Genomic DNA, 461373 nt, shown 5'->3' on the forward strand with positions numbered 1-461373 from the left:
AGGTAAAAGTAGAAAGTATTTTTTCTATAAATTGGCCAAGTTTTGCTTTAAAACTGTCAGCTTTATTTCTTTTCCCTCAGTTATCATTTTTCAGCGTCTGCTCCTGATAACTTTCATTTTCAATAAGGTAAAAGTAGAAAGTATTTTTTCTATAAATTGGCCAAGTTTTGCTTTAAAACTGTCAGCTTTATTTCTTTTCCCTCAGTTATCATTTTTCAGCATCTGCTCCTGATAACTTTCATTTTAATAAGGTAAAAGTAGAAAGTATTTTTTCTATAAATTGGCCAAGTTTTGCTTTAAAACTGTCAGCTTTATTTCTTTTCCTTCAGTTATCATTTTTCAGCATCTGCTCCTGATAACTTTCATTTTCAATAAGGTAAAAGTAGAAAGTATTTTTTCTATAATTTGGCCAGCTTTTGCTTCAAAACTGTCAATAATTAATGTTTGCTACATTCTTTCTGAATTGGCTTCTACAAAGTACATCTTAAGCTCTCCCTTTCCCTTTGCCTGGATATTTCCACGGTATTCAAAAACGAAGCAGTCTTCATTTTTAATAAGATGATAAAGGGATTCACTTATATTTACTTTTCCCACCATCCCATTACTTTCTATTCTGCTTGCTGTATTTACAGTATCTCCCCACACATCGTATTGAAACTTTTTCACGCCGACAATTCCTGCGACAATAGGTCCTGCATGAATTCCCAATCGCATTTCAAAAGCAGGCTTATTGGTTTGTACATTTACATTTTTTCGCTCTGCCATAAACCCCTGCATTTCAAGCCCGGCTAAAACAATATTCTTTAATGAATTCTGATCGGGTTTCGGAATTCCTCCCGCAGCCATATAGGAATCCCCTATCGTTTTTATTTTTTCAATTTGATATTTTTCAGAAATAAGATCAAAGGCTTTGAAGCACACATTAATTTCTTCTACCAGACTCTGAGGAGACATTCTTTCTGCAGTTTGTGTAAAGGATTTAAAATCTGTAAACAGAATGGATACCAAATTAAAATCTCTGGCATTTACACTTCCCTTTTGCTTGAGCTCTTCAGCAATTTCTTCCGGAAGAATATTCAGCAGAAGCTCTTCTGAACGATCTTTCTCTACCCTTAGTGCTTCCCTGGATTTTCTTACAAAATTAAGTCTGCTCCATAAACCTCCGGCCACAACAAGGATAAAGCACAAAGAGACGATTACAATATTCCTTTGTTTTTCCTGCTCCTGTACCTCTTCTTTATGTTTTATCTGAATGGTATGTTCTCTCTTTACATAGGCAATACTATCCGTTAACTGCTGTTTCTGAAACTCCATATTCATCATTCGGTTGGAAGTTTCCTTAGAATTTAAACTATCTTCAAAAATATTTGATTTTTCATAATAGTTAAGAGCCTTCTTATCATCGTTCAGTTTTTTATAAGATTGATACAGACAGTCACACGCATCTTTTTTTAAGCTAAGAGATCCAATTTTTTGTGCAATTGCAAATCCCTTATTACACAATTTTACCGCTTCATTATTTTTTCCCTGTTCTATATAAATATTACCGATGGCAATTTGAGAATCTCCTATATATTGCTGACTGTTCATCTCTTTTGCCAACTGCAATGTATTGTTGAAATAGGCCAGAGCATTAGAATAGTCCAGCTTTTTATAAAATAAAGTGCCAAGATTATTCAGAACTTCTATTTTGATCTGTTTATCATTTTGTTCGTTCGCAATGCTCAGGGCTTTGCTTAGATTTTTATATGCGAGATCAAAATCTTTCATCCTGACCTGAATAGATCCGGTCGAATTTAAGTTCTGAGCAATAGCCTTTACATCATTCACTTTTTTATATACATCATATGCTCTTTTATAGTATTTCAAAGCGCTCGTATAATCTTCAAGCTTAGAATAAATACCCCCGATATTTTGTGTGGTGATGGCTATTGTCTTGGGATCTTTAATTTCCCTCTGTATTTCCAGTACTTTCTGATAGCAGCTAAGAGCCTGAGGCAGTTTACCTAAGTAATAATAAGTTCCGCCCATGTTATTGGTTACCGAAGATATTCCTAATTTATATCCGGATTTTTTATATTCAGCAATGCTTTTTTCAAAATAAGAAAGAGACTGAACATAATTTCCCTGAAGAGAGTAGGAAATCGCCAGATAACTGTAACAATCTCCTGCTTTTTTAAAATCTTTATTTTCGTAATAACTCTCAAGGCTTTTATTAAAGTATATAACAGATTCCGCAAAATTGCCCGATTCCTGTTTCTTTATACCAATATTTAAAAGACTGTCTGCTTTGTTTTTACTAATTGTAGATTGATTCTCTTTTTTTATATGGGTCTGAGAAAAAGCCCTGGGGTGATTTCCGATAAATAAAAAACAAAAAAACAATATGTATTTATAATTTATCATAACGAAAAGGGTTTATAATATTGGGTATAAATTTAGAATAGCGTATATCAAATGAATCTCAGACAACGCTTTCTGATCCATTTAAAAAAAAATCGTATATAATTCTTGAGAACAGGAATTATACACGATTTACAGAACTTTTACAATCTACCCTCCACCAAAAATGCTGCCATCAGAATTGACTGGTTTAATGTAGATAGGCGGGTCTCCCTCATTTGCTCCACCGGATATGATATCCAACTGTTCCTCATCTAATTCCATATCGTCCATATCCAGCTCTGCCGGAATATTTACAAAAATGGTAGAAGAGTCTGTTTGATCCACAAATGCAAGATTCTTTCCTGCAGGCAAATTAATAGGACTTCCCAAAAAATTCTCCATAGTAGCTACCGGATTCTGGATTAAACTGTTTTTAAAAACAGGATCTTTCCATGCTTTTTTTACAACAGACTGTAAAATTTCCTCGTCTTTGGTTAAATTCATAATTTTTTTTTTATTGTTAAACGGTATCTGTTCTAATATGGCATGGTAAATTTATTTTGTTTTCAATTGACAGAACTGACAAAAATGCCGACAAAAAAAAAGAGAATATGAGAAAATATTTTTTGAAAATGTTGAAATAGAAATTTAACGGAAATAAAAAAGCCCTCCGTAATACATTACAGAGAGCTTTTGTACCCCAGACGGGACTTGAACCCGTACGTCCTTGCGGACACAGGATTTTAAGTCCTGCGTGTCTACCAGTTCCACCACCAGGGCATGGTGTGGGCAAAAAAAAAGATTCGAACCAGGGGTTCCAACCTTCTTAATGATTCTAAAAAGAATTTAGAATAGTGCGGATGAAGGGACTCGAACCCCCACGCCTCACGGCACCAGATCCTAAGTCTGGCGTGGCTACCAATTACACCACATCCGCTGGTTTTGCTGATCTGAATACTCAGATTCAACCTGATTTCTTACAAATATAAGATTTTTATTTAAAGAACACTCTCTATTAAAACAAAAAACCCTCCGTAAGATATTACAGAGGGTCTTGTACCCCAGACGGGACTTGAACCCGTACGTCCTTGCGGACACAGGATTTTAAGTCCTGCGTGTCTACCAGTTCCACCACCAGGGCATGGTGTGGAGCGAAAAACGGGATTCGAACCCGCGACCCCAACCTTGGCAAGGTTGTGCTCTACCAGCTGAGCTATTTTCGCATAGTGCGGATGAAGGGACTCGAACCCCCACGCCTCACGGCACCAGATCCTAAGTCTGGCGTGGCTACCAATTACACCACATCCGCTGGTTTTTTATATTGTAAGTTTTAAAGAGCTTGCTTCGTTTTTGTGAGTGCAAATATAGGACAATTTCCTTTACCACCAAACTTTTCAGGAAAAAAAAATAAAATTTCCATATTTTTTTTTCATGCCTTCTTTTATTACATTTCATTTTCATACTTTTACATCGTTAATATTTACGATATGGAATTACAAGGAACGGTAAAGAAACTTTTTGATGCTCAAACATTTGCGAGCGGGTTTCAAAAAAGAGAAATGGTTATTTTGACCCAGGAACAGTATCCACAGCCGATAAACATAGAATTTTTGTCTGATAAAATCAGTTTATTAGATAACCTTAAAGAAGGAGAAAACGTAAAGGTAGGAATCAACATCAGAGGTAGAGAATGGGTTTCTCCTCAGGGTGAAACTAAATACTTCAACTCTATTACCGGGTGGAGAGTAGAGAAAGTTTTTGATAATGCTTCAGAACCTACACAGGCTATGCCTCAGCAATCTGCATCTCCGGTTTCGAATGAGAATCCGTTTGCTGGAGATGACGATGATGATTTACCTTTTTAATTAGAGAATAAAGATCAAATATAAATCCTGCTTTTTGAAGTGGGATTTTTTTTCTAAAAAATGGTCAGATTAGACGAAAACGAGATTTCATTTCCCGACCCCGAGCTGTATGATGGCCATGAGGGAGTGGTTGCTTTTGGGGGTGACCTGTCCGTAGAACGTATTTGGTTTGCTTATCAGCTAGGCATTTTTCCATGGTACAATCCCGGAGAGGAAATCCTTTGGTGGTGTCCTGATCCAAGGTTTGTTCTTATTCCTGAAGAACTAAAAGTTTCAAAATCCATGAGGAAGATACTCAACAGAAATGTTTTTACTTTCTCTGAAAATAAGAACTTCAGAGAGGTGATCAGGAATTGCCAGCAGGCTACCCGAAAAGGACAGCTTGGTACGTGGCTTTCTGATGAACTGATGGAGTCTTTTATCCAGCTTCATCAATATGGTTTGGCTAAAAGCATTGAAGTATGGCAGGATGAAGAACTTGTAGGCGGTTTTTACGGGCTGCAGATTGGAAATGTATTCTGCGGAGAAAGTATGTTTGCTAAGGTAAGCAATGCTTCAAAAGCAGGATTTATCAACTTTGTAGAAAGCAACAAAGACCATCTTGAATTAATTGACTGCCAATCACATACTGAACATTTGGTGAGTTTGGGGGCAAAAATGATCCCCAAAAAAGAATTTCTAAAAATCTTACACGAAAATAATGAACGCAGATAAAGAAAAATGGGTTCTTCTGGTTGTCCTGAGTATTATCTGGGGATCATCCTTTATTTTAATCAAAAAATCACTGGAGCATTTCAATCCGTTTCAGGTTGGGTCTTTAAGAGTTCTTATTGCCGGAATTATCCTTCTTCCGGTTGCTATTTCCAATTATACACTTTTCCCTAAAAAACATTTAAAATGGTTAATTCTGGCTGCTTTTACCGGAAATTTCATTCCTATGTTTCTGTTTCCGATTGCTGAAACTGAAATAAGCAGCAGTATTGCAGGGATTATCAACTCTATGATGCCTATTTTCGTGATTATTGTAGGTGCCTTGGTCTGGAAGTTTGAAACAACGAAAAAACAGATCATAGGAACCCTTATAAGCTTTACCGGAGTCTGTATTCTGGCATTTGGAGGTGGTGACAGCGGAGATTTGAAAATGATCCCGATCCTTCTGTTACTGCTGGCAACTTTATGCTATGCCCTAAGCACCACAACCGTAAAATCAAAGCTAATGGAAGTATCTTCTACGGTTTTATCTGCTTTTGTGTTTTCTTTTGTTTTGTTAATGCCATCCATTATTGCACTCACAGGTACAGGATTCTTTTCAGAATTCAGTTTTTCGAAGGATAACCTGACGGGGCTTATGTTTGTCAGTCTGCTATCTGTTTTCGGAACAGGCCTGGCGATGATGATGAATTACCGTTTACTTAAAGTTTCCTCTCCCCTGTTTGCTTCTACAGTTACTTTAGTGATGCCTATTGTTGCTATTATCTGGGGAATTATTGATGGTGAGAAACTGACCTATTTACAATTTATAGGAGCCGGAGTTATTATTGCCGGACTTATATTTTTAAGGACCAGTCCAAAAAAATAAAATCGTATTATAAATTAAATTATATTTGAGTGATTTAACTTATAACTATGAAAAAACTTCTACTTTTGGGGTCTGTAGCCTTATCTTTACTTTCCTGTTACAACTCTGACGATACTCCTTTCGACAACAGCGATCCTTCAAATCAAAGTGTAATTCTTCCTACGAAGATGACTATGGATGGTATTGTAATGAAAATCAATTACAACGGAACTAAAATCATCAGTATGATCAACAACATTAATCACGGACAGAGAGTAGAGTTCTCTTATACAGATGATTATGTTTCGGGGATTAAGAATTACGAAAATAATATTCTTGAAAGCGCAGTTGAATATGGATATTCCAACGGGCGTATGTCCACAGCGGTAATTAAGGAATATTCTACTGCTGGAGTCATACAGAACACTGTTTCATTTAACTATATGTATACAAGTAATACGGAAATTAGCGTAAAAAAACAGACGAATTCAGGAACTGCCGGGTCTTCGACCATTAACAGTGTATTTACTTACAGCAACGGGAACATGGTAAGCAGTATTGGCTCAGGAACCGGAACAGTAAATGGAAATACCATTAACTATACTGAAAAAGAGACTTATACCTATACTGATAAAAACTATCCTTTTAAAAATGTAAAAGGTTTTGATAAAATTATATTCAACGGAAATGAAAGCAGCGATGGGATAAGCCTATTGTTTTCAAATATTGAGAACAGTTTAAGTACTTATAAAGGAGAGTTTACCAATACCACAGCCGGAGGAGGAACAGCTACAGGTACGACGTCTCATAAGTATACCACAACGTTTAATACTGCAGGGTATCCATCTGAAGAAAGCAGACAGTCTCTTGATATGAATGGAAATGCAAACACCAGCGCTCCGGATAAATTTTTCTACGAATACAATTATCAATAAAAAAAACCTGCATTTCTGCAGGTTTTTCTCTTATTTTAGATTATTCTAGTTCTTTTTCTTCACTTTGCTGGCTTTTACCTTTTTCACTTCGTCTTTAATGAAAGGATATTTTTTCTGCATATCCTTGGCTAAAGAAGGATCAAGTTCCAGTGCTTTCTGAAGAGATTCCATTCCTTTATCCTGGTCTTTCAGATTGTAGAAGCAATTACTCAGCTGATAAAACAACTCTGCTCTGTAATGTTTCTTTATGGCTCTGTTCAATACTGTCACCGCATCTTCATACTCTCCTACCAACATCAAAACTTCAGAATAGGCATACCAGTTATAGAACCTTGAAGGCTCTGCATCCACCAGTTTTTTAAGACATGAAAGACTTTCTTCAAACTTCCCTGAATCGATGAATAAAAATGCCAGTCTTTTCTGATAGTCGAGATTGTTTTCATTCAGCTGGGTAGCTTCTTTGGCATAATGCAATGCTTCAGACATTCCGCCCATTTCTTCATAAAGATAAGACTGTTCCATCATTGCAAGATAAAACTGAGGGTCTTCTCTTAATGATTTCTGAAATGCATTTAAAGCTAAGATAGGCTGTTTCAGGGCTTTATTGCATAATCCGATCTTATAAAAAGTAAATGCTTTTGTGTATTCCAGCTCCAGCATTTCTTCATATGTTTCGATTGCCTTCTGGTATTGTCCCAAAGCTTCATAACAGGCTGCTTTATTGGCATATACTCCCACAGAGTTGGAGTTGATTGCCAGTAAATAGTCATAACCTCTTATGGCTTCATCATAATTTTTTCTGTTGAAGTAGAATTGTCCATACTCAAACCAGGCGGTTTCAGAATAAGGGAATTCATCTAAATATTCATTAAGAAAGGCAATAGCCTCCTCACTCTTATTAAGGTCACTGAAACACACCATACAGTTTTCCAGCGAATATTCATCCGTAGGATCTTCCTTCAGTGCTTTTCTGTAATGTTTAAGAGCGTTAAAAGGATCTCCGAGATTCACATATTCATCCGCAATAAAGTTGTGGAGAAAGTTTTCTTCTTCCTCTAATGTTAAAGCTTTCTTGCAGATTTCAATGGATTTTCTAGGATTTCCTAAGTTCGAATAATACTTGGCGTAACAAACCAAAAAGTCTGTATTCTCCATAGAAGCACCTTTCAGTTCGTCAATAAGTTCTTTCGCAGCATTATACTCTTCCCACTCCAGAAGGATCTCAAGTCTTTTGATCTTAATATCCAACGAATTAGGGTGAAGCTTTAGTCCATAATTAACAGCCATGTCAGCGTAATTAAAATCACCAAGCTCCAAATAATAAACAATAATGTCTTCTAACTCTTCGGTATCGAAGTAGAATTCGTCATTGTTTTCCATCATTTCCTCGAACTTTTTTACAAGTTCATTTCCAAAATACTCTTCCAATAGTGTCCTCTTTGTCGGCCCAACGCTTGAATTTGCTTACAAACCTCGGCAAACGTTTAATTAATAATATATCTGAAACTGATATTCAAATATTTATGCAAAGTTGCAACTTTTTTTTGAATATTCCATTTCATAAATTTCTATTATAAAAATAGTAAAAAAAGAAAACCAATAAAAGGATTGTGGATAAAAAAACGGAAATTGGGGTTAAATTCTTACAACAAGGCGTTTTCCGCTTTGTACCTCAGCATTCCATACCGCTTCGATATCTTTTATATCAATGTCCCGGGTTTCCATTTTAATTTTTCCTGCTACGGCTGCCTGAAACATTTCTGGGATAATTTCTGAAAACAGAAGCCCTGACTCTTCTTTCGTCCAGCTTCCCAGTCCGGATCCTGAAATCTGAATATCAGTTCCTCTGAGAATCTGCGAAGACAGCTGAATGATATCACCGCTCATTCCTCCTATCGTTACCAGTTTTGTTTTATGAGAAAAGGTTCCGTCTCCTTTAAGAGCGGATAATATCATTTCTACAGAATGCCCCCAGATATAATCTATGATGATATCTACCGGAGTTTCCAGATAATTTTCTTTTATTCTTTGCTTAAAATCATGATCGTCCAGCTTAAGTGAAATTGCCACATCAGCGCCCAACTCAAGCAAAGACTGCAGAGATTCTTCATTTCTACCGGTAACAATCACTTTGCCTGCTCCATATAACCTGGCCATCTGAACGGCAATCTTTCCTGTAATTCCTGTTGCTCCGTTAATCAGGACTGTGTTTCCTGGCTGTAATCCAGCCTTGAATTTTAATGCCATTGCAGATCCCATTACTGCATTGGGTAATGCTGCTGCTATAGAAAAATCCAGTTCTTCAGGAATCGGAATGATCATCTTTTTATCTGCGGCGGCTTTTTCGGATACAGTTCCTTTTTTGCTGAAAAAATACACTTTATCTCCATTTTCAAGATATCCCGCTCCATCTGTTCCGATCACTGTTGGCTGGTGTTCCTTATTTTCTGTTGAATAGTGATTTCCGCCTGCTCTGGCCCTATCAAGATTTTTAATTGATGCTGCTTTTACTGAAATCAAAACTTCATTTTCCTGTACTTCAGGCTCTGGGAAATCTGCATATTGGGGGATACTTCCTTTTTCAAATACTACTGCTGCTTTCATTCTTTTAATTTTTATACAAAATTAGGAGGGATGAATGCTGTGGAGCGATAACATTTGTTATGAGTTTTGGATTTTGGGAAGGGAGATTAGAAGAAGAAAGCTGGGAGTTTATAAAGCCGGTAACAGAGTTAACAAACGCAGCGATCGCTAGGAAACATGATATTGTGATTATTATTTGTTCGCAAGGGCACTTCGTTTAGCAAACAACATCGCTGAGTGGAATGCCTTTGCGAACATTTTCAACAATACATGTTATTCTTTGCGAACGTTGCGTTTAATATGAGTCAGAATTTATGCAGTTTCTTTTTAAACTTCCATCTTCCATCCTCTTAAAGTCCTTCTTTCAATATTTTGCTCTTGATTCTGCTGAGATGTACCGTTGTAATTCCCAGATAGGAAGCGATATAATGCTGGGGAACTCTTTTGATGATCTCTGGTTTTTGCTTGACCAGATCCAGGTATCGCTGCTGTGGGGTGTCTTTAATAAATGAAAAGAAGTGTTTCATATAATCGAATACCCTTTCAAAAAGAGCATCCATAAAGAGATTTCTGAGCTCAGGATTTTCGTAGACTTCTTCCAGAAAAGCGTCCACATCCGGCTTGTTGATTTTGTATAAGATGCAGGGTTCTATGGTCTCAAATGAAACCATGCTTGGCAAACCTTTTTTAAAGCTTTCAAGGGAAGAAAACATGGTGTTTTCAAGAAAAAACTGGAAGGTAACATCTTTTCCGTCATTATTATACCAGGCTCTGACGAGTCCTTTTTCAATATAGTAGGCATTGCAGGAAATTTCCCCTTCTTTTAAAAGCAAAGTTTTGGCAGGGATTTCCATACGTTGGAAAGCGCCCAGAAATTTTCTCCACTTTTCTTTAGGGAAAGGAAACCTGTTTTTGATATGTTCAAACATGCTGATATAAAAAAGAACGGACCACTTGTCCGTTCTTTATATATTTTAGATTAAACTTTTAATTTTAGCAATGATATCATCTCCCAACTGATCTGCTTCTTCCTGAGATTTGGCTTCAGTATAAATTCTGATAATCGGCTCTGTATTGGATTTTCTAAGGTGAACCCAGTTGTTTTCGAAGTCTATTTTAACACCATCTACTGTAGAAACTTCTTCATTCTGATATTCCTGCTCCATTTTACTTAAAATAGCATCTACATCAATCTCCGGTGTCAGCTCTATTTTCTTTTTCCCCATGAAGTAACTTGGATATCCTGCTCTTAATTCAGAAACAGTCTTGTTTTCTTTAGCTAAATGTGTTAAGAATAATGCAACGCCCACTAAAGAGTCTCTTCCGTAGTGTAATTCAGGGTAGATAATTCCTCCGTTTCCTTCTCCTCCGATGACAGCATTTTTTTCTTTCATCAAAGTAACAACGTTTACTTCTCCTACAGCGCTTGCAAAGTATTCTGAATTATGTGTTTTTGCCACATCCCTCAATGCACGGCTTGAAGAAAGATTGGAAATTGCAGCTCCGTTTTTATTTTTCAAAAGATAATCTGCAACGGCTACCAGGGTGTATTCTTCTCCGAACATTTCTCCTTTTTCATCAATAAGAGCCAATCTGTCTACATCCGGATCTACAACTACTCCTAAGTCTGCACTTTCTTTTTTCACCAACTCACAGATATCTCCCAAATGTTCTTTTAAAGGCTCAGGATTGTGTGGGAAGTGCCCTGTAGGTTCACAATATAATTTGATGGTTTCACAGCCTAATTTGTCTAAAAGCATAGGAATAGCAATCCCTCCTGTAGAGTTTACAGCATCAAGAACTACTTTAAAGTTTTTTGCTTTGATTGCCTCCACGTCTACCATGGGTAAATCCAGGATCTGCTGAATATGGATATCGAAAGCATCATCTCTTGTTTCATATTTTCCAAGATCGTCCACCTCTGCATAGTTGAAGTCTTCACTTTCTGCCAAAGCCAGTACTTCTGCCCCGTTTTCTCCGGTGATGAATTCTCCTTTTTCGTTTAATAACTTAAGAGCATTCCATTGTTTTGGGTTATGAGAAGCAGTAAGGATAATTCCTCCGTCTGCATTGAGCTCAGGAACCATTACTTCTACTGTAGGTGTTGTAGAAAGACCCAGGTCTACTACATTAATACCTAATCCCTGCAATGTAGCAGTTACCAAAGAAGAAACCATCTGACCAGAAATTCTGGCATCTCTTCCGATGATAAGAGTAAGATCTTTTTTATTTTTATTATTCTGAAGCCAGGTTCCGAATGCAGATGCGAATTTTACAACATCCAGCGGTGTTAAGTTATCATTTACTTTACCACCAATGGTTCCGCGAATCCCGGAAATAGATTTTATTAATGACATGATGTTTTTAATTTATTTTGTTTTTTCTAAATTTTCCAACGCAAAGATACTTAAAAGACCCTTCACCTTACAGAACAGGAATCTTTTTTTGGACTTTATCATAGGTATTTTTCACAACTTTCGGTGGTGCAAAACGATACCCTATATATAACAAACCATACAGGTTATTATTCTCTACCGTTTGGTTGTTTTTCTGATCGTAGGCATAGTTTTTAAAATTCATTTTGCCTCCGAATAGAAACCGGTCTGTATTATAACCCACATGAAGGCCACCCTGCATTCTTATGGTAGCATATTGGGCATTTTGTTTTGTTGATTCATTATCAAGATCTCTGTAGCTGGAGAATTTACCCCCAATCCCCACAGCCAGATAAGGCGAGATATTTACTTTTTTTCCAATGACCCAATTATAAAAATATCCAATGTTTCCTCCTATATTGTATTGTGTGTCTTTGCTTTTTACTCCATCAATCGTATTTCTGAAAATGGTAAGATCATAATCTACAAACGGAACCCAGCTTCCGCTGCTTTTATACTGCCATTCACCCTGCGTGTAGATACTTCTTGCCGAAAAGTTTTTATTGAGAATATAGGATGTAGATCCGCCAAAGGTTTGTACTCTTAAATTCGGAAACTGGTAGTATTGATCTCTTCCTTCCTGCCATTCCGGAGATAAGTCTTTCATGTTTTCCACATAAAAGCCTTTTACATTTTTATAATAAACATTCTGAATAAATCTTCCCGGAAAAAATCTGAAACTTAAATCGGTATAGGAACTTTTCCCTTTCATTTCGTCATCATTTTTTCCCTGTAAAAATTGGGGTGTAAATGATACTGTTGCACTTATTATTCTATAATCAATTGAAAATGAAGTTTTCGTCTTATTGTTGATGGACAGGTCCATATTGAATGCGTTTTTGCCTTCTCCCATTGAAAAAACATAGCGTTCAATATTGGTATCAAGATTCACACGGATCATTACCTGATCTGCATAAGATTTGGTATTCGTGGTATCGGATTGTGCTTTTCCATGAGTGGTTATTAAAGAAAATACAATTAATAATCCTGCTTTTAAGAAATTCAAATCGAACAGTTTTAATTAGAAAAATGAATGTACTGCTTTTTTTCCAATTATCCGATGAACATTATATTAAGAACAGCCACAGTCTTTATCACAGTGGGTTCTTTTTGAGCTGAATTTCTTTGGTGCGAAATTCTTTTTGAGTACTTTGAATAAAGAGTAGCAGGCGAATGCTACAATGAGTATAATAAGTACGTACTGAATAATTAATGATGAGTCCATTACTTTAAAATCTGATATACTATCATCGACACAAAATATGCCAAACCTGTCATCATGACCACCTGAAAACCGGTCCATTTCCAGCTTTTGGTTTCTCTGTAGACTACTGCAAGTGTAGAAACACACTGCATTGCAAATGCATAGAAAAGGAGCACCGAAATTCCGGTTGCAAAACTGAAGACTTTTTCTCCGTTCGGTTTTACGTCTCTTCTCATTTTATCAATAACTTTCACTTCCGGGGCATCATCTTCCAGACTGTAAAGCGTAGACATCGTTCCCACAAAAACCTCTCTCGCTACAAAACTGGTAAGAATTCCCACTCCCATTTTCCAGTCGTAGCCAAGCGGAGCAATTACAGGTTCTATTCCTTTACCCATTTTAGCCAGGTAAGAATGATCCAGGTGAACGTCTGCAGCTACAAATTCATTTGTTTTCCGGCTAGGCCCGAAATAGCTTAAAAACCAGATAATGATACTTACGATGAAAATTATTTTTCCGGCTCCGGTAATGAAGTCCCATACTTTTCCTAAAACCATTTTAAAGTCATATCCGAAAAGTGGTTTTTTATAGGCTGGAAGATCCATTACGAGATACGTTTTTCCTTTACTTTTTATAAATCTTTTTAGGATTGCTGCGGAGAACAAAGCTACTAAGAATCCAAGGAGATACATTCCCATCAAGACCAATGCTTTGTATTTGATTCCTAAAAATGTTCCTTCTGAGATAATCAGTCCGATAATGATACTGTACACTGGAAGTCTCGCGGAACATGTCATAAATGGTGTTACCAATATTGTAAGGAGTCTTTCTTTTACATTCTCAATATTTCTTGTAGAAATGACTGCTGGAATTGCACAAGCTGTTCCTGAAACCAAAGGAACAATACTTTTCCCGTTAAGCCCGAAGGGACGCAGCAATCTATCCATCAGAAATACCACTCTTGCCATATATCCTGAATCTTCCAGTAAGTAAAGGAAGTACAGCAGAATTCCGATCTGTGGTGCAAAAACCACAATTCCTCCTATTCCCGGAACAATTCCGTTTGAAATCAGGGAATTAATTGGTCCTTCCGGAAGATGTTCGCTGGTGAATGCAGCCAACCAGGAAAAGGTTTCTTCGATCCAGTTCATCGGATATTCTGCAAGGAAGAAAACACTTTGGAATATAATTAATAAGATCGCTAAAAAGACTACGTAGCCCCAGAATTTATGAACTAAAACCTTGTCCAGTTTTTCCGTTAATAATTCTTTGAACTGAGCCTTTTTAAAAATTACATCAGCCAGTATTTTGTCTACCTTCTGATATCTCCTCACGGTTTCCTGAACCTGCAATCTTTTCGGAACCAGGCTTTTAGAATCAGCCTCATTAAGCTGTTCCATTACTGAGCCAATTCTTCCAAGATCTGTTCCCAGTGAAAGGCTCATCCATGCTTTATATTCATTATCGAAACCTTTATGTGCTGCCAGTTTCTGAATAAAATCTCTGTGCTCGTTAGGGGTTTCAAAAGAAAGGGTATCTGTTTTTACAAATTCATTGTTGTAAACAGCCTCTCTTACGGCATCAATCCCGATTTGCTCTTTGGCATTGGTCTGAATAATTTTAATGCCTAATGCTTGGGAAAATTTTTGAATATCTATAGTGATCCCTCTTCTTTCTGCCTGGTCAATCTGATTGACAATCAGAATCATTGGGATTCCGAGGTCCTGAATCTGCTGGAACAACAGTAATCCTCTTTTTAAACTTAATGCTTCAAGAATATAAACAACTCCTGCGTAGTTTTTCTGCTCGTCAATAAGGTATTTGGAAAAAATTGCCTCATCTTCCGAGCTGGGATACACGCTGTAAGAACCTGGAAGGTCAATAACCTCAACATCCTGATCTTTATAGGTATAGTTTCCCGAATGACTTGCTACGGTAACGCCGGCATAGTTTCCAGTTTTCTGCTTTTTGTTGCAAAGTGTATTAAAAACTGTTGACTTTCCTACATTAGGATTTCCGACTAAAAGTATCTGTTTTTTCTTGTTTTCCTGCATTAATTCAATTCTTCAACAATGATATAATCTCCTTCTTCCTCACGAAGAGCAATCCGGCTTTTTTCTGCTCCAAACTCCACATACATAGGCCCGTTGAATGGCGCCTGATACAAAATTCTGAAAGTGGTTTCAGGAAGAAGCCCCATTTCAATAATTTTATTGGGCATTTTAAGATGGTCATTATCATACCCCAATATCTTTCCTATTTTATTTTTAGGAAATCCACTTAATTTATGTAATCCTTTCTCTTTCAAAGACTAATTTTTAGTCCTGCAAATATACGCTATTTAAATTTAATCTAAATAACGTTTTGGGATAAAAGAAATCAACCCAAACACATTGCTGTATCTGGGTTGATTCAAAATATAATTTAGTTGATATGAATGCTTATTTTTTCTTCTTGTCAGAAGTCTGCTCTTTTTCTATGGGATTATCATTAGATCCGAAGAAATCTTTTACCTGCTTTTCCAGTCTTTTCATGAAATCTCCAACTGTTCCGTCTGTTCCCGGCATTGGTCTGCTCATATTTTCTGCTGTCATATAAGGTCTTGATTCTGCAAACGGATCTGCTTTGTACCCCTCATAAGACTTCAGGAATTTTTCTTTGGATGTAGGTGTTACTGTATTGCTCATCATTCCCATCTTAGCATTGATCTTATCTGCATATGATAATTCTTCATAGTTTTCGATCTTTTTATTTCCGCTCAACTGCCAAGAATAGTTTTTATCAGCGTCTTCAATTTTTACAATCAGACCGGGAAGTCCTTTAAATTTATAAGGGCCATCCTGAAAAGGAATATCTGAACTGAACCATGCCGTCCATTTTCTTCCTCCAAATTCAGTAGTTGCTTTCTGAGCATTATATGCACCTACCTTTTCTTTATCAGGTAAAATGCTCCATTGCAGTTTCGGTTCGTCATCGTATGAAAAAAGATTTCTACTGATTCTGTCTACATACTGAACTTTCATGTCTGGATAAGTCTTGATGATCTTATAAGAAAATTTCGGCCACTTAATCAGCTTAGTCATATCCTTAAAAGATTTGGTTTTCTCCATTTCTTCTATCTGTACTTTAATGATAGAATCCTGAGCAGGCATAGTATAATCCTGATAGATTGATTTCTTTGGGGTAATATCAAGAATGGTAATGATCTTATCGATTCTTGCCGAATCTTTCTTAGGCTTAAAACTCAGTTCATAAAAGAAACGGTTGGCTGTTTCCTTTGACTCCTGAGCTCCTGCAAAAGCAAAAAGAGCAATAAGAAATATGGAGAATAACTTTTTCATTGTAGCAAGTTTATATAATTAGTAATAAGTTCACTTCTTTTGTTACATTTTTTCTGAAATTTTATTTTGTAATAAAAATTTTCAGCTGTCCCGGATGACCGATTACTAAAAATTATGATTCTCTTAAAACAGTTTCATTTTTAAAACGCTTACCTTTAAGTTTCTAAAAAACAAAATATTATGGATACCTTATCTCAATTAAAATCCGAACTGGAGGGAGAGTTCCAAACCACCAAAAAATTTATTGAACTATTCCCTGAAGGAAAGAACGATTATGCTCCGCATGAAAAAAGTATGAAAATGATGCCTCTTGCCACTCATCTTGTAGAAGTTTTTGAATGGCCGAACACTATTTTGAAAACTTCTGAACTGGATTTTGCCAAAGGAGACTATAAACCTACCATTCTTTCTACAAGAGATGATCTCATGAAAAAACTGGAGGACGATTATCAGTCTGCAAAAACAGCATTGGAAAACAGTACAGAAGACGATCTGAACCCAAGCTGGACTATTAAAAATGATGGGCACGAACTGGCAAGCTGGAGCAAGTACGGAGCAATCCGGCATGCTTTAAACCAGATCACCCATCACAGGGCTCAACTGGGAGTGTATTACAGACTCAATAATATTCCTTTGCCGGGAAGCTATGGGCCTTCAGCAGACCAGCAAAGCTTTTAATTTCAGTATATCTCAATAAAAAACCAATCCGGATGGATTGGTTTTTTGTTTTATTTAAAGTTGAATTTTACACTTAGCATGACCTGGCTTGGGCGGAGCTGCATTGTCGTCTGAGTGATAGTTGTATTATCAATATCTATTCTTTCAAACACCTTCTTGTTTGCGATATTCATCCATTTCACTTCAAAATCGACTTTCTTTTTAGTCCATGAAAACTGATAGGAAAGATCAAAGAATCCATTATTATATTTTATGTCTGCAGATTTTGAATTGATCTGATCCCAGTAAAATCCTAGAGTATGGTTTTCTAACGGATAAAAGAAAACGTTTAGGTTATGGCTATACCCTTCCGTTTTTCCTTGATTTCCTGTAAGGAAGATATTAGATGTTTTATTCCACGTTTTAGAAGCATTAAAATCTACACTCATCCATGAGAAATAGGTATTATTAAATTTGACACCCAAAGTATTTCCGTTGGTTTTATTATCAATATCATCCGTGTTTCTAATGGATTGAGACTTAGAAATAGTATTGTTATAACTTAATGAAGCATTGGTTTTAAACTTAGGAAAATATTTTCCTATTTCCGCATAATAAGTATTGCTGGTTCTTTTATTTTCTCTTTCCAAGTATTCTGTTACTCTGAAACCTGATTCATTAACAGTACTTGAAGCAATAAGGTTATTTTTTGCGTCGCTTATTCTATATCCTACATTGAAGAAAAGATTATTGAGCGGATTTCTATACTCCAATCTTACCCCTGCATTTTTTGTATTGGTTTCAGGAATCGGGTTTTTTGGATTCATTACATTAAATCCTCCGGGATTCGTAAGAATGTATCCTGCATACGCTGTCTGAATGTCTCCGAAATTATTACTGATCCCTCCATTCACACTGGCTTTGAAGAATGAGGCAAATGAATATTGGGCAAAAAGATTAGGGGTAAATGTTACTTTACTTAATGATTTAGAAACATTTCTAAATGCATCTTCAGCCTTGATATTATTAAAATTTACAGGGAAACTTGAAAACAAACTCCATGACTCAGATTTATAATTAATTCCAACAGAAGCCGTTGGATTAATTCTAGTGAATTTCAGATCATTTTCATAATTTAAACTTGTAAAGTCCGGAGAATTATTCGTTGTACTACCATCAAAGTTTGTTGTCAGTTTATCTGTAGAAAGATCAAATCCTACCTGTGGAGTGAATGTCCATCCCTTAGAAGAGAAACTGATATTTGCAGAATGTGATGTATCTAAAGATTTAATTCTGAAATATTGTAAAGCAGTACTGCCTGGCGTAAATTTTATGGTTGTAAAATCATTACTTCCAGTTTCTTTATATGGGAATTGTAAGTAATCGGCTGGAGAAATTTCTAAAATCTGCTTATCATTCTGATAGCTGATATAGGACTTGAAATTCACCATTTTTTCTTTCCAGGGAATAATTGTACTTAAAGAGTTCTGGAAAGAGGTTGTAGGTGATTCTAAAGCCTCATTTCCAATTCTGTAACCTTGCTTATCATTTCTTTCAGCAAAAGCTCTGTCTGCATTCCAAAACTGTGAAAATGTAGTTGTATTTTTAAAGAATCCCTTTTTAGCATTTTTTGTAAAAATCAATTCACCTTTTAGTTTATCTGTATAGAAATTATTCAGGAATCTCGTTGTGTATTGCGTTCCTTGCTGAATATCTCTGGTAACACTATTTGATTCTCTTTCAACTGCATTATTAGTATAGTTTGCATTGGCTTTAAGCTCCCATTCTTTCTTTTTATCAATATTGGTAAGATAATTGGCTGACAAATAATGAACGCTGTTCATCAAATACCTTTTTACCGGAAGATCAGGCACGGATGCATTTTCTACACTCAACCAGTTATTTTGAGAGATATTACTTCTTCTCCCTTCCCATGAACTTCCGAAAGCAAGAATATTTCCTTCATTTTCCACCTGCTCGCCCATGTTATTGGTTTTATAATTGACGACCCATTGGCTTTTCTGTCCGAAAAACATGGGAGTCAGTTTTACATTCCAAAGCCATGGATCTCCGAAACCGGTTCCTACTTCTCCTCTACCTGTCATGGTAACAGAATTTTTAAGCTTGATATTGATGGCAGCCTGATCTGAAGGCACTTTATCCTGAAGGATTTTTACCGGCTGGTGGTTTTCAAGAACCTCTACTTTCTGTACGGCATCTTTTGGAAGGGAGTTGTTGATGGTTCCATACCCACCTTCCATCAGGTCTTTTCCGTTTACATAGAATTTATTGATGGCATTTCCTTGGTAGAGAATCGTTCCGTCTTTGTTGACCTCAATTCCCGGAATCTTTTTCATTACATCCGCAAGGGTTCTGTCGTTCTTACTGTTGAATGCTTTAAGATCATAAGAAATGGTATCGCCTCTTGCGGTAATCATTTTCGTTTTCAGCTGTACTTCTTTAATTTCTGTGGCTTCAGACTGCATTTTAAAGTTCAGTGTCTGATCGCTGTTATTGATTTGCTTTGTAAGAGGTTTCTGATTGAAGGCTTTCACTTTTAGATCTACATTGGATTCAGCAGAAGTAAAAGTTACTTTATATTCACCTTTGGAATTTGTAATGGCATAAGCAAGAATAGCATCTTTCCCAGGTTCCTCTATGGTTACACTGGCACTTGGTATTGCAACCCCGTCATCATCAGTAATTTTTCCTGAAACCGTTTTCTGTGCGAAAGTAAGCACAGTAAAGAAAAGCATCAGAAATAAAGGAATATTTTTTTTCATACTTATTATTTGCTCAATTAGTTAATCATTGTGGTTTTTTGTTACACTTTTTATAAAGATGAATTTTATCACCAAAGGTTAAATCACTATCACTACAAACATAGTTATAATTTTCAAATTTTTTATTCTTTTAAAAAAAGAAGTTTTTCTTAAACAAAATGATAAACAATTTACCCATTTGTTTTCAAATATTTATTATATCATAAGAACCTATTTGGTATAAAAATTTGCAAAAGGTGAAAGCGATTTATTTTTTGATTAATGTAACATTATCGGGATAGATTTTGTCTTTTTATAGTATATGAAGAACAATTTTACGAGGAAGCAAAGAAATTAATATTCTTACTGATTCTAAATAGGAAAATCTGATTTGAATCATAGATTAAAAAAAAATTAAACACTATTACATAAATATATATTTAATAATTTTGTAACATAAAATTTATAAAATGGGAATTATTTTAAAGCCTATAGATGTTGTAGATGACATTTCAAAAGAAGAATTCTACGAAAAATATCTGAAGCCAAGAAGGCCCGTTGTCATCAGGAATATGGCAAAAAAATGGCCTGCTTATCAAAAATGGACGATGGAATATATGAAGGAAGTTGTAGGAGATGTGGAGGTCCCGCTATATGACAGCTCAAAGGCAGATCCATCTGCTCCCATTAATGCATCAGCAGCAAAAATGAAGTTTGGAGATTATATAGATCTTATTCAGCGAGAGCCTACTGATCTTAGAATTTTTCTCTTCGACCCGATAAAATATGCCCCGAAACTTTTAGAAGATTATATTTCTCCCAAAGAATTAATGGGCGGCTTCCTTGATAAGTACCCGAATATGTTTTTTGGCGGAAAAGGATCGGTAACGTTCCTCCACTTTGATATTGATATGGCTCATATTTTCCATACTCACTTTAATGGAAGAAAGCATATTCTTCTTTTTGATTATAAATGGAGAGAAAGACTTTATCAGATTCCTTATGCAACCTATGCACTGGAAGATTATGATATTGAAAATCCTGATTTCACAAAATTCCCGGCCCTGGATGGTGTAGAAGGAATTGAATGTTATCTTGAACACGGAGATACATTGTTCATGCCTACCGGATGGTGGCACTGGATGAAATACCTGGACGGAAGTTTCTCAATTTCTTTAAGAGCATGGGACAAATCATGGGCAGTAAAGGCACATTCTCTGTGGAATCTTACTGTACAGCGCAAGTTTGATGATATTATGAAGTCCAATTTCAAAAAGAGCTACATGGACTGGAAAGAGAAAATGGCAGTTAAAAGAGCAGAAATAGCTTTGAAAAGAGGCTTACCAAGATAATAAAAAGGCGTTTCGATTGAAACGCCTTTTTTAGTTTAATTATTTAGTATCAACAACTTACAACACCCTATAAACCGGATACTGCCTGAAAGTTTTTTCCTCAAAATAAGGAGAATGTCTGTAGATCCAATCCAGTTGTGCAGTTCCATCCTCAGATAATTTTTTATCCGATGCCTTCGCTGCTTCAAATGCTTCTTTAAGTTTTTTATCCTTTTTAAGGAGTTCAGCAGCTGTATCTTCAAAAATATAAGCGGAATAGTATTCTTTCTGAGCCAGAATTCCATCAAAGAAATTCCAATTGAAGAATGAATCTAATGCTTCAGGTTCAAGCGTTTCAATAATATATTTTACTCCAGGCTGATGGGTAGAAACCAGATAATCTCCGGCAGCAAATGTTATATTCTTCTGAGAAGTGTCAACCACTGTTTCAAAATGCATGTAATGTCCTTCATAAGGGTTTTTAACGGTTTTAAAATCTTTAATTTTATAAGATTCAACAGACAAAGTACTGTCTTTCTGTATCGGACTCATCTGAATATTGTTTCTTTTCAATTCTTCAATCACGCGGTACTGCGATTGTGGAATGACATAATACTTCGGAATGGTAATGTATCCCGTTGGAACAGCTGTTGTAAAGAGTTTTATATTCTTAGTAAAAGGCTTGCTTCTGTCATAATACAGCCTTGGTTTTCCTGAAACTTCACTGGGTTTATATTTTCCTTCGTAGCCTTTAAAATCCATCGTAGAGAATTTTGTGGAGTCTATTTTCCAACGGATTCCGTACTGTTTTCCGGCTTGATATTGTTTTAAATTTTCAATGCGGAGCTGCTTTATTTTATGATAATCTTTATCTAAATTCTGAAGGTTAACCAGCATATATTTGTAGGTAGCATCTACTCTTTTGTCGTAAGGTTTCAGCATATGGGTTTCCGGAACCGTACCTAAGGTGTTGAAGAGAGAAGTGTATCCCGTAGAGTATCTGGGAGAGTCTTCAAAGGAGGCAAATCCTACTTCCGGAACGTCTCCGTGAATGTTGACATAAGGCGTACTTTCATAGCCTAATTTCTTCATATCTTCAAGGTTTTTCACCTGATAATCATTGTAGAAATAGTTTCCAAGGGTATTTCCCAGGCGTTCTTTAAAGGTAGAAATATAGGTAAATGTATATTGATAATCTGCTCCGTTGCTGACATGATTATCAATAAAAACATCAGGTTTCAGCCAGTGATAGATTTCCTGGAAACTTCTTGCATTTTTGGAATCTGCCTTGATAAAATCCCTGTTCAGGTCGTAGTTCCTTGCATTTCCTCTGAAACCATACTGTTCAGGTCCATTTTGATTGGCTCTGGAATAAGATCCTCTGTTCAGCATTCCGCTCACATTATAGGCTGAAATGGCCGCGATAATAAAGTTTTGAGGTGTTTTAACCTTCTTAATGGCGAGATCTCTCATCAGCATCATGGTAGCATCTATTCCATCCGGTTCTCCAGGGTGAATTCCGTTGTTCACAAATATAAGGGCTTTGTCTTTTCTTAATTTTTCAAGATCTTTTTCAGGAAAAGGATTATAAACGACCACATAGATAGGTTTTCCGTTGTCATCTTCTCCTTTTTTAAGGTATTGAATGGTATTGAAATTTTTAGCCAGATCCTCGTAATAGCTGTTCATTTCACTGTAGGTAACGGTTTGGTTTCCATTCCCTTTTTCAAAAGGGGTCTGAAATGATTTTTGAGCCAGGACCAAGGTAGAACTAAGGGTGAATAAAAGATATTTAAGTTTCATTAAAGTCATATTTTCAGACTTTAAAATTAAACATCTTTTGTGAAACGGGGATGTGATGGCAGTTAAATTGTAAAAGGTGAAATTATTTTAAAAGAGAAACCTAACAGGTTTTAAAAACCTGTTAGGTTTGTTCTCAACAGTATTAATTTCTGCCGTTTTCTTCAGGATATAAGGAGGGAAGCGGATCGCTTTGCCAGAATTCTTTAGTATCAATATCCATGATGGATAAGGCTCCGGTATAAGCTGCTCCGGTATCCATATTCCAGATATTGGCTTTGTTCGCCGGAATTGTAATTCCAATATCAAGAGTTGGCGTATGTCCGATGAATATTTCTTTATATAAAAGCAGCCTTTTTGGATAAAGCGCTGAGTTTCTCTGCAATTTTTTATCCATTGCTACAGCTGTTTCCCAGAGAGTTCTGTCCCAACGGTAATTACTGGAATACTCTTCTCTTTCAGGGCCGTGCATGGAAGCATATCCGGCATGAATAAACAGTCGGTTCTGATCGTCGATATGATAGTTTTTCATCCTTTGAAAAAATTCAAGGTGAAGATCCAGATCTTCAGGAAGATATTTTTTGTAGCTCTCTACAGTACTTTTTCCTCCGTTGAAAAGCCAGACATCGGGACTTTTGCCTGATGTTAACCAGTCTTCACACCATGTATCGTGGTTTCCCTTGATGAAAATACATTCCTGCTTTTCGGAGAGTTCGATTAAGAATTGTATAATTTCGGAAGATTCACTCCATCCATCTACGTAATCTCCCAGGAAGATCAGTTCATCGCCGGGTGTCACTGCTGCTCTTTCAAGAACCTGCTGTAAGGCTTTAAATCCTCCGTGAATGTCTCCTACGACTAATGTTCTGTTCATTTACTTTGAAATATATTTTGCATCTACAAAATCTGTGAGCCAAACTCCATTCGCAGACTGAAAGAAATTGAGTCCATCCTGATGCATGGTTCCGGTTCTGATGGTAAGAATCACAGGTTTGCCGTGTCTCATCCCGACCTTTGTAGCCGTCTCTTTATCAGCGCTTAAGTGCACATGCTGACGGGTTCTCTTTTCAATTCCTTTTTCCAAAATGGATCTGATATTAGCTTCAGCTGTTCCGTGATAAAGAAATTCAGGAGGCTGTATGGCTTCCAAAGCCAGATCAATATCAATTGAATGTCCCTGGCTTGCCCTGATCATCGTTTTATCTTCATTAAAAGCAAAACGCTTTTTATTATTGGTTTCTACTACCTCATCTAATTCTTCGGGAGTAACATATATTCTTTTCCTGGCTGACTTTTCTCTCAGCTCTTCCACATCTGCCCAACCGTTTTCATCCAGCTTCAGCCCTATGCTTTCCGGCTGGTGGCGCAAGATCAGGCTTAAAAATTTACTTATTTTCTTCTTTTCTATTTCGTTCATGGTTTGTGTCTTAATTTTTCAATAAGATTTCTAATGGTAAAATAATCCTGAGCTATTTGATCATAAACTGATCTTTCATTTTCGGATATTCCTGCAAGAATTCTTTTCTGCTCATAATAACTTTGTTCAAAATCTTCATCGATGGCATCTTTTTTATCTTCCAATTCTAAATACACTCTGATAACCTCATCGTCAAGACTATACGAAAGCAATTGCTCTTTTATATAGTTATTCCAAAAAGAATCCTCTTCATATTGTTCCTTTTTCAATTCAGCAATTTTATTTTTACTTTCGTCCGTTATCAGCTTATCGTTCAGTTTTCTCCATAACAGATCTTCAATAATTCCTTCTCCAAATTCTCCACGGTTTACCAAATATTGCGGATCATAAGTCTTTAGATGCTGTAGGAAATTTTCATTTTTATTCGGATAAATAAATATGTTCCGAAGATACATTCCTAAGCCGAAAAGCCCTCCCAGCTCATCAAACTTTAAAGCGAGTGATTGATTCCTGATTTCATTGATATTATCTTCATTCAGTTCTTCATTTATTAAAAAACCAACGCCTTCTTCAACTGTATTTATTTTTGATCGCTTTTCATCATAGTACTGGATTGAAATTTCTTCTTCAGTTGATTCGGATGTACCATTTTCATAATCAATCTGCTTTTCAAAATAATCATAAGGAATAATTTCTCTGTTGTTGGTATGCAGATATGTCTTTAGTCTGAATTCAAAGAACCTTTTTTCTTTCTCCAATATTCTTACACTCTCCTGGCTGATATTCAAGTTCTTTCCTGCAATTCCAATGATCTTAATCTTATCTTCAATCAAAGAATTCATCTTATCCAGATCCTCAGTATTTTCAATCACTAATTGTTCCTCATCAGATGCCGTAAGATGAGATATTTTTTCCTTCTCTGTTTCAAACTGTACAAGAAATTGCAAATGTTTTCCGGCACTTTCCGGGATCTTTTTAATATTAAAATGCAGTGGAAAGCAGGCCAGAAATTTTTTAAACTTTCCCTTCTCAATTTCCAACAGTTCTTGTTCTGAAATAAATGTATACAGTTTGATCAATGTTGTCCAGTTTTTTTAGCGAGTTTCTCACACAATGCTTCAATATCATCCTTTCGCACCAACTCAGCAATCCATTCTTCAGGAATATTTTCATATCCATAATAAATTCCGGCAATTCCTCCGGTGATAGCTCCTGTGGTATCTGTATCTTCTCCGAGATTAACCGCTTTTAGAACGGCTTCAGAATAGCTTTCTGAGTTGAGAAAACACCATAGAGAAGCTTCCAGGCTGTGGAGGACATAGCCAGAAGAACTTATTTCCTCCTCCTGCAATGTATGCAAAGAAGCCAAATCATATTCTCCTATTTTTAATTCTAAAATCCGATGAAATTTATCCATTTCATTTTGTGAACAAATAGGATTACAATCCAAAAATTCCCGAACTGTTTTCTGCATTATCCTATATGCTTCCCATTTATCTTTTCCTTTTAGAATTTCTAAAGCAAATTCCAAATAAATAAAACAGGCCAAAATTGCACGGATATGTCCATGTGTAATAGAAGAAACTTCTTTTATAATATCAAAGCGCTTCTCAATAGGAAAATCTTTGATGTAAAATAATAATGGCATGATTCGCATTAAAGAGCCATTTCCATTATCGAATTCCGAATTGCCACCGCACAAAGTAGGAGAAACACCTTTTCCTATTCTATAAATTGCTTGTGAAGTTGCAATACCTATATCAAAAACCTTTCCATGAGGGGTCCAAATTTCTGCATTGTACCATTGCAAAAACTTCAGAGCCATATTTTCGAGGTTATACCCGTTACACAAACTATCTGCAAGACATAATGTCAAAGACCCGTCATCACTCCATGTTCCTGCAGACTGATGATGAGTTCCTAAAGCACGCATTTTAGTAACAGGCGAACGCTTAAGTTGTTCTCTACTTCTAAATTCTACAGGAACACCAAGGGCATCTCCTATGCAAACGCCCATGATTCCTGCTTTTACTTTATTTTTCATCAGGCAAGATTCACCAGTTTATCAAATAATAATTTCATTCCCTGAGTTGCAGTTTCTTTCATTACTACGGCTCTTTGTCCATAGCCAAACCCAGTTTCATTAGGATTAATTACAATTAAAAGACAGTCGTCTTTGATATCATGAATCAGTCCTGCTGCCGGATATACCTGCAACGAAGTTCCGATTACCAATAGAATATCTGCCTCTTTCACAATTTCCCGTGCCGTTTGATACAGAGGAACATCTTCTCCAAACCAAACGATAAAAGGTCTTAATTGCGCCCCATCTTCTGCTTTGTCACCGATATTGATGTCCTCTTTTTGGTCATAAATCAGGTTTTTATTATTGCATGAGCATGATTTGAACAGTTCTCCGTGAATATGAAGGATATTGGTAGATCCAGCTCTTTCGTGAAGATCGTCAATATTCTGGGTAATGATCTGAACATCAAAATATTTTTCCAGTTCTGCCAATAAGTGATGCGCCTCGTTGGGCTGTACTTCATGCAGCTGGCGCCTTCTCTGGTTGTAAAATTCCAGCACCAAAGCTCTGTCTTTTCTCCATCCTTCCGGACTTGCCACATCCGTTACATTATGATTTTCCCAAAGACCGTCTCCGTCTCTGAAGGTTTTTATTCCGCTTTCGGCACTGATTCCAGCGCCGGTTAATATGGTTAGTTTTTTCATGGGTTTAATCTAAAAGTTTTTGGTAAATCATTTCATTTTCATCATCAAAACAAACAAATATAACTTTCTCAATGATATCTGACTTAAAATTTCTTACCTCATCTACAGCAATTTTTCCTGCCAGTTCTTTTGGAAATCTATAAACTCCTGTACTGATATTCGGAAAAGTAATCGTCTTCACACCAAGACTTTCCGCTAATTTCAAAGAATTACGATAACAGTCTGCAAGAAGTTTTGATTCTTTCTCAACATGACCATTCCAAACCGGGCCTACCGTATGAATAACATACTTTGCCGGAAGATTTCCAGCAGTAGTTACGACAGCTTCACCAGTATTGCACTTTCCCTGTCTGTTTCTAATTGCTCTGCATTCTTCCAATATCTCAGAACCTCCTGCACGATGAATGGCTCCATCAACTCCACCTCCACCAAGTAAAGATGAGTTGGCAGCATTGATAATAGCATCTGCCTGGATCTTTGTGATGTCTCCTTTTATTAGTTCAATTTTCATTGTATTTCTTCAAACGGTTTCAGCATTTCTTCTTTTTTCGTAAGCACTGCAAAAACCACTCTTTTAAATTTATTTTTATATTTCCCCTGAAGATGCTTTTTAAATAATCCTGCAATTTCTTTTGGATCATTTTTAAATACTCCACATCCCCACGCTCCCAGGATTAACACGTCATTTCCCTCATGTAATGCCAGTGAAAGCATTTTATCCATTCTGATATCCATTGCAGGTACAATTTCATGTACTCTTTCCGGTTCCTGACGTTTTACCACCCCAGCATTGACTGCCGGAGAAGTAATGAAATTACAGAGAATCGGTTTATCCAGCAATTCTCCTTTGTCTTTCCGGAACACCGGAACTTTCGGGCTGTAAATCATTGTGTCGGTATAAAAGCATGATTCCATCGCGCGGTGAATGGTGTAATAATCCCAGGCCTGAAGCAGACTTTCATACAACCCGGAAGTTCTTGCCAGGCTTTCTTCCTGTGCTTCAGCACCGTTGATAAATCCACCACCGGGATTTTTTGCTGAAGCGAAATTCAGACACATCATCTTCTCCTGATTTTCTTCTTCAGCCAATTCTAAAATTGCTTTTAAAGAACTGCAGTTTCTTGTTTCAAACTGTGTTTCAAAAGTAGTTTCCAGAATTGAAGATTCTGTCATTTCTGAAAGTTGTTCCGGAGTGAAAAGAGCGGTTTCTTTTTTACTGATTTTCAGCTCGTTTTCTATATTTATTTTCTCGTTATGTTCGTTGATATAATATTTTTTGGCAAGGATATCTAAAGTATCTTTTGCCATTCCTTTATTTGTCATTGTTAGTTTTTTTTATGTTTAACATCAAGTCTTCCAACTCAGTATTTCCAGCTTTCTTAAAATCACCTCCTATAAATACTTTCGTTACCTTGATATATCCTACAATCGCCTCATTAAAACTGTTCAGCTCTTCGGAAGGAACCCATAATTCATTGTGATTTCTGGCTCCAACATTCTGTGCAGGATATTGATCCGCTACTTCTTCCAACACCTCAAACCGGGTTACAAAACCAAGATAATTTCCGGCTTCATCTCTGGTATTCCATTTTTCAGCAATCTCTGAAGCATATTCTTCATTAAGAACAGGATAAAAAATGGGCTGCCATTCCAGTCTTGGAGGAAATTTTTTAAATCCGCTCTCCATAATCAATATCATTTCTTTTTCTCCTACCGGTCTGTATAATGTTGTTGTTTTCATGATGTTTTGTTTTTTTTATTACACTGAAGCTCCAATTCTCTGAGCCAGTTCTTTTGAAAGAGGATAGTTTTTTTCTACAGGCAGCAGTTTCTTTGCCTTGTCAAATTCTCCCGATTTGGTAAAATTCAGAATCTTCTTAACCAAAGGAGAATAATCCTCTATTTTTACAATCCACTCTTCATTGAACTCCTCAATCAGGGATCGGCTGATTCCAACCTGAATGGAACGGTAATTCAGTTTTGTTCCTTTAATATTCCTTTCAGGATCCCACTGCACATATATTTCGGCATTTTCAAAATCTGTCTCCCAATTTCGGGGATCGGGATATACTCTTTTTTCAGGTGAAGTAAGAATCGCTTTACCTAAGGCCTTCTCCCATGCTTCTCTTTTAATATGAATGGCCAGGGTACATTCCTGATTGGATTTCTGCCCATAGTTGCTGCGTTCCATCATCCAGAGAAAAGAAGGCTTTATCCAGGTCATTCTGTTGAATGAAAAAGGAGCTGTAAATTTCTGATTCTCTGTGGCTGATTTTGCGATTGCTTTATTATAAGCCTGGTATACTATCAGCGTATCAGTTTTATAGTCTGCTCTTATTTCAAATTCTTTCATTGTTAATTTATTCAAAATCATATACATACGCCGCCACATCCTTTGTAAGCAGAGCTCTTTCAATAATAGGTTCTATCTCTTCCCATTTTCCTCCTGCTAATTAACATCCGATTCTCGGCATATGAATACTTGCATTAAGCTGCAAAGCTTCATTGGAAAGTCTTTCCAAAGCTTTTTCAATAGCATCATATCGAACAGGAACTCCATTACTTCCGGTTTTTATTCCTTTTTGCCCGATTATATTGGCTACATAAATGTATTTTTCAACCTGAACCAATTGAATTTCTCCTAACGCAAAATTGTTTTTATTTCTGAAGCGGTGCCAGTTTCTGTATTCTTTTTCCGGTGTTTCCCATCTTTTGGAAACAGCCAGTACAAAACCTTTTCCCCAGCCTCCGATATCATTGCAGATATGAGCGATGATTTTTATTCCTTTGGCCTGCGGAGCTGTAGCATCCCCTTTCAAATATTGTATTGCTTTCATGGTTATTTACTTTTATTCATCATCAAATCATCGTCTCCACTCCAAATAAAATTAACATTTTTAAGTACAGGATTTAAAGATTCCGCTTAAAATCTTTTGAATAAGGAGAATACGATCCATATACAGCATCAAATTCCACATCAAGAATTTCTACTTTAAATTTCACGTCAATCTGATCCAGGCAGGTGATAATAAGATTCTTTTTAGCCGGAAATACATAAGCTCCGTCCACTTTCAAGGCATAGTTAAGCAGTTTATAATCTATATCTCCTGTTCTGAGTTCCTTCTGATATTCATTAAATGTACAGGTTTCTTCTTCATTATTTTTCAGATCCATTGCTTTTTCATTGCTCATCCAGCCGTTTCCATGACGGGTTGAATAGCTTCTGGTGACATAATACATCTCAATATCTTCAATTTTTAAAAGCTTACAGATTTCGCAGGCATTTTTTGAAGTGGTATGCGCATAGGTCACATTGGGAAAAACGCCATGATCCATATCAAGTAAAACTCCCTGACTTCCTTCAAAAATAAGGTGATCAAACGAAGCCAGGTAGTTATAATCATTTATTTTCCAATCAATTCTATCAATAGCTTCTAAAAACGGCTGTAAAAGTTCACTGACCACATTTTCATCTCCAAAACCATAGTAATAAGCAATTCCTTTCAGCTTTTCTATCAGCATTTCTCTGGGCGCCATCAGGTCTGCAGCAAATAGTTTATAAGGACTTTCGTGTCTTTTCATGGTGGCTCCAATTCCTTTTCCACAGGTTCCATGTTCCAGATTTCTCGCATTATTCCTGTTCTGCCATACATCAAAAGGCGTGGTAACCTTCGCCAGTGGATGAATATGCAGCTCTACATTTCCGTTCTTTGCTTTTAATTCTTCTCTTTCATTAAGCAGAAAAACAGGATGAATAGTACAATGCTCAGTAAAATAAGAAGGCAGACCGCGAAGAGCTCCACTCGCAAAACTTGAATGTACGTGCTTCCTTTCATCAATCATCACCGTGTGGGCAGCCTGCTGTCCACCTGAAAATCTGATCACAACAGCCTCCGGATTCTGAGAAGCCAGAAAATCTGTGGTAATTCCTTTTCCTTCATCACCAAAACCAAGTCCTATTACTATTTGCGCCTTTTTCATGACTTTTTATTTTTTGAGATTCCTGTCATTGTCATTCTTTCTGATGACACTTATAGATTTCTAAAGCATTTTAAACTGATCCAATCCTTCTGTTCCTGTTGTCCCAAAGGTTTGATTTTTAAACTTATCACAGATAATTCTTTTGATAACGTTGGGAATTTCTCTGTGATCTTCTATCGAGATACAGTTTTGTCCTAATAATTCTTTCCATCCTCTGTCTGCTCTCAATGCCTGATCTGAGTGCAAAACACTGATATGGTATACTTCGTATTTTTTCTTTGCTTCTTCCAGCAATTCAAAATGAGTATAGGTTTGCTGTCCCTTTCCCATAATTTCTCTGATTGCGGATGCGGGAAGTGTTTTTAAACAAGGCTCATCGCCTACAGTAAACAGTAATCCTTTTTGCCCTCTTTTTTCAAAAGCATCGGTTCTGGTGTGGAAGGCGGCAAAATACCATGCTAAAAGATAGCTTTCACCTGCATTCCCACCACCTCCGGACTCAATATAAGTTCGTGTAAGCCACATATCCAGTTCTTCATCTCCTGATTCGAACTGTCCCACCTGAAGCGGATAGCCATCACATTCATGATCTCCGATTCCAAGGAATAATAAGGCCGGATCGGGGACGCCTCCCTGGATAATTCCTCCCATCAGTTTAGGCAATCCATCTCTGATCAGTTCGTGCGGAATATGTCCCATACTTCCTGTAACATCCAATCCTAAAATAATTGGAACTGAATGAGGATGAACTTCTGAATCTCTGGATTCTCTGAAAGAAATTCCTTGAGGATTCATAGATTCATGAGCCATTCTTTTGGCGTTCTGGATGAAAATTTCCCCTGCAGATTTTGTTCCATAACCTGCTTTTCTTGCTCTGTCATACCGAGCGTCTAAATCGTATCTTGTACTTCCCATGACTACAGTGTTTTTCCAAATAAATATTCAAATCTCTTTTGGGTTACTTCGAGCTGAATATTCAGATTTCTGATTGTTAATGATAATTCCATGTCTTTCTGAACAAATGCTTCAGGATTAAAATCCGCAAAAGTCAGGCTGTTTCTATCTAAAGGACTGATATCAATAAGCCCTTCCTGCTCGCGCTCAAGTCTTTTGAGTTTTAATTCGATATCTTCGACTCTGCGTCTGTAAATCAGTTCGGAATCGGCTCCGATGATTCTTGCACGGTCTTCTCTGATCTGATCATTATTTCTTTGTAATGATTCGATAAATCTGGGTTTTAAATGATCTTCCATGATCAATATTTATTTGTGTAGATATTACGCTAATTAAACAGGACATAGCAATGCCATTCTTTTTTATGATTAACTTATTTCTCAGTATACATTACATCCGTTCTCAATACCTATTTCTGTCCGCTAATCAGGGACTTGTCTTTGTGTCTCAGAGGTGCTTTAATTTCTTAATTGATCTCTTACTTCCATCAAAGCAAATCCTAAAAGGTTTTCTCCGTTCCATAATAAAGGATTTTCTGCTCTGCTGTCCGTTTCCAGCATTCCGATACCCCAGATTCTGTCATAAGGGCTTGCTTCTACCAGTATTTTATCTCCGGTTGACAAAAGAAATTCTTTAAATTTCTGATTTTGAGAGAATTTTAAAAGGTTTCCCTGGGTTACCAATTCATATTTATGTTCATCCCAAAGTTTAGGATCAAAGTTTTTTACTTTTCGTCCTAAAGCTTTTGCCTGGTTAGGAGTAGCAGCCTTTAAGATCTCTTCTTCGGTTTCAAGATCATTAAATAATCGTGCTTTTCCGGCCATCATATAATGTTCTGCCGTTTTATATATGATCCCGTTTTCTTCAAATTTTCCGGGAAACCATTGACTGAAACATGATTTGGTTACAATATCCTTTGCTGTGTGCCCCCAGAAAAAGAGAAATTTTATCCTTTCTTTCTTTTGAAATCTTTCTGTAATATTCTGTATGGTGTATTTCATGATTGCGTTATTTTGACACAAATTTAAATGAATATGATTTTATTAACCAAATTTATTTGCGTTAATTTTACACTAATAAATATAATTAATTGATTTACAGAGATAAAAATTTATTTTTATAAAACACGAATAGAACAAATTTTAATCATAAATGACACAAATCTGATAGGTTTCAGCTAAAGCTAATGGAATTCGATTACAAAAATGAATACAACGACAATGTCATTCTAAACACCAACTCAAGGTCCACGAACACATTTATAAGGTCAATAATAGGACCTTTGATACAAGCATTCTTTATTGAACGAATCTTTATAGATATTTATTAGAACCAAGAATTGTGCTCTAATTATTTGTGCACATTAGTGACACATTATTCGTGAAATTTGTGTTTAGATATAACTATTTAATTTCAAAATAAAAACCTTGTTCTTCCAGCTCTTTATATTTTTCTTTATTGAAAGTAAAAAGTTTTCCTGGCCTGCCACTGCCTTCTTTTTTAACATTGTTGGTTTCGTTAAGCAAGCCATAGCTCATGATTTTTTTACGGAAATTTCTTCTGTCTATCTCCTGGCCGACAATGGTTTTATACAGGTTTTCAAGGTCTGAAAAAGGGAATTCTTCATTGAGAAGATTGAAACCGATCGGCTGATACTGAATTTTGGTACGAAGTCTTTTTAACGCAGTCTCGATAATGGTTTTGTGATCAAATGCCACTGAAGGAAGTTTATTAATACTGAACCATTGTGCATCTTCGGCATCAGAGTCTGCAAACAGTTCATGATAGGAAGGGTTAACAAGTCCTAAATAAGCGACAGAAATCACTCTGTTTCTCGGATCACGACCGAGATTACCAAAAGTATAGAGTTGTTCTAAAAAATCGGGCTTTATGCCGGCTTCCTCGTAAAGTTCTCTTTTTACCGCATCATCTACGCTTTCATCATCGAGAACCAGTCCTCCCGGCAGTGCCCAGCCACCTTTAAAAGGCTCAATATTTCTTTTAATCAGGAGGATCTGCAGATCTCTTTTATCAAAATATCCGAAGATAACGGCATCAACAGCCACTTTAATATCCTGTAGTTTTTTTGGAGACTCCATAAATTGATTTGCGTTATGAATACACAAAGTTACAATTTATGCCTGTATTAAAAAAAAAATTAGTTATTATAAAAGTTCTTATCTTTAATTTATCATTCTAACCATCTTAAAACTAAATTATTATGAAAAATTTATTAACAATTCTTTCTGCAGCATTTTTATTAATTGCTTGTGAGAAAGGAAAAACAACTGCAGCCAATGGCACCGATAAAGCAGATTCCACGGTTGCAAATTCTGAATGGAAACCTGTGGATTCAGCAACAGCTATGAAAGCCTGGACGGCGTATTCCACTCCGGGAGAAATGCAGAAAATGCTTGCAAAATCTGACGGAACCTGGACAGGAGAAACGACAATGTGGATGGAAAACGGAGCCAAACCTATGATGAGTAAATCCGAGGCTACCAATAAAATGATGTTTGGCGGACGTTACCAGATTACTAATCACAAAGGCGACTTTATGGGAATGCCTTTTGAAGGGATGAGCATCGTAGGATATGACAACGCAAAGAAGAAGTTTGTCAGTACATGGATAGACAATATGGGAACCGGAATCATGCATTCAGAAGGTGACTGGAATCCTTCCACCAAGTCAGTTGAATTCAAAGGAAAAATGACAGATCCTTCAAGGCCTGGAAAGGATTGTGATTTCAGAGAAGTATTCACCTTTATAGATGACAACACTCAAAAACTGGAAATGTACGGTCCTGATTCTAAGACGGGAAAAGAATACAAAACAATGGAAATAAAATATACCCGTAAAAAATAAATCCATAAAAAAACGCTTCTAATGAAGCGTTTTTTTATAAATTATTTCTTAAACGGTTTTTTAGTCTGTTTTAAAACTTTCTTCTCATCACCATCTAATTTCCTTTGTAACTTTTTGACATCCTCTGCTGGAGGTAAATCCTCCGGGATTATTCCTCTGTTTGTCAGCATATCTCTAACCGCAAAATTATTATCTATATGTTCTTCCTCTATATTTACTTGTCCTTTTAAATTTTTATTTTGAACATTTAAACCTGTCATTTCAGCGGCAAGATCTTTAGCTTTAATACTAATTGTAGGTAAAAAGTCTGCTACAGGTCTGCTTTCAGGAACTCCCATTTTTTTCTTTAACATTTGTGTATTTAAGCGGAAAAGTGCCTGATCTCCTTTACTTCTTATAACAGCAAATCCTTGGCTATCAACTCCTCTTTCATATAAAATTCCTGAAAGTTGTTTCTCAGTCTGACTTAATTTTTCGCGAGCTTTGATTCTTTCATATTCTAACAGTCTCTGTTCCACCAATTCAGCTCTTCTAGTTTGAACAGCAAAATAGTTTTGTGCAAAAGATATTTCCTGTTTTCTACTATCCCCGTTTTGTGCGATTAAGTAACAGCCATATCTTGTTAGCAAGATATCATCTATTTCTTTCTCTGCTCCTTTAGGCATTTGTATCGTTTTCCTGACATCAGGAAAATGATACTCAATTAACTCTCCAACGTTTTTGCAAGCATCTTTTGCTTTTATAATTACTTTTTCAAAGTTTTCCCACTTACTATATCCCAATAGTATTTGTAAATCTCTTGCACTCCAGCATTCTATTCCCTCTAGTTCAGATGCGGCTTCTTCAAATTTATAGAATAAATCTTTTATTTCTTCTGATTTCATTTAATAATGTGTTTTTATAAATGTACAAAAAAAAACCGCTTCTGATGAAGCGGTTTCAATTTATAATAGATTAACAATTAATCATTTAACTTTAATACAGCCATGAATGCTGATTGTGGTACTTCTACTCTACCAATCTGCTTCATTTTCTTCTTACCTTCTTTCTGTTTTTCCAATAGCTTACGCTTTCTGGAGATATCCCCACCGTAACATTTTGCGGTAACGTCTTTTCTTAAGGCTTTAATCGTTTCTCTTGCAATTACTTTCGTCCCTAATGCAGCCTGAACAGCGATATCAAACTGTTGTCTAGGAATCAGCTCACGAAGCTTTTCACACATCCTTTTACCGATGTAATAAGCATTAGAATCGTGAATCAATGAAGATAAGGCATCTACCATATCACCATTGATCAGGATATCCATTTTTACAAGCTTAGAAGCTCTGAATCCTATTGGATGATAGTCGAATGAAGCGTATCCTTTAGAGATAGATTTTAATCTGTCATAGAAGTCGAATACAACTTCAGCAAGCGGCATATTGAAAATTAGCTCTACTCTTTCTGATGTCAGATAGCTCTGGTTAACGATTTCTCCTCTCTTTTCGATACATAAAGTCATTACTGCTCCTACGAAATCGGATTTTGTAATGATTGAAGCCTTGATGAAAGGTTCTTCTACTCTGTCCATCGTCGAAGGATCCATCATTTCAGACGGGTTGTTGATCAGAATCGGAACTTCCGGTTCTTTTTTAGTATATCCAAAATAAGATACGTTCGGTACCGTGGTGATCACGTTCATATTGAACTCTCTGTCAAGACGTTCCTGAACAATTTCCATGTGAAGCATTCCCAAGAATCCGCAACGGAAACCAAAACCAAGAGCAGCAGAACTTTCCGGTTCAAAAACCAGAGAAGCATCATTCAGTCTTAATTTTTCAAGAGAGAATCTTAATTCTTCAAAATCCTCAGAATCAATAGGATAAATCCCGGCAAATACCATTGGTTTTACTTCCTCAAATCCATCAATTGGTGCATCAGCAGGCTTCTCAAAAGAAGTGATGGTATCACCTACTTTTACTTCACGGGCATCTTTAATCCCTGAAACCAGATATCCTACATCTCCGCAATGGATTGTTTTCTTTGGGACCTGCTTCAGTTTTAAGGTACCTACCTCATCAGCTCCATATTCTTTTCCTGTAGCGAAGAATTTGATTTTTTCATTTTTACTGATACTTCCGTTCACTACTTTAAAATAAGCTTCAATACCTCTGAACGGGTTGTAAACAGAGTCAAAGATCAAAGCTTGTAGTGGGCCGTCCGGGTTTCCTACCGGTGCAGGAATTCTTTCAACAATCTGTTCTAAAAGATGGTGAACTCCTTCTCCTGTTTTTCCGGAAACTCTCAATACATCTTCATATTCGCACCCGATAAGGTTCATGATCTCATCGGTTACTTCCTCAGGATTTGCAGACGGAAGGTCAATTTTATTCAGAATCGGAATAATTGTTAAATCATTTTCCAATGCTAAATAAAGGTTACTGATGGTCTGTGCCTGAATACTCTGGGCGGCATCTACGATAAGAAGTGCTCCTTCACAGGCAGCAATGGAACGGGAAACTTCATAAGAGAAGTCAACGTGTCCCGGGGTATCAATAAGGTTTAAAATATATTTTTCTCCTTTATACTCATAATCCATCTGGATCGCGTGCGATTTGATCGTAATCCCACGTTCTTTCTCCAAATCCATATCATCAAGCGTCTGAGACTGTAGTTCTCTTTGGGTAACGGTATTGGTGTACTCCAATAGACGGTCTGCCAGGGTACTTTTACCATGGTCGATATGAGCGATTATGCAAAAATTTCGTATGTTTTTCATTTAAGAATCTTGTAGTTTGCAAAGATAAGAAAATGCAGGAGAATTTTTCATTCTTAATTCTTTCTTTTAACTGAAACACAGATAACAATAAGAAGAGAGGCAAACTTTCTCCCTTTTCAAATATTATTTTGTTTTGCCAAAGTTTTCCGGTAACACATAATTTCCGGTAAAAGGATCAAGATAAACTTTAGGTCCTACAGTATTCTTTTTTTTACCTGATAAACTGACATCTATCACTGCACCAATAACGCCACCAATCAGGCCTCCTGCAGCTGCGCCAATTGTAACCCCCGTTGTTGCCGTTTCAGGAAATAATTCTGCTCTTGTTACCTCAATAAAAACACCTTTGTCATCTTTGAAAATCTCAGTGTAACCCACTGGGATATTTTTGTAGGCAATGCCTTTATACACAAAACCATAAAAATGCCTTATTGCCGTTTTTTCTTCTCCTTTTACTGCCTTTGTAACGATTCCTTTATCATTAGTCTGCAAAGTAAATCCGGGCTCAGGATTGTGAGTAAAAAAGCTATAATAGTCTTTATAAACTCCTTCTTTTAATTCTTCTGCTTTTAGAATACCAAGTTTTTCTTTCAATACAGAGGTATAATCAGGAAAATCATTTTCTGAAATACTAAGTTCCCAAGGTGTTGCTTTATAGGATTCTTTAAAAAGATCAGTAAGAATTAAAGTTACTTTTCTTGCCAGGCTTTGTGCCAGATAAGGAGTGGTTCGTGATGAGACTGTTGCTACAGTATCTATTCTATCAATAAAATGATATCCGTCTTCTTTCTTAATAAATGTACTTGCCTTTAATTCAAGCTTTCCGATAGAGTACTTTTCCTTTTTGTCTTCTGAAACATTCAAATTTTCAAGCAAAAAAACCATCTCATTATTTCCCCTTATCTGATTGTATTTATAAAACCAATCCTGTATGTCTTTGCTGGCATTATTTTCGAAAATAACTTTTACCTCATCCTTATGGTACATCACCATTCCGATTTCCTGATTGCCCCTTTGATCTATCACTGTAAGACTTTTGACAGAGTTTTTGCTGTCTTTAATAGATTTTGAAAGATCAATGGTTTCTGTTTTCTGACCGAATAATACTATCGAAAATAATAAAAAGAAAAGTGCTTTTTTCATAGATAAAGTTTGTGGTAAAAATAATTTTTTTATTGTAAAAATTAAACGGCTCTCACAGAAAAAGATCTGGAAGAGCCGTCCAACATTAAAAAAATAAACTATTATGGGTTCTGTTTAGGTCCGGAAGCGTTGTTATTATTTCCGTGGGGGTTTCTTTCATCCATTTTATCCTTCATCATCTTTTCGGATTGAAACAGCTTCAGAACTTTTTGGCAGGGAATTACCTGCTGCATTTTATCTGCATATTTTTTTCTGTTATCCAATAGCTTCTGCCCTACTTCAAAACTTTGCTGCAACTTAGCTTTGGCTTCGTCATCTGATAAAGTTTCGGGATCAAAGTTGGAATTAAACTGACTTTTTATCTGCTTCTGGCTATCCAGATATTCGTTGTATAATTGTGTAAATTCAGCTTTATCATCAGGATCAACATTCAGATTATCCATGATCATATTGTTCCTGAATTTCTTCAGGAGTTCTTTTCTTTCTTCCGGAGAAAGATTATTGATGACTTCTTTCCTTTGCTTAGGATCCATCTTCTTCCAATCATAATCTGTTCTTTGGGCATTTAATCCAAAGCCATAAATAATCAAAAACGTCAATAATATCTTTTTCATTTTCTTTTAATTATAAATATCCAAATAAACGTCCTGAGTCGAATTACTTGCTAACTCTGCAATTTCAGAATTAGAAAACGAGTCCAGATATTCATTCATTCGTGTTTCTTCTTTTTTCTTCACAGTTTTCACCGGTTTAGGGCTTTCTGTTGTTGTTTTAGTTTCGCTTACGCTTTTAGAAGCATAAACATTGTTATTTTTTTGATTGTCAACTGTTTGATTATTATTTTCCACAGAAGTTAAATCAGATTTTAAAGTCTCATAAGCCAGCTCGCTTTCTGTTTTGGGCTCTCCATTATTGGCCACATACGTTGTTTTAGAGTTCAATATTTGTTCCGTAGAATCGTTATCTGAATTAAAAACATAAGTTGCTCCAAAAATCAAAGCCAGCGATGCAGCAGCTGCATACATCCAGTTCAGCTTAAAGACAGGTGCTTTTTTACTTGTCTTTATATCATTCATGACGTTCTCCTGAATATTTTCAAACATATTATCAGGAACTGTGTAAATGTTTTTACGCTCTAATTTTTCTATGTCGAACTCTTTCATCTTTGTTGGGTCAAAAATTATTTTTCGTAATTTTCTTTAATATAATCTTCTATTTTCTGTTTGGCATAATGATAATTTGTTTTTAAAGTCCCTACCGACATATCTACAATTTTTGATATTTCTTCGTAGGGCAAATCATCATAATACCGCATCATAAATACCAGTTTTTGCTTTTCGGGCAAACTCTGTATAGCGTTCTGCAGTAAAATCTGTATTTCTTCAGCATCTCCTTCTGTATTATCTGCAACAAGATTCTGCATATGATATTCGGGATCTTCGTCAGTTTTCTGCATTTTCTTCATTTTGTTAACCTGCTGTAGTGCTTCGTTGGTAGCAATTCTGTACAACCAGGTATACAACTGGCTATCATTTTTGAACTGATGAAAATTCTGATATGCTTTAATAAAAGTTTCCTGCAAAGTATCCTGTGCAAGATCTCCGTCCACAATAATTCTTCTTATGTGCCAGTACAATCTGCTTTGATAGGCATCCATCAAGGCACGAACCCCTTTATCCTGGGTTCGTGGATTCTGCATCAACGAAATAATTTCCGCGTCCTTAATCTTCATAAGATGCCTTCATTGTTTTGGATTACAAAAATAGCTGAAAGTTAAATTAAAAATTCAATTTTCATTTTAAATATTAAAAATAATATGAGACACTTACGCAATAAACGTGCCTATATTGAAGTACAGGATTTCTGAGACCATCTACCTTTCCCGGCTCAGCTTAAAATCTTATATTTGTTATATGCAAATTGTAATCATCGGTTCCGGGAATGTTGCCTATCATATGGCAAAAGCTTTCACTTTGAAAGGTATTCCTCTGGCTCAGTTATTTGGGAGGAACGAAAAAGAATTAAGTCAGATTTCTCACGAATTGAATATTCCTTACTCTACAGATCATCTGGAAGAAGCAGATCTTTATATCATCTGTGTAAGCGATCATTCAGTGGAAGAAGTTTCGAAGGTGATAACCGGAAAAGACTGTCTGGTTGCCCACACCTCCGGATCTCTTTCTAAAGAAGTTCTTGCCGGAAACTATAGAAAGGCCAGCTTCTACCCTTTACAGACTTTTTCAAAATCAAAAGACCTTGAATATGAAAAAATTCCGTTTTTCATAGAAGCAGAAAATGAAGAAGATCAAAAAATATTGTTTGGTCTTGCTTCAAAGATTTCGGAAAGAGTGATGGAAAGTACTCATGAAAAAAGAAAATATATTCATCTGACAGCTGTTTTTGCCTGTAATTTTGTGAATCACCTTTTTGCAAGAGCTAAAGAAATTTCAGATTCCCAGGAAATTCCGTTTGATTATTTCTTACCACTGATTGATGAAACAGTTCAGAAAATTCATGAAATTGAACCCAAAATGGCACAAACCGGACCGGCAGTAAGAAATGATGTAAGAATTTTACAGCTGCATGAACAGTTATTAAAGGACGAAAGTCTTGACATTTATAAAACAATGAATCATTCTATTCAGAAAATGTATGAGTTATAAAGAGAAATTAAAAGATATTAAAGCATTTGTATTTGATGTTGACGGAGTTTTCACAGATGGAAGCGTCTACTTACTTCCCGGAGGAAATATGTGCAGGGTAATGAATGTTCTGGACGGATATGCGGTAGTAAAAGCTTTAAAAAACAATTATTTAATTGGTGTTATTACCGGAGGAAATGATGAAATGGTAAAGCACAGAATCAATTATCTGGGTATTCAGGATTACTATCCCAAGTCTCACAATAAAATAGATGATTTCGAAGACTTTAAAAAGAAACATAATCTTAAAAACGAAGAAATTCTGACCATGGGTGATGATCTTCCGGATATTCATATCATGGAAAGTTCAGCCATTGCAGCATGTCCTGAAAATGCTGTTCCTGAAGTAAAGGGAATCTCCGATTATATTTCCCCCAAAAAAGGAGGAACAGGTGCCGTTCGTGACGTCATTGAACAGGTAATGAAGGTTCAGGGGAACTGGCATGACGATAATACCCAATCTGTATAAAAACTCTATGAAATTACTTTTAGCATCACAATCTCCAAGAAGAAAAGAACTTCTTTCCAGCCTTGGTTTTGAATTTGAGGTCGTAAAAATAGACTGTGAAGAAATTATCCCGGAAAATATCAAAATAGAGGAAGCCGCCGCTTACCTTTCTGATTTAAAGGCTCAGGCTTTCAGAAATCTGGAAGTAGGTGAAGTGCTTCTGACTGCTGATACAGTAGTTGCTATTGATAATGAAATTCTGGGAAAACCTAAAGATGAAGAAGATGCCTTTAAAATGCTTCAACATCTTTCAGGAAGAACGCATCAGGTCTATACGGGCATTACTATCAAAACAGCCAATACATCCATTACCGAAACAGATGTAGCCGATGTTACTCTGGATAATCTTTCTGATGAAGAAATAAACTATTATATTCAGAATTATAAGCCTTTTGATAAAGCAGGAAGCTATGGTGTCCAGGAATGGCTGGGTATGGCAAAGATCACAAGTCTTACAGGAAGCTATTATACCATTATGGGACTTCCTACCCATCTTGTTTATAAAATTCTGAAAGAATCTTCTCTGATTTAAAAGATTATCAGGTTTAAAACACCCATTGAAGAAGAAATAAAATACTTCCTTGAGAAATATAAATATTATTCATTATAAAATTTTATTATTTTTACAAAATCATCAAACTGCTGATAATAAAAAGCAGATTAGCGAGTTATATTGAATAATGAAAAAGAATATATTATTCCTTTTAGTCATATGTCTTGTTGCTTCCTGTGCTACCAAAACAAAAAAGCCGGAGCAGCGTTCAAGAGTATTGAAAGGATTTTCCACATATTACAACACCCTTTTTAATGCGAAAGATGCATTAAACAGTGAGTTCACAACCAGAGATAAGGGGCATAAGGATAACTTCTATGCTCCCTACATTCCTATTCTGACTTATGAAGAACAACCTTTGGGAAGTGATCTTGGTCAGACTGAAGCTTTTGCAGAAAACTCCATGAAGATGGCTGAAGTAGCCAACAGACCTTCGGGAAGAGGTAATTCCGGAATTCCGAATATCCCTGGAGGACCTCCGGGAAGCGGGCCTTCAAGACCTGACGGAGAACAGACTAAAGGCGCTACTACTCTGGAAATAGCAGAAGCAAAAGCTTTAAAAGCAATCAATAAATATTCTGTCACCAGAAATGGTGAAGAGAAAAATAAGCAGATTTTTGATGCCTACATGATCCTTGCACAGGCAAGAATTTATAGAGGTAAATCTCTGGAAGCCCTGGATGCACTCAATTATGTTTTCACCCGTATGAAAGATGATAAAAGGATTGCACTTGCAAGAATTTATCAGGGACTTGCTTATGATAAGATCAAAGATTATCATAGGGCACATGAAACATTTGCCAAACTTAAAAGTGAAGATATCAGTAAAAGCTATGCAAAACTGCTGAGCATTTATTACTCAGAATCTCTGCTTGATGCCGGAAAAAAAGAAGAAGCTGCTAAAGAACTTGATAATGCTTTTGAACTGAATTCTAACAGAAAACTGAAAAGCAGAATCGCTTATCTGAGAGGCCAGGTTCTGGAAAATCTTAACCAGAACGATAAGGCAAGAGAAAGCTATGCTGCAGCATATAAATATGCCAGTGATTTCGAATTTGAAGTAAAATCTCAGGTGGCTATTGCCAAAACGTTTAACGGTAAAGGTGATTATGCAGGAGCCAAAAATTATCTGGAAGGAATCAGTAAGAAAGGAATGTATGGCTCCAGAAAGAATGAATTTTATTATGCTTTAGGATTAATGGCCAATAAAGCAGGAAAGAAAGACGAAGCCCAGCAATTCTTCAGAAAATCATTATTTGAAAAAGTTTCTGACCCGCAGATCCGTGGGCTGGCTTACTATGAAATAGGAAAAAGTTATCTTGATAAAAATGATTATATCGGAGCCGGAAGTTATTATGACTCTGCTCTTGCTGTAATGACTTATGAGCCTTCAAAAATCCTGTTAAAGGATCAATCCGAGTATATTAAGAAGATATCAAAAAACTATTATCTGATTAAAAAGAATGACAGTATTCTTTCTCTGGCAAAGATGAATGATGGTCAGAAAACAGATTATTTTACAAAATATATCGCAAAATTAAAGATTAAAGAAGAGAAAGAGGAACAGGAACGAAGACGTGCGGAAAGAAGTAAAGGTTTTGATACCGGTGATTACAGTGCCAATTCTATTTTTGCCAATAGCGGCAATTCTTTTGAGGATTTTGGAGTCACTACAAAAGGGTTTTATTTCAGCAATTCAGGAACGGTAAGCAAAGGAACCTCTTCGTTTAAGCAAATCTGGGGAGACCGTGCCTTGGCTGATAACTGGCGTTCATCCAAGAAAATGGCCTCTATTGAAGATATGAAAAATGAAGCGTTAGGAGTTACCTCAGCGCCTAATCCAAGACGTTTTGAGCCTGCGTACTATATTGAGCAGATTCCTACGGATCAGGGAAAATTATCACAGCTAAAAAAGGACAGAGATACTGCTTCATTGGGTCTGGGAATAATGTATCAGAATTATTTTACCAATACTCCACTGGCTACGAAAACGCTTTATGATCTTGTAGAGGTAAAACCGGAAGAAAAAGTAATGTTACAGGCGCTGTATGAGATTTTTGCCATGAATTATGAGAAAAATCCACAGGCTTCAGAAAGGGCAAAACAAATTCTCCTTGCAGATTATCCTTATACCTCTTACGCTGAATTTGCCAGAAACCCAAAGAATAAATCATTTGTAAAATCAACCGAAGAAGTTGAAAACGAATACAAAAAGGCATACGCACTATTTGAATCCGAAAAATTTGCAGAAAGTAAAGATGTGATCGATCAGGCGATTCAGAAGTATCCGAAAGATGCATTGGTTCCTAAGCTATATCTTTTAAATGCATTCAATGCAGGAAAATCAAGTGGAAAGGAAGTTATGATTCTGCAGCTTGAGCAGATTGCCCTGAATTATTCTAAAACACCTGAAGGCATAAGAGCTAAAGAAATGCTGAATTACCTGAAAAGTGACTTAAGCTTCCAGGCAACGGATAATAAAGGAAATTCTGTCCCTCAGCAGCCATCAGGAGCGCCTGTACAGCCTAACACTCAAAATACGGGACTTCCGCAAATGAACAACGGAAAAGTACAGAAGCTGGACAATATGCAGAACATTAATACAAATGCTGCTCCACAGCAAAGTCCTAAGCAGCCGAATGATACAAAGTCGGGTTCAAAGATCCCGCCAAGACCTCAATAAAATAAAAAAGCGAAGATTTACTCTTCGCTTTTCTTTTTCTTTACTCCGTGGAAGTCTTTCAGATAAAAAGGCTCAAAATAGGCCATATCTTCAAATTCTTTGTTTTCTATCTTCGCCAGGGTCTTCCTGATAAGGTATTGTGCGGAAGGATAGACATCTTCTTTAAAAACAGCATCCGGAAGATTCAGAATTTCTTTTGCCTTCTTAGCACCATCCCCTACAAACAGAACTTTTTTATCTTTATATTCTTCAAAAGAATTTTCATCTAAAATCTTAGCTTCTGTCTCAGATAATTCTTTTCCTGTATTACCGTTGTAAACTGCCGTATAAACCTCCATTCTCCTTGCATCGATCAAAGGTATTACAAAGTCATAGTTAGCGCCTAAAAAAGGCTCTATCATGCTTTCAAGAGAATTTACTGCTACCAAAGGAATTCTGAGTCCATAGCAAAAGCCTTTTGCAGAGGCAGCACCAATTCTCAGACCTGTATAAGATCCGGGACCTTTACCTAAAGAAACGGCCTCAATATCTTTAAGGGAAATCCCCGCTCCTTCCAATGCCCATTCTACATAGGTGTGAAGACTTTCAGACTGTTTATAGTTTTCAGAAACTTCTTCACAAAGGCATAACAGCTTTTTATTGTCTGATACTGCTACTGAACAGTTCTTGGATGATGTTTCCAGATATAGAATTTTCATTTTTTTGTTTTAAGCTAAACAGCAAAATTGCTTTTAATATTCTGCAAATTTACTCCATTATTTTGGACTATTTTCTATAAATTGTTCTTGGCTCAGCCTGAGCGCTTGGATAGATGGTCATATCAGAAACAGTAACATGTTTCGGTGCATTTACACAGTAAGCAATAGCATCAGCAATATCTTCGGCTTTCAGAGCATCATAGCCCGCATACACCGTTGAAGCTTTTTCACTGTCTCCCTTGAATCTTACCAGAGAGAAATCTGTTTCTACAGCTCCCGGCTGAATGTTGGTTACTTTGATTCCAAATTCGGTAAGCTCCAATCTCATTCCTTCCGAAATAACGTCTACTGCTTTCTTCGTTGCACAGTACACTACTCCATTTGCGTAAGTTTGTCTTGCTGCTACAGAACTGATATTTACAATGTGACCTAAATTTTTAGTTTTCATCATTGGAATGATCATTTTAGAAACATAGAGCAATCCTTTGACATTGCCGTCAATCATAGAATCCCAGTCATCAGTCTTACCCTCAGAAAGAGGATCTAACCCATGAGCATTCCCTGCATTATTAATCAGTACATCAATCTCTTTCCAGTTTTCCGGGAGAGCATTAATGGCTGTTTCAACTTCCTCAAGATTCCTTACATCAAACATTAAACTAAATATTTCGGTAAATTCAGAAAGCTCTGTTTTCACAGATTCCAGCACCTCATTTCTCCTTCCACAAATAATAATTCTGTTTCCTTGTTTTGCAAGAAGCTCTGCAGTGGCTTTACCTATACCGGAAGTTGCTCCGGTGATCAATATTGTCTTCATAAAATTGGGTATTAAATGTCTGAATGCACTACTCTGTCAATGTCATGATCCTGATACATTCAAACATTGTTGTATTGATTTATTAATTTGCATCAAAGGCCTGAAAAGCATCTTTGATATGGTCAATTATTAAGTTTTTATTATCATCGGGAAGAACAGAAATAATATCAAATCTGGCTTCCTGGTCTTTATTAAATTCCTCCAGATAATGATTGGCTGCAGAAACAATGGATTTTATTTTTGTTTTGGTTACAGCTTCCTGAGGGAGCATAAAGGCATCGGTGGATCTCGCTTTCACTTCTACGATAATAATCAGATTATCATTTTCAGCAATAATATCAATTTCGTTATGCTTAAAACGAAAATTTCTGATAAGGATTTTGTAGCCGGTTCTTTCCAAATATTCAACTGCTAAATCTTCTGCTAAGATACCGAAGTCATTGTGATTTGCCATAATAAATTTTGTATTATTGCCGTACTTTTTCCAAACCTATGAAATTTAATTTATTTATTTGTACTATTCTGATTATAAGTTCAATTGGCTGTTCTTCATCTGATGAAAACAATGAATCCCCAACAGATAATAACCCGAAAAACATAATGTTTATTGGCGGCACCAATGAATATTATGCTATTAATTCTCAAAACGGGCAATTAAAATGGGTGTTTTCGGTTCTTAATGGCCGCTTTCAATATAGTACTGCTTTTTATAATAATAATGTATTGTATGTGGGCTGTACAGACAGTTACCTCTATGCTATAGATGCATCAAAAGGAACTTTATTATGGAAATTCAAGACAAATGAAGCAATAGAATCCAGCGTTTACGTTTATAATAATACCGTTTTCTTTGGAAGTGATGATGACAATTTTTATGCATTAAATGCAGCCACCGGAGAATTAAAATGGAAATATACTGCTGGATTTAATGTAAGCTCGAGCCCTGTGGTATCTGGAGATATTGTGTATTTTGCCAGTGATGATGGTTATGTTTATGCTTTGGAACAGGGTAGTGGAGCTTTAAAATGGAAATATTATACCGGCAGTATTTTTAATTCTTCATCCTCATCCATAGTTGGGAATAATCTTTATATTGGAAACAGGAATGGCAATATTTACAATATCAATAAAAACACAGGTCAACTCAATTGGGAAAAGCAACTTGGCAGCTCTGTTGAGTATTCTTCTCCTACAATTTTAGACGGATATTTATATGTTACTGATAAAAACGCATTGTACAAAATAGATGCTGTAACCGGAAATATTATCTGGCAGTCCTATAATTCGGGTAATTACTCAAGCAGCCCTTTTGTTAATGAAAACTACATTACGGTAAATTCCAGTTCGGGAAATCTGACTGTTATTGATAAACAAACAGGAAACACAAAGTGGCAAAAAACAATTTACTCCAATAGTGCAGAAGCTGTTTCTACAGACGGTACTGTTTTTATTGGAGGCGGTGGTTCAAATTATGTGTATGCCTTTTCTGAAAACGATGGTACAGAAAAATGGAGATTTCCAATGAAGGCAGTCACCACTTCAGCACCTGTCATAATCAATAAAGATGGTAAAGTCGTTTACCCAAGCAAATCGGGAGGTAGAGATTAAAACTCTACCTTTACTTTATCATCAGCTTTTATGTTAATTTCAGCTCCAATAATCAATGGCCTGTTGTCTTTAATATGTCCATTCGGGAAGGCAAATACTACCGGGAAATTATACTTTGAAATTCTGTCAGAGATCAGTTTATAAACAAACTCATCAAAACTTTCTTCATAGCTGTTGTTTTCCTTTTCATCTCCCATATTGGTCATTCCGCCAACAATCAATCCTTTGATTTTATTGAAGACACCTGCCAGCTCCAGACTCATGATCATACGGTCCAGTGCATAGAAGTTTTCTCCGATATCTTCGATAAACAGAATCTTGTCTTTAAAGTCAAAAGAATATTTGGTTCCCAGAAGGGCATAGATAAGGGCTAAATTCCCTCCGACCAATTCTCCCTGAATACTCCCTTTTTTATTCAATTGGTGAGATTCAAGGGTGTATTTTGGCTTTTTCCCTTTCAGGATATCGAAAATAAGATCATAACTTTCATCTGTAACTCCAAAGCTGGATGTTTTAATGGTTTGTCCATGGATGGAAGCAAATCCTTTTTTCATCAGATAACTCTGGATAACTGTATTATCGGAATATCCAATGTACCACTTCGGGTTTTCCTTAAAATTTTTCAGTGTCAGGTGCTGGATAAGATGCTGGCAGCCATATCCACCTCGGGAAGCCCATACCGCTCTTATTTCTTGATCGTTTAAGGCCCAGTTGATATCTTTTGTTCTTTCCTTTTCTGTTCCGGCATAATTGTATCCGTTTGAAAATTTAGTGTAGAGATGTTCTCCGAGAACCGGTTCAAAACCTCTGCTTTTAATCATTTCTATTCCTTTTTCCAGTTGAGAGGTATCTACCGCTCCTGCAGGGGAAATAACAGCTATTTTGTCTCCTTTTTTAAGGGACTTTGGAAAGATCATTTTTTTCATTTTGTTTTTTGATATTTTACTTCTTTCTTTTCTGCTTCCTCCAGCTGTTTTTCAAACTGATTGAACTTTTTAAAACTCTGCAGGAAAATAAAGAAACTGAAGACAATAAGAATACAGCCAACAACTCTTCTGATCTGGTTGGCCAGTTTTTGTGTTAATTTATCGTGAAATTGCTTGGCAAGAAATATCTTGGCAAGATCTATAGACAGGTAGGTAGCCAGGACTATGCTTATGTATAAAACAAAACTGCTGGTGTCCGGATATTGATTCCTTACGGAAATTACCGTTACCAGCCAGAAAAGGATGACTCCGACATTGAGAAGATTAAAGAAAAAACCATTGAAAAATGTCTTGATATAGTTCTGCCCGATAATCCTTTCTTCACCAGGCAAATGCATTTTGGTTTTGGTAACCAGCATCACAATTCCATAGACGAAAATAAGAATAGAAGTGATCCTGTAAAACCCCGGATGCTTATCAATTAAAGAAACAATATCCGTACTGGCATAATAAGCTGCTACAATGCATAATAAATCTGCGGTAATCACACCAAGATCCAGTGACAGGGCATGTCTGGGTCCTCTGGAGAAGCTGGTTTCAATTAACAGGAAAAAAATAGGTCCTATGAAAACCAGGCTCAGCATAAATCCTAATATGATGGCAGATAGTACAAGTTCTAGCATTAAGTGGTGTTTTAAAATGAATAAAAATTCATTTCGTTTAATACAAAGTTAGACTTTATGATTTAATTATTCAATAAAGTTGTGATATATCAAGTGGATTTTAATCAGAGTTTAATGTAATTTTTTTAAGAAATAGGAGAGGAGCGTACATTACATACTTTTTAAATTAAAAAAAATAAAAGGCTGATGGTTCGGTAATACATCAGCCTTTATAATTTTATATACAGTCTTCTTAAAGACTTATTTCATTACTTCACAATCTGGAAATCAAGCTGCTTCTGAATCAGATTGGCTTTTACCACTTTGATCTGAACTTCATCTCCTAACTGGTATTTATTTCCGTGTCTTATTCCGTATACTGCATGTGTTTTTGCATCATACATATAGGAATCATCTACAAGATCTCTAAGCTTGATAAGTCCTTCAGCTCCGTTTTCAGGGATTTCGACCCAGAAACCAAACTCAGCCACTCCGGAAATCACTCCTCTGAATGTTTCTCCCAGATGTTTTTCCATGAATTTCACCTGCATAAACTTGATGGAGTCTCTTTCTGCATCTGCAGCCAGTCTTTCCATAGCACTACAGTGTTTTGCTTTTTCTTCAAGCTCACCTCTGTTTGGAGATTTTCCTCCGTCCAGATAATGCTGAAGAAGACGGTGTGCCAACAAATCCGGGTAACGACGGATAGGAGAGGTAAAGTGACTGTAATATTCAAAACCAAGACCATAGTGGCCAATAGGTTCTGTAGAATATACTGCTTTGCTCATACTTCTCATCGCAAGAGTTTCAATCATATTCTCTTCGCCCTTTCCTTTCACATCATGAAGAAGTTTATTCAAAGATGCGGCTACCTTTTTGGTATTGGCCAGATCCATTTTATATCCGAAAGTAGCAACAAAGTCTCTCAATGACTCTAATTTAGCAGGATCCGGATCATCGTGAACCCTGTAAATAAATGTATTATTTGTGATCTCACCTTTTCTTGAAAGTGATACATATTCTGATACTTTCTTATTGGCTAAAAGCATGAATTCTTCGATCAGGTGATTCGAGTCTTTACTTATTTTAAAGTAAACACCAATCGGTTCACTATTTTCATCAAGATTGAATCTTACCTCACTTCTATCAAAAGTAATGGCTCCTTTTCTGATACGTTCATGACGCATTATTTTCGCCAGCTTATCCAGTGTGTTGATCTCTTCCGCAAGATCTCCCTCTCCGGTCTCGATACGTTCCTGAGCCTCCTCATAGGTAAATCTTCTGTCTGAATGAATAACCGTTCTTCCAAACCACTGTTTCTGAATTTCAGCATTGTCATTCAATTCAAAAACGGCTGAAAAAGTATATTTGTCTTCGTGTGGACGAAGGGAACAAACATCATTACTCAATACTTCCGGCAACATCGGCACAACCCTGTCAACAAGATATACCGAAGTAGCTCTCTGATACGCCTCATCATCCAGAATAGTTCCCGGCACTACATAATGAGATACGTCAGCAATATGGACCCCGATTTCCCAGTTTCCATTCTCCATTTTTCTTATGGATAAAGCATCATCAAAATCTTTCGCATCCTTAGGGTCAATGGTAAACGTACAGATATTACGCATATCCCAACGTTTTGCTACCTCTTCATCTGTTATCCTTCTGTCGATTTTATCTGCATCAGCTTCTACTTCTGATGGAAACTCATAAGGAAGACCATATTCTGCAAGAATAGAGTGGATTTCCGTTTCATGTTCTCCAGGAGCACCCAGCACCTGAATAATTTCACCTTCTGGATTTTTATCACCCGGTCTCCATTCTGTCATTTTTACAATGACCTTATCGCCATCTTCAGCGCTGTTGAATTTTCCTTTCGGAATGAAGATATCTGTGTTGATTGTCTTTTTATCACAAACCACAAACCCGAATTCCTTATGAGCAACCTTCTGAAAGGTACCCACAAATTCTGTTCTGCTACGTTCTAAAACTTCCAGAACAGAACCTTCAAGCTTCTTTCCTTTATAATGATAAGTTATAATAAGAACCTTATCTCCCTGCAGTGCATCCTTCACATTTTTGGCATGGACGAAGACATCATCTTCCAGGCCTTCCACACTTACATAAGCATTTCCGCTTTGGTTGAAGTCTATAGTTCCGGTAAGCGTTCCTGCTATTTTCAGGTTCACAATATACTTTCCTTTTTCTACTTCCTTAATCTTTTCAGATCCCTGAAGTTTATGCAGTGCCTGGATAACAAGTTCTCTTTGTCTTGGATTTTTATAATCTATTCCATCGGCGATCTGCTTATAATTATAAATTTTGGATGAATTTGCATTCATAAAACGGAGGATCAGTCTGCCGATCTCCATCATTTTTAAATCATTTTTATGACTTATATATTTTCTTTTTTTTGGCATTTTAATTTTCTTTTAATTGTTTTGGTCTTATCTCAACTAAGACCTTTTTCTAAATCTTCCTTATTCATTCCTTTGTATAAGGTCATTCAATTTCATCATTAGAATCTTTCCGTAAATCATCAGAAATTATCTTTCAGTTTGCTTACAACGGGAGCTTTAGTTTTGTATAAATTTAATACAATTCTGGAGAAGAAAAGAGAAAAACCTTCTATTAAATATATTTCAAATATAAGAAAGGCTTTGGAGAATAATAGAGTGTAATTTCTATTGGACACTGCAAATGTACGAATAAAAAATAAATAAGGCTTGCAAAGTAATTTACAAGCCCTATTATAGTATTTAGCAAACTGCAATTTTGTCAACTCTATTCTGGTGTCTTCCACCTTCGAAATCTGTTGAAAGAAACTGATCAACAATTTCCAGAGCCAGTTCCTTAGCTATAAATCTTGCCGGCAGTGAAATCATGTTGGCATCATTATGCTGTCTTGCCAGTGTTGCAATCTCCGGCATCCAGCATAAAGCGCATCTTATCTTCTGATGTTTGTTAGCAGTGATCTGAACTCCGTTTCCGCTTCCACAGATCAGAATTCCCAGCTCATTTTCTCCGTTTTCCACAGAGGTTGCAGCAGGGTGTACAAAGTCCGGATAATCCACACTGTTTGTGGAAAACGTTCCAAAATCCTGAACTTCAAAACGTTCTGAAAGGTAGTTCTTAACAATCTCCTTATATTCATAGCCTGCATGGTCCGCTGCGATAGCAATTTTTCTTTTCATAATACTCTTATTAAGCTTTATTAGATTCTATTTCCTTACAAAGGTAATAATAATAACAATTCGTGTTAGTAAACCCTGAGTTAATTGTTAAAAGGTATGTGAATAACTGTGGAAAACTTTTATCAACTTTCTATTTTTAAAGATGAATTTATTTCGTAATAGAAATTCTTTCCGAAGATTTTTATCACAACTTTCCAGATGTTTTCTTCAGCTATCCCCAGATTTTTCCATAATAAAATAACTAATAATGGCTTCCTCTCAAAGTTATCAACATTTGTTAATAAGTGTGTGAAATAGCAGGTTTACAGAGATTTATATTGTGAATTAAATATGAGTTGAATAAAAGTTGAATGTTATCAATTTTTAGCCTAAAACTTATCCCCGAAACTAACAACACTCAACAACAACTACATTATTCTTTTTTTTAAAAGAGAAAAAATTGTTGATTAATGGGTGATTGGGTTCGGGGAAAGTTTTTGAAAACTTTTATTTTAATCAAACTGTTGAAAAAGTTTAAAACCTTACATTTGTGAAACAAAAATTCAATGAGATTTATGAAATTGTTCTTGCGAGATTTTATCAAAAGCTAAAACGGATTTCTCGCGGCAGTCTCATAAAGGCTTAGCAAAAAATAAATCTATTTATGAAAACAATCAATGATCTTAATTTTAAAGATAAGAAGGCTCTGGTAAGAGTGGACTTCAATGTTCCACAGGATGATCAACTGAAGGTGACAGACAACACAAGAATTGTTGCTGTAAAACCAACAGTGGAGAAGATCCTTAATGATGGTGGTTCTGTCATCTTAATTACCCACCTTGGAAGACCAAAGGGAGAGGTTAAAGATGAATTTTCCCTTAAACATATTGTAGATGAAGTTTCTTCTGTTTTAGGACAGGATGTAAAGTTTGTTGATGAATGTATTGGTGAGAAAGCAGAGCAGGCAGCTGCAGATTTAAAACCAGGTGAGATCTTACTATTGGAAAATGTACGTTTTCATAATGAAGAGGAAAAAGGGGATGCTGCATTCGCTGAGAAACTGGCAAAGTTAGGAGATGCTTATGTAAATGATGCATTTGGTACAGCACACAGAGCTCATGCTTCTACAGCAGTAATCGCTCAATATTTTCCATCAACTAAATATTTCGGTTTACTAATGGCTAAAGAGCTTCAGGCAATCGATAAAGTTTTGAAGAGTGGTGAAAGACCAGTTACAGCTATTTTGGGAGGCTCTAAAGTTTCAACTAAAATTACCATTATAGAAAATATCCTTCCTGCAGTAGATAATCTGATCATTGGTGGAGGTATGGCATTTACTTTTATTAAGGCTCTAGGAGGAAAAGTTGGAAATTCTCTTGTAGAAGAAGATAAGCTTCCTTTGGCACTTGAGATTTTAGGAAAAGCAAAAGAACACAAAGTAAAAGTATATCTTCCTTCTGATGCTATCATCGCTGAAAGTTTTAGTAATGATGTAGAAAGAAAAGAAGCTGATATCTATGCAATCCCTGAAGGATGGATGGGGCTTGATGCTGGTCACAAGTCCAGAGATCAGTTTAATGATGTTTTGCTAAATTCAAGAACTATTCTTTGGAACGGACCAATCGGAGTTTTTGAAATGTCTCATTTTGCCGGTGGAACAGTTGCATTAGGGGAAAGTATTGCTGAAGCGACGAGACTTGGTGCCTTCTCTTTAGTAGGTGGAGGAGACAGTGTTGCTTTTGTTAAGCAATTCGGATATGCTGATCAGGTAAGTTATGTTTCTACAGGAGGAGGAGCAATGCTTGAAAGTCTTGAAGGACTTGAGTTACCAGGTGTAGCAGCAATCAACAATTAATAAAAAAATCAAGATATTTTTAAACCTGCTAATTATATTAGCAGGTTTTTCCATGTCTAAAAATTATAGAAAATCCTTTAGTCATGGAGGTTTTGATACTATTTTAGATATAACTTATAGTTATACAGTGAATGGTTGAATTCTTTTTCAATGACTTATGGTTTTCAGGAAATTTTGGCTCAGAATATTCATGGAAAATTGATAAGTGCAGGAAGCTTTTTTCTTGATTTTATTCTCATTTTAATTTGATCTATGATTATGATTTTTGCAATACTAAGGATAGCAGAAAAGCTGTTTTTATCTCTGCATTTATACTCTGTATTTTGAAGGATACTTGGAGTTAAATTTAAGCTTCACGAAAATAATTTGATGATCACAGAAGGTAAATTAATTTTTTCTTCCAATAGAACGGATGATCATTATTTTTCAAAAAAAGATTTAGAGAGGTGATCTTAAATTATCCGGTGAGGGAATTATACTTCATATTGATATGATTTTTAATCTCCGTATTTAGTTAAGAATGTAGCATACATAAAATTTGGTTTGTTTAAAATCTTAAATTTAACCGAATTATTATGTCACATTAAAGTGAAGACTATGTATTTTGTTGGTTATCAGTTATTAAACTGTTTTTCATGTTATTTTATTACGTATAATATTCTCCAAAAATTTTATAATAACAGTTGGAATTAGTAGGTAAGTACCACAAAGTGAGTAAGATAAAAAAAAATTAATTTTTAAAACTTTTCCAGGATAGATTTAGTAACATTTATTTTCATCTTTTATGGTGTTAGGATTTTGCTTTGCGCCTTTAAATTCTTTTAATGATTCTGTTTTTAAATTTTGCTGGATTATTAATTTCATAGTTTTCTTTTTTGTCCTGTATTTGAAAAGATTGGCTAATTCAATTTTTTGAAGCTGGGAAAAATTTAAAATGATAAAGTGGAGTAGGGGAGGTCTTCTTTTGTTTTTAATTGTGGAAGAATTTATTTTTGATAAAATCGGTTTTTCTTTTTTTTCTGTGCAGAAGCACTTTCCTCTTTTTTCTCATTTTTCTTATTAGAGCATTAAAAATCGACCTTTATAAATAGCTTAAATATCGATTTTCTATCTTTTTCCGATAATTTATATCTAATTATAATTTGAGGTTAAATTAAAGTCTAATTTGTAAGAATTTACCTTGCTGAAATTTTTTTTCTGCTTTTAAGCGTTAATTTTTTGATTTTTATTGAAGAATGGAATAAAAGTTCAGAGAGAGCTGTAGCTGGATAAATTTTCAGTTAAGGTTTTTGAATTTCTTCTCTATTATCGAAATGGGGTAGGGGATGTTTTTGATGTGTAAGAAATAATTGTGTGCTGGATCTTATTTTGAAGTTTTGATAAAACTGAAGAAGAAATTGAAGTATGGATTTGATCCTGAAAAAAGAAAAACCCAGGAGAAATATCCTGAGTTTTTTATTTTTTAAGCTGGAAATGCTGAAAATTGACCTTCATAAATGGGTCAAAAATCGTTTTTCTATCTTTTTTCGATAATATATATCAGACTTGAAAATTCGTCCGAAAATAAGGCTTTTACGTTCGAAATTGTTCCGTAAACAATTGCTTTTAGCCAAAATAGAGGAGATTTTTTATATTTTTCGCTTAACATGGAGATGTAGTAGGAGTCAAGAACCAAAGGTTTAATTTTCCTCATTTTCCAATCCGGATTTTTGGAAATTAGATTTTCCATTCCATTTTTAGAAAAATGGTAAATATGTCTTGGCACATCATAAGCTGCCCAATATTCTTTGTAATGTTTCGCATCATAAGAAGTAGGGTTGGGAACAGCGATAATCAGAATTCCTTTTTCTTTTAATTTTTCATGAAAGACTCTAAGCATCTCATCCTGGTTCTCGATATGTTCAAATACATGCCAGAGTGTAATAGCATCTAAGGTGTTTTCCTCAATTTTATTAATATCATCTGAGATGGTAGCCTTAGTTACTTTTCCTTGTGCTGCTTTTCTTGCATCCGAATCTGGTTCAAAACCGAACGTTTCAAAATCATTTTCTATATATTTTACAAACTCTCCGGCACCGCACCCGTAGTCCAAAACTTTTGATCCTTTTTTTATTCTGTCTACCAGAATATTTTTTTTATACTGCAGATTGAATGATTGAAGAAATTTGTAAAGCTTTTCTTTGAGGCTTCCGGAATCCTGATGGTGAGAAATATAATCTTCACTTTCATAGTATCTGGAAATATTGGATGGGATAGGAGTGGTTTTAAAAACTCCTTTTGTTTCAGTTTCTTTAATCTCAAATATTTCCTGTGAAAGAAAATGATCTTTTATTTTCATTGAAGTAAATATCTTTATATGATAAAAAAATTAAGATATTCAGAAGTGTTTTACGCTTTTAAATACCTTAATTTTGTTTTTATTTTCAAATGTTTCACGTGAAACATTTTTTTTTATCGTCCTAAGTAAACTAATAAAACGTTAATATCTGCTGGGGAAACACCACTTATTCTTCCTGCCTGTGCAATAGTCTTTGGGCGTACGTTAGACATCTTCTGTTTTGCTTCTGCAGAAAGGCTGGAAAGCTTTGTGTAATCAAAATCTTCAGGAATTTTAATGTTTTCCAGACGATTTAATTTAGCAACATTTTCTTTTTCTTTCTCAATATAACCTTTATATTTAATATTGATCTCTGCCTGCTCTCTTACTTCATCATTATATTGAGTAGAAACTTCTTTAATAAAGTCGATTTCATCCAGTTTTTCTAATGTCATATTAGGTCTGGTAAGAATCTGGGCTGCTCTGTAAGCCTGATCTACTGGGCTGCTTTCAATAGATTCAAGAACCGGATTGATAATACCTGGTTTTAAAGAAGTTTCACGAAGAAACTCTTCAAGTGACTGACTGTCAGATATTTTAGTTTCAACTCGTCTTAATCTGTCTTCTTTTGCTAATCCTAGCTGGTATGCTTTTTCTGTTAATCTGATATCGGCATTATCCTGTCTTAATAGAAGTCTGTATTCGGCGCGTGAAGTAAACATTCTGTAAGGTTCTTCAGTTCCTTTTGTGATCAGATCATCAATTAACACTCCAATATAAGCTTCATCTCTGTTTAGAATAAAGTCTCCTTTTTCATGAACTTTATTATGTGCATTGATACCGGCAATTAATCCCTGGCCGGCTGCTTCTTCATATCCTGTTGTTCCATTGATCTGGCCTGCGAAATATAAATTGTCGATTAATTTTGTTTCCAGCGTATGTTTCAATTGGGTAGGAGGGAAGTAGTCATATTCAATAGCATAACCCGGACGGAATACTTTTACGTTTTCAAATCCTGGTATATGTTTCATTGCCTTGATCTGTACATCCTCAGGAAGAGAAGAACTGAATCCGTTTACATAGATTTCTACAGTTTTCCATCCTTCCGGTTCTACGAAAAGCTGATGTCTGTTTCTTTCTGCAAAACGATTAATTTTATCTTCAATACTTGGGCAGTATCTTGGGCCTAAACTTTGAATGGTTCCATTAAACATTGGACTTCTGTCAAAACCTTCTCTTAAAATATCATGTACCGTTTCGTTGGTATATACAATATGACAGCTTAATTGTTTTGTCAGTTTCGGTGTATCAAGATAGCTGAACTTTTGAGGATTTTCATCACCTTTCTGTTCTTCCATTTTTGAATAATCCAAACTTCTTCCGTCTACTCTCGGTGGAGTACCTGTTTTCATTCTTCCTGCTTCGAAACCTAAAGTGACCAATTGTTCTGTAATTCCAAAAGCTCTTGGTTCACCCATTCTTCCTCCGCCTAATTGTTTATCTCCAACATGGATTAATCCGTTAAGGAAAGTCCCGTTGGTAAGAACTACAGATTTTGCTTTAATCTCAATTCCTAAAGAAGTAACAACTCCTGCTACTTTATTATTTTCAACAATCAGTTGTTTTACCATATCCTGAAAGAAATCAAGATTGGGAGTATTCTCTAATGCTAAGCGCCATTCTTCGGCAAAAAGCATTCTATCATTTTGGGTTCTCGGAGACCACATCGCAGGACCTTTTGAAAGATTCAGCATTTTGAATTGGATGGCAGATTTGTCTGCCACAATTCCGGAATATCCTCCCATTGCATCAATCTCTCTTACGATCTGTCCTTTTGCGATTCCGCCCATTGCCGGGTTGCAACTCATCTGTCCGATGGTCTGCATATTCATTGTAATAAGTAAAGTTTTTGAACCGAGGTTTGCTGCTGCTGCTGCTGCTTCACAACCTGCATGTCCGGCACCTACTACTATTACATCATATATTTCTGAAATCATTTTTATCTCGCTTGTTTAAGCTTTAAACCTTATCTTTATAACCAATGTTTCACGTGAAACATTTTTGGAGAATGCACTCTAGGTAAACTTACATTGTTGCTAAAATAGAGTACTTTAGATATGGGATCTTAAGTGATTGTTCAATTCTAAAACTTTAAATCCCTGTATTTATCCAGGTACAAATCTTCCATTCTCCGCATCTCTTTTTCTTCCTCTTCCGTCTTGTCTTTATAGCCTGCAAGGTGTAAAATACCATGGGCTAAAACCCTTCTTAATTCTTCTTCATAATCTCGGGAAAGGGTAGAGGCGTTATCAGAAATGCGCTGCAAAGATACGAAAATCTCAGCGCTTATTGTCTTGCCTTTTACATAATCAAAGGTGATGATATCTGTATAATAATCATGCTGCAAATAATCCTGATTGATCTTAAGAAGATATTCATCATCACAGAAAATATAATTGATTTCTCCTGTTTTTTTTCCTTCTGAAAGAATAAGATCTTCCAGCCATTTTTTGTAATCTGTACTTACTGACTCTGGTAAGTTTTCGTAAAAGAACTGTATCATTTTTTTAAAACCAGTGTCCTAAAATAACACTGAATATACCTTTTTGGTTGTTTTTAAGTGAGTGGCTGAAGTTTACTTTTATCTGCCCGAAAGGAGATTTGTAACCTGCCGTTATTCCTAATGAGCTATAATTTACTTTAACTGCATCTTCAAATTTAATATCGTTTGATAAGTTAGCAAAGGTAAAGTTTCCACTGATAAAATAGTTTTTATTAAACTTAAACTGGATATCATTGGATGCCAGTATTACATTGTTTGTATAAAGCTGGGCAAAATAGAACCCTCCAAAACTTTTAAAATTCATGAGATTCTGCTCAAAAATTCCTCCTAATCGATATTGATAATAGGCCGGAAGATTGTCACCAAGTGTAACCCCTCCAAATAAATTAAGACGATAACTGAATTGCTTGCCAAGTGGAATATTAAGCTTAAGATCTGCTTTAATCTGAATGATTCTTTTATCAACTTCAGACTTCAATAGGTCTACAACCTTTCCTTCTGCCGCAAAATAAACCCCTTTTGTTGGGAATTCCTTGTCATCCTGGGTGTCAGTTTTTATAAAGACGTAAGGGTTCAGAAAACGGCTGTACCGCCTGTTATCTCCATTGCTGTTTTCTGCTTTAAAATAGTCATGGCTTATACCACCCCCAATGGCAAATTTGTCCTTCCATATGGATTGTATATAGGCTTCATTTCTGATCCATTCCCAGCGGTCTACTACATAGTTGTCTATATTTTTTATATCAAAGCTCATTCCTGACGAATAAAGACCAACTCCCGGAATGTATCCGTTATCTACAAAATAATTCAGATAATATCTCAGACGGTCTCCTACAACAACATCCAGAGAGAGGTTTGAATTTTTAAATAACAGTCTCTTTGCCGAATAATTCAAAAGAAGTCCTGTTTTAAAAACTTCATCATAATGAAGTCCGAATTTCAAGAAATGACGGGCATCATCTTCAGTTACGTAAAGCTTCAGATAGTTGGCATCATTCTCCTGAACAATATCATAATTGATAAATTTGTAGTTGTTGGTAGCAACCAGTTTATCAATCATTTTATTAATACTTCCATAAGTCTGCAAAGAGGGAAGGCGTAACCCCATTTTCCCAAGGGTATAGTTTTTACCATAAATTTTACTGCCTTCGATGGAAATACTATCTATCTTATAAACGTTGGAGTATATAGGATTTACACGCTGTCTGAGGCGGTCAAATGGTTTCTTGGGAAGTTGGTCAAGGATATGGGAATATTTCAATCCTTCCACATATCCGCTGTCCAGAATTTTCTTTTTATCATCATAGCTTGTAGCAGACATTCCTTTCAGGTTGGGTTTGATATTGATGTCCGTATATTTATATTGTCTTCGGGTATCTTTTTTGATTCCAAAATCAATGACCTGGTTCAGAATGGATATAATATTGTTTAAATCCTCTCTTTTGGATAGATCCTGATTAAGGTCTACGCCGATAACAATATCAATTCCTTTGTCCTTTAAAGGCTTTGATGGATAGTTTACCGTCATCGCTCCGTCAATATAAATACTGTCGCCAATTTTTACTGGATCCATTAAAGATGGAAAAGCCGAGCTTGCCATGATAGACTGCACCAGATCTCCTTTTTCAAAGATCTGCATATTTCCGCTTTCAAGATTGGTGGCGACGCATAGGAATGGAATAGGCATCTTAGAAAAGTCTTCAATATTGGAAACGTTTTTGAAAAGTTCTTTCAGAAGATAAACGTTTCTCTGGCCGGTGCTGATAGAAGATGGAAGTGTGATTTTTCCGTTTTTAAGCGGAATGGATAAAAGGTATTTATCTACAGATTTATTGAAAAAGCTGGCTTCCTGCCGGGACTTCGGATCCATAATGAGAGAATAGAAATCCGTATCCATGACTATTTTTTCTATTTCTTTTCCGGAATACCCGGCGGCATACAATCCGCCTACAATCGCTCCCATACTGGTTCCCGAAATATAGTCCACTTTCACCCCCAGGGAATCTAATACTTTAAGAACTCCGACATGTGAAAATCCTTTAGCTCCACCACCGGCAAGCGATAATCCGATCTTTGGGTTTTTCGGGATTACCAAATCTTTTTTTACCTGAGAATGGATCAATAACAATTGGAATATGGAAAGCAGAATCAGGAGTTTTCTCATAGTTAATCTTTTATATAAATCCGTTTCACCCGGGGCGAAATGGAGGTTAATACTTCATAGGTTATCGTTTTGCAGTATCCTGCGAATTCTTTTAAACTTGGTTTGGCGTTGAAAACAGTTACCGTATCACCTTCTTTTACATTCGGAATATGGTCTACATTGATCATCATCATATCCATACAGATATTTCCAACGATAGGCGCTAATGTTTTATTCACACCAACATTTCCTACCTGGTTTCCGATCAGTCTTGGAATTCCATCTGCATATCCCACAGGAATCGTTGCAATTCTTGTAGGATGATCAGCTTTATATCTTCTGCTGTATCCTACGGATTCCCCGTTTTCAACGGTTGATATCTGTGAAATTACGGTTTTAAAGCTTACCACAGAACGTAATTGTTTCTGAATTTCAGGATCTGCTGATTCTCCCAGCATACCGATTCCGATTCTTACCATATCATGCTGGTGATCTTTATAGCTTGTAATTCCTGCTGAATTGAGAATATGGCGGATAGGAGTGTACCCTAATTTTTCAATAAGGTAACTGGAATTTTTATCAAAAACCTCGAGTTGTTTTAATGTGAATTCTTTTTCTTCAGGCATATCAGAAGATGATAAATGGCTGAACATGCTCTGTACCTTTACATTTTTCCGGCTTAAAGTCTCGCTTAACTGATCCAGCTCAAAATCTTTAAAACCAAGACGGTGCATTCCGGTTTCCAGCTTTATATGAATAGGATATTTCTTGTCGTATCCGGATTTTTGAACGGCTTCATAGAATAATTCCAACACTCTGAAACTATAAATTTCAGGTTCAAGATTATATTCAATAATTGTCTGATAGCTGTGCTGCTCAGGATTCATCACAATAATAGGAGTCGTGATCCCTTTTTTACGAAGTTCTACACCTTCATCAGCATAAGCTACTCCGAGGTAATCTATATGATGGTGCTGAAGAAATTCTGATACTTCATAGCTTCCCAATCCATAAGCATTGGCTTTTACCATGGCCATCATTTTAGTTCCTGGCTTCAGAAGAGATTTATGATAGTTGATATTGTGAAGGATTGCATTAAGGTTTACTTCCAATACCGTATCATGTTTTCTGAGCTCAAGAATATCTTTTAGTTTTTCGATCTCAAATTTTCTGGCTCCTTTCAGTAGAATAATCTGATTTTCTATTTCAGTAAGATGTTTACTTTCAATGAGCTCTTTGGTATCAATAAAAGTATAGGTTTTAGCTTTAAATAATTCACTAAAGTTTGATATTTCATCGCCAATTAAGAATACAGAATCAAAATGCTGCTCATTCACAAGTTCAGAAACTTCTTCATATAATTCTTTAGCATTGGAATTCACTCCAACGATATCTGTTAAAACCAGTGATTTTTTAGATTTATTATATTCATTTAAAAACTGAAGGGCAGTCTTCAAAGAATCGAGGTCAAGATTAAAAGAATCATTGATGACAATATTGCCTTTAATTCCTTCAATTGCTTCAAGCCTCATTTCAACGGCTTTTAAAAGGTTGATTTTTTCAACGATCTTTTTATTTTCGATATTCAGTTCCTTAAGTACGGAGATAAGCGCCATAGCATTGGTTAATGTTGCTTCGTCTCTCTGGTGAACCGGAAAACTGATTTCTTCACCAAAATATTCAACAATGATGTTTTCATCTTTGGAAATATTGTTTTTGATGAATACCTGGTTCTCTTTTTTAAAACCGTAAGAAATTAATTTTTTATCCGAATATGAATTTTTAATTTTTTGATCAACCAGAGCATTGTCACCATTATAAATAATCACTTCGGAATTTTTGAAAAGAATGATTTTTTCATCAATCAGTTTTTCCTCGGAAGAAAAGTTGGCAGCATGTGCAGTTCCAATATGAGTTAACAATCCGATCTGAGGGTGGAAAATATTTTCAAGTTTTTCCATTTCATCCGGTTTTGAAATCCCCACCTCAAAAATTCCCAGCTGATGTGAACTGTTGATTTGGAGAAGAGAGAGGGGAAGGCCGATCTGAGAATTAAAACTCTTGGGGCTTTTTACCGTAGGAAATTCATTCCATACACATTGATACAACCATTCTTTTAAAATAGTTTTACCATTACTTCCCGTAATTCCGATAGATTGTAAGTGAGAATGTTCGAAATGATACTTTGCTAATTTTTGAAGAAACTCTACGGAATTTTCAACAATAATCCAGGTTATATTTTCAAATTCCGGATAATGATGTTCAGAAATAATGACATTGATACCTCTGTCCATTGCAGATTCAATAAATTTTTCACCGGAATTTTTCTGAGTATTGATGGCAATAAAGGCTGTATGTTTGGTAGAATAAATAATTCTGCTGTCGTACGCTATATTTTTGATCAATAAATTTCCGTCTCCAATGATCTGTGCATTGGTGATCTCTGCAATGTGTTGTACTGTATAATTCATTGGTACCCTTTCTGCTTTATTTTGAGCGAAACTGCAAAAAGGTAAAACTGAAAAAGAATAAAGACCGTTCTGTAACCTATTTCTTTTTTACTATTTTACAATAAAGCATTTCGCTTTTCATTTTATATTAAGTGAATATATTGTATGTTTTGTAGCAAACAGCTGTTTTTCTCTGTTTTGCCTTTATTCATTTATTATTTTCTTTTTGAAAGTACTTCGTCAATAAAAACACGGCGGCTTACTGCTTCATAGCTTTCAGTTTCTCCCAATTCTACCAGATTATCTCCCTGAGAAGTTCTCATGGAATAGTTGGCCAGATTACCTGTTCTCTTACAAATAGCATGCACTTTTGTAACATATTCGGCAGTCGCCATCAAATTAGGCATGGGTCCAAACGGACGGCCCAGAAAGTCCATATCCAATCCTGCAATCACTACTCTGATACCGCTATTGGCAAGCTGGTTGGCCACATCAACAATGCTTTCATCAAAAAACTGAGCTTCATCAATGGCTACTACATCACAATTGGAAGCCAGCAGAAGAATTTCATTAGGGTTTTCTACTGCGGTACTGCGGATTTTATTCTGATTATGAGATACTACATCCTCCTCAGAATATCGGATATCCATTTTAGGTTTAAAAATTTCCACATTCTGTCCTGCCATTTCCGCTCTTCGCAATCTGCGGATAAGTTCCTCGGTTTTACCGGAAAACATAGAGCCACAAATCACTTCCATCCAACCACTTTGTTTGGAATGATTAATTGTATTTTCTAAAAACATTTGTTAAATTAGCCGTATATTTTTAACATCAAAAGTAAGCAATTTTAATAAGAATCTTATTATGCAGAATATCCAAGATTTAAAGGAAAAGATTTTTTTTGAATCCATGAATATCATTGATAATCTGGACAAAATAAGCAATATAGACGAATTACTTTCCAAGCAAGATCTTGTAGATGAGCTTGCTAACAGGATTTCTTTTTTGAAACTGCTGGAAAAAAATATTGAATACTTCGTAGCAGATAATACGGCGCAAAATCCGGATCATCAGTATGTCTCGTTTGTTTCAGGTGAAACAGAACATCATGATACAGGAAATGAAGTGATGGAAGAAGAAGCTATTTTCAATAATGAACTGAACGAAATTGATGAAAATGAAGTTTTTTCAGATGAATCTGAAGAAGAAGTTGTTTTCAATAATCAGTTGAATGAAATTGTTGAGAATAAATTCCATGAAAATATCGTAAGTTTTGTAGAAGAAAACAACGAAGAAAAACTAGCTGAAAATATTCAGGAACAGACTTCCGAATATGAAACCCTGGAAGAAGAAGCTGCTTTCAATAATGAACTGAATGAAATTGATGAAAATGAAATTTCTGAGGAACAGAGAGCTGTTTTGAGTTTTGTAGATGAGGATAAAATTCTGGCAGATTCTACACCGGATTCGGATGAAGATCTTAATGAAGATCTGTTTCATAATGAAGTAACCGAGGAAGAAGCTGTTTTCAATAATCAGCTTAATGAAATAGAAGAACAGGAAGAAGAAAGTATTGAGCCTGAATCTGAAAAAGAAAAGGATTCTGCAGTAGTAAATGATGTAAAATCTTCTGTAACGGAAACAATTCCGAGCATTTTTGATACAGAAACGCTGGATGATGAAATACTGATTGAAGAAAACGAAGAGCAATTTGTAGCTTCGAACATTTCCATAGAGCAGGGAGAAATGGCAACAGAAACTTCCAATGTAGAAAATATTCTGAGTGAGATTAAAAATGACCATTCAGAAGAACCTGTAAAAGAAGAAAGCATCCTTGCCGAAGTGTATGACCGAAGAAAAATTGTTGAAATCGACAAACCTGTTCGTGAAGAAACAGATAAACATCCTTCTGATGAGAGCTTCGAAAATTTAGAAGAATACCATCGGGAGAAAAAAATAAAATTAGCCAATATCAAAGGAATGAAGGCTGTTCAGTCACTTTTTGATGACGATCATCTGGAGCTTTCCAAGGAAGAAAAAACAACGCCGGTTGTAAAAGAAGATAGCGGAAGTATTCTGAAATCCAATATTCCAACACAATTCATGGAGGCCGACAAGCTGAAACCTGAATTTAAGCTGGATCTGAATGACAGACTTGCCTTCACGAAGATGCTTTTTGAAGGAAGCCAGGCTGATCTGAACGATACCGTTTACCAGCTGAACCAATTCAGAACCCTGGAAGAAGCCAAAGAATATCTGAGCGATCTTTATTACGACAGAAAATGGAATAAGGTGGATGAATATGCACAGAGACTTTGGATATTGGTGGAAAATAAATTCTTATAATTTTGAGCGGAATCCTATATTTTGTTCCCACACCAGTCGGGAACCTGGAAGATATGACATTCAGGGCGGTAAATGTCCTGAAAGAAGTTGATTATATTTTATGTGAAGACACCAGAACGTCCGGAGTACTTTTAAAACATTTTGAGATCTCCAAGCCTTTGAAATCCTATCATTTACATAATGAGCATCAGGCTACGGAGAAAGTGATTGCAGACCTTAAAAACGGCCAGAATATCGCTATTATTACCGATGCGGGAACACCTGGTATTTCAGATCCGGGATATTTGCTGGCAAAAGCAGGAGCTGATAATAATATTGATATGATTTGTCTTCCCGGAGCAACCGCTCTGATTCCGGCTCTTGTGGTTTCAGGACTTCCTAATAATGAATTTCTATTCGCAGGATTTCTGCCTCAGAAAAAAGGAAGACAAACCAAACTGAAGCAACTTGCCGAAGAGAAAAAGACTATTGTTCTTTATGAAAGTCCCCATAAAATCAATACCACGCTGGAGCAGATTAAAGAATTCTTTGGAGAAGAAACCAAAGTAAGCTTAAGCCGGGAGATTTCTAAAAAATTTGAAGAAACTAAACGTGGAACAATCAATGAATTAATTGAATTCTCCAAGAGTAAAACTTTAAAAGGGGAGATCGTTCTTATTGTCAATAATTCTATTTAATTTTCTTTGAAAAAGTTAGTTTTTGTATTGTGTTCTGTAGTCTGTACAGCACAGACTAACCAATATATGAAGGTGATCCTGTCGAAAAAAACAGGAAAAGAGATCAGTTCTTATTCGGAGGGATATGGAACATTCTATGATACTGGTTACAAGAAACAGGGAATTGTAGATTCTTTAGGAACCATAACATTTGAATCTTCTTACAAAGGAGGTATTCTGCATGTTTTCAAAGACCGTTTTATCCTTTATTCTGATGAAGGAAATAGTAGAAAATCAGCCGTTATTGACGAAAAAGGGAATGAACTTATCCCTTTGAATGATCAGGAGTTTAATACACCTTGGTGGAGTGAAGAATGCATCATTTCATCAAAAAAAAATGCAGAAGCAGTCTATGATTTTAACGGAAAGGAAATCATTCCTTATTCAGAAAAGATTCGTTTTTCAGGGAAGAACAGACTTTTGGTTTTAAAGGATAAAAGATGGTTTCTGTATGACTTTAAAGGAAAACAGCTCAGCACCCGGGAATTTAAAGAAGATTATAGCTTTGAAGAGGGCAGAGCACTGATCATCAATGAAGACAATGAAAAAGAAATCATTGGAACTAATGGACAGACCCTTCACAAATTTTCTAAACTGGTTGTCAACATCAATGCTTATCCTTATCTGATTAGTCAAAATAAAGCTACAGGAAAATATGGTTTAATTGATACTGATGGAAATACAATTGCTGAAGAAATCTATAACGATATCACTCCGGAATATTTTGGCAGAAAGGAGTATATCTACCTTACAAAAAACGGAAAGACAACAGTTTTCAATAAAAAAGACAGAAAGCTGTATGCGCAGACTTTTAAATATGTAAATCCTTTACTGAATAATTATTTCGGTGTCTATAATGATAAGGTAAAGAAATATGGAATTATAGACCTGGAAGGGAATGTGATTGTTCCACAGGAATATGATTTTATAAGAAGCTTCACCATTTCCGGGAAAGATTTTATTTACCTTAAAAAAGGAAATGAAGAGAAATTTCTTGATAAAGATCTTAAAAATATTGTAGGAGATGGGGTTCAGATTTTGGGTTTTTACCCTGATAATTTAATTATTGGAAAAGAGGATCGTTACTACAGGTTTTCTGTGAAAGATCAGTCATTATCTGAATTGAAAAATATCAGCCAGATAAAAAATGAAGATGTTGAATATTTTAATCCCCTTAATCAGTATTCAAAACCTTTGGTATGTAAAAATAAAGACAATTTATATGGAATTCTGGATGCGGAAGGAAAAGAAATTGTACCGTTTGTTTACGAAGATATTATAACATTTGGGAATGCTGAAAACGAAATTGTCGTTAAAAAAGAAGGAAAATTCGGGGTTTCCAATTTTCAGCATGAGCCTCTGAAAGAGATTATTTATGATAAATATTTCTGGCAAAAAGAGGTATTAAGACTAGACAAAAGTAAAAAAACAGACTTTATTTATTTCACCAGATTTAAAAATAATTCCCTTCAACTTTAATGAAAATCCTGATAATCATCAAAAAAATAGTAGTATTTTGACAATTTAAATGGGTTGAATAACATTTTATAATATCTTTGCAAACCGTTTAATTCCAGAAAGGAATTGTAGAAACATGAAGAGGCAGCTGTCACTAGCTGAACGAGTTATAAAAGAAAATAATTGTCAATAGATATGAAAATATTAGAAGGAAAAGTAGCACTAATTACCGGAGCTACAAGAGGAATCGGTAAAGGTATCGCTGAAATGTTTGCTCAACAAGGGGCAAAAGTAGCATTTACCTATGCTGGCTCTGTAGACAAAGCAAAAGAATTAGAAGCCGCTTTAAGTTCTGTAACCCAGGTTAAGGGATATCAGTCTGACGCATCAGATTATGATGCTGCTCAGAAATTGGTGGAAGAAGTAATGGCGGAGTTTGGGCAGATTGATATTTTGATAAACAATGCAGGGATTACAAAAGATAACCTGCTATTGAGAATGTCCAAAGAAGATTGGGATAAAGTAATCAAAGTAAATTTAGATTCAGTTTTCAACCTTACAAAAGCGGTTATCAAGCCGATGATGAAGGCAAGATCTGGTTCTATTATCAATATGACTTCTGTAGTAGGTGTAAAAGGAAATGCCGGACAAGCCAACTATGCAGCTTCTAAAGCGGGGGTAATAGGATTTACAAAATCTGTAGCATTGGAACTAGGATCAAGAAATATCAGATGTAATGCTATTGCACCTGGATTTATTGAAACAGAAATGACTGCTGTTCTGGACGAAAAAACAGTTCAGGGATGGAGAGAAGAAATTCCAATGAAGAGAGGAGGACAGCCTGCTGATATTGCCAATGCTTGTGTATTCTTAGGCAGCGAAATGTCAGCATACATTACCGGACAGACGTTAAATGTTGACGGCGGAATGTTAACGTAACAATATAAAAAGGCTGCATATGCAGCCTTTTATTTTCTTTTCAGATCCTTAGTTAAAAACCTGGTTTTCCTGTTCCTGAACCCTGATAAAAGTGGTTCTTTTAGAAAGTTCCTTAAGCTTTGATGCCCCTACATAAGTACATGTAGATCGTACACCGCCCAATATATCTTTTACAGTATCTGCTACAGGTCCTTTATAGGGCACCTTCACGGTTTTCCCTTCAGAAGCACGATATTCTGCAACACCTCCTGAATGCTTATCCATGGCTGTTTTGGAACTCATTCCATAGAAAGAACGATATTTTTTACCGTTTTCTTCAATCATTTCTCCGCCGCTTTCGTCATGTCCTGCAAACATTCCGCCCAGCATGACAAAATCTGCACCACCACCAAAAGCTTTTGCCACATCTCCGGGTACCTTACATCCTCCGTCAGCAATGATATGTCCTCCCAGACCGTGAGCGGCATCTGAACATTCAATAATCGCTGAAAGCTGAGGATATCCTACGCCGGTTTTTACTCTTGTAGTACACACTGATCCGGGACCAATACCTACTTTTATAATATCTGCACCAACCAAAAGAAGCTCTTCTACCATTTCTCCGGTAACCACATTTCCTGCCATAATTATTTTATCCGGAAAATTAGCCCTTGCTTTCTTCACAAATTCAACGAAATGCTCAGAGTATCCATTGGCTACATCTATGCAGAGAAACTCTATTTTTGGGTGTTTTTCGAGGATGAATTTTATTTTTTCTTCATCAGCTTTCCCAGTTCCTGTACTTAAGGCAATGTATTGGTGAATACTTTCGGGCTGACTGTTGAGAAACCCGCTCCATTCCTCAGGAGTATAATGTTTATGAACCGCTGTAATAATTTTTTCTTTGGCCAGCTCTACGGCCATTTCAAAAGTTCCTACCGTATCCATATTGGCTGCAATTACCGGTACTCCTGTCCATTTTTTCTTAGTATGTTTAAAGGTAAATTCTCTTTGTAAATCAACTTCTGAACGGGATTTTAAAGTAGAACGCTTAGGGCGGAACATTACGTCCTTAAACCCCAGTTTTATGTCATATTCTATACGCATTTTGTAATTATTTGTCAGAATAAAGGTAGTAAATAATCCTGAACACACAGTTTCTTAGATCATGGATTTTCCTGTTTATGGAACAAAAAATACGGTTTGAAAACTTATTTCAAACCGTATTTTAATTATTTAAAAACTTCGCTCTGTTCTGAATCGAAGCTTCTTATGTTTCCAGAATTATTTCTCCTCTTTTACATCTGCAAAAGTCATCACTTCTTCCAGGGTTTTCATGTATTCGTATGCCGTAAGGTCAAACTTTACCGGAACAATAGAAATATATCCGTTAGCCAATGCTGTTTCATCAGCATCTTCAGAATCATCCATATTGTTGAAATAACCTGTTAGCCAGTAATATTTTTTACCGTGCGGATTGATTCTTTCATCAAAACTTTCTTCCCATTTCGCATGAGCTTGTTTACAAACTTTTACCCCTTTTATTTCCTCAGCAGGAAGTTTTGGAATATTAACATTCAGTACAATTCCTTTTGGCATTGGGTTTTCCAATGTTCTTCTTACGATATTCTGAATAAATTCCTTAGCCTGGGTGAAATCTGCTTCCCAGCTGAAATCCAGTAATGAGAATCCAATCGCAGGAATTCCTTCCACACCAGCTTCTACGGCAGCGGACATTGTCCCTGAATAGATTACATTGATCGAAGAATTTGCTCCGTGATTGATTCCTGAAACCACAATGTCAGGTCTTCTTTTCAGAATTTTGTCAAGAGCCATTTTAACACAGTCAACGGGAGTTCCACTGCAGGAAAAATCAGTCTGCGGACCGTCCAGGGTAACTTCTTCGTAACTTAGGGTAGAATTGATGGTAATAGCGTGCCCTTTTCCACTTTGAGGAGAGTTGGGCGCTACAACCACTACTTCTCCGATTTCATTCATAAAACTGACAAGATTTCTGATACCAGGAGCTGTAATTCCGTCATCATTAGTCACCAGAATAAGTGGTCTTTCCATAAATTATCTTTAATTTTTTATTTAAATAGAGTGAGTTTGCTCATTTAAGAATTGAACAAACAGATTTTCAACACATCAAATGTAGGTAAAAATCAGAAGCCATAAAATACCAGATTGGGATTGGCTATTGTGAAAAGAGAAATAAAATTCTCATACATTGACTTGTAGAATGAGAAACTAAGCGTAAATAGGAAAAGAACGAAGTACACAAAATAAAACTGAAATGAAGGGAATTTAATATAAATTTCATTTCAGTTTTAATTTAAACGGTTTACAAAATAATTCACTAGTCTAGAGGTTTTCTGCCAGAAATGATATTATAAAGAATAACGATAATGGCAATAACCAGTAAAACGTGAATTAAATAACCTGTGCTCATTCCGGGAACGATTCCTAACATTCCTAATAGCCAAACAACGATGCAGATGACTGCGACTAACCATAGTAAACTTTTCATGACTTAATATTTTGAATTTGTATGGTTAATTCTCTGCATATTTTGTGCCTTTATGGCTGAAAATTAATTTTTGTGGTATGTGTTTTTTGTTTTTTGATTAAAAAATGAAACTTCAGATATGTCCTAAAAAACACTTGTCTGTATGATTTTGTAATGAAACACCCTGACAATAGGAAATGACTAACACTGTTTTGATTATTTGCAAATCTCTTTAAATAAAAATGGCTAAAACTGTCGATATTTGTAAATAAGGTATTAAATTTGATCATTTGTAACAGTACCAAAATTACTGCTACTAATTATTATACTTATTTTAAAAAAATTAATAAATAAAGACAGTTTATGTGGAAAAATTTCAAACTGAATAAATTTTTACTCCTGATTCCATTAACCAGTCTAATGTTTTGTTTCAACTCGCCACAGAATGACGATGAAAAGATGCAGACGATAATGGTGAGCGTAAAAAATACACTTTCTTATCTGCATTATAGCCCGAAATCTATCAATGATGCCTATTCGAAGGACGTTTATAAGCATTACTTCGAATTGGTAGATCCAGCGAAAAGATATTTTCTGCAATCTGATATGGATGAATTCAACAAGCATGAAACCAAGCTTGATGACTATATCGGACAAGGTGATCTAACTTTCTATAAGCTTACGATTGACAGGCTATACCAAAGAGTGGATGAGATTGATAAAATCACACAGGATATTTTCAGTAAGCCAATCAATCTTCAGGAAGATGAAACGCTTACCCTTGAGCCCAAACTAAAAAAAGTACCTGCCAACAAACAGGAACAGTATAATGAGTGGAAAAAATTCATCAAATACAATATCCTTCAGGAAGTTGAGTCGATGAACAGCAAAGAAGAAGCTCAGAAAGAAAAGAAAGACTCTGTTCAGAAGTATAAGCTGAAAGATACCATCAAGTTTAAGCCTCTTACTCAGGACGAAAAGATCAAAAAAGCCACTGATGAAGTAAAAGACCTTGTAAAAGATACTTTCACAAGATTCAAAAAGAGAAAGAAAATGGATTGGTTTACCGTGTATATGAATGCATATACAGAAGTATTTGATCCACATACCAACTATTATTCTCCAAAAGATAAAGAAGATTTTGATACGCAGTTTACTGGAAAAGTAATCGGTATCGGAGCATTAATTCAGGAGAAAAAAGGAAACCTTTACTTAGGAGCTCTTACCATTGGTGCACCGGCATGGAAGTCGAAACAACTTTCTGAGGGTGATAAAATCCTGAAAGTAAGATCAAAACCGAAAGAAGATGCTGTAAATGTAGTAGGAATGCTTTCTGATGAAGCGGTAAGACTCATCAGAGGAGAAAAAGGTACACCGGTAACATTAACGGTTCAGAAAAAAGACGGAACAATTAAAGATGTAACCATGATCCGTGAAGAGGTTGCTATTGAAGATACTTTTGCAAGAAGTATTGTAGTGAATACTCCAAATGGTAAAAAATACGGTTTCATCAACCTTCCAAGTTTTAATGCTGATTTTGAAAATGCCAAAGGAAGAAACGCTTCTGATGACATCAAAAATGAGATCATTAAACTGAAAGAACAGAATATCCAGGGAATCATTCTTGACCTTAGAAATAATGGAGGAGGTTCTTTAACTGAAGTAGGAGATATTATGGGACTTTTCATGGAAGCTGGTCCTTACGTTCAGGTAAAAGACGGAAACGGAAAAATTCAGACGCTTAAGAATAAAAATGAAACTCCAATCTGGACAGGTCCGCTTGTTATTATGCAAAATGAACTTTCGGCTTCAGCTTCAGAAATCCTTGCAGGAGTAATGCAGGATTATGGCAGAGCTATGATCATTGGATCTCCACAGTCTTTCGGAAAAGGAACAGTTCAGACTTTTGTGGATCTGAACAGATTCCTGAACACGGAAGATGATTTCGGATCTTTAAAACTGACGATCCAGAAATTCTACAGAATTACAGGAGAATCTACGCAGAGAAAAGGAATTGTTTCTGATATTCAGATGAAAGATTTCTTTACGTATGCTGAAGTAGGAGAGCGATATGATGATTATGCATTGGCCTGGGATAAAATTCCACCTACAAAATTCCAGAAACTGAACTACTTCAATATTCAGGCGCTGGAAAAAGCAAGTGCAGACAGAATGGCTAAAAACAGCAATTATCAGTTGTTATTAGAATCCGCTCAGTGGAGAGAAAAACTGGATAAAGAAGAAAATATCACTTTAAATATTACGAAGTTCAATGAGCTGATGAAGAACAGAAAATCTCAGATCGAAAAGTTCAAAGCTTTGACTAAATTTGAGAACGGACTTCAGTTTATGATGTATCCAAGTGAAATTGAAAGAGAGAAAAAAGACGAAGCCTTCAAGAAAAAATCTGAAATGTGGATCAAGAATCTGAAAAAAGATCTTTACCTGCAGGAAGCAATGAATATTGTCTCAGATATGGGAGCTAAATCCTAAACATAAAAAAAACCGCTAATGAAAATTAGCGGTTTTTTTATTGAGTAACAGGATTACTTAATCTCTACACATCCCACTCTTCCTCCGGCATTCCCGGTAGGCTGGGTATGGAAATCATCTGCTGCTGCGTGTACAATAAGACCTTTCCCTATAATGTTCTTAGACTCATCCGTACATCCCAGACACCACTTGTCTGTCTTGAAAGTCAATGTTGCAGTTCCATTCTGATCAGCAACCAGGTTTCCTATATCTCCCATATGGAAATGTTCAGCGCCCCATTTACCATGATCATTCTTCGAAGGATTCCAGTGTCCACCTGTAGAAGTTCCGTCTGCCGCAGAGCAGTCTCCTTTTTCATGAATGTGTACTGCATGGATTCCAGGAGTAAGGTTAGTGATGTCAAGCTTCATTGTTACGTCATTTCCATTTTGAGTAAACTTCGCTGTTCCTCCTGTCTGTGTTCCGCTTTTGGCATTTACAGAGTACGTTTTTGTTGTTCCGCATGAAACGGCAAAAACAGCAAATCCCGCCAATAATGCTAATGTTTGTACTTTCATTTGTTAAATGATTTATAGTGATTTTAGGATAAATTTAAAAAAGATTTTCCAAAATGCTTTATGATCTCAGTCTTTTTTAAAAAACCTGCCTTGAATGATCACTGCAATACAGCTTGTTTTTATCCTAAATTCTGAAACTTTGTTCTAAAGACTTACTTCTTTAAAAAGAGCGGTAAAAAAGCTTATTTTAGTGGATAAAAAGCTAGTTATAAACCAGATCCTAAGGCAGCAAAGAAATAAAAGATGATTATTCTTTATACATTCATCAGTGAAGCAAAACACCAGTCTCTTCTGGACAGGCATCTGCCAGCTTTCCCTATAGAAATCAGGAAAGGTATTCTGAGATACAAAAGATGGCAGGATGTTCAGTTTTCTTTGCTGGGAAAAGTTCTTCTCCAATATGGTTTGAAGACCCATTATAATATCTCCGAAGCAGAAATAGTGATTTTTCCCAACAAAAAACCTCACTTAAAGGCACATGAAATTTATTTTAATATATCGCATTCCAAAGATCTTGTGGTCTGTGCGATTGCAGAATATCCTTTGGGAATTGATGTAGAATTTCGAGATCCGAAGATAAATTATCAGGATTTTATGGTTCAGATGACCGCCCAAGAGCTTCAGGAAATTCAGAATGGAGAAGATAAAATAAAAGAATTTTTTACTTATTGGGTGAGAAAAGAAGCTGTAATAAAAGCTCATGGAGCCGGAATGATGCTTTCGCTGGATTCTTTTGAAATAATAAATAACGAGTGCAGTATTGAAGAGGAAAAATTCTTTACCAAAAAGATTTTTATTCACGAAGATTATCACACCTGTATTGCCTCTTCAGATCAAAAAATTAAAACTGTAATTCCACTTATCACCTACTTTGAAGAGTAAGTTTTAATGTAAAAATGAAGCTGATTTCTGAAAATAGCAATAAAAGACAACTTAATTTCAAGTTGGAGAAATATCTTTGTAAACTAACACTTTTGAATTGGAAGAGTATAAAAAGCGGATTGTAAAAACAATTCAATATATTGATAACCATATTGATGCAGACTTGTCTCTGGAAAAAGTTTCAGAGGTAAGTGCCTATTCTCCGTTTCATTTTCACAGAATATTTAAGCTGGTTACGGGAGAAACGCTTCAGAATTATATTATCAGAAAGAAAATAGAAAAGAGTGCACTTCACCTGGCTCTGCATAAGAATATGGAGATCAAGACAATTTACTGGGATCTTGGATTTTCCAATCATTCGGTTTTTTGCAAAACATTCAAAAAATATTACGGCCTTACCCCCACAGAATTCAGGAAATCGGCGCCGGAGAAATTTCACAAGATTTTACAAACACAAAGCAAGAACGGACAAGTTGATACGGTTTTCAGCCAATACATTTGCAATATAGAAAACCTGTTAAATTGGTCTAAAATGAATTTAAAAATCGAAGTAAAAGAATTGCCGGAAATGAATCTGGCAGCAGTAATGAGTCTTGGAATTGCTCATGTTGAACCCGCCTATAATGTATTGATAGACTGGGCAAAAAAGAAAAGTCTTTTTCCCCGTGAAAACCTTAAAATGATCTCTGTATACCATGACAGTTTTAAAGTGACGCCGGCAGATAAAGTAAGGATTCACGCATGTATGCTTCTGGATGAAAAACTTCAGCAGCAGGAGGGAGAAGTCTTTGCGGAAAAAATAGATGCCGGAAAGTTTATCGTAGGAAACGGAGAGGTTACACTGGATGACATTGAAAAATGCTGGGCCTACCTGTTTATCTGGATGAATGAGAATAACTATTCCATCAGAAGAGTATTCCCTTTTGAAGTCTACCATTCAAATTTTAAAGAGCATCCGGAAGGAAAAATGATCGTGGATTTTTGCATTCCGATACAGTAATTTCCCATTCGGGAGCAAAACAATGCCTTTCAGTAATAAATTTTTTACAGGAAGGCATTTCTCATGCTATTTTTGACCCAGAAAACAATAAAAATGAAAACACAAGAACAAAACATCCTGTTTCTGATTCTTCTTCTCACTTCCATTATGGGATATTCCCAGGTGAAAATCTCAGGAAAAGTATCCTTCAAAAACAAAGGTGTAGCAGAAGTAAATGTAACGTTGAAAGATACCTATGATGGTACTACAACTGATGCTCAGGGTAATTTTACGTTTGAAACTTCAGAAAAAGGAGCTCACCAAATAACTTTTAAACATCCGAAATATGAAGATGTCGAAAGATCGGTCTCTATTGAAAACCAGGAGATTTCTTTGAATGTAGATCTTAAGGAACAGATCAGTGAGATTGATGCAGTGGTCGTTTCTGCAGGATCTATTGAGGCCAGCGATAAGAAAAGAGCAACAGCATTACTTACCCCAATTGATATTTATACAACAGCAGGAGCGGACGGACAGATTTCTTCAGCTTTGACTTATCTTCCCGGAGTTCAGAAAGTAGGAGGAACAGAAGGACTATTTATCCGTGGGGGTACGGGAACGGAATCTAAAATCTTTATGGATGGAAGTCTTATTAACAATTATTTTTCTAATTCTGTTCCCGGGATTGCAGGAAGAGATCAGTTCAATACTTCTCTTTTTAAAGGAAATATCTTCTCAAGTGGTGGTTATTCTGCGCTGTACGGGCAGGCTCTTTCCGGGGCATTGATGCTGGAAAGTGTTGATCTTCCGGATGAAACTTCCTATAATTTCGGTATTTCTCCTATTTTCCTGAGCGCAGGATTTCAGAAGTTGGGAGACAATAAAAACTATTCCTATGGCGCTACAGCAGGTTATTCTCTTTTAAGCCTGATGCAGAAAGTCTTTCATTTTAACACTGATTTTGTAGAAGCGCCACAGGGCCTTAACGGAGATCTGAATTTCAGATTTAAAACAAAGTCAGGTGGCTTTTTCAAATATTATGGAATGTTCAATTCCAATAAGATGGGGGTAAGATCTGAAAGTCTTGAACCCGGTTACGATTTCAGTCTGGTAAAACTAAATGGTAAAACTACATTTCACAATCTCTCTTTTAAACAGAAATTTGGAAAATATCTGCTTAACGTAGGTGGTTCTTACTCTTATAACAGATCTGATCTTCATTTTTCTACAGAAACCAATGATGTTGAAGCCAACAGAAGCCAGCTTCTGACAGATGGAAATTATCTGAATTTTAAAGCGGTTCTTGAAAGAAAAATCAACAGAATCAGTGCGGTAAGAGGAGGAATTGAGTTGAATAATACGGATGAAAATCTGAATTTTGAAGCCGTAAATAAGCATTATAAAGATTTGATCTCCTCTGCTTTCGTGGAAACTGATCTTGGTTTCAGCAATGCCCTGTCAGCAAAAATAGGAGTAAGAGCAGAGCATTCTTCATTTTTAGGAAAGGATAATATTGCCCCTCGTTTTGCGATTGCCTACCGTCTTGCAAAAGACTGGACCACTTCGTTAGCTTATGGAATGTTTTATCAGAATCCGGAAAGTAAATATATCAATGGACCTGCCAATCTTGGTTTTCAGAAATCACAGCATTATATATTCCAGGTTCAGAGAGCCTCAGAAGGCAGAACTTTACGTTTCGAGGCATTTTATAAAAAATATGACCAGTTGATTAAAACTTTCAATATTACCCAGGATAAAGAACAAAATCAGCAGATCCAAACCGCTTTAAACAATGATGGATACGGATATGCAAAAGGAGTTGAATTCTTCTGGAGAGACAATAAAAAGACATTTGAAAATATCGATTATTGGATCAGCTATTCTTATCTGGATTCAAAAAGGGATTTCCTGAATTATCCTGTAAGCCTGCAGCCGGGTTTTGCGGCTGAGCATACCCTTTCAGCAGTAGCAAAAAGATTTATTCCGGAATGGAAACTTGGAGTCAACTTATCATATACCTATGCTAAAGGACGTCCTTATTATGATATTGCCTCTACATTTAAAGATGGAAAAGCAATAAATTTCATCCGGGATGAAGGAAGACTAAAAGATTATAATGCATTAAACTTCAGTATTAATTACCTTCCGAATATCGGTAAAAAAGATGCAAAAGCTTTTCCGGTATTTGTACTGAGCATTAGTAATATCTTGGGATCAAAGAATATATATGGCTATAATTTCTCCGCCAACGGTTCAAGAAGCTCTGCCATTGTTCCGCCAGTCAATACTTTCGTGTTCATTGGAGCATTTATAAGCTTCGGAGTAGATAAAACAGATGATGCCATCAATAATAATTTATAAAAAACATATCTTAGAACAAACAATAAACTAACTTTTAAAATTTGATATCATGAAAAAATACCTTTTAAGTTTTGCTTTAGCTTTTGTGAGCTTAACGGCTTTTGCACAAGCAGATTACGACAAAGTAATGTCCGAAAAAATCGCAAGAATAGAAACGTGTAAAACCTCAGAAGATTTCCAGACCCTGGCGAATGATTTCCAGAGAATAGGAAGTAAAGAAAGCACAAAATGGCTTCCTGCCTACTATGCAGCATTTTCTTATATCCAAAAAGGAAGAACCCTGATGAGAGACGGAAAAATGCAGGAATTGGATGGTATTGCAGACCAGGCAGAGAAAAGTCTTTCAATGGCTCAGAATCTTGCAGGAACTGATAATGCAGAAATTCACCTGTTGAGAAAAATGTCTTATTCTCTGAGAATGATGGTGAATCCCGCACAGCGTTATATGACAGACGGTGCACGTGCTGCTGAGGAAATGAATGTTGCTGAAAAGTTAGACCCTGCAAATCCGAGAATTGCACTTATCAAAGCAGAAGATGTCTATTTTACTCCCGAGCAGTACGGAGGCAGCAAAACCAAAGGATTGGAGCTGTTTAAAGAGGCTCAGGCAAAATTTGCAACATATAAGCCCAAAACAGCGTTAGATCCTAACTGGGGAAGAGCAGAAGCCGATTATTTCTTAAGTTTACCGGTAGAAAAAGCAAAATAATTTTCTCTATATTTTAATCAATCAACCTTCATTCGTGAAGGTTTTTTTATACCGTTCAGAAAGAAAAATCAGCCCTTCGGTAACAATTAATTTTTGATACCTTTAATAAAAACTAATTTTGACTCAAGAAAACAGATCATGAAGCGTAAATATTTTACAACATTACTTTGGACATCATTAGGAACAACATTGTTTTTCTTTTTGTTTTTTAATGATGAAAAAACGTTGCAGACTTTTTTGATCACGCTGCTCCTTTCCACCATGTATTCTTTTGTTCTGGGATTTGGAAACGGATTTATCAATGAATTCCTCAACAGAAAATTTCCTTGGTCCGAAGCTACCCGAACGAGAGCTATTTTAAGTATCATTTCTATTATCATCGGGAACTTTATTCTGGTGTATTTCTGTAATTATATGAACTATGTGGTCATTCAGAAAACAGCAACCACAGAAGAATTTTTTTCCTCCAAATATGGGGTAACCAATTGGTTTATGATCAATATTGCCCTTCTGATTTCTGCTTTCCTTCATGCGAAAGGTTTTATGGAAGAACTTAAAAAGACTTCCAAAAAAGAAGTGGTGGAACAGAAACTTATCGCCAAGTCTGCCAATGCCCAGTTTGAAAGTTTAAAAAATCAGCTGGATCCGCATTTCCTTTTCAATTCTTTAAATGTTTTAAGCTCTCTGATTGATGAAAATCCCAAACAGGCACAGAAGTTTACGGCTTCAATGTCAAAGATTTACCGATATGTACTTGAACAAAAAGATAAAGAACTGGTAACGGTAGAAGATGAAATAGAATTTGCAAAAACCTATTGTGAACTTTTGAAGACAAGATTTGAAGACAGTGTAGATTTTACCTTTGATGTTGCCAAAGAAGACTATCAAAAATATGTAGTTCCACTGGCTTTGCAGCTATTATTGGAGAACTGCATCAAGCATAACTTTGCCACTTCATCAAAACCTCTGATCATCAGAATTTTTTCAGATGGAAATACGCTCTGCATTGAAAATAATCTTCAGGTAAGAGAGCAGATCAAAGAAAGTTCTGGAATTGGTCTGGCAAATATTGTACAGCGTTATTCCCTTCTTACAGAGCGAAATGTATTCATAGAAAAGTCCGAAGACCATTTTAAAGTAAAACTTCCCATGCTGATGGCTAAACCACAAGTTTCCAACTCGAAACCTGAGGATGACTCTGCCGCTTATCAACGGGCGCAAAAGAGAGTAAAAGAGATTAAGAGTTTTTATATGAACCTGATTTCTTATTGTACTGTAAGTGCTTTTTTAATCTTTATTAATCTTTTTACAAGCAACAGAAATCACTGGTTCTGGTTTCCTGTACTGGGCTGGGGAATAGGTGTTGCTTCCCATGCGTTTCAGGTGTTTGGAGTAGGAGAATCATGGCAGGAAAAGAAGATTCGCGAAATTATGAACAAACAAAAGAAATAACCCATGGGAACATTTGACGAAAACAATATTGAATATCAACGGGCAAGAAGGCAGGTAGAAAGGCTACGCGGATTTTACGGACATGTATTCGCTTATATCGCAGTGAATGCGCTGATTGTTGTTTATAACTGTCTGCACCTGAAGCCCGGAGAGAGCTATTTTCAGTTTAAAAACTTTTTTACGGCAACTTTCTGGGGAATAGGGCTTGCAGCACATGCCATTACTGTTTTTCTGCCCCGTGTTAATTTTATCAGAAAATGGGAAGATAACAAGATTAAGGAACTGATGGATAAACAGAAAGAACATTAAAGAAATTACCTTTTTTAAAAACACTTTTCATCTTAAATTGTATTGAAATGAATGCATTATCAACTCTATTTTATATTTCCATGGCTGCCTGGTTTTTCACTGAGTTTCTTTATAAAAACATGCTGAAATCCGGCAAAGAAGATCAAAAGAACAAAGATAAATCCACTCTGAATATCTTATGGCTGGCCATTCCATTTTCTATTGCAAGTTCAATATTCATGTCCTATAATACTCATTTTCCGATGGCTGACGGTGATTGGATTCTCTATCTTGGTGAACTTTTTATTCTTATCGGGATTATTGTCAGATATGTGATCATCAGATCTCTGGGAAAATATTTTACAGTAGATGTTACCATCAGACAGGATCATAAAATAAAAAAGGAAGGATTTTATAAATATCTGAGACATCCGTCTTACGCTTTTTCTCTTTTGACTTCTTTTGGTCTCGGCTTGTATTTGAATAACTGGCTGTCATTGATTTTTGCTTTTGTTCCTCCGTTTTTAGCCTTTGCTTACAGGATAAAAATTGAAGAACAGGCTTTGATAGAACAGTTCGGGGATGAATATATTGAATACAGAAAAAGAACAAAGAAATTGATCCCTTTTATCTATTAATTACAGGATTTTACGATTCGGATAGCATAATCTACCATTCGGTAATATAAAATTGATTGATGAACCTTTCCTGAACTACCTTTGACTCAAGAAAAAACAAATCAACCTTTAAAAACAAAACATTATGGAAATTTTACCTGACAAAGAAACAATTGCTTACAGAAAAGCTTCAAGAAGAGTGAAAGACCTTAAAGAATTTTATGGAAACCTTACTTCTTATGGTATCATAATTCCTTTCTTAGCAATACTGAATCTTATGACTGCTCCCGGATATTTATGGTTTCTATGGCCTGCGCTGGGATGGGGAATAGGAATTGCATTTCACGCCATAAGCGTATTTGGAATTGGCAAAAACTGGGAAGAAAGAAAAATCCGGGAACTGATGGCGAAGGATGAAAAACAGAGAATAAAAACACTTTAAACTATAAAACCTTAAAAACTTATACTATCATGGATTACGAAACTGCCCACACAAGAACCAACAACATCAGAAAATTCTATAAAAGCATTTTTATATTTGTCATATTCGCTGTCCTTATCCTTCCCGATGATATTTTTGGTGAAAAGATGATCAGCTTTCATTGGTTTGACAGATATACCATTCTTGGAATCTGGGGATTTATTATTCTCGTAAAAGCTGTAAAACTATTTCTTTTTGATTCCGAGTGGGAAAAAGATATGATTGAAAAAGAACTTAGAAAAGAGAAAAAAACGATTAATTATTAAAATCTGTCCACTTTTATCTACCTTTATTTCCTGAAACCTGAAAACCAAAATTAAAGCTCAATGATCAAAACTGTTATTATAGAAGACGAAAAACCTGCTTCAAGGAAATTGGAAAGAATGCTGAGTAATTTTCCTGAAATAGAGATCGTTGCCAAAATAGAATCAGTAGAGGAAGGAGTGGCCTGGTTTTCTGAAAATGAACACCCGCAGCTGATTTTTTCCGATATTGTTTTAGGAGACGGACTGTCTTTTGACATCTTTGAAAAAGCCCCTACCAAAGGTTTCATTATCTATACGACAGCCTTTGATCAATATACCCTGAAAGCTTTTAAGCTGAACAGTATTGATTATCTTTTAAAACCCATCCTTGATGAAGATCTGGAAGGAGCAGTGGAGAAATTTAAATCCTTCATTCCTGCCAATGATACCCATGGTTCCCAGGATATCAAAAAGATGATCAGAAAAGAAAAATCTACGCTTTCCAGAGTCCTGGTTAAAATAGGATATAACCTTAAGATTATACAGACACACGAAATAAGCTGTTTTTTCAGCGAAAATAAAATCGTTTATCTTCAGACAGAAGATCGCACCTATCCATCAGATTTTACACTTGATGAACTGGAAGATGTACTCGATGAGAAAAAGTTTTTCCGCGTCAACAGACAGTTCATAATCAGTTCGGATTATATCAAAAATATCCATACTTCGCCTTATTATAAAGTGGATCTTGAATTTCAGCCGGAAGAGGAAATTACGGTCAGCAGAGACCGGGTGAAAGATTTTAAAGACTGGCTGGTTAGCTGATAACGATTACCCTAAAAAACAAACACCATGGATCTGATATTATTATTTTTTAAACTATTCCTGGCCCTCTTTTATCCATGAAAATTCCATCGTCAGGAATTGTAGAAATCACTGGCAGATTGTACAAACTGGTGAAAAGCTTCTGTAACTCCTTTTGCATGCTTATGGGTAAGCGGAAACGGAACCATGTGGGAATATTCAAACGGGAAATCCTTGATTTCAATATCTACATTGATATTCCTGTAGCCGCCCTGCAATGTATTTAGCGCTTCTATCGGAGGAGCAACACTGTCTTTTTCCAAAACATACGCTTTGATCTGAGATTGGATTTCCTGAATTCTTTCCTCTCTTTCCTTCTGAAAATAATTGTAGCGCAGCATTTTTTTGAACCAGCTTTCCTGTGGATGCAACGCTTCATTCTGATAATGTTTCAGACGTGGATCTGATTTAAAATCAGCGCTCAGTAATTCCGTAAAAACAGACTGCATTTTAACGGTTGCCTGGGTATCCATGATGTATTTGGATATAGGAAACATTCTGTCAATCGTCATTCCTCCACAAAAACAGAACACTTTTGATTGGGTAAAATAATGATGAGGATCTGCCATTTTGATAATTAGAGAAAGAAATGATCCTATAGAATACCCAAATAAATCCAGATGGGCTTCTGGGGAAATACTCTTGATGTTACCCTTTTTGATATCTTTTACCACTTCTGTGATGTCAGAATACGTTTGGAGGCCGGACCAGAAAATTCTTTGAGGATGTGCTTCAAGTCTGGAGCTTATAGCTGCATTCACATAAGAGTAATTCATGTTTTCCGGATATTTTTTCTTCCTGAAATGAACAACTTCCATCATTTGATGGCGGTCGCTCCAGATAGGTTCTGCACGGTCCATATGAAATGCTATCGGGAACAAAATGATGGCTTTTTTTGTTCTTTGGGCCAGTTCATATGCCCAAGGAAGGTATTTATCCCATTTCTTCTCATTCAGTCCATGGAAAAAAAACAGAGCCCCTTCGGCTGTTTCTACATCAGCCCGCTTCAGGATATGGTATTCGAACCTTTTATTGCATTCAATATCAAAATCGTTGATGTCTACAACAGGCTGGTTATAAAAAAGATAGCCATTTTTGTTGATTTCGAGTGTTTGCTGGTGCTTGTGGCAATGTTGTTTTTCTGACCCATAAAGCAGGTCACAGACCTTGGACTCAAAAGGAATTGATTCAATGCTTACATTGAGTTCTTCAAGTTCAGCACTGCTTTTTCCGGAATCAAAATGCTTTTTCAAAACTTCATACAATTCATAATATTCCATAGCACTGCGATTGAAAGGTTCATATTTAGAACTATCAAGTTAAATAAATATTGTGGTAATGAATTGATTTTTAGGGATTAAATATATTCTAGGCATAGAAGAAATACAATAAGCCCCGAAACAGTCTTATTCCGGGGCCATGATATATAGATTGATGATGATGTTTATGGTTGGGTTGTTTTTGATGTCAGATAATATTTGATTGTTAACTATCTGTAATCAATTCTGTTAGATTCTGTGTCTTCAAGTTGTTTAATGATAGATTCAGGAATCTCATCACTGTCAATGGGGAAACTGATGGAATCAGAAATAAAGTTTTTTCTGTCCGCTTTTCTGAAGATTTCAAACAAAGCAATCGGCTCCTGGTTGAAACTGATGCAGGTGCTTATGAAATGGATTTCGTGGAGTTTATAGTCCGGGTTCTTAAGTTTTTCTTTAATATCTTTTATCCTTGAAATAAAATGCCGCTGCCGGATAAAAGTATTGCTGTTCATGATGATAAAAACATAATCTGAATATGCGGTTACTTTTCCAAAATATTTGTGATGATCACCACCGCTTCTTTCAATAAAATATTCTCCGGTTGTTTCCGATTTATATATTTCCATGGCAGAGCGCCATATACGGTCTTCTTTTGCCATTAATGGATTGTCAGGAAGATTTCTGTTATAAGAGTACCAGCAGCCTACCAGACGGTCTAAAAGAGCAGTATTCAGATTGACATTGTTCATATCAATTCTGAGATCATTAAAGTTAAATGCTTCCGTATTAGAATTGATGAAATCAATGTAATTGGAATATCCCAAAACCTTCACAATTAAACTCAGTTTGGCAAGATTGGGTCTGCTTAAAACAGCATTTTCATTTTGTTTGAATTTCTTCAGCTTGTTGATAATCAGATGTTCATACAGATAATTTGTTCCCAGAAGGTCAGGTTCTCTTTTGATCTCTTTTTCTGAGTGATCATTGATAATCAGCTCATTAAGTTCAGCAGTAATATACACCCATTCGGTTTTGGTAATATCTTCCCAATGGCTTTTCTTTAAGAATTGCCGGCTTAAGAAATTCATGAGCTTCTCAAGATGCAGAATATCTTCCTTTTTCATGGACTGTTTTATAAGACTAATTTAAGATTTTTATCAAACTAAAAAAGACTTTTGAGAGATTTTTATATTTTAAAATCCATTGATATTTGAATAGAAAAACAAAATTCAAAACAATGGAAACAAAAATGATAGTAAAAGATGAGTCCCTTTGGAGCAGGATACATGATTTTTCTATGGATGCTCCCGGTGTTGATTTCCCTTTCTCAAAAAAGCTTGCAAAAGAAGAAAGCTGGAGCCTTGATTTCGCAAGAAAAGCGATTGAAGAGTATAAAAAGTTCGTTTATCTCTGTTGTATTCTTCCTCACGGAGCTTCTCCCAGTAAAATAGTGGATAAGGTATGGCATATGCATCTGATCTACACCCAGAATTATTGGGAGGAATTTTGTCCTCATATTTTAAAAAGAGCACTTCATCATCATCCTTCCAAAGGCGGCTATGCAGAAAAAGAAAGACATCAGAATTGGTTTGAAGATACTTTAGCAGGTTATCGGCAGGTTTTCCAGCAGGAAGCGCCTGAAGAAATCTGGAAAGAGATTAAGAAAAAATCTAAAGTACAATCCTGGCTGAGAAAGATGACCTTTTTTGCTCCGGTATTTGTTTTACTGCTTTTATTCTCATGTACAGACAGAGATAGCTTTGCTGGCTTAATGGTCACTGGAGTCATATTTGGGATTATTTTCATCCTGGGAGTTATAGCTTCAGTAGTAGGAGATCATGAAGCCGCCGATCCGAACAGAAAGGATAAGCAAAACAATGACGGAGGAGGAAGTTGTGGCGGCTCAAGCTGCAGTGGTGGCGGTGGTTGTGGAGGAGGCTGCGGCGGTTGTGGAGGCTGCGGCGGATAATAAAAACTAAGCATTATGAAAAAAACCATCATTCATTCAGTTCCGGTTGTGATAAGCTTTATTTGGCTTATGGCAGTACCGCAGACATTTAATCCGATCATTCTTAAAGGACCTGACTTTTTGAAGTTCTATCTCATCCTGGTTCTCGGATTTTATGCTTCGCTTTTCATTCAAAATTTTTTGAAAGAAACATCTTCAGGAGCTACACTTTATTTCGCAGGATTTATTTTCTTGTTGGGAATTATCAAGCTGATCCGAGGAGTTATGCTGGGAAAACCTGTTGGATTTCTTGTGATGATCTTAATAGCAGAATGTATTGTTACATTGGTTTTTATCTCAAGTCATGTTAATGAAAAGATAAAGTAAAATGTGCTGTTAATAACAAACCCGAAACAAAAATGTTCCGGGCTTTATAATGATTAATTAAATCTCTTTTTTCTTTTCTTTTACTGGCTTATTGCCATATTTCCGAACCATAACGGAAGTCAGGACTACCAAAATAAGACTGATCGCGATATTGGATTTTTCCGGATGTACAATGGCCTGATAAAAATTATAACCGAAAATAGCAGATACAACTGTAATCAGAATATTGTTTACATAAGCGTACTGGTTTTTTGCAGATGTTTTCATAGTAGTATTTTTTATTGTTATTTACTCAGTAAGTATGGCAACATAAAAAACGTTACAGAAAAATTTTAAAAAAATTATTTTCTTTAAAAAACAATCTCAATATACTTATAAACTCTTCATTCAAAAACTCACGTCCCGAAATCCCGAATCCCGTAACACGAATCTCAAAAAACTCTTACGAAATCACGCCGCTGCCGATCAGTTCTTCATCAATATACCATGAAGCAAACTGCCCTTCGGCAATAGCAGACTGAAGCTCGTCAAATTCAATATAAAAGGCATCTTCAAACTGATAAAGAGTAGCCTTCTGCAAAGGCTGTCTGTATCTGAATCTGGCCATTACTTCCATAGATCCGCCATTTTGAAGCCGCATATCTTCACGAACCCAGTGCAGTTCAGAATTATCAATTTTCAGTGCTTTTTTATGAAGCCCAGGGAAATGGCTTCCTTCTCCTACGAAAAGGATGTTGTTTTCCATGTCTCTGGAGATAATAAAACAGCTTTCTTTGTGGCCGCCTATACCAAGACCCTTACTTTGTCCGATCGTGAAAAATTGGGCTCCCTGGTGTTTCCCGATTACTTTTCCGTCAGATTTTTTATAATTGATTTTTCTTGATAGAAATTCAAGTTCCTTTTCTTTGGATGAGAATTCAGGTTTTTCTTCCGAAAATAAAGGAGAATCTTTGAAAATTTCCACGATTTCCCCTTCGTTAGGTTTTAATTGCTGTTGTAAAAACTGTGGAAGGCTTACCTTTCCGATAAAACATAATCCCTGAGAATCTTTTTTATCTGCTGTTACCAGTCCGATTTCTTTCGCAATTTCTCTTACCTGAGGTTTTGTAAGTTCTCCGATAGGGAAGAGCGCTTTTGAAAGCTGATCCTGATTTAGCTGGCAAAGGAAATAAGACTGATCTTTATTGTTGTCTTTTCCTGCCAGAAGGTGGAAAATTTCTTTACCGTTTTCATCAAAAGTAGAATTTACCCTTGCATAATGTCCTGTTGCTACCTTATCTGCACCCAAAGACATGGCGGTCTTCATAAAAACATCGAATTTTACTTCTCTGTTACACAATACATCAGGGTTGGGAGTTCTGCCTTTTTCGTATTCGGCAAACATATAGTCAACGATACGTTCCTTGTAAAGTTCACTCATGTCTATCACCTGGAAAGGAATTCCAAGCTTTTGTGCTACCATCAGAGCATCATTACTGTCCTCAATCCAGGGACACTCGTCTTCTAATGTTACGGAAGCATCGTTCCAGTTTCTCATAAATAAAGCCACTACTTCATGGCCTTGCTGCTGCAGCAAATACGCTGTAACACTAGAATCTACACCTCCGGAGAGGCCTACTACTACTTTCATTGTATTTCAATTTTACGAAACTCTTAACGGGAGTTCTTAGTTTGATGCCGCAAAAATACAACTAAATAAATTCGTAAAAAAACCATAATTTTAAACATTGATAAAAACGATAGCGTATTAAGCTCTTTTATCAACCTCTCTGCAGCCGGAAACAGATGAGAACATAACTTTAAAAACAAAAATATTACATATGAAAAAGTTTATTATTTCTATGATGCTGATAAGCTCAGGATCAGTATTTTCCCAAATTTCCGTAGGTACAGCCGTGCAGGAAACCAGTAAGTGGACTTTTGGAGGAGGTATAGGACTAGGGTTTGGAAGCAACAGTGCGTTTAATTTGTCTGCATCACCAAGAGTAGGTTACAGATTTACCAATGATTTCGAAGGAGGAGTAGTGGGAACCGTGTCCTGGCAGACCTCTGATTATTATAAATCCACCATGTTTGGAGTGGGTCCTTTTGTAAATTACTACTTCGCCAGATCATTTTATGTAGGAGCCAACTATCAGCATTATTTTGTTGGTTATAAAGATAAATATTATGATTACAAGTACAATACGGAAGAAAACGCATTGTATCTGGGCGGAGGATATATGCAGCGAATTGGAAACAATTCTTTTATGCAGCTGGGGTTGATGTATAACGTGCTTTGGAAGCAGAATTCCAGTGTGTTTTCCAGCGGTCTGATCCCGAATATTGGTTTTGTGGTAGGACTTTAATGCCTGACTCATCAATAGGAACGGAATTTAGCCCGTTTAATCATAAAAAAAATTCATTCGGCTTTAGCCCAAACTTATAAAAACAAAAATCCCCGGAAAATTTCCCGGGGATTTTCTATTTGAAAATTAAATTATTTATTCAATTATGATTGAGAAGATTTCTCAGCAGCCGATTTTTTCGTTTTCTGCGTTTTCCCGATCAATCCGTCTTTTGCTTCATTAAGATCAAGAATTACAGTTTCTCCTTCGCTCAATTGCTTGTTTACCAGCATTTCTGCCAATAAGTCCTCAATATACTTCTGGATGGCCCGTTTCAATGGTCTTGCTCCGAAATCTTTATCCCATCCTTTTTCAGAAATAAAGTCTTTGGCTTCTTCAGTAAGATCTACTTTATATCCTAGTTTTTCAAGTCTGCCATAAAGTTTATTCAGTTCAATATCAATAATTTTCTTGATATCATCCTGTACAAGAGAGTTGAAGATCACGATATCATCAATTCTGTTCAAGAATTCCGGTGCAAATGCTTTTTTAAGGGCATTTTCAATGGTACTTCTTGCTCTTGAGTCTGAAGTCGTTTTCTTCGCAGAAGTTCCGAATCCTACACCGTCTCCGAAGTCTTTAAGATCTCTTGTTCCGATGTTTGAAGTCAGAATAATAATGGTATTTCTGAAATCAATTTTTCTTCCTAAACTGTCTGTAACGTGTCCTTCATCCAAAATCTGCAACAGAATATTGAATACATCAGGGTGAGCTTTTTCAATCTCATCCAAAAGAACCACTGCGTAAGGCTTTCTTCTTACAGCTTCTGTCAGCTGACCACCTTCTTCGTATCCTACGTATCCCGGAGGCGCACCTACTAATCTTGACACCGCAAATTTCTCCATGTACTCACTCATGTCAATTCTGATCAGAGATTCATCGGATTCAAAAAGTTCTCTTGCCATTACCTTCGCCAATTCGGTTTTACCAACCCCGGTTGTTCCAAGGAAAATAAAAGTACCGATAGGGCGGTTAGGATCTTTAAGCCCTGCTCTGTTTCTTTGAATTGCTTTCACAACCTTTTTCACAGCATCTTCCTGGCCAATCACTTTTCCGTTCAGCTTCTCGTCCATTTGGGCAAGTTTGTCAAGCTCGTTCTTACCAACTTTCGTTACAGGAACTCCACTCATCATAGAAACTACTTCCGCTACATTTTCCTCCGTTACGGTTTCTTTTTTCTCTTTTACATCCTTATCCCATTTTTCCTGAGCCGAATTCAGTTCCATCTGAAGACGTTCTTCCTCATCTTTCAGCTTTCTTGCTTCAAGGTAGTCCTGAGCTTTTACGGCCTTCTGTTTCAGTTCTTTGATGTCTTCAATTTTCTTTTCAAAATCAATGATTTCAGTAGGAACTTTCATGTTTTTAATATAAACACGGGATCCTGCTTCGTCCATTGCATCAATTGCTTTGTCCGGAAGAAAACGGTCTGTAATATATCTCGATGTCAGATTGACACAAGCAAGGATAGCTTCCGGAGTATAGATTACATTGTGATGTTCCTCATATTTATCTTTGATCTGGTTCAAGATCTGAACAGTTTCATCAATAGATGTAGGTTCCACCATTACTTTCTGGAATCTTCTTTCTAAAGCTCCGTCTTTTTCAATATACTGACGGTATTCATCCAGGGTAGTGGCCCCGATGCATTGAATTTCTCCTCTTGCCAAAGCAGGTTTGAACATATTGGAAGCATCTAAACTTCCCGTAGAACTTCCTGCTCCCACAATGGTATGAAGCTCATCAATAAATAAGATGACATCTCTGTTTTTTTCCAGTTCCGTCATAATGGCCTTCATTCTTTCCTCAAACTGACCACGGTACTTTGTTCCTGCAACCAAACTTGCAAGATCTAAAGTGATCACACGTTTTCCATAAAGAACTCTCGACACTTTTTTCTGTTGAATTCTTAATGCTAAACCTTCAGCGATAGCAGATTTACCAACTCCCGGCTCCCCTATAAGAAGCGGGTTGTTCTTCTTTCTACGTGATAAGATCTGAGAAACTCTCTCAATTTCTTTTTCACGGCCAATCACTGGGTCCAGTTTTCCATCTCTGGCCAAAGAAGTAAGGTCTCTACCAAAGTTATCCAACGTAGGCGTTTTACTTTTTGCAGAACCTAGATTTCCTGTAGGCTTTCTCATTTGCTCAAATTCTTCTCTCTCATCATCATCATCATAAGCACTCATCTGAGGAGACTGCCCTGAATTTTTAAGCATAGTCTGGTATTCTCTTGAAACTCCTTCGTAATCGATGTCATAAGCTCCCAGAATATTTGAAGTAGGGTCCTCATATTTATATAGAATACCTAAAAGCAGGTGAACGGTATTAATTTCATTGCTTTTATACTGTCGGCATTCTAACTCTGCACGTTTGATCGCATGATCTGCCATCTTAGTGAAAGAAATATTGGTAACCTCCTCAGAAATAGGATTAAGACTTGCTGTATTTAGAGTTTCAATTTTTCTTCTGATTTGTGTTAAATCCGCATTAAGGTTTTGAAGGATTTCTTTTGCAGAGTTTTCCGTTTTTATAATACCTAAAAGTAGATGTTCTGTATTAAGAAATTCACTTTTCAGCCTTTTAGCTTCGCTTTTGCTTTGTTTGAACACCTGGCTCAAACCTTGTGAAAACTTATAATCCATAATATATCTCATTAGAACAAAGGCAACATTACCTTTTATTCATTATCTAAATTACAAATATTTTACCAAAAATCAATTAATGACTTTATGGCAGAAAAAATTTTATTATCTTATTGAAAATGATTAAGTTTGTTATCCTTAAATTTTCCCCATGAATACTGAAATTACTAATTACATCGGTTATTCTGCTTCTCTTTTTATCGTATTGAGTTTCATATTGAAAGATGTAAGAAAAATCAGAGTGGTTAACATGATTGGCTGTTTTTGTTTTGTCATTTATGGTATATTTAATGGAATGCTTTGGCCGGTTATCATACCAAACGGGCTTATTTGTTTCATTCAAATCTATTATTTAATATTAGACAAAAAAGATTGATGAGGAAAAAAATTATTACATCTGCTTTTAGTAATCTGTATACTGACCAACGGATAGAGAAGGTGTGCAAAACCCTTTTTGACAACGGATATTCCATAGATCTGATTGGTAACGACTGGGAGGGAAACGAAAAAATGGAGCGTCCTTACTCTTTTTCCAGGATTAGCTTAAAGTCTGAAAGTCTGAAGACTGCTTATTTTGAGTTCAACTGGAAATTATATAAAGAACTGAAGAAAAAAGCGGACAAAGATACGATCCTTCATGCCAATGACATCGATGCACTTCTGCCAAATTATCTGATTGCTAAAAAACTGAACATTCCCTTGGTGTTTGACAGCCATGAAATTTTCACAGAAATGCCATCCGTCCAAAACAGATTTTCACAGAAATTCTGGAGATTGCTCGAAAGAAAGCTGGTTCCCCATATGGAACTGATGATGACAGAAAGCGAAAGCTATGCAGAATGGTTTCATGAGCAATATAATGTGAATCCAGTAGTGGTAAGGAATATTCCGAGAAAAATTCTTACTGCACCTGAAATTCCTGAAAATCATCCGAAAATTATTTTATATCAGGGAGCAATTAATCAATCCAGAGGAATAGAAAAAATGATTGCTGCCATGCATCATATTAAAGATGCTGTCTTGAAAATTGCAGGTGATGGACCAAAGAAAAGAGACTATGAGGAACTTGTTATTCAGGAAAAACTGCAGGATAAAGTATTTTTCCTGGGTAAACTGAAACCGGAAAATCTCAGAGAAATCACCAAAACTGCTGATGTGGGATTCAGTCTTGAGGAAAACAATGGGGTAAGCTATTATTATTCGCTTCCTAATAAGGTTTGTGATTATATCCAGTCGAGAGTACCGCTTGTGATGATTAATTTTCCAGAAATGCAAAGGATAAAAAATCAGTTTAATGTAGGTGAAATTATTCCGGATCATCAGCCTGAAACCATTGAGAAAGCAATTAATCTTGTTCTTCAGAGAGGAAGACAGCATTATCAAAGCGAATTGAATAAGGCAGCAGATGTCTTTTGCTGGGAGAATGAAGAAAGAAAAATTCTGCAGCTTTTTGAAAAAGCCTCGCGTAAATAAATTTTACAAAATTGGTTATCTTTGCAAAAGAAATTTGATTTAAAATGACCATTAAAGAAAAACAGCAGGAAATAATAGATGAATTCGCTTTTCTTGACGATTGGGAGCAAAAGTATGAATACATCATTGATCTTGGAAAAGAACTGAAAGGTTTAGCTGAAGATAAGAAAACAGAAGAAAATCTGATTAAAGGCTGCCAGAGCAAAGTTTGGATTGATGCTGAATTTAAAGAAGGAAAACTTTTCTTTAATGCAGATTCTGATGGTATTTTACCCAAAGGTATCGTTTCTCTCTTAGTAAGTATTTATAGTGGACATTCCACACAGGAAATTCTGGATTCTGATTTTGATTTTATCGGAGAAATAGGACTACAGGAATTTCTTTCACCTTCCAGAGCTAACGGGCTTATGGCGATGACCAAGCAGATCAAGTTTTATGCAGTTGCTTACCAACTGAAATCATAACCGTGACCAGAATTTTAGCATATCGTTTTTCCGCATTCGGAGATGTTGCGATGACAGTGCCTGTTTTCAGAGAATTTCTGGAGCAGAACCCCGGCGTGGAAATTATTATGGTTTCCAGGAAAAATTTTGAGGCTTTGTTTGCAGGAATTTCCAATGTAACGTTTAAGGGGATTGATCTGGATGATTACAAAGGTCTTTTTGGATTGAGGAAATTGAGCAATGAACTGATTCGTGAGTTTAATCCGGATTGTATTGCCAATCTCCATGATGTAATCCGAACCAAAGTTTTAGACAGAATATATAGAAGAAAAGGACTTAAGGTTTTTAAAATTAATAAAGGTAAAGAAGAAAAAGAACATCTTACGGATGTCTGGAATCTGGAAAAGGTTCAGCTGAAAAAAACAGTAGAACGTTATGCTGATGTTTTCCGGGAAATGGGATTCAGGATTGAACTTTCTCATCAATTAAGACCGGTTTCGGAGCAGAAATCAGGAATTGGGTTTGCTCCTTTTGCTCAGCATAAGGGAAAAATGCTTCCTTTGGAGAAGTCTTATGAACTGGTAAGGATTCTGGCTCAGAAGCATACCGTATATTTCTTTGGAGGAGGTAAAAAAGAAACAGAAACCCTTGAAAAATGGGAAGAAGAGATTCCCAATACAAAAAACCTTGCCGGAAAATTAAATCTTACGGAAGAACTCAATTATATTGCGGGACTTGAACTGATGATATCCATGGATTCTGCCAATATGCACCTTGCAAGTCTTGTAGGAACGCGCTGTGTTTCTATTTGGGGAGCAACTCATCCATATGCCGGATTTTTAGGATTTGGGCAGAGTGAAGAAGATGTTGTTCAGGTAAAAGACCTGAGCTGCAGGCCATGTTCGGTTTTTGGAGATAAAGAATGTTATAGAGGCGACTGGGCCTGTCTTGAGGAATTTAATATCCAGAAAGTGGTGGATAGGGTTAATTTTTAAAAATAATCTTTACCATCTCATTAGCTTTAGCTTCATCAGAATGGCTTTTTTCTAAGATTTCCTTTCTCTTTTCAGTATCGTAATACTCTTTTTCCGCTGAGGTGACAATTTGTTGACGGATTTCATTCATATCAGATCCAAACAGGCACAAACTCTTCAAAACAGGATCATCTGTGATATTTTCATTGATAATAACAAAACGGCTGTTGTAAAGTGTATTAAACAGCTTCACTTTTGTGCCGGAATTCTGGTAAGAAATCAGAATATTGGCATGAGCATCTTCCAGAAGATTATAGAGATTTTCTGTAGTTTGAATAGGAGTGAGGCTGATGTTTTCAACTGTTGAAATCTTTCTTTTTATGTCATCACCGGCACGATCTGAGGCTACAACCAGTTGATATTGTGGAAGAGTTTTGAATAAGTTAATAGTCTCATTCAATGCTCTTTTATTGTCAGCGGTAGTGAGGTCTCCATGAAAAAGAAAATACTTCCCTTTTGTATCCAATTCCTTTACCGATTCATTGCCATGAAAGATATGAATCAGGTGTGCATTTCCTGAATAGGTTTCTACTTCATTATATTCCTTTTCAGACAGGCAGAATACAGCTTCGAATTTCTTTAAAAGCTTTTTGTGATATCCGGTATATTTTAAAGATTCAATTTTGTAAATGATCTTTTTCAATATGTTTTTCTCTGACGCAGAAAGCCCTTTATAATATTCTGTTTCGTTATTGTGATAACGGAGGTAGAGTTTGTGGTCGTTTACTCTCAGAAACCGCATTATACAGGTTGTCTGTAGGCCTTCGAACAGGATAGGTGCTTTATTCCTTTCCAGATTTTTAATGAGTTCTTCAGAATTTCTGATAGCAGCAGCGAAAGGAGTTGACGAGAAATAAAGCAGAGGATTCTTTTTCTTTTGATAAAAAAACACATTTTCCGTTATCTCTTTGACTTCCGGATCAATCTTATCAGGGGCCTGGTCTACAAAACAATGCAGATGAATTTTTATTCCTAGATCAGATAAAGCCTTGATTTTATAATAAACATCAATGATTCCGCCATAAGAAGGAGGGTAGGGGTAATTGAATGATATGATGTGGAGCTGCTTCAAGTTTGGCTATTCGATGTAGGCAAAGGTAGATAAATATCAGGAAAACTGCAGGTCACATTTAAATGCTTAGGGATAAAATAAAAAAAATCTCCCAGAAATCTGAGAGATTTTTTGTGGGTCCTGAGGGATTCGAACCCCCGACCCTCTGGGTGTAAACCAGATGCTCTGAACCAACTGAGCTAAGAACCCGAATTTTTTTGAAAGGTTTCGTTTCCTTTTCTGTGGGTCCTGAGGGATTCGAACCCCCGACCCTCTGGGTGTAAACCAGATGCTCTGAACCAACTGAGCTAAGAACCCTCTAGACTTGTTCTCTTGTTTAGAGTGGTGCAAATATACGACTTATTCTTTAATCTCCAAATTTTTTTCCAAAAAATCTCCCACTACAAAGTTGCTTCCGCCGATAAAAATCATTTCTTCATTTGTACATCGTTCTTTTGCAGATAGATACGCTTCCTGTACAGAATCAAAAATTTTATAAAAAATTTTCGCCTCCTGGAGGAGATTTTCGTAATCTTCGGGATGTCTTCCCCTGTTGATGGATGGTTTTGCAAAATAGAACTCAGAATTTTCAGGAAGTAATTTCATCACATCATCTATTTTTTTATCATTCACAAACCCCAAAATAACATGCTTGTGTCTGTTAATTGAATTTAATTGTGAAAAAACATACTCCAAACCTGCCTGATTATGTCCCGTATCGCAAATTGTAAGCGGATGTTGTGAAAACTCGAACCAACGGCCAATAAAGCCTGTATTCTGATGAACATGGAGCAGTCCGTTTTCAAGAGCATTATCAGAAATAGGGACATTCAGTTTTCTTAACTCTTCTACGGCAGCCAATACAACTCTGATATTCTTTTTCTGGTAATTCCCTTTTAAATCAGATTCAAGTTTTGTATGAATGAGTGTAGCATCTATAAATGGAGCGTTTTCTTTCGTTGCTTTCTCCTGAATGATATTTCTAACGGCTTCATTCTCATCACCGGAAATAATTGGGATATCGTGCTTAATAATTCCGGCTTTCTCCATTGCAATTTCTTCGATGGTATCTCCGAGAATATTCTGATGGTCCAGCTGCACATTGGTAATAGCCGAAATCAATGGTTTGATAATATTGGTAGAATCCAGTCTTCCTCCTAATCCCACTTCAATAATGGCAAAATCTACCTGCTGCTGATAAAAATATTCAAAAGCCATGATGGTTGTGAATTCGAAGAAAGAGGGGCGGATATCTTCCGGAATTGTTTTCAGTTTTTGAATAAAATCAAAGACAAATTCTTTATTACAGTTTTTGCCGTTCACCTTAATACGCTCCGTAAAATCGATCAGGTGGGGAGAATTGTATAATCCTGTTTTATAACCGGCCTCCTGAAGAACCGATGCCAGCATATTGCTTGAAGAACCTTTTCCATTGGTGCCGCCAATGTGGATACACTTTATTTTATCCTGAGGATTTCCAAAGAAAGCACAAAGCTTTGTAATGTTGTCAAGCCCAGGTTTGTAAGCCTTCTGTCCATCTATCTGATAGTTGGGCATCTGTACGAAAAGCCAGTCGATAGCTTCCTGATATTGTTCATTTGTCATGGTACAAAATTCCCAAAAGTTTTTTTAAAATAAAATATAATTTTTCAATCTGTAACTTTTTTATATTTAATTCGTCTAATATTGAAAAATCTTAATATGCAATCGCTGTGATTTACACGGTATCATACTGATGAAGATAACACGATTCCATATGGCCATTAAAAACAAATAAACATATACAATATGAAAAAAGTTTGGATCATCGTTTTTGGATTAGGTTATCTGGGTTTAAGCGCTCAGAAGAAATGGTCCTTAAAAGAATGTGTAAGCTATGCAGTGGAGCATAATCTTCAGGTTATCCAAAATCAGTATAACAAACAAAACCAGGAATACAACCTTAAAGCCGCCCAAAAAGAATATTTACCTTCCCTATCTGGGAGTGTTACGACTGGAGTGAGTTTCGGGCAAGGATCATTAGGAGCCGGAAGCTTTAGAAACGATAGGTTCAATAACAGTGTGGGTCTGGGAGCCGATATTTTGGTGTATAATAATGGGAGACTAGAGAAGAATGTAAGAAAAGCTCAGTTTGATGTAGAAGCAAGCCAATATGACATTGAAACCATTAAAAATGATATTTCCCTTCAGATCGCTCAGCAATATCTGACCACTTTGTTGAATAAAGAGATCGTTAAAATTTCTCAGAGTGCCGTAGATAATGCACAGAAACAATTTGACAGAGCTAAAATCACCACTCAGGTTGGAACAACAGCCCAAACGGTTCTGGCAGAGGCTGAAGCTGCATTGGCAAGAGAAAAACAAAATCTTAAAACAGCAGAAGTAAACGTGGGCCGTGCTTTGTTTGCCATCGTTCAGCTTTTACAGCTTTCGGATTATAAGGGTTTTGATGTGGAAGATGTGAATATTCCGGAAAAGCTAGAGTTGCAGCTTACTACCGCAGATGAAGTGCTTACAACGGCGTATGAGATACAACCGCAGATCAAAGCAGCGGAAAGCCGCATAAGATCTGCCGAAGCACAAACCGAGGTAACCAAAACAGCATTCTGGCCTACATTAACAGCCAGTGCCGGTCTTAACACTTTCTATAACAGGCAGTTTGATCCTATGCCAGGTACTATTCAGGGAAATTTTTTCGAACAATATAAAGATCAGTTTGGACAAAATGTAGGATTATCACTTAATATTCCTATCTTCAATAAAGGAAAAACAAAACTTCAGGTAGAACAGTCTAAAGTAAACGAAAGCATAGCCAAAAATACGTTAGAGCAACAGAAACAGCAGGTAAGACAAAATGTTCAGAAAGCTCAGTTTGATGCTGATGCCAATTACGAAACCTATCTGGCCGCAGTAGAAGCAGAGAAAAGCTCGAAACTGGCGCTCGATTTTGCAGATAAAAGTTATACTGCCGGAAGAACAACCATTTATGACGTCAATGTGGCGAGAAATAATTATGCAAATGCACAGGGATCAGTAGCGCAGGCAAAATATAATTATCTTTTTAGTCTTAAACTATTGAATTTCTATGCAGGAATTCCATTAAGTTTGTAAAATGCCAATCAAATCATTAGAAAAATACTTACCCCAAAATACGCTTAAATATTTAAGGATCTGGTTTGCAGATTACTATATACATATAAAAGTTACAAGAAACAGAAATTCTAAACTGGGAGATTATAGAAAGCTTCCGGACAACTCGCATGAAATTACGGTAAATTCTACTCTGACGCCACAGCTTTTTTTCTTTGTATTGACTCATGAGCTGGCCCATCTGATTGCTTTCGAAAAATATGGACGAAAAATTTCTCCACATGGCAACGAATGGAAAGAAACGTTCAGAAATATGCTCCTGCAAAGTCTTGAAATTTATGATGAAGAACTCAAGCCGATCATTATAAAATTTTCAAAATCGCCTAAAGCCAATTTCATGGCAAGCCCTGATCTGGTAAGATATTTCCACACTGAGAAACAGGATGATACTCTGCAGTTTATCGAAGAACTTAAAAAGGGAGAATTCTTTATCTATCGCAACGAAAAGTATTTATTAGAAGGTCTAGTTAAAAAAAACTATCTTTGTAAGAACCTGGCTACTGGAAGGAAGTATTCTTTCAAGCCTTTAGCGAGGGTAGAAAAATGTAGCTAAGAATGTCAAAATCAGATAGATATTGCGTTATCATGGCAGGGGGAATCGGAAGCCGGTTCTGGCCTATGAGCACGCAGAAATTTCCAAAACAGTTTCAGGATATTTTAGGAACCGGGCGTACCATGATTCAGCAAACCTATGACCGAATCAGCAAGGTCATTCCTAAAGAACAGATATTCGTGATTACGAATAAAGAATATGTTCCTGTTTCCCATCAGCAGCTTCCGGAGATTCCTGAAGAGAATATTGTGGGTGAGCCGCTCATGAAGAATACAGCAGCTTGTAATCTGTATATGGCTAACAAAATTGCTGAGATTAATCCGGATGCAACAATGATTGTATTGCCGGCAGATCATCTGATCCTTAAAGAGGATGTATTTCTGGAAAAAGTAGAGCTGGCGTTTGAGGTGGCTTCAAAAAATGATTATCTGGTAACATTAGGAATCACTCCAACAAGACCTGATACAGGGTATGGCTATATTCAGTTTGTAGAAAAAAAGGGATCTGAATACTTTAAAGTGAAAACATTCACAGAAAAACCTATCCTTGAAATTGCCCAAAGCTTTTTGGAAAGTGGTGATTTCCTTTGGAATGCAGGCATTTTTGTATGGAATGTGAAGAGCATTCACCACGCTTTTGATCTTTATCTTCCTGAGATGATGCAACATTTTATGGCGTGTGAGTACAACTCTGAAAAAGAAAACAGCTGTATTGAAACCATTTATCCGAAGGTTCAGAAAATTTCCATTGATAACGGAATTTTAGAAAAAGCAAAGAATGTTTATGTGATTCCTTCAGATTTAGGATGGAGCGATCTTGGAACATGGACCTCTGTATATGAAAATACAGAAAAAGATAAAGACGGAAACGCAGTAAAACTGAAACATTTACTTTCTTATAATTCAAAAGGAAATATCATCCGTTTAAAGAATAATAACAAGGCAGTAATTATTGACGGCCTTGAAAACTACATTGTTGTAGATACAGATAAAGCACTTCTGATCTGCCCGCGGGATAATGATCAGCTTATTAAAGATTATGTTCTTGACCTAAAGAGCTTTAAAAAAGGCGAGAAGTTTATGTAATATTTGGTATATTTTCTGCTGATTTTTAAATTATGATTAAAACTGCAACCCGATTTACAATTCTTACATTTTTACTTTTGGGAATCTTTGGATGGGCTCAAGAGAAGAAAAAGTTTGCAAACATTCCAGCTATTTTGCAACAGATCAACCCAGGTAATAGGGTAGATTCATGGGTGTTGGTATACAACAGCTATGGGAAAGGCGAGGAAATTAAGATTTCGGGTAAGGTAAATTATACACCTCAATTCTCAGGATTCAATCTTTTCCCCAGTGAAGACAGCTTTTATTATATTGCTTATTCGGAAGGGGGTAAAGTAAATTATGTGACTGATGTCGAAGGACTGAAAAAGTTTGTTGACAGAATTGATAATGCTCAGGAAGCAGCGGTTGTATTAGCGGCCGATGGATACATGGTAGATGAGGAATTCAAGGATCTTGCGGGTAATTACCATGAAGATCAGTCGAATTACTATCTGGACCTTGGAAAACTGACCTCAAAGGAATGTCCATACCAGAAAACACATTATACAGTTACCGTAAATAAATCTACAGGCGCTGTTAGCAATGTAAAGGACAATGGAACCTATATTGAGCTTTACAATAAAAAATGTGCTAATAACCCGAGACTTTTAAAAATCGAAAAAAAAGAAGAACCAAAGAAAGATGAGCCCAGAAAAACACCCAAGCGCAAATAATACCTATGAGACTGAGCGATTAATCCTTCGCCCCATGTCTCGTGAAGACAAAGATTTTGTCTTTGAACTTTATAACAGACCCAAATTCATTCAGCATATCGGCAATCGCAATGTTAATTCCATTGAAGATGCGGAAAATTATATCCTCAACAGATTTGCTCCCCAGATTGAAAGACTGGGCTTTGGAAACTATCTTTTAGTAACCAAAGACGGAAATGAAAAAGTGGGAGCAGTAGGAATCTTTGAAAGGGAAGGGCTGGATATCGTGGATATCGGATATTCGCTGCTGGAAGAGTTCGAAGGCAAAGGGTATGCTTTTGAGGCTGCTCAGAAAGTGAAGTCTATTGGGATGGATGACTTTGGATTAACAAAGATATCTGCCATTATTTCAAAAGATAATATTTCTTCCCAAAAACTGATTGAAAAGCTGGGGTTAAGGTTTAAAAAGCACGTTACACTTCCCGGTGAAACAGAAGAGCTAAATTATTACGAAACCGAATAATAAATTTATAAAAAAATATTTTCACAAATAGCACAATATTGTATCTGTGTTATTTGTGAAAATATTTGTGATATATGTGTTTAAAAAAGAATTATCCTTCCAGAATCTGCTCAGCTGCAGTCTTTGACGTTACTTTTTCAATCACTCTTGTACAAATACCATTTTCATCAAAAATAAAAGTGGTTCTTACAATTCCCATATACGTTTTTCCAAACGTTTTTTTCTCCTGCCACACCCCGAATTTTTCGATAATATCCCGGTTTTCATCCGCGATAAGATCATAAGGAAATGCGAATTTGCTATGGAAATTTTTCTGTTTCTTTACCGTGTCACCGCTTATTCCCAGTAATTGAAATCCTGCCTTTTCAAGCTTGGAATAATTATCGCTCAGGTTGCAGGCTTCCACTGTACAGGTTGGTGTATTCGCTTGCGGATAGAAGAAAACTACCAGTTTTTTTCCAAGTAATTTTGATGAGGTTACTGTTTCTCCGTCTTGATTGAATCCTTCAAATTCAGGTAATTTATCTCCAACTTTCAGCATAATGATTTAATTTTGTTCAAATTTAAGGTATACATGACAAAAAAACAAAGAGCTGAGCTCGTTCAGATAGAACTGGATAAATTATATCCCACCACACCTATTCCGTTAGACCATACCGATCCCTATACATTAATGGTTGCTGTAGCACTTTCTGCGCAGACAACAGATAAAAAAGTTAACCAGGTCACACCTGATCTTTTTGCGGTCGCAGGAACGCCGCAAAGAATGGCTAAGCTTGAAGAATTTGAAATCAAAGAACTGATTAAGGAAATAGGACTTTCCAATACAAAAGCCAAAAACCTGAAAAGAATGGCCGAACTTCTGCTGGAGCGTCATAATGGTATTGTTCCGCAGACTTATGAGGAACTGGAGGCACTTCCGGGAGTAGGACACAAAACAGCTTCAGTAGTAATGAGTCAGGGATTCGGATTTCCCGCTTTTCCGGTAGATACCCATATTCACCGTCTGATGACACAGTGGAAACTTACCTCCGGAAAAAATGTGGTGGAAACAGAGCGCGACGCCAAGAAATTATTCCCGGAGGAAGTATGGAATAAGCTTCACCTTCAGATTATTTTCTATGGAAGAGAATATTCTCCGGCAAGAGGAAAAGGAGAGAAGGATTTTATTACGAAAATGATGTTTGAGAAATAATTCAATTATTTTAGCGCTATGATCGCTAAGATTTTATAGAAATTACGTTGAAATAGTTCGCGAGGCTCTTCGTTTAGCAAAGGCAATATTCCCTCGCTGAGTGAAATGTCTTTGAGAACTAATAGAAAATGAAACAATTACTTTGTGGTTGCGTTTATAAATAAGCCATGTCAAGGTTCTGAACCTTGACATGGCTTAAAAAACATGCTGAAATAGCTCGCGAAGACACTTCGTTTAGCAAAGGCAATATCTCCCTTGCTGAGTGAAACGCCCTTGCGAACTAAAATAAAACGCAACAATTACTTAGTGATCGTTGCGTTATTTTAATTTTAAATGTCCAATAACCTTCTGTGGTAATTAATCTGCCCCAAATGGTAATCCAGGTGAGCAAGCAAATGGATCAGGAAGTAATCGGTTGTCATGGCACTTTCAAAAACAACCAATGGATACTCTTTTTTCAGGTCCTCATCGGACAATTGGGAAAGTACTGAATCTATCATTGTAGTGGTATTCTTCACTTTTTCAATAAGTTCCGCTTTAGGAATATCCTTTGATGAAAATTCCAGGTCACGCTGTCTTATATATCCGGTATTTCCAAGGTGTGTCCCTATAAAATGATTAAGATTTCCCACCAGATGAAGGGCAAGATTACCTGCAGAGTTAGCAATGTTTTTATCTGTTTTCCAAAGACTTTCTTCGTTTTGATAGGCTTCTAGCTCTGTTTTTAATTTATTTAAATCTCTGTGGTAAAGAGATTTGAGGCTTTCTGTGATCATATCAATTTTTATTGTATTATGGTTTTAAAATATCCTTTAAAGTGTTTATCAACCAAACTGTCAATACTGCATTTATAATCTATAAAACCATAAATGCTGTCATTTTTGGTGAATTGTTTACTGTTTAGAATCAATTTCTGACTAAAAACTTTAGATTTTATGAATTTTTCTTCGCCTTTTAAGGTTTTTGGGTCAATATCTTTGATGTAAAAGTGATTTTTAAACACCTTAATCAAAATTCCGTTTCCAAAATATCCGTTATTGTTATTCAGTTTGATGGTAAGGGTATCATTCTGATACTGAGCTTTGCATTTATAATCATCGAATAAAAATGTTCCTTTACGAAAGCCATCTGAGTAACTTGCAGCCTGAACAATATGTGCTGTTCTTGTTTTACTTTCAACAATTTCACTGTTGTAAAGTTTCAGTTCCGGATGTTTGGAAAGAAGGAGAATAGTATCATTGTCAGGTAAGCTATTGTCAACCGTAAAATTTTCGAAATTCTGCTCTTTATGACAGCTCAAAGTCATCAAAAAAATAATAGAAAAAAACAAAAATAGTTTCATGCGAAACTATTTTTGTTTTTGAGCCCAAAGCTCCATTTTCCTGTTCAGAACATCCAGTGGAAGACATCCCTGGCTTAATACTTCATCATGGAAGCTTGCCAGCTTGAATTTGTTTCCAAGTTCTTTCTGATATTTTTCTCTCAGCTCACGGATTCTTAAAGATCCTATTTTGTAGCCTAATGCCTGTCCCGGCATTGCCATATATCTTTCTACTTCTGCCACGGCAGCTCCTTCATCGTAAGAAATATTGCTTAAGAAATATTTGATAGCTTCTTCACGTGACATTTTTCCTGTATGAAGTCCTGTATCTACTACCAGTCTTACAGCTCTCAGCATCTGATCGCTCAGATATCCCATTTTCTGGTAAGGATCAGTATATAAACCAAATTCAGGACCTAGCGTTTCACAATAATGTGCCCATCCTTCACCATACGCTCCAAACCATCCGAATCTCATAAATTTAGGAAGCTTTGTGTTCTCCTGTTGTAAAGAAACCTGGTAATGATGCCCCGGAATTGCTTCATGAAGGAATAGAGACTCCATTCCTGAAGTAACATTGAATTTGGTAGGATCCGGAAGCGGAACATAAAAGATACCCGCTCTTTTACCATCCGGAGTTCCCGGCATATATTCTGCACTGGCACTTGCTTCTCTGAATTTCTCTGTCTGTCTGATCTCAAACTTTGTTTTAGGTGTTACATTAAACATTGTTTTCAGCTTGGGAGTAATTTTCGTTAATATACTGTTGAACCCGTTTAAAACTTCTTTAGACGTTTTATAAGTCATTGCCTTTGGATCCGTTTTTACGAAAGTGATAAACTCTTCAAGCGTTCCTGTAAAGCCTACCTGTTGTTTTACTTTTTCCATTTCTGCACGAAGCATTGCCACCTGTTGAAGTCCGATCTTATTGATTTCTTCAGGTGATTTTTTAGTGGTGGTCCAGCTTTTTACATAATAGTTGTAGATCTCATTGCCGTTAGGAAGGCTGTTATATCCATCTGTATCTCTTGCTTTTGGAAGATATTCTTTTTCTAAAAATGTCCCCATTTTAGTATAAGCAGGAATGATCTTTTTCGTAATGGCATCTTTATAAAGTGCTGAAAATTTCTCTTTCTGAGCCTCCGTGAAATTTTTAGGGAAATTTTTAATAGGTCCGTAGAAGATATTCTTTTCCATATCAGACGTTGTAATTTCTTCAGCCTTCATTTGAGGAATCATTTTGACCACCAGTTTTTTGGGAAGTACAATCTTATTGGTGATTCCCTCACGGAAGTTGTCTGCAGCAGCATTCATCCACTCCGGGAATTTTTCCATTCTTTTCAGCCAGTCACTATAATCTTTTTCTGTTTTAAAAGGCTGATTGCCCTGTCCGCTTCCATACAAGGGAAAAGTAAGCGGCAGCCCTCCAAATTGAGTGAAGGGAATATATTCCGGATGATAGGCGTAGGCTTCAATTTTATCTTTCAACGTATAATCCAATACGTCATACACCACTTTATTTTCATCAGAAAGGGTTTTGTAATCCACATGCTCCAACTGTTTCTGTACAGAATTGTAGAATGCTACTTCTCCTGAGATAAAATCTTTATCAATATTGATAGGAAGCTGATCATTATATCTGGCATCTCCCTGTGCTGTAGCATCTAAAGGGTAAAGCTTAAGATACTGCTCATAATAGTTCGAAGCGATTGAATCCAGGTTGCTGGGCGTCACTTTTGTAAGAGGAGAGTCCGTTTTTTTGCAGGAAGCAAGCCCGATCACCAGTCCCAATCCAAGAATACTTTTTGATAAAATGTTTTTCATTTTCAGAATCTTTATGGAAACAAAAGTAAGTATTATTAGGAGATCCAGAATGATTGTATGCATTGATTTTAAAAAATTATTTTTAAAATCCTTTCAACTTTGAATCAATTTTTTATCTTTGTCTAAAACGTTTAACAATCATATTATTACAGCTCTTTTTTAAGAAAAAATGAAAGGGATTTTAAAAATTTACCATCCGGACGAAACGCTAAAATACAATATCAGAAATACTTATTGTAAGGCAGTTTACAGCAACCAGCAACATTTTTTAGAGGTTGAAGTGATTACGGATGACAGTTTGGATCACGTGGACGATGATTCATTACAGTACAACTTTCCGCAGCTTTCACTTGAAGTTTTTGATTTTCCTATCGAATCGGCGGAAATAGAAGGAAAAACCATCACCATCAATGACTCTGATGAAGAAACCTATACAGAAGTAGATCTTTTCGATGACGAAGATGCGTACATCTATGATAATGAGCTTCTTTTTGAAAAAAATGAAGAAGGGGAGCTTCAGGTTATCTGGAAAGGAACTATTGATGATTTTTATACCGGATCAGATACACCGATTCCTTTTAGATTAAAATGCGAATTTAAGCAAGATGATATTGAGGTAGGAGAAGACTAACAACCTTCTGCCTTTTTAACTGTAAATTTCTTTTCAAAATATTTTTGGAAAGAAATTTGCTATTTGTAAAATTGTAACAAATTTTAAGTTGTTTTTAAGCAATTTTTAAGAGTTCAATTCATAATATTCTCCTACATTTGTCGTTGAAATTTAATAAAATTTACATTTAATGCTGTTAACGGAACTTTCTCAGATTTTATTTGCACAAATCGCTACTCCTGCAGTTGCTGCAGACAACTTAGAGTTCTCATTCTGGAAAATTATGTTCCATGGAGGAGCTTTCGCTAAAATAGTGATGGTCACTGTATTACTATTGGGAGTGTTTTCTCTATATCTGTTTTTTGAAAGATTTTTCTTTATCAAAAGGCTTACATCAAAAACAGATTCCAACTTCATGAACAATATTGAAGACTTCATCAAGGCCGGAAAAATAGAGGCAGCAGCCGATTATTGCAAAACTCAGAATTCTCCCGAAGGAAGAATTTTAGAAAAAGGGATTTCAAGATTAGGACGTCCTGTTTCTGATATTGTAAGTGCTATGGAATCGCAGGCACAGGTAGAGGTTGCCAATATGGAAAAAAACCTGAATCTTTTAGCTGTAGTACCAAGTATAGCACCCATGTTGGGACTTTTAGGTACGGTAATAGGGATGATTATTGCATTCTTTAATCTTTCCCATGCTACAGGGTCTTTCTCTCCGAAAACTCTTTCAGAAGGTATCTATACTGCTTTAGGACAGACGGCGGTAGGTTTGGCGGTAGCAATTCCTGCTAACTTCTGCTATAATATTCTGTTGACAAGGATTGACAAATTTGTCCTGAAAGCTCAGAATATGTCTGGAGAATTTTTAGACCTTATCAACAAACCTTTATAAATCTTTCTTACGATGAAAATTCAAAGAAGAAATAAAGCAAATCCGGAATTCAGTTTAGCAGCGATGACAGACGTTATCCTGTTGATGCTGATTTTCTTTATGATCACCTCTTCAGCTGCCAATCAAAGCGCTATTGATGTGAATCTGCCGAAAGCCGGAGCAGTTGACGATAATATCCCCAATCCTGTGACGGTAAGCATCAAGCCGGATGGTTCATTCTTTGTGGATGATAATCCTGCCAACAGAGGAGAACTGGAGAAAATTATTGTAGATAAATTAGCCAGCCAGCCCAATAAATCATTTACGATCCGGGCTGATGAAAACACATTGCATAAAGATGTTGTTTTTGTGATGGAAATAGCTGAGAAATATAAATTTAACATTGCCATTGCAACCGTTAAAGATAAATAACAGACCCGGATTTCCGGAAAGAATTACGTTTTAAGATGAAAAGCTATACAGCAAACAGAAACGAAGAAAATAAAGATAGAGTAAAGAGCGCACTGCTTTCTATTCTCATCTGGGCTGCTATTTTGCTTTTTGTTTTTTTGTATAAATTAAAACCTAAACTGGATAAAGATCCTGAAGTGGTTACTACCATGCTGGTTAATTTTGGTGATAACAGAAATGGAAAGGGGATTGAAGAACCTGCTGAACAGCCTGGAAGTCTTGCCGCTGCAACAGAAGAAGTAACACCAGAACCTGCAGAAACACCTGTTCCGGAAACAAAAACTATTGTAAAACCAGAACCAGCACCCGAACCGAAGAAAGTAGAGACAAAGGAGAAAGTCATCACAGGAAATAATTCAAAAGCAACAGTTCCTAAAAAAGAGGAATCAAAAAAAGCTGAAAAAAAGGAAGCAACAAGCACCAGCGCTTCTAAGAATACTAAAAAGTCCGGAGCTGCCACTGCCAATTCAAAAACAGGAAATGGAGACGGAAAAGGAAATGCCGCTATTGGAAACCTGATCAAAGGACGAGGAACCAAAGCTGGAAGCCAGGGAACAGGTGAAGGAATTGGAAATGCAGGAGATCCTTTAGGAGGTGACGGAAACGGAGACAGTAAAGTGGGAATCGACAGGAAACTGGTAGGATATATTCCCGGAACAATGGGAAGAGGAGGCGCACAGCCCTCTCACAGCTGTACAGCAAGCGGATCAATTACCATTGCCTACACGGTAGATAAAGCTGGAAATGTAGTGTCTGCAAGAAGGGCAGGAGGTGTTTCAGATCCTTGTGTAGCCTCTACATCTGTAGCCTGGGTTAAGAAATATGTGAAGGCTGAGAAAGCCGGAACTTCTTCTACCGGAACTTATAAAATTACATTCTAAAAATACAAAAGCACTTTATTCAAGTGCTTTTTTTAATTCATTTATTCTGTTGATGACCGGAAGGGCAAAAATACCGCTGGTCTGAAGATACAGCTCATAGAATGTCTTTGCCTTATCCTGGAAATCTTTATTCTGATCATGTCTGCTGTTGAAGTAGAAAAGATTTCCAAGCATTTCATAATAATCTTTGTGATCCCTTTCCTGTCTTTCGTTGACCATGGCGATCATTTCTTCCTTGGTTTTTGAAGCAACCTCTGTGAAGCTCATCTTGAAGATGTCTCTCATCAAAGTATCAAAATCCAGTTCTTTCTGCATTAAACTTTCTTCAGGTTTGTCCAGAATCAGTTTTTCCAATGCCTGGGTTAATTGACGGATGAGTCTTAGGGTGAATTCTTTATCGGTAATCATAATGGATTTAAGGTTTTGAGTTTAATGTTTAAAGTTAATAGCATCTGGTTGAGTCAGCAACTGTTTTGTTAAGCAAAAAACAGATAGGCCAACGCGATTGCAGTAATAACACCCACCAAATCGGCCAGAAGCATAGCAATTACCGTGTATCTCGTATTCTTAACGGCTACGGCACCAAAGTACACTGCAATTACGTAGAACGTCGTATCTGAGCTTCCCTGAAGTACGGCTGCCAATTTTCCCTGGAAACTATCCGCTCCGAAAGTACTCATCGTGTCCACCATCATTCCTCTGGCTCCGGAACCGGATAAAGGCTTGATTAAAGCTGTTGGAAGTCCGTCCACGAATCTTGGATCCATATTGGCAACGTTAGCAATCCATTTCATCCCATCAATGATCACATCAAAAACACCGGAAGTTCTTAATAAAGAAATAGCAATCAACATCCCAACCAGGTAAGGGATAATCTTAACACAGGTGGTGAAACCTTCTTTTGCTCCTTCAATAAAGGCATCAAAAACGTTGATTTTCTTGTAAACAGCCCCAAGTACGATGGCAAGGAAGATAAAAAGAATTAAACCATTGCTTAGTACTTTACTGAAATCATCCAGCTCATTTTTACTTAATTGTACAAGATACAGTACCAAAAGAGCTATAATAGCTGAAATTCCCCCTACATAAGCAATGACAACAGGGCGAAGAAGATTGATTTTCTGATACAAGGAAACAATAATCATCGCAGCCAGTGTAGCTGCAAAAGTGGCAATCATACAGGGCAGAAAAATATCTGTAGGTGTTTTGGAACCCATTGATGCTCTGATGGCAATAATGGATACGGGAATCAAAGTCATACCACCGGCATGAAGACACAGAAACATAATCTGCGAATTGCTGGCGGTATCTTTATTGGGATTTAAGGTCTGGAGACTTTCCATCGCTTTTAACCCAAAAGGAGTGGCAGCATTATCCAGTCCCAGAAGGTTGGCACTGAAATTCATCAGCATATGCCCGAATGCGGGATGATTTTTGGGAATATCAGGAAATAATTTGGAGAAAAAGGGTTGAATCAGACGGCTTAGAAGGTTGATTCCTCCTGCTTTTTCAGCAATACTCATGAATCCCATAAACAGGGTCATGATTCCGATAAGACCAAGACAGATCTTCACCGCCGTTTCAGAGGTTCCGATGACACCATCAGCGTCCTGAACACGGTAAACGTTTACATTTTGTTTTAAAGAATCAGTTTTATAATGAATTCTGCTGTCTGCAAAATCATTCTTTTTCATCAGGCTGTCTCTTACAATAGGAGAGAGGCTGCTCATAGGCTGTGATGCAATCTTCACTGTATCACCTCCTTTTCCCACCACCATATCATTGAAAATGGTTTTGTAGTTACCTGACGAAACGTATTTTATACTGGCAATGGCAATGGCAATAATAATGAAAGCCGACCAAATTCTGCTGAGAACCATCCGATTGATTTAATTGTTTAAACTTATCAAAAATACTTTAAACCACAAAAATAACTAAAGTCTTTTGTTTATCCGGTCAAGGAAAAGTAATGATGACTTCTGTTCTTAAAGTTTATTTTAACGCAGTGTTCGCAAAGATTTTATGTAATGAAATATATTTTCGTTCGCGAAGGCGTTAGCACTAAGCAAAGAGAACTTCAATTATGGAAAATAGCTGAATGAAATGCCCTTGCGGACGAAAATATACAGTAAGCTTATGTATTTTCCTTGCGATCATTAGCGTTTAAAATAAAAGAATTACTCTTCCAGATAAACAAGATGTCCTTCAAAATCATCATCCAGATTTTTCAGAACCTTAGCTTCATCCATTTTTTTGACTAATGCATCCACAAAGAAACTCTTTTCAAAAAATTGGCGATGAATTCCCGGAAGAATTTCCATGAAATAATCCATTCCGATTTTGTTATTATGGAGATCCATTTTGGTTTCCAACGGCTCATTCGGGAAAAGTTCTTCATGCATGTCTGTGATTCTTTTGCAAAAATCAAGTGCTTTTTTAGGAGAAGAAATTTTACAGCAGTACATCATAATAAAGCAGCACCACAGGGCATGTCTGAAAGCATTTCCGATTCCATTAGTGGAAGCTGTCTTAGGAAATTTTTTCTGTGCAATGGTAAATGCTTTTACGGTAGCATGGAAACTCATCAGGGCAAAAAGAGGATGGGGAAGGACAAGTGATAAAAGACGGATAATCTTTTTAAAACTCATACTTCTGATGGTATTGAAAAATATCTTAAAAGTCCTCATAAATAAAAATCTCTCCCTAATTAGAGAGAGATTGTATTGTTTTTGTTACAGATACTATGCTTTTACAGCTAATAAATTTACTGTTTTAGCTACAGTATCCTGAATTTCAGTTCTTTTTACGATGAAATCTACAAATCCTTTTTCCTGTAAGAATTCTGATGTCTGGAATCCTTCCGGCAAGTCTCTACCGATTGTTTCACGGATTACTCTTGGCCCAGCGAAACCGATCAGTGCTCCCGGCTCTGCCATGATGATATCAGCAGTCATAGCGAAAGAAGCAGTAATTCCACCGAATGTAGGGTCACAAAGGTAAGCGATGTATAAAAGACCTGCTTCAGAAAGCTGAGCTAATTTAGCCTGAACTTTTGCCAGCTGCATCAAAGAGTAAGTAGCCTCCTGCATTCTTGCTCCTCCGGACTGACAGATAATCATATACGGAAGTTTGTGTGCTATACAGTAATCTATTGCTCGTCTGATCTTTTCACCCATTACAGAACCCAAAGATCCACCGATGAAAGCAAAATCCATACAAGAAACTACCATTTCAGTTCCTTTTACAGTTCCTACAGCGTTTCTGATAGAGTCTGTAAGCTTTGTTTTAGCTTTTACTTCTTTCAAACGGTCTTTGTAAGGCTTTGTATCTTTGAAGTTTAAGATATCAATACTTTCAACATTAGCATCCAGTTCGGTAAATTTACCACCGTCAAAAAGGATGTCAAAAAATTCTGCACTTCCTATTCTTACATGGAATCCATCTTCAGGAGAAACATAGTTATTTCTCTTTAGTTCATCATGTTCCACTACTTTTCCGGATGGAGTCTGATGCCAAAGACCTTTGGGAACGTCTTTTTTCTCATCAGTAGAAGTGGTAATGTTTTTTGCTTTTCTTTTAAACCAGTCGAATGCCATTTTTGTTTGTATTAATGTATAAATGTAAAATGTACCAATGTAAATGTATTTTTATGAATACTTTTTACATTGATACAAATGTACAGTTCTTATTTTAAAGTATTTACGTTATTTAAATCTTCAAATGCTTTCACCAATCTTGTAGAGAATGTTTCCTCACCTTTTCTTACCCATACTCTAGGGTCGTAGAATTTCTTGTTAGGTTTTTCTTCTCCTTCAGGGTTTCCGATTTGAGCTCTTAAATAATCAATATTGTTTACCATATAATCTCTAACGCCTTCTGTGTAAGCAAACTGAAGGTCAGTATCAATATTCATTTTGATTACCCCATAGTCGATAGCTTCTCTGATCTCCTCTAAAGTAGATCCTGAACCTCCATGGAATACAAAGTTGATAGGTTTAGCAGCCGTTCCGAATTTCTCCTGAACATATTTCTGAGAATTGTCAAGAATTTTCGGTGTAAGAACTACGTTTCCTGGCTTGTAAACTCCGTGTACGTTACCGAAAGCAGCAGCAATGGTAAAGTTGTCAGAAATAGCTTTTAGTTTTTCATAAGTATAAGCTATATCTTCTGGTTGAGTATATAATTTGGAGTTATCAACGTCTGAGTTATCTACACCATCTTCTTCACCTCCTGTTACCCCGATTTCTACTTCAAGAGTCATCTGAAGCTTAGCCATTCTTTCGAAATACTGAGCTGAAATCTCAAGGTTTTCCTCCAAAGATTCTTCAGAAAGGTCTAACATGTGAGAAGAGTAAAGAGATTTTCCTGTCTGCTTGAAGAAATCTTCATTAGCATCCATCAATCCGTCAATCCAAGGAAGTAATTTCTTTGCACAGTGGTCTGTGTGTAGAATTACAGTTGCTCCGTAAGCTTCTGCAAGCGTGTGGATATGTTTGGCACCAGCAATAGATCCTAAGATGGCAGCCTTTTGTCCGTCATTGTTTAATCCCTTTCCTGCGTTGAATGCAGCTCCACCATTTGAAAACTGAATAATTACAGGAGAGTTCAATTTCGCTGCAGTTTCCATCACAGCGTTTACGTTGCTTGATCCAATTACGTTTACTGCAGGTAATGCAAACTTGTTTTCTTTAGCATACTGAAAGATATCGGTAACTAACTGACCTGTGGCAACTCCTGCCGGAAAAATTCTGCTCATGTTTTACTTTTTATTATAAATTTATTAGGTGTTTTAATTTCGTGTAAAGGTAATCATTTTTAAGAAATTACTAGTTTCTTTTATCTCTGCCCCAAAGGAGCTTCTGGCGGATGGTTTCATAGAAACTCAAACCGTTGGGCTGTACCAGAAGAAGCTGGAATTTTGCCTTTTTAATGATGATTTCCTTATCGGTTTCTATGTGGATCAGTCGGGAGTCTAGGGAAAGAGAGTATTGTGGTACACGGCTTTCCACCCTGAGTTTTATTTCTACTTTATCATTTACTACTAAAGGTCTCACATTCAGATTGTGGGGAGCGATAGGCGTAATGACAAAATTTTCGTTGTTGGGAGAAATGATTGGCCCACCACAGCTCAGAGAGTAAGCAGTAGAACCTGTTGGTGTTGAAATGATCACACCGTCACCCCAGAATACATTCAGAAACTCATCATTGATAAAAGAATCTACTGTAATCATCGATGTTGTTTCTTTTCGGGAAACAGTAACGTCGTTTAATGCATAAGGAAAGGCTCCTTCCAGTTTGGGTGAAACAACCTCAATTACTGAACGGCGGCTTGTTTTTACATCTCCTTTTAAGATAGAATCCAATTCTTTAAAGGCTTCTTCTTTTGTGAAAAAGGCTAAAAATCCAAGTCTTCCTGTATTGACCCCTACCACCGGAATTTCAAGATCCTCTATAAAGGTTAAAGAGTTTACAATCGTTCCGTCTCCACCGAAAGTGAAGAAAAGATCCACTTCTTTGTCCAGAAGGTCCTGTTTAGAGTTGAAAGTTTCGAATATTTTTGAAAACTGAAGTGCTTCAGCCATTTCATCATACAGAACAGATTTTACACCTCTTGCTTCAAGTTCAGAGATAAACTTGCTTAAATATAAAAAAGTATCAAGATCTTTTTTCTGAGAATATATGGCTGCCTTCATGTTATATTTCTATGAATTTTTGTAAAAAACCATAACGGTCTTTAAACAGGTCGGATTTCTCATCAGAATAGTATTTCTCAACAATTCTGTAATCGTACCGGTCAAATGTAGCGTCTATCGAGGCCAGGTTTTCATTACTGATTTTTATGGTGACCTGAACTACCTCCTCAGACATAAAGCTTATAAACCCTCCGTAAAACTTGGAATTGTTGCTTTCTACAATATTGGTAATTTCCGTCATTGAATATTTTCTGGCCGGAGTTTCTACGGTAAGAATAGCTCCTGTTTCTGAAAATAAAGGATAACGGGAAAGGTCCTGAAAAACATCTTCACAGGTAATGTACCCCAGATATTTTTCATTTTTATTAATCACAGGAATCACATTGGAGCTGAAAGTATAAAACAGACGGATGCTGTCCATAACGTTGTTATCCTCCAGAATCGCAAACCGCTCAATCTGGTGTTCCAGATCCTTCAGTGTTCCTCCATCTTCTTCATACAGAAAGTCCATTGCAATAGCTCCGTAGAAGTGGTGGGATTTTTTGATGAAAACATGAGAATATCCGAAATCCTCCAATATGTTTCTGGCCGACTCTATGGAGTCAGACAGGCTAAAACATGGAAAGTCTTTTGAGATATAGTCCTTGATAAACATTGTGCTAATTTATAAAAAATTAAACGAAACTTTTTCTGAAAACCCGACTTTTTTTAAGATGAAACAAAAAAAATGCCGTCAAAATTTGTTTGTAAAAAAAAATAAAGTACCTTTGTCGCCTTTCATTTTTACTTTTTATTAGATTTATTTCAAACTGCACTGTCTACTAAGGACATATGCAGTTTTTTTATTTTAATGCTTTTGCAAATTCCCACATCACAATTCCGGCGCATACACTTACATTAAGAGAATGCTTGGTTCCAAGCTGTGGAATTTCTAAAAATACATCAATATTGGGAAGTACTTCATCACTGATTCCTTCTACCTCGTTTCCTAAAATCAAGGCGTACTTTTTTGATCTGTCAATCGTAAAATCTGTGATAAGCTGGCTTCCTGTAGTCTGCTCAATTCCGATGATTTCGTATCCTTTGCTTTTCAAATCTGCAATAGCAGCGTTGGTTTCTGTTTCATGAGACCAGTCTACACTTTCTGTTGCTCCCAATGCCGCTTTATGAATCTCACGGTGAGGTGGCTGTGGTGTAATGCCACAAAGGATTATTTTTTCAATTAAAAAGGCATCTGCCGTTCTGAAGGCTGCACCTACATTGTGCATACTTCTGATATTATCTAAAATGATGACCAACGGAATTTTTTCAACCTTCTTAAATGTTTCTACATCTATTCTGTTTAGTTCTTCCAGTTTTAGTTTCTGTACCAATTGTATTATTTTGTTGAGATTAATTTTCCGTCTTTATAGACCTCTGTTTTTTCTATGCTTCCGTCTTCACGGTAATGCACTCTGTTGCCGTTTCTTTTATCGTTGGCAAGCTCAGTTTCACGCTGTAATTTTCCTGATGGATAAAATACTTTCCATTTCCCGGTAGCAAGCCCGTTATCATACTGACCAATATCTTTCAATGATTTTCCATCTTCATGGAAGGTTTTGCTTTCTCCCTGTAATTTATTGAATTTATAATTGGAAATTTCAGTTATTTTACCTGCCGGAGAATAGAATGTTGCGGTAAGACTATTGTCATAAATATTCTTTTCTCCATTTCTGAAAGCTTCTTTGGAAGTGAGAACTCCATTCTTATCAAAATAGGACCATTCTTTTACTTTGTATCCTTTTTTATATTCTCCTTTCGACTGCACTTTTCCGTTATCATAATAAAAAACAGCCTCACCATCCAGTTTCCCTTTTTTCCATTCTACTATATTTTTTACCTGGCCATTGTCATAAAATTCTCTGCAGGAGCCTTCCTGCAGCCCGTCCTTATATCCACAAGGTTTCTGTGCTGCAATCATAATAGAAGTGGAAAAAAACAATAGAAACATGTACTTCATAGCTATTTTTATTTCAAAAATAGTAAAATACTTATATTTGACTCAAAAATATACTATGAAAAAATTATTCACCTTATTTATATTAATATGGGGATTTATATCTCTGGAAGCACAAAACACCTATTACCCCCAAGCTTTTTTTGATAAAAAACTGGCAAGGGATATGCTTGGATTCGGAAACTCTACCATTGAAGGGCAGGCTTCTACCAAACAAAAAAACAACTGGGGCATCAAACCATTGCTTGGAGAAAAACATTATGCACCTAAAGGAACTGTTGTCATGCTTTTTCCCGTAACACCTTATTTTGAGGAGTTTTATAATATGAGAAAGAAATATGAAAATAAAAAAACAACAGTATATATGTCTGAAGAAGCTTTTAAATACAGAGTGGAAGCTTTAACTGATGATCACGGGAGGTTTAAATTTGAAAAACTGAAACCGGGTAAATATTATCTTGAAACTATTGTCAATTTTACTGCAACGGCAAGTTATCAGAAGCAGACAGGAACTTCAGATGCTTATAACGGCTATGGAGCTTATCTGTATTCTACTCCTATATACAGTACGTTTTTCTACGGATATTCTGCTGCCAACAGGGAAAGCAAATTTGTAGAGATAAAACAGGACGGCGAACTTAAAGAAATCAAGCTTTAGAAGCTTGATTTTTTATTTTCTGATCATAATCTGCTGTACATTTTTCTCAATATTCTGCGCTAAGGTTTCCATAGGAATATCGTTTTCATCATTATTGAACGGATCTTCAATTTCTTCTGCAATAAGTTCAAGACTCATCAAAACATAATAAACGAAAACGGTAAGCGGAATCATAAAAAGGCCGATCGTAATAACGTATGCAATCGGAAGTGCAAAGACATACAGAATAATAAACTTCTTGATGAAAGAAGAGTAGGAGTAAGGGATCGGTGTATTTTTAATTCTTTCACAACCTCCACATACATCCAGAAATCCTGAAAGCTGGGTGTCTAAGTACAGCATTTCAACTTCAGAAATTTTTCCTTCTTTTTTTAATTGATTCAGTTTATGGCTAAGCAGAATAACTATTTCACTTGGGCCATGGTTTTTTAAAGAGCTTTCTATTTCAGAATAATCTTCATCCAAAGCCAGCCTGGTAGATTCCTTAGAAAGATGTTTAGCTAAAAAGTGTGGAAAGTATTTTAAATACCTTGCTATTTGCTCAGCATCCTGACGGTTGTCTCCAAGAATCGTATTGATTTTTATCGCAAAGTTTCTCGTGTCGTTGACCAGTTTTCCCCAAAGTTTTCGTCCTTCCCACCAACGGTCATACGCAGTATTCGTTCTGAAAACCAGCAAAAGTGAAAGCACAAAACCCAGCAGAGAATGAATCATACCCACATTGCTCACTCCTGATTTTGTGGTAAGGTGCAGATACTCAACTTCCAGGTATTGAATTCCCCATGAGTACAATCCTACAAGAATCATACTTGGAAAAAGAATTTTTAAGGTGTCACTTTTGTGTAAACTGAACAGGATTTTAAGGAAATGTTTGGTGTTGTAGACTCTCATAAACGCTCTTATTACCACAAATATAAATTTTTCATCTGAGCTTTGCTAATGAGGTAAGGAAGTCTGAAGCCGGAAGAGGGAGGTTATGGGAGCCAAAGAAGTAGTAGGTTTGCAGACAAATATTAACTTCCAGCATCTATCTTCCAGCTTCCAGCCTTTTTAATCTTAATTTTCTCAGATTTCAAAAAAACACTATTTTTATTTCGCATTAAATACAAAGTACATGATCCTCGAAAACGTAGATATTGTAGATGATATCAGTAAAGAAGATTTTCAGAAAAACTATTTTAAAAAGCAGAAACCTCTTTTGATTAAGAATTTTGCCAGTCGATGGGACGCTTTTGACAAATGGAATCTTGCCTATATCAAAGAGAAGGCAGGAGATCAGGAGGTTCCGTTGTATGATAACAAACCTGCAGATGCGGCAAAAAGTTCTGACGCGCCGGTTACCCATATGAAAATGAAGGACTATATTGATACCATCAAAAGCAGACCTTCAGATTTGCGAATCTTTTTTTATATCATCACAGACAGGCTTCCCGAGCTTCTTAAAAACTTCACCTATCCTGATCTGGGAATAAAGTTCTTCAAAAGACTGCCGACTTTATTCTTTGGAGGAAGTGAAGCCCATGTTTTAATGCATTATGATGTGGATCTGGGTGATTTTATGCATGTTCATTTTGAAGGAAAGAAAAGAATTCTGCTGTTTGACCAGAAGCAGTCTCCGTTTTTGTATAAAGTTCCTTTGTCCGTTCATACCGTTTACGAGGTCGATTATGAAAATCCGGATTACGAAAAGTTTCCGGCATTGAAATATGCCAAAGGATACGAAATTTTTATGGAGCATGGTGATGCTCTCTTTATTCCGGGAGCTTTCTGGCACTTCAACAGATATCTGGAGCCCGGTTTTTCACTTTCATTAAGAGCGCTTCCGAATAAGCCGAATGTATTTGCCAATATGCTGTATCATGTTTTCATCATGAGGTATACGGATAAACTGATGCGAAAACTTTTCAAAGCAAAATGGGTGAATTATAAGCAGAAATGGGCCTATAAGAAAAGTTCCGAGGCTTTGGAAAAACACCTTTCAAAAAAATAAACATTATACATTTGATAATTTTAACGCATTCAGCGCAATGTTTAGGGATAGCTGCTGATAAAGGTTCGCAAGGGCGTTTCACTCAGCGGGGAAAGTACTTCAATTGCTAAATGAAATGCCCTTGCGAACGAAAATCAGAAGCATCAATATCAATTTTCTTTGCTTCTTAGCGTTAGATTTAGATCAATTTATTTATTGATAAGCCCGAATATCATTGCGTCTACGAATTTTCCCTTTTCAAAAAAATAATCTTTCAACGTTCCTTCTTTACTGAAATTTAAAGAAGATAAAAGTCTTTCAGAAGAAATATTGGAAGGATCTATGAAAGCATCTACACGATGAAGCCTCATGGTTTCAAATCCATAGGTTAAAATAGGAAGAATAGCTTCTTTCATATAAGACTGCTGCCAGAATTTTGGATTGAGCTCATAGCCGACCTCTGCCCTGAAATGTTCCCTGTACCAGTTGTGGTAGCCACAGGTTCCAATGACTTTTCCGTTGGATTTCAGTTCCAGAGCCCATCTGAAGCCTTTGCCTTTTTCGAACTCACTGTTAAAATGCCGGATGATGCGACGGGAGTCGTCTTCCGTCTTGAAGGGAGTAAGATCATAATATTCCATAACTTCATCCAGAGAAAAGTATTCAAATAAGTCTTGGGTATCATTAAAAGTAAGCTGGCGCAAAATAAGTCTTTCAGTCTCTAAAACAGGAAATTCCATGAATAATGTGATTTGATGGGTGAAAATACGATTAATTAGTGATAAAGAAAAACATAGAAGATTAACCCGCAAACAATTCTCTTACCCTGAATTTATTTTTCTAAATTTGGGGCTCATTTTTTACTATGGCAAAAACGAAGAAGGAAACTCCACTAATGACTCAGTACAATACCATCAAGGGTAAATACCCGGATGCGCTTTTACTTTTCAGAGTAGGGGATTTTTATGAAACTTTTGGGCAGGATGCCGTGAGAACATCCCAGATTCTGGGTATTGTCCTTACCAAAAGAAACAATGGAGAAGGCAGCGTAGAGCTTGCAGGATTCCCACATCACTCAATAGATTCTTATCTTCCCAAACTGGTAAGAGCAGGAATGAGGGTGGCTATCTGTGATCAGCTGGAAGATCCGAAAATGGTGAAGGGAATTGTGAAACGTGGTGTTACTGAGTTGGTTACTCCAGGAGTTACCTTTAATGATCAGGTTTTAAATTCCAAAAAAAATAACTTCCTTCTTTCATTGCATAAAGAAAAAGAGAAGTACGGAATTGCCTTAGTAGACATCTCCACAGGAGAGTTTCTGGTAAGTGAAGGAAACCTGGAAAAGCTTTTGCACATTATTAATACCTTTGATCCGAGTGAGATTATTTTCCAGAGAAGTACTCAGATTCCGGAACAGATCAAAAATAAAAATGCCTTTAAGCTTGAAGACTGGGCTTTCCAATATAATTTTGCCTACGAAAAATTAACCAATCACTTTAAAACCAATTCTTTAAAAGGTTTTGGAGTGGAAAACCTTCAGCTGGCCATTACAGCTGCAGGTGCTATTTTTGCCTATCTGGTAGAAGATACTCATCATAATCTGCTTGCCCATATTACAAAACTGCAGATTATTCCACAGGAAGATTATCTGATGATGGATAATTTTACCCTGAGAAACCTGGAAATTGTTTATCCAAGTAATCCTCAGGGAAAATCTCTGCTGGATATCATTGATAAAACGTCTACTCCAATGGGTGGAAGATTACTGAGAAGAAGAATCATTCTTCCTTTAAAATCTGTGGATGAGATTATGAGAAGACTCTCTCTGATTGATTTTTTAAACGAAAATGATGCGCTGAAATACGAAATCTGCCAGCTTTTGAAATCCATTTCTGATCTTGACAGATTGATGGGAAAACTGGCTGCAGAGAAAATTTCACCTAAAGAACTGGGGTATTTGCGTCAAAGTTTAATTAATATTCATAAAATCAAAGCTTTATTACATCCTCATGCCGATGTGCTGTCGTGGTTAGAGCCTTTATTTGATCTGGATGAACTGATTACATATTTGCAAAATCACCTTAATGAAGAACTGCCGGTAAGTATTGCGAAAGGGAATATCATTAAAGAAGGCGTTTCCGAAGAACTGGACAGATTAAGAAATCTTCAGAGCAAAGGACGTGGTTTCCTGGATGAAATGTGCCAGAGAGAGATTGAAAGAACTGGAATTACCAGCCTTAAAATTGATTTTAACAACGTTTTCGGATATTATATAGAGGTCCGAAATACCCATAAAGATAAAGTTCCGGATGACTGGGTAAGAAAACAGACCCTGGTAAATGCTGAAAGATACATTACCGAAGAGCTGAAGGAATACGAAAACCAGATCCTGGGTGCCGAAGAAAAAATAGGCGTTCTGGAAACTTCATTATATAGAAATGTATGTGGGGAAACGATGGTTTATATTGATCAGATTCAAGGAAATTCCAATATCATTGCCCAGCTTGATGTGGCTGCAGGACTATCCGAACTGGCTGTATCTGAAAGTTATACAAAACCTGTTTTGAATGACGGCTATGCCATTGATTTAAAAGAAGCCAGACACCCGATTATTGAAAATGCTCTTCCACTGGGAGAAAAATATATCCCGAATGATATCTTTCTGGATAAAGATTCCCAGCAGATTATCATGGTAACTGGACCCAATATGGCCGGTAAATCGGCAATTCTGCGTCAAACGGCCATTGTATGTCTTTTGGCCCAGATTGGAAGTTTTGTGCCTGCAAAACATGCAGAAATCGGAATGCTTGATAAAATATTTACAAGGGTAGGAGCTACCGACAATATTTCTGCCGGAGAATCTACTTTCATGGTAGAAATGAACGAGGCGGCCAATATTCTGAATAATATTTCCGAGCGAAGCCTGATTTTACTGGATGAAATCGGCCGTGGAACCTCCACTTATGATGGAGTTTCTATTGCATGGGCTATTGCTGAATATCTTCATCAGCATCCTACACAGGCTAAAACGCTATTTGCAACGCACTATCATGAGCTGAATGAAATGACCGTTAATTTCGAAAGGGTGAAAAATTTCCATGTTTCTATTCAGGAAAACAAAGGAAATATCATTTTCCTGAGAAAACTGATTCCGGGGGGAAGTGAACACAGTTTTGGTATTCATGTGGCAAAACTGGCCGGAATGCCTGCCAAAGTGGTGAACAGAGCCAATGAAATCCTTAAGACTCTTGAAGCTAGCAGAACACAAGAAACAGGAAGTACCTCTGAGAGTATTAAAAGGGTGACAGAAGAAAATATGCAGCTTTCTTTCTTCCAGCTTGATGATCCTGTTCTGGAGAATATTCGTGAGGAGCTGACGAAAATAGATATCAATACATTGACACCTATTGAGGCTTTAATGAAGCTCAATGCCATAAAAAAAATGATTGGAGGGTAATCCAATCATTTTTTTAATAATGTTAAAAGTCTGTTTAGCAGCAGTAGCCGTCATTACCTCTAGGACCGATAATAAGGAAGTGACTGACTCCTCTTAGTTTGCATAGCCCTTCAGCGCAGGCAGCTGCCCCTCCGTTAATTTCCTTGAGTTCAGCTTTGTTGAGTTTTCTTGTTTTCAGGTTTGAATTTTTCATATTCCTTGTTTAAGTGTTACAAACTTGATTAACAACAAAATCCATCCTGCATACCCGGAACTCCATATCGGTCTTCACCCGTATGAGGATCTGTACAGCTTATTACTCTTGGGCATACTGGTCTGTTTGCACCACCGCTGATCTCTTTCAGCTCCATTTTACTCAATTTTCTTTTCTGATTTTTTGAATTTTTCATAATAATTTTAATTTGGTAAAAGCTAATTTACAAGATATTTTATTATGTTCAAAATATTGTGAGTCAAATTGTTAACTTTTTTAGGAGGAGAATCTATTTTATAAAAAAAGATTGAGGGTGGCCTCAATCCTTATTTATCTAACAAAGTTTATGGGATACTAACAGCAATAGCCATTTTTATCACCAGCACCAAGCTGCCATTCTTCAAATTCGCCTCTGCGGCAGAATCCGTCCCAGCATACTCTGCCGCTTCCTGTGATTTCCTTTAACTCACTTTTCGTCAGTTTTCTTTTTTGAATGTTTGATTTTTTCATGATGATTTGGTTTTGGTTATTGTTTTAAGTGTATTTGATTAGCAGCAAAATCCGGTGCTGTCTAAAGGTCCTATGGTATATTCATCATCTGTTCCTCTTACCCTGCAAAGGCCTTCCCAGCATATTCCAGGTCCATTTCCTCCCGTGATATTTTTTAATGCCTTTTTACTCAGTTTTTTCAGATTTTTTAATTTTTTCATGATATTTTAGTTTGATTCAACTCAAATATATAAAAATCATCTATATAATTCTATTGCTTGTGAAAAAATTAACATATATGCAAAAAAAAGAGCCTTAGCGGCTCTCTTTATTATAAATGATTGTACTCATAAGTAATCAATTCACTATTCGTTATCCCCGTTCCTGTCTTATTATAATACGTTTTGACACTTTTGGTAGGGTATCCACTGTTATTGTATTCGTAGGTGGATTTAAAGATTCCCCATTCGCCGCTTCCAGCTCCATCGTTATAATTAAGGACATGGTTGTAGCTTTCGATATTGTGTACAGATCCGTTTTCGTCTTCGCTATCAATAATTTTTAAAAACCCTGTTATATTTTTAAAAGGAATATTCTTGGTATCATACACGATAGGTTGTAAAGTACCTGTAGCACTATGAAAACCACCTGCATTATTGGGTACTGATGCGGTTTCTGTCCAGCTGTTAAGTGAGCCGTCAGCATTTAACGTTGCTGTTTTGCTGCCTGTTCTTATGGCTGAGGATCCGGTAAAGCTTGCAGTATAAGTGATTTTCACACTATTACTGGAAAGATAGTTATAATTGGTTTCCACTGTAGAAGTCGTTCCGGAAGACAGGGAAGTCTCACTATATATTTTTTTGCTTAATCTGCTGCTTCCATCGTAACTATATGTCGTTTTATAACTTTTGCTTAAACCGGTAGTTATCTGTTGAGTAATGAGATCTCCGGAATAACTGAAGAGGGTAATTTCACCATTGGTGATATTTTTAATCTGGGAAATTTTAGAGCCACTGTAAGTATAGGTTGAGGTCTCTCCGTCAGAAACCATTTTTGTTACCAGAACCGGGCTGTTATTATTAGTATTCGTATTTCCACTGTTGTTAGACGAAGTATCATCATCGCTACTGCTTGTGCATGATGCCAAAAAGAAAATTGGCAGAAGTAAATAAGATTTTTTCATGGTTTTGATTTAAGTTGCAAAAATATCAAAAAAATAAATCAATGGACAAATAAATAGTTTGTTTGTAAGAGATTTAGTGATTAGATGAATTTTATTTTTGTATATTGTTGTATTGTAGTTGTTTATATTTTAATAGTGAAAAACATAATAAAAATATCAACCCTGTTTTTGTTCTGTACGGTTTTTAAAGCCCAGCAGACAGAAGTTTCTGTAGTAAAATATGAAGATCTGGAGAAGAGAATTCAGCAGGAAAAAGATAAATTGCTTGTGGTCAACTTCTGGTCCACAACCTGTGTCCCATGCGTAAAAGAACTTCCTCATTTTATGGAAGTAAATAATAAATATGCAGATAATGAGAAGTATAAGATGATTCTGGTCTCGTTGGACAGACTGGCGGATCAAGAAAGGGTATTGAAATTCATTAAAAATAAAAACCTGACTGCAGAGGTCCTTCTGTTGCATGATATTAAAAGAATGAATACCTGGATTCCAAGATTTGAAAAAGATTGGGATGGAAATATTCCGGTAACATTGTTTTACAAAAACGGATCAAAAATTCATTTCAATGACGGTGAAATGAGCAAAGAAGATCTGGAAAAAGAAATTAAAGAAAACCTGCAATAAATAATTGATTATGAAAAACTTTAAAATTATAATGACCGCCTTGATCGTTGGGCTGGGATTATTAAGCTTTACAGCAAAAGACCAGGATAAAAATACCAATCAGAAGGAGAATGTTCCCGTTGTAAAAGGCTATGAAGTAGGAGATGAAGCTGCGGATTTTAAACTTAAAAATATCGATGGGAAAATGGTTTCCCTGAGTGATTTTAAAAGCGCGAAAGGATTCATTGTTATATTTACCTGCAACCATTGTCCTTACGCAAAGAAATACGAAGACAGAATTATTGAGCTGGATAAAAAATACAAAGCTCAGGGGTATCCGGTAATTGCCATTAACCCTAACGATCCTAATGTACAGCCGGAAGACGGCTATCAGCAGATGATTGAAAGAGCAAAACAGAAAGGATTCACCTTTCCTTATCTGGTAGATGACGGACAGAAAATTTATCCGCAGTATGGCGCCACAAAAACGCCTCATGTTTTTGTGCTGAAAAAAGAAAATGGAAAGAATATCGTAAAATATATTGGTGCGATCGACAATAATTATGATAACCCGAATGATGTGTCGGAATATTATGCTCAGGATGCGGTAAATGCTCTGCTCAAGGGAGAACCGGTAAAAATGACTAAATCGGTAGCCATTGGATGTACAATCAAAGTAAAGAAATAATATATTTGTCTGTATAAAATAAAATCGGTGTTCTTTGATACCGATTTTTTATGCCTTAAACCCAATTTTGAAATGAAATTCCAATTCAGCCTGAAATATTTTTTTCTGACCATCCTTATTTTTCTTGCAGAAGTGCTGATCGCCACCAAACTCAGTGATATTTTCTTTGTGAGAGCTTACCTTGGTGACGTTATTGTGGTCATGCTTCTTTATACTTTTGTAAAGAGTTTTATAAAAGTAAATGATCAGAAACTGATTTTTGGAATTCTGATTTTTTCATTGATGGTGGAATTTGCACAATATTTCAATATTGCAGAAAAATTAGGCTTCCGTCCAGGAAGCCTGATGTATATTGTCATTGGAAATTCTTTCTCATGGATTGATAACCTTTGCTATGCCGTAGGCTGTTTGATTCTCTATATTATCGTAAAAACAACGAAGAATGAAAACCTAACCTCAGCATCTAATTCTTAGTCTCTGCAAATCAATACTTTTTATCTTCCAAAACTATCATATTTATCCTCTGCATATTTGGTAAATCGGTTCAGTAAAGCTACATTTTCCTTTTCCATAGGAGAAAGGTCATTATCTACATTGCTGGAAACAGGAATATACCAATCTGTTTGCTCAAAGAAGTTTCGGTAGGTTTCTTTTTTAAAAGAATAACCATGTCTTGCAAATACTGAGTTTTTGATGATCTCCAGGTCCAGTTTTCTTAAATTTTTAAGATCTTTTTCCGTCAGCTTCTGCTTGGATGCATTTAGTTTGAAGATCGCTTCAGAAGCGATACGGTTTTTAGAGGTTTTATAGCTTTCTGTTTTTCCCGTTGCTTCATCGGTATATTTTTCAGTAAATTCTTTAGGGTTTGACCAGTCTACGAGGTCAGAATCCTTATCCAGCATGAAATTGGGATTGTAAACGAACTCTTTTTTAGTCAGTTTAAGTGTTTTTGATGGGGCTTTAACGCTTGCTTTATCGAAAGCATTCCACTTTCCGGTTAAGCTGTCTCCTTTTAATTTTATTTCAAACCTTCCATCTGTTTTGTCATTGCCGGGTTCATCCAATACGAAAGATGCCGTAGATTCATTAAAAACACCTCGGAACGGACGCTGATTTCCATTAACGATACTTTGTCCGTACACGCTGTCTTTGGTGATTCTGTTGATCTTTAAAGAAATTCTTTTATAGTTGCTGACATCATATTCTGAGCCGTCTGTCTGGTCAACTACCTTTTCCATTCCGGCAAATTCGCCGGTATAAATTCCGTAATATTCCTGGTGAACTTCAGGGACTACCGCAGAATCCTTCTTTGTGGTCAGAGAATCTTTTCCTGATTCGGTAGTCTTTCCTTCTTTTTTGCAGCTTAACAGAGCAACTGTAAGCAGGGAAATCAGTGTGTAATTTACAATTTTCATAGATGTTTTTTTGTGATTAAATATTCAATAATAAGGATGTTGGGAATCCAACCCAGCCATGCAATGATCTGATAGACGTCCATTGGGTTGGGATGAAATAAATATACAATAATTACCTTCCACATTCTCAAGGTAATAGCAGATAATGTAAAAGCAAAACTCCGCCACATCCACTGCTTGTGTTCTTTAAACTTTTTCTGTCTCGCCAGCTGATAGGCTTTCAACGTTGAAAACCACCATAAAAAGCCTAAAATAACAAAGGAAATCTTCGATAAAATACCTCCATTGGCAAAAAGTCCCATATAAACTCCTGAAGGTGCCGCACAGATCAGGATGAGAAAAATATAGATTTTTCCTATGTTCCTGTGGAAATTTTTGAATCCAAAATCCTTTCTGAGCAACGCAAGAAAACCCGAAAGAAGTACAAAAATAGTTGTATAGACATGGGTATAGAAAAACGGAAGATATTCCGGCCTTTCTGTTACTTCTGTCTGTTTGATCATCAGAAAGCTCACCTCAGGATTAAAAGGAATATATTCTAAGGTAATCTTTAGCATCAGCCAAAAGAAATACCCGAACCCTATAACTAAAAGGATTTTAAAGAAAAAGGCAGTACTTCTTTTGGCGGATAACATTGTCCGTTATTCAAAGTTTATATTAAGAGGAAAAGTATAATAGCTGCGGACAATTATGCCATTGGATTTTGCTGGTTTCCATTGGGCTTTCAAAGACTTTAAAGCTCTTTCTGTTTCTTTATTGAAATCGGCATTATCTCCGGTTACTATGATGCCATCTATTTTACCTTCAATATTAACTGTAAACTTTGCCCTCGCAGTTATTATACCTTTCCCTTTTATTTTTCTCATCCTTATTTTGTCAGCAATATCTTTTCGAAGTGCCATCAGTCCTCCGGGATATTCTGCAGATTTTATGTCTTTTGATAAGACAGCCTCTTCAGACTGATCTTTAGCTGGTAAAATTTCGGTTTCCTTTACCTGAGAAAATGCTAGTCCAAAACCAAGGCACAAAGCGAAGGTTACTATTTTTTTCATGGTTTATTTTGTATTCAAATTATTTATTTTCAAAGAAATCAATGACTAATTCATTGAATAATTCCGGTTTTTCTTCTGGAACATAATGACTTGCATTTGGGATAATAGCTAATTGTCCTTTTGAGATAGATTCTGCGATTTTTACCGTATGTTCTGTTTTTATAAGATCATTATCACCAGCAATGATCAATGATGGGCACTGAATTTTATTCAGGTCTTCATACTTCCATTGGGGATACTTCAAATCCAGATTCAGAAGATCAATAAAGATATCATTTTTATGGTCTTTATTCTCTTTAATAAGGTTCACTAGCATTTCTTTCATGGATTTTAAATCATTATCTTTGACTCCTTCCGGAAAAATATTGGCTCCTGAGCATGCTATTTTGTCTACCATCTCCGGATATTTCATTGCCATAGACAGTGCGAGAATTCCTCCGTCACTCCAACCCAAAATCTTTGTTTTTTTGATGTTCAGCTTCTCTAAAAACTGCTTAAGATCCTCTGTCTGAATATCAAAAGTAAGTTCTTTCGTTTTGTCATACGTAGATCTTCCCCGTTCACGGCAATCGACAATGATCACTTTATATTTTTTGGCAAATGTATCTTTTTGGTTCATAAAAGCACTGATGGATTGGCCATTGCCATGAAGCATAAGAACCGGCTCACCTTCTCCATAGACTTCATAGTATAATTTGATGCCGTTAACATCAATAAATTTTCCTTCCGGCATTGCTCCGATAATACCACGACCTTTGATCAACAATGATTTTCTGCCACTGAATGGTTTGTAATCTGAAGTTTCAATTGTAAAATGTTTTACGTGCTTTATTTTCTGAGAACGGATTCCTTCAAACCAACCGTTCGAAGGTGCTATCTCTTTTTCAAAACCTGAGTTTTCCAAAGGAATTTCAGTCCATTTTTTTGACTTTCCATCATTGACTTCCAACTTAAAATCGTCAAAATAGAAATCCCCGTTGCTTTGTGCAAAAGCTCCGATATTCATAGTCTTTGCAGATGGATTGATGCTTCCTTTTATTTCGTAGGTTTTCCATTCATGGGTTACCTGGATTCCATAATATTGATTTTCAAAGAAACTAGTAGACTCATCTTTATTATCTATTCTGCACCATAATCCACAATTGGAACCATTATCCTCATTGTCTTTTCTGATTTTTGCCGTTATACGGAAGTTCCAGTTAGGTTTATTCTCTATATTGACAGCTTGCGTGAATGAAGTCCAGTCAGAGACAATTGTTTTTTCCTGGCCATATCCTAAACAGAACAAGAGTAGAAGTAAGAAACCGAATTTTTTTTTCATGTATTTAGTTTTTATTAAAAGTAATATTTTTTTACAAGCTGTTGAGATCCTGTGCAATCAGCCACCCCTCACTCCAGCATGCCTGGAAATTGAATCCTCCGGTCACGGCGTCAATATTCAAAACTTCTCCGGCGATATAGAAATTAGGGAGGATTTTTGAAGACATGTTTTTGAAGTTAATTTCCTTTAAATCAATGCCTCCAGCGGTTACAAACTCATCCTTAAAAGTAGATTTTCCGGTTACCTGAAACTTTTTTCTGCAAAGATTTTCCAGTATTTTCTGCATCTCTTTTCCGGAAATATTGGCTACCTGTTTATTAAGATCAACCTTTGAACTCTCCAGAATCTTCTGCCAGAATCGGTTGGTAATATCAAAGATCTTGGACTGGCCAATGGTCTTTTTAGGGTTGCTTTGCTTGAAATTATGGAACATTTCTTCCGCTTCATCCATTTCTATGGAGATAAAATTAACCTCAATTTCAAAGTTATATTTAAGTTTTGCCAGACTTATGGCTTCCCACGCAGAAATTTTCAGAACGGCAGGTCCGGAAAGTCCCCAGTGGGTAATAAGTAATGGTCCGCTTTCTTCTGTTTTAAGTTTTGGAATTGAAATTCCGGCGTTTTCAAAGCTTGTTCCAGGAAGATCTTTCAGCAATTCATCTTTGATATTGAATGTGAAAAGAGAAGGAACAAGTTCTACAATCTTATGGCCGAGATTTTCGACAATTTTCAGCGATTTTGGAGAACTTCCGGTCGTATAAACGATATAATCGGCTTCAAAATCTCCGGAATTGGTCTTTACAATATATTTTCCGTCCTGTTTTTCAATCTCTTTTACTGTACATTTTGTTTTTACCGAAATATTTTTCTTTTGAATTTCGTTCAGAAAAGCATTGATGATGGTCTGAGAAGAATTACTTTCAGGGAAAGTTCTGTTATCATTTTCAATTTTCAAGGGAACATCTCGTTGATCGAACCACTCCATCGTATCGCCAGGTTGAAATTTAGTAAAGACACTTAATAATTCCTTATTTCCACGGGGATAAAACTGAACCAATTCTCTTGGATCAAAGCATGCGTGAGTGACATTGCAGCGCCCGCCTCCGGAGATTTTAACTTTCTGAAGGACATCCGAGTTCTGTTCTAAAATGGTAACCGTATATTTCTTTTCGTCAAGATTTGATGCGCAGAAAAAGCCTGCAGCACCGCCTCCGATAATAATGATCTGTTTCATGTATATGTAATCCTATGCGGAAGATTATTTTTTCAAAAGTACAATTTTTATAAACCATCTTATTTGAGTATTTTTGAAGATTATAATTTTAATTATATCAAAAACGATTTTCATATGATTTTCTACCATAAATTTGAAGTAAGATGGAGCGATCTTGATGCCAATAAGCACCTTGCCAATTCATCATATGTACAGTATTGTGCACAGGCCAGAATGGCTTTTATGACTAAAGAGAAAATGGGAGTTACCCAGCTGAGCAGATGGGGAATAGGCCCGGTAATCCTGCATGAAAGATATTCTTTCTTCAAAGAGATCTATGCAGATCAGATCGTCATTGTAAGTGTAGAAATAGACGGATGCGCAGAAGATTCTTCCATCTACCGTTTCGTACACAAATTCTATACTCCGGACGGGATGCATTGTGCTACTGCAGAAGCTACGGGAGTATGGATTGATATGATGCTTAGAAAAATGACCACGCCACCGGATGATGTAGTGGAAGCAATGAATAAGTATAAAACCCCGGACACTGTTGTATTATCGAAAGAAGATTTCAAAAAGTTTCCTTTCCACCCACACAATATTGACCCGGCAGAAATTAATATATAAATGATGAATGATGGTTGATACAGAATGAGAATCTGTATTCAGGAATATCAATTATCATTTATCAATCATTACTTATAAAAAGAAATTTATGTTTGAAGATAAATCACAGGAGCTTACGCCCATTTCAAAATTAGGAGAATTTGGCCTTATTAAACATTTGACAGAACATTTTCCTTTATCCAATGAATCTTCAGAACTTGGAGTAGGAGATGACGCGGCAGTAATTAATCCGGACAACAAAAAAGTAGTTCTTACAACAGATGTCCTGGCGGAAGGAGTACACTTTAATCTTGGGTATGTGCCATTGAAGCACTTAGGGTATAAAGCTGTAGTGGTAAACCTTAGTGATATTGCTGCAATGAATGCGACCCCTACACAGATATTGGTTTCCCTTGCGGTATCTAACCGTTTTCCTGTGGAAGCTTTAGAAGAAATCTATTCCGGAATCCAGGCAGCATGTGGAAGATACAAAGTTGATTTGGTTGGAGGCGATACTACAAGTTCCAATTCTGGTCTCGTCATGAGTATTACAGCTGTAGGCATTGAAAATGAAGAAAATATCGTAAAAAGAAGCGGAGCAAAACCGAATGATCTTCTTGTCGTAACAGGAGATTTAGGTGGAGCCTATATGGGTTTACAGATTCTGGAAAGAGAACATGCAGTGTATCTTGCTGATCCGAATATGCAGCCGGAAATGGAAGGTTATGATTATATCCTTGAAAGACAATTGAAGCCTGAAGCAAGAACAGATGTTAAAACAATTCTGGAAGAGTTGGATATCATGCCAACTTCTATGATTGATATTTCAGACGGTCTGGCTTCTGAAATCCTTCACCTTTCAGATCAGTCAAATGTAGGATTCAGATTGTATGAAGAAAAAGTTCCGCTGGATAATCTTACCATCTCTACGGCAGATGAAATGAATTTGAACCCGGTAATGACAGCTTTAAGCGGTGGGGAAGATTATGAACTTCTGTTCACGATTTCACCAAATGATTTTGATAAAATTAAAAACCACCCGGATTTTACTATTATTGGACACGCAGTGGAAAAAGAAGAAGGAAATTTCATGGTTGCAAGAGGGTCCAACCAGCTGGTAGCTCTTACCGCTCAGGGTTGGGATGCTTTTTTAAACCAATAAACTGAAAATTATATTTAATTTTAAATATTGTAAGAAAACCGCAGCACATTTTTGCTGTGGTTTTTGTTTCCGGTTAATTATTTTACACTTTAATGATGACTACGCCTGAAAAAGAAATTCCCGTTCACCATTTGACTTCTGAAGAGTTCCAGATGAGTACGCTGAGTGCAGCGGGCCCGGAGAATTTTCATGATGTTCACCGGCATAATTTTTTTGAAATTATCTGGTTCAGGGAAGTGTATGAAAACAGCCGTTTAGAACTGGACTTTGAAAGCTATCAGCTTGAAAACAACCATATCTGCATCATTGCACCCGGACAGGCCTTTAATATGAAACTGGAAGGAGAGGAAGGATATGCAATGGCAATAAGCAGAGAAATTTTCAATGAAGCCTGTGATATAGAATCAGTACTCACAGGAGGCGAGATTCCTTTTCTTTTAAATCCTAAAAATGAAAAAACCTGCAGGACCATCATATCACTGATGGAGCAGGAGTATACAACAACATCAAGGACAGAACTCTTAAAGGCTTATCTCAAAGCATTTTGTATCATCATCGGAGAGCAGATTATCTCTCAGGAACCTTTATTGAATGACCGCCAGCGTATTCAGGAACTTGTGGGACTTATTGACAGACATTATATCGTGTATAAAGAGACTGGTTTTTATGCTGATCAGTTGAAAATAAGTACTCACCATCTAAATGATATAGTGCGCCATCTGAGGGGAACAACTGTAAAAAAGATGATCTCCCAGCGCCTTATCCTTGAGGCTAAAAGAGAGCTTAGCTTTGGAGCCCTCACGGTGAAGGAAATCGCTTTTAAACTCGGTTTTAACGATGCTTCATACTTTTCAAGGTTTTTTAAGAAACATACGGGGCAAAATCCTGACAACTTTAAGAATAATGAAAAAAGGTAATCCTCAATATTTACTGTAATGATAGGCTTATATTAATATTTTTTATTTTTAAATCTTCACTTTGTCCTATACTTCCTTCAGTTCTTTTATTGAAAAATGATACTTTTTAAAGCAATTTTGCAGCTGAAAAAATGCCTGCGAAGGCTTATTGTTATTTATGAAGAAGAATTTGAATATTGTAGTGTTTATTCTCGCACTGCTCAACACGTTGGAGTCGCTAAGTATAGATCTTTATCTCCCTGCTTTCCCAAGTATGTCCAAAATTTTTGACACTGATATCGGGCATATTCAGGTATCCATTTCTGTGTTTTTTGCAGGTTTTGCTTTCGGGCAGCTATTATGGGGGCCTTTATCTGATAAAAAAGGAAGAAAACCCATGTTGTACTGCGGGCTTTTACTTTTCATTATAGGAGCTACAGCCATCTATTTTACCTCGGATATTTATGTATTATGGGCGATGCGTTTTCTGCAGGCGTTCGGAGGAAGTGCCGGAATTGTGATCGGAAGGGCTATTATTATTGATCTCTATGACAAGCACAAAGCAGTCACCATCTTTTCACAACAATCACAGATCAGTGGGATTGCACCCATTGTTGCTCCTTTACTGGGAAGTGTATTCCTTAAATTCTGGGGCTGGAACAGTTCCTTTGCCTTTTTATGCATCATGGGATTGATCACATTTTTTATGGTTTACAAATATGTGCCGGAAACCAATACCAGAATCCATCTTTCCGATGATGAAAAGCTGGATGAAAAAGGATTAAAAGAACAGCTGAAAATGATCATCTCCAACAGAGATTTTATCAACAGTACAATGGTTGGGAGTATTGCTTTTGCTTCTTTGATTATTTACATCTCCAATGCCCCGTTTTTATTCATGGAGATTCATGGCTTTTCCAGCAGTACATTCAGTTTTATTTTTGCTTTCAACTCATTGGCATTGATAACCGCTGCTTATATTACACCCAAACTGATCAAGAGAATAAGCAATTCCACTCTTTTATTTGCTGCTACTATTGTTTTGTTGGTCGTATGTACCCTTCATATTCTGATTGCCGCTGAAAACCTTTCTGTAGCACTGGAAATTGCAATGCTGTACCTGTCATTGCTGGCCATTGGTATTTTGTTTCCCATTACGTCTGCCCATGCCTTATCACCATTTAAAGAAGGAAGAGGAACAGCCGCTGCATTACTTGGTTTTATGCAGTTGATGGTTACATTTTTGATGTCAGCATTACTGGGATTTTTAGAAGCAGATTCCATTATTCCGATGGTGGTAACGCGTTCTGCAATGGCATTGATTGCAGTAGGGTTCGGGTATCATATTTTTAAGAAGACAAAAGTAAGCGCTACAATAGTTCCTCAATCCGGAAATTAATCCTCCTATTTGATCCTGTTGTCATACAATCCCGGCACTTAATCAAGTAATTTTTGTAAAAAACAGCCAAAGGGTTCTCTTTGCATAAAATTTAAAATATGAAAAGAACCCTTTCGACAGCTTTATGCTGTATATTGCCATTAGGATATTGGGTAAGTGGACAGTCCGGGCTCTCCGCAGAGCTTAAAACAGAGTATATTCCTGCTTCCAATTATATCCGTCCGGAAGACAGTACAAAGACTAATTCTAAAAGTGATTTTAAAAGAGTAGATCTGAACCTCAGCATTCCGTTATCTGTAAAAAAAGATTCCAATGGGAAAGTAAGAGCATGGTCTATGCTGCTGAGTGGATCTTATGCAAAGATGACCCACAAAAATTACGAAACTGCATTATTTCCGGATCAGATGCTGAACGCACAGGTCGGAATACAGCATATGAGACCTTTAGGTAAAAAATGGAGTATGATGATGACGGCATCGGTAGGAGTGTATACAGACCTTGAAAAAATAGATTTCGATGATGTACTGGGACAGGGAGGAATTTTATTTATCAGACATTTTAATCCTAATCTTTCGTTAGGAGCCGGACCAGTGCTTACCACTGCTTTTGGTGTTCCTATGATTTTGCCCTGGATTTATTTCGACTGGAAGACAAACGGAAAGATTAAATTCAAAATTAATTTCCCGGAAGGAATGGAAGCCGGATATCTTTTCTCGGATAAATTTGCTTTAAAAGCTGTTGTAGAACTGAACGGAATGACAGCAGAGAGGAGTATAAACGGAAAATCAATGTTGTTAGGTTACCAGCAGATCACCGCAGGACTCAGACCGGAATTAAAAATCAATGACAAGCTCACAGTACGTCTCACGGGAGGTACAGCGATATTGAGAAGCTTTAGTGAAAACGACCGAAAAATCAGCGGCATTTTCAGAGACAAAAAAATAGCTGATCCAAGATTTTCGAGCACGTTTTACGCTGCAGTATCATTACGCTGGAATCTGCCATAAAAAACTGCCGGAAACGGGAAGTGAAATAACTTCCCGTTTCCGGCTTCTTTCTTCCGGCTATTTGCTGATCAGTTTCTTATACACCACCTGATTAAGCAATTCTTCTTTTCGGGTACGGGATATAGGGAGTTCAATTTTATTAATAAAAAGACGTCCTCCCGAAATCATATCAATATGGGTAATATTGATGAGGTAGGATTTATGAATCCTGAAAAAATGATCTGAAGGAAGTGACTCCTCAATGGCCTTCATAGTCTGATGAATAATCAGTGATTTATCTTTAAAATGAAGCTTGGTGTAATTCTGCATACTTTCAATATAGAGTATATCTACCCATGAAATTTTAATGAAGGTGTCAGACTGTCTTACATAGAGAAAAGGATCATCCAGCGTTGTATTATTTTTCAGTTTCTCACTGATGATAAACTGTTGCTGAGCCTTATTAACCGCCTGATAAAACCTGTTGAAGGCAATGGGTTTTAAGAGATAATCCGCCACCTGCAGGCGAAATCCTTCCAGAGCATACTCAGAATAAGCGGTAGTGAGAATACACAGAGGAGGATTTTCAAGCTGTTCCAAAAATTCCAGGCCCGTAAGATAAGGCATATTGATATCCAGGAAAAGAAGATCTATTTCGCTTTCCTTTACCTTCGCATTAGCTTCCAATGCTGTTGCGCATGTTCCCTCAACCGATAAAAAATCAATCTGACCGGCCAGTTCTTTAAGATGAAATCTTGCCAGAGGTTCATCATCAATAATAAGGCATTTCATTTTGGGTATATTAGAGCTCATAACTGTCAGATAATGTTAGTATTAATGTTATTCTAAAGATATGATTATCCGATTCGATATTCATATCATGGGAGTTAGGATATTGTAATTTCAACCGTTTTTTTACATTTTGAAGACCAATTCCGCCCGTTCCGTCTTTCTTTTTATAGGTCGCCATATCCGAATAGGAGTTTTCGACATAAAAATACAAACTGTTATTCTTTTCTTTACAGGAAATTTTCACATACCCTTTATGCCCCGGAAGCCTGCAAACGTATTTAAATGCATTTTCAATAAAAGGAACCAAAAGTAATGGGGCAATAAAAGCTTTTCTGTTATTGATCTGCCATTGGGCATTTACATCCAGTTCGTTTCCCCACCTCAGTTTTTCTACCTCAACAAGGTTTTGGAGATACTCAATCTCTTTATCCAAAGGAACCAGTGGTTGATTGCAATGATACAGCTGATATCGGAGAATGTCCGAAAATTTCATCAATAAAAAATCCGCCAGTTGTGTATCTGTTTTCATCAGAATATGAATATGATTCAGGATATTAAATACCACATGAGGATTGATCTGGTCCTGTAAAAGTTTGAGCTGGTTTTCCAGATGAGCCTGCTGAAGCAGAATATGATCGCGTTCTATTCTTCCGTGTTCGTTGTAAAATTTTACACCACACGCTGCTCCGTTGATCAGAAATGAGGCAGGCAGAGACATATAAAACCCCTTCCACAAAAAAGGTAACTGATCTCTGAAGTTTTCAGGAAGCTGATCTTTGGGCTCCACTTCAAGATACGTGAATATAACGGAGAAAACCAGACTAAGCATGAAGATAACCATTACCAGCTGTACCAGGAACAGTTTCATTTTCTTTTCCCTAAGAGCCTTCGGAAGAAGCTTATTGGTTAAAAAATGAGTAAATGTAAACGAGAATGCCGCAATAATTGCAGCCTGGGTCATCGCAAGATAAGTTTCTGTTGTGCTCTGGAAATTAAACCACAATACAATGGCTAATACAAGCCAGAAAATAAAAGTAAATATGTATTCTTTTACAATAAAAGATTTTGTCATGGAATTGGAAATAGGTTATAAAAAAATTAGAAACTGCAGGGAAAAACAGTTTCTAATGGTAAAGATAATTTAAGTTTCTTAGAATAGGAAATAACCTATTCCGAGGGAAAAACTGTGGGGTTTGGACTTAAATTCTTTATTGATGCTTGTAAGACCGGTCTCGTATCTCAAATCTACAGTGAAGTTCTTATAATCTAATCCTACACCTCCCGTAATGCCAATATTGGATTTGTCAAACTTTTTAAATCCCTCCTGAAGAGCCTGCGAAGTAGAAACTTTATTGTTGAAGGCGTAGCTGTAAACACCCCCAGCGAATACTCTCACATTAAAATCGTCTGCTTTAATAATTTTATATCCTACTACCACAGGAATATCAATAGCGTTCCATGAAAGTTTTGAAGAGCTTCCGTCTTGGGATTGGTATGATGTTTTTCTTTTGTTGAACAGAGCTTCTCCCTGTACATACAGTTTTCCGATATCTAATCTTGTCATTACACCTGCCTGATAACCGAATCCATATTTCCCTTCCAGAGAAGATTCCGTGGAGGTTTTTGTAAAGTTTGCCCCTCCCTTTACCCCAATGTGAAAAGCCGGAGTCTGTTGTGCTTTTGTTTCTATACTGCAAAAAATGCATAATAACAATGCACTTAAAGCGAAAAATTGCTGCTTCATAATTTTATTATTGTTAAAAATCTGGTGCAAAACAACAACTATGATGGAAAGGATGAAATTTTATTTGATGAATGGCAGAGATGCTATGACAAGGATCTGTTTTAGGGTGAAAAATAAAACCGGAAATAATACTACTTCCGGTTTTTTTATTGTGCAAAAGGTTATCCTTTATCTATTTCACAGACCTTTCCAATTTGTCTTGCAGCACATAGCATCTTCTTCTATTGTCATTGACACATAGATTCTTCATTTCGCTGCGTTACATTCAGAATTACAGAATCATAATAAAATAAGATAGCAGGATTAATGTAAAATTGTAAATAATTACCTTAACTTTTAATAAACTTTAAACTTTTTCTGATGGTAGTGCCGTCATATATATTGAGCATATATATGCCATCCGGCAATGTTGAGACTGATATTTCCTCTCCGTTTGTATGTCCGGTTTTAAGTATCTTACCCTGTACATTCAGGATTCTGTATGAAGTCTGTTTACCATCCAGTCCCTTTACCTGGATAAAGCTATGAGTGGGATTCGGCAACAGTTTGATATTATCTGTATTTCCAGGAGCCGCTACAGAACGCTGCTGTACGGCTCCGGTATTATTGCAGTACGGTAAAGCCGACAGGTCAATGTTTGGAGCCTGAGCAGGCGCAGTAACGTTCAGTAATGAATTTGCCGGAGTATACTCATTGGTAAATCCACCGTTTCTTAAGAAAAATTTATTATTAGCAGTCCCTCCGGAAGCATCTACTCTCTGATTGGTGGAGTAAGTATTATCAACGGTAAAATTTGCTTTTGAAATCGGTATCCATTTTCCTTGTTCCGTTCTTACCCATTGGTTTCCGAATTCAGCCTTTCTGCCGAGATAACCATTTTCAGCCTCAAAATTTTCAACAAAACTGTAAAATCCTTTTAAATAAGTACTGGTATAAGGCCTCTTCCAGCTTGCAATCAACATCCAGCATCCAGCTTCCGGGTTAAAAAACCAGGCTGTGTAATCGGTATTGCCAACTCCATCCGGATTTGCCTTAAGCAGAAATTTATAGGTAAGACCCGCTTTCCATGGGAAAACAAGGTAGCTCTGTCCTCCTGACCCTTCATTACCGAATTCGCCAATGGTAACATTTTCCCCCTTACAGTTTAATTTTACCTTTTTATCGTCAGGAATTGAAGTAGGATCGTCTGTTTCGAAGGGACTCCATACTGAAAATAAAACACGTCTTTCCTGTGCTGTATTTACCTGCATTCCAAAATAACCTTCTCCGAAACCGTTTATCATAAAATAAGAGCCAATGTTATCCTGGCCAACAGGCACTGTTACTTCATTGTAGTAGTAGGAAACATTCTCAGAAGTAGGAACAACGTAGCCTAAGTGACAGGAAGGACCTCTTCTCGCCCAATAATAATAATCCGGATTGTTACAGAAAATAGTATTTCCAGATGTTGCAGGTCCATCAATCTGCAGATCAGATACGCGTCCGAAATAGAGTCCGTTTTTGCTCACCCCCTGAAGGTCTACTTTTACATATCCCGCGGGTACATAAAAGCTTCCTGCAGAATAGGTATTAAAAGTGGTTCCCTTCATAAAGATCTTGTGTGAAACTCCATTGACAGTAACCTTAATTGTACTGCTTTTGTCAAAGAATACCTTTGCAATGACATTAATGTTTAGCATTCCACTGGTGCTTACTTTAAAATAGGTGCTTACTACCGCTTGCGAACTTGTCCAGTTTATCAGTCCGTAATCACTAATCTCCTCTGTTCCATTGCTTACCGGCCGGGTTATAAAGGCATTTCCGCTAAGAGGAATTTTATAAGTGTTTCCGTTATAGGGAATAATGCCCGATCCTGAAGCCAAAACAAGATGGGCCGTGAAAAAGAATGCAATTAATAAAAAAATTGATTTTAATACTCTCATTCGTGTAATTTTTTGTTAAAAGTAATAATGTAAAAGGTTAGAATCGAGAGAAAATGAACGAAAATTCAAATTTGATATAAATTCACTTTTATTTGAATTTTTTTGTTTAAAATATTTTGATTTTAAGACTGCTAGATTTAAAAACAAAAGAATGATTAGTGTATTTTTTTACTATAAAGAGTATATTTTGTGATTTTTATAGAAATAAATGACAAATTTCATGGGAGAGATACCTTTTGGATACAAATAGTAAGAATAATAAAACCGGAAGCAGTAATGCTTCCGGTTTTTTATTTAATTTTAATAAGGCTGTTCCTCGCAAATAGAAGGAGGAGTACATCCGCCGCCTCCAGGGTTTCCACCGCCACCTACGGCAATGCATTGTCCGGGATTTCCGTCTTCATACATTTCACAGGCATATCCCCATGCGCATTGACAGTCGTCCTGACAATTGTAAGAGTTGCCTCCCATATGACAGCCATCTATGCCGCTGCCCAGAATCGCAGATAAGTCTTTTCTCAAAAGTTTTTTCATTGTTTTCATGATAATTGGTATTAAATGTTATTGTTTACAATTGTACATCCTTGTAAATATAATAAAATTGTCTTAATGTGTTGTAAATGAATTTTATGTGGAGCTTTTATATAAAGAAAAGCCACTGCAAAAGTGGCTTTCTTATGATGAATAGAAAAAGATGTCTTAGAAGCTGAATTCTTTCTGATACAGCATACGTTCTTTTGTAAAAAGAGGAATAGTTCCTTCATATCGTAAAGGAGCGATTCCAAAACCGTAGAACATATCAGCCTGAATTTTACCTTTTACAGTAATCACTCCTTTTCTTGCCGGAACGAAGGTTAACCCTAAAGATGAAAGGGCAGAAGCTCTTCCTTTTAAACCCGAATTGGCAATAGGAATGGTAAGAAACATCAACCCTACAGCTCCTTTGGCTTCTAAACCGGCTTCGGCAGATAAATTACCTTCTGCAACAGTGATAGCAGGTTCTGATTTCTTATGAAGGTCAATATTAATCGCTGGATTTTTGCTTATCAGGAAGTTAGCATTCCCTTCAAGATCCAAAAGCTGGGCCTGTACTTTTCCTGTAGCCTGTACTCCCAGGAAAGGACCTGCAGAAAGAGTAGGGCTTAAAATCAGTCCTGTAGGTCCCAAAACGATAGGAACGATAGGAATATTCAGGTAATCTGTTGTACTTGCGGTGTAGCCAAGGCTTCCTACAATAGTTGCGGAGCTTTTAAGTTTGATATCATCCATGATGAGGTTAACATAGAAGTTGGACAAATGCCCCCATGAGAATGTGATATTATAATCAATTTTTGGAGTAAACCCTCCTTTTACATTGACACTGGATGTCCCTGCTGAAGATAAAGGAAATGAAAAGGTTCTGTTAAAATCAAAACGGTTGAAAGTGATTAATTTCTGATTTTGAATGTTTTTGGCTTCAATAGAAAGTATTTTTTTGTTGATCTGCTCAGAAACCATACCTTCTACAGGGACATAATTGACCATTTTTCCATCAATATTGATGGGAGCTTTCCCTGATGGATCATACACACCGCTCAGTGTTCCGCTATAGATAAATTCTTCAAGCTTGGCACTGGAAGTTTGCACTTTAAACTGGTTATTCAATTTTGAAACAGAGCTTACTTTTGAAAGAATAGTGTTCACCTGATCACCTTCTATCTTAGTCCCTACAATAACAGTTCCTACTGAAATACTGTCAGTTTGCGGAGTCATACGGCTAAATGTAATTTCTCCGTCGTTATGAGTGGAAATTGCATTGACAGATTCATCATTCAGAATAATAACATTCTTCTGTAAAGTCAGATTTCCTAAAGTCTTCATAGGAGCAGACTCCGCAGGTTTTTCAACAGGCAGATCGGCAGGATCATCCTGAGAACAAGATGTTAAAAGAAACAAACAGAAAATAGATAACAGAAAAGTAAAGTAAAAATTTCTGTTGATTTTAAAGTGGTTGGATTTCATTTTCATATAAAGTGATTTTAAGTTTTAATCAAAATTAGGTGAATTATTTAAAACTTACAAACGAATTATGTTAAATTAATAACAACAACATAATGATCTTCAATTATGGCTTCTGTTATATGAAAAATAAAACCCGCTATCACAATAGCGGGTTCCAGATATTATTTTTTAAAGGACATTGTTAAGGGAACAGAAACATTTGAAGAAACCGGTTTCCCTTTATCTTCTGCGGGTTTCCATTTGCCTTTATATTTAATCCGGTAAAAAGCGGCTTCAATGAAAGCGTTTACATCTTCATTGTTTCCTTTTACATTGGGATTAAGCGCATTCCCCTTAGAATCTACTACAAAACTTATAGTAGCTTTGTAAGTATCTGAAGAAAAGTTGAGAAAATCAAGATCTACAGCTTCATATAAAAGTTTTTGAAAAGCAGCCTTACCCTTATCGTATTCTGCTTCTTTACTTACTTTTGTTTTTACAGGAGGATCTACAGCGATCATTTTCTGATCTTCAAGAGAGGCTTTGTCCAAAGCGGTCTTGTAGGCTGTTATTTTATCCTCTGTCAAAAGCCATTCTTTCTTGGTTCTTAAATCATTAGGCTTAGGATATTTATTATACAGGGCCGTTTTCTTTCTTTCATAGCGTGAGTCTGCCCTTTGAAATTCAGAAATCTGGGCACTGCTGAAAATAAAAGTGAAAATGAATGCTGATGCTAAGACCTTTTTCATGATTTATTACGCTTTTACAATATTAATAATGACTTCAGTTGCTTTTTCCATACTTTCCAAAGCTACATATTCGTATGGTCCGTGGAAATTGATTCCTCCTGCGAAAATATTCGGGCATGGAAGTCCCATATAAGAAAGCTGAGCGCCATCTGTACCTCCTCTGATTGCCTTGATCTTGGGCTCAATACCAGCTTCAGTCATTGCTTTTGCAGCAAGATCTACGATGTGCATTTTACCCTCAAACTGCTGCTTCATGTTTCTGTATTGCTCCTTGATCTCCACTTCAGCAGTTCCTTCACCGTGTTTTTGATTGAATTCAGCTACTTTTTCTTCCATGAATTTCTTTCTGGCTTCAAATTTATCTGCATCATGATCCCGGATGATATATTGAAGTTTAGCCTCTGAAATATCAGCCGTAATATCCATTAGGTGGTAGAATCCGTCAAAACCTTTTGTTGTAGAAGGAGTTTCGTTAGCAGGAAGCATTTGAGCAAATTCAGCAGCTAAAAGTGCAGCATTGATCATTTTTCCGTACGCATATCCAGGGTGAACACTTAATCCGTGGATTTTCACAACCGCTCCGGCAGCGTTAAAGTTCTCATATTCAAGTTCTCCAACTTCTCCGCCATCCATTGTGTAAGCCCATTCTGCACCAAATTTAGCAACATCAAATTTATGAGCACCTCTTCCAATTTCTTCATCTGGTGTAAATCCTATGGCAATTCTTCCATGTTTGATTTCCGGATGCGCGATAAGATATTCAGCAGCTGTTACAATCTCTGCACAACCTGCTTTATCATCAGCACCAAGAAGTGTATTTCCGTCAGTCGTAATTAATGTCTGACCAACATATTTTTTTAAGCTTTCAAATCTTGAAGGAGATAAGGTGAATCCTGTTGTCTGGTTCAAAAGAAGATCATTTCCATCATAGTTTTCCCAGACCTGAGGCTTTACATTTTCTCCGCTGAAATCAGGTGAAGTATCATAATGTGAAATAAATCCGATGGTAGGTCTGTCATCATTTTCAAGGTTAGAAGGAACATAGCCCATAATATAACCATTGCTGTCTATAGAAACATCTTCCAGACCGATGGTTTTAAGTTCTTCAGTAATATAGTTGGCAATATCCCACTGACGTTCAGTAGAAGGTGTAGTTTCACTTTCTGCATCACTGGTAGAATATATTTTTACATAGCTAAGAAAACGGTTCAGTAATTTTTCTTTCCACAAAGGGTTGAATTCTATTGTACTCATCAGATATCATAAATTTTAACAAAGTTAGCAAATTTGATGCTGAGAATACGTTATTTGCGATTTAATATCAGTTATTGAAATTTTAAATCAGATATAAATCTTTGAAAATCAAAATAGTGTTAGCTTTGTATGTACAGTATACCAAGTAGTTTAGTTTTATTATATTTGAGAAAATCAAAAAGTAAAAATGTTTCTTACCGAATGTCCTAGAGATGCTATGCAGGGATGGGGAGAATTTATCCCTACCGATAAAAAAATAGATTATATCAACTCCTTGATGGATGTTGGCTTTGATGTATTGGACTGCCTGAGTTTTGTTTCCCCTAAAGCGATTCCGCAGATGGCTGACTCTGATGAGGTGGCAAAAAATATCGAAAAATCACTGTCCAAAACCAAAGTTTCTGCCATTATAGGTAATTACAGAGGTGCCGAAAAAGCATTGAAACATGAGTCTGTAGATATCCTGGGCTTCCCTTTTTCTATTTCCGAAACGTTTCAACACAGAAATACCAATAAAAGCCAGGAAGAAGCTTTTGATGAAATCATTAAAATGCTTGAACTGGTAAAAAGTGAAGGGAAACAGCTTAATATTTATTTCTCAATGGCTTTTGGAAATCCGTATGGTGAAATGTGGAAATGGGAAGATGTAGACCAATGGGCACAAAAGTTCTCGGATATCGGAGTGAAAGATATCTTATTATCAGATACTACCGGAGTGGCCACTCCTGAAACCATTGCCCTTTTGTTTGAAAAAATACCTTCAAAATATCCGGATATTAATTTTGGAGGACACTTCCATAACCGCTATGAAGATTCCTACTCAAAATTAAAAGCCGCTTACAATCAAGGCTGCCGAAGATTTGACAGTGCGATCAAAGGAATAGGAGGATGTCCTATGGCTAAGGATGATCTTGTAGGAAATATGCCTACAGAACAGGTGATCAACTTTATGAGCGTTGAAAAAGCAGAACATAAACTGAACCTTCTGAATTTTGAAAGTTCTTACAATAAAGCGAAGGATATTTTTCATTTTTAATATCATGAAGAATAAAATATCAATAGGAGCGGGCTTTAGCCCGCTTTATTATATTAAAATACAACAGGCTTTAGCCAAAACATATTAATTTTAATCAAAAATCAACAAAATGTCTCCAATCATCTCACCAAACGAACTCAAAAATATTCCAACACAAAATCTTGTTATTCTTGATGCAAGAACAGGAAAAGAAGTAAAACAAACTTACCTTAATAAACATATTAAAGGAGCAAGGTTCATTGATCTGGATAAAGATCTGGCTGAAATAGGAGAAAATGCAGCTTTTGGAGGCAGACATCCGCTTCCTTCCGTAGATAAATTTACTGTAACTCTTTCAAATCTTGGAATCTCAGAAGATGCTCATATTGTTGTGTATGATGATAAGAATGCTTCAAATGCTGCAGCACGGGCCTGGTGGATGTTAAGATCTTTCGGATTTAAAAATGTTCAGGTTCTTGACGGAGGGATGCAGGCCGCAGAAAAGGTTGGGATAGAATTTTCTTCAGGAGAAGAGATCTTTGAGAAAACTTCGTTGATTAAAAAAGAGCATTGGAGCCTGCCTGTTTCGAGCCTGGAAGTGATTGAAAATGAATTGAAAAACAATACTTCTACGGTTATTGATGTAAGAGATTCCTACCGCTACAAAGGGGAATCCGAACCGATTGATCTTGTTGCCGGGCATATTCCGGGAGCGATTAATATTCCTTTTTCTGAAAATCTTGACGAGAACGGAAATTTTCTGAGCCCGGAAATCTTAAAAGAAAAATACAGCAAGTTATTACAAAATAAACCGGAGCATCTGATTATTCATTGTGGTTCTGGAGTTACTGCCTGCCATACAATTTTAGCACTAGACTATGCAGGATTTCCCATTCCGGATCTGTATGTGGGTTCATGGAGCGAATGGAGCAGGAGGGAAGGAAAGGAAATCGCAAAAGATAGTTAAAAATAAAAACCCCGAAAAATAATTCTTCGGGGTTTTATATTGTTAAGAGTGATTAAAGCATTCCCAGCTCAAACTTCGCCTCTTCGCTCATCATATCCTTATTCCAGCTCGGTTCGAAAGTAAGCTCTAAATCTACACTTTTTACATTCTCTACTTCAGCCACTTTATCTTTTACTTCCTGAGGAAGAGTTTCTGCAACAGGGCAGTTGGGAGTAGTAAGGGTCATTATAATTTTTACGTCAGCATCATCGGAGATCTGGACATCGTAAATAAGCCCTAGTTCGTAGATATCTACCGGAATTTCAGGGTCATATACGGTTTTTAACACACCAATGATTTCCTCACCAATGTCAGCAATTTGATCGTCTGTAAATTTCATTTTTTAATCTAGATTGATATTCCTTTTCAACAAATCTTCCTGACGCATGCGCCGGAAAATATTTGCCAAAGTTAAGACATCTTTTTCACAATAGTCAACAATTCTCTGCAAGTCTTTCTCTATGTAGTAAATTGATGAAACCATTGAGCCGTCAATATCATCCTTCGGAGTAGGAATACCAAAGACATGAGCCAGTAATTCCAGGGATACAAAACTCTTATAATCCCCGAATTTCCAAAGCTCCATTGTATCGATGTGGGGAATCTCCCATGGTTTTTTTCCAAACATCTGAAATGGTGCCGGTGGCTGCATCCCATTGATGAGGTAGCGTCTGGCAATCCAGGGAAAATCAAATTCTTTTCCGTTGTGAGCACAGAGAATGACGTTGTAAAGTCTTGGGCTGTTGAAGATTTCCCCAAATTCCTGAAGCATTTTCTTTTCATCATGCCCGGAAAAACTCTTTATTTTTAATGTTTCATTCTTTTCAACCATTCCAATGGTGATGCAGATAATTTTTCCAAACTCGGCCATAATACCGGCTCTGTCATAAAATTCTTCTGCCGTGACATCGTCTTTTCTCTGAAATTTTGTTTTTTTATCCCACAGGTATTGATCGGTTTCGGATAATTCGTCCCATGATCCAGCTTGTGGAACGGTCTCAATATCAAGGAATAAAACTCTTTCTAAGGGAATGTTCTGTATCATATGTGTTTTTGTTGGGTGTTTATCCTACCTGCATTCCATTTTTTGTAGGTAATGAAGGTGCTAAAAGAGTAACGTCTTTTTTGTCCTCACCATATAATCCTAACACAAGACACTCGCTGAAGAAATTGGCAATCTGCTTTTTAGGGAAATTGACAACCGCTAAAATCTGTTTTCCAATAAGCTCTTCTTTTTCGTAGAGAGAAGTAATTTGTGCCGATGATTTTCTGATTCCTAAGTCTCCAAAATCTATTTCGAGCTGGTACGATGGATTTCTTGCTTTTTCAAAATCATTCACTGAGATTATAGTTCCGCATCTGATGTCTATTTTTTCAAAATCTGCCCAGGTGATGTCTGGTTTTACTGTCATGGTAATTCGTTAATTAGATGTTCTACTTCTGTTTTCTGTTCTGCATATTTTTGTTGTAGTTCTGAACCTTCACCCATTCTTTTGTAATATTCCAACGCTTTTCCTCCGAAGAATTTTTTATGGAAATCTGAAACTTCCGGGATCTGTGGAAAGACTTTGTGAAAAAGCATTTCATAATATGCCTGAAATTCTCTTTCATTTTTGTCTTCAATCACCTGTCCGGGAGCTTTCTGTCTTACATGAAGCATTTCGTGGGCAACCATATTCAGGACAAGGTTCAGGTCAAAATCAAATAAATTTCTTGGGATCATTACCGTTTGCGGTCCTCCCAGATCTCCTTCTGCTGTCAGAAGCATCGAAGTAGGGGAAAGTTCTTCCCTGAATCCAAAGCCTGCAAAATTTTCATGCTCCAGGTCAAAAGAATGGATCAGATATTTTGCTGCATCCAGAATCTGGTTGTGTTCTTTGTAAGCCTCAAGGTGTAAGTTGATCTGCTCGAAATTCATCTGAAATATGTTTTATAACAAATGTATTAAAATATTGAGAATACTAATGGTTTTGGGTCAAAGGTTTAGAATAGAAATGTGAACTTCTTTTTTATACGTCAAGTTCTGTCGCTTCTGGGGGTGATATTTGCTTCAAGAAAAAACACAATATGAAACTCGACTTAAAAATTCCAGGTGGATATCTTTTGCCGGAAACCACCTAAAAAAATAACGCTAAAACCTGAAGACAATCTACTAAAAAGAGCTTCAGATCTCAACCTTTATAAAAACCAAAACAAAATTAAAAATGGAAGCAATTAATCAAAATAATAGCTCACAAACTTTATTCAGATTTGCAACAATGCGCACCGCAGAATTGTCTGATCCGAAGAATAGGGAGAAAAGATTTATTTTCAGAAACTATTTAAGACAAAAAGGAGTAATTGACCCACGAGTAGAAGCTGGGGAATCTTTGAAAAACGTCTGCGAAAAGATCACAGGTTTAACAATAGAAACAGAAACATCTCTTAAATCTAAAAGCATACAATTTTATGAACTGTCAGTTTGGGTTGCAAAAAATAAAGTAAAAGCTACCAAAGAGGAGTTTGATACTAAAATCAAGACTTATAAAGAGACTCCAAAACCTATTGTTGAAATAGATTCTAATTTTTGGGATAATCTTATTTATCAGGTAGTTACTCAAAAGGATTTTTATGCAAAAGAAACTTTAATGCAATTTTTGCATCTTGATCATATTCTTTCCAATTATGATGGAACTACTCAAGCACAGTATGAAGATGTTATAAAAGCCAAAGTGGTTCTTCCTAAGGAACTTTTCAGCACAAAGTCTGCTTCTTCAAATACAGTTGCTTCAAGAGGGGGAAACAGTATTCAAAGTCATCCTTTGAGTGATAGTGCCTTGAAGTTTGCAGAAGCTACAGTAAACTTAAAAGGAAATGAGGAGCTTAAAAGAACTTTAGAACAGCTTGAGAAGAATTATCAAAAAGAATACGGAGCGGCTTATGATATTGCCTACAAACAATATCAAGAAGAGGTAAGACCTGAGCAGTCCAGATATGATGCCCTAGTAAAAGAACAGGAATATCAGAAGGAAATTTTCCTGGCAGCAGATAATCGTGAAGGACTATCAAGTTTAAAATATATTCCGGTTCCGGAAGTAAAGACTTTTACATTTAATTTTCGTCCTGAAATTCAGGCAGATGATCTGCAAAGAAAATTAAGCCAAGAAAATAACGAATCTTTACAACGAATTTTTGGGACATCAAACTCATTAAATGATGTTTCAACCTTTACAGAGCTTTTTCAGACCATTGAACAAAACAGCCAGCAGCTGCAGCAAACGATATTAAATAATACAAATCTTACTCCACAGGTTTCTACAACAGTAGGAGGTGTTGTTATTCCTGTAACGCAACCTGTAAATACTCAGGAGATTCCTTTTTTTGCAAGAACAATGAGTGGTAATATGGGATTGGGGGATCATACCATGATTCTAACAACTGATATCAATGCTCCTAAGCACATTGTAAGTGGAAATTACAATATAAAGTCATATGATGATCAACTTTTAGCAGGTGGAACCCTGGCTTATACATTTGATGCTCCCAACGTAACATCTTTATTCAATACTCCGGAAAAAATTCCCGCTGCTGTTATAGATAAAAATGAAGTTTTACTATTGGAAGGAGAAGTTATTCTTAATGATGGACTTGCCTATACGATGAAAGCGAAGTTATTGTGGACGGCAAACAGAATGTACAGATTTGAAGGACCAGGAACATTTATAGTAAAAAATAAAGGGACCGGAGGTGATGGAGGAACTGGTGGCTGCCTGCCTGTTTTGTTAAGAACCAGATCTTTTCAGAATTATTCTGACAGATGGTTATTAAGTATGACGCCTAAAGAGACCACATCGTTATTTTCCTCGGCTTCAGGAACAATTAAAATATTGGATAATAATGGGAATGTTATTCAGACCTCAAATCAATTACAAGTTGCAGGTGGAGGAGATTACTTATCCCTGTTTAGCGATGGTATTTTACCTCAATTACAAATTACAGATGCCATAAAGAATGGCTGCCAGCTTGAAGCAGAGCTTACCCTTGACGACGGAAAAGTATATACCTGCAAAATTCCTATGACAATATATACCGCAGGAGGAATAGATTCAGTAACAAAAACCTATAATCTGACTGGCAAAGGAAGTGTTTGTCTGAAAAGTAAAGATACCCCGACAACACCTGAGGATGATCAGCCATTCATCCCATCAGGCTTTGGAATGAAAAATATTGGTATTGCAGATTACCGAAAGGTAGAACAAAGTACTTATTGTTATGTAGAAGGAGATGTTTCACACATCGAGAATATTATGGCAAGGGAATATAGAGAAAAATCTTCACGACGATTAAAAAGAAGTGAATCCCAACAGGATTTATTTCAACCTGGATGGGGTAAGTGAGTTCAATGGAGAAATGAAATCCAACCGTATCATTTTTGCTACTATTCTTATGGAGTATTGCCTGTTTTCTGATAACCGTCCAAAAGCAGGAGCTCCTACTTTCAGGATAGGAAATGAGTATAAAGTCAATACTGAAGTTTTCGGGCTGGCGGGAGATCTATTGGGTTTTGGAAAATCAGATGAAAAAACTTTTTTTCTTAAGCAGCAGAAAGAAATAACAAAGAGAGTTTTCATTGTACCCAAAGAAGGAGATCCTAATGCTACAGAGCGGGTAACAGAAGATCTGGATGAAGGAGCCGAATTTTATCCTCTCGACATGGTTTATTTCATCGAGCAGCATACATCAGAAACCAATGAAGGAGGAGAACAGCAGGGTACTATTATGATGGTTCCGGCTATTTACGTAAAAGCGCTGGCTGATGCAGAAAAATGGGAAGATATTAATGAAACCATCCGGATTGTAGCCGACATGGTCGGAGTAGTTTTTGGAATCGGAACATTAGCCTTATCAGGAAATCCGTACCTGTTATTAGCTGCGGCGGCAGATCTTAGTTTGGCCTTACCGGATCTTACCATACAGGCCTTCCGGGCGGAAATTGCCAAGCTTCCCGGAGGAGATGAGTTTCTCCGGCAGTGGGATCTTATTTATAATGTATTGGGATCTGCTGTAGCTGCACCACAGCTTACTGTCGCTTTTTACAGAAGTTGCTTAGGTTTATTGAGAACATCAGTGAATGTTGCAGAAAATGTGAAGCAGGGGTTGCGTGCAAGTGCAATTTCCGTATTTTTGGATTTGAACAGCGGAGTTTATCAAAGGAAAGATCTTCGTATGTTTAGTCCAACGGAATGGGTAATTCCCAGCGCAGGGTTCATTTCAAAAACATCGGAATGTGATGCATTGATACAAAACGGGGCTTTTTTCATGGAGCTTGATGCCGCTGCTATTATGGAGAGTATTGGAAAAAAAGGAGGTATTAATCCTGATGCCATAGGCTCAATAAGCAGTAGCAGGAGATTTGCTTTGGTGTATAAAGGAGAGATTATTGCTCAGGGGAGCCGATATGATAAGGCGTATCAGAATGTTTTGCAGGAGATAAGAAAAGTAAGCTATAGCTCAGAAAAGGTTGGGAAAATTTTAAATGAGATAGTAAAACAAATACGTATTAATACAATAATAGAAGAAGATGGTTGGGTTGTTATTAGGGGACTGGAACGTGAAAATGTTGCTAAAGCATGGCTAGGTGATGATGGAGAATTTAATATTTCAATTATTACCAAAAATACCTCATTAGAAAATAATGGTAGAAGAATTTTTAAAAACCTGTTTACCTTTATTAATGTTGAATACGATGAAATATCTAAAATTAGAGGGACATGGAGGCCAAGCGTAAAAGTTGGTGATAATTTGAATACATTTAATGAATTAATTAAAAAAGGAATGTCCCAAGAAGATGCTTCTAAAGGAACTTTTACAGGAAAGATGGCTGGTGAATTGGGTTTTAATGTTGTTAGATTAGAATCCACCTCCATTAAAAACACCGAGGGAGTTTACGTTTCTGTTGATGTAATATTCTTAAAAAAATAAAATGATATGACTATAGAAGAAAAATTAAACCTTATTGGTTTTAAAGGATTTGTCCATTTAAAAAAAGAACTTAGAGACAACAAGAGGCGAAAGTTTTTTAGTTCAAATTATAATGACAAGGAGTTCAATATTATGATTGTAGAAAAAGATAATAAATGGATTATAGAAAAATTGGAGGATGCAGGATTAATTTCTAATGTATTGGCTCTAAAGAATAGTGAAATTCATACTAGTGAGTTAATACTTTTTTTTAAAAATTTTTACTATAAAAATGATGAAATATCACAACTCTTATAGAATTAAAATGAAAATATTTTATAAAAATTAACTTAATAAATTGTTTTGAATTGATTACTGAAACCGCTCTTTTGGGCGGTTTTTTATTTGATAAATATTATAGTTTTGAACAGCAGAGTCTTTCAAAGGAAAGACCTCTGTATGTTTACTCCGACGGAATGGGTAATTCCGAGCGCAGGGTTCATTTCAAAAACATCGGAATGTGATGCATTGATACAAAACGGGGCATTCTTTATGGAGTTTGATGCTGCTGCTATTATGGAGAGTATTGGTAAAAAAGGAGGTATTAATCCTGATGCCATAGGCTCAATAAGTAGTAACAGGAGGTTCGCTTTGGTGTATAAAGGTGAGATTATAGCCCAGGGAAGCCGTTATGATAAAGCATATCAGAAAGTTTTGCAGGAGATAAAACAGGCAAGTTATAGTTCAGAAAAGGTTGGAGAAATTTTGGATGAATTAGTTATTTTGAAAAATCGTACAAAACCAAGTAAACCTAAAAATGCTTTTGCAAAACCTACAGGAATAATTACCAGAATGCCTAAAATATCAGATGATGCAACTAGAATATCATTGGAGCTAGAAAACGAAGCAGCAGAAATTTTAGCAAAAAATGGATTTGATGTAGAGCAGAATCCTAAAGTATCTGAAACATTGAAAAATCCTGATTATAAAATTGAAGGTAAAATTTTTGATTGTTATTCTCCTTATAAAAATACAAATGTGAGGAATATTTGGTCTTCCATAGAGAAAAAAATTAAAGAAGAGCAAGCCAAAAGAATTATATTAAATCTTAAAATTTGGGAAGGAGATATAAATAAACTTCAAAATCAGTTTTCAAATTGGACTATTGAAGGTTTGGAAGAGATAATCTATATAACAAAAGACGGTAAAATTAATCATTTAAAAATAACAAAATAAAATGGGACTAACATATAATATACAATTTAAAAGAAAATTAGAACAAAAACAGGAATTAACAGATCTTATTAAAGTACACGATAATTCACTTTTCTTAATATCTAAACTCTATGATTCTACTTTCGGTTGTGTGAACGGAGATTTTGATGATGAGTTGATTGATTTGGAATTTGCAGGGGCTTCTTATGTTTCATTTGATGTTATAAAAAAACATGCAGGTTCAATATTATTAAGAAAATCTGTATTACAAATGGTTCATAAAATCACTAATGAAATTTATCCTAACGAAGACTATTATTTAATTTTTAATGGAGATTATATCTTTGAAAAAAGAGAAAATGGTATTGTAAAAAGGAATAGCAATAGTGATTTTTATGAAGGACTAGATTAAATTTAAAAATAATATAACGGCAGCCATGAGTTGCCGTATTTTGTTTAAATACTATACATACAAAATATAGAATAATGGAACAGATTATACAGAAATTACATCATGGAATAAAACAAAGTGGCTGGGATTCTTATAAGCCTTTAAAAAATGAATTATTAACTTATAATTCAAAAGACTTAATTGTTAAACTGATTGATACAAAAGATTTTAGATATACAGATATAAGAAGTCTTTTTACGATTATTCCCGAATTATGGAAAGATTTTAATCTGGATGATTGGATGTATATTATTCGAAAAGTTGACCGTCCTACAAACTACCGATTATATATTGATGACGGACCCTATTTTGAAGACATTCGTTTTTTATATAACTGGATAGGTATAGATAGTATTAGTTTGTATAAAAATGATCCGGGAGTTTCTTCTAAAAATAAACAAAACTTAGATAAAGTATTTCCAATGTTTCTACATGATACATTAAGAAATGGAGATTATAAAGAAGAATTTTTAGATGGAAGCTTTGGTGACATACAATATTTACGAGATATGAAAACGCGATTAATAAGTCAAGGGGCAAAGCCAAGTCCAATGCCAAGTTTATAATGATTTTGAATAGTTTTAGAAACATTTTAAATTGAAATAAACACCGGCCGCCTTTAAAGGCGACCGGGTGATTTAAACTAAAAAAATAAATTAAGGATGTTCATTTCTAGCTCTGATGACCAGATTTACCAAATCTGAGCCGCCACTTGCAAAATTATCACTTGGATTATGTGCGCTTTGTGTTGCCACAGCATACGGAGAGCCGTCCCAATATCCCCAAAAAGGGCCTCCGCTTTGTCCAGGCCATATATCTGCTTTATGGCTCATGCTTTCGTTGTCATCAGCACTCCAGAAATCTCCATCCAGTGCGATACCTGTTTGATAGGTTGGTCTTTGCGTTCCTGTAAGGTCTCCAGGATATCCTGCGTGAGTCCAGTAAGCGCCTCCGTCCCATGAATCGGAATACGATTTTGAACCTAGCCAACCTGTGCTGTTTCCAATAGGTCTGTCTAATACAATCACTACATAATCGTATTGGATTTCTGTAGAATCGATGGTAGGACCAGCTACTTTATACTTGTAATAGGTTAATGTTCCCCAAGCTGTTCCGTAAGGAGCGCTTCCGTTGTAATACATCGGAGTGAATTTCAGCCATCCTGTTGTGTTATTAGGCTGCCAGTCTACGATATGAGAACAGGTAAGAAGGTGTCTAGGCCCGATCATTACTCCGCTCCCTGAACCCAGAGAACTTTCTACTCTGCCGACACATCTCCATGGATAGGCTGTAGAATTGTATACTTTTCTCTGATCGACTCCAAAAATAGTTCTTGCATTCTCCGGAGTCAGGAAAGAATCTCTTTCAATAAATTTAGGTTTACGGTCTCTTTTCGGTTCAAGTTTCGGATTGTACTCAAAATCAGCATGGGTAGGATAGAAATGATCAGTTTCCAGAGCTCGGTTTTCTGCTGTTTTTTCGTCCATAGGCATTCCTATTGTTTTCATCCCTTTCGGAAAAGTTCTTCCGTTAATGGTTTCCATAGCGGGAGCTTGCTTAAATAATTTTTCAACAGCTTCTGGTTTTTCAGTTGATTTTGCTTTAACCGTTCTGAGTCTTGATACTTCTTCAGCGGTCATCGGGTTGTTGTTTTCGGTTTTTGACATGATTATTATTTTTAATCTGGTATATTCCTACTCTTTTGATGGCTTTTCGGATTCCGCCGGTAATGGTTATTAGTTAAGTGAATATTTTTTGTGAAAATTCTGCAGTGATACTTTCCGTTTGGTTAATTTGAGCTGCTCCCATTGCGGCTAATGCGATGGCAACTTGTTTATCCAGTGTTTTTCTGACGATGTTTCCATTCGTAGCACGCAATATTTTACAGAAGTGATAGGTAAAATACCCTCGGATTTGTCCACTGATAGTGCCTTCCATGGATACCTGGTTGTCTTTTGCTGCAGCCCATAATGTATGATTCATTCCCGCAACAGGGACAAGCGCTTTAGTAAGAGCGGTTGATTTTTTTGAACTTTTAGAAGCCTCCATTTCACTGGCATATGTCAGATAGAATTCATCCTCAAGCATTGGAGGAATGTAACGTGCGGTTTCGTTAAGAAAATCTGTTTCCAGTCCCAGATCCATTTTTCGGGTTCCTGTTCCGGAATAACAGCAATCGAAGATAACTTCCATATTCACTCCGGCTTTTAATTTGCTGAGAACTGTTTTAAAATCATCGTCACGAATGACTCCGTTATTGGCATAATCGTGTGGACAAATAGCTTCATCCAAACCATCAAGTTCAAGGTCTGAGCCGATATTAGCCACTCTGGTTCCGTGACCTGAATAATAAAAAACCAGAGAATCTCCTTTCACACTTGTGCTGATCATGGATTTCAGATAGTTCAATATATTTGCTCTTGTGGCATTCTGATTGGTCAGGATTTTAATCTTTGCCGGACTGAAACCACAGATCACCAGTGTATTTGCCATATCTCTCGCGTCATTTATACAGCCGTTAAGATCCGGACCTCCGTATCCAATGGGTGCATAATCATTAATACCTACGATAAGTGCTTTTTTCATTGTATTAGTTTTAAAAATATTCCCTACTCTGTTTCGGCTTTTCGGGGGCTGCCTTTCTGTGTTTTTCTATGACAAAATTCCATCATTCTGGAGGACAAAAACAGAGGAGAAAACCGTATTTTGAAAAAGGGAAAACACCTTTTGCTTGTATATGAGTGAGTTATAAATAAAAATCCGGCAGCTGAAAAGCTGCCGGATACGTAAATAGAATGTAAAGATGTTTATTTTATCAGATAATAATTAAGGTTAAAAAATTAAAATATTCAATCAGCACAGATCATGCTTCAGAGCAAAAAGTACCAGGCCGGCTCTGTTTTTTATATCCAGTTTTACAAAAACCGAATCTCTGTAACCGTCAATAGTTTTTGGACTGAGGCACATTTTGTCAGCTATTTCTTTATAGGTGAGTTCACTGCAGGCCCATTTAATAAATTCTTTCTCTCTGTCTCTGAGCTCTGAAAGTAAAGAGGCGTTTTTGGCTTCTTCTGTTTTTACTTTCAGTAACTTTTGGGCTACAAAATCAGTATAAAAGCTTCCTTTTTCATATACCGTTTCAATAGCCTGAAAAAGGATAGAAGGCTGCATGTCTTTCAGCAGATAGCCTTTAGCGCCTGCTTTCAGCATTTTAATCAATATTCTTTCGTCATCATCCATGGTAAGGGCAATAACTTTAATATCAGGGTAGTGCTCGGTAAGCCATTCGGTAGTTTCTATACCATTTTTATAAGGCATATTAACATCCATCAGTACTACAGCAGGTAATTCCGAAGCCTGTTCCACACCTGCAATAAATTCTTCTCCGTTGGGATGGTTCATAATGACCCGATATTGAGTGTTTTCTGTGATCATATTCTCCAGTGCTTTGGAGATTAAAGTATGATCATCAACGATCGCTATGGGAATAGTTTTCATAATAAATTTTTATGATAGGTTATCAAAGTTTGTGTTCCTTTATTGAGTTCTGAGTGTATAGACAGTTCAGCATGAATCAGTTTGGCCCTCAGTTCCATGTTTTTTAATCCTGAGCCATCCTGAATAATACTGGTATCAAAGCCCCTTCCGTTGTCGGAAATACTGATGTGTAATTTTTCACAGTCATCCTCCATGTGTATGGAAACATTTTTGGCTTTGGAATGTTTCAGAATATTATTGATACTTTCCTGGATAATTCTGAAAAGGATCAGTCCATGTTTTGGAGAAATGTCAATATCCTGTTTTTGCGTAATGAATTCTATTTTTAATAATTTTAGTTTTTTAATCCTCTTCACTTCTCTTTCAATGGATTCTGCCAGTCCGAAATGAATGATCTGCTCAGTGATTAATGTTTTAGAAAGATTTCTTATATCCTGTATGCATTCGCCCAATAATTCATTGAGTTCAATCAGGTCCTCTTTCTCTGTGTTTTTGAGCTTGGTAATCAATTGGTTTTGGCGTAAGCGGACCACAGATAGTTTTTGTCCCAGATCATCATGCAGTTCCTGACCGATATAATTGAGTGTTTGTTCTTTCATTTCTACCTGTGAGGTGGCCAGCTCCTTTTCAAACCGTAAATCTTTCTCTTTTTGCTCAATCAGCAGGCTTGTTTTTTTCCTGATAAAAACCGCATAGATGAAGACCATTGTCAAAACAACGATGAATAAAGTAATCGTAAAGATGATGACCAGATTATTCTCTTCCATTTGAAAAGGGTTTATCTTGTTCTTTCCTGTTTGTTCCAGAGTAAGCCCAATATGAGGATACCGTTACTGATCAGATTCAGCATAAATAAAATAAAAAAATAAATAGTCTCTGATACAGTAGTTCTGAAAAAGAATATCGGGATGCTTCCAATAAAGAATATCAGAAGAGCAACTGATATCCAGAATGGTAGATAATTTTTAATTTCCAATACTTTATCAGAATTAAAGGTTTGGTACAGGAACAAAATAATTGAAAACAGTAACAGAAGAATATCTGCGTAGAGCATATTAAAAGAAAAATGATGAAGCAGATCATCTTCTGTATAAAACATTACGACAATATTCAGGACAAAAAGAATCAGGATGAGGGTCTGTATCTTTTTGAGCAGCGGAACATATAATAATTGGTAATAATACAATAAGTATAAAAAAAATACAATCATTAAAAAACCAATTACATAGAAAATGTCCGTAGGCAGATTGGTCAGCTTGAAATAGAAATAACAGGAAATATCAATCAGGGAAAACAACAGATATCCTATGATAAAAAATAAATTCTCCTTTCCGGTTTTTCTATATTTTATGACCATTAGAATCATCACGACAATGGATATGGCCATCGATATCTGTTTCCCTGTTTCAATATTCCAGTTCATAGTTTTGTGTTTTTATGGCATAGTTCCTGACAAAGCTTTTGGTGGAGGTGCCAGATTGGTCATGTTCATAGATTCTATAGAAGGCACATCTGTATTTTCCTCTGTGCTGGCTGATCTGGACATTACCTTGTTGTTTTCTCTTTTTTGAGCAGTAGGCACTAAAAATATGGTTTGATAGCCCGCGTATTCAGGTTTTGCCATTCTGTTTTTAGGGTGATTCATCGGGTATTTCCCCATGTAAATCCTGATTCCCGGGTTTTTTAATTTTTGTTTTCTGGCATTCTCTTTTACATATTGAATATAGCCTTCCATATCTTCCAGTGAGAACCAATACCATCGGGAGTCTGGCTCTCCATTTCTGTTCTTCATGAGAATTTCATGATTGGTTCTTGTGTATTCATCAAAAAGAACCCGGCCTTCACGGTAGCTGATCAGTTTCTTTTTATAACTGTTACTTACAGGTTCTTTAGGGGGTTCGGTGCAGCTAAACAGACAAAAAGCCAGAATAAGAGCTGCACATACGGGATTTAAAATCTTAGTAAAAAAGGAAGTTTTCATTTTTATGGTTTTTAATTTTATGGAACAAAATTAGCGAACGGCACAACTATAAAAAAGGGTGAAAACACTGTTTTTATCCTTTACTAAATTTACGACTTTTTGATATTCAGTTGAATATGAATTGAAAGGTTTGTTTTTTTATTTAAAATATCCAATGGTATTCCTTTAGGAATAAAATTAAAACCATGATGAACATTCATGGTTTTGAAGGAAACTGTTTACCTTTTTATCCTTTCTTTTTCAATCTGATTTTCACCCCAAATTCTCAGATAATCAATAAAAGGAATGAGTTCAGCACCGGTTTCCGTTAAAGAATATTCTACCTTAGGAGGAACCTCATGATAAACTTCTCTATGGATAAGCCCGTCATCTTCCAGCTCCCGGACAGTTTGGGTAAGCATTTTAGGGGTGATGTCGGAAAGAGTTTTACGAAGTTCACCGTACCGCATAACCGTCTTCAAATGAAGATACCATAAAATACGGCCTTTGTATTTTCCTCCAATCCGTTTAAAGGCATAATCAACAGGACAGGATGGCTCTTGGGTAATTTTTTTTATTTTTAACATTTTTTCAATGGTTTGATAATCAGCATTAGTATGTTTTTAGTGTGTAGATTACAAAAAAGTACATACTTGCTGCAAAGATATGATGAGACTACATTTGTCCCATAATTAAAATCAAAAAAAATGAAAGCTGTTATTTTAAACGAAGCCGGAGGTGTTGGAAATCTTCAATTTGCAGAAATAGACAAGCCTGTCATAGGAAATGATGAGGTGTTGGTAAAAGTAGTATCGGTAAGCATTAATCCTGTAGATGTAAAGTCCAGAGCTTACGAAGGAGTTCTGCACTGGATTTTTGAAGAAAACAGACCCGTTATTTTAGGGTGGGATATTTCGGGAGAAGTCGTGGAAACCGGAAAGGATGTAACAGATTTTAAAACAGGAGATGAAGTCTTCGGGATGGTCAACTTTTTTGGAAAAGGAAATGCCTATGCAGAATATATTGCTGCTCCGGCAGCGCATCTGGCATTAAAGCCCCGGAATATTACCCATCAGCAGGCTGCTGCGGCCTCAATGGCGGCTTCAACGGCATATCAGGCATTGGTGGATGTTGCTGGAATTAAAAAAGGGAGCAAGGTTCTGGTTCATGCTGCTTCAGGTGGTGTTGGCCATTTTGCTGTTCAGGTTGCGAAGTACTTTGGGGCATATGTTATCGGCGTATCATCCGGTAAAAATAAAGAATTTGTTTTGTCGCTGGGAGCGGATGAACATATTGATTATACAACGGAAAACTTTCATGAAAAAGTACAGGATGTAGATATCGTGATTGATACTCTTCAGGGAAAAACGTTATCTGATTCGGTAGATGTTGTCAAAGAGAACGGAATTATCATAACGCTTCCGACTCCTGAGATTCCTGAGAATATTGCAGAGAAAGCCGGGCAGAAAAAGGTGAATATTCAGTTTATGATGGTACAGTCCAAAAAAGAAACTGCAGAAGCAATTGCGGGCTTACTGGAGCAGGGAGCATTGAAACCATCCATTTATAAAATTTTCCCGTTTGAAGATATCGCACTGGCTCATCTGGAGGTTGAGACCAGCCGTGTTGCAGGAAAAGTAATAGTAAACCTGTGAAAAAATAAAAAACCAGGAAATAATCCTGGTTTTTTATTTATTGTGAGATAACCTTTACAATAGCCGGGGGAATGGCTTTTTTTACAATAAAAGTTTCGTAGGTTGGATTTTTGATATTTTTAGCAACGGCTTTTAAATAGTTTAATTCAGGATAAAAGAAGGAATTGAAATCCTGAATCTCTATATGTGATGGTATTGCAACAGAAGAAACAACAACTATTTTATCATCTATCAATGCACAATAATGCTTGTCTATGTAAAAAGAGAAATAATTCCTGAATGCATAGGTATAGTCCAGCGGACCATTTTCTGGCATTTTACTGTCTACAGAAAGATATCCGGTAAGGATCTTATTGTCTTCATTTTCAGTTTTATCATTCTTTTCGTCAGGGAGTTTAAAGCTGTATACGAATTTCCCTTTATAGTAAACATCAAAAAGCTGAATTTCTGGAGTATTTTTAAAATCAATAAGCTGCAGAAGGTTTTTATTACCATCATTATCAATAATCTCTTTTTTAAATCTAAAGACAGGATGAATGATAACCTCAACATGATCCATGCTTGTTATTAAACCTGTTCTATCTTCCCCATATTTTACATTAGCATCTATCATTTTTCTTACATATGACAGGGCTGCTTTATTATATTCCCCTTTATTGTATTCATAGACAATAGTGTCTGTTTTATGTTGTGAAAAGCTAAAAGAGCTTATCAATAAACAAGAAAATAAGACAATTAAGTTTTTCATATTTTATGGTTTTGAAAGTGAGAATATATTATAAACCGTTTCTGATAGATTATATGTGTTTTGGAAGCTACTCAGCTGGCCATTGCTTCTTCCTGAATACGGATCAAAAAAGTTGATATGTTTCATTCTTGAAAAATCCTCACTATATTTTATTTCAGTAACCAGAACGGCATGCCCTTGTCTGTTCCCGGCGGCTTCTGTTGTGCTAAAGCCCAGATATACAGGGTGGCCCGACTGCAAACTTTCAACAATGAATTTTACAGCCTGTTTTGTCAATGCTGAAGGAATTCCTGAATGGAAATAATAGTCATTCTTTGCTTTTGCTTCATATAAGGCATCTACTTTCAGCCCGAATTTCTCGAAATACTCTTTGGTTTGATCAGCACGTACTCCTCCGGATTGATTGGCTTCTTTTTGCTGAAGAGAAACATCAAGATCTACACCTAAATATTTTGCAGCAGCTCTTGCTACTGTAGGAACGCAATCTGTTTCACCGGTCTGAGGTTTGTCAGCAGCAATATCCATAGATGCGGTTTTCCATTCTACAGCTTCTGCTCCTTCATGAGCTAAGTGATTCAACCCGGAAGTTAATAACCCCTGTTTTAACCCATCCCAGAAATTACCTCCTGCAATGGAAGATGAGAGACCTCCGGAAAGGCCGCCAGAAGCAAGCATCAGGGCTTTTAATAACCCAACATTTCTGGAACCAAAAGAGCTGATCGAGATAGAATTCCCTTCAACGGAAAATTTATATCCTGATTCTCCTAATGCCTGTACTCCACTGGATACTACAGAAGAAATAGCTCCGCTCATAAATCCTGAAATAAATTTTCCTCCGCCAATTTCAGACATTGCTCCTCCTGACAAAGCATGCATCCCCGCCTGGAAGGCTGCCTTGCCGACGGTTAACGTCTGTGAAAATATAGAGGTGGCGACACTTCCAATTCCAAAACTGATGATGCCGCTCGCAAGCCCCGTTGTAATGGCCTGTCCCATACCATACCAATACGGAACACCATTAATAGTGTTAATGACAGCATGTGTTACAGCAGACACGACTACAGCAATGATAAGAACTGCACCTAATCCGATATTTCCACTTGGGTCAGTATACAATAAAGGATTATTGGTTACATAGCCGAATTTATTATAACTCTGTGTATTAAAAGGATCCTGGATAATAGTATCAGGGCTAAGGAATCTCCTCATGATAGGATCGTAAATCCTTGCATTCATATGAATAAGACCTGCCCTCCAAAGGTGTTCATGACCCGTATATCCTCTGTCTATAAGGAGAGTTTCCCCATTGAACTGTTGCAGGTCTACAATTTGTCCTCCAACCATCAATCCTTTAAGATTTCCCCACGCATCAAAGAACCGTTTTTCAACAATAGAACCGTCATCTTTTGAAATGGCTAAAATACTTCCCAAATGATCACGATGAAGATAGTAGTTTTGAGACTCCTGAGATCCACTCAGAAAGCTGACAACATCTTTTTTAATATAATTTGCAGAATAAGGATCTCCTGTGATATAGGTAACGATCTCCAGTCTACCGCCTCCTTTACCAGATCTTCTTGTAAATTCTATAGCACCGTCAGCAGAATAATATTTTCTTTTCCCTGAAGCTTCTGAAATCATAGAATATCTTGATTTCATTACGTTGTATGTAAAAGCTAAATCTTCTTTGTTAGGAACCTTAACCGTTAGCGGAGCGTTAAATGCATTGTATGTTACTTCGGCAAAACCTCGGTTGGTATTTACTTGTTGACCATTTGCATTAAGAGCAATATTGTTTAGTTTATAATCGGACTCGCCATTGTAGTTATAGTAACCAAGGTCAAGATTTGCAGCCATTCTTCCTCTTTTATCGTAAGAATACTGATTGGTTACAGTGCCATTGGTTGTTTCCTTTAATAGGCGGTTTAATTTGTCATATTCAAAAGTTTCACTCTTTCCAAAATCATTGCTGTTTCTGGATCTTAAAACTTCTTTATTGACGTCAAAATCATACATCATATCCAGTGCAATCAGGCCTCCTTTGGCATGATTCATTCTTAAAAGAGTTCCGTCCTGCGGACTGTAATAGTTATTGATAACATAACCATTGCCATATTCCATCTGCGTAGCCTGATTCAAGGCATTCACCGAAGATGTGTGCCATATCATCTTATTGGCATTAACGTCGTTCTGCTGTGTCAGGATACCATTACTGTCATATACATTTTTTGTTTTTGAGGTGGTTGTATAGGTATTTTCATTCCAGACGGCAGAAATAGTCGTTTCATCTACTCTTCCGAAGGTGTCGAAAGTCAGGTTACTACTGTAAATAAACTCCGGAGTTTCCTCTTTCTTTCCTTTGATACGATAGTACTGATCGTATTCTGTGGTATAGGCAAAGTTTTTTCCGTTGCTTGTTCCATAGATCTTTTCCAGAAGCTTACTCGTTGGATTGTACTGATAGTACTTTTCTATAGAAGTATTTTCTGCCGGGGTTTTACCGTATGTTTTTTCTGAAATGGTTTGTCCGTAATCATCATACTGTAATACGGTATATCCTTTAGGAGTGTCTTCACGAAGTAATCTTCCCAGAATGTCATATTGATAGGTATATGTACCTGAGGAAGGGTCTACAATTTTCTTCTTGTTTCCCCAGTCATCAATTTCAAAAGTTGTTTTGCTGCCTTCATAATTGGTTTCTTTTAAAGATCCGTTGGCATAGTAGGTGTAGTTAATTGTTCCGCCATGGTCCTGCTGAACAATCGTGTTACCAAAAGCATCCAGTGTTTTTGATATCTTTTTATAGCCATCATCAACGGTTACTTTTAATCCTTCGTAGCAGGTAATAACTGTTTTTCCTGTATAAGTAACATGCTTTACCGCTCTGTTGTAAGCATCATATTCTATTGCATTCCATTTCGTCTGCTCGCCTTCAAAGAAAGGCTCAGATTTTTTTATTAATTTTCCGAAAATGTCATATTCGCTCTTTTTTACAATCCATTTGCCATTGGTACTTTGGGTTTTGGTTTGTATTTCTCTGTCGAATTCATCATATGCTGAGATCGTTTCTACTCCTCCTTCTCTCTTTTTTGAGATCTGGTAAATTCCTCCTGGAATTGCCGAAGCAGAAGATTTGCTGATGGTGGTTTTCTTACCCAGATAATCAGTAAATGAAGTGATATTACCCCAGCCATCATACGCATAATAAGTTTTTAATCCTCCGATAGCGGCTGTTTCTTCTAAAAGCCTTCCTGTTGTATTCACTACCGTGGAAGCTGTTAAGCCATCAGGAGTTGTTGTGGAAGTTCGGTAACGATTCGTTGAGTCGTAATCATATGTAGTAGTCTGAGAGGCAATTCCTGCAGAAGAAATTGTTTCCTGCTTCAGATTCCCGATATTATCATAGACAAAGCTCTTATTTAATGACTGAGAGTTTTGGCTGAATTTCTGAATTTCTTTAATCGCTCCATTTGTAGGATAATAAGTACTGACCTCTTTTGCGGTAAAAGTGTCACCCTGTCTGAAAGAATTATTAACCTGTTCACTTATTTTCCCGTAGAAATAATGAAGACCATTAGTGAATTCCGGCTGATAAGTAAAGTTGGAATGTGTTATTGCATAATCACCATAATTGATCCATGTTTTCTTTAATTTAAGATCGTCGGCTTCATCATAGGTATATCTTTTAATGACATTTATCTTTCTAAGGTTGTCAGTGGTTCTTTCCTCTATGCTGAGAATAAGGCTCTGATTTCCTTTTATGAATTTTTGATTGATGAAATCAGTCTCTGTTAAAAACTTGGAAATTCCTCCGTAGGTACTTTTTAATAGAACGTTATCCAGTAAAGGATCTTTGGTATTTACTGTCCAGAAAAGAGCATTAGCAAGCTTTTTATTTCTGAATTTTCCGTTTTGAAGAACAGATTCATATCCGTCAGATACATAGGTTTTTTGGAATCCTAGAAGGCCTCTTCCGTCTAGACTTTGTACAGCATTCTCATAACGGTATTCTTTTGAAAGAATCTTTCCACTGAAAAGAGTATGAATCTTATTAACCAGATATAATGCCCCGTTGGTCTGATGGGTATATAACGGATATTTTAAATCATTATCCTTGTGCACATAGCAGATTTCTTCCTTTGTATCAAGTTTCATCATCGGACGGTATTCAACTTTTTGCAGAACGGTAGAACCGTTATTCACCTCCTGAATCTGTTTTTCCAGGAAATTATTATTGTTGAATGTAATCTTAAATTCAGACCCGGTAGTGATGTCAAAATTACTGATAGATGTCTTGTAGGTATTTAAGAAATTAACCTCGTCAGAAACGGTGAAAAGAGAGAACGGTGTTATTTTCTCATCTTTTAAATCAATTTCCTGACTCAGCTTGGTAAACGAAGTATTTCCGTTGCTATCTGTAGTATTGACAAAGAATTTGACCTTATTAAATCCAGGCATGAGGGTCATATAAATTCCCGGAATATCTGTATTGGTAATGGCTGAATGCGTTGGTCCTACATATTGAGGGAAACCGGGAACAAAACATTTATATCCCTGTTGAGCGTTGATGTATACGGCTGGTAAAGCTTGTGCTGTGGCATTATAGCAGGAGTGTGTATAAACCTGCTCGGTATATAAATCACCAACATTTTCGTAGGTAAAATTGCTGATCAAAGGGTTCTGATCGTTATATCGTATTTTTCCGAACTTTGTGATGGATACGAGGTCGGATTTGCCATCATTGTTGATGTCTGTTACCACTACATTTCCTACAGCAAATCCTGTCATTGAGTTGTCAGGTCCCCATAAAAATAAATCCCATCCGGATTGCTTAGGAATTGTTTCATCCTGTGAAGGCTTAATATATGCTAGTTTTTGAGCCGTAAGATCAAGCTGGCTCGGAATAAATTTTTTACCATCCGAAGTGTACATCCACCAGATAAATTGTGGTGTGTTTTCAATAGCAATCCTTAATTTTGAAAAAGGATTCATAGTATTGAATACAATCTGTGGTGTTACAAAATCTGTAAGGCCGTCTCCATTGAAATCTCCTAAAAGAATAGGAGTTATAAGTTTTCCGTCACTATTATAGCTTAGATCATTTAAAATGTTTGTTGAGGACTGCCCTGCAATATCACCAAATGGCTTTATGGTCATATCATTTACATTGATCTTATAAATACCATATTGGTTGCCAGATATGATCATAATTTCCGGGACTCCGTCACCATCCATTTCCAGAAGCCTGTAATTGTCTTCTGTAAGGAGAAGAGAGGTTACTGCAAACTCTTTTCGGGTAATAACATCACCTGTTTCTTTACCTATTTCATATAAATAAATTTTCTGGCTGGTCTGTGTATTTCCACTGATATAAATAAGATCGAAAAGGCCGTCATTATTAAAATCTCCCGGAATAAACATTTTATGGGCTATTCTGGGAGGAGATGTGTAGGTGGTCTGCCCCTGAAAACCACTGGTAATCCATGGAATCGAAGGACCTCCGGAGAGGACTTTTGTTTTTCCTGTTTTGAAATCCCGGATTTCTATCTGTCCCTGCAGGGATTCGTGTGTTTTGGAAAGTGTATTGACAATGATCAGCTGATCATTAGTCGTAATTTTATTGTCATTAATTAATGTTTTTCCCGTAAAGATTCTGGTATGGGCATTAACATAGGTGCTGGGAGTTATCTGGCCGTAAGGGCTGTTAAGATAAAATATAGGATTTCGTATACTGCCCGGCTCCGGTGGAGGAGGGTTAGATCCAAAACCTCCGGTTGGCCCGCTTCTGAAATCAGTAACGGTAGTTGATACATAGAATATATCGTTTCCACTATTGTTATAAAGGTTACCTGCAGTGACATCTCCTAAACGATAAGTACTGGCAGGAGTAATAGCAAGTTGACGCTTTGTTACCTCAGCTGTCCCTGTAGAATTGGGAGAATTATAATTGAAGTTGAGCGGTCTCAGGCTTTCTCCGGCCTCATTGAATACATTGATGGTTCGTAACCTTTCATTACTGTCTGCATCAACAAAATCATAGCTGAAAGCATACTTTCTGTAATCACCGGAATAAGTAGACCCGGTGACAATTTCAGAAATGACTTTGCTGTTGATATACTGCTGCCCGTTTCTATAGATTTTTGCAATTTTTTTGCGGTCTTTGTATAATACTTTTAAATAAAATTTATCTGTACCGGTGTCTGTGCCTCCATAAGATATTTTATCCAGCCTTGGGGTATTATTTGTAATGATATAAGTGTAATGGATTTCATTGTCAAATGAATCTGCCATTTTTACAATATAGTGCTGCCCTGGTGAAAGCTCATTATACCAGGCAATTTTTCCGTCCGTGTACTGAATAATGAAACTATATGTTCCGGATGATTTCGTAATCTTAATCTTGGAAAAATTTTTAGTAACATATTCGGTATCCGATTTTTTAAGGAGCCTTTGACCATCTAAATAATAAGGGTCGTTGTCGTCAAACTGCGGACCTATGGTGATCCCGTCTACATTCTGGCTTTTTCCTCCTCTGCTGATAACAGAAAGACCCGTAAAACTCCATCCCCATCCGGCATTTCCGTTTCCTGCCTGGCTATTGTACACCAAGGCGGCATTGGGCTGAAAATTATTTAATCCTTTTAAGGTTTCTAGAGGAACGGTATAAGTAAGGGCGCCCCCCTCGCTGACAGACATTTCTGATTTTACAGAAGGTATAAGAGAAAAGTCTGGCGAAATCGTCTTGGAAGAGTTCGGTTGGTTTTCTCTATACCCCGAAGTATTATACTCAAGAGATACAGATGTTGCTTGCTGAGCTCCCACAAATTGTGCTAAAGACAGAAGTGCAAGAACTCCAAGAAATTTTATATTTTTTATCATATGAATTGATTATGATCTTATATCGATACTATTAATGCATAGGCCATAAAGAATAGAGCCTGTCAAAGATTTTTTATTAGCGCTTCATTACATTTTTGCCCACAACTTGCCCGCTGATTAGCGTAAACTTAGCTACGTATACACCAGTAATCTGGTTTCCTAAACTAAAACTGAAATTGAAATTTGAAGAATCCTGCAGATTATTTTTGGTAAATAAAAGAGCCCCCGTTCCGCTGAATACCTGAACGGAAGTTACTTTTCCCTGGGCAATACCTGTAATACTTACGTTGGCAATATCTGTGGTAGGGTTAGGAGACAGTTGGATGGCCATTTTAATTTGTTCCAGATTATCCTCTGCATTAACTTCTTTAGCCATAACTGTTTCAGCTAATTCTGTTTTTAAAAGGGCATTGTTGATAGCAGAGCTGTTTCCTCCCTCATCAAAGCTAAATTTTTTGCTTCCCGAAGTAAGTCCTGCATTAAGAGATTGAGTAACATAAGGAATTGTATTATCACACTTATTATCAATAAGATCTCCTGCGTTTGAGTCCCAGGTCAGTATATCATAATTCTGAGCTAAGATATTTCCTACATAGTCGTCAAGAGGCTTAATAGGAGGCACAACGGTAGCAACCAGCGGATTGGGAAACTGAGGAGTATTATAATCATACTGCCAGTCTTTAACATCATAAAATACACTGGGATTAGCAACCGCATTAGCTCCTACAGAAACTCCCATATTATTGCCGTCCTGCTGGAAAGAAACTCCGGAAGCTACTATTTCCTGCTGTAAATTGTGGCCGGCAACCTTTTTAGCAATAAGCTCTATCGTCTCATCAGTATTGCTTAACTTGATGACATTCTGATAGATAATCTGGTCTTCCTTGCCTTGTGTGGTAGAGAAAAAACTAGAGAAATAATCACCTCCCGAGTTATTATTAGCCACAACGACCATAAACTGTTTAGACTTTATGATTTTGTCAGGCAGATCAAAACTTCCTTCATTATCCCTTAATTTCCAATCCTTAAGATTAAGGTCCGTATCGCTGGCATTAAAAATTTCAATAAACTCCCCGCGATGTCTTTTTCGTAACTTTTCAAATAGTTCAGGAGTAGGATTTTGGTATGGACCATAGTTTACATCTATGTATTCCGAATAAGGGGTGTCTCTGTAAACCTCAGTGATAACAAGCTGAGCAGAAGATAGAAGGGGAAATAATATAAGTACCCCTCCAAATAATTGTTTTTTCATGGTTGCTGGGAGAATCTATATTTTATTTAAAAACTTTTGAAGTTTCTGTAGGTGAGAAGATTGGGAAAAATTTCTGTTTTGATTAAGCTGTGCTATTTTTTGTTCCCATGGATCTGAACTTGTCGTAAGATCTTTTGCATTGATGACCAGATAAAGAAATTTTTGGGTTAAATTTTCCTGATTGGTTTTTTTCAGATACTTAATAACGAGTACATTCACAGCATCTATTACAGAGGTATTTCTTATTCCGGATTTTTTCTTTAGTAGAGAATTAATATTGTTTTCGGCCTCAGTAGTTTGATTTTGCTGGAGATAAAAATCTATTTTTTTGCACAGAATGATAAATTCCTGATTTTCATCTGTTTTCTTTTGCTCCATTTCGGAAAGAAGCTGCTGAAGTTTTAGAGTATTTGAAGGCTGATTTTTTTTAGCAGCATTATAATAGGAAGCCGCACTCCAGAAATTTTGTTTTAATTGGTGATTTTTCTCTTCAATGGACAAGAGTGTTGGGAAATCTCTCTTTTGTTTAGCAAGTCTCCTTGTCCAGTAAACAGCTGAGCGGTCTTTAGGATAAAGGTTATGATATTCTTTAGCCAATTGCATTGCCTGTGCAGCATCGTGGTTTTTTATATTTCTTTTAATAAGAATAAGATAGAGTTCTCTGATATGATTTTCTCTTTCTTTTTTATAAGGTTTATTCTTAAGGAGAGTAAGTTTGGAGGTAAGCTCGTCGTTGGTTAAATGATCAAAACGGGCCTTAAAAAGTTTTTGATTTTGTTTGTGCTGCTGTTTTACCTGAGAATTTTTCTTATGATGAATCTCGCCTGCATTGAAGGAAATCAGTTTATTTACCTTGGCAAGCTGGTGTTGAAGTGTTTGGTCATCAGGATGTTGTGCAGCAAGCTCAGAGAGCTTATTTTGTGCTACAGAAAGAAGATCCTTATTCTTTAGCCGGCTCACCTTTTTGTTTCCTGTGGCCATTTTTATATACTGGCTGTATAACCTCTGTTTCAGTTCTTTGTTGTTAGGGTACTGTTGAACTGCATTTTCTAAAATCTGAATATAAGCGGATTCCTGCTTGGGCTTTTGAAAAATACACCGCCTTAGTCCGTCATAGGCTCTTGCCTCCTGCGGACGGCTGGAAATTATCTGTTCATATTTTCCTTTTGCCTTAGCCCATTTTTTCTCCTTGCAAAATGCCTTGGCACTCTTAAGAAGAGTATTAACATCATCGTTGGTTAGGAGGTTTTGTGGACTAGAAGTGGTTTTGGAAAAAAAATAAGAAGGAATAAGCAACGCACCAGCACTCAAAGCTGAAAGTTGCAAGAATCGTTTTCTGGAAACCATAAAGTTCGTGGAAATTAGTGTTTTTTAAAAAATAAAGGGAAGGTAGGTTACCATTACTGAATAATAGGCCTGCTCTTTCGGTTTAACTTTAATAAACTCTAATCGTTTTCCTTCCCTTAACGGAGGCAAATATAGTTAAAAATGTTAACTGGTAAATAGTATTTTGAGAAAATTTTTCTCTTTTCTTGGAGTGTTAAGCTGTTTGTAATTGTATTAAATACAGTGTTTTGGGTGTTGGTAAGTTAATGTGAAAAGCATAAATGTATTTTATTTTATAATTGTTATTTTACTTGAAAATATGTTAGAAATTGTATATTCCTATTTTTAGATATTAATATCTCCAAAAATCAAAAAAGTGACCTATTTTTATTTAAAATGTAGTATGAACTGAAGTAAAATTGAAAAAGAAGATTAAAAAAATGATCAGCGAAACAATCAGTGGGAGATAAGAAACGACCTGTTACCGATTGGAGGAGTTTACTTTCTCCACTTACTATAGTTCCCTTTCAGAAACTATTTTATAATTTCAAATTTCGTAACTGGAATTATTGGAGTATCATCTGCCGGATCTGTACTGCTAAAAAAAGACAATTCTCCACTGGTTGCTTTCAGAATAAAACCTTTCTTGGGAAATGCTGCATTGGGGATTGTTACTCTTTTTATAGTATGATGTTTTGGGCTTAGAATAGAATATATCCAGTAAATAAAACGAAAATAATTAGATCTCTATAACGAGGAAAAAGATGGGACATAATGGCTTTTGTTTTTAATTAAAATATATTCCGTAAATATTGTCAATAATATGAAATTAAAATAAAAACAGGAGCGGAAATCAACTTCCGCTCCTGTTAAACAAGATTAAGTGTAAAATTTAGCCTTTAAAGGCAAAAGGATAATTCAAATGTGAACAGATTTTTATTGAGTCTTAATCTATGTTTAAGGGAATTGATAGTAATGGTATTTTATTCTTATAGGCCATGATGGCTGTTTTGCTTCGATGAAAAAGTGATTCTACAAGATTGTATTTATAAGGAACCATGGTTAAAAGGTCTGGGCTGGTGAGCCTTATTTCCTCCTCGATCGCCTTGATCACTTCGATGGACTGAATCATCTTAAAGCTGTATTTAATATCTTCCAGATCATACCCGGAATTCAGGTCCATATCATGAATAACTTCAGTAAAATCTTCTAACCTTTCACTTACATTGAAAACCTCAACTTCAGCATTAAATTCATTAATGAAATAATAAATGTCATTCATGGCAGACCAGGTCATACTTTTGTGCGTATCATAAGCAAAAAGAATTTTCCTGATTCCTGTGTATTCTATATGAGCGGGAACAATGAGAATTGGCTTTTTAATTCTGTGAATAGCTCTTGTTACCTTATTTCCCAAAAGCTTCTGTTCCAAAGTTTTCTCCGCCATTCCCATCACGACAAAATCACACTCATGAAGCTGCATACAGTTTTCAAGCTCTTCAATAAAATTGCCGGAAGCCAGATGATGTTGGGTTTCGACAGTATATAATCTTTTAAGCTCAGCAGCTTTATCCTCCAGTTTTTTCTGATTTTTAAGCGTCTGGGCATAGAAAAAATCAGCTGAAGCCTGTGCATTCAAAGCATGAACAGAAACGGTTTGCAGACTAAAAAGTATAATCCTGTATGTATTTTCTTTAGCCATAGAAGCAGCATAATGAGTAGCATTTTCAGCTTCCTGGGAAAAATCTGTGCAGACAATTATTGTTTTCATTGTACCGGATTTAATACCACAAAACTATGATAGACAGTTATTCCCTGACTGTAAAAATAATGTGATGTTGCATAAAATGATGATGAAATGTATTTTTCAGGTGATGAACCGTAACATTCATTTGAACGCTGCTATTTTACGTTTCAGGTATCGTTTTGGCGGTCTCGTCTAAAATAGAAGATACTCATATAAAATCTATTTCTATATTTACATTCATAAAGTCCCGGATATGAATAGGATTTCTACCATCAGGAAAAAAATAGTACGGAATAAGAAGATTCTTTCCACCATGAAAAGAAGGCTGGTGATCTGGGCACTGGCAGTGGTCACTTTCTGTGTTTTCTCCTACCTTATCGATCCCTTTGATCCCGTTTGGAAGGGGTATCTGGACGCTCCGCTGAAGATGATTCTGGAAGATGCCACATGGATTATCTTTTTTTCAATCATTATCTCGGAGGTAAGTATATTTATAGACCGGACGCTCAATAAGTGGCTTCCCTGGAGAAACAGGACCGTAAAGCGGTTATTCATCCAGTGTTTGCTTCAGATCGTAGGAAGTGTTTTGATTGTGATTATTATTAATGCAATCGTAGACGGCACTTCAGTTACATTACCTGAAATGGATTCCCGCAAAGAATATACACTGCTGGGACAATGGATTGCAACTAATATCGTCATATCATTGATTATCAGTGCTTTTAATACCGTGGATTATTTATTGGAAAACTGGAAAAAAACAGCAGTAGAAGCTGCCCAGCACAAACTGAGAGCCTCAAAACACAAACAGGCTGCAATGGCGGCAGAGCTTCAGGCACTCAAGCTTCAGATAGATCCGCATTTTATTTTCAATAATTTAAGTGTGTTGTCAGAACTCATCCTGGAAGATCAGCAATTGGGATATGACTATTCCGAAAAGTTCGCGAGAGTATACAGATACTTATTGGTCAATTCCAAAAAAGACATTATCGCCGTAGAAGAGGAACTCAAATTTTTAGAATCCTATATCTTTTTGATTGAAAAAAGAATTGGAGAAGGCGTAGTATTCAGAATAGATATTCAGGAAGAATACAGGTCCAGATTTACCCTTCCGCTGTCTTTACAATTGCTGGTTGAAAATGCTATTAAGCACAATCAGACTTCTAAAGTAAATCCTCTGGAGATCCACGTATATACAAGCCCCGGCGGAGAACTGGTTGTCTCCAATACATTTCTTCCTTTAATCAATAAGCCGGATTCCTCAGGAGTAGGACTCACCAATATCATTGCACGGTACGAAATCTTGGGGTATCCTAAGCCTGTGATAGAAAGAACTGAAGATAAATTTATTGTAAAACTCCCATTGATATGAAGATTAATAAAGTTTTAATTGTTGAAGACGAAAGACCCAATGCAGACAGATTAAAAAGACTATTGTTGAAGTTAAGACCCCATATTGAAATCCTTTCCGTGGAAGATTCAATTACCTCCACCGTACACTGGCTGGAGAATAATGTCGTTCCGGACATTATTATGATGGATGTACGCCTTGCAGACGGTCTTAGCTTTGAGATATTCAACAAACATGAAGTTAAAAGTGCAGTCATATTTACCACTGCTTACGATGAATATGCAGTTCAGGCATTTAAATACAACAGTGTAGATTACCTTCTGAAACCTATTGAAGAAGAAGAGCTGGATGCTGCCTTAAAACGCTACGAAACCTTTATGGAAACCGTTCCGGTAGTAGGAACAGCCATTGAAGGCTTATTAAATTATATCCAGCCAAAAGACTATAGAAAACGGTTTCTCATCGCCCACAGAGACGGATATAAAACCGTTCTGGCAGAAGATATCCTCTATTTTTATACCGAATTGGGAATCAGCAAAGCGATGCTGAATACCGGAGTGGTAGAGAATGTTCCTCAAACCCTGGAAGAGCTTGAAAAACAGCTGGATCCCAAATTCTTTTTCCGTGCCAACAGACAATTTATCATTCACATCAATTCCGTAAAGCAGATTTTAAATCATTTTAATGGAAAATTGAAGCTAGAATTGAGGAAACAGCCTGATATGGAGGTGATTGTAAGCCGTGAAAAAGCCTCTGTTTTCAAATCCTGGATGGATTATTAATTTCGATAAAATACAGACAAGGCTGTCTCAAAAGCCAAATAATTTGACCTATGTCATTCTGACGAAGGAAGAATCTCATCAATACCCAAATACATGAGATTCTTCACTACATTCCATTTCATTCAGAATGGCACTTTTGAAACATCCTCTTTTTCGTTTTAATTGTGAAATACATTAGTTTATCCTTAATGATTTCACTCTTATTTCCACATGAAAATCTCTTTTTTACCATAATTATAAAGGAAAACAACTGTTTTCCTTTCATTTTTCCTATCATACGCTTCACCTGCGATTAACGACACTTCACCCAACTTCTTAATGAATATCACTATAAGATGAAGTTATTTTGCTCCTGTAAAATTTAAAAACCAATGTTATGAATTACAGAAAAGGATATCTGGTACTTTCACTTACAGCTGCAGCGGTACTTTACTCATGTGGCTCCGGGAGCGGCCAGGAAAATGCTCAGCAGATGCAGCAGGCATTGCCTACAGATTTTATCCAGGTAAAGTCCGGAGATGCAGATGTGTCTACAGGGTATCCGGGAAGCATAGAAGGACAGGACAATGTGGATATCAAAGCACAGGTGACAGGATATCTGGAGGCAGTATATATCAAAGAAGGACAGTATGTAAGTAAAGGACAGACCCTTTTCAGAATAAATCCATCCGTATACAACGAGCAGGTAAATACCAATGAAGCCGCCTTGAAATCAGCGCTGGCAGCACAGGAAACAGCAAGACTTGAAGTAGAAAAACTGAAACCCCTTGTAGAAGGAAAGGTAGTCTCAGATATGCAGCTGAAAACAGCGCAGGCAAGCTATAAAGCCGCGTCAGCACAGGTGGCACAGGCACAGTCTTCTTTAGGTTCATCAAAGATCAATGCCAATTTTACCTACATTAAAGCTCCTGTTAGTGGTTACATCGGAAGAATTCCAAACAGAGTAGGAAATCTTATCAGTCCTTCTGATGCAGCTCCATTGACAACGCTTTCAAGCATAAACAGTGTGAACGTATACTTCTCAATGAATGAGGCTGATTTTATCGCTCATAGTAAAGCTGCAGTATCTGGAAATAATACAGAGGATGTAGAACTTATCCTTGCAGATGGTTCCACCTATTCTCTTAAAGGAAAACTTGAAAATGCCAGCGGAAACTTTGACAGAAATACAGGAAGTATTCAGATGAAAGCTGTTTTTCAAAATCCTGATAAATTATTAAGAGCCGGAGGGACAGCCAGAGTGATGATTCATAATGCATTGAATGGTGTGATCAAACTTCCGAAAACATCGGTGAAAGATATTCAGGACAGATTCTTTGTCTATAAACTCAATGGCAAGGATAAAGTGAAAATGACTCAGATTACGGTTTCAGGAAGTACATCTCAGGATTACTTCATCAAAGAAGGAGTGAACGCAGGAGATAAAATTGCCATCAACAGAATTGATGCCCTTACAGACGGAGCACAGGTGGTGGCACACACCGTTCCTTTGAAATAGTTGTATAATCTTTCTTAGAAAATTCAAAAATGTTAAAAAAGATAATAGACCGTCCTGTACTGGCGACGGTAATATCCCTTATCATCGTTATTTTAGGGATCATAGGATTAAATCAGCTGGCGGTGACCAGATTCCCGGACATTTCTCCGCCTACGATTACCGTTTCAGGATCGTATCCCGGAGGAAACAGCGAAACCGTGATCCGTTCTGTAGTAACTCCGCTGGAAGAACAGATCAATGGAGTGGAAGACATGGAATACATGAAATCTACTGCGAGTAATGACGGTACATTTTCCATTTCCATCATATTCAAACAGGGAGTAAATGCCGATCAGGCAGCGGTAAACGTGCAAAACAGAGTACAGCAGGCCACTCCGATACTCCCTCAGGAGGTAGTGAGAATGGGTTTGACCACTTCCAAGCAGCAGAACAGTATGGTGTTGATTTTCAATATTTATACGGAAGATAATAAGCAATATGATGAAACCTTTCTTCAAAACTACGCGAATATTAACCTTATTCCGCAGGTAAAAAGGGTAAAAGGAGTAGGACAGGCCATGGTTTTCGGGCTGAAAGATTACTCCATGAGAATATGGCTTAACCCTCAGAAAATGTCATCCTACGGACTTGAACCGGCAGATGTTTCCAGAGCGATTGCAGACCACAGTTTGGAATCTGCTCCGGGTAAACTTGGAGAGGAATCAGATGCTGCTTTAGAGTACGTAATCCGGTATAAAGGAAAAAAGAACAAGCCGGAGCAATATGAAAATATTATTGTTAAAAATACCGGAAGCCAGGTCATCAGGCTTAAAGATGTGGCCCGTGTGGAATTCGGAGCCATTTCAAATACGGGAGATAACCTCTCCAATGGGAAAAATGCAGTTACTGTAGCCATCATGCAGACTACAGGATCCAATGCCAATCAGATTGAAATAGGTGTAAACAAAGCCCTTGATCAGCTATCAAAATCATTCCCTCCTGGTATCAAATATACGAAGGTAATGAGTACCAAGGAAAGACTGGATGAGGCTACAGGACAGGTGAAATCAACACTAATAGAAGCATTTATTCTTGTATTTATTGTGGTATTTATCTTCTTACAGGATTTCAGATCTACCATTATTCCGGCAGTGGCAGTTCCGGTAGCGATTATCGGTACTTTCTTCTTCCTTCTGGTCTTAGGATTTACGATCAACGTACTGACGCTTTTTGCCCTTGTACTGGCCATCGGTATTGTGGTAGATGATGCCATTGTAGTGGTAGAAGCTGTTCACAGCAATATGGAAGGAACAGATCTTTCAGGAAGAGAGGCAACTCATAAGGCGATGAGTGAGATTACAGGAGCGGTTATTTCAATCACGTTGGTGATGTCAGCGGTATTTATTCCAATTGGATTTATGTCCGGTTCAGCAGGATTATTCTATAAGCAGTTTGCCTATACGTTAGCCATTGCAATTATTATTTCCGCGGTTAATGCATTGACTTTAACGCCGGCTTTATGTGCTGTTTTTCTGAAAAACAACCATGCAGGAGAAGGTAAAAAGCCAAAAGGATTCGGGCAGAGATTTGCGGTGGCATTCAATGCGGGATTTAATAATATGACCAACCGTTATGCAAAAGGAGTACGCTTTTTAATAGGAAGAAAATGGATTGCAGGTGGATTAATCGTAGCCGTTATCGGTGTTGCAGGCTGGCTGATGTCAAGCACGCCTAAGAGTTTTGTACCGATGGAAGACGACGGATTCTTCATGTACACCTTAAGCATGCCTCCCGGAACAGCATTGACCAAAACGACAGAAGTTTCCAACAAGATCAATGATATTTTAAAAGGAGTAGATGCAGTACAGGAAAATACTTCCATTACCGGATATAACCTGCTAAGTAACAGTGCAGGACCAGCTTATGCGATGGGATTTGTTAAACTGAAACCTAAGAAAGAAAGAGGTGAAGTTCAGGATATCCAGGAAGTGGTAGACATGGCGACTGCAAAATTGGGAGTGATCAAAGAAGGAAGTGTGATGACTTTCAGAATGCCTCCGGTAGAAGGATACGGAATGACGAATGATGCAGAAATTGTACTTCAGGACCGTATGGGAAGAGATCCTCAGGTTCTTAAAGCCAAAGCAGATGAACTGATTGGCCAATTGATGCAGGTTCCGGAAGTGGCATTTGCCTACACCATGTTCAGGGCAGATTATCCTCAGATGGAGCTTGAAGTGAATGAAGACAAAGCAAAACAGCTGGGAGTAAGTATTTCAAACCTCTTGGGAACTGTTCAGACCTATTTCTCAGGAGATCAGTCTCAGAATTTCTCGAGATTTGGAAAGTTCTACAGAGTGAATATTAAAGCGGATGGAGTTTTCAGAATGGATGAACAAGCCTTCAATGATATTTTTGTAAAGAATGAAAAAGGTGATATGGTACCGGTAAATACATTGATTACTTTGAAAAAAGTCTATGGTCCGGAATCCGTTCAGCGATATAACCTTTACAACTCACTAAATATCAACGTGTCTCCAAAACCAGGAGTAAGTAACGGAGAATTGATGGGTAAACTGGAACAGACCTTAAGCAAGCTGCCGTCCGACTACAGCTACGAGTGGACAGGATTAAGTTTGGAAGAGAAATCTGCAGGAAATCAAACCATTGCGATCTTCGGACTGTGTTTACTTTTCGTATATCTGTTGCTGGCAGCGCAATATGAAAGTTATATCCTTCCTCTGGCAGTAATGCTTTCCATCCCCACAGGAATTGTAGGAGCATTCTTAGGAATAAAAACCATTGGTTTGGATAACAATATTTATGTTCAGGTAGGTCTCATCATGCTTATCGGTCTTCTGGCTAAAAACGCGATCCTTATTGTTGAATTTGCCATCCAAAGGAGAAAAGCAGGGCTTTCAATCCTTGATTCTGCACTGGAAGGAGCAAAGGCGAGATTACGTCCCATTATCATGACCTCGCTAGCCTTTATTGTCGGAATGATTCCGCTGATGATTTCTTCGGGAGGAATGGCTTCAGGGAACAAATCCATCAGTACAAGTGCCGCCATGGGTATGTTGAGCGGAGTGGTTTTGGGAGTTTTTGTAATTCCTGTACTATACATGTTCTTTCAGTATCTGGATGAGAAGTTCTCTACCAAAAAGAAGTATAATACGATAGAAAATCAATTGACAAATGAGAATATTTAATATAAAGAACTTCCTTATTTCAGGCACAATGGCATCACTGCTGATGTCTTGTGCCGTAGAAAAAAAATATACAAGAACAGATCTTCAGATTCCTGAAACCTACAAAGAATCTGTGCAGGTAACAGGAGATACGGTAGTGCTTCCGTGGAAAACTTTCTTCAAAGATCCCAAATTGATCGGCTTAATAGACAAAGCCCTTTCAAGAAACAACGAAGTGAATGTCGCTTTGAAAAACATAGAGCAGCTTGATCTGATCTATAAACAGGCTAAGCTAGGTCTGATGCCAACGCTGGACATTACTGCAGGAGCCAACAGAAGCTGGGCTTCCAAAAATACCCTTAACGGCTCTCTGAATGAACAGTTTGTAGGGACAAAATATATGGATGATTTCAGTGCTGCACTGAGACTTTCCTGGGAAGTAGACATTTGGGGAAAAGCTAAAATGCAGAAAGAATCCGCAGCCGCAGAATATTTCGGGCAGAAAGAAAACTTAAATGCCATCAAAAGCAGAATCGTAGTTCAGGTAGCGCAGGCTTATTATAACCTGATCAGTCTGGACGAACAGCTGAAAATAGCTGAACAAAACATTGAATTGAGTGACAATACACTTAAAATGATGAATCTGCAGTTTACAGCAGGACAGATTAATTCATTAGCCGTTCAGCAATCGGAAGCACAAAAGAAAACAGCCGAGCTGCTGATTCCTTTGGCAAAACAGAATATTTCTATCCAGGAAAATGCTTTGAGTATTCTTTGTGGAGAATATCCGGCAAAAATAGAACGACAAGGAGACCTGAAAACAATGATTCCTGAAAATAAACTGTCAGAAGGATTACCAGCACAATTGCTGAGCCGAAGACCGGATCTTAAGATGGCAGAGTTTAATGTTATCAGCTTAAATTCCAAAACCGGACTGGCTAAAGCGGCCATGTATCCGAGTATCAGTTTGAGCCCGCAAATAGGAGTCAATTCCAATAAATTCAGCTCATGGTTTGATATTCCCGGATCTATTACCAAAGCAATTGCCGCCAATCTGGCAGCCCCGATTTTTCAGAAAAAGCAGTTGAAAACAGCTTATGACACGGCTTTAATTGAACAGGAAAAAGCAGCCATTAATTTTAAACAGTCGGTAATGACTGCTGTAGGGGAAGTTTCGGATGCTATGGCCAAATCCAAAGGCTCTTCAGACAGATTACAGCTTTTAGAACAGAAAACAGCCATTCTGGACAAAGGAATCAATGATGCACTGAAGCTCTATAAAAGCGGTATGGCCACCTATCTGGAAGTTATCACCGCTCAGAACAATAAGCTTCAGAATGATCTGGAAGCCATCAATGTTACCCTTGAAAAATTAAATGCTGAGGTTGATCTTTACAGAGCGCTTGGCGGAGGGGTACAGTAGAATATACCTTGAAAAATAGTAAAGGAAACTATGTTATGTAGTTTCCTTTTTGCTGTTTATAAAAGATAAATATAGCTTCATTTTTGTAACAGGTACAGAATTTGCAATGAGATGGTGAAATTTTATATTCACAAAATCAATTGGTTATGATTTTTTTTATTCTTTTTTCTAAAAAAGGATGCAAGATTTTCAGAAAACAGGATTTATATAGATGAGTACTCGAAAATAATTAATGTTTAACGAAAATGTAATGCAATGAAAAAATTGACAGTACCCCGATTTTTTATGACAGTTTTAATGGTTTTGGCAGGATTAGCCTTATTCTCATGTAATGATAATGACGGACCGGACATCCCGCCTGTAAAAATGGAAGAATTACCAGGAAACTATAAAGGAAAACTGATTATTGTACAGGGAAATATCAAAAGAGAAGGAGTAAAAGACTTCAAAGTAAAGAAAGATACGATCTCATTTGCCGAATTTCCAATAAGTGATATTGTAAAGACTGTGGTGAAAGATCCGGTAAAAGCAGAAAATGCCCTAAAAACAATGGGAAAGGTAAAATATGATATTAAATATGCAGCAGTGATCAATACCGCAAATAATGTGATAGAGCTTACTCTTGCCCCAAAAGCAATGGAGCTTCAGATTCCGGTAGACGGAGTGAATAAAAAGACCGTTGTGGAATTCGTTTCTAAGCAAAAAGGATATTATGTAGGGATGGATAGAACGCTTAGATATGCGCTCACAGCAGACAAAATTACAGTAGACGGGACATTGGTTACTCCTTATGACGTAATCGATTATAATTTTCCGTTCTGTATAAAAAATTAATAAATAAAAAGTATCATCAATGGATTGCGCTTTATTAAAAAGATGCAATCTATTTTTGCTTGGCAGTTTTATAACATCCAGATGGATACGGAGGCAGTAGCATTATATGGAAGAAAGTAAAGAACAGATTTTGGTAAAGCACCTTCTGAGGAAGGAGGAGGCTGCCTGGAAAGAACTCTTTGGAGCTTATTCCGGAAATCTGTCCTATGTATGCTCCCGTTATCTGGCAGAAAAAGAAGATGTGCATGATGTGCTCCAAAACAGTTTTATTAAAATGTTCCGTTCCATAGAATCTTTTGAGTATAGAGGAAATGGTTCTTTAAAAGCCTGGATGACCCGTATTACAGTTAACGAATCTTTGAAACATATTAAACAGAAAGGAGACTTTAAATCTGCTGTAGAAGTGGATGATCTTGCAGATATTCCTAATGAAGAAGAACCTGATTTTGAAGAAATCCCCCGTGATAATATTATGATGATGATCAGAGCTCTTCCAGATGGCTACAGAACGGTTTTTAATCTGTTCGTATTTGAGAAAAAAAGCCATAAAGAGATTGCCGGGCTGTTGGGGATTGCAGAGAATTCTTCTGCATCACAGTTTCACAGGGCGAAAGGGCTGCTTGCTCAGAAAATAAAAGAATTTAAAATGTCAAAAAAAGCACAATATGAATAACGAATGGCTAAATAATCTGCGAAGCAGAATGGAAGACCATGAAGAGGACGTTCCGGAAGGGTTGTGGGATGACATCAAAGATGAATTATTTTCTGGTGAAGAAAACAGCAGCATTCCTGGTTTTATTCCTGAAGTTCATGAGGGAGGAGCAAAGAAGGAAAAGAGAACAGATGCAGTAAGAAAAACCATATTCTACCGTGTTGGAGGGATTGCAGCAGCCATTGCAATACTATTTTTGCTGACCAAAGTAGTACCTCAGAATGATATAGAAAAAACATTATCTCAGAAGCCGGCAGATGTAAAAAAAGAAGATAAAGGTTCTTTAAAACCGATAGAAAATGAGCATATTTCAAGCAGTGAAGTACAGCCAAAAGCAGATTCATTTTTAGCTGAAAATAGAATAAATACAGGAATTTCTGAGAAAGTACAGAGCCAAAAATATTTTGATAACGGAGAAAAAAATGAGCTAAAGGACATTATTAAACTTACGACGGCTTCAGAACCTTTTCAGCAGGAAAGTAAGATCGCTCAGAAAGTATCACCTACAGACGATACTGCGAAAGAACCGGTTGTAGAAAATAAAAATGATGAGGTGCTTTTTAAGGAGGAGAAAATAGAAGAAGTATATGCCGAAAGTACAGCACATCATACCAAAAAAGGCAAAGATAAAAAAGCATGGATGCTGGGTATGCTTACAGGCAATATGGCTTCCAGTTCTGCAGAACAGCAGTTTCCGGGGTATGCTTCAATCACAGGAAAAGCCATGAATATTGAACAGGTATGGAGTACTTCCGAATATCATGATGATCCTCTGACAGCCATATTACTGGCCAATCAAAGTCAGCCGGTAGAAGCAAGAATCAGACATAAAGTACCTGTTACATTTGGGCTTTCTGTTTACTATAGTTTGGGGAAAAGATGGGGAATAGGTACAGGACTGAACTATACCAAATTGTCCTCTGAACTGCATTCCGGAAGTGACAATAATTATATTAAAGGAGATCAGACAGTTCATTATATAGGAATTCCTGTTCAGGTTAATTATAACGTCATTCAAAAAGGGAAATTTACAGGATACATTACAGGTGGAGCTCTGGTAGAAAAACCAATAGCAGGAAATATTACAACAAGCTATGTTGTTGATGGTAAAATAAAGGAGACTTCAAAAGAACGCGTGGAGCCTAAACCTCTGCAGTTTTCCGTCAACACAGCGGTAGGCTTTCAGCTGAAGCTTATTGATAAGGTTGGAATTTATGCAGAACCGGGAATAGGATATCATTTTAAAGAAGAAACTGCTCCCAATACCATTTATAAAGAAAAACCGCTTCATTTTAATATGAAATTCGGAATCAGGGTGCTGCTGGATTAAGGCAGCCCATTTTAAAACACCAAACTTAATAATTGATATATGAAAACAAAACTAATTTTTTTAGTGGTTTTATTATTCTCCGTTTTGAATATAAAAGCACAGTGCACACCTACAATTACCAGTGCGAGACTTGGACAAAAGTATCCGGGAACGATTTTATTCTGTAATACAGAAGATGAAATTCTTTCCACAACACAGACTTACGCAAGTTATCAGTGGTACAAACAGGAATGGACATGGCAGACACCCAACAACAACCCGTGGGTAGCCATTCCGGGAGCAACATCCCAGCAGTTAACCATTAGTGGCAACGATCAGTTGAATTATTTTAAAGTAGTTGTTTCTGAAGGTGACTGTACAGCAGAAAGCGCTACAGCATTTGCAGATGGTTTTGTATACGGTCTGCCGGCTATGATGAGCACGTTTACACCTGGAACATATCAGGACAATGGGGGAACAGTGAATGTCTGCAATGGAGCTTCTGTACAGTTTGATAATATATTTCCTGTTCTCTATGGTAAACATACCTGGTTCAAATGTGTGCCGAGCAGTAATCAGCCGGTGCCGGGAGATCCTTGTATTATTCAGGGAGTAGTAGGAGATACTTACGTGGCCACCACTTCAGGGAAATACGGATTTTATGCCTGTACGGAATATTGTCCCGATCAGTGTGAGATGTTAGATCCGTTTGCATTTGTAGAATTGAATTTCGGGGATTGGGAGTTCTGCAGCAATTTGGGAACAGGAGAAACAAAAATTAAAGATAATAATCTGAAAGTTTATCCTAATCCTACAGCACAACACCTTTATATCGGGAAAGAATCTGATAAAATCTATAAAGAAATTATGATTATAGATATGTCCGGAAAACTTGTTCTGAAGAAAAATGATCACAGATATAATCAGGCGATTGATGTAAGCGGTCTGGTACCGGGAAATTATATCATTGTTTCTAAGAGCACGGATGGAACAGAATATAAAAATAGATTTATAAAAAAATAATAGGATTATAAAATCTGAAGATGCTAAAATATTGATTGTGGGAAGGAAGATTGGATGTCTGAGGAGAGATGTTCCTTGTATTGAAGAAGAACTGAAGTGATTTATTTTAATACTTTACGCTCATAGATACATTTTCATCCTTGTTAATCTAATGACGGTCATAATTACTCCCAAAAAGGAATTTTCTCTTTCCGGCATCCTGCTTCCTGACTTATATTAATTTTTTCAGTAATTCAGATGGCATAATCTTTTTCGTTAGTTTTTAATAATGGTTGAGTCGGTACAAAGTAATTTGTACCGGTTTTTTTTATTATCACCATGCTCCTTCAAACGAAGATCTGGTTTCCTTAAAATCTTTTTTTAAATATCTGCCTGGGTAGAATATTGTTAAGGTAAAGCTCAGATTTTCAGAATGGTATATTCATTATTTTTACTTCAAAAACACATCATGCTGATCAAAATTTATGGAAGTGCCATTCATGGAGTGGCTGCACAGACCATTACTATTGAAGTGAATGTAGATACCGGAGGAGTAGGATACCATCTTGTGGGGCTTCCTGATAATGCTATTAAGGAAAGCAGCTACAGAATTTCTGCAGCACTGAAAAACGTAGGATTTAAAATTCCCGGAAAGAAAATTACCATTAATATGGCTCCTGCAGACCTTAGAAAAGAAGGTTCTGCTTATGATCTCAGTATTGCAATCGGTATCTTAACCGCTTCAGATCAGATATTGGCAGAGAACATTAAAGATTATATTATTATGGGAGAACTTTCTCTGGATGGAAGTTTACAACCCATTAAAGGAGTTTTACCCATTGCGATTCAGGCCAGAGAAGAAGGTTTTAAAGGAATCATTCTTCCCAGACAAAATGCAAGGGAAGCCGCTATTGTAAATGATCTTGAAGTATACGGAGTAGAAAACATCAGAGAAGTTATTGATTTTTTTAACGAAGGAAAAGTGCTTGAGAAAATAACGTTGGACACCAGAAAAGAATTTCATGAAAAGATCGACAATTTTCCTTTTGATTTCTCTGAGGTTAAAGGTCAGGAAACAGCCAAAAGAGCTATGGAAGTGGCAGCTGCAGGCGGACATAATATTATTCTGATCGGGCCGCCAGGAAGCGGAAAAACAATGCTGGCCAAAAGAGTTCCCAGTATCTTGCCTCCTCTGACATTGAAAGAAGCGCTGGAAACAACAAAAATTCATTCTGTAGCCGGGAAAATAGGAACTGAAACATCATTAATGACTGTGCGTCCCTTCAGATCCCCACATCATACTATTTCTGATGTTACTCTATATAATGTGGTGTAAAAATAAAAATTCTATGTAACTTTAACAAAGAATTTTTAATTTATTACATCATGTTGGGTATTTATTGTAGAATTTCAAGAGAAAAAGAAGAGGGTAAAGACCGTTCAATAGCAGACCAAAAGGCTTTGGGAATTGAATTAGCACAGAGACTTAGTACTGAATATAAGGTTTATATTGATGAGGGGTATTCTGGGACTTTGGAAAATATAGAAGATAGACCATCGTTTTCAAGAATGATTGATGATATTCAGGAGGGTATAATTGATTCTGTCTTTGTATTCGATCAGTCAAGACTTGAAAGAAACCCACAAATTAGGTATGTAATTAAAAAAATTTTCAAAGACAACAATACTAAATTATTCACTCACAACGGAGAGGTTAAATCTAATAATGATGAAGAAGAGATGTTTGGAGACTTGATGTCTGTATATAACCAGTATTATGTTAAGATAACCAGCAAGAAAATTAAATCAGTTTTAAGACGAAATGCCAAGGAGGGAAAGGCACATTCGAGTATTTTTCCGTATGGTTACGGCAAAGACGATAAAGGATATTTAATTGTAAATGAAGAAGAAGCCGAAATTGTAAAACGAATTTATTCTGAAAGCTTACAAGGCTTGGGTACAAATAAGATTGCTGAAAGATTAAATGGTGATGGAATTTTGACAAGGTATAATAAGATAAGTGAAGGTACAATAAAAGTAAAGAATAAATATACTAAACAGGTATCCGAAAAGAATAAAACAGAGGTAAAGTGGGCGGGCAATACGGTTAGAGGTATTATTAAAAACCCAATATATAAGGGTGAAAGACATTTTGGAGGTGAGGTATTTGATGCCCCTATAATCATTGAATTTGATTTATGGGAGGAAGTTAATAATAATCTTCCACGAAACAGTAATAATTCGGGAAAGAAGGTAGATCATAAATACTTGTTGAAAGGGTTTTTAGAGTGTGCTTATTGTGGCCGAAATATGTATGGAAGAACTAGGGTAAATAAAAAAGATAATTACTATATGTGTAGTTCTAAAAGATTAAAGGAGCAAAACTGTGGGAATAAATCTATCAATATAGATGTTTTGGACGATTTCATTTGGTCTTCTATATTCACTGAATATGATATAAAAAATGCTATTCTGAAAGATGAGAGTGAATCAGGAATAGATAAATTGAGTATTTTAAATAGAGAGATTGAAGAACTTGAAAAAGAAAAAAGCAGTTATTTGAATGAGAAAAAAAGAGCAATAGAACTTGTAGTTAAAGGCACTTTGAAGGAAAGTGAAGTTAGACAGATAATTGATGCTAACGATATAAAAGTGAGTGATATTAATATTCGGATGGAAAATTTAAAAGAAGAGATGAGGTTCGAAGAGAGGGCTACTGGATTAAAGGAAGATCTATTTGTTGATATACAGCTATTTAAAGAGGAAACACCATTTAACAAAAGACAAGAAACAATAAGGAAATACATTCGAAGAATTAGAGTTTATTTTGATAAAGAAATCCAATATTATTATATAACTGTAAAGTTTAACACACAGAGTAGTATAAAAGTTTATCCGTTAAATGGTAGTAGTAAAGCTATACGTAATTATTTAAAAGGGGATAAGACGAATACGATGTCTTTAGATTTCTTAGGACAAATGGTTGAAAGGGCACAAAAATACGAACAACAGGAAATGAAATTTTTGTAATGAAATCATTAGCAGTTTTAATACCGGAAAGAATTTACATTGAAGGTATAATAAAGGTCAACTCTTCTATTTTCGATGCAGATTATTTGAGATATTTGATTAATACGATTGTTATTAAACAAGGACGAATTGTTGAAAATAAGGAGTTAGAGGATGAAAGTAATTTATATAAAAGACAATATTATAGCGCATCTGAAAGATATGTAAATATTAATTCCTTGAGAAAAGGGAAGCAATATTCCAATCATAAATTAATGATTGAATATTTATGTGGGGATAATTTTACAGTAAGAAGGAGCAGAACAAGGACGAAGCAGGTTAGTATATTTCAAAGAGTCCCGTATAATGTTGGTGAAAATTCTTTTGAATACAGATTTGGTGCATATTTCAGGAATAATAAACTTAGAATAGATTATATCAACGATTACAAGATAATAAATACTATTAAACAAGAATATTCAAAAACTGACACCGAATTGAACACTGGGACTTTTAAGTTTCTTACTAAATTTTTTAATCAGGATAAGTTACAGATTGATTTAGAGAAAGCCGTTGAACTGTGTGAACAAAGGTATGAAATGCACCAGAAATATAGTATGTATGTTAAAGAAATGACACAGATTGTAAACCTTTATAACGGAATTTATAGATTAACCTTTAAGAGAAATTCATTAGGAAGAGTTTATACCAACATAACACAATTACCTAAAGTTTACAGAGAGTTTATTACCTATGATAATAAACAGTTATTTGAAATTGATATATCTAATTCTGTTATATTCTTTTTAGGATTATTGATAGATAATACTCTTAATAAGAATCTTATTAAAGAATTATTTAATAAAGATATATATAATATATTAAATGAGAAGAGCTACTCTTACTATCTAATGATTTACAAATCTTTTGAAAGCCTTTCTCAGAAGGAGATTCAACTGCTGAAAAAGTTAGGAGGAAAGGGGAAGTTTTATAATGAATTTATATCTGATTTTAATAAAACCTACCCATTTGAACAGATGAAGTATTTTTATGAGAGTGAAAATGATGGGGTCTATCAAGGAACAGAGAGCCAAATAAAAAAGGTTTGTAAGAAACGTTTATTAGCAATGTTCTTTGCTCAATCAAAACATTATGAACAAGAACAAGAAATTTTCAAAACAAAATTTCCTGAATTACTTGAAAGGATTAATAAGTTTAAAGATGAAGCCGGACATAAAAAGTTCTCACATATTCTTTTTCAGATTGAAGCATGTTTTGTTGTTGATGTTGTGGCAAGGAGATTTAACAGAAAATATAGAAGAAACGCCCCTATATTTACACTACACGACTGTTTAATAACAACATCTGATTATATGGATAAGTTACAGCAGGTTTTTAATGACAGTTTTATAGAATATTTGGGATGTGTTCCCAAGACAGAGGTTAAGGAGTGGTAAAACAGACGTACCCCCGATTTTTCCCTTTAAAATATTTTTATGATAGAATATATCAGACGAATGTAGAGACCGGAAAAATCAAGGGTATGTTTAGAGAACGTAGGGATTGTTTTATCTTACCCAATCATCATAATTAGAAAAATGAATCAGTGTAATCAGCTTGTTTGCTAATCTCTCTTCAGCAGTATCAGAACTAACATCGGTTGCAATAGTAATTTCCCCTGTTTCATTAAAAATGTTATTATCAGAAAATTTAATGTAAGAACTGTATTTATTATTATCAATGTTCGTTACGACATTAAATGAGATGATTCCATAGCTATACAAGAAAGTATCCATAAAATTAAAATAATCCATTCCAGAATTAATGTAATTTGAATGAATAAATCTTTTCACATCATTATCAAGATTAGAAAAATAATCTCTCATCACAGAATTAAATTTTGAGTTGCTCATAACATTTGGAATGTCTAATTTTGTGAAAAGTTAGAAAAATTTTTATATAGGAAAAAAGAAAAATTTACATTTAAAATATAGATTGCGTTAGCTATTTATTCTTGTTACTGAAAACTGGTAATTTAAAGATACACGAGATAAATAGACCTAATGTTCACGCTTGGCGTGGACGTGGTTTATTTGTGTATCGGGTATACCAGTACCTCAGTAACAATAGGCTACAGTTCCACGCCTTTCTATTTATATAATCACAAAACATTTTGGAACTGGGTGATAAACTATTTTATGAAAACCCTATTATCTATCACTCTCATTTTTACATTCACTTTTTATCATTGTCAAAATTCAGAAACTATTGAAGAAGTCCCTAACCACGTATTTGCAAATATTGCTAATGGCTGGACGTACCTCGGTGAATCCGTGACAAAGATTAAATACTACGTCAAGGACATAGAACCAAACGATAACTATTCAAAGGATTATGTTTGTTGGGTTAAAACTGTTAATGCTCCAAGGAGTTACAAGGATAAGAAAGGAAACTGGATAACAAAGCAGTCTGATTACTCTATAGAGAGATGGAAAATTTATTGTAATTCCAAGAAATACGCTTTGTTGTCGTATGTTAACTACAATTCAAAAGGTCAAGTAACTTCATCTGGTAAATTAAGTGGTGAGATTGACGAGGTCATTCCAGATACAATGTCTGAGGCTGTGTTTGATTTTGTTTGTAACAAACCCTAACCGTATCAACAATTTTCCTAGTCTTTTTAAATTCTGGTACATTCATATCAATTTGAAAAGATAAGCGAAAAATCAAGGGTACGTATATAGCTACGTTAGCCTTATTTATTTACTATTAAGTCCAATAATAAAAATACTATTATGAAAATTAGACCAAAAGAAATTTTAGAACCTCTCTTCATCTTCCTAATATTCTTAGGCTTTGTTGTAGGTGGTATTTCTTTAATTATATATGGTTATAGCCATGATAATGACGTAGAACTGACATTTGGTTTGGTTGTAGCCTGTTTGGGGTTATTCCAAATTTTCCAAAGATATAAAGTCAGTTATGTATTTGCCATTATACCTATTTTATTAGTTGTAGTTGGTTTATCAGGAACATTCATTTTTATTCTATTCTATATCCCATTCTTTTACAAAGAATCTTTGAATCTGGATCTAGGTGCATTGATTTTAAAAGATTGGTTTGTAAGGTTAGTAATAATAATTATTGATGTGCTTTTGCTCGTCAATGTATTTACATATACCAAAAAGTGTTTGAGCATAAACAAAGAACAAAAAAAAGGTCAATATTAACCAACCCTTGCTATTTACGGTTATCCGTAAGAAACACCCATAAATTCATAATACTTTTATCACTAAAAATCAAAATTTAATCATTAACAAATAAAAACTCTAACATCATGAGAAAACTAATTTTTACAACATTAACAATCATTTTCAGTGTCATCATTTTGTCCTGCTCAAACAACGATGATGACAACAACAATCAATCATTCCCCTTTGAGGGTAAATGGTCTGGAAGTTATTCCGGAACAAAAGACCACGGAACATTTAAGATTAATGTAAGTTCAACAGGAAAAGTTACAGGAACAACGACATCAGCCGTATTTAATGAGGACTTTGATGTTAACGGGAATGTTTCAGAATCCGGAAATTTCTCTGCAATTGCTGGGAGTGCAAGTTCAGGAGCAACATTTACAGGACAAATGAGTGGAAATAATGGAAATGGGACTTGGATTAATACCTCAGCAAGTATGAGCGGAACTTGGACAGGTGGAAAGAATTAATTGATTTTTACATAGGCGTATCAGGATTTTAGCACGTTTCTTTTGTTTTTGGTATATCAGTATCAAAAATAAATTTGAGGGGCTAAAATCTGGATATGTCAGGAGAATGTATTCATGATTTATTATTGGCTTAAACAAATAGTTTATGAAAAAGAAAATAATTAAACTTATGCGGAAATAGAATTACAAATATTGAACTTGGAAATTCACCCGACATTTCTCCAAGCCCTTATTATGTGTAGATATGTAAAGATATTTCTAAGATATGTCTTGCAAATGAATTCTATATATCGTACCATCTTCCCAAACAATTGTTGGTTTACTATTTTTATATTTTTCTTTGATTACTTTAGAGGCATGTTCACTAGCAAAATCATCGATTTCGTAAATATTAGGTAATTTAAAGAATTGCTTATAATTTAAATGCAATTCTTCAACTAAATCTTGCGCAAAATCAAAGTTTTCAAGATTATAAAATATCTGATATTGATTTACACCAATATTCTTTCGTGTAAGAAATGAAAAGTATGCTAAGAGACACTCAAGAATTGTTTTATGGGAAAACTTATAATCACCATTTGAGTTTCTATTTAATAATGTTCTACTTCGAATTTCTAATTCATTCAAGTTTATATTGTTTTTTGAAGCAATTTTTTGAGAATCTTCAAAGCTTATAAAATACCCATTTTCTTTATAGTTATTGTAAATGTGAATAGCTAATTCGTAAGTAAAATAATAAAGATTTTGTTTAAATGTAATTCTTTCAGAATCTGGATATTTTAGAGACTCTCTATTAATCCATGCCTCAATAAGTGTTTCGTAAACTTCAAATTTTATAAAATTACTTTTATTCAACTTAACCAAATCTTCGATATAGGACAATAACATTGGCCTGAAAAATATATCTTTTGTGCTTAAAATAATTCTCTTTGCTTTATTTTTATTTTCGATTTGCCAAAATGGAAATGTATTATTTAAATATTTTTTAACATCTGACTTGTTAAAAGGAGATATGTACACTTTTTTGATGATATGATAACCATTTCCGATAGTATTATACTTTTTAATTTTTAACTCATATGGTTCTTCCTTTTCATTTACAAAAAAATTTGTCCTGCAAGTTATTACTACTTGTTTAAAATTTGAAACATGACTTATTAATTTGTCAAAAAAAAGTGAATAGTTTTTTGTTTCTTCATGAAAAAACAAATTTGATTCATCTAGAGCATCTAAAAGTAAAATCGTTTTTTCTGGCTCCTTTATATCAGAAATTACTTTTTGTAGTTCATCAAAATTCTCACCTAAAGGTAAGAGCCTAATTTTTTCATTTGAAAATATCAGATTTCGAAGATTTTTATTGTATAATCTAAAAAGATTTAATAGAAATGTAGTTTTCCCCATTCCCGCGTCACCTAATATTAGATAATACTTTTGCTCTGGTTGTTTAATTCTAAAAACATTTTTTAAAAAGAAATTTAATAAATCTTCTCTAACTGCAAATGCGAAATTATTATTAAACTCAATTTCATTAGAAGGATCTATATTTTGACATTTAGTTCGAATATATTTTTTTTTTGCTGCTTTTAGTGTTGCATCTGTATAATATGGAATAAGGTTAAGATTGTTTTTTCTTTTTAAAAATAAATTGAATAAATATTTAAAAAAATAAGTTATTACACCTAAAATTGCTCCAAAATTCATTATTTCAGATAAGGCTTTTGAAACTTTTGGAATAAAAAATAAGTTGAAAAAATTTTCAATTAATTCATTCATAAGGGCTGGTTATTGTTTTTTTAGTATTACGCTTTACGTCTAATATACGAATTGCGTTAATATTAAATATATAAGTTTATATTTATTAATTATATCAAATATATAAACAATTAAAAATCAATGAATTATTTTCGATCCATTTAGGTAGACGTATAAAATAATATTCACGAGCCGATTAAGCAATCTCATTAGATATGATCTCCTATGTTAGAGTTTATAATTACGGAAAACCGTAATTATAATTAAGATTATTCTGGTAATTATGTATGAAATTACTTTAAATTAGTATACTATTAATAGCCAAAGAATTACCATGATAGAATCAATTGTACTTAAAAATGTAGCTACCTATAATACAGCAGGGATTTGTATAGAAAATATTAAAAAAATTAATTTCTATTATGGAGCAAATGGTAGCGGTAAAACAACTTTATCAAATTTTTTGCAAAATCCTAACAACCCAAAATTTAATGATTGTTCAATTCAATGGCAAAATGGACAAAAGTTGAAAACTTTGGTATATAATAAAGATTTTAGAGAACAAAACTTTGGTAATGGTAAATTAAATGGTGTTTTTACAATTGGTCAAGCCACTAAAGCTGAAATTGAGGTAATTAATAAAAAAAACGAAGAATTACAAAAGATAAAAGAAGATGGTATAAAAAAACGTGCTACATTAAAAATTCAAAATGATAAAAAGAATGACTTAGAACGGAACTTTAAAGAAAGTATTTGGAAAAAAATATATAAGAAATACGAAAAAGAGTTTAAAGAGGCATTTGTAGGATTTATAAGTAGCAAAGATAAATTTAATGACAAATTATTAAATGAGTTTTCAAACAATACTTCAAGTTTATCTGATTTAGAAGAGTTAAAAGATAGAGCAAAAATCATCTTTAATGAAATTCCACAAAATATACCATTATTAAGTATGCCTGAGTGTGATAGAATTTTAGAAATTGAAAATCACGTAATATGGAATAAAATTATAGTAGGTAAGGCGGATGTTGATATTGCGAGGCTTATTCAAAAATTTAATATCAATGATTGGGTTAATCAGGGAAGAAGTTATATACAAGATAATGATGATACTTGTCCTTTTTGTCAAAAACAAACTATTTCAGAAGATTTTAAAAGGCAATTGGAATTTTTTTTTGACAAATCTTATTTGCAAGATTTGGAATCATTAAAAAAACTTAAGCAAGAGTATGAATATTTAGTTCAGAATATTATTAATCAGCTTGATGGGATTGAACTTAATCAAAAAAATTTAAAAAGCAGTAAATTAGATATAGATAAATTCTCTGCTTATGTCAAAACTTTAGTTAGTCAAAGTGTTATAAATGTTGAACTATTGAATAATAAATCTAAAGAGCCAAGTCGAAAGATTGAAATTGTTTCTTTAAAAGAACAATTAGATTTAATTTCAGAATTAATTAGAACTACAAATTCTGAAATAGCAAAACATAATGCTATTGTTCTTAATTTCAATACAGAAAGAAAGAATTTAATAAATTCTATTTGGAAATTTATTATTGAGGAATATAGAATGGATATATCTTCCTACAATACTCAAAAAATTGGTTTAGAAAAAGGTATTGATGCACTAAAAACACAAGTGGAATCTAAATTAAATGAATACAGTGCTCTTGATTCTGAAATTAAAACATTAAGTAAAGACGTCACAAGCATTCAACCTACAATAAATGAAATCAATCGTTTGCTAAAATCGTATTGTTTCCTAAATTTTGAAATTGTTCCAACATCTGAAGATGGTTTTTATCAAATTCAACGTGAAGACGGAACGATTGCCGAAGAAACTTTAAGCGAGGGGGAGGTCACTTTTATTACATTCTTATATTATCTACAATTAGCAAAAGGTGGAACGTCGCAAGAAACTGTAAATGAAGAACGAATTCTAGTTATTGATGACCCAATTTCAAGTTTGGATAGTAATGTATTATTTATTGTGAGTACCTTAATTAAAGATATTTTGAAAGATATTAAATCTAATATTGGTAATATTAAACAAATTATTTTGTTAACTCATAATGTGTATTTTCATAAAGAAGTTTCTTTTATTGATGGAAGAACAAAAGAATGCAAAGAAACTAATTATTGGATTTTAAGAAAGAACGATAAAACTTCAAGCATCCAATCTTTTGGAGTAAAAAACCCAATTCAATCATCATATACACTTTTGTGGCAAGAATTGAAAAGTGAGGAATTAAGTTCAAGCTTATCTTTGCAAAATATCATGAGAAGAATTATTGAGAATTATTTTAAACTTCTTGGAAAGTTTGGTGATGATGATTTAATTGAGAAATTTGAATCAAAAGAAGAACAGAATATTTGTAGATCATTAATAAGCTGGATAAATGATGGCTCTCATAGTATAAATGATGATTTATTTATTGAACTTCCTGATAGAACAATAGAGAATTATAAAAAAGTATTTAAAGACATTTTTATTAAAACTGACCATGAAGGACATTATAATATGATGTTTGGAATAGAGGAAGAATAAAATTGTAAATTTATAGTTGCTCTCCGAGCCTGAAAATGGTCTATATTCTCTACATTAGGCTATTTTATATAATTATTAATATTCACATATATTAAGAGTGTTGTAAAATAGCTTCAAATCATTACTAGTAGGATGTTTGCAGTTTTTTTGTTTTTAGTTGGTAAAATGTCGCTCGAACAAAGTTTGCATTTGCATTTTTAACGTTGTATGGTGTCCTATTTTAGGTCTTATTTCTGTTAAATTGATATGAAGATGCCAGAATTTATTTTCAAGCGAAAAAATTTGGATACCATCAGAGATCATTCGAGTTGATTTAGTGAAATTTAAAAATTTTTAAAAAAAATACTCCGGATGAGGTCTGTGTATAAAAACTCCCCCCTGTTTGCAAAAAGAAAATTGACTTTTTTAAGGGCGTACTGGCATCACGGATTTTAATTCTGGAAAATAATTTCCTAAAAATATTTGATCTCTGAAAAAGAAGATAATGTTTTTCTTCTCCGTTCTATTGATTCCTTTAAGAACTTGAATTGCTATTGATTATGAGAGTGATTGAGTAAAGATTGTTTACTTATTAGATAGTAATTTATTTACTTTCTGCACAGTTCCAACACTGACTCTGCAAATTTTCGCAGTATCTCTAAAAGAATTACCCTTTTTAAGATTTTTTATCACATCTTTATATTTGTCCAAAAAGATCTCATTACTTTCTTTAGAGCCTTTTACTCTACCTTTGTAAGCTCCATTCAATTTAGCAATCATAATACCCTCTCTTTGTCTTTCTAAGATTGTTTCCCTCTCCATTTCCGCAACGCTTCCCATTACCGAAATAATTAATTTAAAAGCAGTATTTTCTTTACTATTTACAATGCTGTCAAGTCCGAGATTATCAACTCTTAAATTAATTTTATTTAGATTTAAAAATTCTACTGTTTTTAATATATCAACCAAATTACGTCCTAATCTGTCTATCGAACTTACTGCAAGAGAAGTAATTTTACCATCGATAATATCTTTTATTAACTTTCTCCCTTCGGGTCTTTCATTAAAATTCTTCACTCCTGAAATAATATCAGTGTAAATTAGTTCCTCTCTGGACGCTTTTTGCTCCTGTCTTGCTGTTTTTTGATTTCCAGTTGAAACTCTTATGTATCTTGCTTTCATGATAAAATATTTTTTTTGTATCAATAATAGAGTGGTATTGTTTGATACGGAATTTTATAGCTGTTTTCGTAAAAATCCCTTATTCAAGTGTTTTAAAGAATACTTATACTTTAAATTTATACCCTCTCATTATGTAGAGCAACAGATGTTGCCCTGGTAGGAGGGGGAAGCTATCCTCAGCCCGGAGAAATTTCCCTTGCCCATAACGGAGTTTTATTTCTGGACGAAATGCCTGAGTTTAAAAGGACTGTGCTGGAAGTAATGCGCCAGCCCCTGGAAGATCGTGAAGTAACAATTTCAAGAGCCCGGTTTACAGTAAACTATCCGGCAAGTTTTATGCTGGTAGCTTCTATGAATCCCAGCCCAAGCGGTTTCTTTCCCGATGATCCTAATAACACCTCATCGGTTTACGAAATGCAGCGGTACATGAATAAACTTTCAGGGCCGCTTTTAGATAGAATAGACATCCATATCGAAGTTCAGAAAGTTGAATTTGAACAGCTTTCCGAGAAAAGGAAAGGAGAAAAAAGTAAGGATATCAGAGATCGCGTACTCAAAGCAAGGGATATTCAGAATAAAAGATATCAAAGCCTCAATATCAGTAGTAATGCCCAAATAGGACCTAAGGAAATTGAAGCATATTGTGAACTGGATGAAACGTCTTTCGGTCTCATCAAATTAGCCATGGAGAAACTTAATCTTTCAGCAAGAGCTTATGACAGAATCCTTAAAGTCGCCAGAACAATAGCAGACCTTGAAGAATCTGAAAATATCCTGTCTCATCATATTTCCGAAGCCATACAATACAGAAGTCTGGACAGGGAATTCTGGAATGGATGATTGGGTGCTATTTAGCTGGTTTTAAAACAAATAAAAGGCTTTTTTTTTCATAAGTTTAATTCCCTGTGGTAGGATAAATGTAGTAATTATGTAACGCATAGTTTAAATAGTTATGTTAAGTTTGATTACCAAATTATTTAACTATCACGTATGAAAAACAAATTTTTAAATACCGAATAAAATATACCCGGTTCTGAAAAGTATATTTTACGATTCTTCCTTCTTTTCGAATGTCATGAATAATGATTGAATGCGATTTCCCTTTTGCTCTCAAAGCAGATGGGTTATACTCTGCATCGTTCATTTTCCTGAAAACTATAATAAACACATTTAGTAGTATAAGCTTGTGGTTATCCCTCGTGGCCTGTTATTAAATTGTTTTCCATAGGGAGAAAGACTTTATCATTTTTAATCCAAATCAAATTATTATGTCAAACACAAATCCCTCATCAGAAACCTTATCGATAGGTTCAGCGGTATTACTGTCTTCTGAAGACAGAGAAAAATTACTCAACAGGTTTAATAAAACCGGCTGGGATTATCATCATGAAGAAACCCTGGTTTCTCTTTTCCGGAGACAGGTAATCCTGCATCCTGATAAGACTGCTGCCGTTTACCAGGATCAGAAAATTACGTATGGAGAGCTGGACCAGCGAAGCAATCAGGTGGCCAATTTATTACTGGGCCATGGTGTTAAAGAAGGAAAATATGTTCCCATCTGGCTGGACCGTTCTTTAGAATGGATTATTGCTGTACTTGGAGTTATCAAAACAGGTGCAGCGTACGTTCCGATAGACCCGGCCTACCCTGTCAGAAGGGTAGAATATATTCTTTCCGACACCTCTGCTGATCTAATCATTACCAATCAAATTCTTGAAAAACTATTATCAGAAACCGGAGACACAAAAGTTTTTGATCTGAGCAATAGAGAGCATCTTGATCATTTATCTTCAGAATATCCGGAAATTAATATTCATCAGAAAGCCCTGGCATATACTATTTATACTTCAGGCTCAACCGGAAAACCCAAAGGAGTGATGGTAAGCCATCAGGCTATACAACACCTGGTAACATGGCATAATCACCACTTTCATGTAGATCACTTTTCAAAACTGACTCTTGTTGCGGGATTGGCGTTTGATATTTCTGTGTGGGAAACCTGGTCTGCTCTTACTTCAGGAGCAACAGTTTTTATTGCAGATAATGAGGATAGAACCAATGCTCATGCATTGGTAGATTACTACAGAAAAAATCATATTACCCATGGCTTTGTTCCTACGGTTCTTGCTCCTTCTGTGGTTGATATTACCCGGAATTATAATGATCTGAAATTAAAATATCTCTTTACAGCAGGTGAAAAACTAAAACCGGTACTTACTTCAGAATTAAGCTATGAGCTGGTAGATTATTATGGTCCCACAGAATGTACCGTATATGCTACTTTTAAAAAAGTGAAAGATGCCAACGGAAAGTATGTTTCCTCGATAGGCAGGCCCATTGCCAATGCAAAAGCTTATATTCTTGGGGAAAATAAAGAATTGCTGCCTGTCGGAGCAGTCGGAGAATTATGCATCGGCGGAAATCTTTTAGCAGAAGGATATCTTAATAATGAAGAGCTTACCCGTTCCAAATTTATTTCGAATCCGTTCACAGAAACAGAAAAACTTTATTGTACTGGAGATCTCGCCAGATGGAAACCGGATGGTGAAATTGAATTCCTGGGAAGAATTGATAACCAGGTGAAAATCAGAGGATTTAGAATCGAACTTGGAGAAATAGAACGTTCACTGATCCGGCAGGAAAATATTAAAGAAGCTGTGGTTATTGGTAAGGAAGCGGAGGGAAGTACCAAATACCTGATTGCTTTTGTTGTATTAAAACCTGACGTAACAACAGATACTTCATCAATCCGAAATGCTCTGAAAGAAGAACTTCCGGGGTATATGATCCCGGCACAGATTATTTTTACAGATACAATTCCTTTAACAGCAAATGGTAAAACAGATATCACGGCATTAAAGGCTCTCGCCGAAAAAGATGCTAAAGAAGTAATTTCATCTGAACCGCCAACCAATGAAACAGAAAGAATTATTGTAGAGGTCTGGTCGTCTGCTTTGGAGCGCCCTGTTATTAATATTACAGATAATTTTTTTGATATCGGAGGAAATTCACTGCTGGTAGCCATTGTTGCTGTAGCTTTAGAAAGAAAACTTGATGTGAAAGTGTATCTTCGGGATCTCTATCAGTATCCGGTACTGCAGCAGCTTTCGGAAATTCTTATTAAGAGATCCGGAGAAACCGGAAACGCAATTCCTGCGGAAGACGTGGAACCCTACGTAGAACTTCAGCAGGATGTCTATCTTGCCCCGGGAACTGTTTTTGCAGGTGGATTTACCCCTCAGCAGGTGGAAAATCCGGCTGCTATATTTTTAACGGGAGCCACAGGATTTGTAGGAATACACCTGTTGCAGGAACTTCTGGATACAACAAATGCTGATATTTACTGTCTTGTAAGAGCTCAGGATGAGTTCTATGCAATGGAAAAGATTGACCGATGCTTTAAACAATACCATATTCCACAGAATATGGGACAGAAATCACGGATCATTCCTGTTATAGGTGACCTGACGCTGCCATCTTTAGGATTGTCACAGGAAACATTTACAAAGCTTGCCAGGCAAACCGATCTGATTTATCATTCGGGAAGTTCCGTCAACTTCATCGAACCTTATTCCTATATGAAAGCTCCCAATGTAGAAGGATTAAGGGAAGTCATAAAACTGGCGGGAGCGGAAAAAACAAAATGTCTTGCCCTATTGTCAACTATTTCCGTATACAGCTGGGGACATGTCTTTACCGGAAAAAAAGTAGTGCTTGAATCCGATGATATTGAACAGAATCTGATGTCTGTAAGTAAAGACATCGGCTACGTAAGAAGTAAATGGGTGATGGAAGCGGTTGCCGATTTAGCCGCAAAAGAAGGCCTGCCATTGATTACGTATCGTCTTGGATATGCCATGTGCCACAGCGAAACAGGAGCGAGTGCTTCTTACCAATGGTGGTCCGGATTGGTGAAAAACTGTATAGAATTCAAATCTTATCCCGCACTCACTGAACTTAGGGAAGGTCTTATTACTGTAGATTATATGACCAAAGCCATGGCTCATATCACAAAAAATAAAGACGCGATCGGCAAAAAATTCAACCTGATTGCCCGTCCGGAAACCGATCTTACTTTAGAAGAGTTCTTTGAACTTCTGAAAAAAAATTATCCTTTCACACTCGAAAATCTTCCTTATAAAGAATGGCGGAAGCAGTGGGAAGATGACAGTAAAAACCGTTTGTATCCATTGACAAGTCTTTTCAGAGATAATATCCATGAAGGCTTATCCACTGTGGAACTTTATCAGAATACTTATATATGGGACTGCTCCAATGTTATTCAGTATCTTGAGGGTTCAGGTATTCAGGAACCTGTATTTGATAAGAAAATGCTGGATTCCTATTTACAATATCTTGGAATTCAGGTTGAATAATAGTGAATCATTGAAAAGCCCGGACAAAATATGTTTGGGCTTTTAATTTATCCGGCAAATGCGTCAGGTTTTGTCGTCGTGGGAATGGATATTTGTAACAGGTAATGATAAAGTCTTATCCTGTTTCTTTAATTAACTGAAAACCAAATAAAAATTAAATGAATAATGTTATTGTATTGTCAAAAGATTTTGCTGCTAATGAAAGTGCAGTGGTAGATCTTAAATCCCGGGGATTTGCAAATCCGTTGAGAGTTCTCACATTTCAGAATAAAACGGGACAGTCTGCAAAATTTCTCTGGCAGGGAGATACAATCTATAACAGGGAAAAGACCGGATATTTTAAAGAAATAAACAATGATCTGGGGGTGACGGTAAGCCATTATGAAGGTTTTATAACTGTTACCAATGGAGGAGGAGAACAGTACCTGGAAGGAGCACTGAAACAATAATAAAATAAGTGGATATACTTTCAGGATAGCATAATAAAAAGGTCAAACAGTATTGTCTGACCTTTTCTTTTTATATGAAGATTAGTTGATGGTTACTTTAATCACATTTTGTACAGCAGGAACAGGATATTGGGTTCCTACTTTGGAAATAATTACATTTTCACTTTGTGGAGTTCCGCCAAACAGAGCCTGATGATTTCCTGCACCCGGATATTGATCAATACCCGTCCCGGAATCAAATAGTGAAGTTTTCGAACTAAGGTCTCCCTTGGTATTGGCGTCAATATTTTGTTCATTGGCATAAAACCAGTCATTGGAAAAACCAAACATTGTTGCATAGGCAATTTTATCACCTGGTTCAGCCTTAAAGTTTGCTGTTATCTTACTTCCCGGTGCTACAGGAGCATTTCCGGCAACATATACACCTTTTACGTTAGATAGAGATTTCAGAGTGTTTTGAAGTTTGGTTACATTTCCAAACTGAGCAATGTCTTTCAGACCCATTCCGCTGTCTGATTTTCCTAATTCATAAATAGGATTTTTATCACCACGGTAAACAACCACCAGGGCAGGTGAAAGACCGGTCATAATTCCTGTATTGGCATTTAGTTTTGTCATCATTTTGCTGATATTTCCCATTTGAGCAATATCTGTAATTTCCGGGTTTGATAAAGCATTAGGGGTAAAAAACGGAGCGCTGTTCAGCAGTTGAGAGCCATTGTAGTTGGAAACTGCCCATACTCCGGGAGAAAACGGAGTTGTGTGGGCCGTTTCGTCAGATTTATTGGTAATTGTAAGGGTGAACTCCGAACTTACATCATTGTAAGAAAGGTTGAGTTTCATCAGTTGGGAAGCATCTACATTCGGAACCTGTATGATGGGTTTGCTTTCAACCTGGCCGGTAGTATCGTCTTTGGAACCGTTATCCCATAATCGGACACTTGAAGAAACATCACCGGTAATAGCATTTCCATTGGAATCAAACAGTTTGATACCTGGCTGTTGGGAAGCAAAAAACCAGTCTTTTGAAGCTCCATACATAGTGGCAAACATTAAAGCCTGTGTTTTTCCTGCACTGAATTTAATAGAAACCGATTGTCCGGGCATAATAACAGGAGTTTCCGTTCCCTGAAAACTTCCGCTTTGCACAAAATCTTTGGGAGTAACGACGTTTTCAAAAGTAATGGTTCTTTGAAACGCCATATCCGTCATCATGGCATTATCCGAATCACGGCATGAAGAAAGAGTAAATGCAGCTAATGTAGCTGATGCTAAAACTGATGTTCTGAAAATTAATTTGTTCATAAAAGTAAATTTTTATAGTTAAAATTGATATTTGTAACTATAGTCGGCTACTTTTTGAGATCCTGACAAAATAATCTAAAATATTTTTTTGTAAATGATACGTCAAGTTTTGTCGTTGTGCAGGGCGATATTTGTATCAAGACAAAAAGGGAATATGGCCATATCAATTGATGTCTGCAAACTAACCAACAATCAATAAATATTAACAAAATGAAATTTACGAACGACTTTTTTTCACCCACTTCCACAGATCCTGCAGATGATTTGGTACAATTGATAGACAGTTATTCTTTAGAAAATGTAAACTATCAGAAAGTAACTCACTGGTATCATGAAGCCAATCCTGTAGCAATGACAGATGCTTTATGTGATGGTATTATTTACCGAAAAAGAAATGGGGAGTATTATGCACTAACAAGCTTTCTGGCAGGAAAGCCTATTAATATTGAGCTTTTTGGAGCAAAAGGAGACTCTACTACAGATGATACACAGGCATTTTTAAAAGCTGCGGATTTCGTTAACCGACTGTATGATTTTGTGTCTGTTGATCCTAATGATCCAGTAGAGAAATATTCGCTTGAACTTCAGTCTGTTACTTTGGTTGGAGACAGTCTAATTGGATATAAAATTACGGATACGGTTTTATTTAAAAAACCAGTAAACTTTCTTGTAAATAAAATATTCTATAGAGGAACAAGTAATAAAACGGTATTGATCTTTCAGAATAGTTTTAAAAACACAATTACCACCAATATTTCGGGAACACCGGGAACCAATGTCTCTTCAGATGATTACATAGGGATTTTACTTCAGGGTTCACAACACTGTAAGATGTATCTGGGAGCTTCTTTCTTCACGAAAGGAATTGTCTGTGATGCCAATGATTCTCCAGGGATTTTTTCCGGTTTTGCATGGAATGAAATTCAGTTAAAATCAATGCAGTCTAATCTTGATGCATTTGTAATCAGAAATACAAATAATGGCTGGGCCAATGCAAACCGTGTTATTGGTGGTGAATTTGGATCTTTTACCGGATTGCTCGACGCAAATACTGTTACCCGCAGAAGAACATTTGTGAAATTTGAGAAAGATGGAGCTTCTAAAGGATGTAATTCCTGGCTTTTCCTGAATCAATCATTCGAATGGGGGCTTGATATAGAACCTTGGGAAACACTTTGTTTTGACTTTTCGGCAGCTCCATGTTTTGGGATTTCTATTTCGGAACCAAGAATTGAAATTAAAAAAGGAGAGAGAATTGGTATTTTCCACAGAGGATCCGAGTTTAATTTTAACTCAAATCAAATCCATTATCTTACTTATTTTACAGATCAGAATGGGATTAAATATATCGGAGAAAAACCAATTGTCTTATTGGATGAAGACTTAAGTCAAGACTTAAAAACCAATGGCTCTGACAGTCATTTTTATATAAAGAATTTGGAACCGTTTAATGAGTTTTCAGGTTTATTTCCAAATGCAGATTATGATAACCAATTCTGTCAGGTCTTTAAAATCAATAATCATAATACCAATTTATGGGTACAATGGCATCGCTATCCACAGTTTGTTCTTTTTGATGAAGATAGAAATGTTATAACAGACAGTACTTTGTTGCAGTCTCAGGTAGATTTACTTGATTTTAGGCCACAGGATTATTGGGTTGCTCCGGGGATTACTTCAGATGTGAAAATTATTAAGATTGGAGCTGAAGATGATGGAGATTACGTGAATAATATGTCATTCATTCCACAAGCAAAGTATGTTGGGATTATTCAGAGACCTTATGAAAATAGCAAATTAAAGGTGATGATTAACAGAGCAGACAGAGGAAAGATTGAAAAGGTGAAATTCCTTGAAATCCCTGAAGAAACGTATTCAACAGTGAATGATCTTTCGGATTCAAGTATGATTGGGTTCAACTTCAATACGGGTGAAAAATTTTACAATTTTAATACCCATAAAACTTCAGTAATTAAAGAATCTGGAGTAGGAAGTGTATTATCAGGATATACCGTAGATGCCGTTGCAGGATCAAGAATGTTTACAATAAATACAGGAGATATGAATAAATTATCTCTTGGAGCGATGTTCTACATCAATACAGCTGGTGGAACAGTGCGTTTTAAAATTGCAGCGAAAGCAGGAAATATTATAACAGCTAATATTCCATCTCATATTACAATAAATAATGCGGATATTACTTTTCCAATTTGTACTTATGATATTTATTAAAATATAGATTGAGTAATATAAAATATAAGAGTTCAGGATTTCCTGGACTCTTTTTTATATCCCCTTTTTTCCATTCAGAATCATCTGGATCATTTTTATCTTTCTGTTTTCTCTTGTTTCCGGTTTTTTGGCTTCTTCAATCCAGCGGATGTATTCCTTTCTGTGCGTGTAGCTCATTTTGTCAAATAAAGCCTTCGCTTCCGGATTTTCATTAAAAACATTGGTGATGTCATCCGCAATCGCAACCACTCTTTCCTCTTTGTCTTCAGTAAGAGAAACAGAAACCTCATCTCCGAAGGTTTTGCCAAGTTGTTTTCTGATTTGCTGAGTCAGTCCTAAAATATGACAGTCAGAATTCATTTTGGCAAGGCTCCCACGGTATTCAACCTTATCATCGAATACAGCTTTTATCTTTACCAGTCCTTTTTTATGAAACAATTCCTCTGTAGAAAACGGGAATTCTACAAACGCAGCATTCATTGCTCCGTTCTGCTGAATAATGGCGGTGAATTGGATAGGGTTTGCATTCATGATGGAATATTTTTAATAGTCAAAAATAAAAAAACCGTGAAAGTAAATTTCACGGTTTTAAAAATATATCAGTTAAGATGATTATTTTTTAACTTTCTTAGGCGTTGTGGTAGTACCAGAGTTTTTAGTTTTTGTGTCAGCCGGAGTGTTGGCATCTCTTACAAGCTTCAACTCGTCAACTATTCTTCTTGCTCCCGCAAACTTATCAATTGTCCAAAGAACAAAACGAACGTCTACGTTGATGGTTTTCTGCCATTCAGGCTCGAATACGATATCACCGCTTAATGCTTCACTGTTTCCGTCGAAAGCAATACCGATAAGGTTTCCGTCTCCATCAATTACCGGAGAACCAGAGTTACCTCCTGTAATATCATTGTTAGAAAGGAAGTTTACAGGCATATAACCTGCAGCATCTGCATACTGACCGAAATCTTTAAGGTTGTAAAGATCAATCACTCTTTGAGGAAGATCAAATTCTTCATCCCCTTTCTTGTATTTTCCAACAAGACCAGTCATATCTGTATAATAGTTATCAGTAACTCCGAAATAGTTTCTGTCATTTCTGATCGGTAATTTATCTACAGTACCGTAAGTTAATCTCATTGTAGAGTTTGCATCCGGGTAGAATTTCTTCTCAGGCATTGCCTTCATCAGACCTGCCAGGAACAGACGGTTGTTTTTTGCAAAGTTGTCATCTATTTTCACAAATCTTTCTATACTGATTTTTTGGTCAGCAACAATTCCGTTAGCTGCTTTCCAAAGTGGATCAGCATCAAGTTTCAATGCATCCGGGTTTAACAAGAAGTTCGTTGCAGAAGTCTTATTGGCGAAGATTGATGAATATGCTAAATTAGAAACAGTCTTAGCATCCAATCCTAAAATAGTAGCAGAAGCAACGTCAGGGTTTTTAACTCTTGCCTGATAAAGACTGGTCATAGCCGCAAGCATTTCTCCTTCCAAAGATGGATTGAAGTTTTCATAAGCAGCTTTGATTGCCGCTTCAGTTTTAGCTTTCATTGCTAATCTTCCCTGCATATCCTGAGCAGCGTAAGCTTTAAGAACAGATCCTACCTGTAATGCAAGGGTAATATATTTTGCATTTCTTGAGAACTGAGAAGCATAGTTTCTTTCAACATTTCTATCAGAAACTTGCTTATAGTATATACCAATGTCTTCTAAAACACCATTGTACTGATCATTTCCTGGCATTGCAGCCCACTTATTGTAAGTTTCCTCAATCTTTTGTTTATCGGAAATGGTTCCGTTTTTCTCTACTGCATCGATAGTACCTTGTCTGTTTTTCCAGTAGTTAGCTACAGAAGCATATTGAGAAGCATAGTTAAGTTGAGTTGCCTTATCCTTGTCCATGTACTTTTTCATTACATCCATAGCCAATTTAGAAGCTTCAACCCATGCCGGGTAATCTTTAGTTACCATCTGCTGAATTCCATAAGAAGTCAGGTAACGGTTTGTTCTTCCGGGATATCCTAAGATCATTGAGAAATCACCAGGCTTAATTCCTTTAAGAGAAACCGGAAGGAAGTGCTTAGGTTTCAGTGGAGTGTTGCTTGGAGAATATTCAGCAGGGTTTCCTGCAGCATCAGCATACACTCTGAAAACTGTGAAGTCTGCTGTATGTCTTGGCCACTCCCAGTTATCTGTATCTCCTCCGAATTTTCCTAAAGATGAAGGGGGAGCACCTACTAGTCTGATATCTTTATAATCCTGGTATACGAAATAGTAGAATTCATTTCCGTTGAAGAAATCTCTTACCACTACCGTATATTTCCCGTTTTCAGAGTTTTCTGTCTGGATTGCTTTAGTTTCAGCATCAATAACAGCTTTTCTCTCTGCCCCGGTCATATTGTTGTTTAGTTTAGAATTGATTCTTTGCGTAGCATCATCCATTCTCACTAAAAATCTTACATAAAGATCCTTTGCATTGAATTCGTCTTTCTGTTTCATTGCCCAGAAACCGTTCTTCAAATAATCTTTTTCTGGTGTAGAAGCCGCAGCAACAGCACCGTAACCACAGTGGTGGTTGGTAAATATAAGTCCTTTATCCGAAACAATTTCACCTGTACAGAAACCACCGAAACTTACGATAGCATCTTTTAAACTTGAATTGTTTACTGAATAAATCTCTTCAGGCGTAAGATGTAGACCCTCTTTTTGCATATCAACACCGTTAAGTCTTTTGATGAGCATTAGCAGCCACATCCCCTCATCCGCCCTCATCTGAGCAAAGCCCAGTAAGAAAGTGAATAGTAGAAATAGTCTTTTCATTTTATAAAATAATTTTTGTGTCGCTAATTTACTAATTTTTACGAGATTCTGTTCCGGGTTGGTATGAAAATGGGATGATAATCCGCATGAAAAAGATACTATTACCACTTTTTGCCGTTTTACTTTTAGGACTCGTTTTGAATTGTTCCTCAGTACCCGCCAAAGATCCCTTTCTTCAAAGGCAATGGATGCTCGTTACTTTTGATGGTTTTTCAAAAGATCAATTAATAGCCCATAAAGCCGAAATGAACCTGACGGCCAATAAGGTAAAGGGTAAAATTCAGGCGAGCGCTTATATGGGATGTAACCGGATGTCTTTTATTTCAGAGTTTAAAAAAGGAGGAAAAGTGAACATCTCAAAAGGAGTGAGTACAATGAAAGCCTGCCAGGATATGAATCTTGAAACTTCTTTTCAGAAGAAAATAGAAACCATGACTCACTATTCTATTGAAGGACATTTTCTTACCTTATCCGATGATCATGGAAATACAATGAAGTTTGTGGCTGCTGATTGGGATTAATAATGCCTTTTTAGAACATAAAAAGTCCGCGTTGCAGCGGACTTCTTTGTTTGAAAAATCTAGTTTGGTTATCAGCTTTTTGTGGTTACTAGTTTTGAGAGTTATTAGTTTTTGGGAATCGTTTTTTTTATTTCTTCCAGGGTTGCTGTGTTGGGCAGCCCGGTAACTGTCATTTTTGTGTTCCTAGAATTTATAGTATTGCGATATGCCTGTCTGTTTGGAATTGTTTTTTTTAAGTCTTCAAGACTTGCTGTATTGGGAAGAAGTTTTCCTGAATTGTCTGCTGCTGCTTTGGCTTTGGCTTCCTGTTTTTTACTTTCCATCCCATGATCAGAAACCAAACCTGAGTTGACCGTTTTCTTTTCACTGTTTTCCTTGGCTTCCTGCATGAGTTTCGCCTGCTGTTCCTGTGCCTGTTTTACAACCAGTGATTGATCTTCCTCTATCGGAGCAGCCTTTTTATTTTCCTGAGCATAGATAATAGTGCTCAAAAATAATAATGGGATAATATATGCTATTTTCATGACGGTTTATTTTATGTTGACTAATACTTGAATTTTTCCAATCTCTTTTTGGTCATAATCCTGAAGTGCTTTTCCGATTACCTGTCCTATTTTTACCTTGTTGATATCCGCTTTCATGGCAACACCTGCTTTAGATGAAGTTACCAAAAGGTCTCCTCTTTTTATTTTTCCGTTCTCAAGACATACTTTAGTCGGAATTACGCCAATAACTCCCATTGGGGCTTTATTGGAAATATCAGTGTCAATATGTTCTTCAGTAAGAAGTACCCCGGGTTTAGTAGCGTATACCCCGGCAACAAGAGTAGAATAAGGAGTTGAAGACTTTTCAACTGTTCTGTCTGCTTTTGTTGAGATAACAAGAATATCACCAGGCTCATATTCGGAGATGCTTCCGTTTACATCAAAAGCTTCAGCAACGTCGGCACCGCTGTTTTGTGTACCACCATTGAAAAATCCACGTCCCGCAGAATTGATTCTGGCCACATTCACAGTGCCTGGATTTCCGGATTTAAATACAGCGATAGAGCCGTTGCTGTGGGTTTCTACTGTAAGTGGTGGGTTTGTATTGGCTGTATTAAAATTAGCAAATCTAGCAGCACGTCCTTGTCCGAAATTAGGTACCCACGCAAAAATGGCATTTCCTGTTCCGTCTGCTGTTGTTTCAACCCCGTCTCCGGTATTTGAGGCATTCGCTGTGATACCATTTCCATTTCCGTCTGCAATAGCAACTAATGCGGGTCCGTTTCCGGCAGGATTGGAAGCATGGAATAAACCTGCATATCCTCCTGTTCCGGATGATATTGCATACACACCTGCTGTCCCGAAATTAGCAAACTGTGAATTTACTTCAGCTCTTATGGCGGGAGAAGTCCCTGTAGTTCGGTCCACTTTAAAATTCCCAGCAATACCGTTTCCAACAGTAGTTGATGTTATTACATCACTTGTATTATTCTCATTATATATTTCAAATCTTGCGGCACGTCCGGTAGCAAAAGAAGGAACCCAGGCATAGAGCGCATTTCCGGCTCCATCAATGTTGGTTTCAACACCATTTCCGTCTTTGCCTGCATTGGCTGTAATGGCGTTTCCGTTACCGTCTGTCAAAGCGATCAGTGATGCTCCGTTTCCGGCAGGATTGGAAGCGTAGAATAGTCCGGCGCGTCCTCCTGTTCCTGACGACACTCCAAAAATAGCTGCCGCACCAAAGTTTCCGAAAATAGTATTGACTTCCCCTCTTACAGCAGCTCCAACACTATTGGTATTATTGAGTAGAAAAGAAGCGGCATTGCCTTTGGTATTATCAGGAATATTTCCATTTCCATTAGATACCACTTCAAAAGTATTGGCATCAGTATTTGTATTGTTAAAATTTTCAAATCTTCCGGCACGTCCGGTACTGCTATTCAAACCTACCTGGCCGTAAACTCCGATACCTGTTCCGGATGTATTGGTGGCAACAAATCCTCTTACTCCGTATCCGCCTCCGTCATTACGTCCTACTACAGCTCCGGCAATATCACTTGTGGTTCTACCCACTACTGCCTCGCCTCCTCCGTTGTTATCCCCTACAACACCTGCAGAAGTCTGTGCGGAAGTTATTCCATGAAGTCCAAATCCGGATCCTGTAGAACTTCGTACTCCGGCTCCGTTTCCTGAGGTTGTAACATTTACAACTGTACCATTTCCCACACTGGATGCGCTAAGGGCAACATTGTTATTCGCATTATTATTAATAGAAATAGCAGCTGGGATTCCAGTATTACTGGTAGCATTAAGACCTGTTCCTGTGTTACTGTTGGCATAGACTCCATAACCATTTCCGGTGGCATTTCCGTAAACTCCTAAACCGTTAGGGGTTGTACCATAAACTCCCCATCCGCTTCCGGCCTGGCTTCCGTATATTCCAACTCCAAGTCCTCCTGTTCCGTTATTAATACCGCGGACAGCGCTGGAAAATCCACCGGGAGAAGCATTGCTTACAATTCCCCTTACTGCAGAAATATTTGATGTAGTTGTATTATTTACTCCTTCCAGGGAAGTGCCATCTCCATCATTGATCAATGAAAATAGAGTGGAAGCATTATTAACGGTCGTGCTGTAAGGAATAGCAAAACTACCACCGCCTCCACCTGCAGATTTGGCATACATAGCATAAGGAACGCTTAACAGCTGGCTGGTTCCTACTATGGTATAGCTGGTTCCTCCCGCAGGATCTGTTTCTGTTTTTAAGTAATAGCTTCCTGCAGGCCAATCAATACTGGCAAATGTGCCTGTAAGCACAGTTCCCGTTCCTATTTCAAGACTGATAAGCCCATTGGCATTCGTATTCCCGGTAAGTCTTTCTGAATAGACTGCGGCTCCGGCAGGGGAACCCTGTAATATGCTTACTTTTACCGCAATGGCCTGATTGACTAAGAGTTGTCCGGAACCGTTTCTCATGACAGCCTGGTAGCTCATTTTTTCCGGAGCCTGAGAAAGTCCCATGAAGAAACCTGTCAGAATCCAAAACAGTGATAATATTTTTTTCATGGCATTTTATTTTTTGATAATTTTAAAAGTTTGAATATTTTCCCCATTTTGAGTGATCCTTATGATGTACATAGCGGAAGGAAGTGAGGAGAAATTAAGCTCAGATTTGGATTGTGAAATCTTATCTTTTTTTATCAGCTTACCTTGGGCATCAAATAACTGATACTCTGATCCTTTAAAATTATTTGAGGTGAAATCCAGATACAAGTAATCTCTGAAAGGATTAGGATAAAGCAAAATGCCTGTGAGTTCAGAAGAAGTTTCAAGGGAAGTAAGAGTAATTATTTCGTAAGGCTGTTGAACACCTTCGAGAACCTGTCCTGTTCCTTTTTCCAGATAGGTTGCCTGACCTACACTGTACGAAACAAAACCATTAGCTGCTGATGCATCCAATCCCGCTGCTAAAACTGCAGATTGAGCGTGCAGTATGGGGACGGAAAAGACAGACAGAATAATACAATAAATAGATATTCTTTCCATGGATAACAGTTTTGGTGATTAATAGATGTGTTTTTCTTGGGAAATTTGGGAAGACTAAATTACCACCTATCTCAATCAAATGGCAGGAAAATAGACCAACGGCAGAAATAATCGACCAACTGCATTTTGTGAGTTACTGTACAGTTTCGCTGAGCCTTCTTAAGGATTGAAAAAAGAGAGATTATCCTTGTAGGTGCGCCCGATAGGCAGTTTGATATGATGCGCCAGTTCTATTTCATGGCAGTTCTTTCCGCGGATAAGATGGCGTGGAACGGCATAGCTTCTGTGTATTCTGACAAAAGAATCAAAGAAACTTTTTTGCAGGAGATTGCCCAGTGAATTTAGAATACAGTGATTTTTCTCAAGAGTGATAATCCTGGTATAATCCTTCAAAGCTTCAAGATAGAGAATGTCTTTCATTTTGATCTGAAAAATATGACCTCCTTCTTTTATTTTGATGCAGTTTTCTCCTACCATTGCATCATAACATTCGCATTTTTCCTTTACTTCAAAAAAATCAAAGAGTTTTTCCATGGAATAATGAAAGCGTTCTGCGGTAAGAGGTTTCGTAATAAAATCTAAAGTATTAATCTCAAAAGCTCCGGCAGCCAGCTCCGGATGTGAACTTACGAAAATACAGGCAGGAATCTTATGAGCGAGTTTACGGAGTTCAATACCGCTCATGCCTTTTAAATTGGTTTCAGTAATCAGGAGATCAACAGGAATGTCAAGATAGGGAACTGCTTTTTCTGCAGCATCGAAAGTAGCAACAATTTCAATGTTTTGATATTGCCTGATGTAATGCTGAAGAACCAGCCTGTCCAGTTCATCATCATCAATAATCATGCATCTGATATGGGTAATCATGATATTCCGGAGATTAGTTTTTTGATTTAAATATTTAAAAATCAGAAATTTATTATATAAAGTTATTGATTTTTTGAATATCATTCACGGGGAAACTTAAATTTATATTAAAATATGTTATTAAATAAAAATTGATTTTGTTTTTTTTCTGAAAAATATTAACTTGTAAAAATCATAAACATAGACAGAACTTAATGTTAGAAAAGAAAGAACATAACTATGAGAAAGCAGTCCTTGTGGGTGTTATTACCCAGAATCAGGACGAAGAAAAACTGACGGAGTATTTAGATGAACTGGAGTTTTTAGCTTTCACAGCAGGAGCAACCGTAGAAAAGCGTTTCACCCAAAAACTAACTCAGCCTGATTCCAAAACCTTTATCGGAAGTGGAAAAGCGATTGAGATAAAAGAATATGTAAAAGAAAACGAGATCGGAACCGTAATTTTCGATGATGAACTCTCTCCTTCACAGCTTAAAAACCTGGAAAGAGATATGGAAGTAAAAATCCTGGACCGTACCAATCTTATTCTTGATATTTTTGCCCAGAGAGCACAGACTTCCTACGCGAGAACGCAGGTGGAACTGGCACAATATCAGTATCTTTTACCACGACTGACAAGAATGTGGACCCACCTTGAACGTCAGAAAGGGGGAATTGGAATGAGAGGTCCCGGTGAAACGGAGATTGAGACTGACCGTCGTATTATCCGTGACAGAATTACTTTGCTGAAAGAAAAACTGAAGACGATTGACAAGCAAATGGCTACCCAGCGTAATAACCGTGGGAAAGTTGTTCGTGCAGCTTTGGTAGGATATACCAACGTAGGGAAATCTACTTTAATGAATTCCATTTCAAAATCCGAAGTTTTTGCTGAAAATAAATTATTTGCAACACTGGATACTACAGTAAGAAAAGTGGTAATTGGAAATTTACCGTTTCTGTTGACAGATACCGTAGGATTCATCAGAAAACTTCCTACTCAGCTGGTAGAATCTTTTAAATCTACATTGGATGAGGTTCGTGAAGCCGACCTTTTGATCCATGTGGTGGATATTTCTCACGAAAGCTTTGAAGATCACATAGAATCTGTAAATCATATCCTGATGGAGATCAATGCTCATCAGAAACCGATGATCATGATTTTCAATAAGATTGACGATTTCAGTTATGAGAAAAAGGATGAGGATGATCTTACCCCTTCTACCCGCAAAAATATCTCTCTGGAAGAATGGAAAAAAACGTGGATGGCAAAATCTAAGTATCCCACAGTTTTCATCTCTGCATTAACGAAGGAAAACTTTCCGGAAATGAAGAAGATGATCTATGATGAGGTCATGAAAATTCATATTTCCAGATTCCCATACAACGATTTCCTTTTCGAATATTTCGACAACGACGAAGAAGAAAGCAACAATTAATGAAATACCATTTTTTCCTTTTATTCGTCCTGTTTTCGGTTTTTGGATTCAGCCAGAAATCAAAAATCGATTTGAAAACTATTGAAAAAAGTCTCAGGACTGAGGACTCGCCATACAATTATGAGAAGCTTATTTTCAAATTTAAAGGGTATCCTAAATCTCTGGATAGTATAGAAGCTCAATATCTGTACTATGGAAGAAATTTTAGAAACGATAAAATAAGTACATCAGATGAAAGCTTTAAAAGTCTTGTAGAAGCCTTTAAGCAAAATAATTTTGCAGACTGTATCAAACAGGGAAAGGCTTTGTATGGTAAAGATCCTACCAACCTGGATGTACTGCTGATTCTTCTCAGGGCTTATGATTCCGTAAAAGATGGAAATAACTTTATACACCATCTGAACCAATTTCGTGCACTTACTGAAGGAATAAGAAGTTCGGGAGACGGAAAATCCGAGAAAACAGCCTATATCGTCAATTCAGTAGGAGATGAGTATATTCTTCTGAACATTCTGAATATAGGACAGGATTACACAAGGAGTTCAAAAGCTTCTAAAGATGCCATGTTTGACATCTGGCAAAAGGATGGGAAACAGATTTATATCAAAATACTTTATTTGGAACTCACCAATTAATCTTAAAATAAAAACACTTAGTGGAATTATATTATTCATTTTCAGCATTAATCGTATTAGCATCAATATTTGCCTATCTTAACTATAGATTTTTAAAACTTCCGAGCACTATTGGAATCATGGTGATTGCCATTGTGGTATCTATTTTTCTGGTACTGTTCGGGGAAACGGTTCTTCCAAGAACATTCGGACACCTTCACAATCTGATGGACAGTATAGACTTTACAGAAGTTCTGATGGGAGCTATGCTTAATTTTCTGCTTTTTGCAGGAGGTATCCATATTAATATTAATGACCTGAAAGAACAGTTCAGACCTGTAGTGATATTTTCCACAGTAGGTGTTGTAATTTCTACCTTTGTAGTAGGATTCGGAATGTTTTACCTGCTTCCTTATGTGGGGGTTAAACTTCCTTTTATCTACTGTCTTGTTTTCGGTGCTTTGATTTCTCCTACCGATCCGGTAGCGGTTCTGAGTGTGCTGAAACAGGCCAATGTATCCAAATCACTGGAAACAAAAGTGGCCGGAGAATCTCTTTTTAATGACGGTATGGCGGTTGTAGTATTTACAGTGATCTTACAACTGGCAATCGGAAAAGAAGTGGATCTGAGTGTTGAAACGATTGGATTGCTTCTGCTTAAAGAAGCTGGAGGAGGTCTTTTACTTGGGGTTCTGTTAGGATGGGTTACTTCAAGATTGATGCGTGAGGTGGATGATTATATTATCTCTGTATTGGTAACACTTTCTGTAGTGATGGGAGGTTATCTTATTGCCCGTCAAATGCATATTTCAGGACCATTGACGATGGTTGCCGCAGGGTTATTCATGGGGAATTTCAACAGGAGTTTTAAAATGAAGTCTGTTACTCAGGACTATCTGATCAAATTCTGGGAATTGATTGATGAAATCCTGAATGCTGTATTATTCCTGTTCATCGGATTTGAACTTTTGATGATTAAAGATCTCAGACATTTCATGATTCCGGGATTAGCTGCCATTGTGGTCGTTTTGTTTGCCAGATTTATTTCTATCTGGGGGCCTACAAAATTTACTTCTCTGAGAAGAAGTTTCAGTCCACAGACCGTAAAGGTTCTGGTTTGGGGTGGAATTCGCGGAGGAGTTTCCATTGCGTTGGCGATGTCTATTCCTAAGAGTGAATACAGTGAGATTATTTTAAGTATTACCTATTGTGTAGTAGTCTTCTCAATTATTGTTCAGGGGCTTACCATTGCTAAAGTAGCCAATCCTAAACAAATTGCAGAAGAGGAAGAGCATGGAAATACTGCATTAGAAGAGAAAGTTTAAATGTTGAGTATTATTAAAGAAATACAGGAAGCACTTGCTGTTTTGTCCATTCCTGAAAAGGCGGAATTCTTTCCACGATTTTTCAAAACGGGAGAAGGAGAATATGGTGAGGGCGATTTGTTTCTGGGCGTAAAAGTTCCAGACCAGCGCTCTGTTGCGAAAGAATATTATTCAAAAATAAATTTAAAGGAACTCAGCACCTTACTTTCTTCAAAATATCATGAGCATAGACTGACCGCTCTTTTTATGCTGATTTCAAAATTCGAAAAAACAAAAGATAAAGCTGTAAAAGAAGAGGTGGTAGCTTTTTACCTGAATCACCTTCCTTATGTGAACAACTGGGATCTGGTAGATTCAACCTGTTATAAAATTTTGGGCAGATATGCCTTTGAAAATCAGAAAGAAAATCTGCTTAGAGAACTTTCAGAATCTGAAGAAATGTGGCATAAGAGAATCGCTGTTGTAGGAACAATGCATTATATAAAAAAAGGATTATTTGATCTGACAAAAGAATTCGTCACAAGAAATCTGAAACATTCCCATGACCTGATGCATAAAGCAAACGGATGGCTGCTCAGGGAAATGGGAAATAAAAATGAAGGAGAACTGATCAGCTATCTGAATTTATATTACCAGGAAATGCCCAGAACCTGTCTTCGGTATGCTATTGAAAAACTGGATGAAGATCTTCGCCAGGATTATCTCAAAGGGCGTGTTTAAAAAATAATATACGGAAATAGTACCGTATTTTCCCTAAAAAAGTACCGGGAAACAGCTATTTATGCCCAAAAAATCAAAGATTATAAGGATTTAAGGCCGGAATTAAGTAATTTTGTGGTTTTAAGCCTAATCATGAAAAAAAGATGTAAACTATTTCTTCTTCTGCTCCCTCTGCTATTTCTAACAAGCTGTTTCGATATCCTGGATAAGGTGAACGTAAAAGCTGATGGTACAGGAGAGTACACTATTATTCTTAACGCCAGCAAGAGCAAAACACGTCTGGCATCCATCTCCAAGATGGAAACCATTAACGGAAAAAAAGTTCCCAAAAAGGCTGAAATTGAAAACAAAATCAATGAAGCTGCCAAAATTTTTAAGGCAACTCCGGGAATCAGTAATGTGAAAACTTCCATGGATTTCGAGAATTACATCATCAAGCTGAGCTGCAATTTTAAAAAAATCGAAAACATCAATGCCGGTCTGGATAAACTGAAGTCTCAGAAAATCCTGGGCAAAATGGTTCCAACCCAAGTCTATAGCCAAAATCTTGAAAAAAAGACCTTGACAAGAAATAAAGTCAATACTTTCAAAGAAGATTACGATAAAATGAGCAAGGCCGATAAAGAGGTTTTTAACGATGCCCGCTATACTTCTATCATGCAGTTCGAAAACGCTGTAAAATCACAAACCAATAATACTTATGTGCTTTCCCCCAATAAGAAAGCTCTTAAGCTGGAAGCTGATATTCTGGATCTGATCCTTCAAAAAAAGCAAATTCAAAACACCATTCTTTTTCAATAAATTTCTAAACTATAGTCATGAAATCTATCTTATTAAAAACGCAAACCATTATTTTCGTTCTCTTTGGCTTTACATTGGTTCTGGCCCAAAACAGTATGAAAATCCCTTCCGATGCTGTATTTTATATGGAAGTCAACGGAAAACAGCTTAATAATAAAATCAATTGGAATAAGCTGAATCCTTTGCTGCATGAACTCAGTAAAAAGAGCAAAGAAAATCTTTCCTGGACAGATTACTCCAAAACAGGAATCAAGTATGACGCTGTTCAATATCACTACGCAAGTTTTAATGATTCCATTAAAACCTATAACACGCATTTTATCATTGATAATAAAGAAAAATTCCAGGAGTTTATTAATTCTGTGAAGAAAAAAGGGCAGGAAGTCTCCAGCAGAAAGAACTATTCTTACGTAGATATCAATGATGATATTTTCGTTGCATGGAACGGGAGCCGTGCCGTTCTCAGCATGATCAGCTATACCAAGCCATATAAGGATCTTTGGTCAACTGAAGCCGTTACAGATAGTACTGCCGTTGCCGTTGTTGATTCCGCTTATGCAGAGCCGGGCGATACGGTTTATACCGATGAACCGGAAAAACCTTTTGATTACAAAGAGGAAATCAAAAGCCTGAAGGAAGATGTCAAGTATCTGAAAGAAAGTATTAAAGATAACAACAACGAGATCGCAAGGATCCAGAAAGATATCAAATACCTGCAGAAACATCATAAATATCCTGCAGAGAAAGAAACTCCTGAAAATGCTGAAAATGGAGAGGAAATGCCAGGTGAGCCTTACGCTTACGATGAAGAGGAGGATTTAGCCTATAAAAAAGAACAGGATTCTATCCGCAGAGAAAACTTTAAGGTTGTTAAAAAGAATGCTGAAGATCGTTTTGACCAATATTTCAGTTCAAATTTAGAAATTGAAGTTCCAAAATATATGCTTGCATTCCGGGATGCCGGTTCTGATGTTTTTGTGTATACAGATTATGGAAGAATTGTCAATGAAGGGATCTACGGAAAAATGACAAAGTATTCTGGTTACGAACAGTTTTTCAAAAATATGTACAACTCCAATTATTCGTACAATCTGTATTTTGATAAAGACAAGGTGAGACTTGTTAATAATTATCAGCATAGGAATAATGACATTCAAAAGAATATCTCTGCCATTTATAAAGGAAAGAAAAACAAAAAATTGCTGCAGCTGATCAATGAAAAAAGTGTAGGTTACTATGCAGTGAACGTTAATGGCGCAAAATGTTTTGATATGATGTACAGTCTTCTTCAGAATTCAGGAGAAAATGAGTACAAAAAAGAAATAGAGCTGATCATGGAAACTATGAAAATAGTGCTGGATGAAGAGGCTATTGCCAAAATAGCACCTGGAAACGGAATTTTTGTTTTAAACGAATTGAAATCCAAAAAAGTAGAATATACCGATTATGAGTATGATGCAGATTTCAATGAAAAAGAAGTGAAGAAAACCAAAGAGATTGCTGTTCCCAACTTTACTTTCGCTTTTGCAACAGAGAATGAAGGCTATTGGAACCGTATTTTTGATGTGCTGACCAACAACAAAAAACTATCTGAAAGGTTCTCTAAAAAAGGCGATCTGTACACATTTAAAGAAGAAAAAAACGGAGGTTATGTTGATCAGTTGTTTTTTACTGTGAAAGATGGAGTAGTGTATCTTATGAGTTCAGCAGATAATATTTTACCGGTAAACCAATCTGAGATTTCCAGAAAATGGGCAAAAGATTCTGCTAAATATCCTTTATCCGGAAGGTTGGATATTCAGAAACTTTTAACAGGATTGGATAAAGAATTCAAAAGCCCGAAAGAGAGAAAAACATTGGAAGCCATCAAAAAAAATGTGGGTGAGCTTTATTATAAAACAGAAGTAAAAGGAGAAAGCATCCAGTCTGAGATGAATTATAATATCAAAGATTCTTCGGAAAACAGCTTAATGTATTTCTTTGACATATTCGATCAGGTTTTTAAAACAAAAGAAACAGAGAAAAAGCCTCAGATTTTATAGATGAAAAAAAAGAAGATTATTGTCCCGTTATTTTTATTGCTCGCTGTTGGAGTATATTTTTTAGTTTTTCACAAAAATAAAAGACTGAAATATATTCCCGACAATGCAGATGCAGTTGTTTTGATCGATACGAAGAAATTAACGGGACAATATCTCTTCAGCTTAGTAACTCATCCTTCAAAATGGTCCGGAAGTAAAACAAAAAGTAAAAGCTCCGGATCACTGAAAGATTCAGGGACCAGAATTCCTGATTTTCTACAGATGTTCCATATTAAAGACACTGGATTTTCTCAATGGTACACTGTTTTAGAACTTAAAGATTCTCATCAATTTATCACCTATTTGAGGAAGCAAAACTTTGTTGATAAAGGAAATAACCGTTTTCAGAAGGAACAGCTTTTCTTTATGATAGAAGGAAATTATTGCGTTGCGGGAACTTCAGATCATGCTTTTGAAACCCTTCAGAAAAAGCTGTTACAGAATTCTGTACATCGCGTTTGGGATGCAGATCAATTTATTCACAATACATTGGGAAGTATTTCATTTATTTCAGGGCAGAAAATTCAAAACTTTTCTATTGAGCTGAATGATGACGAAATTGAGATCAAAAATAATTCAAACCCGGGAATTTTTAATGGAATTGCTTCAAAGCTTCAGAAAGGAAATCAGTTTCTTGAATTGGAGTTAGACAATGAAAATATTAGAAATATTACCCGTTTTTTCAATAAAAGTATAGCAGATTCCTTACGGGCAAATTCTTTAAAGGCTACTGCAAATCTAAGACAGATCAATGATACCATTGTTACTTATGAGTATGATGATAATTTTAATGAAGTTGAAAAAAAGACGGTTCAAAAGATTACCCAGCCCAGCTATATGATCGATATTCAGAGTGACGATCCTGAGAAAACCTGGCAATACTTTCTGTCTGAAAAGTGGATCAATAATGAAAATCAGTTTACGGCAATTCCCTTTCAACCCAATACAATCATTCAAAATAATAAAGGTGTTACGATAGAATCTATCAAAAATACTATAGCAATGTCACCCCGATTAAATGAAAACTACATTTTAATCAGAAATAATGCCTTGCTGTATTCTTCTTTGAAAACACTGAGTATCACTGAAAAAAGAATCATTTCAGATATCGACTATGTATGGTACGGGAATCAGTCTGATCATTATTGGGTAAAAATAAAAGCGAAGAAAGGAGAATTACCCTTAATTTTACGGTGGTAAGCAAACCGAACAAAATTTTATTAATGGCTCCATCAGACATCGCATTGCTCAAAACCTTTACACATTATTTTTTACATCTCGTTTTTCCTGTCTTTATTGCATTAATTTTTTATCGTAAAAATTGGAAAAAGGCGTATTTTATTCTTCTTGCTACCATGCTGGTAGACCTGGATCATCTTTTTGCCAATCCTGTTTTTGATCCGTCAAGAGGAAGCATAGGTTTTCATTTTTTACATTCTTATTATGCCATTGCGGTGTATTTTTTGCTGTTGTTCTTTAAAGGAAATATCAGGATTATAGGAATCGGGCTTCTGTTTCATATGTTTACAGATTATCAGGACTTTAACTTCTGGCCTCATTAAAATATTATTAATATTTTCTTTTGATATTGAAATTATTATAGATTTTTTGTATTTTGTAGTCACGATATGAGACTAAAAGAACTTTTACATTATACCTATATTTTTCCTATTCTGGCAGTAGGATACTACTTTTCCGGTTTGATGGGAAGTGGTGTTCTTTATGATATTCTTGCCGGTATTTTACTGATCGGAAGCGTTTTGTCAGCAGTACATCATGCTGAAGTTGTAGCTCATAAAGTAGGAGAGCCTTTTGGAACCATCATCCTGGCACTTTGTATCACCATTATTGAAGTGGCACTTATCATCTCGCTGATGGTTGCCGGCGGAGATCAGGCGATCACGCTGGCCAGAGATACCGTTTTTGCCGCCGTAATGCTTATTCTTAATGGAATTCTGGGGATATGTATTCTGGTAGGCGGCGTTAAATATCATGAGCAGTTCTTTGCAAGAACCTCAGCAACTACTTATCTGGTGAGTATTGTTTCCATTCTGGTACTTACCCTTGTTCTTCCCAATTTTACCTCAAGTGTCAACGGACCATTCTATAACGAAGCGCAGCTTATTTTTATATCCATAGCATGTCTTGTCATTTATGGAGTTTTCCTGATGGTACAGACTGTGCGCCACAGAAGTTATTTTATTGTTCCTGATGAGCATCCTGAAGAACATTATATTCCCTCATTGCCCAAAACGCTTATCAGCTTTATTTTTCTGGTAATCTGTCTTGTAATTGTCGTACTGATGGCAAAAGGATTATCCGATACCATAGAAGGTATGGTACAGAGTCTTGGAGCTCCAAAATCTTTGGTTGGGGTAATTATTGCTGCCGTGGTTCTTCTTCCTGAAGGGGTTGCTGCGATTCGTGCTGCAAGAGCCAATCAAATACAGTCCAGTTTAAATCTCGCATTGGGTTCTGCACTGGCAAGTATCGGTCTCACTATTCCTGCGGTTTCAGCAGTATGTATCATGTATGATATTCCACTTGTATTAGGCCTGGATAAAAAAGACATTATTCTGCTTTCTTTATCCGTATTTATAGTAATGCTTTCATTAAGCCGGGGTAAAACAAACGTTCTTTACGGTACTGTCCTGTTAGTGAATCTGGCAGCCTATATCTTTACAGTAATCGTTCCTTAAAAAGAAAAATTACAAAATTACAAATCTGTCTGTCTGTAAAATAAATCCAGGAATTTATCCTCGATATCTATATCCCGTACCCCGCATCTCGCATTACTACAGCCTTCTCGCCAGCTCCATTTTGAAAGCCATGAGTTTTGCTATATTCTCGGATTTATAGATCGCCATGTCTGCATTTTCTCCTACAAAGTTTTCCTCAATAGTAGTACGCCAAAGCATCAGCCATCTGTCAAAATGTTTTTGCTCCATAGCCTGTATCTCATTAATAGGGAAATGGACACCCATTGGATTTCCTTTATAAGACATCTGCCCAAAAAGAATAGATTCCCAGAAAGAATACATTTTAGGAAGGTGTTGGTCCCAAACTACTTTAGCAATATCATTAAAAAAGAACCCGATAGTCTCATCTTCAACAACTTTGTTGTAAAATGAATTGACAAGGTGTTCAATGTCTTCTCTTGATTCAAGCTTTTTCATAGTTCAAAGTTAGTATAATTCGTATTAAAAATTCCAGTCTCTAAATTGATACATTTCATATAAACAGTATTTTAGAGTACAACCTGAGTAGAATACAATGAAAAATTGGGAAAGATTAAAATTTGATTAATTCGCAAAAAAAGGCCTTAAAAGAATTCATTTTTTGTAAATTTAATTATTAAACACTAAAAAATTATTAAAATGATCAAAAAAATCAATTCTATTGGTATTCTCTTACTGATGTTTTCGGTATCATGTTCAAGGGATGAAGTGAGTACTATTACTGATGATTCAGAAAAAGTGAATTATTCTGAGGTGAAGAAATCACAGTTGACGGAGGCAGAGATGCTTCAAAAAGGCTGGAAAATTGTAGATGAATTTAAATTATCAGGGAATGATAGTCTGAGAACAAACTATAGTTCATCTAATGAAGAGCGTGAAATCCCTTTCAAGTCCAATCATCTGAAAGACATGGGATATGATACCAGTTACTCCGGAGAGAGAACGAGGTTGAAAAATGTTTTTGCATACTCTGGCCAGGTTCCGGATGGAATTATATTTAATCCTGACCTTTCTGTAGATGGAGATGCCAGGAATACTGCTCCTAATCCTAATGTTTCCATTGTTCTGGGAACTCCTGAGGTATCTATAAAAACAGATGGAGTAGATTTACCGGATAACGCCTATACTACGGAGGCGATTAATAATGGGGACAGAGAAAGTGAGATTACGGTAACTTATTCTTATAAAAAAGGATATTCTACCTCCTGGAAACGGACTGTTTCAGGGTCATTTGAAGTGGCAGCATCAGTATCTGTTGATATTCCGCTGGTAGCAAAAGCTTCAGCAAGCACAAAAGTTGTGGTAGGAGGAGATACAACAGAAGGTACAGAAAATTCTGAAGAAATTACCGAGACCAGCAGCTACAAGACCATTGTCCCTGCCCATTCTAAAAAATCAATTTCTATCCTGACAAAATTGAAAGGATCATCTGTTGAGTACTTTGTACCTATGAAATTAACCGGAAGATTACAGGCAAACTTTCCTTCTCCTGTAGATGGACATTATTACTGGGCTTTCCCTATTGAAAGCTTCCCTGATTTTCTTTCCAATATACACGGAGAGTCCGGTATTGTAAAATCTGTAAGTAATGTAAGTGTTACTGTACTGGAATCACCGGCACAACAGATATAAAACTACTTTAATAAAGATTATATAAACAGCAGATATTCAAAATTTCTGCTGTTTTTTTGTTTGTGCTTTTAAGTGTACGTTCTGTAAAAGCCTTCGAGAAAGCAATCTGTCATCTGAATAATGAATTTTAAAAGATGATTACAAGAAAGGATTGACATCTTAATGAATTCTATTCTTAACTTTGCTTTTTTAAATAGTATATGCTGAAAGAAAAAGCTGATCATTAACTGGCTTATGGTAGAGGAATATCACAGTATAATAAAGTCAAAATGATTACAGAATGACAGGAGGATTCAGAAAAAAAATCCGCCAGAAAAATGCGGAGAACAGTGGTTTCGGAACCAATGCATCCGGAAGATTTATCAATAAGGACGGCCTCCCGAATGTTCAGAGAAGGGGAGTGAATGTTTTTAACAGGCTAAGCTGGTACCACACCATGCTGAATCTCTCATCATTCCGTTTTATATCGTATCTGGTTATCGCTTATATCATCATTAATCTTGTATTTGCTATGATCTATTATTTGATTGGTGTAGAGCATCTTACCGGAATAGATAAGAGTGATCCACTCAATGAATTTATTGATGTCTTTTTCTTCAGTTCCCAGACATTTACCACCGTTGGATATGGAAGAATAGCTCCTGTAGGTTTTTTGGCAAGTCTGGTGGCTACTTTTGAAGCTTTTCTGGGATTGCTTACCTTTGCCATTGCAACGGGACTTTTTTACGGAAGATTTTCAAGACCCCGGGCGTATCTTAGGTTTTCTGATATAGCCGTTATTGCCCCTTTTCAGGAGTCTTCAGCATTAATGTTCAGGCTTGCACCGTATAAAAATAATGCATTGACGGATGCAGACGTTATTGTATCTGCAGCCATTGAGGTGATGGAAAACGGAGTTGCCAAAAGCAATTTCTACAGGCTTACAACACAGATGAGTAAAATCAATACGCTGGCTCTCAACTGGACCGTAGTGCATAAAATTGATGAAAACTCTCCGTTTTATGGATTTTCTGAAGAAGATTTTAAAAATACGGATATGGAACTTATCGTACAGGTACGCGCATTTGACGAAGTGTTTTCAAATACGGTGGTTCAAAGGTCTTCGTATACTACACGAGAAATTGTATATGGTGCTAAATTTGTCCCGATGTATTATCCTAACAAGGAAAATCTCTCAACAGTACTGGATCTGGATAAAATCAATGAATATAAGAAAGAGGAACTCCCGGAGTCAGTGAGAAACAAAGAATAAATGGATTTAGATTTTTATAAAAAACAGGCGATACAAAAGCAGAAAGAGCATAAGAAATTTCTGGACGGGTTAAAGAAAAAACCGCCCAAAAATCTTGATTATATCGTGCAGGATGCCCATAATGAAGTTTTTGAAGAAATAGACTGTTTGCAATGTGCCAATTGCTGCAAAACAACCGGTCCTCTCTATACTGAAAAGGATATTGAGAGAATTTCCAGGCATCTGCGAATGAAATCTGCTGACTTTGAGGCTAAGTTTTTAAGAGTAGATGAAGATAATGACAAAGTACTGCAGAATCTTCCCTGCTTTTTTCTGAATAGTGATAATACATGTTCTATCTACGATGTAAGGCCAAAGGCATGTCGTGAATATCCCCATACCGACCGTAAGAAGATTTATCAGATCAATAATCTCATGCTGAAAAATACCGTTATCTGCCCGGCAGCATTTGAATTCGTAGAAAAAATGATGAAGAATATTGGGAAGTAACTATGTGGGCAGAGGAGGGAAGATGAGGATTGGTAGCTCTTATCAGTGATCATGAAACAGTTGTTTTTACTCTAAAAATCCTCCGGATTTCAGCATCACTCTTCCAGCCAATTCAGCCGAACTCATTTTTGCAAATTCCTCTTAAATAATTATAAAGTACGTTAAATAAGCTTTTTACACATAATTTTATAAATGATGCTTCGTTTAAGTTAAACAATCATTTAAATATTACATTATGAAAAAGTTAATTTTAACGGCAGCGTTTACATTAGTCGGAGTAATCGCAGTATCAGCACAGTCAACACCACAAAAGCCAGCCGATACTTCAACTAATAACCCTACGACAACTCAAACCCAACAACCGAATACACAGACTACAAGTCCTTCGGATCAAAAGAATCAACAGGAAAAATCACCTGCAACTACAACAGAAACTGCACCGGCAACTGATCCGTCAGTAAGCACAACGCCAACTGATGCCACTAAGCCTGCAGATACTCCAAAAGAGGAAAAGAAAGACAAAAAGAAGAAAAAGTAAAGCACTTTAGCAAACACTAGTCGGAATCCTGAAATCTTTATTTCAGGATTTTTTCTGTTCAATTTCATTTGTTTTGAACCGGAGAATTTTAGTAATCAGATCCAGCGGAAGATTTTCATGAATTGGAAACTGCACAGCTCCTTTGGAAAACTTATATTTTTTTTCTTTAAAATCTGTCTCAAAATTGTGGATACCTTCAGCTCCCGGATAGAATCCGATATGCTTTTTGTACCCCGCAAAATAAACCAAAGGTTTCCCTTTGTACCGGAAGGCAGGCATCTGGTAGCCAATATATTCTTCAAGATCAGGAACCTGTAAATGAATTACTTTCCTAAGTTCTTGCAGCTTCTCCTGTACTTCCACCGGAAACAGGAGAATGTATTCATCAATATTTGTAAAAGTGTTCAGCATGATATAAAAATAAAAAAAGCGCTGCATATAGCAGCGCTTTCTCCTTTCACTTTTTACTTTTTTCCCATTATCCCGGGAACAGGCTATATCAAAAAAGGTCGGGAGTTTTTCCCAACCTTTATTTTTTTTCGTTACACAACTCCCTGAGCCAACATTGCTTCTGCTACTTTTACGAAGCCGGCAATATTTGCACCTTTTACGTAGTTTACATAACCGTCTTCGTCTTTTCCATAGTCTCTACAAGCTTTGTGGATACCGATCATGATTTCCTTTAATCTTGCATCAACTTCTTCAGAAGTCCAGTTAAGACGGATAGAGTTCTGAGTCATTTCTAATCCTGATGTTGCAACACCTCCAGCATTGGAAGCTTTACCAGGAGAGAATAATACTTTATTGTCTAAGAAATAGTTGATGGCATCTAGTGTGGAAGGCATATTCGCCGCTTCAGTTACACAAACACATCCGTTTTCAACTAATTTTCTTGCATCATCTAAATCTAATTCGTTTTGGGTTGCAGAAGGGAAGGCAACATCACACTTCACATCCCAAGGACGTTTTCCAGCATGGAATTCAGCTGAAGGATATTTTTTAGCATAATCTTCAGCTCTGTTGTTTCCTGAAGATCTAAGTTCTAATAAATAATCGATCTTTTCTCCGCTGATACCATCTTTATCGTAGATGTATCCATCTGGTCCAGAGATTGTTACTACTTTAGCGCCTAGTTCAGTTGCTTTTTTGATAACTCCCCAAGCTACGTTTCCGAAACCTGATACTGTAACTGTTTTACCTTCGAAGTTTTGCCCGATAGTCTTAAGCATCTGCTCAGCGAAGTATACTACACCGTATCCTGTAGCTTCAGGACGGATTAATGAGCCTCCATAAGCAAGACCTTTTCCTGTAAGAACTCCGGTAAACTCGTTTCTGATTTTCTTGTACTGTCCGAATAAATATCCGATTTCTCTTGCTCCAACACCAATATCTCCTGCAGGTACGTCAGTTTCAGGACCAATGTGCTTGCATAATTCTGTCATGAAAGCCTGGCAGAAACGCATTACTTCCATATCAGATTTACCTTGTGGATCGAAATCTGAACCTCCTTTACCACCTCCCATTGGAAGAGTTGTCAAAGAGTTTTTGAATACTTGTTCAAAAGCTAAGAACTTAAGAACTGATAAGTTTACAGTAGGGTGGAAACGGATTCCTCCTTTGTATGGTCCAATAGCAGAGTTCATTTGAATTCTGAAACCTCTGTTAACCTGAATTTCTCCTTTGTCATCAACCCATGGAACTCTGAAAATAATAATTCTTTCAGCTTCAGCCATTCTTTCAAGCAGCTTCATTCCGGTATATTCTTTTTTAGTAGCAATGAATGGAATTACAGTTACGGCAACTTCTTTTACAGCCTGTAAAAATTCCGGTTCGTTAGGATTTTTTGCTTCAATTTTTGCAATAAACTCTTGGATTTTCTGGTCAATATTATATTGTTCCATATATTAAGGTTGAATATTATTGTCAACAAATTTAATTTTTTTTTCAAGATTCACAACACTGTATTTCAACTTTGTTAAAAATTAAATAATAATGTTTCGTAATATTATTAAATTGATAATTTGTGTTCAAATTTTGTTAAAAATGAAATGTTATGTGTGAAATAATGCAATATTAAGAAATCATTAAATCTTAAATTGCGATGAATTGCCTCCCGGAAAATGATTTTACTTTCCCTAAAAGTTCCAATTCCAAAATTATTGGTAAGATTTTGTGAGTGGGAAGATCAATTCTCTGGGCAAGATCATCTAAAGAAATCTGTGGGTAATATTGAATAGATTGATATATTAAGTGTTGATTGTTAGATAATTGTATTATGGTCTCGCTATGAGGAAATAATTCTTCTATTTTTTCTTTGGGAGCATTTAATCCAAGGAGTTCAATGAGATCTTTTACAGTAGAAATAGCAGTTGCTTTATTATGGAAAATCAACTGATTACATCCCTGGCTGTAGCTGTCCATAATTTTTCCCGGCAGTGCAAAGACATCACGGTTATAGTCATTAGCGAAAGCTGCAGTGCTTACAGACCCACCCCCAAAACCGGTTTCCACCACAATAGTTGCCGGAGATATTCCTGCTACAATCCTGTTTCTTTGGATGAAATTTTCCCGGTCTGGTTTTCTTGAGGAACTGAATTCTGTGATTAGTGCGCCTCCCTCATGAAGAATTTTCTCAGAAAGCTTCCTGTTTTTCGTCGGATATAAATATTGAAAACCATGGGCCAGAACAGCTATAGTAGGTTTTTGATGAAGAACAGACTGCTCATGAACTTCTTTGTCAACTCCCAAAGCGAGGCCGCTCACCGTAATATATTCTGAAGATTGTGTTGCCTGAAAAAAGTCTTCGATGAAATGTTTTCCATAAGCAGTCATATTCCGGGTTCCTACAATACTTATTTTTGACTGGATATCTTCAATATTCCCTTTCTGATAAAGAATAGCCGGTGCGTCATTACATTCATTAAGCAGGGAAGGGGTTTCTTTGAGGTGTTTCAGCCTGATCTGGATATTATTTTTTTCGCAAAAATTTAATTCTTCTTCTGCGAATTTCAAATGAGACTCATTTCCAATATCAGAAACTGTTCTTTGTCCTATCCCTTCCAGTTTTTTATGCTCTTTTTTTGCTCTTTTCCAGGCTTCCTGGGCACTCCCGAAAGTACGGACAAGTTTATGAAAATGGATATCGCCAATCTGACTGCACTCGCGGAGGGCGATGGCATAAAAGTATTCTTCGGAATTCATGTGTGTTTTTTTTCAAATGTAATGAAATAAGTTTATTTAAATGTTGATAGATATTCTTACATCATGATTCTTCCATTCTAATAATCTATAATTACACATTCTGAAGCAGTATACCTTTCTTATGAAAACTAATTCTCTACAATGGACTATTGTAGAGAATTAATTTTTTCTATTTATGGTTCATATAACTTTATCCTGGTCTTCGTTGAGAGTCGAAGCGCTCTCTTGATTTTTTGGCTTAAGGTCGGCGGCGGGCAGAGCCTGGTAGAGGTGTTGATTCCTCTCTACGTGCTTCTGCTTGAGGGCGAAATCTCGCAGAACCCGCTATAGGGCGTGATTCCCCTGTATGAGGTTGAATTTGGGCTGAAGCCATCTGATGATACCTATTCCCGGTAGCGTTCTCTGTTGACTCTCCCTGACCTGCTGCTTGAACCCTCTGAGCCATTTGAGCCATCTGGGCATCCAATGCTTCTTGCTGTCTGTATATATTTGTCATTGTTTGCAAAAATGTGCTCTCTGTTGACAGGCCCTGTCCCTCTGCTTGTAAGGTTTGGGGAGTTTGCTTCCGATCTACAAAATCCTGAATTTTACTTTGTTGTTCAGATACAAATTCTTCATATTTCTGCTTGATGGATTCTTCCTTATTTTCATTTTTTAGCAAATCCCTAAGCACTTCCTGATGGGCAGGAAAGTTCATCAGTTCGTCATTTTCATTTTCAGTCATATCAGCAGAAAAGAGGGTCTCTGATATATCTGGGTTTTCCATAAATTTCTGCATATCTTCCGGATATATCTGGATATATTTTTCCCTTTCTACTGCAATGGAATCGTTTTGTAAGCCCATGCTAAACAGATAATTATCTGTTAATTCCTTTAATTTTTTTTCATTTAATTCATGAACTATACCTATATTTCTTGCACTAACCAAATCAACAAATTCCTCAATTATATCAGGGCTTAATATTGTAAAACCATATTCTGAATTTATTGATATCGGAGGTAGGTCTCTTTGTTTAGTTAGATTCTCATTCTCACCATTTATAAACCTCAAGTGTATATCTGATTCTTTAGCTACATGTACTATATGTTTGCGAGAATAAACTAAGCTAACCAGGGCATTTACCGCTTCTATTTTTTCGTTTGGTGGCAGATTTTTCAGCTTACCTGTTGCCTCAATAAGGGCCAGTCTTTCTATCATCAGATAATTTTCTTCTGATAATTTTTCTCCTGATTTTAATAGCTCCGCGATCTTTACTCTCATCAAATGCTCTTTAACCGGAGTGTCACAGTTTCCCAGAGAACTGGTGATTCCTAATTGTATCGTATTTCTGTCTTCAATGGGAATATTGGGATCCCGCAGTTGAGATAGCAGCATTTTAACGGTAGGACCATATACATTCAGATCATATGCATTATGAACTGGAGCCTTACTCAAAAACAGTTTTATGGCATTTTTAGAAGATTTGCTGACTGTATTCTGAATAATATTATCATTGAAAACTGTTTCACTGGTAATAGCTGCCGGGTCTAAATCGGAAGCTTCTATCTGCTTTGCAATCTCTGACCGCTCATCATCATCCGGATACAATATACTTAATGCATATTCATAATCTTCAGTTACATCCTCTATAGTCTGTATAATATGACTCAGATGTCTCGCTGAATCTGGTGAAAGAAGATTCCCACTAAAATCTAAGCTTTCAAGATTTCCTAAATTATCTAAGATGTCAGAAAGATCCTGAATTTTATTATCTGTGGCAATCAAACGGGTAAGGTTTGACAGTTCACTTATACTGCGAGGTAAACTCGTAAGATTGTTGTTGCTTAAATTAAGTTCCGTGAGATTCTCGATCTTCAATATTTCAGGCATCACTCGCTCTAAAGTTTCTGAATCTATAGATAAACCGGACAAATCTAAGCTGGTTTCCCATGATCCAAACTCAACCCATGATATTCTATCGTTGATTTCTTCTAATTGTTCCTCCGTAACCATATGCTTTTTTTTAATGTTAATAAATATTTTAAAGCTTTATTGATCTAAAGCATTTTAATCTGTTCACTGAGAACCAAGGCTCTCTGGAATCTCTTCTTTAACGTCTATGTGCGGTGGAGCCTTGTAAAGTCCGTGACTCCTCTCTCTGTATCTCTGTTTGATCGTGTCGGGCAGAGGTTGAAAGGGTCCGCGATTCCCTTCTCTGTGTCTCTGTTTGAGATTGAATTTGGGGAGAAGCCATCTGATGATACCTGTTATGATCACTCATAACCTTCTCTGTTGACATTCCTTGTCCGTCTGCTTGTGTGTTCTGGGATGCTAGCTTTTGATCCACAAAATCTTTAATTTTATTTTGTTGTTCCGATACATATTTTTCGTATTTCTGCTTGATGGATTCTTCTTTATTTTCATTTTTAAATAACTCCCTAAGTTCTTCCTGATGACCAGGGAAGTTCATCAGATCTCCTACTTCATCTATATCAGCAGAAAAGAGCGTATCTGATAGATCAGAGCCCTCCATAATAAACGTCTGCATATCTTCCGGATATTTCTGGATATACTTCTCCCGTTCTATTACAATAGTATCATTCTGCAAGCCCTTGCCAGTAAGATAATTGTCTGTTAATTCCTTTAGCTTTTCCTCATTCAATATGCAAAATGGACCCGTTTTTTTACCAACCAATGCAGCAAATTCATCAATTAATTTAGGTGTTAGTAAGGCCAAACCATATCCGGCATTTACCGATATAAGAGGTAGATCTCTCTGTTTGCCATTAATGCTATTATTTTTCCCTGTAAGAAATGCCAGTTGTATATCTAATTTTTTGGTTAGAGATTGTATATGTTTTTCAGAATAAACTAAACTAACCAAGGCATTTACTGCTTCTATTTTTTCCTTTGATGGTAGATTTTTCAGCTTACCTGTTGCCTCAATAAGGGCCAGCCTTTCTATCATCAGATAATTTTCTTCAGATAATTTTTCTCCTGATTTTAGTAGCTCTGCGATCTTCACTCTCATCAAATGCTCTTTAACGGGAGTGTCGCAGTTTCCCAGAGAACTCGTTATTCCTAATTGTATCGTATTTCTGTCTTCAACGGGAATATTAGGGTCCCGCAGTTGGGATAGCAGCATTTTAACAGTAGGACTATATACATTCAGTTCATACTCATTATGAACAGGCACCTTACTCAAAAATAGCTTTATGGCATTTTTGGAAGATTTTATCATTGTATTCTGAATATTATTCCCATTTAAATTAATTTCAAAAGCAATAGGTGAAGGATCTAAATCAGAAGCCTCTATCTGTTTTGCGATCTTTGCCTGCTCTTTATCATTCGGATACAATTTACTTAGTGCATTCTTATACCTATTAGTGACATCCGGTATTATTTGTCTAATATAATTGACAAGATCATCCGATTTAGGTAAAAGAGAATTTCCTGCAAAATCTAATCTTTCAAGATTCCCCAAATTAGCTAATGTATTAGGAACGCGTTGAATACTATTGTTTTTGGCAATCAATTGGGTAAGGCTTGATAGTTCACCTATACTGTCAGGTAAGCTTGTAAGTTTGTTTTTGCTTAAATCAAGTTTCGTAAGATTCTGAATCTTTAATATTTCAGGCATCACTTTATCTAAAGTCTCAGAATCTATAGACAACCCGGACAAATCCAGGCTTGTTTCCCGTGATGTTTTAGCCTGAGCCTTTACTATTTTTTCGGTAATTTTTTTTAATTGTTTATCAGTAACCATATGTTTTTTGAATGTTTAATAAGTATTATCTGCTTTCATTAAGGATTTAGCTCTGGCATTTAAAACAAATGACAGTGTATTCCGATGTCTTTAAAGGGAATCTGCAATCTGCTTCTGTTCAAAAATATGCGGTAAACTCAGTAGCTTGGTGATTATTCAAGCAAAGCTTAATGTGTTGAATTTATGTGGTTTATAGGTGTTTGTTTAATGAAACAAATTTCAAGTAATTGAAACAAAATCCAGAATATTATTTGTAAATATAAATTCATTGTTACGTAGATTTAAATTTTGATCAATGTAAATTAAGAGCTACGGATGAATATGATGATTTAGTTGAATAGGGTTAAAAAGCAGTTAGATATGCCAGAAGAAAATGAGCCCGAATTTTTCGATCTTAGATTAAAAATCAGCTAATGAGAGATATAAAAAAAACCATCTAAAGTGTTAGACGGTTTTTTTTACATGAATGATAGGTTTTTATCTTTTTCTTAATTCATCCAGATGATCCCAGATGTCATCTTTTTTCTTATAAGGAAGTTCCATAAAATCTTCAGGATGATTTTCCCGGTATTCCTGCCATAATTTATCATCCTTTTCACTGTAATAATTGGGAAATTCCCAGATGAATTTTTTCTTCTTTTCTCCCACATTTTTAAAGGCAAAAGCAATGATGCTGCCTACTACAGCTCCGGAAAGGTGGGCCTGCCAGGAAATTTTGCTCGGTTCCTGCATATTGTAAAACAATTCTTCGGGAAGCATTCCCCAAACCAAACTTCCATAGTAAAGTACTACAAGCATTGAAATCGTAAGAAGCTTTGTATTCCATTTGAACACCCCGCTGAAGAAAAGGAAAAAGGCCAGAACATATACCACACCGCTGGCTCCAATGGTACAGGTGTACATGTATTCACCGGTAAGGATATCGATTGGAGGAAGAAGCCACACCAATAGTCCCGTGGCCAGCCAGCCGATGATAAAGACCTTGTTGGCAACCAATGGATAAAACTGATACAGCAAAAACATAAGGGCTGCTATTGGGATAGAGTTTCCTATAATATGATCAATATTTCCATGCAAAAGGGGAGAGGTAACCACACCAAGCAATCCTTCGGGAAGCAGAGGGATAATGGCTCCAAAGCAGCTTTGAAAAAAGCCCTGCATTTGTAAAAAGTACCCGAACCACATTGCTGAAAGCATCAGCAACGGATAGATAACCGCTCTTTTGGAAATTACATTTTTGAACATATGGATTTTACGTCAAATCAAAAGCCAATGATAAATTTCGGAAAATTTGTCGATGAATAAGCTTCTATTGACCTGATTTTAAGACAAAAGGTATTAATTTAACTTTTTAACTTATTATTTTGGCATTGATTTTATAGAAATATCTTGTTATTGGGAGATTCAACTTTATTGAAAAGGTTCTTTTAAAGCTTAATTTACCTTTTAAAGAAATTATATTAATATTTTTGCATTGAAAATTATTTAGAGTAATGAAGAAGTTTTTATTAATTCTTTCCTGTTTTATAGGAATATATGCAAGTGCACAAGAAGAATTGAAAAAAGATTCCGTAGTAGTAGATACCATAAAATACTGGTCGGTTTTAGGAAAAAATACATTAATGATCAATCAGGCTACCTTTTCAAACTGGGTAGGAGGTGGAGCCAATAACGTGGGATGGCTTGCCGGTATCAATTATAATATTACGTATGAAAAAGACAAAGACCTTTGGGAAAATATCATCATTCTTGGATATGGACAAAATGATACAAAAGGCCAGGGAATAAGAAAAACACAAGACGTTATCAATGTTTCTACCAATTATGGGCGAAAATTCTCAAAAAGCTGGTATTTCTCTATGGGAGCAGGATTTCAATCACAGTTTGCTGCAGGATATGAAGATGGAAATAATCCTGAAGCAAAAAAAATATCCAATTTTATGGCACCAGGCTACCTGAACGTCGGGATGGGGATCACGTACAGACCCAATGATGATCTTACGGTAACGTTACGTCCTACCAACGCCAGATGGACATTTGTATTGGATAAAGACCTTCAGACAGCGGGAAGTTATGGTTTGAAAAATGATGGTGATACTTCTTTATTACAATTCGGTTTTCTGGGAACAGCAATATATAAATTGAAAATAATGGAAGATATTTATTTAACCAATACTGCTTCTGTCTTCTCTAATTATCTTGATCGTCCGGACAGGCTGGTTCTAGCTTATGGAGCTTTACTGAACTTAAAAGTAAATAAATATATTTCATCCAATGTAACCTTGGATTTGCTCTACGATCATAACCAGATAGAAAAAACGCAGCTGAAACAAACGCTTGGAATCGGATTCGCCTATACGCTGGCAAATGGAGTAAAACGTTCTGATCGTAAGGACAGCCAGTGGTGGATCAAAAAGTAGTTTAGAATACTTATATTATAATTAAAACACTTCAGAAATGAGGTGTTTTTTCTGTTTTAAAAATACTGTAATTTTAAGTTGACTTAAGTTTGATGAGCAATATTTTTGTTTTTAAATAATTGATTTTCAAATATTTAATCGGTTGTTTTTTATTATGTTAAATTCATTTTAAAGTGAATTTTATGATGGCATAAATTATTATTTATACATTTGTAATAAATCAACATTATGAAAAAACTTTTATTGATCAGTTCTATCTCTTTTGGGGCTGTAACATTCGCTCAGGAGGCTAAGACAGAGGCTCCGGCATCCGACACTGTTAAAGCATGGTCTATTCAGGGACAAAATACATTAATGCTTAACCAGGCTGCCTTTTCAAACTGGGTAGGTGGAGGAGCCAATAACGTAGGATGGCTTGCCGGTGTTAATTACAACCTGACTTATGAAAAAGGGAAAGATCTTTGGGAAAATATTATTATTCTGGGTTACGGACAAAACAATACGCAGGGAACTGGAGTAAGAAAAACACAGGATGTTATTAATCTTTCTACAAACTACGGTAGAGAATTTGCCAAGCATTGGTATTTATCTGCAGGTGCAGGTCTCCAGACTCAGTTTGCTCCGGGTTATGAAGATGGAAATAATCCTGATGCTAAAAAGATTTCCAATTTTATGGCTCCCGGATACCTGAGTGTTGGAGCAGGGGTTACTTACCGTCCCAATGACAATCTTACAGTGACTTTACGCCCAGCGAATGCCAGATGGACATTTGTTTTAGATGAAGATCTTCAGAAAGCAGGAACTTACGGTCTTAAAAACGATGGTGATTCTTCTCTTTTCCAATTCGGTTTTCTGGGAACGGCAATGTACAAGCTGAAGATAATGGAAAATATTACCTTGCTGAACACGGCTTCTGTATTCTCAAATTACCTTGATCATCCGGAGAGGCTTGTTCTTGGATACAGCGGAGTTTTAAGCATGAAAATCAATAAATATATTTCTACAAATGTTACCCTGGATCTTTTGTATGACCACAATCAGATCTGGAAAACCCAGTTGAAACAGACATTAGGTGTAGGTCTGGCTTACAATTTTGATAATGGTAAGAAGCGTTCAGAAAATAAAGATAACCAAAGCTGGTTAAAAAAATAAGATAGAAACATAGTATCTGACACAATAAAAAAGCACTTCAAAATGAAGTGCTTTTGTTTATCAATATATATAAGTCTTAGAATTCTATATCAACTCCTAATTTCTCAGCCAGTAGCTTTGAGATTTTTTCCTTTAAAGGTTCTATATCAATGTTTTGCATTGCATCATTCGCGAAAGCATATAAAAGTAATGCCTGAGCTTCTTTTTTAGAAATTCCTCTTGCTCTAAGGTAGAATAAAGCATCTTCATTCAATTGTCCTACGGTACATCCGTGTGAACATTTTACATCATCAGCAAAGATCTCTAACTGAGGTTTTGTATCAATACTTGCCCCTTCACTTAGCAATACGTTGTTGTTTTGCTGATAAGCGTTTGTTTTCTGAGCAATTTTGTCAACAAAGACTTTTCCGTTGAAAACTCCATGGGCATTCCCATCAAAAATTCCTTTGTAGTTCTGATAACTTTCACAGTTCGGGAAGTTGTGGTGAACTGCCGTATGGTGGTCTACCAACTGATCTTTTCCGATAATAGTGATTCCGTTCATGAATGAATTGATATTAGATCCATTATGAATAAAATCAAGGTTATTTCTTACCAGTTTACCTCCGAAAGAGAATGTATTTACAGTGGTTAAGCTGTCTTTCTCCTGTCTTGCGAAGGTATTATCAATAAGATAGGTGGTATTGTTATCGTTCTGAAGTTTATGCCAGTCTGCTTTTGCATTAGGATAGGTAAAGATTTCCGTTACAGAGTTGGTCAGTACATAAGTGCTGTCAAAATTGTGATGGCTTTCAATCACCTCTACCTTGGCTCCTTCTTCTACGATCAAAAGGTTTCTTGTATTATAAAAGGTGTTTTCTTCCTGATTCTGAGAAATATAAAAAACGTGGATTGGTTTTTCAATCACTACATTTTTAGGAACTTTAAGGAAGAAACCGTATTTGCAGTAAGCAAGGTTCAGATTAGTAAAAGCCTGCTCTTTGGAAGCAATGGTATTGAAATACTTTTCAAAAACCTCCTTATGCTTCTCATCATTCAATGCATAATTGAATGAAAGGAATTCTACATTCTCAATAGAAACTTTAGATAGCTCTTTGTGAAGCTTACCATTTACAAAAACAATCCAATCAAAATTTTCTTCTCCAAGGTGCAGTTCATCAAACTGCTCTTTAGTGATGTTGTGGCTCTCTTTCGGGAAGAAGTTGTAGCTTTTTTCCGTGATTTCCTTTAGATTGGTATATTTATATTCTTCGTCTTTTTTTGTTGGAAAACCAAGATCGGCAAATCTTTGAAGAGCTGCTTTTCTGCTGTCATCCAGAAATCGGTGACGAAGACTCTCCAAAAATTCATTATGGTTCTCTATAATTTGTTCTTTTAATGCCATTACTGGTATATCTGTGGTTTGCACCATTTTTTCTTTTTTTATTAACTAAAATATTGTTATTCCGAGGAATAGGAAAACCAATTTTTAATAGTAGAGATTCTTTTCTGCCACATTGTATGAATGATTACAAGAAAGAATAATCTCTGAAATAATATATATTCTTCTTAGTTAAGAAGCCAGTCGTAACCTTTTTCTTCAAGTTCTAATGCTAAAGACTTGTCACCTGTTTTGATGATTTTTCCATCTGCTAAAACATGAACGAAATCAGGCTGAATATAGTTTAGCAATCTTTGATAATGCGTAATCAAAAGAACTGCATTCCCTTCATTTTTAAAATGATTTACTCCATCTGCTACGATTCTTAAAGCATCGATATCCAACCCTGAATCAGTTTCATCAAGAATAGCCAGTTTAGGATTAAGCATCATCATCTGGAAGATCTCATTTCTTTTCTTTTCACCTCCGGAGAATCCCTCGTTCAATGATCTTGAAAGGAAATCTTTTTTGATTCCCAATTTTTCAGATTTCTCACGGATTAATGCAAGCATTTCTTTTGCCGGCATTTCCTCCAGTCCGTTTGCTTTTCTGGTCTCATTCAAAGCAGCTTTGATAAAGTTCGTTACAGAAACTCCCGGAATTTCCACCGGGTACTGGAAAGAAAGGAAAATTCCTTTGTGAGCTCTATCTTCAGGAGCATCTTCACTGATGTCTTCTCCCTGGAAAAGAATCTCTCCACCAGTCACTTCGTAATCTTCTTTTCCTGCAATTACAGAGGAAAGAGTAGATTTACCAGCTCCGTTCGGACCCATAATAGCATGAACTTCGCCTGGCTTTATTTCAAGATTAATCCCTTTTAATATTTCTGCGCCATCTTCAATTTTGGCGTGAAGGTTTTTAATTTCTAACATTTTATTTGCTTAAACAAATTATTTTTGAATTCTATATACTAAACTTTCAGGTTGACCAGGAACATCATCAAGAGTCCCGATTCTGATCATACCTGCCTTTTCCAAAACTTTAACAGAAGCTATATTGGTAGGACGAACGATTGCAAATATTTCTTCATTGTTCTCCTTAAAGCCAAAATCTATAGCTTTCTTTGTGAATTCTGTGGCATATCCCTTCCCCCATGCCTGGGAAGCAAAACGATAGCCTAAATTCAATTTTTCTTTGTCTCCGTAGAGTTTGTAGCTCAGTCCTCCGAAACCTATTATATTTTCCGGATCATCCTTTTCAACAATCACCCAGCCTCCAAAACTATATTTTTCCCAATGATCAAGCATTTTTGCAAATGTGCTTTCTGCTTTTTCAAAACTCATTGGTCCGCCTGGATTGTGAATATTGGTCTGAGGATCATGATTAATTTCAAAGAAACTTCCAAAGTCTTCTTTTGTAGGTTTTCTTAAAATTAATCTTTCTGTAGCTATCATATTTTTCTATCCTACTGAACCTTCCAATGAAATTTCAAGTAGTTTTTGTGCTTCAATGGCAAATTCCATCGGAAGCTTATTCAAAACTTCTTTACTGAAACCGTTCACAATCAGAGCAATTGCTCTTTCTGTATCAATACCTCTCTGGTTACAGTAGAAGATCTGATCTTCACCAATTTTTGAAGTCGTAGCCTCGTGCTCCAATTGTGCCGTAGGATCTTTGATTTCAATGTAAGGGAAAGTATGAGCCCCACACTCATTACCCATCAGTAAAGAGTCACATTGCGAGAAGTTTCTGGCTCCTTTTGCAGAAGGCATTACTTTCACCTGTCCTCTGTATGAGTTCTGGGATTTTCCAGCAGAGATTCCTTTGGAAATGATCGTAGATTTGGTGTTTTTACCAATGTGGATCATTTTTGTTCCTGTATCTGCATACTGGTGGTTGTTGGTTACTGCGATAGAGTAGAATTCTCCGATAGAATTGTCTCCTTTAAGGATACAAGAAGGATATTTCCATGTTACTGCTGAACCTGTTTCTACCTGTGTCCATGAGATTTTTGCATTTCTTTCGCAAAGTCCTCTCTTCGTTACAAAGTTGAATACACCTCCTTTACCTTCTTCATTACCAGGATACCAGTTCTGTACCGTTGAATATTTGATCTCAGCATTATCTAAAGCAATAAGCTCTACAACAGCTGCGTGAAGCTGGTTTTCATCTCTTGACGGTGCTGTACATCCTTCAAGATAAGAAACATAACTTCCTTCATCAGCGACAAGCAGCGTTCTTTCAAACTGTCCTGTTCCTGCCTGGTTGATACGGAAATAAGTGGAAAGTTCCATTGGGCATTTTACCCCTTTTGGAATATAACAGAAACTTCCGTCAGAAAATACTGCGGAATTCAATGCTGCGTAAAAATTATCTCCTCGTGGAACTACTTTTCCAAGATATTTTCTTACTAAATCAGGGTGGTTTTTAATAGCCTCAGAGATTGAACAGAAAATAATTCCTTTTTCTGCCAACGTATCCTGGAAAGTAGTTTTCACAGAAACTGAGTCCATTACGATGTCTACGGCAACTCCGGAAAGTCTTTTTTGTTCTTCGATATTAATCCCTAGCTTTGCGAATGTCTTCAACAACTCAGGATCTACTTCATCAAGACTCGCCAGTTCAGGCTTTACTTTAGGTGCTGCGTAGTAACGGATTGCTTGAAAATCCGGTTTTTCATATTTGATATTGGCCCATTCAGGCTCTACCATTTTCTGCCAGATTTTGAAAGATTCCAATCGCCATTCAGTCATCCATTCCGGTTCTTCTTTTTTAGCAGAGATGGCACGGATGATGTCCTCATTTAAACCAATCGGGAAATCTTCGTAATCGATTTTCGTTTCCCAACCGAATTCATATTTTTTATTTTCTAGATCGACTCTTAAATCGTCTTCTGTATATTTACTCATTATAATTTTTTAGATTTCAGATGGTAGATTTCAGAATTCAGAGTTGGCCTCTGAGGTCTGAAATCTAGGATCTAATGTCTTTTTTCTAAAGACTAAATGATTCCCCGCATCCACATGTTCTGGATGCATTCGGGTTGTTAAAAACAAACCCTTTTCCGTTCAATCCTCCTGAATACTCAAGAGTTGTTCCTGCTAAATAAAGGATGGATTTTTTATCTATAATAATTTTAATGTTATTATCTTCAAAAATCTGATCTGTGTCTGTTTTTTGGTTATCAAACTTTAAAACATACTCTAAACCAGAGCATCCGCCGCTTTTCACCCCTACTCTTATATAATCTTCAGCAGGGTTAAAACCATCTTCCGTCATCAACTGGATGGCTTTCTCCTTTGCATAGTCTGATACTTTTATCATTGTATTTATTTAGAATGATTTAATGATGCAAAAATACGAACTAATTTCCGCAATCTCAAATCGAAGATATCTATTTTAATGATTCTGATATTAATAGCAATTTCTTAAAGGATAAATTATGTTAAAAAATGATAAATTTAGCCTTTCAATGTGAAGATTTCATTACTGATTTAACCTTGAATCTTATTTTCGATCTATAAAGAAAATTGGTAATGAAACAAAAAGCAGTAGTTTTTTTGTCTTGTTTTTCACCGTTGTATGGAAAACCCTGTATTGCAAAGTCCATCTGTAGAAAGACCTTCCTTTACGGATGCAATCCAAAATCCAATTGAATTAAAATAAATAAAAATATAAATGAAAAAATTAGGGATTATCGCATTAGCACTCTTCATACAGAATGTTGCTGCACAGACAAACAGGTTTGTGTATCAGGTAACTATGAAACCTGATGCAGAAAATAAAACAGATATCAAGACGGAAAATGCCTATCTGGATATTTCTCCGGAAAAATCAGTGTTTTATTCTGAAAACAGAATCAAAAGAGATTCCATTATGCAAAAAGCATTTCAGAGCGGAGGCGGAAGGGTAAGCATCAACAGAGATCAGATGGAAGGATTAAGAACGAATATCAGCTATTCCATTGAAAAAGATAAAACAAACCAAAAGACCTATTTTAAAGACAGAATTGGCCGTGATATGTATTCGTATGAAGAAGACAGACCCCTGAACTGGAAAATAGAGTCAGAAACGAGAAAAATAGGCGAGTATAAAGTTCAGAAAGCTGAAACTGATTTTGGTGGAAGGAAATGGACCGCATGGTTTACCACTGATCTACCTTATCAGGACGGACCTTATAAGTTCGGTGGACTTCCGGGACTGATTGTAAAAGTGGAAGATGATAAAGGAGATTATTCTTTTGATTTAATGAAGAATTATAAAATTGCTGAATTTCCGGCTTTGAATCAGTTTGGAAATACTTTAAAAGTGAAAAGAACAGATTATGTAAAGCAGCAGCAAAAGTTTAAAACCGACCCAATGTCATTCATGAGTCAAAGCGGCGGACAAGGTGGCTTTTCGACTACCTTAAGAATAGGCGGAGGCGGAAGAGGTCCCGGCGGTGGAGGAAACCAGAATCCTGCTGATATGAGAAAGAGAATGGAAGAAAGGGTAAAAGAAGAAGCCAAGAAAAATTCTAATCCCATCGAATTGCAATAAAAAATGCGGTCTCACACTGAGACCGCATTTTGTTTTTATAATCAATGAATCTGATAAAATTATTTCAATAATTGATTGAAAGTATCTCCCTGTCTGATATCTCCGGTGTTGTACCCTTTCATAAACCATTCTTTACGCTGTGCAGATGATCCATGGGTAAAGCTTTCCTGATTTACATATCCCTGTGCTCTTTTCTGGATATTATCATCGCCCACTGCTTCTGCTGCATCTATGGCAGATTCAATGTCTCCGGGTTCCAGAATATGTTTGCTGTCATTGGTTCTTTTTGCCCAGACTCCGGCATAGAAATCAGCCTGTAACTCTGTAGCAACGGATACTCTGTTCATCTGTTCTTCGGAATATCTTCCGCTCCTTCTTAAGGCATCTACTTTCTGAGTAGTCCCTAAAAGAGTCTGAACATGATGCCCAACTTCATGCGCAAGGACATAAGCTACCGTAAATTCTGTTACTTTAGCCCCGAATTTTTGCTGAAGTTCATTGAAGAAACTCATATCCATATAAACTTTCTGATCTGCCGGGCAATAAAAAGGTCCCATAGCAGATTGGGCAGTACCACATGCTGAAGAAGTTGTATTTTCGAAAAGAACTACCTCAGGGGCACTGTAAGTCATTCCATTTTCTTTAAAAATCTGATCCCAGGTAAGAATATTCCATTTGGCCATCATATCGACCATTTCTCCAACCTGTTTTTCACCAGCGGTAAGCTCTCTTTGTTCTCCGGAATTTCCTGAAGGCTGCATGCCCCCGGAATTCAGAATGCCGGATGGATCACCTCCCAAAAAGAATACGATGGCTGCTATAATTAAGGTTCCGAGTCCTCCACCTACAATCATACCGCCACTTCCGCCTCCTGAACCACGGCGGTCATCAACGTTTCCGCCTCTGTCGTCTGTCCATTTCATACTAATAAATTTATGGGTTAATTTAAATATTTTACGCCAAACTATAAGCGAAAATATCTAGATATTTATCTGTTGAGTTGTTTCGTTTTTAGCCAGTAAGAAGTAGACTGATAAGCTGATACAGCATCGTCTACCAGTTTCTGATCTGGATTTTTTAATAATTTCTCGTCGTAATACAGCTTAAACTCCGGTTTCAGATCGCTTTTTTCCAATTCTAAAGAATATTGTTTTACCTTTTTTACCGGCGAAATAATGGTCAAACGCTCCCCTTTGATAAATCCAAGATCCTGATAGGTTGCTACATAAGCTTTAGGCTGGAATTCGGGTTTGAATACATCCTGGCCCAGGAATTTAGACTGATAGCTGAAGTTTAATAACCCCAAAACGGTTGGCATTATATCGATCTGAGACATCAGCGCATTGAATTTCTGAGGCTGAATAAATCCTTCAGAAAATACCATGGCAGGAATCCTGTATTTATCCATCGGAAGTTCTGTTTTTCCAGCACTGGAAGCACAGTGGTCTGCAATGATCACAAAAACAGTATTTTTATACCAGTCTTGTTTCCTGGCCATATCGAAGAACAATTTAAGCGAGTAATCCGTATATTTTACACCACCTTCACGGGATTTTGCGGTGCCCGGAATATCAATTCTTCCGTCAGGATAGGTAAAAGGTCTGTGGTTGGAAACGGTCATCCAATGATTGAAAAACGGCTTCCCTGACTTGGCTTCAGCATTCATCACCTGAATAGCTTTTCTGGCCATATCTTCGTCAGCAACTCCCCAAACATTGGCAAAAGTAATTTCTTCTGGCTTAAAGTTATTTCTGTCTACGATTCCATAGCCGTTTCCTCCGAAGAAGTCCTGCATATTATCGAAATAGCTGTATCCACCGTATAAAAATTTGACATCATATCCTTTCGACTTAAATACACTTCCCGTTGTGAACTTATTTTTATTGTCATCTCTCTTGATGACACTTTCTCCTGCTGTAGGAGGAATGCATAATGTTAAAGCTTCCAATCCGCGTACAGTTCTGTTTCCGGTTGCATAAAGATTGGTAAACATCAGCGATTTATCAGCAAGACTATCCAGGAAAGGAGTGATTTTTTGGGTATTGCCATAATGTTCCATGAAATCTGCAGAAAGACTTTCAATGGAGATCAATACCACGTTTTTCTTTACTTCAGGCTGCTCTGCAACAACTGCTCTTGATAAACTATGTTGCGGATATTGGCTTAAGAAATTCTTCTCGGCCTGCTGCTGGTTAATCTGTGAATAAAACTGGAAATAATCCAGCTCATTATGGGTAAACGCCCAATAGAATTTAGGCAGTCCGTTAGCTTCAATTTCGTCTGCAAAAACATTGTCAGATCTGATTTGCATCAAAGAAGGTATGGCCAGTGCACTAAGCGCACAAAGTACCATAAAGCTGCCCAACAGTACCATTTTTTGTTTGAAATCAGGAAGTTCCAGAAGCTCATCCTTTGTTTTCTTATAAATAAACCATGTGATGGCAAGGGTAACGATCATGATGGCGGAAAATAGCGGTACAACCGGATAACTTTCCATGATATTCCCAATTACCTCATTGGTATAAATAAGATAATCTACTGCAATAAAATTATAACGAACTCCAAATTCATTATAGAAGAAGTATTCGCTTACTCCATTGAAAATAATCAGAAGAACGTATAATAGTAATGTAATGAAATATAGTGTATTGCGGATCTTAATCCTTTGTGTGGGAAGGAACAGCATTAATCCGAAGAAAAACGTCTTTATTCCTACGAAAACAAGTGCGATCTCCATGATAGAACCTCCATACTGCTTGAAAATATTGTTTGGAATAAGCCAGATATAAAGGAAGAACAGAACTAACGCTCCCAAAATACTATAACCGTAGGGCTTTTTATATTTTGAATTGGAAAGAAAGAGGAAGTAAAGAGCGAGAATGGAGCTGGCCAATATAAAAACAAAAATGTCATTTACCAGACCAATCAACAAAACTTTTACAACTTCGAAAAATCCAAAACTGGCGGTAGTAATAGGATGAAAAAAGAATACTGTTCTTATTATCAACGAAATAATAAGATAGAAAATTCCTAAGTACAGGAAAGGTTTTATTTTTTTTAAAAACATGTATTGACTGTCTTTATTAATTTTCACAAAGATAGTTTTTGTAGAGAACTTTTGATGGAAAAAAAGAAAAACATCCCTTTTATTAATAAGATTTATGAATTATTTATATAGTAATAAAAAAAGGACTATTAAAAATAGCCCCATTATAGTGTTAAAGTGAATTAGAAGTTAAGAGTGTCCGAAACCAATATTCCCTTTTTTATCAGATAATTTCTTTTTGAAATCAATCATTCTAAGCGCTGTAACGGCTGCTTCCACCCCTTTATTTCCAAGATCGCCACCGCTTCTTGCAATAGATTGTTCTTTGGTGTCATCTGTTAATACACAAAAGATTGTAGGAGTATCAGTCATGATGTTACAGTCTTTAATTCCCTGTGCTACTGCAGAGCATACATAGTCAAAGTGAGGTGTTTCGCCACGGATTACACATCCGATGGAGATTACTGCGTCGTATTTTCTCTCTTTGCAAAGCTGCATGCTTGCATAGTTCAGTTCAAAAGCTCCGGGTACAGGAAAAAGTTTAATGTTTTCAGGTTTTACCCCTTCTTTTTCAAGAATTTCCAAAGCTGCATCACGAAGATTGTAGGTTACAAAATCATTCCACTCAGAAAAAACAATGCCGATAGAAAAATCTTCGGCATTAGTTATATGAAGTGGCTTGTAATCGGAAAGATTAACTGTTGCCATTTTTTAATAATATTTAGTCATTTCGATATAAGAATCAGACATTCCGTTGTCGTAGTCCTGATATTTCTCGTCAATTGCAGAGAAGTATTTTTTAGCTTCTGTATTTTTCTTTAATCCTAAAGCAACAATACCTGCTTTTCTTGTAAAATAATACGTTGTATAAGGATCGTCAGATGCTGTAGCTGCCTGGTCTAACAAAGATAATGCCTCATCGTTTTTGTTAAGACCTGATTTTGCATCAGCCATAGCCCCATACTTCATTGCCATTAATGTTTTGTTTTTGGAAGAGAATTTATCCAAAAGATCATACGCTTCCTGGAATTTTCCTTCTTTGAATTTTAATAAACCGGCATTGTAAGCAGAAAGTTTACCAATTTCAGTAGAAGAATATTCATTAGCTGTACCTATAAAACCAGGATTAGCAGCAGACTTTCCACCCAAAGCGTCTTTATCTTTACCTTCAGCGAGGTTTTTCTGAGCAGCAAGGAAACTTTTCACAGCTTCAGTGTTCTTTGGAGCAATTACAAATTGCTTGTAAGCAAAGAATCCTAAAACTCCCAAAATCAATACTCCAAATACAAACCCTAGTGGCTTTGAATATTTTTCAACAAATCTTTCAGTGTTTAATGCTTCTCTGTCAAGGTCTTTAAAGAACTCAACCGTTTCTTTACCTTCTTGCTCATTCTGAGCACTCTTTCCCAATTTTGCCATAAGTTTTTAAAAATTGAAATGCAAATTTAATTGTTTCTGAGAGATTTACAAAATACTTTGTGAGTATTATTGATGAAATTTTGTGAATTGTTAATCGTGAATGATGAATTTATTAAAAAAAAGATGCTTCGACTCCGCTCAGCATGACACTTCTAATACTTTCTGTTTTAATCTCACAGTAAATTATTAGCCATTGTCATGCTGAGCGGAGTCGAAGCATTTATCTTGTTAGAGTCAATCTTAATAACTTAAAATATGATAAATTTCTGCACCGAATTTTTTCAGTTTTTCATCACCTTTCAAGCCTTGTAAGCCGATAAGAAAACTAAACTGTGAAACAATAGCTCCTTGCTTTTCTACCAATTTTGCTGCTGCTTCAGTAGTTCCCCCCGTTGCTAAGAGATCATCATGGATTAAAACTCTTTGTCCTGGTTTTATCTGACCTTCGCGGGTTTCAATAATAGCACTTCCATATTCCAGATCATACTTTTCCGAAATGATTGGCGGCGGAAGTTTTCCTGCTTTTCTGATTAAGATGAATGGAACTTCCAGTGCTACAGCAATTGCGATCCCAAAAAGGTAACCGCGGCTTTCAATTCCGCAGACTGCATCTATTTTTCCTTTACTGAACGCTACGAGGTCTGCAATGACGTCTTCGTAAAGTTTTGGGTCTAAAAAGATGGGTGAAATATCCTTAAACTGTATTCCCGGAATCGGAAAATCAGGGATGTTTTCAATTGTTTCTTCTAATTTCTTGATCAGTTCTGCTGAAGCCATTTATTAATTGATTTTATAGCTGGAAATTTTCCAGTCTCCGTTTACATTTTTAAGCCCGAAAGTTACTTTTAAAGAAGTAGTCTTCCCGCTTTTATCCGTCACATCATAAGTGGCGTTTACACTCGCACTGTTGGCAGAGGTACCGTTAGTTGTAATATTTTTTACACTTACATTTTTTACAGATCCAAAACCTGAAGTAGGATTTGAGAAAGATTCATAGCTTCCCCAACTTGGATTGCTGGCAGTTTCGTATGCAGCTTTTAAGTTTTGAGAACTTACACTGTTCAGGAACTTACTTACTGTATTTTTAGGATCTGCGGTAGGTTGCTTTGGAGCAGCCGGTGTTGCAGGAGTAGCTGTGGCAGGATCCGTAGTTGTTCCGGTAGCAGCTGTTGGATTATTTGGATCAACCACTGCGCTTGGTTGTTCTGTTACCGCTGTAGAATCAGTTTTTGGGATGGCAGGCACTTTCAGAGCTGCTGCATTGACGTCAAGACCGATTTTAGACATTTTGAAAGTCTTAGCCGTTGTTTTTACAGAAACCGTGATGTCAATTTTATTATCTACCACTTTTGAAGCAGGAATAGATGAGAACTTTAAGTTGAATCCTTTAAAGTTATTATCCTGCATCAGGTTTTTAGCTGTAGACAATCTCACACCGTTACTGAAGACTTCAAGAGTTGCTTCAAGGCCAGCTCCTGTGAAAGATACAGGGTTTCCGGCAGCATCTACAAGTCTTGGAACAATCTGAATTGCTGTAGGCGCTCCGGTTCCGTCATCTCCTGTAGGTCTTGTTATAAGGCTTAATGATCCTGCTTTTACATCGTTAGGATCGCTTTCTTTAGCTTTATCATCCCCGAAGATATTCATTTCTCCCAGTGATGGCGGGGCAGTACTTGCCCATTCTATTCCGTTTTTCTGAGCCACTTCGTCAGCCAGTGACATGATTTCAGGAACTTTCTTCCCGTTAATCAGTTTTCCAAGTGCTTTTAGCTCATTGATATCACCATCTGCCTCTACTCCGAATGTTTTAAGGATATAAAGAGCCTCATTAAACTTAATCTGTTTAATGGTAGGTAAACTGGAAGTCATATCATTGATACTTGACTGCAGTGTTTTAGTATTCGTAGCATCTACATGATCTTTCTTACATGCTGTAAAAAGCAACAGACTGAAAACAAGTAGAAAAGAAAACTTTTTCATTTTTATTTGGTTTGTTGCAAATTTAATAAAACCTTTATTAATACTGGATTTTATTTTCACTTTATGTTTTATGGCTTGTTTTATTTCTTGATCCCGGTAGCCATAATCCTATATTTTTACTTTTTATTGGGTTGTTCTTTTAAGTCTCCCTTGAAAAAATTACTGAAGATTGTCTGCATATTAGGGAAGGAAGAATCCTGCCAGTAAGAAGTTTTGTAATTACTGTTTTCTTTATCAAATTTTACTTTTTCAATATCATTGTCGTTATTGAAGCTAAGTTCCGTAGGATAGAAATTGGTGTAGACTGCAATCTGATTATATTCAGGTTCACTTTTATGTTTAAGCTTAACAAAAACGAGTTCATTATATTCCTGGAAATCTTTCAGTGTTTTTTCAGACCCCTTTTCAAATGACATGTTCAGAATGGTTCTGATATCATAAAATCTATATCCGAAAAATGAAAATTCTTTTTCCTGAAGTGCTCCACCTGTCACCTCAATCTGATCGTTACGGTCACCCTTCAATTCTCTGATGATATTTCTTTTTGTTTTATATTCCTCAGGATTTCCTACATTTTTAAGTTTTGGAATCTGTAAAGAATTTCCATAATCCCATGATGAAGTTTCTTTCTTCTCGTTTTTAGATTCTGTCAGTCTGAAAACTCTGTATTGCTCCACGTTGGTGCTTTTCAGTTTTTTTGTTTTATTGTCAAAAATGTAGGTTACAATTCCATCAGCATAGCTATTAAGCTTATTGTTTACCGTTACATAAGCATTAAAGTTTCCTTTGATAAAAATATACCTGGCAGGTTTGTTATTTTTGATGACCACGGTTTCAATCTCTTTTACCTGATCATTGATTTTTATAACGGATTGATCAAAGTCGGAATAAGATAAAGTGGCAACCGGAAAATTGTTATAGACAAGCTGAAATTTTTCCTGGGCAGGCGAGAGGGATTGTTTGTCAATCTTACCTTCAATATCAGAATACGCTACAATAGTTCCGTCTTTCCCAAACACTGAAACTCTGGGAAGGGGAGTATTACTTTTTTCAGAAACGAAAGTGATGGTCTGTGCAGAAATAAAACTATATAAAAAAAGGAAGAACGCGAAAAGGAAAAATTTGGTTTTCATAGTAAGATTTTTTTAGTTGTTGATCCCATCAATGGCGATGAGTTACCTGATATGCATAAAAAAAGACTGATCGTTTTAACAATCAGTCTTTTATAATTTTATTTTGTTACAAGTCCTTAGAAAGGATACTCATAAATTTCAGATTCGTGTAAGAATGGGTTTCCTGTAGGAATCAACTTCAGTTTAGATAAAGCTGAAAGTACAGTAAACATAAATAATCCAGCTACGAATAGGATTGCTCCAAGGATTAACAGGAATACTTCAGGCGTGTTCCAGTATGGTCCTACTGTTCCCGGCATTACCATGTTGAAGTAATCCAGGATGTGTCCTAAAATCACCACTACTGCCATTGTAGTAACTACTTTGTAGTTTCTCTTGATGCTGCTGCTTACTAATACCAATAGTGGTAATAAGAAGTTGATGATCAACATCGGTAAGAAAGTAGGAGAGTAGTGTTGGAATCTACCAAAGAAGTAGTTTACCTCTTCCGGAACGTTGGCATACCAGTAAAGCATGAACTGAGCGAACCATGTATATGTCCAAAGCATACTTGTAGCGAAAAGGAATACTCCTAAATCGTGTAAGTGGTTGTCATTGAACTGTGGTAAGAAACCATTTTTCTTAAGGTAAACACTTAATAAAATGATTACAGCAATACCACTTGAAAGGCAGCTAACCATTGAATACCAGATATACATTGTAGAATACCAGTGAGGGTCAATAGACATCAACCAGTCCCAAGCCCAAGCTGCAGAAGCAAATCCGAAGAATGCGATATATCCTACTGCCCATCTGTAAAGCATTTGATACTCTACTTTAGACTTCGTTTCGTCTACTTTCTTAGACTGAGCTTTTAATTTCCAAGCGAAGAAAGAAGCACCAATCACATAGATTAAAGTTCTTACTGCGTAGAAAGGAATATTTAAGAATTTTTTCTTTTCGAATAAGATCACATCAAAATGCGGAGAATCCGGGTTTGTCAATTCAGGGTCCATCCAGTGGAATAAATGACCATTATGAGTGATGTTTAAGATCATCAGGATTACCAGGATTGCACCACCATAAGGGATATAAGAAGCAATAGCTTCCATTACTCTTGTAATGATGATTGGCCATCCTGCGTGTGCAGCGTGCTGAATAGAATAGAAGAATAATACGCAGCAGCTTACTCCAAAGAAAAATACAGCTACAAAATGTATTGCTGCTAAAGGCTGGTTGTGTACCTGCAATGTAGCGTGCTCAAGGTGAGCCGCGTGATCCTGAGGTCCAACCATTTCACTTGAGTGTGTAGGAGCAGTATGACCTGAAGCATGAACAGCTTCCATCATTTGTTCTATTTTCTCAGTAGAAATTCCTTTGTTCAAAAAGAAACCAATACCGAAAAGAACTAAACCTACAACAAGAAGTATTATAGAAGTTGATTTTAATTTTGGTGAAAAACTATACATTTCTTTTCTTATTTTTTAGTTTCGGTAGTCGTTTCAGTTGTTGCTGGTGCCGCCGCTGTAGCTGCTGCCGGTGCTGCTGCTCCTTTTTTGAAAGCACTCATCACATACATTGCTACTCTCCATCTGTCTCCTGCGTTCAATTGTCCCGCATAAGATCCCATGGCATTTCTACCGTTTGTTAATACATAATGAACAGATCCTACAGTAATTTCTCTGTCAGCATAGTTGGGTACTCCAGAGAATGCTCCAGTTTGAACGATAGGTCCTTGTCCATCACCTCCTGTACCGTGACATGCAGCACAAGTGTGATCAAACAATATTTTACCTCTTTCAAGATCCTTCGCTGCATTAGCAGGGTTCAAAGGAGATGCTGTAAGTTTTTTAGATGCTTCATACCCTGCGTTGTACTCGTCAACGTTTTTAGGTAATAAGCTTTCTTCAAAAACTCCGTCTTTATTCTGAGGAACTGATCCTTCTACCGGAGAAAGACCTGTTGCACCATTATTTTTAACAAAAGCAGGAATTTCATTTTCATGATCTGAATAAGCATCCTGAGCTTTCATCAATGGATCATAAGCTACCGGAAAATACATGTCCGGGAAATATACCAACGGAGTGTTCTCCTTTGGTCCGCAAGAGTTAAGTAAAACTGTTGTTAAACCTAAAACCGCTGTAATTTTTAATACATTCTTTTTCATTTTAAGCGTCTTTAACAGTTATTTCTTCAACTCCAGTTTCAATAAGCAACTGTTTTACAGATTCTACATCTTCAGTTACAAATTCCATCATGAATTTATCATCAGTAGTTCTCGGGTCCGGGTTCTGAGCTGGAGCTCCCGGATACATTTTGTTTCTAACCAAGAAAGTTAAAGACATCATGTGAGCTGCACAGAATACCATTAATTCGAACATTGGAACTACGAATGCCGGCATGTTGTGTCCCCAGTCAAAAGCTGGTTTACCACCGATATTCTGAGGCCAGTCGTGGTTCATTACATACCAGGTTAAAGTAGCACCGATAGTAACCCCATAAAGAGCATATAAGAAAGCGGCATCAGAAATTCTAGTTTTCTTTAAACCTAAAGCTTTGTCTAGTCCGTGAACCGGAAACGGAGTATAAACTTCGTTAATTGCGATTCCTTTATCGTTGAATGCTTTAACGCCGTTCATTAAATCGTCGTCGTCAGCATAAAGTCCGTATACAATTTTAGTGGTGCTCATCTCCTTCTTTTGCTTTATAAGTTTCACCTGAGATTTTCAAAATCGATTTTAATTCAGCCTGTGCAATTACAGGGAATGTTCTTGCATATAATAAGAATAATACAGAGAAGAATCCGATTGTTCCTAAGTATACACCTACATCAATGATCGTTGGCTTAAACATAGTCCATGATCCTGGTAAGTAGTCTCTTGAAAGGTTGATAACGATGATATCAAAACGCTCGAACCACATACCGATGTTGATGATCAATGCAACAATGAATGTCCAGATAATGTTCGTTCTTAGTCTCTTGAACCAGAAAGAAGCAGGAATAACAAGGTTACAGATGATCAATGACCAGAATGCCCACCAGTAAGGTCCTACAGCAGCACCTGGAGAAAGATATGTGAAATCTTCGAATCTAGATCCTGAGTACCATCCGATGAAATATTCAGTTGCGTAAGCTACAGTTACCATACCACCGGTTAAGATGATTACGATGTTCATAATTTCGATATGATACATGGTAATATACTCTTCTAAGTGACACACTTTTCTTGCAACCAACAATAGCGTCTGTACCATTGCAAATCCTGAGAAGATTGCACCGGCAACGAAGTAAGGAGGATAGATTGTTGAGTGCCATCCTTTAATTACCGAAGTTGCGAAGTCAAATGATACGGTAGTGTGTACTGAGAATACAAGCGGAGTTGCCAAACCTGCAAGAACCAAAGAAAGTTCTTCGAATCTTTGCCAGTGTTTTGCTTTACCACCCCAACCGAATGCTAGGAATGTATAAATTTTCTTAGTCCAAGGAGTTTTAGCTCTATCTCTGATCATTGCAAAGTCAGGGATTAGTCCCATGAACCAGAATACAGTTGATACTGAGAAATACGTGGAGATTGCAAATACGTCCCAAAGTAGAGGAGAGTTAAAGTTCCCCCAAAGAGAACCGAATTGGTTTGGTAAAGGGAATACCCAGTATCCAACCCAAACTCTACCCATGTGGATTACAGGGAAGATTGCTGCCTGTACAACCGCAAAGATCGTCATCGCCTCTGCAGATCTGTTTACAGACATTCTCCATCTCTGTCTAAATAATAATAATACTGCGGAGATTAGGGTCCCGGCGTGACCGATACCTACCCACCATACGAAGTTGGTAATATCCCAACCCCAGTTAATAGTTCTGTTAAGCCCCCATGCTCCAATACCTGTCCCGATAGTGTAAGCGATACAGCCGAATCCATAGAGGAATAGAACTAGTGCAGCATATAATGAGATCCACCATAATTTACCTGCTCTTTCTTCGATAGGTCGTGCGATATCTTCTGTAATATCGTGATAAGTTTTGTGACCAATAATTAGAGGTTCCCTTATCGGAGCTTCGTAATGTCCTGACATTTTTTACCTATTTATTATTTAAACTTTATTTTTCTACTCTGTTTCTTACTTTAGTGTGATAGAACACGTTTGGTTTTGTTCCGATCTCCTCCAGTAAATAATATCTTCTGTTAGATGCATATTGCTTTCTAATTGAAGAATCTTTATCATTCATGTCTCCAAATGTCATTGCTCCGGTAGAACAAGCTTTAGAACAAGCAGTCTGGAATTCTCCATCCTTCACTCTTCTTCCTTCTTTCTTAGCCTCAAGAATAGTATTCTGAGTCATTTGGATACACATTGAACATTTCTCCATTACCCCTCTAGTTCTTACAACTACATCCGGGTTAAGTACCATTCTTCCTAAATCATTGTTCATGTTGAAATCGAACTTGTCATTTAGGTTATAAGTAAACCAGTTGAAACGTCTTACTTTGTATGGACAGTTGTTTGCACAATATCTGGTACCGATACATCTGTTGTAAGCCATATGGTTTTGACCTTGCTTACCATGTGAAGTAGCCGCTACCGGACATACAGTTTCACAAGGAGCGTGGTTACAGTGCTGACACATTACTGGTTGGAAGATTACATCCGGGTTGTCTGCAGGGTGGTTTAATGCACCTCCGTCTCCGAAAGCAGTACCATATAATTCAGGTACAGCCATTCCTTCTTTCAATCCTTCGTAAACTTCTACTTTTTGTCTTGAAGAGTAGTAACGGTCAATTCTTAACCAGTACATATCTCTGGACATTCTTACTTCTTCTTTACCTACTACAGGAACGTTGTTTTCTGCCTGACAAGCAATAATACATGCTCCACAACCAGTACAAGAATTCAGGTCAATAGATAAGTTAAAGTGAGGACCATCTGTATCATCAAAAGCATCCCAAAGGTCGATTTTTCTCGCTGGAAGCGCTCCGCTGATCGTGTGGTATTCCAAAGGCTTGTTCCATCCTTTGTGCTCATCATCAAAAGCAACGTTAATGAATTCAGCTAAAGGAACTTCCTTCGCGATTTCATAACGACCCATTAATGTATTTTGAAGCTGGATCCCTGCGAACTCGTGATCTTCTCCTGTTTTTTCAATTTTAACACCTGAAAGAACAAGGTTAGAACCGTCAAATAAAGGATAAGCATTTACACCAGTATCAGCAGTTGCTCCTGAGTTTTTCTTACCATATCCAAGTGCAAGACCTACAGATCCTTCAGCTTGTCCCGGCTGTACGAATACAGGAACGTTTTCTATTTTAACTCCGTTTACAGTAAGGTTTACAATAGAACCATCCAGCTGCATTCTCGCGTTAAGATCGTTGTCAATTGCAAATTTCTCTGCATCTTTAGGAGAAATTGTCAAATAGTTATCCCAAGACATTCTTGTGATCGGGTCAGGTAACTCCTGTAACCAAGGGTTGTTTGCCTGAGTACCGTCTCCCATTGAAGTCTTAGTGTATAATACTAATTCTAATTCAGAAGCTTTAAAGTTTCCTAGTTCAGCAACAGCCTGAGCAGCGTTTCCACCTGTATACGCTAAAGTAGTTGTATTCGTAGAAGCGTTGATACCGTTATACAATGCTTTGTTGAAAGAAGTACCACCTAAAAGAGAAGCAGAGCTTGCCTTTAAATAATCGTAGTAGTTGTTTGCTGCATTGTTTTTTCCATTCTTCCAAACCAATAGAGATTCTTCAATCTGTCTTGATTTGTAGATTTTCTGGATTGTAGGCTGCATTAATGAATATACACCAGTCTGTGGTTCGATATCTCCCCAAGACTCCAGCCAGTTAGCTACCGGAATTACAGCTTTCGCTGCTTTGTACATTTCATTTTTCTTATCTGCTACAGCAACTACATAAGGAACTTTAGATAAAGATTTTTTAAAATCTTCTCCTTTTGGATGAGAGTAGATAGGATCTACATTGTTGGTAACTAATACACCAACCTGTCCAGCGTTTACCCATCCTAAGAACTCCTGGTATCTTGCACCGTTGAATTCCTTAAGGAAGTTTGCCTTACCAGTGAAAGCTACTGATCCTAATTTCTGGTTGATCAAGTGTGCTAAAACCTGTGCTCCTTTAGAACCGTCAGCAAAAACAACAGCTTTGCTTCCTTTTGCTTTCAATTCGTTAGCAATTTCAGTTGCAGTCTTATCAGAAGTACCACCACCTACGATTGCGTTGTAAACTTCAACTAAAGTTTTGTTTACAGCACTTGGTTTTAATCTGTATCTAGAGTCAGCATTAGCACCGGTTAATGACATGTTAGATTCCACCTGAATGTGTCTCAACATGTTTGCTCCCGGTTTTCTAGCAGCTGCATAAGAAGTTTCTAAGCTTGAAGCATTATAGTCTCCTAAGAAATCAGCCTGGAAAGAAACTACCAATTCAGAACCGTTAAGGTCATAAACAGGTAATGCTCTTTGTCCGAATACTTCCTGAGCTGCATCTAATCCTGCAGAGTAAGGGAAAGCATCATAAGTTACTAATTCAGCCGTAGGATATTTAGCTTTGAATTCAGCGAATAACTTTTTGAAAGTTGGTGAAGCAAAAGAGTGTGATAAAACCACAATCTTTTTGCCTGACGCTTTAGCTTCTTCCAAACCTTTGATAACAAAACTGTCTACTTTGTCGAAAGTTTCATCTTTACCATCTAGTTTAGGCTGCTTTACTTTATCATTGTCATAAAGAGAAAGAACACTTGCCTGAGCTCTTGCATTAGTTTTACCTAAATCACCACCAGCTGGGTTGGGTTCAATTTTGATAGGTCTACCTTCACGGGTTTTTACTAAAACACTAGCAAAGTCGAAACCGTCAAAATAGGTTGAAGCGTAATAATTAGGGATTCCCGGAATAATATCATGCGGCTTTACCACATAAGGAATCGTTTTGATTACCGGAGCTTCGCAGGCAGCTAATGTAACTGCTGCTGTAGAGAATCCTAGTAATTTAAGGAAATCTCTTCTTGAAGTACTAGATCCGTTTTTCTCAGCATCTCCAAGGAAATCTTCTACCGGAATTTCTTCCTGAAACTCTTTCTGAGCCAGCTTATTATTCAAAGCCGGATCTTTAAGTTCATGAATACTTCTGAATTGTATTTTGTTTGAAGCCATTTATACTTCTAATTTTTTAGTTATTAATAATGACATTTACCACACTCAAGACCTCCAATTGCATCTACAGTGATCTTACCTCCATCTTGTGGATATTGTTTTTTCAACTTGTCATGTAGATTTTTGAAGTACTCTTTATTATAACCGTTGTTCATATCAACCTCAGTCGTTCTGTGGCACTCGATACACCATCCCATAGTAAAGTCGTTTGCCATCTGAACAACATTCATTGTATCAATTTTACCGTGACAAGCTTTACATACAACATCTATTTTGTTGTTAGGGTTCTTTTTGTTGAAAGAATTGATGATTGCTTGTTCTCCAGCAATTACGTGCTGAGAGTGGTTGAAGTAAACGAAGTCTGGCATGTTGTGGATTCTTGTCCATTCAACCGGCTGTGTTTTTCCTGTGTACTGTTGTTTTGCAGGATCCCAACCTGTTGCAGCGTAGATCTTCTGGATTTCTCCGTCATAGAATGCCTTGTCTTTTCCTGGCTCCATGTAGTGATCTGCGTTGTATTCAGAAATTGTTCTGTGACAGTTCATACAAACGTTCATAGAAGGAATCTCAGATACTTTTCCGTATTTGGCACTAGAGTGACATAACTGACAGTCAATTTTCTGTTCTCCAGCGTGGATTTTGTGAGAGAAGTAGATAGGCTGTTCAGGTTTGTATCCTTTGTAAACACCGATCCACATTAGCCAGTTCCATACTCCGTAAGCAGCCAAAATAGCAAGGATTGCCAATAGACCTTTACCAATGAAGTGGAACTTCTCATACATTTCACTGAAAGAACGAACTCTTGTTTCGTTAAGTCCAGCTAAATCTTCAGACTGGCCTAGTTTTACCAATTGTCTTAGTTTTACCAAGATCCAAACCAGTAAACCTGCGATCGCTAAAAGTGAAATGATTACAACGTTTGTAGTAGTTTTGTCTGCAGGAGCTGCCGCAGTAGCGTCAGTTGCAGGAGTTGCTTCCGGTTTTTTCTCCTCCGGAGCAGGAGGGTTAGTTGTGAAAGCTAAAATGTCGTCAATATCCTTATCTGTAAGATTTGGAAAGACCTGCATTTCAGTCTTGTTAAACTTTTCAAAAATCTCATTAGCGTATTTATCCCCAGAAGCTCTTAGAGCTTTGTTGTCTTTGATCCACTTGTGAAGCCAATCTTTGTCTACACCACCTTCTGTCTTTACACGTTCTACAACCCCTTTTAATGGTGGTCCTACAACTTGTTTGTCCAGCGCGTGACATGCAGTACAATTCGCTTTGAAAAGTTTCTCTCCGTTTTTAGGATCGCCGTCTTGCCCGTAAAATGAAGCACTGGTTGATAGCAATAAGCCTATTGCGATCAACGTTTTTTTATAATGCTTTCTCCAACTAATCATTTAAATTATCTTATGTTAGTAAATTATTGAACATTCAATCAATTCCGCAAAAATAATATTTTTAACAGGAATTTAACGGTATATCGAAAAGGGAAAATATCATTTACGTTTAATTTGTATTGATTCTAAATAACCAGTTTGGTATAGTTTTTTAATTTGTATAAATTTGCGGAAACAAGTTTAAATGAGAAATCTAATCAAAATATTTTCGATATTATCATTATTTGGATTTTATAATATTGAAGCACAGCAAGTTGTTAAAAAGGATACCCTGTCAGGAACAGAGCTTGTTATGACAATGGATTCCAAAATAAATGCTGCTTTGGAAGGAATTGAAGGGAAGTGTGCTAAAGTTGCCCCAACAAATTCTTCTAAAGATTTCAGTAATAGTGATAGTGGAATCTCTACGGGAATCAGTACAAAACCACCTAAGATCTTTGTGCCAAGCAGAGAACTTACCAATGCTGAAATCTGTAAGAAAAATCCTAGAATTTTAGGGTTCAAAATCCAGATTACAACGGTGAAAAGCAATGAAGAAGCTAATGAAGTGAAGTCTTATTTCAGAAAGAGATTTCCTAATCTGAAAGTGGAGACAGATGCCTCTTTAAGACCAAATTATAAAATTTTAGCCGGAAGTTATTTCACAAAACAAAGTGCAGCCAGCGACCTTTCTAAAATCAGAGAATACTTTAAATCTGCAGTAGCAGTACAGTATAGAATTTTCTGTTCCGAGGCGAAATAGAAAAAATTTATTTCAACATAAAAAGCGAAAAGCTGAGAGTATTTCTCAGCTTTTTTTATTGATAATAATTTTCCATAAACCAAAAGAATTCTGTCATTCTAAAGATATTATTGGCCAGCAGATAGACAAATAATATAAGAACGATTGCGGTGAGAAATGACATGATTTTCGGTGATGATCTGTAAGCAAAAAAGAGCCAGCCTAAAAGCAAAGGATAGGCAAAAACAAAATGTCCTCCATAGATATAGGAAGTGTGAAGTCCAAACCTCATCACACAATGGATTACAATGTCTGCCAAAAACGAAATAGCGATTACCTGAACCCATTTGTTTTTAAAATTTTTAATATAACTCCAACTTATCAGGATTAGCAATATGGCTATGAAAAAGTATGGAAGGGGTGATGAATAAAGATCCATATACAGTCCTTTGAAATTAAATCCTTTCATATTATGCTTGTTAGACATAATGAATCCCGGGAAAAGGATATTGCCTCCAAAGAAGAATGATAAAATCATATCCCACGTTGGCATCGAATTTACATTTGAGAACTTTTCATACTGCTGATTGGTCTTTGAAAAAATGTTCTGATAGTTAAAATCAATCCGGTTCAGATAAAGGAGTACAAAACAGATAATAGCCACAGCCACTCTAATGGCAGCATTCCCGAATTTTTTCCAGCTTCTGAAAAGGTCTTTTTCGAAGATAAGGGGAATAAAAACTTTGACAAAGTTGGTAATGGTAAGTCCTCCAATAGTAATCCCTGCCAGTGATAAGGCTGTTGCGGGTATTTTTTCTTCTTTTCTCAGTTTTATTGCTGCATAGTAGTTGTATAATGAGAGCAAAAATAAAGTGTAAGTAAAGTTTTCCGGGGTGAAAGACAGGATGATATTGGTTGAAAAAGTGCCAAAAAACATGATGATTAAAAGGCTTAACCATAATGGAAGCTGAATGATATTCTTCAGGTATTTGAAAATCTGAACGATATTTAATGTAATGATAATATTGCTGAGCCACGCCAGGGTGAGCCTGAAGTTGGCGTCCATTTTTCCTCCTGAAATAAATAATGAAAATTCTCGTATCCAGTTAAAAAAATAGTAGGATAGGGGATGTCTTTCAAAACTGCCACCTGTCATAAGGATAGATCTGTTGTCAAAACTGAAATAGGCATCCCATGGAATTCTGTTATCAAAAATAATTCTGTAATGAAGAGCAATATAAGATCCCAGAATTCCATAACAGACAATGAAAAACAGGAATACTGCCAGTTCGGTATAGGTGGATGGAAAAACCAGTTTAAAAAAATGGGTGATTTTTGTTTTGATATAAGACACGTGTCAGATTTTTTGCAAAAGTAAAATAAAAAAACCACCAAAATTGGTGGTTGTAAAAGTTTGTATAAACGTTGTTATTGTTTGATTACTTTCTCGGTTTTTGAAGTTCCGTCTGAGAAGTCCACCTTAATGAGGTAGATTCCTTTCGGAAGTGAAGAAATATCCAATCTTTCTGAAGTATTGCTGAGCAGAGATTTTCCGCTTGCATCAATTACAGTGGCAGATTTGATCTTTTTGTCAGTTTTGATATTGATCTCTCCTTTTGTAGGGTTTGGATAGATGTTTGTGATCTCTTTTACTTTAGCATTGGTTTCCTGAGTCGCCAACGTGGCACTTGCCAAAACCTGTACATCATCTATTGAAAGGCTGTCTGCATCATTTGCTACATAGCGGAATCTGAATTTAACATTCGCCTGCCCCGCATAGGATGCTAAGCTCACAGTAATTGCCAATGTTTCATAATCAGTATATAATCCGTAGTTTTCTTCAACCCATACCTGATTCCAGGTAGTTCCTCCATCTGTAGAGACTTCTACTTTTAAATCTCCGTTTGGATTTGGATCAACCATGTATTCGTATCCAATTTTAGCATTGAATTTTAGTACCGGACTTGTTGTTCCTACTAAACTGAAAGAAGGGCTTGTTAAATGAGCGTCCTGTGCCTGGGCAATCCATCCTATAGCGGCTGATTTTCCTCCATTGATATTAAATGTTGCCTGCCCGGTTGCATTGAAGATTGTGGTAGTGAATCCCCAAGGTCTTGAAGCTACATTTGTTCCGGTTGTCCATCCTGTTGGAGGAAATGTCGTACCCTGAAAAGTCTCTGTGAGAATCTGTGCTTTCCCAAATACAAAAGAGATTAGGAAAATGAATAGTAATTTTGTTTTCATTTGGTTTACGTTTAAAGTTGTTAGTAAATGTAATAAAAAAATGAAAATAATTACATGTTTTTTAATTTTTTATGAATATTTGTCAGTTACGAACTGCATGAGAGTGTGGAACATCCGGCTGTATCATCGTATCCTGACGGTCTTTTGACAGAGAACTCCGGGTATATTTCCTCATACGGATTTTCAAGGGCTTTGATTAACTTCTCAAGCATCTCTTTTCTGCCATTGCTGATCTCTTCAATACATTCATAGAGAAGATAATTTCGGAGTATAAATATTGGGTTGGATTTTTCCATCATGGCTAAAGAGTCTTCTTCCGAAATGGAGTTTAACGCTTTTCTTGCTTCATAACTTTTGATGAAACTATTAAGTTTTTCCAGCTTCTCTTCATTCAGAATACTATAAGAGGCGTCTTTAAAAAATTCCGATATATCTGTGTTTTGGGTTATTTTTTTCAGTTGATTGAAAAACAGGGTGTAATCCAGCTGAAGTTCCTGCATAAGACCCTGCCAGTTGGTGAAAAATTCTTCATCCTGTTTTAGAAGCTGATCAAAACCAAATTTTTTACAAAGCATTTGATCATGAGCTTCCCAAAAATAAGTTCCGAAATTATTTAAAGTATCTTCTAAAAACTTTTCATCTTTGATTAATGGGTGAAGAGCGTTGGCAAGCTGCCAGAGATTCCATTGGGCAATTTGTCCCTGTTTTCCGAATGCATATCTTCTTCCCGGAAGGTCTGTGGTGTTGGGGGTGAAATTCAAATCATATTCGTCCATCATTGAATAAGGACCGTAATCAATGGTTAATCCCAGAACTGACATATTATCTGTATTCATCACTCCATGTACGAATCCCACTCTGAACCATTCAACCATTAGGTTAGCAGTTCGGGTACATATATTTTCAAAGAATTCTTTGTATTTCTTATTGTCAGTGGCTGTAATTTCAGGGTAATAGTTTTCAATGGTAAAGTCGGCAAGATCCTGAAGATTGTTGTATTCTCTTTGGGCAGACATAAGTTCAAAATGTCCGAAACGTAAAAAGCTTTCAGCAGTTCTGATAACCACAGCCCCTTTTTCCAGTTTTGGGTTTCCATTGTACATGATGTCCCGCATTACATCTTCACCTGTAAAAGCCAGACTAAGCGCTCTTGTTGTGGGAACGGCTAAGTGATACATGGCTTCACTCATCAGGTATTCGCGTACAGAAGACCTTAATACGGCTCTTCCATCGGCATGTCTGGAGTATGGGGTAGCGCCGGCTCCTTTCCATTGGATCTCGGTTTTTTTTCCTGCCTCATTGGTAATTTCACCTGCAAGGATGGCTCTTCCATCTCCAAGCTGTCCAGCCCAGTTTCCGAACTGATGTCCCGCATACGCTGTAGCATAGGTTCGAACGTTTTCCGGAAGGTTATTTCCAACCAGAAAGCTCAGATCTTTATCTTCATATGTCCCCAAACCTATTTCCTTTGATAAGGCTTCATTAAAAGCAATCAATTCCGGTTTATCAAAGCCGGAAGGTTTAATGGTAGCAAATAAAACCTTTGGAGTGTTTCTCTGCATGGGATTGTTTGAAAAATCACCGGGAAAAGTTTCAATAAATGGCTGTCTGATACGTTCGATATTCATCCTTCAAAGGTATTAATTATAAAAGAAAAGACCTTCCAAATAATTGAAAGGTCTTGTGTATTACTAAAAGAGAATTTATTTATTGAAATCTACTTCATCATTGGAATGAAGGTTTTCATTGATGTTGTCCTCTTTCTTTTCTGTTGGTTTTTTAGGAGTTGGATCTGCTGGTCTTGGGTTTTTGATTTCGTCAATGGTCTGAAGACTTCCATCATCGCCATATCCTCCACTTAATCCTTTAAGGTTTGAACATCCGTCTTTCCAGTCTGAAGGTTTAATAAACTTATCATCCGGAGTAACTCCTAAGCTCTTATCCGCCCAAACTTTCTTCATGAAAATGGCCCAGATCGGTAATGCCATTCTCGCACCCTGACCTTCACCTGTTCCAAAGAAGTGGGTGGCTCTGTCTTCCCATCCAACCCATGCTCCTGTTGCCAGTTTTGGAGTAATTCCCATAAACCATCCATCTGAGTTGTTCTGAGTTGTTCCTGTTTTAGCAGCAATTTCTACCGCTTTTGAGATCCCTCTTCTTCCCAGCTCTCCGGAAGCGGTTCCGTACTGTGCAACACCTTTCATGAGTTCAATCATGGTGTACGCATACATTGGGTTCATTACTTCTTTCGGCTCTACGTTTACTTCTTTGATAACTCTACCGTTGGCATCTTCAATTCTCCAGATCATTTCTGGTTTGTTATAGTTACCATAGTTGGCAAAAGTACTGTAAGCACCAAGCATTTCGTAAATCGTAATGTCTGATGAACCTAAAGCGATAGTATTGTTTCTTGGAATATCTTCTGTTACTCCCAGATCTCTTGCCGTCTGGATTACAGCGTCTACTCCTGTCATTTCAATTAGTCTTGCAGCAACAGGGTTTTGAGAGTGTGCCAATGCATCTTTCAATGTAAGCATTCCACCTCTTCCCGGTACGTGCCATCCGTTATGATCATAAGTTCCGTTAGAAACGGCTGAACAAGGAGTCATTCCCAGTTTCATAATAGCCGTAGCATATACGAAAGGTTTGAAGGTAGATCCTACCTGTCTCTTACCTTGCTTGATGTGGTCATACTGGAAGTGCTGCCAGTCAATACCTCCTACCCAGGCTTTAATTTCTCCGGTTCCCGGAACCATAGACATCAAACCTGCCTGTGCAATTTGTTTGTGGTATCTGATTGAGTCCCATGGAGACATTTCAACCTCTTCTTCTCCGGCCCATGTGAATCGTGAAGTTTTGATAGGTTTCTTGAACTCCATCATGATGGAATCTTCAGGCATTCCGTCAGCTTTCAGCAATTTGTAACGGCCGGTTCTTTTCATGGCCTGAACCATTACATCTTTGATCTGTTTATCATTAAGATAGTAGAAAGGTCTGTTCTTTCTTCCTCTCTGTTCTGCATCAAATCTCTTCTGAAGATCTGTTAAGTGTTCTTTGATTGACTCTTCAGCATATTTCTGCATTTTAGAATCAAGAGTAACATATATTTTTAAACCGTCCTTGTAAAGGTTAAGTTTTTTACCGGTTTCTTTTTCATGAGCATCAAGATATTTATCAATCTCTTTTCTCAGATAGAACTTGTAATAAGCAGAATATCCATCTGTTATACTTTTGATAGGGTGGAAGTCTACTTCAATCGGAGTAGCAGCTGCTTTTTCATAGGTTGCAGCATCAATATATCCGGTTTTCTGCATTTGATCCAATACCACATTCCTTCTTTCTTTAGCCTTTTCAGGATATCTGTAAGGATTGTTTTTTCTTGGATTTTCAAGCATTGCTACAAATGTTGCAGCTTCAGGTAGTGTAAGCTCAGAAGTCTTCTTGTTAAAGTAAACTCTGGAAGCCATTTCAATACCATTAGCATTGAAAAGGAAATCGAATTTATTGAAGTAAAGAGTAATAATCTCTTCTTTGGTATATCTTTTCTCAAGGCTCACGGCTACTACCCATTCTTTCAGCTTCTGGAATGCTCTCTGAACTTTATTCTGAGAAGCGTTTCCTGTGAAAAGAAGTTTGGCAAGCTGCTGGGTAATGGTAGAACCTCCACCACGTCCACCACCGTATGCTACGGCTCTGGCAACGGAATATAAATCGATTCCCGAGTGTTCTTTAAAACGCTCATCTTCTTTAGCCTGTAGGGCATAAATAAGATAAGGAGGAAGATCCTTATAAACGATTGGCTGAGTTTTTTCTTTTTCAAATTTACCCAGAGTAACTCCGTCTGAAGATATGATCTCAGAAGCAACAAAGATGTCCGGATTTTCAAGTTCTTTTACATCAGGCATTTCCCCAAGGAATCCTTGAGAAACCGAAAAGAAAAGTCCTGAAATTCCCAGAACCACTGCAATGAGTCCGATCCAGATAAATGAAACCCATTTTCTCCAGGAGGTATCTTTCTTTTTCTTGGGAGGCAGAGGAAATGTTTTCCCCTTATTTCCTGCATTTTTTTTGTTTTCTTCCATTTATGGTTACGGTTTAGCCGTTTCTATTTTTACCCCAATATCCTCAATTCCCGGAAGGTTGTCATTTCTCATCGCCTGGGTAAGACCGATTTCATATTTTCCTTTCCCTGGGAACTGGTAATTTACTTTATACTGAAACAAAGTTTCCTTCGTATCACCAAACCCTGTACCAAGCCATTCTCCGTTCGGTTTTGCCAGTACATAATTCAGGGTGTCTGTTTCCTTTTTTTTGTTTTGGAGATTGGTGAAATTCACTATAAACCTTATATTGCTGTAAGGATAATTGTTGTTATTTCTTACAACAAATATAATATTTTTAGGATTCTGCGGATCTGAAATTTCAAGATTAAATTTTTGCTCACTTTTCTTATTCCATTTGTTATCAACAGAATTCATGATGATATCTCCTCCTGAGGAAGAGTTACAGCTAAAGAAAAGGATAAGTGACAGTAATCCTAAAATTTTATGCATTATTATCTTTTTTTGGAGGATATTTCTTTTTGAATTTCTTCTTGTTTGGGTTGCTCTGTGGTTTTTTATCAGCGTCAGAATTATTCACAGCTTTTTCCACAGGTGCTTTTTGCTGTGGGTGCTGTTTTTGAGGTTTAGGCTGATTTACAGACTGAGGGTTTGGGTTTTCGGTTTTTTCAGATCTTTCCGGTCTTTCTTGTCTGTTTCTTTTTTGTCCCTGTCCCTGTCCTTGTCCTTGTGGACCCTGTTGGTTGTTATTCTGCTTATTTTGGTTATTTCTATTTCTGTTTCCTCTGTTTTTCTTCTCAAAACGATCCACATTGTTTTCCTGGATCAGATCAATAGTGTGGGTAGAGGGTTCAGGTTGTTTCAGATCTTCAAGAGGAAGTGTTTTTTCTCCTCTTTTGTTTTTTGAAATCAGCTTTTTAACAAGATCAATATCGAAATCATACCATGCAATTGAACTGTCCACATAGGCAAACCACATTTTCTTTTTGAAAACGTCAATTTTAATACAGAAAGCTTTTCCTTTCTCTGTTTCCAGAGTCGTTGAAGATGAAGGGAAGTTGCTTAATGCATCCAGGTAGCTGTCAAGCTCATAGTTAAGGCAGCATTTCAGCTTACCGCACTGTCCTGCCAGTTTCTGAGGATTGATACTCAGCTGTTGATATCTTGCAACATTGGTGTTTACAGACCTGAAATCTGTAAGCCATGTAGAACAGCAAAGCTCACGTCCGCAAGACCCGATTCCACCCACTTTGGCGGCTTCCTGTCTGAAACCGATTTGTTTCATATCGATCTTGGTACGGAATGCTCCGGCGTAATCTTTGATTAGCTGTCTGAAATCTATTCTGTTATCAGCAGTATAATAAAAGGTTATTTTTGAAGAGTCACCCTGATATTCCACATCGGTAACTTTCATTTCAAGGCCTAATCTTTGCGCAATTTTTCTTGCTTCAAGTTTTACACCGTCTTCTTTTTTCCTTGCTTCCTGCCATACCTCAAGATCTTTTTGGTTGGCCTGTCTGTATATTTTAAGTGCCGACTCTTCCGAAAATTTTTTCTTTTTCATCTGAATCTTTACTAATTCTCCCGTAAGGCTTACTACGCCTACATCGTGTCCCGGACTTGATTCTACTGTAATTACGCTACCTATATGTAAAGGAATATTATTTACATTCTTATAAAACGATTTTCTGTCATTTTTAAATCTAACTTCTACAAAATCACACCTGTTTGGTGCCGGATTGTTGATGTTAGAAAGCCAGTCAAAAACACTTAATTTATAACTATTCCCGCAGGTATTTACATTTTCACAGCCATTTGCGGTTTTTTTAGGGCCGCAAGAATGTGCAGAATCGCCGGATGTTTTACATCCACAACTCATATTTTCTATTATTTATAATCTGCAAATTTATGTATTTTTATCTTTATGCGATTCTAAAATACTCAAATAAGCTAAATTCGACATAAAACATTTCCAGATTTTAAAGAGAAATGATGGCTGGAGGCGTGGTTGGAGGTGTTGTACGGAAATATAAGTGTTGATTTTTAATTTTATATTTTGCTCTGTGTTGTTTAATTTAACATTTATTATCTTTTTACTTTTCTTAGGGTGTTTTTTATTGCATAACCATTTAATTTTAAACGAATGTTTAAAATTAAACAATGAATGTAACTTGGTTTTTTACCTGTTTTAAATGGTTAATAATGATGATTTTGTGTTTTGTTTTCTTTAAGTTGTTATTTTAAACATAGTTTTCTTTTAGAATATTGTTTAAAATATTAGGAAATATTAACAGACGTATTCAAAATAATTTTATATTTGGCTTATATATATAATAATAGTCTATGAAAAAAATATTAGTATCAACTGCTTTATTGGCGGGAGTTCTATCTTATGCAGGAGGCTTCAGAGTTTCCCTGCAGGGGGTAAAACAATTGGCAATGGCGCATACTAGTGCTCATGCCGAAGACGCGAGTGTGACATTCTTTAACCCGGCGGGTATGTCATTTATCCCTTCCAAACTGAGTGTAGTGGCTGGAGGGTTTGGTGCAAGTAATAAAGTTACGTTTCAAAACTTCAATACTTTACAAAGTGCTGAAACAGATAACCCTATAGGAACACCTATATATGCAGCAATTACTTATAGACCCATAGAGAAACTTACCGTAGGATTCAGTTTTTCAACGCCTTTTGGAAGTACAATCAAATGGCCTGATAACTGGGAAGGTAAAGAATTGGTGCAGAAAATGGAGCTGAAAAGTTTTTATTTCCAGCCAATGGTCTCTGTAAAATTGGCGCCATGGGTTTCTTTCGGTGCCAGCTATATCTACGCACGAGGAAAAGTAGATTGGGACAAAGCAGTGACTCAATTTGACGGAAAGGTTAACATTAATGATAATAACGCAAGCGGTCACGGTTATGGATTCGGTTTCTACTTCAGACCTGATCCGAAATTAGATGTGAGTATTGCTTACCGTTCTGCAATCGATATGAAAGCTAAATCAGGAACAGCTACCTTCCAGTTCCCTTCACAATCTGTTTATAATCAGCTAAAACTGAATGCTGCAGGACAAGATGGTTTCTCAGCAACATTACCATTGGTTGAAGAATATACTATTGGTTTAACCTATAAGGTAACACCGAAATGGCAGGTTTCTGCAGACTTTAACTATCATGGATGGGAAAGATACAGCAAACTTACATTGGATTTCGACAATGCACCTATTGGAAACAATCCTTCAGATCCGACAATTCTTACAAATCCTAAGAACTTCAAAAACTCCAAAACTTTCAGACTGGGAACTCAGTATGCGTTCACAAACATGATTTACGGACGTTTGGGAGCTTATTATGATGAAGCACCTTATACTACAGATAACTTTATCCCGGAAACACCTTCGTATGATACCTATGTGGTTACAGGTGGGGTAGGCTTCAAGCTGAAGCAGTTCGGAATTGATATTGCGGGAGGATATGCAATGCCTCAGTACAGAAAGGTAAATAATGCTAATATAGGGCTTAACGGACAGTCTAAAGCAACAGCTTTCTACCTGGGTCTAGGTTTCTCTTATAATCCATTTTAATTTTAGAAGACTATGAAAAAAATTATAATATCGACAATTGCTGTTTCTGCACTTCTTTTTACAGTAAGCTGTAATACGGATTTCGATACGGATGTGAAAGATATCCCGGTAACAAAAGGAGACGCAGACTTTTCAAAATATATATCGTTAGGAAACTCCCTTACTTCAGGATATCGTGATGGTGCACTGTACAGCAGCGGTCAAAATGAATCTTATCCAAGTATGATTGCTGCACAGATGAAACTTGCAGGCGGAGGAGACTTTAAACAACCGTTGATGCCTAATGATATAGGTGGATTCAATAATCTTCCCGGGTTTCCTGGAAAATTAACTCTTCAGGTAGTTAACGGATCTTTAGCTCCTGTACCAAGTGGTGCAGCAGCTCCATTAGATGTGTTATCTGGCGGAGGTACTTATAATAACATGGGGGTTCCTGGGGCGAAGTCATTCCACTTAGTGGCTCCCGGATATGGTAGTCAGGCAGGTCTTCTGACCGGAACGGCTAATCCTTATTTTGTAAGATTTGCTTCTTCTGCAACAACCAGTGTACTTGCTGATGCTATGGCTCAGAAGGCTACGTTTTTCTCTCTTTGGATAGGAAATAATGATGTGTTGTCCTATGCTACCAATGGAGGAACAAACTCGCAGACTGTAGGAGGAGTGACAACCTATTCGGTTGCAACAGTTCAGACGGGAAATACAAATCCTACAACTTATAAATCAAATGATATCTCTGACCCTGCACTTGTTGCCGGATCTATTAAAGCGGTTTTAGACGGTCTTAAAAGTGTAGGAACAACAAAAGGTGTTATTGCTAATATCCCTTCTGTTACTTCAGTGCCTTTCTTTACTACAGTGCCTTATAACCCTTTGACACCTGCTCTTTTAGGTTCAAATCTGACAACGCTTAATACGAGTTTATATGGACCTTTGAAGCAGGCACTTACTGCTTTTGGAGCTGGGGATAGAATCAATTTACTTTCCGCTACAGGTCCGAATCCTGTTTTGATTAAAGATGTCGCTCTGACAGATTTATCTGTTCAGCTTACAGCGGCTTTAACTCCTGCTTTGGGTGCGCCAACAGCTGCAGCTTTTGGACAAATCTTTGGTCAGGCAAGACAGGCAACGGCAGATGATTATATCTTGCTTACTACCAGCTCTGTGATTGGAAGTACAGCGGCTGGAGTTCCTGCTCCGGTAAATATTTATGGAATTTCTTATCCATTACAAAACCAACATGTATTAACAAAAACAGAAGCCGGCTATGTGAAAACAGCAACAAATGCATATAATGCATCTATAAAATCACTTGCTGATTCCTATGGACTTGCATTTGTAGATGCCAACACTAAGATGGTTGAACTGAATGCTCAGTCAGGAATTATATTTGATGGTGTAAAATATTCTGCGAAATTTGTTACAGGCGGAGCTTTCTCTTTAGATGGAGTTCACCTTACAGGACGTGGATACGGTATTGTTGCTAATGAATTTATCAAGTCTATCAATGCTAAATATAAGTCTACACTTCCACAGGTAGACCCGAACAAATATTCAGGAGTTAAATTCCCTTAATAATTGATAAAATAAAAACTTAGAAACCACAAGAGTAAATCTTGTGGTTTTTTTTTAAATTTGCAAAATCTTTTAAAAAGTAAAAATGGCCGATCAGTTAAGTTATCTATTTTGTACAAGAACCAGCAGGGACTTGGCAGAGAAAATTGCCCAGAATTATGGGAAAGAATTAGGAAAAATCAACTTTCAGGAGTTCAGCGACGGGGAATTTGAGCCTGTTTTGGACGAATCTGTAAGAGGAGGAAGAGTTTTCCTGATTGGATCTACATTCCCTCCTGCAGACAATCTTTTGGAGCTTCTTCTAATGATTGATGCAGCAAAAAGAGCTTCTGCAAAGAGCATTACCGTAGTAATTCCTTACTTCGGACTTGCCAGACAGGACAGAAAAGACAAACCAAGAGCACCGATCGGTGCTAAACTAGTTGCTAACCTTCTTACAGCAGCAGGAGCAACAAGAGTAATGACTATGGATCTTCACGCAGACCAGATTCAGGGATTCTTCGAAATTCCGGTAGATCATCTGTATGCTTCTTCTATTTTTGTGGATTATATCAGGTCTTTAAATCTTGATAATCTAACCATTGCTTCTCCGGATATGGGAGGTGCAAAAAGAGCTAAAAACTATGCCGGCCACTTAGGTGCGGAAGTAGTAATTGCTTATAAGGAAAGAAAAAAGGCAAATGTTGTGGAAGAAATGTTCCTTATCGGAGATGTAACAGGTAAGAATGTTATCCTTATTGATGATATGATTGATACTGCAGGTACACTTTGTAAAGCTGCAGATATCTTAATTGAAAAAGGAGCAAAAACAGTAAGAGCTATGGCAACTCACGGAGTGCTTTCAGGTAAGGCTTACGAGAATATTGAGAACTCAAAACTCTTGGAAGTTATTGTAACTGACTCAATTCCTGTTAAAAATAATTTGTCATCTAAAATAAAAGTGCTATCTTGCGCCCCATTATTTGCTGACGTTATGACAATGGTTCATGAGCACAAATCAATTAGCAGCAAGTTTGTTATTTAATTGATTTTAAGTAAGTTGCAAATTAAAATTAGAATAATTTTTTAAATTTTTTATAAATGAAATCTATTACAATTCAAGGTACAAAAAGAGAAAGCGTGGGCAAAAAGTCTACAAAAGCTTTACGTGATGCTGAATTAGTTCCTTGTGTTGTTTATGGAGGTGAAGCACCTTTGAACTTCTCTGCTGAAGAGAGAGCTTTCAAAGGATTAGTATACACTCCTGAAGCACACACGGTATCTATTGAAGTTGACGGAAAAACAATTCCAGCTGTTCTTCAGGATATTCAGTTTCACCCAATTACTGACAAAATTCTTCACATCGACTTCTATCAGTTATCTGACGATAAGCCAGTTATCATGGAAGTTCCTGTAAGAATTACTGGACGTTCAAAAGGTGTTGTAGCTGGTGGGGTTTTACGTCAGTCTTTCAGAAAACTAAAAGTAAAAGCTATTCCTGCTAACCTACCTGACGAAATCGTTGTAGATGTTACTCCATTAAGAATTGGTAACAAACTTTACATCGGTGGTATCAAAACAGAAGGATATTCTTTCATGCACCCTGACAACGCAGTAGTAGTTGCTGTTAAGATGTCTAGAAATGCAATGAAAGGTGGTGCAGCAATGCAGGATGATGAGGATGAAGAAGAAGTTGCAACTGAAGAAGGTGCAGCTCCTGAAGCAGCAGCTGAAACTGCAGCAGAATAAGAATTGCTTATTTAAACCATATAAAAACCCGTCAGTTTTGGCGGGTTTTTTATTTGATCACTGCTCTTCACAGCATGAACTATACAACGTAATAAGTAGTTTCCAATTTTGTCTGCTGGCTTTATTGTCTTTCTTCACTTTAAACTATCGAATATTTCTATCACCTGACAATGATCAGTAGCCAACCTCATGCTTCCTTTCGAAAAAAAAGCCGTAAATTTGAAGAGTTCTAAATAAGAACGGTTTAATTTAAAAAATAAATAAATGTTTGACATTCAGGAAATAAGAAGCCAGTTTTCTATATTGGACAGAGAAGTGAATGGTAAACCCCTGGTTTATCTGGATAATGCAGCTACATCCCAAAAGCCAAATTCAGTTTTGGAAGTCTGTCACGCATATTATACAGAACTTAATGCCAATGTTCACAGAGGAATTCATACGCTGAGCCAGCTGGCAACAGAAGAAATGGAGCTTTCAAGAAGAAAGATCCAGAAATTCATCAATGCTGAACATGACTTTGAAGTAATTTTTACAAAAGGTACGACAGAAGGGTTAAACCTCATCGCTTATATTTTGACACAAAAACTCCAAAAGGATGATGAAATCATTATTTCATATCTGGAGCACCATTCTAATATTGTTCCCTGGCAGATGCTTTGTGAAAGAACCGGAGCAAAACTTCGTGTAATTCCGATTGATGAAAACGGAATCCTTCAGATGGATCATTTTGATCAGTTTCTGAGTGAAAAAACGAAGGTTGTCTCTGTAAATCAGGTTTCCAATGCATTGGGTATTGTGAATCCTATTGAAGAGATTATTGCCAAAACAAGAAAAAATACGGATGCTTATGTTGTGATAGACGGAGCTCAGTCTGCCCCGCATTTCAATATTGATGTTCAGAAACTGGATTGTGACTTCTTCGTATTCTCAGGTCATAAAATGTATGCTCCGATGGGAACAGGTATTTTATATGGTAAACAAGAAATATTAGAAGCTTTGCCGCCGTTTCACGGAGGAGGAGAGATGATTGCAACATGTTCTTTCGATGATACTACTTATGCAGGTCTTCCGTTCAAATATGAAGCAGGAACGCCCAATGTAGGTGGGAATATTGCTTTAGGTGCTGCCGTTGATTTCATGAATAAAATAGGTCACACCAATATTCAGAATCATGAAAATGCCCTATTGGAATACGCACAAAGACAGCTTCTGGAAATAGATGGCATTAAGATCTATGGTGAAAAAGCAAAGAGAACCGGAGTTGTATCCTTTAATCTGGAAGGAATAGGGATTGCTTCCGATGTCGGGATGATCCTTGATAAAATGGGAATTGCTGTAAGAACAGGGCACCATTGTACGCAGCCTATTATGAACTTCTTTAATATTGCCGGAACAGTGAGAGCAAGTTTTGCTGTCTATAATACCTTCGAAGAAATTGATGTTTTGGTGGAAGGGGTTAAAAAAGCACAGAGAATGTTGAGTTAATTAGTACTACATTTCAACTATAAATTAAAAGCAGCCTTGGGCTGCTTTTTTTATTAATCCATGAGTACACAATAGCATCGGCCATCAATAATGACCTGATAGTATCCAATAGCACACTCAAGGCAGATTTCTCCTCCTGCCATCATGCTTTTCATTTTTTCTTTGTTTAGCTTTTTCATTTGATGTGATTTAAAGTTTAAACATAAAGGTATAAAATTGTGATAAAAATTCTTATTCATTTTAAAAATGCATGTAATGTGTTGATTTTGTGTATCATTATTGATGTTTTGTGAGAAATATTTCGCTAATTTTATATAAACATCAAATCCTTTATTATGAAAAAACTATTTATTCTATTATTATCTATTTGTGGTCTATGTGACGCACAAGTTTTTTCTGAAAACTTCAATGGTAATACTTTGCCGACGGGGTGGACGGTAGAGAATCCGGATAACGCTTTTAACTGGAATGTGGGTGCACAGAATGGTTTCGCAGGCTTTCCAGATGGGGCAGCTTTTTTTGATGATGATGATGCGGGGCCAACCGGGGTTAATACAAATGCCAGATTGATTTCTCCTGTAATTAACCTGACCGGAGTGGTAAATCCAAAGCTGTCGTTTAATTATGCCAATATGATTGATAATCTGGATTCTACTTTAAAAGTTGAAGCTTTCAATGGAACTTCCTGGATTCAGGTTTTTACCTTTTCAGGCGAAGCAGGGGTATGGGATCTTGATTTTAATACATTCTCATATGTAGTAACGAGCTATGATGCTGCTACAAATATAGACCTGACACCCTATGTGAACCCGGCTTTTAAATTAAGATTTGTTTATGATGATGCCGGTGATTATTCTTATGGCGTAGTAGTAGATGACGTAAAGATTACTAGTGGTGTTTTGGCAACTTCTGAGGTTTCATATACTGACCTTATGAACGTATATCCAAATCCCGTCAAGAGAAGCCTTTATATTAAACAAAGCTCAGGAATTAAAGTTGAAAAGGTATCTGTGATTGATCAGTCGGGGAAGATGGTGAAAGTATTGAGTAAAGGTTCCGATTCCTATGATTTATCAGATCTGCCAAAAGGAGTCTATATAATAATGATCACTAACCATGATGGAAAAATGGTTAAGAAGAAAATTATTAAGGAATAACTATTGAAAATACTTTTAACAAAAAAACCCTTATAGAATAACTATAGGGGTTTTATATATTTTTAAAGAGTAACCTTTATAAATTCGGTTTCCAGTCTACTACCGCTCTGATGAATGCTTCAGCATTTTCAACAGGAACATTCGGTAGAATTCCGTGGCCTAAATTAGCAATGTATCTGTCTTTTCCGAAACGGTTGATCATTTCATTCACCATTTTCTTAATGGTTTCAGGCGTTGAGTGAAGCCTTGCAGGATCAAAATTCCCCTGCAGCGTCATCGTATGATTGGTCAGCGTTCTTGCGAATTCCGGTTTAATAGTCCAGTCTACTCCAAGTGCAGAAGCTTTAGACATCGTCATATCTTCTAAAGCAAACCAGCATCCTTTTCCAAAAACCACCACATGCGTAAGCGGGCTTAATGCTTCCACAATCTGGTTGATGTACTGCCATGAGAATTCCTGATAATCTGTAGGAGAAAGCATTCCTCCCCATGAATCAAAAACTTGTACTGCAGAAACTCCTTTTTCTACTTTTCTCTTCAGATAAGCAATCGTAGTATCGGTGATTTTCTGTAATAATAAATGAGCAGCCTCAGGCTGTTGGAAACAGAAAGATTTTGCAATATCAAATGCTTTGCTTCCTTTTCCTTCCACACAATAGCAAAGAATGGTCCATGGAGAACCGGCAAAACCGATCAATGGAATATCGTTATCCAGCTTCTGTAAAGTAAGTTCAATAGCATCAAAAACGTACCCTAAAGTGTCATTCACATCGGGAGTTTCAATATTCTGAACCTGTTCCATTGTTCGGATAGGAGTATCCAGCCAAGGACCAACAGATTCTTTCATTTTGAAATCAATTCCCATTGCCTGCGGAACTACCAGGATATCAGAAAACAGAATCGCGGCATCCAGAGGAAATCTGCGGATAGGCTGCAGGGTAATCTCAGCGGCAAGCTCAGGAGTCTGACATCTTGTAAAGAAATCATATTGATCTCTTAAAGCAATGAATTCCGGCAGATATCTTCCAGCCTGCCTCATCATCCAGACAGGAGGTCTTTCAACGGTTTCTCCGCGAAGTGCTTTTAAATATAGGTCGTTTTTTATCATAATCTATTGTAACTAATATTACCGGCAGTTTCGGTAACAGATATTCTAAATTCTACTTCTGATTTCTTTTCTGATCAATGCAAATATCGATGTCAGCGTATTTTCTTCAGAAGTAAAAATTTCTTCCTGCGTATAATTTCTCAGCTCACCGGAAGTGGTTTCGCCAATAGAAAAAAGCTTCATGCCTTCCAGAGAATTTCGCCTTGCAAAACTACGAACTCCGCTCGGACTAAAAAATACTGCGGCATGATATTTTTCAGTTATTACAGGATTGATTTCTTCAGTATTGTAAATTGTAACTTTTTTGTACTTAATGTTTTGTAAAGGAAGATCTTTATCCAGAACGTTAATGGCAAGATTGCCACAGAAGTGCAGGAACTGCTCGTGCTGACATTTCCCAATAATGAATCTGGAAAGCGTTTCAGCATTTTTCAGCACCTTAAATGTTCCAAAACCATGTTTCCTCATCTCTCTTTTGGTCTTTTCTCCTACGCAATAAATTTTGTTATAATTTTTTGCAGTAAAATCCTCATTGGGTTTGAATCTGTTTTTAAAAAAAGAAGTAACTCCATTGACACTGGTGAAAATCAGAGAATAGTTTTTCAGCTCAAAAGGACTGATCATGATAGGTTTGGTCTTAATCACCTCAACACAGTCAACCCCAATATCCTCTCCTAATTCTTTGGAAATAATAGATGGGTCTATATTTTTGGTAAATAAGATTTTCATGTCTGTAAAATTAAGAAGATGAAAAGTAACGGTAAATGGTTAAGAGAATTGAAAATCTGAATATCAGATCTGGCTTTTGATTTCTGCCATTAATTCTTTCCCTCCGTTTTCAAGAACAACTTTTGCAAACTTTTCTCCAAAATTTTCGGTTGGAGTATACACAAAGTTTTCATCTACAGCAATGCAGTTTTTCCCGTCCAGAGAGCAAAGTGCTGCCTTGAAGCGGATCTGATCGCCTATGATTTCTGCAAAAGCCCCGATAGGTGCAGTACAGCCGCCCTCTAAAGTACTCAGGAAATTTCTTTCAATTTCCACACAGATCTGAGTCTGTTGGTGATTGATCTGGCGCACAATTTCGTTAATCTCCGGTTTGTCGGTATGTCCGGCAACAGAGATTACACCTTGTGATGGAGCACAGATCATTAATGGAAGCATTTCATAATCGATTTCCATTTTCATTCTTTTGATTCCCGCCAAAGATAAAATGGTGGCATCAAAATCTCCGTCTTCAAGTTTTTGAAGTCTGGTTTGAATATTTCCACGGATATCCGAAAAATCAGTGGTCGGATAATTTCTCAGCCAGAAAGCTCTTCTTCTCAAACTGCTGGTAGCAAGTTTAAGCTCATGGAATTCTTTATTCCTTGAAGATTCTTTTCTGATCAGAATGTCCTGTGGATAATCTCTTTCGAGATAAGCGATCATCTCAATATTTTGAGGCAATTGAGTGGGAACATCTTTTAAAGAATGTACGGCAATATCAATTTCGTCATTCAATAAGGCAATATCAAGGTCTCTTGTGAAAACCCCTGTAATTCCTAAAGAATAAAGTGGCTGATTAAGGTTCTTATCGCCAGAAGATACGATAGGAACAATTTCCGTTAAATAATTGTTGTTCTGAAGGTGCCTCGCAACCTCTCTAGCCTGCCAAAGTGCAAGTGCGGAATTTCTCGTTCCGATTCTAATGCTTTTCATTGAATTCGTTGTTTGGTTGTTCAACTAATATTTCGTGCATTAATTTACTAATTTCTTCGGCTTTTAAAGGATTATCGATGATATATTTTGCAAAACGGTTGGTGATTTTCTGGATCATTTTATCAGAAAGTTCCATGTCCGTGATGTTTATGTATTTATTCTTTTTGTAAAAGTTATGCATTTCATTGCGTTCCATATTCTTTAGAACTGCTTTAAAATGATGAATATTAGGTGCCAGTTTTCTCTTTTTCTCCCACTCAATAAAGTCTTTCATCAGTTCCTTAATGATTTTTTCAGCTTTCGGGATTTCTCTTTCACGCTGTTGAATCGTCTCCTGAATTTGTTTTGAAAGCTCATCTACGTCAATCAGGGTTACGTTTTTATTTTCAGTAACATTCTTTTCAACGTTATGAGGAATAGAAAGATCAATGATCAATGTTTCTTTTCCATTCGGGAAGTGAGACTGGTTAACAATGGGATGCTTGGCTCCTGTTGCCACAATAAGAATATCCGTGTTTTTTAATTCCTGATCAAAATCAGAATAATCAACATGAGGAATATTATATTTCTGGGAAATCTTTTCAGCTTTCTCCTGAGTTCTGTTGGCAATTTTAATTTTTGGCTGATAGACATGCTTTACCAGATTTTCAACGGTATTCTGTCCTATCTCACCTACACCCAAAAGAAGAATGTTTTTTTCAGTGATTCTTTTCTGGCTGTTTAAAATATAATGAACCGCAGCATAAGAAACAGAAGCTGCACCATTGGAAATGCCGGTTTCATTTTTTATTCTTTTCGAAATCTGAATAGCCGCATTGATCGCTCTTTCCAGATAAGGATTAGAATTTTGTCTTTCTTTTTTGAAACGGCTGTATGCTTTTTTAATTTGCCCGATAATTTCAAAGTCTCCGATAATCTGACTTTCAAGACCTGCTGCTACTCTGAAAAGATGGATCAAAGCTTCCTCTTTGGTAAGAATATTAGCAAACTGAAGAAAATCGGTAAGTTGTACTCCAATTGTTTTGCAGTATTCTTCGGCCACTAAAAGGTAATTGGGAGAAGTAGTATAAATTTCGGTCCTGTTACACGTGGAAACCACAAATGCATCACCCAGGTCTTCCTGATGGACTCTGGAAACAAAGTTTTTGATATTCTCATCAAAGAATGCAAACTTTCCTCTCGTTTCTACGTCGGCTTTCTCGTAGCTTATTGAAAGCACGGCAAAGTTTGACGTTCGATGAATGTTGGAATACTGTAACATAAGCAGTCGCAAATTTACGATTTTTTTAATTAACCTCTCTCAGATAGTGTATATGATAATTATCGTAAAAAACTATAAAAGGTACAGAACATGGAATGTTAAATTATAAAATAGCTTATCTGGTCAAATAGCATCTGTTTTACCTGTATATTCCCCGGTTTTGATTAGCCTTTCTGCCCATTCGAAAATTGGCTTTTCCATCCTTTTAACATCCCATTAATTTTAGTTGAAATCAAACTCTGTAAATGTCTAAATTGAAAGTTAATAAAGAATTATAAATTTTAATAAAATTTTAACCAAATTAAGTTGGTGGGAAATTTCTTTAGTACTGTTAAATTTATATCTTTGTAAACTTAAAATCAGAAGAAAAATATGAGTTTATTTGATATGTTTACGCAAGAAATTGCGATAGACCTTGGAACTGCTAATACCCTAATCATCCATAATAATAAAATTGTTATAGATCAACCTTCAATTGTTGCAATTGAACGTTCATCGGGTAAGCCGATTGCCGTCGGAGAGCAAGCCAAGCATATGCAGGGTAAAACTCACGAGGATATCAAAACCATCCGTCCTTTGAAAGACGGGGTTATTGCTGATTTCCACGCTTCTGAACACATGATCAAGGAATTCATCAAGAAAATTCCTGGGATCAAAGGTAAATTCATTCAACCGGCATTACGAATTGTAATCTGTATCCCTTCTGGTATTACTGAAGTTGAAAAAAGAGCGGTAAGAGATTCTGCTCAGAAAGTAAACGCAAAAGAAGTAAGATTGATCTACGAACCAATGGCTGCTGCGATAGGAGTTGGGATTGACGTACAAAAACCTGAAGGTAACATGATTATCGACATAGGTGGTGGTACTACGGAAATTGCTGTAGTAGCGTTAGGAGGTATCGTGTGTGATAAATCTGTGAAGATTGCCGGAGACGTATTTACGAATGACATTGCTTATTACTTAAGAACTCACCATAACCTTTATATCGGGGAAAGAACAGCTGAAAGAATCAAAATTGAAGTAGGTTCTGCAGTAGAAGATCTTGATGTAGATATCGAAGACATCCCGGTACAGGGTAGAGACCTTATTACAGGTAAGCCAAAAGAAATTATGGTTGGATACAAAGAGATTGCACGCGCATTAGATAAATCAATCATCAGAATTGAAGATGCCGTAATGGAAACATTATCTCTTACACCACCGGAATTGGCTGCTGATATTTACAAGACAGGTATTTATCTTGCAGGAGGAGGAGCGTTATTAAGAGGTCTTGCGGACAGAATTCACAAAAAAACTGGTCTTCCGGTATTTGTTGCTGAAGATCCGTTGAGAGCTGTAGTTCGCGGAACAGGTATTGCGCTTAAGAATATGGATAAGTTCAATTTCTTAATTAAATAATTTTAACTTTTTAGGACTTTATATCTGAATGGGATTTTTGCTGAGATTATTTTCGAAGAATACTCTTTTCGTCTTCTTTATATTCCTGCAAATTATTGCTCTGGTTTTGATATTCTCAAGAAATGCCATGCAGAGATCCTGGATTGCGGGCCAAACGGCTGCATTTAATTCCTGGGTTTCCGGATATATTGATGAAGGAGTTTCTTATCTGAAGCTAAAACAGATCAATGAAGATCTTGTGGCTCAGAATAAAGCCCTTATGACTGAACTCTACGGAAAAGACGGGTCAAAGAATCCTGTTTTCAAAAGAGTTCATGACACCATTGGTGGCGGGCAAATCTATACTTTTGTTGATGGTGAAATTGTTTTCAACAGTATCAACAGAAGAAACAACTATTTTACAATCAACCGCGGACGCAGAGACGGAGTCTTTCCTCAAATGGGAGTAATGGCACCAAGAGGTATTGCGGGAATTGTAATCAATTCTACAGATAGTTATGCATTGGTTCAATCGGTGTTAAGTGTTAACAAGATCAGAATTAATGCAGCACTTAAAAACTCAGGGTATTTTGGTACTTTAACATGGAATGGAGATAACTCAAGGGTGATGCACCTGGCAGATATTCCAAAATATGTTGCATTGAAAGTAGGTGATACTGTTGTTACAGATGGTAAATCTGCTATTTTCCCTAAGGGAGTTACCATTGGTACTATTGCGGGATACTCTGTGGACAATAAAACCGGCTTCTGGGATATTTCCGTAGAGCTGAGTGAAAAAATGGGAGCGTTGAATAAAGTGTATGTAGTGAAGAATCTTAAGAAAGCAGAAGTACAGAAGATTCAGGACACTATGCAGGCTGTAATAAAAAAGGAAAATGATTAGCAGGACTTTATTTACCGATATATTGATCATGATCTTTCTTGTTGCATTACAGATATTTGTATTGAACAGGATTACGCTTTTCGGGAAATATACTCCGGTATTATATCCTGTGTTTGTTATGTTCTATCCATTTTTCAGAAATAAATTTCAGTTCCTGGCATTGAGCTTTTTAATAGGGCTGTCCATTGACGGTTTCCTCTATTCGTGGGGAATCAATGCATTTGCAACAACGTTAATTGCCTATTTCAGAACGTTGATATTCAGGACTTCCACAGATACGTCTACGGACTTTTTCTCATTTCAGTCCCTTCAATGGGCGCAGTTTTTGCTGTTTTTATTTTCAAGTATTTTCCTGCATCAGCTTTTAGTACAGTATATTGAGTTCTTTAAGTTTAGCAGGTTTTTTGAAATATTATTTAATGTGTTGGTAACAAGTGTAATTTCATTTATCTTTATAGTCATCTACGCATTAATATTTAAAATCAAACAAAAAGTTTGAACACACGTTATTTAAAAATTTTTTCCGTCCTCGTTATTATCGCCCTTATTTTTGTGGTGAGGCTTGCTTATTTGCAGTTATTTACAGACCGTTATGCATTAAATGCTGCCAATACATCCATTAAAACAGAATATGTAATTCCACAGCGTGGGGTTATTTTCGATAGAAATGGTAAAATCATGGTAGGTAACCAGCCCGCCTATGAAGTTTCGTTTACCCAGGCTTTAATGAAACCTGATTTTGATACACTGGCTTTTTGTAGTTTAATGAAAATTACAAAACAGGATTTTATCAATAAAATCAATGTTATCAAAAAGGAAAAATATTATTCTAAGCTGACCCCGATGACTTTCATCAAAGACCTCAGCAGAGAAGATATTGCCAGGGTTCAGGAAATTATTTTCAAGTATCCCGCATTTAATATCGTATCAAGACCTCAGCGTCAGTATGAAGTTTCCACCTCCGGAAACCTTCTCGGTTATACCAGTGAGGTAAACGAAAGAGATATTAAAAAAGATTCTCTCTACTATTTACCAGGAGATTTCATTGGGAAAACAGGGGTTGAAAAATCCTACGAAAAAGAGCTGCGTGGAGTAAAAGGAGTAAAATATATCCAGAAAGATATCAGGCTTAGAAATATTGGTTCCTATAAGAACGGTGCTTTGGATAAAGATGTGATTACAGGTAAAGATATTACTTTAACCATTGATTATGACCTTCAGAGAACGGCTGAAGAAATGTTAGTCAATAAACACGGTGCCATTGTAGCTTTGGATCCTAATAATGGAGAAGTCTTAGTGGCTGCGACGGGACCGGATATTGACCCAAACCTTTTTACCGGACCTAATAAATCAAAAAACTTATATGCCCTTTCAAAAGATACACTTTATGAAAATAAACCAACTTTTGACCGTGCATTACAGGCAGGATATCCTCCCGGATCAACCTTCAAATTACTGACTGCTTTAGCGGCAATGCAGATGGGGGTAATGGATGAGAAAACAATCTTCCCTTGTGGAGGAGGATTTTTCTATAAAGGAAAAAGAATTAAAGGTCACGGTGGAGCAGATCCGCTTATTCCTTCCATTCAGGTTTCGAGTAACTGTTTTTTCACCTACGCTTTTATTGCCATTATCAAAAAATATCCGGGAAACCCTTCAAAAGGTGTTGATGAATGGAAAAAAATCATGAGCAGCTTCGGAGTTGGAGAGTTTTTAAATAACGACTTCGCCGTTGGGGCAAAAGGAAGAATACCTTCAGGAGATTTTTACGAAAAAAGATTTAAAGCCATCATGAAGGCAAGCGGTTCTCAGAGAACTGATTTTAAAAACTGGGATGAAATGTCTACCGGTGCTATTTATAATGGAATGGGTCAGGGAGATGTTCTGGTAACTCCTATTCAGTTGGCCAATTATGTAGCTGCTATTGCTAATAAAGGATGGTATTATACGCCTCATATCGTAAAAGGGATTGATGGAAAGCCTAATCCTGACCCAAGATTTAAGGTGAAACATAAGACTTTGGTAGATCCTAAACATTTCGAACCTGTACTGAAAGGTATGGAAGCTGTAGTGTTGAGAGGAACGGCAAGAGGACTGAAGTCCAATGACTTTACCCAATTAGCAAAAACAGGAACTGCACAGGTGCCACAGGGGAAGGATAACTCCATCTTTGTATTGATTGCTCCTGCTGATAAACCCAAAATTGTTGTTGTAGCAGTTATGGAACATGCAGGGTTTGGAGCTACATGGGCAGGGCCAGCATGTACCGTGATTGCAGAAAAATATATTACTGGTGATTTGAAAAGAGAAAATCTTTACAAAAAAATGATTACCTCGAGTTTCATGCCTGAATATAAAAGGCAATGGATTGCAGATTTAAAACGAAAAGGTTTGTACGTTGATCCTAAACCTGATTCAATTAAACGAAAAAGATTAAAAGATAGCCTGGATTTGGTAAAACAACAAAAGGCTAAGCTGCAAAAAAAAATAGAAGAGGAAACTAAAAAGAATAACACCGCTAAAAAACCTGTAAAGCAATGAAGTGGACGGAAGGAATAGATAAACTGGGCCTTGGGCTGTATTTCCTGCTTTGCATTTTTGCCATTGCAAATATTTACAGTGTGGACCAGAAACTGGGTGAAAAACAATTGGTTTTTTTCTGTATTTCTGTATTTGTGGGGCTTATTATATTCGTAGGAAGAAGTAAATTCTTTGAGAATATGGCCGGGATTATTTACATTGGAGGAGTTTTACTGTTGATCGGGCTTTTCCCGTTTGGTAAAGAAATTCTGGGCCAGAAGAACTGGTATAAGTTTGGAAGTTTTACCATGCAGCCTGTGGAATTTGCGAAAATAGGTACAGCCTTGATGCTGGCCAATTTTGTTTCAAGCCCGGATTTTAATATTAAAAATAAAAAATCTATCTGGACTTCCCTCGCCATTATTGGAATTCCGGCAGCTGTCGTTCTGGCGATTCCGGATGTGGGTTCTATGCTTGTATTCATTGCATTTTTCATTGCTTTATATAGAGAAGGACTGAGTGGTCTTTTATTCGGGATAGGATTTATTTTTGCGGGAGTCTTTCTGATTTCTTTAGCTGTACCTCCTGTTTATGTGGCTGTAGCCGTTTTAATCATTGCCGGTGTTCTGATTGCTATGAATTACCATAGAATGTCATGGGATGTGATTTCTATTTCAGGAATTACCGGTTCTGTTCTTTTATTATGCGGACTGGCTTTCGGATCTCCTTATATTCTAGAAAAACTGCCTAAACACCAGAGAGAAAGAATTGAGGTTCTTTATAAGGGGGAAAAGGCATTCAGAGATACTTCCGGATATAACTTATTATACTCAAAAACAGCCATTGGATCTGGTGGACTTTGGGGAAAAGGATATCGTGAAGGATCTGTTACCCAGGGGAAATTTGTGCCGGAGCAGGAAACCGATTATATCTTTTGTACAGTAGGGGAAGAGTGGGGCTTTTTAGGAAGTGCAATTCTGATCTTATGCTACATGGTTTATATAGGAAGAATATATTATCTGGCAGAGCAGCAGAAGTCTACTTTTAACCGTGTATTCGGGTATTGCTTTGCTTCCATTCTGCTGATGCACTTTTCAATCAATTTAGGGATGGTTATGGGGCTTTTCCCTACTGTTGGGATTCCTCTTCCCTATTTCAGTTATGGAGGGAGTTCCTTATTGGCTTTCTCGATGATGACTTTTATTTTCTTTAAACTTAATTACTCTGATAAAAACAGTTTAGTGTAACTCTTTTCATGCGAATTATAAAATCGTAAAGGGTACAGTTTTTTCTTTATAGATCTGCAGATTGCGGAATATATTGTCGTTTTTAAATCATAAACAATGAAAGAAGCTTATGTCCTGGATCAGGATTTTGAAAATATTGGTCTTTCTCAGCTGGAAAAAGGGGAGTACGAAAACTGTACATTCAGAAACTGTAATTTTGAATACGCAAATCTATCCGGTTTCAGCTTTACAGACTGTGAATTTACAGGATGTAATCTCAGCATGGTAAAATTGGTGAAAACAGCTTTTCATAAGGTTGTTTTCAAAGAATGTAAGATGTTCGGACTTCAGTTTAATGAATGTAATGCATTTGGATTATCTTTTATGTTTGATGGAAGTGCTTTAAATAATTCAGTTTTTTATCAGGCGTCCATTAAGAAAACAGTTTTCAAAAATTCCAAGTTAATTGAGGTGGATTTTACTGAATGTGATTTATCAAATACAGTCTTCAGTAACTGCGATCTGTCAGGCGCTATTTTTGATGGTACAAACCTCGAAAAGGCAGATTTCCGAACATCGGTTAACTATTCAATAGATCCGGCTTTAAACAGGCTTAAAAAAGCTAAATTTTCACTATCTGAAATCTATGGGCTGTTGTATAAATTAGATATTGACATTGATAAGAACAGTTGATATCTTCAGTCGTGTAATAAGCACGATAGTAAAATGTCAATTGAATCAATAGGAACGGATTTTAACCCGCTTTTCTTTTTAACAATATTCCATAGGTTTCAACCTAAATTTACTCTAAAATATAACCTATAAAAAAGCCATCAGATTTCTGATGGCTTCATTATTTAAATCAATTATTTATAAAATTAAAAATTTGCGGGTGTAGAAAGAGTAGTAGCTGCTAAGTTATTGTAAGCTTCTCCTTCTTCGTTGATCACTCTTTTTGCGAATCTGAACTTAGGTCCCCAATAAGAATCATTCAGTGAAGAAATCATTACTCCTTTTGATGTTGCTGCGTGGATAAATTTAATCTCACCCTCTTCAGAAACACTTTCTACAATACCTACATGAGAAATTCTTCTTCCGTGAGAAAAGAAGATTAAGTCTCCTTTCTGTAGCTCTCCTTTTTCAATTCTTTCTCCTTCCTGAGCCTGAGAAGCTGCTACTCTAGGTAAGCTAAGGCCTGCTGCTGCTCCGAATACGGAAAGAACAAAAGCTGAACAATCTATACCGTTTCTGGTTGTTCCTCCATATCTGTAAGGAGTTCCAAGGTATGTTTCAGCTTCCTCAAGGATACCGTCAATGGTTTTATTATGTTTGATTGCTTTTGCAATCTCAGAATTCTTAACTGCTTTTTTAGCACTAGCGATAGATGCTGCCTTTTCAGCAAGGAACGAGTCGATAAGTTTTTGCTTATCCTGCTCCATTTTTTTGTTATCTATAGAAGCTAGTTTGGCATCTGTTTTGTATTCTTTTGTGTAAGTTGCTGGTTTTGAAACCACATAATTTGTAGCACACGATTGCAATGAAACTGTAGAGACTAAAGCAACTAAATAAAACAAAACTCTTTTCTTCATATATATTTGATTATCCGTGTTAAAAAGGAATATTTATTTTCAAAAGCAATACAAAAGTAGAGATTCCGAGCAAAAGACCCCTGATATGATAATTGTCAGGATCTTATTTTAACACATTTTAACATATAATTTACATATGTTAAAGAAAAATAAACCGCAACAGCCTGTTTTTGGTAAGTGTGCGGTTTTTTTTATTAAGATTCTTTAACAAACGCAATCGACTTTCTTCTATATATCAGGTTTTGTGATATAAAACTCTAATTTTCAACTCTGTTAATAAAACAAAAAAATTCCCCGGAAAACCGAGGAATTTAAACTAATATGGAACTTTACAGGACGTTATTTTGTAAACAACATTTCTCTGTATTTTGTCATCGGCCAAAGCTCATCGTCAACCATCATTTCCAATGCATCAGAGGCTTCTCTGATTGGGTCGAATAATGGTTTTACTTTATTACAATAGCTTTCTGCCTGTTTTTGGCTGTCTGAAATACCTTTTGCTGCTTCTCTGGCTTTTAGAAGTTCTTCAACACCAAGTTTAATTTTAGAAACATTTTCAGAAATGCTTGTAATTAAACTCATTTGTTCTTTTGCTAAAGACTTGAATTCTTTATCACCAAAGATTTCTTTAAGACCTTTCACATTTTCAATTAATCTGTTCTGATAATTTAAAGCAGAAGGAATGATGTGGTTTCTTGCGATATCACCCAATACTCTGGATTCAATATCAATAACTGTAGAGTATTTCTCTAATTTGATTTCGTTTCTCGCTTCAACTTCTCTGTGGTTGAAAATTCCCATTTCCTCATATAGGTCCAAGAATTTTTTATCCATTTCCTGCTTTAAAGCTTCTGGAGTTGTTTTAAGGTTGTTTAATCCTCTTTTCTTAGCTTCTTTCGCCCAGTCATCAGAATATCCGTCTCCTTCAAACATGATGCTTTTACACTGCTTGATGTATTCTCTCAATACGTTGAAGATCGCTTCATCTTTCTTAAGACCTGTTTCAATTAAAGCATCAACTTCTTTCTTGAAATCGTTAAGCTGTTTTGCAGCAATAGTGTTCATTACGGTCATAGACTCTGCACAGTTTGCAGAAGAACCTACCGCTCTGATCTCAAATTTATTTCCTGTAAATGCAAAAGGAGAAGTTCTGTTTCTGTCAGTGTTATCTAACAGGATTTCAGGAATCTTTCCAACAACATTTAATTTTAATTCTGTTTTCTCTTCCGGAGATAGTTTTCCGTTTGTTACTTTTTCAAGTTCTTCCAATACACTGAACAGCTGGCTTCCGATGAATACGGAAATAATTGCTGGTGGAGCTTCATTAGCACCAAGTCTGTGGTCATTGCTTGCAGAAGCAATACTTGCTCTTAAAAGGTCTGCATATTCGTGAACCGCTTTAATAGTGTTGACAAAGAATGTTAAGAACTGTAAGTTTTTCTTTGGATTTTTTCCAGGACTTAACAGGTTTTCACCAGTATCTGTAGCCAAAGACCAGTTGTTGTGTTTTCCGCTTCCGTTTACTCCCGCGAATGGTTTTTCGTGGAAAAGAATGTGGAAATGGTGTTTGTGAGCTACTCTCGCCATGATATCCATCAACAAAGAGTTGTGGTCTACAGCAACGTTCACTTCTTCAAACATTGGTGCAAGCTCAAACTGGTTGGGTGCCACCTCGTTGTGTCTTGTTGTTGCAGGAATCCCCAATTTCATACATTCGATTTCCAACTCTTTCATGAAGTTCATTACTCTTGTAGGAATAGAACCGAAATAATGGTCATCTAACTGCTGTCCTTTTGCAGGAGAATGTCCTAATAATGTCTTACCTGTCAGCACAAGGTCCGGACGGGACTGATATAATGCTGAATCTACAAGGAAATATTCCTGCTCCCAACCCAAAGTAGGAGTTACTTTCGTTACGTTTTTGTCAAAATACTGCATTACATTCGTTGCAGCTTCGTCTACAGCGTTCAAAGCTCTCAAAAGAGGTGCTTTATAATCTAACGTTTCTCCTGTATAAGAGATGAAGATAGAAGGAATACATAATGTAGTTCCCATAATGAATGCCGGAGATGTAGGATCCCAAGCTGTATAACCTCTTGCTTCAAAAGTATTTCTGATACCTCCGTTAGGGAAAGAAGATGCGTCTGGCTCCTGTTGGATAAGCATGTTTCCGCTGAATCTTTCGATTGCTCTTCCTCCTTCAATTGGTGTAAAGAAAGAATCGTGCTTTTCTGCAGTAGTACCTGTTAAAGGCTGAAACCAGTGCGTATAGTGGGTTACCCCTTTGCTCATTGCCCAGTCTTTCATTGCTACAGCTACCTGATCTGCGATATGTCTCTGGATCTTAGTTCCTTTTTTAATCGCATCCATGATAGAACCGAATGCTTCTTTCGTTAAATATTCTCTCATTGTTTCTTCTGAGAAAACATTTTTACAGAATAGTTCTGATAATTTCGCAGGGATCTCAACAGAGTTGTCTTTTCTGAAATCCTTAAATGGAAGGGTTTCTAATGCTTTGAATCTTAAGGTTGACATAATTGGGTTGATTTTTTACAGCGCAAATTTACAAAAAAAATGAATCGAAAATATTTTAACCCCTAAAAATTTTAGGGGTGTGCTGAAATTTTATATAATTTAAACAATTGTTTGGTGTTTTTTAACAGGGTGTTTTATGTTTTCTGTTTAAAAACATTTGTAGAAACAAGAAATTGGTTGTCTGGATGGTGCAAAAAGCGATTGTATTTGCTGTGTTGCGGTATTACCAAATTAAAATTACAATTATTTAAACTAATTCTTGAGATTTTTTCTGAAAATAAATAAAAATAAGGGTAGAAAAATCATAAATGAATAGAGAAAAGACTTAAAATAATCTATGTCATAAATATCAAATGCGTAAAATAAGATATGAGTTGCAAAAGTTATTAAGAGATAAGGTATTACTTTTTTAGAAGAAATAACTTCATTCACAAAGAACATGACCAGCATTTGAATGAGAATTACCAGCGGGAACTTATCGAACAACCCATAAATTCCTGCAAAAGGGGATATTAAAATTGATTTAATAATTTGGGTAAAGTCCGGTGCTTCATCAAGCTGAAACAAAAAAAATAAAGCTCTGATAGGAAAGTATATCAAGATATGACAAATCCATATTTTCCAAAAAAGAGAAATTCTGCTTAATTTATTTTTCATAAGGTTTAATAATTTTTACAATTTCATTATTGACGGTTCCATCTGAATTCAGTTTGCCTTTAAATCCATACCATTTTGGTTTATGCTTTGATAAATATAGCATTAATAATGGTAAATCTATCCTGAATTGTGAATCTGTTACTTTAGCATTAGGCGTAAAATCATCAAATGCCGGAACAATGTCGTTAAACCAACTAATTGCCTGAGCTCCGGCTCCATGCCAGCCGCCTTGAGGGTCTTTGTCTGCCATATTCTGGAACCTGGATATCGTTGATGAACTTGTTTTTCCATAAATAGGAGGAGCTACAACCCCTTGTTCATGTTGGATAAATTCTTTGTCCCAGATATAAGCGGCGTCTCCTTTTAAGGGTGTTTTAGCATATTGTCCGTACATCAGCTCATGAAATTTGATTATGGCAAAATCGCAAATCCCTAAATTTAATTCATTGAGAATAGTTTCAACATCATTGGCTAAAAAGCTGTTCCCTCCTTCCAGTGAGTTTGATAATGCCTTTACCAACCCTTTAGCCCCTTTGCACCACTTTACTTCATGCCCGAAACGGTTCTTAATATTCCAGTCTACTCCCTCGTAAAAATCATAAATTTGCTTGAAAGGAGCAAGTCTTCCAGGTATTTTGTGTTCAATAATATAGGAATAGGCTCTTCTCCAGGTATCATTATTTTCCGCCCTGTCTTTTGTAAGCCATGAACCATCCTGTCCTTTCCAGTCTTCTATTTTTATAGCTTTGTTTCGTAAAGCAAGTTTATAGGTTTCGTAATCAGGAAATTCTCCTCCAATATATTTTTCTACAGAATTTTTGTTGGTCAGGAAATCATACATCGATTGAGGAAAGTTATTGCCAACATAATTTTTGGGAAGAAGTATTTTAATTTTGCCGCCATCAATATTGATATATTTTGAATGATGAATGGCGGAATCAAAATATTTTACTCTAGAAGCTCCCTCTGCAATTTCTATAACAAGTGGATTGATATTTTGTTCCACATCTTTTACTCCGGCGTAGTTGAAAAGAATATTGATTACAGGAAATATTTTTCCCACAATAAAGACTCTTTCTTTAGGAAATATATCTGTGGAATAGTCAGATAACTGAATAGGCTTAATATATTTTCTGTAATAATTTGCATTACGAATCTGAAAAAGGGTTTTTACCGTATTAAGTTCTGTTTTATTGAGAAAAAGAACATCTGCTTCTTCCCTGTCTTTTACGGTTAATATTTCCTGTTGTGTAAGATTTGAAATACTCATCGACGGATATTGGGTAGGTAATCCTAATCTTTTTGGATAGCTCATTTGTTTATGTTTAATATGATTAGGACAAACTTAGCCTTAGCTGACGCCAAATCTCGACGTATTAAAGCAAATATTCATCAGCCTGAAGGATATGTTTTTAAACGACTTGTTAAAAGACAGTTAAAATAAAGTGGGCAAAGATTTTGTATATTTGTGTGAAATTTATTTTATGACAAATTCTAGAGCAAGAGAAACAACAGAGGCTATTGAAAGACTATACATCTCTATGAGACATTTATTTTATAGAGGATTTTTCAAGCCAGGTGGAGTTTCAGGAGAGAGTATCAGAAGTTTGTTAAAGACCATCAATCCGGAAATTTACGGAACCATGAATATTCCAAGTAAATTGGAACTGGACGGTTTGATGTATGTACTAGACAGACTTCCGGAAGGAATTGAAGAATGTGCTTTTATTCATCTTACATCTGATGAAGGGTTTGATAAAGGAAGTTTCGAACCTATTGTTCCTAAGAAAAGAAGAAGAAACTGTTATAGAATAGACGAACACCAGATGAATATTGAGGTTCTTTTGGGCCGTTCCGAAATTTATGACATTCTTACCCACCTTACCTTCCTTTTTATAGAAGCTGACAAAATCCGTAATCTGGCATTTATCCAGGATGAAAACTGGAAGCCGACACGTGCCTTCAAAATTATTGAAGAAGTGGTAAAGGGTGAAAAAAAATACAGCAGAAAAGAAAAAGAAGTGGCACTTATTCATCTTTCTTCTTTAATAGGAAGATCTTTTGATGAGACTTTAAGAGCCTATAATACTTTTGGTGATGACCATAACCCTGACCGTCTGTTCAAAATCATTTACAACTTAGGAAAAGTAAGTCTTGATGATGCAAAAGGAAGCAGAGAAAGAGAAATTCATTTCAGTTCTATATTAAAAGAAAGAGTGGGACACCACTATTTCGGGGAGAAATGGGCGAATAAAGTGAAAGAGGTTTTATTTGAAAATGATCTTCATATGAGACCTTTGCACATTATTTCTGCCAATATGCACTCCGTGAAAAATATGCTGTATGCCAATAATGCTCTTAAAAAGAAACAGCACCACGAGATCGACTATACACTATACGAAGAGATCTCCAACAAAAAAGAACTTCGTGACAAAGTTTTAAAATATGCTCTGGATGAAGGGATGATTCATATTGCAGACAAGAGTGGAAGTAATATTGATGTACAGATCATAGACCTCAGCAAAACAGACCTGAAGAATACCCCATTTGCAGACTGCAAGTTCGGAGGAGATGATGTGGTAATGGTTTTTGACTACGCATTCGGAGAGCAGGCTTTTGAAGTAATGGATGAATTACTTCGACCTTTCGAACATAAAGGAGAAGTCTATATGATGCATGTGAAGTCTGTTTCCATCATGGGTAAAGCAGGTATTCTTACCGGAGAGAAAGGAGATATTATGATTCCTACTTCTCATATATTTGAAGGAACAGCAGATAATTATCCTTTTGAAAATGCGTTAAAGCTGGAAGATTTTAAAGATGATGAATTAAAAGCATTTGAAGGACCAATGATTACGGTGTTGGGAACCTCTCTCCAGAATAAAGATATCCTTTCCTACTTTATGAATACTTCATGGAAAGCCATTGGACTTGAAATGGAAGGAGCTCACTACCAGAAAGCCATTCAGGTGGCATCTAAAATCAGACATCACATTTCACCGGATCTGTTTGTAATGTATGCTTATTATGCATCGGATAACCCGCTGGAAACAGGAAGTACATTATCTTCAGGAGGTTTAGGTCTTACAGGAGTAAAACCAACGTATCTGATCACTTTAAGAATTCTTGAAAAGATTTTAAGAAGTGGAAAGAAAGAAGCTTCAACTAAAAAATAATTGTAATTCAATCATTATAATATCAACCTCAGATACTTTTGTATTTGAGGTTTTTTTGTAATTAGTTAAACACGAATGTCACAAATTTATTTGCACAAATTACACTATTTTAGTGTGTTTAAAATAGTGGTTTTCATTGCTGAAATTTGTGTTTAAATAAAAACTTATCTTTAGGAAACATAAATAAATATCCATGAGTTCAGTTTCACAACTTGCCAAAAGATTCAGAGAGGTTCTGCTGGATGGTTTCTGGATCGCCAATACGAATTTTAAAGATCAGCTTTCAGACGTTACCTGGGAACAGGCGGTGAAAAAGATAGATTCTTTAAACACCATTGCTATGCTCACTTTTCATATTGATTATTACATTGCAGGCATTGTCAATGTTTTTGAAGGTGGAGATCTTGAGATTAAAGATCAATTCAGTTTTGATCTTCCTTCCATAGAATCTCAGCAGCAATGGGAAGAGCTGTTGAATAAGCTCTGGACAGATTCTGAAAAGTTTGCCGTATTATTAGAGCAAATGCCCGATTCTAAGCTTGATGAGGTTTTCGTTGATGAAAAATATGGAACTTACCGAAGAAATATCGACGGAATGATTGAGCACAGCTACTATCATCTGGGACAGATTACTTTAATTAAAAAACTTTTGAAAAACAGCTGAAATTACACATCCTATCCTCAAAAAATATCCTTGTCAAGGTTTTAAACCTTGACAAGGATTGTTGCAAAAGAGCTCAAAAAAAGAATTTAACCATCTGTATTAAAATCCATCTAAAACCATAACAAACAGAATAAAAACCTCAAAATAACTCCTATTTGAGGTTCTTAGTTAAATTACCTACCTTTAGAAAAAATAAAATTTTAAATGAGAAAATCGGCTGCAATCATTTTTGCGTTTATCATTTCACAATTTCAGGCTCAGCAAGGAGCTTATTATCAGCAGGCTGCGAAGTACAAGATGGATATTGATGTCAATGCTGAAAAATTTACCTATCAGGGAAAACAAACTTTAGAATACACCAATAATTCGCCGGATGAGCTGAATGTGGTTTATTTCCACTTGTACTGGAATGCTTTCAAACCTAATTCTATGATGGACCAGAGAGTGGCTTCACAGGGAAAAAATGGTGACGGAAGACTTCAGAAAGATGGTATTTCAAGACTCGCTTCGATTCCAAAAGACCAGGAAGGAGCTCAGAATATTCACTGGATTAAACAAAATGGGAAAGACCTGAAATTTGAAGTTCAGGAAACCATTATGAAAGTGTATCTGGCAGAACCTATCAAACCTAATTCTACAACCACCTTTACAATGGATTGGGACTCTGTAATCCCTCAGCAGATCAGAAGGAGCGGAAGAAACAACAGAGAAGGCGTAGACATGACGATGACCCAATGGTACCCGAAAATTGCTGAATACGATTATGATGGCTGGGCTACTTTTGATTATCTGGGAAGAGAATTCCATGCTCCGTTCTCCGATTTTGATGTCACCATTAAAATCAATAAAGATTATGTAGTGGGAGCAGGAGGGATTCTGGAGAACCCTTCAGAAGTAAAAGGGTATGATGCCAATGCAAAAATAAAAACAGAAAAAGATAAAAAGGCAATCTGGAAATGGACGGCAAAAAACATCCTTGATTTTGCATGGAGTGCAGACAGAGATTATTCTGTAGAAAGCTTCAATGTTCCGGAAGGTCCGAAAGTATATCTGGTTTATCAGAAAAATGATAAAACGAAAGCCTGGGGTGAATCTCAGCCTTATATCACGAAATATTTCCAGATCATGAATGCTCACTTTGGAAAATATGTATATCCTACCTATGCATTTATTCAGGGAGGAGACGGCGGAATGGAATACGGGATGTGTACCATGATTTTAGGAGAAGCTAAAAATGTTAAAGATTTATTGGGATTAATGGCTCACGAAGGATCTCACTCATGGTATCAGCAGATGCTTGCCACTAACGAATCTGTACGTCCGTGGATGGATGAAGGTTTTACAAGCTATGCGGAAGGATATACCATGTATCAGTTATTCCCGGAAGATCTTCCGAATCCTTTTGTTGAAAGATTAGATGCCTACAGAAACTTTGTTAAAAAAGGAATTGAAGAACCTGCCGTTTGGTTAGGAGACCATCATGATAACGGTACTGCTTATACTTATGCATCTTATGTAAAAGGTGAATTGTATCTGGTGCAGCTTGGATACATTATGGGAGAGCAGAACCTTGCAGAAACCTTAAAACAATATTATGATCAGTGGAGTATGAAACATCCTTCAGACAGGGATTTCCTTCATATTGCACAAAGAGTTTCCGGGATGGATCTGAAATGGTTTCATAACTATTGGATCAATACCACAAAGACGATCGATTACGGAATTAAAGATGTCAAATACGATGCAAAATCCACTACCATTACCTTAGTCAACAATGGCCAGGTTCCAATGCCGATTGATTTTGGCGTAATGACAACTGATAAGAAGATTGTTACGTATCAGATTCCAATGAATATGACGCATACATGGAAAGAAAAGGATGCGTATGGTGAGTTTAAAACAATGCCTTACTGGCCTTGGACACAGAAAGAATATACGATTACCATTCCTTATACAAAATCTCAATTATCGGTTCTGGGAATTGATTTCAGCCAGAGAATTGCAGATGTGAATATGGAAAATAATTTTGTTGAAGTGAAATAACAATAGACCTATACAAAGAAAAAAATCCACAGATGAGTCTGTGGATTTTTTTTATTTTATTCCAAATTGCTGTACCATCCAGTGATTGGGATGATTTTGGGTAAGATCCTGCCTCAAAGTTTCATCTTTTGTATTTAAATAACTGTAGACCTTTAAAGGAACAGAATCCGGATATTCTTTTAAACCGTTGGCAACCGTAATTTTTGCTTCTTCTTTTTTTGAGCCGCTCTCTAAGGCCTCTGCTTTAAAAATGTAAATAATTGCCGGGAGCTTTCCATATACTTCTTTTGTTTCACTTTCCAGAAGATGCATCGTTTCTATCTGAAACACAGGATTGGGGTTTTTCCCTTCTGCCACTGCCTGGCTGATATGCTGCTGATACATCAGAAAAAGATAAAGCAGATGCATATTTTTGGTACCTGGATCAGAAACTGCTTTTTGAAATTTGTGGGTAAACTCGGGAGTCATTTCATCATTGTCGGCCTGAAGATTTTTTTGATAAAACTCATCCATCAGATCATACACCATCTTATCCTGAGTATCAATTTTTGACTGACTTTTTATTTTTTGTAAAATGCCTGCCATTGAATTGCCGGATTGTGCAAAAATAGAGACGCTGAGACATAGTAAAGTGCCGAGGATCAGTTTTTTCATGATATAGTCAGAATAATTATATTGTGTTATTAAATATAGTGATTTGTTCCGGAGAAAGAAAAAATAAGTGAATCGTTGTAATTTAGTTTGATAATGACAGGTTCTTTTTTTTAAAATTATTAAATTTAATGCCTCAAAATCAAGCGGGAATTTCAAGTAGATCTAATGAATTTCTTCTGAAAAATATGTCAATGAATTCAATTGTAATAAACGTAGGAAACAGCAATATCAGATTTGGTCTTTTCAATGGGGATAATTGTGATATTTCGTGGGTAATTAATACAAAGCCTTACAGAACGGCAGATGAACTTTATGTACAGATGCTGATGCTCTATCAAACCTATAAAATTGATCCCAAAGAGATTGATAAGGTAATTATAGGATCCGTAGTACCTCAGCTTACCAAAGTCATGAGCTCCGGGATCAAAAAAATCCACGGAACAACTCCAGTGATTGTTGACAGAAATACTCCTTCCGGAGTACAGGCAAAATCCAAGCAGATGGGAACCGATATCTATGCAAACCTGGTGGCTGCACACAATTTGTACCCGAACAGAAAGAAGATTGTCATAGATTTCGGAACAGCCCTTACCGCAAGCTGTGTCGCTGAGACAGGAGAAACTTTAGGGGTAATTATTGCTCCGGGAATTGTAACGTCTCTGAATTCACTGATTAACCAGACCGCACAACTTCCGGATATAGAACTGAAGAAGCCAAAATCTGTTTTGGGGCTGGATACGGTAACCTGCATGCAGAGTGGTATGGTATATGGTTTTCTTGGGATGGTAGAAGGTTTTGTAACCCGTATCAATGAGGAAGTGAATGACGATTGTTTTGTAGTGGCAACAGGAGGGGTTTCCCATGTTTACAAGCCTCTTACGGATAAGATTCATGTGATGGACAGGCTTCACACCCTGAAAGGTCTTTATTTCCTGGGTAAAGATTTATAAATTAAAGAGTAAGAGTCAGATTGAATCCGGATAAATATCTTCATCATGACCTCAACCCTAATTTTAGTATAATGAACAAGTTTCCTGTAATAGAAACCGAAAGATTGGTGCTTTCGCAGCTGGAAGAAAGAGATATTCCTTTTATTGTTGAATATCTTCAGCATAGAATTTTTTCTGATCTTACTTCCAATATTCCTTATCCATACGTGGAAAATGATGCCAGATCCTGGGTTAAAATGGCAAAAGAAGCTTTTGATAACAATACCGGATACACGTTTGCGATCCGGAATAAAGAAGACCAGATTATAGGAGCTATCGGACTGCATGACAGGGATGATGACAAGGCCGAACTCGGCTACTGGATAGGAATTCCTTATTGGAACAAGGGGTACGTTACTGAAGCTGCGGAAGCAATCGTAAATTTTGGCCTTAATGAAATGAAGTTTAACAAAATTTTTGCTACCCATTTCCTTCACAACCCGGCATCCGGGAGAATTATGGAGAAGATAGGAATGGAGCAGGAGGCGATATTAAAACAGGAGATGAAGAAGGATGGTGAATATTTTGATATTGTGAGGTATTGTATTTTGAAAACTGATTAGAAAGAATAGTACTTTTATAAAACAAAAAGCCAGGGAATATTCAATATCCTCTGGCTTTTCTATACTATTATCAGTGAATTTGCGGGTAAATTTTTCTAAAGGCTGAAATTATCTTTTACTCTTAAAAAAGTCTTTAACAATAGAAGAGCATTCTGTCTCCATAATCCCCGTTATAATTTCTGTTTTCGGATGCAGAGAAAGGTGTTTATTGATAAAACCTCTTTGTTCATCCCGTGCTCCAATCACTACTTTCGAGATTTGAGACCAGGAAAGTGCGCCAGAGCACATCACACATGGTTCCATGGTTACATAAAGGGTGCAGTCTTTAAGGTATTTTCCTCCCAGGAAGTTGGCCGCGGAGGTGATAGCCTGCATTTCTGCATGGGCGGTAACGTCGTTCAGTGTTTCGGTGAGATTGTGGGCTCTTGCAATAATTCTGTTGTTTGAAACCACAATACATCCAATAGGAACTTCATCTTTTTCTAAAGCGGCTTCTGCTTCCTGCAGCGCCATTTTCATGTAATATTCGTCGGTAAACATATTAATCAAAATTTAATGCAACAGGAAAAGACATATAAGCTCTTTCTGGTTGCCCGTTTCTTATTGCAGGTTCCCATTTCTCCTGAGTCAGTAATACAGCAAGTTCAGCCTGTCTGTTGAAATTTTCGTTATCGCCAGAAGTTTTTACTGAAGTAAGGCTCCCGTCCTTTTCTACAGTAAAATATACCCTGCACTCAATTCTATTCCTACCCTTAATAGCATCCGAAAAAAAATTGTCAGAAATCTCTTTTTTGAAAAAATCTGATCCTTTGGGATGTTTGGGACTAGTACTATTTTCAAATTTCTCACTGTCGCCAGATGAAGAACTGGAAGACGAGTGTGAAAGTCTATAAGTTTCTTTAATTTTTACAAGTTCTTCCAGATATTCATTATTTCTTAGAAATTTAATAGCATTTATCTCTTTGTCCTTTATCGAAGTAATTTTATTAACACGTTTTCTTGAGGGAGCTTTAGAAAGGGCATCTGTATAACTATTTTCTATATTCTGAATCTGGATATCGTATTTTGCCTTAATAATTCTGAGACCTTCTGTCTGCTGCGAGAAATAAAAATTAAGTACAAAAAATAGAAACAGGCTGAAATGCTTTTTCATTATTCGGTTATGGTTAAAGTTAAAGGAAGTTTAAAACGATAAATTGTAGGATCACCTTTCAGCATTGCCGGAGAAAATTTTTCAGCCAGAGAATATAATGCTATTTCTGCCTGCCTGTTGAAGGTGAAATTATTTCCTTGTGCATGAACATTACTGACAGTTCCATCTTTCTCCACAATAAAGGCAACATCGGTTTTTATCATTTTTTCTTCAGAATATACTCCTTCAACATACAGCAGATTGGCTACTTCCTGTCTCAAAGAATTAACTCCACCGGGATAATCTGCGATTTTTTCAGCCTCCGAAAATTTTTCAGATGAGGTCAACCCGGGACTTTTGATGGCCTGTAAATCTTCAAGGTTCCTTACTTTTAATAAAGCTCCAATCAGAGCATTATTTTCAATGCTGTCCATTTTCTTCATAAAAAAAAGAAAATCTCCTTTTATAGCAGCTTTTTTTACTGTATTGGATTCTGCATCGAATTTCTTTTTGAACTCTTTATTCAGCATATTTCTGTGCTGGTTATAGTAGCTCTTTACAAGTCTGAACTCTTCTTTCTGCTGGGCAAGAAAAAACGAAGAGATAAAGCAACTGATGCCGATGAATAAAGTTTTCAATAAGGGTATATTTATGTAAATATAACAAAAAATATGAAATACTTTCTTTATAATCAGCTTTCAAGATAACGGTTCAAAGATTCCTGCAAATGATTGCGAATGTCATCAACTAAACCTTTCGGTTCCAGAACGGTGACCTCTTTTCCGTAAGAAAGAATCTCCTGCATAAAATCATAAGTAGGGTGGAGGAAGAACTCAAAATAGATCTCTTCCGGCGTTTCTTTGGTTTCTTTCTGGGATTGATGAAGAGGAAAACTTCTGATATATTCTCCCTGATGGCGGCTGCATTTCAGAACAATATTCTGTGGATTCTGTTCTGTCAGGTTCATCACCCCGAATGCATTTTTGAAATGCTCTCTGAAGTTGTATTTGTACTTTTCCCGAAACTGATTTTTGGCTACATCCAGATAGTTGATCCTGTCCAGCCCAAATGATTTTAACACTTTATCCTTTGTATCAATGGCAATAAGATACCATCGGTCTTTAGATTCTTTTAAAGCCAAAGGGTGAACTTTCCTAGAGGTCATCAGTTTGTTTTTATAATTGTAGTGTTCAAAACTTACAACTCTTTTATTTCTGATCGCGAAGAACAGGTCATAAAAATGTTCTACACCGGTAGGTTTTCTGCTTTCAAAAAAGATAAAATCTGAAAAATCAGGGTGAAGATTCAGGGCATTGCTTACCTGGAAGGACTCAAGAAGTTTTTGATTGTATTCATCCACTTCCATAATGGGACGGCTTTCAATATAATATCGGTTGTCACCCTTTTTTTTGTTGTGGATAGAAAGGTTAAAAAGATCGGAAATCTCCCGGATATCCCTTTGCAGAGTACGGATAGAGTAGCTCTTGATTCCTGCATCCTGGAATTCAAAAGAGTTTAAAAGATAGTCCTCCAGCTGTGAATAGGTAGCCGGAGAACTTTCTAATCTTTTAATTATTAAGGCATATCTTGTCAGATAAAAATCTTTCTTCATTTCTCTATTTTTAGGGTGCAGCAGCGCTGCGTTTCATGGTAAAGTTTTATAAGACAAATATATGCGGTTAATGCGACAAAACGTGTCGTGTTTTAATTTTTGTAGAAACTTTATGAAGAATTATTTATAATCTGCTGTTATAAAAATCAACAGCAAATTTACCCATAGAGTAGAATGTATTGACGTAGGTTTCTATGCTTCTTGTAATGACATTACTGTTAAAAGATGTTGGGTCTGTTGGATTGTAGAAATCATTCTGATCAGTTTCCATTGTCATTGCTACTACCTGCTGATTCCCCATCCAGGCCTGAGACATCGGAGAGCTGCCATCAATATCTGAAAAAACAAGCAAATCTTTATCGGCTAAATAACTATATCGTTTCCTCATTTCAGCATCTAATCTGTCGCATAATGAATAGATGGCATTCTGAACAGTATTAAATGATGAGGCAAACCAGGCAGCTCGATAATCAATATTTACTCCTGACCCAAAATTGTGACAGTCGATAAATAATACGGTGTCTGTTTTGATAGCATTAAAAGTATCCCTCACCAGTTGTGATTCTCTTTCGCTGAAGGGAGAAGTGCCTTTATATGATTGAGAGCCAGGGCCGCCGTCTGCATATTCTGCCCAACGATAATCAAAGTTTCTGTTAATATCCACGCCGTTATGATTCCATCTTACCGATTCTGTTCCACCCACATTTCCAACATTCAATGCATATGGATTAACTAATGGAATCAATGTCCAGTCATAATTCGTACGTAAGACGTCTATCATCTCATCTTTATTGGGATTTTCAAGCAATAGTTTAAAAAATAAGTAGGTAGTGTAAACACTTAACTTTTCACCCCCATGGGTACCTCCGCTTACAACTATACGAGGCTTTCTGCGTCTTTGTGTTGGTGGTGTTTTTCTGTTAAATGAGATATCAATTCGTAAAATATCATAAGGTGTTGACCCTTCTGTTTGCCCTATAATTGTTTTTGTGACATTATTTGAGAAAGGTGTTATTACACGATCATACATTGAATAAAGGACATCTGATGTAAGGGTCAAAGGATTGAAAGCAGGATAAACCGGAGCACTCCAATACTTAATTCCAAAGTTATCGACTACAAATTTATTCATTTGCCGGGTATCCTTTTGAGATACAGGAATTCCGTTTACAGAATAATTTTTCAGGCCGGTGACGTAAAAACTAGTGAAAGCACCGCTATATCGGTAAGTAAACAAAACCAAATGACTTAGTAACGGAGCCGCTGTTTGATTTTGAACAATGATTGTATTGTTTGTTTTATTATACAGTACCACGCCAGCTGTTATGGAGGAAGGCATATCTATACCCACGGTTGAAGTGGGCAGACTGATTCTTCCTACAAGTGTGTTGCCTGTATCAATGATTGCTCCCCCGGAAATTATGATCTTACGATTGGTTAAATCAAAATTGATGTCAGTGTCATTCGTATTTAGGATGGCAACCTGTTCATTTATTGTATAAATCGTAGATGGAAGAGGTTTGCTTTTTTTACTTTCATTTAATAACTGATCATACTTACTAACACTGATATTCTTCAAAATATAGATGAAATCGAGACGATCTTGCTCGGTAACGATGTCTGTTGGACTATTCTTTTCAAAAACGAGTCTCACCTGATTAGAGGTCGCATTATCTACTGAAAAGTCATTGGTTGTAACATTCTGGTTGGCGAATATTCCATCCTTATAAAAAATAACACGGGAAATTTTATATCCTGATTTCTGATTAATTAAATATTTGCCAGAAACTACAGGAATTAAAGCTGTTCTTATCCCTGTATCAGAGGTAGAATTAAAACCATTATTTACGGCTATTCTGCCGATTTCTGTAGGAATATTTTCTCCTAAATTAATTTCTAAATCATTGTATTCTGATATGACTTTTATAGATGCTTTTGCATTTTCTACAATATCATTAAATGTGAGTGATTTAGATGAGTAACAATTAATCTTAATTGCATTTAATTCTGACTGAGTAACTGCTTGCGTTTTGTCAATATGATGCACGGAAACTTTCCATTTCTTTGCGGTTGCAGGAATGGTTGGAGTAAATGTTTTTGCGTTTATATCCTGTTTTGAAATAAAAACATTTGCATCGGTATAGTAGAAAATAGTTTGCAATAACATATCACCCATAAGTTCGATATGATTCGCATAGATGGTATCTAAAAAAGCATCTGTTCTACCTCTTATAGTTGAACCCGTGGGAAATCCAACAGATCCGGAAATTGCCAGGGCTCCAACTTCCAAGGCTGGATTCATATAATCATTGAAACTACTGGTTTGCTGAATAATTTGCTCGTTATTCTGAATTTGGTTTAAGGGAATCAGTTCATTTTTGTGCCAGTAGGAATCCAGCCAGGACCAGAAATGCTCTTGCGTGGGTTGGTCTCCATTTTCGAAGTATAGTTTTAAGTCTTCTTTTGTTTTCATAATAAAGTGGTGATTTTTGTATTAAATAGGTTAAGATCAGATAGTTCAGTTTTTAAGGCTGACTATATTTCAAGCTTTAGATTCTAAGACATAGTTGTGGCTGTTCAGCATGTTGTGAATGTTGAATTCAAAGGTTATTCAAAAATTTATGATTGTTTTTTTGTGTATTTACTTATGCTTCAAAAGTAGGCTGGGAAAACGACAAAACTTGACGTGTTTTATTTTTTATCCTGCTATTGTTAGCATGAGATAAAAACGATTATATATTAACTCGATTTCTTTTATTTTCAATACTTTCATGCATTTAATTGGCTCCCATTTTTTGCATGTGATGAAGATAGCAAGAATGTGACAGTTTTAAAAATATAAGCCACAGCATTGCTGTGGCTTATAAATTATTGATCAAAATATTCTTTTCCTTTTCGATCTACCCATCCCTTTTTACCATCCGGAGTTTCAAACCGGGCGAAGGCTCCAATATAAGGTTCAAGTTTTTTATATTTTGGATCGGTGCCTATATTAGGATAGAAGGTAGACAATCCATCTTTTTCCAGATATAAATAATTCTGATAAGAAATAATTTTTTTATAATGAAATGGAATAATTTCTTTTTGTTGTTTGAAATCCCAAACGCCATATTTATTTTTTAGTTTTGAAATAATATATGATATCTTTAATGGAGAAAATAACCTTTCCTCACTATCTCCATAATCTATAATTTTTTCATTCGATGTACTTTTTCTTCTCAAAGTATATTCAATTTCCAAACTCTTTTTATTATTTAAGAACTTTGGATCTTGTCCATAAGAAGGATATTTAATATTTAAAAGGTCATCTTCAGGATCCACAAAAATATTAAATGATTTTTCCCGGATTTTATTTTTTTCAATTGTATAAATTTGATAACCATTGTTTTTGTCCTCTTTATATGATTTATCAGATTCTTTTTGTGGGGATAATTGTGAAGTATTGCTCAGTACTCCATCCCGTGTATAAGTAACCAAAGTTCCGTTATTTAAAATAATTTGTAAAATATCTGGATTTTCGGAATACCTATAAGTTAAAATCTCCTTATCTTTATAGAGTATGGATAGTTTCTGATCATAAATGGTTGTTTCGTCCTCTTTGTGTGTTACAATCAATATATCGGTATTGATCCGATCATAGATGGCGGGTAATAATATATTAGTTTGATCTTTCAATCCAAATTTACCATTTTCTTCAAATTTTACCGGGAATTCCTGTGCACTCAAGAAATTTACTAAAAATATAAGTAAGAAAATAATATGTTTCATGGTTTACAATTTTATTGGACTAATATAATCATAATCGACAGATTTTTCTACCATTTTTTGCCATTGCCATTGATAAAAGGATTTGTATTTGAACTTTTGATTAAAATTTGGCTTCCCATCTTCTCCTGCATTGCTTTCTTGCAGATCGGCAAATTGTCTGTAATCCATTATGTTTTCTAAAGTTTCACTTTGATTTTTTACAATCCCTAAATAAGGAGTCCATTTTGCAATTTGACTCTCATAATTTTTAATATCATTCATGACTTTATTTTTTGTTGCGTTAACATCAAAATCCGGCAGATTAATACTTTCAAGTTCTATTACTGAGGTTTTTTTATCGGTAACAAGCTCCGATTTTTCATTTAAATAAGAACTTTCACCAACAATATTTATTAAAAATCTTTTTTCGAATTCTTCAATATCAACCAAAGATTTTTCATAACTTTCAATAACAGACTGTATAACTCTATATTTTGTATCAAGTGTAAAATATTTTTTTAAGTCGGCTTTTACATTGTTTAATTCATCTAATTCTGCTTTTTTTCGTGTTATTAATGTGTTTAATCTATTTATTTCTTTACTGGCTTCGTCTTCGAAAGTGTGGAGTAATCCCAAAGAATGTCCAAGTTCATGAATAACTAGAGAAAGGGCATCTTCATCCTTAATAGCACTTTTGAAAATATGTGTAATTCCTGAATTTCGATAAGAATAAGCCTGTGTTTTAGCATCTTCATTCTTACCACCTTCCACAGACATATTAACAAATATATAAACAATTTTATCCTGATTCAGATGTACAACCTTACTTTTTAAATACTCTGATTTATAATTTAAATATTCTTTATATAGTGTATCCTTTATTTGATTCCAGGCATTTGTAGCCGTATGATCTTCATGGAATTTTTTTGCTTTCTTCAGATTAGATTCCTTATCATATTTAAAATTTTTTTTGAATGCCTGTAATATTGTTTTTATACAGGTTTGCATTTTTTCAATATTTTTTTGTATTTCTACTACATTGTAAAATAATGCGGAATATTTATTTTCGATTAAATCATTATAAATCAATGCATTTCTTTGGTTGTTTTCTTGGTAGTTTACGAATAGATTTTTTCCTTTCATTTTAACTACATCATCTTTAAGAAAATCAGTTTTATCAAATTTTACAACTTGAGTATGCTCGGCAAGATTACCTTTAATATATGCTTGGTTAAAAGATTGTTTATTAAAGAAATTATGTAATTTATTAACAAATTCAAATTCTTTATGATCTTTTAATTCAACAGTTGTGGAGGGAACAGAATCAAAAGAAACAAATACTGGCTGTATGGTTGTTTCATATACTTTAGCATTTGCTTTTACAATTAGCCTTCCAACTGTTTTTCCTTCGTACTTGGCTTCAACACTAATATCCTTTTCAAATGGTTCCAGGCACTCTATTTTTATTTTATAAAATTTATCATCAGAATTAGGAACAGTTTCTGTACGTTCTTTAGTTACAGTTATTTTGTTAGTTATAGATATAAAGGAGTCATTATTTTCATTCAATTCTTTACATTCATATTCTAACAATTCAGGAACAGCATTATTATTTTCTGTACCTACATATAAAAAAACATAGCTTTTTTCTTTATTTACTTTAGGAGGCCAGATACTTACGTACGGACAAGAATATCCTGTATAAAGCTTATCAGTAATTTTCTTACCTTCTTTATTTCTGTAATATATTACGCTCCCCGTAGGACAATGTTCCGGATTATATTTGTCAAACCCAAATTGCCCCATATAACCGGAATCATCCACACCTATTCTATCTTTTTTAGTCAATTTATCTATCATACTTGTTTTTGAACGATAAAAAGTAACATCTCCTTCAAGTTTATATTTTGTGTATTTCCTTCTGTCTGTTTTATAAACATCCACATCAGCCACTCCAATCTTTGCAAGGTTTCTAATATCTATATTTTTCATTTCTTAAGTTTTTTGAAATTAAAAATTGTAAAAAAATAGCGGTGATATTTCACACCGCCATTAAGGTAATTCTATCCGACAATTGTTGTAGGCAATGTGGTAGCTCCGTCACTATGTGACAATTGTGCGTCTTCATCCAATCTGAAACTTGTTTCAAACTCCAGTTCTGAAGGGTTTTCACAATTCTCAGGTGCATTTTCCGGGAAAATCGGTAATGGCTGATTTACCGGAAGTCCTGTAGATTTATCCTGAAGGATCGTTAAGGTAGTAGGGATTCTGGTGATCCAGTATTTACCTTGAGGTTCTCCGGTAGGCTGTCTCATTTCGTCCACAATACTCATATACATTGGGTCTCCGATTACCGGAACAGAACCACCATTCCAAATTATTCCTGTTTCAAGGAAGAACTGAACGGCTGCTTCGAAACCTGGTTTTACGGTAACAATAATTCTTGCCATACCTGCCTGTAAGAAGCTTCTGAACAATGGATCCATACTTTCGCTGATGTAGAATTCCTGCCAGCTCTTACGGTTAGCCCAATAGTATGGGTAGAAGGTGTAATCCATGATTTCCCATTCAAATGCCTGTTCCATAAACTTGGCAAGAGCGGTATATCTGTCCAGATTTTCATTCAGGTACACCTGGAAATTATCCATAGTTGTTTTCTCATCAGCACCATTGGTTGTTTCCTGTCCTAATGTATAAAGGTAATCCTGTAATAGATAAGCGATACAGTTGTGCTTTAAGACATCATGTTCCATATAACGATAGAAAGTATCCTGTCTTTCTTTAAGCTGAGCCTCTTTTTCTTTCTGTTCAGCATCCAATCTTGCCTGATCTTCCTGGAATTTGGCATAAGCTGCTTCATAGGCTTTAATAATATCGTTAAAACTGTCTGTTTTCCACTTATTGATAAATGCATCGCTCAGCTCACAGTTTACCACTACTTTGATGGTATAACTTCTTACGTTGTGTCCTTTCACCTGGAAAGTTACATTACCAGTGATATTGAAGCCAGATGATCCGTCGTCAAAATTAAGATCTCCACCACGTTCAGAACGGCCAATCATATCTCCTTTTAAATTTGAGAAGAGAACTTCAGAGTAACGGGATCCTGACCATCCGCCACCTCTGTTTCTTGTCGATCTGCAGGCGAAGCTTGCATTTTTTCCGGCATAGTTGTCCGGGATGGTAAACTGTGTATGATCAATTCCAAAATCGTCATTTGTCTGAGGAACGCTGGAAGCTGTATGAATAACCTGTTTGGTTGCTTCCGGGAATGCTTCTAAAGTTACTCCGTATTCCTGTGCCCAATGCTGGATCTGTACAATCGTTGCCGATTTTGGATCTGCCATTAACCATGGTTCCGGTGCTTTTCTAGGATCTACAGGAGCCTTAAGCACCTGAGCTTTGGCAACAGTAAGAGCCAGACGGTGTAATCTTGAAGGTTCAGGAACCATAAATTCAAACATCGTACGTTTACCATAGTTGTAGATCTGGTTTTTCATTTTCTTGTCGATCCATCTGTAAACTCCGGTAATGTGCTTAGGCTGTGCTGCTTCAGCATTATCAGTATTGGTTACTTTTCCTCTGTTGTCATATTCATGAACATTGGTTTCTGTATATTCTTTGATGATTTTCTGAACTCTTTCTTCTGAAATTTTAGTAAGAACTCTTTCCATTGCTCTTTCCGTGATTTCCTGAGATTTCATCACAGCTTGTCTTGTGCTGTCGTGCTGTGCCGTATTATTGGCATAGTCAGCTCCGATTTCAAACTTCATAGCACTGTCATTTCCATAGCTGAATCTTGTGTAGGCAGAAATACTTTGCTGCTTCTCAATTTCTTTAGCAACTTCAGTCTGCATATCTGTTCTGGAAGTTTTGGAAGTGTCTGACATCTTCTCTGTTTCCTGAGATTTGGAAGTTGTATCTGTAACTTCAGAATATTCTCTGGAAACCGAAGATTTATGTCTCAATTCGCTTGCCATGACGTTCTCAATATTGGAAACCTCTCCAGGAACGTAAGCATGAACGCTTTGCACTACTTTCATATAATCTGCTACTCCCAATCTTTTGATCCCGAAATTTTTACGTTTTTGGACTGTACCCGGTTCAGGTGTCCCTGGGTTTTCAACGGCAGCACGCTTCAAAGTCAACATTCCGGTAAGGTTTAAGTCTTCTTTCAGATATTGTGTGGCAATCTCTCCATAGGCCTGGCTTCCGTTATCAAAAATGATTTCTATTTTGAAACTAAAGCTGGTTCTGAATCTGTCTACCAAAGCTGCAGGTAAAGTAATCTTATTATCTACCACAGGAATATTGCTGTAGTTTTCTTCGAAAGTTCCGGCAGCATCTGTTGTTGCAGTAATCTTGACATTGGCAACGCTCCATGAAACATCTTCAACTTCGAAAGAAAAATTAACAAATCCTCTGCTACCAGATACCCTGTAAGCACTATGCGCATATAAGCTGTATGCCATCGGCGTTCTGGCTGTATTTTGAATAAGAGGTACTGAAGCACCACCGATATTGGCATACTGTTGTTCCGGAAGAGGGCTGTTTTGAAGTGCGGTCTCCATAGAAGAAGAGATATTGTTTCTTACAACAAGTAAAGCATCAGCATAGCTTTCTATCTCATCATCAAGAACAATGGTCTGAGCACCCATTCTCAACGTATCATGTGAAAGAATCTGAAGACTGTCTGTATCTTCTGCCACAGAAGTTAAGCTGGTTGTGGATTCACCGAAAAGTTCAACAAATAGGTCGAAAGATTCCGGAGAAAGCTTTGCCTGCAAATCTTCTAAATTGATTTCATTTTTGTACGTAAATACAAACGGAGTAACTTCATATTCCTTTAAAGTGCTGTAAAGACGTTCTTTTTCTTCCTCAGACATGTCCGGAGTAATTTTACTGTCTACTTCGGCTAATTTTCTGTCATAGAGTTCTAAACGCTCTTTGTTTTCTTCCATATATCTTGAATAGGCATCCTGATAGGCCTGATGTCTTGACTTATGGAATTTTTTCTGAAGTTTTTCCAGTTCAGAATTCAGTTTGCTCAAAGATTCTTTTCTGTGGATCGCTTTACTGGATACAAAAGAAGCTCTTGCTTCAGATTCTAATCTTTGAATCGTTCTTGCTGCCAAAGCTGGCTCAGAACCCTCAGCACTTCTTGATGCCACTGAAGAAATACTTTCGATATCTTCTGAAAATAAGATGGCTGGTAATATAATTTTCCCATCCAATGCTTTTTCCAATGGTTTTTCGCCATTAATTTTGATGATTTCCTGATCCGTAAGATCCTGATTGCTGGCAAAACCAACCTGAATAGCCATTAGGATGTGGCTGATTGCTTCTTTAATATAGAAATCTCCCTGGGTAACGATTTGATGAATATAATTATTCCAAAGCTGGGAAAATATAGCAATTCCTTCTGTGTTTAGCTGTCTGTTGGTAGTAACAAGGCTTTTGTAATAGTCTGTAACGAAAGCAAGGTCGGCACTCTCTAATGTTTCTTTTTTAGAAAGCTTTCTTCCAATTACAAGAAGATCTTTAAATGGTCCTTCTTCAATTTTCTTTTCACTTTCGAATCCAGCGTTGTTAAACTCTCCGGCAACTCTTTTCATGGCTGCAAACTTTAACGTTTTGGCAGGTCTTCCTGCAACTGCAGTATCAAAAATACCGGTTACTCCCTTGGGTCTGTGGATAAATCCTAAGTTTTTATCTTTAATTTCTGTTAATTGCGGGTTTCTCAGACTTACAAATCTGAAAAGTGATTGTGATGCGTTATTGGTTGTATTCATAGGGTTTGTTTCTTTATAATTGATAATTCCTTCTCCTATTAAGGATTTTCCGACAGTAAATGCGGACTTTGCTGTTGATGTATTGTTTGTTGGCATTTTGTTTTTATTTTTTGGTGTATTCAAGTGTTAGAGTAAACGAGTTGATAACAGAGTAATCATAATCAGATGTATTCAACAGTTCTATAATGGCTCTTTCTCTTTCGATTGTGATATAGGCTTTTGTTCTCCATTGGTTACCTGCAAATGCCGCTTTAAGATCATCCCATTCTGTAAACATTTCGTTGGAGATAATGGTTTCAAGATCCGGGAATTCAGGTCTTAAATCGATTTCACCTGTCCTTGGAATCTGATCCAGATATAAGGTTTTCTTATAAACAGGCTTGCCATTGATCCACTTTCCGCCTGTCAGCTCTTCTTTGGTGCTGTAAGAATGTTGCTTATCGGCATACTGTTTCTGGATGTAGTCATTTTCCTGGGCATGGTCTCCGAAGTAAGTTTTAGAACTTAATCCTCTGGCATCTGTTGTTTCATGCTCTATAAGCACAGGTTCATCTATGTTCGGACTTGCAAAAATTCCTTTTACACCTCCACCGTTTGTCTGTCTTAAAGCGGCACCTACACCACTCAGCATCAAACGTGAGCCCTGTCCATAAGCGAAAACACCATTTTCTTTACTTACATCTACACTGGAGGCATTTGTTCCATCTAAATTGCCTGAAAACATCATTACAGACTCAGGAAATAAACCGAGTGCATTTTTTACACCATCAATTTCATTAGTTCTGTAAATGATTCTCTCTTCCGGGTCTTCATCTGTAAACTGGATATTACCTGTCACTGGAGCTCCCGTCCCAGTTCCTGTTAATGAAATGAAATCAGTAAAGTCTGATAAGTTTTTATATCCAAATACATTACCGGCATTCAGAACCGCTACTTTTGTATAGGTGTTATCCGCTAAAGGAGTTCTTTTTGCAGAAACCACAGCGTCAAAATCCAATGTTCTTGCAGCAAAGTCTCCACCAATTAAAGGCGTTACAAAATCATGGCGTCTTGCTACCGGATTAGATTCAATCACCAGTTTGTTGAAGGTTGAACCTCCTAACGGGGCATTACAGCCGATAACGACATTGTTGTCACCCCAAACACCCATAGCATGCGTGGTGGAGGCGGCATTATATCCAATAAATGTATTGTAACCCCATGCACCGGATCCTGTTGCTTTCCCATGAATATTTCCGGCAAACGCACCTAAGAAAGTATTCTGAGTTCCATTAGTTAAGGAATAAGCGGCACCAAGACCAAGAGCAGTGTTATTGGTTCCGGTAATATTTTTGTTCCCTGCTTCATCTCCAATGTACGTATTTCCGTTTCCTGTTGTTGTTTCAGTTCCCGCCTGCGTTCCGAAAAAAGCATTAAAATTACCCGTTGTAAGTTTAGTTCCACTTGAAACACCCGTTGCGGTATTCCATCTTCCTGTGGTGGTTTCATTTAAAGCATAAGAACCAAGGGCTACGTTATTTGCTCCGGTGGTTAATTTTGATAATGTATTATAACCAATTCCCAGTCCGTAAGCTCCGGTATGATCCGTGTTCAAATTTCCAAACCAAAAGGAATACGTGGTAGGGCTGAAGTTTATTTCACCTGCTCTGCCCTGGCTTGGCTGGAAAATAATAGGCTTGGTTGTTCCGTTACCTCTGTCGATGACATTCTGTAGATTATCATTCCCGCTAAAAGTCGGTTTATCAGAAAGATCATTGTAACTGCCTGTTACAGCCACTTTTTTTACAGTGATTTTTTCCTGTCCTTCCTGTGATAATGTTACGCTTCCATCAGCATTGGTCGTTGGAATGATACTGAATTCCGAGAGATTGATGTGAAAGGCAGATCCGTCATTTTGGGTTATGGTAATAATATTTTGAGAGGCATCATATACCGCATTTTCAATGCTGATATCGCGGGTTACCAAACTGCTTAAATCTACGGATTTGCTTTGCTGAACACCGTTCTCACCCGTATAAAATACAGTTAAGATATTTCCATTCAGTTGCGGAGCCTGAATCGCTGTTTGAGTTTCAATTTTTTCTTTCCAAAGCTGAGCATTCTGTGGACTTAGATTGGATGCATTTACATCTGCTTTTTTAGACAGATCATAATCTAATTGGTCTGCAGGAATCTTTTCATCTTTGTGCCAGTATGAATCATGCCACTCCCAGAATTCTTCCTGTACCGGAATATCTCCGTTTTCGAAGTATTTTTTTAATTCTTGTTTTGTTTTCATTTTTGTTTTGTTTTAAGTTTAAACAATGCTCCTTTTGAGCAAGGATTGCTGGGGTGCATTATTCTTCTATGATCCTGTCCAGGATAAGTGCTGTTGCCGGAATACCTGCGTCGCTGACATCTAATCCCATCGGTTTTGCTACGGTCTGAAGAGAGGAAATGGCAAATGCATTTTTTCCTACAAACTTTACTGAATTGGGAATATCTAAAAATGTTATAGAACTTCCGGATAACTGAAATGCTCCATCCTCAATGGTTTCGATGCCATTTTCCAAGACCAGTTCTGATACATTAGAAATACCCGTTGTGAAAGCATATGATTCTACTGTTTTACACGCCCCCGGAATGGCTAAAGTTCCTCTTAAATTTTGGCCATTAAATGCTCTCGACCTTATTCTTTCTAAAGATTTAGGAAACTTAATTTTAGAAATACGGTTTTGAGCAGCAATCATGAATTGAAATCCTCCGATAGTTTTTACGCCTTCCGGGAAAACCATAATGGAATCCATTCCTGTGATTTCTGTGCTGTCTGTTGGTGAATAAATAAATTCATTGTAAGGAGTTAAATTTAGAAACGCCTTATCCGGTTTTTCATTCTTATGCCAGTAAGAGTCCTGCCATTCCCAAAAATCTTCCTGTTTTGGAATATCCCCATTCTCGAAATAGAGTTTTAATTCTTCTTTTGTTTTCATTTGGTTAAAGTTTAATTGATCAGTTTTCCTCCTACAATTTCCACTGTGCTGTCAAAAGAATAAGGTAAATAGGTCGTTTCAGGGCCTAGTGTTACTTTTGTAAGCTTGTTATCTCTGAAAGCATTGTTTTCAATCTTGAGGACACTGTCAGGAATAGTCACTGAGGTGAGTTGATTACCGATAAAGGCATCAGATCGAATTTCCGTTACTCCATTGGGAATCTCAACAGATGTCAGTTTATTGACAGAAAAGGCCGCCTGTGAGATAATCGTTATTCCTTTAGGAAGGCGAAGCTCTGTTAGTTGATTGGCTGTAAATGCCTGTATTCCAATATTGATAACGCTGTCCGGAATAAATAAAGACGTTAATCTGTTGTTGTAAAAAGCCCAACTAGGAATTTCGGTTACCTTTGGAGGAATTTTTATGGTAGTTAAGCCGCCGTTACTAAATGCGTTTTCCTGGATACTTGTTATGGAGTCAGGGAGTTCTACCTCAGTTACCAGCAGACCTGCAGTGAAGTTTTTAGGAATGGTGAGTGTTCCTTCTTTTATTACAATTTTTCTTTTTGAAAAGAAGGCCAGTGAAGCATTTTTATCAGCATCCATTTCAGCATAGAGTATGTTGAATGTCCCATTCTCCAGACCTGCGATTTTCCGCATGTCGATTTTCTCATCCTTATGCCAGTAAGCATCCTGCCATTCCCAAAAGTCTTCCTGCTTCGGGATATCTCCATTTTCAAAATAGAGTTTTAATTCTTCTTTTGTTTTCATAAAACGTTGTGTGATTGGTTAATAAATTGATTGCTGTGATCTGCCCTTGTATAGAACAGGCTCACTGTTGTACTATATTTTAAGACATAGTTCTGGCTGTTCAGCATTTTGTGAATGGTGAATTCAAAGGTGTTGAGATTATTTAATGAGATTGCTGTACGTGTATTATAGAGATTTCAAAGGTAATTTTGAACAGCGCCAGAACTTGTCGTGTATTAATTTTTATTTAAAAAATATCTTCTTCAGGTATTCCTTTTTCAAAATCTTCTCTGAAGAAGTTTTCAATGTCATTGAGATAGTTTTCATAATCCATCTCAGCATTTTCGATATCGCTCCATTCTATCGTATAGAGATCTTCATCGATGAGTATATCTGTATTGTGATCTGGTGTTTTCATGTTTTGTGTGATAAGGTGTTGGTTATAATTTTTTGAACATATTTCAGGCTGTTCAGCATAGGGAAATGTTGAATTCAAAGGCTTTTAAAAGTTTTTTAGGATTATTGTTCTGTGTCTTTTTTGATACTCCAAAGGTAGTGGGGCGTAACGACAAAACTTGACGTGTTTAAAAAAGATTTTTTAATTTTTAAATATAATCTTAATAGCTTATATAAGATGGTTATAAGGTAGAAAGCTTATATTTTATTTTTGATGAGTTTCTGAACAATCTGGTTCAAAGTTTCTCTGTTATCATCAATATAGCTCAATCCGGCTTGTATCAGATTCTCGATATTGGATCTTCTTACATTATCCATGGCGGGAGAAGCATTTTTCAGTGAGGGATTCAAACGGTAATAATTTTTTTGATTTCTAAGTCCCAGAGTCTGAAACATCTGTTCCAGCTGATAATCTACTGTTTCTGCATTGGCAGACATTAAAATGTCAACGATTGGGCTTACCCAGCCAATTTTTCCTGCTTTTTCCAGTCTTTTAAAAGAATAAGGTCTTGCTTCAATCCCTGTTCCAATAGAAACCATTATCATGTCGTTTACCGTTGGCCGGTTAGCTTTCTGATGATTTTTTAAAACTTCTGCAAAAGGAATCTTTCTTGCCTCTGCATAAGCACACAGTGCAGGGTTATTAGCAAACATACCGCCATCAATCAAGCTGAAAATCTGACCATACATGGATTTAATCTGAACAGGACTAAAATACGTAGGAGCAGCTGAAGTGGCTCTGCAGATATCTCTTACATAGAAATTGTCTGTGCTGAGGTTGGCTTTCCAGGAGTTGAAAAGCTTTGCCCTTCTGTTTTCTATATCATAACTTGTTATTAAACATGGTTTTATTAATTCTTTTAATTCTAAATTTCCAAAGAAATCATTTAAGTTTTTTTCAAGAGCTTCCTGGGAAATTCTTTCATTCAATAATCCGAATGGATTGACCAGTTTTTCCCAAAAGGAAACCTGGAAGATGTCGCCGCCCTTCTCAGCATATAATTCCAATCCTTTCTGAATAGAATATTTTGCTTTTCGGGTTTCATCAGGAGAGAGAATAATAGAAGCAATCAGACCTCCGGTACTGCTGCCGGCAACCAGATCAAAATAATCTCCCAACTTGGCGGAAGGCTTATCATAATACTGGAGCTGTTCTTCTATGTAACGCAGAATAATGCAGGTTACGATTCCCCTTATTCCACCTCCGTCCAAAGAAAGAATGGTTGTCTTTTTCATGTGATATTTTTAATGTTTTGTTAAAAGGACACATGCAATCTTACATCTACAGAATCCGTTGAATAATCAAAAAATGTTGAGATTCCATACTTAGATTTCATTGCTTTTTTCGTTGTTTTCTTATAAAGCAAAGGTAGTCTGGGGAAGCGACAGAACGTGTCGTATTATATTTAATTTCAAATAAATGAGACTAAAAAATAACGTAATTCTGCTTGTCTTTTGGCATTTTCAAAAGTGTTCTCCAGCTGGTTTTTACAGGTCCTTTTTTAGAGGGAATAGTCTTTTTTTCGAAGTGGGGAAGGTCTTTAAATGTTTTCCAGTTTCCTCCCCAGTCCCAGCCGTGTCGGGCGAAAATTTTTACACATTCGTACCAGTCTGCAACGTTGTCATTGTCCCAGTCTTTTGCCGTATCCCAACTTGCTGTTTTTCCGTCAATCATAAGACAGATGTCTACCGCAAGGCCATAATTGTGAATGCTTTGCCCTGCCTTGGCATTGGTTACTTTTTTTCCTGAAGTAATTCTTCCGATTGCATAAAGTTTTTCCTGTTCTTCGAAAGATCTTAATCCCTGAGTGATCCGCACTTTGGCTCTTCCGGTAAGTGCTTCATCACATTCCTGTATAATTTGCTTCACTTCATCTCTTACCAACGGGTGAAGTTTCTGAATCCGTTCTAAGGTTACTTTGTCCATATTTCTTATTTTCTTGTAGGACAAAAGTATAGCGCGGATGCGACGAAACTTGACGTGTTTTATTTAAAATTCTATAAATATTCAAGACAAGGTGAAAAACATAAAGTGAAAAGATTGGGAGGCAGGTAAATTGATCTGTACATCAAAAAAATAAGAAAAAATTGTTTTTAAATTTTTAGAAATCAAATAGAAGTAGTAAATATGACGGATAAAACACAATATTTAAATGCATACTATCCTACCTTTTTTATTGGCCATGATTGTGGCCATTGTGCTGCTCAATATGTGGGCTACAAAGTTAAAAATCGCTTATCCTGTTTTACTCGTTGTATTCGGACTCCTTGTTAGCTTTGTACCTGGTCTTCCCGTTGTGAAGATCAATCCGGATCTTATCTTTTTTATCTTTTTGCCTCCTCTTTTGTTTGAGGCCGCATGGTCAATTTCCTTTAAAGAAATGAAACGATGGTGGCGTATCATTGGAAGTTTTGCTTTTTTAGTCGTCTTTTTTACGGCACTGGCAGTAGCAGTGACGGCTAATTATTTTATTCCCGGATTCACAATTGCTCTTGGGTTTCTGCTGGGAGGAATTGTATCTCCGCCTGATGCTGTAAGTACTGGGGCTATCATGAAATTTGTAAAAATACCCTCTACTACATCCGCTATTCTGGAAGGGGAAAGCTTACTGAATGATGCCTCTTCACTTATCATATTCCGCTTTGCTCTGATAGCTGTAGGAACCGGACAATTTGTATGGCAGGAAGCTTCATTAAACTTTCTATGGATGGTAATAGGAGGCGTTGGAATGGGCTTATTACTGGCATGGATTTTTGTGCAGGCTCACAAAAGACTTCCTACAGATGCCTCTTCGGATATCGCATTGACACTTATTGAACCGTATCTGATGTATTGGGTCGCAGAACAGTTTCACTGTTCCGGAGTTTTAGCTGTAGTTTGTGGTGGGTTGTATATGTCTGGGAAGCGAATGATATTTCTAAACAGTACCAGCCGTATCAGAGGCTATAGTGTATGGGAAAGCTTTGTTTTTATCCTCAATGGTATTGTGTTCTTAATTATCGGGCTCGAACTTCCTGAAATTGTCGGCGGGCTGAGATGGGAAGGAATTCCTTTGGGAACGGCTATTCAATATGGAATATTAGTGACGGGTATTTTGATTGCTGCCAGAATCATAAGCTCTTATGCCGCAATGCTGGCCACTTTGATCTTTCGTCCAGGTGTGGCACCTCGTGCTTCTTCCACAAAAAGGCGTTGGATGATGCCTTTGATGCTTGGATGGACAGGTATGAGAGGTGTTGTTTCATTAGCCGCAGCACTTGCAATTCCTATTACTCTTGAAAACGGACTTCCTTTTCCCAACAGAAACCTGATCCTGTTTATTACTTTCGTTGTAATCCTCCTTACATTGCTTGTTCAGGGGCTTACCCTGCCATACCTGATAAAATATGGACATGTATTTGATGACTTTACAGATGATGAGAAAGACAGAAAATCCAGAGAAGAAATAAAACACAAGCTCAAACAACATGTTTATCATTTTCTTAAAAACAAGCATGAAAATGAACTGAATGGACATGCCGGATTGGAAAGAATGCTGAAACATTGGGAAGAAAAAATAGAAGCCAATGATACTGAATGGATGAATGAAAAGACCAAAGATATCTTTTTTGAAATGCTGGAAAGCCAGAGACAGTTTCTTTCAGAATTGAATAAAGATATTTCCGTTAATGAAGAAATTATCCGTCATCAGCTTTATCAGCTCGACCTTGAGGAAGAACGGCTGAGGATGATTTAGTCTTTATCACGATGAATGTTTTGAAACAAAATTAAACTACCTTGTTTTATTTTTCAGATTGAAAACCTTGTTTTCCAATTCTTTAATATTATTTTTTAGTTCAGAAAACATATCTTTCACATCATAATTTTCAAAGCTAACTGCTTCAAAATCCTCCGGAAATATACCGGAGGCATATTGCCATATTTCTACAATTTCCCCTAAAGGAATATCATAAGGTTGATAAAATGAATTATCAGCAGCAACAGTTATTGATTTCTTATTTTTGGAAGTAAATCTTTTATAAGAAATACCATCATTTAATGTTACAAAAACATAACTTTTATTCGGTTTCAAATCATCAATATTTTCAACATATTTTCCGATAATATAGGACCCATCTTTAAAAGGAGGCATTGAGTCTCCCTGAGCCGGAAAAGCGCGGTATTTTCCATTGGTTAAAAACGGAAGTGTGATTCTTTGCAGGCTTTCAATGTATTCCGGGTCACTATAACCTGATAAATATCCCATGGATGCTTTCTGCGGAACGATCTCAATACTGTTGTTTCCCAATTGATCTACAACAACGGGTAAAACAATTCGATTGTCAGGAAGTTTTAAAATATCTTCCAACGGATACTTTCTGATATCAACAGACACAAGAAGATCAATACTGAGATTGAAAAACTTGGAAATTTTGATTAGTATTTCGATAGGTGGCTCGGATCTGCCATCTTCATAAGATACGTATCTGGAACGGGTAAGTTTCAAAGTATTCGCTAACTCTTGTTGAGTTTTTTCTTTCTTGCCTCTTAAAAAGCGTATGTTATCTGAAAAAATTGACATTGTTACAAATTGTAACAACAAAAATACGAATTTTGTTTAAAAACGTAACTAAATTTGTAACATGAACCGGGCAATTGTACATATGGACCTTGATACATTCTTTGTATCCTGCGAGAGGCGTAATAACTCGCAGTTTCAGGGTATTCCTCTCATCATAGGAGGGGGAGACCGTGGAGTGGTAGCCTCTTGTTCCTATGAAGCCAGAAAGTTTGGGGTTCGCTCTGCAATGCCAATTCGTATGGCGCTGAGACTTTGTCCTGATGCAAAGGTTATTAAAGGAGATCATGAATTGTATTCCAATTTATCACATACTGTAACCGAAATTATTCAGGAGAAAGTTCCGCTGATGGAGAAAGCAAGTATTGATGAATTTTATCTGGATTTATCAGGAATGGATAAATTTTTTGGCTGCTACCAATGGACCAAAGAAATTGCTGAGGTAATAACCAAAGAAACAGGACTTCCGATCAGTTTTGCGCTGTCAACCAATAAAACCGTTTCAAAAATTGGAACCGGGGAAGCCAAACCTGTTGGAAGACTGGAAATTAAAGAACTGGAAGTGCAGCCATTTTTAAATCCTTTATCCATCAAAAAAATTCCAATGGTGGGTGACAAGACCTTTCAGTTATTATCAAGGATTGGAATCCGGACCATTCATACCTTATCTGAAATGCCGGTACTTGTTCTGCAGCAAATGATTGGAGTTAACGGAAAAGAACTTTGGAAAAAGGCCAATGGAATTGATGAAAATCCTGTTGTTCCTTATTCCGAAAGAAAGTCTATCTCCACCGAAAGAACTTTTACCAATGATACCATGGATATTATGGAGTTGAAACGCCTGATATCAGGAATGGCAGAGCAGCTGGCCTATCAATTGAGACAGGAAAAATGGCTGACGTCAACAGTCGTTATCAAAATAAGATATGCCAATTTCGATACCGAGACCAAGCAGTGTAAAGTGTCTTATACCTCTGCTGATCATACTTTATCCAGAGTGGCATTGGACCTTTTTAATAAAGCCTATACAAGAAGAATGAGGCTTCGTTTGGTAGGGCTGAGATTTACAGGATTAGTACACGGAAACCATCAGATGAATCTATTTGAAGACACCGAGGAACAAATGAGTTTATATCAAACAATGGATTATATCAAAAACCGTTTCGGGTCTGATGCGGTAGGGCGCGCCTCCGGTTTTGACTTCGGAAAATAATTTTAAATCTTTCAACATGTTTATTAATTGTCATTCTTTCCACAGCCTTCGTTATGGAACATTATCCATACAAGAATTGGCAGTACAGGCCAAAGCTTTAGGAATCAAAGAGCTGGTGCTTACTGATATCAATACAGTGACCGGAATTTATGATTTTAAAAAAGTTTGTAAAGACCTGGGAATAAAACCTATTCCCGGTGTTGAGGTAAGAAAAGAGGGAAAACTTCTTTATGTAGGTATAGCCAGAAAGTTCTCAGGAATCGGTGAGATCAACAAAATCATTACAGATCATAATTGTGATGGTAAAGAATTGGCTGAAGCTGCCCCTGAATTCAAAGAAGTATTTATTGTTTATCCCATGAGTAATATTCCTCCGGAATTGAAAGACAATGAATTTATAGGAGTAAGAACAGAAGAATTGAATTTTCTGATACGTCCCGAGTATGAAAAACATATTGCTAAAATGGTCATTTTTCATCCTGTTACGTTTAGTTCTGATGAAGAATACGAATTGCATAAAATTCTGCGGGCTGTTGACAACAATACACTACTGTCTAAGCTGACCAAACGAGAAGTTTGCCGCAGATCTGAGTATTTTATTTCCGAACAGGAGATTATAAAGGCATTTGAAAGATATCCCCGGATTATTGAAAATACGAGAAGTATCCTCGAACAATGTAACTTTGAATTTGATTTTGAAAAAGTAAAGAATAAGCAATACTATAAAAAATCCAAAGAGACTGATGTAAAACTTCTCAGAAGATTAGCCTATTTAGGATTGGAAAAACGTTACGGAAAAGATCATGAGACGGCAAAAGAAAGAGTTGAAAAAGAGCTGAAAGTTATTGATGAACTGAATTTCTGCGCCCATTTTCTGATCACCTGGGATATTATCCGTTACAGCAACAGCATGGGGTTTATGCATGTTGGAAGGGGAAGTGGGGCCAATTCTATTGTCAGTTATTGTCTGGGAATTACAGATATTTGCCCTCTGGAGCTTGATCTTTATTTTGAACGGTTCCTCAATCTTAACCGCCAGGTACCACCGGATTTTGATATCGACTGGAGCTGGCAGAACAGAGATGTTATATTGGAGTACATCTTCAACAGATATGGGAAAAACCATGTCGCTTTTTGCGGAACTAATGTTGAATTCAAATACAAATCAATTTTCAGGGAAGTAGGAAAGGTATTTGGTTTGCCCAAGGAAGAGTTGGATGATCTGGCAGGTAAATCAATGGAAGTTCATGACCGGAATTCAGTAGTGAAACAGGTACAGAAATACGGTAAGTTATTGGAAAAGTTTCCTAACCAAAGAAGCATGCACGCCTGTGGAATCCTGATTTCGGAAGAGCCCATTACCCATTATACAGCATTAGAAATGCCACCCAAAGGTTTTCCGATTGCCCAGTTTGATATGAATGTGGCAGAAGATATAAAAATGGAAAAACTGGATATTCTCTCACAACGTGGGCTGGGTACTATCAAAGACACTGTAGACCTTGTAAAAAAAACAAGGGGAATTGATATTAATATCTCGGATACAACGATTTCCAAAGATGAACAGAAAGCTAACGAATATTTAGCGATAGGAAGAACTATCGGATGCTTCTATATTGAATCTCCGGCCATGAGAGGACTCTTAAGAAGATTAAAATGTGATAATTACAGAATATTGGTTGCCGCTTCTTCGATCATCAGACCTGGAGTAGCACAAAGTGGTATGATGCGGGAGTATATATTCAGACATAATCATCCTGAGCAGTTTGAATATTTTCATCCCATATTTGAAGAGCACTTAAAGGAAACTTATGGCATTATGGTCTATCAGGAAGATGTACTGAAGATTGCCCAGTATTTTGGAGGGCTGTCTCTTGCAGACGGTGATATTTTACGTAGGGCAATGAGTGGAAAAGGAAGATCAATCAAAAAGCTTCAGGAGGTAAAAGCTAATTTTTTTGCATCATGTAAAAAGAAAGGTCATTCGGAGCTAATGACAGCCGAAGCCTACAGACAAATTGAATCTTTTGCCGGATATTCTTTCTGCAAAGCTCACTCCGCTTCTTATGCCGTGGAAAGTTACCAAAGTCTTTATCTGAAAGTGTATTATCCGTTGGAGTTTATGGTTTCTGTGATTAACAATCAAGGTGGATTTTATCGTACTGAAGTATATATTCATGAAGCAAAAATGTCCGGAGGAAATGTTCAGACTCCTTGTGTGAATACCAGTGAATATCAGACAACGCTTCAAGGAACAGATATTTACCTGGGGTTGATGCTTTTGGAAGGGCTCGAAACAAGAGTCGCACATGGTATTGTTGAAGAACGCGAAAGAAATGGAGCATACAAATCACTGGAAGATTTTATCAGACGGATTCCCATTGGTATTGAAACGGTACAGATTCTGATCTTTATTGGTGCATTCAGATTTACAGGAAAACCTAAAAATGAGCTATTGGTGGAAGCCCGGATATTATTAGTGAATTTTAAACCTGAACAAAGAGGATTGCTGTTGATTGAAGAACCCGTTCAGGAGTTTAAACTTCCGCAGTTAAAAAGAGAACAGTTTGAAGATGCTTTCGACGAAATCGAACTGATTGGTTTTCCGGTTTCATGTACCCCTTTTGATTTACTGCAAACTCAGTACAGAGGATCTGTTTTTGTAAAAGATTTACTGCAGTATCATAAAAAACAGGTAAAAATGCTCGCCTATCTTATCTCAAGGAAGCATGTCCCAACCAAAAAAGGAACGATGTATTTCGGAACCTGGATCGATGCAAAGGGAGATTACTTTGATACTGCCCATTTTCCGGATAGCCTGAAAAATTATGATTTTCAGGGAGGTGGCTGTTATTTATTATTGGGAACAGTAGAAGTAGATTTTCATTTTCCAACCATAACGATTCATAAGATGGCCAAAATGCCAATGATCCCAGACCCCAGATACGCTTATGATAAAGAAAAACAATATGATATCCACAGACAGATTAAAGAAGATGTGAGTATGACTTTTCGAAAACCTTATCCACAGGCACATGAGATTGGGCTGCCAAGACATAGAATAGTTAAATAGTATCTTTTATATTAACTTTAAATCATTGACGATATTTTAATTCAAAAATTCTGTTTATTTTTCCCTCATTATTTCTTATTGAATGGAAAATAAAATACCTGAGATCAATAATTTAGTACACAAATTTGCGCTGGAAGACTTTTCCGGATATGAATTTGTAGATTACTGGGATGCAGATACTACAGCTTTAGGACTGAAGAAGGGGAATATTCTCATTTATATTTCAGCATACGGCTATTTTAAAACCAATGGCTATGATGTCATTATTGAGGAACTTGAGACAGGAGCAATATTGAGATCGGAAGATAATAGATCATATGATGAACTTATTAATGACATTCAATCTTTTCTGAAATAATCTTTTTCTTCAAAAAACATAAATTCTTCAAAAATTTCTTACAAAATAGAGTTCAGTGTTAGTGTAAAATAGTAAAATTCCGTATTTTGATAATGTAAAATAATGGGTTATTTTGCATGTTATCAGTGTTTTATGTGTTTGTGGCGCAAGCGGGACTATTGTATGGGATGTCCTTTTACATTTATCTTTGGCCAGGAAATGTACTCGTTTTAAAACCACAAATTAAATGAAAAATCTAAGTATTTTGATGAAGGGAATCCTGGTTCCCTTGTGCTTTACTATAAGCCACTTAAAAGCTCAAGTAGGTATTAATACTTCAAATCCCCAAGCCATTTTCCATGTGGATGGGGCAAAAGACAATCCCTTATCCGGAGCTCCATCCTCTACCCAAATGGGCAATGATGTTGCCATCACTTCTGCCGGAGAAATCGGAATCGGAACTTTAACTCCAGCTACCAGAATCGATACACGCTCAGCCACCAATACTGATAACGCCATTGGAATAGGAGAAACCAGTCAGACAGCCGCAGCTGCAGGAGGAGGTGCTGTGCGTTATAATCCGCTGAATGGTGGAAAGATGCAGTATTCCGATGGTACTGTATGGCAGGATCTTATTTCTTCCCCAACCAAAGCGGTAGTGGTAGCCAATCTTCAGGCTGCAAACTTTGCCGTTAAAATTCCCTATCAGACTGCTACAGGTATTGCAGGATGGACAGAAGTTTCCGACCCCACAGGAAACTTTACTCCCGGAACAGGTGTTTTTACCGCTCCAAGAACAGGAGTATACCTTGTTTCTTTTACCTATGACTTTGTAAGAATTCCTATCGTTTCAGGCTATTTTTCAGAAGCAAGATATGTTGTGAATGGAAGCACTACGGTAAAAAAATGTGTGAAATCTTACTCCAATATCTCAAAACAGGCACAGGTAGCAGGATCTTGCGTTGCAGGAGTTCAGCTCAATAAAGGAGACATACTTCAGCCCTATATCTATCAGTCTGTCTATAATGGCAACCTGAGTCTGAGAACAGATATTTCTTCTGCAAGCAACGAATATGGATTTGTAAATCTTTCTATTTTAGAACAATAACACATTGGATATGATAAAAAAATTAGGACTGACCTTGGTCATTTGCATCAGCATAGGGATGAAGGCTCAGATAGGAATCAATATGTCTTCTCCGGAAGGAACGGTACACATTGACGGACAGAAAAATACAAATGTTTCAATACCTTCCAGTTATTATGATGATGTAGTCATTACTTCTTCCGGAAATGTAGGAGTAGGAAAAAAATCTCCTAAAACAAGACTGGATCTGAGATCTGGAGAACGCCTGAATGCCATTGGAATCGGAGGAACTTCACAATCTGCTTCTGCAGCAAAAGCTGGTGCGATGAGGTATAATGCAGGAACTCAGGATCTGAGCTATTCCAACGGAACAGCCTGGATAGCACTGGCTCATAAAGCTCCCAATGATTTTGTGGATGCAGAAAATGCTTCCATACAAAGTTTCAGCAATGGAGTACAAACTGCCGTTACGGGCTGGACAAAAAAAACAGATGTGAACAGCAGCTTCAATGCTGGTACAGGTACTTTTACGGCTTCAAAAACAGGAGTGTATATCGTATCTTTTACCTTTTCACTGGCTTCCGGAAGTATTGCAGATGATTCTAGATATGAAACGCTGATTCAGACCAATTCTGCCTCTTCTGCAACCGGTAAAGTTTTCAAATGTGTAGGAAGTTACCCCGGAACCAATACGATTGGAAACCGTGTCGCAGGAAACTGCTCAGGGATTTTCAACCTGAACCAGGGAGATAATATCACCGTAAGCCTGAATCAGAAACTTGGAAGTTCAAAAACACTGGACACCGATTCTACGCTTACTTCTTTAAGTATTTTCGGATTATAAAACATACATGATGAAAAAGAATTGTTTACTGATTTTAATGACTTTAAGCTTCCAGTGTGCATTTTCACAAATTGGAATCAATACCCCAAATCCGCAGGGCGTTTTGCATATTGACGGACAAAAAGATAATCCTTCTTCCGGGTCTGTATTTACTACAGCCCAGCAGAGCAATGATATTCTTGTTAATAATGCAGGGAAAATAGGAGTAGGAACTTTAACCCCGGCCGTAAAAGTAGACGCCAGAAATTCCGGAAACGGAGCGATTGGTTTTGGAACATCTGCATTGACGGCAGTGGCAGCCGATGAGGGAGCCGTTCGATACAACAGCGGCGTAGAATATTCCAATGGAAATGAATGGCTTCCTTTGCTCACAGCACAGCCTGCCAGTAATAAAGTAATCGTTATTGCAGCCAAAACGACCAATAATGTAAAGCTGGCAACTCCTGCTGCTCCCACTATAACCGCTGGTTTACAGAACAGGGCGAGCAATTATCTTGTAGACTGGAGTAAAACTTTTGAAAGTAATTCAGGAACAAGTTTCAATGCTGCAACAGGTATCTTTACAGCACCCAGAAATGGAATTTATGTAGCTACTTTCACTACAGACCTCGCGCCGCTGGCTATTAATTATACAACAGATCCTTTAAACCCTATTCAGATAGAGGCCATATGGCAGCTTTATGATAATACAACAGGACTGGCTGTTACCAATATTGTCAATACGGTGAAATGTGCCAATACCATGTCCTCAAACAGTGTTGGAACTATTGATGCAGGAAGCAACTGCACCGCTTCATTCTATATGACGGCAGGGCAGAGGCTGATGCCTTATATCTGGTTTAATTTAAATAATTCAAACCTCGCGAATTTTTCACTCAACAATACAGGAGGTTATAATAATCTTACCATAGCCGAACAGTAATCAGGAGATTTCATCAAGGGTTTTAATAAAAGCAGACGGGTGAAGTCCTGTAATCTTTTTGAACTCAAGAGAAAAAGCACTGTGGGAGGAATATCCCGTAATTTCTGCAAGGTGATTGATCTTGTACTTTCTGTATTGAGGCTCATTTCTTAACTGGTTAACAATATAATTGATCCTCAGATGATTAATGTACTGGTTGAAATTGAATTTCTTATGTTTTTTAATAACCGTTGACAGATATTTTGTATTGATATTCAACGTATTGGCAAGATTGTATCGAGAAATATTTTTGTTGTTAAACTCAAGGTTTTCTTCAAATATTTTTAATCCCTGTAATATGTTTTCCTCTACTTCCAGCGAGATTTTTATTTCTGTTGGAGTAGAGGTATTTTTTGCCTGAATATCCTCAGAAACTTCCTGCGGATCTTCTTCATAAATAACAGGAGAAATCCCTTCTCTGTAGATTCTTGCAACAGCTTCTTTATGTTTTTTACGGAGACGGATGGTATTGAAAACGACAGCTCCCAAAATAACCATCAAAGCAAGACATGCAATAATAAGTCCTTTTGAAATGGAGTGACTTTCATTAAGCTGTTGATGAAAACTTTCCTCTTTTTTAGAAAGAGTTTTGTTGACGGCCATTGCTTTGTTGTAAGCAATACTGTCTTTTAATTTTAGATTTTCAATTTTATATTTCTCGGTATTGGAGACATCGTGAATTTGGGCGTAAGCTTCTTCAAGATTCTTGGTAACCTCAATCTTTTTTTCATTGAATCCATACTGATCTACAATAGCCAGTGATTTCTGATAATAAAGCACCGCACTGTCCGGTTTATTCTGTTTTGAAAAAGAAAATCCTATATCATTAAGAATGTTTGCTTTAAGATAGTAATTGTTTTCTCCCACCAGCGATAGGGCCTTTACAAAATAAGGTTTAGCCTCTTTGAATTTTTTTACCTCAGATAAATTATACCCCATATTGGTATAAGCGGAAATCAGCAGTTCATTTCGCCTGTTGACATTTTTAAGCTTCTGAAATTCCTGAATTGCACTTGTAGAATAATATGCTTTCTCTTTATACTGTTCCTTATTAAGAAGGATCAAAAAAGAATTAAAGATCATTCCTTTCAGCTCATGTCCTTCCTCGGTATTATTATTTTTTACTTCGGCGAGTGCATTTCGGAGACTTGTAGAAGACTCTTTAAGCAGCCCAAGCTTTGCATACTGAGTTCCCTGCATTCTGTAGGCCAGTGCTTTTCCGATGCTGTAATTGTTTTGCGTAGCAATTTTAAGGGCTTTATCTGCAAAATCAAGACTTTTCTCAGCATCCGATCTTAAATAGCTGTTGAAAGACTTTAAATAATAAGCCTTTGCCAGAAATTCCGGGAGATTCTTTTTCCGGGCAGAATCTATCATCTTATTCAGAACAATTTCTGAACTGTCCGGATTTTTGGATGAGAGTGTACGGGCATACTTATATTGTCCCTCAAAATCAAATGCCTGAGCGAATGTAAAAATTGAAATAATAAGGAAGAAAAAGAGAATAATTTTTTTCTTCATTGTGTGTGTTTTTTATTTTTTCTGGTACTTCCAATTACGGCCTTTCCCTTCAGCTATCCATTCCAAAGACTGTTCCAATCTTTTATCTCTGGTAGCTTCTGTTTTGGTCTCTGTAACCCATGCAATATACTCTTTTCTGAAAGATGGGGAAGCCTTTTCAAAAATTTCCTTTGCTTTTGGATGAGCCTCTAAAGCGCGCTGGAAATAATCAGGAATTTCCATTTCAATCTTGGATGGAGGTGCTTTTTTCATAGTAACGCCCATATCTGTAAGCTCCATGGCTTCTTTAATCGCTTTTTTCAGCTGAGGTTTGGAGGGAAGATCCGCAACCTGCTCAATTTTTCCCAAACTGAACATAGAGTTTTTCTCAATATTCTGAGTGATCTCCTGCATGGTTTTCATTTCCTTTTCCAGCCAGAAACCAAAAGTACAATGCTGTTTGAAAGAAGCCATAGCACAAAGATTTTTCCCCTTATAGATAAAATGGGGAAAGCTCCACTTCATGGTTTCTTCGGCATCAGGACAGAATTCATGAACGGTTTCACGGATGTAATGCAGAATAGGCTTTGCAAAATCCTGTGATTTTTCAATATATGCATCAATTTTAGAACTATATTTCTCCATTGTATTTATTGGAATAATTGTACGATTTCATTGACAAGGAATTTTACCTGATCAGGTCTTCCTCTGTCATTTTTAGGGTTGTTGGAATAACTTCCGGTTTTTACGATAACCATATTATGCTCCGGAACCATAATGATATACTGTCCCTGCAATCCCAGAAAATAATAATGTTTGATAGGGTTGTCATGATTGATCCAAAGCCCCATTCCATAAATGTTTTCTGACTTTTCTGTGGGAGTTCTCATCTGTTCAATAAAATCCTGATTAAGGATCTGCCGGTTTCCGGCTTTTCCGTCATCCAGAAATAACTGTCCCAGCTTGGCAAAATCTCTTGCATTGGAATGAATACAGCAGTAGGTCTTTTCCATACCATGATCGTCTGTACTCCATTTGGCATTCTGTTCCATTCCCAGAGGCGTCCAGAATTTTTCTGATAAATAGCTTGCTAATGGTTTATCCAGTGCTTTTCTAAGTGCAAAACCAAGAAGTTGGGTTGAGCCGCTTTGGTATTCGAATTTAACTCCTGGTTCTTCCTTGAATTTCCTTGAAAAAACAGCTTTTACAAGGCTTTTTCCATAATAGGCTTTAGCATTGGGAAGAAAAGGATTGTTGTAATCTTCATTCCAATCTAATCCGGCTTCCATTTGAGCCAGATTTTTAAGGGTTACCTGGTTTCCGAAAGGCTTATTTTTAAATTCAGGATAAAAATCTGAGAACTTTTCATCAATAGTTGGAATAATCCCTTCTTCCAGCGCTTTACCCAAAAGCATCACTGTCACTGCTTTTGCCATAGAAAAAGAATTGGTTTGTGAGAGCTGGTTGTAGCCATCCCAGTATTGTTCATGAAGAATTTTTCCGTTCCTTATCACCACCAAAGCTGCTGTTCTGGAGTGTTTCAAGTTGCCAACTAAATCTTTAGGTAAGTCTTTTTTGTTATACTCTGCATCCTCTTCCCAGAGTCTGGGCTCTTCTGTCGCAATAGGATTGCTGGGAAAAAGATTCCCGTCGTCAATGTATGCACTTGACTTCCCTTTAAGGTAGGTTTTGGAAATACCACTAAATAAATAATCATATCCAAAAAAATAAGCTGCCGCTGCACCTGCAACAGCTCCACCAACCATATACTTTAGTATTCTCATTTTTTCATAAATGGGTCTTTAACAAATTTAGAATAATTTGGCTATAAAATTTAAAATGAATCAGCAAATAAGTTATTTTTGTTCTTATTGATGAAAACTATGACCAGAAAACTTTTTGTATTGGTATACTTCCTATTTTCAATCATGGGATTAGCCCAGATTTATAAACCGATAGATACCACAGATTATATACAGAGAAAAGCATTTTTAAAGAGTTTTGAAGGAAATAATGAAGCGACTGTAAAGAGATTAAAGTCCCAATATTCCGGAAAAACAGGCTCAGAATTATCCAAAATTTATAAAGAATTCGGAACTGATTTTGAAAAGCAGGTGAAGAATAAGGATTTTATTTTTAAATCTGAATTTGAAACCAGTATACAGTCTATGATTCAACGTCTTAAAAAGAATAATTCTAAAATCCCTCAGGATCTGAAAATCCTGATTGCAAAAGACAATACTCCTAATGCCTATTGTCTTGCTGACGGAACTTTTGTCATCAACATGGGGCTTTACAGCTGGCTGAATAATGAGGAACAGATTGCTGCGGTGATTTCCCATGAGCTGGGACATAAAATAGAGGAACATTCACTGAAAACTTTTTTAAAAATTATCGAACAGGATAAAATGGATAAAGTGGTGGTGCAGAATATAAAATCCACTACCACAAGCAGAAGCCAGGGCCAGAACCAAAAGGCTTTCGATATTTTTAAAAATACAGTCTACAAAAAAGGTGTAGAAAGAAGACAAAGCGAAATGCAGGCGGATTCTTTAGGGTATGTCATCTTTAAAAACAGTGATTTCAAGAAAGCAGAATTCGTGAATGCTCTTCAGAGATTGCAGGATTTTGATACCATTTCACCAAGAGAATTGAAGGTAGAAACGTATAAAAAACTTTTTAACCTTCCCAGGCAGGCATTTAATGAAAAATGGATGAAGAAGGAAGATTTCTCCCTGTATAATTATAATTTCTATAAAGAAAAGCTGAATAAAGATTCTCTTGCTTCTCACCCTGAAGTTTCCAGAAGACTAGAAGTGCTTAAAAAGACTTTTGCAGAGCTTAAAACTCCTGTTAGTCCGGAAAAACCCTCAGATCTGTTTTTAACATTAAGAAAAACGGCGAGGATGGAGATTTTACCCAATTATTTCCATTCAGAAGATTATGGACTGGGGATTTATACTGCCATGCAGTTTTTGCAGGATGAAGAGGAGGAAAAATATTATAAAAGCTGGCTGGGAAGATGTTTTTCCAAAATATATGAGGCAAGAAAAAACTATAATCTGAACCGATATCTGGATCGTATAGAACCCAAAAATCAAAGTGAAAGCTATCAGCAGTTTCTGAACTTTATGTGGAACTTAAGTCTTGATGAAATAAAGAATATAGCAGACTTTTATCAGACGAATGAGACCATAGCAAAAGCAAACTGATTTTATTATCAATGATTAAAACATCAATAGGAACGGGCTTTAGCCCGTTTTTTTAATAATAAAAAATTCCACTGGCTTTAGCCAAATATAAAAGAAAGAACCCTGATGTTTAGTCAGGGTTCTTTTTGTATTAATAATTTAATTTTTCCAGACGGATCTTATTAAACTTTTCTTTTTCATTATACTCACGAAGCAGGATGTAGCCTTCTTTTCCAACGTATGGCGTTACTGCATAATTGTCTTTTTCAGAAATCGGAATAATCTCCTGTTTGAATTTTCCATCAATAATGGTGTTGATAAACAGATTCCATCTTTTCTGTTTGGTTACTTCATCTTTTTGATAATCGCGATAGAAAAACACGACGTCTTTTCCTCCGTTGAGGTACTGTGAGAACAAATAGTCACTGTTTACCCATTTTGATTTTTCCTTTTCAAAAACCTGAACATTTTTCACTTTAAAATCTTTATCCGTGTAGATATACACAAGGTCCGTGGTCTTCGGAGCATTATATTGCCCTGCCGGTTTATATTTTTCGGATAAAATACCCACACTTCCATCGTTCATAAAGTACATATCTTTGGTCTGAAGCATGTAACCGCTTTCTACCATTCCATATTTGTCGACTTTTGGAAGAAAAGCAGAAATATTAGGCTCATAATTGATCGCCTTCATATCTACTGAAAAATCAGATTTGTTGAGGATCATTCTTGCAAATCCTACAGATTCGGAATCATCATAGTTTCTTCCCAACAGAACTACTTTATCATCAAAAGTTTTATCATTATCAAGCTTTCTGTAGTTGGAGTAGAAGGATTCAATATTGTCTATCGTCTCATCAGATAATCCGGTGATTGGTTTATTGGATTTCTCTTTTCCCGTTTTCATGTCAAGAACCATAACACTGAATGTTTTCTGCTTGTCATTCACTTTTTTCAGAATGCAGTACATATAGTTTTCATCCCTTTCCAGAACCGATAGAGTAGTGTACATTTTTTTGCTTCCATCAGTATTGTATTTATACCTCCAGATTTCCTTTTTGTTTTCGTCAAACCTCATCAGGCTGTTGTTATTTTCGTACTTTCCGAAATCTTTGTATTCAACAGCAAAATAACCGCCTTCTTTTAATTCTCCTACCGCAGAAACGTAGTTGTAGCCTTTCTCTTTTTTCTCATCACGATTTTCCTTGCGCTGTTCTTTCCAGCTTTTCGGTTCGTTGATCTCTTTGAAAGTACCGTTTTCCAGGTAATCATAATATATTTTTCGGGTAATAGAGTTGGTTTTCGGATCGATGACCATAGAAACCGGAGTAAATATTTCTTTGCTTTTTACAAGAGAATAATCCATCATTGAAGGCTTTAGAATAATCTGACCTTTAAAATCAACATAGCCTAAATAAGAGGCAGCCGTGATATCTCCTTCAAACTCTTTATTGGCAACAGGATTGAGGTTTTTATCCAGTATAACATACTCGAACTTCTTGGTCTTATCACTGGACTTACCGTAAGAATATAGAGAAACGTAACCGTACAGATTGTCTTTATCATCGAATAGAGCATTCATCCCTACATGGTCGCCGGCAGCGAGAGTTGTCAGGTCCTGAGTTTGAGAAAAAGCAAATGTCTGGATCAGGCCAAACATCATCAGTGTTATTTTTTTCATGGTTAAAATTTGAGGGATAAAAGTAATAAATTAACCCATATGTTGCGAAAAATAAAAAAGCTTTGGAAATATTTCCAAAGCTTATCACCTAAAATGTAAAATTATTATTAATAATACTCGTAGAGCCAGTTATGGGTACTTGCTCCATTACCTGAAATATCATATGTAGTAACAGCTTTCGTAGGATAGTTGTCGCCGTTAAGTGTATACACAGCAGTAATTTTGTTGGTTCCATTGGATGAACCGGAATAGCTCTCTGTTTGATTCAAGAGATTATTATAACCTGTTTGCCCGTCACTCACATCAAATAAATTAATCTTAACAAAACCTCTTATATTTTTCATAGGATTGTTGAAGGTATCATAAGTATTGGTGATATTGTAAGTAACTCCGTTATACGTATATTTGGCAGAAGCCACATTTCCGGCATTGGTTAAATTAACATCCACCTGTGCAAATACAAGATCTGAATACGTTCCTGTTGAAGGGTTATAAGTTCCGCTTTTATACTCATTAAACTGAACATGGGTATCACTGATATACTGATAATATTTGGTATAGATAAGCGTTCCCTGTTCCTGATCTGTTATCTTTTCTGTTGAAAGCCTCCCATTGGAATAGGTGAATTCTCTCCTGAGAACCAGGGCGCCACCAATAAACTCTTCAGTTTTAGCAATATAATCGCTATTGTATCCGCTATAGGTATAAACTACTCTGTCATCATCTGAAGCATTGTAAGTTTCTATAATCTGATCTCCGTTATACTTAAACTCCACTACATAGGACTGACCGCTTGGATTAACGTCAGTTGCTTTTTTCAGGAGATGAAAAGGACCGTTATTATTGTTATGGGAATTATTGCTGTTGTCTCTGTGATCAGCCGGATTATCATTAGACACACAGCCTGAGAGCACTGCCAGAGCCAGTGATGAAAGCATCAGTTTTTTCATGGTTTTATTCGTTTAGTTTTTATCCGCTAAAAATAACGATTTTTGCGGCATGTTGATCCGGAATGTTTGAAAAATAAAAAAGCCCTGAAAAACAGGGCTCTTTAACTATATTTTAGAAAGTAAATTTCTGAAGTTTGTTTTCTCATCAATGATTTTTCTCAACTCTGAAACAGGAACTCTTTCCTGCTGCATCGTGTCTCTGTCTCTGATGGTTACGGTGTGATCAACTAAAGAGTCGTGATCTACAGTGATACAGTATGGAGTACCAATGGCATCCTGTCTTCTGTAACGTTTTCCGATAGCATCTTTTTCCTCGTAGAACAGGTTGAAATCATATTTCAGATCATTGAAGATCTCTTCTGCATATTCTGCTAAACCATCTCTCTTCATCAATGGAAGAATAGCTGCTTTAATTGGAGCTAATGCCGGAGGTAAAGATAAAACCGTTCTTTCTGAACCATCTTCCAATACTTCGTCTTTCAGACAATGAGAGAAAATGGAAAGGAATAATCTGTCTAAACCTACTGAAGTTTCCACTACATAAGGAACATAGTTTTCGTTTCTCTCAGGATCGAAGAACTGAAGCTTTCTACCGGAATGTTTCTCGTGAGCTTTTAAGTCGAAATCCGTTCTTGAGTGAATACCTTCAAGTTCTTTAAACCCGAATGGGAAGTTAAACTCAATATCAGCTGCCGCATTGGCATAGTGAGCTAATTTTTCGTGATCGTGGAATCTGTAGTTATCATTTCCAAGACCTAAAGCTAAGTGCCAGTTCAGACGTTTCTGCTTCCACTGCTCGTAGAATTCAAGTTCTGTTCCCGGAGCTACGAAAAACTGCATTTCCATCTGTTCGAATTCACGCATTCTGAAGATAAACTGTCTTGCCACAATCTCATTTCTGAACGCCTTACCAATCTGTGCAATACCGAAAGGAAGCCTGTGACGTGATGTTTTCTGCACATTCAGGAAGTTCACAAAGATACCCTGAGCCGTTTCCGGTCTTAAGTAAAGATCCATCGCACTGTCGGCAGAAGCACCAAGTTTGGTTCCGAACATCAGGTTGAACTGTCTCACTTCTGTCCAGTTTTTAGAACCTGTATCAGGATCTGCAATTTCAAGCTCTTCAATCAAAGCTTTTACATCAGCAAGGTCTTCGTTTTCCAGAGATTTTGCCAGTCTTGAAAGAATAGCCTCTCTTTTTGCTCTGTATTCAATAATTTTTGGATTCGTAGCTACAAACTGATCCTTATCGAAAGCCTCACCGAATCTTTTCGCTGCTTTTTCGATTTCCTTATTCTCTTTATCTTCAATTTTAGCACAGTAATCTTCTACCAGAACATCTGCTCTGAAACGTTTCTTAGAATCTTTATTATCAATCAATGGATCGTTGAAAGCGTCTACGTGGCCGGATGCCTTCCATGTGGTTGGGTGCATCAAAATTGCCGAATCAATACCTACAATATTTTCGTTAAGCTGTACCATAGCTTTCCACCAGTATTGTTTGATATTATTTTTTAGTTCGGCACCATTCTGTCCATAATCATAAACAGCGGATAAACCATCATAGATCTCACTCGATGGGAAAATAAAACCATATTCTTTAGCGTGAGAAATCACTTTCTTGAAAACATCTTCTTGCTTTGCCATAATTTTTATGTCTGATGTGCAAAAATAATGTTTTTTATTGGGAAAATATTAATACCTGTAAGATCCTACATTAGAGATTGTCATTAAGAGGCATCCTCCCGCACCAATGATAAATAAAATACCGGCAATAACAAACAATAATATTCTTATTATTTTGTATTGTTTTGACCGTATCAGGACAACGGTAGCAACTGTTATAATAACAGAGATCACAATCAATTTTACAAAAAAACCAAAATAATCTGTCATTTTTTTTAATTATGGTAGAACCTTGTACTAAGATAAACAATTTATTTAAAGTTAAATGAATAAGGAGCCGGGAACCTGCTTTCGCTGCTCGCTTTTTCTGGAATGGCGGCGGCAAAGCCGCCGCCACCCCAGAAAAGAGCTCAAACATACCGCTCAGTCAGGGCTATATCGATCGGAAATTTTTACTTTTGCACCCAAGGTCTAAAACGTAACAGGTTTTCAAAACCTGTTACGTTTACAAAGATGGCAGCGTACAATATCAGTCGAAAATCTTTACTTTTGCCGGATGTTAGAAATTCTTTACCGTGACGAGCATATTATTGCCATCAACAAACCCAGCGGATTACTGGTTCATAAATCTTTCTATGCCGGAGAAGCTGATACTTATGCTATTCAGGAGTTGAAGAAGCAGATTGGGCAAAAAGTATTTCCCGTACATCGTTTAGACCGGAAAACTTCGGGCGTTCTGCTGTTTACTTTAGATAAAGATACCCTGAGAGTCATGAGCGAACAGTTCGCATCACGTGAAGTGGAGAAGAAATATCTGGCCATTCTTCGTGGCTGGACAAAAGAAGAAGAAACCATTGATTATGATTTGGTTAATGAAAATGAAGTCACACAGAATGCGGTTACTTACTATCGCCGCTTGCAAACTTCAGAAATAGATTTACCTTTTTTAAAACATCAGACTTCTAGATATTCTTTGGTAGAAGCCATTCCTGAAACAGGAAGATTTCATCAGTTGAGAAAACATTTTAAACATATTCTCCATCCGATCTTAGGCTGTCGCAAACATGGTTGCAACAAACAAAATAAGCTGTGGCTTCAGACGTTTGATATCAACAAAATGACACTCCATGCCCATCAATTGATTTTTAATCATCCCATTTCTAACGAAAGAATTACAGTAGATGCCACTATAGATGAAGACTTCAAAAGAGTAGGAGATATTCTGAAATTCGATCTGAGTGCGTACTCTTCATTAAAACCTTAAGATTTTAAATATCCTTGACAAGGTTTTAAACCTTGACAGGGATGGGATTTCTAAGTATCTCATTCCATGTAGCGGATAATGAAGATATTTCTCTATTATTTTAACGTAATGCTCGCAAAGTTTATTGATAAATAACTTTTATTTCCGATCGCAAAGGCACTTCGTTCAGCAAAGGCTGATAGCGTGTACTTCGCTTAGTGAAACGCCCTTGCGAACAAAATTGTTTTTAGGTTATGTTATATTTCTTTGCGATCCTAGCGTTAAAATATTTTGCTCATCTGCAGCGTACACAGATTGTTTCCAGCTTATAGATGTTATATATCAGACATTTTGATAAAATATCATACATCAATCGAACATTAATTTTAAAATGAGTAATTTTGTAAAACTTTTTTTCAATGTACAAATCGCTCATTCGTCCGATTCTTTTCAAATTCGATCCTGAAGATGTTCATCACTTTACATTTTCAATGCTTAAGAATTTTGGATTTCTCACAAAATTATTTTTCCCGAAACCTATTGAAGACAAACGTCTGGAAAGAGAAGTTTTTGGATTAAAATTTAAAAATCCTGTAGGATTGGCTGCCGGCTTCGATAAAAATGCAGTTTTATTTAATGAATTGGCAGACCTGGGTTTCGGATTTGTAGAAATAGGAACAGTAACTCCGAGAGCGCAGGCCGGGAATCCCAGAAAAAGATTGTTTCGTTTGATTGAAGATGGCGGAATTATCAACAGAATGGGATTCAACAACGATGGTCTTGAAGCTGCTATTGAAAAGCTGAAATCCAATAAAGGAAAAATAATCATCGGTGGAAACATCGGAAAAAATACAGATACAACCCCGGAAAATTATACCCAGGATTATCTGGACTGTTTTGAAGGTCTTCATCCTCATGTAGATTACTTTGTACTGAATGTGAGCTGCCCGAATGTAGGAAGCCACGCCAAACTGGAAGATGTAGAATACCTGAGAGAGCTGATTACAGAAGTGAAAAAAATAAACCAGTCAAAATCTGTACAGAAACCTATATTATTAAAAATTGCACCGGATCTTAATAACAATCAGTTAGACGAAATCATTGACCTGATCGCAGAAACAAAGATTGATGGTATTGTAGTATCCAATACTTCAGTAAACAGAGAAGGTCTGAAAACCTCTCCGGAAGTTTTGGAACAGATCGGAAATGGTGGACTAAGCGGAAAACCTATCCGTGAGAGAAGTACAAAAATGATCAAATACCTTGCTGATAAAAGCAACAGAGCATTCCCAATCATTGGAGTTGGAGGAATCCACTCTGCTAAAGATGCTATGGAGAAGCTGGATGCAGGAGCTGTATTGGTTCAGTTGTACACGGGATTTATTTATGAAGGTCCGGAACTGATCAAAGAAATCAATCAGGAACTTCTGAAAAGAGCAAGCAGATTACCGAGATAAAAATAAAAAGAGAGTTCATTGGACTCTCTTTTTTATTTTGACTTTACTACGGATGCATTTTTAATATCTACAGTAATTGTATGGGCGGGAGTGCCTTCAGATTTCCCTATTTTGTAGGTAATCGTTTGTTTCTCTTTGGATTTCGTTTTGGTAACATCGTAAATATTTTCCCAGCAGCTTTCAATCAGGAATTCTTCATAATTTTTATAATTCCAGTCTTTTGTGAAATAAAGAACGCGATAGCCTTTTTCTCCTTCACTTGCCCCACACTGTCCGCAGGCATTAAAATTTGAAGTCTGTTCAAAATAAAGTAAAACCCTGTTTCCGTTTTCTCCTGAAGCATAGGAGATCAATTCATTTCCGCCTGCTTTATTGATGAAATCGTAGGTGTTAATCTTTTTATTATTCGGTAAGTACAGATAGTTGTTGAGGCGGTAGATCATAGCATTGCCTGTAAATAATGTTGCTGCCTGAACCTTTTTGCCAAGATAAAAATGGCCGGGAATCGGATTGTTTTTAAGAGCTGACTGATCAAATATGATAGATTCCTTTGGTAGTAATTTTTGAGCTATTTCATCAGTCTTTTCTACTTTCTGAAGAGAGGTGATCTGTTCCTTTAAAAGCCTGGCCTTTTGTTTCTGAAGGGTTCCAAAATTATACAGAGACAGATTTCCATAATAATCATATATTCCGGTAAGAGGGATTTTCTTTTTATACTTATCATAATAATACCATCCATCCACATAATGCTGGTATTGATCACAATCTACAATGCCTGTATAGCTAAGTTCAACAGTAATTGGTATTCCTCCGATTTCTCCGGTAAACGTCTGGGAAGAATCGGTTACTTTCTTTAATTCAACTTTTTGACTGAGGAAAAATGTAAGGAAAAAGCAAAAAAAGACACTGAAAGTTTTTTTCATGGTTGAGTTATCGTGGATTTTAGTTTTTTTAAATGAAGAAGTGAGCGATGGTGTAGATAATCAATCCTACCAGTCCGCCAACCAGCGTTCCGTTCACCCGGATAAACTGCAGATCTTTTCCTACTTCCAGTTCCAGCTTTTCACTGAGTTCTTTTCCCTGCCAGTTTCCGACGGTAGTGCTGATGAGGTTCCCGAACTGATGGGTGTTTTTCAGAATATATTTATAGGCCGTTACCCGAACCCAATGATCAATTTTGTTCTGAAGGTTTTCATCAGTCTTTAAATTCTGGGCAAACTCATTCAGATTTTTAGTAAGATAGTTTTTCAAAGCCGAGTTTTCCTCCTGAAGTTCTTTCATCAGCGTTTTTTTAATGGAAACCCAGATGTCGTTAGAATATTCATCCAGTTTGTCATTTTTCAGAAGGCCGTTTTTGATGGTTTTAAACTCTTCATTCCATTTCGGATCTTCTTTCAGATCAACGGAGAATTCATGAATTTTCTGGGTAATTATTCCTCTTACTTCATGCTGGGGATCTTCTTCTATTTCTTTGAAAAAATCAGAAAGTCCGTCGGCAATTTTATCTGCAATTTTATTATCTACAAAAGAAGGAATAAATGTGTAACTGCCTTTTTTTACACGGTCTTTGATCATTTCATCGTTTTCAATGATGTATTCTTTGATCTGTTTAGAAAGATTGGTGATAATTCTCTGATGGTCATTTTTTTCAAGAATATAACCGATTCCGTTTCCAACCACTGTATTAAGCTTTATATCATCGGTCATTTCAGACACCTTTTTGCTGATAAACTGGCTTACCGTAGAATCATCCAGTTTATTAAGAATGTCAAGAACGATATCTGACAGGTTTTTAATCAAAATCTCCTGGCTCTTTTCCTTACCCAGCCATTCTCCTACAAAATTGGAAACTTTAAGTTTTTGGATATAAGGACGTATATTTTGAGGAGAAAGAAAGTTACCCACCACAAAACTTCCAAGGTTGTCTCCCAACCTCTGTTTACTGTTTTCAATCAGATTGGTATGAGGAATGGGAAGCCCGAGAGGATGGCGGAATAATGCTGTTACAGCAAACCAGTCTGCTAGAGCACCTACCATAGCTGCTTCGGCAAAAGCCCGTACATAACCAATCCAATGAGAGTGATTAGACTTCTGTAAAATAGTGGTAACAATGAAAATAACTGCCATCAGGACAAATAATCCTGTAGCAAATGCTTTATATTTTCTGAGTTGTTTTCTTTTTGCTTCGTCATTCATATTCTCAAATTTAGTAAATTTGGTTATGAAACCATTCGTGGTTAAAGAATTAAAATTAATGTTGAAATTTTTAAATTCAATAACCATACTAATTATTCTGCAGGGATGTACGCAGAAATACCAACTCATTAAAACCCCTCCTATGGAAAATACAGAAGCAAAAAACAATCCATACTATTCCAGAACAGATACTACAAAACTTAATGTTTCCAATGAAGAATGGAAAAAACTCCTTGCTCCGGATCTATACGCAATTGCGAGAGAAGCCGCTACAGAGAGAGCCTTTACAGGAAAATATAACGAATTTGATGAGGTAGGAGAATATTATTGTGCCGTATGTGGAAATCATTTATTCCGTTCGACATCAAAATTTTCCAGCAGCTGTGGATGGCCGAGTTTCTTTGAAGCGGATAAAGAAGGTGTCTATTATGTAAGAGATCAGTCTTACGGAATGGATAGAGTAGAGGTTCTTTGCAAAAGATGCGATTCCCATCTGGGACACGTTTTCGACGATGGACCCAAGCCTACAGGATTGAGATATTGTATGAATTCTGTGAGCCTGGAATTTGTTCCGGATTCTCAAAAATAACCACTTTAATTCACAAAATCAGGAAGTTAAAGTTTCTTAAATAGCGTTAAACTTTTTAGAGTTATAACCCTTTGGTAATTATGTTTTTATAATTTTGCCCCACTAATTTGGATTTATATAGTATTGAATGAAAGGATTTTATAGTGTACTAGGCCTTGTTTACATGGTGACGACTTCATTCTACATTTCCCCTAAAGTGGTGGTGAAAAGTGAGAATGTAAAAACAACGAAAACTGAAAAAGTAGCTGAAACGAAATCTGAGAAGAACACCACAGCAGTGTCTTCATCAGAAGCATTGTACCAATCTATTGCATTTGACCCGGAACACGAACTGAACTATGAAGTGTTCTCAAAAGCATTGACTGGCTATGAAAATTTAAAAAAAGCAGGATTGCTTACCCAAGACTCGCATTTATTAACTATCTGCGATTTTTCTATGTCTTCTAACACAAAAAGACTTTGGATCATTGACCTTGAAGACAAAAAAGTTCTGTTCAACTCATTAGTAGCACACGGAAAAAATACCGGCGAAGAATTTGCGACGAATTTTTCTAATAAGGAAAGTTCGCTGCAGAGTAGCCTGGGATTTTATATCACGGATGCAACCTATCAGGGTGATAACGGATACTCTCTGAAGTTATTGGGAATGGATAAGGGCTTTAATGATGCTGCATACAGACGAGCAATTGTAATGCATGGTGCGGATTATGTAAGTGATGCATTTGCTGCGATGCACAAAAGAATTGGAAGAAGCTGGGGATGCCCTGCCGTCCCAAGAGAACTGACGCAGTCTATAATCAATACGATTAAAGGAAAAAACTGCCTGTTCATCTATTATCCTGATCAGAATTACCTTTCTTCCTCAGAATGGTTGAAAGCATAAGAGTAAAAGCAGTCATTTTTTTGACTGCTTTTTAATTTTTGGAGGGGAATTCTACAGTAAATACACTTCCTTTTGACACTTCAGAATCTATGGTCAGTTTTCCTTCGTGTATTTCTACAATTCTTTTTACAATGGAAAGACCTATTCCGTTTCCTTTTTCGAAACTTTTATTGGAACCGCGGTAAAAAAGATCAAAAATTCTTGAAAGATCTTTCTCTGAAATACCGATGCCATGATCAACAAAACGGATTTTTATATGTTCTGTTTTAGTTTCTATCTCAATATGACAGCTTTTGTCTGCCGAATATTTACAGGCATTCTCTATTAGGTTCGAAAAAGCAACCTGCAGCAGGTAAGGATTACCATAAAAATCATAATTGTTTTCATCATCATCTGAGGCATTGCTCATATAATTGATCCCGATTTTGAAGCCGGCATTTTTCTGCAGCAATGCAAGCTTAGCTTCTGCCAAAATCTCATCCAGGCGTAGATTGGTAAAACTGATCTGTGATACATCATAGCTGGCTCTGGCAAAATCCAACAAAGCAGATGACAACTCCGACGCGTCATTAGCATCCTGCAGGGCATTGTCAATAGAAAGCTTATAGTCATCCAAGGTAACGTTAAGTTCCTTGGCAAGCTCAAGTTCTGCAATTAAGGTAGAAAGAGGAGTCCGGAATTCATGAGAAATAGTGGTCACGAATTGCTTATGATTGTTGAAGGATTTTTCAAGCCTGTTGAAGGTAGAATTAAAAGTTTCCGTGAGTTCATAAATCTCATCTTTTGCCTTGGGAATATCCAGCCGTTTATTAAGGTTGTGCTCTGAAATATCACGGATCTGGAGAATAATATCCTTTAAAGGCTTAAGCGTATAATAGGAAAAAAGAAATCCTATAATAAAAATGATAACAATGGAGCTGATGTAGATGATGATAATATCTTTTTTAAACTCGGAGATATGGGCTTTTCCCGTAACATCTACTGCACTTCCGATGATATAATACTTTTCACCGTTGGATTGGAGCTGAATGGCAATATACTGACGGTCACCCTGCTGCCAGAATATTCTGTTTTTATCGGATCTTATCATTTTATCCAGATATTTTCCATTGCTTTTGAGAGGAGGAAGATCTGTAAAGGTAAGCTCTTTTTTACTGTTATAAACACTGATGTCTGCTTCATTCAGCAGTTTTTGGTTGCGCTGGTGAAGTTCACGGATTTTTGCATCACTGATTCTGGCATCAAATATAAATTCTGAACGCCAGATTACTTTGTATCCCAGCCGGTCATTGAATTCATCTTCCCTGTTTTTTTCAGAAACAAAATAAAGGACATAGGCAAACAAAAATAAAATGCCTGCCGTAAGGATGGAATATATGAGAGCTGTTCGGGTTGCTATTTTCATAATTGTGAAGCAAAAATAAATCCTACTCCGGGTTTGGTATGAATCAGTTTATGATCAAAATTTTTATCAATCTTTTTCCGTAAATAAGCAATATAAACATCAATATAATTCGTCCCGGTATCAAAATGATTTCCCCATACATTTTCTGCAATTTCTTCACGGGTAAGAATTCTTTCGGCATTGCTTACCAGAAATACCAGGAGTTTAAATTCTTTGGGAGTAAGTTCTATTTCCGCTCCGTTTCTGAAAACTCTGTTGAATTTCCTATCGATCTTCAGGTCATAATACTCCAGATCATTCAGATAAGCTTCTTTATTTTTATTTGATCTCCTCTGCAGAATAGCTTTGATTCTCACATAGAGTTCCCGGATCTCAAAAGGTTTCACCATATAGTCATCTGCTCCGGCATCAAATCCTTCAATTTTTTCATCAATCGTCCCAAGAGCAGTGAGCATGATAATGGGGATATCAGGATATTGCTGTTTGATCAGTTTGCACAGATCAATGCCACTCATTTTAGGAAGCATAATATCCGTAATGGCCAGATCAAATGTTATTTTATTCAGCAGAACAATCGCATCTTCTGCATCTTCCGAAATATATACCTGATATTGCTGGCTTTCCAGCCCTCTTTTCAAAAGACTTGAAACACGTGAATTATCTTCTACAATTAAAATTTTCATAAAGAAATAAGATGAATAGTTGTGTTGGTTTTTCAAACGTTTTTGATTTTAAAGCCTGACTTTCATTTATTCCCAAAGCACTGTACAAAGGTATTTTATATTTTTCTTTTATCAGAAAACATTCACCCTTTTAATAGTTTTCTATAAGGTTTCTAATAGATTTCTAATACCTGCCGGGCTTTTAGCAATCTAATTTTGTCCCGTTGAAATCAACAAAAGATAAGAATAGAAAAATATGAAGACTACCTCTTTCAAAACAGCAATCGCGTTGTTTTCCTTATTGGGACTCATGGGGAAATTAGAAGCCCAGAAAAAAAATGATTTTAATAATCCCGGATTAACTCATTATTTCAATGAAGAACACTCACGATATATTTCTCTTAGCGGATATGCAGAATTGTGGGCCAGATATACCCAGCTTAATCCGGGAAGCCTTGTCAATAACGAAGCCAAATCAGATCTGTCTGACCTTTCGCTTCGAAGAGTTCGTGTAAAAATGACTTATAAGCCTACAGAAAAGCTGATGTTTGTATTGCAGGGAGGGACTACCAACGTGAATGTCAATGCAAAAGGAAGTAATTATTTTGACCTTCTGGATGCCTATGCTGAATATGCTTTTAATGATAAAATTGCTTTTGGTGCAGGACGTTCTACATGGCGCGGCCTCTCAAGATTTACTACAGGACCATTGAATACGCTTTTATACGACCTGCCGGCTTATGCAACCTCAAATGCAGGAACAACAGATTATACAGTGAGGGAATTGAGTGCCTATATTAAAGGGCAACTCGGAAAGTTTGATTACCGCCTGGTAGTAGCCGATCCTTATACCATGGCAACTTCTGATCCGAAACTGAATGTCGCTTCCTTTAGTAAAAACTCCCCCGGAAAAGACTTTTCAGGATATTTCAGATATGCTTTTTTAGATAAAGAGAATATTTCTACACCTTTTAATTCCGGAACGTATGTAGGAAAAAAGAATGTATTGAGTCTGGGTGCCGGATTTGATTACATTCACAATGCATTATGGCATCTGGATGCCGGTAAAAATACAGTGAATGATGATATGAAGAGTTTTGCGGTAGATTTATTTTACGATGCACCATTAAACAAAGAAAAAGGAACATCAATAAGTGCGTATGGAATGGCAATGCATAACGACTATGGCCCTAATTATATCCGATATGTAGGAACCAATAATCCTGCTACCTCTGTAGATGTTACACAAGCAAGTCTGAATGGAGCAGGAAATGCAATGCCTGTTATCGGAACCGGGAATACCTATTATGTACAATTGGGAGGAACTCTGCCTTACCTGGATAAAGAAAAGAAAAACCTTCAGCTTCAGCCTGCTGTAGGAATGCAGCTGTCAGATCTGAAAGGGCTTCATGATAATGCTGTGATCTATGATGCAGGAATATCTCTGCTGATGAACGGAATGTCTTCGCGTTTAACCTTTGACGCTCAGAACAGACCTGTTTATACCAATGACCCCTCAAACAATGCTGTAGTTTCCGACCGGAAATGGCAGTTTGTCCTTAAATACAGAATAGATTTTAATTAAAATAAATGACAATGGAAAGAAGAAAATTTTTATTCCGCTCAGTCCAGGCTTCTGCCTTACTGCTGGTTTCAGGAAATATGTTTGCCTCTGCTTTACCTATGTTTAACCCTATAAAAAAGAAAAAAATGTACTTCCATTATTTGTTGTTCTGGCTTAGAAAAGATCTTTCGGAGTCTGAAGTAAAAGAATTTGAAAATTTTTTTGAAGGCCTTAAAAAGCTACCTTATCAGAAGAACCTCCGTTACGGAAAACCGGCAGTTTCCAGCCCGAGAAGTGTTTTAGACAGTACATTTACTTATAATGCTTCTATGGAGTTCGATAGCCTGGAAGAACTTGAAGCCTATGGAAAACTTCCTGAGCATCTTGCTTTGGTTCAGAAATATAAACCATTCTTTGAAAGAATGCTGGTTTACGATACTGTTTATAATTAAAAATAAAAAATTAAATTTATAATGAAAAATATCATTAAGGGCTTAAGCCTTGTTTTAGTAGTAAGTACTGTAGGATTTATGAATGCACAACACAAAAACCATAAAAATGTAAGTGTCACTGCGGAAACCTCCACTGAGTTTATTCCTGCCATAAGACTAATCAACAATCCTGACGGATCATGTACTTTTGAGAAAGGGAAAATCCCTACTCTTAAACACATGAATACCACAACATTCTGGATGAGCAATAAAACGGAGGAGTGGGAAAAAAATGCCCATCCGGCTCCCAGAAGGCAATATGTGATTACCATCAAAGGAAATATAAAATTTAAAGTGACGGATGGCTCCACCTTTATGATTAAACCGGGAGTAGTTCTTCTTGCTGAAGACCTTAAAGGAACCGGTCACAGCTGGGACATGGTGAAGAGCAAGGAGTGGGAGAGACTCTATATTCCGATTGCTGAAAATGCCGAGGATTTTTTTATCCCGGATGCTCAATAGTTACAAGTCAATCTCTTTATAAGGGGTATATAATTCGTTATATTTGAAGCAGTCAGTTTTGACTGCTTTTTTTCTTTTGAACAATTATTGTAGATATTCTTTAATAATAGTTCTTGCTTCCTCAATGCTATTGCTGATTCGGGCAACTATTTTTCCGTTTTCGTCAATGATAAAATGAAGAGGATAGCTTGTAGCATTCACTTTCTTCTGAAAGTCCTTATTGGTATCAAAAAAGTTTATCCAATCCGCATTATTTTTCTTTAAAATATTCCTGGCAACCTCCATTCTATTGGGTTTTTGCTCGTCTGTAATTGTAATGAAGTTTACATTTTGACCTTTATATTCGTGATACAGATTCACAATTTCAGGCATACCTTTTATGCAAGGGGCGCAAGTCGTTGACCAATAATCAATAAAGGTTAATTTATAATTCTTAAAATCTTCCGAGGTCAGTTTATTCCCCTTGTCAAAATAAATGTCAGGTATTTTTTGTCCGATAGATGTAGATTGCTCTGCTTTTAAACGCGTTTCAATACCTTTGTATAGTTTGTTTTGTTTAAATTTTGCTGAAAATAAATTCAAGTTTTTCAGATAGGCAGGGTGATAATCCTCCAGCGTATAATCATTCACAATCTCCCATAATGCAACATAAGAATTGGGGTTTTTCCTGATATATTCTCCTAAAAACTCCTGTTTCTTGTTCATATTGATCAGGCTGTCGCGTTGATCAGGATTTTTTGATTTTATATAAAACGGGTCCAATGATTTTTGTAGGGCTTTATATTCTTTGTTGGTAGGGGAATCTATATTCAGTTCTAAATTGTTAATGTTTTGAGGTAAGTCAATTTTATATTTCCCTTTTTCCAAGAAAAATATTTTTGTATTATACATCGGCTCACCTTTCTTTCCTATATAACCAAACGCTACAGGTTGAGGATATTCTGTAAAACCACTGACGATATTTTTCTTTTGAATCTTAAAATAATATATAGAATGGCTCATCCTGATCTTTTTTCCAAAATCAGAAATGTTGTTACTGGTTTGTATTTTGAATGTATAAAGCTCTCCAAATCCGTTTCTGGTGGCTGGAGCTCCCAACATGAGGCTATCATTAATGTATGAATCTGAAGTGAGATCAATTTCAAAATTATTCTGAGAATAAAGAAAATTCGAAATAAGAATTAATAATGCATAGAAAAGTTTCTTCATAAAATATTTTGTGACGGAACGAACTTACAAAAACTTTTATATATAAAAAATCCCTGTGCTTTAAAAACACAAGGATTGTAATTATTTTCGTTAAATATATTCAGAATTTATTCTTCTGACCATGAAGAATGTATGATTCAATTTCAGATATAAAAATCTGTCGTAAGTTTATGATAATTAAGAGAATTTCTTAAAAACAACAGTTGCATTATGTCCTCCGAATCCAAACGCATTACTCAACGCAAAATTGATATTTTTTTCTTTTGCTTCTCCAAAAACGATATTGATATCCTTAGGAATATTCTCATCAATCCTGTGAAGATTAATTGTTGGAGGAATAATTCCATTTTGAATAGCCTTGATTGAAAGGATAGCTTCTACCGCTCCGGCAGCACCCAATAAATGCCCGGTCATGGATTTTGTTGCACTGATATCAAGGTTTTTACTTCCTTTAAATGCTTTATTGATGGCTGTTAATTCAACCATATCTCCTAATGGAGTGGAAGTAGCATGAGGGTTAATATAATCAATGTCTTCCATATTAGCTCCTGCTTCTTTCACGGCCAGTTGCATTGCTTTGATGGCTCCTGCTCCTTCCGGATGAGGTGCTGTCATATGATAAGCATCTGCCGTCATGGCGGCTCCGGCTAATTCTGCATAAATTTTTGCTCCTCTGGCAACAGCGTGTTCGTATTCTTCAAGCACCAGTGCTCCTGCACCTTCACCCATTACAAAACCATCTCTGTCTGCATCATAGGGACGGCTGGCGGTAGCAAAGTCATCATTTCTTGTAGACATGGCTTTCATAATAGAGAATCCTCCGATGGATGCCGGAGTGATGGCAGCTTCGGAGCCTCCACTGATGATTACTTTGGCTTTCCCGAGACGGATATAGTTGAATGCATCCATCAATGCCGTATTTCCTGTAGCACAGGCAGAAACCGTAGTATAATTGATGCCCTGAAGTCCATACTTCATAGAAATCATTCCCGAAGCCATATTGGCAATAAACTTGGGCACAAAGAAAGGATTGAAACGTGGTGTACCATCGCCTGCTGCGAAATCCATCACTTCTTTTTCAAAAGTCCACATACCGCCCTGTCCTGTTCCCCAGATAACTCCGGTATCGAACGGATCCATTTTTTCAAGTTCCAGGCCGGAATCCTGAATGGCTTCTGAGGACGCATACATAGCATATTGTGTAAACAGATCGCTTCTCTTGATTTCGTTATGATTCAGATATACTTTTGGATCAAAGCCTTTTACCTCACAGGCAAAATGTACTTTAAATTTTTCTGTATCGAAATGGGTAATGAGTCCTGCTCCGCTGACTCCTTTAATACTGTTTTGCCAAAATTCTTCGACATTATTTCCCAAAGGCGTCACTGCGCCCAGACCTGTAATGACAACTCTCTTCATACTTAGTTATTGATTTTGAATAAATTCGAGGTTCCTCTTGCGATCAATCGTGTTTTGTCTGCGTTCCATATCTCGCATTGTGCATTTACGAATTGCTTACCTCTTTTAATGATTTTAGTTTCGGCTACAATATTATCATTTTCTTTTGCAGTTGAAAAATAATCGATGACATTATTTATCGTGGTAATGAAAGAATTTTCATTTAAAGAAAACATAGTAGCGCCAATGATATCGTCTATAATGGCAGCGGTAACTCCACCGTGAAGGTTTCCGACAGGGTTCAGCCATTCCGGTCTTATGGTATATTGAAATTCCAGCTGACCTTCTTCTGCAGAAAGAACAACAGGATTGAGCCATTTCATAAAAGGAGAAGGTGACTGGTCAAATTCTTTTCCGATGAATTGTTTTAATTGTGCTAATCTATCCATACGCGAGTTTTTATTTTTCTAAAATCATTGTTACTCCCTGTCCACGGGCTGCGCAAATGGATATAAATCCTTTTCCACTGCCTTTTTCATGAAGTAATTTTGCCAGGGTTGCAATAATTCTTCCTCCGGTCGCTGCAAAAGGATGGGCTGCTGCAAGGCTTCCTCCTTTTACATTCAGCTTGTTCCTGTCTATTTTTCCCAGGGCTTTTTCCAATCCGAATTTTTTGGCCAGCTCATCATTTTCCCAGATTTTTATGGTGGCTAAAACCTGTGCTGCAAAAGCTTCATGGATTTCGTAGTAATCAAAATCTGAGAGATTCATCCCCGCTTTTTTAAGCATTCTTTCTGCAGCAAAAACGGGTGCTAAAAGTAAATCCTGTTTATTTTCAACATATTCTATTCCCGCAAGTTCTGAAAAACTGATATAAGCTAAAACAGGAAGATTATTGGCTTTTGCCCATTCTTCACTGGCCAGCAAAACGGCTGAAGCACCATCCGTAAATGGAGTTGAATTTCCTGCCGTTAAAGTTCCGTTTTGCTTATCAAAAGCAGGTCTTAGCTGTGAAAGCTTTTCAATGCTGCTGTCACGTCTTAAGTTGTTATCCTTATCCAAACCAAAAGCTGGAGTCATCATATCATCAAAGAAGCCTTCATCATACGCTTTTGCCATGTTCCGATGACTTTTTAACGCTAATTGATCCTGTTCTTCTCTGGAAATATTGTAATATTTTGCAGTGATTTCTGTATGCTCACCCATTACAAGGCCCGTTTTGGGCTCCTGTCCTTTATAAGGAATAGGCATCCAGTCTTTCAGTTTCGGGCTTAACAGTTGTTTTATTTTTCCAAACGCAGTTTTCTCTTTGTTAGCTTTTAATAGGGCTTTTCTTAATCTTGGTGATGATTCAAACGGGATGTTGCTCATGGCTTCCACTCCGCATGCAATACCACAATCTATCTGTCCCAGGGCAATTTTATTTCCGATATAAATAGCTGCTTCAATTCCTGTATCACATGCCTGTTGAAGGTCGCATGCAGGAGTTGCAGGATCAAGAGTTGTATTCATCACGGTTTCCCTGATGAGGTTGCTTTCAGAGATGTGCTTGATAACAGCACCTCCGGCCACTTCTCCGAGCCTTTTTCCTTTAAGGTGATAACGATCTATCAATCCGTTCAGAGATGCGAGCAGCAAATCCTGGTTTCCCTGTTCTGAATAAGCAGTATTCATTCTGGCGAAAGGAATTCTGTTGTATCCTACGATAGCCACTTTTTTTGTTTCCATATTGTATAATTTATGATGGAAGAATATTGAGTTCATGATCAATCATGTGTGCAATTTTGTCTAAAGCATGGTTTAGAAAACTTTGATCACCCATTGTTTTTGAGAGCAGGATTCCGCCTTCAATAAGCATAATAAATAAGGAGGTATATTGCTCAGCATTGATTTTTTTATCAATTTCCCCATTCTTTTGTCCCTCCAGAATAGTGGCTGATATTTTGACCATCCATTGTTCAAAGGATCTTTTAACCTGAGTTTTTAAAGCCGGGAAAGAATCATCTGCTTCTGTTGCAGCATTCATTATCGGACATCCGCCATTGGAAAATACAAACTTCCAGTTTTTTCGGTAAAACGCTACAAAAGCATGAAGCTTATCCACGGATGTAGGATATTCTTCACCAAAAGAACGACTGAGGGTTTTGCTCAATAGTCCGGCATTGTATTTATAGACTTCAATCGCTACTTCATCTTTGTTTTCAAAATTTCCGTAGATACTGCCTTTTGTCAGTCCGGTTGCCTGCGTAATGTCTGACAGCGATGTGGAAATGTAACCCTTTGTATTAAAAAGCGTTGCTGTTTTCTCAATGATATGCTGTTTTGTTTTTTCTGCCTTCGACATTATTAATGATTAAATATTTGCAAATATACAAAAATATACCACTCGGTATATTTTATTGAAGAAGAATAATTAATTTGAATGTTTTGGGTTTAAGTTTTGGCTAAAGCCAATGGAATTATTTTAAAAAAGAAAACGGGCTAAAGCCCGTTCCTATTGATATAAATGCTTTGAATTTTAATTTTCCAAAGTAGCATTCAATGTAATTTCAAAGTTGAATGCTGCACTTACCGGGCACCCTTCTTCAGCAATTTTAGCGAATTTCTGGAATTCTTCTTCTGAGATTCCCGGAACTTTAGCCGTAAGAGTCAGTTCAGATTTTGTAATCTTTCCGATATTGGGGTCAAGAGTGATTACAGAAGTTGTTTTTAATTCTTCAGGATTGTAGCCTGCCTGAGATAATTCTGCATCCAGTTTCATTGTGAAGCATCCTGCATGAGCTGCTGCCAGTAATTCTTCAGGATTTGTCCCAACACCATCTGCAAAACGGCTGTTGAAAGAATATTGAGTCTGGTTTAAAGTTGTACTCTGAGTAGTTAAATGTCCTTTTCCTTCTTTAATAGTACCGTTCCAAACGGCTGTTGCGTTACGTCTCATAATGTTTGTTTTTGTATTTAGTAATGTTGTTTGATTTTGATGTTACAAAGGTAGGTCTGTGAACGGGTGTATTCAATAGATAAAATGACTTAAATATTGTACTTTTTTCCCGTGATGTAATTTTTTTTAAAATTTATCGGTGTGCTTCCGGTTTTATTCGTGAAAAGGCGGTTGAAATAGGCAGGATCTTCATAACCCAGATCATAAGCAATTTCTTTTACAGGTTTATCTGTATAGAATAGTAATCTTTTTGCTTCTAATAAAATTCTGTTGATGATAAACTGATTGGGAGAGTCCAGATTTAAATTTTTAAATTTATGAGTCAAAGTCTTTGGAGCCATGTGAAGCAGTTCTGCATAATCTGCAACATTGTGTTTTTCCCTGAAATGAATTTCAAGGTGTCTGCTGAAATCCCTGAAAATATCAAGTTCGCTGCCTGGAATTCTGATGGTGTCATGATCCAGATTTTGTTTCTTCCATTGGCGGGTAGCGCGGATAATGATCTGTTTCACATAGGTTCTTATCATTTCCTCTGCAGAAGAATCTTTCCCTTCAAGTTCATCCTGAATATTCTGAAATAAACTTTTTATAAGAGACGTTTCTAAATCATCAAGTTCTACAAAAGGAATTTCAAATATGTTATGAAAGAGAAGGCCGTCACAAGCCACTTCCTTATCATGGATCTGAATACAGTAAAAATCACGGTTGTAGAAAAGAAGAATAGATTCATCTTTTCCCTTTTGAATGCTCAAATGCTGGTTGGTGAGGAAGAAAAGTGAAGGCTTATTGGTCTTATAATGATTAAAATCTACCGTAAGTTCGTATCCTGAAGGAATGAAAAATACTTTAATATCTGTAGAGAACTGTTTTCCATTAAAATTCTCCAGATTTTCTTCTGAAAATACTTCCAGTCCGAGTCTTTTATAATGATCTTCAAAAATAAGCTGTTGCGGCATACTTTAACTTTAGTTTAAAGATACAAAAAAGCAGGATTTGAACTGTATTAAATTATTGAAACCCACATTTCTGATGTCTGACATATAAAATTGGAATAAAATAAATCGGAAATATGTTTTTACATTGATATTATTTTATCATTTTTACAAAGATTTGTATTGTGACCTAATCGTATTAACCTTTTTTCATAGCTGCCTGTATGAGCGAATTAGAAAATATTCTGAGAGAAATAACTCCACTATCTCCTGAAGATAGTTTTCTCGTTTTTGACAGGATCAAAGCATCTTTCGACTTTCCGTATCACTATCATCCCGAAATTGAAATCAACTTTATCTACAAAGGGAAAGGATACCGTAGAATGATAGGAGATCATACCGGAGAGATCGGAAATATAGAATTGGTACTGGTAGGCCCCAATTTACCGCACTGCTGGGCGAATTATAAATGTAAGAACAGAAAGACCCACGAAATCACCATACAATTTAATCAGGACTTCTTCCATCAGTCTCTGATGGGAAAAAATATTCTGAAACCTATCAATAATCTGATGAAAGACTCCATTAGAGGGATTCTTTTTTCAACAGAAACGGCTGAGAAACTAAAAGATTCGTTTCTCAATCTTTCCAAGATGAACAGTTTTGAATCTTTTATAGAAATTATGAAAATTCTGAATGAATTGGCTGTAGCAGAAAATAAAACCCTTTTGTCTTCATATAGTATTGAGCTTGAATCTTTTGCAGATAACGACAAAATGAAGGTTGTTCATGATTTTGTACACAAAAATTTTGAAAATAAAATAACGCTGGATAATGTAGCATCATTGGTGAATATGAGCAATGTAACATTTAATAGGTTTATTAAAAAAAGAACCGGGAAAACATTTGTTAATTATCTTAATGAGATCAGAATCAGTTATGCTGCACGCTGGCTGATGGAAAAGAATCTTACAGTCTTTGAAATTGCTTTTGAAGCCGGGTTTAATAATATTGCGAACTTCAATAAAGTATTTAAGTCCATTAAAAAGACAACTCCAACCGAATTTAAGGAGCAATTTAAAGGAGTTAAAAAGATTGAATAATACGTATCAAAAATTTATATTTTTCTTTTTTATAGCCTATCTGACGCCCTGTAATTCCGTCCAGAAATCTACTTTTATTTTGTTAAAATACCCGAATAAATCCCCTTTTTTTAATTGTTTGGGAAGTGTTGTATTTTGCTGATCTTTAAAGTGTTAATAGCTTTTAATTTTGATTGCTGAAAAAATAATATCGTTTTATGATAAAATAGTATTATATCAGACTGACTACAAAATTTAGATTTGTGAATGTGAATTAAATCTTAACAAAACTTTAAATTATTTAATACATAAACGGTAAAATTTTGCTGAAAAAACAATAATTTTTTTTGTATTAAAAAATAAAGTAATGTCATTGATTCTCAATTAAATCTAACGAATCTATACCTTATGAGAAAAGCAGTTATACCCGTTCTGTTCGTTTTTTCACTTACTGCGAATGCACAGGAGAAAAAAGCGGCCGACACTACGAAGACAACCAGTATTGAGGAGGTCGTGGTCACCTCTTTGGGGATTAAAAGGCAGGCCCGCTCTTTAACCTATTCCAGTCAGCAGATTGGTGGGGATGAGCTTACGGAAGTGAAAACTCCCAATCTATTAAATTCAATTAATGGAAAAGTTTCCAACGTACAGATCAACAGAACCAATGGTGTAGGTAGCTCAGTAAGGGTAGTCATGAGAGGAGATAAGTCTGTCAACAGTGCACAACCACTGTATGTAATTGATGGAATCCCAATCATCAATGGAACTGGAAAATCAGCAGATATCGGACAGTATTCCAATATGCCGGATCCGGGAGATGTACTGAGCTCCATCAATCCTGATGATATTGAAAGCATCAACTTCCTGAAAGGAGCATCTGCATCTGCACTGTATGGTTCTGCCGGAGGTAACGGAGCTATTTTGATTACGACTAAAAAAGGACGTGCCGGGAAAAGTTCAATTACTTACAGTTCGAGCCTTACCGTAGACAGAGCATACAGTCTTCCAAAACTGCAGCACAGTTATCTGTCGTATGACCCTTCTGTATCGGGATCACAGCCGGGACAGTCAACAGAAAGCTGGGGAGCAAAAGGAGCTTCCAAGGATTATCTTAAGGATTTTCTGCAGACAGGAACTACATGGGTAAACAGCTTGTCTTTCCAGTCAGGGAATGAAAAATCAACAAGCTATTTCTCTATTGGAAATACTACCAATAAAGGAGTAGTTCCTATGTCATACTTTGATCAGTATAATGTTTCTTTCAGAAATTCAAGTAAGTTTCTGGACGATAAATTAACATTAGATGCCAACTTCATAGGTTCATTACAGGAAAGTAAGAACAGACAGACTCCCGGAGCATCTTTTTCTCCTTTGACAAGTTTGTATTGGCTGCCAAGAGGAGTAGATTTTGATCAGTATGGTCCAGATAATTACAGTTATTTAAATAAAGAAAGATTTTTACCTGCTCAAAACTGGTGGGAGGTGAATCCGGATGGAAGTTTTAAAGGAAACCCACCAACACAGAACCCTTACTGGATTTTAAACCGTAATCCTGTTACTGTAAGCAATAAAAATACCTATGGAGCGCTTTCACTATCTTACCAGATTAATCCCTGGTTAACAGCAAGAGTAAGAGGGAATTATAGCTGGAATATTTCAGACAGTCAGCGTGATATTGCTGCTTTTTCAGCACCTACTTTACTGGCTGTTAATGAAGGAATTAATGGAAGAATGCTTAAAAACACCTATGAAAACTCTTCTACATACGGGGACGTGTTGCTTATCGGTAGCCCTAAAATAAGTGAATCTTTCTCTTTAGATTTTACGTTAGGAGGAAGTATTAATACCACAAGAAATAAAATAGGACAAATTGATAATGCTTATCTGACAAACCCTAACCTTTTCACTGTAAGTAATCTTGAATGGGGTAAAAAAAGATCCCCTGGTGATGGATATCATAATATTTATACCAATATGAAGAAGCAGGTGCAATCTGTATTTGCCAGTGCTACAGTAGGGTATAAAAATATGTTTTATGTGGACATGACTTTTAGAAATGACTGGGATTCCAGTTTGGCCTTAACCGGAAGAACAGGATTCGATTATGAATCTGTAGGAGCAAATGCTGTATTATCTTCTGTTTTCAAACTGCCGGAAGTCATTAGTTTCTGGAAAGTAAGAGGATCTTATGCAACTGTAGGATTAGGGTTGCCTACCAATATCTCCAATGCAATGATTGAATATAATAAAGGATATACCTTTGGAGTAGATGCGGGAACGCTTGTGTTTCCAAAAAGTTCATTCATTACTGATCCCAAGTATAAGGAACTGTTTCCGAAACCTGAATTTAATAAAACTTTTGAAGTTGGAACAGAGCTAAGGATGTTCAGCAACAAATTAAGTTTTGATATTACTTACTACAACTCCAATACGAGCAATCAATTGTTAGAGACAAAAATCGATTCTTATTTTGGAGGGATAGCTCCTGGGTCATATTATATTAATGCAGGGAAAATCCGAAATACAGGTTTTGAATCTTCATTATCCTATAAGGTTTTCAGTTCAGAAAAATTTGGATGGACAACTACATTAAATGCTTCTGCCAACAAAAACAAAATTGTTGAATTGTTCCCATCAAGTTTACCAATATCAGAAAACCAACTTTTCTCATTAACAGGAGGAGGGGAATATACAAAACTGAAATTAGGAGGATCTTTCGGTGATCTTTACGGAATTAAGTTTAAAAGAGACGATCAGGGACGTATTTTAGTGAATGAGAAAGGAATCCCGTTAGCAGAAGGTACTCCTTCTTATCTTGGTAATCCGAACCCTAAATTTATTATGGGATTCAATAACTCCTTTAACATTGGTAAGCTTGGAATATCTTTCCTTATTGATGGTAAATTTGGAGGGAAGGTACTTTCCCTTACAGAAAAAGCAAATGATATCTATGGGGTAACTCAGTCTACAGCTGATGCAAGAGATGCAGGTGGTGTATCTATCCCAAATGCAGTGTATGCACCTGGAACTCCAAATGCAGGACAGGCTTACACAGGTTTAACCAATGCAAAAGATTATTATAAAGCAGTAGGAACAACAGAAGGGTTTGGAAAAGGTATTGATGAAGCTTATCTGTATAGCGCAACAACAATACGTTTACGCCAGGCTTCCATTTCATATACTTTTGATATTCAATCCAAATATATGAGAAATGCAACGGTAAGCTTAGTAGGAACCAACTTATTTTTCTTCTACAAAAAAGCACCGTTTGATCCTGAACAGGTATCAGGAAATACACCTGGTGGAGTGGGGGTAGATTCATTCGGATTACCGGTTACCCGATCTATTGGATTATCATTAAAAGCTAACTTCTAACTTTTACAATTAAGAAAATGAAAATCAATCATATTAAAATATTGGCATTCGGAGCTGTACTATTGCTTTCTGCTTCAGGATGTACTAATGACTTTGAGCAGTATAACCAGGAAAAAGCAGGAGGCCCTGAAAATTTTTACGCAGATTTTATCGCTGTTGTAGACCCCATGAAATCCATGCAGAGAGGATTACAGTCAGATTATCAGCTGTACCCTAACCTGAGTGCAGATATGTACAGTGGAATGTTCAGTACAGCAACACCATTTAACGGAGGGGTAAATAATCTTACCTATTCAATGATGGATGGATGGAACAATAGAATTATTGCCAGACAGCAGGATATTTTCAATTACTCTCTTATTATTGATAATACCGCTAAGGAAATCTATAAAGGAGTAGATTTTACAGGAACATTTGCTGTTAAAAAAATTCTGAAAGTGATTACGGCTGCAAGAGTTTCAGACAGTCACGGGCCTGTAGTTTACAGCAAATATGAAAAGCCAAATCCGAATGGAGTAACTGATTTTGATTCTCAACAGGAAGCCTACAACTATTTTATTGCTGATCTTACTGCAGCTATTAACGATTTGCAGAAAGTAATCGCCATGTCGGCAACACAGAATGTAGAAGATAAATCAGCGTTGAAAAAAGCAGATTTAGTATATGGTGGAAATATGGTGCAATGGGCAAAGTTTGCCAACTCACTAAAGCTGAGGTTAGCCATGAGAATGAGCTATGCAGATCCTGCAAAATCTAAACAATATGCTGAGGAGGCATTAGCTTCACCTGCCGGATTAATTACCGACAATGCAGATAATGCGCTGATCAGCGTAGGGCAGTCAGAATTGAGTTTCATCATTTACTCATGGGGAGACTGTTTGATCGGAGCACCTTTAATGGCTTATATGAACGGATATAATGACCCAAGACTTTCGGCATATGCTATTCCTGCATCTGACCCAGGTTTACAAGGAAAATACATAGGAATACGTCAGGGGATTGATTTATTAAATGGTAAATCAACTTATGGAGGATTTTCGCAGCCACAGGCAAAATCTGCCAGCGGAGATTACTTTTCCGGTACAGATGGTAAAATGAAATTATTCACCGCTGCAGAAACATGGTTCCTTAGAGCTGAAGCTGCTTTGAGAGGATATGCAGGAGCAGGAGATATTCAAACCAACTATACAACCGGGGTTCAGCAGTCTTTTGGAGAATGGGGGAAAAGTGCGAGCGTTGCAACATACCTTGCGGATAACACTTCTACAGAAGCACCTTATGTAGATCCGAAAAATGCAGACAATAACATCGGTTTAGGACATCCTCAGTTAAGTACCATTACCATTGCATGGAATAACGGGGATACCAACGAAAGAAAATTAGAAAGAATTATTACCCAGAAATGGCTTTCTCTTTATCCCAACGGACCTGAAGCATGGGCAGAGCAGAGAAGAACAGGATATCCGGTTCTCTTCAAAGTACGAAAAAATGACAGTGGCGGAGCCATCAGTACAGAAGCAATGATCAGAAGAATTCCTTTCACTATTGATACCAAAACTTCATTATATAATTACCAGCAGGCGGCTCAAATGCTTAACGGCCCTGATACCGGAGGCACAAAGCTTTGGTGGGATAAGAAATAAAAAATATTCAGAATCACTCATTAATAAAGAGACATCTCAACATCAGATTTTTATTTGATACATTCATTGAAGCGGGAGAATAGAGTAGAATCTCCAAAAAATTTATAGTTTCGTTTTTTAGCCTGAATGAATCCTTGAGATGTTCTCTTTTATTTAGAATCTTATTTTCAAATATGGGAAAAAACAACTCCGGAACCCGTCGGATCCAGCCAATTCTTTGGATTTCAACATTATATTTTGCAATGGGTGTTCCCTTTGTAACCATTAATGCGGTTTCAGGAATCATGTATAAAGATATGGGCGTTTCGGATTCACAGATTACATTCTGGACAGCCCTTATCCTGTTCTCCTGGACATTAAAACCACTTTGGAGTCCGTTCCTGGAGATCTATAAAACAAAAAAATTCTTTGTTGTTTCTACTCAGTTTGCCATAGGAATTCTCTTTGCATTAGTGGCTTTAAGTTTGCCGATGCATGATTTTTTCAAGTACAGTATTGCCCTTTTTGCAGTAATAGCATTTTGTGGAGCTACCCATGATGTGGTAGCAGACGGAACGTATATCGGCTTTCTTACCAATAAAGAGCAGGCAAAATATATCGGCTGGCAGGGCGCTTTTTACAACCTTGCGAAGATTATCAGCAGCGGCGCACTCGTTTATTTTGCAGGTGTTTTAGAAAAAACAAAAGGAGTTACCAATGCCTGGATGATCATTATGGTGATCTATGCACTGCTGTTTTTTCTATTAGCTATTTATCACTATTTCATTCTGCCGAAAGAAAACAAAGACGAACATAAAGAAGAGAAAAATGCCGGAAATGTTCGTAAAGAATTATTGGAAGTGATTACCTCTTTCTTTACCAAAAAAAAGATTCTGTGGTGCATACTCTTCATTATTCTATACCGTTTTGCAGAAGGATTTGCGATCAAAATTGCCCCTTTATTTTTTAAAGCTCCAAGAACTTCAGGGGGATTGGGATTATCAACTTCCGATATCGGGCTTATTTATGGAACATACGGTTCCGCGGCATTTATATTAGGTTCCGTATTGGCAGGATATTTTATCTCAGCCCGCGGATTGAAAAGGTCTTTGATATGGCTGTGCTGTGCATTCAATATTCCATTTGTAGTATATGCACTACTGGCACATTACCAACCGTCGGAACTTCTTCCGGTAGGAATTGCTGTGGTGGTAGAATATTTCGGATACGGATTTGGTTTTGTAGGGTTAATGCTCTACATGATGCAGCAGATTGCACCCGGAAAACACAAAACAGCCCATTACGCATTTGCAACAGGAATTATGAACCTTGGAGTAATGATTCCCGGAATGTTCAGCGGAATGATCAGTGACTGGATCGGATACAAAATGTTCTTTATCTGGGTCTTGATTGCTACGATTCCTGCTTTTTTAGCCACCTTATTCGTTCCTTTTCCTCATCCTGAAAATCAGAAAGAACAACAAATCAATTCATAATAATTAAAAATAAAAAGTAAAAAATACTTTATGACAGCTCAATCAGTAATGATCCCCTGGCAGGATCGCCCGGAAGGTTGCAATGATATCATGTGGAGGTTTTCCGAAAACCCGATCATTAACAGATATGCGATACCAACATCCAACAGTATATTCAACAGTGCAGTAATCCCTTTTGAGGATGGATTTGCCGGAGTCTTCCGTTGTGACAACAAGGCAGTACAGATGAATATTTTTGCTGGTTTCAGTAAAGACGGAATCAATTGGGATATCAATCATGACCCTATTGAAATGCAGGCAGGAAATACAGATATGATTGAATCCGATTACAAATATGATCCGCGTGTTACTTTTATCGAAGACCGTTACTGGATCACATGGTGTAATGGATACAATGGTCCTACCATCGGAATTGGGTATACTTTTGATTTTAAAGAATTTTTTCAGTGCGAAAATGCCTTTCTTCCATTCAACAGAAACGGAGTTTTGTTCCCTGAGAAAATCAATGGTAAATATGCGATGTTGAGCCGTCCGAGTGATAACGGACATACTCCTTTCGGAGATATTTATATCAGCTATAGCCCTGATATGAAGTACTGGGGAGAACACCGCTGTGTGATGAAAGTAACTCCTTTTGAAGACAGTGCATGGCAGTGTACAAAGATCGGGGGAGGACCTGTTCCTATCAAAACAGAAGAAGGATGGCTGCTTTTCTATCATGGCGTGATCAATACCTGCAGAGGATTCAGATATTCAATGGGAGCAGCTTTGCTTGATCTTGAAGATCCTACAAAAGTATTGTACAGAACGAAGCCTTATTTGTTGGCTCCGGCCGAATTGTATGAGCTGACAGGAGACGTACCGAATGTGGTGTTCCCTTGTGCAGCATTAACTGAGGGAGACAAAGTAACAGTATATTATGGTGCTGCTGATACCGTAGTTGCGATTGCCTTTGGATATATCTCAGAAATTATTGACTTTATGAAAAAGAATTCAATTTAATACAGTAATATAAAGTTTAGGAAAATAGGTTAATCATCTTAATTTTCCCGTTTGCTGGGAATTTTATAATGGTTTTCCTATTTTTAACCAACTTTTAAACAAAAAAATCTCCGATATCTCTATTATCATGAAAAAAGAACTGCTTATCTGCTTTTTTACAACCCTGATTTCTGTAGCGAATGCCCAGCAAAATAAAAATGATGTTTTATCCTGGGTTGACCCTTTTATTGGAACAGGAGGTCATGGACATACCTTTCCAGGGGCAACTACGCCATTTGGGATGATACAGCTGAGTCCGGATCAGAATACGAAAAGCGGCGACTGGGACTGGTGTTCCGGATATCACTACAGCAGTAAGACGATTATGGGATTCAGTCATAACCATTTGAGCGGAACGGGTTGGGCAGACCTTGGAGATATTCTGGTAATGCCAACGGTAGGACAGGTGAAAATGGTTCCGGGATCTGAAGATCAACCGGAAACTGGTTACCGTTCAAAATTTACGCACGATAAAGAAGTGGCATCTCCGGGATATTATTCCGTAATGTTGGACAGCTATGGAATCAAAGCTGAGCTGACCGCTTCCCCAAGAGTAGGATTTCATAAATATACTTTCCCTAAAAGTGATGAATCTAATATCATTATTGATCCTACCAATAAAATCTTCGGAAATATCTACCATACTTTAGTGAGTGTGGAAGGCAATAATAAAATCAAAGGTTACTGTTACAGCAATGGCTGGGGAGGTAAACGGTTTGCTTACTTCGTGATGGAGTTTTCCAAACCGTTTAAGTCTTACGGCGTGTATGCTGACGGAAAAATTAAAAATGATGAAAAAATTGCCCTTGCCAAAGATGCTAAAGCCTTTGTAAGATTCTCAACTGAGGATCAGGAAAGCATTGAAGTAAAAGTATCTTTATCTCCGGTGAGTACAGAAAACGCACAGGAAAATTTCGATACCGAAGCAAAAAATATTGACTTTGCCAAAGCGAAAGAAACAGCCCAAAAAACCTGGAGAGACCTTATCGGAAGATTCCAGGTGACAGGAGGAACAGACAGTCAGAGAAAAATTTTCTACACAGGCGTTTACCATACCTTCATTGCTCCCAACCTTTATATGGATGTGAATGGAGATTATGTTGCCGCTCAGGAAAACATGAATACCAAATGGTTCACGAACTACAGTACTTATTCATACTGGGACGGATTCAGAGCAACGCACCCGCTTTTGACCATTATGGATCAGAAACATACAAAAGAATTTGCCAATTCCTTAATCAGCAGATATACAGACCGTAAAGACCACATGCCAATCTGGGAGCTTTGTGGATATGATAACTTCTGTATGCTGGGCTATCACAGTGCTTCGGTAATCTGGGATGCCATTTCAAAAGGAGTTCCGGGTATTGATGGAGAAAAAGCATTTGCAGCAATGAAAGATGCTTCTTTAACAGACAAGATGAGCAGCAGTGATGGAGGCGGAGGTCTTAATGATTATATCAGGTTAGGCTATACACCATCAGAAAACGGTGCTTCAGTTTCTGCAACACTTGAATATTCATATGATGACTGGTGTATCCAGCAGCTTGCAGAAAAATTAGGGAAGAAAGAAGAAGCAGAAGTGTATAAAAAACGTTCTATGAACTTCCTGAATACCTTCAATAAAGAAAATAATCACTTCTGGCCAAGACAAAAAGACGGGAAATTCTTAGCGGATTTCAAGCTTAATGATTGGAAAAAACTCCAGCCACACTGGGTTTCCGGAAATATCTGGGCCTATGATTTCTTTGTTCCGCATCAGATTGATGAAATGATGAATCTGTACGGAGGGAAAAAAGGATTTGAAGAAAAACTGGATAAAACCTTTACAGAAGCGCTTCATATGGAAGGAGAACAGCATGTAGATATCTCAGGATTTATCGGATCTTTAGGATTTGGAGATGAACCTGGACATCATGTTCCATACCTGTACAACTATGCAGGAAGTCCTTACAAAACTCAGAAAATGGTGAAATTTATCCGTGACAATATGTACGCGGCAAAACCGGACGGAATAGTCAATAACGAAGATTGCGGTCAAATGTCTGCCTGGTATATTTTCTCTTCATTAGGATTCTATCCTGTGACACCAGGAAAGCCAGTTTATGCTATCGGAGCCCCACAATTTCCGAAAGCTTCATTAAAACTAGAGAATGGAAGAACTTTTACCGTGATTGCTGACAAGATTTCCGACAAGAATATCTACGTTCAGAAAATGTTCCTGAACGGTAAAGAATACAAAAGCTGGGAACTGAACCACAGCGATATCATGAACGGTGGCGAGCTTAGATTCGTAATGGGAAGCAAGCCGGTAAAATAAGACTATAAAAATAAACGAAACAAAAGTATCAATGGAAAGGAGAAATTTTATTAAAACAAGTGCACTGGCAGGAGCCGGATTGCTGTTTACTCAAAATGTTTTTGCTAAAAATTTAGTGCTGGATGATTTTCCTGTTGTCCGTGTCCCTAAAGAGAAAAGACATTTTACCAGCGAATCCGTAGAAAATGCTATCGCTGCTTTTAAAAAGAAAGTTAAAAACAAAGAACTGGGCTGGCTCTTTGAAAACAGCTTTCCGAATACATTAGATACTACCGTTTTCTATAGTGAAACTAACGGAACACCGGATACTTACGTCATCACAGGAGATATTGATGCGATGTGGCTTCGTGACAGTTCCGCACAGGTTTTCCCTTACCTGCAGTTCTCGAAGAAAGATGAAAAGCTGCACAAGCTGATTTCAGGGGTAATTCATAAGCAGACGACTTTCATCCTGAAAGATCCTTATGCAAACGCTTTCTATAACGATGACCAGAAGATCAGTAAATGGAAAGAATATGACCATACCGATATGAAACCGGGAACCCATGAAAGAAAATGGGAAATTGACTCACTTTGCTATCCTATCCGTCTTGCCTATCACTTCTGGAAAACCACAGGAGATACAAAACCTTTCGATGCCAACTGGCTGAAAGGAATTAAACTTACCCTGCAGACTTTCACAGAACAGCAGAGAAAAAATGATCTGGGACCTTACAAATTTGAGCGTACAACAGCGTGGGCAACAGATGGAGTTCCTATGGGAGGATATGGTTATCCGACAAAACCGGTGGGTCTTATCAGCTCTATGTTCCGTCCAAGTGACGATGCTACTATCTATGGATTCCTGATTCCGTCTAACTTATTTGCAGTAGTAAGCTTACGTCAGGCAGCAGAAATGGTTTCTCAGATTAAAAATGAAAAAACGTTGGCTCAACAGCTGAACAGCCTTGCTGATGAGGTAGATGCAGCCATCAAAAAATACGGAATTTACAATCATCCTGAATTTGGAAAAATCTATGCTTTTGAAGTGAATGGCTTTGGAAGCTACAACCTGATGGATGATGCGAACTGTCCAAGCTTGCTGGGACTGCCTTATCTGGATGCGGTGAAAGTTGACGATCCTGTATATTTGAATACAAGAAAATTTGTGTGGTCAGAAAACAACCCGTTCTTCTTCAAAGGTAAACTGGCAGAAGGGATAGGAGGTCCGCATATCGGACTTGACATGATCTGGCCAATGAGTATCATCATGAAGGCACTCACTACCAAAGACAAAAGTGAGATCAGGTGGTGTATTGATACTCTACAGAAAACGCACGGCGGGACAGGCTTTATGCATGAATCCTTCCATAAAGACGATGCCAAAAAGTTCACCAGAGAATGGTTTGCATGGGCCAATACCTTATTCGGTGAGTTGTTATGGAAAACCTTTAACGAAAACCCTGAGCTACTGACATAGCCCTCCCTTTTTATATGGCTTTTTCATCAGTGATTCCTTCCCAAAAAAGAAGGAGTCAGGGGCTTGCTATATAAAATTCAGACACCAAACACCTTAAAAAAATTATACAATGAAAAAAAAATCCATCCTTACCGCACTGATGGCAGTGATGCTTCAGTCAGGTTCTCTGATTAACGCACAGCAGCTTAATCCTACAGGAATTTGCTATGTGGAAGTGAATAACAACAACCTCCTGAATGCGGGAGCGTACAAACTGCAGACATCGAACAGCTATCTGTTCAATGTGGTAAATATTTTTGCGGCTAATATTAATTATGATACCAGCCGTGGAAGAGCTTATCTGTATTCCAATAATAATGTTACGAAAGTGCTTACCAATGCAGATACTTACATAAAGCCCCTTCAGCAGAAAGGAATGAAAGTAGTCCTGACTATTTTAGGAAACCACCAGGGAGCAGGGATCTGTAATTTTCCTACCCGTGAAGCCGCAAAAGACTTTGCATTACAGCTTGCCAATACAGTGAATACCTATGGTCTTGATGGAATTGATTTTGATGACGAATATTCAGAATACGGAAATAACGGAACCGGGCAGCCTAACGACAGCTCTTTTGTAATGCTTGTTCAGGAGCTCAGAGCATTATTGCCGAATAAGATTATTTCATTCTATTATTACGGTCCTGCTGCTTCAAGACTTTCATGGAACGGAGCCAGAGTAGGAGACAACGTCAATTACAGCTGGAATGCCATGTATGGAACATTCTCCGCTCCTAATGTACCTCCTCTTACCAAAGCACAAATTTCTCCTGCAGCCGTATGGATGGGAAATACTTCCAATTCTACAACAACCAGCCTGGCCACTCAGACTAAGAACGGTGGTTACGGAGTATTTATGTGGTATGATCTGCATGGAACTAATGAAACTGCGCAACTTTCAGCAGGAACTCAAACATTATATGGAGAGCCGACTGTTTTAAGCGGTACTTTACAGTCATGGACACAAGGAACAAACTGTGATGCGCCTATCGGACTGTACACAAGCAATCTTACAGGAACAAGTGCAAAACTGAACTGGTCTGCTGTTGGAACCAATACCTATGATGTTGATTATAAACCAGCTTCTTCCACAACATGGACGAATGCCGTTTCTGCAACGAGCGCTACTTCTGTAACTGTTTCAGGCTTAACAGCCAATACAGAATACGATTGGAGAATCAGAACCAACTGCAGCGTGAAAAGCGCTTACATGTTTGCACCAAGATTTACCAGTACCTCAGGAACAACGCCTACAGGTTCTTATGCATTATCTATGGATGGAAGTACTGAATCAGGGGCTGCCGGAAGTATGAACCTGAGCGGTTCCGCATTATCTTTTGAAGGCTGGATCAAACCTTCGTCCTTCAAGTCTGCTTCTCCTTATATTTCTTCTATCATGGGAACTGAAGTAAGCGACAGTAATTCCGCATTCCTGCGATTAGGAGATGCCAGCCTGGCCAATAATAAGCTTCAGTTTGTAGTAAGTATTAATAATGTTCAGCAAAAACTGGCTTCCGCAACCGCTTTGAATGCAAATACCTGGTATCATGTTGCTGCAACATATGACGGTGCCAATATGAAAATTTATATTAACGGGGTTCTGGATGCGACTAAAGCACAAACCGGAAGTGTGAATTCAACCGGGGCGTTCAATGTTGGATATTTATATAACACATCAAGGAATTTCAATGGTAAAATAGATGAAGTGAGAGTTTGGAAACGTGCATTAAGCCAGACGGAAATCAGTCAGAATATGTGTAATGTATCAGTTCCGGCTACTTCATTGGCTGCCTATTGGAAGTTTAACGAAGGAAGTGGTTCTACTGTTCAGGATACATCAGGAAACGGAGTAACTTTAACATTGACAGGTGTTGATGCTTCCAATTGGGGAACAGATCTGCCATGTGCAACAGGAAGTTCACTATTGACAAGAAATGCATCGAGTCAAAAATCAATAAGTGCCGGACAGACCAATATTAAAAATCAAATCAAATTATATCCGAATCCGGTAAGCAAATCTTCATCACTTACCGTTTCTGTTCCGGAGGAATACAGCAAAGGAAAATTAACGGTTTATGATTTTAATGGAAGAATCGTTGACACAAAATCACTGAATTCCGGAGATAACCAAATTGAATTGACAAGACTTTCAGCAGGAAGCTATATCGTTCAGTTTGAATCTCATGATGGAAGTTTAAAACAATCCGAAAAACTAATTGTAAAATAATAAACCAGTCATTGGGCTTCGGCCCAATGATTTTTTCTACTACAAAATTGATATACTATGAGAAAAAAATCCTTTTTTATTCCTCTAATGGTTCTGATGCTTCAGTCAGCTCCATCACTCAAAGCACAGCAGCTTGATCCTTTGGGAGTCTGCTATGTGGAAGTGAACAACAATAATATGCTGAATGCAGGTTCCTATACTCTGCAGAATACCAACAGACAGCTTTTTGATGTTGCTATTATTTTTGCAGCCAACATCAACTATGATGTTTCTAAAAACCGTGCTTACATCTCCAACAATAACAATGTTACCAAAGTCCTGAATGATGTTAATACCTACGTAAAACCTTTACAGCAAAAAGGAATAAAAGTATTACTGGATCTTTTAGGAAATCACCAGGGAGCAGGAATTTCTAATTTTCCTAACCGTGAAGCAGCTAAAGATTTTGCTCTGCAGGTTGCTCATACTGTTTACACCTACGGTCTGGATGGAGTAGACCTTGATGACGAATACGCAGGATACGGAAATAACGGAACAGGACAGCCTAATAACAGTTCTTTTGTAATGCTTTTACAGGAATTGAAAGCGGCAATGCCTGATAAACTGATTACATTCTACTACTACGGTCCGGCTACAACCAGACAAACTTATAACGGAGATTTAGCAGGAAATTATATTAATTATACCTGGAACGCCATGTACAGTACGTACAATGCACCTGTTGTTCCTCCCCTTGATAAATCCAAAATTTCTGCAGCCGCAACATGGATTCAAAACTCCAATCCAAGCTCTACATCAGCAACAACATTGGCAAATTTAGCCACCAGCACAAAAAATGATCAATATGGAGTGTTTATGTGGTATGATCTGCCGGGAACCAATGTTGCCAGCTATCTGAGTATGGGTTCCAATATCCTTTACAACGAAAATACGCTTTTAAGCGGTCAGTTATATTCATGGTCTCAGGGACAGACCTGTGATCCGCCATTGGGACTGGATGTTTCCAATGTGACAGGAACTTCAGCAAAACTGAACTGGACTTCCAATGCTTCCCAGTCTTACAATATTGATTATAAACCGGCCAATTCCACAGTATGGACGAATGTGGCCAACAATTATTCAGGAAATAATATTGTCATCAACAACCTTACTCTGAATACCAATTACGACTGGAGAATACAGTCCAACTGCTCACCGACATTAACAAGTACTTATATTTTTGCACCAAGGTTTAATTCCGGAAGTGGCTGCACTACGCCATCAGGATTAACTTCCGGAAGTTTCCTTGGTAATACAGTCCAGTTATCATGGGATGCAGGAAATGCCACTTCATATACTCTACAGTATAAAACTGCTGCTGCCACAACCTGGTCTGAAATCCCGAATATCACAACCAATTCATATTCATTACAGAATCTGACACCTAATACAAATTATGTATGGAAAGTACAGGCAGGATGTGCGGGAGGAACTACAAGTACCTATTCAGGAGAAGGAGCATTCAACAGTGGTTTTGCACCTGTTACAAGTCCCGGAGCAAGATCCCTTTCTTTCAACGGAAGCACGCATTATCTTAACGCAGGACAGTTTAACCTGAGTGGAAATGCTATGACATTTGAAGGTTGGGTAAAAGTAAATGCTTTTAAAACGGGATTCCCTTATATTTCATCAGTAATGGGTATTGAAGTGGGAGATAATAACTCGGCCATGCTTCGTTTCGGAGATGGAAACCTGGCGAATAATAAACTGCAGTTTATATTGAGTTTCGGCTCATCACAAGTGAAACTGAATACGAATACAGCATTCAATACCAATACATGGTACCATATTGCAGCCACTTATGACGGTGCAGCAATGAAAATTTATGTCAATGGAAACCTGGATGCAAGTTCAGCAGTGACAGGTAATTTCAATGCCAACGGCATTCTTTATCTGGGTAGAAATTATGATAATTCCCGTACAATCAATGGATTCCTTGATGAATTCAGAGTTTGGAAAAAAGCATTAACACCACAGGAAATTCTGAGTAACAGCTGTAATGTTCCTGCCAACTCTACGGGTCTTGAAGCGAACTGGAAAATGGATGAAGGAAGTGGAATGGGCGCTTTAGATGCTACAGCCAACACTCATTTTGCAACGCTGATCAATATGACAGATGCGAACTGGAGAACAGATGTTGCCTGTACTTCATCTCTTGCCGTGAAAGATATTGAATCTGTAAAAGAGAACAACACTGTTTATCCGAATCCTGTGAAAAGAGGAAATGATATTCACTTTGCCATCAGCGATAACTCTGCAAGTGAAGTAGCATTGTATGATGCTTCAGGAAAATTGTTCAAAAAACAGAATATTAATCAAAATAATAATGCAGTGAATACGCAGGATTTAATCAGTGGTACTTATATTTACAAGATTACATCTGCAAACAGTAAAGTATTATCAACAGGTAAAATTATTGTGAAATAAAATTCAGATAATGAAGTAGTTATCGGAATTAGTAATATAAAGTCTGAAATACAAAGCAGACAGGCAGGTGGTGTACTCCTGTTTGTCTGTTTTTTCAGTCACAGGGATGTTTGAATTTAAAATAATAAATAATGCAGAATATAGTAGGAATAGATATAGGAGGATCGCATATCACGCTGGCTGAGGTAGACCCGGAAAAACGTGAAATCATTTCATCCACCTATGTAAGAGAACATGTAGATGCTTTTGAAAAGAAAGAAATTATCTTTAGCGCTTGGGTTTCAGCCATTGAAAAAGTGGCTCATGATCTGGTAAAAGAAGACCTTCTGATCGGTATCGCAATGCCGGGACCTTTCGATTATGGCAACGGCATATCTTTGATGCAGCATGGAAAATTCATCGATATCTATCAGGTGAATATCAAAAAAGAACTGGCAAAAAGACTAGGCATTTCTGAGAAGCTGATTCATTTTGTAAATGATGCGGCAGCCTTTATGGAAGGAGAAGTATTTGGAGGTTGTGCCCAGGGATTCAAAAGTGCTTTTGGAGTAACCCTTGGAACAGGATTGGGAACTACCTTCTTCAATGGAGAATTGGCTACCGATGAAGACTTATGGGATTCTCCTTTTAAAAACTCTATCAGTGAAGATTATCTTGCAACACGATGGTTTGTGAATCGTTATAAAGAACTCACCGGAGAAGAAATTTCAGGGACTAAAGAATTGTTGGATAAACCAGCGGAAATACAAACCCAGATATTTGATGAATATGCAGACTCTTTCTCAGAATTTATCGTAAAATATGTAGATTATTACAAACCGGAAGTTTTAGTTATAGGAGGGAATATTGCCAAAGCTTATCCTTATTTTGAACAAAGATTTATTCAGAATTTAACAAAGAATAATATTAACTTGCAGGTTAAAATTTCTGCGATATTTGAAGATGCGGCCATTCTTGGAGCTGCCAGCTATGCATTAAAAAAGCGTATATAAATTAACAAACGAAAAGATACAATGAAGTTTATATTTTCTACTTGCTTACTGTTATTACAGGCCTGGGCGTTAGGTCAGAATATATCTCCCGTAGATTATGTGAATCCTTTAATGGGAACGCAGTCCAAGCCTTCCTTATCCAACGGAAATACCTATCCGGCAGTCGGACTTCCCTGGGGAATGAATATCTGGACACCGCAGACCGGTAAAATGGGTGACGGATGGGCTTATACCTACGATGCTGATAAAATAAAAGGATTTAAACAAACGCATCAGCCTTCTCCCTGGATGAATGACTACGGCGCATTTGCCATCATGCCGGGAGTAGGAAAAGTGAAATTTAAAGAAGACGAAAGAGCGAGCTGGTTCATTCACAAAGCTGAGGTTACAACTCCTTATTTCTACAGTGTATACCTTGCGGACATCAATGTCACTACAGAATTTACACCTACAGAAAGAGCTTCCTACTTTAAATTTGATTTTCCAAAAACAGACAGTGCTTACATCGTCGTAGATGCTTTGAACAAAGGTTCTTACATCAGGATTTTACCTAAAGAAAGAAAAATTATTGGGTATACCACAAAATATTCTACCGGGAAATATGATAATTTTAAAAACTATTTCGTCGTTCAGTTTGATAAAGATTTTGAACTCACAAAAACCTGGAAAGATGATAAACTGGTTAATGACCAATTAGAAATTACCAGCGATCATACAGGAGCTGTCGTAGGTTTTAAACTTAAAAATAAAGAAACGGTTTATGCAAAAGTTGCCTCTTCATTCATCAGCTTTGAACAGGCAGAACTGAATCTTAAAAGAGAAATCGGAACGAGAAACTTTGAACAGGTAAAAACCGAGGCTAAAAATATCTGGAACAAAACATTAGGAAAAATAGAAGTAAAAGGAGGAACAGATCAGCAGATGAGAACCTTTTATTCGTCTCTGTACAGAACATTATTTTTCCCCCAGAAATTATATGAAGTAGATGCTCAGAATAAAATAAAACATTGGAGCCCTTACAATGGTAAAATTGTTGACGGAAGAATGTTTGCAGGTACCGGATTCTGGGACACGTTCCGCGCTTTGTACCCTTTCCTGAACCTTGTTTACCCAAGCATCAATGTAGAAATGCAGGAAGGATTGGCTAATGCTTACAAAGAAGGCGGATTCTTACCGGAGTGGAGCAGCCCGGGATATTCTGATATTATGATCGGAAACAATTCTGCATCCGTTGTAGCAGATGCTTATATCAAAGGACTTCGCGGATATGATACGGAAGCGCTTTGGCAAGCCGTAAAACATGGAGCAAATAACGAAGGACCTATAGAAGCAGTAGGCCGTGCAGGAGTAAAGTATTATAATGAACTGGGTTATGTTCCTTACGATGTAAAAATCAATGAAAATGCAGCCAGAACATTGGAGTATGCGTATGACGACTTTTCAATTTATCAGTTAGGAAAAGCATTGGGGAAACCCGCTTCAGAAATTGATATTTATAAGAAAAGAGCTTATAATTATAAAAATGTCTTCGACAAGGAAACAGGTTTGATGCGTGGTAAAAATAAAGACGGGAACTTCCAGAAACCTTTCAATCCTTTCAAATGGGGTGATGCTTTCACAGAAGGAAACAGCTGGCATTATACATGGTCTGTTTTTCAGGATATTGACGGTCTGGCAGAATTGATGGGTGGAAAAAAGAAATTTGAAGCCAAATTGGATGAGGTATTCTCATTGCCTCCTGTTTTTGATGACAGTTATTATGGAGGTGTGATCCATGAGATCAGAGAAATGCAGATCATGAATATGGGACAGTATGCCCACGGAAACCAGCCTATTCAGCACATGATTTATCTGTATAACTACTCAGGAGCGCCTTACAAAACACAATATTGGGCAAGACAGGTAATGAATAAACTGTATCATGCAACTCCGGATGGATATTGCGGTGACGAAGATAACGGACAGACTTCTGCCTGGTATATCTTCTCAGCCCTTGGATTTTATCCGGTAACACCGGCTACTGATCAATATGTGTTGGGAGCACCATTATTTAAAGAAGCTACCATCCATTTGGAAAATGGTAAGAAAATTGAAATAAAAGCTCCGGAAAATAATGCAGAAAATTTATATGTAAAATCTTTGAATGTAAACCAACAGCCTTACTCCAAAAACTGGGTAAGTCATAAGGAATTGATGAAAGGAGTTGTTTTAGATTTTAAAATGGACAGTAAACCCAACAAAGAAAGAGGATCACAGGAAAAAGATTTCCCATATTCAATGTCAAAAGAAGAATCAAATAAATAATTTTTAAATTAAAAATATAGCTGTATGAGTACAGAAAAAAAAGAAATATTCGATAGAGTAGAGAACATGCTGCAGACACAAGGTTTTAACATTGCAGCAAAAGATGATACAAGACCTTGGGGTGGTTTCTTTGTGATAGATGAAACACAGGCACAGGATTTTGCCAACCAATATTTCGATGGGATTGATGTAGACAACCTAAGAATAGGAGGGAAGCTAAGTCCGAAAATTCTTATCGTAGCTCCAGAAGCAAGATTAAGCTGGCAGTATCACCACAGAAGAGCCGAAATCTGGCAGGTAGTGGAAGGAACGGTAGGCATCAAAAGAAGCAATACCGATGAAGAAGGAGAATTGGGAGAATATGGACCAAAAGACCTGGTGAAGCTTCAGCAGGGAGAAAGACACAGATTAATAGGTCTTGCAGGCTGGGGAATTGTTGCCGAAATCTGGCAGCATACCGATGCATCCAATCCTTCCGACGAAGATGATATCGTAAGAGTACAGGATGACTTTGGGAGATAAATAAAAAATCCGCTTCATTGAAGCGGATTTTTTATTGGTAGGGAAACTTGAAGCTGGAAGAGGGAAGTTTCTGGAGGTGATCAGAAGTTTTTATTCTCCTTCATTATTTATGTATCTATTAGCTGGCAGCAAAAAAATAAACCTTATAAGTCTCAAAGACCTATAAGGTTTTGTTTATTCAGAAAATACCTTCCAGTAATTTGCCTCAAAATAGAACACTACCTAATAGGACTCCCAGCTTCATTCTTCCAGCTTCCCGCTTTTAAAACGTCACATCCAATCCCACATAGAAGTTAGCCTTCATAATCGGAGCGTATACCATTCCTCCGTCAAAATAACTTCCGAAAGGATTTTTAAAATCCACAATCGCATTTTTCTGATAATAAGAAGTAAGGTTTTCACCCCCTACATAAGCTCTGATCTTTTTATTGAAGTTTCTTGAGATCTGAGCATTTAGAACCGCATATGATTCCGAATAGGTTGGCAGTTGAAACTCTGCCGGATTCGTTGAAGTATCAGGAAGTCTTTGCTTTCCAACCCAGTTTAAAGTCGTATCAAAACTCCAGAATCCGCCATTATCATTTTTATTGGTTGAATAAGCCAGGTTCACAAATCCTCTGTGTTTTGCCATAAAAGGAACTTCTCTTCTTCCTCCGATATAATCCGCCTGCACGTCATAATATTTATATGCCAATCTTACTTCAAGGTTTTTTACAGGCATGAAATCCCATTGGGTCTGGAATGAATTGGCAAAAGATTTACCATCAAGATTATAGAATGTAAGCTGTTGAGGAGACTTATCCAAATCTACCAATACCTGATCCTGGAAATCTGTTCTGAAAAAATCAGCGATAATACTTGATTTTCTTCCGAACAATTTGAATTCCTGCTGTAAGCTTGCCCCGTAATTCCATGCAATTTCAGGTTTTAAACCATAAATATTTCCGCCGTTGGGCAAAATATTGATAGCCCTGTTAGAGGCAAAATATTGCTGGCTTTCCGCAAAAACATTCGCCGTTCTGAATCCTCTTCCCGCCGAAAGTCTTAAGATCGTCTGAGGGGTGAAATCATACTTGAAGTTCAATCTTGGCGTAAACTGTGTTCCTGCCAGGTTATGAAAATCTACTCTGGAACCTGCGACTAAAGTATATTTTAAACCTGTTAAAGTATATTCGGCAAAAATACCCGGTACAATTTCATTTCTTCTGATATCATCCATCAAATACGTTTCTTTATAACCGTCATATAAGAAACTTGCACCAGCCTTATACTTGTGGTTGGTATTTCCAATGATGCTTTCAAAGATTAAATTGGAATAATAGGTGTGCTGTTGTCCTGCATAATTTCTCAATCCGAAGAAACTGTCCTGCTGGTGATACACATACTGGTTCATCCATCCGATACTCTGGTAAGGTTTCCCTTTAAAAACATAGCCCGTTTTATTCCAGACCTGGAATCTTGAAATATCGATTCCTACCCCATAAAAAGGCTGTTTGTCCTGCCCAAGTTTTTTATCAAATCCAATCTGTCCTGCAGTTCTTTCATCTCTGATAAAATTAATTCCGAAGTGAGATCCGAATCCTGATTTTTCAAGATCATTATAATTCAATAAATAGGCAGCATTAATCTGCGTTCCTTTCGGTCTGTCCAGAAAACCGTCATGATTCATATCCGTATTTCCGAAAGTTCCGTTTCCGTGAAGAAGAAATGTCTGTGACCATTTATCGTTGATAGGAGAAACATTGGTGATATTTATTTCGGCTCTTCCATTAAAGTCGGAAAAAAGATTCAGTGACGTTTCAGGAGTCTTGGCATTCTTCAGAAGTTCAGTATTGATCTGTCCTGTGATACTTTCATAGCCGTTGGTTACGGTACTTCCTCCTTTGGTAAGCTGAATACTTTCAATCCATCTTCCCGGAATAAAATTTAATCCGTAGGCAGAAGCCAGGCCTCTGATTTCTGGCAGCTGTTCTTTCGTTAAGCTGGTATATTTCTGATCCAAACCAAGCATTTTCAGCTGTTTTGTCCCGGTAACCGCATTACTGAAAGATACATCTACCGTTGCATTGGTTTCAAAACTTTCAGACAGATTACAGCAAGCAGCCTTTAACAACTCTTTTTTATCAATATTAAAAACAAGTCCCGCTTCTTTCTTGCTTAAAGCTGTTGCCGCCTTAGAACCTGTTACAACAACTCCATCGATATTTTTTTCATGCTGGGAGTGATCTTCTTTTGGTGATGAAGTTTCATTGTCTTTATGATCTTCATGTTTCGCTCCTTCTTCGTAATGTACCTTTGGATTAGCTTCACCGAAAGTAAAATCCCTGTCATACAGACAGCATCCCGGAAGTCCGTTGTATACGGCATCAGCGGCCCTATATTTTTCATTATCATGACCGGCATCAGCAATAGCCTTTAAGATCTTATCTGATGAGGTTTTTGAAGAATCAAAATGTAAAGTGACCGTCTGTTTCTCCGCATTCCATTCTGCAGTATCCGCACCCGCATCTTTAGATGCCTTTTCAATTCTGGCTTTACATGAAGCACAATTTCCTCTTACGTAGAACTCGTTTTCTTTCTTAGTGGAAACAGCAGCCCCTGCATGGTGCTCGTGATGGGTTTCTGCCTGTGAAGGCTGTAAGTCTCTATCGTAATGACAGCATCCGGGAAGGCCTTCATACGTTGTGTCAGACGCTTTGAATTTCTCATTATCATGTCCCGCTTCTGCTACCTTTTTCAAAATATCATCAGAAGAAGTCTTGTCTGTTTCTAAGGTTAGTGTCTGAAGATCAATAGAGTAAATAGCTGTTTTGGCGCCTGCTTTTTTAGCAGCACTTTCAATTCTTGTTTTGCACATTTCGCAGTTCCCTTTTACCCTGAACTGACTTTTTGAAAGTGTTTGCGCCGATATAAATTGTGTAAATAGGAATAATGCACCAAGTATTAACCTGGAAATAGATAATTTCATTTTGTTTAAAAGTTTAGATTAATTAAAAACAGTTCACTATAAGACATAATGAACCCCTGAGATTTTAATTAACCTATCTTGGGTGGTTGCCAGATTTCCTTTAAACGGTCTGAAAGATAAGGATCTGCATACTGAAACTGAGGATTCTTATTCGCTTTGTAATAAGACAGTTCCAGACGTAGATTTTTTGAGAAAGGGGTTTCAATAAAAGTGTAACAGGCAATACATGATGAACAGCAGTCATCATTACATGATTTTGTATTATCATTTTTGCTGTCTTTTTTTGAAGAATGATTTTTGCAGCAGTCCATTTTTTGGGAAGACTCTGCCTTACAGCATGTTTCCTGTGCCTCTTGCGCATAGAAATTGTCCTTAGGAACCAGAAAGATTCCCAGGCAAAATACTATTACAAGTAGGTGAAACAGCTTCATATCTGCAAAAATACAAAATTTATGGCAAAGGATCACCAACTTTCAGAGAACAGCTGTGCCATGGTTCACCATGTGCCGGATTTAGTTTTGGTTTTTCACCCATCGCCAGGTTCTGTGCTGCAGGTGCAGGACTTGGAGTCGTTTGCACTACATTTTGTGCCGGTTGTGGAGCAGGTGCAGGTTTGCTGCTTAATGGCTGTCCTACCGGAATATCGCATCGGTGTCCGGGTTGTCCATGTGGAGGATTCATTCCCGGAGCTGTTTTTGCCTGCTTTCCGTTATTGTCCAATGTAATTTTTCCCGGTGATACAGCATTCGGATCAATCTGAACGATATTGTTTCCGTTTGCATTTATATTTTGAGAAACAGGCGTAGCTGTAGCGGGAGCTCCATTCAGAGGCTGTCCTACCGGAATATCGCATCGGTGTCCGGGCTGTCCGTGTGGAGGATTCATTCCCGGAGCTGTTGCCAAAGGAGCAGGAGCAGAACTGGATTGGATGCCTGCCTGATCCATCAGAGCGGTTTTTGAAGTGTTATTCAGGGCTACGTTGGATTGTCCAGCGTTGGCTTCTTCTTTTAAATAAGTAGCTCTTTCATCCTTTTTACAAGATGCAGCTAATAGTGATACGGCGATCAAACCTATAAATGTATTCTTCATATCCATGGGTATGAAACAAAATTAGCAAAACATTTTCAATTGTTTTGCTAATTTTATACTTATAATTTGATTTTTGGATTAATTTTTTACCAAAAGTCTAAATCCTTCTCCGTGTACGTTGATGATTTCTAATCCTTCGTCGTCTTTTAATAGTTTACGAAGCTTGGCAATATATACGTCCATACTTCTTGCTGTAAAGTAATTTTCTTTTTTCCAGATCTTTCTTAAGGCAAGATCTCTCGGCATAAAATCATTTCTGTGAATGCAAAGAAGTTTTAATAATTCATTTTCTTTAGGAGAAAGTTTGTATTCTTTATCACCTACTTTCAGCTGTCTCAGCATAGAATCGAAGAAAATATTGCTGATTTTGAACTGCTCCTGCTCTTCATTTTCCAATGTGGAACTTCTCTGAAGAATTGCTTTTATTTTGTATAAAAGAAGTTCTGTATCAAAAGGTTTTGTAATATAATCATCTGCTCCCAACTGGTATCCTTTCAAAATATCTTCTCTCATATTTCTTGCTGTAAGGAATATGATGGGTGTGTTTTTATCAATCTTTTTTACATCTTCCGCTAATGAAAATCCGTCTTTTTTAGGCATCATTACGTCAAATATGCAGATATCGAATTCATTTTCTGTAAATTCTTTTAATCCCTGCTCTCCGTCAGTGGCAAGAGTTACTTCAAAATTATTGATGGTCAAATAATCTTTAAGCACCGCCCCGAAACTCTGATCGTCCTCTACTAATAATATTCTGTTGCTCATAATTTTAATAATTAATAATTAACAATTAAGAATGAACTTCCTCACTCTATCTTCTATATTTTGATATTTGGTTTAAACTTATAATTGATGAATGATCATTGATAATTGATGTGAAGGAGAAGTTTAATCATTTATCGCTTATCACCTATCGTTTATTTTTCTAGCTCATTGGCAGCTTTATCGTGAACGTACTTCCATTTCCTTTATGAGAGTCTACAATAATCTGTCCTTTGTGCAGTTCTACAATTTTCTTCACGTAAGAAAGGCCTAATCCCTGTCCTTTTACGTTGTGGATATTTCCGGTTTCTTCCCTGAAGAATTTTTCGAAAATTTTGGTTTTATTCTGGGTATCCATTCCCATTCCTTTATCTGAAATTTCAATCACATACCAGTGTCCTTCATTTCTTGTTTCCACGTGTATTTCCGGTGCCTCAGGAGAATATTTGTTGGCATTATCCAGTAAGTTCACCAGCATATTCGAGATGTGGAATTCGTCTATTTTAAAATTATACTGAGTAGCATTGAACTTCTGCGTAAGCGTTCCGTTTCTTTGCTGTACAATCAGATTGAAAGATTCTGTTGTTTTTTTGATCAGTTCCCTTACGTTGGCTTCTTTTAAGAACAGTTCCACTTCATTTCGCTCAAGTTTTGACATATTAAGCACATTTTCCACCTGCTTTTTCATCCTTAAGTTTTCCTGCTTGATCAGTTCGGAGTAGTATTTTACCTTATCCGGATTGGTGGCAATTTTGTCATTAGCCAATGAATCTGTTGCAACAGAAATGGTTGCAAGTGGTGTTTTAAACTCATGGGACATGTTGTTGATGAAGTCTGTCTTTACTTCAGCAAGCTTTTTCTGTCTCATCATATAATTGATGGAAATAATATAAATTCCAAGAATGGTAAGGAGAGAAAGGAATGTTCCCAAAAGCATCGGCCAGTTGTTCATCGCCAGTGAATATTCTTTTTTAGGGAATACCAATGCAAGGCTGTATAAAGTATTTTTCTTATCGGCAAAAAGAGGAAAGCTGTAAGTATTGCTGTCTTTCTTTTCTTTATAAGCCTTATTGGCAATGCTGGTAAGTTTATTATTACGATCCAGAACTCCATATCCGAATTTGGCAGTGATCCCTCGTATTTTAAGTTCTTTGGCAATAACAGAGTCCAATGTTTTCGGATCTACTCTTTTAGTAATAGGAAGGTTATTTCCATATACTTTCACAAACTCTTTCATGGAGTAATCTCCCGTTTCAATCTCCTGATTGATATCTTGCGTTAAAAGTTCGCGATTGGTGGTATCTCTTTTTATTTTATAAGCAGCTTCGTCTGTATACAATGTGGTCAGCTTAATAGAATCTCCTTTTTGAGAAATCGGAAGCTGTGTTTTTTCAATAATATTTTTGGAATAAATAATCTGTCTTTGAGTACCAGAGTCTTCCACTTGCTGAATTGTAGTTAAAGAAGGCTGTTTGCTATTTGCAAGAATATTTTTTCTGAAATCTTTATAATCCTGGTTCAGGTATTTGTCAGCTTCAATTTCTTCAATATTTTTTGAAGTACTTTCCAAAACCGCATACACTTTATTTGAAAAATCCTGTTCCAGTACTCCGTAATAGCCTTTCAACCAATAAAATTGGAGCGTTACAAAGACAATCAGTGAGATCGTCATAAACACTGAAATTATTGGGATGAATTTGTTATTCATTATTTTATTATATAGGTTTTGGAAAAATGAATGTTAAAATTAATTGTTTTAAGAGTACATAAACAAAAAACGAGCCAAAAAATTGTTTTTTTTTTCTTAAAAGAGTGTTTTTTAACAATTATTTATGAATTATCTCTTACTTGTCATATGAAAAGTCCCTTTCAATAAATAAAGTGCTAACTTTATTAAAAATAAATATTTATGGAATCTAATATCATTTTCAACAAAGATTTTGATGCGCCCAGCACGTATGTCATGAAGATTTATAAGGCTGATGTTTCAACCGTGTGGAAGTATTTTACAGAAGCCAGATTATTGGATCAATGGTGGGGACCCAAGCCATGGAAGTGTGAAACGGTAAGTCAGGATTTCAAAGAAGGAGGGATCTGGATGTATACCATGGTAGGACCAAATGGTGAAAAAGGACCAATGTATGCTCAAACTCAATATGGAGAAATTACAGAACACAGAAGTCTTGACTGGATGAGTGCATTCTGTGATGAAAAAGGGAATGTCAACGAAGATTTTCCAAGGTCAAAATGGCTGATTGGCTTTACCGGAGTGGAGGAAGGAACTAAAGTAACGATCAATATCCATTACCATTCTCCTGAAATTATGAGAAAGCTCATGGACATGGGATTTGAAGAAGGATTTAAAATGGGCCTTAATCAATTGGAAGAATTGATTGGATAAATGTGAATATGTAAAAATAATCGGTTATAAAAAAGAGGATTTTCCATTGGAAAACCCTCTTTTATTTATTGACAGGAATTAATTTCCTGCTTCCATCTTCCCGCTTCCCGCTTTTACAAAAGCTCCTCCTCCTGAAAGTATTGGATAATTGCCTTTTTCATCAGCAATGTCTGCTCATTAGGCTTTAATTCCGGAAGTTCTTCCAGGCTTTCAAACTGCGGCCATCCATCTTCATAGTGTGTGAATTTATAATATCCAAAAGGTTCAAGCAATCTGCAGACTGCAATATGAATCAGGTTTACTTTGTCTTCTTTCGTATATTTTTGCTGGCCGCTTCCCAGCTCCTGAAGCCCTATCAGAAATAAAAGGGTTTCAATGGGTGGGTTTTTCTCCGTCTGGAAATTGTCTTCAAAGAATTGTTCTATTTTTTTCCAGTATTCAGCTTCGTTGATCATTCTTTTTGATTTTCTAATTTTAATAAAAATGCGAATTCCAACGCATCTTCCTTCAGAGATTCAAATCTTCCGCTTGCCCCTCCATGTCCGGAGCTCATATCAGTTTTGAAAACTAAAATATTATCGTCAGTTTTTAATTCTCTCAGTTTTGCCGTCCACTTTGCAGGTTCCCAGTATTGCACCTGAGAATCGTGGAATCCTGTAGTGATCAGCATATGAGGGTAGTCTTTAGCTTCTACATTATCGTAAGGAGAGTAGTCTTTCATATAATGATAATATTCCTCGTCATTTGGATTTCCCCATTCATCATATTCTCCAGTTGTCAAAGGAATCGTATCATCCAACATTGTTGTAACAACATCTACAAAAGGTACCTGTGCCACAATTCCGTTGAATAACTGAGGTTCATAATTGACCACAGCACCTACCAACAAACCGCCTGCGCTTCCTCCCATTGCATACATATGCTTTGAGGAAGTATAATTTTCTTTGATCAGATATTTTCCTGCATCAATAAAATCAAAGAATGTATTTTTTTTGAATAACATTTTTCCATCTTCATACCATTCTCTTCCCAAATATTCACCACCACGAATGTGAGCAATAGCATAGATAAAACCTCTGTCCAGGATGGATAGTCTTACATTCGAAAAGCTGGCATCAACAGTATGTCCATAACTTCCGTATCCATACAGAAGAAGAGGAGTGTCAGGTGATTTTTTAGTGTCTTTATGATATACCAGGGAAATAGGAACTTTTGTCTTTCCATCTCTTGAATCTGCCCAGATTCTCTCTGAAATATAATTTTCAGGAGCAAACTTTCCACCCAAAACTTCCTGTTGTTTCAGAAGCTTTGTAGTCTTATCCTTCATGTTATATTCATAGGTGGAGCTTGGTTGTGTAAGAGAGGTGTAACCGTAACGTAAAATCTCTGTATCAAATTCCAGATTAATCCCGATATAGGCTGTATAAGTAGGGTCGGAAAAAGGTAAGTAGTAAGATTCCTGGGTTTTCTCATCAATGATTTTGATCTGAAGCAGTCCTCTTTCTCTTTCTTCCAACACCAGATAATCTTTAAAGATTTCAAAACCTTCCAGTAAAACTTCAGCACGGTGTGGAATGACATCAATCCAGTTTTCCATACTGCAGTTATCAATCTTTGTTTTTACAATCTTGAAATTGATCGCATCATCAGCATTCGTAATGATATAAAACTCATCTTCATAATGCTCTACAGAATATTCAAGATCATCTATTCTTGGCTGGATGACTTTCCATTCTGCAAATACATCATCAGACGGGATAAAGCGGTGTTCATCAGAAATAGTGCTTGAGCTGGCAATGAAAATATACTCTAACGATTTTGTCTTAAATACATTAACATCAAAAGTCTCATCCTCTTCATGGAAAATCAGAACATCATCTGCTGAATCTGTCCCAAGTTGATGTCTGTACACCTGAAATGCACGAAGGCTTTTATCTTTTCTGATGTAAAAAATATGCTTGTTGTCATTTGCCCAGACAGCTTTTCCTGTAGTATTAGGAATGGTGTCCGGCAAAATTTCTCCTGTCTTTAAGTTTTTAAAATTCAGGGTATAAATTCTTCTACCTACATCATCCGAAGAAAAAGAAGCCAGTTGGTTACTTGGGCTTACTGCTACACTTCCTACTTCAAAAAACTCTTTGCCCTCTGCCAGGATATTAACGTCAAGTACAATTTCCTCTTCGTTATCCAGGCTTTTATACTTTCTGCAGAAAATAGGATATTCTTTGCCTTCCTCATAACGCACAATATACCAATACTCATTAAAGAAATAAGGCAGAGATTCATCATCCTTTTTATAGCGGGCTTTCATCTCTTCGAAAAGCTCTTCCTGAAGAGTTTCCGTATCTTTCATAATGAATTCTTCGTAGGCATTTTCCTCCTCAATATATTTGATAACTTCAGGATTTTCCCTTTCATTCAACCAAAAGTAATTATCGGTTCTTTTATCACCGTGTTTTTCTAGTATTTTTTCAATTTTTTTTGCCTGTGGAGCTTTCATCCGGGGTATTTTTATTTTTTTTAATTGAATACAATCTTATACTTTTTCCTCTGAAAGTAAGTAATTTAAGCAAAAACCAATTCAATATTAATTTTTGTTCAAATTTAGGTAAAAAAAAACCATCTTTCCTTTATTGAAAAGATGGTTGATGGTATTTTTATAATTAAAGCCTATTTGTGAAGTGCTTTAATATACTTTTCAAGGGCCATTGTCATAGAAGGAGTTTCCTTCGTAGGTGCCATTAAATCTACTTTTAATCCTGCTTCTTCTGCAGCTGCCAAAGTCGTGTTTCCGAAAACTCCGATCTTGGTTTCATCCTGCTTGAAATCCGGAAAATTCTGTTGTAGCGATTTGATTCCCTGCGGACTGAAGAAAATCAGCATGTCATAATCTTTGACATTGATATCTGTAAGATCGCTGCATACGGTACGGTACATAATTGCTCTTGTCCAGTCTACATTAGATGCATCCATGGTTTTTACAATATCCGGACTCAAAACATCTGAAGATGGCAACAGATATTTTTCAGTTGGAAACTTTTTGAAAAGAGGAAGCAGGTCTGAGAAGTTCTTCTCCCCAAAGCTGATTTTTCTTTTTCTGTACACGATGTGCTTTTGAAGATAGTTGGCAATTGCTTCCGACTGGCAGATGTATCTCATCGTATCCGGAACAGCAAAACGCAATTCCTCTGCTAGTCTGAAGTAATGGTCAATCGCATTTTTACTGGTAAAAATAATACCGGTATACTGCGTCAGATCTATTTTCTGTGTTCTGAGCTCTTTATTGTCAACCCCTTCGACGTGGATAAATGGACGGAAATCAATCTTTATTTTTTCCTTCTTCGCTATATCCAGATATGGAGAAGACTCACTAGGCGCTGGTTGAGAAACCAATATAGACTTTATTCTCATCATTGACTTTTATTAAAAAAATAACAACTTCCAAAGCAATAATAATGGTGCGATTTGGAGGGTGCAAATATACAAAAATTTATAATACCATTTTTCAGGAAGAATCTTGTTCTTGTGAAATAAATAGAAAAATACTTTGAAAATGAATACAAAAGCAAAGAAACCGAAATAATACAGAAACATTTTATTTCTGTCTATCGGGAAGTAATAATGGGCTACACAAAGAATTATTAACAAAAATGAAAGGATGAAATAAAACTTTGTGGAGGTAAAATAAAAAATAGTCCATTTTTTTCCATCCCCAATACTTTGGTAAAATAAAAATCCCAATGCTGACTTTATTAAATAAAAAAGCAGCACTGCCAGCAATGTATATCCAAATTTATTAAGCTGATATCCCAAAAGCTGAAGATCAGCAATGTATTTCGGTACAATAGGAACGTACTGTGAAATTAATACAGATAGGGTAAGTGTCATTACACAGGACGTGATGATCCAGCTGGGAAGGTTGTTGCTTGCATCAAAATATTTCTGAAGCAGAAAATCTTTAAGACTGGCATCTCTTTCTATGACGTTCATCATAAAAACATATAAAAATATACAGCCCACAAGGATAAAGATTACCCAATCATTATTCTCAGGTATTCTTACGTGATTGATGAAGTGTTGTGATGATGGCAAAATTTAATTTTTTTTATTTATTATTTAACTTCAGATAACACAGCCCGGCACAGATTTTCCTGTCACCAGATCCATGAATTTGCAGTTAAAATATTTGCTCTCATCGATTTTACGTATTGTTCAGATCTGTTGAATAAAAGTTTCTGTTTCATCCGCTTAATCCCCGAGAAATATTTTTGCAAAATTATAGATTATTTTGTATAAAATAAAAAGGTTAAATAAACTATCTTTGCAAACTGAAATGAAAAAACTCGTCATCATCCCAACATATAACGAAAAGGAAAATATTGAAAATATTATTTCCGCAGTTTTTGCATTGGAGGACGACTTTCATATCCTGGTAGTAGATGATTCTTCTCCTGATGGAACAGCAGAAATCGTAAAAGAATTGCAGAAAAAGCATCCGCATTATTTACATCTGTCAATAAGACATGTGAAAGATGGGTTGGGAAAGGCATATATTCATGGGTTTAAATGGGCCATTGAAAATAAATATGATTATATTTTTGAGATGGATGCCGATTTTTCACACAATCCTAACGATCTGCCAAAACTTTTTGAAGCATGTAAAAATGCAGATATGGCCATTGGTTCCCGTTACTCAAAAGGAGTGAATGTTGTGAACTGGCCTATGGGAAGAGTGCTGCTTTCTTATTTTGCCTCAAAATATGTAAGGTTTGTATTAGGGCTTCCAATTCATGATACCACTGCAGGATTTGTATGTTTTTCAAGAAAAGTATTGGAAGAAATAGGATTAGATAATGTAAAATTAAAAGGATATGGATTTCAGATTGAAATGAAATTCAGAGCTTTTAAAAAAGGTTTCAGAATTGTAGAAGTACCTATTATATTTACCAACAGAATTTTAGGAGAAAGCAAAATGAATGGAGGAATTATCCATGAAGCTGTTTTTGGAGTGCTGAACTTAAAATGGAAATCAATCATCAACAGATTATAAAACTGATGAAAAAGTTACTCTTTATTTTCGTTTTGTTGGGCTTGTTTTCGTGCGGCGATTATATTGATAAGCCTAAAAATCTGATCGATAAAGATAAGATGGCAGAAATCATTGCTGATCTTGCAATTAACGATCAGGCTATCTTTATCTATCCTGACAAAAATATGGAAGCAGGTACAAGAGCTGTTCTGAAATCACATAAGGTAAAGCCTGATGATTTTGTAGACAGTTTCAAATACTATGTGATTAAAGAAGAAATGGATGGGATCACCAATGATGCTCAGGAAATATTGCTGAAAAAAGATCCCAAAGCAGATAAATATGTAAAGGAGAGACTGAAACAGAATGGTGTTGCAATGCCTGTAGTAAGGTAAAATCAGACTGAAAGTTTCTGTCCCATAAAATCACTGAAAAAAACAGTGCATTTAAAAAAGTATAGAGATGAAATTTTTTAATATAGAAAAAACCTCTGAAGGAAAAGCAAGAGCAGGGGAAATTACCACAGATCACGGGAAGATTCAAACTCCTATTTTTATGCCTGTGGGAACTGTTGCAAGTGTGAAAACAGTTCATCAGAGAGAATTAAAAGAAGACATTAAAGCTCAGATTATTCTGGGAAATACTTATCACCTATACCTTCGTCCGGGCATGGAAACGATGCAGGATGCTGGTGGTTTACACAAATTCATGAACTGGGACCTTCCTATTCTTACTGATTCAGGAGGTTTTCAGGTGTTTTCACTGGCGAGTAACAGAAAAATGACAGAAGAAGGTGCGAGATTTAAATCTCATATCGACGGAAGTTATCATATGTTCTCTCCGGAAAGATCAATGGAGATTCAAAGACAGATCGGAGCTGACATTTTCATGGCTTTCGATGAATGTACTCCTTATCCATGTGATTACAACCAGGCAAAATCATCCATGGAGCTTACCCACCGTTGGCTGAAAAGATGTATTGACTGGACGAATGATAATCCTGAATTATACGGACATAAACAAAGACTTTTCCCGATTGTTCAGGGATCTACTTATTCTGACCTTAGAAAAATTTCTGCAGAAGTAATTTCTGAAGCAGGAGCAGAAGGAAATGCTATCGGAGGACTTTCCGTTGGAGAGCCAGAAGAAGAAATGTACAGAATCACTGATGAAGTGACAGATATCCTTCCGAAAGAAAAACCAAGATACCTGATGGGAGTGGGAACTCCATGGAATATCCTTGAATCTATCGGACTGGGAATTGATATGATGGATTGCGTAATGCCAACAAGAAATGCAAGAAATGCAATGCTTTTCACCTGGCAAGGGGTCATGAACCTTAAAAATGAAAAATGGAAACGCGATTTTTCGCCTTTGGATGAATTTGGAACCAGTTTTGTAGATCGTGAATATTCAAAAGCGTATCTTCGTCACCTGTTTGTATCTAAAGAATATCTGGCAAAACAGATTGCGTCGATTCATAATCTTGCCTTCTATCTTGATTTGGTAAAAGTAGCCAGAGAACACATTATGGCAGGAGATTTTTACGAATGGAAAAACTCTGTGGTACCGGTTCTTAGACAAAGACTGTAAAAGAATATGCTTAAAATTGTAGACAGATATATCATTAAAAAATACCTTGGGACTTTCAGTTTCATGTTGGTATTATTGTCTATAGTCGTATTGGTAATCGATGTTCAGCAGAAAATCCCAAGGATAGAAAATGCCAAGGCTATTGATCCGAAACTGGATCTGACGTATTTTCTTATCCATTTCTATCCCTTCTGGATCATCAATCTTGTGGTGACCTTCCTTTCTATTCTGGTATTTATATCGGTAATTTATTTTACCTCCAGAATGGCAAATAATACTGAAATTGTGGCCATTATAAGTAGTGGTGCCAGTTTCCACAGATTTTCCAAGCCCTATCTGTTTACCTCTATTTTTATTGGATTGATTGCCCTTGTGGTATACCATATGGTTCTTCCATGGGCCAATATCAAGAAAAATGAATTGGAAGCATATACGTATAATGCGGCCAATAAAGAAAAGATTTTAGGAACAGCTCCCGCTTCTTCACAGCTGAGTAAAACGGAATATATTTTCGTTGATTCATGGAATAAAAGAGAAAAAAGAGGCTCAAGTTTTGTCTACCAGAAATATGATAAAGACAGAAAAATGGTCTATGAGCTTAAAGCAAGTGAAGTGTATTGGGATAAAGCCAAAAAACAGTTTGTTTTAAACAACTACCTGGAAAAAACAATCAATAAAGACAATACCGAAAAACTCGGTAACGGAATAGAATTAAGGAAAAATTACGGTCACTCGCCGGAAGAACTTTTTCCTAACGAGCTTTTGGGACAAAATAAAACCACTCCTGAACTTTTGAAATTCATCGAAAGAGAAAAAGAAAGAGGAAACAGTAACCTGAACTCGTATCTGAATGAACTTCACCAGAGAACCTCAATGCCTGTTTCAATCATTATTCTGACATTCCTGGCGCTTTCCCTGTCATCACAAAAGAAAAGAGGAGGATTGGGTGTAAACCTTGCCATAGGTATTTCATTGGCCTTTATTTTCGTGTTTTCGTTTGAAGCCTTAAAAGTGGTTTCGGAAAATAAAAGTTTGTCTCCGGCTGTAGCCATGTGGCTGCCCAATATGGTGTTTTTACCGCTTACGCTTTATCTTTATATCAAAAGAGCCAATCAATAAAGTAGTTTTACTTCTTTGTGATAAAAGGAATGCATTCCGTCTTCCAGTTCGATCCAGAGTTCACCCTTTTCGTCTGCATGTCGGATGATGCCATTTTGTCGCTCTTTTTCAATTTCAAAAACTGATATCTGATCCTTTCTGAAAAGTTTTTTATTAAATCCATCCAGAATTTCCTGATCAGAAGGTAGACTCTTAAGCTTTTCACACAAATACTCATGAAGGTTTAAAGCGAGTTCTTCCAGGTCAAACTGTATCCCTGTCTGTGTCAGAAGTGATCCCGCATTGGATATTTCGTCAAAATTTTCCTGCAGGATGTTGATTCCGGCTCCAATAATGAAATAATTATTTTGATTAATTTTTTTCTTTTCTATTAAAATTCCAACGATTTTTTTACCTTTAAGGATAATATCATTCGGCCATTTGATTTTTACCTCAGAGTCAGACAATTTGGCAAGGAAATCCCGGATCACCATTGCGGTATAATAATTGAATATAAAGTCGGAGCACAGGATGTTCTGAGTATTCATTGCCAGCGTATAAGCCAGATTTTTTCCGGCAGTCTGAGTCCAGATATTTCCATACTGACCACGGCCTTTAGTTTGATTAAAAGTATGAAGTCCTATAAAATTTGAATCTCCGTAAAGTAAAAACTTTGATATTTCGTCATTAGTAGAAGAACATTCTTTCAGGTAGAAGAGTTGGCTCATTTAAGAAAACTTTAAGAGATTAAGAGGGTAAAAGTAAGGGTAAAGTAAAGAAAAAACAATAAATTTGCAGATTATAGTATTTTTTTAATGAATAAAACAGCAGAAAAACAAGCGTTAATAGATAAAATCGTTGAAGCTATCCAGGATGTAAAAGGAGAAGACATTATGATCTTTGACCTTTCAAACATCGAAAACTCCGTAGCAGAAACGTTCGTAATATGTAGTGGAAACTCAAATACACAGGTAGCTGCATTGGCAGGAAGTGTAGAGAAGAAAGTAAGAAACGAACTTCAGGACAGACCTTGGCACGTAGAAGGTACTGAAAATGCAATGTGGGTATTGGTGGATTACGTTTCAGTGGTCGTTCATATTTTCCAAAAACAGGTACGTGAGTACTACGATATAGAAGAACTTTGGGGTGACGCAGTCATTACCAGAATTGAAAATGAATAATAAAAATTTTAAAAAGTCTAAATGAATAATAAAGGATTCAACTGGTTCTTTCCTATTGCAATCGTAGCTCTTTTGCTATTCTTTGGCTCCAATTTCCTTGGAGGTGATGCAGCAAAATCTATTGATGAAGATGGTTTCTTTAGAGAAATGCAGGCGGGCAAAGTCCAGAATATAATTATATACAAAGACATAGAGAAAGCTGATGTTTTCCTAACAAAAGAAGCAAAATCGGCAATGGTTTCCAAAGCCGGAAAAGAAAACAACCCACTTTCTGCCTTCGAAATGGCTCCTAAAGCAGATTTTTCTGTGAAATATGGAGACCTTCAACTTTTCCTTCAGAAATTTGAACAGGTCAAAGCCAGCAATCCGGTTATTAAAACAACCAAAGATTACGGTACAGGTAAAAGCGCATTAATGGATATTTTAATTCCTGCGCTGGTTTGGATTTCAATCTTAGGATTATTCTACTTCCTACTTTTCAGAAAGATGGGCGGTGGCGGAGGTCCTGGCGGACAGATCTTCTCAATCGGGAAATCTAAAGCAAAGCTTTTTGACGAAAAAGAAAGAATTCAGGTAACATTCAAAGATGTTGCAGGATTGGAAGGAGCTAAAGAAGAAGTTCAGGAAGTAGTAGACTTCTTGAAGAACTCTGAAAAATATACAAAACTGGGAGGTAAAATTCCTAAAGGTGTCCTTTTAGTAGGCCCTCCGGGAACTGGTAAAACCCTATTGGCGAAAGCTGTTGCAGGGGAAGCTAAAGTTCCGTTTTTCTCACTTTCAGGTTCTGATTTCGTTGAAATGTTTGTAGGAGTAGGAGCTTCCAGAGTAAGAGACCTTTTTGCTCAGGCTAAAGCAAAATCTCCGGCGATTATTTTCATTGATGAGATAGATGCTATCGGACGTGCAAGAGGAAAAAATAATTTCTCCGGCGGAAATGACGAAAGAGAAAACACCCTGAATCAGCTTCTTACTGAAATGGATGGTTTCGGAACAGATACCAATGTTATCGTCATGGCAGCAACCAACAGAGCAGATATCCTTGATAAAGCTTTGATGAGAGCAGGACGTTTTGACCGTTCTATCTATGTAGACCTTCCGGAACTTCACGAAAGAAGACAGATCTTTGATGTTCACTTGAAAAAGATCAAGCTTGATGATAATGTAGACAGAGAGTTTCTTGCAAAACAGACTCCTGGATTCAGTGGGGCGGATATTGCCAACGTTTGTAACGAAGCAGCACTGATCGCAGCAAGAAATAATCATACTTCTGTAACAAAACAGGATTTCCTTGATGCTGTAGACAGAATCATTGGTGGTCTTGAAAAGAAAAATAAAGCAATTAAGCCTTCTGAAAAAAGAAGAGTGGCTTACCATGAAGCAGGACACGCTACCATCTCATGGTTGGTAGAACATGCATCCCCGCTTTTAAAAGTAACGATCGTTCCTAGAGGACGTTCATTAGGAGCAGCATGGTACCTTCCGGAAGAAAGACAGCTTACCACTACTGAACAGATGTTGGACGAAATGTGTGCAACATTAGGAGGTAGAGCAGCAGAGCAGGTAATATTCAACAATATTTCTACAGGAGCACTTTCTGACCTGGAAACTGTGACGAAGAGAGCTCAGGCAATGGTAACAATCTACGGACTAAGCCCGAATATCGGTAACATTTCTTACTATGACAGCTCTGGCCAGTCTGAGTATAATTTCGGAAAGCCCTATTCTGAAGAAACTGCTACAAAAATTGATGCAGAGATCAAATCAATCATCGAAAATCAATATGAGAGAGCGGTAAGAATTCTTGATGAGAATAAGGATAAACTTGATGCGCTGGCAAGTAAATTGTTGGAAAAAGAAGTGATCTTCCGTGAAGACTTAGAAGAAATCTTCGGAAAAAGAGCATGGGATCCTGAACTGACAGAGAAGCCTGTAACCAATACTATTCCTGAGAAAGATCAGCCAATGGTAGAGGAAACACCTCAGATCAAAGAAAAAGAAGAAGAAAGCGAAATACAGGCTCCTGAAAGCCCAACACAGCTTTAAGACTCTTAAAAAATAAAATTATTAAAACCTGACAACTGCAAAATTGTCAGGTTTTTTCATATTTAAGGAGATATTTTGGACACTATTGTAATTTATTTTCTATTTTTGTATAAAGTTGACTAAAAATAGATTAAGTTGAATTTATTCAAGAGGATTGTAAGCAAACTTACCAACCAGCCTGAAGAAGAGGACAAACAGAGCCTGGAGAAGCTTGGGGATTCGCTGAAAAATGCGGATCTTGACTATAAGTTTGCGCAATTATTTACGCATTCGGGGGGATTTTTTAATTATTGTGCAGATGAAGCGGAAGCTCTACAAACTTTAAATCAAATTATCAAAATTGAAGGGATCCACAATCTTTTTTGTTGGGACAAAGAACTTCAGAACTTTTTGAACGTTGTGAAGACTACCTATACTTCAGAGCTACAACCGTCTAATGACGCCGCATTCATCACCTGTGAATACCTGATCGCCTATGATGGCAGAATCATGCTTTCACATAATAATATTCTTCATTATCATTCTTCAAGGCTTCCCGACAGAATTATCATTATTGCCAATGTTTCTCAGATTGTAAACAACCTGAATGATGCTATGGGGAAAATAAAAAGAAACGGAAATATCAAGAACCTTACTTCCATAAGCGGAAGCCAATCAAAAATGGACAGTTCTTCCAATTCCAATACAAAACTGTTTTTATTGCTGCTTGAAGATTAAGCAACCACTTCTAAATTTTAAATTTTGGACAAAAATCTCATTCAAAGAACCGTATCAGGTATCGTTTATGTAGCTATCATTATTCTTTGTTCTACTCCGCTGGGAGCACAGCTGCTGAACAATATTGCACCTGGCCTGATTAAGCAACAGTATCTTTATCATGGATTAATGAGTCTGCTGCTGATTGTAGGAACCTGGGAATGTGTCAAAATCATGAAGTTTGGAAACGGCTATGAAAAATGGGTAGTATATCCATTGGTCATTTTTATTTTCTATATGTTTTCCAAAAGATATTTTAATCACGATTTCTTTTTTGATTTCAGACTTAGCGAAATACTGGCACTGGCTTTAATTGGGATTGCTGTGGTTACTTTATTCAAATATCCCAACGAATTATACTTCGACAGCGGAAAACTTATTTTTACCGTGATCTACGTGGCCCTGCCATTTAGTTTTGCATTGGGATTACCAAAGTTCTCCAGCTACAGTGATAGTTTCTCTTTGGAGGTTCTGTTTCTGTTTATCCTGATCTGGAGTAGCGATACCTTTGCCTATCTGGTTGGAAAGTTCTTCGGGAAACATAAAATGGCGCCTAAAATTTCGCCTAAAAAAACTTGGGAAGGGTATGCCGGAGGTGTTGTTTTAACATTGGTTTTATCCTACTTTATTGAACACTATCAACCTGAGCTGAGAGGCAACTGGATGGTTGTAGGATTTTTGATTGCAGCCTTTGCTCCTTTAGGAGATCTGGTGGAGAGTCAATTGAAGAGAAACTTCGGTGTAAAGGACAGTGGAAACATCATTCCCGGGCATGGAGGAGTTTTAGACAGACTGGATAGTTTTATTATCTGCGTTCCTGTCGTATATTTGTACTTTATTTTAGAAAAATTTATTTAGTCTCATGAAATTACATAGAGAATCAAAAGGAACGATTACCGTTGCAACCCTGCTTTTTATTATTCTGGGTGCTTTAGCAATTTATTTCCTTGAAATATGGTCACTGGTGATCATTATGCCTTTGTTGGTTATTTACGGTTTAGTTTTCTGGTTCTTCAGAGTTCCGGATCGTAATATTCTTGATCACAAAGAAAATGTTATTGCTCCGGTGGACGGAAAAGTGGTAATGATTAAAGAAGTGGAAGAGGATGAGTTTATCAAAGGAAAAGCCATCCAGGTTTCTATTTTTATGTCACCACTTAATGTTCACATCTGCAGATATCCGGTTTCGGGAGAAGTGATTTACAAAAAGTATCACCCGGGAAAATATCTGGTAGCATGGCATGAAAAGTCTTCCACAGAGAACGAAAGAACTACAGTAGCAGTTCAGACGATGACAAATCATAAAGTAGTCTTCAGACAGATTGCCGGATATGTTGCAAGAAGAATCGTTTTCTACTGTAATGAAGGAGATAAAGCAAAAGCCGGACATGAGTTCGGATTTATTAAATTCGGTTCCAGAATGGATGTGTTCCTGCCTTTGGATACTGAGATTATCTGTAAAATCGGAGATATTACAAAGGGAGGTGAGGATGTCATTGCCAAACTGAAAGAAAATTAATATTCTTATCATATATAAAATCAAAAGAGAGCCATTATAGCTCTCTTTTTTATTTGAGGGATAAAGTGATATATTTTGTTGTTTGAGTTTAATTACGCATGCGTACTATTGCGTATCAGAAGAGTAATGCTTTTCCATTTGGATCAATAATTTTGCCTGCTTAAAAACACAAGCCCATGCTTTTTAAGTGATCTGAGGTAAATGATTGTTAATTTATTGTCAAAAATGGCATTTCATTTGATAATTTTAACATTGAATTTTAGTAAATTGTAGAAAAACACCTTGATCATCTCCTTTTTAATGCTGAAAAAGACTGTACATTTCGTTTTGTAGATTTTTTATTTTGCATGAAAGGCTGTTAATATTGGAAAATTTATACTTTCAGGAGTACAAATGCCAACTTAAGCTTGTGAAAGCATAAAAAAACAACAAGATGATTTATAAGTTTTTCTTTAAGGTGATCAACGACGAAGCCGAGAATATGGATGATGATTTTGAAAGTAATTATCTTCATCTTATTAACCGGTATTTGCTTTTATTGTTTTTCATATTCCTGTTTTATTCTATTTTCATTATTGCTTTTTTCGGGGATATGCTGATCTCCATATTTCTTACCATCATTACCTTTTTCTGGTTGTTTCTCATGGCCATAAAAGGAAAAACCAAACGGTTCAGAAACGTTTTAAAACCATTCATTGTCGGTATATTTGTTTTACTCACATTTATCGTAAGCTTTTTTAATATTTATACTTACAAAAATGCCGGAGTAGAGTACTTTTACTTTTGTCTTTTGTTTGCTGTTCCGTTCTTTCTGAAATACAAAAAAGACGCCTACACCATCTTTTTTATCACTTTCATCATCAGTATCAATTTTATTACCTGTCTTTATTTTGATTTTGATTTTCTTCCTAAAAGCAGATATATAGAAAAAGCAGATTTTAAAACAATCAAATTGCTGAATATTTTATTTTCGGTTGCTTCTTTTCTGATGGATATTGTTTTTATTACCCAAAAAGACGCTTTGATTCATGGCTTAATTTCCGATAAAAAAGAAAAAGATTCTACCATCAAGGATCTCGTAAAAACAAATGCAGAGCTTATGAAGCACCAGATGCTGATCAATCATCTCTCAGAAGAAAATATTCAGGAGATCTTAAATTTAGCGGAAAGTAATTCACCCATGTTTTTTGAAAAATTTCAGGTGTTCTTTCCTCATTTTATTCCCGAAATTTTAAGAATAAATCCTAATCTGATCCATTCTGAGCTCTATTTCTGCGCACTGATGAAGCTGGATTTTGATACCAAGAAGATTGCACAGTGTACGAATAACAGTATCCGGGCGGTGGAAAGTAAAAAATACAGAATCCGGAAAAAACTGAATATCTCCTCTGAGATCAATATCAACAGCTTTTTGATTAAAATTTAAACAGAATTCCGATTTTTGTTACTCATACGTAATCTTGAGTAGTTTCCGATGGTGTTTTTTGGTTTTCTTGTGAATATTTTTACTTAAAAACATTGTGATGAATATTAAGAACATTCATATTGGAAGCCTGATCCAGTCTAAAGTGGAGGAGTGCCAGATTTCAATAGAAAGAATTTCCAGGTTTCTGAGCCGTACGGAAGATGAAGTAGAGATGATGTATCATGCAAAAAGTATGGATACCGATATTCTCCTGAAATGGTGCAAGCTTTTAAAATTCGATTTCTTCAGATTTTATACCGGACATTTGATTTTGTATGCTCCCCAGGCAAGAATTGATACTGTCTTCACTCAAAATAAAAACACGCTGGTTTTCAGAAAAAGTATCTATACACAAGAGGTTAAAGATTTTATTCTTGATAAAATAAGAACCGGGAAAATGACAGCAAATGATGTAGTGATAAGGTACAAGATTCCCAAGACCACTTTATATAAATGGATGAAAAAGATATAGTGCTATGATACCTGATTACAAACAGATTTACACCGATATTCTTGAAGAGAAGTTTCCCGAAAAATTATCAGATGCCACCATCAGACATAAGTTGGAAACATTTCATTCTGCTTTTGACATTCTGAAATTTAATCAACTGATTTTTGGAGAAACTGAATATATGATGGAACGTAAAAATCAGAGACTCCGTTCTTATGATAAGGAATCTATTTTGAAAATTCTTACTTATCAAAAAAGAAACGGGCTGACCAATCTCCAGGTGAGTGATCATTTTAAAATAAGCCGAAATACCATTGCCAAATGGAAAGCCATTTTTATGACAGAGGTGTTGCAGTCTGTTTAATCTAATTATTTTATTAAGTAAGAAATAATTGGTCTTCTACTATTTTGATTTTCTTTTTTGAATTAATGGTTGGGTTTTGTTAAATAACTCAACTTTTTATTGATGTGTAATGTTTTGATAAGTCATTGTCATTTTGTGAGTTTTACTACGCGTGAGTAGTATTGCGTAGTGAAAAATTAACATGTAATAACCTGTGGTTGATAATTTTGTGGAAGTTAAATGTCAAGATTAATATTTTTAATTATCAACAATTATAACTTATACAATGATGGAAACAAAATTTACAATGCCTCCAATCAAAGTCTTGTTTATAGCAATGCTCTTTGTTTTTGGAAAATCTTTTTCTCAAATCAATAATGGTGCAGTAGGGATTAATACTACAACACCGAATGCTAATTCCGTTTTGGATGTTGTTTCAGGAAATAATAACAAAGGAGTACTTATTCCAAGATTAACGGAAGCACAGCGAAATGCAATAGTAATTAATCAATCCAATGACGATGGGCTGACAATTTACAACACCACAGAAGACTGCTTTAATTACTGGAGCTTTGCGGATAACGAATGGAAAAGTGTCTGCGGACAGATGGGTAAATCTGTTTTTACCATAGACTGTTCTACTTCAAAAGCAATGGGAAGCTATGTAAAAGGAAAAGAGCTTACCAATTCAAATTATCTGAACATTGCTGTGAATGTAACAAAACCCGGTAATTATACCATTTCCGGAACTACTGCAAACGGATATAATTTCTATGGAACCGGAGTATTTCTAAACACCGGAACACAGACAATACAGATTCCGGGACAGGGTACTCCTCAGAATATCCAGATTGATAATGTTGTTCTTGAAGCCAACGGAACTGAAGTGACTTGTACACCAGCTATTTCCATTACTGTGCTGAGTCCGGCAGGAACTTATACCATGAGCTGTGGAACTGCAACAGTAAATGGAGTATATAAAGTGGGGACGGCTCTTACTGCTTCAAATACAATTACCTTACCTGTGAACGTTTCAACATTGGGAAGCTACACGGTTACAACCAATACGGTTGACGGTATTTCTTTCAGCGGATCAGGAACATTTACCTCTACAGGAAATCAGAATATTACATTAAGCGGAACAGGTACTCCAACCTCTACATCGGTGAAAACAATTACAATTACTTCCGACAGCCAGGGAGGTGTATCTACAACCTGTTCTGTAAATGTAGTGGTTGTTATTCCTAAGAAAACGGTTCTCCATATCGGACTGGAGACAGCTTATGGTTATAGCGCCTATACCGGCCCGTCAAGAAGCCTGATGGATTCTCCGACAAATTTCGGTACCACTGCTTCCAGTATTGTTAAATATGAAGGTTTTACCCATACTTCTTTAGGAAATTCCCCTTCATCAACAGCCCTTCAGACAGCTCTGAATAATAAGCCGGATATTGTTGTGATTGGTTACAACTATACACCTAATGCTACAGATGCCGGTTATATTGCTTCTTATCTTAATAAAAAAGGAGTTGTCATTGCGATGACTGATGATACAGGGACTGCACAGAATTTATTCAGAGGAATATTTTCTGATCCTACCATTTCAGCTTCTTATGGAGGTGGTGCAGGTTCTGTGTATGCTCTTACTAATACTGATGATCCTATCCTTAACGGGCCTTTTGGAGATGTAAGAGGAAAAAACTGGGGTGAAGATGCTTCTACAACCGTAAACATGTCAGGATTGACAAGTGGGTTTGTTCCTTACAGCTATGCGCAACCTATCAACAGTACAACTACCAGAACGGGAATTTCAGGGTTAAGAAATACCAGCTTAAACTTTATCTGGTTTGGTGACGGTGGCTTTTTAAGTAATGAAAATGCCAATGGGAATCAGTATTCCAGTAATACTATTGAGCCTTTTGTAGCGCCCAGCACAGGAGGGTATTTCCCGGTTCAGAAATCAGCTTACGGATATGCAGGAAACGGATATACAGCAGGAGGAATGCAGGTTCAGAATTCAATCCTTTTTGCCAATATGATTGCCTGGGCAATAAAGCAGGCAGAATTTAACGGAATAAACACACAATGATAAAAGGTTTTTAAAGATGGCTCCGGCACGATTATTCGTGCCGGAGTTTTTTATTTTATATGTTTTTTAACCTCCTGTATCATGTTTAATATCAAATCCACAGGAATATCTTCTTCCATATCAATAAGAAGGATTTTAAACTTCTTTCGGCCGTCCCGGATCAATTCGGGATAATCAAGTCTGTCACCGTGATAAAAACTCAGATAATGTTTTTGATATTTTTTGCTGTAGTAAAAGTAGCACAGCATTTTCTTTTTGTATTTGATAAACGGAAGTCCGAAACTGAATGTTTCTGTAATATTTTCCGGATCTGAAGCTAAAATGGTGTCACGCAAAAATAAAAGAGTACTTCTTTCAGGCTCTTCGATTCTGTAGAAATACTCTTGTATTGGGTTCATTTTAATTCAGTTAAAAGATTAGTCGAAGTTTTGAAGTTCAACAAGTTTGTGATACATTCCTCTTTTTGCAATCAGGTCGTGGTGGGTTCCCTGTTCCACGATATCACCTTTTTCCATTACCACAATCCAGTCTGCTTTCTGAATGGTTGAAAGACGGTGGGCAATCACTAACGAAGTTCTGTTTTCCATCATTTTCTCCAGTGCATCCTGTACAAATCTTTCGGATTCTGTATCCAGTGCAGAAGTTGCCTCATCCAGAATCATGATTGGTGGGTTTTTCAATACCGCTCTGGCAATAGAAACCCTTTGTTTCTGACCTCCGGAAAGTTTACCTCCATCATCTCCGATATTGGAATCATATCCTTCAGGAAGTGAAGTGATAAATGTATCAGCATTGGCAATTTTAGCTGCAGCAATTACTTCTTCTCTGGTAGCATCAGGTTTACCCATCAGAATATTATTGTAAACAGAATCATTGAATAATACAGATTCCTGGGTTACCATTCCCAGCAGCTTACGGTATTCCTGTAATTTTAAATGCTTGATGTCGGTTCCGTCAATCAGTATTTCTCCTTCCGAAACATCATAGAATCTTGCTAATAGGTTAGCAATAGTTGTTTTACCACTTCCACTTTGCCCTACAAGAGCAACGGTTTTCCCTTTTGGAATAGAAAGTGAGAAGTTTTTAAGAATCGTATGATCTTTATCGTAGTAAAAACCAATATTATTAAACTCGATTGAACTATTTAATGTTGATATAGAAACAGGATTTGGTACTTCGTCAATTTTCACATCAGCATCCAGAATGGCTAAAACTCTTTCAAGAGAAGCTTCACCCTTCTGAACATTCGAAATAGATTGTGATAAACTTTTCACAGGAGGTAAAATCTGGAAGAAAATACCCAGGAAAACCAGGAAGTCTGCAGGCGAGATACTTTGCTCTACGATGATTTGTTTTCCACCGTACCAGGCGATAATCAAGAACGTAACTGAACCTAAAAATTCGCTCATTGGAGAGGCTAATTCCTTTTTTCTTCCTAAGTTTATGGAGCTGTTGATCCACTTCTGCATAGACTGCATAAAACGGTTGTCCATTATTTTTTCGGCACTGAAAATCTTAATCACCTTTGTAGATTTCAATGTTTCATCTACGATTGAGAAAATATTTCCCATCTCATTCTGAGCCTGGTGAGAATCTTTTTTGAGACTTTTTCCTATTAAAGCAATCATCGTTCCCATTACAGGTAATACTAAAAGAGAGAAAAGAGTCATTTCTGTACTTAAAAAGAAAAGAGTTACCAATGTACTGATCAGCATGAAAGGTGCATTGATTAATTCCACTAAACTTCCTAAAATATTACCTTCAACTTCTCCCACGTCATTAGACATACGGGACATCAGATCTCCCTTTCTGCTTTCTGTAAAAAAGGAAACAGGTAAAGCAAGAATCTTTCTGTACATTGCTCCACGAAGGTCTTTAGTAACCCCTACGCGGTAATTGATCAATAAAAATGAACCTAAATATCTGAAAAGGTTTCTCAGCAAAAACATAAAAGCTGTGATCACACAAAGCCATGCCAAAACGTTAAGTGCTCCATATTGGGTCACTAAACTCTGAACATAATAATTGGCATATTCTTTTGCGTAGGAGAAAAAATCTAGAATTTCTCCCGAATACACAGGTGGATGGCTGTATTTTTTAGCCTCAATGGTTCCGAAAAGCATTCCCAAAACAGGTAGAATAGTCCCTAAGGAAGCAATCTGAAATACAGAATACATAAGATTGAAAAACAAACTTCCGTAGATGTATTTTTGGTGAGGTCTTGCGAACTTTAGTATTTTAATATATTGGTTCATTCAATGAAAAAATTGGATAGCAAAATTACGTAAAATTAAAAGATAAGACGTTCTTAATCCTATTTTACTTTACCTGATAAGTTTCAAAAAATTTATTTTTGTTACAACTCAGGGCTATTCAGCTATATTTTTTAAATATATAAAACCGGATAGGGCTTAGAACAAGGGATAAGAAAGTAGTATTGGTTAATAAAAAAAACTGCCGAAACAGCAGTTTTTTATAATGATTTCACTTAAAATTTCACCTGATCATTGTACTTCGGGGCAAAATTTTTAGGGCTCAGTTTATCCAGTGTTTTACCAAAATTATTGATGATCCGGGTCATGTTATCAAAATCTACAATAGTAACATCATCATTTTCATGGTGATAATGAGACGCTTTCGTCATATCCACAGTAGAAAATGAATGGGCAATGATTTTCTTTTTTACAAAGCTTACATTGTCTGAACGGTAAAACAGCTGCTGTTTCGCATATGGATCTGCATTTATTTTTAATCCATTCACCGCATTTTGATTGAATAATTCATCAAGATCTGAGAATCCGTCTCCTGTCATATATAATGAATTTTTCCCCCATTGAGATTCTGTAGCTACCATTTCAAAATTGAAAAGAGCGGTCATCTTATTATAAATGGGGTCCAGGTTTTTATCCGTAGAAATAGCTCTTGAACCCAGCATCCCTTTTTCCTCTCCATTGAATGCCATGAACACCATAGAGAATTCCGGTTTTTTATTTTTAAAATAATCGGCAATACCTACCAGAGTAGTGATTCCACTGGCATCATCATCTGCTCCGTTATAAATATTATCTCCGGTTTTATTACTGGTTCCGATATGGTCAAAATGCCCTGAGAAACCAAGATACTGATCTGACTTTCCTTTTTTGATTCCGCAAACATTGTATACCGTTTTTCCGTTATAGTCAAAAGGCACCAGATAAGATTTTCCGGTACAATATTCCAGATTATTTTCTTTGAAAAGTTTAGCGATATAATGGGCTGCATTTTCATTTTCCTGAGTTCCGATTTCACGGCCTTTCATTTCATCTGAAGCGAGAGTGGAAAGAACCGTCTTTACTCTTTCTTTGGAAACCTCCTGCCCGAAGGTCAATATAGAGAATAGTGATAAAGTAAGATACGTTAGCTTTTTCATTGTCTTTTATTAAAATTATATGATCTGTCGTGGTTTTAATCAAAAAGTTGCAATGAATTTACATAATTTAAATCAGGAATGGATATCAAATAAAAAAACAGCTCCTAAAAGAAGCTGTTCTCACTCAAAAAATCGTTGTAAGGCTATCGAAGTCTGTCTACAGATTTTACGAGCCTCTCATCTTTACGGATGTAAATGTTTGCTATAAGCAGACAGATTACCGCAATTAATGGGAAAATCGGCTCAATACCCTTCTCAGGAATCTGAATTCCTCCGGATAAGTTTAGTAACCAGTACGCCAATACACCAATCAACAAAACGTTTATAATGATGCTGATGGTATTCAGCAAAATTTGTCTTTTTCTGTTTTTGAAACTAAAAATACTTAATGCTCCAATAATAACAAGTACTATACAGCTTATATTAAGTAAGGGAATACTGTCTGAAATGACAACATCCTGTCCTGTTATAAAAAGGAAAACAGCAGCTAAAACTGCTAATAAAGTCCATATTGTTTGTATTCTCTGTAGCATTGAATATTAAATTCTTGGCAAAAATAACATAAATTTTGCACAATTCAAAAATAAGTGTAGATTTGCATTATACAATGTACTTGAAAACCAAAGTCGCCGGACTTACTTTTCTTACTCACAATTAATTACATTTTTACATAAATATGTTTAACATAGAAACGTTAAGGTCAAAATCCGTAACGGAACTGACTAAAATCTTGAAAGATTTGGGCGTTAAAGTTGCAAGAACCAGCAATGAAAATGACAAGATCTTTGCTATTCTTGACTTTCAGGCTTCTAACCCTAAAGTTGCAAAAGATTATTTCAACGCCACCGAAACCACCAGTGTAAATACTGAAGAGGCTCCAGCAGAAAAACCTGCCAAAGCCCCGGCAAAAAAAGCTGCCCCGAAAAAACCGGCAGCCAAGCCAAAAACAATCGCTAAAGCTCCGGTAGAACCTAAAACTGAAGATATAGTAGAAGAAAAGATACCTGTCTCTGAAGAAATAAAGCCGGAAGCACCAAAAGCTGAAACCAACGTAGCAACAGTAACAGAAGAATCAGCCGCCGCCGCTCAGGCCAAAAAGAAGAGAAAAAGAGTTTCTACCAATGCAGGGAATGCAGAAGTATCTCAGGAAAGAACTGAAACTCCAAAAAACACAGAATCCCAGGAGCCTGCTCAGGCTGAAGAAAAGCCTAACAATCCTCAACAACCACAGGCTAACAGACCTCAAAAAGGACACAACAATCCACAGAACAGTGGAAACCAACATAAAAATCAAAACCAACAACATCAGCAGCATCAAAACCAGAATCAGAATCAAAACAGACATTCTGAAAAGGCGGAGGAGCAGAACGACCATAAAAAAGAATTCAATTTCGATGGACTGGTAAGTATTGAAGGTGTTTTGGAAATTTTACCGGATAACTACGGATTTTTACGTTCTTCAGATTTCAGCTATATCTCTTCTCCTGATGATGTGTATGTTTCTACCGCTCAGATCAGAAATTTCGGTTTAAAAACCGGAGATACAGTAAAAGGAATTGTAAGACTTCCGAAAGAAGGTGAAAAGTATTTCTCATTATTAAGACCTACAGAAGTTAACGGACGTGATCTTGCATTTATCAAAGACCGTGTTGCTTTCGAATACCTTACTCCACTTTTCCCTGAAGAGAAATTCAACCTTGCAGGAAGCGGTTCTACAGTATCCACAAGAATTGTAGATTTATTCGCTCCTATCGGGAAAGGACAGAGAGCTATGATTGTTGCGCAGCCTAAGACGGGTAAGACGATGTTGCTTAAAGATATCGCCAATTCTATTGCAGCCAATCACCCGGAAGTTTATATGATGGTTCTTCTGATTGATGAACGTCCGGAGGAAGTTACTGACATGGAAAGAAGCGTAAATGCAGAAGTAATTGCTTCTACATTTGATGAAGCTGCTGAAAAACACGTAAAAGTTGCTAATCTTGTTCTTGCAAAAGCACAAAGAATGGTAGAATGCGGACATGATGTAGTCATCTTACTGGATTCTATCACCAGATTGGCAAGAGCATATAACACGGTAACTCCGGCATCAGGAAAAGTTCTTTCCGGTGGGGTAGATGCCAATGCTCTTCACAAACCGAAAAGATTCTTCGGAGCAGCAAGAAAAATAGAAGGAGGAGGATCTCTGACAATCATTGCAACCGCATTAATTGATACAGGATCTAAGATGGACGAAGTAATCTTTGAAGAATTCAAAGGTACAGGTAACATGGAACTTCAGTTAGACAGAAAAATTGCCAACAGAAGAATTTATCCTGCTATTGACCTTGTAGCATCAAGTACCCGTAGAGATGATCTTCTTCTTGATGAAGTAACTTCACAGAGAATGTGGATTCTTAGAAAATATCTTTCTGAGATGAACCCTGTAGAAGCGATGGAATTTGTAGATAAAAACATCAAAGGAACCCTAAACAATGAAGAGTTCCTGATGTCGATGAATAAATAATAAGTTAAATTGTTAATAGGCCGGGCTTCTATACTTTGAAATAAGGATGTAATAAATCCTCAAATTTATAGAAGCCTGGTTTTTTATTGATCAGATGTTCGGCAGCAAACAACGCTCCGTTACCAAAGGCATCTCTTGAAATTGATTCATGAATGAGCCTTACTGTCTGAAACGGAAAACCGAAAATAACCTCATGTTTTCCTACAATTCCACCCGCTCGGATGGTATTTATCTTTTCATCTTTCAACTCCAGAACATCTGCAATCCGGATGGCTGTTCCTGAAACTCCCTGTTTATCTTTAAAATGTTCTTCCACGATCTCAATATCTACGGAAGGAGCAATCTTTTTTAAGAACTGAGCCGCATACAGTAAATAATTAATACCTAAAGTAATATTAGGTGACCAGAAGACAGTAGCTTTCTGAGCCAGTTTATTCAGGAAATGTACTTCCTTTTCTGAGTAATGAGAAATAGCTGATATGATCTTTACCTTCTTTTGGGCAGCAGATTCTCCGTAAGTATAAATCCCATCCTGAGACGAAAAGTCGATAATAGCATCTACAGGATGTTCTTCAAGCAATTCGTCTACACCCTTTTTTTTCTCTGAATAAAAATGACCGGGATCATCACTTTCTACTCCAAGAAAGTCTGCGGCATCTCTGGCAGACGATCTGCTCGATTTTCTGTACACCCATTGTAGAGAATGATCTTTGTTTTGAAGAATAACTGAGGCTACAGCTTTTCCTGCTTTTCCAAATCCAAAAAGTCCAATTTTCATAATAAAAAGTATTTAAAGTTAAACATTCAGTTATTGAAGTGTTTTTGTATAAATATTTACTTCATATTGTGGAAGTTACGAAATTGAAAATAAACCATGCTTTGAATAGGATTGGGGAACATCAAAATGGAGGGGGTTTATAGATGAAATTAAAAATATTTAAAATTTAATTCATTCTAAATCAATATATCAATGTTAAAGATTTATTAAAGTAATCCACAATCCTTGATAATACCTTAAATATTGGCTAATTTTGAAATATAACATTAAAAATAAAGATTATGTCATTTGAATTACCAAAACTAGGATATGCATATGATGCATTAGAGCCAACGATCGATGCAAGAACTATGGAAATCCACCATACAAAACACCACCAGGCATACATTGACAATTTAAATAAAGCAATTGAAGGAACTGAACTTGCAGGAAAAACTATTGAAGAGATCTGCCAGACAGGAACTGACAAACCAGCAGTAAGAAATAACGGAGGAGGTCACTTCAACCACTCTCTGTTCTGGGAAATTTTAACGCCTGGAGGAAGCAAAGAGCCTGTAGGAAATGTAAAAGCTGCTATCGAAAATTACGGAGGTCTTGATAAATTCAAAACTGATTTTTCTGAGGCTGCTAAAACAAGATTCGGTTCAGGATGGGCTTGGTTGGTAAAGAATGCTGACGGGTCTGTATCAGTTTCTTCCACACCTAATCAGGACAACCCATTAATGCCTGTAGCAGACGTTAAAGGAACTCCGGTTTTAGGATTAGACGTTTGGGAGCACGCTTACTACTTAAACTACCAAAACAGAAGACCTGATTATGTTTCTGCATTCTTTGATGTAGTAAACTGGGATAAGGTAGAAGAATTATTCAATAAATAATTTTCAGCTATTATAAAAATGAAAAGGTTCAGAATTATTCTGAACCTTTTTTATTACTATGTTTTAAAACTTACCTTATGGCATCGCTTCCGGATAATCCATTCAGTCTCAGCTTATACTTCCAGTTTACATACGCGAAAACCTGGTAGAGTTTATATTCAAACTTGATCCCGTAATTTTCTTTTGGATCATAATCGATTCCGGATTCAATAATATTTCTGTATCTGCCGGAATAATAATAGCTGTTCCATTCATTGACTAAAAATGTGTTTTTCGTCTTCAGATAAGATTCTGTATACTGGCTGATAGGTTTTGCAACAGCACTCAGAAAATAGTCGAATTGGGTATCAATGACTGTAAGATCCCATTCTCCGTCTTCATTTTTAGAAGGCTTCATTTCATGTTGCTCTTTATCTTTCTTTGGTGTTTCCTGAGAAAAACAGCTGAAAGGTACCAATGCAATCATTACTAATAAAATAATATGTTTCATGATATAGGTATTTATATAAAAAAGCACTCCAATAAGAGTGCCTAAATTTTTTATGGTTCTTTCTGAAGAACTACAAATGCCGGGAAGTGGTCACTGTAGCCTCCTGTAAACTGATCTCCATTCCATGATCTGAAAGGATATCCTTTATAATTTCCTTCTTTATTGACAAGGTAAGCGGGTGCAAAAATTTCTGTTTTGTAAACGGAATATTCTTTCGTTACCTGGTCTGAAACTACATTTTTAGAAACGATAATCTGGTCAAACAAGTTCGGAGCATCCTGATAAGCCAAAGAAGCAACTCCTTTCTTATATAGAGGATACATCAGGTTAAGATAAGGAGTTTCCTCGCTCAGGTCTTTTGGATTGGGCTGAGCTTTAAGATGGTTTTTTAAACTAGGGCTTACAGGGTCATCGTTAAAGTCACCCATGGCAAAAAGCTTTGTTGCAGGATCTGCTGCTCTTACGCTGTCCATCTGTTGTTTTAATAATGCAGCTGCAGCATTTCTTTTAGGTAGGGAAATCGCTTCACCACCTCTTCTTGAAGGCCAGTGGTTCATGAAGAATGCTACTTTTTCATTATCTAAAAATCCTGTTACGACAAGGATGTCTCTTGTATATTCTCTTTTTCCGTTGTCACCATAAATGACCAGTTCTTTTTTTAATGAATTGGTAGGGGTGAACCTTCTTTTCTGGTAGATCAATGCAACGTCAATTCCTCTATAGTCATAAGAATTGTAATGAATAATTCCGTAGTCATATTTCTTTAAAGCCGGTTCGTTCACAAGATCCTGAATGACCTGTCTGTTTTCAACTTCTATTAATCCTACTACTGCCGGAGCTGTTTTGGTATATTGTGCTCCCATTTCAGAAATTACCTTAGCTTCGTTAGCCAGTTTTGCCTTATATATTTTACTTCCATAGTTCTTTGCACTTTTGGGGGTAAATTCTTCAGAACCACTTTGTATTCTTACTGCTTTTTTACCTTTTAAAGCTCCGTCGCTCCATGGCCCATCATATTTTTCAGTTTCCAGAAACTTGATAGAATCCATAGGAATACTTCTGTGGAAAGCAGGATTTTTAATGTCCTTGGTTCCATCTATATAATCTGCTGAGCGGATAGTATCCCAAAGGTTTTCCACATTTAAGAAACCTACGGTTGCTACTTTTCTCAGTTTTCCTTGTTGTTGGGAGAATGCCACGATCGAAATAAGCAGGGCAAACAGACTAGAAAATCTCTTCATCTCTTTGAGTTTTATTATACTATTAATTACAAATTTACCTTTTTTTAACTTGCTGCTTTTTAAATATTTGTAAATTTAAAAGCAGTAATCCGAATCTCTCTTTTATAATGATTCTTAAAAGATTGCAATGTTAAGGAAAAAATACGTTAAAAAAGTTTGAGATTGCAAAATTTGATTAAATTTGTGCCCCCAACTTTTAAACTGTTGAAAATTAACAATAAAAGTATTAAAAAATAAATATACTCATGATTAAAAAATTATCATTGATCTCTTTATTTACTTTGCTGCCTGCGTCGTATTATTACGCGCAGACAACTGTGTTTGCGTATCTTAAGGATGCAGACGGTAAGCCTGTTGAGCAAGCAAATGTAGATTTAAAAGGAGCAGGAAATGATGCAAAGGCAGACAAAATCGGATATTTCCAATTTAAAGATTTGATGCCTGGACATTATCAGATTATGGTTACAAAACCCAATTTTGAAACTAAAATTTTTGAATTTGATGTAACCAGTGATGAGAAGAGAAAAGATCTTGGAGTAATTACTCTTTATTCGGCATTGAACGGTGCAGATCAGGGATTGGCTATCATAGAAGACTCGGGAGAAAGTGATAGCGGTGGCGCACAACAAACTGCAACAGTAGGATTACTACAGTCTTCTCAGGATGTATTCAACAGAATTGCAAGTTTCGATTTAGGACCGTACTGGTTCCGTCCAAGAGGAATTGATAGCAGAACAGGTGAGAATATGATCAATGGGGTTTCTATGGCCGCTGCAGATAATGGAGATGTAGACTTCAGTACCTGGGGAGGATTGAACGAAATTACCCGTTACCCGGAAATTGCAGTTAACCATGCACCTTCAGAATATGCTTTCGGAGGAACTACCGGAGTATTTTATAAGAATACCAGAGCCAGTGAGTACAGAAAAGGAAGCCAGTTGACGTACTCTCTGACCAACAGAAATTATACCAACAGATTATCTTACAGATTTTCATCCGGAATGAATAAGAACGGATGGGCATTTACAGGAATGATCGCAAGGAGATGGGCACAGGAAGGGATTCAGGATGGTACAGCTTATGATGCATACAGTGGATATATCGGTATTGAAAAGAAATTCAGTGATAGCCATACCATGACCCTGAATGCCATAGGTTCTAAATATGCCAGAAGCTCTTCAAGTCCAAGTACTCAGGAAGTATATGACTTCAGAGGAGTTCATTATAACTCTTATTGGGGATGGCAAAACGGAGATAAAAGAAATGAAAGAGTAAAAAGAGGTTTCCAGCCTATGATCCAATTGCAGGATTTCTGGAAAATCAATAAAAACTCTCAGCTTTGGACATCAGTTTCTTATCAGTTTGGGAAAGAGTACAGTTCAAGACTGGATTGGTACAAAGCCAATAACCCGTCACCAACCTACTACCGTAACTTGCCAAGCTATTGGTTAAACTATAAAGATCCGTCACCGGAACAAGCTGCCAACATCGGGATTACGAGAGATTGGTGGACGAATGATGACCAGTCTCATACACAGATCAATTGGGATAATCTTTATAATGCCAACAGAAACGTAGAATACAATGCGTTACTTGGTGGAAGGAGAGCCGCTTATTATCTTGTGGACGATGTAAAAGATGATAAAGTATGGAATGTATCTACTCATTATACATATAACTTCACCGATACTTCCCGTTTTATCTTAAACCTATCTTACCAGAATTACAGATCTGAGCAGTACAGGGAGGTAAATGACCTTTTAGGTGCTGATTTTGCGCTGAATATGGATCCGTTTGCATCCAATACCAATGCAGGAAGTGTTTGGGGTAAATTCAATACAAGGGAAAGCGATACTGATGTTGCTAAAAGAGAAGGTGATAAAATCGGGTACAGCTATATTTTCAGAAGACAGGAATTCAAAATAAATCCTGCTTTCAAATTCTCCACAGGAAAATTTGATGTTTTTATCTCCGGATTATTCGGATATACAACGAACAGTAGAGAAGGATTATTCCAACACTATCTGTATGAGTCTTCTTATGGAAAAGGAGCAGACCAGAACTTCTGGAATGCAGGGGTTAAAGGTCAGGTTACATATAAGATCAACGGGAGAAACTTCCTGGTTTACAACGGAGCTTACTTCTCACAGTCTCCTTTCTTAAATGATATTTATTTTAATACCAGAGTAAGTGGTGTTACCACTCCGGGAATCAAAAACGTTGTTGTTGATGCCAACGACCTGAGCTATGTAATCTCTACTCCGATTGTTAAACTTAGACTGACAGGTTACCTTGTTAATACTCAAAACGAAACAAGTGTACAAAGATATTTCGCACAGGGAATTAAACTGACAAACCTTACGGAGAGCGGTGATCAGGCTCCGGTTCAGGATGGTGCTTTCATTACGCAGGTGTTGGCAGGAGCCAATAAGAGAAATATGGGAATTGAGCTTGGTGCACAGGTGAAAGTAACTCCTACCTTAACTGCCAGTGGGTTACTAAGCTTAGGACAATATACTTATACTAACAATCCTACGGTTTATTTTGCATCTGACGCGGTTGGAACATTCAGAGAACTTGACGGAAACGGAAATATCGTCTCAAGATCTTATACCAATATGGGTGAAGCAACGCTTAAAAACTACAGACAAGGAGGTACTCCTCAGGAAGCATATACATTAGGTCTTCGTTACAGCAGCCCTAAATACTGGTGGGTAGGAGCAACATGGAACTACTTCGGGCAGTCCTTCCTGGATCCGTCTCCTGTAACCAGAACAGACAGGTTCTATACCAATCCTGGCACACCGGGAGTCCCATATGACATTGTAAATGATGAAGAGCTTGCAAGAGTACTTACGCCTACAAAGCTTCCTTCGGCATTCTTTTTCAATGTCAACGCAGGGAAGTCCTGGATGATTGGCAAATATTATGTATTGGTATCCGGATCTGTCAATAATATCCTTAATAACAGAAATTATATTACAGGAGGGTTTGAGCAGACCAGAAACGTTAACTATATTGATTATAAGAATGATTACGACAGCGGAAACATGGTATTCGCCCCAAAATATTGGTATAACCAGGGTAGATCTTATTTTGTTAACCTTCAATTCAGATTCTAAAAACTAAAATTAAAAATCGAAAACAATGAAAAATATATATTTTAAAGCGGCGATATTTAGTGCTATTTCAATGCTGACATTCTCGTCTTGTGTAAAAACTGATGATTATGAATTACCGGAAATCAAATGTACCAACAAATTTGCAGCAGCTAATCACCCGTTAACTGATCTTGCTGTTATTGCAAAAGTAAAACCAACTGAAGCCGATATCATTAAAGAAGATTATATTGTTGAAGCCTACATCTCTTCAAGTGATGAATCAGGAAATATCTATAAAATGATGTTCCTTCAGGATAAGCCTGAAAACCCAACACAAGGGATTGAAATTGACATCGATGGTGGAAACCAGTATCTTGATTATCCTACCGGGTCCTTAGTAAGAATTAACCTGAAAGGATTGATTGTTCAAGGTATTAATGGGAACATTAAAGTAGGTTCTTTTGATCCTAATTATCCTATCGGTAGAATCAACCCCAATAAATTATCCAATTACATGGCAAGAGTTTGTGACGGACAAAAGGCTGTAGTAACTGCAATAAAGCCATTAGAGTTTAATTCTATTGCTGATGCTCTTAAAAATGGAGCTCACATCAATCAGCTTGTAAAAATTAAAAATGTTCAGTTTGAAGATCCTGAACTGACAAAAACTTTTGCTGATGAATCAGGTACAGGTGACCGTTATATTACGGATAAGAAAGCAGGTAGATTAGATCTTCGTTTCAGTAACTATGCAACTTTTGCGAAATCACCGATCTCTCCTAAATATGCAAAAAGTGGTGATATCGTTCTTTTACTAAGCCGTTTTACCAGCTCAAGTAATGCAACAATTTTCACAGATCAGGCTTATATCAGAAATCTTGACGATATTAACTTCCCTAACGACAGATTCAATCCAGGTGAACCAGATGCTCCTTCTGCTTCTGCTGTAAACCTTTTCGCAGGTTCAGATTTTGAAAACTGGACAACTTTCTTATCCAGTGTAAACACTTTCGGTCTTAAGCCTTATGCTACACAAGGTGTTGGTCTTGGATACAATGGTACAAATTCACTTCAAATCAAAGGAACTCCTACCGCTAACGATTATGTATTTACATCTGTAGCTACTACAGGAATACCAGCTGTACCAAAAAGAATTACTATGTACATCAAAGGTACTGCAACTGGAAAAACTCTTTCTTTCAATGTATACAAAGCAGGTGGAGGTTTCTACGTATTTAATCTAGGTACATTCTCTACTGGTGCTACTTTAGGAGTAGAAAGTGCTAACTCTTACACAGGATCTATCAATACAAACGGACAATGGAGATTGGTTGAACTTACTCTTACAGGTATTGCTGATATTAACACTACAGCCGGAAAAGATATGTTTGCGATCAAAACAGGAAATGGTGGTATATATGATGTTCAGATTGATAACATCAAAATTGAGTAATACATCAGAATAAAATATATTCTAATACACTTTATAAAAATCGGGCAGCTTAAAAAGCTGCCCGATTTTTATTTATACGGGATTTACTTGCGTTTATTTAACCGTAATCGTTGGATCCCAGTAAAAGTATCCATACAGAATCTGTTTGTTACTATTACTTGGATCTAAAATATAAAGTCCAAACTGTACATAGAAATTCTCTGTTCCTGTAGCTTTTACTTTAGAGTCGATACTTGCAAAAGTGATATCTGCACTAGCAGCAGGAAGACCATTCTGAGAATTCAAATTAGGCACAGCGGCCTGCTTTCTTTCCACTGAATTGTATATAAAACTGTTAAAAACCTGATCACCTGACCAGTACTTAATATTATAGATGATTACTGCATCATCGGAGTTTTGGTATATTGATGTTCCTCTGAAAGAAACAATATCCCCGGCTCTTGCACTGAAATTCAAATCAGCTGTACCTTGTCCGGAAATAGCGTTGGCATTCGAAACGATCATATGCTGGCTGTTATGATCAATTCCTGTAGGATTATTAGGGTCTGTACTTGGGTTTTTATAAGTTTGTCTTACATAATCCGTGTCAATAACGATCAGGACATCAATTTCCTGACTGGATGATTTTAGTTCTATATCTTCCATGATATTTAGTTTTTGATTGGTATTTTCTTACTCATTGGGCTTTTCAGATTCCGCCCCGTTATTAAAGTGATACGGCTTCACTGATTGGGTTGTAATTACAGTACAAATGTACATGGCTGAAAATGAAAATCTTAGAGTGGAAATGCTGAAATTTTGGATTAGGTATTTGTACTTAATTAATCTCTTTGAAGTGATTTTTTATTGCTGCAAAAAAAATACCCTGAAAAGTTCAGCTTTTCAGGGTACCCATTTTTATAATGGTTAAATCTAATTTTTCATTTAAAAAGAAACCTCGTTCACTTCTTTTCCTCTTTGGAAGTTCATTGTTTTCTGGCTGCCTTTATAGGCTATGTTTACCAGATTGATCTGCTTAGGAAAAGCGCTTAAAAGGATCGTATTTTTAATCTTTAAGGTATTAATATCCGAAACACCTCCGGTTTCAAAATATACCCATACAGTTTCTCCACTGACCTGACTTCCCGTGAAGGTAATCGTTTTGGGAGACCCATTGACAAATACATCAAAATTATTGTTCACATATTTTTTTACCTCTGCTTCAAATCCTGCCGTATTCGGGTTGATTTTAATCGCGTCAGAGATATGGCTTGTATTCATTTTTGTGGTAAACTTCAATGTCTTGCTTCCATCAATATAGTCAACTTTGGTCATTGAAGAGAAAAAGTCTACATACATAAAACTCATTAACACAAAAAATGTTAAAATTCCTGATATATATAAAAGTTTTTTCATCTTAATTAATAGATTTACAATCATAGTTGTTTGTTATAAGTCACAAATAATATGCCAATTAAAAATTTACATTCACAGAATATTTATCATAAAAGGCTTTAATATGTGCTACAGCCTCATCAGCAGTATCTACCACACGATAAAGATCAAGATCATCTTCCGCAATCATTCCTTCTTTTAACAGAGTTGTCTTAAACCAATCCAGTAATCCTCCCCAGAATTCACTTCCTACTAAAACAATAGGAAATTTTCCGATTTTATTGGTCTGAATCAGAGTCATCGCCTCAGTAAGTTCATCCAGTGTTCCAAATCCGCCAGGCATCACTACGAAACCCTGAGAGTATTTTACGAACATTACTTTTCTCACGAAAAAGTAATCAAAATTCATGGAATAGGATTTATTGATGTAAGGATTGAAATGCTGTTCAAAAGGCAGATCAATATTAAGTCCTATAGATTTCCCTTTTGCATTGAATGCTCCTTTATTTCCTGCCTCCATAATTCCCGGGCCGCCTCCGGTAATAATACCGAAACCCAACCTGGTAATTTTTTCAGCAATATCTACAGCCATTTCATAGTATTTATTCTCCGGCTTCAGTCGAGCAGAGCCAAATATAGAAACACATGGGCCAATTTTAGCCAGTTTTTCATAACCGTCTACAAATTCAGCCATGACCTTGAAGACCATCCAGCTGTCTTTGGTGATTGTTTCGTCCCAGGTTTTTTGTCTGAAACTGTTGTGAAGTTTTGTTTCGTTACTATCAAGTTCTGGATTTACTAAACTTTCATCCCTGGTTCCATCAATTTCCATTGCAAAAAATTATTTAAAATGTTTTTCGGCTTCTAGTATGGATGCCGGTCTCCCAACATCAATAAGAATACTGTCGTGTACAAAACCATGTATATGTTCGGTCTGCATCAGATCCAGATATTCTTCCATAACAGAGAATTTGCCTGTTCTTTTTATTTTTTCGAAGATGACAGGATTGATACAGTGAATTCCACTGAATGCAAGGGATCTAAAGCCTTTATTGAATTCTGCCAGCCTTTGTTCCCCGGTTTGTACATTCAGCCAGCCTCTCAAAACCATATCATCATTGAAAAGGAGTTTTCTCGAACTTTCTCTGTCCGAAACCGCTAAAGTAGCAAAATCTTTTATCTTTTTGTGGTATTCTACCAGTGCATTGATATTCAAGTCCGTTAGAATATCAGCGTTCATGATTAAAAAATCTTCTCCGTGATCTAAAAATTTTCTTGCAAATATCAAGCCGCCACCTGTTTCCAGCAGTTCGTTGCTTTCATCAGAGATTTCAATCTTACATCCGAAACTATTGTTTTTATTCAAAAAATCAACAATCTGATTTCCAAAATGATGAATATTAATAACAAAATCCGTAATTCCGAAACTTTTAAGGTATTTGATATTTCTTTCCAGAAGCGGAATTTCATTCACTTTAGCCAATGCTTTTGGATGGTGATCTGTAAACGGTTTCAGTCTGGTCCCTTTGCCTGCTGCGAAAATTAAAGCTTTCATAATAGTATAAGTAATGAGTGATGGGTAATGAGTAATATATAAATGTAATCAAAATTACTTATTGCTCATTACTGATTACTAATATTCAGTTGCGGTTGTTCATCGTGTTGAAGGGTAATTTCGGTTCCTTCAGGATATTTTTCCTTGATGAATTCTGCAATTTTTATGGCACAATATACCGATCTGTGTTGTCCTCCGGTACATCCGAAATTAATCTGAAGATGCTCAAAACCTCTTTCCAGATAGTTGTCAATATTGATGGAAACAATAGATTTTACCAGTTCTAAAAACTTTGGCATTTCCGTTTTTGTTTCAAGATATTCCTGAACTCCAATGTCATTTCCGGTCTGGATTTTATATTCTTCAATTCTTCCGGGATTTAAAATTCCACGGCAGTCAAAAGCGAAGCCTCCGCCATTTCCGGAATTATCTTTGGGAATACCTCCTTTTTTGTAGGAAAAACTGTGTATCTCGATGTGTAGCATATTTTTTATTTTTAAACCATTAAGGCTTATTTAGTCATATTGAAGTATTTTATTTCGTTTCTGTCTGTCTGAGCGGAGTCGAAGACTTAGTTATTTAATATTTCCTCGATTTTTTGCTTTGCTCTCTCTGAAATCAGCTGCTGAATTACTTTTTTCAGTTCAGGATAATCATTCATCTGCTCCCATGAGTCTGCAAATTGTGTAATATTCTCAATTCCTTTTCCAAGGCTGGCCATGAAATGTTGTTTCCTCTGAATCAATCCCCGGAATCCATAGGCTCCCAAAACCTGTAAAAATCTCATCATTTGAATAGGCATCACTGCGTTTTTCAGCTGCATTCTTGTTTCATGGTTTTCGAACTGCTGAATATAAAACTCAAGCATTTCCTGTTTGAAATCTTCGGGGAAATTTGCTTTCGCCTGAAAAAGAAACGAGATGACATCATACATTAAAGGACCTTTCATTGCCGATTGGTAATCGATGAAAGAAACTTCATTTTTCTCGTTGACCATGATATTTCTTGCCTGAAAATCGCGGATCATAATTCCTTTGGGTTCAAGGTTTTCAATAAGGGCTGCAATTTTTTTGAATTCTTTAAGGAGTGTAGATTTGTTGTATTCAAGTTCCAGAAAATCGGCGACAAAATTTTTAAAGTAATACAAATCATGAATCACGGGAAGTTCATCATAGCTTTCATATTCAAAGGTTTTTGAAAAATCAATTTTACCTTGCGTCTGCACCTGCAGTTGGTAAAGCTTTTCTAAAGTCTTCTGTACCAAAGATCTTACAGTGGAAGACAGTTGTTCTTTAGCAATCACTTCAGAAAGAGTATGTTGCCCCAAAAATTCCTGAATATACATCTTCCTGTCATCTGAAACAGCAAGGATGGAAGGGGTATTAAGGTTCAGGTCTGAGAATACTTCAGAATAATAAAGAAAACTATCATTTTCCGGAATATTTTCATTGTACGTGATGATGTATTTTTCAGTACCGGCAGTGGCCAGAAAATTTACCCTCGCAGATCCGCTTTGAGCTAATGTGACGAATTCGGAAGATTTTTTACCTAAATGGTTTTCAAAAAATCGTTTTGCGTTTTCAGAAGTCATAATATGGAAACAAATATACTAAATTAACATGAGTTGGAAATGATCGTTTAAAGAACTGATCAGTTGGGGGTAAAGAGTGTGATAATAGCACTGAATAATTTTGATATTATTAAATTTTCTAGCGAAAATTTTTAAGTGTTCTGTGTGAATAACGTAAAGTTTGATTGCTTGTTTTTAACTTTCTTTGTTCAAATTCAGGATATTACAGGCTAATTTTTATCTTTGCAGTATGCTGAAAGACTTTAAACCTGTTTTAGGTATTTTATTGCGCTTTATTGTTATCTACCTGGTGTTGCTTTTCGCTTATCAGTTCTACCTGAACAGTGGTAAAGATTCCGGGTTGGATTCGTTTTCAAGGCTGATTGCCCGTCAGGTAACGTCTTTGCAGAATGCAATAGGTTATCCTACAGAACTTTATGATGATGTAAAGAACGAACAGGTTTGGTTTTATGTAAAACACAATTATGTGACGAGAATGGTGGAAGGATGCAATGCCGTTTCTGTCATCATTCTATTTGTGTCTTTTGTTTTTGCCTTTTATAAGGGAATAAAGACTTTTGTTTTTGTCGCAGTAGGATTGGTTTTACTGTATATTATGAATCTCCTTAGAATTGTCGGATTGAATATAGTAATGGTTGATTATAAGGAATATGGAAAGATATTTCATGATTTTATTTTCCCTGCTGTTATTTACGGAAGTGTAGTTTTACTGTGGTTAATCTGGATTAAATTTTTTGCTTTAAAACATGAAAATTCTTAGCTGGCTTTTGGTTATTGCAGGAATCTGTGGATTGATAAGTGTAAGGGTTCTGGAGGATACTATTTTTTATGATCCTTTCTTAGACTATTTTCATGAAGCCAATAAAAATATAGAATTCCCTGCCTTTGAATGGGGTAGACTGATTGCCGGACATGTGTTCCGATTTATTTTAAATCTTTTTTTTTCCTGCCTGATTATTTACGGATTATTCAAAAATAAAGAATGGACGATACAGGGAGCAGTGATGATGATTGTGGTCTTTGCCATCACTTTCCCGATCTATCTCTACTGTATTCACAGCAAATTTGAAATAGGATATCTTTTTTCTTTTTATATGAGACGATTTGTAATCCAACCGTTGATTATACTTCTGATTGTTCCGATGTTCTATTACAGAAAGCAGATGATTACTAAAGAAAGCAGATAAAGTAAGACCCGATTTGATTATTCTCCTTCAATGATTGTATGTTTATCCACACTGGTAACATTTTCCGGTGTCCATTCTACACGTTTGATGAAATCTTTTTCGCGGACAGGGCAATCTTTGATCTGGCATACCGGGCATGAAATCGGTTTACAGTCATCCATATGGAAATTGAACTCAATACTTCTTTTAATATTTCTGGCAAGAAGAATAATGACTTTTTCCATTTCACCATGAGCATCACGAAGATCATAATACCAGGGAAGTGTTATATGGGCGTCAATGTGCAGAGAAGATCCGAATTGCTGAATTTTCATATTGTGGACATCAATCCATTCTGCATGTCTGTTTTCTTCAAGGATTTTAATCACCTGATTTAATATTTCAGGATCCTGTTCATCCATAATACCACTTAATGATTTTCGGACGATTTTATAGCCTACAAATATGATATAAAGTCCAAAACTTAATGCTACTACGGAATCGAGCCAATAGATTTTGGTAAAATAAACAATGACTAAGCTGGCCACTACGCCAAGGGTGGTAATGGTATCGGACTGAAGATGTTTACCGGATGAAATAAGAACCAGAGAGTTCTCTCTTTCCCCTTTTTTTATAGAGATATATCCCAGCAGATAATTAATAACAGCAGTGGCTGCAATAATCCATATTCCAAGATCAATTTTACTCAGCGTTTTTCCAACAATAAGACTATGGACCCCTTCATAAATGATCATAACGCCGGCAATAGCGATAAGTGCTCCTTCAATACCGGAAGTAACGAATTCTACTTTTCCATGCCCGTAAGGGTGGTCTTCATCCTTAGGTTTGGCTGCAAGATGGAGAGAATACAATCCCATGAACGCACTGATGACATTGACAATACTTTCCATAGCATCGGAAAATACAGCGTCGGAATTGGTGAGCTTCCAGGCAATAATTTTTCCAACAAAAAGGATGATTCCGAATGTTGCAATGAGCTTTTGAAATCCTATTTTCTCTTTATGGGCATTTTTCTGGGTATTCATAATTGTGTTTGATAAAAAAAAGAATCTCAATTCTGAGACTCTTTTTATTTTGTTAGTTTATACTAAGTTGTTTGCTACAAGGTATTCTGCAATTTGTACAGCGTTTGTTGCTGCTCCTTTCCTCAGATTGTCTGCAACGATCCAGAGGTTGAGCGTCTTGGGCTGTGACAGATCTCTTCTGATTCTTCCAACGAAAACTTCGTCTTTTCCTTCTGAGTACAGCGGCATCGGGTAGTGGTTGTTTTTTACATCATCCATTACAATGACACCCGGAGTTTCAGATAAGATTTTTCTTACTTCGTCCAGTTCAAATTCATTTTCGAATTCGATGTTTACACTTTCAGAATGTCCTCCCTGAACCGGTACTCTTACAGCGGTTGCTGTTAAGTTAAAAGTATCATCTCCTAAAATCTTCTTAGGCTCCTTCATCAGTTTGATCTCTTCTTTGGTGTAATCATCATCAGCAAATACATCACAGTGTGGCAATGCATTTTTAAAGATCTGATAAGGATATACTTTTTCAGTAGAATCATCTCCACTGATTTCCCCGTTCAATTGGTCCACAGCTGCTTTACCTGTTCCAGTTACAGATTGATAGGTAGAAACAATTACTCTTTTTAAATCATATTTCTTGTTCAAAGGTCCAAGAACCATTACCAGCTGAATGGTAGAACAATTCGGATTTGCAATGATTTTATCTTCTTTTGTTAAAACATCAGCATTGATCTCGGGAACGACTAATTTTTTGTCAGGATCCATTCTCCATGCAGAAGAATTGTCAATGACTGTTGTTCCTGCTTCTGCAAATAAAGGCGCGAATTCAAGAGAGGTAGAACCTCCTGCAGAGAAGATAGCAATATCCGGTTTGGCAGCTATAGCGTCCTTCATGCTTACAATAGTAAATTCCTTCTGTTTATACTTCACCTTCTTGCCTACAGATCTTTCGGATGCTACCGGGATTAATTCTGTTACAGGGAAGTTTCTCTCCTCCAAAACTTTAAGCATAACTTGTCCAACCATGCCTGTTGAACCTACTACAGCTACTTTCATTGATTAATTAAAAATTTAAGATTAAACTATTTATAAATTATAACGCATATAATTTCTTTGTCTTTTTATGCCCCGAAGACTCTTGTCCAAGGGAACGCGAATGCAAATAAACCTACTGCAATCAGTCCCATAATCACTACTCCTAAAGAAATAGTATCATTGGATTTTACTTTTTTGTTGACAATGGTCATCAAAACTGCTGCAATAAGCATAGAGAATGGGTGTTCAACATATTGAAATCTCAATGCTGCATTTTTCATTACTTCTCCCATGTTTAATCCTTTGCTGAACGTTGTGATCAACATAATGATTCCCAATAAAAACTGAACGTGGAAGAAAATCATTGTGAATAGAGTTGTTTTCTTCAAAAATTTGTTCACTTTTCCACTGAAACCAAACATGGTAGCTAAAAGTGCAATGATAAATAATGCTACCAAAAGAATTTCAAGATACCCGAAACCTTTGTGGGCATTAAGTAAAATGTTGTAAAAATCCATAATCCTATTTTTTTGTACACAAAGATAACAAAAATCCCGGCTCAAAGCCGGGATTGATATTGAGAAAATCTAATATTATGATTTTATTAGAAGTTGAATGATAATGTAGTAGATATCGTTCTTTCGAATTTTGAATGAATTTTGTTGAAGCGATGAGGTATGCATTTATTTAAGTTGATCGGTTACAATTGTCATTGAGGTATTTTCAGATTCCTTACCTTATTCAGGAAATTTAATTTTTTTCTTTTTTTAAAGTAAACTATTGGTGATTTTAGCTATTTCTCATATTGAAAATTTCTTTATAAAATCAAGATGTTGTTTCTGTAACTGCAGATTTATAAGGTTTTCAAATTTTTGGATAACCTGTCCTTTTGACATTCTAATACTTTCTTATTCTGATGTAAATTTACTGTCTGTTTTGTAGGATGTTTAAGGGATTGAAGTCAGAAGAATACATATTATTCTTGTTAGGAATAATCGCATGACATTTTTATTAAGTGTACAATGATCTTTGAATTTTTATGAATTACTGAACGAGTAACGGCCAATAAAAGGATTAGACACTATTTGGTGTATTGTTAATGAAATATAATGTGTTTTATTCGGAAATAAATGTATATTTGATTTACAAAGTCTAAAATAACTATGAAAAAGAAAAAAATCATCAAATTAGAGATTAACAAAGAAGACATCCTTAATTTGTCACACGATGAATCCCAGAAAATTTTAGGTGGAGGAGGGACAGTAATTACTGTAGATCTTAGCCAGTGTCCGGGAAATGTATGTGATGAGACAGAGCGTTGCAACACAAATGAATGTACAGATGAAGATTGTACATATGGGGGTTGTACTATGAATGAAACAGATGATATGGCCTGTATCACTGATGTTACAAGAGACTGTGACAGAACTTTTGATTTCACTTGTGAAAGAACGTAATTAATACTAGTTAAGATATGAAAAAAAGAATCGTTAAACTAGAAATTAATAAAGAGGATATTCTTGACCTCTCACAGAGCGAATCTCGAAAAATTATTGGAGGAGGAGATACTTTAACGTATGATAATGGTGATACGTGTCAACAACTAACATTGCCAGATGACTGTAATCGTACAGAAGAAGGCTGTCAGGGGTATACAGAAGGGATGGATAGTTGTGATGGCGCTTGCGGAGTGAGTGACGATAGAAACTGTTATACAGGAGATGTATTTCAATGTAATGGAACTAGAACTTAAAATACGAACTAAATTTAAACTATGAAAAAGAAAAAAATCATCAAATTAGAGATTAACAAAGAAGACATTCTTAATTTATCTGAAAAAGAGGCTTATGGAATAGTAGGTGGTGGTCTGAATACTGAAGATCAATGTCCTGAATCTCAGAATGTACGCTGCACTGTTGGTTGTATTGAACCTACCTATGATTGTTGGGATAATACAGTTCAGGATACAGAAATGTGTAACTTAAGTAGTGGAGGGAATTGTGAATCCGGATGGTGTCAGGATACTGGTTTTCATGGAGATTGTGTGAGAACTTAATTAAAAACTAAGTATCATAAACATGGGAAAGAAGAAAATTATCAAACTAGAAATTAATAAGGAAGATATCCTAAACCTCTCACAAGACGAATCTCAAAAAATTATGGGAGGAGGTGGAGCCGTCATTACGGTAGACCTTAGTCAATGTCCTGGAAATGCATGTGATCAAACAGACGGTTGTAACACAAATGACTGCACAGACGAAGATTGCACCTATGGGGGCTGTACTATGAACGATACTGATGATATGGCCTGCGTTACAGATATCACAATGGATTGCTTTACACAAGACGGATCCGGAATGTGTGACGACAGAACCTAATATTTAATTATTTAAGGTTAAAATAAACGCGGATAGCTTTTTATCTTTATTGAAAAGTTATCCGTGTTTATATTTGTATACAAGACGAATTAATTTTATGATGGAGAATTTGATAAAAGAAATAACAAATATAAAAAGTAAAATAGATCAATTATATCTGCATAAGCAATCATATCTTCCCGGAGTATTACATGAGTTAGGAGGTATTTGTCTTTTTTATTTTTATTATGGAAAAATTTTTAATGATCCTATAAGTGTAGATAAAGGAAATATATTGATTGATCATATTCTTGAAGGCATTAAAGATAGTATAAAATTTAAAAATTACAGATTCAGTACTGGAGCTTCAGGTTTGGGATGGTTATTAAAATTTCTTCATAAAGAAGATTTTATTGATTTTGAAGTAGAAGATGCATTATCTGATCTGGACGAGTATATTTATCATTTTGCAATCGAAGAAATAAACAGGGACAATTATGATTTTCTACATGGAGCTATTGGAGCTTTATACTACTTTACAGAAGGAGCAAATGATACAAACAGCTATATAGAAGATATAACTTCCAAACTGTCTTCCGCTACTAAAACGACTATCTATAATAAGCCCTATTGGCCTTCGTTTAATGTAAGCGAAGGTAAAAGGTATGATGAGACAATCAATTTCGGACTTTCACATGGGCAACCAGCTATTGTATCTGTTTTATCGAAGGTTTATAAGCTGAATTCTAGCAGCGAATTGAAGAAATTATTAAGTGAAGCAACCTTTGCAATGCTGGATTTTAAATTTAATATAAGAAAAAATTCGCTTTTTCCTACGATGACATCTGCGGTTGAAGGTATAGAAAAAAATATGAGCAGGGGCGCCCGGCTGGGATGGTGTTATGGAGATTTGGGAATGGGGGTTTCGTTGTGGGATGTTGGACAGGTCATTCAAAATGAAGATTTTAAAAAGATAGCTTTAGATTGTATTAATTTTTCAGCATCGAAAAGAGATCTTAGTCTCAATAGCATTAAAGATGCTGCAGTTTGCCATGGAGCAGCGGGTGTAATGCATATTTTTAATAAGTTTTCTTATCTTAATAGAGAAACGGATTATTCTGAAGCAATAGAATATTGGAAGAATATAACTCTTGAAATGATTCATTCCGAAGAAGAAAAGTATGCAAGCGGGCATTGTGCATGGCACAATGAGCGAGGGTATTATAACGATTTTGGGTTTTTGCAAGGGCTTAGTGGTGTCGGATTATCTTTACTTTCATTAATAGATCCTGATATTAAATGGGGTGATGTGTTATTAATGTAATTCTTTTTTGATATAAACAACAATGTACGAAAGTAATTTTTACGCAATAAGGCAGCCGCTTCTGCCTTTGAAAAATCTTTTTAAATTTTATAAAATCTCTGCAACTTATGATGATAAAGAGATTCTTAAATATCTCATTAAAGAATTTTCTGAGAACTATCAATTAAATGAGGCATTATATCTGGCGTCTGATATTCTATATAATGAAACATTAAAATACTCTGAAAATCCTGAGAACTTCACAGATAAAGACAGAAAAAAACTGCTTCATTCTTTAGCCAAATATTACATAAGATCTACAAGTCGCTGTACTCCATTTGGGTTATTTGCAAATTTTAGTCAAGGTACCTATAATGAACAGAAAGAAAATAAAGAAATACTACCTTCACTACAATATTTTCCTCGCCTTGATATGGAAGTACAATATCAAATAGGAGATTATATTTCAAAACTTGAAGGTGTACAAGATTTTTTAACCTATAGAGTAAATAATAGTTTATATAAAGCAGGTGGAGCCTACAGGTATGTGGAATATAGATTAAAGAAGATGAATCTGACTCATCATCTTGTGTCTTTAGAGTCTAACGAAGTACTGGCATATATTATTAAGATCGCCCGAACAGGTATAAGTTATCCTTTGTTGGTTGAGAAATTATTAAATAAATATGATGTTTCAAAAGTAGAATTGACTAACTATATTAATGGGTTAATTCTCAACAAAGTTTTAACAAGTAATCTGGATATCAATGTCTCAGGGAAAGATTATTTTGATATTCTGTTAGAATTTCTCGAAAACCTATATGAAAATGGGATCAACGATAAAATCTCAGAAATCAGAAATGTTTTATTAAAAGTAAAAAAATTATTGCTTCAGGTTAACAGCAGTCAGTCAAACATAGACCTGTATAAACAAATCCACGGAAATATTACTACTGTATTGCCTGGAATACCAGAAAAGAATTTGATACAACTTGATGTTATAGATTTAAAAGATGATCAGACTTTTAGTATAGACACAAAGAAAGAATTAAAAGGTTTAATCGGTATTGTTTCTAAATTCTCTACACCCCCTTCTCAAAATTCCTGGTTTGAGGTTTTTAAAAGAGCATTCAAAGAACGATATGAAGATAGAAAGGTTAAATTAGCAGAGGTTTTAGACGGAGAACTGGGGATTGGTTACAAAAATGCCAAAAGCACTAGGGATTTTTATGATAATGTGAAAAAAAATGATAATAATAAACTGACAACTTTTGTTTTACACAAATACCACGAATATTTAAAACATAATAAAGAGCAGATTACTATTGATAAAATTGATATAAAGACCCATTTCAATGACACTGTACCTGCTGATCTCCCACATATTAATTTCTTTTTAAAAATCTATCCCCAAAAGGAGGAGGATCTTATTCACATTGCATCCCTATCGAGTTCTTTGGGAAATAATCTTATGGGACGTTTTTGTTCCTCGCACGATAATGTTTATAATAACCTAAGTGCATTAGTTCATGAGCATGAAGAACTGGACAAAAATTATATTTATGCTGAGATTATTCATTTACCGCAAGCAAGAGCTGGAAATGTAATTGCAAGACCTCATTTTGGAGACTATGAAATTCCTTATCTGGCTCATTCTGTACTTCCTGAAAAGCAGAAAATTAATGTAGATGATCTTTACATTCAGGTGATAAATAATGAAATATTTTTATTTTCTGAAAAACTAAAAAAGCCTATTAAACCTCGTTTATCCAATGCTCATAACTTCAGTAAGAGTGGTCTTCCTATCTATCATTTTTTATGCGATATGCAATATCAGGGTAATCCCTATATTAAAGTATGGGATTGGGGAATCATAGACTCTGTTGAAGAGTCTTTTCCAAGAGTGATGTACGGGAATTATGTATTGGAGCCTAAAAAGTGGGTTATAAGAAATGAAAAATTTATAGGATTAAAAAAATGTAAAAACCTCAGTGATTTCAATAATAAGTTTGAGGTAATCAGAAACGGATTAAGTATTCATAATTTAGTTACCTTTAAGGAAGGAGATAATACAATTTGCCTGGATATATCAACTTCTTTAGGAATGGATATGTTGTGGAAAATTATTGATAAGAAAGATAAGTATATTACTTTATATGAGAGTTTATGGGAGCAGACGAATGAACATGCAAATACTGTCTATCATAAAGAAATTATAGTACCTTTTATAAATAAGGATAAAAAGTATCCCGCTAAAAGAATATCAGCAGAAAGGATGCTAAATACTAAAGATGATTATAATAGCAGGGTATTTATCCCAGGATCTCAGTGGATTTACCTTAAAATTTATATAGATTTTAAGTTCATCAATAAAATACTTCTCCAGCTTGCGGACTGTATTGAAAGTAAATTTGTTAAAAAAAGAATTGTTGAAAAATGGTTTTTTATAAGATATTCAGATCCCAAGCAGCATTTGAGATTACGCTTGTACGTAAATGATTTAGAGTTCCTTTCTGAAATAATGAAAGCTTGTAACAGTATATTGACACCGTTGGTTAGAAAAGGGTACGTATCTAGTATTGTTCAGGATACCTATGTCAGAGAGTTAGGAAGATATGGGGGTAAAAATATTATTGATTCCGAAACTCTGTTTTATTATGATTCATCATTGATATACAAAATATATAAATACAAGAATAATATAAGTTATCAGGATCTGTTTTTAGTAGGCTATTATCTGACAGAACACTATCTTAATCTTGCTGATCTCAATGATGAGGTAAGGTTACATTTTCTGGAAAAACAGTTTAATTATTATGCAAAGGAGTTCGAGTACACGAAAGATAAGATGATGAGAAATACCTTACATGAGGAGCAAAGAAGGATTAAGGATATTGTAATTACTGAAAAACTCAACGGAGATATAATAAAGCTTATTGACCAATCAAATTTGAAACAGATCATTGACCAGGTTAAACGAAATGTTGAAAATGATTATTTAAATGTTTTGTCCAGCTATATTCACATGAGTATGAATCGATTATTTACAGAAAAGCAACGCTTTAATGAATTTAAAATTTATTTTTTCTTATTAAAAAAATATCAGTCAATTAAAGCACGGAAATCTGTTGAAGTATAAATTTGTTATTTAAATCATTGTGAAAAAATTCCCCTTTTATCGCCAGCCCGACGCTAAGGATTGTGGTCCAACATGCTTGCGTATTATTAGCAAATATTATGGTAAGTTAGTTGATTTACAGCATGTAAGAATGCTTTCCGAAACAACAAGGATAGGGAGCAGTTTATTAAATTTAAGTAACGCTGCGGAAAAGATTGGATTTAAAACCAATGGTGTAAAAATAAATTTTGATCTTCTTTCAAGGGCTATCCCGTTACCCTGTATTGTTCATTGGGACAAAAAACATTTTGTAGTAGTATATGAAATTAAAAAGAAATCGAAAGATTATTTGATTTATGTATCTGATCCAGCTCATGGACTTGTCACCTATAAGAAAGATGAATTTATAAAACACTGGATCGGAAATAATGCCGATGAAACCTTAAAAGAGGGTATTGCTTTGGTTGTAGAAACTACTCCGGCTTTTTATAATAAAGAATGGGATGATGAAGGAAAAAAACTTAATCTAAGATTTCTTAGTCGCTATGCAATTAAATATAAATCACTAATTATTCAGTTAGCGGTAGGTCTGCTTGCAGGAAGTTTGCTTTCTCTGATCCTTCCTTTTCTTACGCAAAGCATTGTGGATGTTGGGATTCAGAATAAAGATATTAATTTTATTTATCTTGTACTAATTGCTCAGTTTATGCTGTATCTTGGAAGGATGGGAATTGATGTCGTCAGAAGCTGGATTTTACTCCATTTAAGTACGCGAATTAATATTTCATTAGTTTCAGATTTCTTTATCAAACTAATGAAATTGCCTATCAGTTTTTTCGATACCAGAATGACAGGAGATATTATGCAGAGGATTGGAGATCACTCAAGGATAGAGCAGTTACTTACTGGTTCTGCATTGAGTACATTGTTTTCCATTGTTAACTTTTTTGTTTACAGTATTATCTTGCTATTTTATGATTATAGATTGTTTCTAGTATTTTTAGTGGGAGCTACATTCTATTCAATGTGGATTCTTTTTTTCCTGAAAAAGCGAAAAGATCTGGATTATAAAAACTTCTCTCAAGTATCGCAGACTCAGAGTAAGGTTATTGAGTTGATTAATGGTATGCAGGAGATTAAAATGCAAAATGCAGAAAAGAAAAAGAGATGGGCTTGGGAATCATTACAGGTAAAAATATTTAGGCTAAGAATAGAGAGTCTTGCTTTGGATCAGTGGCAGTCTATTGGTGGTGGATTTATCAATCAGATAAAAGATATGATTATTAGTTTTCTTTCAGCAAAATTGGTCATTGACGGTAATATTACATTGGGAATGATGATGTCCATACAGTATATCATAGGACAGTTAAATGGCCCCATAGGCCAGGTTATAGGCTTTATTAAACAATTACAGGATGCCAGTATTTCATTAGAAAGACTTAATGAGATTCATGAGAAAGATGAAGAAGAAACTGCCGGATCCCAATATATTCCAGAAATATCTGGAGGAGACCTGCTTGTACATAATCTAAGTTTTAGATATACAGGATCAAATCAAAATGTTTTTGAGAACCTGAATCTGGTAATTCCCTATCAGAAAACAACGGCAATTGTTGGGGTTAGTGGGAGTGGTAAGACTACACTGATTAAATTATTATTGAAATTTTATGAGCCTACCCAAGGAGATATTAAATTGGGAAACCAGAATTTTAAAAATATTTCTCCCACAATGTGGCGAGATCATATAGGTGTAGTCATGCAGGACGGTTATATTTTCAATGACACGATTGCAGATAACATTGCTGTAGGTGATGATGATATAGATAAAGCAAGATTAAGACATGCTGTACATATTGCAAATATTAAAAAGTTTATAGAAGGTCTTCCATTAACTTATAACACTAAGATTGGTAATGAGGGGATGGGGATAAGTGGCGGGCAGAAACAGCGCTTGTTTATTGCGCGGGCTGTCTATAAATCTCCGGAATATATATTTTTTGATGAAGCGACCAGTGCTTTAGATGCAAATAATGAAAGAACGATAATTGATAATCTTGAACAATTTTTTAAAGGGCGTACAGCTGTCATTGTTGCACACCGCTTATCCACAGTGAAACATGCAGATAAAATTATTGTCCTGGATCAGGGGAAAGTTATAGAAGAAGGTACCCATATGGAATTAGTTGGTTTAAAAGGTGCTTACTATCAACTTGTTAAAAATCAATTGGAGCTAGGAAACTAGTACGCATAGTTATTTTTTAATCGTAAATTAAAAGATATTTTCCTCCCGCACTACTTCGAAATCTCTCCCTTCAATTTGTATCATTTGTGATTGAAGATAATTATAAATTTTTCTAATATTCTCATTATTGTACTCACCTTCTATACAGTCTATCCAGATTTGAATGAAAGTTTTATCCGGATAATCCTGCCATAAGTTGGTCCTTCTGTAATTAGGATTATTTAGGATCAAATCTGTTTTTATATCAATAAATAATTCATAGCTCATAAACCACGAATAGGTATGTAAAGCATTCTTCAAAAAGCTCATGTAATTATAAGTATAGAGTTTTGAAGATTCATTCTGAATCAGATAATTATAGTTAACTGAAAGCGAATACATTTTTAATATGATAGCATCTCTGTGATGTTGAGTATTCCTGAAAGGTGTATTCATAAACTTGTGAGCAATGATGATCAATTCATCGACTGTGTCATTTTTTTTGTATAATATCTTTCCGATACTAAAAAGCCTGGCTTCGAATTTCATATTACGTGCATAGTCCTGTTGCATTCTTTTCTTTACAGAGTCAATACTTTCAGCGAAGTATGAAATTTTATTTTTTATGCCTTTCAGTGTTGTTTTTTGGGTAGTATCAAATATAATTCTGATGTCGATGTCTGAATTTTCATTTTGCAATCCCAATGCATGGCTACCAGTTAAGACGATTCCAATTACATAGTCTTTGGATTTCCAATGTTCGATAAATTCGGTAAGAACTATGTCCATATTTATTTTTTATAAATATAAAAAATAAAAACCCGCCATTGGCGGGTTTTTATGTTAATATATCAAAATATTAGAATTTAAATGCAATAGATGCTGACCAGGTAATTCCAGCCCCAAAATACACTTGGTTTGAAGGATCTATACCTTTATAAAGAGTGTTTTGATAAGCATCAAATTGTTGTTGTGCAGTTGCAGATGCATTATCTTTAAAGTCAGACAGTTGTTTTGTATGAACGGAAGTTCTGGCATCAGAAATATAATATCTGTCAAACAAGTTATATACATTAACTCCAAAAACAAAACTTTGCTTTTGATCTTTTAATTTTAAAGTATATGATGTACCTACATCGAAAAGACTAAAGCTAGGATACTTTAATGCACCCTTTTTTGCAGCATCAGTTACTTCTCCATTTGGTCCTACTAAATAATCCTGATTAAAGCTTACACCTCCGTAGTATCTGTCAGCATAAGTCCATGTACCATACACCGAAAGATTTTTTATAGGATTTACCGTTACTCCAACAGAAGCTGTTGTTTGAGCTGCATCTGAAACTTTTACTTTATCTAATGCAAAAGTTCTTCTATTGCTTTGTCCGGCCGCTAACTGTACAGGTTGGTCATTTTCATCAAAAATCTCACCCGTTGCATTACCTTTATATTTCCAGTCACCAATAGATAGCATACCATTAAGAGTAATGTAATTAGTGATTTTATAAGCACCTTCAAATTCCACTCCCATATGAACCTCTTGTATGCCATCCATATTAGCATAAGGACGGGACACAGGCTTTCCGTTAACATCGGTTAAGTTAGGAAGGTTTGTAAATCTTTGAAATCTGTCTTTCCACGAAGTATAATAAAGATTCACATTCATAGTAAGTTTGGAGCTTCTATAACCATATCCTAGTTCTCCACTCATCACCTTCTCATTGGTTAGATTAGGGTTAAGATTTTGGTTATTACTAGGATAGACTCCATAGTTGTTAGGTTGTCTTTCGTAGTATCCAATATTACCGAAAACATTGTGATTCTGGTCAATATTGTAGTTTACTCCCCCTTTTGCATTATATCCGAAAAGATATTTGAAACCTGTTTTAGTATTTTGGATTTGTCCGTTTTTAACTGTTACACCATCAACAATCCAGTTATCAATTCTTTGGAAACCTTGTTCTGATGCTGATCCCTGAACATAAGCAGAGAATTTCTCAGTTGAATACTCTAACTGTCCAAAGAAGCCTCCCCACAATACTTCTCCATCAAAGTTTCTATATGCATATTGGGTATCACCTTTAGTAGCTTTTGCGAATGGATTAGCAGAAGGAACAGCATTGAAAGAATCTCTTACAATATATCCCCCTGGGTAATTTAGATTTCCTTTTTCCTGGTAACCTGAAGCCCCTAAGAAATCAGTTACATATCCCGGGTGGTATCCATAATAATATCTTCCATCAAAACCAACTGAGAAATTCCAGTTATCATTGATTTTGTGCTGGAAATTAGTCAAGACCCCATACCAGTTATGTGAGTTTACACTAGCTCTTCTGGTAAGTCCATTATTAGATGTATTAATCCCAATTTCTCCATTAGTAGCAGTTTTATTTGCGCCAAAATCAGGAACAGATCCACCTTGATTCCATTTTACGATATCATCCCATCGAATAATTCCATTAGCATCTCTTAATGGGGAATTGTCTGCGTAATTTGTATTTTTACCATTGATTGAACCAAGCATTCCAGTTCCACCACCTCTACCCCAAGAACCATACAATACTGTAGATAGCTTAGATTTTGAGTTCATATTCCAGTCCCAGTTTAGCATGGCAACAGGTTTACTATACCAGTTCCTGTTTGTTGAAAACTCTTGTCCATTAAGATATCCCCAATTTGGGTTGTATCTTCTATTAGGGTTTCCGTCTTTACCATATTTTAGAAAGGCTGATATAGGAGACTGAAAGTTTTGCTCATGCCATTGTGGAGCTCCGGTAAAAGTAAACTGAAGTTCATGAGTTTCATTAGGTTTGTAACCTAAAGCGAAATAATAATTATAAGCTTCTCCCTTACCTCCGTCAATATAACCGTTAGTAGAGGTTCTACTCATTAAAAATGATGTAGACCAGCCATTCTGGTTTTTACCAGTATTATAAGAAAATAAAGTTTTTAAAAACCCATTATTACCTACCCCAAGAGTTACGTTACCACCTTGTTTTGCATCAGCGGCTTTTGTAAGCATATTAATAGTTCCTCCTACAGAAGCAATTGCCAATTTAGATGCCCCAAGCCCTCTTTGCATCTGCATAAATGTAGTTACATCGCTTAGCCCTTGCCAGTTAGACCAATATACTGTACCTCCTTCCATATCGTTAACAGGCATACCGTTAACCATTACAGCCGTATTTTTAGTATCAAATCCTCTAATTCTTAGTGATCCATCACCAAGACCTCCACCACCTCTTGTTACATAGACAGAAGGAGTAGTTTTTAAAATCTCTGGAAATTCCTGGTTACCTAGTCTTTCTACAATCTGTGCAGATTTAATAGTAGAAACAGCAACAGGTGTCTTTCTATCTTTAGCGATATCTGTAACACCTCTTAAGATTACCTCGTCAATATCTTTGGACTTTTGTACTGTGTCCTTAACTTGTTGAGCGTAATAAACACTAGCTGTAGATAATGTAATAACCGCAGTTAGTATCGATTTGTTGATTAATTTCATAATCGTTAGTAATAATTAGATTTAATTTTCTGCAAAATTCGCAAAATAAAATTTAACTATTATTAACTCAATGTTAATTTTTAATAAGTCTTAATAATGTTAACCTGTTAAAAATCAATATTATGGCTAAAAATTGAATTTTAGTATGAAAAAAGTCATGTTATTGAATTTTTAACAAAGTGGTGGTGTTTTTGTTAAAAATTCAACGCTATTTCACTGCTTTGAGACTCAGATCTATATTCTCAGCAGAGTGTGTAAGGGCTCCTACAGAGATATAGGTAACGCCTGTGGATGCAATTTCTTTCAGCATATCGCGGGTAATTCCTCCTGAAGCTTCAGATTCACAAGAACCATTGATCATTTTTACAGCCTCCTTCATCGTTTTTACATCCATATTATCAAGCATGATTCTGTCGACCTTTGCATTGATGGCTTCCTGAACTTCTTCAAGGTTTCTGGTTTCAACCTCTATCTTTAACTTTTTCTTATTCTTTTTAACGTAATCTTTTGCCATTGCCACGGCATTGGTTATGCTTCCGTTGTAATCAATATGATTGTCCTTTAGCATAATCATATCATAAAGACCATATCTGTGATTGGTTCCGCCGCCAATAGCAACCGCCCATTTTTCACACATTCTGAAGTTAGGAGTTGTTTTTCTTGTATCTAAAAGTTTAGTTTTTGTACCTACTAATCTGGAATCCCATTCATGGGTTAAGGTGGCAATACCACTCATTCTCTGCATACAGTTAAGAACAAATCTTTCCGTAGAAAGGATGGAGCTTGCACTACCTGTAACAGTAAGGGCGATGTCTCCGAATTTGCAGGGAGTTCCATCTTTAATGAAAACTTCCACTTTCAGATTTTTGTCAAAAGTCTTGAAAATGATTTCTGCCAATTCAACACCTGCAAGAATACAGTCCTGTTTCACCAAAAGCTTAGCACTTTGTACAAGATCCTGTGGAATAGTAGATAGGGTAGAGTGATCCCCATCCTGAATATCTTCCTCAAGTGCGTTTTTTATAAATGTCTTTAATGCTTTATCTGTTACGTATGCTGGTCTTTTCATTGTGTGATTTCTTTTTAAACCAAATCTTTATTATAAAATGCTCCCTTGTTCTCTGTCATTTCCATGGATTGGGTAATGATGAGATGGGCAACAGTTGTTAGGTTTCTTAATTCCGATAATTGCGGGGAAAGAATAGAGTAGTGGTAGATTTCATCTACAGCGGCTGCAATCTCCTGATGTTTTTGCAATGCCATATTCAGACGTTTGTTGCTTCTTACAATACCTACCAGGTCGCTCATCATTTCCTGAAGTTGTTTTCTAAGATAACTGACGATGACCATTTCATCCATGATTTTCATTCCCTCTTCATTCCATTCCGGAACGGCTTTCAGATCATCAAAGTTGAAACTGTTTTCATTCAGAAGTTCTACTGTTTTCATAGCAGCATTGTGTCCGAAAACCAAGCCTTCAAGCAATGAATTGGAAGCAAGTCTGTTGGCGCCGTGAAGTCCGGAGTTGGTGCATTCTCCTACAGCAAAAAGATTTCTGATGGAAGACTGTCCGTCTCGGTCTACTTCGATCCCGCCCATTAGATAGTGGCAGGCTGGTACAACAGGAATCAGTTGAGTGAAAGGGTCAATTCCTTCGTTTTTACATTTTTTATAAATATTAGGGAAATGTTCTAAGAATTTTTCATGGTTCATTTCTTTGCAGTCTAAACCGACAAATTCGTCTCCGGTAATTTTCATTTCGGCGTCGATGGCTCTTGCAACGATATCTCTTGAGGCTAATTCTTCACGTTCATCATATTTATGCATGAATTTTTCACCCCTTTTGGTTCTTAATTTTGCTCCATCTCCACGAACTGCTTCTGAAATTAAAAACAACATTCCATCCATTTTGCTGTACAAAGCTGTCGGGTGGAACTGGTAATACTGCATATTGGAAACCTTTCCTTTAGCACGGGCTACAAAGGCAATTCCGTCTCCTGTAGCAATCGTAGGATTGGTTGTGTTTTTATAAACATGTCCGGCACCTCCTGTGGCAACCAGTGTTATTTTAGAAGTGATTTTTTTGATGGTTTTGGAATTTTCATCCAGAATATAGGCGCCATAGCAATGGATGTCTCCTTCATTGAGCTCTTTTCCGGGAACATGGTGCTGTGTAATAATATCAATAACGTAATGATGATCAAGAATTTCAATATTCGGGCTGCTATTGGCTGTTTCCAGCAAAGCTCTTTCAATTTCAAAACCTGTGATATCTTTATGATGGACGATTCTGTTTTCAGTGTGGCCTCCTTCTCTGCCTAAAGCAAACTTACCATTCTTCATATCGAACTGGGCGCCCCATTCTACAATTTCATTGAATCTCGCTGGAGCTTCTCTTACCACCATTTCTACAACATCGCGTTTGTTTTCTCCGTCGCCGGCACGCATGGTATCGTCAATATGTTTTTGAAAATTGTCATTCTGAAAATCAGTAACAACAGCGAGACCACCTTGTGCATATTTGGTGTTGCTTTCGCCTTCATCAGATTTGGTTACAATAATGATTTTGGCATCAGGGTGTTGCTCAGAAACTTTAATGGCATAGGAAAGTCCGGAAATGCCGGAACCGATTACTAATACATCCGCTTTTATCATATGCTGGCTTTAGGTACAATCGTTTAAAATATTAAATAAATTTAAACAATTTTTCGTTTGGTTTTCTTACTTTTTTCATGTGCTGGAAGTGATCTTCTTCAGAACGGTAACCTAAAGCGAGGGTAACAGTTACTTTTTCTGTTTCAGGATCTATATTCAGAATTTCTTCAATGAGATCCTGACGGAAGCCTTCCATGGGGCAGGAGTCTATATTTTCAATAGCAGCAGCATACATAAGATTGGCCAATACTATATAAGACTGTTTTTCTGCCCAGTTGAAAATTTCATCATGTGTTTTCTGGTTAATATGCTGATTTATGCTATTTCTGAAAGGGTCCAGCGTTTCCATAGGAGTATCTCTTACTTCAGAAATATGATTAAAATAACCTCGGATATAGTTCTCTTCTATAATTTTTTTTGAAATAATAACGATAAGATGAGAACAAGTGGAAATCTGAGAAGGATTATAAAAAGCAGGAATTAATTTCTGTCTCATCTCCTCGCTTTCAACAACCACAATTTTATAGGGCTGAAGTCCCAGCGAACTGGCAGACAGCTTTCCTGACTCAAGAATGTTGTGAAGAGTTTCCTGAGGAATAATCTGATGATTGAATTTTTTTACAGAATATCTTCTGCTTAAAGCTTCCAAATAATTCATAGGACAAATTTAAGAATTGAATATGAATAAAGAGTCTTTAAAATGAAATATCTCCTCCCTGTTCTTACAAAAAATCACCCCGACTGGCGGGGTGATTCTTTTGATGTGATGGAAAGTGTAATTATTCTCTGTTTTTTACAACAATCCAGCCTGAGAATTTTATCGGAGTACTGTTTTTATTATTTTCATTCCATGAAACAGAATACCAATAGTTTCCTGTAGGGACTTTTTTATGTCCATTGGTAGTTCCTGCCCATTTATAGCCATTGGTTTTATCTGCCTGGAACATCTTATAACCATATCTGTCGAAGATGGCTATTTCCAGATTTTGTTTGTTGGCAAGTGCAGAGTAATCAACAAAATCATTGATTCCGTCATCGTTAGGTGTAATGATGTTGATAAGATTAGGGACTGTGATATTGACTTCAACAGGTACACAGTTATAGCCGTCTCTTACATATACTTTAGCTTCTCCTCTTGCAATATTGGTAAATACATTGGAGTCCTGCCAGTTGATATTATCCATTGAATACTGGTAAGGAGGAGTTCCGCCATTGGCATATACTGTTACTGTACTTCCCGAAATGTCAACGGTAGTGATAACCGGATTGTCTGAGGGATATACTGTTACTTTCTGTGTCACAATACAATCTCCGGTTTTAAGTTTTACCCAGTAAGTTCCTACTCCTACATTTTTGATAGACTGTGTGGTAGCTCCTGTACTCCATTCGTAGCTTTTGAAACCTGCTCCGGCATCTAATGTTGTAGTGTTTTCAATACAGATGGTCTTGTCAAGTAAAGTTCTTGAATAAACAGGAGGTATTACTGTTAATGTAACTTTAGCGATGGAATAGCATCCGTTTCCATTAAAAACTTTAATATAAACAACACCATTAGGAGCGATGTATGCTGCCGGAGTTGCGATTGCATTAGTTCCACTGATGGCATCTGTCAGGGATGGATAGTATTCTTTCGTAAGTCCGCCCTGGGAAACTACAGCTCCTGTAAGATTAAAAGAGGCCGTAGATGGGTTAGTTTCAATGAAGCAGGATTTTATTTCAACGTCATTAACAACTACGACAGGGTAAATATTCAGTGTGATTTTAGAAGTACTTACGCAACCCTGAGGTGTGGTTACTTTTACATATATTGTTGCTGCTGCAGAAGCATAGGCAGAAGGATTTGTTATTTGATTCGTACCGTTATTCAGATCGTATAAGGTAGGGTAGAATTCTTTGGTTACTCCGGCAACAGTTGTTACAGCAGCCGTATTGAGGTCAAACGTTGCTGTTCCGGCATTGTTGTTATTACATCCGCTAAGACTGGCATCCGTTGCTGCAAATGGAGTAGGATTAAGTTGAATAACACCGTCGCCATTATCACAAAGAGTAGATGTAGGATCTTTTACAACCACTTTAATAGTTGTATTTCCAGAATATTGGAAACTTGTGGGATTGGCAATAGGAGTAGAGCTTCCCAATACATAATAAGTGAAAATATAATTCCCCGGATTATTTACAAATTGAGAATTATAAGAAGTAAGGTCTACTGTACCATTTCCGGTAGCTGGATTTGTACAAACGAACGGACTTATGGTGTTACTTAAAATAGGGACTTTATCTACATACACCTTAACATCTTTAATAGAATGTCTTGCACTGGCACCACCGGTTGCGGCAGAAAAACCAAAATACCCTTGTGACATTCCCACAGCTCCTCCGGAAGGAGCAAAAGACTGATCTACGATAAGGACACCGTTGATTCTTACTTTGATGATCCAGTTTGTCGGGTTGGTAAGGTCTGTTTCACCATTTACTTCCACATGTCTGTAGGTGTCTCCTACAAACGGCTGAGTAGCGATAAGATCCGGCGAATGGAAGGTGCTTCCAGGAGTGGTGTTGAATTCAATGTTGTTACCTGCTGTATTATTTGTACCGTAAAGAATGTGAACTTTACTCATCTGGCCTTCGGTAGTATTGTTGAAGATATCAAAACCAACCATAAGCCCGGAAGCATTAGCTGGAATACCCAATCCTCCTCCTGATACAAATCCTGTTGGTGGGTTGGCCAGATACCAGAAGGTGAAGCCGTCTCCTTTTCCAAACTGTGTGGTTCCGTTTCCGTCAATTCTGAAATCGAATTCCACTTTCCACTTATCACAATAGCTTAGAGTGATAGGAGTGGATAATTTTACAGCCCCGTATCTGCTGGTCTGATCGGTTGTCAGTCTTACAAAGTCTCCGCTTACTATAGCATCAGAGACAAGATCCCAGCCCGTTGTATTTACAGGGTTTCCGGTAAGTTGATAGGTTTGTGAAAGAAACCTTCCCGGCAAGCATAATAAGATAGTTAGTAAAAAAATGAGTATATTTTTTTTCATAGTGGATGGATTATGATGTTATTGTTTTTTTATCTTTAAATTATAGTGAGACAGTAATATCTGGTCTCAATCTCTTCTTGAGCAAATCCTCTTTTTTAATACAGAAACTACCCCAAATGAGGTAGTTTCCGATAGTAAATTATTCTCTGTTTTTAACTAATACCCAGCCTGAGTATTTCGTTTCAGTATTGTTTTTATTATTTTCGTTCCATGAAATGGTGTACCAGTAAGTCCCTGTAAGTACTTTTTTACCGGAAGCAGTTCCATCCCAAGTAAAGTTTCTCATTTTTCCGGCTTCATATAGTTTGTTGCCATATCTGTCGTATACAATGAATATCAGATTTTTCTTGTAAGCCAGTGCTGAATAATCAATGAAATCATTTACGTTGTCGCCGTTTGGAGTGATAGCGTTAACCAGATTAGGAACGGTAATCTGAACTTCAACAGGTGTACAGTTATAAAAATCTTTTACATACACTCTTACTTCTCCTCTTGCTAATCCTGTGAATATATTACCCGGCTGCCAATTGACTCCGTCCAGAGAGTATTGATATGGAGGAGTTCCTCCCGCTACATTGACAGTAATGGTGTTGTTGTCAATATCAATGCTGGAGATGACAGGATTTGCAGATGCTTTTACATTAACAATCTGTGTAGTGATACAGTTTCCGGTTTTCAGTTTTACCCAATAAGTGCCAACACCTACATCTTTAATGGATGAGGTTGTTGCTCCTGTACTCCATTCGTAACCATCAAATCCAGATCCTGCATCCAAATCTGTTTTTTCTCCAATACAAATGGTTTTGTCTTTTAAAACAGAAGATGTTACAGGAGGTAATACAATAAGGTTGATCTTAGCAATATTAAAGCATCCGTTGGCGTCTGTTACCTTTGCATATACTGCAGTACTTATGGATAAATACTGAAGCGGATTCATAATTTCATTGATGCCGTCCAAAGCATTTGCGATGGATGTGTAGTACTTTTTGGCCGCGCCTGCTCCTAAAGTTGTAACATCTGCAGTTGTCAAATTAAAAATGGCACTCGTAATATTATTTTCAATGAAACATGATCTCAGGGTGGCTTCTTTTACAGGAGTGTCAGGATAGAATGCCAATGTAATTTTTGCTGAACCTGTACATCCCAGAGGAGTGGTTACTTTTACATAAACGACTCCGGGAGCAGATATATAATTGTCAGGATTTTGAATCTCATTCGTATCTGCATTGAGGTCTGCTAAAGTTTTATAATATTTTTTTGTAACACCTAAAACATTGGTTACAGCTGCTGTATTCAGGTTGAAGGCTGCTGTTCCGGCTTTGTTATTATTACATACTGTAATCGTCTTATCTTCCGCTTTGAAAGGGGCAAGGTCGAGTAAAATTTTACCATCCGGGTTGTCACAGAGCAATCCTGCATTATCTTTAATAACAACTGTAACTGTTGTATTGGCATTGAACTGATAATTGGCTGGAGTAGCAATAGGGGTAGAACTTCCAAATGGAAAATAGGTAAATGTATAATTGGAAGGGTTGTTGACAAATTGCGAATTGAAAGAAGTCAGGTTTACAGACCCGTATCCTGTTGTAGGATTAGGACAGAATGACTGTGTTGCTGAATTCTGTAAAATTGGAACTTTATCCGTATAAATTTTTACATTTTTAATGGAATGTCTTGATCTTGCACCTCCTGTAGAAGCTGAAAAACCAAAATATCCTACAGTCATTGCAGCAGCAGCACCTGAAGGCGCGAAAGACTGATTGCAAATTACATTCCCATCTATTGTTATTTTTATAATCCAGCTGGTAGGAGCTGCAGGATCTACCTGTGCCGTTACTTCCACATGTTTGAAATTTGTTCCCTGGAAAGGTTGTGTAGTATTCAGATCCGGGGAGTGGAAAGAACTTCCGGGAACATTAAAAAATTCGACATTATTGCTGTCAGTGGTGTTTTGAACCAGTCCATATCCAACGTGTACCTTACTCATGGTAGCCGTTGTGGTATTGTTGTAAGTGTCAAGCCCTACCACAAGACCAACTGCATTTTGAGATACTCCAAGGCCTGAGCCTAATACGCTGGCTACCGGAGGATTGGCAAGATACCAGAAGGCAATTCCATCTCCATTGGAGGTTTGGTTGGAGTCCATTCTGAAATCGAATTCCACTCTCCATTTGTCACAATATTTTAAATTGATTGGGTCATTCAGCCTGATAGAGCCGGACTGGTTGTTGGTATCCGGGGTAAGCTGAATAAAATCTGTGTTTACCTGAGTAGGAGAAACCATTGTCCATCCGGTAGTGTTCACTGGGTTTCCAATAAGCTGATAAGTCTGAGCAAAGGACTTCCCAGCTATACAGAGTAAAAAAACAGATAAATACAATAATAGATTTTTATTCATTTATAATGGGACTTAGATTAATATGTAAAGATATTAAATCCCAATTAAATAATGTGTATTTAATGTTAATTTCGCTTAAATTTTAATAATATTTTAAAAAAATACTGCTAATTATGATATAATGCTGAATATTATAGTAGGTAATACGTATTTGCATTAATTAAATTAAAATAAAGAATTGTTATCCAAACTCTCAAAATACGTATCAATTTCAAGATTCGGAGAACTGGCTGCTGCTACCGCTAATTTATCGCAAAGTTCGTTTTCAAAGTGTCCTGCATGCCCCTTTACCCAATGCATTTTAGGTGTGTGTTTGTTGTAAAGTTCAACAAATTTTTTCCAGAGATCAGGGTTCTTTACATTTTTCCAACCCCTTTTGATCCATCCGGCAATCCAGTTTTGGTTGATCGCATCAGATACGTATTTGCTGTCTGTGTACACGTGGATTTCATTTTCTGTGGATTTCAGTTTTTCCAACGCAGTAATGACAGCCAGAAGCTCCATTCTGTTGTTGGTGGTTTTACGAAAACCTTTTGAAAATGTTTTCTGATAGTTTTTTTCAGGAACGCGCATGAGAATTCCATATCCGCCTTTCCCGGGATTTCCGCTGCACGCTCCGTCCGTATAAATTTCGATTCTCAAATCTGCTTTTTAAAAATTGATGTATTGACTGTACAATGAAACTGAATGGATCTGAACTTTAGTCTTCGCCTAAAAAGGGAAGTCATCATCATCATCAAAATCATTCATTGAAGATCCTGAAAGTTTTGAACTGTCCGGAAGGTCAAATGCTGCTCCTGGCTGAATCGTTGTTTTGATCTTGTCAAATCCACTTGGCTCTCCGAAGTTGGAAGGGTATCCTCCTCCGGCCCCACCATCAAGCGCAGCTTCGATATCACCGAATTTTGCAAAATGTTTTAAGAATGATAATCTGACATCTGCCGTAGCACCATTTCTGTGTTTTGCAATAATCAGTTCGGCCTGGTTTTCTGTAGAGGTTTCCTGTCCTTCCTCATCATTATCCCAAACCGTAATTTTATAATACTCCGGTCTGAAGATGAAAGATACAATATCTGCATCCTGCTCGATTGCTCCGGATTCCCTCAGGTCTGAAAGCTGAGGTCTTTTTCCCGGACGGGCTTCTACACTTCTCGAAAGCTGCGAAAGAGCAATCACCGGTACGTTAAGTTCTTTTGCAATTGCTTTTAATGAACGTGAAATCATGGAAATCTCCTGTTCACGGTTTCCAACTCCTTTTCCGCTGCTGCTACCTGCTGTCATCAGCTGAAGGTAGTCGACCATGATCAGTCTTACTCCATGCTGCATCACCAATCTTCGGCATTTTGCACGGAAGTCGAATATGGAAAGTGAAGGGGTTTCATCAATATATAAAGGAGCATTCTCCAGTTCAGATACATTGGAGAATAGTCTCTGCCATTCTTCGTCATCCAGGGTTCCTTTTCTTAGTTTCTCTGACGAGATTCTTGTTTCAGAAGCAATCATTCTGGTGATAAGCTGTACGGAGGCCATCTCGAGTGAGAAAAGAGCCATAGGGATTTTGTGTCCTACCGCAATATTTCTTGCCATCGAAAGAAGAAATGCTGTTTTACCCATCGCCGGACGGGCTGCAATAATGATAAGGTCAGAATTCTGCCATCCACCGGTTTCCTTATCCACATCTCTGAATCCTGAAGGAACTCCAGAAAGCCCTTGTTTGTCTTTTAGAGATTTAATGGTATCAATGGCTTGCTTTACCAATGAGTTGGCAGTATCAAATCCTTTCTTAATGGTTCCGTTGGTGATCTCAAAGAAAGATTGTTCCGCTTTATCCAGAAGTTCAAAAACATCTGTTGATTCCTTGTAGGAAGAATCAATAACATTGGCAGAAACGTTAATAAGGCTTCTTAAAATATACTTTTCAAGAATAACACGTACATGATATTCGATATGGGCAGATGAACTTACTCCCATGGTAAGATCAATAATGTAATGATCACCACCTGCCTGACTCAGTTTATCTTCTTTTTTTAAATCCTGAATGATTGTCATTAGGTCTACCGGGTGGTTACCTTCATACAATTTTAGGATAGTAGAAAAGATGACCTGATGTCTGGGATCATAAAATACCTCTGGAGTAAGAAGGTCAATGGAATGGTCAAGTCCTTTTTTGTCAATCAAAAAAGTTCCGATAACCAGTCTTTCAAAATCTACTGCATTGGGAGGCATTTTTCCATCCGCAATAGACAATTCTCTTGCAAAGTTTCCGTGTGTCAGGGATGATAATGTTTCTTTCTGCGCCATGGTGCAAAGATAGTTTATTTAAAAAATAATAAAAAAATAGTATTCAACAAATTATTAGCAGTCTTTCGTAAAATGCTGTAAACAGGAGGTTGCTCTTGTTGATAAAAAAAATCACCTCAGTCTGAGGTGATTTTTTTTTAAAGGTGAAGTAAAAACTTACTCTTTATTTTTTACCAGTACCCATCCGGAATATTTGGTTTCGGTACTGTTTTTATTGTTTTCATTCCATGAGATCGTATACCAGTAAGTTCCGGTTGGAATTTTCTTACCAAAGGCAGTTCCGTCCCAAGTGAAGTTGTTGAACTTCTTAGCTTCGTGAAGTTTGTTTCCATATCTGTCATATACAATGAAGATCAGGTTTTTCTTGTAAGCTAATGCTGAGTAATCAATAACATCATTTACGTTATCTCCGTTCGGGGTAATCGCGTTGATAAGATTTGGAACTGTTATGGTTACCTGGATAGGGGTACAGTTGTAAGTATCTTTTACATAAATTGTATTCTCTCCTCTTGGAAGTCCTGTAAATACGTTGGAATCCTGCCAGTTAACGCCATCTACAGAATATTTGTAAGGAGGAACTCCTCCTGTGGCTGTTACTGTGATATTGTTATTGGTAATTTCTATTCCTGAAACCACTGGTTGAAGGCTCGCATGTACACGTACTTCCTGAAGCGTGAAACATTTTCCGGTCTGAAGTTTAACCCAATAAACACCAACTCCTACGTTGCTGATGGATTGTGTAGTTTCACCTGTGCTCCATTCGTAGCTTACAAATCCAGGTCCCGCATCCAAAGTAGTTTTGGCTTCAGCACAAATTGTTTTATCTTTTAATACCGCTGATTTTACAGGAGGTAATACAATCAGTTGTATTTTAGCAATTGAATAACACTGTTTGTCATTATCTACTCTTGCATATACTGTCTTGCTTTCTGAAAGATAATTAAATGCTGCTGATATAGGATTTGTCTGTGCTTTTGCATCAGCTACTGTAGTATAATACTTAATAATAGTTCCTGTAGGTGTTGGAACAGGTACACCGATATCTGCTTTGGAAAGATCAAATGTTGAACGTGTAACGTCATTATCGATATAGCAATTCTGAAGTACAGCATCTTTCAATACCACCGCTGGATAGAATAATAGTCTGATTGTAGTGGTTGCAATACATCCAAAAGAAGAAACTACTTTTACATATACAGTTGATTCAGCAGAAACGTAGTTGGCAGGATCTGTAATTTCATTGATTTCTGCATTCATATCTGCAACTGTAGCATAATACTTAATAGTTGCACCCGTGCCTCCAAATACATTGGCAGTTGTTAAATTATATTTTGCAGTACCAGCTCCATTATTATTACAAGAGTATAATGTGGCTGTATTGGCTGTGATTCCCACATTGACAAACTTGAATTTCCCTGTTATGAAACATCCGTTGATAGGATTGTCCGGATTGCTTGGATCCTGGTATACAACTCTGTAATAATATGTTGTTGTTCCATCTACAGTAGTTACTGTAAGAGGATTCTGTCCTGTAAGGGCATCGTTGGTTGTTTTGTGATAAGTAACCTTGAAGTTAGGGCTGTTTCCGTTAACAATAGCTGCCGAAAGTGTTGTGAAATCAAACTGGGTTGGCAATGCACAAACCATTACCTGATTGGGATCATTAGGAGTGGCTCCCGGAATACCCGGCGCGATAAATGGGTTAGGAGAAAGAACAGGATCATTAAATGCCGAACTTAAACTGGCAGTACCTGACCATTCTAAAGAGAAACCATTAACGGATCTACTGAAGTTGTCAATAACCAGATAATAAGTTTGGCCTACCAATACATCCATATAAGGACTCCATTTCCCATTGTTCATGCTGGATGTAACACCGGGAGGATTGGTAGGGAATACTGCAGGTGGAGCAAGAGTCAGATCCAGACCCGTATCTCCTGGAGTACCGCTATAGTTACATCTTATAGGCTGTATGAAGACGTGGTCAGCATTCTGTAATGAAGCACAGCCATTTGCTGTAGGTCCATAAACTGCAAAATCGTAATCATCACCCTGATCGTTAGGTTTTATTTTAAATGCCAGCGTTCCTGGTGTGGATACAGTGAAGGTATACCAAACTGTATATCTTTCATTGGTGCTGAGACATCCTCCGTTTTGATTAAGAATTTCTATAATATTCCCCGGGCCTGAAGGGGTATAAGAAATGTCAGAATTACCACAGATGGGAATTGCTGTGACACAGTCTGACTGTGAATAGGCCATTTGCGCTATCAATAAAATAAAAAGAAGTAATATTTTTTTCATTGTTAAAACTTTTTTTGTTAAACAAACTTGAAATCAATAAATTTTTATCATTATTTGTAAAAGAAAAAGCCGCCAAAGCGGCTTTTTATATTGTAAGGTGTTTTATTCTCTGTTTTTTACAACAATCCAACCTGAAAACTTGAAAGGAGTGTTCTTCTTGTCATTCTCGTTCCATGTTACAGAATACCAGTAAGTACCTGTTGGAATGTTCTTACCGCCAATTCTACCATCCCATTTGTAACCGTTGGATTTATCTCCCTGGTGGATTTTTGTTCCATATCTGTCAAAGATACTCAAAATAAGGTTCTGTTTATCAGCCATAGCAGAATAATCTACCACATCATTCACGCCATCCCCGTTTGGAGTAATCATATTGATAAGGTTAGGAACAACAACATTCACTTCAATAGGTTCGCAGTCGTAAGCATCTTTTACATACACTTTGTAAGTTCCTCTTGCTACATTGGAGAATACATTAGACGGCTGCCATAAAATTTTATCCATTGAATACTGATAATCAGGAGTTCCTCCGATAACATTGATTGTTAATGTAGTGTTGTTAATATCGATGTTTGTTACTACCGGTTGCTCAGAAGGATAAACGGTTACTTTTTGAGTGGCAACACATTCTCCCGTTTTTAATTTTACCCAGTAAACTCCTACTCCTACGTCTTTAATAGACTGTGTTGTAGCTCCTGTGCTCCATTCATAGCTTTTGAATCCAGGTCCGGCATCTAAAGTGGTAGTGTCTTCCATACAGATAATTTTGTCTTTAAGAACACTGGATGTTACCGGAGCAATTACTGTTAAACCGATTTTTACCACTACATAACATCCTCTCGTGTCAGATACTCTTACGTATACCAAACCGCTTGGTGCAATATAATTAGCATTTAAAATCTCGTTGGTTCCATCAATGGCATCTGTCAGTGAAGGGAAGTATTTTTTAGTAATACCTGCCTGCGGAGTAATTACAGCGGCATTATCAAGGTTGAATAAAGCAGTCGAAGGATTTGCTTCAATAAAGCATGATCTCAATTCTGCATCCTTTGCAATAATTTGCGGATAGAACTTAAGGGTAATTTCTGCAATATCAGTACATCCGAATACAGAGGTTACTTTTACATATATTTTACCTTCTGCAGAAACAAACTGATAGATATTGGTGATCTCATTAATTGAATTGTTCAGATCATATAAAGTATAATAATATTTTTTAGTTGCTGTTGGATCAGCAAAAACTGCAGCAGTTGTAAGATCATACATTGCAGTACCTGCATTGTTGTTATTACAGCTTGTTAGCGTTACATCGGTAGCTGTGATAGTACCATCTTTAAATTTAAATTTACCAGTCTGTCTACATTTGTTAATAGGACTGTTAGGGTTAGTCGGATCGGTATAATTGATACTGTAGAAATAAACACCAACAGGAGTAACTGTTTGAGGCCCAACAAGAGGGTTGTTACCAGTTAAGGCATCATTCTGACTTGTGTGGTAGCTAATGCTGAAGTTAGGGTTGCCGTTAAGAATTCCTGCTGATAATGATGCGAAATCAAAACTTGCAGGATTTGAACATATCACCACTTCTCTTGGGTCAGCAGGGTTGGCTCCCGGAATACCAGGTGGGATAAATGGATGAGGCTGTATATTCGGATCAGTGAACGGAGAAGATAGAGTAGCCGTTCCGCCCCATGATAATTTGAATCCGTTCGCTGTTTCTCTGTGGTTATTTACAATTAAATAGTAAGTCTGACCAGGCAATACATCCATGTATTTTACCCATTTGTCTCCTGTAGCGTCCTCACTAAGGTCTGTTGCGGTCATATTAAGACCTGTATTTCCACTTTGCCCGGAATAAGAACAACGTATTGGAGTTCCCAGATTTCCGCAAGATTTGTTGGGTCCGTATACTCCAAAGTCATAATCATCTCCCTGGTCGTTAGGGATGATTTCAAACGTAAGTGTTCCGCCGGTAGCAATGGTGAAAGAATACCATACAGAGTACTTTTCGTCAGAAGTTAAACATCCACCCAGGTCTTCTGCAATATCTCCATGCCCGCCTGGTGTATATGAGATGTCCGAGTTACCACAGACTGCCATTGCAGTATTACAATCTGATTGAGCAAATAAAATATGTGAAAATATGATTAATAAAACAAGTAATGTTTTTTTCATGAGAATTAATTTTAAAAACAAATATTAAAAGTGTTTAATTACTAAGGAAATGTTGTTTTTCATCTGATACAAAATAATGTTTCTCTGAATATTCAATGAATTGTAGGCTTTCATATCAAAAAAAAACTGATCGCCCTGATGTACTCAGGAGATCATGCATTTTCTTACTGTTAATTTGTTCCGATCAGCTGTTTTCCCCAGCTGGGTGAACTGGATGAAGGGTCTGATGTTTCAAATTCTTTAGCTGCTTTTTGATACAACTTTATAGCTTCCGTCTTGTTTCCCTGTTTTTCAGCGATTTCAGCTTTTAAAAAAGAAAGCCTTGGATTATTCTTTAAGGTTTCTGCTTTATTCATGAAACTTGTCACGGTCTTTAATTCCTTTTGAGGGTCTGCCGCTGTTTTTATTCTGATTTTCTGAAAATGAATAAGGGCAAGAAGCAGATTTACTTCTCCATTATTCTTTTCAGAAGCAAGAGCCTGCATTGCCAGTTTTCTTGCGGACTCATTAGGTTCTCCAAGAGGACTGTTCGGGCTGTTCTTTAAAAGGAAATTGGTTTTAAGATACAAGGCTGCTGCTGCATAGTAATTAGCCTGCCATTTTTCTGAAGTTTTAGCTGCTGAAAACTTAGAAAAAAGCATATCGTAGTCGTTTTCTGTTTTAGCATTATTGAATTGTAAAACAGATTGTTGTAAGGTTTGATCTGAAAAAAATTGAGCATTCATCAGAGAACCTGTCACGAGAAAGCTCAAAATTAGTAAAAGTTTAGTCATAGGGGGATATTTTATGAAGCAAATATAAAAAATTATTAACGTTAAATTAAAGATTTTGAGATATATTTAATGAAAGTAACGTATTGGTTTTAAATATTGTATTTTCTTGTTTGGGTTATATTATGTAGAGATCGTAAAGATATTGGTGCTTTTGATGAATATTTAAGGTTTAATTCTTTTATAAATTTTTAAAAAACAGCTATAAAACAAAAATCAGAATAGAAAACGTTCTATTCTGATTTTAAGTATTTCGAATTCTTATTTTTTTTGTGCCAGATTTAAAATAACCTGATAAACAATAAGTTAATATTGCATCTTTCTCAGTTTAGGATTGGTGCTTCCCACAAGAAGGGCTACTAAAACGGTCATACAACCTCCGAACACCACAGAGTGCACAACTCCCAGTAGTTTGGCCATGAGTCCACTTTCAAACTGCCCCATTTCATTGCTGGACATAATGAAAATTGAATTCACACTCAGAACGCGTCCCCTGATGTGATCCGGTGTTTTTAACTGTACAATGGTACCCCTTATAACCACTGAAATTCCATCGAGCATTCCACTCATTACCAGGAACATAAAAGATAACCAGTATAGTTTTGATAGACCGAACCCAATAATGCACAGTCCGAATCCGGTAACAACAACAAGAAGTATTTTCCCCTGATTTTTTCGAAGAGGAACAATAGATAATAGAGTAATAATACACATGGAACCAATATCCGAAGCTGCATTCAGTAAGCCGAAACCTTCAGCTCCTGACTTTAGGATATCCGTTGCGAATACAGGAATCATGGCTACCGCTCCCCCAAAAAGTACCGCAAACATATCAAGACACAGCGCTCCCAGGATCTCCTTCGTTTTAAAAATATAAGAAATTCCTTCGCGCATACTTTCTACTACATTTACCGTTTCCTTTTTGTATTCTGAATGCTGTTTGTGAAGCTGCCAGAAAAATAATGAAGCCACAAATATGAGTGCTAAAATAGCAACCAGGGTCCATTTTACACCGATAAATCCAATAAGAACACCTCCAATAGCATGTCCGCAAACAGAAGATATCAGGAAAGTAGCCTGGTTCAGGGTTACGGCATTCGGAAGGTTTTCCTTCTTTACGATTTTGGGAATCATGGAAGGAACAATAGGCCCGATAAAGGCTCTTGCTATCCCAGTGAAAAAGATAACCCCATAAATATAATAGGTAATCTGATGGCCCGTAAAGTGCATTTCTACATCTAGGAATGCGGGAATTAACAGAAGGCCGATCAGGAAAATATAAGCATAATTACAAATAAGAAGCAGCCTCTTTTTTTCATTCATATCAATAACATGTCCGGCATACAGCGCACAGCTTACAGCAGGAATAACCTCTGAAAGTCCTATAAGACCTATTGAAAAGGGATCTTTCGTTAATTGATATACCCACCATCCTAATAAAGTGGCAAGCATTCTGAAAGCTAAAACAATAAAAAATCTCCCGGTGAGAAGATTTCTGAACTCAACATTTTGTAATGTTTGTAACGGGGTAAAGGAAATCATGAACAAAAATAGCCCTAAAAATTTATTTAAGGCTATTCATATGACAATTTCTGAAAGATATATTAAATATATTTCAAAAGATAAAATCTATTTTAGTCAGCTCTGGAAGAACTTAATACGATAGCTGCAACACCTGCTGCTCCGATAATTGTTGCTCCTGCAGCAATTCTTGCTTTTCTTCGGTCTTTTACAGCCGCTACATTGGCTTTGGGAATAATCACTTCTGTACTGTCTTTTTTACCGGCTGTACCTACAATATTTTCACCCACCACGTTTCTGAATAAGATGGTCTGCTTCGGAGAGCCATCTCTCATAGTTACTTTATATACTTTTCCGGCTTCAAGATTAGAGTAATTGTTTTTTGAAATATCTTCGCTGTATTTTGTAGTAGCACAAGATGTAATAACAAATAAAGATGTTAGTAAAGACGATTTCAACAGTACAGATGCTTTCATTATTTTCTTTTAGTTTTTCAAATTTATAATTTTTTTCGAATATACGTTTTTGGAATTGAAAAAATATGATTAAAGTTTGTAAATTTCTAAGAGATTTGCAATCTTTCTGTCATTAGCCAATCTTGGCGTCTTGTTTTGACCTCCCAGTTTTCCCTGGGATTTCGCATATTCATGAAAGGCATTTTTTGTAAGCCTGGTGATTTGCAGTTTCTGTAAAATATTTCCCGAAATCAAATCATCATAGTAAGTGTTTCTTGCCCGAAGCTGTTGATCAAGTTCATCTCTGAATGCTCCTAAATCCTCGGGTTCTTTTTCAAATTCAATCAGCCATTCGTGATAGGGAAGTCCTTCAGCCGGATTTACCTGTGGGGCCAGGTGGAATTCTGTAATCTGCGCGGGATATTTTTCAAGCGTTGCTTTCATTGCTTCTTCCACTTCAATGGCAATCACATGCTCTCCAAATGCAGAGGTAAAATGCTTTGTTCTTCCGCTTACCAAAACCCTGTATGGATCTTTGCTGATAAATCTTACGACATCCCCTATAGAATACGCCCATAAACCGGAATTGGTGGTAAGAATCAATGCGTAATCTTTATGAAGTTCAATTTCTTTTAACGTTAATCTTCTCGCTCCAGGTTTGCCATACTCTTCCAAAGGAATAAATTCATAGAAAATTCCATGATTGGTCAATAGCAGTAATCCTTCTCTGGTATAATCATCCTGGAAGGCAAAAAAACCTTCAGAAGCAGGAAAAGTCTGAACAATATCTACCTTTCCACCCAATAACTCTTCCATTTTGTCACGATAAGGCTCATAGTTGACGCCTCCGGTAACAATAAGCTGAAGATTCGGGAAAAGCTGTTTGATCTTTTTACCATGTTTTTCTGTCAGCTTCTCAAAATACATAATAAGCCATGGTGGGATTCCAGAGATGAGCGTCATATTCTCATGTTCAGTTTCCTCAATAATTTTATCTACTTTGGCTTCCCAGTCTTCCATAATATTGGTTTCCCAACTTGGAAGGCGATTTTTCTGAAGATAATTTGGAATATGGTGTGCCACAATGCCGGAAAGTCTTCCTGTTTTTATTCCAAATACCTCTTCCAGTTCCGGGCTGCCCTGAAGGAAAATCATTTTTCCATTCACGAAATCAGCGTTATTCTTTTTGCTGATATAATGAAACAGTGCACTTTGAGCTCCCGCAATCTGAAATGGCATTCCTTCTTTGGAAATCGGAATGTATTTAGATCCGGAAGTGGTTCCCGATGTTTTGGCAAAATATTCGGGAGTGTCCGTCCATAGAATATTGGCCTGTCCTTTTTTTACCCTTTCAATATAAGGTTTCAGATCTTCATAATCGGCCACAGGAACTCTGTCCTGAAATTCCTTTACAGTATGAATGTTTTCAAAATCATGTTCCCGCCCAAAAAGTGTTTTTTGAGCTGTGTTTACAAGAGAAAGAAGTAAGTCCTCTTGGTTCTTTTCAGCATTTTTTTTGAAATCCTCCGCTTTTTGAACATGTTTCTTTGCCCAGATCAGCGCTGCATTTTTCTTGAAGAAGTTTAACATGGGTCAAATTTATAAATAAGTAAAGAATCTGGAATCATTTTTTACAAAGCTTCACATAAAAAAAACCAATGGAACACGTTCCACCGGCTTTTCGAAATTTGATTATGAAAATAACAACTATATGTTGATGTTATGCTTATTTATTTGCTTTGTACCTTTTGTCTGGAGTACCGTCTTTTTTCAGGTGTTTGTTTTCTTTATATCTCTTATCCGGAGTGCCGTCTTTTTTCATTTTGGCAGCCGGTTGTGCAGGTTTCGCTGCTTTTGCATCCACTGCCGGTTTTGCAGCTTTCACTTCAGCTGGTTTCACAGCTTTTGCTGTAGTTGCTTTTACAGGTGGATGTGCAGGAGCACCTGTAGCGGGAACAGTCTGCTGAGCAGTAGCAAGTCCTAATCCCAGGATCAAAGACATTGCAGATAAGAATTTTTTCATAAGAATTATTGTTTGTTTTTTGTTGAATAAAGATATACAAAAAGCAGGCTAAAAAATTGAGATTTTGAAACTTAACTAAAGTTTATTAGAGCTTAAAAAAAAATTAAAACCTCTTCTATGATCATGAAAAAGCCTGTCTCCGGATAGGGAAACAGGCTTGAATAATATATAAATAGACATGGCTAGCGCGTACAGTTCGCTGTCCACGTTTTGCCATCTTTCACATACAGGATTTTTAGAACATTGTTATCAATTCTGATATAAGAGGTTGCTGTAGAACCAATCATAACCAGCGTATGATCTCCTTCCTGATTAAATTCTATCCCGTTAAGATCCGGAATGCTGTTGGAGAACGCAAAATTATATTTGGTGCCGCTGGCAATCTTCGTTACAAATACACTTCCGTTGTCCGTGCTGATATTGGTAGAGCCTCCATCATTATAAGAAACCTTTCCTTTGTAGGTTCCCGCAAAAAATTCATTGTTTACAGGGTCGTCATCTTTGCTGCACGACGAAAAAGATAATGCTGTGAATAATAACAGCATCATAACTCCTAAGATTTTAATTGCTTTTTTCATAATATAATTCTTAAATGTTTGGTTACAGATAAAAGGCCAAACACTATGCCATGAGGGAAAAGTTGAAATTTTTTTAACAAGTTATTAGATAAAATTGTAAAAAATTAAGATTTATAATGCTAAGTCATTCATTTTAAACCCTTAGTCTTTCCGTTTTTCTGAGGAAGAGAAAAAATATCCGTACCTTTGTATATCATAAACGATTTCGGAAATGTCCCGAAATCGCTTTTGTCGTTTATACCATTACTATTTATGCAGTTAAAATCCATTAATGAAAAGTTCCTTCCAGACCTTATGCAGAAAGAGTTTGGGAAAGAAATTTTTACCCAGTTAGAAAACAGTCAGCATCTTGCTGTAAAAGGAAGTGCCGGATCCTCAGTTTCTATTTTTGTGGCTGAGCTTTTTTTGGCTCAGAAGAAGAATATTCTTTATCTGGTAGATGATAAGGAAGACGCATTGTATGCCAATACTGAGATGGAAGATCTATTGGGTAAGGATAAGGTGCTGTATTTCCCGGCCACCCATCTTGAACCTTATCAGGTAGAAAAGACTCAGAATGCCAATCTGGTTTTAAGGACTGAAGTTCTTAATAAAATCAATTCCGGAAGATCTCCGAAAGTTATTGTGGCTTATGCGGGAGCTTTATCGGAAAAGGTTTTGAAGAAAGAAGATTTTAAAGCCATTTCCCATCATATTAAAGTGGGAGATCAGCTGGATTTTGATTTTGTAGATGAACTGCTTAATCATTATCATTTCCAGCAGGCTGATTTCGTTTCCGAACCGGGAGAGTTTTCTGTGAGAGGAGGAATTGTAGATGTATTTTCCTATTCACATGAAAAACCGTACAGGATTACATTTTTTGGTAATGAAGTGGAAAGTATTAAAACCTTTGATATCGAAACACAGCTTTCGGTAGATAAAGTAAAGGATTTTCAGCTGGTTTCCAATATGAACTTTTCAGTAACGGGAACAAGGGTTTCTTTGTTGCAGCTCTTGCCTGCAGAAAGTTTTGTGGTTTCTAAAAACGGAATGGTCGGGATGCAGAAGATCAGAACGTTCTACGAAAAATCTTTAGAAAAATATGATACATTAAGTAAAGACATTGCCCACAGGACTCCGCAGGAACTTTTTATTTCTGATCAGGAGTTTCTGTTCGATTATAAAAAATTCAAAACAGTTGATTTTGGAGGAATGATTATTGAAGGACTGAAAGAAGTAACTGAAGTAAAAATGGAGCAGCTTCCACAACCTTCTTTTCATAAAAACTTCGAATTGCTGATTGAAGATATCGAAGAAAAACAAAATAACGGATTCGATACCTGGATTTCCTTTTCGACAGAAAAACAGAAAGAACGACTGGAGTCTATCTTTGAAGAACTTGAACATGAGCTTCCGTTTAAAAGTTTCAAGTCTGAACTTCATGAAGGATTTGTAGATAATGGACACAAACTGCTGGTGTATACGGATCATCAGATTTTTGACCGTTACCAGAGATACAAAGCCAAAAATACCTTTGCAAAATCTGAACAGCTTACCCTGAAAGACCTCATGTCTCTTAAAATAGGGGACTATATTGCCCATATAGACCATGGAATCGGGAAGTTTATGGGATTGGTAAAAGTAAATAACGACGGGAAGATTCAGGAATGTTTCAAGCTGACCTATAAAAACGGAGACTTATTATATGTAAGTATTCACTCTTTGCACAAAATATCGAAATACAACGGACCGGATGGAAGGGAGATCGTTCTGAGTAAACTGGGATCTCCAACATGGAAATCTTTAAAACAGAAAACAAAAGCGAAGGTTAAGCAGATTGCTTTTGACCTTATTCAATTATATGCCCAGAGAAAAACGGCCAAGGGTTTTGCTTATACTCCGGATTCTTATCTGCAGAACGAACTGGAAGCCAGCTTTATTTATGAAGATACTCCGGATCAGGAGAAGGCTACCGTAGATGTAAAGAGAGATATGGAAGCTGATACGGTGATGGACAGGCTTGTGTGTGGTGACGTAGGTTTCGGTAAAACGGAAGTGGCAATCAGGGCTGCATTTAAAGCAGCTACAGACGGTAAACAGGTTGCTGTATTGGTTCCCACAACCATTCTTGCCTTTCAGCATTACAGAAGTTTTAAAGAAAGACTTAAAGATTTTCCGGTAAACGTTGCTTATGTAAACCGATTCAGGACAGCTAAGCAGAAATCAGAGACTTTGGAAGCTCTCAAGAACGGAAAAGTAGATATCATTATTGGGACACATCAATTGGTAAGCAGTTCTGTGAAATTTAAAGATCTTGGTTTATTGATTATTGATGAAGAACATAAATTCGGAGTTTCAGTGAAAGATAAATTGAAGACACTGAAGAATAACGTTGACACCCTTACCCTTACAGCAACTCCTATTCCTAGGACTTTACAGTTCTCGTTAATGGCTGCCAGGGATTTATCCGTTATCAAAACACCACCGCCAAACAGACAGCCAGTAGATACCCAGTTAATCGGATTTAATGAAGAAACGCTTCGTGATGCCGTTTCTTATGAGCTTCAGAGAGATGGACAGGTATACTTTATTAATAACAGAATCGAAAACCTGAAAGATATTGCAGGACTTATTCAGAGGCTGGTTCCGGATGCAAGAGTGATTACGGGACATGGGCAAATGGAAGGAAAGCAGCTTGAAAAAAATGTGCTGGATTTTATGGAAGGGAAATATGACGTTCTCGTGTCCACTACCATTGTAGAAAGTGGAGTAGATGTTCCGAATGCCAATACTATTTTTATCAATGATGCACAAAGATTTGGAATGGCAGATCTGCATCAGATGAGAGGAAGGGTAGGGCGTAGTAACCGAAAGGCATTCTGTTATCTGATTACTCCTCCATATGATATGATGACTTCGGATGCCAGAAAACGTTTGGAAGCAATTGAGCAGTTTTCTGATCTGGGAAGTGGTTTCCAGATTGCGATGAAAGATCTGGAGATCCGTGGTGCCGGAGATCTTTTGGGTGCTGAACAGAGTGGTTTCATCAATGAAATGGGGTTTGAAACTTATCAGAAGTTAATGCAGGAAGCTTTAGAAGAGCTGAAAGATGATGCGGATTTTGAAAGCCTTTTTGAAAATGAAGAAGACAGACAGAAACTTTTCAAATCTGTGAAGGATGTCAATATTGATACTGATTTAGAGCTGATGTTGCCAGATTCATATATTTCCAACACAGAAGAAAGATTGCTGCTGTATCAGAAAATTGCTGAAATTACTAACGAAGCGGATCTTCACCAGTTTGAACTGGAGCTGATTGACCGCTTTGGGGCATTGCCGAAAGAAGCTGTTAACCTTTTAAAGAGTGTTTCCCTGAAATGGCTTGCAGCCGACATCGGTTTTGAAAAAATTGTGATGAAGAATGGAGTGTTTTTAGGATACTTTCCGGGGAATCCTCAGGATAAATTTTATCAGACAGACAGATTCCGACATATTATTAATTATCTAACCCGAAATCCGGCTGAAGCCCAGCTGAAAGAAAAGTCAGGAAAAGAAGGTAATCAGTTGATGATGAGGAAGGAAAGAGTGAAAAATGTAGATGAGGTTAATCTGTTGCTGAAAGCCATTATTGAACATGATTAAATTTTAATTCCTGTTTACTGGAAATAATATCATAAAAAATATCAGAAACGTGTAAAAAACTTAATTTTTTGCACGTTTTTTTGTGATTATTATCATGTTTTTATTTTTAAATATTCCTGTTAAAGAGAATTAAGGCTGTTTTTGAGGGGTTAAAATCACTTTCTAATGATAAAAATAATCCTGTAAACCCGCGTACAGTAAGGGTTTGAGACGCTATCTGCTTTTTTTGATATATGGAAAGTGGAGTTATGTAGAAATAATTCTACTTTTGTGTGTTATTAATTCTATGCTGTAATGTGTTTATTTCTATAGGTTTATAGATGTATAACTGGAATTTTTTGGACTTCGTTGCGTAACTTTGCAGTCCTTAATTATGAAAACAATAATACATTGCTGCGTGGCTGGATTTCTTTCAATTTATGTCAACGCACAGGTGGGAATCGGTACTGCAAAGCCAAAGTCTGTTCTTGATGTGAACGGAAAAACCACCTTAAGAAAAGAACTTAGAGTAGGCGGCAGTTCAACTCAGGCTGGAGATGCCGGGTTAAATGGCCAGGTTTTGGTTTCTCAGGGCGAGGGTTTGCCTCCTGTGTGGAAATCTTTGAATGTTTCCTTTATGGAAGAGGGACAGTATAAGCTGATTAATTCTTATCTGTCATCGGATCAAACGGGTATTATTTCACTTACAGATGGTGTTGCCGGTGATGGTATCTACACCAGCAAAGTGGGAGATAACATTACGGATATTACAAAAGGAAACTGGAAAAAGATAGATGGGCTCGACAATACTTTTACCATTAAAAATGGAAAGAACAGACTTACCTACCAGTTCCAGACAGGAATTGAAATGAAGGCATCCACATCTACCACCATACAGAATGTCAGATTTGCTTGCGGTGTATTCAGAAACGGAGCATTGGTAGCTGTACGCCCGGATAGAATTGCTTCTAATAATAATAGTGGAAAAGCAGGTCTTCAGGATTATATATTTACTCTTAATTATACGGAACAGAACGTTCCTGTTGGGGTTCACAATATTGAAATTGCATGCAGAAAGATTGATACATCAAGCTCAACTTCACAATTTGCCATCGGACGTAATGTAGCAGCAGCCAATGGCGCTTCCAGTGCATTTACCCTGGAATCTACCGTGAAAGTGGATGTTATTGAATACGTGAGCTATAAAAACAACTAATGATGAAAAAACTATTATCAACACTGCTTTTTAGCATAAGTCTTTTGGTAGCGGCTCAGGTAGGAATAAAAACAGAAGCTCCAAAAGCAACACTTGATGTAAACGGAGATGTAAATTTCAGAAATAAAATTGCCGTTCTTAATGCCGCTGATAACACAATATTTCAGGGAAATAATGATCAGCTTCTGGTCTCTCAGGGAGTAGGTTTTCCTCCGATCTGGAAATCACTTCGTATTCCTGAATATGAGCCTAATAAATTTTACCTGATCTATAACAACTCTTTTTCAGATAAAGTAGGTGTCTCATTTTCTTCTTCAGAAAACTCTTCAGTAAGCATGGCTTCAAGAGGAGGAACCTTTACGAAGGGAAAGGAGTATAGTACACTTACCAATTTTAAGAAAATAGACGGACTTTCACAAACCATCACCGTTTTCAGTACTCAAAGTAAGGCTTATTTTCAATTTGAAACTGTTGTACAGGCCGATTTTATGGGGGCAGGAAGTACGGACAACTCCATAGATTATGCATGTGGTATCTTTGTAGATAATAAACTGGTGAACCTTAGACAGAGAAATCTAAAGGCAATTACCACTTCATATCCTTTCCTTACCCATACCCAGATCGGAATTGTAGATAATCTTTCCCAGGGAAATCATACGGTTAGCGTTGCCTGTACAAGATTGGGTTCTTATGGTGCCTCAGGTGCAGGGAATACTCTTTCTATCGGAACTAATGTATATACTAATATCAATAGTTTTATTTCACAGTCTTCTCTTAAAGTAGATGTATATGAAGTTCCTGAAGTATTTAACACGATTATAAACTAAGACGGATTATGAAAAAAATATTATTTGTAACATCACTTGTATTAGCTGCTGCAACAAATGCTCAAGTGGGTATTAATACTCCTAATCCGACTAATATGCTGGATGTAAACGGAGATCTCAATATCAGGAAAGAATTAAGAACAGGAGGTACTGATGTACTCAAAGGATCTGCCGGAACAGCGGGTGATATATTTCACAATAACACTGATTTAGGTGCAAATGACTGGAAAGCCATTAAAATTGCAGATGGACAGGGAAGTATGTCTGTGTTTTCCATAAACACTGTTTCAGACAAAACCGGAGTAAGCTTTTCCGGTAACAGTGGTGCTACCAATCCTTATAATGATGGAGAGGCCCTGACAGGAGGCTGGACAGTCATTCCCGGAACTGTTGATACATTCTCTGTAACCAACGGTACAAATAAAGCGACATTCTCATTCCAGACAACTGTTCAGAAAACGGGAACGAATTCTGCAAGTTTTGCCTGTGGTGTTTTTGTGGATAATGCCCTTAGAGCAGTAAGAACCGATGTGTTATTGGGAGATAGTGGTGGTTATAAGATTTTCAATCTTAATGCTACCCTTACCAATCTTACTCCTA

At 36.6% G+C, this 461373-nt stretch carries 407 protein-coding genes, 7 tRNA genes and 2 pseudogenes (1 of these 416 only partly in view); 178 read left to right on the forward strand and 238 right to left on the reverse strand.

Going from position 1 to position 461373, the window contains the following annotated elements; all coding sequences use genetic code 11:
* Positions 1-447: 447 nt before the first annotated feature.
* The 7 genes from J2786_RS14025 to J2786_RS14055 all read right to left on the reverse strand — a co-directional run bounded on the left by J2786_RS14025 (position 448) and on the right by J2786_RS14055 (position 3694).
* Positions 448-2406: an adenylate/guanylate cyclase domain-containing protein gene (locus tag J2786_RS14025; RefSeq protein ID WP_052186715.1), complete on the reverse strand. Its 1959-nt coding sequence runs from the start codon at positions 2404-2406 to the stop codon at positions 448-450.
* Positions 2407-2553: 147 nt separating this feature from the next.
* Entirely contained in the window at positions 2554-2889 is a 336-nt protein-coding gene (locus J2786_RS14030) for a hypothetical protein (RefSeq protein ID WP_052186717.1), read from the reverse strand.
* Positions 2890-3081: 192 nt separating this feature from the next.
* A tRNA-Leu gene (locus tag J2786_RS14035) sits at positions 3082-3165 on the reverse strand.
* A 75-nt stretch (positions 3166-3240) separates the two neighbouring features.
* Positions 3241-3322, reverse strand: a tRNA-Leu gene (locus J2786_RS14040).
* Between the two features lie 120 nt (positions 3323-3442).
* Positions 3443-3526, reverse strand: a tRNA-Leu gene (locus tag J2786_RS14045).
* 6 nt (positions 3527-3532) lie between these two features.
* Positions 3533-3608: transfer RNA gene (locus J2786_RS14050), tRNA-Gly, on the reverse strand.
* Positions 3609-3612: 4 nt separating this feature from the next.
* Positions 3613-3694 (reverse strand) — tRNA-Leu (locus tag J2786_RS14055).
* Between the two features lie 178 nt (positions 3695-3872).
* On the opposite strand from J2786_RS14055, the gene J2786_RS14060 reads away from it, so the two are divergent.
* Genes J2786_RS14060 through J2786_RS14075 form a run of 4 tightly spaced genes read left to right on the forward strand, consistent with a single transcriptional unit; the run spans position 3873 to position 6743 of the window.
* Positions 3873-4250 carry a DUF3127 domain-containing protein gene (locus J2786_RS14060; RefSeq protein ID WP_041461994.1) on the forward strand — a complete coding sequence of 126 codons (378 nt, stop codon included), beginning with the start codon at positions 3873-3875 and terminating at the stop codon, positions 4248-4250.
* Positions 4251-4310: 60 nt separating this feature from the next.
* A complete protein-coding gene (gene aat / locus J2786_RS14065) occupies positions 4311-4964 on the forward strand; it encodes a leucyl/phenylalanyl-tRNA--protein transferase (RefSeq protein WP_047426373.1) in 654 nt (217 codons plus the stop codon).
* Entirely contained in the window at positions 4951-5829 is an 879-nt protein-coding gene (locus J2786_RS14070; RefSeq protein ID WP_047426376.1) for a DMT family transporter, read from the forward strand. The genes aat and J2786_RS14070 overlap by 14 nt, the downstream gene beginning before the upstream one ends.
* Positions 5830-5876: 47 nt before the next feature.
* On the forward strand, positions 5877-6743 hold the full coding sequence (locus tag J2786_RS14075; protein WP_047426378.1) for a hypothetical protein: 867 nt from the start codon (positions 5877-5879) through the stop codon (positions 6741-6743).
* A gap of 45 nt (positions 6744-6788) precedes the next feature.
* Here the strand turns inward: J2786_RS14075 and J2786_RS14080 are convergent, their stop codons facing one another.
* The 8 genes from J2786_RS14080 to J2786_RS14115 all read right to left on the reverse strand — a co-directional run bounded on the left by J2786_RS14080 (position 6789) and on the right by J2786_RS14115 (position 16306).
* Positions 6789-8171 (reverse strand): tetratricopeptide repeat protein, encoded by a 1383-nt coding sequence (locus tag J2786_RS14080; RefSeq protein ID WP_047426381.1) that lies wholly within the window; start codon positions 8169-8171, stop codon positions 6789-6791.
* 207 nt (positions 8172-8378) lie between these two features.
* Positions 8379-9347 carry a quinone oxidoreductase family protein gene (locus tag J2786_RS14085; RefSeq protein WP_047426383.1) on the reverse strand — a complete coding sequence of 323 codons (969 nt, stop codon included), beginning with the start codon at positions 9345-9347 and terminating at the stop codon, positions 8379-8381.
* Between the two features lie 329 nt (positions 9348-9676).
* Positions 9677-10255 carry a Crp/Fnr family transcriptional regulator gene (locus tag J2786_RS14090; RefSeq protein ID WP_047426385.1) on the reverse strand — a complete coding sequence of 193 codons (579 nt, stop codon included), beginning with the start codon at positions 10253-10255 and terminating at the stop codon, positions 9677-9679.
* A gap of 45 nt (positions 10256-10300) precedes the next feature.
* Positions 10301-11683 (reverse strand): phosphoglucosamine mutase, encoded by a 1383-nt coding sequence (gene glmM / locus J2786_RS14095; protein WP_047426387.1) that lies wholly within the window; start codon positions 11681-11683, stop codon positions 10301-10303.
* Between the two features lie 67 nt (positions 11684-11750).
* The gene (locus J2786_RS14100; protein WP_047426389.1) at positions 11751-12767 is read right to left on the reverse strand and encodes a DUF4421 family protein; all 1017 of its coding nucleotides are present in this window, start codon (positions 12765-12767) and stop codon (positions 11751-11753) included.
* A gap of 218 nt (positions 12768-12985) precedes the next feature.
* Positions 12986-15019 (reverse strand): ferrous iron transport protein B, encoded by a 2034-nt coding sequence (feoB, locus tag J2786_RS14105; protein WP_047426391.1) that lies wholly within the window; start codon positions 15017-15019, stop codon positions 12986-12988.
* Entirely contained in the window at positions 15019-15273 is a 255-nt protein-coding gene (locus tag J2786_RS14110; RefSeq protein ID WP_047426393.1) for a FeoA family protein, read from the reverse strand. Before J2786_RS14110 ends, feoB begins: the two co-directional genes overlap by 1 nt.
* Before the next feature lie 133 nt (positions 15274-15406).
* Complete coding sequence (locus J2786_RS14115) at positions 15407-16306, reverse strand: GLPGLI family protein (protein ID WP_047426395.1); 900 nt, start codon at positions 16304-16306, stop codon at positions 15407-15409.
* Between the two features lie 180 nt (positions 16307-16486).
* Between J2786_RS14115 and J2786_RS14120 the strand changes: the two genes are divergently transcribed.
* Positions 16487-16984, forward strand: a complete 498-nt coding sequence (locus J2786_RS14120; RefSeq protein WP_047426398.1) for a DinB family protein — start codon at positions 16487-16489, stop codon at positions 16982-16984.
* Positions 16985-17034: 50 nt separating this feature from the next.
* Here the strand turns inward: J2786_RS14120 and J2786_RS14125 are convergent, their stop codons facing one another.
* The gene (locus J2786_RS14125; RefSeq protein ID WP_047426400.1) at positions 17035-19746 is read right to left on the reverse strand and encodes a TonB-dependent receptor; all 2712 of its coding nucleotides are present in this window, start codon (positions 19744-19746) and stop codon (positions 17035-17037) included.
* A 449-nt stretch (positions 19747-20195) separates the two neighbouring features.
* Between J2786_RS14125 and J2786_RS14130 the strand changes: the two genes are divergently transcribed.
* Positions 20196-21077, forward strand: a complete 882-nt coding sequence (locus J2786_RS14130) for a cupin-like domain-containing protein (RefSeq protein WP_047426402.1) — start codon at positions 20196-20198, stop codon at positions 21075-21077.
* 57 nt (positions 21078-21134) lie between these two features.
* Here the strand turns inward: J2786_RS14130 and J2786_RS14135 are convergent, their stop codons facing one another.
* From J2786_RS14135 to J2786_RS14210, 16 genes are all read right to left on the reverse strand, one after another.
* Positions 21135-22859: a M14 family metallopeptidase gene (locus J2786_RS14135; protein ID WP_047426404.1), complete on the reverse strand. Its 1725-nt coding sequence runs from the start codon at positions 22857-22859 to the stop codon at positions 21135-21137.
* Positions 22860-23001: 142 nt separating this feature from the next.
* Positions 23002-23730, reverse strand: a complete 729-nt coding sequence (locus J2786_RS14140) for a metallophosphoesterase family protein (protein WP_047426405.1) — start codon at positions 23728-23730, stop codon at positions 23002-23004.
* Positions 23731-24273, reverse strand: coding sequence for an RNA 2'-phosphotransferase (locus J2786_RS14145; protein WP_047426407.1), 543 nt, complete (start codon positions 24271-24273; stop codon positions 23731-23733).
* A complete protein-coding gene (locus J2786_RS14150; RefSeq protein WP_310025651.1) occupies positions 24270-25352 on the reverse strand; it encodes a hypothetical protein in 1083 nt (360 codons plus the stop codon). The genes J2786_RS14145 and J2786_RS14150 overlap by 4 nt, the downstream gene beginning before the upstream one ends.
* Positions 25349-26317, reverse strand: a complete 969-nt coding sequence (locus tag J2786_RS14155; protein ID WP_047426410.1) for an ADP-ribosylglycohydrolase family protein — start codon at positions 26315-26317, stop codon at positions 25349-25351. The genes J2786_RS14150 and J2786_RS14155 overlap by 4 nt, the downstream gene beginning before the upstream one ends.
* A complete protein-coding gene (locus tag J2786_RS14160) occupies positions 26317-27003 on the reverse strand; it encodes an SIR2 family NAD-dependent protein deacylase (RefSeq protein ID WP_047426412.1) in 687 nt (228 codons plus the stop codon). The genes J2786_RS14155 and J2786_RS14160 overlap by 1 nt, the downstream gene beginning before the upstream one ends.
* A gap of 4 nt (positions 27004-27007) precedes the next feature.
* On the reverse strand, positions 27008-27514 hold the full coding sequence (locus J2786_RS14165) for an O-acetyl-ADP-ribose deacetylase (protein WP_047426414.1): 507 nt from the start codon (positions 27512-27514) through the stop codon (positions 27008-27010).
* Positions 27511-28326 (reverse strand): TIGR02452 family protein, encoded by an 816-nt coding sequence (locus J2786_RS14170; protein ID WP_047426416.1) that lies wholly within the window; start codon positions 28324-28326, stop codon positions 27511-27513. The genes J2786_RS14165 and J2786_RS14170 overlap by 4 nt, the downstream gene beginning before the upstream one ends.
* Positions 28316-28744: a hypothetical protein gene (locus J2786_RS14175; protein WP_047426419.1), complete on the reverse strand. Its 429-nt coding sequence runs from the start codon at positions 28742-28744 to the stop codon at positions 28316-28318. The genes J2786_RS14170 and J2786_RS14175 overlap by 11 nt, the downstream gene beginning before the upstream one ends.
* A gap of 18 nt (positions 28745-28762) precedes the next feature.
* Positions 28763-29356: a DUF4291 domain-containing protein gene (locus J2786_RS14180; RefSeq protein ID WP_047427785.1), complete on the reverse strand. Its 594-nt coding sequence runs from the start codon at positions 29354-29356 to the stop codon at positions 28763-28765.
* 100 nt (positions 29357-29456) lie between these two features.
* On the reverse strand, positions 29457-29840 hold the full coding sequence (locus tag J2786_RS14185; protein WP_310025656.1) for a macro domain-containing protein: 384 nt from the start codon (positions 29838-29840) through the stop codon (positions 29457-29459).
* Positions 29841-29913: 73 nt separating this feature from the next.
* Positions 29914-30984, reverse strand: a complete 1071-nt coding sequence (locus tag J2786_RS14190; RefSeq protein WP_047426421.1) for an adenylosuccinate synthetase — start codon at positions 30982-30984, stop codon at positions 29914-29916.
* Between the two features lie 60 nt (positions 30985-31044).
* Positions 31045-31899 (reverse strand): hypothetical protein, encoded by an 855-nt coding sequence (locus tag J2786_RS14195; RefSeq protein WP_047426422.1) that lies wholly within the window; start codon positions 31897-31899, stop codon positions 31045-31047.
* A gap of 2 nt (positions 31900-31901) precedes the next feature.
* A complete protein-coding gene (locus J2786_RS14200; RefSeq protein WP_047426424.1) occupies positions 31902-32237 on the reverse strand; it encodes a hypothetical protein in 336 nt (111 codons plus the stop codon).
* Between the two features lie 159 nt (positions 32238-32396).
* Entirely contained in the window at positions 32397-32939 is a 543-nt protein-coding gene (ybiA, locus tag J2786_RS14205) for a riboflavin biosynthesis intermediates N-glycosidase (RefSeq protein WP_047426426.1), read from the reverse strand.
* 402 nt (positions 32940-33341) lie between these two features.
* Positions 33342-34037 (reverse strand): NUDIX hydrolase, encoded by a 696-nt coding sequence (locus J2786_RS14210; protein ID WP_047426428.1) that lies wholly within the window; start codon positions 34035-34037, stop codon positions 33342-33344.
* A gap of 122 nt (positions 34038-34159) precedes the next feature.
* Between J2786_RS14210 and J2786_RS14215 the strand changes: the two genes are divergently transcribed.
* Positions 34160-34804, forward strand: a complete 645-nt coding sequence (locus J2786_RS14215; RefSeq protein ID WP_310025662.1) for a DUF1579 domain-containing protein — start codon at positions 34160-34162, stop codon at positions 34802-34804.
* Positions 34805-34845: 41 nt separating this feature from the next.
* On the opposite strand, the gene dinD is transcribed toward J2786_RS14215, so the two are convergent.
* The 6 genes from dinD to J2786_RS14245 form a co-directional block, all read right to left on the reverse strand.
* Positions 34846-35688: a DNA damage-inducible protein D gene (gene dinD, locus J2786_RS14220; RefSeq protein WP_047426432.1), complete on the reverse strand. Its 843-nt coding sequence runs from the start codon at positions 35686-35688 to the stop codon at positions 34846-34848.
* 77 nt (positions 35689-35765) lie between these two features.
* A complete protein-coding gene (gene lepA / locus J2786_RS14225) occupies positions 35766-37562 on the reverse strand; it encodes a translation elongation factor 4 (RefSeq protein WP_047426434.1) in 1797 nt (598 codons plus the stop codon).
* A 123-nt stretch (positions 37563-37685) separates the two neighbouring features.
* A complete protein-coding gene (locus J2786_RS14230; RefSeq protein WP_047426436.1) occupies positions 37686-38705 on the reverse strand; it encodes a hypothetical protein in 1020 nt (339 codons plus the stop codon).
* 101 nt (positions 38706-38806) lie between these two features.
* On the reverse strand, positions 38807-39319 hold the full coding sequence (locus J2786_RS14235) for a hypothetical protein (RefSeq protein ID WP_047426437.1): 513 nt from the start codon (positions 39317-39319) through the stop codon (positions 38807-38809).
* Positions 39320-39325: 6 nt separating this feature from the next.
* Entirely contained in the window at positions 39326-39868 is a 543-nt protein-coding gene (locus J2786_RS14240; protein ID WP_047426438.1) for a hypothetical protein, read from the reverse strand.
* A 17-nt stretch (positions 39869-39885) separates the two neighbouring features.
* Positions 39886-40437, reverse strand: coding sequence for an RNA polymerase sigma factor (locus J2786_RS14245; RefSeq protein WP_034694015.1), 552 nt, complete (start codon positions 40435-40437; stop codon positions 39886-39888).
* Positions 40438-40618: 181 nt separating this feature from the next.
* Between J2786_RS14245 and J2786_RS14250 the strand changes: the two genes are divergently transcribed.
* The 4 genes from J2786_RS14250 to porW all read left to right on the forward strand — a co-directional run bounded on the left by J2786_RS14250 (position 40619) and on the right by porW (position 45151).
* A complete protein-coding gene (locus tag J2786_RS14250; RefSeq protein WP_047426440.1) occupies positions 40619-41368 on the forward strand; it encodes a Rossmann-like and DUF2520 domain-containing protein in 750 nt (249 codons plus the stop codon).
* Entirely contained in the window at positions 41358-41876 is a 519-nt protein-coding gene (locus tag J2786_RS14255; protein ID WP_047380044.1) for a KdsC family phosphatase, read from the forward strand. Before J2786_RS14250 ends, J2786_RS14255 begins: the two co-directional genes overlap by 11 nt.
* Positions 41877-41883: 7 nt before the next feature.
* Complete coding sequence (locus tag J2786_RS14260; RefSeq protein WP_047426443.1) at positions 41884-42447, forward strand: Maf family protein; 564 nt, start codon at positions 41884-41886, stop codon at positions 42445-42447.
* Between the two features lie 148 nt (positions 42448-42595).
* Positions 42596-45151 carry a type IX secretion system periplasmic lipoprotein PorW/SprE gene (gene porW, locus J2786_RS14265; RefSeq protein WP_047426445.1) on the forward strand — a complete coding sequence of 852 codons (2556 nt, stop codon included), beginning with the start codon at positions 42596-42598 and terminating at the stop codon, positions 45149-45151.
* Between the two features lie 17 nt (positions 45152-45168).
* On the opposite strand, the gene tsaB is transcribed toward porW, so the two are convergent.
* From tsaB to J2786_RS14280, 3 genes are all read right to left on the reverse strand, one after another.
* Positions 45169-45849, reverse strand: a complete 681-nt coding sequence (gene tsaB, locus J2786_RS14270; RefSeq protein ID WP_047426447.1) for a tRNA (adenosine(37)-N6)-threonylcarbamoyltransferase complex dimerization subunit type 1 TsaB — start codon at positions 45847-45849, stop codon at positions 45169-45171.
* A gap of 67 nt (positions 45850-45916) precedes the next feature.
* Positions 45917-46666 carry an SDR family NAD(P)-dependent oxidoreductase gene (locus J2786_RS14275; RefSeq protein WP_047426449.1) on the reverse strand — a complete coding sequence of 250 codons (750 nt, stop codon included), beginning with the start codon at positions 46664-46666 and terminating at the stop codon, positions 45917-45919.
* Positions 46667-46748: 82 nt separating this feature from the next.
* Complete coding sequence (locus J2786_RS14280; protein WP_047426451.1) at positions 46749-47120, reverse strand: YraN family protein; 372 nt, start codon at positions 47118-47120, stop codon at positions 46749-46751.
* Between the two features lie 38 nt (positions 47121-47158).
* On the opposite strand from J2786_RS14280, the gene J2786_RS14285 reads away from it, so the two are divergent.
* Positions 47159-48274 (forward strand): outer membrane protein assembly factor BamB family protein, encoded by a 1116-nt coding sequence (locus J2786_RS14285; protein WP_047426453.1) that lies wholly within the window; start codon positions 47159-47161, stop codon positions 48272-48274.
* On the opposite strand, the gene J2786_RS14290 is transcribed toward J2786_RS14285, so the two are convergent.
* The 4 genes from J2786_RS14290 to rpiB all read right to left on the reverse strand — a co-directional run bounded on the left by J2786_RS14290 (position 48271) and on the right by rpiB (position 53059).
* Positions 48271-49200 carry a S66 peptidase family protein gene (locus J2786_RS14290; protein WP_047426455.1) on the reverse strand — a complete coding sequence of 310 codons (930 nt, stop codon included), beginning with the start codon at positions 49198-49200 and terminating at the stop codon, positions 48271-48273. The two genes, J2786_RS14285 and J2786_RS14290, sit on opposite strands and share 4 nt — an antisense overlap.
* Positions 49197-49883 (reverse strand): LysE family translocator, encoded by a 687-nt coding sequence (locus J2786_RS14295; RefSeq protein WP_047426457.1) that lies wholly within the window; start codon positions 49881-49883, stop codon positions 49197-49199. Before J2786_RS14295 ends, J2786_RS14290 begins: the two co-directional genes overlap by 4 nt.
* A 248-nt stretch (positions 49884-50131) precedes the next feature.
* The gene (gene rnr / locus J2786_RS14300; protein WP_047426460.1) at positions 50132-52285 is read right to left on the reverse strand and encodes a ribonuclease R; all 2154 of its coding nucleotides are present in this window, start codon (positions 52283-52285) and stop codon (positions 50132-50134) included.
* A 339-nt stretch (positions 52286-52624) separates the two neighbouring features.
* The gene (gene rpiB, locus J2786_RS14305) at positions 52625-53059 is read right to left on the reverse strand and encodes a ribose 5-phosphate isomerase B (RefSeq protein ID WP_047426463.1); all 435 of its coding nucleotides are present in this window, start codon (positions 53057-53059) and stop codon (positions 52625-52627) included.
* A 643-nt stretch (positions 53060-53702) separates the two neighbouring features.
* On the opposite strand from rpiB, the gene J2786_RS14310 reads away from it, so the two are divergent.
* Complete coding sequence (locus J2786_RS14310) at positions 53703-54893, forward strand: phosphoglycerate kinase (RefSeq protein WP_047426464.1); 1191 nt, start codon at positions 53703-53705, stop codon at positions 54891-54893.
* Positions 54894-56409: 1516 nt separating this feature from the next.
* Here the strand turns inward: J2786_RS14310 and J2786_RS14315 are convergent.
* The 6 genes from J2786_RS14315 to J2786_RS14340 form a co-directional block, all read right to left on the reverse strand.
* Positions 56410-57231 (reverse strand): class I SAM-dependent methyltransferase, encoded by an 822-nt coding sequence (locus tag J2786_RS14315; RefSeq protein ID WP_047426465.1) that lies wholly within the window; start codon positions 57229-57231, stop codon positions 56410-56412.
* A 113-nt stretch (positions 57232-57344) separates the two neighbouring features.
* Complete coding sequence (gene mnmG, locus J2786_RS14320; protein ID WP_047426467.1) at positions 57345-59207, reverse strand: tRNA uridine-5-carboxymethylaminomethyl(34) synthesis enzyme MnmG; 1863 nt, start codon at positions 59205-59207, stop codon at positions 57345-57347.
* A gap of 146 nt (positions 59208-59353) precedes the next feature.
* Positions 59354-59773, reverse strand: a complete 420-nt coding sequence (ybeY, locus tag J2786_RS14325; RefSeq protein ID WP_047426469.1) for an rRNA maturation RNase YbeY — start codon at positions 59771-59773, stop codon at positions 59354-59356.
* Between the two features lie 4 nt (positions 59774-59777).
* Complete coding sequence (locus J2786_RS14330; RefSeq protein WP_310025671.1) at positions 59778-61937, reverse strand: patatin-like phospholipase family protein; 2160 nt, start codon at positions 61935-61937, stop codon at positions 59778-59780.
* Positions 61938-61939: 2 nt separating this feature from the next.
* Positions 61940-64387, reverse strand: a complete 2448-nt coding sequence (locus J2786_RS14335; protein ID WP_047426474.1) for a bifunctional UDP-N-acetylmuramoyl-tripeptide:D-alanyl-D-alanine ligase/alanine racemase — start codon at positions 64385-64387, stop codon at positions 61940-61942.
* A gap of 194 nt (positions 64388-64581) precedes the next feature.
* On the reverse strand, positions 64582-65169 hold the full coding sequence (locus J2786_RS14340) for a thymidine kinase (protein ID WP_034694049.1): 588 nt from the start codon (positions 65167-65169) through the stop codon (positions 64582-64584).
* Positions 65170-65230: 61 nt separating this feature from the next.
* On the opposite strand from J2786_RS14340, the gene J2786_RS14345 reads away from it, so the two are divergent.
* The 4 genes from J2786_RS14345 (at position 65231) to fabG (ending at position 69825) form a co-directional block, all read left to right on the forward strand.
* Entirely contained in the window at positions 65231-66712 is a 1482-nt protein-coding gene (locus tag J2786_RS14345) for a DUF8457 domain-containing protein (protein WP_047426476.1), read from the forward strand.
* 2 nt (positions 66713-66714) lie between these two features.
* The gene (rsmI, locus tag J2786_RS14350) at positions 66715-67389 is read left to right on the forward strand and encodes a 16S rRNA (cytidine(1402)-2'-O)-methyltransferase (RefSeq protein ID WP_047426478.1); all 675 of its coding nucleotides are present in this window, start codon (positions 66715-66717) and stop codon (positions 67387-67389) included.
* 6 nt (positions 67390-67395) lie between these two features.
* On the forward strand, positions 67396-68907 hold the full coding sequence (locus J2786_RS14355) for a WG repeat-containing protein (protein ID WP_156121292.1): 1512 nt from the start codon (positions 67396-67398) through the stop codon (positions 68905-68907).
* Positions 68908-69081: 174 nt separating this feature from the next.
* Positions 69082-69825 carry a 3-oxoacyl-[acyl-carrier-protein] reductase gene (fabG, locus tag J2786_RS14360; protein WP_047426483.1) on the forward strand — a complete coding sequence of 248 codons (744 nt, stop codon included), beginning with the start codon at positions 69082-69084 and terminating at the stop codon, positions 69823-69825.
* A 48-nt stretch (positions 69826-69873) separates the two neighbouring features.
* Here fabG and J2786_RS14365 read toward each other — a convergent pair whose 3' ends face one another.
* The 3 genes from J2786_RS14365 to J2786_RS14375 all read right to left on the reverse strand — a co-directional run bounded on the left by J2786_RS14365 (position 69874) and on the right by J2786_RS14375 (position 72334).
* Positions 69874-70911, reverse strand: a complete 1038-nt coding sequence (locus J2786_RS14365; RefSeq protein ID WP_047426485.1) for a GMP reductase — start codon at positions 70909-70911, stop codon at positions 69874-69876.
* A gap of 177 nt (positions 70912-71088) precedes the next feature.
* Positions 71089-71877, reverse strand: coding sequence for a 5'/3'-nucleotidase SurE (gene surE, locus J2786_RS14370; protein WP_047426488.1), 789 nt, complete (start codon positions 71875-71877; stop codon positions 71089-71091).
* A 286-nt stretch (positions 71878-72163) separates the two neighbouring features.
* A complete protein-coding gene (locus tag J2786_RS14375; protein ID WP_047426491.1) occupies positions 72164-72334 on the reverse strand; it encodes a lmo0937 family membrane protein in 171 nt (56 codons plus the stop codon).
* Between the two features lie 342 nt (positions 72335-72676).
* On the opposite strand from J2786_RS14375, the gene J2786_RS14380 reads away from it, so the two are divergent.
* A complete protein-coding gene (locus J2786_RS14380) occupies positions 72677-74806 on the forward strand; it encodes a carboxy terminal-processing peptidase (RefSeq protein ID WP_047426494.1) in 2130 nt (709 codons plus the stop codon).
* Between the two features lie 53 nt (positions 74807-74859).
* Here the strand turns inward: J2786_RS14380 and J2786_RS14385 are convergent, their stop codons facing one another.
* Positions 74860-75363 (reverse strand): superoxide dismutase family protein, encoded by a 504-nt coding sequence (locus J2786_RS14385; protein ID WP_047426496.1) that lies wholly within the window; start codon positions 75361-75363, stop codon positions 74860-74862.
* Positions 75364-75606: 243 nt separating this feature from the next.
* Between J2786_RS14385 and J2786_RS14390 the strand changes: the two genes are divergently transcribed.
* From J2786_RS14390 to J2786_RS14435, 10 genes are all read left to right on the forward strand, one after another.
* Complete coding sequence (locus J2786_RS14390; RefSeq protein WP_047426498.1) at positions 75607-76245, forward strand: 4'-phosphopantetheinyl transferase family protein; 639 nt, start codon at positions 75607-75609, stop codon at positions 76243-76245.
* Positions 76246-76342: 97 nt separating this feature from the next.
* Positions 76343-77245, forward strand: a complete 903-nt coding sequence (locus tag J2786_RS14395) for an AraC family transcriptional regulator (RefSeq protein WP_047426501.1) — start codon at positions 76343-76345, stop codon at positions 77243-77245.
* Between the two features lie 93 nt (positions 77246-77338).
* Complete coding sequence (locus tag J2786_RS14400; RefSeq protein ID WP_047427788.1) at positions 77339-79585, forward strand: TonB-dependent receptor; 2247 nt, start codon at positions 77339-77341, stop codon at positions 79583-79585.
* Between the two features lie 49 nt (positions 79586-79634).
* A complete protein-coding gene (locus J2786_RS14405) occupies positions 79635-80294 on the forward strand; it encodes a hypothetical protein (RefSeq protein ID WP_047426505.1) in 660 nt (219 codons plus the stop codon).
* A gap of 138 nt (positions 80295-80432) precedes the next feature.
* Positions 80433-81746: a 2TM domain-containing protein gene (locus J2786_RS14410; RefSeq protein WP_047426508.1), complete on the forward strand. Its 1314-nt coding sequence runs from the start codon at positions 80433-80435 to the stop codon at positions 81744-81746.
* Positions 81747-81749: 3 nt separating this feature from the next.
* Positions 81750-82055: a 2TM domain-containing protein gene (locus J2786_RS14415; protein WP_047426509.1), complete on the forward strand. Its 306-nt coding sequence runs from the start codon at positions 81750-81752 to the stop codon at positions 82053-82055.
* 47 nt (positions 82056-82102) lie between these two features.
* Positions 82103-82672: a methyltransferase family protein gene (locus J2786_RS14420; protein WP_047426512.1), complete on the forward strand. Its 570-nt coding sequence runs from the start codon at positions 82103-82105 to the stop codon at positions 82670-82672.
* A 124-nt stretch (positions 82673-82796) separates the two neighbouring features.
* A complete protein-coding gene (locus J2786_RS14425) occupies positions 82797-83093 on the forward strand; it encodes a 2TM domain-containing protein (RefSeq protein ID WP_047426515.1) in 297 nt (98 codons plus the stop codon).
* 29 nt (positions 83094-83122) lie between these two features.
* A complete protein-coding gene (locus J2786_RS14430; RefSeq protein ID WP_047426518.1) occupies positions 83123-83398 on the forward strand; it encodes a 2TM domain-containing protein in 276 nt (91 codons plus the stop codon).
* A 60-nt stretch (positions 83399-83458) separates the two neighbouring features.
* Entirely contained in the window at positions 83459-84202 is a 744-nt protein-coding gene (locus tag J2786_RS14435) for a LytR/AlgR family response regulator transcription factor (protein ID WP_082001887.1), read from the forward strand.
* A 92-nt stretch (positions 84203-84294) separates the two neighbouring features.
* Here J2786_RS14435 and J2786_RS14440 read toward each other — a convergent pair whose 3' ends face one another.
* Both J2786_RS14440 and J2786_RS14445 read right to left on the reverse strand, forming a co-directional pair.
* Entirely contained in the window at positions 84295-85521 is a 1227-nt protein-coding gene (locus J2786_RS14440) for a DUF6051 family protein (RefSeq protein WP_047426520.1), read from the reverse strand.
* 209 nt (positions 85522-85730) lie between these two features.
* Entirely contained in the window at positions 85731-86627 is an 897-nt protein-coding gene (locus J2786_RS14445) for a hypothetical protein (protein ID WP_047426521.1), read from the reverse strand.
* A 113-nt stretch (positions 86628-86740) separates the two neighbouring features.
* Here J2786_RS14445 and J2786_RS14450 point away from each other — a divergent pair, with 113 nt between their 5' ends.
* The gene (locus tag J2786_RS14450; protein ID WP_047426523.1) at positions 86741-87472 is read left to right on the forward strand and encodes a glycine-rich domain-containing protein; all 732 of its coding nucleotides are present in this window, start codon (positions 86741-86743) and stop codon (positions 87470-87472) included.
* Between the two features lie 15 nt (positions 87473-87487).
* A complete protein-coding gene (locus J2786_RS14455) occupies positions 87488-87838 on the forward strand; it encodes a hypothetical protein (RefSeq protein ID WP_047426525.1) in 351 nt (116 codons plus the stop codon).
* Between the two features lie 57 nt (positions 87839-87895).
* Here the strand turns inward: J2786_RS14455 and J2786_RS14460 are convergent, their stop codons facing one another.
* Positions 87896-88105: a hypothetical protein gene (locus J2786_RS14460; RefSeq protein WP_047426528.1), complete on the reverse strand. Its 210-nt coding sequence runs from the start codon at positions 88103-88105 to the stop codon at positions 87896-87898.
* A 175-nt stretch (positions 88106-88280) separates the two neighbouring features.
* The gene (mnmA, locus tag J2786_RS14465; protein WP_047426531.1) at positions 88281-89468 is read right to left on the reverse strand and encodes a tRNA 2-thiouridine(34) synthase MnmA; all 1188 of its coding nucleotides are present in this window, start codon (positions 89466-89468) and stop codon (positions 88281-88283) included.
* A 190-nt stretch (positions 89469-89658) separates the two neighbouring features.
* On the opposite strand from mnmA, the gene J2786_RS14470 reads away from it, so the two are divergent.
* The gene (locus tag J2786_RS14470) at positions 89659-90186 is read left to right on the forward strand and encodes a hypothetical protein (protein ID WP_047426534.1); all 528 of its coding nucleotides are present in this window, start codon (positions 89659-89661) and stop codon (positions 90184-90186) included.
* Positions 90187-90329: 143 nt separating this feature from the next.
* Here J2786_RS14470 and J2786_RS14475 read toward each other — a convergent pair whose 3' ends face one another.
* Positions 90330-92867 carry an ATP-dependent Clp protease ATP-binding subunit gene (locus J2786_RS14475; RefSeq protein WP_047427792.1) on the reverse strand — a complete coding sequence of 846 codons (2538 nt, stop codon included), beginning with the start codon at positions 92865-92867 and terminating at the stop codon, positions 90330-90332.
* 151 nt (positions 92868-93018) lie between these two features.
* On the opposite strand from J2786_RS14475, the gene J2786_RS14480 reads away from it, so the two are divergent.
* The 4 genes from J2786_RS14480 to J2786_RS14495 are packed head-to-tail and all read left to right on the forward strand — an operon-like array spanning position 93019 to position 95778.
* Entirely contained in the window at positions 93019-93243 is a 225-nt protein-coding gene (locus tag J2786_RS14480; RefSeq protein WP_047426537.1) for a hypothetical protein, read from the forward strand.
* A complete protein-coding gene (locus J2786_RS14485) occupies positions 93243-94340 on the forward strand; it encodes a glycosyltransferase (RefSeq protein WP_047426540.1) in 1098 nt (365 codons plus the stop codon). Before J2786_RS14480 ends, J2786_RS14485 begins: the two co-directional genes overlap by 1 nt.
* 44 nt (positions 94341-94384) lie before the next feature.
* On the forward strand, positions 94385-94804 hold the full coding sequence (locus J2786_RS14490) for a SufE family protein (protein WP_047426544.1): 420 nt from the start codon (positions 94385-94387) through the stop codon (positions 94802-94804).
* A gap of 50 nt (positions 94805-94854) precedes the next feature.
* Positions 94855-95778 carry a glycosyltransferase family 9 protein gene (locus tag J2786_RS14495; RefSeq protein ID WP_052186813.1) on the forward strand — a complete coding sequence of 308 codons (924 nt, stop codon included), beginning with the start codon at positions 94855-94857 and terminating at the stop codon, positions 95776-95778.
* Here the strand turns inward: J2786_RS14495 and J2786_RS14500 are convergent.
* From J2786_RS14500 to J2786_RS14515, 4 genes are all read right to left on the reverse strand, one after another.
* A complete protein-coding gene (locus tag J2786_RS14500; protein ID WP_047426550.1) occupies positions 95768-96889 on the reverse strand; it encodes a hypothetical protein in 1122 nt (373 codons plus the stop codon). The two genes, J2786_RS14495 and J2786_RS14500, sit on opposite strands and share 11 nt — an antisense overlap.
* Before the next feature lie 114 nt (positions 96890-97003).
* Positions 97004-97078, reverse strand: a tRNA-Val gene (locus J2786_RS14505).
* Positions 97079-97111: 33 nt separating this feature from the next.
* Positions 97112-97186: transfer RNA gene (locus J2786_RS14510), tRNA-Val, on the reverse strand.
* Between the two features lie 42 nt (positions 97187-97228).
* On the reverse strand, positions 97229-98473 hold the full coding sequence (locus J2786_RS14515) for a bifunctional folylpolyglutamate synthase/dihydrofolate synthase (RefSeq protein ID WP_047426553.1): 1245 nt from the start codon (positions 98471-98473) through the stop codon (positions 97229-97231).
* Between the two features lie 183 nt (positions 98474-98656).
* On the opposite strand from J2786_RS14515, the gene J2786_RS14520 reads away from it, so the two are divergent.
* From J2786_RS14520 to J2786_RS14540, 5 genes are read left to right on the forward strand one after another with little or no spacing between them, the layout of a single operon-like run.
* Positions 98657-99979, forward strand: coding sequence for a TolC family protein (locus J2786_RS14520; protein ID WP_047426555.1), 1323 nt, complete (start codon positions 98657-98659; stop codon positions 99977-99979).
* Between the two features lies 1 nt (position 99980).
* Positions 99981-100571: a SprT-like domain-containing protein gene (locus J2786_RS14525; protein WP_047426558.1), complete on the forward strand. Its 591-nt coding sequence runs from the start codon at positions 99981-99983 to the stop codon at positions 100569-100571.
* A 2-nt stretch (positions 100572-100573) separates the two neighbouring features.
* Positions 100574-101656, forward strand: a complete 1083-nt coding sequence (locus tag J2786_RS14530) for a mannose-1-phosphate guanylyltransferase (protein WP_047426560.1) — start codon at positions 100574-100576, stop codon at positions 101654-101656.
* A 32-nt stretch (positions 101657-101688) separates the two neighbouring features.
* Entirely contained in the window at positions 101689-102351 is a 663-nt protein-coding gene (locus tag J2786_RS14535; protein WP_047426562.1) for a hypothetical protein, read from the forward strand.
* On the forward strand, positions 102320-102853 hold the full coding sequence (locus tag J2786_RS14540) for a GNAT family N-acetyltransferase (protein WP_047426565.1): 534 nt from the start codon (positions 102320-102322) through the stop codon (positions 102851-102853). The genes J2786_RS14535 and J2786_RS14540 overlap by 32 nt, the downstream gene beginning before the upstream one ends.
* Positions 102854-102944: 91 nt before the next feature.
* On the opposite strand, the gene bcp is transcribed toward J2786_RS14540, so the two are convergent.
* Positions 102945-103394: a thioredoxin-dependent thiol peroxidase gene (gene bcp / locus J2786_RS14545; RefSeq protein WP_047426568.1), complete on the reverse strand. Its 450-nt coding sequence runs from the start codon at positions 103392-103394 to the stop codon at positions 102945-102947.
* 33 nt (positions 103395-103427) lie between these two features.
* Here bcp and J2786_RS14550 point away from each other — a divergent pair, with 33 nt between their 5' ends.
* Positions 103428-104048, forward strand: a complete 621-nt coding sequence (locus J2786_RS14550) for an endonuclease III domain-containing protein (RefSeq protein WP_076595135.1) — start codon at positions 103428-103430, stop codon at positions 104046-104048.
* A 329-nt stretch (positions 104049-104377) separates the two neighbouring features.
* Here the strand turns inward: J2786_RS14550 and J2786_RS14555 are convergent, their stop codons facing one another.
* Genes J2786_RS14555 through J2786_RS14565 form a run of 3 tightly spaced genes read right to left on the reverse strand, consistent with a single transcriptional unit; the run spans position 104378 to position 107193 of the window.
* Positions 104378-104824 (reverse strand): DinB family protein, encoded by a 447-nt coding sequence (locus J2786_RS14555; RefSeq protein WP_082001889.1) that lies wholly within the window; start codon positions 104822-104824, stop codon positions 104378-104380.
* 8 nt (positions 104825-104832) lie between these two features.
* Positions 104833-105390 carry a hypothetical protein gene (locus J2786_RS14560; protein WP_156121294.1) on the reverse strand — a complete coding sequence of 186 codons (558 nt, stop codon included), beginning with the start codon at positions 105388-105390 and terminating at the stop codon, positions 104833-104835.
* 6 nt (positions 105391-105396) lie between these two features.
* A complete protein-coding gene (locus tag J2786_RS14565; RefSeq protein ID WP_047426574.1) occupies positions 105397-107193 on the reverse strand; it encodes a DUF885 domain-containing protein in 1797 nt (598 codons plus the stop codon).
* 169 nt (positions 107194-107362) lie between these two features.
* Here J2786_RS14565 and J2786_RS14570 point away from each other — a divergent pair, with 169 nt between their 5' ends.
* From J2786_RS14570 to J2786_RS14585, 4 genes are all read left to right on the forward strand, one after another.
* Positions 107363-107824 (forward strand): hypothetical protein, encoded by a 462-nt coding sequence (locus J2786_RS14570; RefSeq protein ID WP_142018227.1) that lies wholly within the window; start codon positions 107363-107365, stop codon positions 107822-107824.
* 169 nt (positions 107825-107993) lie between these two features.
* Positions 107994-108698, forward strand: coding sequence for a MotA/TolQ/ExbB proton channel family protein (locus tag J2786_RS14575; RefSeq protein ID WP_047426580.1), 705 nt, complete (start codon positions 107994-107996; stop codon positions 108696-108698).
* Positions 108699-108710: 12 nt separating this feature from the next.
* Positions 108711-109109 (forward strand): ExbD/TolR family protein, encoded by a 399-nt coding sequence (locus tag J2786_RS14580; protein WP_047426583.1) that lies wholly within the window; start codon positions 108711-108713, stop codon positions 109107-109109.
* A 35-nt stretch (positions 109110-109144) separates the two neighbouring features.
* Entirely contained in the window at positions 109145-110029 is an 885-nt protein-coding gene (locus J2786_RS14585; RefSeq protein WP_047426586.1) for an energy transducer TonB, read from the forward strand.
* A gap of 15 nt (positions 110030-110044) precedes the next feature.
* Here J2786_RS14585 and J2786_RS14590 read toward each other — a convergent pair whose 3' ends face one another.
* The 9 genes from J2786_RS14590 to J2786_RS14630 all read right to left on the reverse strand — a co-directional run bounded on the left by J2786_RS14590 (position 110045) and on the right by J2786_RS14630 (position 117712).
* Positions 110045-110437 (reverse strand): hypothetical protein, encoded by a 393-nt coding sequence (locus tag J2786_RS14590; RefSeq protein WP_047426589.1) that lies wholly within the window; start codon positions 110435-110437, stop codon positions 110045-110047.
* Between the two features lie 68 nt (positions 110438-110505).
* The gene (locus J2786_RS14595) at positions 110506-111909 is read right to left on the reverse strand and encodes a spore maturation protein (protein ID WP_047426591.1); all 1404 of its coding nucleotides are present in this window, start codon (positions 111907-111909) and stop codon (positions 110506-110508) included.
* A gap of 297 nt (positions 111910-112206) precedes the next feature.
* The gene (locus J2786_RS14600) at positions 112207-112716 is read right to left on the reverse strand and encodes a DUF6973 domain-containing protein (RefSeq protein ID WP_047426593.1); all 510 of its coding nucleotides are present in this window, start codon (positions 112714-112716) and stop codon (positions 112207-112209) included.
* 54 nt (positions 112717-112770) lie between these two features.
* On the reverse strand, positions 112771-113625 hold the full coding sequence (accD, locus tag J2786_RS14605) for an acetyl-CoA carboxylase, carboxyltransferase subunit beta (RefSeq protein WP_047426596.1): 855 nt from the start codon (positions 113623-113625) through the stop codon (positions 112771-112773).
* A gap of 89 nt (positions 113626-113714) precedes the next feature.
* Positions 113715-114785: a class II fructose-bisphosphate aldolase gene (gene fbaA, locus J2786_RS14610; protein WP_047422087.1), complete on the reverse strand. Its 1071-nt coding sequence runs from the start codon at positions 114783-114785 to the stop codon at positions 113715-113717.
* A 70-nt stretch (positions 114786-114855) separates the two neighbouring features.
* Positions 114856-115722, reverse strand: coding sequence for an NAD kinase (locus tag J2786_RS14615; RefSeq protein WP_047426600.1), 867 nt, complete (start codon positions 115720-115722; stop codon positions 114856-114858).
* Between the two features lies 1 nt (position 115723).
* Positions 115724-116377 carry a CBS domain-containing protein gene (locus J2786_RS14620; protein WP_047426603.1) on the reverse strand — a complete coding sequence of 218 codons (654 nt, stop codon included), beginning with the start codon at positions 116375-116377 and terminating at the stop codon, positions 115724-115726.
* Between the two features lie 187 nt (positions 116378-116564).
* Positions 116565-117095, reverse strand: a complete 531-nt coding sequence (locus J2786_RS14625; RefSeq protein ID WP_047426605.1) for an RNA methyltransferase — start codon at positions 117093-117095, stop codon at positions 116565-116567.
* Between the two features lie 5 nt (positions 117096-117100).
* Positions 117101-117712 (reverse strand): toxin-antitoxin system YwqK family antitoxin, encoded by a 612-nt coding sequence (locus J2786_RS14630; protein WP_310025709.1) that lies wholly within the window; start codon positions 117710-117712, stop codon positions 117101-117103.
* Between the two features lie 64 nt (positions 117713-117776).
* Between J2786_RS14630 and J2786_RS14635 the strand changes: the two genes are divergently transcribed.
* Positions 117777-118376 (forward strand): hypothetical protein, encoded by a 600-nt coding sequence (locus tag J2786_RS14635; RefSeq protein WP_047426611.1) that lies wholly within the window; start codon positions 117777-117779, stop codon positions 118374-118376.
* A 12-nt stretch (positions 118377-118388) separates the two neighbouring features.
* Here J2786_RS14635 and J2786_RS14640 read toward each other — a convergent pair whose 3' ends face one another.
* Positions 118389-119267, reverse strand: a complete 879-nt coding sequence (locus J2786_RS14640) for a bestrophin family protein (protein ID WP_047426614.1) — start codon at positions 119265-119267, stop codon at positions 118389-118391.
* Between the two features lie 223 nt (positions 119268-119490).
* Between J2786_RS14640 and J2786_RS14645 the strand changes: the two genes are divergently transcribed.
* Entirely contained in the window at positions 119491-120366 is an 876-nt protein-coding gene (locus J2786_RS14645; RefSeq protein WP_047426617.1) for a cupin-like domain-containing protein, read from the forward strand.
* A gap of 188 nt (positions 120367-120554) precedes the next feature.
* Here the strand turns inward: J2786_RS14645 and J2786_RS14650 are convergent, their stop codons facing one another.
* Positions 120555-121085, reverse strand: a complete 531-nt coding sequence (locus J2786_RS14650; protein ID WP_047426620.1) for a GNAT family N-acetyltransferase — start codon at positions 121083-121085, stop codon at positions 120555-120557.
* 125 nt (positions 121086-121210) lie between these two features.
* Between J2786_RS14650 and mutS the strand changes: the two genes are divergently transcribed.
* Complete coding sequence (mutS, locus tag J2786_RS14655; protein WP_047426622.1) at positions 121211-123802, forward strand: DNA mismatch repair protein MutS; 2592 nt, start codon at positions 121211-121213, stop codon at positions 123800-123802.
* A gap of 34 nt (positions 123803-123836) precedes the next feature.
* Here mutS and J2786_RS14660 read toward each other — a convergent pair whose 3' ends face one another.
* The 5 genes from J2786_RS14660 to J2786_RS14680 all read right to left on the reverse strand — a co-directional run bounded on the left by J2786_RS14660 (position 123837) and on the right by J2786_RS14680 (position 125667).
* Positions 123837-123995 (reverse strand): hypothetical protein, encoded by a 159-nt coding sequence (locus J2786_RS14660; RefSeq protein ID WP_167497881.1) that lies wholly within the window; start codon positions 123993-123995, stop codon positions 123837-123839.
* A 28-nt stretch (positions 123996-124023) separates the two neighbouring features.
* Positions 124024-124191: a hypothetical protein gene (locus tag J2786_RS14665; protein ID WP_156121298.1), complete on the reverse strand. Its 168-nt coding sequence runs from the start codon at positions 124189-124191 to the stop codon at positions 124024-124026.
* A 158-nt stretch (positions 124192-124349) separates the two neighbouring features.
* Complete coding sequence (locus J2786_RS14670) at positions 124350-124505, reverse strand: hypothetical protein (protein WP_156106405.1); 156 nt, start codon at positions 124503-124505, stop codon at positions 124350-124352.
* Positions 124506-124543: 38 nt separating this feature from the next.
* Positions 124544-124705, reverse strand: coding sequence for a bacteriocin-like protein (locus J2786_RS14675; protein ID WP_156121300.1), 162 nt, complete (start codon positions 124703-124705; stop codon positions 124544-124546).
* A gap of 110 nt (positions 124706-124815) precedes the next feature.
* Positions 124816-125667 carry a hypothetical protein gene (locus J2786_RS14680; RefSeq protein WP_047426624.1) on the reverse strand — a complete coding sequence of 284 codons (852 nt, stop codon included), beginning with the start codon at positions 125665-125667 and terminating at the stop codon, positions 124816-124818.
* A 135-nt stretch (positions 125668-125802) separates the two neighbouring features.
* Here J2786_RS14680 and J2786_RS14685 point away from each other — a divergent pair, with 135 nt between their 5' ends.
* From J2786_RS14685 to J2786_RS14695, 3 genes are all read left to right on the forward strand, one after another.
* Positions 125803-126291 carry a TlpA family protein disulfide reductase gene (locus tag J2786_RS14685; RefSeq protein WP_052186816.1) on the forward strand — a complete coding sequence of 163 codons (489 nt, stop codon included), beginning with the start codon at positions 125803-125805 and terminating at the stop codon, positions 126289-126291.
* A gap of 10 nt (positions 126292-126301) precedes the next feature.
* Positions 126302-126958: a thioredoxin family protein gene (locus J2786_RS14690; RefSeq protein ID WP_047426627.1), complete on the forward strand. Its 657-nt coding sequence runs from the start codon at positions 126302-126304 to the stop codon at positions 126956-126958.
* A 72-nt stretch (positions 126959-127030) separates the two neighbouring features.
* Entirely contained in the window at positions 127031-127432 is a 402-nt protein-coding gene (locus J2786_RS14695) for a ribosomal maturation YjgA family protein (protein WP_047426643.1), read from the forward strand.
* 20 nt (positions 127433-127452) lie between these two features.
* Here J2786_RS14695 and J2786_RS14700 read toward each other — a convergent pair whose 3' ends face one another.
* From J2786_RS14700 to J2786_RS14720, 5 genes are read right to left on the reverse strand one after another with little or no spacing between them, the layout of a single operon-like run.
* The gene (locus J2786_RS14700) at positions 127453-128373 is read right to left on the reverse strand and encodes a YARHG domain-containing protein (RefSeq protein WP_047426646.1); all 921 of its coding nucleotides are present in this window, start codon (positions 128371-128373) and stop codon (positions 127453-127455) included.
* Positions 128370-129008, reverse strand: coding sequence for a DUF2306 domain-containing protein (locus J2786_RS14705; protein ID WP_047426649.1), 639 nt, complete (start codon positions 129006-129008; stop codon positions 128370-128372). The genes J2786_RS14700 and J2786_RS14705 overlap by 4 nt, the downstream gene beginning before the upstream one ends.
* A gap of 6 nt (positions 129009-129014) precedes the next feature.
* A complete protein-coding gene (locus tag J2786_RS14710) occupies positions 129015-129425 on the reverse strand; it encodes an energy transducer TonB (protein ID WP_052186719.1) in 411 nt (136 codons plus the stop codon).
* Between the two features lie 19 nt (positions 129426-129444).
* Positions 129445-130746, reverse strand: a complete 1302-nt coding sequence (locus J2786_RS14715; RefSeq protein WP_047426653.1) for an alpha/beta fold hydrolase — start codon at positions 130744-130746, stop codon at positions 129445-129447.
* 31 nt (positions 130747-130777) lie between these two features.
* Complete coding sequence (locus J2786_RS14720; protein WP_047426658.1) at positions 130778-131980, reverse strand: BaiN/RdsA family NAD(P)/FAD-dependent oxidoreductase; 1203 nt, start codon at positions 131978-131980, stop codon at positions 130778-130780.
* A 114-nt stretch (positions 131981-132094) separates the two neighbouring features.
* Here J2786_RS14720 and J2786_RS14725 point away from each other — a divergent pair, with 114 nt between their 5' ends.
* The 5 genes from J2786_RS14725 (at position 132095) to J2786_RS14745 (ending at position 137032) form a co-directional block, all read left to right on the forward strand.
* Positions 132095-132589: an acyl-CoA thioesterase gene (locus tag J2786_RS14725; protein WP_047427802.1), complete on the forward strand. Its 495-nt coding sequence runs from the start codon at positions 132095-132097 to the stop codon at positions 132587-132589.
* A gap of 88 nt (positions 132590-132677) precedes the next feature.
* Complete coding sequence (thiL, locus tag J2786_RS14730; protein WP_047426661.1) at positions 132678-133730, forward strand: thiamine-phosphate kinase; 1053 nt, start codon at positions 132678-132680, stop codon at positions 133728-133730.
* Between the two features lie 92 nt (positions 133731-133822).
* Positions 133823-134647, forward strand: coding sequence for a helix-turn-helix domain-containing protein (locus J2786_RS14735; RefSeq protein ID WP_082001890.1), 825 nt, complete (start codon positions 133823-133825; stop codon positions 134645-134647).
* A gap of 157 nt (positions 134648-134804) precedes the next feature.
* Positions 134805-136025 (forward strand): multidrug effflux MFS transporter, encoded by a 1221-nt coding sequence (locus J2786_RS14740; RefSeq protein ID WP_156121302.1) that lies wholly within the window; start codon positions 134805-134807, stop codon positions 136023-136025.
* A 98-nt stretch (positions 136026-136123) separates the two neighbouring features.
* On the forward strand, positions 136124-137032 hold the full coding sequence (locus J2786_RS14745; protein WP_047426667.1) for a DUF6268 family outer membrane beta-barrel protein: 909 nt from the start codon (positions 136124-136126) through the stop codon (positions 137030-137032).
* A 57-nt stretch (positions 137033-137089) separates the two neighbouring features.
* Here J2786_RS14745 and J2786_RS14750 read toward each other — a convergent pair whose 3' ends face one another.
* The 8 genes from J2786_RS14750 to pepT form a co-directional block, all read right to left on the reverse strand.
* Positions 137090-137824 carry a LytR/AlgR family response regulator transcription factor gene (locus J2786_RS14750; protein ID WP_047426670.1) on the reverse strand — a complete coding sequence of 245 codons (735 nt, stop codon included), beginning with the start codon at positions 137822-137824 and terminating at the stop codon, positions 137090-137092.
* Positions 137814-138875 carry a sensor histidine kinase gene (locus tag J2786_RS14755; RefSeq protein WP_047426673.1) on the reverse strand — a complete coding sequence of 354 codons (1062 nt, stop codon included), beginning with the start codon at positions 138873-138875 and terminating at the stop codon, positions 137814-137816. The genes J2786_RS14750 and J2786_RS14755 overlap by 11 nt, the downstream gene beginning before the upstream one ends.
* A 78-nt stretch (positions 138876-138953) precedes the next feature.
* Complete coding sequence (locus J2786_RS14760) at positions 138954-139547, reverse strand: porin family protein (RefSeq protein WP_047426676.1); 594 nt, start codon at positions 139545-139547, stop codon at positions 138954-138956.
* A gap of 329 nt (positions 139548-139876) precedes the next feature.
* The gene (locus J2786_RS14765) at positions 139877-141469 is read right to left on the reverse strand and encodes a DUF3472 domain-containing protein (RefSeq protein WP_052186721.1); all 1593 of its coding nucleotides are present in this window, start codon (positions 141467-141469) and stop codon (positions 139877-139879) included.
* Positions 141470-141769: 300 nt separating this feature from the next.
* The gene (locus J2786_RS14770; protein WP_184935568.1) at positions 141770-142003 is read right to left on the reverse strand and encodes a hypothetical protein; all 234 of its coding nucleotides are present in this window, start codon (positions 142001-142003) and stop codon (positions 141770-141772) included.
* Positions 142004-142168: 165 nt separating this feature from the next.
* Positions 142169-143476: a hypothetical protein gene (locus tag J2786_RS14775; RefSeq protein WP_052186722.1), complete on the reverse strand. Its 1308-nt coding sequence runs from the start codon at positions 143474-143476 to the stop codon at positions 142169-142171.
* Between the two features lie 155 nt (positions 143477-143631).
* Positions 143632-144198, reverse strand: coding sequence for an energy transducer TonB (locus J2786_RS14780; protein WP_047426685.1), 567 nt, complete (start codon positions 144196-144198; stop codon positions 143632-143634).
* Positions 144199-144204: 6 nt separating this feature from the next.
* Positions 144205-145452: a peptidase T gene (pepT, locus tag J2786_RS14785; RefSeq protein WP_047426688.1), complete on the reverse strand. Its 1248-nt coding sequence runs from the start codon at positions 145450-145452 to the stop codon at positions 144205-144207.
* Between the two features lie 187 nt (positions 145453-145639).
* Here pepT and J2786_RS14790 point away from each other — a divergent pair, with 187 nt between their 5' ends.
* Entirely contained in the window at positions 145640-146488 is an 849-nt protein-coding gene (locus tag J2786_RS14790) for a hydroxymethylglutaryl-CoA lyase (protein ID WP_047426690.1), read from the forward strand.
* A gap of 109 nt (positions 146489-146597) precedes the next feature.
* Entirely contained in the window at positions 146598-147434 is an 837-nt protein-coding gene (locus J2786_RS14795) for a sulfurtransferase (RefSeq protein ID WP_047426691.1), read from the forward strand.
* Positions 147435-147486: 52 nt separating this feature from the next.
* Here the strand turns inward: J2786_RS14795 and J2786_RS14800 are convergent, their stop codons facing one another.
* Genes J2786_RS14800 through J2786_RS14815 form a run of 4 tightly spaced genes read right to left on the reverse strand, consistent with a single transcriptional unit; the run spans position 147487 to position 149391 of the window.
* Positions 147487-147813: an SUF system Fe-S cluster assembly protein gene (locus tag J2786_RS14800; protein WP_034691980.1), complete on the reverse strand. Its 327-nt coding sequence runs from the start codon at positions 147811-147813 to the stop codon at positions 147487-147489.
* A gap of 3 nt (positions 147814-147816) precedes the next feature.
* A complete protein-coding gene (locus J2786_RS14805) occupies positions 147817-148518 on the reverse strand; it encodes a 3'-5' exonuclease (RefSeq protein WP_047426695.1) in 702 nt (233 codons plus the stop codon).
* A 19-nt stretch (positions 148519-148537) separates the two neighbouring features.
* Positions 148538-148885 (reverse strand): tRNA-binding protein, encoded by a 348-nt coding sequence (locus J2786_RS14810; RefSeq protein ID WP_047376054.1) that lies wholly within the window; start codon positions 148883-148885, stop codon positions 148538-148540.
* Entirely contained in the window at positions 148882-149391 is a 510-nt protein-coding gene (locus J2786_RS14815) for a hypothetical protein (protein ID WP_047426700.1), read from the reverse strand. Before J2786_RS14815 ends, J2786_RS14810 begins: the two co-directional genes overlap by 4 nt.
* Before the next feature lie 286 nt (positions 149392-149677).
* On the opposite strand from J2786_RS14815, the gene J2786_RS14820 reads away from it, so the two are divergent.
* From J2786_RS14820 to J2786_RS14845, 6 genes are all read left to right on the forward strand, one after another.
* Positions 149678-151849 carry a hypothetical protein gene (locus J2786_RS14820; protein ID WP_310025735.1) on the forward strand — a complete coding sequence of 724 codons (2172 nt, stop codon included), beginning with the start codon at positions 149678-149680 and terminating at the stop codon, positions 151847-151849.
* Complete coding sequence (locus J2786_RS14825; RefSeq protein WP_310025737.1) at positions 151806-153434, forward strand: hypothetical protein; 1629 nt, start codon at positions 151806-151808, stop codon at positions 153432-153434. Before J2786_RS14820 ends, J2786_RS14825 begins: the two co-directional genes overlap by 44 nt.
* A gap of 6 nt (positions 153435-153440) precedes the next feature.
* Positions 153441-153731, forward strand: a complete 291-nt coding sequence (locus tag J2786_RS14830; protein ID WP_047426712.1) for a hypothetical protein — start codon at positions 153441-153443, stop codon at positions 153729-153731.
* 141 nt (positions 153732-153872) lie between these two features.
* Positions 153873-154649 (forward strand): CdiA C-terminal domain-containing protein, encoded by a 777-nt coding sequence (locus J2786_RS14835; protein WP_310025741.1) that lies wholly within the window; start codon positions 153873-153875, stop codon positions 154647-154649.
* Between the two features lies 1 nt (position 154650).
* The gene (locus J2786_RS14840) at positions 154651-155040 is read left to right on the forward strand and encodes a hypothetical protein (protein WP_047426716.1); all 390 of its coding nucleotides are present in this window, start codon (positions 154651-154653) and stop codon (positions 155038-155040) included.
* Positions 155041-155114: 74 nt separating this feature from the next.
* Positions 155115-155645, forward strand: a complete 531-nt coding sequence (locus tag J2786_RS14845; protein ID WP_047426719.1) for a hypothetical protein — start codon at positions 155115-155117, stop codon at positions 155643-155645.
* A gap of 90 nt (positions 155646-155735) precedes the next feature.
* Here the strand turns inward: J2786_RS14845 and J2786_RS14850 are convergent, their stop codons facing one another.
* The 7 genes from J2786_RS14850 to J2786_RS14880 all read right to left on the reverse strand — a co-directional run bounded on the left by J2786_RS14850 (position 155736) and on the right by J2786_RS14880 (position 161124).
* Positions 155736-156746, reverse strand: a complete 1011-nt coding sequence (locus J2786_RS14850; protein WP_052186725.1) for a trypsin-like serine peptidase — start codon at positions 156744-156746, stop codon at positions 155736-155738.
* 73 nt (positions 156747-156819) lie between these two features.
* Entirely contained in the window at positions 156820-157665 is an 846-nt protein-coding gene (locus J2786_RS14855; RefSeq protein WP_047426722.1) for a caspase family protein, read from the reverse strand.
* A gap of 267 nt (positions 157666-157932) precedes the next feature.
* Positions 157933-158577, reverse strand: a complete 645-nt coding sequence (locus J2786_RS14860) for a response regulator transcription factor (protein WP_047426725.1) — start codon at positions 158575-158577, stop codon at positions 157933-157935.
* Positions 158574-159344, reverse strand: a complete 771-nt coding sequence (locus J2786_RS14865; RefSeq protein ID WP_047426727.1) for a sensor histidine kinase — start codon at positions 159342-159344, stop codon at positions 158574-158576. The genes J2786_RS14860 and J2786_RS14865 overlap by 4 nt, the downstream gene beginning before the upstream one ends.
* A gap of 11 nt (positions 159345-159355) precedes the next feature.
* On the reverse strand, positions 159356-160000 hold the full coding sequence (locus J2786_RS14870; RefSeq protein ID WP_047426730.1) for a hypothetical protein: 645 nt from the start codon (positions 159998-160000) through the stop codon (positions 159356-159358).
* A gap of 12 nt (positions 160001-160012) precedes the next feature.
* Positions 160013-160558, reverse strand: a complete 546-nt coding sequence (locus tag J2786_RS14875; RefSeq protein WP_052186727.1) for a hypothetical protein — start codon at positions 160556-160558, stop codon at positions 160013-160015.
* 218 nt (positions 160559-160776) lie between these two features.
* Positions 160777-161124 carry a winged helix-turn-helix transcriptional regulator gene (locus J2786_RS14880; RefSeq protein ID WP_047426733.1) on the reverse strand — a complete coding sequence of 116 codons (348 nt, stop codon included), beginning with the start codon at positions 161122-161124 and terminating at the stop codon, positions 160777-160779.
* 120 nt (positions 161125-161244) lie between these two features.
* On the opposite strand from J2786_RS14880, the gene J2786_RS14885 reads away from it, so the two are divergent.
* Positions 161245-162192 (forward strand): NADP-dependent oxidoreductase, encoded by a 948-nt coding sequence (locus tag J2786_RS14885; protein ID WP_047426736.1) that lies wholly within the window; start codon positions 161245-161247, stop codon positions 162190-162192.
* Positions 162193-162229: 37 nt separating this feature from the next.
* Here the strand turns inward: J2786_RS14885 and J2786_RS14890 are convergent, their stop codons facing one another.
* From J2786_RS14890 to J2786_RS14910, 5 genes are all read right to left on the reverse strand, one after another.
* Positions 162230-162940 carry a hypothetical protein gene (locus tag J2786_RS14890; protein ID WP_047426739.1) on the reverse strand — a complete coding sequence of 237 codons (711 nt, stop codon included), beginning with the start codon at positions 162938-162940 and terminating at the stop codon, positions 162230-162232.
* 3 nt (positions 162941-162943) lie between these two features.
* Positions 162944-169819: an RHS repeat-associated core domain-containing protein gene (locus J2786_RS14895; RefSeq protein WP_047426742.1), complete on the reverse strand. Its 6876-nt coding sequence runs from the start codon at positions 169817-169819 to the stop codon at positions 162944-162946.
* Between the two features lie 76 nt (positions 169820-169895).
* The gene (locus J2786_RS14900; protein WP_047426745.1) at positions 169896-171071 is read right to left on the reverse strand and encodes a lamin tail domain-containing protein; all 1176 of its coding nucleotides are present in this window, start codon (positions 171069-171071) and stop codon (positions 169896-169898) included.
* Between the two features lie 15 nt (positions 171072-171086).
* A complete protein-coding gene (locus J2786_RS14905) occupies positions 171087-172397 on the reverse strand; it encodes a tetratricopeptide repeat protein (RefSeq protein WP_156121308.1) in 1311 nt (436 codons plus the stop codon).
* 946 nt (positions 172398-173343) lie between these two features.
* Entirely contained in the window at positions 173344-174168 is an 825-nt protein-coding gene (locus tag J2786_RS14910; protein ID WP_047426749.1) for a universal stress protein, read from the reverse strand.
* A gap of 229 nt (positions 174169-174397) precedes the next feature.
* Between J2786_RS14910 and J2786_RS14915 the strand changes: the two genes are divergently transcribed.
* From J2786_RS14915 to J2786_RS14970, 12 genes and pseudogenes are all read left to right on the forward strand, one after another.
* Positions 174398-175516, forward strand: coding sequence for a sensor histidine kinase (locus J2786_RS14915; RefSeq protein ID WP_047426751.1), 1119 nt, complete (start codon positions 174398-174400; stop codon positions 175514-175516).
* Complete coding sequence (locus J2786_RS14920; protein ID WP_047426754.1) at positions 175513-176277, forward strand: LytR/AlgR family response regulator transcription factor; 765 nt, start codon at positions 175513-175515, stop codon at positions 176275-176277. Before J2786_RS14915 ends, J2786_RS14920 begins: the two co-directional genes overlap by 4 nt.
* A gap of 376 nt (positions 176278-176653) precedes the next feature.
* The gene (locus tag J2786_RS14925; RefSeq protein WP_052186729.1) at positions 176654-177775 is read left to right on the forward strand and encodes an efflux RND transporter periplasmic adaptor subunit; all 1122 of its coding nucleotides are present in this window, start codon (positions 176654-176656) and stop codon (positions 177773-177775) included.
* A gap of 29 nt (positions 177776-177804) precedes the next feature.
* Positions 177805-180963: an efflux RND transporter permease subunit gene (locus tag J2786_RS14930; RefSeq protein ID WP_047426756.1), complete on the forward strand. Its 3159-nt coding sequence runs from the start codon at positions 177805-177807 to the stop codon at positions 180961-180963.
* On the forward strand, positions 180950-182365 hold the full coding sequence (locus J2786_RS14935) for an efflux transporter outer membrane subunit (protein ID WP_047426758.1): 1416 nt from the start codon (positions 180950-180952) through the stop codon (positions 182363-182365). The genes J2786_RS14930 and J2786_RS14935 overlap by 14 nt, the downstream gene beginning before the upstream one ends.
* A gap of 255 nt (positions 182366-182620) precedes the next feature.
* Positions 182621-183199, forward strand: coding sequence for a DUF4840 domain-containing protein (locus tag J2786_RS14940; protein WP_047426760.1), 579 nt, complete (start codon positions 182621-182623; stop codon positions 183197-183199).
* Positions 183200-183305: 106 nt separating this feature from the next.
* On the forward strand, positions 183306-183872 hold the full coding sequence (locus J2786_RS14945; protein WP_047426767.1) for an RNA polymerase sigma factor: 567 nt from the start codon (positions 183306-183308) through the stop codon (positions 183870-183872).
* Positions 183865-185241: an outer membrane beta-barrel protein gene (locus tag J2786_RS14950; RefSeq protein ID WP_047426770.1), complete on the forward strand. Its 1377-nt coding sequence runs from the start codon at positions 183865-183867 to the stop codon at positions 185239-185241. Before J2786_RS14945 ends, J2786_RS14950 begins: the two co-directional genes overlap by 8 nt.
* A 39-nt stretch (positions 185242-185280) precedes the next feature.
* Positions 185281-186243 carry a T9SS type A sorting domain-containing protein gene (locus J2786_RS14955; protein ID WP_310025754.1) on the forward strand — a complete coding sequence of 321 codons (963 nt, stop codon included), beginning with the start codon at positions 185281-185283 and terminating at the stop codon, positions 186241-186243.
* 448 nt (positions 186244-186691) lie between these two features.
* Positions 186692-187543 (forward strand): annotated as a pseudogene (locus J2786_RS14960) (YifB family Mg chelatase-like AAA ATPase); the annotation flags it as partial.
* Between the two features lie 65 nt (positions 187544-187608).
* Positions 187609-189252 (forward strand): recombinase family protein, encoded by a 1644-nt coding sequence (locus J2786_RS14965; RefSeq protein ID WP_310025757.1) that lies wholly within the window; start codon positions 187609-187611, stop codon positions 189250-189252.
* Positions 189252-190688, forward strand: a complete 1437-nt coding sequence (locus tag J2786_RS14970) for a hypothetical protein (RefSeq protein WP_310025759.1) — start codon at positions 189252-189254, stop codon at positions 190686-190688. Before J2786_RS14965 ends, J2786_RS14970 begins: the two co-directional genes overlap by 1 nt.
* A gap of 111 nt (positions 190689-190799) precedes the next feature.
* On the opposite strand, the gene J2786_RS14975 is transcribed toward J2786_RS14970, so the two are convergent.
* Positions 190800-191144, reverse strand: coding sequence for a hypothetical protein (locus tag J2786_RS14975; protein ID WP_310025761.1), 345 nt, complete (start codon positions 191142-191144; stop codon positions 190800-190802).
* Positions 191145-191429: 285 nt separating this feature from the next.
* Here J2786_RS14975 and J2786_RS14980 point away from each other — a divergent pair, with 285 nt between their 5' ends.
* From J2786_RS14980 to J2786_RS14990, 3 genes are all read left to right on the forward strand, one after another.
* A complete protein-coding gene (locus J2786_RS14980) occupies positions 191430-191885 on the forward strand; it encodes a surface-adhesin E family protein (protein ID WP_310025763.1) in 456 nt (151 codons plus the stop codon).
* 141 nt (positions 191886-192026) lie between these two features.
* Entirely contained in the window at positions 192027-192461 is a 435-nt protein-coding gene (locus J2786_RS14985; RefSeq protein WP_310025766.1) for a hypothetical protein, read from the forward strand.
* 107 nt (positions 192462-192568) lie between these two features.
* A complete protein-coding gene (locus J2786_RS14990) occupies positions 192569-192955 on the forward strand; it encodes a hypothetical protein (RefSeq protein ID WP_310025767.1) in 387 nt (128 codons plus the stop codon).
* A gap of 258 nt (positions 192956-193213) precedes the next feature.
* On the opposite strand, the gene J2786_RS14995 is transcribed toward J2786_RS14990, so the two are convergent.
* The gene (locus J2786_RS14995; protein WP_310025769.1) at positions 193214-194728 is read right to left on the reverse strand and encodes an NACHT domain-containing protein; all 1515 of its coding nucleotides are present in this window, start codon (positions 194726-194728) and stop codon (positions 193214-193216) included.
* A gap of 313 nt (positions 194729-195041) precedes the next feature.
* Here J2786_RS14995 and J2786_RS15000 point away from each other — a divergent pair, with 313 nt between their 5' ends.
* Entirely contained in the window at positions 195042-197255 is a 2214-nt protein-coding gene (locus tag J2786_RS15000) for an AAA family ATPase (RefSeq protein ID WP_310025772.1), read from the forward strand.
* 564 nt (positions 197256-197819) lie between these two features.
* Here J2786_RS15000 and J2786_RS15005 read toward each other — a convergent pair.
* Positions 197820-198416 (reverse strand): recombinase family protein, encoded by a 597-nt coding sequence (locus J2786_RS15005; RefSeq protein WP_310025774.1) that lies wholly within the window; start codon positions 198414-198416, stop codon positions 197820-197822.
* 141 nt (positions 198417-198557) lie between these two features.
* Between J2786_RS15005 and J2786_RS15010 the strand changes: the two are divergent.
* The 3 genes and pseudogenes from J2786_RS15010 to J2786_RS15020 form a co-directional block, all read left to right on the forward strand.
* Positions 198558-199256, forward strand: a pseudogene (locus tag J2786_RS15010) (YifB family Mg chelatase-like AAA ATPase); the annotation flags it as partial.
* Positions 199257-199684: 428 nt separating this feature from the next.
* Entirely contained in the window at positions 199685-202792 is a 3108-nt protein-coding gene (locus J2786_RS15015; protein ID WP_052186735.1) for a non-ribosomal peptide synthetase family protein, read from the forward strand.
* Positions 202793-202950: 158 nt separating this feature from the next.
* A complete protein-coding gene (locus tag J2786_RS15020; RefSeq protein ID WP_047426815.1) occupies positions 202951-203241 on the forward strand; it encodes a hypothetical protein in 291 nt (96 codons plus the stop codon).
* A gap of 81 nt (positions 203242-203322) precedes the next feature.
* Here J2786_RS15020 and J2786_RS15025 read toward each other — a convergent pair whose 3' ends face one another.
* Positions 203323-204546, reverse strand: coding sequence for a spondin domain-containing protein (locus J2786_RS15025; protein WP_047426820.1), 1224 nt, complete (start codon positions 204544-204546; stop codon positions 203323-203325).
* A 210-nt stretch (positions 204547-204756) separates the two neighbouring features.
* Here J2786_RS15025 and J2786_RS15030 point away from each other — a divergent pair, with 210 nt between their 5' ends.
* Complete coding sequence (locus tag J2786_RS15030; protein WP_047426822.1) at positions 204757-206778, forward strand: hypothetical protein; 2022 nt, start codon at positions 204757-204759, stop codon at positions 206776-206778.
* A 54-nt stretch (positions 206779-206832) separates the two neighbouring features.
* Here J2786_RS15030 and J2786_RS15035 read toward each other — a convergent pair whose 3' ends face one another.
* A complete protein-coding gene (locus J2786_RS15035; protein ID WP_047426824.1) occupies positions 206833-207309 on the reverse strand; it encodes a YdeI/OmpD-associated family protein in 477 nt (158 codons plus the stop codon).
* An 81-nt stretch (positions 207310-207390) separates the two neighbouring features.
* Positions 207391-209595 (reverse strand): S46 family peptidase, encoded by a 2205-nt coding sequence (locus J2786_RS15040; RefSeq protein WP_052186736.1) that lies wholly within the window; start codon positions 209593-209595, stop codon positions 207391-207393.
* Between the two features lie 86 nt (positions 209596-209681).
* Between J2786_RS15040 and J2786_RS15045 the strand changes: the two genes are divergently transcribed.
* Positions 209682-210116, forward strand: coding sequence for an META domain-containing protein (locus J2786_RS15045; RefSeq protein ID WP_047427845.1), 435 nt, complete (start codon positions 209682-209684; stop codon positions 210114-210116).
* 104 nt (positions 210117-210220) lie between these two features.
* On the opposite strand, the gene J2786_RS15050 is transcribed toward J2786_RS15045, so the two are convergent.
* From J2786_RS15050 to J2786_RS15065, 4 genes are all read right to left on the reverse strand, one after another.
* Positions 210221-210640 (reverse strand): hypothetical protein, encoded by a 420-nt coding sequence (locus J2786_RS15050; protein ID WP_047426827.1) that lies wholly within the window; start codon positions 210638-210640, stop codon positions 210221-210223.
* A 6-nt stretch (positions 210641-210646) separates the two neighbouring features.
* Complete coding sequence (locus J2786_RS15055; protein ID WP_047426830.1) at positions 210647-213169, reverse strand: beta strand repeat-containing protein; 2523 nt, start codon at positions 213167-213169, stop codon at positions 210647-210649.
* A 6-nt stretch (positions 213170-213175) separates the two neighbouring features.
* Positions 213176-213649 (reverse strand): T9SS type A sorting domain-containing protein, encoded by a 474-nt coding sequence (locus J2786_RS15060; RefSeq protein ID WP_047426833.1) that lies wholly within the window; start codon positions 213647-213649, stop codon positions 213176-213178.
* Positions 213650-213808: 159 nt separating this feature from the next.
* Complete coding sequence (locus J2786_RS15065) at positions 213809-214516, reverse strand: LytR/AlgR family response regulator transcription factor (protein ID WP_047427848.1); 708 nt, start codon at positions 214514-214516, stop codon at positions 213809-213811.
* A gap of 194 nt (positions 214517-214710) precedes the next feature.
* On the opposite strand from J2786_RS15065, the gene hflX reads away from it, so the two are divergent.
* From hflX to J2786_RS15110, 9 genes are all read left to right on the forward strand, one after another.
* A complete protein-coding gene (gene hflX, locus J2786_RS15070) occupies positions 214711-215934 on the forward strand; it encodes a GTPase HflX (RefSeq protein ID WP_047426836.1) in 1224 nt (407 codons plus the stop codon).
* Entirely contained in the window at positions 215934-216569 is a 636-nt protein-coding gene (locus J2786_RS15075; protein WP_047426839.1) for a DUF4919 domain-containing protein, read from the forward strand. Before hflX ends, J2786_RS15075 begins: the two co-directional genes overlap by 1 nt.
* A gap of 20 nt (positions 216570-216589) precedes the next feature.
* Positions 216590-217873 carry a cation:proton antiporter gene (locus J2786_RS15080; protein ID WP_047426842.1) on the forward strand — a complete coding sequence of 428 codons (1284 nt, stop codon included), beginning with the start codon at positions 216590-216592 and terminating at the stop codon, positions 217871-217873.
* Positions 217874-218593 (forward strand): DNA alkylation repair protein, encoded by a 720-nt coding sequence (locus J2786_RS15085; RefSeq protein WP_047426845.1) that lies wholly within the window; start codon positions 217874-217876, stop codon positions 218591-218593.
* Between the two features lie 132 nt (positions 218594-218725).
* Entirely contained in the window at positions 218726-219394 is a 669-nt protein-coding gene (locus J2786_RS15090; protein ID WP_047426848.1) for a hypothetical protein, read from the forward strand.
* Positions 219395-219411: 17 nt separating this feature from the next.
* Complete coding sequence (locus tag J2786_RS15095) at positions 219412-221436, forward strand: hypothetical protein (protein ID WP_047426853.1); 2025 nt, start codon at positions 219412-219414, stop codon at positions 221434-221436.
* A complete protein-coding gene (locus tag J2786_RS15100) occupies positions 221437-222675 on the forward strand; it encodes a hypothetical protein (RefSeq protein ID WP_047426856.1) in 1239 nt (412 codons plus the stop codon).
* Between the two features lie 23 nt (positions 222676-222698).
* A complete protein-coding gene (locus J2786_RS15105) occupies positions 222699-223037 on the forward strand; it encodes a DUF6122 family protein (RefSeq protein ID WP_047426860.1) in 339 nt (112 codons plus the stop codon).
* Between the two features lie 66 nt (positions 223038-223103).
* Positions 223104-224174 (forward strand): calcium:cation antiporter, encoded by a 1071-nt coding sequence (locus J2786_RS15110; RefSeq protein WP_047426863.1) that lies wholly within the window; start codon positions 223104-223106, stop codon positions 224172-224174.
* A gap of 96 nt (positions 224175-224270) precedes the next feature.
* Here J2786_RS15110 and J2786_RS15115 read toward each other — a convergent pair whose 3' ends face one another.
* Positions 224271-224651, reverse strand: a complete 381-nt coding sequence (locus tag J2786_RS15115) for a group III truncated hemoglobin (RefSeq protein WP_047426865.1) — start codon at positions 224649-224651, stop codon at positions 224271-224273.
* 201 nt (positions 224652-224852) lie between these two features.
* Between J2786_RS15115 and J2786_RS15120 the strand changes: the two genes are divergently transcribed.
* From J2786_RS15120 to J2786_RS15135, 4 genes are all read left to right on the forward strand, one after another.
* Positions 224853-225845: a hypothetical protein gene (locus tag J2786_RS15120; RefSeq protein WP_047426867.1), complete on the forward strand. Its 993-nt coding sequence runs from the start codon at positions 224853-224855 to the stop codon at positions 225843-225845.
* Between the two features lie 280 nt (positions 225846-226125).
* Positions 226126-227097, forward strand: coding sequence for an ion channel (locus J2786_RS15125; protein WP_047426871.1), 972 nt, complete (start codon positions 226126-226128; stop codon positions 227095-227097).
* A complete protein-coding gene (locus J2786_RS15130; protein ID WP_047426875.1) occupies positions 227098-227586 on the forward strand; it encodes a YkgJ family cysteine cluster protein in 489 nt (162 codons plus the stop codon). It abuts the gene before it with no gap.
* 235 nt (positions 227587-227821) lie between these two features.
* Positions 227822-228124, forward strand: coding sequence for a hypothetical protein (locus J2786_RS15135; RefSeq protein ID WP_047426877.1), 303 nt, complete (start codon positions 227822-227824; stop codon positions 228122-228124).
* 42 nt (positions 228125-228166) lie between these two features.
* On the opposite strand, the gene J2786_RS15140 is transcribed toward J2786_RS15135, so the two are convergent.
* The 6 genes from J2786_RS15140 to J2786_RS15165 all read right to left on the reverse strand — a co-directional run bounded on the left by J2786_RS15140 (position 228167) and on the right by J2786_RS15165 (position 236316).
* Positions 228167-228562 carry an iron chaperone gene (locus J2786_RS15140; RefSeq protein ID WP_310025789.1) on the reverse strand — a complete coding sequence of 132 codons (396 nt, stop codon included), beginning with the start codon at positions 228560-228562 and terminating at the stop codon, positions 228167-228169.
* Between the two features lie 104 nt (positions 228563-228666).
* Positions 228667-230025: an NADP-specific glutamate dehydrogenase gene (gene gdhA, locus J2786_RS15145; protein ID WP_047380182.1), complete on the reverse strand. Its 1359-nt coding sequence runs from the start codon at positions 230023-230025 to the stop codon at positions 228667-228669.
* 190 nt (positions 230026-230215) lie between these two features.
* The gene (gene dprA, locus J2786_RS15150; RefSeq protein ID WP_047426883.1) at positions 230216-231325 is read right to left on the reverse strand and encodes a DNA-processing protein DprA; all 1110 of its coding nucleotides are present in this window, start codon (positions 231323-231325) and stop codon (positions 230216-230218) included.
* 238 nt (positions 231326-231563) lie between these two features.
* On the reverse strand, positions 231564-233318 hold the full coding sequence (locus tag J2786_RS15155; RefSeq protein WP_052186740.1) for a leucine-rich repeat domain-containing protein: 1755 nt from the start codon (positions 233316-233318) through the stop codon (positions 231564-231566).
* A 97-nt stretch (positions 233319-233415) separates the two neighbouring features.
* Positions 233416-235071 carry a leucine-rich repeat domain-containing protein gene (locus J2786_RS15160; RefSeq protein ID WP_052186743.1) on the reverse strand — a complete coding sequence of 552 codons (1656 nt, stop codon included), beginning with the start codon at positions 235069-235071 and terminating at the stop codon, positions 233416-233418.
* Positions 235072-235548: 477 nt separating this feature from the next.
* The gene (locus J2786_RS15165; RefSeq protein WP_047426887.1) at positions 235549-236316 is read right to left on the reverse strand and encodes a rhomboid family intramembrane serine protease; all 768 of its coding nucleotides are present in this window, start codon (positions 236314-236316) and stop codon (positions 235549-235551) included.
* Positions 236317-236564: 248 nt separating this feature from the next.
* On the opposite strand from J2786_RS15165, the gene J2786_RS15170 reads away from it, so the two are divergent.
* Together J2786_RS15170 and J2786_RS15175 are read left to right on the forward strand one after the other, a co-directional pair.
* A complete protein-coding gene (locus tag J2786_RS15170; RefSeq protein WP_047426891.1) occupies positions 236565-237491 on the forward strand; it encodes a DUF3078 domain-containing protein in 927 nt (308 codons plus the stop codon).
* Positions 237492-237719: 228 nt separating this feature from the next.
* The gene (locus tag J2786_RS15175) at positions 237720-238643 is read left to right on the forward strand and encodes a DUF3078 domain-containing protein (RefSeq protein ID WP_047426894.1); all 924 of its coding nucleotides are present in this window, start codon (positions 237720-237722) and stop codon (positions 238641-238643) included.
* A gap of 76 nt (positions 238644-238719) precedes the next feature.
* Here the strand turns inward: J2786_RS15175 and sufD are convergent, their stop codons facing one another.
* The 5 genes from sufD to J2786_RS15200 all read right to left on the reverse strand — a co-directional run bounded on the left by sufD (position 238720) and on the right by J2786_RS15200 (position 243327).
* A complete protein-coding gene (gene sufD, locus J2786_RS15180) occupies positions 238720-240027 on the reverse strand; it encodes a Fe-S cluster assembly protein SufD (RefSeq protein ID WP_047427858.1) in 1308 nt (435 codons plus the stop codon).
* A gap of 164 nt (positions 240028-240191) precedes the next feature.
* The gene (gene sufC, locus J2786_RS15185) at positions 240192-240935 is read right to left on the reverse strand and encodes a Fe-S cluster assembly ATPase SufC (RefSeq protein ID WP_047376159.1); all 744 of its coding nucleotides are present in this window, start codon (positions 240933-240935) and stop codon (positions 240192-240194) included.
* Between the two features lie 18 nt (positions 240936-240953).
* Positions 240954-241457, reverse strand: coding sequence for a GNAT family N-acetyltransferase (locus J2786_RS15190; protein ID WP_047426896.1), 504 nt, complete (start codon positions 241455-241457; stop codon positions 240954-240956).
* 6 nt (positions 241458-241463) lie between these two features.
* Positions 241464-242912, reverse strand: coding sequence for a Fe-S cluster assembly protein SufB (gene sufB / locus J2786_RS15195; protein WP_034691827.1), 1449 nt, complete (start codon positions 242910-242912; stop codon positions 241464-241466).
* 85 nt (positions 242913-242997) lie between these two features.
* The gene (locus J2786_RS15200) at positions 242998-243327 is read right to left on the reverse strand and encodes a HesB/IscA family protein (RefSeq protein WP_027372006.1); all 330 of its coding nucleotides are present in this window, start codon (positions 243325-243327) and stop codon (positions 242998-243000) included.
* Positions 243328-243681: 354 nt separating this feature from the next.
* Here J2786_RS15200 and J2786_RS15205 point away from each other — a divergent pair, with 354 nt between their 5' ends.
* The gene (locus J2786_RS15205; protein WP_047426899.1) at positions 243682-244542 is read left to right on the forward strand and encodes a GLPGLI family protein; all 861 of its coding nucleotides are present in this window, start codon (positions 243682-243684) and stop codon (positions 244540-244542) included.
* Between the two features lie 59 nt (positions 244543-244601).
* Here J2786_RS15205 and ypfJ read toward each other — a convergent pair whose 3' ends face one another.
* From ypfJ to J2786_RS15270, 13 genes are all read right to left on the reverse strand, one after another.
* Positions 244602-245465 carry a KPN_02809 family neutral zinc metallopeptidase gene (gene ypfJ / locus J2786_RS15210; RefSeq protein ID WP_047426902.1) on the reverse strand — a complete coding sequence of 288 codons (864 nt, stop codon included), beginning with the start codon at positions 245463-245465 and terminating at the stop codon, positions 244602-244604.
* Between the two features lie 65 nt (positions 245466-245530).
* Positions 245531-247609 carry an LTA synthase family protein gene (locus J2786_RS15215; RefSeq protein ID WP_047426906.1) on the reverse strand — a complete coding sequence of 693 codons (2079 nt, stop codon included), beginning with the start codon at positions 247607-247609 and terminating at the stop codon, positions 245531-245533.
* A gap of 168 nt (positions 247610-247777) precedes the next feature.
* Positions 247778-248296, reverse strand: a complete 519-nt coding sequence (gene ribH / locus J2786_RS15220) for a 6,7-dimethyl-8-ribityllumazine synthase (RefSeq protein ID WP_034734563.1) — start codon at positions 248294-248296, stop codon at positions 247778-247780.
* A 3-nt stretch (positions 248297-248299) separates the two neighbouring features.
* On the reverse strand, positions 248300-249007 hold the full coding sequence (locus J2786_RS15225) for a YfgM family protein (protein WP_047426909.1): 708 nt from the start codon (positions 249005-249007) through the stop codon (positions 248300-248302).
* 240 nt (positions 249008-249247) lie between these two features.
* A complete protein-coding gene (locus J2786_RS15230; protein WP_047426913.1) occupies positions 249248-249784 on the reverse strand; it encodes an adenine phosphoribosyltransferase in 537 nt (178 codons plus the stop codon).
* 3 nt (positions 249785-249787) lie between these two features.
* Entirely contained in the window at positions 249788-250987 is a 1200-nt protein-coding gene (locus J2786_RS15235) for a hypothetical protein (protein WP_142018303.1), read from the reverse strand.
* Positions 250988-251103: 116 nt separating this feature from the next.
* Entirely contained in the window at positions 251104-252120 is a 1017-nt protein-coding gene (locus tag J2786_RS15240; protein ID WP_047426918.1) for a hypothetical protein, read from the reverse strand.
* Between the two features lie 116 nt (positions 252121-252236).
* Positions 252237-253568, reverse strand: a complete 1332-nt coding sequence (locus J2786_RS15245) for a hypothetical protein (RefSeq protein ID WP_034691800.1) — start codon at positions 253566-253568, stop codon at positions 252237-252239.
* A gap of 8 nt (positions 253569-253576) precedes the next feature.
* Entirely contained in the window at positions 253577-254266 is a 690-nt protein-coding gene (locus J2786_RS15250; protein ID WP_047426924.1) for a c-type cytochrome, read from the reverse strand.
* Position 254267: 1 nt separating this feature from the next.
* On the reverse strand, positions 254268-254789 hold the full coding sequence (locus tag J2786_RS15255) for a DUF3341 domain-containing protein (protein ID WP_034691794.1): 522 nt from the start codon (positions 254787-254789) through the stop codon (positions 254268-254270).
* Entirely contained in the window at positions 254776-256173 is a 1398-nt protein-coding gene (gene nrfD / locus J2786_RS15260) for an NrfD/PsrC family molybdoenzyme membrane anchor subunit (RefSeq protein ID WP_034691792.1), read from the reverse strand. Before nrfD ends, J2786_RS15255 begins: the two co-directional genes overlap by 14 nt.
* Before the next feature lie 25 nt (positions 256174-256198).
* Complete coding sequence (locus J2786_RS15265) at positions 256199-259258, reverse strand: TAT-variant-translocated molybdopterin oxidoreductase (RefSeq protein ID WP_047426928.1); 3060 nt, start codon at positions 259256-259258, stop codon at positions 256199-256201.
* A gap of 23 nt (positions 259259-259281) precedes the next feature.
* Positions 259282-260640 carry a c-type cytochrome gene (locus J2786_RS15270; protein ID WP_047426932.1) on the reverse strand — a complete coding sequence of 453 codons (1359 nt, stop codon included), beginning with the start codon at positions 260638-260640 and terminating at the stop codon, positions 259282-259284.
* Positions 260641-260824: 184 nt separating this feature from the next.
* Between J2786_RS15270 and J2786_RS15275 the strand changes: the two genes are divergently transcribed.
* Entirely contained in the window at positions 260825-261382 is a 558-nt protein-coding gene (locus J2786_RS15275) for an SPOR domain-containing protein (RefSeq protein ID WP_047426937.1), read from the forward strand.
* 55 nt (positions 261383-261437) lie between these two features.
* Here the strand turns inward: J2786_RS15275 and J2786_RS15280 are convergent, their stop codons facing one another.
* The 6 genes from J2786_RS15280 to J2786_RS15305 all read right to left on the reverse strand — a co-directional run bounded on the left by J2786_RS15280 (position 261438) and on the right by J2786_RS15305 (position 269545).
* Complete coding sequence (locus J2786_RS15280) at positions 261438-262715, reverse strand: DUF6080 domain-containing protein (RefSeq protein ID WP_310025804.1); 1278 nt, start codon at positions 262713-262715, stop codon at positions 261438-261440.
* Between the two features lie 74 nt (positions 262716-262789).
* Positions 262790-263605 carry a T9SS type A sorting domain-containing protein gene (locus J2786_RS15285; protein ID WP_047426940.1) on the reverse strand — a complete coding sequence of 272 codons (816 nt, stop codon included), beginning with the start codon at positions 263603-263605 and terminating at the stop codon, positions 262790-262792.
* Between the two features lie 86 nt (positions 263606-263691).
* Positions 263692-265233 (reverse strand): protein adenylyltransferase SelO, encoded by a 1542-nt coding sequence (locus J2786_RS15290; protein ID WP_047426944.1) that lies wholly within the window; start codon positions 265231-265233, stop codon positions 263692-263694.
* A 75-nt stretch (positions 265234-265308) separates the two neighbouring features.
* A complete protein-coding gene (locus J2786_RS15295; RefSeq protein ID WP_047426945.1) occupies positions 265309-267687 on the reverse strand; it encodes a transglycosylase domain-containing protein in 2379 nt (792 codons plus the stop codon).
* Positions 267688-267693: 6 nt separating this feature from the next.
* The gene (locus J2786_RS15300) at positions 267694-268158 is read right to left on the reverse strand and encodes a gliding motility lipoprotein GldH (RefSeq protein WP_047426948.1); all 465 of its coding nucleotides are present in this window, start codon (positions 268156-268158) and stop codon (positions 267694-267696) included.
* Positions 268151-269545, reverse strand: coding sequence for a PSP1 domain-containing protein (locus J2786_RS15305; protein WP_047426951.1), 1395 nt, complete (start codon positions 269543-269545; stop codon positions 268151-268153). The genes J2786_RS15300 and J2786_RS15305 overlap by 8 nt, the downstream gene beginning before the upstream one ends.
* Positions 269546-270009: 464 nt before the next feature.
* Here J2786_RS15305 and J2786_RS15310 point away from each other — a divergent pair, with 464 nt between their 5' ends.
* The 5 genes from J2786_RS15310 to J2786_RS15330 all read left to right on the forward strand — a co-directional run bounded on the left by J2786_RS15310 (position 270010) and on the right by J2786_RS15330 (position 276033).
* Entirely contained in the window at positions 270010-271248 is a 1239-nt protein-coding gene (locus tag J2786_RS15310) for an OmpP1/FadL family transporter (protein WP_047426954.1), read from the forward strand.
* A 12-nt stretch (positions 271249-271260) separates the two neighbouring features.
* On the forward strand, positions 271261-272820 hold the full coding sequence (locus tag J2786_RS15315) for an SGNH/GDSL hydrolase family protein (RefSeq protein ID WP_047426956.1): 1560 nt from the start codon (positions 271261-271263) through the stop codon (positions 272818-272820).
* An 85-nt stretch (positions 272821-272905) separates the two neighbouring features.
* Entirely contained in the window at positions 272906-273844 is a 939-nt protein-coding gene (locus J2786_RS15320) for a ribose-phosphate pyrophosphokinase (RefSeq protein WP_047426959.1), read from the forward strand.
* A 56-nt stretch (positions 273845-273900) separates the two neighbouring features.
* Positions 273901-274548: a 50S ribosomal protein L25/general stress protein Ctc gene (locus tag J2786_RS15325; RefSeq protein ID WP_047426962.1), complete on the forward strand. Its 648-nt coding sequence runs from the start codon at positions 273901-273903 to the stop codon at positions 274546-274548.
* A gap of 264 nt (positions 274549-274812) precedes the next feature.
* The gene (locus J2786_RS15330; protein WP_047426965.1) at positions 274813-276033 is read left to right on the forward strand and encodes an aminotransferase class V-fold PLP-dependent enzyme; all 1221 of its coding nucleotides are present in this window, start codon (positions 274813-274815) and stop codon (positions 276031-276033) included.
* Between the two features lie 53 nt (positions 276034-276086).
* On the opposite strand, the gene J2786_RS15335 is transcribed toward J2786_RS15330, so the two are convergent.
* On the reverse strand, positions 276087-276212 hold the full coding sequence (locus tag J2786_RS15335) for a hypothetical protein (protein WP_047426972.1): 126 nt from the start codon (positions 276210-276212) through the stop codon (positions 276087-276089).
* A 156-nt stretch (positions 276213-276368) separates the two neighbouring features.
* Between J2786_RS15335 and J2786_RS15340 the strand changes: the two genes are divergently transcribed.
* Positions 276369-277190 (forward strand): T9SS type A sorting domain-containing protein, encoded by an 822-nt coding sequence (locus J2786_RS15340; protein WP_082001893.1) that lies wholly within the window; start codon positions 276369-276371, stop codon positions 277188-277190.
* 76 nt (positions 277191-277266) lie between these two features.
* Here J2786_RS15340 and hemE read toward each other — a convergent pair whose 3' ends face one another.
* The 4 genes from hemE to hemA form a co-directional block, all read right to left on the reverse strand.
* Positions 277267-278298: a uroporphyrinogen decarboxylase gene (hemE, locus tag J2786_RS15345; RefSeq protein ID WP_047376227.1), complete on the reverse strand. Its 1032-nt coding sequence runs from the start codon at positions 278296-278298 to the stop codon at positions 277267-277269.
* Positions 278299-278343: 45 nt separating this feature from the next.
* Positions 278344-279027 (reverse strand): uroporphyrinogen-III synthase, encoded by a 684-nt coding sequence (locus tag J2786_RS15350; RefSeq protein ID WP_047426977.1) that lies wholly within the window; start codon positions 279025-279027, stop codon positions 278344-278346.
* A gap of 63 nt (positions 279028-279090) precedes the next feature.
* Positions 279091-279999 carry a hydroxymethylbilane synthase gene (hemC, locus tag J2786_RS15355; RefSeq protein WP_047426981.1) on the reverse strand — a complete coding sequence of 303 codons (909 nt, stop codon included), beginning with the start codon at positions 279997-279999 and terminating at the stop codon, positions 279091-279093.
* Complete coding sequence (gene hemA / locus J2786_RS15360; protein WP_034691745.1) at positions 279986-281260, reverse strand: glutamyl-tRNA reductase; 1275 nt, start codon at positions 281258-281260, stop codon at positions 279986-279988. The genes hemC and hemA overlap by 14 nt, the downstream gene beginning before the upstream one ends.
* Before the next feature lie 372 nt (positions 281261-281632).
* Between hemA and J2786_RS15365 the strand changes: the two genes are divergently transcribed.
* From J2786_RS15365 to J2786_RS15390, 6 genes are all read left to right on the forward strand, one after another.
* A complete protein-coding gene (locus tag J2786_RS15365; protein ID WP_002982450.1) occupies positions 281633-282658 on the forward strand; it encodes a rod shape-determining protein in 1026 nt (341 codons plus the stop codon).
* A 28-nt stretch (positions 282659-282686) separates the two neighbouring features.
* Entirely contained in the window at positions 282687-283541 is an 855-nt protein-coding gene (gene mreC / locus J2786_RS15370) for a rod shape-determining protein MreC (protein ID WP_047426984.1), read from the forward strand.
* A complete protein-coding gene (locus J2786_RS15375; protein WP_002982456.1) occupies positions 283534-284040 on the forward strand; it encodes a hypothetical protein in 507 nt (168 codons plus the stop codon). The genes mreC and J2786_RS15375 overlap by 8 nt, the downstream gene beginning before the upstream one ends.
* Positions 284037-286082, forward strand: coding sequence for a peptidoglycan D,D-transpeptidase FtsI family protein (locus J2786_RS15380; protein WP_047426988.1), 2046 nt, complete (start codon positions 284037-284039; stop codon positions 286080-286082). Before J2786_RS15375 ends, J2786_RS15380 begins: the two co-directional genes overlap by 4 nt.
* On the forward strand, positions 286079-287308 hold the full coding sequence (rodA, locus tag J2786_RS15385; RefSeq protein WP_047426990.1) for a rod shape-determining protein RodA: 1230 nt from the start codon (positions 286079-286081) through the stop codon (positions 287306-287308). The genes J2786_RS15380 and rodA overlap by 4 nt, the downstream gene beginning before the upstream one ends.
* 96 nt (positions 287309-287404) lie before the next feature.
* Positions 287405-287980: a pentapeptide repeat-containing protein gene (locus J2786_RS15390; protein WP_047426993.1), complete on the forward strand. Its 576-nt coding sequence runs from the start codon at positions 287405-287407 to the stop codon at positions 287978-287980.
* A 185-nt stretch (positions 287981-288165) separates the two neighbouring features.
* Here the strand turns inward: J2786_RS15390 and J2786_RS15395 are convergent, their stop codons facing one another.
* From J2786_RS15395 to J2786_RS15405, 3 genes are all read right to left on the reverse strand, one after another.
* Positions 288166-288876: a C40 family peptidase gene (locus tag J2786_RS15395; protein ID WP_047426996.1), complete on the reverse strand. Its 711-nt coding sequence runs from the start codon at positions 288874-288876 to the stop codon at positions 288166-288168.
* Positions 288877-289215: 339 nt separating this feature from the next.
* Positions 289216-291411: a glutamine synthetase III family protein gene (locus tag J2786_RS15400; RefSeq protein ID WP_047426998.1), complete on the reverse strand. Its 2196-nt coding sequence runs from the start codon at positions 291409-291411 to the stop codon at positions 289216-289218.
* Between the two features lie 646 nt (positions 291412-292057).
* On the reverse strand, positions 292058-293383 hold the full coding sequence (locus J2786_RS15405; protein WP_310025817.1) for a hypothetical protein: 1326 nt from the start codon (positions 293381-293383) through the stop codon (positions 292058-292060).
* A gap of 169 nt (positions 293384-293552) precedes the next feature.
* Between J2786_RS15405 and J2786_RS15410 the strand changes: the two genes are divergently transcribed.
* The 3 genes from J2786_RS15410 (at position 293553) to J2786_RS15420 (ending at position 297951) form a co-directional block, all read left to right on the forward strand.
* Positions 293553-295244: a DUF6909 family protein gene (locus J2786_RS15410; RefSeq protein WP_047427006.1), complete on the forward strand. Its 1692-nt coding sequence runs from the start codon at positions 293553-293555 to the stop codon at positions 295242-295244.
* Positions 295245-295437: 193 nt separating this feature from the next.
* On the forward strand, positions 295438-295908 hold the full coding sequence (locus J2786_RS15415) for a DinB family protein (protein ID WP_047427009.1): 471 nt from the start codon (positions 295438-295440) through the stop codon (positions 295906-295908).
* A gap of 204 nt (positions 295909-296112) precedes the next feature.
* Positions 296113-297951 (forward strand): M1 family metallopeptidase, encoded by a 1839-nt coding sequence (locus tag J2786_RS15420; protein WP_047427012.1) that lies wholly within the window; start codon positions 296113-296115, stop codon positions 297949-297951.
* A 51-nt stretch (positions 297952-298002) separates the two neighbouring features.
* Here J2786_RS15420 and J2786_RS15425 read toward each other — a convergent pair whose 3' ends face one another.
* On the reverse strand, positions 298003-298605 hold the full coding sequence (locus J2786_RS15425) for a hypothetical protein (protein ID WP_142018319.1): 603 nt from the start codon (positions 298603-298605) through the stop codon (positions 298003-298005).
* A 191-nt stretch (positions 298606-298796) separates the two neighbouring features.
* On the opposite strand from J2786_RS15425, the gene J2786_RS15430 reads away from it, so the two are divergent.
* Together J2786_RS15430 and J2786_RS15435 are read left to right on the forward strand one after the other, a co-directional pair.
* Entirely contained in the window at positions 298797-299555 is a 759-nt protein-coding gene (locus J2786_RS15430; RefSeq protein ID WP_047427865.1) for a type III pantothenate kinase, read from the forward strand.
* A gap of 71 nt (positions 299556-299626) precedes the next feature.
* Positions 299627-300157, forward strand: a complete 531-nt coding sequence (locus J2786_RS15435; protein WP_047427016.1) for a GNAT family N-acetyltransferase — start codon at positions 299627-299629, stop codon at positions 300155-300157.
* 108 nt (positions 300158-300265) lie between these two features.
* Here the strand turns inward: J2786_RS15435 and J2786_RS15440 are convergent, their stop codons facing one another.
* From J2786_RS15440 to J2786_RS15505, 14 genes are all read right to left on the reverse strand, one after another.
* A complete protein-coding gene (locus J2786_RS15440; RefSeq protein WP_047427018.1) occupies positions 300266-300697 on the reverse strand; it encodes a nucleoside deaminase in 432 nt (143 codons plus the stop codon).
* A 1-nt stretch (position 300698) separates the two neighbouring features.
* Positions 300699-301310 carry an energy transducer TonB gene (locus tag J2786_RS15445; RefSeq protein WP_047427021.1) on the reverse strand — a complete coding sequence of 204 codons (612 nt, stop codon included), beginning with the start codon at positions 301308-301310 and terminating at the stop codon, positions 300699-300701.
* The gene (locus J2786_RS15450; protein ID WP_310025825.1) at positions 301310-301927 is read right to left on the reverse strand and encodes a hypothetical protein; all 618 of its coding nucleotides are present in this window, start codon (positions 301925-301927) and stop codon (positions 301310-301312) included. Before J2786_RS15450 ends, J2786_RS15445 begins: the two co-directional genes overlap by 1 nt.
* Positions 301928-301980: 53 nt before the next feature.
* Complete coding sequence (locus J2786_RS15455) at positions 301981-302901, reverse strand: helix-turn-helix transcriptional regulator (RefSeq protein WP_047427026.1); 921 nt, start codon at positions 302899-302901, stop codon at positions 301981-301983.
* A gap of 124 nt (positions 302902-303025) precedes the next feature.
* Positions 303026-305374, reverse strand: coding sequence for a M14 family metallopeptidase (locus J2786_RS15460; RefSeq protein WP_047427029.1), 2349 nt, complete (start codon positions 305372-305374; stop codon positions 303026-303028).
* Positions 305375-305769: 395 nt separating this feature from the next.
* Positions 305770-306669 (reverse strand): hypothetical protein, encoded by a 900-nt coding sequence (locus J2786_RS15465; RefSeq protein ID WP_047427032.1) that lies wholly within the window; start codon positions 306667-306669, stop codon positions 305770-305772.
* Positions 306670-306672: 3 nt separating this feature from the next.
* Entirely contained in the window at positions 306673-308640 is a 1968-nt protein-coding gene (locus J2786_RS15470) for a hypothetical protein (RefSeq protein ID WP_310025829.1), read from the reverse strand.
* Positions 308641-308711: 71 nt separating this feature from the next.
* Complete coding sequence (locus tag J2786_RS15475; RefSeq protein WP_156121318.1) at positions 308712-312536, reverse strand: hypothetical protein; 3825 nt, start codon at positions 312534-312536, stop codon at positions 308712-308714.
* A 7-nt stretch (positions 312537-312543) separates the two neighbouring features.
* Entirely contained in the window at positions 312544-314718 is a 2175-nt protein-coding gene (locus tag J2786_RS15480; RefSeq protein ID WP_047427038.1) for a hypothetical protein, read from the reverse strand.
* 58 nt (positions 314719-314776) lie between these two features.
* The gene (locus J2786_RS15485) at positions 314777-315409 is read right to left on the reverse strand and encodes a leucine-rich repeat domain-containing protein (RefSeq protein WP_047427040.1); all 633 of its coding nucleotides are present in this window, start codon (positions 315407-315409) and stop codon (positions 314777-314779) included.
* Between the two features lie 11 nt (positions 315410-315420).
* Positions 315421-316179: a leucine-rich repeat domain-containing protein gene (locus J2786_RS15490; protein ID WP_052186745.1), complete on the reverse strand. Its 759-nt coding sequence runs from the start codon at positions 316177-316179 to the stop codon at positions 315421-315423.
* Positions 316180-316405: 226 nt separating this feature from the next.
* On the reverse strand, positions 316406-316576 hold the full coding sequence (locus J2786_RS15495; RefSeq protein ID WP_156121320.1) for a hypothetical protein: 171 nt from the start codon (positions 316574-316576) through the stop codon (positions 316406-316408).
* A gap of 236 nt (positions 316577-316812) precedes the next feature.
* Positions 316813-317850, reverse strand: coding sequence for a patatin-like phospholipase family protein (locus tag J2786_RS15500; protein WP_047427045.1), 1038 nt, complete (start codon positions 317848-317850; stop codon positions 316813-316815).
* 190 nt (positions 317851-318040) lie between these two features.
* Positions 318041-318541: a M15 family metallopeptidase gene (locus J2786_RS15505; protein ID WP_047427049.1), complete on the reverse strand. Its 501-nt coding sequence runs from the start codon at positions 318539-318541 to the stop codon at positions 318041-318043.
* Positions 318542-318767: 226 nt separating this feature from the next.
* Here J2786_RS15505 and J2786_RS15510 point away from each other — a divergent pair, with 226 nt between their 5' ends.
* A complete protein-coding gene (locus J2786_RS15510) occupies positions 318768-320351 on the forward strand; it encodes a Na+/H+ antiporter (RefSeq protein ID WP_047427052.1) in 1584 nt (527 codons plus the stop codon).
* A 36-nt stretch (positions 320352-320387) separates the two neighbouring features.
* Here the strand turns inward: J2786_RS15510 and J2786_RS15515 are convergent, their stop codons facing one another.
* Complete coding sequence (locus tag J2786_RS15515; RefSeq protein ID WP_047427055.1) at positions 320388-321176, reverse strand: LexA family transcriptional regulator; 789 nt, start codon at positions 321174-321176, stop codon at positions 320388-320390.
* A gap of 61 nt (positions 321177-321237) precedes the next feature.
* Here J2786_RS15515 and dinB point away from each other — a divergent pair, with 61 nt between their 5' ends.
* From dinB to J2786_RS15545, 6 genes are all read left to right on the forward strand, one after another.
* On the forward strand, positions 321238-322386 hold the full coding sequence (dinB, locus tag J2786_RS15520; RefSeq protein WP_047427058.1) for a DNA polymerase IV: 1149 nt from the start codon (positions 321238-321240) through the stop codon (positions 322384-322386).
* 16 nt (positions 322387-322402) lie between these two features.
* Entirely contained in the window at positions 322403-325459 is a 3057-nt protein-coding gene (locus J2786_RS15525) for a DNA polymerase III subunit alpha (RefSeq protein ID WP_047427061.1), read from the forward strand.
* 82 nt (positions 325460-325541) lie between these two features.
* Positions 325542-325817: a hypothetical protein gene (locus tag J2786_RS15530; protein ID WP_047427063.1), complete on the forward strand. Its 276-nt coding sequence runs from the start codon at positions 325542-325544 to the stop codon at positions 325815-325817.
* A 226-nt stretch (positions 325818-326043) separates the two neighbouring features.
* Complete coding sequence (locus J2786_RS15535; protein WP_052186747.1) at positions 326044-326904, forward strand: complement C1q domain-containing protein; 861 nt, start codon at positions 326044-326046, stop codon at positions 326902-326904.
* 10 nt (positions 326905-326914) lie between these two features.
* Positions 326915-327727 (forward strand): hypothetical protein, encoded by an 813-nt coding sequence (locus J2786_RS15540; RefSeq protein WP_047427066.1) that lies wholly within the window; start codon positions 326915-326917, stop codon positions 327725-327727.
* 7 nt (positions 327728-327734) lie between these two features.
* On the forward strand, positions 327735-328649 hold the full coding sequence (locus J2786_RS15545; protein WP_047427069.1) for a hypothetical protein: 915 nt from the start codon (positions 327735-327737) through the stop codon (positions 328647-328649).
* On the opposite strand, the gene J2786_RS15550 is transcribed toward J2786_RS15545, so the two are convergent.
* From J2786_RS15550 to J2786_RS15560, 3 genes are read right to left on the reverse strand one after another with little or no spacing between them, the layout of a single operon-like run.
* A complete protein-coding gene (locus J2786_RS15550; protein ID WP_047427072.1) occupies positions 328650-330209 on the reverse strand; it encodes an AraC family transcriptional regulator in 1560 nt (519 codons plus the stop codon).
* Between the two features lie 12 nt (positions 330210-330221).
* Positions 330222-330833 carry a YdeI/OmpD-associated family protein gene (locus J2786_RS15555; protein ID WP_047427075.1) on the reverse strand — a complete coding sequence of 204 codons (612 nt, stop codon included), beginning with the start codon at positions 330831-330833 and terminating at the stop codon, positions 330222-330224.
* A 5-nt stretch (positions 330834-330838) separates the two neighbouring features.
* The gene (locus J2786_RS15560; protein ID WP_047427078.1) at positions 330839-331972 is read right to left on the reverse strand and encodes a serine hydrolase domain-containing protein; all 1134 of its coding nucleotides are present in this window, start codon (positions 331970-331972) and stop codon (positions 330839-330841) included.
* Between the two features lie 99 nt (positions 331973-332071).
* Between J2786_RS15560 and J2786_RS15565 the strand changes: the two genes are divergently transcribed.
* Positions 332072-333400: a M48 family metalloprotease gene (locus J2786_RS15565; RefSeq protein WP_310025844.1), complete on the forward strand. Its 1329-nt coding sequence runs from the start codon at positions 332072-332074 to the stop codon at positions 333398-333400.
* 130 nt (positions 333401-333530) lie between these two features.
* Here the strand turns inward: J2786_RS15565 and J2786_RS15570 are convergent, their stop codons facing one another.
* The 3 genes from J2786_RS15570 to J2786_RS15580 all read right to left on the reverse strand — a co-directional run bounded on the left by J2786_RS15570 (position 333531) and on the right by J2786_RS15580 (position 337657).
* Positions 333531-335060: a hypothetical protein gene (locus tag J2786_RS15570; RefSeq protein ID WP_047427084.1), complete on the reverse strand. Its 1530-nt coding sequence runs from the start codon at positions 335058-335060 to the stop codon at positions 333531-333533.
* Positions 335061-335167: 107 nt separating this feature from the next.
* The gene (locus tag J2786_RS15575) at positions 335168-336010 is read right to left on the reverse strand and encodes a hypothetical protein (RefSeq protein WP_047427087.1); all 843 of its coding nucleotides are present in this window, start codon (positions 336008-336010) and stop codon (positions 335168-335170) included.
* A 105-nt stretch (positions 336011-336115) separates the two neighbouring features.
* A complete protein-coding gene (locus tag J2786_RS15580) occupies positions 336116-337657 on the reverse strand; it encodes a glycine--tRNA ligase (RefSeq protein WP_047427089.1) in 1542 nt (513 codons plus the stop codon).
* 535 nt (positions 337658-338192) lie between these two features.
* Between J2786_RS15580 and J2786_RS15585 the strand changes: the two genes are divergently transcribed.
* Positions 338193-338900, forward strand: coding sequence for a pseudouridine synthase (locus J2786_RS15585; RefSeq protein WP_047427094.1), 708 nt, complete (start codon positions 338193-338195; stop codon positions 338898-338900).
* A gap of 398 nt (positions 338901-339298) precedes the next feature.
* Positions 339299-340336, forward strand: coding sequence for a quinone-dependent dihydroorotate dehydrogenase (locus J2786_RS15590; RefSeq protein WP_047427097.1), 1038 nt, complete (start codon positions 339299-339301; stop codon positions 340334-340336).
* A gap of 32 nt (positions 340337-340368) precedes the next feature.
* Here J2786_RS15590 and J2786_RS15595 read toward each other — a convergent pair whose 3' ends face one another.
* Together J2786_RS15595 and J2786_RS15600 are read right to left on the reverse strand one after the other, a co-directional pair.
* On the reverse strand, positions 340369-341259 hold the full coding sequence (locus J2786_RS15595; protein WP_047427099.1) for a hypothetical protein: 891 nt from the start codon (positions 341257-341259) through the stop codon (positions 340369-340371).
* A 28-nt stretch (positions 341260-341287) separates the two neighbouring features.
* Positions 341288-342532, reverse strand: coding sequence for a DUF445 domain-containing protein (locus tag J2786_RS15600; RefSeq protein ID WP_047427880.1), 1245 nt, complete (start codon positions 342530-342532; stop codon positions 341288-341290).
* 142 nt (positions 342533-342674) lie between these two features.
* Between J2786_RS15600 and msrB the strand changes: the two genes are divergently transcribed.
* Complete coding sequence (gene msrB / locus J2786_RS15605; RefSeq protein WP_185097520.1) at positions 342675-343121, forward strand: peptide-methionine (R)-S-oxide reductase MsrB; 447 nt, start codon at positions 342675-342677, stop codon at positions 343119-343121.
* A gap of 127 nt (positions 343122-343248) precedes the next feature.
* Entirely contained in the window at positions 343249-344004 is a 756-nt protein-coding gene (locus J2786_RS15610) for a murein L,D-transpeptidase catalytic domain family protein (RefSeq protein WP_047427105.1), read from the forward strand.
* Positions 344005-344035: 31 nt separating this feature from the next.
* Here the strand turns inward: J2786_RS15610 and J2786_RS15615 are convergent, their stop codons facing one another.
* Together J2786_RS15615 and J2786_RS15620 are read right to left on the reverse strand one after the other, a co-directional pair.
* On the reverse strand, positions 344036-345409 hold the full coding sequence (locus tag J2786_RS15615) for a HAMP domain-containing sensor histidine kinase (RefSeq protein WP_047427108.1): 1374 nt from the start codon (positions 345407-345409) through the stop codon (positions 344036-344038).
* Complete coding sequence (locus J2786_RS15620) at positions 345406-346092, reverse strand: response regulator transcription factor (protein WP_047427110.1); 687 nt, start codon at positions 346090-346092, stop codon at positions 345406-345408. Before J2786_RS15620 ends, J2786_RS15615 begins: the two co-directional genes overlap by 4 nt.
* A 235-nt stretch (positions 346093-346327) precedes the next feature.
* Here J2786_RS15620 and J2786_RS15625 point away from each other — a divergent pair, with 235 nt between their 5' ends.
* The 3 genes from J2786_RS15625 to J2786_RS15635 are packed head-to-tail and all read left to right on the forward strand — an operon-like array spanning position 346328 to position 348588.
* On the forward strand, positions 346328-347656 hold the full coding sequence (locus J2786_RS15625) for a porin (protein WP_142018353.1): 1329 nt from the start codon (positions 346328-346330) through the stop codon (positions 347654-347656).
* A gap of 11 nt (positions 347657-347667) precedes the next feature.
* A complete protein-coding gene (locus tag J2786_RS15630) occupies positions 347668-348087 on the forward strand; it encodes a Dabb family protein (RefSeq protein WP_047427883.1) in 420 nt (139 codons plus the stop codon).
* A 21-nt stretch (positions 348088-348108) separates the two neighbouring features.
* A complete protein-coding gene (locus J2786_RS15635; RefSeq protein WP_082001894.1) occupies positions 348109-348588 on the forward strand; it encodes a cupin domain-containing protein in 480 nt (159 codons plus the stop codon).
* A gap of 84 nt (positions 348589-348672) precedes the next feature.
* Here the strand turns inward: J2786_RS15635 and J2786_RS15640 are convergent, their stop codons facing one another.
* From J2786_RS15640 to J2786_RS15670, 7 genes are all read right to left on the reverse strand, one after another.
* Positions 348673-349797, reverse strand: coding sequence for a TlpA family protein disulfide reductase (locus J2786_RS15640; RefSeq protein ID WP_047427117.1), 1125 nt, complete (start codon positions 349795-349797; stop codon positions 348673-348675).
* Between the two features lie 177 nt (positions 349798-349974).
* Positions 349975-351216, reverse strand: a complete 1242-nt coding sequence (gene fabF, locus J2786_RS15645; RefSeq protein WP_047427120.1) for a beta-ketoacyl-ACP synthase II — start codon at positions 351214-351216, stop codon at positions 349975-349977.
* Positions 351217-351218: 2 nt separating this feature from the next.
* Positions 351219-351644, reverse strand: a complete 426-nt coding sequence (locus tag J2786_RS15650; protein ID WP_047427123.1) for a PaaI family thioesterase — start codon at positions 351642-351644, stop codon at positions 351219-351221.
* 10 nt (positions 351645-351654) lie between these two features.
* Entirely contained in the window at positions 351655-352923 is a 1269-nt protein-coding gene (locus tag J2786_RS15655) for an acetyl-CoA C-acetyltransferase (protein WP_047427889.1), read from the reverse strand.
* A gap of 10 nt (positions 352924-352933) precedes the next feature.
* Positions 352934-353539 carry a TetR/AcrR family transcriptional regulator gene (locus J2786_RS15660; RefSeq protein ID WP_047427125.1) on the reverse strand — a complete coding sequence of 202 codons (606 nt, stop codon included), beginning with the start codon at positions 353537-353539 and terminating at the stop codon, positions 352934-352936.
* Between the two features lie 174 nt (positions 353540-353713).
* Positions 353714-354133 carry an OsmC family protein gene (locus J2786_RS15665; protein WP_002982623.1) on the reverse strand — a complete coding sequence of 140 codons (420 nt, stop codon included), beginning with the start codon at positions 354131-354133 and terminating at the stop codon, positions 353714-353716.
* 89 nt (positions 354134-354222) lie between these two features.
* Positions 354223-355089 (reverse strand): helix-turn-helix domain-containing protein, encoded by an 867-nt coding sequence (locus J2786_RS15670; RefSeq protein ID WP_047427128.1) that lies wholly within the window; start codon positions 355087-355089, stop codon positions 354223-354225.
* 200 nt (positions 355090-355289) lie between these two features.
* On the opposite strand from J2786_RS15670, the gene J2786_RS15675 reads away from it, so the two are divergent.
* From J2786_RS15675 to J2786_RS15730, 12 genes are all read left to right on the forward strand, one after another.
* On the forward strand, positions 355290-356168 hold the full coding sequence (locus tag J2786_RS15675) for an AraC family transcriptional regulator (protein ID WP_047427130.1): 879 nt from the start codon (positions 355290-355292) through the stop codon (positions 356166-356168).
* Between the two features lie 387 nt (positions 356169-356555).
* Positions 356556-359522: a SusC/RagA family TonB-linked outer membrane protein gene (locus J2786_RS15680; protein WP_082001895.1), complete on the forward strand. Its 2967-nt coding sequence runs from the start codon at positions 356556-356558 to the stop codon at positions 359520-359522.
* Positions 359523-359539: 17 nt separating this feature from the next.
* Positions 359540-361165, forward strand: coding sequence for a SusD/RagB family nutrient-binding outer membrane lipoprotein (locus J2786_RS15685; protein WP_047427133.1), 1626 nt, complete (start codon positions 359540-359542; stop codon positions 361163-361165).
* Between the two features lie 173 nt (positions 361166-361338).
* Positions 361339-362640: an MFS transporter gene (locus J2786_RS15690; protein WP_047427135.1), complete on the forward strand. Its 1302-nt coding sequence runs from the start codon at positions 361339-361341 to the stop codon at positions 362638-362640.
* Positions 362641-362670: 30 nt separating this feature from the next.
* On the forward strand, positions 362671-363642 hold the full coding sequence (locus J2786_RS15695) for a glycoside hydrolase family 130 protein (RefSeq protein WP_047376309.1): 972 nt from the start codon (positions 362671-362673) through the stop codon (positions 363640-363642).
* Between the two features lie 127 nt (positions 363643-363769).
* Positions 363770-366001, forward strand: coding sequence for a GH92 family glycosyl hydrolase (locus J2786_RS15700; protein WP_052186757.1), 2232 nt, complete (start codon positions 363770-363772; stop codon positions 365999-366001).
* Positions 366002-366032: 31 nt separating this feature from the next.
* Positions 366033-367460 carry a glycoside hydrolase family 125 protein gene (locus J2786_RS15705; RefSeq protein ID WP_047427136.1) on the forward strand — a complete coding sequence of 476 codons (1428 nt, stop codon included), beginning with the start codon at positions 366033-366035 and terminating at the stop codon, positions 367458-367460.
* Positions 367461-367569: 109 nt separating this feature from the next.
* Entirely contained in the window at positions 367570-369723 is a 2154-nt protein-coding gene (locus J2786_RS15710) for an endo-beta-N-acetylglucosaminidase H (RefSeq protein WP_082001897.1), read from the forward strand.
* Positions 369724-369780: 57 nt separating this feature from the next.
* A complete protein-coding gene (locus J2786_RS15715; RefSeq protein WP_310025868.1) occupies positions 369781-372189 on the forward strand; it encodes an endo-beta-N-acetylglucosaminidase H in 2409 nt (802 codons plus the stop codon).
* A 131-nt stretch (positions 372190-372320) separates the two neighbouring features.
* A complete protein-coding gene (locus J2786_RS15720; RefSeq protein WP_047427138.1) occupies positions 372321-373181 on the forward strand; it encodes an ROK family protein in 861 nt (286 codons plus the stop codon).
* A 21-nt stretch (positions 373182-373202) separates the two neighbouring features.
* Complete coding sequence (locus tag J2786_RS15725; RefSeq protein WP_310025871.1) at positions 373203-375485, forward strand: GH92 family glycosyl hydrolase; 2283 nt, start codon at positions 373203-373205, stop codon at positions 375483-375485.
* A gap of 24 nt (positions 375486-375509) precedes the next feature.
* Positions 375510-376007, forward strand: a complete 498-nt coding sequence (locus J2786_RS15730) for a cupin domain-containing protein (protein WP_047427140.1) — start codon at positions 375510-375512, stop codon at positions 376005-376007.
* A gap of 262 nt (positions 376008-376269) precedes the next feature.
* Here J2786_RS15730 and J2786_RS15735 read toward each other — a convergent pair whose 3' ends face one another.
* The 5 genes from J2786_RS15735 to J2786_RS15755 all read right to left on the reverse strand — a co-directional run bounded on the left by J2786_RS15735 (position 376270) and on the right by J2786_RS15755 (position 382534).
* Complete coding sequence (locus J2786_RS15735; RefSeq protein ID WP_047427142.1) at positions 376270-378975, reverse strand: TonB-dependent receptor domain-containing protein; 2706 nt, start codon at positions 378973-378975, stop codon at positions 376270-376272.
* A 68-nt stretch (positions 378976-379043) separates the two neighbouring features.
* Positions 379044-379406 (reverse strand): hypothetical protein, encoded by a 363-nt coding sequence (locus tag J2786_RS15740; protein ID WP_052186763.1) that lies wholly within the window; start codon positions 379404-379406, stop codon positions 379044-379046.
* A 19-nt stretch (positions 379407-379425) separates the two neighbouring features.
* Positions 379426-380070, reverse strand: a complete 645-nt coding sequence (locus tag J2786_RS15745; RefSeq protein WP_047427144.1) for a hypothetical protein — start codon at positions 380068-380070, stop codon at positions 379426-379428.
* 72 nt (positions 380071-380142) lie between these two features.
* On the reverse strand, positions 380143-380829 hold the full coding sequence (locus J2786_RS15750) for a response regulator transcription factor (RefSeq protein WP_002982671.1): 687 nt from the start codon (positions 380827-380829) through the stop codon (positions 380143-380145).
* Between the two features lie 160 nt (positions 380830-380989).
* Positions 380990-382534: a sensor histidine kinase gene (locus J2786_RS15755; RefSeq protein WP_047427146.1), complete on the reverse strand. Its 1545-nt coding sequence runs from the start codon at positions 382532-382534 to the stop codon at positions 380990-380992.
* Positions 382535-382735: 201 nt separating this feature from the next.
* On the opposite strand from J2786_RS15755, the gene J2786_RS15760 reads away from it, so the two are divergent.
* Entirely contained in the window at positions 382736-383227 is a 492-nt protein-coding gene (locus J2786_RS15760) for an SRPBCC family protein (RefSeq protein WP_047427148.1), read from the forward strand.
* Positions 383228-383340: 113 nt separating this feature from the next.
* Here the strand turns inward: J2786_RS15760 and J2786_RS15765 are convergent, their stop codons facing one another.
* The 4 genes from J2786_RS15765 to J2786_RS15780 form a co-directional block, all read right to left on the reverse strand.
* Entirely contained in the window at positions 383341-383682 is a 342-nt protein-coding gene (locus J2786_RS15765) for a hypothetical protein (protein ID WP_047427150.1), read from the reverse strand.
* Positions 383679-385727 (reverse strand): S9 family peptidase, encoded by a 2049-nt coding sequence (locus J2786_RS15770; protein WP_310025881.1) that lies wholly within the window; start codon positions 385725-385727, stop codon positions 383679-383681. The genes J2786_RS15765 and J2786_RS15770 overlap by 4 nt, the downstream gene beginning before the upstream one ends.
* A 170-nt stretch (positions 385728-385897) precedes the next feature.
* On the reverse strand, positions 385898-386638 hold the full coding sequence (locus J2786_RS15775; RefSeq protein WP_034691594.1) for a uroporphyrinogen-III synthase: 741 nt from the start codon (positions 386636-386638) through the stop codon (positions 385898-385900).
* A gap of 12 nt (positions 386639-386650) precedes the next feature.
* The gene (locus J2786_RS15780) at positions 386651-387319 is read right to left on the reverse strand and encodes a DUF4271 domain-containing protein (protein WP_082001898.1); all 669 of its coding nucleotides are present in this window, start codon (positions 387317-387319) and stop codon (positions 386651-386653) included.
* Between the two features lie 241 nt (positions 387320-387560).
* Here J2786_RS15780 and J2786_RS15785 point away from each other — a divergent pair, with 241 nt between their 5' ends.
* The 4 genes from J2786_RS15785 (at position 387561) to J2786_RS15800 (ending at position 390968) form a co-directional block, all read left to right on the forward strand.
* Positions 387561-388277 (forward strand): polyprenol monophosphomannose synthase, encoded by a 717-nt coding sequence (locus tag J2786_RS15785; RefSeq protein ID WP_034691591.1) that lies wholly within the window; start codon positions 387561-387563, stop codon positions 388275-388277.
* Between the two features lie 5 nt (positions 388278-388282).
* Positions 388283-388651, forward strand: a complete 369-nt coding sequence (locus tag J2786_RS15790; protein ID WP_310025885.1) for a DUF4296 domain-containing protein — start codon at positions 388283-388285, stop codon at positions 388649-388651.
* Positions 388652-388718: 67 nt separating this feature from the next.
* Positions 388719-389849: a tRNA guanosine(34) transglycosylase Tgt gene (tgt, locus tag J2786_RS15795; protein ID WP_047427159.1), complete on the forward strand. Its 1131-nt coding sequence runs from the start codon at positions 388719-388721 to the stop codon at positions 389847-389849.
* Between the two features lie 6 nt (positions 389850-389855).
* Entirely contained in the window at positions 389856-390968 is a 1113-nt protein-coding gene (locus J2786_RS15800) for an LptF/LptG family permease (RefSeq protein ID WP_047427160.1), read from the forward strand.
* Here J2786_RS15800 and J2786_RS15805 read toward each other — a convergent pair.
* Positions 390962-391675, reverse strand: a complete 714-nt coding sequence (locus J2786_RS15805; protein ID WP_047427162.1) for a biotin--[acetyl-CoA-carboxylase] ligase — start codon at positions 391673-391675, stop codon at positions 390962-390964. The genes J2786_RS15800 and J2786_RS15805 overlap by 7 nt on opposite strands.
* 87 nt (positions 391676-391762) lie before the next feature.
* Between J2786_RS15805 and rsfS the strand changes: the two genes are divergently transcribed.
* From rsfS to J2786_RS15850, 9 genes are all read left to right on the forward strand, one after another.
* Positions 391763-392128 carry a ribosome silencing factor gene (gene rsfS / locus J2786_RS15810; RefSeq protein WP_047097448.1) on the forward strand — a complete coding sequence of 122 codons (366 nt, stop codon included), beginning with the start codon at positions 391763-391765 and terminating at the stop codon, positions 392126-392128.
* 21 nt (positions 392129-392149) lie between these two features.
* Positions 392150-394171 (forward strand): ATP-dependent zinc metalloprotease FtsH, encoded by a 2022-nt coding sequence (ftsH, locus tag J2786_RS15815; protein WP_047427166.1) that lies wholly within the window; start codon positions 392150-392152, stop codon positions 394169-394171.
* Positions 394172-394306: 135 nt separating this feature from the next.
* Positions 394307-394888 (forward strand): LUD domain-containing protein, encoded by a 582-nt coding sequence (locus tag J2786_RS15820; protein WP_047427169.1) that lies wholly within the window; start codon positions 394307-394309, stop codon positions 394886-394888.
* A gap of 24 nt (positions 394889-394912) precedes the next feature.
* Positions 394913-395785: a phosphatidate cytidylyltransferase gene (locus J2786_RS15825; RefSeq protein ID WP_047427173.1), complete on the forward strand. Its 873-nt coding sequence runs from the start codon at positions 394913-394915 to the stop codon at positions 395783-395785.
* 4 nt (positions 395786-395789) lie between these two features.
* Entirely contained in the window at positions 395790-396446 is a 657-nt protein-coding gene (locus J2786_RS15830) for a phosphatidylserine decarboxylase family protein (protein WP_047427176.1), read from the forward strand.
* Between the two features lie 433 nt (positions 396447-396879).
* Positions 396880-397872, forward strand: a complete 993-nt coding sequence (locus J2786_RS15835) for a helix-turn-helix transcriptional regulator (protein WP_052186768.1) — start codon at positions 396880-396882, stop codon at positions 397870-397872.
* A gap of 97 nt (positions 397873-397969) precedes the next feature.
* On the forward strand, positions 397970-398383 hold the full coding sequence (locus J2786_RS15840) for a hypothetical protein (RefSeq protein WP_047427179.1): 414 nt from the start codon (positions 397970-397972) through the stop codon (positions 398381-398383).
* A gap of 4 nt (positions 398384-398387) precedes the next feature.
* On the forward strand, positions 398388-398726 hold the full coding sequence (locus tag J2786_RS15845) for a hypothetical protein (RefSeq protein WP_047427182.1): 339 nt from the start codon (positions 398388-398390) through the stop codon (positions 398724-398726).
* Positions 398727-398991: 265 nt separating this feature from the next.
* Positions 398992-400794: a phage tail-like protein gene (locus J2786_RS15850; RefSeq protein WP_047427185.1), complete on the forward strand. Its 1803-nt coding sequence runs from the start codon at positions 398992-398994 to the stop codon at positions 400792-400794.
* A 50-nt stretch (positions 400795-400844) separates the two neighbouring features.
* Here J2786_RS15850 and J2786_RS15855 read toward each other — a convergent pair whose 3' ends face one another.
* The 4 genes from J2786_RS15855 to J2786_RS15870 all read right to left on the reverse strand — a co-directional run bounded on the left by J2786_RS15855 (position 400845) and on the right by J2786_RS15870 (position 404736).
* Positions 400845-401192: a DUF1801 domain-containing protein gene (locus J2786_RS15855; RefSeq protein WP_047427187.1), complete on the reverse strand. Its 348-nt coding sequence runs from the start codon at positions 401190-401192 to the stop codon at positions 400845-400847.
* 18 nt (positions 401193-401210) lie between these two features.
* The gene (locus J2786_RS15860) at positions 401211-403049 is read right to left on the reverse strand and encodes an ABC transporter ATP-binding protein (protein ID WP_047427190.1); all 1839 of its coding nucleotides are present in this window, start codon (positions 403047-403049) and stop codon (positions 401211-401213) included.
* Between the two features lie 233 nt (positions 403050-403282).
* Positions 403283-404203: a M28 family peptidase gene (locus J2786_RS15865; protein WP_047427193.1), complete on the reverse strand. Its 921-nt coding sequence runs from the start codon at positions 404201-404203 to the stop codon at positions 403283-403285.
* Between the two features lie 143 nt (positions 404204-404346).
* Complete coding sequence (locus tag J2786_RS15870; RefSeq protein ID WP_034691563.1) at positions 404347-404736, reverse strand: DUF4293 family protein; 390 nt, start codon at positions 404734-404736, stop codon at positions 404347-404349.
* A 143-nt stretch (positions 404737-404879) separates the two neighbouring features.
* On the opposite strand from J2786_RS15870, the gene rho reads away from it, so the two are divergent.
* Positions 404880-406709 (forward strand): transcription termination factor Rho, encoded by a 1830-nt coding sequence (gene rho / locus J2786_RS15875; RefSeq protein ID WP_047427197.1) that lies wholly within the window; start codon positions 404880-404882, stop codon positions 406707-406709.
* Positions 406710-406737: 28 nt separating this feature from the next.
* Here the strand turns inward: rho and J2786_RS15880 are convergent, their stop codons facing one another.
* Positions 406738-407487 carry a 4-hydroxy-tetrahydrodipicolinate reductase gene (locus J2786_RS15880; protein ID WP_047427200.1) on the reverse strand — a complete coding sequence of 250 codons (750 nt, stop codon included), beginning with the start codon at positions 407485-407487 and terminating at the stop codon, positions 406738-406740.
* 281 nt (positions 407488-407768) lie between these two features.
* Between J2786_RS15880 and J2786_RS15885 the strand changes: the two genes are divergently transcribed.
* Positions 407769-408365: a superoxide dismutase gene (locus tag J2786_RS15885; protein ID WP_047427203.1), complete on the forward strand. Its 597-nt coding sequence runs from the start codon at positions 407769-407771 to the stop codon at positions 408363-408365.
* Positions 408366-408435: 70 nt separating this feature from the next.
* Here the strand turns inward: J2786_RS15885 and J2786_RS15890 are convergent, their stop codons facing one another.
* Together J2786_RS15890 and J2786_RS15895 are read right to left on the reverse strand one after the other, a co-directional pair.
* Positions 408436-408855 carry a DUF6146 family protein gene (locus tag J2786_RS15890; protein ID WP_047427206.1) on the reverse strand — a complete coding sequence of 140 codons (420 nt, stop codon included), beginning with the start codon at positions 408853-408855 and terminating at the stop codon, positions 408436-408438.
* Positions 408856-408905: 50 nt separating this feature from the next.
* Positions 408906-410096: an endonuclease/exonuclease/phosphatase family protein gene (locus tag J2786_RS15895; RefSeq protein WP_047427209.1), complete on the reverse strand. Its 1191-nt coding sequence runs from the start codon at positions 410094-410096 to the stop codon at positions 408906-408908.
* A gap of 245 nt (positions 410097-410341) precedes the next feature.
* On the opposite strand from J2786_RS15895, the gene J2786_RS15900 reads away from it, so the two are divergent.
* Positions 410342-413218 (forward strand): carboxypeptidase-like regulatory domain-containing protein, encoded by a 2877-nt coding sequence (locus J2786_RS15900; RefSeq protein ID WP_047427212.1) that lies wholly within the window; start codon positions 410342-410344, stop codon positions 413216-413218.
* 25 nt (positions 413219-413243) lie between these two features.
* On the forward strand, positions 413244-414650 hold the full coding sequence (locus J2786_RS15905; protein WP_047427215.1) for a DUF5689 domain-containing protein: 1407 nt from the start codon (positions 413244-413246) through the stop codon (positions 414648-414650).
* Positions 414651-414743: 93 nt separating this feature from the next.
* Here J2786_RS15905 and J2786_RS15910 read toward each other — a convergent pair whose 3' ends face one another.
* From J2786_RS15910 to J2786_RS15935, 6 genes are all read right to left on the reverse strand, one after another.
* Positions 414744-415295 (reverse strand): inclusion body family protein, encoded by a 552-nt coding sequence (locus J2786_RS15910; protein WP_047427218.1) that lies wholly within the window; start codon positions 415293-415295, stop codon positions 414744-414746.
* 279 nt (positions 415296-415574) lie between these two features.
* Positions 415575-416045 (reverse strand): DUF6702 family protein, encoded by a 471-nt coding sequence (locus tag J2786_RS15915; RefSeq protein ID WP_226798727.1) that lies wholly within the window; start codon positions 416043-416045, stop codon positions 415575-415577.
* A 58-nt stretch (positions 416046-416103) separates the two neighbouring features.
* Positions 416104-416856 carry an LOG family protein gene (locus tag J2786_RS15920; protein ID WP_047427224.1) on the reverse strand — a complete coding sequence of 251 codons (753 nt, stop codon included), beginning with the start codon at positions 416854-416856 and terminating at the stop codon, positions 416104-416106.
* A 9-nt stretch (positions 416857-416865) separates the two neighbouring features.
* On the reverse strand, positions 416866-417579 hold the full coding sequence (locus J2786_RS15925) for a nucleotidyltransferase family protein (RefSeq protein WP_047427227.1): 714 nt from the start codon (positions 417577-417579) through the stop codon (positions 416866-416868).
* A 68-nt stretch (positions 417580-417647) separates the two neighbouring features.
* A complete protein-coding gene (locus J2786_RS15930; protein ID WP_047427230.1) occupies positions 417648-418064 on the reverse strand; it encodes a RapZ C-terminal domain-containing protein in 417 nt (138 codons plus the stop codon).
* An 86-nt stretch (positions 418065-418150) separates the two neighbouring features.
* Positions 418151-419170: an aminoglycoside phosphotransferase family protein gene (locus J2786_RS15935; protein ID WP_047427233.1), complete on the reverse strand. Its 1020-nt coding sequence runs from the start codon at positions 419168-419170 to the stop codon at positions 418151-418153.
* Between the two features lie 229 nt (positions 419171-419399).
* Between J2786_RS15935 and xrtF the strand changes: the two genes are divergently transcribed.
* Together xrtF and J2786_RS15945 are read left to right on the forward strand one after the other, a co-directional pair.
* Positions 419400-419930, forward strand: a complete 531-nt coding sequence (xrtF, locus tag J2786_RS15940) for an exosortase family protein XrtF (RefSeq protein ID WP_047427236.1) — start codon at positions 419400-419402, stop codon at positions 419928-419930.
* Positions 419917-420357 carry an exosortase F system-associated membrane protein gene (locus J2786_RS15945; RefSeq protein WP_047427239.1) on the forward strand — a complete coding sequence of 147 codons (441 nt, stop codon included), beginning with the start codon at positions 419917-419919 and terminating at the stop codon, positions 420355-420357. Before xrtF ends, J2786_RS15945 begins: the two co-directional genes overlap by 14 nt.
* Positions 420358-420374: 17 nt before the next feature.
* On the opposite strand, the gene J2786_RS15950 is transcribed toward J2786_RS15945, so the two are convergent.
* The 3 genes from J2786_RS15950 to J2786_RS15960 form a co-directional block, all read right to left on the reverse strand.
* On the reverse strand, positions 420375-421382 hold the full coding sequence (locus J2786_RS15950; protein ID WP_047427243.1) for a cation diffusion facilitator family transporter: 1008 nt from the start codon (positions 421380-421382) through the stop codon (positions 420375-420377).
* A gap of 57 nt (positions 421383-421439) precedes the next feature.
* On the reverse strand, positions 421440-422432 hold the full coding sequence (locus J2786_RS15955) for an aspartate-semialdehyde dehydrogenase (RefSeq protein ID WP_047427247.1): 993 nt from the start codon (positions 422430-422432) through the stop codon (positions 421440-421442).
* A gap of 65 nt (positions 422433-422497) precedes the next feature.
* Positions 422498-422929 carry a hypothetical protein gene (locus J2786_RS15960; RefSeq protein ID WP_047427250.1) on the reverse strand — a complete coding sequence of 144 codons (432 nt, stop codon included), beginning with the start codon at positions 422927-422929 and terminating at the stop codon, positions 422498-422500.
* Positions 422930-423574: 645 nt separating this feature from the next.
* Between J2786_RS15960 and J2786_RS15965 the strand changes: the two genes are divergently transcribed.
* The 7 genes from J2786_RS15965 (at position 423575) to J2786_RS15995 (ending at position 431431) form a co-directional block, all read left to right on the forward strand.
* A complete protein-coding gene (locus tag J2786_RS15965; protein ID WP_047427254.1) occupies positions 423575-423868 on the forward strand; it encodes a class I lanthipeptide in 294 nt (97 codons plus the stop codon).
* A gap of 17 nt (positions 423869-423885) precedes the next feature.
* A complete protein-coding gene (locus tag J2786_RS15970) occupies positions 423886-424164 on the forward strand; it encodes a class I lanthipeptide (RefSeq protein ID WP_047427257.1) in 279 nt (92 codons plus the stop codon).
* A 21-nt stretch (positions 424165-424185) separates the two neighbouring features.
* Positions 424186-424467, forward strand: a complete 282-nt coding sequence (locus J2786_RS15975; RefSeq protein WP_047427261.1) for a class I lanthipeptide — start codon at positions 424186-424188, stop codon at positions 424465-424467.
* A gap of 22 nt (positions 424468-424489) precedes the next feature.
* The gene (locus tag J2786_RS15980; RefSeq protein ID WP_047427264.1) at positions 424490-424789 is read left to right on the forward strand and encodes a class I lanthipeptide; all 300 of its coding nucleotides are present in this window, start codon (positions 424490-424492) and stop codon (positions 424787-424789) included.
* A gap of 97 nt (positions 424790-424886) precedes the next feature.
* The gene (locus J2786_RS15985; protein ID WP_047427267.1) at positions 424887-426092 is read left to right on the forward strand and encodes a lanthionine synthetase LanC family protein; all 1206 of its coding nucleotides are present in this window, start codon (positions 424887-424889) and stop codon (positions 426090-426092) included.
* 22 nt (positions 426093-426114) lie between these two features.
* Positions 426115-429210, forward strand: coding sequence for a lantibiotic dehydratase (locus J2786_RS15990; RefSeq protein ID WP_047427269.1), 3096 nt, complete (start codon positions 426115-426117; stop codon positions 429208-429210).
* Between the two features lie 19 nt (positions 429211-429229).
* Positions 429230-431431 (forward strand): peptidase domain-containing ABC transporter, encoded by a 2202-nt coding sequence (locus J2786_RS15995; protein ID WP_047427272.1) that lies wholly within the window; start codon positions 429230-429232, stop codon positions 431429-431431.
* A gap of 27 nt (positions 431432-431458) precedes the next feature.
* On the opposite strand, the gene J2786_RS16000 is transcribed toward J2786_RS15995, so the two are convergent.
* The 17 genes from J2786_RS16000 to J2786_RS16080 form a co-directional block, all read right to left on the reverse strand.
* Positions 431459-432199 carry a nucleotidyltransferase domain-containing protein gene (locus J2786_RS16000; RefSeq protein ID WP_047427276.1) on the reverse strand — a complete coding sequence of 247 codons (741 nt, stop codon included), beginning with the start codon at positions 432197-432199 and terminating at the stop codon, positions 431459-431461.
* Between the two features lie 70 nt (positions 432200-432269).
* Positions 432270-434912 carry a TonB-dependent receptor gene (locus J2786_RS16005; protein ID WP_047427279.1) on the reverse strand — a complete coding sequence of 881 codons (2643 nt, stop codon included), beginning with the start codon at positions 434910-434912 and terminating at the stop codon, positions 432270-432272.
* Positions 434913-435120: 208 nt separating this feature from the next.
* The gene (gene nadC / locus J2786_RS16010) at positions 435121-435981 is read right to left on the reverse strand and encodes a carboxylating nicotinate-nucleotide diphosphorylase (protein WP_047427282.1); all 861 of its coding nucleotides are present in this window, start codon (positions 435979-435981) and stop codon (positions 435121-435123) included.
* 14 nt (positions 435982-435995) lie between these two features.
* Positions 435996-437567, reverse strand: coding sequence for an L-aspartate oxidase (gene nadB, locus J2786_RS16015; RefSeq protein WP_047427285.1), 1572 nt, complete (start codon positions 437565-437567; stop codon positions 435996-435998).
* A 31-nt stretch (positions 437568-437598) separates the two neighbouring features.
* Positions 437599-438225, reverse strand: coding sequence for an NAD(P)H-dependent oxidoreductase (locus J2786_RS16020; protein WP_047427288.1), 627 nt, complete (start codon positions 438223-438225; stop codon positions 437599-437601).
* 121 nt (positions 438226-438346) lie between these two features.
* A complete protein-coding gene (locus J2786_RS16025; protein WP_082001900.1) occupies positions 438347-440605 on the reverse strand; it encodes an FIDD domain-containing protein in 2259 nt (752 codons plus the stop codon).
* Positions 440606-440744: 139 nt separating this feature from the next.
* Positions 440745-443003 (reverse strand): FIDD domain-containing protein, encoded by a 2259-nt coding sequence (locus J2786_RS16030; RefSeq protein ID WP_052186773.1) that lies wholly within the window; start codon positions 443001-443003, stop codon positions 440745-440747.
* Between the two features lie 165 nt (positions 443004-443168).
* Entirely contained in the window at positions 443169-443645 is a 477-nt protein-coding gene (gene rnhA, locus J2786_RS16035) for a ribonuclease HI (RefSeq protein ID WP_047427291.1), read from the reverse strand.
* Between the two features lie 69 nt (positions 443646-443714).
* The gene (gene dnaB, locus J2786_RS16040) at positions 443715-445304 is read right to left on the reverse strand and encodes a replicative DNA helicase (protein WP_047427293.1); all 1590 of its coding nucleotides are present in this window, start codon (positions 445302-445304) and stop codon (positions 443715-443717) included.
* Between the two features lie 156 nt (positions 445305-445460).
* Positions 445461-447608, reverse strand: a complete 2148-nt coding sequence (locus tag J2786_RS16045) for an FIDD domain-containing protein (protein WP_047427296.1) — start codon at positions 447606-447608, stop codon at positions 445461-445463.
* Positions 447609-447710: 102 nt separating this feature from the next.
* Entirely contained in the window at positions 447711-449783 is a 2073-nt protein-coding gene (locus J2786_RS16050; RefSeq protein ID WP_047427299.1) for an FIDD domain-containing protein, read from the reverse strand.
* A gap of 170 nt (positions 449784-449953) precedes the next feature.
* A complete protein-coding gene (locus J2786_RS16055) occupies positions 449954-450556 on the reverse strand; it encodes a tetratricopeptide repeat protein (RefSeq protein ID WP_047427302.1) in 603 nt (200 codons plus the stop codon).
* Between the two features lie 303 nt (positions 450557-450859).
* Positions 450860-452095 (reverse strand): MFS transporter, encoded by a 1236-nt coding sequence (locus tag J2786_RS16060; RefSeq protein ID WP_047427305.1) that lies wholly within the window; start codon positions 452093-452095, stop codon positions 450860-450862.
* A gap of 92 nt (positions 452096-452187) precedes the next feature.
* Entirely contained in the window at positions 452188-452550 is a 363-nt protein-coding gene (locus tag J2786_RS16065) for a hypothetical protein (protein WP_047427308.1), read from the reverse strand.
* Between the two features lie 69 nt (positions 452551-452619).
* Positions 452620-454119 carry a GH3 auxin-responsive promoter family protein gene (locus J2786_RS16070; RefSeq protein WP_047427311.1) on the reverse strand — a complete coding sequence of 500 codons (1500 nt, stop codon included), beginning with the start codon at positions 454117-454119 and terminating at the stop codon, positions 452620-452622.
* A gap of 136 nt (positions 454120-454255) precedes the next feature.
* Positions 454256-454552, reverse strand: coding sequence for a hypothetical protein (locus J2786_RS16075; RefSeq protein WP_047427314.1), 297 nt, complete (start codon positions 454550-454552; stop codon positions 454256-454258).
* Between the two features lie 182 nt (positions 454553-454734).
* On the reverse strand, positions 454735-455130 hold the full coding sequence (locus tag J2786_RS16080) for a hypothetical protein (RefSeq protein WP_047427317.1): 396 nt from the start codon (positions 455128-455130) through the stop codon (positions 454735-454737).
* Between the two features lie 252 nt (positions 455131-455382).
* Between J2786_RS16080 and mfd the strand changes: the two genes are divergently transcribed.
* The 4 genes from mfd to J2786_RS16100 form a co-directional block, all read left to right on the forward strand.
* Positions 455383-458751 carry a transcription-repair coupling factor gene (gene mfd / locus J2786_RS16085; protein ID WP_310026006.1) on the forward strand — a complete coding sequence of 1123 codons (3369 nt, stop codon included), beginning with the start codon at positions 455383-455385 and terminating at the stop codon, positions 458749-458751.
* A gap of 373 nt (positions 458752-459124) precedes the next feature.
* Positions 459125-459946 carry a hypothetical protein gene (locus J2786_RS16090; protein ID WP_047427324.1) on the forward strand — a complete coding sequence of 274 codons (822 nt, stop codon included), beginning with the start codon at positions 459125-459127 and terminating at the stop codon, positions 459944-459946.
* Complete coding sequence (locus J2786_RS16095) at positions 459946-460773, forward strand: hypothetical protein (RefSeq protein ID WP_047427327.1); 828 nt, start codon at positions 459946-459948, stop codon at positions 460771-460773. The genes J2786_RS16090 and J2786_RS16095 overlap by 1 nt, the downstream gene beginning before the upstream one ends.
* Before the next feature lie 8 nt (positions 460774-460781).
* Positions 460782-461373, forward strand: the 5' portion of a protein-coding gene (locus tag J2786_RS16100; RefSeq protein ID WP_047427328.1) for a hypothetical protein. 146 nt of this gene lie beyond the right edge of the window; the window shows 592 of its 738 coding nt (coding positions 1-592); the start codon lies at positions 460782-460784; the stop codon falls past the right edge of the window.

It is taken from the genome of Chryseobacterium vietnamense, from assembly GCF_031454475.1.
GTDB classification, from domain to species: domain Bacteria; phylum Bacteroidota; class Bacteroidia; order Flavobacteriales; family Weeksellaceae; genus Chryseobacterium; species Chryseobacterium vietnamense.

Excerpts from the sequence above, each read along its gene's own strand:
- J2786_RS14990 (WP_310025767.1), top strand. The coding sequence starts at position 192,569 with ATGAGAAAACTAATTTTTACAACATTAACAATCATTTTCAGTGTCATC.
- J2786_RS14675 (WP_156121300.1), bottom strand. The coding sequence starts at position 124,705 with ATGAAAAAATTAAAAAATCTGAAAAAACTGAGTAAAAAGGCATTAAAA.
- J2786_RS15840 (WP_047427179.1), top strand. The coding sequence starts at position 397,970 with ATGAATATTAAGAACATTCATATTGGAAGCCTGATCCAGTCTAAAGTG.
- J2786_RS15135 (WP_047426877.1), top strand. The coding sequence starts at position 227,822 with ATGAAAAAGTTAATTTTAACGGCAGCGTTTACATTAGTCGGAGTAATC.
- J2786_RS15410 (WP_047427006.1), top strand. The coding sequence starts at position 293,553 with ATGACAAATTCTAGAGCAAGAGAAACAACAGAGGCTATTGAAAGACTA.
- J2786_RS14760 (WP_047426676.1), bottom strand. The coding sequence starts at position 139,547 with ATGAAGCAGCAATTTTTCGCTTTAAGTGCATTGTTATTATGCATTTTT.
- accD (WP_047426596.1), bottom strand. The coding sequence starts at position 113,625 with ATGGCATTCGACTGGTTTAAAAGAAAAGCAAAAAACATTACCACTTCT.
- J2786_RS14995 (WP_310025769.1), bottom strand. The coding sequence starts at position 194,728 with ATGAATGAATTAATTGAAAATTTTTTCAACTTATTTTTTATTCCAAAA.
- J2786_RS14890 (WP_047426739.1), bottom strand. The coding sequence starts at position 162,940 with ATGAAAAACTTAATTGTCTTATTTTCTTGTTTATTGATAAGCTCTTTT.
- porW (WP_047426445.1), top strand. The coding sequence starts at position 42,596 with ATGAAAAAGAATATATTATTCCTTTTAGTCATATGTCTTGTTGCTTCC.
- J2786_RS15525 (WP_047427061.1), top strand. The coding sequence starts at position 322,403 with ATGTTTATTAATTGTCATTCTTTCCACAGCCTTCGTTATGGAACATTA.
- J2786_RS14455 (WP_047426525.1), top strand. The coding sequence starts at position 87,488 with ATGAAAAAAACCATCATTCATTCAGTTCCGGTTGTGATAAGCTTTATT.
- J2786_RS14245 (WP_034694015.1), bottom strand. The coding sequence starts at position 40,437 with ATGAAGATTAAGGACGCGGAAATTATTTCGTTGATGCAGAATCCACGA.
- J2786_RS15565 (WP_310025844.1), top strand. The coding sequence starts at position 332,072 with ATGACCAGAAAACTTTTTGTATTGGTATACTTCCTATTTTCAATCATG.
- J2786_RS15870 (WP_034691563.1), bottom strand. The coding sequence starts at position 404,736 with ATGCTACAGAGAATACAAACAATATGGACTTTATTAGCAGTTTTAGCT.
- J2786_RS14415 (WP_047426509.1), top strand. The coding sequence starts at position 81,750 with ATGGGAACATTTGACGAAAACAATATTGAATATCAACGGGCAAGAAGG.
- dnaB (WP_047427293.1), bottom strand. The coding sequence starts at position 445,304 with ATGGCGCAGAAAGAAACATTATCATCCCTGACACACGGAAACTTTGCA.
- J2786_RS15895 (WP_047427209.1), bottom strand. The coding sequence starts at position 410,096 with ATGAAGAGATTTTCTAGTCTGTTTGCCCTGCTTATTTCGATCGTGGCA.
- J2786_RS15925 (WP_047427227.1), bottom strand. The coding sequence starts at position 417,579 with ATGAAAGCTTTAATTTTCGCAGCAGGCAAAGGGACCAGACTGAAACCG.
- J2786_RS14635 (WP_047426611.1), top strand. The coding sequence starts at position 117,777 with ATGAAAAAATTATTCACCTTATTTATATTAATATGGGGATTTATATCT.
- J2786_RS15760 (WP_047427148.1), top strand. The coding sequence starts at position 382,736 with ATGGAATCTAATATCATTTTCAACAAAGATTTTGATGCGCCCAGCACG.
- ftsH (WP_047427166.1), top strand. The coding sequence starts at position 392,150 with ATGAATAATAAAGGATTCAACTGGTTCTTTCCTATTGCAATCGTAGCT.
- rpiB (WP_047426463.1), bottom strand. The coding sequence starts at position 53,059 with ATGAAAAGAAAAATTGCTATCGCAGCGGACCATGCAGGCTATGAATAT.
- J2786_RS14315 (WP_047426465.1), bottom strand. The coding sequence starts at position 57,231 with ATGAAAATAAAAGATCATTTTCTTTCACAGGAAATATTTGAGATTAAA.
- J2786_RS15470 (WP_310025829.1), bottom strand. The coding sequence starts at position 308,640 with ATGAAAAATATAGATATTAGAAACCTTGCAAAGATTGGAGTGGCTGAT.
- glmM (WP_047426387.1), bottom strand. The coding sequence starts at position 11,683 with ATGTCATTAATAAAATCTATTTCCGGGATTCGCGGAACCATTGGTGGT.
- J2786_RS15475 (WP_156121318.1), bottom strand. The coding sequence starts at position 312,536 with ATGCCAACAAACAATACATCAACAGCAAAGTCCGCATTTACTGTCGGA.
- J2786_RS14335 (WP_047426474.1), bottom strand. The coding sequence starts at position 64,387 with ATGAATTATACAGTACAACACATTGCAGAGATCACCAATGCACAGATC.
- J2786_RS15235 (WP_142018303.1), bottom strand. The coding sequence starts at position 250,987 with ATGAAAAAGTTTTCTTTTCTACTTGTTTTCAGTCTGTTGCTTTTTACA.
- J2786_RS15015 (WP_052186735.1), top strand. The coding sequence starts at position 199,685 with ATGTCAAACACAAATCCCTCATCAGAAACCTTATCGATAGGTTCAGCG.
- J2786_RS15765 (WP_047427150.1), bottom strand. The coding sequence starts at position 383,682 with ATGATCAACGAAGCTGAATACTGGAAAAAAATAGAACAATTCTTTGAA.
- J2786_RS14925 (WP_052186729.1), top strand. The coding sequence starts at position 176,654 with ATGAATTACAGAAAAGGATATCTGGTACTTTCACTTACAGCTGCAGCG.
- J2786_RS15060 (WP_047426833.1), bottom strand. The coding sequence starts at position 213,649 with ATGGAAAGAATATCTATTTATTGTATTATTCTGTCTGTCTTTTCCGTC.
- J2786_RS15440 (WP_047427018.1), bottom strand. The coding sequence starts at position 300,697 with ATGTTTACCGACGAATATTACATGAAAATGGCGCTGCAGGAAGCAGAA.
- J2786_RS15990 (WP_047427269.1), top strand. The coding sequence starts at position 426,115 with ATGTACGAAAGTAATTTTTACGCAATAAGGCAGCCGCTTCTGCCTTTG.
- J2786_RS14280 (WP_047426451.1), bottom strand. The coding sequence starts at position 47,120 with ATGGCAAATCACAATGACTTCGGTATCTTAGCAGAAGATTTAGCAGTT.
- J2786_RS14985 (WP_310025766.1), top strand. The coding sequence starts at position 192,027 with ATGAAAATTAGACCAAAAGAAATTTTAGAACCTCTCTTCATCTTCCTA.
- J2786_RS15685 (WP_047427133.1), top strand. The coding sequence starts at position 359,540 with ATGAAAATCAATCATATTAAAATATTGGCATTCGGAGCTGTACTATTG.
- J2786_RS14030 (WP_052186717.1), bottom strand. The coding sequence starts at position 2,889 with ATGAATTTAACCAAAGACGAGGAAATTTTACAGTCTGTTGTAAAAAAA.
- J2786_RS16080 (WP_047427317.1), bottom strand. The coding sequence starts at position 455,130 with ATGAAAAAAGCAATTAAAATCTTAGGAGTTATGATGCTGTTATTATTC.
- J2786_RS14660 (WP_167497881.1), bottom strand. The coding sequence starts at position 123,995 with ATGAAAAATTCAAACCTGAAAACAAGAAAACTCAACAAAGCTGAACTC.
- J2786_RS14090 (WP_047426385.1), bottom strand. The coding sequence starts at position 10,255 with ATGTTTGAACATATCAAAAACAGGTTTCCTTTCCCTAAAGAAAAGTGG.
- sufD (WP_047427858.1), bottom strand. The coding sequence starts at position 240,027 with ATGGCATTAAAAGAACAAATTATAGAGAACCATAATGAATTTTTGGAG.
- J2786_RS15910 (WP_047427218.1), bottom strand. The coding sequence starts at position 415,295 with ATGGAAGATATAGAACTAAAATCATCCAGTCAGGAAATTGATGTCCTG.
- J2786_RS15665 (WP_002982623.1), bottom strand. The coding sequence starts at position 354,133 with ATGAGACGTAACGCAACAGCCGTTTGGAACGGTACTATTAAAGAAGGA.
- J2786_RS14590 (WP_047426589.1), bottom strand. The coding sequence starts at position 110,437 with ATGATTACCGATAAAGAATTCACCCTAAGACTCATCCGTCAATTAACC.
- mreC (WP_047426984.1), top strand. The coding sequence starts at position 282,687 with ATGGGATTTTTGCTGAGATTATTTTCGAAGAATACTCTTTTCGTCTTC.
- J2786_RS14450 (WP_047426523.1), top strand. The coding sequence starts at position 86,741 with ATGGAAACAAAAATGATAGTAAAAGATGAGTCCCTTTGGAGCAGGATA.
- J2786_RS14075 (WP_047426378.1), top strand. The coding sequence starts at position 5,877 with ATGAAAAAACTTCTACTTTTGGGGTCTGTAGCCTTATCTTTACTTTCC.
- J2786_RS15495 (WP_156121320.1), bottom strand. The coding sequence starts at position 316,576 with ATGAAAACACCAGATCACAATACAGATATACTCATCGATGAAGATCTC.
- J2786_RS14820 (WP_310025735.1), top strand. The coding sequence starts at position 149,678 with ATGGAAGCAATTAATCAAAATAATAGCTCACAAACTTTATTCAGATTT.
- J2786_RS14310 (WP_047426464.1), top strand. The coding sequence starts at position 53,703 with ATGAAAACAATCAATGATCTTAATTTTAAAGATAAGAAGGCTCTGGTA.
- J2786_RS14495 (WP_052186813.1), top strand. The coding sequence starts at position 94,855 with ATGACAGTGCCTGTTTTCAGAGAATTTCTGGAGCAGAACCCCGGCGTG.
- J2786_RS15620 (WP_047427110.1), bottom strand. The coding sequence starts at position 346,092 with ATGAAAATTTTAATTGTAGAAGATAATTCACGTGTTTCAAGTCTTTTG.
- J2786_RS14775 (WP_052186722.1), bottom strand. The coding sequence starts at position 143,476 with ATGAAAATGAAATCCAACCACTTTAAAATCAACAGAAATTTTTACTTT.
- J2786_RS16045 (WP_047427296.1), bottom strand. The coding sequence starts at position 447,608 with ATGAAAAAAATATTACTTCTTTTTATTTTATTGATAGCGCAAATGGCC.
- J2786_RS15130 (WP_047426875.1), top strand. The coding sequence starts at position 227,098 with ATGGATTTAGATTTTTATAAAAAACAGGCGATACAAAAGCAGAAAGAG.
- J2786_RS15845 (WP_047427182.1), top strand. The coding sequence starts at position 398,388 with ATGATACCTGATTACAAACAGATTTACACCGATATTCTTGAAGAGAAG.
- J2786_RS14215 (WP_310025662.1), top strand. The coding sequence starts at position 34,160 with ATGAAAAATTTATTAACAATTCTTTCTGCAGCATTTTTATTAATTGCT.
- J2786_RS15300 (WP_047426948.1), bottom strand. The coding sequence starts at position 268,158 with ATGCATAAAATTTTAGGATTACTGTCACTTATCCTTTTCTTTAGCTGT.
- J2786_RS14875 (WP_052186727.1), bottom strand. The coding sequence starts at position 160,558 with ATGAAAACTTCCTTTTTTACTAAGATTTTAAATCCCGTATGTGCAGCT.
- sufC (WP_047376159.1), bottom strand. The coding sequence starts at position 240,935 with ATGTTAGAAATTAAAAACCTTCACGCCAAAATTGAAGATGGCGCAGAA.
- J2786_RS14805 (WP_047426695.1), bottom strand. The coding sequence starts at position 148,518 with ATGATACAGAACATTCCCTTAGAAAGAGTTTTATTCCTTGATATTGAG.
- J2786_RS14185 (WP_310025656.1), bottom strand. The coding sequence starts at position 29,840 with ATGAAAGCAATACAATATTTGAAAGGGGATGCTACAGCTCCGCAGGCC.
- J2786_RS14745 (WP_047426667.1), top strand. The coding sequence starts at position 136,124 with ATGAAAAGAACCCTTTCGACAGCTTTATGCTGTATATTGCCATTAGGA.
- J2786_RS14945 (WP_047426767.1), top strand. The coding sequence starts at position 183,306 with ATGGAAGAAAGTAAAGAACAGATTTTGGTAAAGCACCTTCTGAGGAAG.
- J2786_RS15915 (WP_226798727.1), bottom strand. The coding sequence starts at position 416,045 with ATGAAAAAACTTTTATATATATCAGGAATTTTAACATTTTTTGTGTTA.
- J2786_RS15635 (WP_082001894.1), top strand. The coding sequence starts at position 348,109 with ATGAAAAATATCATTAAGGGCTTAAGCCTTGTTTTAGTAGTAAGTACT.
- J2786_RS15640 (WP_047427117.1), bottom strand. The coding sequence starts at position 349,797 with ATGAAGAAACTTTTCTATGCATTATTAATTCTTATTTCGAATTTTCTT.
- J2786_RS16020 (WP_047427288.1), bottom strand. The coding sequence starts at position 438,225 with ATGAATTATTTGGAAGCTTTAAGCAGAAGATATTCTGTAAAAAAATTC.
- J2786_RS15460 (WP_047427029.1), bottom strand. The coding sequence starts at position 305,374 with ATGAAAACAAAAGAAGACTTAAAACTATACTTCGAAAATGGAGACCAA.
- J2786_RS14645 (WP_047426617.1), top strand. The coding sequence starts at position 119,491 with ATGATCCTCGAAAACGTAGATATTGTAGATGATATCAGTAAAGAAGAT.
- J2786_RS16030 (WP_052186773.1), bottom strand. The coding sequence starts at position 443,003 with ATGAATAAAAATCTATTATTGTATTTATCTGTTTTTTTACTCTGTATA.
- fabF (WP_047427120.1), bottom strand. The coding sequence starts at position 351,216 with ATGAAGAGAGTTGTCATTACAGGTCTGGGCGCAGTGACGCCTTTGGGA.
- J2786_RS14165 (WP_047426414.1), bottom strand. The coding sequence starts at position 27,514 with ATGAAAATTGAACTAATAAAAGGAGACATCACAAAGATCCAGGCAGAT.
- J2786_RS16070 (WP_047427311.1), bottom strand. The coding sequence starts at position 454,119 with ATGTTAAACTTCTTCAAGAAAAATGCAGCGCTGATCTGGGCAAAGAAA.
- J2786_RS15855 (WP_047427187.1), bottom strand. The coding sequence starts at position 401,192 with ATGAACCCAATACAAGAGTATTTCTACAGAATCGAAGAGCCTGAAAGA.
- J2786_RS14865 (WP_047426727.1), bottom strand. The coding sequence starts at position 159,344 with ATGGAAGAGAATAATCTGGTCATCATCTTTACGATTACTTTATTCATC.
- ybiA (WP_047426426.1), bottom strand. The coding sequence starts at position 32,939 with ATGAAATACACCATACAGAATATTACAGAAAGATTTCAAAAGAAAGAA.
- J2786_RS15775 (WP_034691594.1), bottom strand. The coding sequence starts at position 386,638 with ATGAGAATAAAGTCTATATTGGTTTCTCAACCAGCGCCTAGTGAGTCT.
- J2786_RS15305 (WP_047426951.1), bottom strand. The coding sequence starts at position 269,545 with ATGAGTTGTGGATGTAAAACATCCGGCGATTCTGCACATTCTTGCGGC.
- rsfS (WP_047097448.1), top strand. The coding sequence starts at position 391,763 with ATGAATAAAACAGCAGAAAAACAAGCGTTAATAGATAAAATCGTTGAA.
- J2786_RS15715 (WP_310025868.1), top strand. The coding sequence starts at position 369,781 with ATGAGAAAAAAATCCTTTTTTATTCCTCTAATGGTTCTGATGCTTCAG.
- J2786_RS15675 (WP_047427130.1), top strand. The coding sequence starts at position 355,290 with ATGAGCGAATTAGAAAATATTCTGAGAGAAATAACTCCACTATCTCCT.
- J2786_RS15250 (WP_047426924.1), bottom strand. The coding sequence starts at position 254,266 with ATGAAAAAGAATGTATTAAAAATTACAGCGGTTTTAGGTTTAACAACA.
- mfd (WP_310026006.1), top strand. The coding sequence starts at position 455,383 with ATGCAGTTAAAATCCATTAATGAAAAGTTCCTTCCAGACCTTATGCAG.
- J2786_RS16095 (WP_047427327.1), top strand. The coding sequence starts at position 459,946 with ATGATGAAAAAACTATTATCAACACTGCTTTTTAGCATAAGTCTTTTG.
- J2786_RS14885 (WP_047426736.1), top strand. The coding sequence starts at position 161,245 with ATGAAAGCTGTTATTTTAAACGAAGCCGGAGGTGTTGGAAATCTTCAA.
- J2786_RS15215 (WP_047426906.1), bottom strand. The coding sequence starts at position 247,609 with ATGTTTTTAAAAAAAATAAAACCTTTCCTGTACTTAGGAATTTTCTAT.
- J2786_RS15395 (WP_047426996.1), bottom strand. The coding sequence starts at position 288,876 with ATGAAGAAAAGAGTTTTGTTTTATTTAGTTGCTTTAGTCTCTACAGTT.
- J2786_RS14970 (WP_310025759.1), top strand. The coding sequence starts at position 189,252 with ATGAAATCATTAGCAGTTTTAATACCGGAAAGAATTTACATTGAAGGT.
- J2786_RS14530 (WP_047426560.1), top strand. The coding sequence starts at position 100,574 with ATGTCAAAATCAGATAGATATTGCGTTATCATGGCAGGGGGAATCGGA.
- J2786_RS15800 (WP_047427160.1), top strand. The coding sequence starts at position 389,856 with ATGCTTAAAATTGTAGACAGATATATCATTAAAAAATACCTTGGGACT.
- J2786_RS15705 (WP_047427136.1), top strand. The coding sequence starts at position 366,033 with ATGGAAAGGAGAAATTTTATTAAAACAAGTGCACTGGCAGGAGCCGGA.
- J2786_RS14210 (WP_047426428.1), bottom strand. The coding sequence starts at position 34,037 with ATGGAGTCTCCAAAAAAACTACAGGATATTAAAGTGGCTGTTGATGCC.
- J2786_RS15710 (WP_082001897.1), top strand. The coding sequence starts at position 367,570 with ATGAAAAAAAAATCCATCCTTACCGCACTGATGGCAGTGATGCTTCAG.
- J2786_RS14560 (WP_156121294.1), bottom strand. The coding sequence starts at position 105,390 with ATGAAACTATTTTTGTTTTTTTCTATTATTTTTTTGATGACTTTGAGC.
- J2786_RS15880 (WP_047427200.1), bottom strand. The coding sequence starts at position 407,487 with ATGAAAATTGGACTTTTTGGATTTGGAAAAGCAGGAAAAGCTGTAGCC.
- J2786_RS14800 (WP_034691980.1), bottom strand. The coding sequence starts at position 147,813 with ATGAAATTTACAGACGATCAAATTGCTGACATTGGTGAGGAAATCATT.
- J2786_RS14595 (WP_047426591.1), bottom strand. The coding sequence starts at position 111,909 with ATGGTTCTCAGCAGAATTTGGTCGGCTTTCATTATTATTGCCATTGCC.
- J2786_RS14880 (WP_047426733.1), bottom strand. The coding sequence starts at position 161,124 with ATGTTAAAAATAAAAAAAATTACCCAAGAGCCATCCTGTCCTGTTGAT.
- xrtF (WP_047427236.1), top strand. The coding sequence starts at position 419,400 with ATGCTGAAAGACTTTAAACCTGTTTTAGGTATTTTATTGCGCTTTATT.
- J2786_RS14950 (WP_047426770.1), top strand. The coding sequence starts at position 183,865 with ATGAATAACGAATGGCTAAATAATCTGCGAAGCAGAATGGAAGACCAT.
- J2786_RS14180 (WP_047427785.1), bottom strand. The coding sequence starts at position 29,356 with ATGAAAGAATTTGAAATAAGAGCAGACTATAAAACTGATACGCTGATA.
- J2786_RS14540 (WP_047426565.1), top strand. The coding sequence starts at position 102,320 with ATGAGCCCAGAAAAACACCCAAGCGCAAATAATACCTATGAGACTGAG.
- J2786_RS14445 (WP_047426521.1), bottom strand. The coding sequence starts at position 86,627 with ATGAAAAAGGAAGATATTCTGCATCTTGAGAAGCTCATGAATTTCTTA.
- J2786_RS15120 (WP_047426867.1), top strand. The coding sequence starts at position 224,853 with ATGATCAAAAAAATCAATTCTATTGGTATTCTCTTACTGATGTTTTCG.
- J2786_RS15125 (WP_047426871.1), top strand. The coding sequence starts at position 226,126 with ATGACAGGAGGATTCAGAAAAAAAATCCGCCAGAAAAATGCGGAGAAC.
- J2786_RS14200 (WP_047426424.1), bottom strand. The coding sequence starts at position 32,237 with ATGGAAGATCATTTAAAACCCAGATTTATCGAATCATTACAAAGAAAT.
- J2786_RS14860 (WP_047426725.1), bottom strand. The coding sequence starts at position 158,577 with ATGAAAACTATTCCCATAGCGATCGTTGATGATCATACTTTAATCTCC.
- J2786_RS15680 (WP_082001895.1), top strand. The coding sequence starts at position 356,556 with ATGAGAAAAGCAGTTATACCCGTTCTGTTCGTTTTTTCACTTACTGCG.
- thiL (WP_047426661.1), top strand. The coding sequence starts at position 132,678 with ATGTTTGAAGATAAATCACAGGAGCTTACGCCCATTTCAAAATTAGGA.
- J2786_RS15690 (WP_047427135.1), top strand. The coding sequence starts at position 361,339 with ATGGGAAAAAACAACTCCGGAACCCGTCGGATCCAGCCAATTCTTTGG.
- J2786_RS15405 (WP_310025817.1), bottom strand. The coding sequence starts at position 293,383 with ATGAGCTATCCAAAAAGATTAGGATTACCTACCCAATATCCGTCGATG.
- J2786_RS15890 (WP_047427206.1), bottom strand. The coding sequence starts at position 408,855 with ATGAAACATATTATTTTATTAGTAATGATTGCATTGGTACCTTTCAGC.
- J2786_RS15545 (WP_047427069.1), top strand. The coding sequence starts at position 327,735 with ATGATGAAAAAGAATTGTTTACTGATTTTAATGACTTTAAGCTTCCAG.
- J2786_RS15075 (WP_047426839.1), top strand. The coding sequence starts at position 215,934 with ATGAAATACCATTTTTTCCTTTTATTCGTCCTGTTTTCGGTTTTTGGA.
- J2786_RS15230 (WP_047426913.1), bottom strand. The coding sequence starts at position 249,784 with ATGGCTTCAGCAGAACTGATCAAGAAATTAGAAGAAACAATTGAAAAC.
- J2786_RS14695 (WP_047426643.1), top strand. The coding sequence starts at position 127,031 with ATGAAATTCCAATTCAGCCTGAAATATTTTTTTCTGACCATCCTTATT.
- J2786_RS15585 (WP_047427094.1), top strand. The coding sequence starts at position 338,193 with ATGTTAGAAATTCTTTACCGTGACGAGCATATTATTGCCATCAACAAA.
- J2786_RS14365 (WP_047426485.1), bottom strand. The coding sequence starts at position 70,911 with ATGCGTATAGAATATGACATAAAACTGGGGTTTAAGGACGTAATGTTC.
- J2786_RS14870 (WP_047426730.1), bottom strand. The coding sequence starts at position 160,000 with ATGAACTGGAATATTGAAACAGGGAAACAGATATCGATGGCCATATCC.
- J2786_RS15265 (WP_047426928.1), bottom strand. The coding sequence starts at position 259,258 with ATGGCTTCAAACAAAATACAATTCAGAAGTATTCATGAACTTAAAGAT.
- J2786_RS14435 (WP_082001887.1), top strand. The coding sequence starts at position 83,459 with ATGATCAAAACTGTTATTATAGAAGACGAAAAACCTGCTTCAAGGAAA.
- J2786_RS15805 (WP_047427162.1), bottom strand. The coding sequence starts at position 391,675 with ATGAGCCAACTCTTCTACCTGAAAGAATGTTCTTCTACTAATGACGAA.
- rnr (WP_047426460.1), bottom strand. The coding sequence starts at position 52,285 with ATGCCAAAAAAAAGAAAATATATAAGTCATAAAAATGATTTAAAAATG.
- dinD (WP_047426432.1), bottom strand. The coding sequence starts at position 35,688 with ATGAAATCAGAAGAAATAAAAGATTTATTCTATAAATTTGAAGAAGCC.
- J2786_RS15045 (WP_047427845.1), top strand. The coding sequence starts at position 209,682 with ATGAAAAAGATACTATTACCACTTTTTGCCGTTTTACTTTTAGGACTC.
- J2786_RS14275 (WP_047426449.1), bottom strand. The coding sequence starts at position 46,666 with ATGAAGACAATATTGATCACCGGAGCAACTTCCGGTATAGGTAAAGCC.
- J2786_RS15790 (WP_310025885.1), top strand. The coding sequence starts at position 388,283 with ATGAAAAAGTTACTCTTTATTTTCGTTTTGTTGGGCTTGTTTTCGTGC.
- J2786_RS15095 (WP_047426853.1), top strand. The coding sequence starts at position 219,412 with ATGAAATCTATCTTATTAAAAACGCAAACCATTATTTTCGTTCTCTTT.
- ybeY (WP_047426469.1), bottom strand. The coding sequence starts at position 59,773 with ATGATACAGTTCTTTTACGAAAACTTACCAGAGTCAGTAAGTACAGAT.
- J2786_RS14390 (WP_047426498.1), top strand. The coding sequence starts at position 75,607 with ATGATTATTCTTTATACATTCATCAGTGAAGCAAAACACCAGTCTCTT.
- J2786_RS16005 (WP_047427279.1), bottom strand. The coding sequence starts at position 434,912 with ATGAAATTAATCAACAAATCGATACTAACTGCGGTTATTACATTATCT.
- J2786_RS14640 (WP_047426614.1), bottom strand. The coding sequence starts at position 119,267 with ATGAGAGTCTACAACACCAAACATTTCCTTAAAATCCTGTTCAGTTTA.
- J2786_RS15965 (WP_047427254.1), top strand. The coding sequence starts at position 423,575 with ATGAAAAAGAAAAAAATCATCAAATTAGAGATTAACAAAGAAGACATC.
- J2786_RS14665 (WP_156121298.1), bottom strand. The coding sequence starts at position 124,191 with ATGAAAAATTCAAAAAATCAGAAAAGAAAATTGAGTAAAATGGAGCTG.
- J2786_RS15340 (WP_082001893.1), top strand. The coding sequence starts at position 276,369 with ATGAAAAAACTATTTATTCTATTATTATCTATTTGTGGTCTATGTGAC.
- J2786_RS15735 (WP_047427142.1), bottom strand. The coding sequence starts at position 378,975 with ATGAAATTATCTATTTCCAGGTTAATACTTGGTGCATTATTCCTATTT.
- J2786_RS14680 (WP_047426624.1), bottom strand. The coding sequence starts at position 125,667 with ATGAAAAAATCTTATTTACTTCTGCCAATTTTCTTTTTGGCATCATGC.
- J2786_RS15485 (WP_047427040.1), bottom strand. The coding sequence starts at position 315,409 with ATGAAAACAAAAGAAGAATTAAAACTCTATTTCGAGAATGGGGATATT.
- J2786_RS15000 (WP_310025772.1), top strand. The coding sequence starts at position 195,042 with ATGATAGAATCAATTGTACTTAAAAATGTAGCTACCTATAATACAGCA.
- J2786_RS14425 (WP_047426515.1), top strand. The coding sequence starts at position 82,797 with ATGGAAATTTTACCTGACAAAGAAACAATTGCTTACAGAAAAGCTTCA.
- feoB (WP_047426391.1), bottom strand. The coding sequence starts at position 15,019 with ATGCAGGAAAACAAGAAAAAACAGATACTTTTAGTCGGAAATCCTAAT.
- J2786_RS14765 (WP_052186721.1), bottom strand. The coding sequence starts at position 141,469 with ATGAGAGTATTAAAATCAATTTTTTTATTAATTGCATTCTTTTTCACG.
- J2786_RS14600 (WP_047426593.1), bottom strand. The coding sequence starts at position 112,716 with ATGAGGACTTTTAAGATATTTTTCAATACCATCAGAAGTATGAGTTTT.
- J2786_RS14850 (WP_052186725.1), bottom strand. The coding sequence starts at position 156,746 with ATGTCAAAAACCGAAAACAACAACCCGATGACCGCTGAAGAAGTATCA.
- J2786_RS14900 (WP_047426745.1), bottom strand. The coding sequence starts at position 171,071 with ATGAAAAAACAATTATTTGGAGGGGTACTTATATTATTTCCCCTTCTA.
- J2786_RS14375 (WP_047426491.1), bottom strand. The coding sequence starts at position 72,334 with ATGAAAAGTTTACTATGGTTAGTCGCAGTCATCTGCATCGTTGTTTGG.
- J2786_RS14195 (WP_047426422.1), bottom strand. The coding sequence starts at position 31,899 with ATGGGAAGTACAAGATACGATTTAGACGCTCGGTATGACAGAGCAAGA.
- J2786_RS15740 (WP_052186763.1), bottom strand. The coding sequence starts at position 379,406 with ATGAAGCTGTTTCACCTACTTGTAATAGTATTTTGCCTGGGAATCTTT.
- J2786_RS14620 (WP_047426603.1), bottom strand. The coding sequence starts at position 116,377 with ATGTTTATCAAGGACTATATCTCAAAAGACTTTCCATGTTTTAGCCTG.
- J2786_RS15490 (WP_052186745.1), bottom strand. The coding sequence starts at position 316,179 with ATGAAAACAAAAGAAGAATTAAAACTCTATTTTGAAAATGGAGATATC.
- J2786_RS15655 (WP_047427889.1), bottom strand. The coding sequence starts at position 352,923 with ATGGAAACAAAAAAAGTGGCTATCGTAGGATACAACAGAATTCCTTTC.
- J2786_RS15785 (WP_034691591.1), top strand. The coding sequence starts at position 387,561 with ATGAAAAAACTCGTCATCATCCCAACATATAACGAAAAGGAAAATATT.
- msrB (WP_185097520.1), top strand. The coding sequence starts at position 342,675 with ATGGAAAATACAGAAGCAAAAAACAATCCATACTATTCCAGAACAGAT.
- J2786_RS15175 (WP_047426894.1), top strand. The coding sequence starts at position 237,720 with ATGAAAAAACTTTTATTGATCAGTTCTATCTCTTTTGGGGCTGTAACA.
- J2786_RS15325 (WP_047426962.1), top strand. The coding sequence starts at position 273,901 with ATGAAATCTATTACAATTCAAGGTACAAAAAGAGAAAGCGTGGGCAAA.
- J2786_RS15670 (WP_047427128.1), bottom strand. The coding sequence starts at position 355,089 with ATGCCGCAACAGCTTATTTTTGAAGATCATTATAAAAGACTCGGACTG.
- J2786_RS14815 (WP_047426700.1), bottom strand. The coding sequence starts at position 149,391 with ATGAATTTCGAGCAGATCAACTTACACCTTGAGGCTTACAAAGAACAC.
- J2786_RS15020 (WP_047426815.1), top strand. The coding sequence starts at position 202,951 with ATGAATAATGTTATTGTATTGTCAAAAGATTTTGCTGCTAATGAAAGT.
- J2786_RS14130 (WP_047426402.1), top strand. The coding sequence starts at position 20,196 with ATGGGAATTATTTTAAAGCCTATAGATGTTGTAGATGACATTTCAAAA.
- J2786_RS15575 (WP_047427087.1), bottom strand. The coding sequence starts at position 336,010 with ATGAAAAAACTGATGCTTTCATCACTGGCTCTGGCAGTGCTCTCAGGC.
- J2786_RS15720 (WP_047427138.1), top strand. The coding sequence starts at position 372,321 with ATGCAGAATATAGTAGGAATAGATATAGGAGGATCGCATATCACGCTG.
- J2786_RS15865 (WP_047427193.1), bottom strand. The coding sequence starts at position 404,203 with ATGAAAAAGCTAACGTATCTTACTTTATCACTATTCTCTATATTGACC.
- J2786_RS14915 (WP_047426751.1), top strand. The coding sequence starts at position 174,398 with ATGAATAGGATTTCTACCATCAGGAAAAAAATAGTACGGAATAAGAAG.
- J2786_RS14720 (WP_047426658.1), bottom strand. The coding sequence starts at position 131,980 with ATGAAACAGATCATTATTATCGGAGGCGGTGCTGCAGGCTTTTTCTGC.
- J2786_RS16000 (WP_047427276.1), bottom strand. The coding sequence starts at position 432,199 with ATGGACATAGTTCTTACCGAATTTATCGAACATTGGAAATCCAAAGAC.
- J2786_RS15420 (WP_047427012.1), top strand. The coding sequence starts at position 296,113 with ATGAGAAAATCGGCTGCAATCATTTTTGCGTTTATCATTTCACAATTT.
- J2786_RS14535 (WP_047426562.1), top strand. The coding sequence starts at position 101,689 with ATGATTAAAACTGCAACCCGATTTACAATTCTTACATTTTTACTTTTG.
- J2786_RS14070 (WP_047426376.1), top strand. The coding sequence starts at position 4,951 with ATGAACGCAGATAAAGAAAAATGGGTTCTTCTGGTTGTCCTGAGTATT.
- J2786_RS14380 (WP_047426494.1), top strand. The coding sequence starts at position 72,677 with ATGTGGAAAAATTTCAAACTGAATAAATTTTTACTCCTGATTCCATTA.
- J2786_RS16065 (WP_047427308.1), bottom strand. The coding sequence starts at position 452,550 with ATGAAAGCATCTGTACTGTTGAAATCGTCTTTACTAACATCTTTATTT.
- J2786_RS14930 (WP_047426756.1), top strand. The coding sequence starts at position 177,805 with ATGTTAAAAAAGATAATAGACCGTCCTGTACTGGCGACGGTAATATCC.
- J2786_RS14770 (WP_184935568.1), bottom strand. The coding sequence starts at position 142,003 with ATGAAAAAACTTTTGAGAAAAGACTTATCTGCGATTCTGGGCAGCGGC.
- J2786_RS16050 (WP_047427299.1), bottom strand. The coding sequence starts at position 449,783 with ATGAAAAAAACATTACTTGTTTTATTAATCATATTTTCACATATTTTA.
- J2786_RS14285 (WP_047426453.1), top strand. The coding sequence starts at position 47,159 with ATGAAATTTAATTTATTTATTTGTACTATTCTGATTATAAGTTCAATT.
- J2786_RS15050 (WP_047426827.1), bottom strand. The coding sequence starts at position 210,640 with ATGAAAATAGCATATATTATCCCATTATTATTTTTGAGCACTATTATC.
- J2786_RS14460 (WP_047426528.1), bottom strand. The coding sequence starts at position 88,105 with ATGAAAACATCTGCAAAAAACCAGTACGCTTATGTAAACAATATTCTG.
- J2786_RS14340 (WP_034694049.1), bottom strand. The coding sequence starts at position 65,169 with ATGTTTTTAGAAAATACAATTAATCATTCCAAACAAAGTGGTTGGATG.
- dinB (WP_047427058.1), top strand. The coding sequence starts at position 321,238 with ATGAACCGGGCAATTGTACATATGGACCTTGATACATTCTTTGTATCC.
- J2786_RS14345 (WP_047426476.1), top strand. The coding sequence starts at position 65,231 with ATGCAGAATATCCAAGATTTAAAGGAAAAGATTTTTTTTGAATCCATG.
- J2786_RS15335 (WP_047426972.1), bottom strand. The coding sequence starts at position 276,212 with ATGAAAAAGCTAAACAAAGAAAAAATGAAAAGCATGATGGCAGGAGGA.
- J2786_RS15835 (WP_052186768.1), top strand. The coding sequence starts at position 396,880 with ATGATTTATAAGTTTTTCTTTAAGGTGATCAACGACGAAGCCGAGAAT.
- J2786_RS15310 (WP_047426954.1), top strand. The coding sequence starts at position 270,010 with ATGAAAAAAATATTAGTATCAACTGCTTTATTGGCGGGAGTTCTATCT.
- mnmG (WP_047426467.1), bottom strand. The coding sequence starts at position 59,207 with ATGATTTCAGAAATATATGATGTAATAGTAGTAGGTGCCGGACATGCA.
- J2786_RS14400 (WP_047427788.1), top strand. The coding sequence starts at position 77,339 with ATGAAAACACAAGAACAAAACATCCTGTTTCTGATTCTTCTTCTCACT.
- J2786_RS14585 (WP_047426586.1), top strand. The coding sequence starts at position 109,145 with ATGAAAAGCTATACAGCAAACAGAAACGAAGAAAATAAAGATAGAGTA.
- J2786_RS15935 (WP_047427233.1), bottom strand. The coding sequence starts at position 419,170 with ATGACTTCTGAAAACGCAAAACGATTTTTTGAAAACCATTTAGGTAAA.
- J2786_RS15700 (WP_052186757.1), top strand. The coding sequence starts at position 363,770 with ATGAAAAAAGAACTGCTTATCTGCTTTTTTACAACCCTGATTTCTGTA.
- J2786_RS15055 (WP_047426830.1), bottom strand. The coding sequence starts at position 213,169 with ATGAAAAAAATATTATCACTGTTTTGGATTCTGACAGGTTTCTTCATG.
- nadB (WP_047427285.1), bottom strand. The coding sequence starts at position 437,567 with ATGATAAAAGCGGATGTATTAGTAATCGGTTCCGGCATTTCCGGACTT.
- bcp (WP_047426568.1), bottom strand. The coding sequence starts at position 103,394 with ATGCTGAAAGTTGGAGATAAATTACCTGAATTTGAAGGATTCAATCAA.
- J2786_RS15085 (WP_047426845.1), top strand. The coding sequence starts at position 217,874 with ATGTTGAGTATTATTAAAGAAATACAGGAAGCACTTGCTGTTTTGTCC.
- J2786_RS14480 (WP_047426537.1), top strand. The coding sequence starts at position 93,019 with ATGAATACTGAAATTACTAATTACATCGGTTATTCTGCTTCTCTTTTT.
- J2786_RS15745 (WP_047427144.1), bottom strand. The coding sequence starts at position 380,070 with ATGGATATGAAGAATACATTTATAGGTTTGATCGCCGTATCACTATTA.
- J2786_RS15755 (WP_047427146.1), bottom strand. The coding sequence starts at position 382,534 with ATGAATAACAAATTCATCCCAATAATTTCAGTGTTTATGACGATCTCA.
- J2786_RS14740 (WP_156121302.1), top strand. The coding sequence starts at position 134,805 with ATGAAGAAGAATTTGAATATTGTAGTGTTTATTCTCGCACTGCTCAAC.
- J2786_RS14705 (WP_047426649.1), bottom strand. The coding sequence starts at position 129,008 with ATGTTATCCGCCAAAAGAAGTACTGCCTTTTTCTTTAAAATCCTTTTA.
- J2786_RS16075 (WP_047427314.1), bottom strand. The coding sequence starts at position 454,552 with ATGAAAAAATTCTTATCTGCAATGTCTTTGATCCTGGGATTAGGACTT.
- J2786_RS14385 (WP_047426496.1), bottom strand. The coding sequence starts at position 75,363 with ATGAAAGTACAAACATTAGCATTATTGGCGGGATTTGCTGTTTTTGCC.
- J2786_RS15930 (WP_047427230.1), bottom strand. The coding sequence starts at position 418,064 with ATGCTACACATCGAGATACACAGTTTTTCCTACAAAAAAGGAGGTATT.
- J2786_RS14910 (WP_047426749.1), bottom strand. The coding sequence starts at position 174,168 with ATGAAAACAATAATTGTCTGCACAGATTTTTCCCAGGAAGCTGAAAAT.
- J2786_RS14725 (WP_047427802.1), top strand. The coding sequence starts at position 132,095 with ATGATTTTCTACCATAAATTTGAAGTAAGATGGAGCGATCTTGATGCC.
- J2786_RS14190 (WP_047426421.1), bottom strand. The coding sequence starts at position 30,984 with ATGAAAAAGGCGCAAATAGTAATAGGACTTGGTTTTGGTGATGAAGGA.
- J2786_RS14935 (WP_047426758.1), top strand. The coding sequence starts at position 180,950 with ATGAGAATATTTAATATAAAGAACTTCCTTATTTCAGGCACAATGGCA.
- J2786_RS15945 (WP_047427239.1), top strand. The coding sequence starts at position 419,917 with ATGAAAATTCTTAGCTGGCTTTTGGTTATTGCAGGAATCTGTGGATTG.
- J2786_RS15140 (WP_310025789.1), bottom strand. The coding sequence starts at position 228,562 with ATGCAGCGCTTTTTTTATTTTTATATCATGCTGAACACTTTTACAAAT.
- J2786_RS14490 (WP_047426544.1), top strand. The coding sequence starts at position 94,385 with ATGACCATTAAAGAAAAACAGCAGGAAATAATAGATGAATTCGCTTTT.
- J2786_RS15365 (WP_002982450.1), top strand. The coding sequence starts at position 281,633 with ATGAGTTTATTTGATATGTTTACGCAAGAAATTGCGATAGACCTTGGA.
- J2786_RS15160 (WP_052186743.1), bottom strand. The coding sequence starts at position 235,071 with ATGGTTACTGATAAACAATTAAAAAAAATTACCGAAAAAATAGTAAAG.
- J2786_RS15730 (WP_047427140.1), top strand. The coding sequence starts at position 375,510 with ATGAGTACAGAAAAAAAAGAAATATTCGATAGAGTAGAGAACATGCTG.
- J2786_RS14920 (WP_047426754.1), top strand. The coding sequence starts at position 175,513 with ATGAAGATTAATAAAGTTTTAATTGTTGAAGACGAAAGACCCAATGCA.
- tsaB (WP_047426447.1), bottom strand. The coding sequence starts at position 45,849 with ATGAAAATTCTATATCTGGAAACATCATCCAAGAACTGTTCAGTAGCA.
- J2786_RS14085 (WP_047426383.1), bottom strand. The coding sequence starts at position 9,347 with ATGAAAGCAGCAGTAGTATTTGAAAAAGGAAGTATCCCCCAATATGCA.
- J2786_RS14115 (WP_047426395.1), bottom strand. The coding sequence starts at position 16,306 with ATGAAAAAGTTATTCTCCATATTTCTTATTGCTCTTTTTGCTTTTGCA.
- rodA (WP_047426990.1), top strand. The coding sequence starts at position 286,079 with ATGAAGTGGACGGAAGGAATAGATAAACTGGGCCTTGGGCTGTATTTC.
- J2786_RS14240 (WP_047426438.1), bottom strand. The coding sequence starts at position 39,868 with ATGAAAGAGTTCGACATAGAAAAATTAGAGCGTAAAAACATTTACACA.
- J2786_RS15295 (WP_047426945.1), bottom strand. The coding sequence starts at position 267,687 with ATGGAAGAAAACAAAAAAAATGCAGGAAATAAGGGGAAAACATTTCCT.
- J2786_RS15445 (WP_047427021.1), bottom strand. The coding sequence starts at position 301,310 with ATGAAAAAGCATTTCAGCCTGTTTCTATTTTTTGTACTTAATTTTTAT.
- J2786_RS15595 (WP_047427099.1), bottom strand. The coding sequence starts at position 341,259 with ATGAAAAAAACTTTCAGTGTCTTTTTTTGCTTTTTCCTTACATTTTTC.
- J2786_RS15245 (WP_034691800.1), bottom strand. The coding sequence starts at position 253,568 with ATGTATAGTTTTTCACCAAAATTAAAATCAACTTCTATAATACTTCTT.
- J2786_RS14980 (WP_310025763.1), top strand. The coding sequence starts at position 191,430 with ATGAAAACCCTATTATCTATCACTCTCATTTTTACATTCACTTTTTAT.
- J2786_RS14250 (WP_047426440.1), top strand. The coding sequence starts at position 40,619 with ATGCAAATTGTAATCATCGGTTCCGGGAATGTTGCCTATCATATGGCA.
- J2786_RS14295 (WP_047426457.1), bottom strand. The coding sequence starts at position 49,883 with ATGCTAGAACTTGTACTATCTGCCATCATATTAGGATTTATGCTGAGC.
- J2786_RS15270 (WP_047426932.1), bottom strand. The coding sequence starts at position 260,640 with ATGATTAGTTGGAGAAAGCATTATAAAAAAACGTTGATCGCAATAGGC.
- gdhA (WP_047380182.1), bottom strand. The coding sequence starts at position 230,025 with ATGGAACAATATAATATTGACCAGAAAATCCAAGAGTTTATTGCAAAA.
- J2786_RS15400 (WP_047426998.1), bottom strand. The coding sequence starts at position 291,411 with ATGTCAACCTTAAGATTCAAAGCATTAGAAACCCTTCCATTTAAGGAT.
- J2786_RS15225 (WP_047426909.1), bottom strand. The coding sequence starts at position 249,007 with ATGGCAAAATTGGGAAAGAGTGCTCAGAATGAGCAAGAAGGTAAAGAA.
- J2786_RS14710 (WP_052186719.1), bottom strand. The coding sequence starts at position 129,425 with ATGAAAAAAATAGTAACCTTCGCTTTGTGCCTTGGTTTTGGACTAGCA.
- J2786_RS14555 (WP_082001889.1), bottom strand. The coding sequence starts at position 104,824 with ATGATCACAGAAAGCCTCAAATCTCTTTACCACAGAGATTTAAATAAA.
- nrfD (WP_034691792.1), bottom strand. The coding sequence starts at position 256,173 with ATGTCAGGACATTACGAAGCTCCGATAAGGGAACCTCTAATTATTGGT.
- J2786_RS14650 (WP_047426620.1), bottom strand. The coding sequence starts at position 121,085 with ATGGAATTTCCTGTTTTAGAGACTGAAAGACTTATTTTGCGCCAGCTT.
- J2786_RS15205 (WP_047426899.1), top strand. The coding sequence starts at position 243,682 with ATGAAAAAATTAGGGATTATCGCATTAGCACTCTTCATACAGAATGTT.
- J2786_RS15850 (WP_047427185.1), top strand. The coding sequence starts at position 398,992 with ATGATGGAAACAAAATTTACAATGCCTCCAATCAAAGTCTTGTTTATA.
- J2786_RS15110 (WP_047426863.1), top strand. The coding sequence starts at position 223,104 with ATGAGACTAAAAGAACTTTTACATTATACCTATATTTTTCCTATTCTG.
- J2786_RS15570 (WP_047427084.1), bottom strand. The coding sequence starts at position 335,060 with ATGAAAAAAATAACACTGATGATGTTTGGCCTGATCCAGACATTTGCT.
- J2786_RS14955 (WP_310025754.1), top strand. The coding sequence starts at position 185,281 with ATGAAAACAAAACTAATTTTTTTAGTGGTTTTATTATTCTCCGTTTTG.
- J2786_RS14895 (WP_047426742.1), bottom strand. The coding sequence starts at position 169,819 with ATGATAAAAAATATAAAATTTCTTGGAGTTCTTGCACTTCTGTCTTTA.
- J2786_RS15980 (WP_047427264.1), top strand. The coding sequence starts at position 424,490 with ATGGGAAAGAAGAAAATTATCAAACTAGAAATTAATAAGGAAGATATC.
- J2786_RS15090 (WP_047426848.1), top strand. The coding sequence starts at position 218,726 with ATGAAAAAAAGATGTAAACTATTTCTTCTTCTGCTCCCTCTGCTATTT.
- J2786_RS14060 (WP_041461994.1), top strand. The coding sequence starts at position 3,873 with ATGGAATTACAAGGAACGGTAAAGAAACTTTTTGATGCTCAAACATTT.
- J2786_RS15200 (WP_027372006.1), bottom strand. The coding sequence starts at position 243,327 with ATGATAAAAGTATCAGACTATGCAAAGGAGAAAGCCATCCAGTTGATG.
- J2786_RS14845 (WP_047426719.1), top strand. The coding sequence starts at position 155,115 with ATGGAACAGATTATACAGAAATTACATCATGGAATAAAACAAAGTGGC.
- J2786_RS15590 (WP_047427097.1), top strand. The coding sequence starts at position 339,299 with ATGTACAAATCGCTCATTCGTCCGATTCTTTTCAAATTCGATCCTGAA.
- J2786_RS15115 (WP_047426865.1), bottom strand. The coding sequence starts at position 224,651 with ATGAAAAAGCTTGAATCAAGAGAAGACATTGAACACCTTGTCAATTCA.
- J2786_RS15350 (WP_047426977.1), bottom strand. The coding sequence starts at position 279,027 with ATGAAAATCTTATTTACCAAAAATATAGACCCATCTATTATTTCCAAA.
- J2786_RS15695 (WP_047376309.1), top strand. The coding sequence starts at position 362,671 with ATGACAGCTCAATCAGTAATGATCCCCTGGCAGGATCGCCCGGAAGGT.
- J2786_RS14125 (WP_047426400.1), bottom strand. The coding sequence starts at position 19,746 with ATGAAAAAAAATATTCCTTTATTTCTGATGCTTTTCTTTACTGTGCTT.
- fabG (WP_047426483.1), top strand. The coding sequence starts at position 69,082 with ATGAAAATATTAGAAGGAAAAGTAGCACTAATTACCGGAGCTACAAGA.
- mutS (WP_047426622.1), top strand. The coding sequence starts at position 121,211 with ATGGCAAAAACGAAGAAGGAAACTCCACTAATGACTCAGTACAATACC.
- J2786_RS14175 (WP_047426419.1), bottom strand. The coding sequence starts at position 28,744 with ATGAAAACAACAACATTATACAGACCGGTAGGAGAAAAAGAAATGATA.
- J2786_RS14855 (WP_047426722.1), bottom strand. The coding sequence starts at position 157,665 with ATGAAAAAAGCACTTATCGTAGGTATTAATGATTATGCACCCATTGGA.
- J2786_RS14420 (WP_047426512.1), top strand. The coding sequence starts at position 82,103 with ATGAATGCATTATCAACTCTATTTTATATTTCCATGGCTGCCTGGTTT.
- J2786_RS15580 (WP_047427089.1), bottom strand. The coding sequence starts at position 337,657 with ATGGCAAAGCAAGAAGATGTTTTCAAGAAAGTGATTTCTCACGCTAAA.
- aat (WP_047426373.1), top strand. The coding sequence starts at position 4,311 with ATGGTCAGATTAGACGAAAACGAGATTTCATTTCCCGACCCCGAGCTG.
- J2786_RS14025 (WP_052186715.1), bottom strand. The coding sequence starts at position 2,406 with ATGATAAATTATAAATACATATTGTTTTTTTGTTTTTTATTTATCGGA.
- J2786_RS14160 (WP_047426412.1), bottom strand. The coding sequence starts at position 27,003 with ATGAAAAAACTAACCATATTAACCGGCGCTGGAATCAGTGCCGAAAGC.
- dprA (WP_047426883.1), bottom strand. The coding sequence starts at position 231,325 with ATGAATTCCGAAGAATACTTTTATGCCATCGCCCTCCGCGAGTGCAGT.
- J2786_RS15455 (WP_047427026.1), bottom strand. The coding sequence starts at position 302,901 with ATGAAGAAAGATTTTTATCTGACAAGATATGCCTTAATAATTAAAAGA.
- J2786_RS15650 (WP_047427123.1), bottom strand. The coding sequence starts at position 351,644 with ATGGATAGATTAGCACAATTAAAACAATTCATCGGAAAAGAATTTGAC.
- J2786_RS15540 (WP_047427066.1), top strand. The coding sequence starts at position 326,915 with ATGATAAAAAAATTAGGACTGACCTTGGTCATTTGCATCAGCATAGGG.
- J2786_RS15165 (WP_047426887.1), bottom strand. The coding sequence starts at position 236,316 with ATGTTCAAAAATGTAATTTCCAAAAGAGCGGTTATCTATCCGTTGCTG.
- J2786_RS15320 (WP_047426959.1), top strand. The coding sequence starts at position 272,906 with ATGGCCGATCAGTTAAGTTATCTATTTTGTACAAGAACCAGCAGGGAC.
- J2786_RS15430 (WP_047427865.1), top strand. The coding sequence starts at position 298,797 with ATGAATTCAATTGTAATAAACGTAGGAAACAGCAATATCAGATTTGGT.
- J2786_RS14260 (WP_047426443.1), top strand. The coding sequence starts at position 41,884 with ATGAAATTACTTTTAGCATCACAATCTCCAAGAAGAAAAGAACTTCTT.
- J2786_RS14135 (WP_047426404.1), bottom strand. The coding sequence starts at position 22,859 with ATGAAACTTAAATATCTTTTATTCACCCTTAGTTCTACCTTGGTCCTG.
- J2786_RS15390 (WP_047426993.1), top strand. The coding sequence starts at position 287,405 with ATGAAAGAAGCTTATGTCCTGGATCAGGATTTTGAAAATATTGGTCTT.
- hflX (WP_047426836.1), top strand. The coding sequence starts at position 214,711 with ATGTTAGAAAAGAAAGAACATAACTATGAGAAAGCAGTCCTTGTGGGT.
- J2786_RS14235 (WP_047426437.1), bottom strand. The coding sequence starts at position 39,319 with ATGAAAAAGATATTATTGACGTTTTTGATTATTTATGGCTTTGGATTA.
- J2786_RS15025 (WP_047426820.1), bottom strand. The coding sequence starts at position 204,546 with ATGAACAAATTAATTTTCAGAACATCAGTTTTAGCATCAGCTACATTA.
- J2786_RS15190 (WP_047426896.1), bottom strand. The coding sequence starts at position 241,457 with ATGATAGCTACAGAAAGATTAATTTTAAGAAAACCTACAAAAGAAGAC.
- J2786_RS14750 (WP_047426670.1), bottom strand. The coding sequence starts at position 137,824 with ATGAGCTCTAATATACCCAAAATGAAATGCCTTATTATTGATGATGAA.
- tgt (WP_047427159.1), top strand. The coding sequence starts at position 388,719 with ATGAAATTTTTTAATATAGAAAAAACCTCTGAAGGAAAAGCAAGAGCA.
- J2786_RS14140 (WP_047426405.1), bottom strand. The coding sequence starts at position 23,730 with ATGAACAGAACATTAGTCGTAGGAGACATTCACGGAGGATTTAAAGCC.
- J2786_RS15560 (WP_047427078.1), bottom strand. The coding sequence starts at position 331,972 with ATGAGAATACTAAAGTATATGGTTGGTGGAGCTGTTGCAGGTGCAGCG.
- J2786_RS15830 (WP_047427176.1), top strand. The coding sequence starts at position 395,790 with ATGAAATTACATAGAGAATCAAAAGGAACGATTACCGTTGCAACCCTG.
- J2786_RS15610 (WP_047427105.1), top strand. The coding sequence starts at position 343,249 with ATGAAAGGATTTTATAGTGTACTAGGCCTTGTTTACATGGTGACGACT.
- J2786_RS14170 (WP_047426416.1), bottom strand. The coding sequence starts at position 28,326 with ATGACAAATAAAGGAATGGCAAAAGATACTTTAGATATCCTTGCCAAA.
- J2786_RS15500 (WP_047427045.1), bottom strand. The coding sequence starts at position 317,850 with ATGAAAAAGACAACCATTCTTTCTTTGGACGGAGGTGGAATAAGGGGA.
- surE (WP_047426488.1), bottom strand. The coding sequence starts at position 71,877 with ATGGAAAGACCACTTATTCTGGTGACTAATGATGACGGAATTACAGCT.
- J2786_RS15535 (WP_052186747.1), top strand. The coding sequence starts at position 326,044 with ATGAAAAATCTAAGTATTTTGATGAAGGGAATCCTGGTTCCCTTGTGC.
- J2786_RS15900 (WP_047427212.1), top strand. The coding sequence starts at position 410,342 with ATGATTAAAAAATTATCATTGATCTCTTTATTTACTTTGCTGCCTGCG.
- J2786_RS15330 (WP_047426965.1), top strand. The coding sequence starts at position 274,813 with ATGTTTGACATTCAGGAAATAAGAAGCCAGTTTTCTATATTGGACAGA.
- J2786_RS15065 (WP_047427848.1), bottom strand. The coding sequence starts at position 214,516 with ATGATTACCCATATCAGATGCATGATTATTGATGATGATGAACTGGAC.
- J2786_RS15155 (WP_052186740.1), bottom strand. The coding sequence starts at position 233,318 with ATGGTTACGGAGGAACAATTAGAAGAAATCAACGATAGAATATCATGG.
- J2786_RS14155 (WP_047426410.1), bottom strand. The coding sequence starts at position 26,317 with ATGAAAAATAAAGTAAAAGCAGGAATCATGGGCGTTTGCATAGGAGAT.
- J2786_RS15555 (WP_047427075.1), bottom strand. The coding sequence starts at position 330,833 with ATGGAGAAATATAGTTCTAAAATTGATGCATATATTGAAAAATCACAG.
- J2786_RS15960 (WP_047427250.1), bottom strand. The coding sequence starts at position 422,929 with ATGGATTTTTACAACATTTTACTTAATGCCCACAAAGGTTTCGGGTAT.
- J2786_RS15255 (WP_034691794.1), bottom strand. The coding sequence starts at position 254,789 with ATGAGCACCACTAAAATTGTATACGGACTTTATGCTGACGACGACGAT.
- J2786_RS15955 (WP_047427247.1), bottom strand. The coding sequence starts at position 422,432 with ATGAAAGTAGCTGTAGTAGGTTCAACAGGCATGGTTGGACAAGTTATG.
- mnmA (WP_047426531.1), bottom strand. The coding sequence starts at position 89,468 with ATGAAAGTAGTAGTAGGCCTCTCCGGAGGTGTAGATTCTAGTGTTACA.
- J2786_RS15170 (WP_047426891.1), top strand. The coding sequence starts at position 236,565 with ATGAAGAAGTTTTTATTAATTCTTTCCTGTTTTATAGGAATATATGCA.
- J2786_RS15920 (WP_047427224.1), bottom strand. The coding sequence starts at position 416,856 with ATGGAAATTGATGGAACCAGGGATGAAAGTTTAGTAAATCCAGAACTT.
- J2786_RS15950 (WP_047427243.1), bottom strand. The coding sequence starts at position 421,382 with ATGAATACCCAGAAAAATGCCCATAAAGAGAAAATAGGATTTCAAAAG.
- J2786_RS15285 (WP_047426940.1), bottom strand. The coding sequence starts at position 263,605 with ATGAAAACAAAATTACTATTCATTTTCCTAATCTCTTTTGTATTTGGG.
- J2786_RS14690 (WP_047426627.1), top strand. The coding sequence starts at position 126,302 with ATGAAAAACTTTAAAATTATAATGACCGCCTTGATCGTTGGGCTGGGA.
- hemE (WP_047376227.1), bottom strand. The coding sequence starts at position 278,298 with ATGATAAAAAACGACCTATATTTAAAAGCACTTCGCGGAGAAACCGTT.
- J2786_RS14780 (WP_047426685.1), bottom strand. The coding sequence starts at position 144,198 with ATGAAAAAGGTCTTAGCATCAGCATTCATTTTCACTTTTATTTTCAGC.
- J2786_RS15860 (WP_047427190.1), bottom strand. The coding sequence starts at position 403,049 with ATGAACCAATATATTAAAATACTAAAGTTCGCAAGACCTCACCAAAAA.
- J2786_RS14145 (WP_047426407.1), bottom strand. The coding sequence starts at position 24,273 with ATGAACGAAATAGAAAAGAAGAAAATAAGTAAATTTTTAAGCCTGATC.
- J2786_RS14830 (WP_047426712.1), top strand. The coding sequence starts at position 153,441 with ATGACTATAGAAGAAAAATTAAACCTTATTGGTTTTAAAGGATTTGTC.
- J2786_RS14975 (WP_310025761.1), bottom strand. The coding sequence starts at position 191,144 with ATGAGCAACTCAAAATTTAATTCTGTGATGAGAGATTATTTTTCTAAT.
- J2786_RS14580 (WP_047426583.1), top strand. The coding sequence starts at position 108,711 with ATGAAAATTCAAAGAAGAAATAAAGCAAATCCGGAATTCAGTTTAGCA.
- J2786_RS14615 (WP_047426600.1), bottom strand. The coding sequence starts at position 115,722 with ATGAAGGCAGCCATATATTCTCAGAAAAAAGATCTTGATACTTTTTTA.
- J2786_RS15040 (WP_052186736.1), bottom strand. The coding sequence starts at position 209,595 with ATGAAAAGACTATTTCTACTATTCACTTTCTTACTGGGCTTTGCTCAG.
- J2786_RS15315 (WP_047426956.1), top strand. The coding sequence starts at position 271,261 with ATGAAAAAAATTATAATATCGACAATTGCTGTTTCTGCACTTCTTTTT.
- J2786_RS14835 (WP_310025741.1), top strand. The coding sequence starts at position 153,873 with ATGTTTACTCCGACGGAATGGGTAATTCCGAGCGCAGGGTTCATTTCA.
- J2786_RS15100 (WP_047426856.1), top strand. The coding sequence starts at position 221,437 with ATGAAAAAAAAGAAGATTATTGTCCCGTTATTTTTATTGCTCGCTGTT.
- J2786_RS15630 (WP_047427883.1), top strand. The coding sequence starts at position 347,668 with ATGGAAAGAAGAAAATTTTTATTCCGCTCAGTCCAGGCTTCTGCCTTA.
- hemA (WP_034691745.1), bottom strand. The coding sequence starts at position 281,260 with ATGTTACAGTATTCCAACATTCATCGAACGTCAAACTTTGCCGTGCTT.
- J2786_RS14630 (WP_310025709.1), bottom strand. The coding sequence starts at position 117,712 with ATGTTTCTATTGTTTTTTTCCACTTCTATTATGATTGCAGCACAGAAA.
- J2786_RS15240 (WP_047426918.1), bottom strand. The coding sequence starts at position 252,120 with ATGAAAACCAAATTTTTCCTTTTCGCGTTCTTCCTTTTTTTATATAGT.
- J2786_RS14940 (WP_047426760.1), top strand. The coding sequence starts at position 182,621 with ATGAAAAAATTGACAGTACCCCGATTTTTTATGACAGTTTTAATGGTT.
- J2786_RS14405 (WP_047426505.1), top strand. The coding sequence starts at position 79,635 with ATGAAAAAATACCTTTTAAGTTTTGCTTTAGCTTTTGTGAGCTTAACG.
- J2786_RS16025 (WP_082001900.1), bottom strand. The coding sequence starts at position 440,605 with ATGAAAAAAAATATACTCATTTTTTTACTAACTATCTTATTATGCTTG.
- J2786_RS15105 (WP_047426860.1), top strand. The coding sequence starts at position 222,699 with ATGGCTCCATCAGACATCGCATTGCTCAAAACCTTTACACATTATTTT.
- J2786_RS14290 (WP_047426455.1), bottom strand. The coding sequence starts at position 49,200 with ATGAAAAAAATGATCTTTCCAAAGTCCCTTAAAAAAGGAGACAAAATA.
- J2786_RS14525 (WP_047426558.1), top strand. The coding sequence starts at position 99,981 with ATGCCAATCAAATCATTAGAAAAATACTTACCCCAAAATACGCTTAAA.
- J2786_RS15615 (WP_047427108.1), bottom strand. The coding sequence starts at position 345,409 with ATGAAAATAGCAACCCGAACAGCTCTCATATATTCCATCCTTACGGCA.
- ribH (WP_034734563.1), bottom strand. The coding sequence starts at position 248,296 with ATGGCAACAGTTAATCTTTCCGATTACAAGCCACTTCATATAACTAAT.
- J2786_RS15725 (WP_310025871.1), top strand. The coding sequence starts at position 373,203 with ATGAAGTTTATATTTTCTACTTGCTTACTGTTATTACAGGCCTGGGCG.
- lepA (WP_047426434.1), bottom strand. The coding sequence starts at position 37,562 with ATGAAAAACATACGAAATTTTTGCATAATCGCTCATATCGACCATGGT.
- J2786_RS14120 (WP_047426398.1), top strand. The coding sequence starts at position 16,487 with ATGGATACCTTATCTCAATTAAAATCCGAACTGGAGGGAGAGTTCCAA.
- J2786_RS14475 (WP_047427792.1), bottom strand. The coding sequence starts at position 92,867 with ATGGATTATAAGTTTTCACAAGGTTTGAGCCAGGTGTTCAAACAAAGC.
- J2786_RS15660 (WP_047427125.1), bottom strand. The coding sequence starts at position 353,539 with ATGTCGAAGGCAGAAAAAACAAAACAGCATATCATTGAGAAAACAGCA.
- J2786_RS14965 (WP_310025757.1), top strand. The coding sequence starts at position 187,609 with ATGTTGGGTATTTATTGTAGAATTTCAAGAGAAAAAGAAGAGGGTAAA.
- J2786_RS15465 (WP_047427032.1), bottom strand. The coding sequence starts at position 306,669 with ATGAAACATATTATTTTCTTACTTATATTTTTAGTAAATTTCTTGAGT.
- J2786_RS14565 (WP_047426574.1), bottom strand. The coding sequence starts at position 107,193 with ATGAAAAACATTTTATCAAAAAGTATTCTTGGATTGGGACTGGTGATC.
- J2786_RS14330 (WP_310025671.1), bottom strand. The coding sequence starts at position 61,937 with ATGAGAAAACTCCTGATTCTGCTTTCCATATTCCAATTGTTATTGATC.
- J2786_RS15375 (WP_002982456.1), top strand. The coding sequence starts at position 283,534 with ATGATTAGCAGGACTTTATTTACCGATATATTGATCATGATCTTTCTT.
- J2786_RS15035 (WP_047426824.1), bottom strand. The coding sequence starts at position 207,309 with ATGAATGCAAACCCTATCCAATTCACCGCCATTATTCAGCAGAACGGA.
- J2786_RS15625 (WP_142018353.1), top strand. The coding sequence starts at position 346,328 with ATGAAGACTACCTCTTTCAAAACAGCAATCGCGTTGTTTTCCTTATTG.
- J2786_RS15905 (WP_047427215.1), top strand. The coding sequence starts at position 413,244 with ATGAAAAATATATATTTTAAAGCGGCGATATTTAGTGCTATTTCAATG.
- J2786_RS14520 (WP_047426555.1), top strand. The coding sequence starts at position 98,657 with ATGAAAAAAGTTTGGATCATCGTTTTTGGATTAGGTTATCTGGGTTTA.
- nadC (WP_047427282.1), bottom strand. The coding sequence starts at position 435,981 with ATGAAAAGACCAGCATACGTAACAGATAAAGCATTAAAGACATTTATA.
- sufB (WP_034691827.1), bottom strand. The coding sequence starts at position 242,912 with ATGAGTAAATATACAGAAGACGATTTAAGAGTCGATCTAGAAAATAAA.
- pepT (WP_047426688.1), bottom strand. The coding sequence starts at position 145,452 with ATGAGTACAATAGAATTCAACCCTTTGTGGAAAGAAAAATTACTGAAC.
- J2786_RS14440 (WP_047426520.1), bottom strand. The coding sequence starts at position 85,521 with ATGGAATATTATGAATTGTATGAAGTTTTGAAAAAGCATTTTGATTCC.
- J2786_RS15975 (WP_047427261.1), top strand. The coding sequence starts at position 424,186 with ATGAAAAAGAAAAAAATCATCAAATTAGAGATTAACAAAGAAGACATT.
- J2786_RS14735 (WP_082001890.1), top strand. The coding sequence starts at position 133,823 with ATGATGACTACGCCTGAAAAAGAAATTCCCGTTCACCATTTGACTTCT.
- J2786_RS15275 (WP_047426937.1), top strand. The coding sequence starts at position 260,825 with ATGAGAAATCTAATCAAAATATTTTCGATATTATCATTATTTGGATTT.
- J2786_RS15415 (WP_047427009.1), top strand. The coding sequence starts at position 295,438 with ATGAGTTCAGTTTCACAACTTGCCAAAAGATTCAGAGAGGTTCTGCTG.
- J2786_RS14230 (WP_047426436.1), bottom strand. The coding sequence starts at position 38,705 with ATGAAAAAAGCACTTTTCTTTTTATTATTTTCGATAGTATTATTCGGT.
- fbaA (WP_047422087.1), bottom strand. The coding sequence starts at position 114,785 with ATGAGCAGAATTTTTCCGGCAGGAGTTGCCACAGGTCAGTTAGTTACC.
- J2786_RS14470 (WP_047426534.1), top strand. The coding sequence starts at position 89,659 with ATGAAAAAGTTTATTATTTCTATGATGCTGATAAGCTCAGGATCAGTA.
- J2786_RS15505 (WP_047427049.1), bottom strand. The coding sequence starts at position 318,541 with ATGGACAAAGTAACCTTAGAACGGATTCAGAAACTTCACCCGTTGGTA.
- J2786_RS14700 (WP_047426646.1), bottom strand. The coding sequence starts at position 128,373 with ATGAAAATTGTAAATTACACACTGATTTCCCTGCTTACAGTTGCTCTG.
- rho (WP_047427197.1), top strand. The coding sequence starts at position 404,880 with ATGTTTAACATAGAAACGTTAAGGTCAAAATCCGTAACGGAACTGACT.
- J2786_RS15510 (WP_047427052.1), top strand. The coding sequence starts at position 318,768 with ATGCATACTATCCTACCTTTTTTATTGGCCATGATTGTGGCCATTGTG.
- J2786_RS14575 (WP_047426580.1), top strand. The coding sequence starts at position 107,994 with ATGCTGTTAACGGAACTTTCTCAGATTTTATTTGCACAAATCGCTACT.
- J2786_RS15600 (WP_047427880.1), bottom strand. The coding sequence starts at position 342,532 with ATGAATGACGAAGCAAAAAGAAAACAACTCAGAAAATATAAAGCATTT.
- J2786_RS15515 (WP_047427055.1), bottom strand. The coding sequence starts at position 321,176 with ATGTCAATTTTTTCAGATAACATACGCTTTTTAAGAGGCAAGAAAGAA.
- J2786_RS15030 (WP_047426822.1), top strand. The coding sequence starts at position 204,757 with ATGAAATTTACGAACGACTTTTTTTCACCCACTTCCACAGATCCTGCA.
- ypfJ (WP_047426902.1), bottom strand. The coding sequence starts at position 245,465 with ATGAAATGGACAGACGACAGAGGCGGAAACGTTGATGACCGCCGTGGT.
- J2786_RS15005 (WP_310025774.1), bottom strand. The coding sequence starts at position 198,416 with ATGAAAGCAAGATACATAAGAGTTTCAACTGGAAATCAAAAAACAGCA.
- J2786_RS15480 (WP_047427038.1), bottom strand. The coding sequence starts at position 314,718 with ATGAAAACAAAACAAGAATTAAAAAAATACTTCGAAAACGGAGATATT.
- J2786_RS14255 (WP_047380044.1), top strand. The coding sequence starts at position 41,358 with ATGAGTTATAAAGAGAAATTAAAAGATATTAAAGCATTTGTATTTGAT.
- J2786_RS14410 (WP_047426508.1), top strand. The coding sequence starts at position 80,433 with ATGAAGCGTAAATATTTTACAACATTACTTTGGACATCATTAGGAACA.
- J2786_RS15770 (WP_310025881.1), bottom strand. The coding sequence starts at position 385,727 with ATGAAAGCTCCACAGGCAAAAAAAATTGAAAAAATACTAGAAAAACAC.
- J2786_RS14715 (WP_047426653.1), bottom strand. The coding sequence starts at position 130,746 with ATGAAAAAAAAATTCGGTTTCTTACTTCTACTCTTGTTCTGTTTAGGA.
- J2786_RS14550 (WP_076595135.1), top strand. The coding sequence starts at position 103,428 with ATGACAAAAAAACAAAGAGCTGAGCTCGTTCAGATAGAACTGGATAAA.
- J2786_RS15550 (WP_047427072.1), bottom strand. The coding sequence starts at position 330,209 with ATGAAGAAAAAAATTATTCTCTTTTTCTTCCTTATTATTTCAATTTTT.
- J2786_RS14840 (WP_047426716.1), top strand. The coding sequence starts at position 154,651 with ATGGGACTAACATATAATATACAATTTAAAAGAAAATTAGAACAAAAA.
- J2786_RS14810 (WP_047376054.1), bottom strand. The coding sequence starts at position 148,885 with ATGACAGTAAAACCAGACATCACCTGGGCAGATTTTGAAAAAATAGAC.
- J2786_RS14755 (WP_047426673.1), bottom strand. The coding sequence starts at position 138,875 with ATGACAAAATCTTTTATTGTAAAAGAATACATATTTACTTTTATTTTC.
- J2786_RS15425 (WP_142018319.1), bottom strand. The coding sequence starts at position 298,605 with ATGAAAAAACTGATCCTCGGCACTTTACTATGTCTCAGCGTCTCTATT.
- J2786_RS14485 (WP_047426540.1), top strand. The coding sequence starts at position 93,243 with ATGAGGAAAAAAATTATTACATCTGCTTTTAGTAATCTGTATACTGAC.
- J2786_RS14795 (WP_047426691.1), top strand. The coding sequence starts at position 146,598 with ATGTCTCCAATCATCTCACCAAACGAACTCAAAAATATTCCAACACAA.
- J2786_RS15750 (WP_002982671.1), bottom strand. The coding sequence starts at position 380,829 with ATGAGCAACAGAATATTATTAGTAGAGGACGATCAGAGTTTCGGGGCG.
- J2786_RS14790 (WP_047426690.1), top strand. The coding sequence starts at position 145,640 with ATGTTTCTTACCGAATGTCCTAGAGATGCTATGCAGGGATGGGGAGAA.
- J2786_RS14670 (WP_156106405.1), bottom strand. The coding sequence starts at position 124,505 with ATGAAAAAATCAAACATTCAAAAAAGAAAACTGACGAAAAGTGAGTTA.
- J2786_RS16090 (WP_047427324.1), top strand. The coding sequence starts at position 459,125 with ATGAAAACAATAATACATTGCTGCGTGGCTGGATTTCTTTCAATTTAT.
- J2786_RS15970 (WP_047427257.1), top strand. The coding sequence starts at position 423,886 with ATGAAAAAAAGAATCGTTAAACTAGAAATTAATAAAGAGGATATTCTT.
- J2786_RS14570 (WP_142018227.1), top strand. The coding sequence starts at position 107,363 with ATGAAAGGGATTTTAAAAATTTACCATCCGGACGAAACGCTAAAATAC.
- J2786_RS15290 (WP_047426944.1), bottom strand. The coding sequence starts at position 265,233 with ATGAATATCGAACGTATCAGACAGCCATTTATTGAAACTTTTCCCGGT.
- J2786_RS15435 (WP_047427016.1), top strand. The coding sequence starts at position 299,627 with ATGAACAAGTTTCCTGTAATAGAAACCGAAAGATTGGTGCTTTCGCAG.
- J2786_RS15885 (WP_047427203.1), top strand. The coding sequence starts at position 407,769 with ATGTCATTTGAATTACCAAAACTAGGATATGCATATGATGCATTAGAG.
- J2786_RS16055 (WP_047427302.1), bottom strand. The coding sequence starts at position 450,556 with ATGACTAAACTTTTACTAATTTTGAGCTTTCTCGTGACAGGTTCTCTG.
- hemC (WP_047426981.1), bottom strand. The coding sequence starts at position 279,999 with ATGAAAAGCATTAGAATCGGAACGAGAAATTCCGCACTTGCACTTTGG.
- J2786_RS14515 (WP_047426553.1), bottom strand. The coding sequence starts at position 98,473 with ATGACAAATGAACAATATCAGGAAGCTATCGACTGGCTTTTCGTACAG.
- J2786_RS14430 (WP_047426518.1), top strand. The coding sequence starts at position 83,123 with ATGGATTACGAAACTGCCCACACAAGAACCAACAACATCAGAAAATTC.
- J2786_RS15530 (WP_047427063.1), top strand. The coding sequence starts at position 325,542 with ATGGAAAATAAAATACCTGAGATCAATAATTTAGTACACAAATTTGCG.
- J2786_RS15985 (WP_047427267.1), top strand. The coding sequence starts at position 424,887 with ATGATGGAGAATTTGATAAAAGAAATAACAAATATAAAAAGTAAAATA.
- J2786_RS16060 (WP_047427305.1), bottom strand. The coding sequence starts at position 452,095 with ATGATTTCCTTTACCCCGTTACAAACATTACAAAATGTTGAGTTCAGA.